This is a genomic window from Paraburkholderia flava (assembly GCF_004359985.1).
Taxonomy (GTDB): domain Bacteria; phylum Pseudomonadota; class Gammaproteobacteria; order Burkholderiales; family Burkholderiaceae; genus Paraburkholderia; species Paraburkholderia flava.
In genome coordinates this window covers 1209456-1669335 of sequence record NZ_SMRO01000001.1, presented here as the reverse complement: position 1 = coordinate 1669335, position 459880 = coordinate 1209456, and the positions used below count along the sequence as shown (strand labels likewise).

The window sequence follows — 459880 nt, the reverse complement described above, 5'->3', positions numbered from 1 at the left end:
ATAGATCGGGCGACAGGGCGGGCTGGGTCATGCGTTCTCCTGTGATCGGCGGGGCGGACAAGCGCGGCGGCTGTCCAGCGATTCTGCGACGTTCGTGCGACAGCGATGAGGCGGGCGGTCGCGGCGCACGGGCGCTGCGTGGGATTGCGTCGGAGTTGCGTTGCTCGCGGACGGCAACGCAGGGTGATTTCGGGCCGGTGGCCGTATCGATGGCCTTCGGGCGAACTGGAGGTGAAGCAAAAAACGCGCTTGGCCGGCGGACGGCGACGCGCATCGAGGACGTGAAGTTATGTTCTAGTGCATCGCGCGCGGATCTGCACGGTCGATTGCCAATTCACGCTGAGCGACGGTTCATGTTGCCACATCGACGCGTTTCGCGTCGTGGAGCGGTGCGCGCGTCTTCGCGCGAACCCGTCTAGAATGCTGCGCTGATCCCGATTCGACATGCATTCGACAATACGGCGCGCACGGTTTGCCGTGATCGCGCCGCTCGCACGAGACATTCCACCGATGATTCATCCCCAACGTGTGCGCGTCTGCGCCGCGATTTCCACCGTTCGTTTGAGCGTTGGTACGACGCCTCTCCACCCATTGCAGGTCAACCGATGAACCGTCCCGAGTCCGGTCGCGGGATCGCGTTTTCCGTCGGTGCTTCTGCGTTGTTCGCGTTGATGTCCGTATATGCGACGCTGCTCGCGCCGTTGAGCGGCGTCGATATCTTCGCGTGGCGCGTTGTCTGGACGTTGCCGGGTGCGTTGATTCTGCTCGCGCTGCGCGGACGTTTGCCGCAGTTGCGCGCGCTCGTGATGCGGGCCGTCGCGCAACCGTGGATAGCGCTCGCGTTGCTCGTCAGTGCTGCGCTGCTCGGCGCGCAGCTGTGGGTTTTTCTGTGGGCGCCGTTGCATGGGCGCATGCTCGAAGTGTCGCTCGGCTATTTCCTGCTGCCGCTGACGATGGTGTTGACCGGACGCTTCTACTATCGCGAGCGCCTCGACGCGCTGCAATGGCTGGCGGTCGCGTGTGCTGCGCTCGGCGTCGCGCACGAGTTGTGGGCAACGGGCGCATTCGCGTGGCCGACGCTGCTCGTCTCGCTGGGTTATCCGCCGTATTTTGTGCTGCGTCGCAAGGTCGGCGCGGACTCGCTGATCATGTTCGCGTGCGAGATGCTCGTGCTGTTCCCGGTGGCCGCCGTGCTCGTCGTGACCGGCGGTTCGCTTGCGATCGTCGCGCCGCGCGTCGAGTTGTGGGCCGTGCTGCTGCCGGGGCTCGGCGCATTGAGTACGTTCGCGCTCGCGTCGTATCTGAACGCGAGCCGCCTGCTGCCGATGGCGCTGTTCGGCATCCTCGGCTATGTGGAGCCGGTGCTGCTGGTGCTCGTATCGGTGGTGCTGCTTGGCGAGACGCTATCCGCTGAACAGCTCGCGACCTATGTGCCGATCTGGGCGGCGGTCGCGCTTACCGCGCTGCATGGGGTGCGGATCGTGAGGCTGGAGCGCCACGCACGTAGCCTGAACGCTCCGACGTGAGTGCGCGTTACACCAGGCGCTGTACGAGCGCGCCGCAGAAGCGCCTCACTGCCCGTGATGCGCCGGCGCTCCCGCCTCATTGATCCGCGTCGGTCCCACCCGCGCCTCGATCGCTTCGCGCAACGACGGTCGCCAGCCCGCACCGAACAGCGCTTCGGCGAACACGAACAGCGGTCCGATCAACAGGCCCATCACGTCGTCGACGAAAGCCGGCTTGCGATGCTCGTAAGCCGCGTGGCCGACGAACTGAAAGATCCAGCCGATCACGAACAGGCCGATGCCGGTCGCGAGCCACGTCAGCGTCGTCATGCCGGCGAGCCATTGTCCGAACGCGAGGCATAGCGCCGAGAAAATCGCCATCATCACGCCAAGCTGCACGTCGAGCACGAGGTAGTAGAGCGTCGCGCCGACGAACAGCACCCACGCCGGCGACAGCGCGATCGTCCCCGCGCCGACCGGCCACGCCGGCCGGCTGAGCAGCACGGCGAGCGCGAGCACGATCATCGGGATGCCGATGAAATGCGTGGCGATATTGCGGCGGTCGCGGTGATAGGCCGCGTATTGGGTGAGTTGTTCGGTCAGCGTTCTCATGTGTGCCGCTCCGGTGCCAAAAACATCATAATCGCGGGCATCGGGGTTTCACACTTTCGGCTAGCCGACAATCGGGCAGAAAAATCATCAGATGACTTCGCATGCCACGCCGTCCGGGCCCTATGAGGGCGCTTCGCTGATTACCACGCTCGACCGCAGTGCGTGGTTCCGCGCCGCGCCCGACGCGCTGCGCACCGAACTGATCCAAGCCGGCCGCGTCGAGCGGTTCGCAGCCGGCGAGCGGCTTTTCATGCGCAACGATCCCGACGATGGCCTCTATTGCGTGCTCGACGGACTGATCCGGATCGGCGCGGCGAGTTTCGCAGGGAAGGAAGCGCTGCTGGCGGTGATCGAGCCGGTCAACTGGTTCGGCGAGATCACGCTGTTCGACGGCCAGGCGCGCACGCACGATGCGTACGCGGAGCGCGAGTCGGTGCTGTTTCATGTGCCGCGCGCGGCGCTCGCCGCGCTGCTCGAACGCACGCCGGCCTGGTGGCACGCGTTCGGCCTGCTGCTCACGCAGAAGCTGCGACACGCATTCGATGCGATCGAAGAGGCCGCGCTGCTGCCGGCCGCGCAGCGCGTCGCGCGGCGTCTGCTGTTGATGGCGGGTGGTTTCGACAAGCCCGGCACGCTGCGGCGCGTGCTGAAGGTGCCGCAGGAAGACCTCGCGATGATGCTCGCGCTGTCGCGGCAGACCACGAACCAGATCCTGCGGCAGTTCGAGATGCAGGGCGCGCTGCAACTGCGTTACGCGGAGATCGAGATCGTCGATGCGCGCAAGCTCGCGGAACTGGCCGATCCTCCGGCCCGCTAAGGTCCGTACGCGTTAGTTATTTAAACGGGTTGTCGGTCACGCCGGGTTTCGCGTCGGGTTCGTCCTTGACGCGTGCCGGCAGGTTCGGCTGCGCCTGCAGCGCGGCGACCACGCTGTCGAGTGCCTGTTTCAACGCGAGCGCGGCGTCGAGTCCGCGCTTATCCTTCGCGATTTCCAGCGTGCCGCTGATGACGACGCGCGTCGTGCTGTTGGACACCGTCAACGCATCGCCCTGGACGCTCAGCACGTCCGCATCGTTCGCATAGGCTTTAAACACCTTTCAGTCCTCCGGGTCGCTGATCCTTCAACGCTTCCGGGATGCCCGGAAAGCGGATGCCGCTCGCCGCTTCGAGCTCATGCACCGAGCGGATGTCATAGCGGTTCGTCGATACGTTGTCCGACACGATCGCGAAGGCGAGCGAGCGCGACGGCAGATAGACGACCTTGAACAGCTGCGTCGGTACGAGCACGCGCGTCGGTCCGATGGTCTGCAACTGCTGACCGTTGAACATCGGTCCGGTGACGACCCATGCCTCGTCGTATTTCGTCGCGAGGCGGCGCACGGCGGTTTCGATGCGCGCCCACAGTCGCTGGTTGTTCACGCGATCCTGCGGCACGACGTTCGCGAGCGAGAACGATTGTGCCATTCCTTCCTGCGTCCAGCGATTGCCCGCCGGGCTCATATGACCGCGATCGAAGCCGCTGCGTTTGTAGTCCGCGAGCGTCGCGCCTTCGCCTTCAGGCAACCGCGCGTCCTCGAAGAAGCGGTTGGTGCGCACCATGTCGCGTGCGGTGGCGAGGTGATCGCGGGTCAGATGTTCGGCGGACCACAGCGGTCCGTGCGTGATCCCCGAGTGCAGCACGGCGAAGTCCGCGTAGCAGAGCATGCGCGTCTTCGGCTGCATCTTCGGGTTGGTGAGGACGGGCCATTGCGCGTTTGGTGTGAATTGCGTGCAGGTCGGTGCCGCTGTGGCCGTCGTCGCGACCGTATGTGCGGCAGCGGCGATCAGCAGCGAAATAATCCACTTCTTCATGGGAATGTCGTCGATGAATGGGGCGCAAGTATGCGTTGGCCGTTGCGGCTTGTGCAAGTGTCGAGTGTCGTGGTGCGCAGGCGTCGAACGCAGAAATCGCACGCAAAAAAACGGGCCGCCTGGCGGCGACCCTAATGCGTGGAGACTTCACTCTACGGAGCGACTCTTAAGCAACGCTTAAACGCAGGCTTTTTATTGGTCGTCGTCGCAGCCCGCTGCGCGCAGCGCGCGTTCCGCTGCGGCGGAGGCGTCGCGATAAGCTGCGGAGTCTGGAGCGAATTGCTGCTTCTGTGCGGCGGCGCCGGCGGTGCGGGCCAGTCTGCTGCAGTTCAGTTGCCGGGCCCATGGGCTGTCGTCGTCGCTGACGATCACGAAATCGTGGGGAAAGCCGGCCGGATAGCGGACGGTGAATTCGTCGCCGCGTTGCGGGTAGGTCGTCGCGTTGTGCGGCGGATAGACGTTGAAGTCGTCGTCCTCGAACGAGGTCTCGACGATCTTGCCGTCGGCGGTACGCACCAGCACGTTGTAGCCGATCACATGATGATGGTTGTACACGGTGCTCGTGCCGTAGCGGCCGACGATCGTCGCCTGCCCCTGCTCACCGAAGCGATGAACCAGACGCACGCTGACATCGACACCGACGACCAGATTCAGCACAACCAGCGCAATGCCGAGCGGGATGATCCACAGCATGTGGCGCAGCCGGCGCCTCAGCAGCGCACCAAAGAACATGAAGAACACAACGCCAGCGGGCATCAGGTAGAAGCGCCAGCTTGCGAGTGTCCACATCATGTGCAGGACCGGTGCGAGTGTCACGCCGATGGCCGGTGGAGTGTAGGCGGCCGGATGCCAGCCGGACGGGGCGGGTGTTGCATTGGGACCGGGCACGACCGGATCGGGCGGCATGCCGGGTTGCGGGATGACGGTCGCGCCGGCCGCTTCGAGCGCGGTGCGCTGCACGCGATAGTCCCAGCCCGGCGTTGCCCGCGCAGCGGCGGTCGCGTTACTGACGTTCAGATCGACAAGGTACGGACCATGCACCGCCGACACCGACTCCGGATGCTGCGGATCGACGAGCACGCGATCGGTCGGGTCCGCAGTGCGCACCGCGTGACTCTCGGGATAGAACGGCGTGTCGTCATGCTGGCGTTTCAGCGCGGCCGCGTGATTGCCGAAATCGGACCGCTCGAAGGTGGCGTCGCCTTTGTTATCGACCCAGCCGTTCGGTTTGCCCGATGCGTCCTTCACGTCGAAGCGGCAACGCGTTGCGCTGCCCGCGTCGGCGGTGAGCGTCGAAGGCGTCAGTGTGAGCAGCGCTAGGACGTGTTGCGGGTCGATCTGTGCGCAGAGATCGGCGGCGGCTTTGTCGTTCGCGGGTCCGAGTACATGCGCGCCGGCTGCGGTGAACGCGAGCGTTTCGAGTCGCGTGGTCCAGTCCGGACGATCCGCGTGCGCTGCAGCAGTTTCTGCGTGCACGACAACCGCATCGGCGCCGTGCAGCGCGAGGATTTCATCGTGCGACACGCGGATCAGCCGGTCGTTGGTGTCGTCGGTGCGGGTCAGGAACGGCGGCACCGCATCGCCGAGTTCGCGTGTATGCCGACGCGCGCGGGCGGCGTCGGCGAAATGGTAGTAATCGAGCGACAGGGTGCCGCTCGGCGGCGCGTCGTCGGTCAATCCTTTTTCATGTGCGAGCCAGACGCAACTCGATTTGCCGGGCGCCGGATGACTCGACGTGACGCGCATCGCGTAGTGCGCTGGTGCGATCAGCGCGGCGACGTCGGCGTCGGCGTTCTGCACGAGCGTGCAGGCATCGGGATCGGGGTGATCGTCCGCTGCGGCCGCGTGGGCGGTGCAGGGGAGCAGGGCGAAGGTGAGCGAGGTGAGCGAGGTGAGCGCCAGCGTCGCCAGCGCGCGGCGTAGAAACGTGACGTCTCGGGCAGATCGTTGTCCGACGCGAAGCCGCATCCGTTTTTCCCCGTGCATCGACGTGTGCGCCGCATGAACGGGCGCAATGCACGCGACGAATTGACGGACCAGCCCGGAGAAGAGCCGGCCCAGGAATGGACCAGCCCGGAGTATCGAGAGGTTGTTCGACGCCTGTCAATACAAGCGGCGATCCTGGAAGCCGCATGAAAGCGGCGCGGCATAGCGTGCTGATGCACGTGCTAATGCGCGGGCGTTAGCCTCCAAACAGCCTGTGTTCGGCTTGCACCGTCTGACGATCGACGGCCTGCAGACGCCAGAATCCTTTCGCGGGTCGACGCGCGGGTGACGAAGCCCAGTCGGCCGAACCTTCCGCCGAACTCACGCGCTGTCGACGATCCACCGACAGACCGCGCAACGTGCACAGCGGCGCATCGGTACTCGGTGCGCACAGCGTTGTGACACCGTCGACGTCGTGCAGATCGCCGCCCGGTGGAAGATCGATCCCTTCGTGCGCTTCGCGCGACCAGCGATGTTCGTCTGTGTCGAGCCAGAGCACGGCGTAATCGTGGTTGACGGTGGGATCGGAACCGTTGATCAGGATGGTGAGGCGCATCGCTGTTCCGAGTGAGGCATGGGTCTAGAAGTGTAGAACGGGATGCGATTTATTCAAGCTCTCGACTATCGGCTAGATTGAAAAACACAATTGGGAACACATGGCGCAGCTTCTAGATTTAAAGACGCGGTGCAGGCACGCGCGCCTCGCCGTCCTCATCCGGTCGCACAGACGACCGCCAGGCCATCCCCTCGCGCACCCCACCACAATACAAGGCTCTCAGGAGGCTCAGATGTCGCAACTCAAGGGAACGAAGACGGAGGACAATCTCAAGGCGGCGTTTGCCGGCGAATCTCAGGCAAACCGGCGCTATCTGTACTTCGCAGCGAAGGCGGACGTGGAGGGCCAGAACGACGTCGCCGCCTTGTTCCGTTCCACTGCCGAAGGCGAAACCGGTCATGCACATGGCCACCTCGAATATCTCGAAGCATCGGGCGACCCGGCGACGGGTCTGCCGTTCGGTTCGTCGCGCCTGAATCTCGAAGCGGCGATCGCCGGCGAAACGCACGAATACACGGACATGTACCCCGGCATGGCGAAGGCGGCGCGCGAAGAAGGCTTCGACGAAATCGCGAACTGGTTCGAGACGCTCGCGAAAGCCGAACGTAGTCACGCGAATCGCTATACGAAAGCGCTCGATGCGTTGGTGGACTGACACGTCGCACGTTCAGCGATAGAGGGACGTACCCGATCACGCACGCGCATGCGGCAAGGCTGCATGCGCGTGTCTGCTTGCATATCTGCATGCAGCGGATGAGTTCGTGTGTCCGTAGCTCGAAAAAAATTATTGGAGACTGACAACATGCCCCACAAAGAAGGCAGTCTCGAAGCGCCCACGCGTCATCCGCTCGACTGGCTCTCGGACGATTTCTACAATCAGGACGCGCTCGATCAGGAACTGACCCGCGTCTTCGATATCTGCGCGGGATGCCGTCGCTGCGTGTCGCTGTGCGGCGCGTTTCCGCAGCTCTTCGATCTCGTCGACGCAACCGATGGCGGCGAGGCACACGAAGTCGACAAGCGCGAGTTCGGCAAGGTCGTCGACCAGTGCTATCTGTGCGACCTCTGCTACATGACGAAATGCCCGTACGTGCCGCCGCATCCGTGGAACGTCGATTTTCCGCATCTGATGCTGCGCGCAAAAGCGATCGACTACAAACGCGGCGACGTGAAGCCGCGCGACCGTTTCCTGTCGAACACCGATGCGCTCGGCCATTTCGCGGGCATTCCGGTCGTCACGCAGACGGTCAACGCAGTGAATCACACGTCGGCTGCGCGCGGCCTGATGGAGAAGATGCTGGGCGTCGACAAGGACGCATGGTTGCCCGACTTCGCGACGCGCAAATTCCGCAGCGCCGCGAAGAAGTCGCCCGCGACGCAGGTGAACGACGGTGAGCGCACGCCGGGCAAAGTCGCGATCTACGCGACCTGTTACGTGAATTTCAACGAACCCGGCATCGGCCACGATCTGCTGGCGGTGCTCGCGCATAACGACATTCCGTACGAACTCGTCGCGAGCGAAGCGTGCTGCGGAATGCCGCTGCTCGAACAGGGCAATCTCGAAGGCGTCGCCGACAAGAAAGCGAAGAACCTGCCGGTGCTCGCGAAATACGCGCGCGAAGGCTATGCGTTGATCGGCGCGATTCCGAGCTGCGTGCTGATGTATAAGCACGAACTGCCGCTGATGTTCCCCGACGATCCCGATGTGCGTGCCGTCAGCGAAGCGTTCTGGGATCCGTTCGAGTACTTCGTGTCGCGGCATCGCGATGGCTTGCTGAAGACCGACTTCAAGACGCCGCTCGGCAAGGTGTCGTATCACGTGCCGTGTCATGGCCGCGTGCAGAACATTGGGCGCAAGACATCGGAGACGCTCGCGCTCGTGCCCGATACGAAAGTGACGGTAGTCGAGCGCTGCTCGGGACACGCCGGCACGTTCGGCGTGAAGAAGGAGTTTCACCGCACCGCGATGCAGATCGGCACGCCGGTGTTCAAGGCGATGGCGCAGCCGCAGCCCGACTACATTTCGTCGGATTGCCAGCTCGCGGGCCATCATATCGAACAGGGCATCGACGAGAACGGCCTGCCGAAAGCGCAGCTCGCGCATCCGTTGACGCTGCTGCGCAAGGCCTACGACATCTGACGATGCCCACACCTGCGCCGAACCCAAACCCGAATCGCGAGGACACCCGATGAGTATCGCCAGAAATTCGCTGCTGTCGCTCGAGAATTATTCGAAGGCGCGCAAGACGATGCGCGCGCAGATCATCGAGCACAAGAAACGCCGCACCGTGCCGCTCGGTAACCATGTGACGTTTCTGTTCGAGGATGAACTGACGATCCGCTATCAGATCCAGGAGATGCTGCACATCGAGAAGATTTTCGACCAGGACGGCATTCAGGGCGAACTCGAAGCGTATCTGCCGCTCGTGCCCGACGGCAGCAATCTGAAGGCGACGATGCAGATCGAGTACGAGAACGAAGTCGAGCGGCACGCGGCGTTGGCGCGGCTGATCGGTATCGAGGATCGCGTGTTCGTCGAAGTGGCTGGCGAGCCGCCGGTCTATGCGATCGCGGACGAAGACCTCGAGCGCGACAACGCACAGAAGACGTCGGCGGTGCATTTCGTGCGCTTCGAGTTCACGCCCGCGATGAAGGCGCGGCTACACGACGGCGCGGCGCTGAAGATCGGCTGCGATCACCCGAATTATCCGGTGCCCGTGCAGACCATCGACTCCGACGTGCGCACCGCGCTGCTCGCCGATTTCAGCTAGCCGCGCGGCGCGTTTCAAGCGCTTCACGCGAGGTCCAGCGCCCCCGTCATATCGCCGAGCGGTGCAAGACCGTTCTGCGCGAACGCACGGTCGCGTACCCGCACACCGTCGAGCGGCGCAAGGCCGTGCACGCGGCTGATCAATCGAAGGATCGAGTTCGTGTCGTACACGGTGTGATCGACGTAGCCCTTCTTCGCGAGCGGCGAGATGACGAGCGCCGGAATCCGCGAGCCCGGACCCCAACGGTCACCCTGTGGCGGCGCGACCGGATCCCACCAGCCGCCGTTCTCATCGTGCGTGACGATCACGACCGTGTGCGCCCACTGCGGACTACGCTGCAGATGCTCGATCACCGTCGAGATATGACGGTCGCCGGATTCGACGTCCGCATAACCCGCGTGCATGTTCAGATTTCCCTGCGGCTTGTAGAACGTGACGGCAGGCAGACGGCCCGCATCGATGTCGGCGAGCAGACGGTTGGTCGACGGATCGTCGCCGAGGCCCGCGTCGCGCAGATACCGGCGACGCGCGTCGGTACCCGGCGCGTAGTTCGCGAAGTAATTGAACGGCTGATGGTGATACTGAAAATCGGGCACTGCGCCGGTGTCGAGATGATCGAGTGCGTACTGCCATGCGCCGCTGTACCACGCCCAGTCGACCCCCTTCGCCGAGAGCCGGTCACCGATCGTCGCGTAGGTTTGCGGCGGCAAGACCTTCGGGTCGGCTGGATTGGCGAGCAGCGGATTGCCGCCGGACGCGGGCCGCACGAAGCTCGGCTGATACGGCGGGGCCATCGTGTTCACCGCGTAGCCGTCGGCGGTGAAGAGGCCGTCGTTGACGAACTTCGGCGGACCGTCGAGCGCCGAAGCCGGCGAATGCGCGGCGATCTTCAACCGCGAGCCGGTCGGATCACTACCTTCGACCACCGACACGAGATGCTTTGCCGGACTGTCTTGCGCGTTCGGATAGAACGGCGCCTGTGCGGAAATCAGGAAGATGTGGTTGAGCCACGAACCGCCGAACGCGGCCATGAAGAAGTTATCGCACAGCGTGTACTGCTGCGCGAGATTCCATAGCCGCAGCGTTTGTGCCGAATTGCGGTAATGCCCCATCACGAGGCCGCCGGAGTCGGCCCACGCGGCGAACTGATCGTTGCGTCCCGCGTTGATCTGCATCTGGTTCTGATAGAAGCGATGCCACAGGTCGCGCGTGATGACGCCGTTCGGTAGCGGCGCACCTTGCGCATCGGCGAGACGGAACGGGCCGTTGCGCAGACCGTCGATTGCACTCTCGCCGATCATGTAGCGCTTGCCGTCGACCTCCTGCGCCTGCGGCACGAGCCCGCCCCAGATTTTCGGCAGTTGCGGCAGCGGCGTCTTGCCGTCGCGATCGAACTGTACGTAACGTGAAGCCGGTACTGCATCGAGCGGATGCTGCACGCCGGGAAAATTGCCGTACAGGTTCGCGAAGCTGCGGTTCTCCGCGTAGATCACGACGATGTTGCGCACCTGATCGCGCAACGCCGCATCGAGCCGAAGGTCGGCCGCGCTACGCGGCGCGCCGTTGTCTGCTGAACCGGTTTGCGTCGTGTCGCAGCCCGCAAGCGCGAGGCTCACGCCGACTGCGGCGAGGCCGGTCAGTACGCGGCGACGTTCGGGATCGTCGGGGGCGTCGGCATTGACGGCGGGAAGGTTCGGGTCGTTTTCGTTCATCGGCAGGACTCCGGCATTCGCGGGAAGGAGGGCACGGGCGAGGGCGCGCATCAGGCATGCGTCCACCTTCGACCACCGTGCATCCTGACACGCCGCGGGTGCGCACGGCAACCCGCGCCGGACGCGAATGCCTATCCTGCTGTCCGCTTACAGTGCTTTGCGATAGACGACGAAGCCGGAGCGTTCCGCGACGCCGTCGTACAGCCGCATCGCGGTCGCATTGGTTTCGTGCGTGAGCCAGTACACGCGCGCCGATCCGCCTTCCTTTGCGCGGACGTAGACGTTTTCGATCAGCGCGCGGCCGACGCCCTTGCCGCGTTCCGATGCGAGCGTGAACAGATCCTGCAGATAGCAGGTCGGCCCGGCGAGCGTCGTGCTGCGATGGAAGATGTAGTGCACGAGGCCGACCAGCTGACCGTCGCGTTCGGCGACGAGCGCATGCATCGGTTCGTAGCCGTCGAAGAAACGGCTCCATGTGAGTTCGGTCATTCCGCGCGGCAGCGCGGTTTCGCCAGCGCGTCCGTAGAACGCGTTATAGCCGTCCCATAGCGGCAGCCATGCGGTGAAATCGTCGGGGGTGACGGGGCGGATCTGAAGCGTTGTGTCGGTCATCGATTGATTCCTCGAGTAAGAAGACGGTGGGCGGTTTAGGGCTGCGTCGAGCACGCGTATAGCGCGGCGGTGCGTGCGTCTGGATCGACGGCGACGTGCATCGCGGATGTACCGTACGCGTCGTGCAGTCGTGCCGCGACGCATGCGTCGAGCGCGGCGCGTGCGCGGTCGGCGGGACGCAGTGCCCAGTACGTCAGCGCCGTCGCTGCGGCCAGCACGACGCAGACTGCAACCACGCCCGCGTGCTGAACGCGATGCGCACGACCAGGCAAGGAAAAGATTGCGGTATCGCGAGTCATCGCAGCGATCCTGTAAAGGGACGACAGTGTCGACAGGCTCAGAATAGAAAATTTGTGGCACCATTGTTAGCTCCACCTGAAACGCAAAATATGGAGCCACGAACGTGGACTACGCGCTGCTGATGTCGAACTTCGCGAAGCGGGCTGCCGGGCGCAAGCTGACCCAGCAGAACCTGCTGTACGAGAGCCTGCGTCAGGCGATCGTCGATGGCGATCTGCGGCACGGCACACAGCTCGTGCCGACGCGCGCGCTCGCCGAGCAACTCGGTATCGCGCGTAACTCGGCGCTGTACGCGTACGAGCGTTTGACCGAAGAGGGATTCATCACGACGAGCCGGCATGGGTCTGTGGTGAGTCGCCTCGCGTTTCCGGCCGCGACCGATCCGCGCGGCGTTGGTGCACCCGCAAGCGCGCTGTCGAAGCGTGTCAGCAATCTGCCGCGCGAGCGCGGCCGACCCGATGACCCGACGCCGTTTCGTCCGGGCGTGCCAGCACTCGACGAATTTCCGGTCGCGCAGTGGCGAGCGTCGGTGGAGCGCGCGTGGCGCACGATCGATGCGTACGAACTCGGCTACGGCGACAGCGCGGGTCATCCGGCGCTGCGGCGGGCCATTGCGGAATACGTGCGAGTGTCGCGCGGCGTGCGCTGTACCGCAGACCAGGTGTTCATCACGCAGGGCACGCAGACGAGCCTCGATCTATGTGCGCGCCTGCTCGCCGATCCGGGCGATACCGTGTGGGTCGAGAACCCCGGTTATCACGGTGCAAAGGCTGCGTTCCAGACGGCGGGGCTGCGGCTCCTGCCGATGCCGGTGGACGGCTCTGGCCTCGCACCGACTCCGCGCGACTGGCGCGACGTACCGCCGCGGCTTATTTACACGACGCCGTCGCATCAGTATCCGCTCGGCTGCGTGTTGAGCCTCGAGCGTCGGCGGGCATTGATGGAGAACGCGATTGCCGCCGGCGCGTGGATCATCGAAGACGATTACGACAGCGAGCTGCGTCACAGCGGACCGCCGCTACCGGCCATCCAGGGTCTGACAGCGGATGCGCCGGTGGTCTATCTCGGCACGTACAGCAAGACGATGTTTCCGGCGCTGCGGATGGGCTTCATGATCGTGCCGGCACATCTCGTACGGCAGATCGACGAAGCGTTGAGCGAGATCTCGCGACAGGGGCGTATCGCGGAGCAGATCGCGCTTGCGGATTTCATCGACAGCGGCAAGTACGCGCGCCATCTGCGGCGGATGCGGCGGCTCTATCAGCAGCGGCGCGGCGCGCTCGTTCGTGCGATCGACAGACAGATGAGCGACCTTGTCACGCTGTCCGCTGACGGCGGCGGGATGCATCTCACAGTGCGTCTCGACGCGCCGCTAAAGGACCGTGATGTGAGCCAGGCGCTGCGTGACCACGGCCTCTTCGCCGCGCCGTTGAGCGCGTACTGCATGCCGGGTGCGGGCACGTCGCGCTACAACGGCTTCATGCTCGGCTACGCGGGCGTGCCGGCGGAAAAAGCCGATGCATTGATCGCGCGGTTCGCGCGCGTCATTCGCACGATGCTGCCGCGCGAGCGCGCACGCAACGACGACGCTGCGCGTGTGCTCAGCGTCGATCCTGCGTGACGAACGAACGATAAAAGAAGAAGCTGAGAGCGGCAGTCAGTGCCGCGATTGGCGCAGCGTTTCGCGAACCTTCTTCGCGACGAGCAACGGCATGTAATCCATGATGCGGGCGTCCGCCTTGTAGTCGGCCAGCGTGTCGGCGTAGATCTTCGAGACCGTCTCGGCGGGCGTATTCGTTTCCGCTGCGATGGCCTGTACGACTTCGTCGACGTTGGGCTGAGGCTGACGCGTCATGGGAATCTCCGAGGGGGGGTGAACGGGCGGGCCTTCCATTAAAGGACGCGGGTCTGCGCGATGCCAATTAAATTGGCCTATCGGAGCGGGTCCACGGCTTGCGCGCGTGCGTTGTTCGGGAATACGCCTATACGCGTGCGCGTGTCGAATTCCGATCTTTCCTGGATGTTGGGTTTTACGCGTGGATCGGATTACATCTTCCGCCCCGATCGTAATAAAACGCAGATCACGCGAGCGGGAAACTCACCGCGTCCTTCTCCAGTTTTTCGATCAGCGCATCGCGCATCAACGCGACGGGCCGCACGAGGCGCCCCGGCAATGCACCATGAACGAGCCACACGTTCAGCCCGCTTCTGAAATCCGGTACATCGATGATCTGCAACGCGTCTCGATGCGGGCTGCGCGCGAGTATTTCGGGCGCAGCAAGCCCGACGCCCAGACCGCGCGCTACTAGCGAGAGCTGCAGTTCCGAACCGAATGCCTCGACGGCGACGTTGAACGGCAGCCCGGCTGCCAACATCGCACGGCTCAGCGCCGAACGCATCCCGCAGCCGTCCTGATTCAGCACCCAGGGATGCGCCGCCAGTCCGGCGAGCATCGTCGGTTGGTCGGCGATGCCGAACGAGCGCGGCGCGACGACAACCGTTGGCTTGTAGGCGAGAAGCGTCGAACTCAGACCTTCCCGTAATGGCACGCTTTCGGGCAGCAGGACGACGGCGGCATCCGCCTTCGCGCGCTCGATGCCTTCCAGCAGCCCTGGCGACCAGCCTGCCGTCACGCGTAGCGTCAGATTCGGAAAGGCGTTGCGCAGACGGTCGATGGGTTCCTCCAGCGCCAGTTCGGACAGAAACGGCGGCACGCCGATCCTGAACTCTCCGGTCGGCTCGCTCTCGGGCGAGGCGATCGCCATCAGGTCGTCGACCGCGCGCAGCACCGTGCGCGCGAGCCCGTACACCTCGGTGCCTGCGGCCGTCGGCTTGAGCGGCTTGCTCTGCCGGTCGAGCAGTTCGATGCCGAGCGTCGATTCCAGATTCTGCACACGGCGCGTGAGACCCGGCTGCGTGAGAAACAGCTTCTCCGACGCCCGCACCATCGAGCCACTTTCCACCACCGCCACGAAAGCCTGCAAGTCACGCGTATTCAAAACGATCTCGCATAAACATTATCGGGATATTTCAATTGTCGCATAACATCGGCGTCCCTATGATGGGCCGGACCCTAACCTCCGGGAATCGAACGATGTCTCAACCTGCCGACACCTGCTCGCGCAACCTCGCCTCGTCCTCTGCGCTGCCGCCGTTAGCGCAGTCGTCTGCGCCCGTACCCCAATCAGCGGGCGGCGACTCCCTGACGCCGGCTTTGACGCTCTTTTTCGCCGTCACGGTCGGCGTCATTGTGATGAATCTGTCGGCGGCGCAGCCTTTGACGGGGCCGGTCAGCCGCGCGCTGAATCTGCCGCGCGAACTCGCTGGTCTGATCGCGATGCTGCCGCAACTCGGCTACGCGGCCGGTCTGCTGCTACTCGTGCCGCTCTGCGATCTGCTGGAGAACCGGCGTCTGATCGTCAGGACGCTGGCCTGCTGCGCGGCCTTTCTTGCGCTGTCGTCGCTTGCGCGGTCGGGTTGGCTGTTTCTGGCGTCGGCGTTCATGGCGGGCGCGACGTCGAGCGTGATCCAGATGCTTGTGCCGATGGCGGCGTCCATGGCGCCCGAAAGTCGACGCGGTCGCGCGGTCGGCAACGTGATGAGCGGACTGATGCTCGGGATTCTGCTGTCGCGCCCGCTCGCGAGCGTGATCGCGGGGCTGTTTGGCTGGCGCGCGTTTTACGGCATCGAGGCGGCGGCCGACGCGCTGCTGACCGTCGTGCTTTACCTTCGATTGCCGAGTCATGTGCCGCACGCGACAGCGCGTTACGGCGCATTGCTGCGCTCGCTCTGGACACTGCTGCGTAGCGAACCCGTCCTGCAACGTCGCGCGACGCTGGCCGCGCTCGCGCTCGGTGCGTTCAGCGCGTTCTGGACGGCTATCGCGCTGCTGCTCACGCAGCCGCCGTTTTCGCTCGGCATGCAGGGCATTGCCGTGTTCGCGCTGGCCGGCGCGACGGGGGCGATCGTGACGCCGCTCGCCGGCTATCTCGGCGACCGTGGTGCGGGACGCGCCACGCAGATCGTCTCGCATCTGGTGATGTTCGCGGCCGTCGTCGTGCTCGCTGTCGCCGGCGCGGGCTGGGGTGGGTTCTCTCCCGCGGCGCATCCCGCACTCGCGCTTGGGTTGCTGGTCGTGGGCGCGGCCGCGCTCGACGCCGGCGTCATCACCGATCAGACACTTGGACGACGCGCGATCAATCTCCTCAATCCGTCGGCGCGTGGACGGTTGAATGCGCTCTTTGTCGGGATCTTCTTTGTGGGTGGCGCGATCGGTGCCGCGCTTTCGGGGGCCGCGTGGGCGTGGGCAGGATGGAGCGGGGTCTGCGCCGTCCTGTTGGGATTCACGGTTGCTGTGTTTTTGTTTGGCTTTGTCGACCGCGCGGCGCGAACCGGTCGCCATTGAGCTAAAAGGGCGCTCTCCCATTCACCTTGTTCCACGCGGGGTTTTCATGCGATGCAGTTGCGTTTAAAAACTGCGTGGGCTTACACTTCGATGAAGTTGCGATTTGCAACTCGATGAGAAATCCGCAAATCGAAGGAAGCGAAAATGCAGTGTGGAACAGCCGACCCGTTGCGCGGTCACGCCGACGGCGGCGCGTCACCCAGCACGACACCGATGAGTCGATCGCTCGTGCTGCTGTTTGCCGTCGCGTGCGGACTCAGCGTGGCGAACGTCTATTACGCGCAGCCGCTGCTCGACCTGCTCGCTCACGATTTCGACGTGAGCCGTGCATCGATCGGCATGGTAGTCACCGCGACGCAGGCCGGCTGCGCGCTTGCCCTGGTGTTTCTCGTCCCGCTCGGCGACCGCGCGAATCGACATCGGTTGATGGCGACGCAACTGGGGCTGCTGGTGCTCGCGCTGATCGTGACCGCGTGTGCGACGAGCGCGCCCATGCTGCTCGCCGGCATGCTCGCGACGGGCATGCTCGGCACGGCGATGACGCAGGGCTTGATCGCGTATGCGGCGACTGTTGCTGCGTCGGGTGAACGCGGTCGCGTCGTCGGTGCCGCGCAGGGCGGCGTGGTGGTCGGGCTGCTGCTCGCGCGGACGATGGCCGGTTTCGTCGCCGACCTCGCGGGCTGGCGAGCGGTCTATCTGACGTCGGCGGCGCTCGCGTTGCTGATGCTGCCGGTGCTGTGGCGCACGTTGCCTGCGCAGTCCGCACCGCGTGTGCGAATCGGTTATTTGCGTTTGCTCGGATCGATGTGGACGCTGCTCGCGCACGAACGCACGCTGCAGATTCGCGGGACGATCGGCATGCTGATGTTCGCGGCGTTCAGCGTGTTCTGGAGCGCGATGGCGTTGCCGCTGAGCGCACCGCCGTTGTCGCTGCCGCACACGGCGATCGGTGCATTCGGTCTGGCCGGCGCGGCTGGCGCGCTTGCCGCAGCGCGTGCGGGTCGGCTGGCCGATCGCGGTCACGGACAGTGGACGACAGGCATCGCGTGGATCGTGTTGCTGCTGTCGTGGCTGCCGGCTGCATATCTGTCGTCGAGTCTTGCGATGCTGGTCGTCGGTGTGCTGTTGCTCGACCTCGGCGGCCAGGCGATTCACGTGACGAACCAGAGCATGATTTTTCGTGCGCGGCCCGATGCACATAGCCGGCTCGTCGGCTGCTACATGCTGTTTTATGCAGCCGGAAGCGGCGCGGGCGCGCTCGCGTCGACGCACGTGTACGTGTGGGCCGGCTGGATGGGGGTGTGCATGCTCGGTGCGGCAATCACGCTGACGGGTCTCGCGTTCTGGGCCGTCACACTGCGCGCGATGCCACGTGCCGAATAGCGGTCAAGCCCCGAGCAGTTCGCAGAAGCGTTCGATATCGACGTTGCCGCCGCTGACGATCACGCCCACGCGCTTGCCCTGCAACTGCGCCTTCATCTTGCGCGCGGCCGCGAAGCCGAGACAGCCGGTCGGTTCGACGACGATCTTCATCCGCGACGCGGAAAAGCGCATACAGTCGACGAGTTCGGCATCGGTGGCCGTCAGGATGTCGTTGACGTCGCGACGGATGATCTCGAACGTGTAGTTGCCGAGATGCTGTGTCTGCGCGCCGTCGGCGATCGTCTTCGGCGTATCGATATGGACGATCTTGCCGGAGCGGAACGACTGCTGCGCATCGTTGCCCGCTTCCGGTTCGACGCCGTACAGCGTGCAGTCCGGCGACAGCGCGCGCGTCGACAGCGCAGTGCCCGACAGCAACCCGCCACCGCCGAGGCAGACGAACAGCGCGTCGAGCGGTCCCACTTCCTCGAACAGTTCTTTCGCCGCCGTGCCCTGGCCCGCGATCACATCCGGATGATCATACGGCGGGATCAGCGTGAGCCCTTGTTCTTCGGCGAGCTTGCGGCCGATCTGTTCGCGGTCTTCGGTATAGCGGTCATACATCACGACGTTGCCGCCGTAGCCCTTCGTGGCCGCGACCTTCGCGGCGGGCGCGTCGTGCGGCATGATGATCGTCGACGGAATGCCGAGCAGCGATGCCGACAACGCGATGGCTTGAGCATGATTGCCGGACGAGAATGCTACGACGCCCGCGCGACGCTGCGCGGCATCGAACTTCGACAGCGCGTTGAATGCGCCGCGAAACTTGAATGCGCCCATACGCTGCAGGTTTTCGCACTTGAAGAACACCTGCGCGCCGAGATCCGCATCGACCGTGCGCGAGCGCATCACGGGCGTGCGATGCGCGTGACCGTCGATTCGTTGAGCGGCTGCGACGACGTCGTCGTAGGTGGGCAGCGTGAGCATGTTCATGACCTCGTGATCGTGTGAGCTAATGCTAATAAGCGGGGCCGTTCAGGCCTGTTCTTTCGCATCACCGTAGACGGTCGCACGCGACACGCCTAAATGCTGCGCGACGATTTCCATCGAGCGGCGCACGTCGAGACATCCCGACTGCTTGAGTTCCTGCAGCAGCGTGCGGCGGTCGTCGGCTTTCAGCGAGCGCGGCGTGGTAGCGAGACGTGCAGCGAAGCGGTCGATGCGGACACGGATCGCATCGGCGCCCGCAGGATCGAGCGATTCCTTCGGGTCAGCGTTCGGGTCGAGCGTGCCGAATTGCGTCAGCATGCCCTGCAGACCGCGAAACAGCGTGAGATCGACGTTGATGCACAGCGCGGCGATGTAGCGGCCCGTGGAATCCTTGATGCCGATCGACGTGCTCTTGGCCTGCCGACCGTCGACGAAATGATTCGGGTAGTTCGCGAGAATCGACGGATAGTCCGCGTCGCCGATCCGCGCGAGTCCGAGTTCGGTGGTCGGCTCGCCGACCTGCCGGCCCGACAGGCTGTTGTGAATCGCGACGATTGCGTGCTTCGGATGCAGCAGGTCGTGCACGACCACTTCGCAGAACGGCGCGAAGGTCTCGCCGAGACCTTGCGCCACTTGCTTCAGCTGGTCGATCAACAGGTTCTGTTCGGGCGTTCGTTTGCGCATGTGGAGATATTGTCTAAATTTGGACAAATCGTCAAGTATCACGCGCGATGCGGCGCTACCCCATTTCGCCGTCGCCGGTCAGATAGGTCGTTCGCCTCACGTTGGCAGGACAGAAAATCCTGAACTCCACCGGGCCTGGAGGCGGCACCGCCTGAACGATGCCGAACGCGTACAGCATGTGCTGCAGCGCGGACATGACCTGGCCATCCGGATCCTGGTCGATGGCGACGTCCATGACGCCGTCCTCGATGTACTGGCGATGGTGGTCGGTCATTTCATGGGATACCCAGACGACCTTGCCGGCCATGTCGCATTTGCGTAGCGCCGCTTCGATCCCCGACGACCCGTACCCGCTGCTGTAGATACCGGCAACATCCCCGCGGGCGAGCCCATGCATGGCGGCGCGATAGCATCGATCGGCGTCGTCGAACGTTTCCGCCGCGTCGTCGCAAGCGAGCTGCGGAAACGACTCCATGATCTTTGCCCGGCAGCCGTCGATCCGGTCCACGTGGTTTCGATAATCCTTGCGACCGCAGATGAGCAGAACACGCCCCGGGCGCACGGCGAACCGTCCAATGAAATAGCCGGCCGTGCGTCCGGCCAGGTTGTTGTCGATGCCTGCGTAGTGCAAACGTTCGACCTCCGCCACGTCGGTCATCATCGTAATGACGGCTTCCTTCCGCTCGATCGCCACGCGTAGCGCGTCGCGTACCTGGGGCGTGTCGCGCGTCGTCACGATGAGGCCGGCGCGGTGGTAGCGGGGATGAAGAACGGCTTCCTCGATGGCCCCGTCATCGGCCTCGGGCAGAAACCGGCGATGCAGCACGATCCGTTTGTCGAGCATCTGCATCGAACGCTGCAGCGCAAGATTCAGGCGACTGAAGAACGGCGTGTCGTTCTGCGGCAGCAACACGTCGATATGCATCAGACCGTGCTGGGTTTCGGGAAGAACGCGCGGCACGCCGAGTTGTCGCGCCGCCGCTATCACGCGGGCCCGGGCTGCGTCCGATACGCTGCCTCGCTCGTTGAGCACGCGATCGACCGTCGCCTGACTGACTCCCGCGGCTTCTGCTATCTCGATAAAGCGGGGAGCCTGCTTGCGACGCGGCGCATTGGGACGAGACATATTGATGTTCCGTTTCTGTGCAGGGTACGGCGGGCGGCGTTGATGTCGACACCCGTGGCGAGACGCTAGGCGCTTGACGATAAATCGTCAATGTTTTCGTTGTGGTGCGGGGCCCCGCCGTTTAATTTCATCTCATACACGCACGCCGCTTCCCGAATCCAGAGCAAGCGCGACGGGGCGGATTCAGGAAGGGAGACAGCGGGAATGAATTGCTTCGGAGGGCTACCCGTGCGTGGCGAACGTGGCGTTCCCGTGTGCATTCATCAGAAGAAATTTATGGGTAGCGCAACAGCAGAAATGTCGACGCACCCGCTGCCATTGCGCGCGCCGCGCAGCGATGGTCGCCTCCCGTGGAAATTTTGCATTCGCACTGATCAAGGAACCACAACGTGAGCGACGTACTTCGATTTTCCCTGAACCGCATGAGCGCACCGCGCCTGCCCCTGAGCGATTACCTCGCCCTGTGCGGACGTCTTGGCGTCGATGCGATTGAAATCCGCAACGACCTGCCCGGCGTCGAGCTCGTCGACGGCACGCCGGCCCAGGAGGTCCGGGCAGAAGCGGAGGCCGCCGGCGTGACGATTCTCTCGATCAACGCGTTGCAGCGATTCGAGCAGTTCGACGCGCAGCGCGTGCATGACGCCGTATCGCTTGCCCGGTATGCGTCGGAATGCGGAGCAAGAGCGCTCGTGATGTGCCCGACCAATAGCAGGCTCGATCGCCGCAGTGCCGGCGAGCGCCATGCCGATCTGGTCAATGCGTTGCGACAGCTCAAACCGATTCTCGACGATCACGGACTCGTCGGATTCGTCGAGACACTCGGTTTCGAGGAATGCGCGCTGCGCCGCAAATCCGACGCGGTCAAAGGAATCTACGACGCGGCTGCGGAGCGCCACTTCGGGCTCGTGCACGACACGTTTCATCATCACCTGTCGGGGGAGGACATCTTCTTTCCCGACCTCACGGGCCTCATCCATATCTCGGGGGTCGAGGACAGCGCGATCCCGGTCGATCAGATGCGCGACGGTCATCGCGTGCTGGTCGGTAGTGCGGACCGTCTCGACAACATCCGGCAGATCAATACGCTCATCGAGCGAGGCTACAGCGGGTATGCGTCGTTCGAGCCTTTCGCCGAGGAAATCGCAGCTGCCGCCGATATTGAGGCGCGTTTGCGGGCAAGCATCGAACACATCCGTTTGCGCACAAGACGGGATCTTGTTCCCGACGCGGCTTGAGGAGAACGCGGCGCGGACAGTAGAGGGAGGATGACGCCGGACATCTCCGGCCATGGTATCCGGAGCGGCGCCGATGAAGCCGTTCCACGCGCCCTAAGGAGGCGGGCAAGGCAGGGCTGAACACGTACACGGGTCCGATGAGTCCCGGGCGATACCAATCCAATACATAAAAGGAGACAGGCATGAACTTCGTTACACGAACCCTTTTCCCGCTGATCGTCGCCGCCGCGCTGCCGGTATCCGCGCTCGCGGGTACGACGATAGGCGTGTCGATGGCGCATTTCGACGACAACTTCCTGACTACCGTGCGTGAAGCGATGGCTACGGAGGGCAAGGTACACCCGGGCGTCACGCTCGATTTCGAGGACGCGCAGGGAGATGTCGGCCGCCAGGTGAGCCAGGTGGAGAGCTTCGTGTCGCAGCACGTCGGCGCGATCATCGTCAATCCGGCGGATACGTCGGCGACGAAACGGATGACCGATGCCGCCGCGAAAGCAGGCATTCCGATCGTCTACGTCAATCGCCGGCCGAACGAGCAGATGGCCGCGGATTCGTGGTTCGTCGGGTCGGACAATCTCGTCGCGGGGCGCATGCAGATGGAGTATCTGGCGAAGCGGCTCAACGGCAAGGGCAACATCGCGGTGATGCTGTGCGAGCTTTCGACCGATGTCACGCGTGATCGCACGAAGGGCGTCAAGGACGTGATCGCGCGTAACCCGGGTATCAAGGTCGTAGCCGAACAGACCGCGAACTGCGATCGCAGTCAGAGCATCAACCTGATGGGCCAGTGGCTGAGTTCCGGCAAGAAATTCGATGCCATCGCGGCGAACAACGACGAGATGGCGCTCGGTGCACTGATTGCGATGAAGCAGGCAGGGGTGTCGCCTAAATCGGTGCTCGTAGGCGGCGTGGATGCGACGCAGGAAGCGCTCAATGCGATGGCGAAGGGCGACCTCGCCGTGACGGTGTTTCAGGACGCGCGGGGTCAGGGCAAGACAGCCGTGGACGAAGCGATCCGGCTCGCGAGCGGGGACAGGAACGTGCCGCACGAAATCTGGATTCCGTGGCAGCTCGTTACCCCGGACAACTACAAGAGTCTTCTGAACAGGTAACGCAGCGAGGGCGCGATGTCATCAGATCTGACTGCTGGCGTGCCGCTGCTGTCGGCGCGCAACATCCACAAGGCGTTTCCCGGCGTGATTGCACTCGACGACGTGTCGCTCGACGTTCATGCCGGCCGCGTGCACGCATTGATGGGCGAGAACGGTGCCGGAAAGTCGACGATGATGAAGGTCATCGCCGGCGTCTACATTCCCGACGGCGGCACGCTGCATCTCAAGGGCGAATCCGTCTCGCTGCGCTCGCCGCGCGATGCGCTGAACCGCGGCATCGCGATGATCCACCAGGAACTGAACCTGGTGCCGGAAATGACGGTGGCCGAAAACATCTGGATCGGCCGCGAGCCGCGCGGCGCGATCGGTCTGATCGACCACGGCGCGCTCAATCGACGGACCGCCGATCTGTTCGCCCAGCTCGGCATCGAAATCGATCCGCTTGCGCTGCTCGGTACGCTGAGCATCGCGAACCGGCAGATGGTCGAGATTGCGAAAGCGGTGTCGTTCGATTCGGACGTGCTGATCATGGACGAACCGACATCCGCCATTGCCGACAAGGAAGTCGATCATCTGTTCCGGATCATCGGCGAACTCAAGGCACACGGAAAAGCCATCGTCTACATCACGCACAAGATGGACGAGGTGTTCCGCATCGCGGACGACATTTCGATTTTCCGGGATGGACACCACATCGTCACGCGTGCCGCGTCGACGTTCGACAAGCACACGCTGATCGCGGCGATGGTGGGTCGTGAACTGACGCAGATATTTCCGAAGGAGCAGGTGCAGATCGGGGACGTCGCACTGTCCGTGCGCAACCTGGCGCGACGCGGCGCGTTCTCGAATGTCAGTTTCGACCTTCACTACGGCGAGATTCTGGGCGTGGCCGGTCTGATGGGCTCGGGACGGACCGAAGTGATGGAAGCGGTATTCGGCATTCATCCGGCGGACGAAGGCGACATTCTGTTCGACGGGCAGGCGGTACCGATCCGCTCGCCGCGACAGGCCATCCGGCACGGCATGGCATTTTTGACGGAGGACCGCAAAGGCACGGGTCTGTTCCTGAAACTGTCGATCGTCGAAAACATGCAGATCGCCGCGTTGCCGCATCACGATGCATTCGGCTTCGTCCGTCAGCGGCGCGTCGACGCGTTGTGCAACGGCATGTGCGACGCGCTGAAGGTCAAGACGCCCGACCTGTACGAAATCATCGAGAACCTGAGCGGCGGCAATCAGCAGAAAGTGCTGATCGCGCGATGGCTGCTCAACAAACCGCGCATTCTGATTCTCGACGAACCCACGCGAGGCGTCGACGTCGGCGCGAAAGCCGAGATCCATACGCTGATCACGAGGCTCGCGAAAGAAGGCGTTGCCATTGTCATGATCTCCTCGGAATTGCCGGAGGTGATGGGGATGAGCGACAGGATCATGGTCATGCACGAGCACACCGTCGGCGGCATCCTGCCGCGTGCACGGGCCACCCAGGAAGCCATCATGGCACTTGCTTCCGGCGTGCCGGTTGCAACCCTGCAATGAGCAATCGAGGAGACAGACATGCAAACCCCGGCGATTTCCAGCACCGATGTTTCTCGCGTGGCGCGCACTCGTTTCAGGTTCCCCCACGAGACGGGCATCGTCCTCGTGCTCATCGGCATTGCACTGGTATTCGAAGCGCTCGGCTGGATCGAACGTGGCCAGTCGTTTCTCTATAACCCGCAAGGCCTGTTGATCATGGTTCTGCGCGTCGCGGAAATCGGCCTGATCGCAGTGGGCGTGACGATGATCATTATCGCGGGCGGTATCGATCTGTCGTCGGGATCGGTCGTGGCGCTGTCGGCGATGGTGGCGGGCAGCTTCGCGCAGACGGCCGGTTACGGACGCACGGTTTTTCCGGCGCTGGTCGACCTGCCCGTGGTCGTGCCGATCGCGGTCGGCGTGCTGACCGGCGGTCTGTGCGGGCTGATCAACGGGGCGCTCATCGTTCGCACCGGTGTGCCGCCCTTCATCGTGACGCTCGGCATGATGGTGTCGGCGCGCGGGCTCGCGCGCTACTACACACACGGGCAGCCCATCAGCAGCTTTACGGATGCGTATTCGGCGATCGGTAGCGGCGCGCGGCCGGTCGAGATCTTTCTGGTGGCCGCCCTCGTCTTCCACATTGCACTGCGCTATACGCGCTTCGGCAAATGCGTCTATGCGATCGGCGGTAACGTGCAGGCCGCGCGCGTATCGGGCATCAACGTCGGACGCAATCTGCTGGCTATTTACACCATTGCGGGATTGCTGACCGGACTCGCGGGCGTCGTGGTGTCGGCGCGTGCGCAGACGAGCCAGTCGGGCATGGGTATGTCGTACGAGCTCGATGCCATTGCGGCTGCCGTGATCGGAGGCACCAGCCTCGCCGGCGGCGTGGGCCGTATCACCGGCACCGTGATCGGCGCGCTGATTCTAGGGGTGATATCGAGCGGCTTTACGTTTCTCGGGATCGATTCGTACATCCAGGAGATCGTGAAGGGGCTGATCATCGTGGCCGCCGTGGTTGCGGATCAGTATCGCAAGCGCCGCGGCAGCTGAACCCGCGACCGGTTCGTATTCCCGTCAGTGTGATCGCGATGAAATCTTCTGTTCCACTTGCGACGGACCGGTGCCATCACATGTCAGGAACGGCTATGAGTCTGTTCGTGAAGGGACAACCCGACGGCCGGGACATCGTGACGGTGACGCCGGAGAGCGCCGGCTTGCGCTATGTGGGGTTCGCCGCAAAGCGATTTGCGCAGGGCGAGACCTACGCATTCGATACCGGCGCGACCGAAGTGTGCATCGTGGTCCTGACCGGGATCGTCAGCGTGGAAACGCCCGACCAGGCGTGGCGTGAAATCGGCGATCGACGCAGTGTGTTCGATCTGAAGTCTCCGTATGCGGTTTATTTGCCGCCGCGTACGGCTGCCTCGATCCGCGCCTGTGATGCCGCCGAGGTCGCATTCGCCAGTGCGCCGGGAAAAGGCCACTACCTGGGCCGCCTGATCGAGCCGGACGGCATGGCACGCTCGGTACGCGGTAGCGGCGCGAACACACGATTCGTTTGCGACATTCTTCCGCAAAGCGAGCCGGCGGAATCGCTGCTCGTGGTCGAGGTGTGTACACCTTCCGGCCATTCGTCGAGCTATCCGCCGCACAAGCATGAGCTCGATGCGGTTCCTGACGAGAGCTTGCTCGAAGAAACGTACTACCACCGGATCGATCCGCCGCAGGGCTTTGGTTTCCAGCGGGTGTACACCGATGCGCGCGACGTCGATCAGGCGTTCGCATTCGAAGATCGCGATCTCGTCATCGTGCCGCGCGGTTATCACCCAGTCGTGATGCCGTATTGCTACGAGGGCTATTACCTGAACGTGATGGCGGGGCCGGAACGCGTCCGGCACTTCAGGAACGATCCCGCGCACGAATGGATGCTCGCCAGATGACGCATGTCGTGAACCGGTATGGACGCTTTCGTGCGGGACGTTCTTGCCGTTGACGATGCTGCATGGAGCACGGAACGCGATGACGGCGTGGGTCGGCTGGCATCGAGGCTGAGCAGGGGGTCACCATTCGGGTGACCGGTCTTGAAACTTATTTCTAAAGGCGAAAAGCGGGATGATCGAGTTTGCATTGTTCGGTGCGGGACGCATCGGAAAAATCCATGCAGCCAATCTGGCACGTCAGCCAGGCACACGACTCAGATATGTCGTGGACATGCACGACGCGTCGGCACAGTCGCTGGCGCAGACCTACGCCGCGCTGGCGGTAGACGGCGAGCGCGCGTTGACGGACCCCGCCGTGGGGGCAGTCGTGATCGCGTCGAGTACTGATACGCATGCCGAATTAATTATCAAGGCAGCTAACGCTGGTAAGGCGGTGTTCTGCGAAAAACCTGTCGATCTGACCATTGCCCGCTCGCGTGAAAGTGCAGAAGCGGTCAGGCGGAATGGTGTGACCTGCATGATCGGATTTCAAAGACGCTTCGATCCGACCTTTGCGGCATTGAAGGCGCGCATCGACCATGGCGAGATCGGCGATCCGGAGATGTTGATCATCACGAGCCGCGATCCGGGCGCGCCACCTGCCGATTACCTCCGCAGTTCGGGCGGAATCTTCAAGGACATGCTGATCCACGATCTCGATGTATTTCGCTGGATCATGGGCGACGATGCCCGGACGCTTCACGCAACCGGTAGCTGTCTGACCGACCCCGCAGTTCTGGCTGCGGGCGACATCGACTCGACAGCAGTGACCATCCGCACGAAGCGCGGCCTGCTGTGCCAGATCAATACGTCACGGCGTGCGGCTTATGGCTATGACCAGCGCTTCGAAGTGCTCGGCAGCAGGGGCATGCTGCAGGCCGGCAATGTCCGACCGACCCAGGTGAGCGCGTGGACATCGTCCGGTGTGTCCACCGATGTACCCGAACCATTTTTTCTCGAGCGCTATAGGGAAGCCTATGCAGCGGAGATCGCGCATTTCGTCGAAGCGCTGACGAAAGGCACACCTGTGCGCACGACCATCGAGGACGGGGTCAAGGCGCTCGAGCTGGCGGAACTCGCGACGTTGTCCTGGCAGCAGGAGACGGTACTCGACGTTCCTGACGGCGAGCAGGGAGAGGTATCAAGGTAGCCGTCCAATCCTCGGGAGTCGCACTGGCTCCCGAGGATTTTCAATAAAGCTGTCTATATTTAATTAAGGAGAACTAAAGTGAGGAGATTTCTGTGGATTGCCGCGACGCTGGGTGTGCCAGTACTCGCAAACGCGCAGAGCAGCGTCACGTTATACGGGATCGTCGATAACGGGCTCCAGTACGAGACAGGTATGCCCAAAGGCCACGTGTTCGGTGCGCAAAGCGGCGGATGGGCGCAATCGCGATTCGGTCTCAAGGGGGCGGAGGACCTCGGTGGCGGGACCCAGGCGATATTCCAGCTCGAGTCCCGCCTCAATACGCAAAACGGCAGCCTGGCCAACGGAACATTCTTTGCCGGGCAGGCAACCGTGGGGCTGCGCAACGACGCCTGGGGGCAATTGAAGTTCGGCAATATGGGCTCGGCTGAACTGAGTCAATATTCGGGCGACGTCGATCCACAGCAGACGAAGAAGTACGCGATCGGGACACTGGTGCGTGGACGGATCTTCTCGCAGGCCGGCAACGGGATCGAATACACGTCGCCGAAGGTCGCCGGGTTTGCGATCCAGGGTCAATATGACCTCACGAATTCGACGACCTGGAACACCGGCAATCCGGGCAGCGCACCCGGACAGCTCGGCACTTCGACCGGTCTCGGCAGCGCCCAGGGGCGTTCCGACGGTCTCAAGCTGTCGTACCAGGGCGGCAGTCTGCTCTGGCAGGCGACGTACGATGAGATTCGCGATCCCAATGGCCGGTTCAGCAACGTCTATCTTGCTTCGCGCTCTATCCTCACGGGCGCTACTTACGCGTTCGGTCCGGCGACTTTCTATGTCGGCTATCAGCATCTGAGCGCGCCTGACGCATCCAGTGCAGGCTACTTCGGCACTGCGGCACCGACTGCGTTGCCCGCCGGCACGTCGTTGCCTACCGCGGTGGATCACGAGTGGCTGGGTGCAATCTGGCAGACGACACCTGCGTTCGCCATCACCGGTGCGATCTATCATGCGAACGCGAATCGCGGGAACGGGAATGCAACGCTCTTTACGCTGGGCGCGAACTACGCGCTGTCGAAAAGAACGCTCCTATATACCGAACTGGGCTATATCCGGAACAGTTCGACGTCCAATCTCGGACTCGACAGCGGCCTGTATGGCGCGAACAGCAACAACGATCCGGTGAACGGTAGCGCGTCGAGCAGCAACCCGAATTTCGGCAAGAGCCAGTTCGGCGTCATCGCGGGTATTGCGACCCAGTTCTGAATTTTCCGCAAAGATGCGCGTCGACGATTGAGCGGTCGCAGCCCTTCGTGACTGCGACCGTCGCTGCGGATCGCGTCTGCATCCGCAGAGCCGAGCGATCCTGTTAGTCAAATGCCGACTCCGACTACTGCTGCGAGACTTTTGTCCTACCATAACGCGCAAATCATTCGCGGCCACGTGCCGACTGGAGGAGACGGTGTTTCGATCGATCATGGGACGGGCCGTGACGGCCGGCTGCACAGTGGTATTCATCGCGTCGGTGGCGGCAGGCAATGCGATGGCAGCCGACAGCGTGCCGGAGCGCTCGCTCGACTACACGCTGCACGACTTCAAGTTTTCCGACGGCACCGTGCTGCCGGAAATCCGCATCCATTACGCGACGCTTGGAACACCGCGTCGCGACGCACACGGCGTCGTGACGAACGCGGTGCTGCTGCTGCACGGCACGACCGGCACCGGCCGCGCGTTTCTCACACCGACGATGCGTCGCGAACTGTTCGCACCGGGCGAACCGCTCGATGCACAGCGCTATTTCATCGTGATGCCCGACGGGCTCGGCCGCGGCGGTTCGACTAAACCGAGCGACGGCCTGCGGATGAAGTTTCCGCACTACGGTTACGGCGACGTCGTCGAAGCGAATCATCGGTTGCTGGTGGAAGGACTCGACGTGACACATCTGCGGCTTGTGCTCGGCACGTCGATGGGCGGGATGCAGACGTGGATGTGGGGCGAGCGCTATCCGGAGATGGCCGATGCGTTGATGCCGATCGCCAGCCAGCCGGTCGCGATGGCCGGCCGCAACTGGTTCTGGCGGCAGATGGTCGTCGCGGCGATCCGCAACGATCCGGGCTGGAACGGCGGCGACTATAGCGTGCAGCCTGTGCAGTGGGCGCGCACGATGCCGGTCTTCACGATCATGACCGGCAACGCCGCGCGGATGCAGTCGGCCGCGCCCGATCGCGATGCCGCGACGCACCTCTACGACGCGACCGTCGCCGCCGCGCAGAAGAACGACGCGAACGACGTGCTGTACTGGTTCGAATCGTCGTGGGATTACGATCCGCAGCCGCAGCTCTCGCGCATCCGTGCATCGCTGTACGCCGTCAATTTCGCCGACGACCTGATCAACGCCACCGACCTCGGTGCAATGCAGCGCGCGATCGCCGCGGTGCCGCATGGCCGCTTCGTCGAAATTCCGGAGAGCCCGCAGTCATACGGCCACCAGACGCTCGCGCATCCGGAGGTGTGGAAAACGTATCTGGTCCAGTTGCTGCAGTCGAGCGAAGCGGGCACGCACTGACGGCAGCAGGCGGCGCGCGTCGCCCGTCAGTGCAGCTTGTGCGGTTTGTGCCCTTCCGGCGACGGGAAGAACGCGTTCCACGCAGCGCGCACACCTTCGGCGGCGGTCGCTTCCGCGTCGATCGTTTCGGTTTCGCCGGACCGGGCAGGATCTTCACTGAGACCGCGCCAGTGGGTAAAAACGAGCAACGGCTGCTCGGTCCATTCACCGGCGTCGAACCGTGCAAACGCGGTGTCGCCGCTCACCAGTTGAACCTCGTACCATCCGTCGCGAACCGGCGCATGGACGTTCAGCGGGAACCATCCAGTCGGCTGGATTTCCATCATGACCTCACTCATCGATCGGGAAGGCTATCAACGATGCAGGGTTCGTGCCCGAGCGCGCTACCTGACGCCGGGGTTGCGATGCAGCACGATGGTCGGCTGATTCTTGTACGACGTATGCCGCTCTTCGACGAACCCGCATTTCGCGGCCACGCGCAGCGACGCAGTGTTCTCGGGCGTGATGAGGCAGGCGATCCTGCCGTCCGGCCACTGCGCATCCGCCCAGCGCAGCGCGCCTTGCACCGCTTCGGTCGCGAAGCCCTGACCTTGAGCTTGGGGCGCGAACGCCCAGCCGATTTCCGGCTGGCCGTCGAGCGACGGCTCGATGTCGCGGTGATAATCCGCGAAGCCTACTTCGCCGAGAAAACGCCCGGTCGTCTTTTCGCTGACGACCCAGTAGCCGAAACCGAGCAGCGCCCAGTGACCGATGTAGCGCAGCAGACGCGCCCAGACTTCTTCGCGCGTCGACGGCTTGCCGCCAATGAAGCGCGTGACGTCGGCGTCGGTCCACATCGCGAAGCTGCCGTCGAAATCGTCGCGGACGTGAGGGCGCAGCACAAGGCGGTCTGTTTCGAAGGTGAGAGCGTGGGACATCGGCAAGCGGCTCGCGAAGGACATGGACCGCAAATCATCGCAGATTCGCGGTGCCATGTGGTGTCGTGTGCCGGACGCGTTATGCTGGCGCGGCGCATCGGCGCGCGTGGACCTCACGCGCGCACGGCAACCGGGAGAACACATCGATGAAACGCAAGACGCTCAACGCTTCGCGGCTGCAGGAAGAGGTCAACCGGCGTATCCACAAGCTGCACGCGATCGTCGAGGATGGTGTGAAGATCCGCGTGCCGCGTCCGCAATTGCAGGAGCCGGACAAGACCGGCTGCAACTGGACGATGAAGCACTTCGGCAATATCGCGGGCTTCGAGCGCGATGTGTCGGCGGTACTCGACGCGGTGCGCGCCGAGTACAACCTGTCGGAAGAAGCGGGTGCTTCGGGTGCATCGGGTGCATCAGGCAGTTCCGATAACGATCCGTTTGCGGGGTTTCCTGGTAACTGAGCAAACGACGCTCAGCGCGGTTCCATCGACGCGTCGTACTTGCCCAGCGCCGCCGCGCTATTGAGCCGCGCGCGTTCGAGCAGCGCCTGCTGCGCGGCCGCGAGGTTCGCCTTCTGTCCTTTCCATGCATCGAGCGGCGGCTCCTGCAGCGCACGTCCATACGAGAACGTTAGCGGCCACGGCAGCGGCGCGAGGCGGTTCATCGCGTCGAGGTTTGCGGTGGCTTCCGCCGGCGTCTGACCGCCGGATAGAAACACGATGCCCGGCACGGCGGGCGGCACCGTGCGTTTCAGCACGCGCACCGTGTGTGCGGCGATCTCCGCGGTCGACGCCTGCGGTGCATGCGTGCTGCCCGCGACCACCATGCTCGGCTTCAACAGAATGTGTTCGAGCACGACCGCGTGTCGATGCAGCGCATGAAACACCGCGTGCAACACGGCTTCGGTGACCTGCGCGCAGCGCTCGAGGGTATGGTTGCCGTCCATCAGCACTTCCGGTTCGACGATCGGCACGACGCCGGCTTCCTGACAGATCGCCGCGTAGCGCGCGAGCGAGTCGGCGTTCGCTTCGATCGCGAGGCGGCCCGGCAGCGTGTCGGAGATGTGATAGACCGCGCGCCATTTCGCGAAGCGCGCGCCCTGCCGCTTATAGCCGTCGAGGCGGCTTGCGAGTCCGTCGAGTCCTTCGGTGATCTCGTCGCCGGGTGCGTGGGCGAGCGCTAACTTTCCTGCATCGACCTTGATGCCGGGCACGATGCCCTGACGCGCGGCGACGGTCGGCAGCGGCGTGCCGGCGTCGTCGTGCTGGGTGAGCGTCTCTTCGTACAGGATCACGCCGCTGACGTACTCGCCGAGACCCGCCGTCGACAGCAGTAGCGTGCGCCAGGCCCGGCGATTTTCTTCGGTGGATTCGATGCCGATCGCGGTGAAGCGCTTCGCGATCGTCGGCCCGCTTTCGTCGGCGGCGAGGAGGCCCTTGCCTCGCTGCGCCAGTGCGTCGACGGTGGCCTGGAGTTCGGCGGACGTGTCCATTGCGTGTTCTCCTGAGCGCGGCGCAAGGACGCGCCGGGTTTGATTGCGACATGTGCGCGGCCCGGTCGGTTCCTTGGGTGGGGCCGCGACACCGCGTTTGAGTCAGGTAAGCGAATCAGGATCGATCTTGCCACCGATGATGACGAAATGGTTTCCGTTGTCGCCTGGGGCGAACAGTCGCCAGTCTTCTTCCCCGGACATACCGTCCGGTGTGACGATAAGGCGTAACGTCTTGGACCACGTGATCGACATGTCCCCTGATGCGTTTATCGATATACCTTCGACAGTGGCCGGCGGCGGACCTACCAGCAGGCTGCCGAGCTGGTCGATGGTACGTGCTGTCAGATCTGCTGACCCGCGAAGACCGGACACGTCAACGACGATCTTTCCCTTGTGCTCGACACACCAGCCGCATTGAACATGCAATGCCCACGCACCGACCTGCACCGCGACGCCTCTGAAAGTCGTGCGCGGTCGGAGCGGACCAAACTGCATGGTGAGCATGTCCGCCGCGTGATGGACGCCGCTGACCTCGAGCCCGACGAGGACGGACATGTGGCGGGTGATTTCCTGCTGTTCATCAGTCATTGTTGCCCCCGAGCACGTCCCTGGTGCGTGCGATGGACGTGGCGGATTGCATGGCAAGCAAGCGCAACCGTCGGCGCCGGTCGGGCCATTATTGGGCGGAATACCGGAGACTGGCAAATAGCCAGCAGTTCGCGTGCGCACGGCGTGCGAAAGATCGAGTCCGTGCGATAGGCAGGCTGATTTTTGCGCGGGTGGCGGCAGAGAACCCGTGCAGCCGCCCGCGCCCCCTCACGACGTAAACGTACAGGTCGTCACCTCAGCCTTATTCCGATAGTTATCGTAGGTGATCGACGTGATTGGGTGCGCGTCGTCGAACCAGGTCCGTTCCTTCAGCTTCACTTCGAGCACGAACGGTTGATCGGCGAATTGCGTCTGATGCTTTGCGCTGATGAGTTCCATCTCGACGCGGCCCATTTCCCCGCTGCCGACGATCGTGCTGCCCGCAGTGAGGCCCGTCGGGCTCGAACTGCCCGGGATGATCAGAATGGCGGTCTTCTTGCTCATGGCGATTCCTCAAGGTACGGCCGCGCCCGCGGCCGCTTCGCTGGACGAAGCGGCCGTCCAGCGACGGTCCGGATGAATGGAGTTGCCGCAGACGATGCGGCAATGAGGCCTCGAGGAAACTATCCCAGACGCAATGAAGACTGTGAATCCGGCGGACGGCCCGTGACCTTGGTCACGCGGCGCGTCGACGCAACCGCCGTATCACCCCCCCAGTATCTCGATCGCGCTGACCACCAGCGTGAAGGCGCCGATACAGCCGCCGAGCGTCACTACGCTTCGCATGAAATCCGACATCGAGGTCTCCAGTGTGATTGAAAGCACTATTTAAGCTTGAATGAAAGGGAAAAGAAAGTTTTCAAAATAAAAAACGGCAGACGCCGGGGAAGGCATCTGCCGTTGCGGTACCGCGAAACAGCAGCAAAGACGACGATAAAACCGCTCAGTGCGTCTGCGGCGGATCGTCGTTCAACGTCTGCAGGAACGCGATGATGTCGCGCATGTCCTGATCGGTCATCGCGGGCTTGTCGCCGAAATTGCGGTCGAACGGCGCGTCCTTCACGTCGACGTTCGCCTGCAGCTTCGGCGGAATGTCGTCGTATTTCTGGATCTTGCCGTCCGGGCCGCGCGGATAGAAGCGTCCCGGGTTCGTGTTGCGGTCGTTGTAGAACGCCATCACCTGATCAAGCGTGTGATAGATGCCGTTGTGGAAGAACACGTGGCGCGTCGCCGAGTTGCGCAGCGTCGGGGTGAGGAACATAGCGCAATACTGCGTCTGGTCCTTCAGATCCTGGCGGAAAGGTCCGCACACGCCGAGATCGAAGAACTTCGGATCGTGGTTCTGCGCGAGCGCGCGATTGCGCGGCACGCCGAGCGCTTCGTACTGGTAGTCGGTGAACATCGGCGGCAGGCCGTCCGCGCCCGGCTTCGACAGGTGGCAACCCGCGCAGTTGGCCTTGTTCGGATCGTTGAACAGATGCAGCCCGCGCAGTTCTGCCTGCGTCAGACGTTCCTTCCCTTCGAGCCAGCGGTCATACCGGCTGTTGTACGGATGGAACGACGGATCCTCCACCTGATAACGCGCGATCGCGAACATCGCCTCGGAAACGGCAAGCTTCGTGTCGCTGAAAATGCGCGGCCCGAACAGCTGGATGAACTGCTGTTTGTACGCCGCCTTCTGCAGCTGCTGCGCGACAGGCTCGATGCTCGCGTTGGCCATTTCAACCGGATTCAGCAGCGGACCGAACGCCTGTTGCTGCAGCGTATCCACGCGACCATCCCAGAAGAGACCGCCTTGCGGGACCATCTCCTGCGACGTGGTCGTCGTGCCGGCGGTCTTCTGCGATTTCACGACACCTGCCGACGAAGCCGCGAGCTGCGCGACGCTCGGTGCGTCGTCGGCTTCGCCCTGGTCGGGGCCGATGCTGAAGTTCGGCTGGCGGTACAGGTACATCAGCGAAGGCGGCGGGCGGTAGCCCTGCAGGTTCATCGACGTGCCGCCCAGTTGCGCGTCGAGATCGTTCGGCGGTCCGTATGCATGTGCCGGGCTGTGGCACGACGCGCACGACTGCTTGCCCGACGCGGACAGCGCCGGATCGAAGAACAGCTGCTTGCCGAGCTGCGCCACCGCGCTGAGCGGCGCGACGGCCGGCCGCATCAGCGTGACAGGGTGGGCATTCGCGCCGGTCAGGTTCTGGACCGTCTCGCCGACCGCATCCGGCACCTTGCCCGGAAACGCGAATGCGAACGCGCCGAAGCCGAGGACGGCGACCGCGAGCACCGCGACGACAGGAAGCAGCAGCTTGCGTCGGCGCCGACCTTGCGGGCCGGGACCGGTGGAGAGCGTAGCGGGAACGGGCGAAGTGGAAAGCTCGGTCATGTGGCGTTTTCTATACGGACTGACAAGCAAAAGAGCCGTGCTGCAACCGATGAACCGGCTGCAGCACGGCGGGACCTGTTGCCCGTGACCGGCGCGGGCCGGTCACGAAGGCAGTTGCAGTAGCGATCAGAAGATCAGAGAGCCGGCGCGGTGCTCACCTGCGTGCCGAGCGTCGGATCGAGGAACAGGGCCGTCGTGTTCGCGCTGCCGCTGAAGTTGAACATGCCGCGCATGTCGCCAGCGGTTGCATCGAACGAACCGCCGCCGAGACGCGCGCTGTTCAGCCAGTTGTCCTCGATGAAGCGGACGACCGATGCCTGGTTGATGAACGTGTGATCGACATAGTTCGTCTTCGCCCACGGCGACACGACCATGAACGGAATCCGCACACCCGGACCGCAGCGGCCGTTGACCGATGCGGCAGTGACGCCTGCCAGCGGCGTGCCGGTGCCGCACACGCCGTTGCCGTTCACCTGGTCGACCGCATCGAACGACGGGTTCGTCGGGGCCATGTACTGGTGGTCGTACCAGCCGTCGGAGTCGTCATACGTGATGACGACGGCGGTGTTCTTCCAGTCCGGCTGCTGCTGCAGGAAGTTGACCACCTTCGTGACGAACTGCTGCTCGTCGAGCGGATCCGAGTAGCCCGCGTGCGCGTCCTGCGCGGCCGGTGCCTTCAGGAAGCTCACCGACGGATAGTTGCCCGCCTGCACGGCCGCGAAGAAGTCGTCCGTGTCGTACTGGTGGTTTGCCGGTTCCGGCGTCTTGCCGTCGGCTTCGAGGCTCTGGCCGATCGCGGCCGTCGCGCTCGGGCGCGTGTGCGCCGGGTTCGCCGTCGACGTGTAGTACTGGAACCAGTTGTGATGCGGCACGTAGTCGGCGACGGCTGCGTTCACGGCGGTGGCGATCGTGCTGCGCTTGCAGGCCGTCGTGCCGTTGCTATTCGTCGTCGACAGGTTGAAGCCGCCCATGAAGCCGCCCCACGTGATCTTCTGCGTGTTCAGCAGATCGCCGATGTTCTTGCCGGTCATCATCGCGGTGTCGGTCGTGCTCGAGCACGTATCGTTGGCCGGATCGACGTCGTTGATCATCGTCAGGCCGCCCTGGCCGTCGTTGATGAAGTACGACGAAGCCGCGAGCGTCGACACCTGCTTCGTTGTCTTGACGATCTGCATGCCGTTGGTCTGGCCGGACACCACTTCGAGCGCGCCGGGCGTCGACGGGCCGTAGGTCGCCGTGTACGCGTTGTCGCTCATCGCGAACTTCTGCGCGTAGTTCCACAGCGCGGTCACCGTGTTGCCGTCGAAGAAGCCCATCACCTGGCCCTTCGTGCCGAATGCGCCCGCGCCGCCGCTCGTCGCCGTGCCCGTGAATTTCGGGAACAGGTCGGCTGCGCCGTTGTCGGCGGCCTGCTGCTCGGGCGTGTACGAGTGGTTCATGTCCGCCGTGGCCGCCTGCGTACGGTCGAGGCGGAACGGGTTCGCCGCGTCGGTGCCGTTCGCGGTGTTCGTGGAGTTCGGGTTCGCCGTCAGCAGCGTGCCCGACAGACCATTGACCGTCGGCGTGCCAGCGGCTGCGTTGAACGCCGGTTCACCGCTCGGGTTCGTCGCGGTCGGATAGGTCCCGAAGTAGTGGTCGAACGACACGTTCTCGCCGTAGATCACGACGAGGTGCTTGATCGGGGTGGCCGTGTTCTGGGCGTCTTGTGCGGAGACGTGATTTACGCTGTCGCTGCCGCAGGCATAGAGCGCAAGTGCCAGCCCGGTCAACGGGACGGCGATCATGGCTTGACGAAACATTTTGCGAAGCTCCACTGATTGATTGACTTCGTTGTCAGGGTCTCCGGCAGCAGCGTTCGATGCGGTCTTACGTGTGGGGAGGGCGACGCATCGCTGCTGCGGAGCCTTTTAAGGCGTGCATCAGAGCGTTCGAATTGAAACATCCGGGTGTGAAGCTACAGAGGCGGGTCGCTTTCGGAGGACTTACCGAACGATGCAATTCCGAAAGGAACGATCAGGAGCACTGCGAGATTTGCGCCACGCGGCACAGTGGCCGCGTGGCGAAGAAGAAGGGACAGTGGCCGTAGTGGTCAGGCCGTGGTTGGCTCAGCGGCGAATGCGTGAAGCGCGTCGCCTGCGAGCCGGTAGCGGACCCATTCCGATTGCGCGCTGGCTCCGATCGATTCGTAGAAACGGATTGCCGGCTCGTTCCAGTCGAGCACGCTCCACTCGAAGCGACCGCAGCCTTCGGCGATCGCGAGCTGCGCGAGATGCCGCAGCAGGCGCTTGCCCGCACCGGTGCCACGATGCTTCGGCGATACGTAGAGGTCTTCGAGGTACAGGCCTTTCTTCGCGAGCCATGTCGAGTACGACAGGAAAAACACGGCGTAGCCCGCGGGCTCGCCGTCGATTTCGCAGATCAGCGCGCGGGCCGGTGACCCCGCTTCGAACAGGCTCGTGCGGATCGTCTCGACGGTGCTCTTGACTTCATGCTCGGCTTTTTCGTAGATGGCCAGTTCGACGATGAAATCGAGAATCAGCGACGCGTCGCTTTCGACTGCGGAACGGATGTGAATCGGCAACGGGGACTCCGGGTTCTTGTTAAAAGAGGACATGTCGCTATCGTACTTCGGTTTTTATCCGCAGCCTGGGGTTGTCGACATCGTTGTTGGCCCATATCGCATCGGCTTCCGCTACGGGATCGACTTCGCGGGCGTACAGTTCGAACGCGGGCCGGTAGCGCTCTGCAAACAATCGCGTCGCGAGTTCGAGATCGCCCATGTGCGCGGCGTCGCGTGCGATGCCGCGACGCTCTGCGACGTGTTCATCCGTATCCACGAAGACCGTGAAGTCCCACCACGGTTTCAGCTCCGGGCGTTGCAGAAACGTACCGTCGACGACGAGTACCGCGTGTGGATCGGCGACCTCGAACGTCAGCGGCAGCGGTACGTCTGCGGCAAGATCGAACGATGTCGTGCAGTAGCTTCGATCTCCTTGCGGTCCGAGCGGCGCGAGCAGAAGACGCACGATCGCGTCGAGGTCGCGAGCGTCCCGGTAGTAGCCCTCCGCCGAATAGCGGCCCCGCGCATAGCGTTCGGCCTTGGGCCGGTGAAAGCCATCGATCGATGTCCGGATTACGGGGCGGCCCGATTGCTGGATTGCAGTTGCAAGCTCGTTGGCGAGGGTTGTCTTGCCCGATGCAGTGCGTCCGTCGATTGCGATTCGTAGCGGCCCCGGCGAATTCATTTCGACGATTCTGCTGGCCAGGGTCTCGACTGCTTTCGCGCGGGTGTCTGTCATCAATTTCTCTCCGTGTTTTCTGCAGGGATTGTGCGGGAGTCGAGCGATGTCTTGCAATTGGCGGGAGGAGTCGGGAAAATTGACAGTGCCGCGCCACGCCGCTACATTGACCACATGAACGCACGACTCGTTACCACCGCGACCACCACCACGACGACCGCCACCGGCGGGTCGACGGGAGGTCGCGTGTCGAGGTAAATGCAGTAACGCGTCACACACGAACCCGAAGCCCCGCCCGTACCGGACGGGGCTTTTTCATTTGCGTTCTCCGTCCGGTTGTCGTGCGCAACCTGAAGGAGAATGCCGTGGAAGAAGTCGATCATCGTGCGCTTGGCCAGGCGCTCGATCTGTTTCATCAGCAGGACGAAGGCCCTGGCATGGTCTTCTGGCATCCGCGCGGATGGGCGTTGTATCGCGCGATAGAAAACTACATCCAGACGCGAATGCAGCAGGCTGGCTTTCGCGAGATCCGTACTCCGCAACTGCTCGCACGATCGCTGTGGGAACGAAGCGGCCATTGGGACAAGTTTGGCGCGGCGATGTACTCGCTCGACAGCGATGGACGTGACGCTTGTCTGAAGCCGATGAGCTGTCCGTGTCACGTGCAGATTTTCGGGCAGCGTGTGCGGTCGCATCGCGAGCTGCCGGTGCGCTATGCGGAGTTCGGCGCGGTGCACCGCGCGGAGCCTTCGGGGGCATTGCATGGACTGATGCGGGCGCGCGCGTTCACGCAGGACGATGCGCACGTGTTCTGCACGCCGGAGCAGGTGATCGACGAGTTGGTGCGCTTCTGCGCATTGCTGCGGCACGTGTACGCTGATTTCGGCTTCGAGCGCTTCGACGTGGCGCTATCGACGCGTCCCGCGAGTCGCGCGGGCGACGACGCGATGTGGGACCGTGCAGAAGCGCTGCTTGCGCGAGCCGCCGAAGCGGCGGGTCTTGCCCCGCGCATTCAACCGGGCGACGGTGCGTTCTACGGACCGAAGCTCGAATTCCTGCTGACCGACCGCTATGGGCGCGATTGGCAATGCGGCACGGCGCAACTCGACTACGTGCTGCCCGATCGGCTCGATGCCAGCTATGTCGGGAGCGACGGCGCGAAAGCGCGCCCCGTGATGATCCATCATGCGGTGCTCGGCAGTCTCGAGCGTTTCATCGGCATCCTGCTCGAACACCATGATGGCTGGCTACCGGGCTGGCTCGCGCCGGACCAGGTCGTTGTCGCGAACATCGGCGAGCGGGAACACGACTACGCATGCAGGCTCGCGGCGCGCTTCACCGATGCCGGGCTGCGCGTGCTGTCCGACTTTCGTGCGGAGCGTCTGCCGCGCAAGATCGTCGATGCGCGTGCATATCGATTGCCGGTGATGGCAATCGTCGGGGCGCGCGAAGCGGCAAGTGGTGCGGTGACACTGCGGCGGCGCGACGGTACGCAGGCGACGCTGCACGCCGACGAGGCGATCGCGAGGTTGCGCGAAGAGTGTGCTTCTCCAGCCGGTCGAGTAGAGCAGTTGCGTCTGGCGCTCGACGAGGCGGTCGGTGCGGCTTAGTCGACCAGCGGCGCACGTGGCCGCTACGGTATGCTAAAGCCCATCGCCGCGCTCCCGAACTCTCTCACCTTTCGATGCCCAAAGCCCTTCCACCCGATCTGCACACCGGCCCCGATCACGGACGCTCGCTCGCGCGACACTACGTGCGCGGCACGCGCATCGATCCGCATCGGCACGACTGGGCGCAGGTGTTGTATGCGGCGGCGGGTGTGATGTGGGTGGAGATCGGCAGGGAAGCGCTCGTCGTGCCGCCGCAGCGCGCCGTGTGGTTGCCGCCGGACACCGAGCATTCGATCTCGATGATGAGCGCCGTCGACATGCGCAACGTCTATCTGCACAAGCGCTACGTGCAGCATCTGAGCAAGGCGCCGGACGTGTTCGACGTGAGCGGACTGCTGCGCGAACTGATCACGACGCTCGCCGAGCATGAACCCGAGCGCGACGAAAAATATCTGCAGACTGCGTATCGGCTCATCGTGATGGAACTCGCGCATGCGCGCCGGCACGTGCAGCGTATTCCGCTGCCGGGTCCGTCGGACAAGCGGCTCACGATGCTGTGCGAAGCGGTGATCGCACACCCGTCACTGGAGATTGGTTTCGAACAGCACGCGGAGACAGTCGGTGCGAGTTCGCGCACGCTGTCGCGGCTGTTTCAACGCGAGCTCGGAATGGGCTTCGCCGAATGGCGACGTCAGGTGCAGCTCGCGGTCGCCGTGTCGTGGCTCGCGGAGGGGCAGCCGGTGAGTCGTGTCGCGCGTTCGCTCGGCTATCTGCCGAGCAGTTTCAGCGACATGTTTCGCCGCGAACTCGGCGTACCGCCTACTGGCCTGCATCCGCACCGGACGCTCGAAGAGTCGTCCGGCGAGGACAGCACGACCTGAATCTGAACGGCGGTCACTGCGGCTTCTTCGCGGCCTTCACAATCTCCGCACGATGACGTTCCTCGTCCGCTTGCAGTTCGGGCGTGAATTCGGCGCCGAAATCGGCGACTTCATACAGCGGACGGATTTCGATGTCGGAGTCGGTGAGCATCGGATTCGGGCAGCGCCGCACCCACTCGACCGCTTCCTCCATCGATTTGACTTGCCACAGCCAGAACCCCGCGACGAGTTCCTTCGTTTCGGCGAATGGCCCATTGATCACGGTGCGCTTGCTGCCCGAGAAATGCACCCGCTTGCCGCGCGAACTCGGATGCATCCCTTCGCCCATGAGCATCACGCCGGCTTTGACCAGTTCTTCGTTGAACTTGCCCATTGCCGCTAACAGCTCCGTGCTGGGCATCTTGCCGGTTTCCGATTCGTTCGTCGCTTTCACCATCACCATGACACGCATCGTCTTCTCCTTGAATTCACTGACCGGGTTGTCGGAGCCATGCGCCCAGCCGGTTGGCATCGGGTTTTGGGCTGGCTCTCATACAGCACGACGAACGAGGGGAGCGTGAATCGACAGCAGCGGGAAAATTCTTTTGAGTCGTGGCAAAGGCGACATTCGTGAGGCAAAGCCCCCTTTTCTACCGCTGGCCCCAGAGGGTTTGAGCGGACACACCGCCGTCGATCAGCTGTTCGGCGTAAACAGCGGACGCGCGCCGCGCATCGCCTGCGCTTTGAAACGGGCGCGCTCCCGGTACGCGGAATACGCGGCTACGCGGGCTGTCCGTCGTCGTGTCCGATTCGGAAATACGAACGGATGCGTCGAAGCCTTCGTCATAGTTATGTCCGAATCCCGTTTGCGTCGCTTGACGCGGATAGACGAGCGGACAGATTTCGAGTCCCCGATAAAAACGGGAAGTAGTTGTCATGATGTGTTCCTGAGGCTGCGGCATGCAGCCGGTATTGAATGGGTAGGGCTTTCCGCTGTTTAGACGGATATGAAGCGGGCGTGCTCCCGCGAAGGGAAGCGTCCCAGGACAGGCAAGATAAAAAGAGCGAGCCTTGCGGGATGGATTCTGTGCGTACGCGGATCACGGCACGCATAAGCGTGAGCCTACGCTACAGCTATTTAAACTGCGGTTCGGTTGGTGGCCCTGGAGAGCCACGCTGCCATGGTGGATTTCTGCAGCAGAATGCCTTCGCAGACGAGCCGGGTTTCAAAGAAACCACCGGATTCCGCTGTGGCAATTCCCGACGAATAGACGTCGATTTCCTGAAGTACCAAAACGTGTATACGGGTCAGCTCGTGGACCGCGTCGTCGGTTGATTGATTCGACCGATCTGCGGATAGCGGGCGTACGGCGGTGGAATCCGCCTGACTCGATGGCGGGAGGGGCGTCCCGTTGTCGATTCTGCGCAGACACTCGGCCAGCATGCGTTGCTGGTCGAGCGTTTGCGTCAGACATGCTGTGACGGGGCCCGCGAGCGCGGCCTGACCGGCGTGCCGATCGCTGAACTGCTTCAGCGATCGTTCGACGTCCTGCGCCAACGCATACGCGCGTCGCAGCACATGCAGCAGATCTTGCCGTGGGTCAGCCATGGCGGGCGACCGCCTTTCTGAAAACGCGATGCGTGATCACCCTTCGTCATTGCGAAAGAGCGCACGGTGAAGCGTGTGCGCCCGCAAGTCAGTCAGGGCCAGCAGATTTAGAGCGGGGTGATGTTCGCAGCCTGCAAACCTTTCTCGCCGCGCTTCGTTTCGTAGCTGACTTTCTGGTTTTCGGCCAGTGTCTTGAAGCCCTCGCCGCGCACTTCCGAGAAATGTGCGAACAGGTCGTCGCCGCCTGCGTCGGGCGTGATGAAGCCGAAGCCTTTGCTATCGTTGAACCACTTGACGGTGCCGGTATCCATGAGAATTCCTTGATAAAAATTTAGGTCGTTTCGGAGCGAAACGGGAAACGAGGATCAAGGAGAGAGAGGACAACGAATACCGCGCAATAAGCGGTTGATTGATGAGCAGCAATCGAACTTCTTGAACTTCAGGGCTGAACATACGCACTAGCTTGTAAACGGTCAAGGCATTTCTGGTAACACCTTGCTTGAGATCCGCTCGACAAAGAGCGGAATCGCGATCGAAGTTTATGTCGACATGCAGCGTTGCCTATTATCTGGCGTACGAACGATTCTCGGGTGGGGTCGCATCAATCCGGGTCACTGGCACGCAGTTCGCATGTATAGTGCGTGTTCCCTTGTCGAGGAGCGACCATGTCCGCATCCCTGTCCCTTCTTTACAAGGGGTTTGAACTGTATCCCCTCGTTTTTGCGCGTGCATTTAATCGCTTCGACGGGCATTCGCGTTATGCGGAAGGCTACGATGTCGCGGTGCGTATCTGCCGCCAGGGTGCCTCGGGTGCAACCGGCGCGAGCCGTGTTTTCAGGTTGGAACGGGAGGACGTCTTCACGGACTTCGGCATTGCCCGACGCGCTGCCCGCCAGCAAGGTCAGGACATCGTCGACGGGAAGGTGGCCGGTGCTTCGGTAGGCGACCTGTAACGCGTTCGACGGTTGACGACCTTGGCCGATACTTCGCGAACCTGCGATCTCCAATGCGTCGTCGCGAACGCGCGCTGTCTATTTCATATCAAAGGAATGATTTGACCACAGTAATTCTTAAACCCGACGAGCCCGTCGAGGTCGCTATCCGCCGTTTCCGCCGTTCGATCGAATCCACCGGCCTGATCAAGGAACTGCGTGCACGTACGGCCTATGAGAAGCCGACCACCGAACGCAAACGCAAGAAGGCGATGGCTGTCGCGCGACTGCGCAAGCAGATCCGGCGTTCGATGCCGCCGAAAAAGCAGTACTGATACCGGTTGTCGATCGGCGCACGCGTGTGATGCGTGCATCAGGTGATCGGGCGCGATGACGCGGCGCAAGCCCGCAGCATCGACGCCGGTCACCCGTCTCACCTCTCGTTGTCCCCGATCGGTTGGCGCGCCGAACGGGTGCTTTGCAGTCTCTTTGCAGTCTCTTTCCCGCCCGCCCGCGCTGTCCGATATTCGAATGCCTTTGTCCAGACAGCCGCCATTCCGCCATCTAGACTTCGCCCTGAAGCTGCTCGATGCAGCACCTGTCACAGCACCGACCTCAGGAGCGATCTCATGAAAGCCATCCAGTTCAAGACTTCCGGCACGCCCGACGTACTCGACTACCTCGACCTTCCCGACCCGCAGCCCGCACCCGGCAACGCGCTCGTGCGCGTGAAAAGCGCGTCGGTGAATCCGAGCGACGTGAAGAACGTCGGCGGTCACTTCGAGCACACGACGTTGCCGCGCGTGCCGGGTCGCGATTTCAGCGGGACGGTCGTTGCCGGTCCCGACGAATGGCTCGGTGTCGATGTCTGGGGCACGGGTGGTGATATCGGTTTCACGCGTAACGGCACGCACGCCGAGTTGCTCGAAATCCCGGTCGCCGCGTTGAGCCGCAAGCCGTCGACGCTGAGCCACGAACAGGCGGCGTCGATCGGTGTGAACTTCGTGGTCGCGTGGCTTGGCACGGTCGAGTACGCGAAGCTTGCCGAAGGCGAGACGATCGTCGTGATCGGCGCATCGGGCGGCGTGGGCGGCGCGGTGACGCAGATCGCGAAAGCGCGCGGCGCGCGCGTGATCGCGCTGGATCGTCATCAGCCTGCCGATGGTTCGCCGGCCGCGCGGTTACTCGACCACTACGTGCCGATCGACGACCACGCTGTCGAGCAAGTCCGCGCGCTGACGAACGGCGCAGGCGCCGACGTTGTGTACGACGCGGTGGGCGGCGTGATGTTCGAAACGGCGCTCGCGCTCGTGAAGCAGCGCGGCCGCGTCGTCGAGATCAGCGCGACGGGCAAGCGTCGCGTCGAGTTTGATCTGATCGACTTCTATCACAACGAAACCCAGCTGTTCGGTGCGGACAGCGCGAAGCTTGGTGTCGCGGAAGCCGCTCCGCTGATGACGGCGCTCGCCGAAGGCTTCGAGAGCGGTCGCTTCGAAGCGCCGGTGATTGCGCAGCGTTTTCCGCTCTCGCAGGCGCGCGAAGCGTACGCGGCGGTCGCGGCCGGCACGCGCGGTCGCGTGGTGATCGATCTGTCGTGAGCGATGCAAGGAGAGGAGTCTGTGATGAAACCTTATCTGGTCTCGCTTGCGGTCGGTGTTGCGGTGGGTCTGCTGTACCACCTCGTCGACGTCAAATCGCCGGCGCCACCGACGATCGCGCTGGTCGGGCTGCTCGGCATGCTGGGCGGCGAGCATCTGATTCCCGTCGTGCGCACGCTGCTGTCGCACGTTTGATGGGTCAGCCGCGCGTGCGATGTGGACGCGCCGCATCGCGCAACCGTTCGACGAGCGCCAGCACTTCCGCGCGTCGTTCGTGACGTGCGGTGACGAGGTGGTACGCGAGCGGACACGTCACGCTAAACCGGCTCACGCGTACCAGCGGACTCTGCGCGAGCCACGCATCGACGATCGGTGCACGCGCGAGCGCGATGCCGAGACCGGCTTCGGCGGCAGCGAGCACGAGGGTGTAGTCCTCGAACCGACGATCCTGCACACGTGGCTTCAATGCGACGCCGCGCGCCGCGAACCACGCGCGCCAGCCGGTCAGATCGGAATCGTGCAGTAGTGGCTGCGTGTGAAGCGCGTCGATGCCGCCGCCCTTCACACGTGCGGCGAGCGTCGGATGCGCGACGGGATACAACGTTTCGGTGATCAGACGCTCCGCGTCGAGGTTCGGCCATGCGCCGCGTCCGTAGCGTATGGCGATGTCGGCCTCGCCGGCTGCGACGTCGACGGTGCGGTTCTCGATCTGGATCTGGACCTGCAGCGGCGGCGTACCGCCTTCGAGCGCGGCGAGCCGGTCGAACAGCCACAGCTTCGCGAACGCGGGCACGATGCTGATTTTCACGGCTCGCGTGGTGCGGCTCGCGCGCCACTGATCCGCTGCTTCGTCGATCACCTGAAACGCGTGCTCGATGCGCCCGACGAAGCGTTGCCCGTCGGGCGTCAGACGCACGCCGCGTCCATGTCGTTCGAACAGCGCGACGCCCAGCCAGTTTTCCACCGCACTGATACGTCGGCTGATCGCGCCGTGCGTGACGCCGCTCGCGTCGGCGGCCGCGCTGAACGAGCCCACGCTCGCAACGAGACAAACGGTTTCGAGGCTGGCAAGCGGCGGTCTTGTCGGGGTGTGCATGGCATTCACATCAGAGCATCGATCTGTGCGCTAGCTTAGCAGCTCGCCGCGCGGCACGATAAGCGCATGAATACCTCTACGTTATTGCGCAGACGGCCCGCGTCGCTCGCGGCCATCGGTGCGGTCGCCTTCACGGTGCTGTCGTGGGCGTCCGCGTTTCCATTCATCCGTATCGGTCTGCAGGGGCTCGCGCCGTTGCAGCTTGCGGCCGCGCGGTTCGCGACGGCTGCTGTGCTGATCGTCGTCTGGCTCGTCGTGCAGCGGCCTAAGCGTCCGACGTTGCGTCATGCGGGGCTTTTCGTGCTGTGCGGCTTCTTCGGCATCGCGCTGTACAACGCGCTTCTGAACACCGGCGAACTGACGGTCGCCGCAGGAGCGGCGAGCTTCATCGTGAACACGCTGCCGATTTTCACGGCGGTACTCGCGACGATCTTCCTCGGCGAGCGTTTCAACCGTTGGGGCTGGGCGGGTTCGCTGTTTAGTCTCGCGGGCATCGGGTTGATCGCGAGTGGTCAGCCGGGTGGTCTTGCACTCGGCGCGGGTGCAAGCCTCGTGCTCGGCGCAGCGATGTGCTCCGCGCTCTATTTCGTGCTGCAGCGTCGGTTGATTCCGGTGTATGGGCCGCTCGCGTGTACCGCGTACACGCTGCTCGCCGGTGCGGTGCTGCTGTCGCCGTGGTTGCCAGGCGCGTTGCATGCGCTGTCGACTGCTTCGCATGAAACGTGGTTCGCCGTGCTCGAACTCGGCATCTTTCCGGCGGCGCTCGGTTACGCGACGTGGACGATCGCGCTCGGGCACTTTGGCGCGGCGCGCGCTTCGAATTTTCTTTATCTGACGCCTGCGGTTGCGATGCTGCTGTCGATCGGCATGACCAGCGAACGTCCCGGCGTGTCGACGTTGATCGGCGGATTGATGGCGATCGGTGGCGTGGTGTTCGTTGCGCTGCGCGGACGCAGCTGAAGTTCAGCGCGCGACAACCTCGTGCGCGGTGTCCACCAAATCGCGGAACAGCTTCGCGAGCACCGACTGCCGCTGCCACAGCACGCCAAAGCGACGCGGCTCGGTCTTGACCGGCAACGGCAGCTTTGCGACGCGCGGACCCGCGAGCAGCGGCGACGAGATGTCGGGCACGGGGTTGCTCAACTACGTCGGCGAAAAGCGGCCGGCCCACATGGAGCGGCCGCGGATAATTCGCGAAAGCCTCGGCGGCACCGGCGACGTTGCGATTCTCACGGCGGTCAACCGGATGGAGCTGATGCCGCTCGCGGCGTTGCGCTGAATGCCGCTGAATGCAAATGCGGCAGCCCGCACGCGTGGCGTTGTCGCGCCGCGCGTGCGGAACCGATGGCGTAAATCTTGAGTGGATTAGTGAAAGATCAGGTAAAGAATCACCAGCACGATCACCGGGACGCCGAGTAACCAGCCGAGCAGATAAGGCATGACGATGCCCTCCTCATGGTTGTCCCCGAAGCGCGGAATGGCTTCGTGGGAAGTTCATGAGAAGGACTCAGCAAGGGGTGTGCCGCATTGGTCTGCGGGATGGTGTGCGGCGTTAAAGCCGTCTGAGTCCCGCGCCTCCCCCACGCGTCGCCGTCGCAATGCGGCGCATGAAGACCGCGTTCGACAGCATGTCGAGCGCCGCTTCGGCCGCATCGATGTTCCAGTGTGTGTGACCCAGCGCATCCGACGCACCGTCCGCTTCCGCAAAACGCCCATCGAGACTTGCGCCGACCATCGGCAGTTCGCCGTACAACGCGGCGTTAGCGATGCTGCGCACCGTGTCGAGCGCGCTATCGGAGCCTTCGGTGCCGCAGGCCGCAGCCGTCAGATCGACGACGATACCGGCTTGTGACGCAATCGCTTCCGTGCCATTCCAGCGCAACGCGGTCGACGCCGGCACCAGCATTCCAGGCGCGCGATAAGCGGGCCCCTGTGCCGTCGATGCGGCGTCGCGCGTCGTGGTCCAGCACGCGAGCGCGATCAGATCCGCATGCCGCCGATGCGCATCATGCCGCACACCATGACCGACGACCGCGGGCAACCCGGTCCGCTGCAGATAGCGCAGCGTCTTGTACGCGCGGCAACGGCACAGCGGTATGTCCGTGTCGGTGTGCGCGTGGTCGAGCAGATCGGGCACGTGGACGAGAATTTCCAGTTCGTCCTCATAGCGGCCGGCCAGTTCGCGCAAACGCCGTGCCGGTTCCGCATGAATCAGCCGTGGCGCGGCACACGTCAGCAGAACGATCAGACGATCGTCGCGGCCGGTCAGAATCGCGCGGACGCGGCGTCGGGTGTGTTCGATATTTACGCGCATCGTGCCACTCCAGCAGGGATCGACGCGCCGGCACGCGCACGCGGGTAGGAACCGAGGACGCGCAGCGATTCGCCAGCCTGCCGCATCGCGCCAAGCGAGGCGGCCATTGCGGGCTGCGCGCAATGGCCGTCGAGATCGACGATGAAGCGATACGACCACGGCGTTTCGCGCTGCGGCCGCGCTTCCATCCACAGCACGGACACGCCATGCCGTTCGAGCGGCGCAAGCAATCGCGCGAGCGCGCCCGGCCGATGTTCGAGCTGCACGGCGACACTCGTGCGGTCGAAGCCGGTCGGTTCAGGCGTGTGGTGGCCCAGCACGATGAAGCGCGTGCAGTTCGACGGCACGTCCTGGATCGCTTCGGCGGCGATGCGCAAGCCGTAGCGGCGCGCGGCCGCATCGCTCGCGATTGCCGCGTGATGTGCGCTGCCGGCCGCGCGTCGTGCCGCTTCCGCGTTGCTCGACACTTCGACGCGACGCGCACGCGGCGCATGCGCATCGAGCCACGCGCGACACTGCGCAAGCGCCTGCGGATGCGCAAGCACGCATTCGAGCGTATCGAACGTGGCGTGCGCATTTGGCCCATCGGATGCGGTGTCCGAGCACAGCAGACAGTGACGCACCGGCAGCACCGTCTCGCCGACAATCGACGCCGGCGTATCGAACAGCAGATCGAGCGTGCGCGTCACCGGTCCTTCGGTCGAGTTCTCGATCGGCACGACCGTGTGCGTGACGAGCCCGGCTGCGACCGCTTCGAACGTCTCGTCGATCGAGCGGCACGGACGCGTGCGCATGGCATCGCCGAAGCACGCGCGCGCCGCTTCTTCCGAGTACGTGCCCGGCGGTCCCAGGTAAGCCACTTCGCGTTCCGCGATCGACGTATCGTCCACGGTCACTCCCGGTGATAAAGAGGCGTCTGTCTTGAAGCGGCCCGTGCCCTCGAACCCGACCGCGAGCATCAGAGCGAACCCTGGAAGGTCAGCACCTTCTCCTTGAAATCCTCGGGCACGATGGCTGTGCGGTTGGTCGCGTAGTCGAACATCACGTGCGTCGACGCGCCGCGCGCGACGACGGTGCTGTCGTCTCGCTCCATTACATGCTCGAGCTCGAAGCTCTTGCTGCCGAACTTCACGACACTGGAGCGCACCGTGAGGTTGTCGCCGAACAGCGCGGGCGACAGATATTCGCATTGGGTTTTCACCATGATGTGCGGCAGTTTTTCCGAGCGCGGCAGATCGAGCAGATCGAACATGTAGCTGAGATACGAGTGCTGCAGATAGTCGTAATAGACGGGGCTGCTGACGTGCCCCATCGAGTCCGTGTCGCGATATTTGACCTGTATCGGCGTTTCGTAGTGGCGCTTCGACATGACATTTCTCCTGGGGAATTCGCAAAATGTTTTTTGTGCGCGTCTTTTAATGAAAGATGCACACGGCGAAACGTTAAGCGAAAGAGATAGGTGCCGCTACTAATACAATTAACAGGCGATCATATTTTGGGTTTTGAATTATCGACTGTTATCGATTTAGCATTGAAAATACGGTATATCGGGCAGTTTTGATGCTTCGTGGATAAATAAGTCGGGCAAATGACGGGTGGGTATTCGATAACCATCTAAAAGAGTAGGTATTTTAAAAAATCTTATGCTCCTCTTTCATATGAATATTCCGGATTAACTGATAAAGCTATTAGTTGTGCGGGAAATGCGTTCTTTATATAACGGCATCTCCTCCCGTGCGCGGGTCGATCAAAACAGAAAGTGGAGAGATGCGATGCAGCCGTTACCTGCCGCGCTGGACAGTGGTCGCATGAAGCGACTGCCGTCTCCGGTCGACATCATCGAGACGGGGCCACGCGATCCGCGCGCTGCGCGAACGGTCGAGTCGGGTCGCGCGGCGGTCGCCGATGCGCTCGCTGGCCGCAGCGAACGACTGGTCGCGATCGTCGGCCCGTGTTCGATCCACGATCCCGAGGCCGCATGCGACTACGCAGCGCGACTCGCGTATGAACGCATGCGTTATGCGGACGACCTCGAAATCGTGATGCGCGTGTACTTCGAGAAGCCGCGCACAACGATCGGCTGGAAGGGCTTGATCAACGATCCGTATCTGGACGGCAGTCATCGCGTCGACATCGGTCTGCGCACCGCACGCGCGGTGCTGCACGACGTCAACGCGATCGGCGTGCCTACCGCGACCGAATTTCTCGATCCGTTTACGCCGTGCTATCTGCGCGATCTCGTGTCGTGGGGCGCCATCGGCGCGCGCACGACGGAATCGCAGACGCATCGCGAGATCGCGTCGAACCTGCCGATGCCGGTCGGTTTCAAGAACGGCACCGACGGCAACGTGCAGATCGCCGTCGATGCGGTGCGCGCCGCGTCGCGCGAACAATGCTTCGTGACGATCGACTATCACGGCGTCGCGTGCGCGGCGTTATCCGACGGCAATCCGTGGAGCCATGTCGTGTTGCGCGGCGGACGCCAGCCGAACTACGACGCGGCGAGCGTCTCGGCTGCGTGGGATCTGCTCGCGGCGGCGAACGTGTCGACGCGGCTCGTGATCGATGCGAGCCACGCGAACAGCCGGCGCCAGTACATGAACCAGATTCCGGTGTGCGAGGACATCGCCATGCAGATCGCGGGCGGCGATACGCGCATTGCGGGCGTGATGATCGAATCGAATCTGCTCGGCGGTCGTCAGGATCATGTGTCCGGCGGCGCGCTCGAGTATGGGCGCAGCATCACGGATGCGTGTCTGTCGTGGGACGACACGGTACGCACGCTCGATTCGCTTGCGCAGGCCGTGCGCATGCGGCGCCGGATTCACGCAATCGATTCGACGGGCGAGCCTGCGGTTGCTGCGTAGATGCGCGGCAGTTGATGAGGTTGCTTTTCGGTTTGGAGTGCGCCGGTGTTGCTAGCGGCGCTAGCGAGAGTGATAGCAGCAGGAATGGCGGGGTGCGTTGCGCGCTGGATGTCGTACAGCAGCGCGACAGAGTGGCAGCACAGCCGCGCCGCAGCGCGCGCATGCAGAAGCACGCACACCCGCCACGCCGGGCATCACGGCGCCGGTTTGCGTTTCGCGAAGTAATGCGCGGGCGAATCACCGAAGCAGCGGCGAAACATCGCGATGAAATTGCTCGGTGTCGCATAGCCGAGCGAGTCGGCGACGTTCGCGACGCTCTCGCCGCGCGCAAGACGTTCGAGCGCGCGCGTGAGCCGCGCCTGCTGACGCCATTGCGCGAAGCTGCAACCCGTTTCCGCGACGAACAGCCGCGTGAGTGTGCGCGGCGAGAGGCCGGCCCACTCGGCCCATTCTTCGAGCCGGCGAGCGTCGTGCGGCTGCCCGAGGATCGCATTCGCGATGCGCAAGAGACGCCGATCCGCCGGCATCGGCAGATGCAGCGGCTCGTGCGGCGCACGACGCATTTCGTCGAGCAGCACGACGCTCATCCGTTCCTGCTCGACGTCGAGACTGTCCTGGTCGGCCCACGACACCGTGCGTCGCACCAGCGCGCGCATCAGTTCGCTGATGCTGATCACGCACGGCTGCTCGGGGAGGCTGCGGCTTGCGTCGGGTGAGATCACGACGCTCCATCCGCTGAGTGCGCCGCTGATGCTGACCTTGTGCTGTTCGCCGGGCGGAATCCAGCCCGCACGATGCGGCGGCAATAACCACGAACCGTGCTGGGTCCGCACGTGCGCGAGTCCGCTTTCGACGCAGAACACCTGGCCGCGCAGGTGCCGATGCCAGTCGACTTCACGCGTGCCGAGACGGTATTCGCCGCTGCCCTGGTCTTCGCCCCATACGGCGATCAGTGACGGACCGTCCGCGCGTTCGCTCGGATCGGACACCGCTGAAACCGCGCGGACGGGCGAAGCAATCGACATGGCTGGAATTCAGTAGTTTTTGGCCAAACAACGTTATCAGCTTTCTCGCGGTGCGTCTAACAATGGGTCTCATTCCACATCATCATGGGACGGAGCGTTCGATGGAACGGCAGGCAACGCAGTTCGACAATCACGCGATACGCATCGCACGGGGGCCGTCGCGGGTGGTATCGGCGGTGCTGCTCACGTTCACGCTCGGCGCATGCGTGAACAGCGCCGGGCTCGCGCCGGTCGGCAAGCTCGCCGACCCGACGGCGTTGCACGCGACGCAAAGTCTCGCGGGCACCGCCGCGACGACATGGCCCGCCGCCGACTGGTGGACCGGTCTCAACGATCCTCAACTGAATGCGCTGATCGACGAAGCGCTTGCAGGCAATCCCGATCTCGCCAGCGCGGAAGCGCGTGCCCGCGATGCGCAGGCGCAGGTGACGGCCGCGAACGCGCGTCGCATGCCGACTGTCACCGCGAACGGCAACTTCGTCGGCCAGCGCCAATCGGGCACCGTGTTCAGCGAGGACGAGGGCGGCGGATTTTTCTATCACACGCGCGAACTCAATCTCGGCTTCAACTGGGATCTCGATCTGTGGGGCGGTCGCCGTGCCGCGTGGGTCGCCGCGCTCGGCGAAGCGCGTGCCGCGCAGGTCGATGCGCAGGCGGCGCGCATCGTGTTGTCGGTGAACGTCGCGCGCGCGTACGCGAATCTGCATTACGCGTACGCGCAGCAGGACGTCGCCGACGCGGAGTTTCATCGCGCGGACGATGCGCTCGATCTGACGCGTCAGCGCGTCGGTCGCGGCCTCGACAATCGCGCGCAGTTGAAGCAGGCCGACAGCGAGGTCGCAACCGCCGTGCAGCAACAGGCGTTGGCCGCGCGTGCAGTCGATAGCGCGCGTATCGCGCTGGCCGTGCTGCTCGGCGCAGGCCCCGACCGCGGACTGTCGATCGCACGGCCGGCTGCGTTACCGGTCGCCGCGCTCGCGGTGCCGGCCGCTCTGCCCGCCGAACTGCTCGGCCGTCGCGCCGATATCGTCGCCGCGCGCTGGCGTGTCGAGGCGGCGAGCAAAAACATCGACAGCGCGAAGACCGATTTCCTGCCGAACGTGAGCCTCGCCGCGATGATCGGCCTCGCGACGCGCGGCGGCGCGTCGCTGTTTCAGGCGGCGTCGCGCGAATACCGCATTGCGCCTGCAATCAGTCTGCCGCTGTTCGACGGCGGCGCATTGCGCGGCAACCTCGCGCATCGCGATGCGCAATACGACCTCGCGGTTGCGCAATACAACAAGACGCTGATCGGCGCGCTCGGCGAAGTGACCGATGCGCTGCACGGTCTGCGTTCGCTGTCGTTGCAAGTCGATGCGCAACAACGCGCGCTCGATGCCGCTACCGAAGCGTGGCAGCTCGCGGATCAACGGTATCGCGCGGGCGTCGGTAGCTATCTCGATGCACTGACTGTCCGTCAACAACTGCTCGACGCCGACCGTCAGATGGCCGCGCTGCGCGCACAGCAGATCGATTTGTCGTTGCAGTTCGTCGGTGCGTTGGGTGGCGGCTTCAGGCCCGCCACCGACGATACCGCGCTGGCTGCTGCGTCTTCCTCTTCATCTTCCCGTCAGTGAACTCACGCCATGAGCAACGATAAAGAAGCCGTTCAGGATCTCGAGCGCCCGCAGGCGTCTGGTGGTGCTTCAACTACCGCGCGTCGCGAGCCGGCTGCAGAGCAGCAGAATGCTCCGCGTGCGCCGGAAGCGCCCTCGGTTGCACCAGGCGCCCAGGGTGCACCCGCGAACAGCGCGAAAGGCACCCCCGGCGCATCGACTCCACCGCCCCCATCGAAACGCCGCCGCGTGCTGCTGACGCTCGTCGTCGGCGCGTTTGCGGTCGGCATTGTCGTGTGGGCCGGATGGTACGGGCTCGTCGGACGCTGGTACGAAGACACCGACAACGCATACGTACAGGGCAACGTGGTCGAGATCTCACCGCAGGTGCAGGGCACGGTCGTATCGATCGATGCGGACGACGGCGATCTCGTTCACACCGGCGCCGCGCTTGTGCGGCTCGATCCGAGCGACAGCCAGGTCGCGCTGTCCGCGGCGCAGGCCGATCTCGCAAGCACCGTGCGCAAGGTGCGCGGTCTGTACAGCAACGAACGCGGCCTCGCGAGCACGATCGACGGCGCGCAGGCGGAACTCGACGCACGCCGCGTCGCGCTCGACAAGGCGCGTGCCGACTACGAACGCCGTCGCGGCCTCGGCCGTTCCGGCGCGATCTCCGACGAAGAGCTCGCGCACGCACACGACACACTCGTCTCCGCACAGAGCGCATTCGCCGGCGCGCAAAGCTCGCTGTCCACGCTGACGCAGCAATATCAAACGAGCAAGGCGCTCGTCGACGATACGGTCGTCGCTTCGCATCCCGACGTCGAAGCGGCCGCCGCGCGGTTGCGCAGCGCGTACCTCGACAACCTGCGCGCGACGCTCGTCGCGCCGGTCACCGGTTACGTCGCGAAGCGCACCGTGCAGTTGAGCCAGCGCGTCGCGCAGGGCACGCCGTTGATGGCGGTGGTGCCGCTGCGCGAGGTGTGGGTCGATGCGAACTTCACCGAGAAGCAGCTCGAGCACATGCGCATCGGTCAGCCGGTCGAACTGCGCGCGGATCTGTACGGCGGCTCGATCACGTACAAGGGCCGCGTGCAGAGTCTCGGCATCGGCACCGGCAGCGCGTTTTCGCTGCTGCCCGCGCAGAACGCGACCGGCAACTGGATCAAGATCGTGCAGCGTCTGCCGGTGCGGATCGAATTCACCGACCCTGCGCAGCTCGACAAACATCCGCTGCGCGTCGGGCTGTCGATGCGCGCGTCGGTGAATCTGCACGACCAGAATGGCCCGATGCTCGCGCGTCAGTCGCCGCAGGGGCCGATCTTCAGCACGGACGTGTATCGCCGGCAGTTGCAGAGCGCCGATGAACTGATCGCGCGCGTGATTCAGCAGAACCTGCCGCCGAGTCGCGTCGCTGCTACTACGCCTGCCGCTGCAACGAGGCTGCAATGAGCGGACCGACGCCGGCCGCGGGCCAGGCGGGCCAGGACTTCCGCCCGCGCAGCATCGTACTGACCACGCTCGGGCTCGCGCTCGCGGTGTTCATGCAGGTGCTCGACGGAACGATCGCGAACGTCGCGCTGCCGACGATCGCGGGCAATCTCGGCGTGAGCACGAACCAGAGCGCGTGGGTCATCACGACGTTTTCAGTGAGCAATGCGATCGCGTTGCCGTTGACCGGTTTTCTCGTGAAGCGCTTCGGTCAGGTGCGGCTGTTCGTATGCGCGACGCTGTGCTTCACGTTCGCGTCGCTGCTGTGCGGGCTCGCGCAGAGCTTGCCCGCGCTGATCGCATTCCGTGCGCTGCAGGGCGCAGTCGCCGGTCCGATGATTCCGACGACCCAGGCGCTGATGCTGTCGATCTACCCGCCGCAAAAGCGCGGTTTCGCGCTGTCGATGATCGCGATGGTCACGGTCGTCGCGCCGATCGCCGGGCCGTTGCTCGGCGGCTGGATTACCGAGAGCTATTCGTGGCAGTGGGCGTTCCTGATCAACGTGCCGATCGGTATTTTTGCGTGCGCGGTCGTGCAGCAACAGATGCAAGGGCGCCCCGAAACGACGGTGAAGTCGCGCGTCGATTACGTCGGGCTCGCCGCACTCGTGCTTGGCGTCGGCGCATTGCAGGTCGTGCTCGATAAAGGCAACGACGCGGACTGGTTCAACTCGACGTTCATCGTGTGGATGTCGGTGGTCGCGGCGTTCGGCATCGCCGTGTTCCTGATCTGGGAACTGACCGAGGCGAATCCGATCGTCAATCTGCGGCTCTTCAAGCATCGCAACTTCGCGGCCGGCACGGTCACGCTGGTGCTCGCGTATTCCGCGTTCTTCGCAGTCAACGTGATCGTGCCGCAATGGTTGCAGCGCACGCTCGGCTATACCGCGTTCTGGGCCGGTCTCGCCGCCGCGCCGATGGGCGTTATTCCCGTGCTGCTTACTCCATTCATGGGCAAGTACGCGCCGCGTTTCAACATGCGCATCCTGGTGTGCTGCGCGTTCGCGATTCTCGGCAGCGCATCGTTCCTGCGCGCGCAGTTCCTGCTCGACGTCGACTTCCAGCACATCGCGATGATCCAGCTGCTGCAGGGCCTCGGCCTGGCGCTCTTCATCATGCCGATCAACAGCATTCTGCTGTCCGATCTGAAGCCCGACGAGATCGCCGCGGGCTCCGGACTATCGACGTTTCTCCGCACGCTCGGCGCGAGCTTCGCGGTATCGATCACGTCGTTCCTGTGGGAGCGGCGCGCGGTCGAGCATCACGCGCGGCTCACCGAGGACATCAGCGTGTTCGATCCCGTCGTGCGCGGCTGGCTGCGCGCGCTCGGCAACGGCGACCCGCAGCGCGCGTACGTGTTGATGGACCGGATGGTCGACGCACAGGCCTATCAGATTTCGTTCAACGACGTCGCATTCGCGCTCGGCTGGGTTTACGTCGCGGTGATCGCGGTCGTCTGGCTTGCGAAGCCGCCGTTCGGACCACGCGCTGCACCTTCTGCTGCTCCCGCCGCTGCGCGGCGTTGAGCAGAACCGCTTCTCAATCGTTTTTAAGGAGTAAGCATGACTAACGACGCATCACTCGATTCCCGCCGTCCCGACACGGCAGGAGACACCGCTCAACCCCTCGCGACCCTCGAAGTCTTCGACGTCAGTGAGTTTCCCCTCGTGATCGCGCTCAACGACGCGATCGTGGCCGGCTACGCGCCGCGCTGGGAACGGGACATGAACGTGCTGGTGCAACAGGACCGACCGTTCGTGCTGTTGTTCGTGTCGCCGCGCCCCGAAGAACCGCACGAGGACCGCAAGCATCGGGGGCTGTGGCTCAAACAGCACAAGGACGATCTTGCCCGCGTGTGCAAGGCACTGATCACCGTCGAGCCTGACGCTCAGGAACGCGAAGCGAGCAACGCGAACGCGGCCGCGATGTCGAAGGCATTCGGCATGCCGCTCGAAGCGATCGCGACGCTTGCCGAAGCAAAAGAACGAGGCCTGCGGCTGGTTGCAGCGGGAGACTAGTGCAGCCGTTCCGGCCGCGAACCTGAGAGAAGTCGGGACGGTTGTTTCAGTACACCTGTTTTAAAAACAATATGACGGGAGTAGCGAAATGAATGGCCTGGATTGTATGGAGTTGCTGACGCCGGAAGATGACGAGGCGCTGTGCCATCGTATCGGCGAGGCAACCATGAACATGGGTTTCGAAAAGGTGATGTTCGTCGTGCTGCCGTTTCAGAGCGCATCGCTCGACGTCGCGTATGTGTGGACCAACTGCGCGCCCGAATGGACGTACCGCTATCGACAGCAGTCGTTCGATCTGCTCGATCCGATGCTCCGGCATTGCTTTCGATCGACGGTACCGTTCATCTGGGACGCGACCTGCTTCGTGACGCCGGCACAACGTCAGCTGTACGACATTGCACGCGGACACGGCATGTCGAGCGGTGTCACGCTGCCGGTGCGCGGCATCAAGGGCGAACTCGGCATGTTCACGTGCGCGACGAGCGACGATATCGATACGACGCGCGATCGTTGCGCGAACAGTCTCGCGTGTCTGTCGCTGCTGCGCGACATCGTCACCGATACGCTCGCGCGACGCGCATTCGACACACGGCTGAACGGCGTGCCGCGTCTGAGCCGCCGCGAAGCCGAGTGCCTGAAATGGCACGCGGCGGGCAAGACGTCGTGGGAGATCGGGCATATCCTCAACGTGACGGAGTCGTGCATCAATTTCCATTTCACGAACATCCGCCGCAAGTTCAACGTGTCACGTCGACACGAGGCGGTGCTGAAGGCGATCGAGTGGGGGCTCATCAACGTCACCGAGGGAGGAGCGCATATGCATAGTTGATGTTGTCGCTGTCGTAGCAGATGCGAGCCACACGTCGAGAAACGTGCTGAGCCATGCGGCTGTCGCACGGTTGTGGCGGAAGCCTTCGTGCTGCTGCGTCGACAGATCCTGCGCACCGGGCAGGGTCAGCTTGTGCGACGCGGCCGTGCTCCAGCGGCGCATCATCTGGTAGCTCACTTCGGGATGGAACTGCACGCCGTACGCGCTGCGCCCATACCGCACCGCCTGGTTCTCGAAGCGCTCGCTCGTCGCGAGCCGCTCGAGACCGGCGACACTGTCGAACCCCTCCCGATGCCACTGATACACGCGCTCCGGCCAGTCGCAGAGCGCGCGTCCTGCGGGCGTCGGCTGGATCGGCCAGTAGCCGATCTCGAAGAAGCCTTCGCGATTCGGCACGACCTGTCCGCCGAGATGGCGGATCATCATCTGCGCGCCGAGACACACGCCGAGGAACGGCGCTTCTTCACGCAGCGGCACGCCGATCCAGTCGGTCTCCTTGCGGATCCATGCATCGGAATCGTTCGCGCTCATCGGGCCGCCGAAAATCACCGCGCCCGCATGCTCGGCCATGGTGTCGGGCAGACGGTCGCCGAGCGGCGGACGGCGGATGTCGAGTGCATGGCCGCGTTGCATCAGCAGCCGACCGATGCGCCCCGGACTCGACTGTTCGCGATGCAGGACGATCAGGATCGGACGTAGCGTGGACATGGAATGAGCGAGAGAGTGTGTGTGAGTTAGCCGGGTTGTCCGCGCAGTGCCTCGTAAGACACCATCACGTGCTCGCGATACGCGGGACGTTCCTGCAGACGGCGATACCACGCTTCGACGTTCGGCAGCAGCGGACGCTCGATGTCGAGCGTGAAATAGCGGTACAGCGTCGCGCCGGCGGGAATGTCGCCGAGGCCGAACGTTGCGCCGCCGAGAAACGGTTGCGTCGCGAGTACGCGATCCAGGACGCCAAGATGACGCCAGCTACGCGCAGCCTTGTCGCGCACGAGGGCCCAGTCGCGTTGAGCCTCGGGCGTGCGCACGAGTGCCCAGAACAGGCCGGTCATCAGATCGGGTTCGAGCGTGCCTTGCGACCAGTCCATCCAGCGCTCCGCGCACGAACGCGTGAACGGATCGTCGGACCACAGCGTGTGACCGGGTATGCGCGCGGCGAGAAAGCGCAGGATCGAATGCGATTCCCACACGATCTGTCCATCGAGGTCGACGACCGGAATGCGGCACGCGGGATTCAACGTGGCGAACTCAGGGGTATCGCAGCTGCCGAATTCGCCGCCGGCTGGAATATGCCGATGCACGAGCCCGAGTTCGCCGGCGAGCCACAGCACTTTCTGTACGTTGAACGAGCTGCGGCGTCCCCAGATGGTCAGCATGCGGCGGTGCTCCGCTTCGGTGTTTCTGCATGCGCCATCACATGCGAGCAGCGTTCGAAGCCTGCGGCGAGGTCGGCGATCAGATCGTCGGGATCTTCGAGACCGACGTGCAGCCGCACACCGCGACCGCCCGCGGGCCAGCGTGTGTCGAGCCGATGCGCGTCGAGTTCGAACGGCACGACGAGACTTTCGAATCCGCCCCACGAATAGCCGAGTCCGAACAGCGCGAGCCCATCGAGCAGTGCTTCGAGCGCGACGTCCGGCATCGGTTGAAGAATCACCGAGAACAGTCCGGACGACCCCGTGAAATCGCGGCGCCAGATGTCGTGGCCGGGGCAATCGTCGAATGCGGGGTGCAGTACTGCTTGCACCTCGGGACGCTGCTTGAGCCAGTGCGCAACTTGCAACGCATTCTGCTGGTGCTGCCGCAGCCGCACACCGAGCGTGCGCAGGCCGCGCAGCGCGAGGTAGACGTCGTCGGGGCCGACGCACAGGCCGAGGTCGCCGTGCAGATGTTTCAGCGCAGGCCACGCAGCCGACGTCGCCGACACGCTGCCGAGCATCGCGTCCGAATGTCCGACCAGATACTTGGTGCCCGCGTGAATTGACAGATCGACGCCGTGATCGTGCGGCCGGAAAAAGAGCGGTGTCGCCCAGCTGTTGTCGGCGAGCACGGTGAGCCCGTGTGCGTGACCGATGCGCGCGAGCGCCGCGACGTCCTGCACTTCGAACGTGTACGAGCCCGGCGATTCGACATAGAGCGCGCGCGTCTGCGGACGCAGCAGCGTTTCGATCGATGCATGCGCGAGCGGGTCGTAGTAAGTCGTCTCGATGCCGAGCCGCGCGAGCACGCCGTCGCACGCATGCCGCACCGGGCCGTAGACCGATGCGGTGACGAGCACGTGATCGCCGGGCTTCAGGCACGACAGCAGCGCGAGCGTGCATGCGGAGAGTCCCGATGGACACAGCACCGCGCCTACGCCGCCTTCGAGTTCGACGATCGCGTGTTCGAGCGCATCCGACGTCGGCGTGCCGCGCCGCCCGTAGATGTATGGCTGGGTCCGTTGCAGCATGTCCTTTACCGTGGGACTCAGCACCGTCGACGCATGAAACACCGGCGGGTTCACGAAGCCATGCCACGCGGCAGGCGAGCGGCCCGCGAGCGTGAGCCGCGTGTCGTCGCCGTACGCGGGGTCGATCGCGTGGGCGGTCGGAGCCGGCGCGGCGATTTTCACGGCCATAGCAGGCACCGTTCCCATTGCTGACCCGAACGCCGATAGAGCAGTCGCGTAAAGCGTCGATCGGCATCGGAGCGCCAGAATTCCGCTTCCTGCGGCGCGAGCGCGTAGAGGCTCCAGTGCGGCGACGCGAGCTGCGGCTGTGCGGCAATGCGCGCGAGCTGCGCCTGAATCGCGTTCTGCAGATCGGCCGGATCGTTGAGCGGTTCGCTTTGATGACCCGCGAGAATCGCGGCGCGCGAACGCTCGGGGCGGCTGAAGAAATCGGCAGTGCCGATGTCGTCCGGCAGACGCTCGATCATGCCGCGCAGCCGGATCTGCATCGCGAGCGCGGGCCAGTAGAACGTCAGCGCGGCCTGCGGCCGTTCCGCGAGCTGGCGACCCTTCGGGCTCGCGGCACTTGCCGCGAACTGCCAGCCGCGCTCGTCGACGTCCAGCAGCACGACCGAACGCGCATCGGGCGAACCGTCGCCGCGCACCGTCGACAGCGTCATGACCTGCGGTTCCTGCGCACCGGCCGTGAGCGCGGCGTCGAGCCATTCGACGAACAGCGCCTGCGGCGTATTCGGCGCACGGGCCGTATCGAAGCTGCCGGAAGCACCGGCGAGCGTCTTCAGCGATTTGAGTCGGGAGGAAAGGGTGTCCATGATGTCGCTCAGCTCATGCGAGTCCGAATTGCGTGGCGCGCGCGATGAGGCGATGCGCGGCGAGATAGTCGGGTACTTCGGCGAGGAAGCCGTCGACGACCGCGGCGGCGACGCGCTTGCCGTTCGACTGTTCGCGTGCGGTGTCGAACGCGTGAATCACGCGGCGCGCGGTGGCGACTTCGTCTGCTGTTGGTGTCAGCACGCGGTTCACGATCGGCACGAACGGCGCGTTGACGATGGCCTTCGCCTTGTAGCCGAGGCTGCGCGACACGCGCATGTCGAGTTCGGCGCCTTCGACGTCCGCATAGCTGTACGGACAGTCGATCGCCGTGACGCCGACCGCCGCGCATTCGACGATGAAACGCGAGCGCACGTAGTCGAGTTCGTGGCCGGCACGCGTGCGTTCGGCACCGATGTCCGCGATCATGTCTTCGGTTCCGACGAGTACCGCGCTCACGCGCGGGCTCGAACGCGCGATCGCGATCGTGTTCAGCAGGCCACGCGGGCTTTCGATGTTCGGCACGAGTTCCGTCGACCCACGCGCGATGCCGTAGTCGGCTTCGCAGCGCGTGATCGCTTCGTCGAGCGCGATGACCTGCTCGGGCGTCGACACGAACGACATCATCACGATGTCGGGGCGGCCGCGCATCGCGACCTGCAGATCGTCGAGACCGCCGTGTTCCGGCAGATCCACGCGCACCGAGGTCAACACGCCCGCGTCGCGCCAGCCCGCAAGCACTTCTTCGCTGAGCGCGCGCGCGGCCGGCCGGCGCGCGGGCGGCGTGAAGGTTTCGATCTCCTGGATCAGCACGTCGGCGCCGCTACGGCCGCCTGCGACGAGCGCGTCGCGATCGGCGCCGGCAAGAAAGAGCCACGAGCGGCGAAGCTGCGGCGGACGTCGTTTGGGGGATGTCATGCGGAATGTCCTCGGATGAGTGGGCTCGCTGCGCGAGCCCTGCGGTAGCGGTGTGGTGGGGTCAGGCTGTGAGCCGCGTGATCTGGTTGAAGATGTTCTTGCGATGCATTTCCTCGGTGCCGCCGATGCTGGAGAAACCCAGCGCATCGCGCGCAAACGACGCAACCGGTCCTTCCTGATAACCGACGCTGCCGTACAGACGCACGAGGCTGACCGCGCTGTTCACGAGATCCTCGGCACCGACGAGCTTCGCAATCGAACAGGTGAGCAGCGCTTCCGGATGACCGTTCAGCAATTGGCCGAGCGCACCGTACGCAATCCAGCGGCTGCGTTCGATGCCGATCTTCACGTCGACGATGCGCTTCTGCACGTACTGGTGTTCGTCGATTGCGCTGTCGAAACTGCGGCGGCTGCGCGTGTATGCGATCGCATCGTTCAGATACGGCGTGACGACGTGCGCGGCGATCAGCCCGTAATAGAGACGGCCCAGCGAGATGATGTCGATCAGATTGCCGAGCCCTTCGCCAGGTTTGCCGAGCAGTTGCGTGCGCTCGATCCGGCACGCGTCGAACTGCAGCGAGCCGGTCGGCAGATCGTCGATGCCGAGCTTGCGGTCCGGCTCGCTGCACGTGAGTCCCGCCTGTTTGCGCTCGACGATCACAAGCGCGGTGTTGCGCTTGTCCGCGTGCTCGACGCGCGTGACGATCAGCATGAACTGCGCGATCGGCGCGTGAGCAATGTTGAACTTGCGGCCGGACAGACGATAGCCGTCGCCGTCTTCCGACAGCGTCGTGCGGATGCTGCGCACGTCGGTGCCGGTATCGGGTTCGGCGATCGCGGTTGCGCTCAGTTCGCCGCGCAGGATCGCGCCGAAATAGCGGTCGCGTTGCGCGTCGCTACCGTAGCGTTCGAGCGCGCGCACCATGCCGGCCTGCGCGATGATCGACAGCAGCAGTGCGGGCCTGCGGATCGATGAAGCGAGTCCTTCGAGCGCGGCGGAGAAGTGCCACCAGCCGTGACCGTCGCCGCCGTACGACTCGGGCACGATCATGTCCCATAGACCTTCGTTGCACAGGCGTGCCCAGCCCGATGCATCGAAGCCCGTTTCCTGCGTGTGCGCAGCGGCAAGTTCGCTGCCGATGCTGCGATAGCGCGTGCGCGTGGTTTGCTGTTCCTGCGTCCAGTCGAATTGCATGCGTGACGATCCTCGATCGGTGGCGGCCGTTCGCGCAATGACGCGACGAAGCGGCGCAGCCGGTACGTCGAAGATTAAGATGGCGCGCGCTTTCGAGGTACTGTCAGCAGTGATAGGGGCTGGTTTGGTGGTAGCGGGGTTTCTTCGCTGTGCTTGCTGTTTCGTTGATCGTGCGTTTCAAACTTCAAACGCGCGCGGGGAAAATCGTTGAACGTGATGTGCGGCGTCGGGTAGCAACGCGCTTTGCGTGGTTCGATCGTGCGCTGCTGTTTTTATTCAGCTGATTTCTATTGCAGCATCACGGATCGGGACCGTCGCGAGTGGCGAGTTGCGACTCAGACGGTCCCTGAGCGTTGTATCAGTGTTTGCGTCGCTCGCGCACAGCCGCTGCGAGCGCGTCGAGCACCGGCTCGGTCTGCGACCAGCCGAGGCACGCATCGGTGATCGACACGCCACGACGCAGCGGCACACCCGGCTTCAGATCTTGCCGGCCTTCTTCCAGATGACTCTCGATCATCACGCCGATGATGCGCTTGTCGCCGCCCGACAGTTGCGCGGCCACGTCCTGCGCAACATCGACCTGGCGCAGATGCGACTTGCCCGAGTTCGCATGCGAACAGTCGACCATCACCTGTTCCGGCAAGTCGAGCTTGCGCAGTGCGGCACAGCATTCTTCGACCGATGCGGCGTCGTAGTTCGGCCCTTTCTTGCCGCCGCGCAGGATCACGTGCGCGTCGTCGTTGCCGCGCGTTTCGAAGATCGCGGCCATGCCCATCTTCGTCATGCCCATGAACGCGTGACTCGCGCGTGCGGCGACGATCGCGTCGGCGGCGATCTGGATGCTGCCGTCGGTGCCGTTCTTGAAGCCGATCGGGCAGCTCAGGCCGGACGCGAGCTGTCGATGGCTCTGGCTCTCGGTCGTACGCGCGCCGATCGCGCCCCACGCGATCAGGTCGGCGATGTACTGCGGGCTCAGCAGATCGAGAAATTCGGTTGCGGTCGGCAGCCCGAGCGTGCCGACGTCGAGCAGCAGTTGCCGCGCGGCGCGCAGCCCCTCGTTGATCCGGAAGCTGCCGTCGAGACGCGGATCGTTGATGTAACCCTTCCAGCCCACCGTGGTACGCGGCTTTTCGAAGTACACACGCATCACGATCAGCAGATCGTCGCGCAGCGCGTCGGCGGCGGTTTTCAGGTGGCGCGCGTATTCGATCGCCTGATCGTGGTCGTGGATCGAGCACGGGCCGACCACCGCGACGAGCCGGTCGTCGCGACCTTTCAGCACGTCGGCGATCTCGCTGCGGCTACGCTCGACGAGCGTCTGCAGCGTCGTCGTAATGGGCAGTTCGTCCAGCAGCAGCGCCGGTGAAATCAGCGGACGGACGGCGCCGATACGGACGTCGTCGACACGCGTGGTGTCCTGGGTGGCGTCGGCGACGCCGACTTCCTGGTCATGCAACGGATTGTCGATGCGGCTCAAGTCAGTCTCCGGAATCCGCGTGGAAAGGCCGTAATGGTACCCGGATCGCCGGAACCGGACCACGCAGCGTTATATTCAATGGTATATTTCGACGATACGACGGGGCCGCGTGCGGTTCCGGCCGTGCATCTTGCGTACCTTGCAACCGGAACCGGACTCGGGATCGTCATGCAGGCTCCTCCGTTTCGTCTTGGCCGCCCGTCGGGCGTCGGCCCCCTTCACGACCCTGCCGGGCGTCCGCTGCGCGTCGTCGACGATGCGTGCTGCGCGCCCGCCGCGAAGGGTCGGCAGATCGAGCACGCGAATCGCCGCACGCGTCTGTGGGAACTCGACTCGCATCTTCATTGCTCGATCATCGGCACGTGTCTGTCGACGCACGATCTGCGCAAGCTCGTGCCGCGCTTCAAGGCGCTCAATCGTCAGCACGCGACCGACCTTGAAATTCACCATGCAGCGGTCGAACTCGCAATCGAAGGCGGCGACGGCGGCAAAGCGCTGCACAAAGCACTCGACGAACGCTACGCGACGACGATCCGCCGCTTCGCGTCCGCCGCCGATCCGGACGCGGTGCTCGCGCTATGGAACGACGCGCGCAAGGCAGGCGACATTCCGTCCGCGTACTGGGCACTGATCACGCATCCGCAGGCGACGCTCGACGTGCGGCAGGCCGCATTCGGCGAACTGCACATGCTGTCGCATCTGGTCGGCGCGGCGAATCGCGCGGATATTCGCCGGCTCGTTGCACTAGAGGAAGAGAACGCGGAGCTACGCGGTAAGGTGGAGCGGCAGCAGGGCCGGTTGCATGAGATGAGCACGCGTCACGCTGCGGAAATCCGCGAACGCGACGAGCGGATCGCGCAACTGATGGCGCAGGCACACGCGCAACGTACCGAACCGGCTGCTGCAGGCACGCTGCAATCCGAAGTCGCGACGCTGCGCGATGCAGTCGCCGCACGCGATGGTCGTCTCGCACTTCACACAGGCCGTCGCGAAGCCGCCGAACAACGGCTCGCCGACGAACAGGAGCGCGTGTCCGTACTGCGCGCGACGCTCGAAGACACGCTCGCGCAACTGAAGGCCGCACAGGCCGAAGTGAGCGCGATGGAACGCGCGCTCGATGCGACTCCCGATGACGAACCGTCGTTCGCGGGCCTGCATGGCAAGCGCATTGTGTATGTCGGCGGACGGCCGGGATCGAACGTCGCGATCCGGCGGATCGTCGAGGCGGCGGGCGGCGAATTGACCGTGCACGACGGCGGCATCGAAGACCGCAAGGGTCTGCTCGCGGCGGCGCTGCCAGGTGCGGATCAGGTGGTGTTTCCGGTCGACTGCATCGACCACGATTCGATGAACATGCTCAAGCGCGTGTGCGAGCGTCATCGGGTTGCGTACCATCCGCTGCGTACGGCGAGCGTCGCGAGTTTTGTCGAATGGGTTACGCGGGTGGCCGCTAGCGATGCGGCCGGCAATGCGGCGCCGGCTTCGCGGTTTTGTCTGCGGCACGGCTGAGCCAACTAACCCCTCAACTCATCAACGCTTGATGAGCTTCGTCAACGCAGTGATGTCTTCCGCACAGGCCGCGTAAGCGCCGTTTTCTATCCCTCGATACAGCCGGACGATCTCTTCGCCGACCGGCGTCAGCACGCTGCCGCCGCCGCTCTGACCACCGTGTTCGGAGTGCGTCGCCGGCGATTTCAGCGAGCGGTTCAGTTCGTCCATCAGCAGCCATGCGCGCCGGTACGACATCTTCAGGCTGCGCGCGGCGGCCGAGATCGACCCATGCTCGCGCACGGCTTCGAGCAGCGCGACCTTGCCGGGGCCGAGCGCGATCGTATCGGCCTGCTGGATGCGCATGCGAAAGCGGACTTCCGGTTTGGGACCGGCGGGGGTCTTCGGATCGGGGGTGGATTTATCCATGCGGGCAAGCATACACGATGCGTGCCGGCCGTTGCCGCGTGTCAGCGGCCGGTGGGAAAGCAGTAGCCGAAGTCCTCGCAGCCTGGACAACCGGGCGCGGGGCCGGGCTCCACGCCAGTCGAAAGCGCGAGTTCGCGCGCGAGAAATTTCTTCCAGCGCAGGTTGTCGACGTTGCGTGCGACGAGCGCCGGAAAATAGCGCGTCAACATGCGCGTGACGTCGTCGCGTCCGGTGAGGCCGAGATCGCGCCATAGATGGTCGGGCCGCAGACACGCATGCGCGATGATCGCCGCGATGCATTGGGCGTCGCCGGTATCGACGTCGGAGGGTACGTGTGCGAGCAGTAACGGGATCATCGCGGCGACGAACGTGGCGTGAGCGGGCGTTAGAACCGCAGAGGCGGAAAGCACCGGCACCTGCGTCGGCGCAACGTGGGAAAAGTGTCGCGCTGCTAGCGCATGCCATTGCGACGGCGTAAGTCCGAGCAGCGCGAGTTCGCCGCGCACGTCGCGGGCGGCGACGAGGCGGGCGAACAGTAGTGTGTCGGCGGTGCGAGACGTGTCGGAAAACCCCGCGAGTTCAGCCGTGCGCGCTGCACACGCTGCGTCGACACCGTCCGGATGTACGACGTGCGGCAAAGGAGCGGATGGCTCGGTCATGGCAGAACGCTAGCGCAGCGCGAAGCGCATGGCTCGGCGACGCAAGACGGCCGCGCCGCTTACTGATCCACGCCGACAATCACGCTCGACGCCTTGAAGATCGCCGACGCCGCTTTCCCCGCCGCGAGGCCAAGTCTATCGACGCTTTCGTTCGTGATGATCGCGGCGATCTGCGCGCCGCCGGCCGCCGCGATGACGACTTCCGCGTTGACCGCGCCCTTCGTCACCGAAGCGACCTTGCCCGCGATGCGATTGCGCGCGGACACGCCGGCGCTGTCGGCCTCCACCATCACGATCACGCTCGATGCCTTGACGAGCGCAAACGCCGGCTTGCCGGCCGCGAGTCCGAGCGACGCGGCGCTGCCGTGCGTGATGACGGCGACGATGTCGAGACCGTCCTGCGTGCGCAGCGCGATCTCGTCGTTGACGGCGCCTGCCTTGACCTCGGTGACCTGGCCGGTGAAATGATTGCGTGCACTGGTGCGCATGTTTGTCTCCGCGAGCGGGGCCCGGCGCAGACGCGCGGGTCCGGGTTGATGGTTCGATTGAACGAAGGAAACCCCGAGTGTACCGGCAACGCGACACGACGCGAAAGCGGGCCGTGATAAGGTCGGAGGATTGAGCGTATGAGCACGTTATACGCCGAACCTCGCGACCGACCCATGAACGATAAAACCGACAAGACAGGCAAAGGCGCTGGCAAGAGCACCGACACAAGCGCTGACCTCGCGAAGCAGATCGCCGCGTACAACACCGGCCGAGATCCCGAACGCCTCGCGATGAAGTACGCGCTGATGCGCACATCGCCGTTCGTGTTCCTGCGCGGCACCTGTCACCTGTTTTATGCACGGCTGCCGCGCGGCGGCGTGCTCGATGCGGCGCCGCCGGTGTGGATCTGCGGCGACATGCATCTGGAGAATTTCGGCAGCTACAAGGCGGACAACGGGCTCGTCTACTTCGACATCAACGATTTCGACGAAGCGTGTCTCGCGCCTGCACTGTACGAACTCGTGCGTCTGCTGACGAGCGTGCTCGTCGGAGCGAGCGATCTGAAAGTGAGCCGTGCGGAAGCACTCGCGTTGTGCCACACCGCGCTCGATGCATACGGGTCCGCGCTCGCTGCAGGCAAGGCGCGCTGGATCGAAGAGGAGACGTCGACGGGTATGGTCCGCGAGCTGTTCGATGCGCTGCATACGCGCTCGCGTGTCGATCATCTGAACCGGCGCACCGAGCTGAAGGGCAAGAAGCGTGTGCTGAAAATCGACGGCAAGAAAGCACTGCCCGTCGACGATACCGTGCGCGAACAGCTCACCGCGTTCATGACGGAATTCGCGAGCCACGAAGAGAATCCGGCGTTCTATCGCGTGCTCGATGTTGCGCGGCGCATCGCGGGCACGGGCAGTCTCGGCGTGGATCGTTACGTGATGCTCGTCGAAGGCAAGGGCTCGCCGGATGGCAACTATCTGCTTGATTTGAAGCTCGCGTTGCCTTCGTCGGTGGCGCCGCACGTGAAGTCGAAGCAGCCCGCGTGGGACAGCGACGCGCAGCGTGTCGTCGCTGTGCAGCAGCGGATGCAGGCGATGTCGCAGGCGTTCCTGCACGCGGTGGAGTATCAGAAGCGGCCGTACGTGCTGCGCAGTTTGCAGCCGTCCGAGGATCGCGTCGCGCTCGCCGGATGGAACGGTAAGCTGCCTCGGCTCGAAGCGGTCGTCGACAGCATGGCGCAGCTATGCGCGTGGGCGCAGCTGCGCAGCGGTGGTCGTCAGGGTTCGGCCACCGCTGACGATCTGATCGCGTTCGGCAGCCGCAAGGACTGGCAGATGCCGCTGATCGAACTCGCGACGCAATGCGAGCAGCAAGTGGCCGCCGACTGGAAGAGCTATTGCGAGGCGTTCGATCGTGGCGCGTTTGAAGTCAAGCCTGCCGCGAAGAGCTAACAACGCTCGGCGAAAACGTCACGCCCCCAACAACACCCCAGTCCGAATCACCTTCGTCCCCGTCACCCGCCCTAACGGCGCACCCGCAGTCGCGAAACGAATCGCACGCCGCATATAGAACACGCCGTCTGTATGACTATGCAGCGTGGTCGTTTCGTCAGTAAGCGGATCGACGATATCGAACAGCGGATCGCCCGCACGGATCGTGTCGCCGATACTCGCGCGATGCACGACGATGCCGCTCACCGGTGCATAGAACTGCTCGCTACCTGCGAGCGGTGTCGCGGGCGTGCGCAGCGGCGGCAACGGTTTGGCTTCACCACGGATCGCACCACGCGCACGCAGAAATTCGACGATCGCATCCGCGTCCTGCTGCGCAATCTCGTAGGTTACGTCGCGCTGACCACGGCATTCGATCGTCGTCGCGAGGATGCCGGTGGCGAGCGGCGTCGTGTCCGGCAGCGACTGCTGGAGTTTCCACCAGCACAGGCTGTGCGCTTCATCGAACGCCTGGCCGCCGGAGTCGGTCGCGAGCAGCGACGCTTCCGAGCCAAGGTAGCGCGCGAGCGGCTCGAACGCGGGCCACGCGGCTTCGCTCGTGTATAGATGCATCGCGGCTTCGAGCGAGCAGTGCAGATCGATCACGACGTCCGCGTCGAACGACAGCGTCAGCAGCGCGAGCTGCAGCGATTCGAACTCGGTCAGCGGTTTCTGCGCGGCGAGTCCGCTGCGCAGCGCGTCGCGCACCATCGTCTTGTTCTGCTGCGCGTCCGCGCCGAAACGCGCGGCGACGTCGCCTGCGATCTTCGCGAGATCGATGAAATGCCGGTTGAAATTCTTCCCACTGCCGAGTTCGAAACGGCCGATGAACTGACCGAGCACATGCTGCGACAAACCGACCGGATTGGCGACCGGCACCAGCACGATCTCCGAAGCGAGCGCGCCTTCGGCTTCGAGCGTGGCGAGGCGACGGCGCAGCAGCACAGCGGTCAGCATCGCGGGCGTTTCGTCGGCGTGTAGCGACGCCTGGATGTAGATTTTCTGACCATCGCCGCGAGCGTCCCCACCAAAATGAAAACTGGTGAGTTCGCGTTGCGTGCCGACGGCAGGCGACAGAAGCGGAGTAACGTGTTGGCGCATGAGAGAACCAGAAAAATAAAAGTCGCGACGACGGATCAATCGCCGTACGGATCGAAATCGAAATAGCGCTTCGCGATGCGCGCGTACGTGCCGTCCTGGCGCATCGCGGCGATCGCCTGGTCGAGCGATGCCTTCAGCGCGACGTCGTCTTTACGCAGACCGATGCCGACGCCGTGATCGCCCATCGACAGTTGCGGTCCGACGAACGCAAAGCCCTTGCCGCCCGGCGTGCGCAGGAAGCCGTAGTCGGCTTCGACCCAGCCGAGCAACGCACCGTCCAGACGACCGTTGCGCAGATCCTCGAACACCTGGTCCTGGCTCTTGTACGCGATCACCTGCGCACCCATCGACGTCCAGTGCTCGAGCCCATACGTCTCGAACTGCGTGCCGGTCTGCACGCCGATGCGTTTGCCCGCGAGCGCGCTCGGGTTAGCGTCGAGCGCCGAACCCTGCCGCGCGACGAGCCGCGACTTGAACTGGAACAGCTTCGACGAGAACGCGATGGTCTGCAGGCGCTTGTCGGTAATCGCCATCGATGAAAGCACCGCGTCGATCTTGCGCGCCTGCAGCGCGGGGATCATTCCGGAGAACTCCAGCTCGACCCATTTGCACTTCGCGTGAATGCGGCGGCAGATTTCGTTGCCGAGGTCGACGTCGAAACCTTGCAGGCTGCCGTCGGGGGCTTTCGAATCCATCGGCGGATAGGTGGGATCGATGCCGAGGCGTACTTCGCCGGGGTCGCGTGCGAATGTCGCGTGGCCGACGCCGAGCGTGAACAGTGCGACCAGCGCCGACAGCGCGAGCAGACGTTTTTTCATGAGGTCTCCGGGGAACGAATCGGGCAGCAAACAAGCGCACATGGTAGAGCGCCCAAATGCCGGACCGAAGTCCGCTTCGGACTATCATGTTCACTTTTTCCGATCGCGGGGCCGCCATGTCGCTGACGCTCTCCCAGTTGCGCGCGTTCGTCGCGGTGGCCGAACGCGGCAGCATCCGCGCGGCGGCGCGTGCGCTCGACACCGCGCAAAGCGGATTGACGCAGCAGTTGCAGAGCCTCGAACAGTCGCTCGGCGCGACGCTCTTCACGCGCACGAACCGAGGCATCGCGCTGACGCCGTTCGGCGAGCGCTTGATGTTGCGCGCCGGCGCGATCCTGCGCGAATGCGAGCGCACCGAACGCGAGATGGCGCAACTGCGCGGCGAAGCGGGCGGCGTCGTGTCGTTGGGCGTCGCGACCGAACCGCTGATTGACACGTTCGCCCCCGTGCTGATGCAGTTTCGCGCGCGCATCGACAACGTCGCCGTGCATTTGATGGGCGGCACGTCGCGGACGATGATCGCGTGGATTCGCGACGGCACGCTCGATTTCGCGGTCGGCCTCGTGTCGGCGACGACCGACGTCAGCGATCTCACGGTGACGACGCTCTATCCATCCGATCCGGTCGTCGTGTGCCGACGCGGTCATCCGCTCGCACACGCGACGTCGCTGCGCGAACTCGCCGACTGCGACTGGATCGCGACGCGCGCGCCGAAGCAGGCGGGGATGCCGACCAATCGGCTCGTCGATCTGTTCGCCGCGCACGAACTGCCGCCGCCGAGGATCGTCGCGACGACGGAGGCCGTGTTCGACACGCTGCACCTGATCGTGGAAACCGATTGCCTGTCCGTCGAGCCGTCGGTGGTGACGCGGCATCGGCTGTTTGCGGGCGCGCTCGTCGCGGTCCCGATCCGCGAGCGTGCGGAGCGCTCGAACGTGTGCCTGTTGCAGCGGGCCGGCGTGCCGCTGACGCCGGCCGCGCAGGAACTGGCCGCGATGATCGCGTCGTATGCGCGCACCGTGCGGCGTGGCGATCCGGATGCGGTGGCTCGCGTACCGCCCGCCGGTTAGCGCGGCTGTGCGGCGAGCTTGAGCGTCAACGCGAGACGTCCGGTTTCCACACCCATCGTATTGCGCAGCGACGGCGCGTGGAATGTATCGAGCGCCGCGCGTTGCGCGAGCGTGCCGATGTCGAGTTGCGCGAGCAGGTCGGCGACGAGTGCGTATAGCACCGTCTGATTGCCGTCTTCTACTTTCAGCGCGATGCCGAGCGCACCGCGCGCACCCAGCCGCGCGGTTTGCGACGACGCGCGCACGCCTATCGCGTAACTGCCCGCTGCGCCGACCTTGCCGACGAGCGCGCCGTCGAACGCTCGCATCAACAGCGTGCAAAAGCGCTGTTCGCCGGCGACGAGTTCCGGATAAGTGGTCATCGCGCGATAGATGCGGGCTAGCGCTGCGGTGCGCGTGTTGATCGCGTTGCCACTTGAAGCAGCATCCGCTGCATCGGCGAGCTTCGCGAACAGACGCGCGAGCCGGTCGAGCGGAAACGCGGGCGTCGGCAGATTGCAGCCATCGATGCCCCATTGCACCCCATCGTCGGGCAGATCGCAGACGTCGGCGACTGTGTGTTTGACGCGAATCTGCAGCGGATGATCGGGAAGGTGATAATCGGCGACAACTGCCCCGATCGCCTGCGCGCCCGCGAGCATCCCGGCGTGCTTGCCCGAACAGTTGCTGCACACCGCGCCGGGTGTGAAATCGCGCTTGATCCACGCACGGTAGACCTCGTCGGATATCGGCGGATGGCCGCCGCAGCGCAGGTCGGTTTCGCTTGCGTGTGCTTTCGCGAGCATGCTTCGCGTGCGTTCCAGATGGCGTTCTTCGCTGCTGTGCGAGCCGCACATCAGTGCGAGGTCCGCATCGTCGAAGCCGAAGCGTTCGAGTGCACCGGTTTCGAGCACGGCGAGCGCCTGCGCGGGTTTTGCAGCGGAGCGCGGCAGCGTGACACGTGACGGATCGCCGAACGCGTACAGCAGCGTGCCGTCGGCATCGGTGACCGCGACGTGAGCGACGTGCGTGTTTTCGACGGTGGTGCCCCGGTATTCGGTGGCGGCGATCGGCGGAACGGCGACGGTCATTGTCGGTCCATGGAAGAGTGGTGAGGGCATCGGCATTGTACGGGCCGATTTATTCGCTGCGCTCGGTCGAAGTACGTGGAATAAACCCGCGCGATCCGGCGTTATCGATAGGTCGCGGCAAGGTCAGTTTCACGATCGCCCTGCGCAAGCCTGACGAATTTATCCGCTCAACCTTACATCTCGACGACGTAACCCATGATTCCCGACACCCGAATCGAACTGTCCGCGCTGCGTGCCGAACCTGGTCACGCGGCGCGCTATACGCGCACGGCGATGCTGCTGCACTGGATCATCGCGGTGCTGATCATCGGCAACGTGGCGCTCGGACTGTCCGCCGACTGGCTGCCCGACGACTGGGTGCGCCCTGTCATCAACACGCACAAATCGATCGGCATCACGGTGCTCGGCCTCGCGCTGCTGCGCATTTTGTGGCGCATGGCCCATCGGCCGCCCGAGCTGCCGAACGCATTTCCGCGCAGGGAGAAAGTCGCCGCGCACATCGCGCACGTGCTGCTGTACGCATTGATGATCGGCTTGCCGTTGTCCGGCTGGCTGCATGACTCTGCATGGAAGGACGCCGCGACGCATCCGATGAGCCTGTTCGGACTCGTGCCCTGGCCGCGCATCGGTTACGTGATGCATCTCGATCCGACGTTGAAGGAAACGCTGCACGACCGCTTCGGCGCGCTGCACGTGTGGCTCGGTTATGGGCTTTACGCGCTGCTTGCGTTGCATATCGGTGGCGCGCTGAAGCATGAATGGATCGACCGGCATTCTGTTCTCAAACGCATGATTCCGTAACGCGCGCTGCGCGGCTTCGTACCGACTTAACGAGTGAGCATCTTGAAGAATTCTCTGGAACAGGCGCTGGCAGCCGCATCGCCGCGCATCGTGCCGCGTCCCGTGACGTTGGCCGGGAAGCTGATTCACGGCAGCGTCGGCGTGCTGTGGTTGATCCTGTTTGCGCGTGCATTTTTTCTGCATGGCGTGGTCGCGTGGTCGACGGGTCTTGCGTACGTGATTTACGACACGCTGCTGCTCGTGTTCGTCACGTTGAAGGCGTGGCCGCTCGCGTATGGTGAGCGGCCTCGCAGCGTTGCGCCGGTTGGTGCGGTATTGCCGTCGATGGGCGTACTCGTCGCCGCGCATAACGAGGCATCGGTATTGCCCGTGACGCTCGCGGCGCTGCTGCGTCAGAAAGAAGGCCCCGCGCAGATCGTCATCGCCGACGACGGTTCGACCGACGGCACCGCTGCGTTACTCGAACGCGACTTCGGACTCTTCGCGCCGCGCGAAGGCGAATTGAGCGCGCCGAGCACACGCTATCCGAATCTGTACTGGCTGCGCGTCGCGCACGGCGGCAAGGCGCGTGCGCTGAATGCGGCGATGACACTGGTGTCGACGGACACCGTGATGACCGTCGACGCCGACACACTGCTCGCCGACGACGCGACCTTCGCAATGCGCAGCGCGTTCGCCGCGCACGAGCCGCTCGTCGCGGCGGCGGGCATTCTCGTGCCGGTGTGCGGCAAGACCGTGTCGGGCCGCTTGTTCCAGTGGTTCCAGACCTACGAGTACATGCGCAACTTCATCTCACGCTACGCGTGGATGCGTGCGGACAGTTTGCTGCTGATCTCCGGCGCGTTTGCCGCGTTCAAACGCGATGCGTTGCTGGCTGTGGGCGGTTTCGATCCGCAGTGTCTCGTCGAGGATTACGAGTTGATTCACCGGCTGCGCCGCTATTCAGTGGATCGCGGGCTGGGTTGGGACGTACGCGTGGTCGGCGATGCGCATGCGCGCACCGATGCGCCCGCGACTCTGGGCACGTTCCTGCGACAACGGCGCCGCTGGTTCGCGGGCTTCCTGGAGACGCAGTACTGGAACCGCGACATGACCGGCAATCCGCGTTACGGCAAGCTCGGCATGCTGATGCTGCCGGTCAAGGCGTTCGATACGATGCAGCCGGTTTATGGGCTCACTGCGGTTGCGTTGCTGTTCGGTTTTCTGTTCGGCGGGCACGGTGCGATCGTGGTGTCGATTTTCAGCGTGATCGGTTTGAAGACCGCGCTCGATCTCGCGTTCTATCTGTGGTGCGTGCATCTGTATCGCCGCTGGACTGGTGATCGGTCGAGCTCAAGCTTGTGGGCCGCGACTGCTGCTGCGATTACCGAGCCGTTCACTTTTCAGCTGCTGCGGCATACGGGGGCGGTGCTGGGGTGGTTTCATTTCCTGCGTGGCGGGAAGGTGTGGGGGGTGCAGAAGCGGTCGGGGTTGGKGGGGGRGGGGGAGTGAGGGTGTGTGCGCAGCGCGAATGCAAGGGATAACGTAATTGTTTTCTTTGGTGCGGGAACGGTGTCATTAGCGGTTTTCGTTCCCGTCTCGCGTGCCACGGTGTCAGGCAATCCAGCGTACGAAGTTACCAACCGCAAGAAGTGCGAAGAGCGCGGCGAAACAGAAGCACGACGTCTTGTTGTGCAACCATGCTGGTAACCGCTCTCGTATTTCAGATGGCATTCCGTGTGCGCTAAATCCCATGTACGCGAAGATGCCAAATGCAATTACCCACACGGCCACGTCATACAGGTGCCCGGCTAACTGGCTACCGTGCGTTTGAGGCATTTCTCTTCTCCGTTCTTGTTCGCCTGACGTGCCCGCATTTGCACGGCATTACGTCGGCGTGTCGGCGTTATACCTCGGGCTTATGGGGAGAAGATCCTTCCCGCGAACTTTCGCCTGGCCCGGCGTAAATATCCAACCCATGGGCAATTCCGCGGGGGTCTGTCCGCCGCTATGCACATAGGGTCCAAGCTGTCCCATGACTTCGTCCGCATCCCAGCCGACAATTTTCGAACTGATGACCGCGTCGTCGTTGAATAACCGGATGTCCGCCGTGTCGGTTCTTCGCGTGACGCCCCCGCCTCCGTAGATGACGATCGGTATCGATGCGACCTTGCGCATCATCCGGTGATCGAAACCGGAGCTGCTGACCCGATCGATCTCCGGTGCGATGGAGCCAACGAAGGTGGTTGGGACGATCGTGAAGTATTTGTATCCAGCCTGTTTGGTCAATTCGGCGCAGCGGTACATAAAATACTTGTGGACCTTGTCGTCGGTCGTATATCCGTTACCCCAGAACTGCACGTGATAAGTCTGATCGTCGATTTTTCGATCTGAGTAGCCGCCAATTGCACCTGCCGATTGGTAGGGTGTTGCGCATCCAGCAAGCGCGAGCGCCATGAGCAATGGACAAATATGTAGCGCGCTTTTCAGTTTTGATTTCATGAGTGTTGTTCTTTCTGGCTGAGCGTTCAGATCGCATGCTGATAAGAAGCGATATCGGCCGCTGTGCGGAAAACTTGATGCGGGCTCGAGGATGCGGACGGGGTGGTAAGGGCGGACTGGGGCAGGCGTTTGGCAGTAGATAGAATGGAGTCTTTCAAACGTACCGCTTTGTTCCAGGCTCGAGGCTACGATGGGCTCCGAATTTACCGACGCTGACCTGGCGCTTTATCAGAGGGTCGATGAGGTCCTGCATTATCTTTGGGACCCGATTGGCATCGCGGGCATTCCTGAAGCGCGGGATGAATATCACGGGTACCTGCCGAAAGTCTTCGCTCTTCTGAAAGAAGGAGCGGATGCAGTGACTATCGCGGCATATCTTGAGACCGTTGCAGTCGCGCGCATGGGTTTTGACGGAAATGATGCGCATGCTCGAAAAATCGCTGATGTACTGCTCGTCTGGCGGGACAAGATCATGCAAGGCAATCGCACTTGACCCGCGCCCTCTTCATCTGCAGCCGAAACAAGCTCCGCAGCCCCACCGCAGAAGAACTATTCGCAAGCTGGCCGGGCATCGAAACCGACTCGGCGGGTCTTGCGCCCGATGCGGTGACGATCGTTTCCGCCGATCAGATCGACTGGGCCGAGATCGTCTTCGTGATGGAGCGGGCGCACAAGGCGAAGCTGTCGAAGAAATTCAGCACGCAGCTGAAGAACAAACGAATCGTGTGTCTGGACATTCCCGACAGGTACACGTTCATGCAGCCTGAACTTGTCGTGTTGCTGGAGCAAAAGGCAGGGCGCTTTCTGCTGCCGTGAACGGCGGCGGTGCGCCGAGCCTGAGGACGCAGCCCGGCAACCTCAGCAAACTGCGGGAGTGTAAATTGCTGACGAACGCACTTTACGCTTCTGCTCCGCACAGCACGCGCCAGATGAAACCCACCCGCCCGCTAGAAGCACTGAACTTCTTCATGGCCGACGTGCAGGCCGGCATCGGACCGTTCATCGGCGTGTTTCTGCTCGCGCGCGGCTGGGGCGCCGATGCGATCGGTTCGGTGATGACGCTCGCCGGGCTCGCTGCGATGGCCGCGACGCCGTTCGCCGGTGCGCTCGTCGATGCGACCCGCGCGAAGCGTGCGCTGATCGTCGCGGCAACCGTCGTCACGACGCTCGCTTCGCTCGCGTTGTTGCAGGCTCGCGGGTACGTCGCCATCGGTGCGTTGCAGATCGTGGGCGCGGTGAGCGGCGCCGTGCTGATGCCCGCGCTCGCGGGCGTCACACTCGGGATGGTGCGCAGCCAGGGTTTCGACCGGCAGTTCGGCCGCAACCAGATGGCGAATCACGCGGGCAACGTCGTCGGTGCGATGCTCGCGGGATGGTTCGGCTGGCGCTTTGGATTCGGCGCCGTGTTCGCGCTGGCTGCCGCGTTCGGCGTGCTCTCGATCGTCAGCGTGCTGCTGATTCCCGCGCGTGCCATCGACTACGCGAGTGCACGCGGCCTCGAGCCCGACGATAGTAACGACGCGCGCGTCGAGCATCCGCAGACCGCTCACGCGCGCGGTCTGCGCACGTTGTTTCAGAACCGTCCGCTGGTGCTGCTGGGTGGTTCACTCGCGCTGTTTCATCTGGGCAATGCGGCGATGCTGCCGCTTTACGGGATGGGCGTCGTCGTCGCGCATCGGAGCAATCCGAGCGCATTTACCGCGCAGACGATCGTGATCGCGCAACTCGTGATGGTCGGCGCGGCGTGGCTCGCGCCACGGCTGATCCGAACGCGCGGCTACTGGTGGGTGCTGCTCGTTTCCTATCTCGCGCTTCCGCTGCGCGGCGCGCTTGCCGCGTTGCTGATGAGTGCGAGTGGCGTGTGGCCCGTGCAGATTCTGGACGGCATCGGCGCAGGCTTGCAAAGCGTCGCGGTGCCCGCGCTTGTCGTGAGTTTGCTCAAAGGTTCGGGGCGCGTGAATGTCGGGCAGGGTGCCGTAGCGACCGCGCAAGGTGTGGGTGCCGCGCTGAGTCCGCTGCTCGGCGGCATGCTCGCGCAGCACTTCGGCTACACCAGCGCGTTTGTCGCACTGGGTGCCGTTTCACTGGGTTCGCTTGCGTTGTGGATCGGGTATGCGTCGTCGCTCAGGCATGTGTGCGGGGCGCCGGCGAGCGCTGTCGCCGGCACGTCCGACGAGTCAGATTTGCCGGCGCCCACTCCGTGAAACTGGCCGCGTGAAGAGCGTAACAAGCGACGCGTCTACTTACCCAGCTCGTGTCCAATCACGCCACCCGCCACCGCACCGCCGACCGTCCCCAACGTGCTGTGGTTAGTGGCTTCATTACCGATGACGCCACCGGCCGCCGCGCCGCCCAACGTGCAGCCGCTGGCGACGCCCAGCAGCAGCACCGTGGCGCCTGCGCCGATCGTGCGGAAGATAAGGCGACGCGCGCCGTCGCGGGTGTTCATATGGAATCGATGCGTCATGATGGGCTCCGGAAGCTTGATGCTTCTGGAGCAGCAAGCGGCGTGCCTCGCCCTGTTTCATCTGTCGAAATTCATCTGCCTTGAACGCTCGGGCTTGCCTGGGGAGGTTGCGTAGACAGTTTCGCCAACCTCATCAGTTACTTTTCCCCGAGATGCACGGAACGTGCTCAGAATGCTGGAGACCCGTTCGGCAACCGATCACTGCACTCGCTCAAGAACGATTTCCCAAGCGGCCTTGGATTTCTGGTATTTGTCGGTCGTGACGTGCTCCAACGCGATCGTGTTCCAGCCATCCGAAAAGAGTCGACGCACCGCGTTTTCGTCAAAGAATCGTTTCGGCTGCCCGTTCACCAGAAAATAATCGGGCTCGATTTCCTCGCATCCATCCGCACCAAAATTTCTATCCTCGGTGGAGTTCAAGCGGCATAGCAGTACGCCACCCAACCGTAGGGCCAATCGCACGCGATCCACGATCGCCTCCGTTTCTTCCCAGGCGAAGTAGTGAAGCGACAGACTCGCCAACGCAACGCCCAGGCCCGTGGCATCTTCGGGAAGCGGATCACGAACATCTCGTCGCTCGATCCTCGCAGAGGGCACTCTGATCCTGGTCGACACTACCGACGCGCGTGACAGGTCAAAGCCGATCACACGTAGACCCGCTTTGGCCAGGCTTGCTGTGTCGTCGCCGTAGCCACAACCAATCTCAAGTACAGGCTGTTCGCCGGCACGCGCTTTGATCAGCGTCAACCATCGGTCTAGCCAGGGATCGGGGAACATGGCGAACTTGTCCTGAAGGTGGTTTTAGAACGATTTTCGCTGTGTGCTTAGGGGGCGTGTCGAAACCGTTACCGCGCGCGATGGTAAGGAAGGCGATCTAATGAAACCGCTTCTGCATGACCAACTCTTTTTTAGCGCGCAAGATCCGGATTCTGCTGAGTCGCGCAAGCCCGCAATGAAACCGCGATGGCAGGCTTCTTGAGCTTGTCGAAAATATCGGCCATCTGCGCCTGCGCAACGGGGTCCCCTTCACGTGCGGCGCGCCAGCGCAACGACGCGATCATGCTAAGTGCGCTATCTCCCGGCGTTTCACCGTCGTAGCCGGATCTTGCCTCCAGTATGTCTGCGAACTTGTTGTATCCAGCCGGTACATGATGCACAAGTAGCCACGCAACAATCGGCATTGCGCCTTCCCAGTACTCGTCCTCGAGGGAGCTGTTCACGAGCCGTGCCGCTGCGCGCCAGTACCCGAGAGAGGCTGCTTTTGCGTATGCCTTGTCTGCGTCAGGGCCGCGCGTCGTGGGTGCCTCATTGAATGCGGCAAGTGCGGCGGAAGAGGGCGGAGCAATCTCCAGCTTCTTGCAGTGGAATGTGCCGGGCGCATTTTCCGGCAGGCTAGCCCAGTGTGCCTGATCCTTTATCGTGCGGTCGAGCGTCGGTATTACGTCGCTCTCCTTCAACGTTGCATACACCCAGTCAGTGCGGACATGCTGGTTCTTCCAGAAGTCATCATCGGCGCTGGCATTCTGCGTAGGGATAATCATCGGCATCACAGCGAGACAGTAGATCAAACGATTAACCCATAACCCGCGAACACGTGTTTTTCTGAGCATTATTTTGGTCCTCAATATTGGCTTCGGGATTCGCGCAAAACGCAGGATAACAACATCGCGTAATTAGCCCAATCACCCGCATTAAAAACACAGCAATTCGGTGCTTATTGAATACCGTATCATCCCGATACAACATCCCGCACCGCGGTTTGCCTGCCCCTTCACCACTTGCTAGACTCCGATCGCAATCCCCCGCGCTAGCGACAGGACCCAAACTTCCCACGGAGACTCCATGACCTACATGCTGCTCATCGTCGAACCCATCGAACAGCGGAGCGAGCGGACCGAAGCGGAAGGGCGCGCCGTGTACGACGAGATGCTCGACTTCGCCGGGGATCTCAAGTCGCGTGGTCTGCTGATCGATGCTCAATCTCTCGCGTCGATGAACCGTGCTTCGCGGGTGCAGGTGCGCGGCGGCGAGCGACGGCTCGTCGACGGGCCGTTCGCCGAAGCGAAGGAAATGGTCGGCGGCTTCTTCCTGCTCAATTGCTCGACCCGCGAAGAAGCACTCGACATCGCCGCCGCCTGTCCGGCCGCCGAATGGTGCACCGTCGAAGTCCGCGAAACCGCTCCCTGCTACGAGTAACCGCCACCATCAGCGCGGCGCGACGCCGCGCGCGGTCTGACCGTCACACGCTGCATCGACATCCAGCCATCTCGGTACTTTCCCTGGGTCGATGCCGTTCGTGTCGATTCTGCCGATCTCCATTCGTCGTGCGGGTAGAAGGCCACAAAACGGCCATCCCACCCCGAACGGAGAAAAAGCATGCGTTTCATGATCATGGTCAAGGCGACCGCCGCGAGCGAGGCCGCCAGAATGCCGTCCGGCGAACTGATCGCCGCGATGACCGCTTATCACGAAGAACTGGCGAAGGCCGGCGTGCTGCTCGATGCGACCGGTCTGCATCCGAGCTCGAAAGGCTGGCGCGTCCAGTACTCGAAAGGGCAGCGCAGGATCATCGACGGTCCGTTCGCGGAAACGAAAGAACTGATCGCGGGCTATACGCTGATCCAGGTGCGTACGCGCGATGAAGCCTACGAATGGGCGCGTCGTTTTCCGGCGCCGTTCGGCGAAAATGAAGACGGCGAGATCGAAGTCCGTCAGTTGATGGGCATGGAGGACTTCGAGCAGTACAACGCAGTCTGCGCCCAGCGGCTGGAAACAGACCGTTAAGCGACTCGTCCCGACCGAGGAGATCGTCATGCTCAAAACCCTGCTCATCGTCGTGGTCGCGGCCGTCGGCATCGTGCTGGTCTATGCGGCGACGCGGCCCGACACGTTCCGCGTCGAACGCAGCGTGCGCATCGCGGCGCCGCCGCAGCGGATCTACGCGCTGATCGACAACCTGCACCGCTTCAACATGTGGAACCCGTACGAGCGCAAAGACCCGCAGACGAAGGGTCGTTACAGCGTGCGCGAAGCGGGCCCCGGCGCAATCTACGCGTGGGACAGCGACAAGGTCGGTGTGGGACAGATGGAGATCGTCGATGTCGCGGAGCCGTCGCGCGTCACGATGAATCTCGACTTCATCAAGCCGTTCGAAGCGCACAACGTCGCCGACTTCACGCTCACGCCCGTCGGCGACGCCACCGAGGTCACGTGGGCGATGCACGGTCCGGCGCCGTACGTGTCGAAGCTGATCCAGGTGTTCGTCAGCATGGACACGATGGTTGGCAAGGATTTCGAGGACGGTCTGAACAACCTGAAGACACTGGCCGAAGCCAGCTAAACGGACGCAGCAGCGTCACCGTTTTCACCGCACAAAGGAACGCTTCATCATGCACCGACAAATCTACGTCAATCTCGCCGTCGAAGATCTGCCCCGCTCGAAGGCCTTCTTCTCGCACCTCGGTTTCGAATTCGAGCCGAAGTTCACCAACGATCAGGCGGCCTGCATGATCGTCGGCGAAAACATCTTCGCGATGCTGCTGGTCAAGCCGTTTTTCCAGAGCTTCTCGTCCAAGGCGTTGTGCGATCCGCGGAAGAGTGTCGAGACGCTCGTCTGCCTGTCGTGCGACAGCCGCGAGCAGGTGGACCGGCTCGTCGTGAAGGCGCTCGCGGCGGGCGGCACCGCGCCGCGTGAGCAGCAGGACTACGGCTTCATGTACCAGCACGGCTTCGAGGACGTCGACGGACACATGTGGGAACTCGTCTACCTCGATCCGAACGCGGCCGGCGCGCCGGGCTCATCGAACACTGAGTCGAACGCTGCGTCGAGCGCAGCCTGAGGCCGGCCGTGTCGACGGCTGCGACTCATCGTGCGATCGAAGCGGTCTGGCGCATCGAAGCCGCCAAGGTCATCGCGCACGTCGCGCGCATCGTGCGCGACGTCGGGGTGGCCGAGGAACTGGCGCAGGACGCGCTCGTCGCCGCGCTCGAGCACTGGCCCGACGACGGCGTACCCGATAACCCAGGAGCATGGCTGATGGCGACCGCGAAAAACCGCGCGCTCGACCGTCTGCGGCTCGACGCGCTGCAGGCGCGCAAGCGCGAAGCGATCGGGCTCGACATGGACGCGCTCGAAGCGCACCTCGTGCCCGATTTCGTCGATGCGCTCGATGCCGCGCGCGAAGACGACATCGGCGACGATCTGCTGCGGCTCGTGTTCACTGCGTGTCATCCGGTGCTGTCGACCGACGCGCGCGTCGCGCTGACGTTGCGCCTGCTCGGCGGCCTCACCACCGACGAGATCGCGCGCGGCTTCCTCGTCCCCGAACCGACGATCGCGCAACGCATCGTGCGCGCGAAGCGCACGCTGTCGGCGGCGAAGGTGCCGTTCGAAGTGCCGCAGGCGGACGCGCGTGCCGTGCGTCTCGCGTCGGTGCTCGAAGTGATCTACCTGGTTTTCAACGAAGGCTATTCGGCGACCGCCGGCGACGACTGGATGCGTCCCGCGCTGTGCGAGGAAGCGCTGCGGCTGGGTCGCGTGCTGGCCGGTCTCGTGCCGGACGAAAGCGAAGTGCATGGGCTCGTCGCGCTGATGGAGATTCAGGCGTCGCGTACGCATGCCCGCACGGATGCGCACGGGCGGCCGGTGCTGCTGCTCGATCAGGACCGCAGTCGCTGGGATCCTTTATTGATTCGTCGCGGACTCGTGGCGCTCGAACGCGTGCACGCGCTCGGCGGCGCGAGCGGGCCGTACGCGTTGCAGGCGGCGCTCGCCGCGTGTCATGCGCGGGCCCATACCGCTGCGGACACCGACTGGGTGCAGATCGTCGCGCTATACGACGCGCTCGCGCAGGTTGCGGGGTCGCCGGTGGTCGAATTGAATCGTGCGGTCGCAGTGGGGATGGCGTTCGGTCCGGCGGCCGGGCTCGAAATCGTCGATGCACTCGCCGCCGATCCGGCGCTCGCGCATTACCACTGGCTACCGAGCGTGCGCGGCGATCTGCTCGCGAAGCTCGGGCGGCGCGACGAGGCGCGTGTGGAGTTCGAACGTGCCGCTTCGATGACGCGCAATGCACGCGAGAAAGAGTTGCTGCTGGAGCGGGTAGCCGAGATGGGCGCGAAAAGCTGAGTACCGCTGCGCAATCACTGCCGGTCTGCCATCGGCAATACCAGCTCCACCCGCAGTCCGCGTCCGTCCGGCGCATCGCCGAGCACGATCGTCCCGCTGTGCGCGCGCACGATCTCTCGCGCGATCGCGAGTCCGAGACCACTACCTTCCTGCTCCGACGCACGAAAGAACGGTTCGAACACGCGCTCGCGTAATTCCGCCGGAATGCCCGGCCCCTGGTCGAGCACTCTCACGCTGACCCAGCCGTCCGCTTCATCCGCATCGATTGCGACCACCGTGGCTTCCGGCGCATAGCGGATCGCGTTGTCGATCAGGTTCGACAGCACTTCCTGAAGCAGCGTCGCGCTGCCGGTCACGACAGGCGACGACTCGATCGACACGACCAGTTCGATGTTGCGGCGGCGCGCTGCGAGCGCGAGCTTTTCGACCGCACGCGTGACGACTTCGCGGATATCCACCCGTTCGCCGCCCAACGCGGTGTAGTCGGCCGCTTCGGCCTGCGCGAGCATCAACAGCTGGTTGATCAGCGAGACCATCGCGCGGTTGCTGTGATGCATCGCGAGCAGCGTCTCGCGTACTTCGTCGAGGGTGCCCTGGCGGCGCGCGTATTGCAGCTGCATGCCGAGCAGCGTCAGCGGCGTGCGGATCTGATGCGCGGCATCGGCGATGAAGCGGCGCTGCGTGAGCGCCTGCCGTTCGATGATGTCGAGGCACGCGTTGAACGCGGCGATCAGCGGATGCAGTTCGGCGTGCACGTCGGTGGCATCGATCCGCGCGCGGCTTTGCGACGGATGCTCGGCGAGTCCTTTCGCGAGCTTTTCGAGCGGCCGCAATTCGAGCGCGAGCCCCGCGCAGACCAGCACCACCGCGATGGCGATGCTGCCGAGAATGATCGCGAGCTGCGGTTTCCACAGCGCCGCGACCATCGCGTCGCGTTCGATCTCCGTGCGCCCGACCGACACCACGACGTCGACGATCCGCCCCGCGTCGTACATTGGACGCTTCAGCGTGACCGCGCGGATCGGCGTTTGCGCGACGCGCGCGTCGTACCAGCGCGGCGCTTCGGCAGGGCGTAGCGGTTGAGGGAAATCGGACGTGCCGGCGATCAGCGCGCCGCCCGCGATCTCGACGCGATAGAACACCTGATCGCCTCTGGGCGTGCCGACAATCTGGATCGTGCTCGGCGACACCGACGCGACGAGATTGTCGCCGTCCCAGCGCACGTCGGCGGCCATCACGCGAGCAGCCGACAACAGCGCCGCATCCTGCAGCAGATCGGCGGTGTGCCGGGCGTTCGCATGCGTGAGCCAGCCCGCGACCAGACTGAACGCCGCCATCGGGACGATCAGCCAGAGCAGCAGCCGCGCGCGCAGGCTACGCTTGCGGTTCTTCATGTTCCAGCAGATAGCCGAGCCCGCGCAGCGTGATGATCGCCGCGGTGCTCTTCTCGATTTTTTTTCTCAGGCGCGATACGTAGATTTCGATCGCATCGCCGCTCGGAGGCGCGTCGCTATCGTTCACGGCATTCGCGAGCACCGTCTTCGATACGGTGCGTCCCGCCTGCAGGATCAGTGCTTCGAGCACCGCATGTTCGCGCGGCGTCAGCGACAGCGTGTCGTCGCCGACGAAGAACTGGCGGCGGTCCATGTCGTAAAGCAAGGTGCCGCAGCGCAGCCGGTTCGAACGCACCGGCGCGTGGCGACGCGCCAGCACCTTGATGCGCGCGACCAGTTCGCGATCGTCGAACGGCTTGACGACATAATCGTCCGCGCCCGCGCTCAGGCAGATCACCTTCTCGCCGACGTCGCCGGTCGCGGTCAGCACCAGCACGGGCGTGTCGTTCGCGTGGTCGCGCATGCGTCGCAGCAGCGCCTTGCCGGACATGCCCGGCAGGTTCAGATCGAGCAGCACGACGTCGTAGCGCGCATCGTGCAGCAACGCCTCGGCCGTCTCGCCGTCGAGCGCGTGCTCGACGACGAAGCCTTCGTCGGCCAGCATCTTTGACAGCCAGTGCGCGAGCTGCCGGTTGTCTTCGATCAGCAGAAGTCTCATCGTGAGCGAATCGTGTGCGGAAAGATCAGGCCAGCTTGTAGCTGTTGCGAGCCTGTTGCGAACGGTAGAGTACCAGCGTCGCCACCGCGCCGCACAGCGCCGCCGCGCCCATCCACGCACCCGGCGCGGCCTTGTCGCCGGTGAAGTGGATCAGCGACGTCGAGATGGCCGGCGTGAAGCCGCCGACCAGCGTCGCGAGGCTGTACGCCATCGAGAAGCCGGTCGTCCGCACGTTCGCCGGCATCAGTTCGGTGAGCGCTACCACCATCGCACCGTTGTACCACGCGTAGAGCAGCGACAGCCACAGCTCGACCAGCAGCAGCCGCTCGAACGACGGCGCCGCGACGAGCCACTGCATCGCCGGGTACGAAGTCAGGATGGTCAGCACGGTGAAGAGCAGCAGGATCGGCCGACGGCCGACGCGATCGGACACGGCGCCTGATATCGGCAACCAGATGAGATTCGATATGCCGACGCACACCGTGACGATCAGCGAATCGAGCGACGACAGGTGCAGCACCGTCCTGCCGAACGTCGGCGTGTAGGTGGTGATCAGATAGAACGACGCCGTCGTCATCACGACGAGACCCATCCCCGCAACGATCAGCCCCGAGTTCTCGACCATCGACTTCATGATTTCGCCCATCCGCGGATGATGCTTGCGCGCGGCGAACTCATCGGTTTCGCGCAGCGTGCGGCGGATCACGAACAGGAACGGCACGATCAGGCAGCCGATCAGGAACGGCACGCGCCAGCCCCATGCGCTCACCTCACTGGCCGGCAGCAGCTGATTGAGCAGCACGCCGAGCGTCGCCGCGAAAATCACCGCGACCTGCTGGCTGCCCGACTGCCACGAGCAGAAGAAGCCGCGCTTGCCGGGCGTCGCGATTTCGGAGAGATACACCGACACGCCGCCGAGTTCGACACCTGCCGAGAAGCCTTGCAGGAGCCGCCCGATCAAAACGATGACCGGCGCCGCGAGACCGATCGTCGCATAGCCCGGAACGAACGCAACGCACGCGGTGCCGACCGCCATCAACGACAGCGACAGGATAAGGCCCTTGCGCCGCCCATGACGGTCGACGTACGCGCCGAGCACCAGCGCGCCGAACGGTCGCATGAAGAAGCCCGCGCCGAATACCGACAATGCCAGCAGCAGCGAGACGAACTCGTTCTCGGCGGGGAAGAACGTGTGAGCGATCGCCGTCGCGTAATACGCGTAGACGGTGAAGTCGAACATTTCGAGGAAATTGCCGCTGACCACGCGGAAAACGTCTCGAAACCGCGACGCGGGTTGAGTGTGCACGGTTGATTCCATCATTGCCCTCTCTGACGTAAGGACGAGTGTCGACCACCGGAGCGTCCTACGGACCGCGCCGGACAAAAATGCTGCGGGAGTAAAGCGAAGCGAACTAGCCGATATCCATCACGGCCTTGCCCGCCTGACGACGCTCTTCGAGCGCCGCGTGAGCCGCTTCGACGGTATCGAGCGTGTAGCGGCCGTTGATTTCCACCTGTAGCGCGCCTTGCAGGATCGCTGCGAAGACATCGTCGGCGCGACGCTGAACGGTTTGCGCATCGGCGAGATGATCGGCGAGGCGCGGACGAGTGAGAAACAGCGAACCCGCTTCGCCGAGTTCGTACGGATCGAGGTCGCGCATCGGACCCGTCACCGAGCCGTAGTTGACGACGAGACCGCGCGTGCGCGTCGCACGAAAACTGTCGCGCAGCGTCGTGCGGCCGACTGCGTCGAACACCACGTCGACGCCTTTACCGTGGGTCAGTTCGCGCACGCGATCCGCAAAACCGCCGTCTTCGTACATCAACACGTGATCGGCGCCGCGCGCCTTTGCGATCGCGGCTTTGTCGGGCGAACTGGTCGTCGCGAACACTTCCGCGCCGCGCCGTTTCGCCAGCTGCACGAGCAACTGACCGATGCCGCCGGACGCTGCGTGCACGAGACAGGTGCTGCCCTCGCCGATGTGCGCGACGTCTTCGAGCAGATAATGCGCCGTCGATCCCTGGAAGATCGCGGCGGCGGCGATGTCATAGGCGACGCCGTCCGGCAGCTTCGCGAGACGCGCGGCCGGCACCACCGCGTAGTCCGCATACGCGCCCCACGCGATACACCATGCGACGCGATCGCCCGCGCGCAACGCCGTGACGCCCGCACCGACTTCGACGACTTCGCCCGCGCCTTCCATCCCGAGCGTGCACGGAATCCGCACGGGGTAGGTGCGCGAATCGCGGTACTTGCCTTGCCGCGTGTGCACGTCCATGAAGTTGATACCGGCCGTGACGACGCGCACGAGCACGTCGCCCGGGCCCGGTTTCGGTACGTCGATCTCGACGCGCCGAAGCACGTCGGGGCCGCCGTATTCGTGGATCTGGATGGCTCGCATGAAGGCGTTCTCCGGAAGATTGAGCGAAAGGGTGCGGCCGCGTTTCTAGCGCGATCCCGCAGCGGGTGCGTCCGCCGTGCCGGCAGAGGCGGCCTCGACGAAACGGTTGGTGTAGGTGCGCGCGAGATCGACGTGTCGCTCGGACACGTCCGGATCGACGCGCGAGAGGATGGCCAGCACAGTCGACGGTGCGTCGGCCGGCATCGCGCCTGCGGGCGCATACGCGGGCTTCGCGATCGTGAGCGCCTGCTGGTAGGTCGCGACGTCGTCGCCACGGATCGACGCGGGCACGGCGGCGGCGATCTCGGCTTCGCTGTGGCTCTGGATGAAACGCAGCGCGTCGACGACGGCGTGCACGAGCCGCGCCGTTTCGCCCGGATGCGTGTCGACCCAGCGACGCTGCATGTAGAGACAAGGGCCGGCGTACGTGCCGCCCAGCTGCGCGCGCGAGTCTTCGACGCTGCGCATGTCGGCGAGCGGACGCGCTTCGCCGCGCATCAGCATTCGTGTTGCGGTGGGTTCTTCGATCATCCCGGCATCGACCTTGCCGTCGACGATCGCCTGCTCGAACGCCGCTTCGCTGGCGAGCGGCACGATCGTGTACGCGCCGGGCGACACACCCGCGCGTTCGACCAGATAGCGCGTGAGAAAGTAGGTCGACGAGCCGAAGCCGGTCACGCCGAGCCGCCGCCCTTTCGCGTCCGCCATCGATTTCATGTTGCCGTCGCGGCGCGCCAGCTCGATCAGACCCGCCGAGCGTCCGAGCAGCACAACCGACTGCACGTCGAGGCCGTGGCTTTGCAGTTCGATCGTGTGATCGTAGAAGCCGACCGCGCCCTGAATCGCGCCGGCGACGAGTTCCGTCGAGGTGTCGATGCCGGCCGGTGCGGCGACCACGCGCACGTCGAGGCCTTCGCGGCGGAAATAGCCGAGTTGACCGGCGAGCAGCACCGGCAGATAGACCAGCTTCGCGACGCCGCCTGTCATCAGCGTGATCGTGTCCGCGCTCGCGCCCTGCGCGGCGACGAGTGTCGCGGCACAGCACAGGGTACGGATCAGCGGGCCGGCGGCACGCGGCATGCGAGTCTCCTCACGTTGGAAAGCGCCCGTGGATAGGGGCGTCGGTATGCGACGGAGTATAAAAAATGCCGCCCTTCTGATTGCCTTCCGTGAAGGAGTTGTTTTCTACGTAGTTTCCCGATGGGTTGGTGTCAATGGTGCCACGCTGCGCCGGTGAAGAAATAGCTGCCGAGCCCGACGGTGAAGACGAGGCAACCGTATAGCGCGTGTTCGAAGCAGCTCAGCGCGAGCGACTGGTGCCGGCGGTAGCTGACCGCGAACAGCGCACCGCCGACGACGGTCATCGCCGGCGCGATCCAGTTGAGGAACATGAAGTGAACGCCGCCGAACGCGAGCGCCGACGCGGCGATGTAGCCGCGTTGGTCGCCGAAGATCGGGCGGTAGCGATGGAACAGGAAGCTGCGATAGATCAGTTCCTGCGGCCATACGGACAGGACCGGGTAGAGCACCATCACGAGCAACCAGAAGAGCGGGCGTTCGCGGGGGAAGGAAAGGAATACGGCGGGCTTGAAGTACCAGACCGCTATCGTGACCAGCGAGGCCAGGATCGCGAAGCGGATGACGACGCCTCTTGCGCCGGCTAGGAAGCCGGCCCAGTTCCATTCTTCCGGGTGCGCGATGTTGTGGCGAGCTTTGAGGAAGCGATGGATTGCCAGCGAACCTAGCCACAGGACGGCCAGCATCAGCAGACGCTGGCGGAAGGCGAGGATGACTAGTGGGATGCCGGCGTAGAGGGCGAGGAATTCGAGCCAGAGGGTGAGGGAGCGAGTGGGCTGGTGGTCCATGATCGGTGCCTGTTTAGGTACGGGCGATCATGGCAGGGGTTTGGGGCGGAAGGAAGGCACGGGGCAGCGCAGACAGATGTCGTTGCGTTGAGACGATCAGGTAGCGCCGATCTATTGCTGTAGCGAGGTACTGTAGCGCCACCCGCGCGCTTGTGTCAGTTGCTCGTCGTACCGCATTTGTCGATCAACCATCCCCATGCACAACGCGGCTTTAGCCATATATTCAAGCACGCGCCAATTTACGTCGTCGCCTTTATGGAATGCGGCGTCGATTGCGTCCAGCGCTAGTTCCAGCTCATTGTTGCGTAGGAATTCCTCGAAGTCTGCAATTTCGTTCGCGCAAACCCCTTCGGCAGCTTCTGACAGGTGGGATCGTGCTTCAAGGAGATATTCGGTGGTCTTGTTCCAGGTCGAGTGAAAATTTTGACAGGGTGGCATGGGGCGTTCTTTGTTAGTGCGTCTTGTGTGTTTAGGGTAGCGATGTTGCGGCGAGCGATTGTCCGCGTATTTTGAGTGTATGACTCAAATCGATCCAGCACAGCACGCTGCAGGGTTGTCGCCAGTATCTTCCATTGAGTCTGAACGCGCCTTTCAAAGCGCTTTTCTCCGAGGCACTTAAAGTGCCGCTGTGCGATAGGCGCACCACATGCCTAACCGTCAACTAGGGGAAGGTAGATGGCCAACGGCTTTAATGATGTGGGATTTCTTGGCGATGACCTTGATGGGTGGCGCGAATCCGTTCACGCCGAATTTCCCGCATCGTTTGCCATAGCAGATCGGATGAATCGCATCGGCATGCGCATGATGCGTGAGTTCCATTTCGATGATCCTACCGAGGCGCATCTACTTGCGGTTGCGGCCTTCTACCGATCGTTACAGTCGTTTCAATCCGCAATCTTGCTTGCGGAGCGTGGTGCCCTGGCTGAGGCACGTTCGCTGGCGCGTCTGTGCTGCGAAGCGGTTATTCTGATGGGCGGCCTGCTCAAAGTCGAAGGCACTGTTGGAAAGCTCCACGAAGACCATGCGAAGCATTGTCTATCAATGGCTAACGCAATGATCCACATGAACCGCGACGGGAATACAGGAGCTAACCTGGCACCCTTCGAGCAGGAAGTCGCCAAGGTCATGGCGGAGTATCCAAACAGACCACATTCAATCGTGTGGTCCAGTCTGGCCGTGCAGGCGGGCTTGGCAAAGCTCTTCGAACTCGCCTATCGCTTTCCGTCTGGCGATGGAGCACACATAACGTTGGCCGCGCTACACCGCCACTACAAGGAGGAGGATGGCGTCACTTGCACCATCTTTCATCCGGACAGGTCAGATCTGCGATCCACGCTGCTCGCTGCCAATGCATCGCTGGTTCATCTGCTGGCGTTGGCGCACGAGTTCATGGGAATGGACAAATATGAAGCTGAAATGCGCGATCTGGTTTTGCAGTGGGCCGCCAGCCGGAATGAACTCGGTCTTCAGTAGAAAATATCGGCCGCTTCTCGATGCATTTATCAAATGCGAACTCATTTGGCTGCTTGCGATCCACTGCTGCCGGTCACCGTCGTGCACGCCCGGTGACGCGTTTTGGGGTACAGCGGCCATTCGCGGGATCAATTTGCGTGCGGCAATGAACGCGGTAAGCTAAAGAGTGCGTGCGATAGATGTGCACCTAAGTTACAAACCTGAAAATCGATAGGATAATTTCCCTTCACCCAACTCCGAGTAGGGCGGAGGGGATTTTTGACGACTGGCGACCAATCGGGAGTTTTTTGTGTAACGGGGAGATTTTGATTTATGGCAGAGCGAAAACGCGGAACGAGTACCTATGACGACTCGGACATTTACAAATGGTTGGCCGATCAGAGCGAGTCTACTAAACTTCTCGACGAGTTCGGTCTTGAGTTTGAGCGGCGAGTCCTGACGGACGGGCGAACAACCGCACGGATGTCTATTTCTTACGTCTCTCCGCACACAGATGGAAAGTGGGCTGGTAAGGAGCGGCGCTATAGCTGTGGGACGTTTCCGAGTGACTCGATCGAAGGCGCTCATCTTCAGATTGAAAAGATGGACGCACTACTGGCGCAGGGCATCGACCCGAACGATGAGCGGGATGGGGGCCGTCCGAGAGTAGGCGATGGAATGGGTCCGGAGGGGAAGCATGGAGGAGGTTCTGGTGAGTGATCTCGTTCGGGACGTATGACCGCTTGCGGTTGTGGATCTGACATGTGGATGTCTAAACGCTGCATCCGGGGAAGGGGAGGTATCCGGAATTCTGTGTGTGAGGCGGGTTAAGACTCAGACTTTGACGTTAAATCGCTCGGGGTAAAGCAGCGCAAACTGCGTCATCGCACTTTTCCAATCGTGCCAGGAGCCGGTCCATTTGGCAACGACGTTGCGCAGGCCCATCGAGAATGGCTTGGAAGCGCTGAGTAAAATGGCACTCTTGTCGCGCGGAGGACTCATATGTTCACACCGGAATTTGTAAACGAAGAACTGCGTCAGTTCGTTCTGGTAGCCAACCACAACCTGGAATCGGCAGAGGCCACCTGTCTAAGCATCGAGTACAACCGAGCGCGCATCGTGCACGGGCGACCGCACCTTCCTTCGGGGGCCTGGAGGTGTCGTCTTGTCTATGATGTTCGTGGGCAATCGGTAAGCGACGTGACGGTTGATCAAGTCAGGGCAGAGCTCTGCGACGTAGCTACTGTGGAGTTCAAGCGCTAATGGGCATTCAGGTCGTAGTTGCCGCAGGGAGCCAGGCGGAGGTGGTTGAGAAATTGGGGAATGCGGCTCCATTCGCCGAGATCTTTCCATTACCGGGAGGCAATTTCGGGATATCCATCCCATTCAAAGTCGTCGACGATATTGGCGAACAAGTCGCGCTCGGCTGCATCTCGGCCTTCAAGTATTTCGATCTCTGGGCGGGCGAATGGAAGTCACCGCAGTAGAAGTCACGCGTGCTTCCGGAAGAACAGCAATAGCTCATATGCCACATCATGAGCCCTACGCGATGGTGAACGGGTAGTTGATATCCACTTGCGATGCATCGCCTGGGCCTTCGGTCTTCTTCAATACGAACTCGAACGCCGGTTCGAAGTAGCCGTTTCTCGGCACTTCGCCACCGAGAATCTCGACTTCGTACCAGCCGTTTTCGACTTCGATGACCGGTCTGCCGGGTTCCTGATAACGCTTGAGCAAACCATCCAATGTCTCGTCCGTGAATCGTTGCAGGATTCGCCAGGTGAAGAGCATCACGGAGCGGTGCTCGACCCGCAGTACGTATCCTGCGCGCCGGTGCTGCAAACGGCTTTCCGGTTTGAGCAGTTCCGGCGTTTCTCCGGATACGTTGAAAATGATCGTATAGGGATGGTTAGCGATTCCGGCCAGCGGGATGACGATGCCTTGCAGCACTGCGTTGTCGCCGCTGTCGGTGGTGGTGAATTCGGACGCGAGATCGTCGGGGAGGTTGTTCCCGGTTTTATAGCGCTTCAACAGGCGGATGTCGCCGACGAGGAAGTAGTCGATCAGGTCGTTGAGGACTTCGGAGAATTCCTGGGGCATTTTGGGGTTCCTCGCCGATCTGTGGAGTGGTTGGGGGCGCAGAACGAACCAGAGTAGCCGGTCCAGGAATCAAACACCGGCCACAAACTTCAGCCGACTTCAGGCAACTGCGAGCTTGAACTCGCCGATTGTCTCCGAAAGTTTCGCGGCCTGCTCGCGCAGCATCGCCGCGGCGGCGGCCGATTGCTCGACCAGCGCGGCGTTCTGCTGCGTCGTGTGATCGAGGTGCGAAAGCGCCTGGTTCACCTGCCCAAGACCGGTGCTCTGTTCGCTCGCGGCAACGTTGATTTCGTTGATTACGCCGGCAATGTTGCGCACGCCCGAGACGATTTCATCCATCGTTATGCCGGCAGTCTGCACGAGTCCCGAACCCGCCTCTATCTTTTCGACCGACGAGTGGATGAGTTCCTTGATTTCCCGCGCGGCCTGCGCGCTTCGCTGCGCGAGCGCACGCACTTCGGCCGCCACGACCGCGAAGCCGCGGCCGTGTTCGCTTGCGCGTGCTGCTTCGACAGCCGCATTGAGCGCGAGAATATTCGTCTGGAACGCGATGCCGTCGATCACGCCAATAATATCCGCGATCTTCGCCGACGCGGCCGTGATGTCGTTCATCGTCGAGACGACTTCGCTGACCACCTCGCCGCCGCGCACTGCGACACCCGACGCGGACGACGCGAGCTGGCTTGCCTGCGTCGCCGCATCCGCGGAGTTGCGCGCGGTGCCGGCGATTTCCTCGAGTGCGGCGGCGGTCTCCTGAAGGCTCGATGCGGCGTGTTCGGTGCGGCTCGACAGATCCTGATTGCCCTGGGCGATCTCCGAGCTGGCGAGGCTGACCGATTGGCTGAACTCGCGGATCTGCAGCAGGATGGTGCTCAGTTTGCCGGCGAACAGGTTGAACGCGTGGGCGATCTGCGCGGCTTCGTCCGTACCTTCGGCGGGCAGGCGTTTGGTCAGGTCGCCGCTGCCGCTCGCCACGTCGTTGAGCGCATCACGCACGAGCAGGATGCGCTTGAATGCGGCACTGGTCAGCGCGCCGACGAGCGCTGCGGCGATCAGCGCGACCACGACGATCGCGATCAGTGTCGTCGTGGCGACCGCGCGCATGCCGGCGGTCACGTCGGCCTTGTCGAGCGCGAGCACAAGGCTCCAGTCGGTACCGTCGATTGCCTTGGCACGCAGCAGCTTCGTGGCGCCGTCGATGTTCATCGCCACCGGCGCGGACGCCGATTGCAGCGACTGCAGCACGTCCGGCGTCAGTCCTGCCGACATGTCGGTGGCCGGCTTCATGATCAGATCGGTTTTGGCGCCGGCGATGACACGGCCGGTTTTGTCGACGAGGAATGCGAAGCTTGCCGGCGTCGGGTGTACCGATGTCACGATCCCGCTCACGCTTTCCATGAAGAGGCTGGCCGCGATCACGCCTTTCGCATTGCCATCGCGAACGATCGGCGCAGCAAATGCGAACGCCGGTTTGCCCGACGATGCATCGCGGTACAGCGCGGTGACGACCAGATGGCCGGCTTCGACGGCCTGCTTGTACCAGGGCCGCGCCGTCGGATCGTAGCCGGGCGCGAGCGGCACATTGGAAAACGCAGTCTTGTCGGGCAGGCCGAGCGTCATGATTTCGAAGCCGCCGGACTTGCGCAGCAGCTGCAGCGCGGGCAGCGGATCGCCTTCGCCGACAGTGATCGTATCGGCCAGCGCCTGGGTCTCCCGGCCACGTCCCGCGATCCATTCGTCGATAGCCAGTGCGTGACCGGTCAGGGTCGATTGCAGGTTTTCATCGATCGTCTGATCGTTGTGGTGCTTGACGACGACGTAGAGGAGGCCGCCAGTGATGGCGAGCGCGGTGACGACGATGGCAACGCAGGTGGCGAGAATCCTTGCGCGGATCGATGCAAGCATGGAAGCGTGTCTCCGGGAATTCGATAGGGCGGACTGGATGGTCAAATGTGTGTATCCGCACCGCTTAACGACAATTCCCGTACTTCTCTTGAGGGCATCGGATTGGCGGCCCTACCAGACGGGCGTGCCGATTGCGCGCTTTTAAGACGGTGCTTCAATGTGTCATTCCGGATGCGCTATCCGGCTGATTTTTCGCACGTCCTCGGTGGGCATGTATCACTACCAACTGGTCTCAATGCATGCGGTCGTTGGATGTCGGGGCTTTGATGGTTGAGATCAGTTGTGCCGTTCGTCCTTCGCCGGAAACGTGAATGCGCAAACTGACTTTCGAGCATCGTCGAGTGTCCGCGTTCAGGCCACATGTGTATGGCCGCTAGCTACTGTCTCGCACAACGCTCGACGCGTGACACTCCAGAGTGAGGCCTGCGCGAACACCTCGATGGACTAGCGAGATGGGAAGCATAGCCCGACCAGTGCTCTGTACGTTATTGAGCGATGTTCGCAAAAAACGTACAGATCAATAAAAACGTACGGCGAGCAGTAGTTTTGTCCGGGGGTCGTACCGTGGACTCGGCCCACATCAATTTTCTGAGAACTCGGGGGAAGCAAAATTCAGCCTGACAAACGCCTCGGCCAAACCGTCAGCGCAAACACCGACCCCACTCCCTCAAGCAAAAATAATCTTGACCCCCAACCCCTCAACCCACTCCACAAACTCCTTCGCAAGCCCGGAATCAGTAATCAGATAATCCACCCGATCCATCGCCCCAAACGTAGCAAACTCCCGCCTGCCAAATTTCTTCGAATCAGCCAGCAGATAGACAGTCTTGGCAGCATCGATCATCGCCCGCTTGACGTGCAGATCGATGAAGTCGGGATACGAGATACCCGATTCCATCGACACCCCGCCCGCCGCCAGAAAAAGCTTGTCGACGAACATCCCCTCAAAAAACGTCGAAGCCTTCTCACCGGACACGGCAATCGTCTCAGGCTTGAAAAGCCCACCGGTCAGCATCACACGATTGGTAGGCTCCGCCCCAAGCAGGATCGCGATGTTCAGCGCGTTGGTGACGATGCGCAGGTTTTGCCGTTCGAGCAGGTTCTGCGCGAGTTCGGTGGTGGTCGCGCCGCAGTCGAGAATGACCGCGTCGCCGTTGGCGATCAGGCTCGCCGCCTTGCGGCCGATCAACGCTTTCTCTTCGCTCGTCGGCAGCACGCCGGCCACGAGTGCCGTGCCGCCACCCGACGAGGACAGCGCAGACTTCAAACGCACGTTGCCATGCACGCGTTCGACGCGTCCGAGCCGCTGCAATTCATCGATGTCCTTTCGAATGGTTGGCATCGACACGCCGAATTCGCTGGAAAGCTCCGAGAGCTTCACCAGCTTGTCAGCCTTTACCTTTTCGAAGATCTTTTCTGTTCTGGTCTTTTGATCCATTGCGCTTTTTCCGCAAACCGCCCTGGCCGCCGGGCTCGACATCACGGGCTGTATTGTGCCCGATTTGAGCCCTCGCCGGACCGCCGCCTGGTGTTTTCCCTGTTTCGTCTCGTTTCTCTTTGACTTTCTATAGAAAGTAACAGAAACTTCGAATCAAGAAAACAGGAAGTGCAGGAGCGGGAATGGAAAACCCCTACAGGCAATCCGGCGAGGCGCTGCATCGGCGCGCGCAGGAGATCCGCAAGAAGATCTGCGTCATGAATGCCGCCGCGAAGAGCGGTCACACGGGCGGCGACATGTCGGAGGCGGACATTCTCGCCGCGCTGTATTTCCACGTGCTGCGCTATCGCGTCGACGGCAATCGTTCGGTTGCGTGGCACGACGAATTCATTCTTAGCAAAGGGCACGCCGTCGGTGGTCTCTACTCCTGTTTTGCTGAACTCGGCTGGCTCGACGACAGCGAACTGAAGTCCTATCTGCAGGACGATTCGCGTCTGCCGGGCCACCCGGTAAGGCAGAAGCTGCCGGGCTGGGTCACGGTCAACACCGGTGGTCTCGGTCACGGGATGCCGATCGCCGCCGGTCTCGCGATGGCAAAGCAACGTCACGCTGCGCAGACCGAAGGCTCGACGGGCCGCGTGTTCGTGCTGACCGGCGACGGCGAACTCGAGGAAGGCTCGAACTGGGAAGCCGCGATGGCAGCCGCGCATTTCGAGCTCGATAACCTCGTTGTGATCGTCGATCGCAACCGTCTGCAACTCGCCGACTTCACGCACAACATCATGGATCTCGACCCGCTCGACGAGAAATTCCGCGCTTTCGGTTTCGAGGTTCACGACGTCAACGGAAATCAGGTCGACGCGATTTGGAAACTAATGGAAAGTCTCGACCACACCAACCGGAAGCCGAAAGTAGTCATCGCGCATACGATCAAGGGTCGCGGCGTGTCGTTCATGGAGAACGTGCCGGCCTGGCATCACAAGTATCCGGACGAAGCGCAGCTCGTTCAGGCGTTGCAGGAGCTCGACCATGCGTAATCTCGCGGATCTGCGCGACGGCGCGGTCAGTGCGCTGAGCCGTCTGACGGCCGCGGGTCAGGACATCATCGTGATGGTCGCGGACTCGACGTCGACATCGAAGATCGGCCCGTTCCTCGACACCTACCCGGAGCGCGTGATCAACGTCGGCATCGCCGAGCAGAACATGGTCGGGATGGCGGCGGGTCTCGCGCTCGGCGGGCACATCGTTTTTACCGCGAACGCGGCGCCGTTTCTCGTCGGCCGCGCAAACGAGCAGGTGAAGAACGACGTCTGCTACAGCGCGACGAACGTGAAGATGCTCGGGCTCAACGCGGGTGTCGCGTACGGTCCGCTCGCGTCGACGCATCACGCGATCGACGACATCTCGATCATGAGCGGCTTCGGCAACGTGCAGATTTTTGCGCCGTGCGACGACGTGGAAGTCGTGCAGATGATCGACTACGCGGCATCGTTCGATGGCCCGGTGTACATCCGCCTCGACAACGCGAAGTTTCCGGTTGTCCACGACACGTCGTATCGCTTCGAACCGGGCCGTCCCGACGTGCTGATCGAAGGCAGCGGCGTCGCGGTCGTCGCGCTGGGCTCGGTGGTCGGCGAAGCGCTCGACGCGTGCGAACGGCTGCAGAAAGACGGCCTCCATCCGACGCTCGTGAATCTCTCGTCGATCCGGCCGCTCGATCACGATGCGCTCGCCGCGATCCTCGAGCGTCACGACGCGGTGATCACCGTTGAAGAGCATTCGCTGCACGGCGGCATCGGCGCGATCGTCGCGCTTGCGATGGCGCGTCGTCAGATTCGCGGCCGCCTCACGACGCTCGGCGTGACCGAAGGCGAGTTCGCGCATTACGGCACGCGCAAGGGCATTCGCCGTCATTACGGCATCGACGCCGACGGTATCGAAAAAGCACTGCGCGCCGGGTTCGGACACTGAGCGCCGCGCAAAGACAAGCAAAAACATCAGGAGACAAAGAGTGAGCATCCAGTACGACATGTCGCTGCGTCACGGCGTCGATTTCGATTTCCGGCTGGACGGCAAGGTCGCGGTGGTGACGGGCGGCCTCGGCGGCATCGCGATGGCGACCAACGCGGCATTGATCGCAAAGGGCGCGCGCGTCGCGATTCTGTACCCGAGCTTCGAAGAGCCGCGCGTGCAGGCCGCGATCGACGAACTGGGCGCAGCCAACGCGCAAGCCTTCGCATGCGACGTCGCGAACGAAGCCGACGTCGAACGCGCAATCAACGCAGCGGCCGCGCATTTCGGCGACCTGCATCTGCTCGTCAACGCGGCGGGCTGCATCACGCTGACGCCGGCCGTCGACATCGGCTTCGACGAATGGCAGCGGCAGATCGGCGTCAATCTCACGGGGCCGTTCCTCTGCTCGAAGCATTTCGCGCGTCACGTGCTGGCAAGCGGCCACGGCGGCAAGATCGTCAACATCGCGTCGCAGGCGGCGACGGTCGCGATCGATCAGCACTGCGCATACACGTCGGCGAAAGCGGGCTTGATCGGGATGACGAAGGTGCTCGCGAAAGAGTGGGCCGCGCGCGGCATCACGGTGAACACGGTATCGCCGACGGTGGTGCTCACGCCGATGGGCGCGGCCGCGTGGGACGGCGAGAAGGGCGAGGCGATGAAGAAGCTGATTCCGGTCGGCCGCTTCGCCTACACCGACGAAATCGCCGCCGCGATCCTGTTCCTGCTGTCGAACGGCGCGGACATGATCACCGGCGCCGACATCATGATCGATGGGGGTTACACGATTTGCTGAGACCGTAGTACCGGTACGGTCTCGTGCACTGCGAGGCCGTTTTTCTGAACGACTGAACAAATAGAAAGACGAAATCGGAGACAAGACATGTGGAAGAAGCTTGCAGTCACGGCAGCGGTCGCTGCATCTTTGGTAACTGCGTTGCAGCCCGTCGATGCACAGGCCGCCGGTAAAGGCACCATCGCGATCCTCGTGAACGCGCTCGACAATCCGTACTACGCGGCCGAAGCGAAGGGCGCGGACACGGAAGCGAAGAAGCTCGGTTACGACACGATCGTGCTGTCGCACGGCGAGGACGTGAACAAGCAGAACGAACTCGTGAATCTCGTGATCGGCAAGGGCGTGAAGGGCATCATTCTCGACAACGCCGATTCGAACAGCAGCGTCGCGACTGTGCGCACCGCGCAGCAGAAGAAGGTGCCGGTGGTGCTGATCAATCGCGAGATTCCGAAGGACGGCATCGCGATCGCGCAGTTGAGCCACAACAATCTCGAAGCGGGCAGCGAAGTCGCGCAGCGCTTCGTCGAGGCGATCGGCGAGAAAGGCGAATACGTCGAGTTGACCTGCAATCTCGCGGACAAGAACTGCGTGACGCGCTCGCAGGCGTTCCATCAGGTGCTCGATCAATACCCGGATCTGAAGATGGTCGCGCGTCAGGATGCGAAGGGCGCGCTGCTGCCGGGCAAGCAGGCAATGGACTCGATCCTGCAGGAGCATCCGCATATCAAGGGTGTGATTTGCGGCAACGGCCCCGTCGCGCTCGGCGCGATCGCGTCGCTGGAATCGGCGAACCGGAAGGACGTGATCGTGATGGGCATCGACGGCAGCAACGACGAACGCGACTCGATTCTCGCCGGCAAGCTGAAGGCGACAGTGATGCTGCAGGCACAAGGCATCGCGATTCACGGCGTCGATCTGCTCGACAAGTACATTCGGACGGGCAAGACCGGCGAGCCGGAGCGTCAGCTGTTCCGTGGGATTCTGATCACGAAGGACAATGCTTCGAAGGTCAACGACTTCTACTATACGAAGTAACCCGCGAAGTAGTTAGTCCAGCGGGCGCGGCCGGTGCCGCGCCCGTTGCAGTCTCAAGATGAGGTCGTCATGGTTCCATCCGTTCGCGCAGCGCGAGCCGCATCGCGAATTGCATCTTCGAATGCGGCGTTTTGTCTGACGTTGCTGTTGGGCGTGGTGTCGATCGCGGGCTGTCACGTCGTGACCGACCAGGAGCTGGCCGCGATCCGCGCGCAGGGTCAGCATCACGGTCCCGATCCGGCGAAGGTCTTCACCGACCAGATGATTCCGTACGCGGACAAGAACGCGAAGCCCGCCGCGCAGGTGATCGGCGCGCTCAACCAGAATTTCGACGATGCGTGCAAGCAGTACGGCTTTCGCCAGAGTCAGGCGTTTCCTTGCAACTTCTGGATTCGCGTGCAGGGCAAGGTCACGCGCGTCGATACGGCGTCGCGGGTCGGCAAGGCGTACGTCGACGTGACGCCGGCAACCGGCGGAGACGCCGTTCATGTCGCGCTCGAAACCGGACCGGTCGTGATCGGCACCGGCGTACGCGACGGCTTTCCAGGCGTGAAGTACAGCGACTTCGACGACCAGACGCGCTTCGCCGCATTCGGTCAGGCGATCAACAAGCTGGTGGTGGAACGCGCGCAGACATCGTTGAAGCTGAAGGTCGGCGACACGGTGGACGTCGCCGCCGTCTACAGCAGCTGGAGCGAGCCGACGGGCGAAATCCGCGCGATCCCGGTGGCGTGGAAATGAGCGGGCAGAACGAAACGCGGCTGACAAACGGCGCGAACGTGATCGAGACGCGCGCGCTGTCGAAGCTTTATCCCGGCACCGCCGCGCTCGTCGACGTCGACTATGCAGTGCGGCGCGGCAAGGTCAACGTGCTGATCGGCGAGAACGGCGCGGGCAAGTCGACGCTGATGAAACTGCTGGCGGGCGCGGAGACGGCGACGTCGGGCGAGATTCTCGTCGACGGCAAGACGGCGCAGATCAACGATGTGCGCAGCGCCGAAGCGCACGGCATCGGCATCATCTTTCAGGAACTGAATCTGTTCCCCGACATGACGGTCGCGGAAAACATCTTCACCGGCAACGAGCTGACGAGCGGCGGTGTGATCCGCACGAAGGACGAGAACCATCAGGCGAAGGTGCTGCTCGACCGGCTGCAGATTGCGATCAATCCGCGCACGCGGCTCGGCGATCTGTACGTCGGGCAGCAGCAGCTGGTCGAAATCGCGAAGGCGCTGTCGAAGCACATCAAGGTGCTGATCATGGACGAACCGACGTCCGCGCTGTCGCGCACCGAGGTCGAGATTCTGTTCAAGATCATCCGTCAGTTGAAGGACGAAGGTGTGACGGTGATCTACATCTCGCACCGCCTCGAAGAAATCATGGCGATCGGCGATTGCATCACCGTGCTGCGCAACGGCCGGCTCGTCGCCGAGGACGACGTCGCGAACATCGACATTCCGTGGATCATCGAGGCGATGGTCGGCTCGTCGAAGAAGCGCTTCGAGTTCGAGCAGCACGCGATCGGCGACGAAGTGCTGAAGGTCACCGACCTGTCGCTGAAACGTCCGAACGGTATCTATGCGGTCGATCACGTGTCGTTCTCGGTGCGTGCGGGCGAAGTGATTGGCATCTACGGGCTGATGGGCGCGGGCCGCACGGAATTGCTCGAATCGTTGCTCGGCGCGCAGCCGCTTGCGATCGGCGAGATCGAACTGGCCGGCAACGCGATCGAAGACCTGCCGATTCCACGTCGCATCGAAGCAGGCGTCGCGCTCGTGCCGGAGGACCGTCAAAAGCAGGGGATGGTCCAGCTGATGTCGATCCTCGAAAACATGACGCTGTCGAGCCTCGGCAAATTCGCGAACCTGCTGTCGTTCGGCGCGTTGAAGCGTGAGAAGCAGGTGAGCGCCGCGAACGACATCGTCCAGCGTCTCGCGATCAAGGCCACGTCGGTCGATGCGCCGATCACGTCACTGTCGGGCGGCAACATGCAGAAGGTAGTGATCGGCAAGGCGCTGCTCACGTCGCCGAAAGTGCTGCTGATGGACGAACCGACGCGCGGCATCGACGTCGGTGCGAAGGAAGACGTTTATAAAACGATCAGCCTGCTCGCGCAGTCGGGCATCGCCGTCATCTACGCGACGTCCGAACTGGACGAAGCGATGGCGGTGTCCAACCGGGTCTTCGTGATGGCGAGCGGCAAGCTGACCGCAGTCATGGAGCGTTCGCAATTCGACAGCGAGCGCATCGTACGCGCGTCGACGCCCGCGACCGCGGTGGTCTGACGCAATCGAGGTAGAGACAATGAATCAGTCCAACAGCAGCAATCCGTCGCTGCATCCGGTGCATGCGAAGCACAACCGACGTGGCGCGTACAAGGCGTCGCTGATCGCGGTGAACCTGCTCAAGCTGCGCATCTTCATCGCGCTGTTCGCGATCATCATCGTGTTTTCGTTTACCGCCGACAATTTTCTGTCGACCGGCAATCTGCTGATCATGGCGAAGCACGTGACGATCGTCGCGATCCTGTCGATCGGCATGACGCTCGTGATTTTGACCGGCGGCATCGATCTGTCGGTGGGATCGATCGTCGGTATCAGCGGGATGGCGGCGGGGTATCTGCTGCTCGAAGGGATCAGGATTGGCCATCACGTCGTGTTCTTCAACGTGTTCGGCGTTGCGGTGATCGCGTGCATCATCGGTGCGCTGATCGGCGCGATTAACGGCTATCTGGTCACTGCGCTCAACGTCGCGCCGTTTATCGCGACGCTCGGCATGCTGTACGTCGTGCGCGGCGCCGCGCTGCTCGTGAACAACGGCAGTACGTTCGCCGACCTCGAAGGCAACGCGGTGCTCGGCAACACCGGTTTCGAATTCATCGGCAACGGCACAATCCTTGGTCTGTCGATGCCCGTGTGGATCATGCTGGTGCTCGCCGCGGTGACCATTTTCATCGCGCGCAAGACGCCGCTTGGTCGCCGGATCTACGCGATCGGCGGCAACGAGCAGGCCGCGCGTTTCTCGGGCATCCGCACGCATCGCGTGAAGCTGTTCGTCTACACGTTCTCGGGTTTCTGCGCGGCGATCGTCGGACTCGTGATCACCGCGCAGTTGCAGACCGCGCACCCGTTGACGGGTCAGACCTTCGAGCTGAACGCGATCGCAGCCGTTGTGCTTGGTGGCACCGCGCTGATGGGCGGACGCGGGACGGTGTTCGGCTCGGTGGTCGGCGCGTGCGTGATCAGTATTCTCGGCGACGGCATGGTGATGTGCGGGATCAGCGACTTCTGGCAGATGGTGATCAAGGGGCTCGTCATCATCTTCGCGGTCGTGATCGACCAGTTGCAGCAAAGGCTGCAATCGCGGATGGTTTCGTTGACCGCCTGATTGAGATGGAAGGTGACATGCACTACGTTCTGGCGATCGACCAGGGAACCAGCGGCACGAAAGCGCTTGTCTTCGATAGCGAGGGACAGGTGCATGCGCGCGGCTTCGCGGCGGTCTGGTGTACGCATCCGCAAACCGGTTTTGTCGAGCAGGACGCCGATGCGCTGTTCGATTCGGTCTTGCAGGCCGTCAAGTTGTGTCTTGCCGCATTCGCTGGCAACCAACGCGACATCGTCGGCGTAGGCATCTCGAATCAACGCGAGACGGTCGTGCTCTGGGACGACGAAGGCCGCCCGATCGCGCCGGCAGTGTCGTGGCAATGCCAGCGCTCGTTGCCAATCTGCGAGCGGTTGAAACGCGACGGCCTCGCCCCGCTGATCGCCGAGAAAACCGGCCTGCTGATCGACCCGTATTTCTCCGGCACCAAACTCATCTGGCTCAACGAAAACGATGCCCGCGTGCGCGAGCAGATCGCGCAGCAACGCGCGCGCTTCGGGACCGTCGATAGCTGGCTGCTGTATCGGCTCACACACGGTGCGTCGTACTGCACCGACTATACGAACGCGTCGCGCACGATGCTGTTCAATCTCGCTTCAAGGGAGTGGGATCGCGAACTGCTCGAACGATTCGACCTTGCACAGCTTCGGCTGCCCGAACTGAAACCGTCGGCCACGCATTTCGGCGAGACCGATTTCAACGGACTGCTCGCGCGGCCAGTGCCGATCGTTTCGATGATCGGCGATTCGCACGCGGCTGCGGTCGGCGAGGGCTGTCTGATGCCGGGGGTCGCGAAGGCGACGATGGGGACAGGCTCGTCGATCATGATGAACGTCGGCGACACACCACAGACGCCCGCGCAAGGACTCGTATCGACGCTCTGTTTCGCGACCGCCGAACGCGTCGACTACGCGCTGGAGGGCATCGTGATCAGCGCCGGTTCGACGCCTGCGTTCCTCAAGGAAAAGCTGCATCTGTTCGACGATTTCGCACAAGCCGAAGCGGCCTTCACCGAATACGACAACGGCGGCGTGTTCGTGATTCCGGCGTTCTCGGGCATCGGCTGTCCGCACTGGAAGTATCCGGGCGGCGCGCAAATCGTCGGACTCAATTTCTCGACGGCGTGGCAGCACGTCGCGCGAGCCGCGTACGAATCGATCGTCTATCAGATCAAGGATGTGATCGCCGTGATGGAGCAGGCGGGGAACGTGCCGCTGCGCGAACTGTATCTCGACGGCGGCCTTGTGCAGCGGCCGTTCCTGCTGCAATACCTCGCCGACACGTTGAACCGTCCGGTCAGCACGCTCGCGCTCAGCGAGATTTCGGCGGCCGGCGCGGCTGCGCTCGCGTCGCTCGAAACGGGGCTGATCGGATCGCTCGAAGAATGGAAGTCGAAGCGCGTGATCGCGCGACACATCGAACCCGGTGACGGCGTCGAAGCAGCGGCGCGCAATCACGCGCAGTGGCTCGAGTGGATCGGACGTCTTTAACCAGAATCAATTCTGCAGCATTTCAGAGAACAACGCGGAGAGCAACGTGGCATACGAAGCAAAGCGGTTCGTGAACAAGGTGGTGGTCGTGACGGGCGGCAGTCGTGGCATCGGGCTCGGCATCGCTGAGCGTTTCGCGCAGGAAGGCGCGAAGGTCTGCGTGTCGGCGAACGAAAAGAGCGTGCACGACGCGGCCGCGCGTCTGCGCGAAGCGGGCTGCGACGCGATCGCGGTCGAAGCGGACGTGACGAGCAAAAGCGACGTCACCGCGCTGTACGACGAGGTCGCGGCGAAGCTCGGCGAAGTCGACATCTCGGTGCAGAACGCGGGCGTGATCACGATCGCGAAGCTGCCCGATCTGACCGAGGCCGAATGGGACAAGGTGCTCGCGGTGAACACGAAAGGCGTGTTCCTGTGCTGCCAGGAAGCCGCGACGCGGATGCTGCGCGCCGGCAAGGGCGGCCGCCTGATCAATACCGCGTCGGGACAGGCACGTCAGGGCTTCGTCTACACGCCGCACTACGCGGCGAGCAAGTTCGGCGTGCTCGGCATCACGCAGAGTCTCGCGAAGGAACTGGCGCCGACCGGCATCACCGTGAACGCGTTTTGCCCCGGCATCATCACCACCGACATGTGGGCGTACAACGACGAAGCGTGGGGCAAGCTGCTCGGCGACTACAAGCCGGGCGAACTGATGGCGGAGTGGGTCGAGAACATTCCGATGAAGCGCGCGGGCAGCGGCGCGGACGTCGCGGGCCTCGTCGCGTTTCTCGCGTCGGACGACGCGTCGTACATCACCGGTCAAACGATCAACGTCGACGGTGGGATGTTCATGTCGTGAAGACAGCGGGGCGTGGCGGCCCCGCTGTTTTTTTAGTTCACCGGCAGCGCGGCGAGCCGGCTCACGGTCTCGGCGCACGCGTGCGCCACTTCCGCGCCCTTCACGACGAAGTGCTCGCGGAAGAAACCGACGTGCTCGTCGCTGTTGTGGAAGTGATGCGGCGTGAGCACCGCCGAAAACACCGGCGTGCCGGTTTCCAGCTGTACCTGCATCAAACCGTCGATGACGGCGGTCGCGACGAAGTCGTGACGATAGATGCCGCCGTCGACGACGAGACCCGCCGCGACAATCCCCGCATAACGACCGCTCTGCGCGAGACGCTTCGCATGCAGCGGGATTTCGAACGCGCCGGGGACTTCGTACAGATCGATATCGTCGGAGGTATAGCCGTACTTCTGGATCGACTGCAGGAACGATGTCTTGCACTGATCGACGATATCGCGATGCCAGCAGGCCTGCACGAAAGCAAGACGCGGACGGTTGCCGGACGAAGCGGCGACTGCGTGTGATTCAAAGGTGGTAGTGGTGTTCATGGACTTCAGCCTGTTTGTGTGAACAGGGCGTAGAACGGACGCATCTCTCGCATGACGCGAGAAGACGCGAGCCGTCCTGTTCTCTTTCATCCGGACTATACCGTCGGCCCCGGAATCCAACCGGGTCTGCTGACCTCCGTTATCGCGCGATGCGGGTTGCGATAACGGAGCGCTCGCGGGCTACGCCGCAATTGCGACGATTACCGCCGGTGGGGAATCGCACCCCGCCCCGAGAACGTGTTCTTGACGAACAGGACGTACGGTAGCATGAATCGTGAAAATCGGCAGTGTGGGGGTATTGCTTGAGGGCTCTAAAAGCGATCGCGGCGAACGCTCACTTACGGTCGTCTTCATCTTTATCGCGGTCCTCGTCGTGATGGTCGACAAACGGACAATCCGTGTCCGTTCCACCTTCACGTAACGCGCCGCGTGCCTCCTTCGCCAGCGCTGCGTAGCTCTTGCGAAAGCGCGTCAAATCCTTCTCCTCCATTTCCTCCAGATCGAGCAACGCGTTGTGCGCGCCGTCGAGTGCACGGATCAGTTCGTCGAGCTTGATCTGCATCGCGGCGGTGTCGCGGTTCTGCGTGTTCTGGATCAGGAACACCATCAGGAACGTGACGATCGTCGTCGACGTGTTGATCACCAGTTGCCACGTATCGCTGTAGTGGAAGACCGGTCCGGTCGCCGCCCAGACGATCACCAGCACCGTCGCGAGGACGAAGGTCGACGGTCGTCCGGTGGCCTGCGATAGCACGCTGGCGAAGCGGGAAAACCAGCGGGAAAACCATTTGTGGCCCATGGCTGTCTCCAAGGTTGAACGGAAGGCGGTATCGCGTCGGTGGTGATCGCTAAATCGGCGTACGTCGCCGTGCGGAACGGCTTACTCCTGTTCCGTGCAGTCCTCCCACACAGCGCACCGTGCCGGTGCTGCATCCTGTAGCAATTGGAGTGCCACACCCTGTCACCGCGCCGGTCGACCCCCATCCTCGTTCAACCGGAACACCGCCACCGCATCGTTCAACTGACGGCTCTGCTCTTCGAGCGATATCGCCGCCGCCGACGCCTCTTCGACCAGCGCCGCATTCTGCTGCGTGGTTTCCTCCATCTGCGTGACCGTGTGGTTGATGAGTTCGATGCCGGTGGTCTGCTCGGCGGACGCGAGGCTGATCTCGCCCATGATCGCCGTCACGCGACGCACCGCCTCGACGATTTCTCCCATCGTCGAACCCGCGCGCGCGACGAGTGCGCTGCCGTCCTGCACCTTGCGCGTCGAATCGCCGATCAGCTCCTTGATTTCCTTCGCCGCCGCGGCCGAGCGCTGCGCGAGATTGCGGACTTCGCTCGCGACCACCGCGAAGCCGCGCCCCTGTTCGCCTGCACGTGCGGCTTCGACGGCCGCGTTCAGCGCGAGGATGTTGGTCTGAAACGCGATGCCCTCGATCGTGCCCACGATCCCGACGATCCGGCTCGAACTGCCCGAGATCGCATCCATCGTCGCGACGACGTCCTTCACGACGTCGCCGCCGCGCGATGCAATGTCCGATGCGCCAGTCGCAAGTTCGCTTGCGCTGCGCGCGTTGTCGGCGTTCTGGCGCACGGTTGCGGTCAACTGCTCCATGCTCGCGGCGGCCTGCTGAAGCGCGGCCGCCTGCTGCTCGGTACGCACCGACAGATCCAGATTGCCGCCCGAAATCGCGCGCGCGTCGTGGACGATCGCCTCGGTGCTCGCGCGGACCTTGCGCACCGTCTCGACGAGACCGTTCTGCATCTCCTTCAACGCATTCAGCAGATAACCCATTTCGTTGTCGCGCTGCGCGGCGACGGCGCCGGTCAGATCGCCGGCCGAGATACGGCCGAAATGATCGACTGCGAGCTGTACCGGCTGCACGATCGCGCGTGCCAGCACGCGCTGCGCGAGCACGCCGATCACGAGCGCGATGGCACCGGCGCCGCCGAGTGCCCACAGCATCGCGTGAAAGCGTGCGGCGGCTTCGTCGAAGCGCGCCTTCTGACGCTTCACCTGGAATTCCTCGAGCGCGGTCAGCGTGTCCTGATAGCCGGAAAACAGTGCGATCGGCGCGTCGCGCATCGTGCCCAGAAAATCGACGAAGTTGTCCTGATCGAGCTGTTGCAGCGCGAGGCGGAATACTTTCGCGAGCAGCTGTTCGCGGGCCGACTGCAACGCGTCGGCGAGCGGTTTTTCGGCGGCATCGGGTACGTGCAGGCCACGGTACGCGTCGAGTTCACGATTGCTCTGCGTGAGCAGATTGTGCATCCGCGCGATCTGCTGCTTCGCGGGTTGCCCGGCGCTGATGATCTGCTCGACTTCGCCGAGACCGCCGCGCAATTGCAGCAGACGTTCGGAACTCGTCTTCAGATGCAGCAGCGACGCGGTGTCGTCGCGATACATCTCGCTCATCGCCGTGTTGCTGCTGTAGAGCCCGGCGCTGCCGGCCACGATGACGAGCATGAGCAGCAGCGTATAGCCGACGATCGTCGCGGCGAGGCCGCCGCGGATGGTGGTGTGTAAGCGCATGGGCATGGGGCGGTACGCCGGCGACAGGCCGGGCGTCCCGTCCGCTTCCTCCGGTGAGAGGTCGGGCCGTGGATGGAAACAGCGTGTGATGCGTGCGGACGACGACGGTCTGGCGCAATCGCGTCAGGCCGACAGACGGTCTAACGGCATCGGCCGTTAGGCGCTGTTTCGGGGAGGCGACGTGGATGTGGTGAATTGCGACATGGGATGCGGCAGGGCTCGTCTGGCGGTCCGGACGTTGTCCGGCGGATCAGCGTGCGGTGTGTGCGTCGAGGGCCGTGACGATCGCCGCGATCGCGGCAGTGGGACTGTCGAGCGCGATGCGACCGTTACGCAGACGTGTCGCGGCGTCTGACATTGAGGCCTGCGCGAACGCGACGACCTGTGTGCCATGGTCGTACGCCTCGTCGGCGGCTTGCGCGATCGACGCGAGATAGCCCGGCAGATCGCCGGCCTTGAAGCGGGCCCACGCACCGTCGACGAGACGCACGTCGACGGTGGTGTCCAGCGAACCGGATGCGGCAACCGCATTGGCGAATGTGCGGGTGGTGGGGGCGAGCGTCGTCTGCACGGTGCACAGCACGACGACCCGACCGCCTTTGCCTTGCATCACTGCGTGCTGGGCCAACGCGGCATCGGCACGCAACACCGGGATGGCAGAGCACGCGGCGAACGCATCGGCGGCGGGGCCGAGCGTCGAGCAGTTGAGAAGTACCGCATCCGCCTCTTCCGCGAGCGCGCGTAGCGCGAGGTCGGTTTCGGCGGCGATGTCGGGCGTCATCGCGCCCACCCGTTCCGAGCGTTCGAGCAGATCGGCGCGCACCTCATGCCGCAACGCGAGCGGACGGCGCGCCGCCGAGGCGGCACGCTCGAACAGCGCGATATTGCTGTGGGCGGTGTGCAGACAGGCGATGCGGATCATCCCCGGGAGTTCTTCAACGCCGTAACTTCGATCTCGATCTTCATGCGCGGATCGGCGAGGCCTGCGGAAATCATCATCGCGGCGGGGCGTACCTCGCCGAAGTACTTTTTCAATGCAGGCCAGCACTGTTCGAACTCGGACCCGTCGGGCAGCACGTACGTGACGCGAACGACGTCGCGCATGTCGGAACCCGCCTGCAGGAGCGCGGCCTCGATATTTTTCAGACACTGTTCGGTTTGTTCGGCGATGTCGTCGGAGATCGTCATCGATGCGTAGTCGAAACCTGTCGTGCCCGAAACGAACACCCAGTCGCCGGAAACCACGGCACGCGAATAGCCGATCTGTTCTTCGAAGGGCGAACCTGAGCTGATGAGTTGTCTCACTGCGGGACTCCGTGGTCTGGAAGTTGATGGATCGTCTATGAGCTTTTAGAACCGACAGGCAACGCTCGCGATGGCGCTTACCGCGCGGATTGCCCGAGCAGAATTATGCAGTGGACCAATGCGGATTGCAGCACGAAGAACGCCGCTTCCCTGTGAAATTCATCTACTGCGCGACCAGCAACTCTCCCAATCGCCCCTCGATCCCCAGCTCCACCTTCAACCCTGCCCACCCCGCAGGCGTCACCTGCACCGCGCGCGACGCCGACACCTTGCGCATCCAGCCGTTCTCGCACAGCGTGCTCATGAACTGCACGCCGAGCGGGCCAGCCAGGTGATGTTCGCGTTCGGTCCAGTCGAGACACTGGCGCGCGAGTCCGCGCCGCCCATCCACGTCGAGCCCCTGATGACGAAACCATGCGGTGCCCGCGGGCGTCACATCGAAACGCTTGTCCGGCGCCGGCACGATGAAGCCGCGCCGTTGCAGCGCCTGCGTGACCGCGACGCCCACCTGTCCGGCGAGATGGTCGTAGCAGCAGCGCGCGAAGCGCAGATGCTGCGCCTCGCGGCCGAGCGGCCTGCTGCGCACGGGCGTGACGGGATCGATTGCGGCGAGGTTTTCGAGCACCAGCGCGACGTGCGGGCCGGACAGCCGGTAGTAGCGATGCCGTCCCTCCCTTTCGACGGTGACGAGGCCGCCGTCGAGCAGCTTCGCGAGATGCGTGCTGGCCGTCTGCGCAGTCACGCCTGCGGCAAAGGCCAGCTCGCCCGCCGGCAGCGCGCGTCCCGCGACGAGCGCCATCAGCATGTTTGCGCGGGCAGGGTCGGCGATCAGGAACGCCGTGGATGCGATATTCGGTTGCGGGCACATGTCCGTCTCCTTCGATATCTGCATCATAGGCGGTGCGGGGTTTTGCACGTTTCGATGCGTATCGAAATGTGGCTGGCAACGTGGGGCCGCTGGCCCGCTAGAATGCGACATCCCCACAGGAGGCCCGGATGACCAAAAGCGAGGCGAGGCCACAAGCCGACCGCCGGCAATTGCAGCAGATCATCGCCGGTCTGACCGAGGGCATCGTGCTCGTTGACCCCGACGGCTCGATCGTCTGGGCCAACGAGACCGCGCTCGCGATCCACGGCGTCGAGAACATCGACGGGCTGGGCGGCACGCCGCGCGGCTTCCGCAAGGCGTTCAAACTGACCTATCGCAATAATCATCCGCTGCAGGCCGATCAATATCCGATCGCGCGCGTGCTGGCCGGCGAACTGTTCAGCGATGTGATCGTCGAAGTAACGAAGCCCGCCGACGAAGATTTCCGCCATGTGCATCAGGTGCGCAGCCTGATCCTCACCGACGCCGCCGGCGGCCCCGAATCGCTCGCGCTCGTGATCCAGGACGTGACCGAACGCTTCAGCGCCGAGGAGCGTTTCGAAAAGACCTTCAACGCGAACCCGGCGCCTGCCGTGATCTGCCGGCTCGCGGATCTGCGCTACGTGAAGGTCAACCAGGGATTTCTGGAGATGACCGGCTACGCGCGCGAGAACGTGATCGGCCGGTCGGCGTACGAAGTGGACGTGCTCGAAGGCGCGGAGCGGCGCGAGCAGGCGATCGAGAACCTGAACGAAGGCCGCACGATCGGTCAGATGGAAGCGATGCTGCACCTGCCGGACGGCTCGACGAAGCTGGTGATCGTCGCGGGCCAGCCGATCGAGATCGGCGAAGAGAACTGCATGCTGTTCACGTTCATGGATATGGAGCCGCGTCGCAAGGCCGAAGATGCATTGCGGCACACGGAAGAGCGCTTTTCGAAGGCGTTCCGGCTCGCGCCGGTGCCGATGACGGTCAGCTCGCTCGACGGCTTCACGCTAATGGACGTCAACGAGGCGTTCGTCGAAGCGACCGGCTACGCGGCCGAGGAAGTCATCGCACGGACGTTCGACGAACTGGGGTTGTGGACGCAGCGCGATGCATCGGCGGATCTGCAGGCAGCGATGGAAACGCACAACAGCGTGCGCAACTACGAGATCCAGCTGCAGACCAAAGCGGGCGCGCCGGTCGACTGCCTGGTGTCGGCGGAGACGGTGACGATCCACGGGCAGCGCTGCGTGCTGAGCGTGATCCAGGACATCACCGAGCGCAAGCGTTCGGAAGTGGAACTGCTCGCGGCGATCGAGGCGGTGATGAAGGACACGTCGTGGTTCAGCCGCACGGTGATCGAAAAGCTCGCGCAGATCCGTCAGCCGAACGGCGCGGCAGCGAGCGGCGGCGAACTGTCGGACCTGACGTCGCGCGAACGCGAAGTGCTCGGACTGATCTGCCAGGGGCACGACAACGAGGAGATCGCGCAGACGCTGAACCTCGCACCGAACACTGTGCGCAATCACGTGTCGACGCTGTACAGCAAGATCGGCGTGCATCGACGAAGCGCGGCGATCGTGTGGGCGCGCGAGCGGGGCATCGTCGGGTATGAGAAGCCGCGGCGCGGCAAGGGATAAGTCAGTACGAAAGTACCGGGTCGACCGGTACTGCATGATCTAGGCCGGCCTGTTTCGCGACGGTACATTGAGCGTCATCCACACGGATCACACGTGGATTTTCATACGCACAATCCAACCGTACGGAGCCATCATGGACAAGGATCGCATCAAGGGTGCAGCAAAGGAAATCAAGGGTTCGGTGAAAGAGGTAGTCGGCAAGGCGACGGGCGACCGCACCACCGAAGCCGAAGGCAAGGTCGAGAAGGCCACCGGTACCGTGCAGCGCAACGTCGGTGAAGCGAAGGACAAGCTTCGCGACGCGATCGACAAGAAGTGATCCGCCGGCGCCGGCGGCTGCGGTTTCCTTAACGGGCCGTTCTCACCGGCGACGTTCTTTTCTGTGCCGCCCCGACGTTCGCGTCGGGGCGGCACGTACGCGTGCAGAGCATGAACCACAACGACGATAGCAACTTCGACAATGGCAACCACGCGCATCCGGACGACCGGAGCCGCCGCAACCAGAAGAGTTTCTATGCGCTGCTGTTCGCGGTTTCGCTGGCGCTCGTGTGGATTCTGCTGCCGTATTTCGGCGCGATCTTCTGGGGCACCATTCTCGCGCTGCTGTTCCAGCCGCTGCAGCGCAATCTCACGGTGCGCTTCGGCAACCGGCCCAATCTCGCCGCGCTGACGACGCTCGCGCTGTGCGTGCTGATCGTGATCCTGCCGGTGATCCTGATGATCGGCACGCTGGTTCAGGAAGCGGCGTTCGCGTATGCGCAGATCCAGCACGGTCAATGGGACTTCGGGCTGTATTTCCAGAAGGCCGTCGAGGCGCTGCCCGGATTCGCACAACGCGCGCTCGACAACGTCGGTCTCGCCGACATGCACGGCGTGCAGGCGAAGCTCGCGGACGGCGCATCGCGGATCAGCCAGTTCGTCGCCGCGCAGGCGGTCGTGATCGGCCAGAACACGCTGCAGTTCGCGGTCGGCTTCGGCATCATGCTGTACCTCGTGTTCTTCCTGCTGCGCGACGGTCGCACGATCTCGCGACGTATCCGCGATGCGCTGCCGCTCGAACGCTCGCACAAGGACCGGCTGCTGGCCCGCTTCGCGACGGTCGTGCGCGCGACGGTCAAGGGCAACATCGCGGTGGCTGCGGTGCAGGGGCTGCTCGGCGGGATTATCTTCGCGGTACTCGGTATCAAGGGCGCGCTGCTGTGGGGCACGCTGATGGCGTTCCTGTCGCTGTTGCCGGCGATCGGTTCGGCGCTCGTCTGGGTGCCTGCGGCCGTGTACTTCCTGCTTGCGGGTCCGCTGTGGAAGGCGGTCGTGCTGATCCTGTTCTGCACGCTCGCGATCGGCACCGTCGATAACGTGCTGCGCCCGATTCTCGTCGGCAAGGATACGAAGCTGCCGGACTGGGTGGTGCTGATCTCGACGGTCGGCGGGATGTCGGTGTTCGGGATCAATGGGTTCGTGATCGGACCGTTGATCGCCGCGCTGTTTATTTCGTGCTGGGATATTGCGACGCCGTCGCCGTCGAGCGGGGTTCCGGTTGCGGAGCCGCTTGGGGAAGTGGAGGGGGTAGTCGATGAGGTCCGCGAGCCGAGTGTGGCTGACGCGTTGAAGAAGCCGGCGGGCAAGTAGAGGCCTGGCTGGCTCGCTGATCGCTGGGGTTACGCGGACGAACGCTGGAACAGGGCGTCCCGATGCGGCTACCCGCCGCTCGCGATGACTTTCTGCGAGCGGCGGTAGCGAGTGCGTTACTCGGTCGTCGTGCCGGCGGGTTTGCGCGGGCGACGTGCGCGTGGTGCCGATTTGCGCGCGGGTTTCTTGACGGCCGCAACAGGTTCCTCGGCGACGGGTGCAGGCGATGCGTCCGCTGCCGGAGCCTTCTTTGCAGCGGTCTTGCCACGACGCGGTGCGGCGCGTTTGCGTGCGGGTGTGCGAGGTTGCGCGGGTTCTACAGCGTGCGCTTCGGGTTGCGAATCGCTCTGCGCATCGGCCCACAAATCCGGCTGCTGATCGGCATCATGCGCTTCGAACGAATCCGCCGGTTCCTCGCGAACGTCGTACGACGCTGCCTCGTCGGCTTCGACGAACGTCGTCTGCTCGACGGCCGGCTGCTGTCTGGAACCCGCGTCGTTACGACGACCCTTGCGCGGCTTGTCCTTCTCGCGATTCTTCTTCGAGCGGTCTTCGTTGCCCGTGTTCATCGGCGCATCGATAGATGCAGGCGTCGATCGATAGACGAACGCCCCCGACTTCTCGTCGCGACCCACTTCGAACAACCCGCGCGCCTGCACTTCGTCGAGCAGATTGCCGAACGCGCGGAAGCCGTAGTACGACTCGTTGAAGTCCGGCTTGCGTCGCTTGATCGCGCTCTTGAGCACCGACGCCCAGATCTTGCCGCTCTCGCCGCGCTCGGCGGCGAGCGCATCGAAGGTCTCGACGGCAAGCGCGATCGCGCGGGACTTGCGTTCCTCGACTTCCTTCTTGCGTTGACGGTCTTCGTCCGGCGAACGCTTCGCGGCCGCGCCGTTGCCCGTGCCCGCATCCTGGTCGCGGCGCGCGGCGGCGCGCTGCTGCTCGCGCACGAGGTCGTCGTAGAAAATGAACTCGTCGCAGTTCGCGACGAGCAGATCGGACGTGGACTGCTTCACGCCGACGCCGATCACTTTCTTCGCGTTCTCGCGCAGCTTCGAGACAAGCGGCGAGAAATCCGAGTCGCCGCTGATGATGACGAACGTGTCGACGTGCGATTTCGTGTAGCAGAGATCGAGCGCATCGACGACGAGCCGGATGTCCGCCGAATTCTTGCCCGACTGGCGCACGTGCGGAATCTCGATCAGCTCGAAACTCGCTTCATGCATCGCGGCCTTGAAGCCCTTGTAGCGATCCCAGTCGCAATACGCTTTCTTCACGACGATGCTGCCTTTCAGCAGCAGCCGCTCGAGAATCGGCTTGATGTCGAACTTCTCGAACTTCGCGTCGCGCACACCGAGCGCGACGTTCTCGAAGTCGCAAAACAGCGCCATGCTGGCGCTTTCCTGTAATGAGGCCATGAATTCTCCAGCTGCGTGCCGCAGATGCGGCAGAGGGTAATGGGTACATCATAGCGGGTTGCGCGTGACAGTCCGTGATTCTGTCTTTTCGTCCGCCAGGCATCCGCTTGAGGTTTAGCGCGTGCCGCGCGTGGCCGAGCGCACGAATGAAACGAAGCGCTTCACCACTGCGTCGTCGCGATGCGTTTGCCATGCGAGGCCGACATGCCAGCGCGTCGACGGATCGCGCAGCGACAGCACGCGTGCATCGCGCAGCAGATAACGCACGCGCGACGGCAATAGCGCCGCGCCGACGCCCGCCGCGACGGCGGCGAGTACCGACTGGATGTCGTCGGCTTGCTGGATCACGCGCGGCACGAAATCGCGCTTGCCGCACCAGCGATCGATCTGCGAAGCGAGCCCCGGCCCGCGTGCACGCGACAGCGCGATAAAGCCGATTTCGTTGAGTTCGTTCAGATCGGCGGGCAGACGCTTCCAGCGTGCATGCTCGGGCACCGCGAGCGCGAGCGCTTCGTCGACGACCGCGAACGCGGACAGCCCCGGTTCGGCCGGCAGACGCAGAAAACCGACATCGAGCGTGCCCGCGAGAATGCGCCGCGTCTGCTCGGCCGACGACAGATCGTTCAACGTCACGCTGATGTCGGGATAGCGCTGGCGGAATTCGGCGATCAGTTTCGGTGTATGCGTGAGCGTCGACAGCCCGAGCCCGATGCGCAAATGCCCGCGCTTGCCGGATGCCGATTCGCGCGCACGGGCGAGGATGTCGTCTGCCTGCCGCACCAGTTGCTCCGCATCGCTGGCGAAGCCCGTACCGAACGCGGTTAGCTCCGCGCCATGCCGGCCGCGTTCAAACAGTCTCGCGCCGAGCGATGTCTCAAGCGCGGCGATCTGCTTGCTGAGCGCGGGCTGGCTGACGTGCAACGTATCGGCGGCACGGCCGAAATGCCCGAGTTCGGTCACCGTCAGAAACGCGCGCAACAGTTTCAGGTCCATGCGGATTCCATTCGATTGTGTTATCGAATCGATCAAAACATTCATTTTACTTATCGAATGCCGGACGGTCCAATGGAGTTCATCGATCGTTTGGGAGTAGATCTTGGCTGCATCGACGTTGCGGGTCGCCTCGATACCGTTCGTTTCGCGCGACGGCGACAACGCGCACAACGCTGCGCGGATCGCCGCGCTGCTCGGCGATGCTGCACGTGAGGGCGTCGCGCTTGCGGTGTTTCCGGAAAAAAGCCTGAGCGGTTATGCGAACACGGCGAAGCTGCCGCGCGCGCAGCTCGATGCGCTTGCTGAACCGCTCGACGGCGCGTCGGTTCGTACGGTTGCCGCTGCGGTCGATCGAACCGGTGTTGCGTGCGGCGTCGGGTTGATCGAACGGGCGCCGGACGGGCGGTTGTTCAACAGCTATGCGGTGTGCTTGCCGGGTGGCGAGCGGCATTGCCATCGACAGTTGCATGCAGCGGGCCATCGACGGATCGGCAATGGCGATGCGTTCACCGTGTTCGATACTGCGTGGGGGATACGCGTCGCGATTCTGATCGGCAGCGACAGCTATCCGGTCGAGAACGTGCGGATGACTGCGTTGATGGATGCGACGTTGCTGGTGGCTGCGCATCGGCGTGAACGCGGTCGCGTGGGTGACGACGGATTGGATGCTGCGGCGTTGTCGGCGCGGGCAGCGGATAACGGAATGTTTGTCGCGTTTGCGGAGGGTGTCGATAGCGATGATCGTAGCGATGCTGCCGCGATGATCGTCGACCCGTCGGGGCATGTGCTGGCCACGTGCGCGTCCCACACCGAAGGCGTCGGTGCGGTCGCCGACGTCGATATGACGCTCGCTGGGGGTAGCCGTGGACGTCGCTGGCTTGCCGCGCGGCGTCCGGATTTGTATGGACCGCTGGCGCAGCAGCAACAGCATCCGTCGAATGGTCGTGCGTTGCTGCCTGAATCGCCGCGTGCGGTTGCGAAGGGGGCCGTGGCGGTTTCGTTTGCGGTGGTGGGGAGGAACCGGTTGCGGCTTTGAAGTTTTTCGCCTTCAGGCTAGACGTTTTTCGAACCAGTGATGTGCATAGGGTTCTGTGTTGAATGCCTCGACTTCGACGTACCCAGATCGCTGATATAGCGAAATCGCCTCGCGTAGCGCGCGGTTTGTTTCAAGGCGAATCACGCGCACCTTGCTTTGTCGAGCATGGTTCTCGGCCTCGACGATCAACCGGCGGCCTACACCCATCCCGCGCGCGGAGGAACTGACCCACATCCGCTTGAGTTCCGCTGGCGACTTCTTGTGGAATTTCAACGCGACGCATCCGATCGGGCTTCCATGAAGTCTCGCGACGATCAACGCACCCTGCGGCGCTCTCAGTTCGTCGGCATCCGCCGACAGACTCGCGGACGGGTCGAATCCTGCTTCAAAGCGCGTATTGAGTTCGCCGAAATACTGTTCGAAGCACCAGCGTGCGTCGTCGCTGTCCGGGTCTTCGAGCGTGAATTGCACGAGAGACGGTTGCAGCAGGCGCTCGACTTCGGCCATGGCGGCGACGAGTTTTTTGCGCTGCTCATCGCCTAGCGGTTCGAGTGCGCGCGAAGCGACTGTATCGGAGAGTCGCTCGAGTTCGGCCCTTTCCTTAAGACCTGCCGACGTCAAGCGAGCCTGGCGTACGCGTCGATCGTCCGGATGCGCGACGATCGCGACGAGTTTTTGCTTTTCAAGCGAAGCCAATGTGCGGCTGACGTAGCCTGAATCGAGATTGAGCCGTGCGCGTAACGTGCGGACGTCCGCACCTTCGACGCCGATTTCCCACAACAAGCGTGACTCGCCCATCGGGCGGCCTCGTCCGAGGAAATGCTCGTCGAGCGCGCCGATGCTTTCGGCAACGATGCGGTTGAAGCTGCGGATCTGGAGGATGTCAGATGGGTTCATATATCTGACTTTAGTCAGAGATATTGGAGATGTCAACTTTAACGGTTGAAGTGCGGCGGTTGCGCAAAGACTGGCCTGGTTCAGATGAAGACCGGCCGCACTCCATTTCAGATTGCAGAACCGCTATGGCCATCTTGCCAACGGATGTAAGCGGGGGTACCCATTGCATGGATGTTCGGCATTTCACCTGCCTGAACGTGCAGAAAAAAGCTCAAGCAATGACCCCAAGGCGATTTTTCGGGATCGGGCTCGATCCAGCATCTATGCCCCAACTGCTTCCAGTTCAACGATATGTCGTCATTGCAGCGCCGCAGAAGCGCTTGTGCGATTGTCTCGCACCAGATCAAAGCTTCTTCCGCTGTCGCTGCGTTGATGAAGACTCCAGTCGTCGATTCGTAGTCTTCGGTCACACCGAGCTCGAATAGCCGTAGCGGTTCAGGCTCGTGGTACTGGAAAATGACAAGGTATTCGTGCGACATGTTGTGGGCCGATATTTGTTTTTTCGCTTGGCGGTTCGTTGCTTCCGAGTGGTGGCAATTCACTAGCGAATAATGCTGCCATTGGCGCCGTACACTTCGCACTCTTCGCCTTGTACCTTTGCGTCAAGCTTCCGTGCCAGATGCCACATCTTGCCGAGAATCGCTCTATCAGGGTTCTTGACTACTACATTGCCTCGCCGGAAACTAAACCACACCATGGTTCCACTTGATGCTGCCTCTGCGTAGGCGGTCCAGACAGCCAGTCCTTCGCTGTCTATGCGCAGAATACTTCCGCCCCCCACGACCACACTCGCGTCATTGTCGAGACGCATATCTGGATCGGACAGAACAAGCGCTTTCCACTCGTCAATACCGATGTTAGCTCCGCTTTTATCGAACCAGTTTTCCTTGCGGGTGATGTGGACGTCGTATCCCATAGTCGTTTCCTCGAAAGCCTGGTCGTCAACGTTGCACGTCAACCGCGGGTTCCATGGAGTGATCGAGATTTGCCATGGTTAGGTAGTGAGCGTTAAGCATGTTTGAAATTACTAAGGAAGAAAATATAGCTCGTTTCGAAGAGCTCCGGCCACGGCTCAAATACCCCCCACCGCCCAAACCGGATGCCTTCCCCACACATCAAACAACTCCAGAATAGTCCCCTTAACCTTCTGCACCGCATTACTCAACAACTGCGTGTCATGCCAGCACAGCGCAAGCTCACGTGAAAACAACCGGTGATCGACCTTGGCGAGTTTGAGCTTGCGTTCATCGAGTTCCACATGCGCGGCCGGCCACGGCAGGATCGTCACCCCCAGCTTAGCCATCACCGCTGCAAACAGAAGCGTAGTGGAGCTCGCCTCGAACAGGATGTCACACGCGAATCCCGCCTCTTTCAGCGCCCAATCCACGCGACTGCGAATTGAATTCGGTGCGCTCGGCAAAACCAGCGGCATGCGAGCCAGATCCGCGAGCGTCACCGTTCCTTTCGACATCCGAAACTTCGGCCACGCGACCAGGTACAACGCCTCAGTCAGCAGTTTCTGCGCTGCGATCCCATGCGTCTCGACGGGGTCGACCACCACGGCCAGTTCTACCCGTCCGCTGTTGATCAGCGCGCCGATATCGGCGCTCGGCGCTTCGATCAGTTCCAGCACGATGCCTGGGTAACGCTCGCGAACCGTGCGGACCAGCGGAATCGCCAGCACCCGAGCCGTGCTCGACGGCATGCCGACCGACACCTTGCCCTGGGGGACTTCGGCATCCTGACGCAGCAGTTCGCGCGTGCCGTCGGCCTGCCGAAGCAGGTCGGTTGCGTGCCGGTAGAGCGTCTGTCCCGCTGCTGTCGGCGCGACGCCATGCACGCTGCGCTCCAGCAACTGCATGCCGAGTTCCTGCTCCAGATTGCGGATCTGCTGGCTGATCGCGGGCTGCGCGATATGCAGCACCTCGCTGGCCCGCGTGACGTTGCCAAGCTCCACCACCTTGACGAAATACCGAAGTTGCCGCAGATCCACGTCTGTCTCCTCGTCGGTCATTCCATAAGAAAATCCGATCGGATTAGATGAATATCATATTTTTATATTATCGGTGCGCTTTTTATACTGGACTCGCAGACACCTAAAAAAGAACTCGGCATTGACGGCATCGCGCAGTTTCGCTGCGGACGCTGCATGCCGGTATGGAGACATCGATGATTACAGCAGAACCCGCAGTTGCGCCTGGCAGCCGGCCTCGTCGCACCCCTCTCACCCGCGAACAGATCGGCGGCTTCTGGGCGGTCTACGCTGGCTGGGTGCTGGACGGCGTGGACTCGGTCATTTACGCGCTCGTGCTGATTCCCGCGTTGACCGAACTGTTGCCCAACTCGGGTATCGCTGCGACGCCAGGCAATCTGGGCATGTACGGCTCGATCCTGTTCGCACTGTTTCTGATCGGCTGGGGACTGTCGTTCATCTGGGGGCCGCTCGCGGACCGCTTCGGCCGGGTCAAGATGCTGGCCGCCAGCATCCTGATCTACTCGGTGTTCACCGGCGCCGCCGCATTCGCGCACAACGTCTGGGAGCTGGCTGCGTTCCGGTTGATCGCCGGCATCGGTGTCGGTGGCGAGTGGGCACTCGCCGGAACCTATGTGGCCGAAAGCTGGCCCGAGGATCGACGCAAGATGGGCGCCGGTTATCTTCAGACGGGCTACTACGTCGGCTTCTTTCTCGCGGCGTGGCTGAACTACACAGTCGGCGCGACTTACGGCTGGCGCGCGATGTTCCTCTGCGGCCTCGCGCCTGCGCTGGTTGCGATCTTCACGGTGTTCAGGGTCAAGGAACCCGGCAGACGACGCGATGCGTCGCACAGCGCACAGAAGCCTGTGATGGCGGCGCGTCCGATGCGGGAGATTTTCTCGTCAGCTTACCTGCGCCGCACGCTGACCAGTTCGGCGCTGGTCGGCGTCGCGATCGTCGGCTTGTGGGCGGGTTCGGTCTACGAGGCCAGCGCGGTCACCACGCTCGCGACGCGGGCAGGCATCGACCATAAAGGCGCGGTACATCTCGCGTCGATCGGCGCAGCGATTCTTGCCTTCGCGACGATCCTCGGCTGTCTCGTTGCACCGTGGCTCGCGGAACGACTCGGGCGGCGCGCCGCGCTCGGCGTCTACTTTGCCGGCATGGCCGCGTCGATCGTGTTCTCGTTCGGTTTCGCGTTCTACATGCCGAACGGGCTCGTGCCGTTCATGGTGTCGCTGGTGTTTTTAGGGTTCTTCGGCGGCAATTTCGCGATCTTCTCGCTGTGGCTGCCCGAGCAATATCCCGGCCGCATCCGCGCGACTGCATTTGCGTTCAACGCATCGGTGGGTCGCTTTCTTGGCGCCGGTGTCAACTTTCTGCTCGGTGCGGCAATTCACTGGCAGGGCTCGCTGGGCATTCCGGTCGCATGGACCGCAGCGGCTTTCGTCGTGGGCATTTTCATCCTGCCGCTCGCTGTCGAAACCCGTCACCAGACACTGCCGGAATAGCGCGCCCGGTTGGGCCGCACCGTTATCGATTCGAGGGAGAAAACAATGCAAGCGTTACCGGGAATCAAGATCGTCGATTTGAGCCGTGCACTGTCCGGGCCATTCTGCTCGATGGTGCTGGCCGATCTCGGCGCGGACGTCATCAAGGTCGAACCCGCGGGCGGCGGCGACATGAGCCGGACCTGGGGGCCGTTCGATCGCGGCGTGAGCACCTACTACCTGTCCTGCAACCGCAACAAGCGCGGCGTGTGCATCGACTTTCGCAATGCTTATGGGCGGACGGCGCTGCATCGCCTGATCGACGGCGCCGACGTCGTGATCGAAAATTTCAAGCCCGGCACCATCGAAAGCATGGGACTCGGATACGACGTGCTGAGCGCACGGAACCCGCGGCTCGTGATGGGCAGCATCAACGCGTTCGGCGCCGATGGTCCGATGAGCGGCTGGCCCGGTTTCGACCAGATCGCGCAGGGCTACTCGGGGTTGATGAGCCTGACCGGTTTTCCCGACGGCGACCCCACGCGGACCGGCACCGCAATCGGCGATCTGAGTTCGGGCATGTGGCTCGCGATGGCGATTCTCGCGGCGTTGTACGAGCGCGAACGCACCGGACGCGGTCAGCATGTCAGCACGTCGTTGCTCGCGAGTCTCGTCAGCTTGCTGAGTGTGCACGGCCAGCGTTATCTGAGTCTCGGCGACATTCCGCGTCGCACCGGCAACGCACACTCGGTCATCGCGCCGTACGGTGTGTTCGAAACAGCGGACGGTCCGCTGAATCTCGCGCCGATCACCACCGATATGTGGCTGCGTCTGTGCAAGCTGCTCGATCTTCCGAGCCTGCAGGACGATCCGCGTTTTGCGACCAACGAAGCGCGCGTCGCCAATCGGGACGAGTTGAAGATGCTGCTCGAAGTGCGTTTGAAGACGCGCAGCAAACGCGAGTGGACCGAACTGTTCGTCGGCGCGGGTTTGCCGGCGGGGCCGATCAACACGCTCGATGAAGTCTTCCGCGATCCCCAGGTGCTGCATTGCCGGCTGGTCGAAACGCTCGATCATCCGACGCTCGGTCCGCTGCGTCAGGTCATGACGCCGATGTCGAGTTCCATCCCGGCACACGAGGATGCAGAGCCTCAAGTGCATCGACGCCCACCGCCCGCACTCGGCGAACACACGCTGGAGGTGCTGCGCGAAGCGGACTTCGATGCCGAAACGATCGATGCGCTGATCGATGCAAAGGCGGTGTTTCAGGCGGAGTATGACGCGACGAAAACATCGGAACAGACGGCGGGGGTCGCGCAATGAACGGCAGACAATCGTCCTGCACCGTGTCCATCAGCATCGCGGAAGAGCGGATCGGTCAACTCGTCTTCAGTAATCCGACGCGTCGAAATGCGCTTAGTGCAGATCTGCTCGACGGGCTCGATGCGGGTCTGGTGGAACTCGCTGCGCAGCGCATCCCGGTCGTCATTCTCACGAGCGGCGTGGGGCAGGAAGTATGGAGCGCCGGTCACGACCTGGGCGAACTCGCCCACGATCGCGATCCGGTCGCCTATGGCAAGCCGCTCGAACGCGTGTTGCGCCGCGTGCGCGCGTATCCCGGCGTCGTGATCGCGATGGTGTCGGGATCGGTGTGGGGCGGCGCCGTCGATCTCGCGATGAGTTGCGACCTGGTCATCGCGGATCGTAGCGCGCGCTTTGCGATGACACCGGCGAACATCGGGTTGCCCTATACGACCAGCGGTCTGCTGCGCTTCGTCAACAACCTGCCGATCCACGTGCTGAAGGAAATGTTCTTCTGCGCGAAGCCGCTCGATGCGGAGCGCGCCGAGCGGTTCGGCGTGGTGAACAGTCTGGTGGACAGCGATCGCCTGGAACGGACGACGCTCGATTTCGCGCGCGGCATCGCAGGCAAGGCACCGCTTGCGATCCAGGCGGTCAAGGAGCAGTTGCGCATCCTCGAGGATTTGCAGCCGGTGCCCGTGCAGGCGATGGAACAGATCGCCGAACTGCGTCGGTTGGCGTGTGGAAGCGAAGATTTCAGCGAAGGGCTCGATGCGTTCGCGCAGCGGCGGCCGCCGGTCTTCAAGGGGAAGTGATGTCGTTCGCGTCGACGCTGAACAGGACAGGGCCGGCGCGAAGTCGCAACCGATGCGCGAGGGACACACGATGAAAACCAGTCGACGGACGCAGTGGGACGCTGACCTCGTGACCTACCGCTACATCTACATGGCGGAACTGGCGCGAGGAAGTTCGCATATCGCGAGTACGTTGAGCGTCGCCAGTCGCGATGCGGCGATTGTCGAGGTGGTCATCGATTTTCAGCGAGCGTACAAGCAGGCAAACGTCGCGGTATTTCTCGAACTGCTGGCGCAAGCGCTGCAGAAGCGACAGCACGACCAGGCTGCGGCGGCTATCCGTCATGTCGATACCCAGGCGGGTCTGGGCGAAGTGGGGCGTGTGGCTGTTGCCGGAGCGGGAGCGGGAGCGGGAGCGATGGGTCGATAGCGGTACCCGCGAAGCGGTCGTGTTCGTGCGCCCCGCAATCTGCGCCCGACACAACTCACCGCTCCAGCAACATCGCACTCAACACCTTGAACGCCGTCCCCGGCAGCTCATGCAACTTCCGCACGACAATACTCCGCGGATAAAACGCATCGACCGCATCGTCGAGAATCCCCACGCCGATCAGTTCGATACCGGTCCTGCCGATCGCATCGATGCGTGCATGCAGATCGGTGCGCAGCACGTCCGGGTTTCCGTCGCCGGTCGCCGGATAGCCATCGGAGAGCACCATCAGGATCTTGCGTTCCGCACGGTGCGCGGCGAGCCGCGTGGCTGCCCACGCGAGCGCTTCGCCATCGGGATTCTCGTGGCCGCATTCGAGCGCGGCGAGACCGCTTGGATCGGCGACACCGAAGCGCTTATAGATTTGCAGATCAAGCCGCTCGACCGTGCGATTGAACGCGCTCATCTCGACACCTGCCGCGCGACGCCGTTCATACAACTGCTTCATTTCCGCCGATTCGACCGAGCTATAGCCGAGCACTTCGGAATCGAAGCCGAGCTGCGTCAGCGCATCGCACAACGCGGCTGCGCATAGCCGCGCAAGTTCGATCTTGCGGCCGGCCATCGAGCCGCTGCGGTCGATGAGCAGTGTCACGGCCGCGTCGCGTCCCTTCGTCACGCGCTTCACGCGAAACGGCGTCCGATATCCCGGCGAGCGCGCGAGTCGTGCGAGGGCTGTGCGATCGATTTCGCCGCGCTCCTGTTCGCGCTTCCAGTGCGTGAGTTCGTCGGCCTTCAGCGCGCGTTCGAGCTTCGCTTTCAGCGGCGCTGTTTCGGCACGTGCGAGCGTGCGCAGTGCGTGCCAGTCGCGCGTGTCGCCTCGGCCCGTTAGATCGGTGACGACGTCGAACTCGGTTGTGAGTGGGATCGATAGCAGCGGTCGGGCGTGTCGTGCGATTGCATCCGGAGCGGGTGGCGCGTTGTCGAGGCCTTCGGAAGCGGTCGGCTCGCCGAGCGGCGCGTGGCCCATGCCTGCTGCGGTGGTGGCATTCGCGTTCGCGTTCGCGTTCGCATCGTTGTCGGCGGAATGGCTCGTCGAGCTATCGGGGGCAGCCGTGCCGTCGCCGCCCGCAGGAAGATCCGGCGCATCGAACGTCGCGATGACCGACTCCGCGTCGTAGCCATCCGCCGCGCCGACGGTGAACATCATGTTGTGCGCACCGCCCGTCGATGCAAGCGCGCGCACCGTCGCGATCACCGCGCGCGCAGATGCGATGCTGTCGGGCGTCGAACGGCTCGTGCGCGCGGTGGCGAGCGCTTCGTCGACGGCATGCAATGCTGCCGATAGCGATGGGCTCAGCTCAATGACGTCGGGTGTCTCGTCCCACAGTCGCCGTTCGACGAGCCAGATCAGCCGGTCGCGCCACGACAGTTTTTCCCAGCGTTGCCGCGCATCGTGCGCGGCGTGCCGGCGCAACTGACCAACGAACCAGCGCGCGCCCGGATAGCGTTCGAGCAGCTGCGCGCAGACGCGCCGGTCTTCGATGACCTGCGCGAGTCTCTGGTGAGTGCCGTTGCCGAGTGAAACGAGCGCATCGTTAGCCGAATACTTCGCGCGCGCGACGAGCAGATCGAGATAGCCGGTGAGCGCATCGCGATCGAGCTCGTCAACTACGTCCCACGATGGAATCACGATCCGGCCGCGTTCGACGCGCGGTCCCTCGGGACTGAACGCGACTTCGATGCCGTACTGACCCGTCAGCACGCGCGCGATCTTGCCGAGTGTCGATTCGAAGCCGAACGTGTCGGCGCCGCGTGCGGGCTGCATGACGTGATCTCGCGTTACGCTGGCGTTACGCGCGCGGCGCGATGTAATGCCGGATGATGCTGCGGATCAACGCGGCATCTTCCGGACTGACCTTCGCGTAGATCGCGGGGCCGGCGGCGCGCTCGGGGTCGCCGGTGCGCAGCATCAGTTGCGCCCAGTCGAGCAGACGCCGTGTCGAGAACGCGCTCGCGAGGTCTTCGCGCGCGAACGCGGCACGGCAGTCGGCGGCAATTGCGGCGAGCGTGCGCGCCATCGCGGGCGTCAGATGCGGCGCGAGCGTGCGCACGAGCACGTCAGCCTCTTCGTCGGGTGCGAGGTAGTCGATCAGGTACACGCGCCAGCGATCGAGGAACGCTTCGTTCATCAGATTCGCGCCTTGATACAGATGGCGAAACTGGCTCATCGCGCCGACCGCGTTCGCGGTGGCGAACAGACGGAACGACGGATGCGGCTCGACGATGTCGTTGCCTTTCTCCTTCAACAACAGACGGCCGCCTGGTTCGAGCACGGCGGTGAGTACCGCGAGAATCGCCGGCTCCGCGAAGTCCACTTCATCGACGATCAGCCAGCGGCCGTCGCGCATCGCCGTCGGCAGCACGCCATCGACCCACACCGTCTCGCCGCCCTTCACGGTCCAGAAGCCGACGAAATCGCCGACCGTCGTCTGGCCGTTCATGTTCGAGCGCAGCACGCCGTACTGTGCACGCGCCGCGACCTGCTCGATCAGGCTCGTCTTGCCGGAGCCGGTATGTCCGATCAGCATCACGCGGCGATTCTCGACGATGTCTTCGACGATATCGTCGAAGCGTTCGGGAAACAGATACGCGGGGTTGATCGCGGGGACGAGCGGATTCGGCTCACCTGTGGGTACGTCGACACGGCCGATGGTTACCGACGGCTGTGCTTCGTTAAGCCTGGGCTGTGCAGCAGACGCTGCGGCATAACCACGCGACGCCTCCTCGAGGTCTGCGATAAAGCTCGCCGAATATACGGACGCATCTTCATCGCGTGCCCGTTCGTCTTCCGACAGATACCCTTCGCGATGCCACTTCTGCAGCTTTGCATCGAGGTTCTCGCGATCGACGACGGTATCGATATCGACCGAACCGTCGTCGTGGCCGTGTTCGATCCGGTACATGAACGGACGCTCGGACAGCGACACACGCCACCATTCGCTGCCGCCGCCGAGCGCGCGTGTGTACACGCCGAGGCCGGCACCGGCAGATGAATCGTCGAAAAGCGGGGATGCGTTCATGATCGGTGAAGGAGTGCGAAAGTATGAAGGAGCGCGAAAGTATGAAGGAGCGCGAAAGTATGAAGGAGCGCGGCCATTGCAATGTATGTGAAAGCCCGTGCCGGACGATGCTATCAGCAACGTCGCGACCGCGCAAAACCGCCGCGCTCGCGGTCATAATCGGGTTTTCTTTTCTAGCAGAGCGACGACGCCATGACGATAGAACTGGACAAGGACGTTCGCAAGGAAGCGATCGCATCGCTGCAACGCTACTTCGACGCGAACCTCGAAGAGCGGATCGGCAATGTGCAGGCCGGCGCGCTGCTGAATTTCTTCGTCGAGGAGGTCGGCCCGGCGATCTACAACATCGCGATTCAGGACGCGCAGCAGCGGATGCAGGCGCGCGTGTCCGAACTCGATCTCGAATGTCATGAAGAGGCGTTCGGGTACTGGAAGCGCTACGACAAGCGACGCTAGTCAGGTTGACGAAGCGGACACGCGATGAAACGCGTAGAACGCGTCGATCGGTGCTTCCGGCGCGAGCGGTTGCAGCGGGAAGCATGCGGCGAGGTCGTCGGGATGCGTCGCGCGCGCAATACGTTCGATGAATTGCGCGGCGACGTGCGGCCTGACGTTGCCGTGCCGGTCGAGAAACTGCCCCCACAGCGGCATGTTGCGAAAGCGCGCCGGAGCGAGCGTCGCACTTGCGAGATAGGTATCTGGAAAAAGGCACCGGTAGCCGTCGAGATGATAGAGCCACGACGTGCCGGCGACGCGCTGCGTCTGCGGTCGATGGTGCGCGACGTGCGTGAACAGCGCATGCAGTTCGGCGAGCCGTGCGGGCATCCGCGCGACACCGAGCGCGGATGCGCCTGTCGGGTCCGTGTACTGGAAGTGAAGGCGGATCAGATCGTCCGATGCTTCCGCGTACGTGAAGCAGCCGAAGCTCGCGACCGTGTGCGGCGGCGGCACTTCATGCGCGTGGGTTCGATAGAAATGCCAGGTCCACGCGGACGCATCGTCCGCGTCGCACAGACCGTCTGCATAAGCACGCCACACCGGATGCATCCGGTCAAACGCTCGGCCGAGACCGAAACGCACATACAGGTTCGTGTAATCGAGCAGCGAGTCTTCGAACGACAGACCCGCGAGTATCGCGACGCGCTCCGCGAAACGAAGCTGCAGATCGAAGAAAGCGCGGCCAGGCTGCATGCGATTTACGTCCGGTTCGATCGTTTGATTAAAGAGAGCGGCACGTTCGGGCGATAGAACATTCGCTGTCGAAAGGCGGGAGACGCGAACGCATCGAAATACATTCTGGCATGTTCGCGCACGGCGATGACCACTGAGCGTAGACGAATCGCGCACGCATAACATTGAGCTTGAACGGTTCGCGATCCCCGCTTTACCATTCATCCCGATGCGAACGGACGCCGTTCGCGCTGACGACGATATCGTCATACCGAATCGCACGGTCGGAGCGGGCCACCGCGCAACAGACCGACGCCACCCTTTCACAGCAGGAGAATATAGATGCGGGCTTCGACACCAGCCGATCCGGTGCGACGCAGTGCGCCGGGCGACGACGCGCCGGGTATCGACGTTCACGACACAGCGGCTTCGCGTGACGCGCACGAAACGCACGACACCAGTTCGCTCGTCGCGCTGTGTGCGCTGTGCGGGATCGGACTGCTGGTCGGCAGCGTCGCGGTGATCGGACCGACGCACGTCGCGATTGCCGTGGCGGAAACGGTGGCGGTGGTCGGCATCGTGCTGGTCGCGGCGCTCGTCGGTATTGCGCTTGGCGATCGGCACCGGCGCGATTGACCGCCGCGCGAAACACGCGGCGCCGGAACCGCTACATCGTCACTTTCGGCAACTGCCAGCCGTGCGTGACGGCAAGCATCCGCAGCACGAAGCACACTCCACCGCCCAGCAACGCAGCCGCGACCGGCGGCACACCGAAGCGTCGCGCAGCGACGAGCGCTACGCCGCCGACGAACGCCGCGCTCGCATAGATATCGGCGACCAGCACGAGCGGCACGCGCGCGAGTAGCAGATCGCGGATCACCCCGCCGCCTACGCCGGTCACCGTGCCCATCAACGTCGCGATGAACGGCCCGATTCCATAGTTGAGCGCCTTCTGCGCACCTGCGACCGCGAACAGCGCAAGCCCGGCCGCATCGAGCGTCGTGACGAGCAGCGCGGGCAATTCGCGCGCGGAGCCGTGAAAGACGAAGGTCAGCAGACCCGTCGCGAATGCGAGCGCGGGATAGCGCCAGTCGCGCACGGCATTCGGTGGCGTTGCGCCGATCAGCAGATCGCGAATCACGCCGCCGCCGAGCGCGACGACGAACGACAGCACCATCACGCCGAGCAGATCGAGTCCGCCGTGCATCGCGGCGAGCGCGCCTTCGAGCGCGAACACCGCGGTGCCTGCCAGGTCGGCTGCGAGCACGACCGTTTCGATTCTTTTCATGGACGTCGGGAGCGGAACGAAGAGGGAGCCGGCGACATGCCGTCCGGCGACTGATCGCGATGATAACCGCGGACACACCAGCGTGTGCATCGACGGATTGATGTCTAGAATGCTCACCTGTATAGCGATGACATCACCACGACGATTGCGCGCCACGCCGCGCGAGGACGATACATGAACGCCACGAGAGAGAACGTAGAGCTGCCGCGCGCGACGCGCCTGCTCAATCACGGCCCCGTCACGATCATCACGAGCGCGCACGGCGACCGGTCGAACGTGATGGCCGCGTCGTGGGCAATGCCGCTCGACTTCGATCCGCCGAAGATCGTTGTCGTGATCGACAGTCATACGTTGACGCGTCAGCTGATCGAAGCGAGCGGCGTGTTCGGGTTGCAGTTGCCGTCGGTGAGCTTCGCGCGGCAGACGCTCGCGGTCGGCTCGAATGCGGGCGAGGACTTCGACAAGTTCGCCGCGTTCCAGCTCGAGACGTTCAAGGGCCGCGAGATCGACGTACCGATGCTTGCCGGCTGCGTCACGTGGATGGAGTGCAAGGTGATTCCCGATGCGAGCCAGCGGCACGATCTGTTCATCGGCGAAGTGGTTGCCGCGTATGCGGACAGCCGCGTTTATTCGGATCATCGCTGGCACTTCGACGATCCCGATCTGCGCACCTGCCACTACGTCGCGGGCGGCACGTTCTTCGCAACCGGCGAGGCGTTCGAAGTCGAACCGGCCGGCCGTGCGCCGCGCGCTTGACGTGCTGGCTACATTCCACTCAGGAGCTTACCTACGATGATCCGGTTCTCACGCCATGCAGCGGCAACGCTCGTTCTGTGTGCCGGCGGCAGTGCCTTCGCCGCTACGAGCGCGCAACCGCCGCGCGCGGACTGCGCAAACGCGTCCGATCAACTGACGATGAACCGCTGCGCCGATCTCGACTTCCGTGCCGCCGATCACAAGCTGAACGACACGTACGAGCAATTGACGCGACGCGTGAGTCCGCAGGGCAAGGCGGAGCTGCTGAAGGCGGAGCGCGCGTGGCTCACGTATCGCAACGCGCAGTGCGATTTCCTGACCGCCGCGCAGACGCCGTACAGCGCGCAGCCGATGGTGTATTCGATGTGTCTCGCGCGGCTCACGCGTGCGCAGACCACGTTGCTCGACGAACAGCTGCATTGCGCGGAAGGCGATATCGGCTGCGGGCAGCAGTAGCACGACGCGCGCATTCAGATATAAAAATCGCACGACCGCTTGTCGTCGACGCGCTACGCGTTTAAATTTCCGCTGACGGCACAAGCGGTCGAATCGCAAGCAATATCGCACCAGAGTAGTAATACGCTGCAAGGCAAAAAGCCTGTCGAAAAGCAAACGGAAATCGAAAAGGAAAAGCGTGCGTTCATTCCATTTCATATCGGGTCTGCCGAGAGCCGGCTCCACGCTTCTGGCCGCATTGCTCCGACAAAACCCGCGCTTTCACGCGAACATGAGCGGGCCCGTCGCCGGCATGGTGCTCGCGATGCTCGGGGAGATGAGCGACCGCAACGAGTTCTCGCTGTTCATCGACAACGCGCAGCGCACCCGTCTGCTGCGCGGCGTATTCGACAATTACTACGGCGATGAGGTTGCCGCCGACGTCGTCTTCGATACCAGCCGGATGTGGTGTGCGAAGCAGCCGCTCGTGCAGCAGCTGTTTCCTGGCGCGAAGACGATCGCGTGCGTGCGTCACGTATCGTGGATCATCGACAGTATCGAGCGCGTGATTCGCGACAATGCGCTGCAGCCTTCGTCGATCTTCAATTTCCAGACCGGCGGCACTGTCTATAGCCGTGCCGAAGGCGTCGGCAACGCCGACGGCATGGTGGGTCACGCGTACAACGCGCTGAAGGAAGCGTTCTACGGCGAGCACACGCCGCACCTGATGCTCGTGCAATACGAGACGCTGGTGCGCGATCCCGCTGCTGCGATGGCGGCGATCTATGACTTCATCGGCGAGCCGCTGTTCCAGCACGACTTCGACAACGTGATCTTCGACGCCGACGCGTTCGATGCGCGAGCCGGCACGCCTGGCTTACATAAAGTCCACAGGAAAGTTGCCGCGTCCGAACGCGCAACGATATTGCCGCCCGATGTTTTCCGGCGTTTCGAGAACGACGCGTTCTGGGTGAATCCGCAAGCAAACAAATTCGGCGTAAGGGTCGTGTAAAGCGCGGCGCGTTGCAATAAAACGGGTCTATTCATTTTGATTAAAAACTGTTGATTCGACTGTCTACATGCGTCACGATACGACGCCAACTCGTTGTCTTATAAATCAAAGAATACGAGCAGACGGTCCCGAGACACATGCATGAGTTTCCGGTGCGACGGAACTGATTTGCCGTAAATATCAGTCACCGTCGCGCGCGCTGCGCGAGCGACGTGTGGGGGAGATCTCGATGAATCGTGTCTACCGACTCGTATGGAACCCGTCGCTCAACGTGCTGCAGGCGGCGCCGGAAAACGCGCGTGCCCAGGGCGGTGCTTCCGGTAACTTCTCGGCGCGCGCACTGCGCCGCAATCCACTCGCACTGGCGATCGCGACCGTCGTGCTCGCGTCGATGAGCGTGCCCGCGTGGAGCCAGGTCTGTACGCCCACGAGTCCGTCGGGATGCGGTGCGCCGGGCGGCACGAGTGTGCGCCCTGGCCGTATCAACAATGGCGCCTCGGGCAATGGGACGGGCGGCGATGCGTCGTCGCTCGACGCGAGCGGCACCTCCGAAATCGCGGGCAGTACTGCCGACGGCAACGGCAACGGTGGCGCTGGCGCCACTTCGGTGGACAGCATTCACTCGATCACGGCAACGGGAGGCGCCGGCGGCAGCGTGGGCGCGATCGGATCGGCGGGTGCCAGTACGTCGGTGACGGGTGGGGCCGGCCAGCCCGGCCAGACAGCGCCGGCAGGGGGCCTGTTTGGCGGCGGCGGTGGCGGCGGTGGTGCAGGCATCTTTATCAACGACGGCAACTCGACGCCGACCGTGTCCGCCGCGACGGTGATCACCGGCGGCGCGGCGGGCGCGGGCGGCGACCAGAATGCGGCGACAAATGGCGACGGCGGTTCGGGTGGCGGCGGCGGCGCGGGGATCATCGTCGGCACGAGTGCGGGCGGCGTGTCGCTCATCAATAACGGCAGGATAGTCGGTGGCGCCGGCGGTAGCGGCGGCAATAATGGTTACGCGGGTAGCGGTGGCGGAGGCGGGGACGGCATGCTCGCGCTCGGCGCCGGCACAGCGATCACCAATGGCGCGGGTGGGACGATTACGGGCGGCGCCGGTGGCGCACCGGGTCAATTCACCAACGGCTCCGGAGAGCCCGCGGGTAACGGCGGAGGCGGTGCGGGCGTCAACCTCGTCGGCGCGGGTTCGTCGCTGACCAACGCCGGGACCATCACCGGCGGCGCGACCGGTTCCGGCGGCAACGGCTTCGGTGGCGTCGGCGTGCGTGCGTGGGGCGGCGAGACGGTCACCACCGGCGGATCGATTCAGGGTGCGCTCAATGGCGACGGCACACAGGCCAACGCGGTGCTGTTTTCAGGCGGCGGCAACGCATTGACGATCGACCCGGGCGCGACCTTCACCGGCAATATCCAGAGCCTGAGCGGTACCACGAACGGCGGCGACACGCTGACCCTGGGCGGTGCCGGTGCCGGCACGCTGAACTCGGGATTGATCGTCGGCTTCGCGAACAACGTCAAGGCCGGCGACAGCACATGGACGTTGACCGGCACGGGCAACGGCGGCATCAACTGGACGGTCGAGCAGGGTCAACTGATCGGCAGCAGCAGCACGTTCGCCGGCAATCTGACGTTTGCGAGCAGCGGCAGCGGGACGGCGCCGTCGGTCGAGTTCGATCAGGCTGCCGCCGGCAGCTTCACCGGTAGCGTCAGTGGCGCAGGTTCGCTGATCAAGGCCGGTGCAGGCACGCTCGGGCTGAGTGGCGATCTGTCGACGTTCACTGGTCAGCTGGCGATCAATGCGGGCGGTGTAGCGATCACGGGCGCCGGCACTATGTCCGGCACCGATGTGACCGGCGTTGCAGCGACCACGTTCGACGTCTCCGGCATCAGCGGGGGCAGCGCGACCCTCGCCGGTCTCTCGGGCAGCGGCAACGTGACGCTCGGCACGCACACGCTCGCGCTCAACAACCCGAACAACGAGTCCTTCGGCGGGGTGATCAGCAGCACCGGCGGCGGACTGACGCTGAACGGCGGCACGGAAACGTTCACCGGCGTCAACACCTATACCGGCGACACGACCATCGACGCGGGGAGCACGCTGAAGCTGACAGGCGGCGGAAGGGCCGGCAGTCAATCGCGTGCAGTGGTGGCCGGCACATTCGACCTGTCCGGTCTTACGGCCGGCACAACGCTTCCGCTGCACAGCCTGTCCGGTGCGGGCACCGTGACGCTCGGTGCGAACAACCTGCTGCTCACGGCGGCCGCCGACACGTTCGGCGGCGTGATCGGCGGCACCGGTGGCCTGGCGATCGTCGGCGGCACGGAAACGCTCACCGGCGTCAACACGTACAGCGGCATCACGAACATCAGTGCAGGGAGCACGCTGAAGCTGACCGGCGCCGCGCAGATCGGCCAGGGGCAATCGCTCGCCCTGGTCAGCGGTACGCTCGACCTGTCCGGTCTCACCGGCGGCTCGACGCTCGGCATGCGCAGCCTGACCAGCGCCGGCACGGTGACGCTCGGTGCGAACACGCTGGAGCTCTCTAACGCAGGCAACACGTTCGGCGGCGTAATCGGCGGGACCGGCGGCGGGATCACGCTCGACGGCGGCACGCAGACGCTGTCCGGCCACAACACGTACACCGGCACCACGCTGATCAACGGCGGCACGCTCTCGTTCGGCATCAACGGCACGATTGCCGCTTCGAGCGTACAGATGACCGGCGGCACGTTCGACATCTCCGGCGCCGGAACGGGCAACAGCCTGAGCGTCGTGAGCCTCGCCGGCAATGCAGGCAACGTCAATCTCGGCGGCGCAGGTCTCACGCTCAGCGATGCGGCCGGCACGTATGGCGGCGTGATCGGCGGCGCGGGCACGTTGAACGTCAACGCGGGCAGCGAAGTACTCAACGGCGCGAACACCTACACCGGCCTCACGACGGTCGCTGCGAACTCGACGCTGTTCGTCGGCGACAGCACGCACACGACGGCGAAAGTGGCCGGCGCCGTCAGCGTCAACGGCGGCACGCTGGGCGGCTTCGGCACCGTCGGCAATACGATTGTGTCGAACAGCGGCACGCTCGCCGCGGGTGGTGCCGGCCAGATCGGTACGCTGACGGTCAACGGCGATCTCACCATCGGCAACGGCTCGAAACTGAACTTCGACTTCGGCGCGCCGGGTCCGAACTTCAGCACGCCGGGTCAGAGCGATCACATCGTCGTGACCGGCGGGCTGTCGATCGGCACCTCGACGCTCAACGTGACGAATCTCGGCAGCATGGGGCCGGGGCTGTACAACCTGTTCCAGTGGGGCACGTCGCTGTCGATCACCGGCGGCGGCTTCGCGCCGCCATCCGGCATGTCGCTGCAGGTGCTGTCGATTGACAAGCAGATCAACCTGATCGATACGCAGGGTTTCACGCTCAACGAGTGGGACGCAAACGGCCAGGCGAGTGCGGGTTCGATGGGCGGCGGCAGCGGCACGTGGAGCACGTTCTCGAACACGTGGGCCGACACCAGCGGCCAGTTCGTCGGACCGATGTCGCCGCAGCCGGCATTCGCGATCTTCGGCGGCGCCGCCGGCACCGTGACGGTCGACGACAGCAACGGCGCGGTCAGCGCGACCGGCATGCAGTTCATGACCGACGGCTACCACCTCACCGGCGATGCACTGACGCTCGTCGGACAGGGCGGCGTCGCGCCGGTGGTGCGCGTGAGCAGCGGCGCGACGGCCGTCGTCGACAACGTTCTCGCCGGCACTGACGGTCTCAACAAAACCGACGGCGGCACGCTGGTGTTGAACGGCAATAATACGTATCAGGGCACGACGACGTTGTCCGGCGGCTTCCTGTCGGTGGCGTCGGATGCGAATCTCGGCGCGAGTGCGAACCCGCTCGAATTCCAGGGCGGCACGCTGAAGGTCACCGGCACGGGCTTCAACCAGACGGCGCGCAACATCGTCTGGGGCAGCGCGGGCGGCGGCTTCGATATCGACGATGCAACGAACACGTTCACCGTCGCGCAGGCGCTCACCGGCACCGGCGGTTTGCTGAAAAGCGGCGCAGGGACGCTGCTGCTGAACGGTCAGAACACCTACACCGGCGGCACGATCCTGAACGCCGGCACGCTCGAAGTCGGCGATGCCGATCACGCGAGCGCGACCCTCGCAGGCGATCTGCAGGTCAACGCGACCGGCACGCTGCGCGGTCACGGCACGGTGGCAGGCAACATCGCGAACAACGGCGGTACGGTGTCGCCGGGCGGGTCGATCGGCACGCTCAACGTCGGCGGTAATTACACGCAGGCGAGCAACGGCACGCTCGCGGTCGAGGTCAGTCCGACGGCGGCTTCGCTGCTGAACGTCGGCGGCACGGCGACGTTGAATGGCGTACTCGCGATCACCTACGATCCCGGCACGTACACCGCGAAGCAGTACACGCTCGTCTCGGCGAAGGGTATCAGCGGGCAGTTCAGCAGCGTGACGAACACCATGGCTTCGGGTGCGCTGCTCGGGTCGTTGCAGCAGAACGTGACGTACTCGGGCAATGCGGTGGGGCTTGCACTCGCGGATGCGGCGGTTGTTGGACCGGGTAACCCGACTACGCCTGTGACGCCGGTGGTCGTTGCGCCGACGGGCATCAGTATTTACACCGCGCTTGGGTCAAGCGTGTCGATCGGTTCGCAGGCTGCCAACACGGCGTTGCTTGCACGACTGAATCATGTTTCGTCGGCGACGGCTGCGGCGCCCGATGGCTGGATCGATGCGACCGGTGCGCAGACGCACGTGGGCGGCACCAGCGGCGAACCGGGTTATCAGGCGAACCGCTACGGTTTTCTCGCGGGACTCGACAGGAAGTTCGGCGACTACACGCTCGGTGTCGCCGGGGGCTACACGCACACCGATGTCAACGAACAGCAGACCGGCGACTCCGGCACCGCCGACACGTTGCGCGTCGCGCTGTATGGCAGCCGCTGGTTCGGACCGGTCGGCGTGTCGGCGACTGCCGGTTATGCGCTCGACTTCCTGTCGCAGAAGCGACCATTCGGTCCGCTCGGCACCGCAGAGGGCGACCACATCGGCAACGAGTTCACGGCCGGCGGCCAGGCGAGTATGCCGATGACGTTCGGTAGCATCGTCGTGACGCCGAGCATGGGACTGCGCTACGCGTATTTCCGTGCAAACGGATTTGGCGAGAGCGGGGCGGGCGGACAGGATCTCGGCGTCGGCACCGACAACGTCCGCAGCCTGCAACCGTATGCCGAAGTGACCGTCGACAAGGCGTTCGGCGATGCGCTGCGGCCTGTCAATCTGCAGGTGCGGTTGGGTTACGCGCAGGAATTGATGAGCAGCAGTCGCGCGGTGTCGGTGACCGCGCAGGACGGCACGCTGTTCGCGGCACCGGGGACGAGTTTGCCGCGCGGTTATCTGACGGCGGGCGTGAGTCTCAGCATGCAACCGACCAAAGCGATGACGGTATCGGTGGGTTACGACACGCTGATCAACACGACGCATGCGTCGGCGCAGGCGGCGAGTTTGAAGTTCGGGTATCAGTTCTGATTGGCTACTGCTTTTGTTAGTGCCGACGATCGTCGGCACTAACGGGGTTGCATGCGTATGCGTCACATCACGTCTTCAACGGCAACCAGATCTCGAACCCACCCATCCCCGTGAGCGGATCGAACGCTTCGTCGTAGCGCTCGAATAGCGGCGCATCGGCGGGCGCGTGTCCGGACTCGGGCAGCCAGCGATTCCATATCGCATTCCACGTATGGCAAACCGCCGACACATGCTCGCGATGCACGAACACCGCATAGCGTTGTGCGGGAATCCGCAGATGGGTCAACTCGGCGGGCACCGTCGAGAAATCGCGGACCGCGACGCCGCATAGATAGTCGAAGTGGCCTGCGTCGTCGGCGTTGTGGTTCACGCCGTACGCGACGTTGCCGATCTGTCCAGGAATCCTGCCGAGGTGCGCGGAAAAGCGTTGCCATTGCGCGGGGATGCCGTTGGTCGCGTCGCATGCATAGCGCGCGGACAATCCGGCGACGAGAAACGGCGCGCCGTCTTCGAAGCGCGGCGGTTCGAGGACGATATCGGAATGCGGGGTTTCATTCATTTTCGGAGGCTCCGTGAGATCGAGGTTATCGACGCGGCGCTGTGCGCGCACCGCTTCGGGTGTGAGCCCGAAGCGGTCGCGAAACGCACGCGTGAATGCTTCGTGAGAGCCATACCCGGCTTCGACGGCGACCGCGAGAATGTCGGGCGCGCCGTTCGCGAGCTGACGTGCCGCTTCGCTCAATCGACGCAGACGGACATAGCGCATCACCGGATAACCAGTCGCCGCTTCGAATGCGCGCGCGAGATGGAAGCGCGATACGCAGCCGCTGCCGGCAATCGCATCGAGCGTCAACTCGCTCGCGAAGTGGCTTTCGATAAACCAGAGCGCTTTACCTGCAGGACTCATCGGCGACTCTCATGAAGGCATGAACCGAGCATAGCGAGCGCGGTCGTTGCGCATTTGATCGATCTTGCGCAACTGCATGTCGCTTTGCTTACGTCGGCGAAACGCGTTCTTCGGACAAGCCGAAATACACTTCGACCTCGATAAGACGACCGTTCGCGAAACGGAAAAATTCGGTGTTGCGGAATGCCGGGCCGCTGTCGGGTTCGCAGCGATAGCGCACGAATGCTTCGTCATGCTGCACAAACAGCTTCTCGATACGGAACGCTCGCACCTTTTCCGAGAACGGCCAGCAGCGTTCGAAATAGGTCTGCCGGTCGATACGGTTGTCGCGCGGACTGCTGAAGTGGAAGTCGTCGGCGACGAGTGCTTCGAGTGCCGCGCGATCCTTCGATTCATATGCCGCGAAGCAGCGGCGGATCAGGTCGGCGATATCGGATGGGTGACTCATGAGTGTTACTCCGTGTGTACCCCCGTTGCCGCGTTATTGATTGCGCCAGCGCTAAGTCGCGCGCGTACGTTCAGCTGTTTTCTGCTGCCTCGTCGCGTTGATGCACGTTCGATGTTGCAGTCGGCGCGTTGGCGGCGGGTGCGTCATGCGCGCCCGTCTGCATGCCTGTACGCATGAAGATGCCACCCAGCAGCGCCGCGAGCGCAGCGAACGCCGCACCGAAGATAAACGCTACGTGATACCCACCATTCAACGCAGCCGCTTCGTCGATGTGCGCGGCGGCGAGCGTACTCGAGCGCGCATCCGCGAGACTCGCGAGGACCGCGAGCCCGAGCGCGCCGCCCATCATGAACGACGTATTGACCATGCCCGACGCGAGGCCCGATTCGTTCGGCTGGACGTCGCTCATCGCGCCGAGCAGCAGCGGATTGAACGCAACGCCCGCACCGAGGCCGAGCAGGATCATGCCGGGCAGCGTATCGACGACGAAGTGGCCATCCACCGGCGCACGCGCGAACAGCAGCAGCCCGAGCGCGGCGACCGCGAGGCCGCCCGCAAGCGGCGCGCGGATACCGAAGCGCATCACGAGCTTCGCCGACAGACCGAGCGAGAACGCGGCCATGATGATGTTCGCCGGCAGGAACGCGAGACCGACCTGCATCGGCCGGTAGCCGAGTACGCGCTGCAGATACAGCGCCGAAATGAAGAACCACGCGAACATCGCCGCCGCCCACAACACGGCGACGACGTTCGCAGTCGCGACGTTGCGCAGCCGGAACAGACCGAGCGGCATCAACGGATGCTGCACGCGCGACTCGATGCGCAGGAATACCGCGAACAGCACGAGTGCGACCGCGAGCATCCCGAGCGTCTGCGCCGACAGCCAGCCTGCTTCGTTGCCGTTGACGATCGCGTAGACCGCGAGCATCAGCGACGCCGTTACCGTGATCGCACCCGCGACGTCGAGCTTTTCGCCTTCCGCGTGACCGCGGCCATCGGGCAGCAGCGAGATGCACAGCGCGTACACCGCGATGCCGATCGGCAGGTTGACGAGGAAGATCCAGTGCCAGCTGAGCAGATTGGTCAGCAGTCCGCCGAGCAGCACGCCGATGCTGCCGCCGCCCGCGCACACGAACCCGTACACGCCCATCGCTTTCGCGCGTTCGGCGGGTTCGGTGAAGAGGTTCATGATCAGCGACAGCGCCACCGCCGACACCACCGCGCCGCCCAGCCCCTGCACCGCACGCGCGCACACCAGCAGCACCTGCGAGTTCGACAGCCCGCAGGCGAGCGACGCGACCGTGAATGCGACGATGCCGCCGAGAAACAGCTTGCGGTGCCCGTACAGATCGCCGAGCCGGCCGCCGAGCAGCAGGAAGCCGCCGAACGTCAGCATGTATGCATTGACCACCCACACGAGCGAAGTCTCGGTGAACCCGAGATCCGCGGCGATCGACGGCAGCGCGACGTTCACGATGGTCGTGTCCAGCACGATCATCAGCACGCCGAGACACAGCACGATCAGCGCGAGCCAGCGCTTGCGGCCTTCGATGGAGTGGGTCATGCAGCAGCTCCTGCAGTTATGTTGTGTTTATAGAGGATGAGGCACGCCGTTGATCGCCCACGGCGTGCCGAAGCGATCGACCACCATGCCGAATGCGTCGGCCCAGAAGGTCTTGTCCATCGGCATCGTGACCGTGCCGCCCTCGGCGAATGCGTTGAACACGTGCCGCGCTTCGTCGACGGTCGGGAAATTCAGCGCAAGCATGAATCCTTTCATGCCTTCGTACGGATGTCCAATCATCGTGTCGGAGGCCATCAGCAGCCGGCCGTCGAACTCGATCGCCGCGTGCATGATGCGCTTAGCGTTCTCGCGCGGCATCTGATCCGCGAGCGGCGAATCCTCGTGAGTCATCATGACCTTCATCTTGCCGCCAAGCGTGCGTTCGTAAAAGCGCATCGCTTCCGCGCAGGTGCCATCGAACATCAGGTACGGATCAGGCAACATGACCAACTCCTCAGGGGTAGGGTGAGGTTTCAGTCTAGCACTCGTTAATCCTAAAATACAACTAAAGATTCCTGATCCGGAATGAACGACTATACTGGGTACACTGCTGTCACTTTTGTGACTTTCCGGCGACGAGGTCATGGCAATCAAACGAAGCTATAACGAAGGCTGCGCGAGTTCTCACGCACTGGATCTGATCGGCGAGCGCTGGGCGCTGCTGGTCGTGCGCGAACTGGTGCACGGCCCGAAGCGTTTCACCGATCTGCGGGCGGGCCTGCCGGCCATCAGTCCGAATGTGCTCACGCAGCGTCTCGACGAACTGGAGCTGGCAGCGGTGGTTCGGCGTCGGCAGTTACCGCCGCCGGCTGCTGCGTGGGTGTATGAACTGACCGAGTGGGGTTACGAGCTCGGGCCGATCCTGATCGAACTCGGGCGCTGGGGCGCGCGTTCGCCGACATGGTCGCGCGAACTGCCGGTCAGCATCGATTCATTGATCCTGTCATTTCGGGGGACGTTCGACAAGGAGGCGGCCGGAGATCTCAAGGCGCGCTACGAACTGCGGCTCGGCGCGTATCGCTTCGACGCGAAGATCGCCGCCGGCCAGTTGAAGATCGGACGCGGCAACGCGGATCAGCCGGATGCGATCATCGAGAGCGATCCGGACACGCTCGCTGCCATCGCGCTCGAAGGGCTCAAGCTCGACGATGCGATACGCGCTGGCGACGTGAAGATCGAAGGCAGCAAGGCTGCTGCGAAGCGATTCCTGTCATTGTTCACGCTGCCCGAACCGGCGGCGCCGAGTGAGCGTGCGGGCACGTCGCTGAACGCCGCAAACGGATGAAGCGTGGAGTACGCAGTATCTAGCTGAGCAGGTCGTAACGCCCGCCGCGTTCTAGCGCGCGCTGATACGCGGGCCGTGCGTGAATGCGCGCGAGGTAAGCGGCAATTGCGGGAAAGCGCTCGTTCATACCGCCGCGTGCGCTCGCCGCTTCCAGCGGAAAGCTCATCTGAATGTCCGCAGCACTGAACGCATCGCCGACGAACCAGCCGGTCGGACGCAGCGCTTCGTCGACATACGACAGATGCAATGCGATCTGCGGATCGACGAAACTCGACTGCAACGTACCAGCGATTTTCTTAGCGATCGGCTTCGCGAAGAACGGCATCGGCGCGCTCGCGATGCGCAGCGCGACGAGCTTCAGCAATAGCGGCGGCATCGCCGAGCCTTCCGCGTAATGCATCCAGTACGAGAAGCGGCGTCGTTCCGGCGTGCCCAGTGGCGGCTCGAACTGTCCGTTGCCGTAGCGTTCCAGCAGGTACTCGATGATCGCACCCGACTCCGCGATCGTCTCGCCGTTGTCGGTGATGACCGGCGATTTACCGAGCGGATGCACCGCGCGCAGTTCGGGCGGCGCGAGCATCGTCTTCGGGTCGCGTTGATAGCGCTTGATTTCGTACGGCACGCCGAGTTCTTCGAGCAGCCACAGCACGCGCTGCGAACGGGAGTTGTTCAGGTGATGGACGATCAGCATGGCGGCTTGGGCTCTCGATTTGGGAAGTGACGGCGAGCGTCATCATATCGGTGGGCGATGGAGCGGGGGCTCTATTTCAGGCTCATGTTCAAACTCACGCCGCCCAATCGGAGAACCGGTCGGGCGGCCCGCGATTACGTCATTCCGTCTTCACCCCCGGCACAAGATGAATGCGCTTCTCCGTGACCTTCTCGACAGCCGCCCGCGTGTACAACAGCGGGAAATACTCGCCGTTCAGCCACATCTGCGCGAGGTCGCGATAATGCGGGCTATCCGGATCGCCCGATTCGCCCGGCAGATTCACCGCGCGCGAGTTGTCCCAGTTGCCCACGTCGACGATCACGCGAAACGACGGACCATTCGTTTGCCGGAAGTCCTTCGCGCGATAGGTCGACTGGTTCGGCGTATATGCGCTGCCGCCCTTGCCGATCGGACCGACGTTGAGCTTCGCGCGCATGTCGGCGTCGACGAGATCGGCGAACGGATGCGCGTTGAGGTTCGTCTGCAGCTTGCCCCATTGCCATGCGCTGCTGTTGGCGCCCTGCAGTTGCACCATCTCGCGATACGCGTCGCGCAAACTTGCGAGCAGCACCGCGTCGCGTTTTTCCTGCGCGGCCTGCGCGTTCTCGCCGAAGCGCGCGCCTGGATGCTCGAGCGAATCGAGCATGACGGCCGTGTCCGGCGCGGCGAACGCATCGGCGGCCGCTTTCGGCAGCACCGCTGCCTTGAACGCGCTGCCGAGGTGCCGGCTCAACCACACCTCCTCGAGCGCAGCCTGCGCGGAATCCGCGCGCATCGACGCGTCCCAGCCCTTGAGCATCGCAAGCGCGGTGCGGGTGTCGGGATCGTCGCTCGACAACGGCGCGAGCAACGCGACCAGCCTGCGCGCGGGAATCGACACGATGTCGTTCTGCAGCTTCTCGCTGTCTTCGATCGATACCTTCGGCAGCGACTTCAACACCTCGTCGATCCGTTGATGACGCGACCCGTTCGTCCATTCGAAACCGAGCTTGCGTTCGCGATATGGATAGTCAGCCGGCAGGTTCATTTCGTTCGACGTCGTGAAGTAGCCGCTCGGTGGGTTGTACGCGGACGGCATGTCGTCGCGCGGCCAGAAGCCGGCCCATTCGTAGCGACCGTCGCCAGGAACCGGCATCAAGCCGTCCCAGTTCGGCCGCTTCGGCGCGAGTCCGCTCGGTACCCAGCCGATGTCGCCGTGCGTGTCGGCGTAGACCTGATTGACGGTCGGTGCGCCCCACGTCGACAGATCGTGCTTGAACTCCGCGAAGTTTTTCGCACGCATGTAGCGCATCGAATCGAAATACGGCGACATGCCCGGCGACAGCCACGCGGTGCGCACGGCAAACGCGCGATTCTTCGCGCTTTCCGTGTAGATCACGGGACCGTGCCGCGTGAACGCGAGTTCGGCATCGACGGGTGCGCCGCCGCGCACGGCGATCTGCTCGTGCACGATATGCATCGGTTCCCAGTGGCCCTTGTAGCGGTATTCGTGCGGATTCGCGGGGTTCAGCTGATAGACGTACAGATCTTCCTGATCGATGTTGAAGATCGTGAGGCCGTACGCGATCGTGCCGTTGTGGCCGATCGAAATGCCCGGCGCCGACGGTTCGCCGCCGCCGATGATGTCGAGCGTCGGCGAACTGACCTGCTGGATGTAGCGCAGGCTCGGCGCCGCATATGCGCGGTGCGGATCGTTGGCCATGATTGCGCGGCCCGTCGCGGATTTGTCCGGTGCGATCACCCAGTTGTTGCTGCCTTCGGTGACCTCTTCGAGGTTGTCGGCGGCGGCGATCGTCGTCGTCGATGCATCGGCGCTCTTCAGCGATTCACGCGTGACGTGCACGCCTTGCGTTGCAAGCGTGAAGACCTTGAGCACGTCGTCGGGCAGGCACGGATCGAGTCCGTCGGGCACCTTCGTTTGCCACGGCGGCTGCAGACCGAAGCGCACGGTGTCGGCTTCGACCGAACTCTTGCACGCGACCTTCGCGCGCGCGACTTCGCTCGTCAGATTGCGCGTGAGACCGTGGCTGCGAATCCGCACGATATCGTCGGCGCTCCAGCGCGCGGGCCAGTAACCGACTTTGCGAAACTCGTACGGCAGGCGGTCCGGATGCGCGGCAAGCCAGTCGATGTATGCGTTCACGCCTTCGGCAAAGCGGGTGGCGACGGGCAGCGCGTCGGGCCCGTAGCGCTTCCATTCGGCGGACATGTCGCCGCGATAGAGAAAGAGGCGCGTCGCCTTGTCCTGCTCGACGTACGCGGGGCCGAAGACTTCCGCGAGTTCGCCGAGCCCGCGGCGGCGCCACAGATCGATCTGGAACATGCGGTCGCGCGCGGCGTTGAAGCCCTGCACGAAGAACGCGTCGTGCTCGTTGTCCGCGAAGATGTGCGGGACGCCCCATTTGTCGATCAGGATATCGGTAGGATGGGTCAGGCCTTCGACGGTGATCGTTTCGTCGGTAGCAGCGGCGGGAGCGGTATCGGCGAGGGCGGATCGAACGGGCAGCGCACCGAGCGCTGCGCAGGCAAAAATGACTGAGAAGGCGTTTCTTGTCGGCACTTGTTTCCTCCTGATGGTCGGCGATGAATGTCTGCAGTGCTTGATTTCTTCAGATCTTTTTAGCATGCCGCGAGCTTGCGTGGGGCGTGTTGCAGTGCGATTCGTGCGCGGTTTCCGCGCGGTTTCCGACTACGCGATGAGGGGTGGAATCGCGGGCTGCGACGTGCTAATTTTGGCGCGCTTCCCTCGTCGTTCCGGCGGCGGCATGCAACGTACCTGCGTTTTTCACCAGCAATGACAGGAGACTCGCGATGTCGATTCAGAAGATCACGCCATTTCTCTGGTACTTCAGCGAAGCCGAGGAGGCTGCCGCGTTCTATGCGGGCATTTTCCCGGACTCACGCGTCGTGCGGGTCACGGAGGTATCGCCGGCCGCGCAGGCCGCGAAGATCGTCGAGTTCGAGCTTTTCGGCCAGCCGTTCATCGCGATGGGCGTGAGCGGCAAGGAGACGTTCAATCACGCGATTTCGCTGATGGTTAACTGTAGCGATCAGGCGGAACTCGACCGCTACTGGGACGCCCTGCAAGAGGGCGGTGGTTTTCCCGAGAGCTGCGGCTGGCTGAAGGACCGCTTCGGCGTGTCGTGGCAGATCATTCCGGACGATCTGATCCGGATGATGGTCGATACCGATAAGGTCAAGGCTGCGCGCGTCGCTGCGGTGATGGTGACGATGACGAAATTCGACGTCGCGAAGTTGAGGGCGGCGTACGAGGGGTAGGCGGGGTAAGTGGATTGGTCGAAGCGCGCCGCCTGCCCGGCGGCGCGATCACATCGACCGTAACGCGAAGCGCTTGAGCTTGCCCGTCTCGGTGCGCGGCAACGCGTCGGCGAACACAATGACGCGTGGGTACTTGTACGGTGCCACGGTCTGCTTGACGAACTCCTGCAGCTCCGTGACGAGCGCATCGTCCGCGACGGCGCCAGGCCGCAGCACGACGAACGCTTTCACGATCTGCCCGCGCGTGTCGTCGGGCACGCCGACGACGCCGCACTCGGCAACGGCCGCATGCTGCATCAGCACGCTTTCCACTTCCGGGCCTGAGATGTTGTAGCCGGACGAAACGATCATGTCGTCGGCGCGGGCCTGGTAGAACACGTAGCCGTCTTCGTCGAGGTAGACCGCGTCGCCGGGCAGGTTCCAGCCGTCGCGGACGAATTTCGTCTGACGCTCGTCGGCGAGATAGCGGCAGCCGGTCGGCCCGCGCACCGCGAGCTTGCCGATCTGGCCGGGCGGTAGCGGCTGCATCGCGTCATCGACTGCGCACACGACGTAGCCCGGTATCGCGCGGCCGATCGCATGCGGCCGCACCTCCGTGCCCGCCGACGAAATGAAAATGTGGATCAGCTCCGTGCCGCCGATGCCGTCGATCATCTCGATGCCGCTCGCGTTGCGCCACAGGTCGCGTGTCGAATCCGGCAGCGCCTCGCCGGCCGACACGGTCTTGCGCAGACTCGACAGGTCGACGCGCGGTACGAGCGGCGCCATCTGCCGATAGAAGGTCGGCGCGGTGAACATCACGGTCGCGTGAAATCGTTCGACGGTTTGCAGCAGCGTTTCCGGCGTGAGCTTTTCGATCAGCACCGTCGATGCGCCGACGCGCAGCGGAAAGCACAGCAATCCGCCGAGTCCGAACGTGAACGCGAGCGGTGGTGTGCCGCAGAACACATCGTCGGCGGAGGGTTTGAGCACGTGACGCGGGAATAGATCGCACATCGCGAGCACGTCGCGATGGAAATGCATGCAGCCCTTCGGCGCGCCGGTCGTGCCGCTCGTGAATGCGATCAGGCAGACGTCGTCGGCGGCTGTGTCGCAGGCGTCGAAGTGGGCCGATTGCGCGGGCAGTGCGGCGGCGAGCGTATCTAAAGAATCAGCGGCGTCATCGTGAAAGAAGCACACTTGCTGCAAACCTGCGCAGAAGTGCTCGTTCTGCGGATCGCGGCAACGTTCGAGTTCGTCGGCGAGCCGTGCGTCGCATAGTGCCGCTGCGATCTGCGCCTTGTCGACGATCTGCTTCAGTTCTTTTGCGCGTAGCAGCGGCATCGTCGGCACGACGACGAGCCCGGCCTTTAGCGCAGCGAGACATGCAACTGCCATCTGCAGCGTGTTCGGTCCGCGCAGCAACACGCGATTCCCTGGCTTCAGTCCCAGCTTTTCAACGAGTACGTGTGCCGTGCGATTCACGCGTTCGAGCAGTTCGCCGTACGTGGTTGCGTGCGGCACACCGTCGACGTCGGACCAGATCGCGGGCCGATCGCGATGACCCGCTGCGATCGTGCCGTCGAGCAGTTCGGTCGCGCAGTTGAAGCGGGCGGGGTAACGCACGTCCGGATTGTCGAGCAGAAACTCCGGCCATTGCGACTGCGGCGGCAAGTGATCGCGCGCGAATGTATCGACGTGAGCAGACGGTTCCATCCCAGGCTCCCAGGCAGTGACTACGCTTCGTCCGGAATGACGGCGGTCGCTTCGATCTCGACCTTCGCGTGGTCTTCGATCAATGCGACGACCTGCACCGCGCTCATCGCGATCCGGTAGTCGCCGATCAGTTCTCGAAAGCCGCGGCCGATCTCTTTCAATGCATCGAGGTATTCGCGTTTGTCGGTGACGTACCACGTCATTCGAACCAGATGCTCCGGCTTGCCACCGGCTTCGCGCAGCACCGCGACGACGTTGCGCAGCGCCTGCACGGCCTGATCGGCGAACGTGTCGCTGTGAAAGCGGTTCTGTTCGTCCCAGCCGATCTGCCCGGCGATAAAAACCTGCGTGCCGTGTGCGGCCACGCCGTTCGCATAGCCGCGCGGCGGCGTCCAGCCCGCGGGCAACAGATCTTTTTTCATGAGCGTGTTTCCTCGGTATTCGTTACGGATGTGGGCTGCGTTGCGAAGGTCGCGAGCGCGGCGGCGATGTCGTCGGGAATGTCGATCGACTGGCCGCTGTCGAGCGACATCGTGACGAGCACCTGATGCGCGCTAAAACGCACTTCGTCGCCGCTGCGGCAGACGATCGCGATGCGGATCGAACGTTGTCCCGTTGCATCGAGCGTGAGCGACAGCGTGACCGTTTCGCCCATCCGGCTCGGTCGCGAGAATTCGCAGTCGAGCTTGACGATCGGCAGGCCGACGCGGCGCAGCGCGATCATGTCCGCATAGTCGATGCCGAGCCGTTCGGTGAACCAGTCCTCGACGAGCGCGTTGGTCATCACGAGGTACTGCGGATAGAACACGATGCCCGCCGGATCGCAGTGCGCGAAGCGGATGCGCATCGGCATCTCGAACGTGCCGGCGTTCATCGCGTGCGCTCCTGATCTGCCGCATGCGCTTTCAGCAGATCGCGTCCGACGATCAATTGCTGCACTTCGGTCGCGCCTTCGTAAATGCGCAGCGCGCGGATCTCGCGATACAGCGTTTCGACGGTGGTGCCGCTTTGCACGCCCATGCCGCCCCACAGTTGCACGGCCGCGTCGATGACCTGTTGTGCGCCTTCGCTCGCGTGCCATTTCGCCATCGCGGCTTCGCGCGTGACGTTCTCGCCGCGATCGCGCAGCCACGCGGCGCGATAGACGAGCAAGGCACTGCTGTCGATTGTCAGCGCCATCTGCGCGAGTTTGGCCTGCGTCAACTGGAAGTCGCCGAGCGTTTGACCGAACATCTTGCGCGATGCCGCGCGTGCGAGTCCTTCGGCCATTGCGCGACGTGCGAAGCCGAGCGATGCAGCGGCAACCGATGTGCGAAAAATATCGAGCGTACGCATCGCGAGTTTGAAACCTTCGCCGCGTGCACCGAGCAACTGATCGCGCGGCACACGTGCGTTCGCGAAGCGCAGCCGGGCAAGCGGATGCGGCGCGATCACGTCGATACGCTCGGCGATCTCGAGCCCCGGCGTATTCGCATCGACGATAAACGCCGTGATGCCGCGTGCACCCGGCGCTTCGCCGGTGCGTGCAAACACCACATAGAAATCCGCGATGCCGCCGTTCGAGATCCACGTCTTCTCGCCGTCGAGTACCCACGTGTCGCCGTCTTCGCGTGCGGTCAGTGCCATCGCGGCGACGTCGGAACCGGCTTCGGGTTCGGACAGCGCGAATGCGGCGAGCGCCGTGCCGTTCGCAACGCGCGGCAGATAGTGCGACTTCTGCTCATGCGTGCCCGCCAGCGAAATTGCGCCGGAGCCGAGCCCCTGCATCGCGAGCGCGAAGTCGGCGAGGCCCGCGTGCTTCGCGAGCGTTTCGCGCAGCAGACACACGGCGCGCGTATCGATCGTGTCGCCGTGACCACCGTACGCCGTACCGCCGACGCCGTATTTCAACCAGCCCGCCGCACCGAGTTCACGGACGAGCGAGCGACAGGTCGCGTCGACGTCATCGTGCGGAACGTCGTGCAGATGCGCGGCGGACCACGCCTCGATATCGGCGGCAAGCGAGCGATGATGGTCCTCAAAAAACGGCCATGCGAGTGCGCTGTGCGGATCAGGTGCGCTCACGTCAATCTCCTTCGAACACGGGACGCTGCTTCGCCGCGAATGCGCGGTACGCGCGCTCGAAATCGCGCGTGTTCATGCAGATTGCCTGCGCCTGCGCTTCGGATTCGATTGCCTCGTCGATGCTCATGCTCCACTCCTGATGCAGCATCTTCTTCGTGATGCCGTGCGCGAACGTCGGACCGGCGGCGAGATCGGCGGCGAGTTGGGTCGCTTCGGCGGATAGCACATCTGGCTCGCACAGCCGGTTGTAGAAACCCCATGCGTGGCCTTCGTCGCCGCTCGCCGCGCGGCCGGTGAACAGCAGCTCGGCGGCTCGCCCCTGGCCGATGATGCGCGGCAGGATCGAACACGCACCCATGTCGCAGCCTGCGAGACCGACGCGCGCGAACAGGAACGCGAGCTTGCTGCGCGCGGTGCCGAGACGCAGATCGGAAGCCATCGCGAGGATCGCGCCTGCGCCGGCACATACGCCGTCGACGGCTGCGACGATCGGCTGCGGACAATGGCGCATCGCTTTGACGAGATCGCCGGTCATGCGCGTGAACAGCAGCAGTTCGGGCATCGGCAGGTTGATCAACGGCGCGATGATTTCGTGCACGTCGCCGCCCGAACAGAAGTTGCCGCCGGCGCCTTGAATGACGATCGCTTTCACGTCGGTGGCGTACGCGAGCTGACGGAACAGGTCGCGCAGTTCGGCGTAGGACTCGAACGTCAGCGGGTTTTTGCGCTCAGGGCGATTTAGTGTGACCGTGCCGACGCCGTTGGCGACGCTCCAGACGAAGTGCTGCGCGGTGTAGCCGGCGAGTGTTGTGCGATTGCCTGCCAGCAGCCGGTCGACGAGATTGTTGGTGTCTGTTGATGAAGTCATGCGCGCTGTCTCCTTCGATTCGATGCGGTTCAGCGGCTCACGTTGTCGAGCAAATGCTTTTTGAGCTTGCCGAGGCGCTGATGCATGCGAGATTTGTCGTCGAGCCCGAGGCCGCCGAACAACTCGACGACCCACTGTTCATGCGCGACCGCCATCCGGTCGAACTGCGCGCGACCGGCCGGCGTGAGCTTCACGCTGATCGAGCGACGGTCGTTCGGATCGGCGCTGCGCACGACGAACCCTTCGTTCTCGAGTTGATCGGTAATGCCGGTGACGTTGCCGCCGGTCACCATCAAACGACGCGACAGCTCGGTCATCTTCAAGCCGTCGGGATGACGTTCGAGCTGCGCCATCATGTCGAAGCGTGGCAGCGTCGTGTCGAATTCGGCACGCAGACGCTTGCGCAGCTCGGCTTGCACGAGATTCGTCGTGGTCAGCATACGCAGCCACAGACGCAGCCCCATGTGACTGTCGACGCCGGTGCTCATCTCGAGATCGACGACGTTGTCAGCGGGCTTTGCGACACCCTTGCGTGGGCTGCGCGTTTCCGCTGCGGTTTTCTTCGGGCTGGCAGCCTGGGTCACGTGATTTCTCCACCGGAAACGGAAATGGACTGGCCGGTTATCGATTCCGAACCGCTCGCGCACAACCACAGCACGGCGTTCGCGACTTCGTCGGGGGCGATGAAGCGGTGTTGCGGGTTCTGGCGCAGCAGCGCTTCGCGTGCGTCTTGCTCGCTGCGCCTGGTTTTCGCGGTGATCTGGTCGAGCGATGCCTGCAGCAGTTCGGTTTCGGTGTAGCCGGGGCACACCGCGTTGACGGTGATGCCGCGCGTCGCGACTTCGCGTGCGAGCGAACGCGTGAGACCGATCACGCCGTGCTTCGCTGCGCAGTACGCGGCGACGTACGCGTAGCCGGTTTGTCCTGCGGTACTCGCGACGTTGACGATGCGGCCGTAGCCGCGTTCGAGCATCGCAGGCAATGCGGCACGCGTGCACAGGAACACGCCCGTCAGATTGACGTCGAGCATGCGTTGCCACAGCGCGGTATCGGTTGCGGCGAACGGGGCGGCCTGTGCCTGGCCAGCGTTGTTGACGAGGATGTCGATCGGGCCGAATTGCGTGGACGCCGCAGCGAATGCTTCGGTCACGGCTGCTTCCTGCGTGACGTCGACGCTGACACAGCCGACGTGTTCCGGCGCACCGAGTGTGTCGCGTTGCGCAGCGAGGCGTGCTGCGTCGCGACCCATCAACGTGACGCGCGCGCCTGCGCGTAGCAGCGCGGCCGCGGTGGCCGCGCCGATTCCGCTGCCACCGCCGGTGACGACCGCGTGCCGCCCTTCGTGGGTTGTGCTGGCTGTCATACTGTGCCTTCCGCGCGTTGCGCGATTTCGAGCGGCGACAGACGCGCGCTTTCCAGTGCGATTGCGCGTTCGCGTTCGTAGTTGCGTTCGAGTTGCGACTTCGCGGCCGTGTACTGCTTCGGCCACATCACGTCGAAATAGCCTATTTTTGCGGCCTCGTTGAGCGTCCATGACGGATTCGCGAGATGCGGCCGCGCGACCGCGCACAGATCCGCACGACCCGCCGCGATGATGCTGTTCACGTGGTCCGCTTCCGAAATCGCACCGACCGCGATCGTCGCGATGCCCGCTTCGTTGCGGATGCGATCGGCGAACGGCGTCTGGAACATCCGGCCATACACGGGCTTTTCTTCCTTGCTGACCTGACCCGACGACACGTCGATCATGTCCGCACCCGCTGCCTTGAATGCACGCGCAATCTCGACGGCATCGTCCGGCGTCGTGCCGCCGTCGACCCAGTCGTGCGCGGAAATACGCACGGAAATCGGTTTGTCGGCGGGCCACACTGCGCGGATCGCAGCGAAGATCCGCAGTGGATAGCGCAAGCGGTTCTGCAAGGAACCGCCGTAAGCGTCGGTGCGTCGATTGGTCAGCGGCGACAGAAAACTCGACAGCAGATAGCCGTGCGCGCAGTGCAATTCGAGCCAGTCGAAACCGGCGGCTGCCGCCATTTCCGTCGAGCGGACGAACTGCGCTTCGATCTGGTCGAGATCGTTCGTGGTCGCTTCGCTCGACCATTGACTCACGCCGTCGAGATACTGCTGCTGCGATGCCGACACGAGTGGCCAGTTACCGTCGGGCAATGGACGATCGATGCCTTCCCAGCTGACGCGCGTCGACGCTTTAGCTCCCGCATGGCCGATCTGCATGCCGATCTTCGCGTCACTATTCGCGTGCACGAAATCGACGATGCGCTGCCATGCCGTCTGCTGTTCCGCCGTGTACATGCCGGGGCAGCCGGGCGTGATGCGCGCTTCCGGCGAGACGCAGGTCATCTCCGTCATCACGAGCGCGGCGCCGCCCATTGCGCGCGCGCCGAGATGCATCAGGTGATAGTCGCCGGGCACGCCGTCGACGGCCGAGTATTGAGCCATCGGCGATACGACGACGCGATTCTTCAACGTGACGCCGCGCAGCGTGAATGGCGTGAACATCGGCGGGACCGAATGTTGCTCGGGCGCGTGCGTGACACCCGAGCGTGCGGCGAGCCAGTCTTCGAATGCGGACAGATAGTGCGCATCGCGCGAGCGCAGATTTTCGTGCGAGATGCGCTGCGAGCGCGTGAGCAGCGAGTAGGCAAACTGCTCGGGTTCGAGTGCGGTATAGCGCTCGACGTGTTCGAACCATTCAGTGGAATTGCGCGCGGCGTTCTGGATGCGCAGCACGTCGACGCTGCGTACTTCGGTGTAGTGCGCGAGCGAGGCGGCGAGGTCGTCGGGATGTGCGCGCATGCTGTTCGCGAGTTCGATCGCATCTTCGAGCGCGAGCTTCGTGCCCGAGCCGATCGAGAAATGCGCGGTGTGCGCCGCGTCGCCCATCAGCACGACCGGCGTTTTACCGCCGCGCGGATTGTCTTTCCAGTGCACCCATTCGCCGTTGATCACACGCGGGAAGCGAATCCATTGCGACGAGCCGCGCAGATGCGCGGCATTCGACAGCAACGGCTGATCGTCCAGATACTTCGCGAAAAGCCGTTCGCAGAACGCGATGCTTTCTTCCTTGCTCATCGTGTCGAGACCGGCTGCACGCCATACATGCTCCGGCGTTTCGACGATGAACGTCGACATCTCGTCGTCGAAGCGGTACGCGTGTGCCTGGAACCAGCCCCATTCGGTTTCTTCGAACGCAAACGTGAATGCGTCGAAGAGCTTGCGTGTGCCGAGCCAGACGAAGCGGCAGTCGCGCATATCGACGTCGGGGCGGTAAGTGGCCGCGTATTTCTGGCGAATGGCGCTGTTGGCGCCGTCGCACGCGACGATCAGGTCGGCGTCGTAGACGTCGTCGTCGACGACCTGGGTTTCGAACACCAGCTTCACGCCGAGCGCTTCGCACCGTTCCTGCAGGATATTCAGCAGACGTTTGCGGCCGATGCCGCAGAACCCGTGACCCGACGAGCGGATGCGCCGGCCACGGAAATGGATTTCGATGTCGTCCCAGTGATTGAACGCATCGAGGATGCGTTCGGCGCTCGGCGCATCGGCGCCGTGCAGATTACCGAGCGTCTGGTCCGAGAAGACCACACCCCAGCCGAACGTGTCGTAAGGCCGGTTGCGCTCGACCACCGTGACTTCGTGCGCGGGATTGCGGCTTTTCATCAACAGGCCGAAGTACAGCCCCGCCGGGCCGCCGCCGATACAGACGATGCGCATGCTCGTTCCTTGCGTGGATATCGGGTTTAATTTAGTTGTTGATAGTTTAGATGTCAATGAAAAAGGGGTGGGGTTTTCCTGATGGCGGTGGGGTTGATCCGATTAATTTCGGTTACGAAGCTTCGATTTAGCTTTGGTTACGGCGCTCTTGACGGCCGCTGAGCCTTACTTGGTTAGCCGTAACCAGATTTAATTGTCCTAGGGCGCTGAAGCGTTTTCCAGCGTCATTTTTTGCGATTGCTCCTTATATCTTTGCTCTTTGCGCGGGTGCAGTGACGAAATTCCCGGATATAGGTAGCAACACTAATACCACGTAAGCGGTCATCCACACATTGGCATCCAGACCGGTGGCAAGAGTTCTCGCGCGTTCGTGCAGACTTGCAAATCGCAGAAGGCTTTGCGAGAGATGCTCGCACGCGTTGCGAGCGGCCGGAATTTTTAGGCTATAAGAGCCTGATTTACACAGTGAGGCAAAGCAAACACGGAAACCCGGCACGTGCGGTGTGGAGATACTTCAATTGTGATGCCGCATGCTTGAAGACACGTTTGCCTCCCCGGTCGCGATCGTGTTTGTGCCGCCATAGCGGAAGTATTTGACGTTGCTACACAAGCTTTCTGTCGATGCTGGTGGTTGCGTCTTCGATTATTCGTAGCCGTCTGCCAGCAGATGGCGAGCAGGCCAGACATACAGGGCGACAACGCCACGTAGGCCCGCTTGATGAGCGGCGGAAATCCTGCGCCCCCGGAACAGGAACGTGTTCGAAACGACGCAAGTGCCTGGCTTCAGATTCCGGTCAAGCAGCTCACCTACACTGGGCATGACTGTGGGCATCAGATAGCAGACGATCGCATCAGCGCGACGCAGGTCGTCACGAAAGAAGTTTCCCCATTTCAGTGACACGTTCGACAAGCCATGCGTTCTCAACCGGGATATTAGATAAGGGAATAGTGCTATTTCTATCCCTTCAACAGATGCGTCAGGAAATGCCTGCGCCAACGCAACGGCTAACGCGCCCCACCCACTTCCCAAATCAACAATCATGGCCTCCCTGACAAGACTTGCACGTTTAAGCAAAGCGATGACCTCATTTACCTCCGCTCTACTGGACGAAAGTGTCGGTACTCCGGTAAGTAATGCATAAACGACGAGGGACACACTAATTATAATAATAAGGATAACTACAAAATATAAAAACTTATCCATAATTTTATGAAAATATCCTTTCGCCTCTGTTATTCGTGATCCGAAATCACAGCTGTCTTTTAGAAAGATCGTTCGGATTCTGGCGCCTTTCGGGTTTCAACTGTGACAGCTTCGTGATGGTGAACGTGACGCGTTAGCATTGCTTTTGCGAAGACTCTTCTTACCCGCGAGGTTGAGTGCATAGTGGCAACGGGTGTGGAGCAGGCTATCCGTTGATCCTAAAAGCATTGTCGCGACTTAGATGCGTTGCGGAAACCAGTCCTAAGTTATGCCGTCGGGAAGAGTGTAAACGTTGGCCAGGATGATTCGAAGTCCACAAGGAATGTTCGGTCACAGTGAGGTGAAGCGAACGCAGAAACCTGGTAATCGCCTGACAGGAACATTTTCAGTTCTGGTGCCGTACGAGCGGCAACAGAAGATAGGACGCGTGCGCCTCGCCGGTTGCAACCGTGTTTGTGCCGCCATAGAGGGCAGGGTCGCGGTGCGGATGAGCGGCGAAGAAGAGCCCCGAATTGTTCGAGTTTGGAAGGTCGTAATCGTTGGCGTGAATGGCGTTGGCGTCACGCCCGTAACCGAAGTCGGTGCCCTGGATCGTCAGCGCCAGGCGATATCCCTTCGGAATCACGATGCTTGTCGGTTCGGTAAATTCCACATCCACCGGATAGAGCGTTGCGGGAGTCATGGGCTCCGACGCGAGATGCGGATGAGACGGGCTGTACGCGGTCGATTTCTCCGGATCGATGGCGCGACGCGAAACGCGCAGATAGCCCAGGTCAAGCGGCACATTCGGATCGCTGTTGCCCATAAAGGTGACGTCCCGGCCCTGCGGGTCTATTAGCCTCAGGGCCGCGAAAATGTCCATGTCCGCAGTCGAGGAACTGACCCAGAGTCTTACGCCGATCGGCCCGGTAAACTCTGTCTCCTCAGTGAAGGGCGCAGTATTGAACGTCAGCCCTTCGCCCAGTCCGGAATAGGATTTCTGTGCGGGCGCGGCGGTTTCAAGAGCGGGACTCATTGTTCCGCGTGCGGCATCAAGATAATAGTGCTCCCATTGCGTGCCCGGAAGCGGCCACTCGGATGCATACCGCCAATTGGCACCGTCCGGACGCCGGACCTGCACGGCGACGCGCGGCTCCTTCTCCCAACCGTTGTTCACTCCCTTAAGGAAATGGTCGAAGAAGCGTTTTTGTAGCGCGAGCGATTCCTCCGAATAGAAAGGCGTCAGATGATCGCCGGTCTGGATGCGCAACCATTTCTGCTTGCTGGCGACGGTGATATAGCCAGCTGTACTCCAGTCCGTCCAGTTGGCGACGTCGAGCACCGGCAACGTAATCTCGCTACCGTCCGGGGTTCGCCGACGATAATAAGCGTCATCGAACGGATGCCTGGCGAAGGCTTCGACCGGATCGACACGGTTCTGCTTAAGCACTTCAGCGGAGAGAGGCGCTCCGGTGTCCCTACCGCCACTGATGGAGTCGTTCAACGGCGTTTCTGAATTTCCATTCTGGTTGGGCACCACCTGATGGGTCCACCAATATTCCCATGAAACATTGAGAAGCCCGCCGTAATAGGCGATTTCGCGATATTGATCGAAGGCGCCCTCCCAAGGCAGGATCGCCGCGAGCCCCTCCGGCCTCAAGGCAGCGACCTGATATTGATTTATTGCGTGGAACGACGTGCCAAGCAGGCCTACCTTTCCAGAACTCCAGGGCTGATGCGCCGCCCAGGCGATCAGCGTTGCATAGTCCTCGGTCTCACGCGGGGAGAATGGATCGAGCACGCCGGGCGAGGCACCGGCCCCGCGGACATCGGCGTGAATCACGATGTAGCCATTTGCGATCCACCGTTCGGGATCGGGCGCCTCGAACCGGATGTAGCGGCACGAGGACTTCTTGCAGAGATCGGGGTATTTCGCAATCAGCTTTTCCCAGGACGTCTTATAAGCTGGCGCATCGGCAAGCCGTGTGTCCTTGCCGTAAGGCCCCATCAGCATCAGCACCGGGTAGCGGCCTGACTTCTCCGGACGATAGATATTGACGCGCAACGCCAGACCATCGGTCATGGTAACCGGCACGTCATGGTCGAAGAGCATGCCCGGGACACCGCTATTGATCTGCTCTGCCGCACAGGGTTGGGCGAATGCGATGAGGAAAGCAGCGGCCAGTGGCACGAGTCTGGTCAAAAGCATCGGGTACTCCTGGTGGTTGGGAAATCGCTCCGCGAGACTATTGGGTGAGACGGACCCGGGAATCGTGCATTGACATCCAGTTTCTCGGTCCAGTGCACGGAGCTATTGACGTTTAAGGACGCACATCACACAACGCAGCCGCAAGGTCGGTCATCAGTTGCGGATGCTGCGGCTCCCAGCACAGTTGCTCCCGTGTGGCCTGACTGGAAACCGGGTTGTCCGCGCTGACAAAAGGTGCGAGCCAGCCGAAATGCCTCGCAGCGTCTTCGGCCAGCAAGGGCACGAGTGGAACGTCGAGATGGTGTCCAATCGCCTCTGCAATGTCGCGGAAGGGGATGCTTTCCTCGGCCACCGCGTGATAGCGGGCGCCCGCCACGCCGTGTTCAAGCGCGAGCCGGAACAGCCGTGATGCGTCGAGCCGATGTACGGCAGCCCATCTATTTCGCCCGTCAACGGGATAGGCGGACATCCGCTTTTTCCGTGCGATCCCGATCAACCGCGTGATGAGCCCGAGCCTGGTCTCGTCATGCACGGACGGTGGTAGCCGAACGATTGTGGCGCGTACGCCACTCCGAGCGAAATCCAATGCAATCTTTTCAGAAGGCGCCCTGGCGCCGCCCACGGCGCCGGGGTCGGCGATGTCAATTTCCAGCGCCGGTTTCCCTTGTGTCATTGCCATTGTCGGAAAGGCGATGATCAGCGAGCCCTTCCTCGCGCCCAGTGCGCCGCCGAACGTCTCTATCGCGCGCCGCTCTGCACTAACAGCCGCAGTCGTGAATCGCTTGACGATATCGACCGGGCGACCGCCGAACATGATTCGCAGGCGAGTGCTGAGGTTAGTTTGCGAGAGCGCATGAAAGAAGGCGGTATGAATGACGCCATCGGCTGCTGCCGCTGCCTGATGCAGGGTTTCGAGATTCTCGATCGTTCCGCGACAAGCCTTTGCGCCTAGCGCGTCGAGTAAAGCAGCAGTTTTCTCCGAGCGCACCAACCCGGTAACCTCGTGGCCGGCCGCAACGAGATCGCGAACAATGGCGGAGCCTATGAATCCCGTGGCGCCAGTAACTAGAACCCGCATTCCGTCCTCCTTCGATGTCACTTTAGTGGGAAGACGCGGCCGGTCCCGAGCTGAAGTACCCGGATTGCGTGAGGTCGGCGAGGAGCCCGGGCTGCTCCGGCACCCAGCCGAGAAGCGCCTGAGTGTGGTTGCTGGCGGCCGGTGCGTCGATGGACACGAATGGTGCGAACCATCCGAAATGTGCGGCGGCTTTATCTGGAGAGAGTGAAACCACTGGTAAGCCCAGGCTACGGCCTATGGCCCCGGCGATATCCTTAAGTGCGATTCCCGTTTCACCGATTGCATGAAAGGGACCGGATGTTGCTTTCTCCAGGGCCAGTCGGTAGACACGGGCGGCATCGAGCCGATGCACGGCAGGCCAGCGATTGAGTCCCTGGCCCACGTAGGCGGAAATTCCCTTTTCGCGAGCGATGGCTGCGAGACGCGGAACGAAACCGTGGTCGCCCATGCCGTGAACCGACGGTGCAAGGCGTATCGTGGTTGCCCGCACACCACGCGCGATCAGCTCTGAAACGGCCGCCTCAGAGGCGCGGGGGAAACTTTCGGTTACAGGAGGCGCAACATCTTTCTCCGTCACGATTCGGCCAGGAGCCAGTAGGACGACACCAGATGTCACAAGGAGGGGGCGGTCAGAACCTTCCAGCGCAGCCCCCATCGCCCGAATGGCAAGCCGCTCTGCCAGACTGTTCTCGGCGAATCGGGACCAGTCATGGTTAAAGGCCGTATGGATCACCGCATCTGCTTTAGAAGCACCCTCATGCAGGCACTCGATATCCTCGAGCGAGCCAATAAGAGCCCGTGCCCCGGTTGCAGAGAGTTCTGCTGCGCGCTCTGCCGAGCGGACCAGCCCAATGACCTGATGCCCGGCTTCAATCAGTTCCCGAACCACCGCGGAGCCGACCCAACCAGTTGCTCCAGTAACGAATATCCGCATCGCTAGATCTCCTGTTCCGTTTCCAGCACAGACTACGGCATTGAGTCGGGACGATCTATGGTTTAAAGTTCGTATTTGGTATTCGATCGTTCGAGAGACTTTGCGTATGGACCCACTATCGGATGTTCTGTCGTTGCTGAAGCTGCGCAGCTACGTGTCGGGTGGCTTCAATGCTGGCGGGGACTGGTGTGTGCGGTTTGGTCCGCACGAAGGGATTAAATTCCATGCCGTTCTTATGGGGCAGTGCTGGGTTCAGGTGGATGGTGAACCCGAGCCGCTGAAAATCACCGAGGGGGAGTGCTTCGTGCTTGCGAGAGGAAAGCCTTTTCAAATCGCTAGCGACATGGCCCTGGAAGCAGTCGATTTTCGTACACTCGTACCGCAGATCCGGGATGGTCGTATCGTGACCTACAACGGCGGCGGAGAGTACCTGAGCATCGGTGGATATTTCACCCTTGCCGATGGGCAGGCCGATCTGCTGTTGAATATGCTCCCACCTGTCATCCATGTCCGGGAGGAGCCTGCTCCGGCAACGTTGAGATGGTGTATCGAGCAGATGAGACGGGAATTGCACGAGCCCCAGCCGGGGGGCGAGATTGTTGCCCAGCAATTGGCCACGATGGTGCTGGTGCAGGCGTTGCGGCTGCAACTTTCCGGTGGACTGAGCGATGGGGTCGGCTGGCTGTTCGCTCTGGCGGACAAGCGTATGCGGGCAGTGATCAGCGCGATGCACGAGACTCCCGAGGCGAATTGGACCCTCCGTACCCTCGCCGAGAAGGCGGCAATGTCGCGAACGACGTTTGCGATCAGGTTCAAGGAGCTGGTTGGACTTTCGCCGATGGACTATCTGACGCGCTGGCGCATGACGTTAGCTGCGGACAGGCTGGCGCGTTCGCATGACTCCATCTACGAAATCGGCTTCGCGGTGGGGTATGCGTCAGAAAAATCCTTCAGCGCGGCATTCAAACGGACGATGAACTGTTCACCGCGCCAGTATGGTCGTCGACAAAACGCAGGGTAGATGACCTACGGTAGAACGAATCCCGGCAGGCATAAATGCCTGGTCAAACGTCCGATGTCTCCATTGCCGCGCTCACGATATTGAGCAGTCGCTTAGCCTTGCGGCTGTCGAATGGGTGTCCTTCATGCATTCGCTCTGAACGTAACTGACGGCGGGCCAGAACATCCCTTGGCGAACGCGAGTAGGAACGTCACAGACCTGCAGGCCCGGAGATCGGCAATCGCAGACACACAAGATGGCGTTGAGAAGTTGCCGGAAGCCAGTTCTCGCCGGATGCGACATATGCACGCTACTCACGCGTAGCGCGCAGCTGACAACGGTGCGCGACAACCTGCGAGATGCCTCAATCGCGACGACCGGGATCTACCCTCAGAGTGACGAGCTCACGCGGGCGCACCAGATCAGCCGCGCTTTCGCAGCACACTACCGTGGACCCGCCTGCGGGATCATCGCAGGTCGACCCGTTGCGGTATTCGAGACCGAAGCGAAGTGGGTGCCCGGTGTAGAAAGTCTTTTGATCTTTAAGCGCATCTAGCCCAACTCATCGTCATCGAGACGCGGTTGAACATCGGGGAGCGGGGCACGCTCCCCGAATCAAAGTCAGCGAAGCCGGAAGCTAACGCCAGACTGGGACTACACACCGAGGCGCGTCACTGAAAGTGACGGATCTGACCGGACCGTGATCTGAAAGCCGGGCAGTATTTTCACGAGCGACGACAGTCATTCCCCAACTTAACCGTTGATGTGATCCGCCGCACCCGTATCCTTAATGAAGGCGAGCAGGAGCTCGCTGAGCCGAGCGGGCTGCTCCTGCTGGATCCAATGACCGGCGCCGTCGATGAGCTCGATGCCTCCCATTCTGGTCGCAGCCTTCGTCCTCATAAGATCGATCGCACCCGGCGCCGAATAGGTGCCCCAATCGCTCTTCCCGCCAATGAAGAGCGACGGAACATCGATCGTCTTGCCCGAAAAAAGACGCAACTCAGCGTTCAGGTCAGGATCGGAAAAGACGCGATAAGCCTGCAGGGCGCCCTGAAACCCCGTGCGGCCATACTCCTTCGTGTACACCTCAAGTTCCGGCTCGGTGAGCCATTTGCTGGCCAGAACCTCAGCGGAGGAAGGTTGGAATGGAGCGACAGTCTCGGGCATTGTCTTGCCGAGATCCATGACGTAATAAGTGGGCATCTGTGCAAGTTCTACGGCGGTTAGTGCCTTCAACGGATGCGGCTTGTTTCCCGGCCAGTCGGCGCTCTTGACGTAGAAAAATGCACGGAGAAACGCGTGTAAGCCCTGAGGAGGGTGCCACATGTCGTGGTTCGCCTCCCGTGTGCTCAGGTATTGCTGGTAATGCTCTCTCGGCGGGTCGAGCGCCGCCAGCGCGGCCGCTAACTTTTGATTGCCCGTGTTCGGCTGAACCGGCGATACCTTGCTTTCCGCAATGTCGAACGGAAGCGTCGGCGGACCGGGGAACGGTGCGCTCATCAGCACCACAGAGGGAAAGACGTCAGGGCGGGCCAGTGCGCAATAGGCCGCCACTGGCGAGCCGAGGTCATGCCCGACGAGCATTGCCGTACGCCGATACCCCAACGCCAAAACCAATCCGAGGGCGTCGCGCGTCATATTCAAAAGGCTGAAGGGCGCTAGCTGGGCGTCATAGTCGTTCACCCAACCGGTGGTGCGGCCAAAACCCCGCTGGTCGGGCGCCACGACATGGTAGCCGGCGTCAGCCAGAATGGGGATCAGGTGTCGCCAGCCGTAAGCCAGATCGGGAAAACCGTGCAGAAGCAGTGCAAGCGGGCGGCCCGGGCTTTCGTAACCGGCTTCGAGAATATGGACATCGAGGCCGTTGACCCCATGGATCATGCGCGAGCGGACCCCCTTGGGAAGCGTGCCGTCGCCATATGTTGATGTAGTCAAATCAGTTCCTCTTATGGGGTTTGCGCGGGCGGGTCGAAGTAAAGCCGCAACGAGGCTGGCCGCGCCCATCGCAAGGACGGTTCGTCGGGACGCCGATGGCGTGAAACCAGGTAGGCTGCGCATCGCGGAACGAACCTTTTGGGCTGAGGATTTTGTAGAAGGGGGCATCGCCTAGTCTATGCTATGGTGATTGCCATAGTATGGCGGTCACCATAGAAGCGTCAAGCGAAACGTGTTATGTTCGCGGCATGCCACGTAAGACCGACGCCCGCGCCCGCGCGATTGCCACAGCCGAACGACTGTTTCGCATCCAGGGCTACACTGCGACGGGACTGACCCAGATCCTTGAAGAAAGCGGTGCGCCTAAAGGATCGTTCTACTTTCACTTTCCACGCGGCAAGGCACAACTCGCAGAAGACGCAATCGATAATTACGTTTCGAATCGAATTGCTGTATTGCGGGGCATTTCGGCAAATACGGCGGGTGACGCGCTGAATTTCGTTCATCGGATTTTCAGCACATTCGCGGCCGAAATGGTTGCCTCTGATTTCCAGTATGGATGTCTAATGCAAAATCTGGCGAATGAGCTGCCCGCGCTCGACGCTGAGTTGACCAAACGGGTAGCGCGCGGATTTGTCGAGTCGACCGAGATTATCGCGGAGCATTTTAGGGGGTGCGGTTTCGCTCCCGCACGCGCGTCCTCTACCGCAGCCGCGTTGGTAGCAGCCCTCGAAGGTGCGCGGACGATCGCCCGCCTGGAACGCACGACGGCTGTATTTGAGGCGCTGGCAGATGTTAGTGCCCAACGGTGGGCCGCCCCGGAGGAGTGAGTCGGTCCAATGTTCCCGGTCGGACGAAACTGGCGCCGATCATCCTGCGAGGAGCGCCGCGTCTTTCGAGAATGCCCACTCGCAGACCGCGGGCCGCTGGAGGAGTGTCCTGGGATTGTCCATTGCCGGACTATCACAACCAATCTGGCGTCGGCTTAAGCAGAAATATGTCACGCTAATTCTTTTGACTACGTTCGCTTGGGTCGCGCTAAGGCAGCCCGCCGACTTAAACGCATGGAAAACGGGCATGCAGACAAATTCGAAGAGGGCCGAACGGACCGGCCTGCCGGCGACCTCACGACTGAGCCAGTCGTACGGCAACGCTGATTTTGTCGATGCATTTTCAGTGGACTTGCCAGCGACTGTCTGCAACGACATAGAGGCTCTCGCGCGATACATCTTTGCAGGGCAACCCAGGTGGATCGCGATGCTGCTGAGAGTTCGCGATATTGCTGTATTGCCATTCGGTCTTAAAAGAACAATCGATCTGAAAGTTGCGAAGGACGACCGCCTGAATATTTTCCGCGTGTTCGAACGGCATGAAGACGAGATCATTCTTGGCGAGGACGACACGCATCTTGATTTCCGCGTGTCGGTCCTCGTGCAGCCTGCATCTGAACGTGGGCCCCAGCGACTGATCGTCACTACGCTTGTCTTCTACAATCGTCCGCTGGGTCGGACCTATATCAGCCTTATCGCTCCTTTCCACCGCCTTGTCGTGCGAGCCTCGCTCGACCGGGCACAGAAGCTCGGATGGGTCTGCCGCTAACGGCGATTCCGATGAACGCTTCCTTCCAGCGGGCGTAGATAGCCAGACGCTCAGAGTCGCGCTTTCCTGAGGGCGGGGAAGGACCAGGCATAGCTATCCATTTCCACCTGATCAGCCACGCGCTCGCTCTCTTCACTCGCAGACACTCATAGCTGCCTGACGGTTTTCCTTATCAACACCGTCTTCGGATTGGTAAAGAGTTGGCGACCTTCAGCACCATGTTCCGTACCGAGGCCCGATTGCTTGTGTCCGCCAAACGGAATGTCGACGCCCTGGGTATGGATCTCGTTCACCCAGACCATTCCCGTTTCCAGGCGGTTCGCTACCGCTACTGCGGCCTGGGTATCGCGGCCCCAGACCGAGCCGCCGAGGCCAAACGGGCTGTTATTGGCGCGATCGATTACATCGTCTACATCGTCGTAGGCGATGATCGGTACGATCGGGCCGAACTGCTCCTCCTGTACAATTTTCGCGTTCTCCGGCGGGTTGTCGACAACCGTAACCGGAATAAAATAGCCAGGACCTTTCTCGTCGACGTTTCCACCAAGAACGATCTTCTGGCCGCCAGCCTTGATGTCGTCGAGAAAATCTTTCACCTTTTCGTACTGCATCCTGTTTTGCACCGGCCCGATCGTAACCTCAGGATCGAGCCCGTTACCAAGCTTTTGTTGTCGGGCATAGTCAACAAAGGCCTCCACGAAGTCGGGATAGAACGACCGGTGAACGTAGAGACGCTTGATACCCACACACCACTGGCCTGAGTTACCGATAGCCCCCCAAAACAGTTGCGGGATGATCGATCTGTAGTCTGCGTCAGGAAGCACAATCGCTGCGTCGTTACCACCCATCTCAAGCGTCACGCGTTTGACGGTTCCAGCGGCAGCGCGCAACACGTGCTTTCCCGTCTCTGTAGAACCTGTGAAACTGATCTTGGCGATGTCGGGATGGTTGGTCAGCAGAGGACCAAGCTCATCGCCGCCCGAAACAACCGACAGCACGCCTGGCGGAAGGACGGATTGCGCAATCTGTCCAAAGCGCAGTGCGGATAACGGAGTGAAGGGCGAAGGCTTGATCACCATGGTGTTGCCAGTAATCAGCGCAGGCGCCACCTTCCATAGTGTAAGCAGCACCGGAAAGTTCCACGGCGTGATGGCGCCGATCACGCCGAGCGGCGTATGGTGCAACTCGACAATGTGTTCCTCGGTCTCCTCGACGATCTCGATCGGAATCCGACGGGCTGCGATCTGACGAATCCACGAGATGGACTGATCGACCTCCGGCTCCGCCATGGATTTCAGCGGCTTGCCCTGTTCGAGAGTGAGAAGGCATGAGAGTTCATCCCGATGTACTTCAAGTGCATCGGCGTAGGCGTTGAGATACTCCTGGCGCCCGTCGTAGCCCAGTGCCGACCATGCTTTGAACGCATGCTTTGCCGCCGCGACTGCTCGCTCTAGTTGCTCGGCTGAAGCTGCGGGAGCCTTGGCGAATACTTCGCCCGTAGCCGGGTTGATCACATCAATGCTGTCTCGCGACTTCACAAGATCACCACCGATGCTGAGGTAGTACGGGCCGTGGAACATGCCGGCCGATTGAACTGCCTGAAGTGATGCAGACATGAGTCATTCTCCAGATTGTGGGTGCAGAGATACCGTGTCCGAGATCCCCGCAACACATAGTTTCAATTTCTAAGAATATTTGAAGGATTACTAAATGTCAGTGAAAGAAAATTTATCTTGATCAACCAACAGAGCGGAAAACGCGGGCTGGTTCCTGACACTGGGCCGCTCCAGCATTCTGTCGTACCAGGCCATTAGCGCGGTGCACTCAACCGGTAAGGGCAGCTTCACAATGGAAGCGAAGATCATCCCACCGATTACGGTGATGTCAGCCATTGAAAATTCGTTTCCGGCAATATACGGTTGGTTTCGAAGAACCGCATCGAAGTAATGCATCCCGCGCAGGGCTTTGTCACGCTGCTTGAATCCCCATTCGGGGTTCTGATACAGCTCGACCTGCGGCCCTAGCCCCGGCGTCCCGTGATGGAAATACACGCTTATTGCGTCGAGCAGTTCCAGTTCGGCACGCTTGCTCATCATATGGATCAAGCCCTTTTCGGGCGGCGCTCTACCAGTCAGCGTCGGCACGCCATCGAGTGCATCAAGGTACTCCGTAATGGCAGTGCACTCGGCAATGCAGGTTCCGTCACCGAGTTCGAGCACAGGTAGCGTCCCCGAGTAGTTCTTGCTCGCAATAAACTCAGGTTTCTTGTGCTCGCCGGCATACAGATCAACCATCACGAACCGCGCTCGCGATTCGAGATTCTTTTCCGCCAACGCAATGCGAACACGTGTCGGGTATGGCCCCTGCGGGAAGTCATAAATCGTCATCGTCGACGACCGATCGTCATCGCCGCTCGTTGTGACAATACTCATACGTCTTTCCTTATCTGGTTGTGGTGTAACGAACATGAGTAATCTACCTAACGTTCGTTAGGGTTAACATATGCGCTACAATCCGGGTTGTCAACACTGAGTAGTCGATGCGGAGAACCGTATGTGAGAAGCGAATCGAACACAGGCTCCAGAGAGCGAATTGTGGCGGCGGCCACGAAGATTGCTCAGGCCCACGGCTACAGTGGGTTGAATTTTCGTAGTCTCGCGGAAGACGTCGGGATCAGACCCGCTAGCATCTATCACCACTTCACGAACAAGGCCGACCTCGGGGCGGCGGTCGCACGACGCTATTGGGAAGACTCGGCGGCGGTTCTCGAAGCCCTGTTGGCGGAATCACCAGATCCATTGGATTGCCTGCGCCGGTACCCCGAAACGTTTCGCAAGGCGCTGGAAAACGCAAATCGCATCTGCTTGTGCAGCTTCATGGCTGCCGAAAGCGATGACCTTCCCGATGAAGTGATGAAAGAGGTCCGATCCTTCGCTGACGTGAATGTTGCGTGGCTGAAAAAGATTCTTTTAGCGGCAAAGGTAGTCGGTGCCAAGGCAAGTGATCAACGAGCCCACGCTATCTTCGCTGCCGTCGCTGGTGCGCAACTCATTGCCAGAAGCCGTTCGGACGTCTCTCTTTATGACACATTGATCAACGGCTATCGTGCAGCGGGCCTACTTCCTGCCTAGCAAATTTCTGAAGTGTGTGAAATGCTCTCATCCGCGTGGTTCGGGCTATGGAGTCGATTCTTGCCTGGCTGATGTGTTGCATGAGGTCGATAACACCACGACGTCCCAGCTTGGCTCATCGAGCGAGGGAAAACTGGCCACCGGCTGCCTCGCGTCACGCGATCGGCTCCGGACGCTAAGCGTCGTATAGCGAGCGTCAGCAAACATCTTCGCGCCCAAGCGGCCCGCGCACGATTGTGGGAAGGATCTGGCCGATCGAGGTGATCGTGCAAGCGGTCGGCTTCACCGATCCCGAGCGGATGAGATGGGCTCTTGTCAAACTGTACGGCATGTTGCCTCAGGTAGAACGCCGCCTTAATCGGCAGATCGGGCAATCAAGACGACACGACCTTTGAACGATCAACAACCATTTGCGAACGGCAAGATGTGGTGTTGAACCGTGATTTTTAATAACATTACCGCATGTATCGTGGCTTCGCGAGATGATCGAGCTCCAGTTGTTCCGTATCGTCGATCAAGCCGAGGATCTCGATGCATCGCTCGTAATAAGCCCGTCCAAACGCGCGTACTTGCTGTCTGTGGGTCGTGCGGTGAATGAGCCGTACGCCCAAGCGATTCTCCAAAGCCTGAAGATAGTTGCCGACCATGGTCGGCAACAGCCGGCGTGCGTCCGCTGCCGCCGTCAGACTGCCGGTTTTCACGACACGTCCGAAGACGGTCATCGCCTTAAGGACATCCATTGCTCAGTTTTAGTGGATTCTGTTCGACGACGCATTGCATTTATCCTGTTTAATTTTAGGAATACATTGCGGATGTGTGAACGAAAAGGAGAGTCAAAATGCTATATGAACTGGCGACATTGTCGTGTCCGCTTCTGAAACAGGATGTTGTTTCCGGTTGCGCGCACAGTTGGGTATCAACTACCGATGCGGCAGGCAGGCTGCTCGGAGCATGGCGTACGGAAATTGGCGAATTGTCGCGCATTGTCGTGATGCGCGGCTTCCAGACGCTGAGTGAATTACAGCATGAGCGCAATCGTGGATTAACCGCCGAACAACCCTTTGGAATTGAAAGCGCTTCCGTTCAATTAACCATGGAAAGCTACGCGCTTTTTCCCTTCTTACGGGACATCGAACCGGCGACTTTTGGCGACTTCTACGAGATTCGCCGCTACTGGCTAAAAGCTGGAGGCATTGTGCCGACCATTGCCGCGTGGGAATGTGCCGTGGGTCCGGCCGAAGCCTACACGTCGCATCTCATTGGCAACATGTATGCACTAGATGGACCGCCGCGCATTACTCATATTTGGGGATTCTCGAGTCTGGAAGAGCGTATGGCTTTAAGAAAGCGGCATTATGCCGAGGGCCTTTGGCCACCGAAAGGCGGTCCGGAGCAGATAGAAAGGGCAACGTCGGCGATCTGCTTGCCGGAAGTGTGGTCGCCTCTGCGTTGAATTTTCATCGGCTCAGCACTCCAGGTGCATCATTGGGCCGCAAGTAAACATTCGCTGAGAGCATCTGACTGCGAGGTCAGACGATTGCCGGATCAGATTGCCTGAGATCAGGCCGCCGCTGGCGATCTGTCTCAAAGTTTTCTCAGGAGCGGAGTGCTCTGTTCCGTCGACGGTTACTGACTTTATTTCGCAGCAGCATCACCGGGCCTCGGTCTCATCGCTTTATGACGGACTTTGCACTTGGGCATCATTGTCGAGCGACGTCTTCATGGTCAATGACTTTCAGTCTGCCCCTTAGACGGACTTTATTCTCCCGGATCAATGGCTGAATCGGGAGTTGGGGTCGGTGGGTAGACCGTGCATCAGCAGAAATACCGGAGAATTTTTTTCACACCGACGTTGAATATCCATCGTTGGACGCCGTTCCCGGCTGACGTCGATACTGCATTCAAGCCGGCGCGTCTTGATGTCCGCCGGTCTGGGATCGCACACCGCTGGTGGATAACGCCGTAACAGAAGGGTGCGATAGATATCGAAAAGCGGAATGGAAGGTGAAAACATGAGTAACAACGTCGACTACACCAAAATATCGATCAAGACTCCTGAGCAGATCGCGATGCTTCGCGTCGCCGGCCGCATCGCGGCAATGGTCCTGCAGGATTTGACGCCGCATATTCAGCCCGGTGTGACGTCACGCCAGATCAACGATATTGCCTACGATCTGATCGTGAACAAGTACCACGCCGAGATCGACCGGGAAGACCTGGCGGGTTACGACTCCAGCGAGTACGCGTGTATTTCGATCGCGCACAACGAGAACGCATTCAGTGGCGAGCCGAACGATCTGCCGTTGAAAAAGGGCGATCTGTTCGGTGTCGACGTCAGCATCAAGAAGGAAGGGTGGTGCGGCGATACGCAGCGCATGTGGATCGTCGGCGAAGAAACCAGCTCGGAGGCACGTCTGTTGATGGCGGTCGGGTATCAGGCGATGTGCCTCGGCATTCAGCTCGTTCGTCCCGGTGCCAGGCTTCAGGACATTGCGCGGCAGGTGCAGGCTTACGTCGAGTCGTTCGGGTTTTCGATGCTGCGGGTGCCGAGCGGGACAGGTCATTCGACCGGACAGGTTCATGCGGATGGATGGCTGATTCCGTACTACGACTCGCCGGTGAACGAGGGGCGGGTGCTGGAGAAAGGCATGGTCATCACCGTCGAGCCGTTCATCTGCGCCGGCAGTGGAGAAGGCATTCGCCTGAATAACGTCACGCGCTCGGCGCAGACTGCGGACAAATCGCTCGCGGTGTACTGGGAGCACGTGGTTGCCGTCACAGACACCGGGTGTGAGGTGCTCGATCTCCGTGAAGGAGAGGACGTGACGTTCTACGATTCCCGCTCGCGTCGCTGATGCCTATACCAAGTACCTTGGTGCCGGCCACGAGCCGGCACCGGGTCGCCGGAAAATGAATCCTTCACATCGCGGCCATCTACGTCGCCTGATCGACGACCCTGGCCAGCCATTCCGTGAACTGGAGGATGGCGTCGCTCTTGGGATTGTTCTCCCGCCAGCAAACGTAATAGTCGAGATGCGATGGAATCCGCGTGTCTCCGATCTGCACGAGGGTCTGGCTGCGCAGACAGGAGTGAACGAGCCGCTGTCGCAGCATGGCCACGCCCTGGCCTGCAAGCGCGGCCTGGAGCAACGAGGATGCGTCGCTGAACATCGGGCCGTGCGGGGGATCTCCTGCGTCGACTCCGGCAGCATGAAAGAATTCTTGCCAGGAGCGGCTGGCGAAACGCAGCAGCGGAATCTCGGGCAGACGGGCGACGGTCAAGGGCTTATACCGGTCGAGGAACGCAGGAGCGCACACGGCGATGACCCAGTCTTCGACAAGCTTCTTCGACTGAAATCCGTGTTTATCGATCCGTCGATGCCAGATGCCGATATCGGCGTCATGCCGCTCGGGTGGGCCGACACCGTTCTGAATCGAAATCGAGAGATCCACGCCGGGATGCTGCTCCGAAAACGCATCGAGTTGCGGGATGAGCCACATATTCGCGAAGTCAGCCATCACGCTGACGTCGAGCACCTGGCGCCGGGGTTTGCTTTCGTCTCTTGCTTCGAGCAGCGCCATCTCGATGCCGTTGAGATTGTTCCGGATGCGTTCGGCGAGCAGCAGACACGTCGCTGTCGGGATCATTTCGGAATGCATACGAACGAATAGCGACGTATCGAGAAACGACTCGATTTGCCGGATCTGGTGGCTGATGGCGCTATGCGTGAGATGCAGTTCCTGCGCGGCCAGCGTGAAGCTGCGTCGACGGGTCGCGACTTCAAGCGCACGCAACGCGGAGAAATTAAGGCGCAATCGTTGGGTCATGGGGATTTAACGGGCTAGGCCCTATCGATTCGGTCAATAGCGGTAGCGTACAGGGCACCGGCAAAACATCGCGTACCCGAGAAGTCAGGGAAGCACCGGCGGGTGATAGTCGAGCGTGCGTGCCAGCAGCCACAGCATCAGGAGCACCAACGGCAGATGCACCATCAACTGCGTAAACGTGTAGCCGACCACATCGCGGGCGCGCAGGCCGAGAACGCCGAGTAGCGGCAGCATCCAGAACGGATTGATCAGGTTGGGCAGTGCTTCGGCCGCGTTGTACACCGTCACCGCCCAGCCGAGGTGGACATGCAGGTCGTTGGCCGCCTGCATCACATAGGGTGCCTCGATGATCCACTTGCCGCCGCCGGACGGCACGAAGAAGCCGAGCACGGCCGAGTAGATCCCCATCACGCCAGGGAACGAGTCCCGCGACGAGACCGCGACGAAGAAACTCGACAGATGATGCGACAGCGTCTGGCCGTCGGTGCCTGGTGCTTTGGTGAGGATATAGGCAATGCCGCCGTAGAGCGGAAACTGGATCAGCACCCCCGCCACCGATGGCACCGATCGCGCGATCGCGTCGAGAAAGCGGCGCGGGCGCCAGTTGAGCAACATACCGAGCATCAGGAACACGAAGTTGTACGTGTTGAGATTGGAGATCGCCAGCAGTGGGTTTTTGCCGGTGAACTCGTGTCCGATCCAGATGATGCCGAGCGCGACGATCAGCACCGTCACGATTGGACTGTGTTCGAGCCAGTCGCCGGGACGTTGAGGGCGCTCGTACGCCTTCGCTTTATCGTCGAGCGATACGCCTAGATCTGCCGCTATCACCGCGCGTGCATCGCGCGGTGCCGAAAAGTACGCGAGCACGGCCGACACCACCGTCAGCACCGCGACAATCGTCATCGACTGCGGCAGGAAGATCGTGTCCGAGAACGGGATCACACCGGTGATGTCGACCAGCGCTTTGGGCAGGCTCGCCGGATTGCCCTGCAATTGCGCGGCCGACGAACTCAGTCCGAGCGCCCACGTGGCGCCCATGCCGAGATAGGCGGCGGCTGCGCCCGCTCGATAGTCCATGCGAATGTCGGCGCGGCGCGCGATCGCGCGCACGAGCAGACTGCTGAACACGAGGCTGATCGCCCAGTTGAAGAGCGAACAGGCGATGCTGATCAGCGCGACGTAGGCCACGGCGCTGCGCCCGCTGCGCGGCAACGTGGCAAGTCTGTCGATCAGCCGCGCAGCGGGCGGCGAGACTGCGACGACGTAGCCGGAGATCGCCACGACGGCCATCTGCATCGTGAACGGAATCAGGCTCCAGAAGCCGTCGCCGAACGCAATGCCGACTTTCGCGACCGATACGCCGGTCGACAGCGCGCCTGCCGCGCTGACGATCACGGCGAGCGCCGCGAATAGATAAGCGTCTGGAAACCAGCGTTCGGACCAGCGCGTAACCGCAGCCGCGAGGCGTTCGAGCATGCCGCTGTCCGGCGGAGCCGAAGCGATGTCCATCGTTGAAGATTCCCGTTTCATGTTGTCTCCTCCTCTGTGTGTGTATCGATTCGCGTTGGTGTGCCCGTGCCTGCTGCTATCTGTCGTCGCCGGCCGTGCGCCAGCATGGGGTCGACTCTTTGAATGAAAAGGAAGAAGTAAGCGTGCTCATGCGTCGAGCACGAGTGCTTCGCGCGGTACGGCCTGGCAGGCGAGACACACGCCGGGTTCGTCCAGCGCGACGTCGCTCAGGTGATCGACCTCGCCCGCGAGCACGCGCACGGCGCAGCTCTCGCACTGACCGACCCGGCAGCCGCTCGGCAACGCCAGTCCCAGCGACTCCGCAAACGACAGCAGGCTGCCGTGCGACGGCGTCCACACTGCTTCACGTTGCGAGCGCGCGAACGTCACCGGCCACGCCGCGTTCGGGTCCGTCTGAGGACTCGCCGGCGAGCGGAAGGCTTCGCTGAACATGTCGAACGCGGGCACGCCCCGCGCGGCGAGTCCCGACATGACGGATGTCATCATGGGTCCCGGCCCGCACAGATAAAAGAGCGCGCGCCGCGCGATCAGATCGTCGCTCACCACGGTCGACGTGAGGCGTTCGCGCAGGTCGTAATCGCGACCGTGTACGTCCCTCTCGCGCGGCGCGTCGTAGTAGTCGACGATGTGCACGTTGGGCAGCGTAGCGGCGAGCGTGGCCAGCCGATCGCGGAACGCATGCGTGCCGCCATGCCGGTTCGCGTGGTGCAGCCACACTTCCGGCGCAGCGTTTCCGCCGACGAGCGATTCGAGGTAACAGAGAAACGGCGTGATGCCGATTCCGCCTGCGAAGCAGACCACCGGACGGCGACTGCGTACCGGTATCACGAAGCGCCCCGATGGCGCACCCAGTTCGATTTCGTCACCCACACGGGCGCCGGTGTTCAACCAGCTCGATACGACGCCTTCGAACGCGTCGCCAGCGGATGTACGCCCCTGCTGATGGCGCACAGCGATCCGGTAGCCACGGCGGCTTTCTTCCTGTGCAGGCCCTGTCAGCGAATAGGCGCGCGTCGCCGGCTGCGCGTGTCCAGGTATCGACACGCGCACCGTCACATGCTGGCCCGGCAGATAGTCGGGCAGCCCGACGGCATCGAGCGGTTCGAATCCGATCGCGCGCACGCCGTCGGCCGCGTCGGCGAGCGAACCAATACGGAACCGCGCCATGCCATTCCATGGACGTCGTGTCGCATCGCTTGCTGCATCGCGTGCAATGTCGCAGCGAAGCGAGCGCAGCGGCGACGCGCCGCTTACCGGGTCGATGTCGTCTGCAAGCGCCAGTGCGTTGAAATTGCTCGACGCGGCACCTGCGACCGCATAGCCGTCGCGTCCGACGCCGTCGCAGGCCTGCCACCAGCCGTATTCGGCGAGCAGCACGTCGTCGCCCAACCCGGCGTCGAACGACGCACGAAACCGTGCGGCGCCCGCTGCCGTGGTAATGCGTACCCAGTCGTGCTCGGCGATCTGTTTTGCGGCGGCAAGACGCGGGCTGAGATGCACGACCGGTTCTGGCGCGCGTGCACGCAGGCTCGCGAGTCCGCGATGCTGGCTGTGGCAGTAGTAGCCGTTCTTGGTCGAGCCGAGCACGTACGGATAGCGGTGCGCGTCGTCGGCCGGCGCGACGCGCGGCGCCACGTGTACGGGCAACGGCGGATAGCCGTGGCGCAACAGACGCTCCGAATAGAGTTCGACGCGTCGCGTGTCGGTCGCGAAGCCTTTGACACCGCCCGCAGCAGATCTCGCGTACTTGCGTTCGTACTGCGGCTGCGGATGGGCGATCCCTTCCGGATGCGCGCGCAGTGTCGCCACGTCGAGTCCGGTCGGCGCGAGCTGATAATTCCAGCCGGCTTCGAGACTACCGCCGAAGAACGCGTCGCGCATGCCGAGCCGTGACGCGAGATCGAACACGATGTCGTTGTCGCTGCGCGACTCGCCGCGCGGCGACACCATCCGCTGCCGTAACTGGATCAGTGCATCGGCCTCGTCGCTGATCTCGAAGCCCGCGCGCAAACCTTCGCGCTCCCATGGCGTGTTCACCGGCAACAGGATGTCGGCGTAGTGCGCCGACGGCGTTTCGAACAGATCGCAGTGCACGTGGAATTCGAGCGCTTCGAGCGCCGCCTTGCCCCTCTCGTAGTCGGCCTGCGACGCGAGGACGTTGGTGCCGAAGCAGACCATCGCGCGCACGCGATACGGCTCGCCGTCGAGAATCGCGCGGTAGGTATCGCGCGCGGTAACCCAGCCTCGTGCGGGCGGACCCAGCGGACGCTCCGCGAGTCCCAGCGCCAGTGCCTGTTGCTCGGGGCTCAGCAAGTCGTGCGAGCCGACGGCGTTAACCGGCTGGCGCGTCATCACGCGATTGCCGCCGCGCCGGTCAAAACTCCCCGTGAGCGCGTAGAGCACCGCGATCGCGCGCTCGATCTGCGTGGCGTTGGCGTGTTGCGCAACGCCGGACCACGCGTGATACGCGACACGCTGCGCGCCGGTGAAAAGCGCAGCCGCTGTTTCCAGTTGCTCGGGCGACACGCCGCACAGGTTCGATACGGTCGCGGCATCGTAGGGCGCGACTGCCGCAATCAGATGATCGAACGCCGGCCGGCACGCGATACGCTCGCCGTCGCGTCCGGTCACTTCGAAGGCACCGCGAAGCGCGACGCGGTTCGCCGCATCGCTGTCGAGCGCGCAGGTCGTGTCGTAGACGACGGCACCGCCGGACACGTCGTCCCAAGCCACGAATGCATCTGCCATCGAATCAGTCGATGCAGCCAGATCGCCCGCGCGCAAAAACAGGCCGTTGTCGTCGCGCACGAGCAGCGGCGCATTGGTCCAGCGTCGTACGAACGTCTCGTCGAAGCGATTGCTTTCGATCACACGGCGGATCAACCCGAGCGCAAGCGCCGCGTCGGTGCCGGGGCGTACCGGCAGCCACGCATCGGCCTCGCCGGCCAGTGGCGTCTTGCGCGGATCGACGACCAGCAGGCGTGCGCCTCGCGCGCGGCCATGGCTAATCGCGTGTGCCTGACTCAGCCATGTACTCGTCGGATTGTGGCCCCACAGCATGATGAGGTCCGCGTCGGCGTAGTCGGCATTGGGCATGCCGCAGCCGAATGTGAATGCATGCGCGAAGTCCTTGTGCCAGTTGCAGATCTCGGTCGCGTAGACCGTGTTCGGGCTGCCGAACACACGGATGAAGCGCTCGATCCAGTCGATGCTGTCGGAGAGCGGCGTTCCGCTCGGCGTGGTGACGCCGAAGGCCACCGCGTGTGCGCCGCTTTCGCGCCGGATCGCGTCGAGGCGTGTCGCGATTTCGGTGAGCGCGTCGTCCCACGAGATGGGTTCCCAGCACGGATCGCTGGCGTCTTTAGGCGCCGTGCGGCGCAGCGGCGTCATCAGCCGGTCGGGATGATGGACAAGTTCCGGTGCGGCCTTGCCCTTGCGGCACATCGCGGCGCCGTTCGGATGCGAGTGATCGGGTTCGACCGCGATCAGCCTGTCGCGCTCGACGCGATTCAGTGTGCCGCAGCGCGATCTGCACAGTGTGCAGAATCCCGGTTTAACCTCCTGAGCCATGTCCGTGCATCTCGTGTGAGTCGATGCATCGATGCTATACAGGCCCCCTCTTTATTACTAATATAAACAATATAGTTTGCATTATTGGTTTTCTAAATGAAGCCTACCCTGCGTCAGATCGAGTATCTCGTCGCGGTCGCCGAGACCGGACAGGTCATGAAGGCCGCCGAGCGATGCAATGCATCGCAGTCGTCGCTGACCATTGCGCTGAAAAATCTGGAAGCGATTGTCGGCACGCCGCTGTTCACGCGGCATGCGAAGGGATTGCGGCTGACCGATGCAGGCGAACGTTTTCTGCAGCACGCGCAGCGCGCACTGAACGCGACCGACGATGCCCTGCACGAAGCGCGCACGTTACCGGACGAGGCCAGCGGCAAGATCCGCCTCGCGGTGACCGAAACGATCTCGGCCTATCTGCTGCCGTCGGTCGCCAGCACACTGTCGAGACGCTTTCCGAACCTCGACCTGACGCTGATCGAAGGCGAGCGGCGTATGCTCGAAAAGAAGCTGCTGAAAGGCGAACTGGATCTGGCGCTGCTGCTCGTCTCGAACCTGATGGCAGACGGACTGGTGTCGCACACGTTGCTGCGCTCGACGCGCAGGCTATGGGTCAGTCCCGGTCATCCGCTGCTCGACAAGCCGTCGATCACACTCGACGACGTGCGCGGCCAGCGCTTCCTGCTGCTCGACATGGACGAGCACGTGCAAACCGTGAAGCGCTACTGGGGTGCTGCGGGGCTCGCGCCCGTCGTTCACTTTCGCACCAGTTCGATCGAATCGATTCGCAGCCTGGTCGCGCAGGGGTACGGCGTATCGATCCTCTCGGACCTGGTGTATAGGCCTTGGTCGCTCGATGGCCGGCGCATCCTGCGCCGCGATCTGGGTACCGGGGTGCCGTCGATGGACGTGGGGCTGGTGTGGGCCGAAAAGGCACCGCCGACCGGCATCGTCGAAAGCGTGGTCGGTGCGCTGCGTTCTCTTGTTCGCGAGTTCAACGATCGTGGGCAGATCGGTATCGAATGATGGGGGGTGCGGCAGCGACGCCCATCGAAAGCATTCCGTCCATCAAGAGGCAGAGGACAGCCACATGAAACAGCCTCCTCAAACCGGCGACAGGATCACGGACAAATCGGCACCACCTGACGAGCGCACCATCCGCAGCTGGATCGGGCCCGAGGCGTTCGCTAGCCAGGCGACAGCGTCGTTTCATATTCAGGCACCCACGTGACGCTCTCCACGCGGGCGATCTGTTCGTGCGTTTCGTGCGTTTCGCGCGTATCGGAACGCGGGTCATAGCGGCAGTCCAGATAGATCGGCGCATCCGCGCGCAGCGGCAGGACGGTCAGCGTCAACGGTTGCGCCGGATCGATCGCGACGTTGCGGATTCCAATCTGCCACGGGAGGCCCGTATAGAAATGATCGTCGATCAGTGTGGTGCCCGAGAACAGCCGACCGATGTCGCCGGCATAGCGGATCGACAGATACGCGTTGCTCAAGCCGGGCGCATCCAGTGCCGTTTGCGGCAATTCGATGCGCCATGCCGCTGCGTTGCCGAACGCTTCCAGCGGCGGTTCGAGCGCCGCGTTCGCGGGACCGCCGATCGCGATCGCGGGCATCGGCCGGGCGTCGCGGATCGGCTCGACGCGCACGTCGCAGGCGACGGTCGGCGCACAGACCCTGAAGCGCTGGAACAGGTCATGGGACGCTACGTCGTCGATGGCGTGCGATGCGTCGGGACTGCTAGATAGCGGCGGGTACACGCTGAGCTCGAACGACGGCGCGCCGATCGAGCGCAGCACGAGCTTGCCATCCCGTTCGAACGCATGCGCATCCGTGAGCAGGAGCCTGCGCTGACCGTCGAACGGCAGCACCGTCATACGCACGATGTCGCGTGGCGTGAGTACGATCAGCGTGACGCGCTGGCCGCCCGCACTGGTCAATACGATTGACTTGCCGGGATCGGGCCGCAGGATGAGCGCGCCATCCAGTGCGTTGGTCGCGAGCGGATCGCCAGTCGTCGCATCGCGGAGGCCGGCGACCGTCGACGCTTCGATGGCGAACTCGGGTGCGATGCCGTCGGTCGCGGCGAACACATACGTCGCACCGTCCGTTGTCGCGAGCCGCGTGACGGGTTGCGCCGTCGCATAGCGCAGCGCGATGTCCTCGAGCGCGAGGCCCAGCGGCCAGATGAAATACGCGCCGGACGGAAGGTCGACCGGCTGCGCGGGCACGCAGATCGTTCGCGTCGCGAGTTCGATCTCGAAGCGCACGCCGCGTTGCGCGGCCATCGCATGCTGCCGCACGTGACTGTTGAAAAACAGAAAGCCGCGCTTGCCGTCGGCACGCACGGAGAAGCGGGGCGTGTCGAGATCGTCGGCGGCGTTCGACAGTTGCGCGGGCGCGTGAACCGCGCAGGTCGCGAGCAGGCTGCCCCATTCCTGCAGGAACAGGTGGAACGGTCGCAGCTTGCCCAGCACTGCATGAGGCTCGCCGTTCGCGCCGAACGGTGCCTGGAAGTCGTAGTGAACGGCCGGCAGATCGTTGTAGCCGCCGGTTGCGGTCGACTCGTGGCCGTTGCGTTCACCCGGCGGATTGCGCCCGCCGTACAGCATGTAGTAGCCGTACAGATTGACGCCGGAGCCGAGCTGGACCGGCAGCATCGCTGCGACGTCGTCGGGATCGAGCACCGGGCGACGGCGATACATGGTGGGCACGCCGCCGCCGTATTCGGCGCCGAGAAAGGGCGTCTGGGCGGCAACCGCGTCGACATCGCCTGGCCCGGTGTTGTGGGTTTGCGCGCCGAGATCGCCGCCTACCCGGCTCGTGAAGCGAAAGCCATAGACTTCGTTGGGCGGCGCCGCTTCGCTCGATGCGCTCCACGGCAGATCCGGATAGCCACCGAATACCGGCGTGACTTCGTCGTGCGGAAATACGGCGTTGTCCCAGCCGGTGACCGTATAGATCGGCACATCCAGGCCGGCATCGCGCGCGAGCCGATTGAGCGTCGCGATGTGTTGCGCACCCTGCTGCGGGCCGGTCAGGTTGTATTCGTTCTCGATCTGCACGCCGATGACCGGACCGCCGTCCTTCCATAGCAGGCCGTCGAGCTGTGCCGCGATTTCCTGATAGAAGCGCCGCACGTAATCGAGGTAGACAGGGTCGTCGCAGCGTGACGGCATCTGGTCGACGATCCAGCCGGGCAGGCCGCCGTAGCGAGCCTCGGCATGCACCCACGGACCGATCCGCACGAAAGCGAGCAGGCCGTGTCGCGTGCATGCGTCGACGAAGCGTCGCAGGTTGCGTCGTCCGCTCCAGTCGAACTCGCCGGCGCGTGCTTCATGAAAACACCAGAACACGTAGGACGAAACGATATCGACGCCGGCCGCCTTGATGCCGGCGAGCGCATCGTCCCACTGTGTGTCCGGCACACGGACATAGTGACATTCGCCCATCACGGGCAGCCAGGGCTTGCCGTCGCGCGTCAGGTAGCGGTGGTTGATGCCGATCTCGCGACCGTCGGGCGTCACGTTCGTGCCCATCGTCAGCATGCCGGGCAGCGGTGCGTCTGCGTGGCGGCGGGCGTCGACGCGCAGGACCGTCGACGGCGCGCGATCGTTCGTGGGCAGCGTCATGCGTCGATCCACGCGCATACGTCGGCCGTCTTCAGCGAGCGCTCGCCCAGTACGAAGCGGGCATGCAAAGGCGCGGGCACATCGACGGCGCGCGCGCCGAAGTTGAACGCGAACGTCACGGGGCCACGGCGGCGCAGCCGCAGTCCTTCCGGCAGCGATGCGACCGCAAGGCCGGCGTCGCGCGCGGCGCCTTCCAGCAATGCGCGATGCAGGCCGGCATCGAACCACGCGCCCGCATAGCGCAGATTGCCGCGCGCGACCACGGCCGGCCAGTCGTCGTCGAAGCGCGCGAGTACCTCGGCGCCGTCGCCTGCATGCAGATGCTCGCGCCAGTGCAGCGCGATACCATCGACGTCGTCCAGCGTGGTCGCCGGCTTGAGCGTGGGGCGCAGCGATTCGACTTCAAGCACCTTCACCGGCAGCACGTTCTGCAGCGCGCCGGGCGGCAGTTGCGGCGGGATCGCGAAGTCCTCGGTCTTCGAGCCGCTGCGCGGCCCGATCACCCATTGAGCAGTCGAGTGCGCGATCGTGTGCGGCCAGTGGTCCGGCAGCACGGCAACGCTCGGCACCACGACGAGCCGGTAGCCGCTGAGGTCATCGTGCGCCGACACGATATCGACGTCGAGCGCCATCTCGCGCAGCGTCCGGTAGTACTCGAACGCGAGCGTCTGATAGTCGAAGCCTTTCCCGTGACGCTGGATCTCGAACATCCACTGCGTCTCGTAATCGAACACCAGCGCGACCTGCGCCTGCGGGGCAGGGCCGCTCGACATCAGCGCGCCGAGCGCGTCGCTTTGTGCGATCTCGCGGGCGGCGCGCGCCACTTCGAGACCGCCGGGCGAGAGCGTGCTGTCGGGCAGGTTCAACCCCGAATGCATCTGCTCCTGCGCAAACGGCGCCTGCCGCCAGCGGAAATACGACATCAGTTCCGCGCCGTGCGCGAAGGCCTCGAATGCCCACAGGCGCACCATGCCTTGCGCGGGTACCGGATTCCACGGTGCCCAGTTGACTGGACCCGCGCCCTGTTCCATCACCCAGAAACGGCCGCGGCCGATGCCGCGGTAGCGGTCGTGATCGAACGCGGAGACATCGGGATGTCCTGTGCGCGCGTAGCGTGCCTTGTCGTCTTCGCTGAGGTCGATCACTTCCGTGCGCGCGATCGGATAGTTATCCCACGCGGCGACGTCGACGCTGTTGCCTTCGACGAAGCGGTAGTGATCGAACGCGGTGAAGAAACCCATGAAGTTGTGCAGCATGTCCGCATGCGGCGCGTGCTGCCGCAGCACGTCGACCTGCTCGCGATGGAAGCTCGCGACTTCGTCGGACATGAAGCGGCGGAAATCGAGCAGGTGGATCGGGTTCGCGTCGGTGGGCGTGAGGGTCGGCAGTTCGATGCGGTCGAACGACGCGTATTCCATGCTCCAGAACACCGTGCCCCAGCGCTGGTTCAGCGCGTCGATCGTGCCGTAGCGTTGTGCGAGCCATGCGTGGAAGCGTCGGCGTGCCGCATCCGAATAATTCGGCACGGTATCGTGACAACCCAGCTCGTTGTCGGTCTGCCACGCGACGATCGAAGGATGCGCACCATAGCGCTGCGCCATCGCCTCGACGATGCGCCGGCATTCGGCCCGATAGCGTTCGCTCGAAATGTCGTAGTGGCGGCGCGAGCCGAAGTTCAGGCGCGTGCCGTCCGCGCGGACCGGCAGCATGTCGGGCGCGGCGTCGATCAGCCACTTCGGCGGTGATGCCGTCGGCGTGCCGAGCACGATTTTCAGGCCCGCGTGAGCGAGCGTATCGACTGCCCGATCGAGCCAGCTCCATTCGAAGACGCCGGCGCGCGGCTCCATCCGGCTCCACGCGAATTCGCCGATCCGCACGTGCGTGATGCCGAGCTCGGCCATCCGGCGGGCGTCGTCTGCCCACATCGTCTCGGGCCATTGTTCGGGGTAGTAGCAAACGCCAAAGTGCATGCTTGATTCGTCCAGGGTTCAGTAAAAGGGCGCGCTGAAGGGGCGCGCGGTGTCAATGCGCTGAGCGTCTGTTCAGCCTTTGCTCGCACCGAAGGTGAGGCCGGCCACGAAGTGCTTCTGCATCGCGAAGAACATCAGCACCGAGGGCAGGGCGGCCAGCACCGAGCCGGCCGCGACCAGATTCCATGCGGTGGTCCACTGGCCCTTCAGCGCGGCCACGCCGACCGTGATCGGCGCCGCGTCGTCGCCTTGTGTGAGGCACAGTGCCCAGAAGTAGTCGTTCCACACGAACGTGAAAACGAGAATGCCGAGCGCGGCAAGCGCCGGCCGGATCAGCGGCAGCACGATGCGCGCGTAGATCGTCCATTCGTTCGCGCCTTCGACGCGCGCGGCTTCGATCAGCTCGAACGGCAACTGCTTGATGAAGTTGCGCAGGAACAGCGTGCAAAAGCCGGTCTGAAACGCAATGTGGAAAATGATCAGCGCCCACACGGTGTTGTAGAGGCCGACCTTCAGCGCCATGTCGCGCACCGGAATCATCAGGATCTGCACCGGCACGAAGTTGCCGGCGACAAACGCGAACAGCACGACGAGGTTGCCGCGAAAACGGTAAGTCGCGAGCGCGAAGCCGGCCATCGACGCAAGCAGGATCGCACCGAGCACCGACGGCACGGTGATCAGCACGCTATTCGCGAAGTAGTGGAGCATCGGCGTCTGCGTGAGTGCCGTACCGTAGTTGTCGAGCAGCGCGAAGTGTTTGGGCCAGCCCCAGTAGTCGCCTTCGGCAAGCTCGCTCGACGAGCGGATCGACGTGAGCAGCACGGCGAGCATCGGCAGCAGCCAGACGAACAGCGCGAGCGGCAGCGACGCCTTGTAGAGCGCGCGGTTCCAGGGTTTCCAGCGTTCGACGGGAAGGGGGTACATGATGGTTAGCTCCGGCGTTCTTCGCGCAGCATCCGGCGCAGATGAAACACGATGTAGACAAGCATGATCGCGAACAGCACCACGGCGATCGACGCCGAGTAGCCTTCGCGGTAGTACTTGATCGCCTGGTCGTACATGTAATAGGCGAGCACGGTCGAGCTGTCGAACGGACCACCGCCGCTCATCACGGCGATCAGGTCGAAGCTGCGCAGCGCGCCGATCACGGTCAGCACGACCGCCATGAACGTGGCGGGGCGCAGTTGCGGCAGGATCACGTGCCACAGCAGCCGCCAGCCTTTCGCGCCTTCCATCCGCGCGGCTTCCACCACTTCGGGGTTCATCGCGGTGAGCCCGGTCAGGTACAGCACCATGCAGTACGGCGTCTGCGGCCAGAGCGCCGCGAACACGATGCCGAAGGTGGCGGTGTGCGGGTCGCCGAGCACCGGAATGCCGTGGCCGACGAACAGCTTCAGCAGACCGAATGCCGGATCGTAGAACCAGCTGAACACGAGCCCGACCACCACGCCCGACAGCACGAACGGTGCGAAGAACAGCGACTTCACGATGCGCATGCCCTTGACCTGCTGGTTCAGGTACAGCGCGAACGCGAGGCCGAGCGGTGGCGCGAGCAGGAACAGCACGAGCCAGATCAGGTTGTTCTTCAGCGCGACGTAGAACGTGTCCGACTGGAACAGCTCGACGTAGTTGGCGAAGCCGACGAAGCTCTTCGGCGTCATGCCGTCCCAGTGGTAGAAGCTGAGCGAAATGCTGCTGACGATCGGATAGATCACGCAGAGCGCAAACAGCGCGCAGCCGGGCAACAGGAACAGGAACGCGGCGCGGTTGCGTGCGCGGGCGGAAGACGATCGGCGTCTGCGTGCCGAAGGCAGCGCTGCGACGGACGTGGACATGGCGAAGACCTCGTTCGATGCCGTCCGCGCGGCGGACGGCGCATGGGTCGCGCCGCCCGGTTGCACGGCGCTGTGCGCGGGGCCGCGGCCCCGCGTTGAACCATCACTTGTGGTAAATGCGCTTGCGGGTTGCTTCGAGATGCACGAGCAGCGAGTCGAGTTGCGAAGGATCGTTGTAGAACTGCTGCATCGCCTTCATGCCTTCGTCGGCCATTTCCTTCGTCATGTCGCGATCGTAGAACTGTGCGATGCCGCCCGTCGTGCTGGCGAGCGTCTGGAAGCCGATCTTCGAGATCGGGTCTTCCGGTTCCGCGGCCTTGCTGTTCGACGGCAACTGGCCCCAGCCGCGCGCGAGATCCGCGTTGATCGCAGGCGTCTCCATGAATGCGAGCAGGCGCCGCGCGTCTGCCTTGTTCTTCGCCTTCGCGGGAATCAGCAGCACGTTGACCGGACCGTCCTCGGCCATCGGCACCTTCGGATCGATCACCGGGAAGCGCATGTAGCCGATCTGCGGCTTGATGCTGTCCGGGATGCTGGCGGAGAAGAACGTCCCCATCAGCATCATCGCGGCCTTGCCGGTGGTGAGGAATGGTGCGATCGAGTCGAGATCGTACGAAAGCGCGTTGTCGATGTAATCGTGGTTGTCCATCAGCACCTTCCACGTCGTGTAGACCTTCTTCACGCGCGGGTCGGTGTACGCTACGTTGCCGGCCATCAACTGCTGATGGAACGCGTTGCCGTTGATACGCAGGTCCAGATAGTCGAACCACGCGGCGAGCGTCCAGCTATCGCGCGCGGCGACGGCGATCGGCGGAATGCCCGCCGCCTTCAGCTTCCTGCAGGCATCGAGGAATTCGTCCCACGTCTTCGGCTCGCTCGCGATGCCGGCTTTCTGGAACAGGTCCTTGCGATAGAAGAAACCGTACGCGTCGTAACCGAGCGGCGCGGCGTACTGCTTGCCCTGCCAGGTCGACGCTTCTTTCACCGACGCGTACTGCTGGTCCCAGCCGTTCTTTGCCCAGTCGCCCGACAGGTCTTCGAGCAGGCCGCGCTGCGCGTAGTAGGCCATGCGCTCGCCGTCGTGCCACGACACGACGTCGGGCGGATCGGTCGCGAGCCAGCCGCTCATCTGCACCTTGTACGCTTCCTCGGTGACGTAGGTCACCTTGAGCGTGACGTCCGGGTTCGCCTTCTGGAATTTGTCGAACGCATCCTGCCAGGTCGAGCGCTGGTTGCCGCGCGCCGAGACGTTGACGCTCAGCGTCCCCGCCTGCGCGTCGGCGACGAAGCCGGACAGCAGCGCCGCCGACAGCGCGACCGCTGCGCCGACCGAGCGCCGGTTGAACGAGGCGAGCCGGGCAATCCTGCCGATGCGGCTCCATTGCTGCATGATCATCGTGTTGTCTCCTTGAACTGCGTTGTTGGCCGCCCGCATCGTGCAGACGGTTTGCCGACTGACCGCACCGGCTCTGCGGCCGGCTACGGAATCTCGCGTTACAGCGCGATTGCCTCTTGCTCCATCGCGACGCTGCGCGGCAGCGCGATGCCGTTCTCGTCGAACAGATGGCACGCGTGCGCCGGAATGCGCAGCGCGAGCCGCGTGCCCGGACGAACCGCGACGTTGCCCGGCGCCTTCGCGATCAGCGTGCCGCCCGCGTAGCCCGCATGCAGATAGCTGTGCTCGCCGAGCTGCTCGGTGAGCAACGTTTCGACCGTGAGCGTCTGCGTGTCGCCGTCGAGGCACAGATGCTCGGGACGGATCCCGATCGTCACGGGCTGGCCGCGCGTGAGTTGCCCGCCGTCCACGTCGACCTGCAGCGGTGGCGCTGCGGCATCGATGCCTCGCACCCGCACGCGCACATGCCCGTCCGCGACGGCATCGACTTCACCGTCGATGAAATTCATCCGCGGCGAGCCGATGAAGCTCGCCACGAAGCGCGAGCGCGGATGGTGGTAGAGCGCGAGCGGCGCGCCGATCTGCGCGACGCTGCCGAAGCGCTGCGTGTCGGTGCCTGCGTGCAGCAGCACGATCTTGTCGGCGAGCGTCATCGCTTCGATCTGGTCGTGCGTCACGTAGACGACGCTCGCCTGTGCGAAGCGCTGATGCAGCCGCGCGATTTCGATGCGTGTCTGGCCACGCAGTGCGGCATCGAGATTGGACAGCGGCTCGTCGAACAGGAACACGCCAGGCTCGCGCACGATCGCGCGGCCGATCGCGACGCGCTGCCGCTGACCGCCCGACAGCTCGCGTGGCAGACGTTCGAGCAGCGCGTCGAGCTGCAATACGCGCGCGGCTTCGCGCACCTTCTCGTCGACTGTCTGCTTCGGGGTCTTCGCGAGCCTCAGGCCGAACGCCATGTTGTCGTACACGGACATGTGCGGAAACAGCGCGTAGCTCTGGAACACCATCGCGACGCCGCGTTCGGCGGCCGGCACGCCGTCCATCGAACGGCCGCCGATCCGCACCTCGCCGTCTGTCTGGTCTTCGAGTCCCGCGACGATGCGCAGCAACGTCGATTTGCCGCATCCGGACGGCCCCAGGAACACGCAGAATTCGTGCGCGCCGATGTCGAGATCGAGATCGCGGATGACCGGTGGGTTCGTGCCGAACTGCTTCCGGATACGCGTCAAGGAAATGGCGGACATGGTGTTTTCCCCTGGATTTAAACGCTTAAATTTCGCGCGAAAAAAATCGCGCAAAGGCTTGCGCTAACTGGGTTTAAGCGTTTAAATTTCGAACTGGCTGTTGACTGCCGCATGTCCGTCTCCTATGTATTTGCCATGAAACTTATCAAAGCCGGCGAACGATGTGCAACATTTGATTTGCAGTCCCTGAATATGGGACATGACGCGTGCTGCGCGTCGGTTCGCACGCGGAGGCGGGCATGGTCACGCTGACCGATGTCGCGCGCCGCGCGAAGGTGACGGCCGCCACCGTCTCGAACGTGTTGCGCAATCCGGAGAAGGTGCGGCCCGAAACTGCGGATCGAGTAAAGCGCGTGATCCGTGAACTGGGCTACCGGCCGAACCTCAATGCGCGTGCGCTCGCGGAAGGGCGTTCATCCACGCTCGCGCTGATGCTCTCCAGCATCGCCAATCCGTTCTATCCGGAGTTCGTACTCGCGGCCGAGCGGGCTGCCCGCCGCGCGGGTTACTTCCTGATGGTCTGCAACACCGACGACGTCGCCGAAACGGGCCGCGCCTATCTGACGCAGATTGCCGGCACGCTGGCTGAAGGCGTGCTGGTGCTGAACACCGATCTCGCGATTAACGAGCTATGCGAATCGGCGGCGGTGGGTGCGCCGATCGTGCTGAGCTTGTGGGAACACCCGGAGCGGCTGCCGGCGTTGCCATGCGTCGCGGTCGACTTCGCGCACGCGGGTGCGCTCGCGGCCGGGCATCTGCTGGAGCTTGGGCATCGCGACATCGGCATGCTGGTCGGCGACGGTTGCGGGGGACTGCAGGACGCACGCGCGACGGGTTTTCGCGAGGTCATGCGAGGGGCGGGCATCGAGCCCGACGATGCCGCCGTGCTGGAGATTCCGGACACGATCGATGCGGGCTTCGATGCCTGCCTCGAATTGATGGCGCGCGCGCCGCATCTGAGCGCGCTGTTCGCCACCAACGACCTGCTCGCGATCGGCGCATTGCAGGCGCTCGCGACGCTCGGACGCAAGGTGCCGGACGACGTCTCCGTGATCGGCATCACGGACATCCAGCTCGCCCATCAGGTACGGCCGTCGCTCACGACCGTCGCAATCAACACGGACGCGATCGCGCAGGCCTCGATCGATCTGCTGATCCGTCTGATCGAGTCGCCGCAGTCGCGATCCGAGCCGATCGCGCTCACGGCGCCGAAGCCGGTACTCGTGCGCCGCCAGTCGACGACCGAGCGACGGTAGCGGCATGGCTGGCGTCTTTTAGACGCTGGCCAGGTCTACGAACGAGTTCACCTGAATACGGCAAGTTCGCGAACCAGGTAGAGGGGGTATGTCATGGTGTCGGTTCGACACCTACGCCCCGTGCGCCAGGTCGCCACAGACGCATAGCGCTAAATGCGCATCCAGGCAGCGCGAACGCGCCACCGAGCCAAAGCGCCATCTGCGGTCCGGCAACGGGCCGCCAGGCGAAGCACTGAGCAACCAGAGCGGCGCCGCTAGTCTGTCCCATCAGGCGCGAGATGGCGACCACAGCGCTAGCGCCACCGCTGCGTTTGTCAGTGGCTTTACTCATGATCTCTCTCATATTCGGAGACTGAAAAAAACCGAACCCAATTCCGCAAACTGCGAGTCGAATGGCGACGTTTGCCTGAGAAGCGCCGTGAGGCAGGGTTGCTAACGACCACATGCCTGCAGTCAAGACTACGAGGCCGACACTGCAAAGGATTCCAGACGAATACCTGTCGCTAAGCGGCGCAACGACAACTGCCATCACGGCGACGAGTAAGGGCCACGTGGCGAGAATAAAGCCTGTTCCTGTCACCGGGATTGCCAGAGCTCCTTCGAGTAGAAATGGCAAGGAGACAAGCGCCAATGATTGCGTCGCGAATGCACAGATGGAGGTTATCGGCGAGAGTGGCCTCGCGTTCGCTTGCGCATCACCGAGCTAACCACGCAGGAGCAGTTGACTGCGATGCTCGAACGCCGCCTCGAATCTGCCTTCATACGTGGCGCTGACGCCCCTGATTTGCCGCCAGCACTTGGGGCTGCTCGCTTGTTTGAAGATGCGCTTGTCGCGGCGCTACCGCCTCAGCATGCGTGTTCGGAAGTGACGGGCGCACTGTCCGTCAAGTCGCTTGCGGACGAATCGTTTGTGATGTACCCGCGTGAGAGCGGGACGGGAGTTTACGACCAGGTGATGAGCCTCTGCCGGCGTGCGGGTTTTGTGCCGCGAGTGGTGCAGGAAGTGCTATTTGCGCCGACCATGGTGGGCCTTGTCGCCGCAGGCCTGGGCGTGGCGCTCGTTCCCGAGTCTTTCAGTCGAATCGAGGCTAGTGGGGTCGTCTACCGGACCCTGCGCGAGAAGGAAGCCAGGTCTGCAATGTGGCTTGTTTTTCGCGCTGCGAAGAGCACTCCGCACGAGCGCGCATTTCTGCAACTGGCCGGTGTCAAGGTCTGACTGATTCGCAAGCGAGCGCCTTAACGAACGCTCGCGATGCCGACATTAATCTCGCCGATATCAAGGTCGGCACAGTATGCCCCGGCGTGCATTGCAAACCACTCGCCGGGGCATGACTCAGATCACCCTCAGGCCAGGTCGAAGCGGTCCAGGTTCATGACCTTGGTCCAGGCCGCGACAAAGTCCTCGACAAACTTCTGATTGGCGTCGGTGCTGGCATACACCTCGGCCAGCGCACGTAACACCGCGTTCGAACCGAACACGAGGTCCGAGCGGGTGCCGCTGTACTTCACCTCGCTGCTCTTGCGGTCGCGCCCTTCGTACACCTCGCCCGTCGCATCGGTGGCCTTCCAGGCGTTACGCATGTCGAGCAGGTTGACGAAGAAGTCGTTGCTGAGCACGCCGACCCGGTCGGTCAGTACGCCATGGCGGCTTCCGTCGAAGTTTGCGCCGAGCACGCGCAGGCCGCCGATCAGCACGGTCATTTCCGGTGCTGTCAGTGTGAGCAGCTGGGCCTTGTCAACCAGCATGGTCTCGGTCGTCGGACCGTCCTGCATGCGGCGATAGTTGCGGAAGCCATCCGCGAGCGGTTCGAGAACGCCCACTGATTCGAGATCGGTCTGGTCCTGGCGAGCATCGACGCGGCCTGCTGCGAACGGCACCTCAACCTTGACGCCGGCCGCGGCTGCCGCCTGCTCGATGCCGACTACGCCGGCGAGCACGATCACGTCGGCCAGCGACGCTTTCCCCGACGCCTGCTGGATGCTTTGCAGCTTCGGCAGCACGCTGACCACGCGCTGGTTGACTTCCCAGTCCTTCTGCGGCGCGAGCGCGATCCGCGCGCCGTTTGCGCCGCCGCGTTTGTCGCCGCCGCGGAACGTCGAAGCCGACGCCCACGCCACCGAGACCAGTTCGCTTATCGAAAGACCGGCCCCGGCGATCTTCGCCTTCAGATCGGCGATGTCGGCGGCGCTGGGGTGGTGAGCCGGTGCCGGCAGCGGGTCCTGCCAGAGCAGATCGACGGCCGGGACTTCGGGGCCCAGATAGCGCGCCTTCGGTCCCATGTCGCGGTGCGTCAGTTTGAACCAGGCGCGCGCGAACGCTTCACTGAATGCTTGTGGATCGTTGAGGAAGCGGCGTGAAATTTTCTCGAACTCGGGATCGACGCGCAGCGTGAGGTCGGTGACCAGCATCGTCGGCTTGCGTTTCTTCGACGAATCGAATGGGTCGGGGATGATCGCGTCCGCGTCCTTCGCTTCGAACTGGATCGCGCCGGCAGGGCTGCGTGTCTGCACCCATTCGTACTTGAACAGGTTCTCGAAAAAGTGGTTGCTCCACTGCGTCGGCGTCTGCGTCCAGATCACTTCGAGACCCGACGTGATCGCGTCGGCGCCAGCGCCGCTACCGTGCGTGCTGGTCCAGCCGAGGCCTTGCTCCGCCAGCGACGCCGTCTCCGGGTCCTTGCCCACATTTTCGGCCGGGGCGGCACCGTGGGTCTTGCCGAGGGTGTGACCGCCGGCGATCAGCGCGACAATTTCCTCGTCGTCCATCGCCATGTTGCCGAACGTCGCGCGGATGGCTGACGCGGCCGAGGCCGGATCGCCACTCGCATTCGGGCCTTCCGGGTTCACGTAGATCAGGCCCATTTCCGTGGCCGACAGCGGGTTTTTCGCCAGCGTCTCCGGATTGCGGTGCGTGAGCCACTTCTTTTCGTCGCCCCAGTTCACGTCGTGATCCGGCTCCCACACATCTTCGCGGCCGGCGGCGAAACCGAAGGTACGAAAACCCGAGTTCTCGAGCGCCACGTTACCCGCCAGCACGATCAGGTCGGCCCACGAGATCTTCTGGCCGTATTTCTGCTTGACCGGCCATAGCAGACGGCGCGCCTTGTCGAGGCTCACGTTGTCCGGCCAGGAATTGAGCGGCGCGAAGCGCTGCTGACCGCGACCGGCACCGCCGCGGCCATCGATCATCCGGTAGGTACCCGCGCTGTGCCATGCCATGCGGATGAAGAGGCCTGCATAGCTGCCCCAATCCGCCGGCCACCACTCCTGCGAATCGGTCAGCACTTGCTTGAGGTCGGCCTTGAGCGCGCTGTAGTCGAGCTTCCTGAATTCGTCGCGATAGTTGAAGTTCTCGCCGAGGGGATTGGAGCGGTTGGAATGCTGGTTCAGCAAATCGACGCGCAGCTGGTTAGGCCACCAGTCGAGGTTCGCGGTGCCGCCGCCGGCGATCGGCGTGGTCGCGGCGTGGAACGGGCATTTTGCGTCGTCGGGGGTAGGTGTATCGATTGGTGTGCTCATGTTCACTCTATTCGTGTGGGGGAAGGGGGCAGTGCAACTTTTCCATGCCTGGGCCTGGAGATACCGCTGCGTGGAATGACATCCTGCTCGATCGAAAAGGATCCGCATCGACAGGAAAAAGACAGGAAAAAGACAGGAAAAACCTCGGCCTGACCAGCCATTTTCACCAGAGCCGTCACGACGATGATAGCCAACCTGGCTACAAAGTTCATTCCAAACCGACATCACATCTGAACGCAAACCCGCTTTACCGCGTGCGGGAGATTCCAGAACAATACGGCTTGAGAAAACCTGGCCGCTCATTTGGCCGCTCACTCAACAAAGGAATCTTGATGATGCGTAACGCAAACGTCGAGCATCCTCTTTCCAGCCTGCGTGGTCTGGAGAGAACGGATGTTCTTTTCTCGACCCTGAATCTTCCTCAGATTCTCGACGTTTGGGAGGTTGATTTCGTGACGCGTGTGGAACTCGCCCAGGCTACGAACTGAATCGCTCCGGCTTTTCCAGAGACTCTAAACCTTGTCGGTCCAGCCAGCTGCGAAGAATTCAGGATGATTGGGGTGCGGACGCCGCTCGCATCGCCCAGGCTGGGAAGAACAGGCGAGTCTGTCCGCTCCGGAGTAGTCAATTGGAACACATCCCGACGACCTGGTTGTTTCGTACTTCATGATTCTTGTGCATGTCGTCATGCACACAAAGCGATAGCCGAACGTTCATGGCGTATCCCGCTATCTGTCTCGCTGATTCTTCTATAACTAATCAAAGAACTTCAAAAAAATCGCCGCGATGCCGGCCTGGAATCCGAAACACGAATCGCCCTGCGAGCCGCAGACTTACGCACGAATCCAAGTTGTCGGCAGCGAGGATCCCGCGTTAGTCTCTGAAGCCTTGCCTGCCGTAGCCGGTGGTTCGGTCGTCGCACGAAGGTCCTTCCTGGCAGCATGTTCCAGCAACCGATGGCCGAGCTTCGCGGCTTCAGGGCTCTCGCGCTGCTCTGTCGCCGCGCGAGCGTAGCTGTGCCATAGCGGGTCCTCAAGGCTAAAGAGGAAAACCGCCATCAGCGCCGATTGCAGTCCCGAACGCTGCGCCTGCTCATCCTCTTCCTCGAGTGCGCGTCGCGCGTCCACCCATGCATGGCGTCGTACATAACGCCACGCGGCGGCCGTGCTCGCCCCTGGCCATTGCCGCCGCAGCACGCGAATCGCTTCAAGCAGATCCTCGAAATCTGCTTCTTCGTCGAGTTGCGAAGCGGTCAACAGTATTTTTGTCAGGCCGCTGGCGACGTCATCGCTACCTTCTTTGTGAGTCACGATATCCCTGGTTGATCTGGCATGCTGCAATCATGAAACACGGTGACGCGCTGACAATCCCGTTAGCATGGCCGCTAACGTGACCGCCCTGGAGGTTTCGTCGCCGATGCCCGTGGCAGCCTCAAAGAGGCGGGTTTTTTGCGGCTCGTTCAGGTGCGCCATCCCGGCGCCCAGCCCGGCCAATGCGACCGCTTTTTTCGCTTCGTCGCGGACACCCGTAGCTGCGTCGACGAGCCGTTCGCGCTGATGTTCGTTCAGATATGACATCCCCGCTCCCAGTCCGGACAATGCGTCCGCTTTGGCCCATTCATCGTTGATTGCGATGGTCGCATCGACAAGCCGCGCACGTTGCGCGTCGCTCAGGTGTGCGATCCCCGATCCCAGTCCGGCCAGCGCGATCGATCTGTATCCTTCGTGCCTGATGTTAGCGGCCGCGTCGACGATGCGCTGGCGTTGAGGCGCGTTCAGCGGTGCCATTCCAGCACCCAGTCCGGCGAGTGCGATCGCTTTGAATCCTTCGTGGCCAAGATCGGTCGCCGCGTCGACCATGCGCTCGCGATGAGGCGTGCTCAGGCTTGCCATCCCGGCTCCCAGTCCGGCGAGTGCAACCGCCCTGCATTCCTCATCGCCGATAGCGGTAGCGGTTTCAACGAGACGGTCTCGTTGAGGCGCGGTCAACTGCGCTATTCCGGCGCCCAGTCCGGCTAAAGCAATCGCCTTGTACTTTTCATTCTTGATGCGGCTAGCCGCTCCGGCTATGTGCTCGCCCTCAGCCGCGCTCAGGTGTGCCATTCCGACTCTCAGTCTCGCTCAGGTTTGTCATTGCGGCCATCCCGGCCCCCACTCCGGCCATCGCGAGCGCCCTGTACCTCTCATCCTCGATTCCGCTCGCGGCTTCCACGAGGCGCTTGTGCTGAGATTCGCTCATGTGCGCTATTCCGACTCCGAGCCCTGCCAGCGCGAGCGCCTTGTCCCGCTCATGCGTGAGACCAATAGCCGAATCGACGAGGCGGCCCCGCTGAGGGTCGGACAGCGACTCCATCGCAACGCCCAATGGCTGCAGCGCCTCCGCTTTCGCGGCTTCATCTTCCAAGCCGACAACTGCATCGACAAAGCGCTCACGCTGAGGCCCGGTCAGATCTGCTACTCGTGCGCCCAGTCGAGCCAGCCTGGCTCCCTTCTTCGTTTCTTCGCTGGTATCGATCGCTGCGTCAGCGAGCTCGCGGTACTCGTCCACTGACGCAAATTTCAGCAACGATTCGTCGAGATGATCCAGGCCCCCATCCTTTAACGCCTGACTGACGAATGCCCGTACCGCGTTCTTCACTGTTTCGTGGACACTGTCGCCGCGGACGCTTCCTTCGGTCGCGGGTTGTGGTGCAGCCGGCGTTGGAGCCGGATCAGTGGGCATGGATGTGCCAACCAGATCGCCCGCTCGAACGATGGCCGTCCGAATCCGCTTGGGCGGTGGCGCTGCGCTGTCAGTGCGTGATCGTTTGCCTGACGGCCCTTGTTTCGCCGGAGGCAAATTTGCCAGGACTTCTGACGGGTTCTGCCTGGGCCTGGCTTTCTGGTCGGAACCGGCAGGCTTCTGGGACTCCGAAGACGAGTCCGGTACATCGACCTTCGATGCCTTGCTGCCGCGCCCGGGTATGGAAGGGGGTTTACTCATTACGTCTGCTCGACCTTCCAGGAGACATGCGCGAACGGGGTATCGATTCCCGGCACGGGAATGTCCCGTCTACGCTAAGGCCAGTAGTCTGCCATGGAATCGGTGCCGTCAGCGCCCGATGGACGTCCCGCTGCCGCTGCATCTGTGTTGCGGCAGCGGGTGATGCACCGGAGTTTCGCAGAGGAAGACCGCTTTGATAAAAGCGCCGACCCGGCGGTCGGCGCATTGCAGGGTCAGCCAGAAACGTTCGATGTCGAGCCGGGTGTCTACAGCCGCTAGCTCGACTTCCGACGTCAAGGCTGGGGACCGTCTAACCACTTATCGAAAAGACCCACCTGCGCCATCATGCTTTCGTCGAGTCCGCTGATGGCGTGAGGAAGATCGGCCACGATCGCGTCCATGAAGTGATAGGTATACGGATCGATGGTCTTCATCCAGTAGACCCGTTGTCGAAAAACCGCCTCGTGTGTATCGCTGGCGAACATATCGATCTCGCCGTCGATCAAACGCGTATAGGCACTCATCGGCCCGCCCGAGCTATACATCGGCGACACGCGAATCAAGAGTACCGCGTCGCTCTCCCGGTACACCGGGCCGCTTGCGTGCCAGTGGAAGTGATCGTCGCGCGAAAAGGTGGGGAGTGTGGGCGTGGAGGCGTCGACTTCGTTGACAACATAGCCGTGAGCACGCAGCGCCGCTTCAATGCCGTCAGTGAATTGGCGGTTCAGTTTTGTATCGCCTAGTTTTGCCGTAACCACATCGTCAAAGGCGAGTGGTTTCTGTTTGGCGGAACTAGCGTTCGCGAGGCCAGTTACAGCGCCCGTGAGCGCTGCACCGATCAGGCCGCCACCAGTCAACAGAAGTGGCATCTGGGCACGCCCGCCGATATAAACCGCCTTCCCAGGATATACGACCGTCACCGTGTGAATCGTATGAAGCTTTGCTGAGTCGATCTCAGCGCGAGGGGCTGCCGCACAACCTGCGAGAGCAGCGAGTGCTACGATCACACCAGGATTCGCGAGTTTCGACATGAGGCGCATTAATCGTTCCGTTCGGGAGTGGCGTTAAAAATTATTCGTCCGCTCGCGCTATATCGGACTGCTGGCGAAAAACTTGAGGGTGTCCGCTACGGAAGATATTCCACAGGACAAGGGAGGGTGGCCGGGGTGTGCGAAGCTGCGTTGCGTGTTATCGGAGATATCCTTTTCGCAGCTGACAATCGCTGCTGCGGCAGTACGAATGTAACGTTCGATGGTGTCTATCGGCTGAGGCATCGTTAAGCAAGTAGTGACGATTTCAGCGGCGCGCCAGCATCGGCGTCACATCGTCGGTACGACATCCTTGCCTATAGCTCCCGATCGCGTCCTGACGCTCCCGGTAGCACGCCGCCCGCTAGACCGGTTTGCCCTCGCTGCTTTCCCATTCCTGCGCCATCAGGTGGTTACCCGGCAGCGTGCGATCCAGAACCTTATGTGCCGCTTCAACACCCGCAACCGGAAGGCCGACCGGATCCAGCTTGCCGATTTGCACCAGAACCGATGCCTGGTCCCAGTAGATGTGCTCGCTTGCGAGCTTTCCGTCCTGGAACTGCGCAACGACGACGGTGGGAATCTCGACGCGCTGCCCCGTCGGTTGAACGCCCGGCAGCAGGAAATCCATTACGCAGGTGTGCGTAAACTTCACCACCAGCTCATCGACAATACTGTCCGTTCCGACCGTGCGGCTTACCGGAGTTATTTCGATATCGGGTGGATTGGCATTGACGAAATGGTATTTGTAAAAGCGCTTCACTTCATCGCGGCCCAAGCCACCTGTCATCGTTGGGACATGGTTGACGTAGGGTACGGATGTCATCGTGTTTATCGCGGCGTCGCCATCGCGTGCCATGAATTCCGCGCCAAGATGCGCTTCCCAGACTGCTACCAGATTAGTCGACATTGAGTTTTACCTATCGGTTTAACGTTGAATGGTTTGCTTTGCGGAAACTTGGTCGATCGCTTTCGATGCAATCTGAAAGACGACAATTCGGTCTAGACAAAGCCGAGCTTGATCGCAGCACCGGTGATCACGACTACCTTGCAGTGAAGGTTGATGGTGACTACTGCTGCGCCGGTGACTGCTGCCACAGTTCGTTAAAGGCAACGCTGTCGAAGAAGGCTGTTGCCCGCACGATCTTGCCGTCCTGCATGGCCAGCACCCACAGGTAGTTGTTCCTGTAGGGACGTCCGTTATTGGTCGTACCGGAACCGACGAACTGGGCGACGACGGTATCCCCATCGGCGTAGATGCCGTCGATGGCACGCGGCTTGAAACTGTCGGGCGATTTGACGAACCGCGCACCGAATGGCGCAAGAATTTTTGTCATCAGTTCTTGCCGCCCATGCGTCGTGCCAGCGATAGCGGAATTACCCGGAATCGTCCATTCGATATCGTCGGACAGGTGGGCTTGAAAAACACTGCTATCGCCGTTCATCCACGACCTGAACATCGACTCGATGATGGCTTTGTTTCTTGCTTGCATGCTGGTGCCCCGGTTGGATGCAGCGTGTGTGGTGACCTCCGCCGCCGACGTCGACAGACTGGCAAAACCAGCCAGCGACAACGCCATAAGAAGAAAAGAAATGTGGACCTTCGTCATAACCTGAAACTCCCTGGTCGCGGTTGCCGTTGCGATGAGTCGCGCTTTGGCTTTAACGACAGGCTGGGTTTGGACTGCCTTCTATCGAGGATCGATAGAGAAGATTCCGCGTTGCCAGCAACGGCATGACGACCATATTAGTATTGGGAAATTGCTGGATCTATACCCGGAATACGGCATGACCTACTGGGGTTTTTACATGAATGATCGACCTGGCTTCACCGAGCTCACGGCCTTTACGGCGATCGTGCGACATGCGAGCTTTCGCGCCGCAGCCGATGAACTGGGGCTCTCTGCGTCGACGCTGAGTCACATGATGCGTGCGCTCGAAGAGCGCCTGGGCATTCGTCTTTTCAACCGGACGACGCGAAGCGTTGCGCCTACGGAAGCAGGGGCTCGTTTCTTTCGCAACCTCTCCCCCATTCTCAATGGCCTGGACGTCGCCCTCGCCGATGTCGGCACGCTGAGCGAACGACCGGCGGGAAGACTAAGAATCAATGCATCGGAAACTGCAACCAGAATCCTGATGCAGACGATTGTCCCCACGTTTATCGAGCGATTCCCAAACGTTCATCTCGATCTCGTCACCGAGGGACGGCTCATCGATATCGTCGCGGAAGGATTCGATGCCGGCGTTCGACTGGGCGAATCGCTGCCACAGGACATGATCGCAGTCCCGTTCGGCGGAGGCGGCAGGTTCATCGTGGTGGCCGCACCCGCCTATCTCGAGCGCCATGGTGTTCCCGATACGCCCGACGATCTGGGCAAACATCAGTGCGTCCGCTTTCGACTTCCAAGCGGAAAGATGTATCGATGGGAGTTCGAGCGACATGGCCAGTCGCTGAAGATCGAGGTATCGGGGCCGATCACGTTGGATCACGTGGGCTTGATGGTCGACGCGGCGGTCAAGGGAGTGGGGCTTGCGTATGTGCTGGCGGAGATCGCGCAAGACGAGATCGATAGCGGTCGTCTTGTCTGCGTGTTGCAGGACTGGACGCCTCCTGTTTCGGGGCATCACCTCTACTATCCGAGCAGCCGTCTCGTGCCGGGCGCGTTACGGGCTTTTATTGATGTCTTGCGAGAGATGGACGATCGCGGGGTGTCGAACAAACCCGCGCGGTCGAGAATCGCTCCACCTGCGAAGAAGCGTGGCAAGCGGCCGGGCGTCACTGGATAGCGTCGTTACGATGACTATCTCGCCTTCTTGCTAACCTGCTTGGCCGACGCCCGGCGAGGGCGAGCAGGCCAGCTCATCAACGCGCGCTCGGCGGATTCGATCAGCTCCGCTTTGGACATGCCCTCTGCCGCTTGCACAGCAAGCCCATTGAACACCATCAGCAGATATCGGGCGAGCGCAGCAGGGTCCTCGGACTGCGCGAGAGATCCTTCATTCCGTGCACGCACGAGCTGTTCGGTGAGCAACTCTCGCGTTCTGCCACGCAGTTTGATGATGGCACGCGGCACCTCTTCGTTATCTGCACCGGTCGCCGTTCCGGTCTGGATCAGCAAACAGCCTTTGGGCTCGCGCGGATCGACCAGCCAATCGATTGCACCCAACAGGAATCGCTCCGCGATGTCGCGGGCAGTGGTGCTGGCCAGCAGATACTCGCGGTGTCCCGCACGTCGATCGCGATACCGCGTGAGGACCGCATCGAAGAGACCTCGCTTGCTACCGAAAGCCGCATAGATGCTGGGCGAACTGAGCCCCATGGCCTTTGTCAGTGCAGCCATCGACGCGCCGTCGTAGCCATGACGCCAGAACACGTCCATCGCACTGTCGAGCACCACCTCTTCTTCAAAATCGCGCGGCCGTCCCATCTTCATTCATTCCCGGAGTATTTTGTCGATCGTTACATAATTCGCTTGCGCTGTCCATGCTTGCGTGGTTATATAACGATCAGTACAAAATGGAGTTGATCGATGGGCACATCCCTGCAAGGCAAAGTAGCGGTTATTACGGGTGGCGGCGAAGGTATCGGCCTCGCTTCCGCAAAGCGAATGGTCGAGGAGGGCGCGTCGGTGTTCATCGTGGGCAGACGCCAGGCGATTCTCGATGCAGCCGTTGCCGAGATAGGCGGCGACGTGGTGGCGCTTCAGGCCGACGTGTCCCGGCAAACAGAGCTGGATCGCGTCTACGAGGCGGTTCGGGTTGCGAAGGGCAAGGTGGACATCGTCGTCGCGAACGCCGGCGTGCAGACACGGGAAGTGCTCGGCTCGATTACCGAAGAGGGAATCGACTACCAGCTCGGCATCAATTTCAAAGGCGTCATTTATACCGTTCAGCAGGCACTACCGCTGCTCAGCGACGGCGCGTCGATCGTCCTGTTGTCGTCCGGGACGGCGTTGAAGGGTTTGCCGGCGCGCACCGTTTATTCGGCAACCAAGGCCGCGATTCGCAGCTTTGCCCGGACCTGGGCCTCGGAGCTTAAGGCGCGCCGCATTCGTGTGAATGCCGTCAGCCCGGGACCGATCATGACGCCGTTGGTGCAGGCCACCTTTGTCGATGAAAAGGTCAAGGCCGCGTACATGACGAACATCGTTGGTGCGGTTCCGTTAGGGCGCCCAGGAGAGGCGGATGAGATCGGAGCGATCGTCGCGTTCCTCGCGTCCGATGCGGCCGGCTTTATCAACGGTGCCGATATTCAGGCTGATGGTGGCTTTGCGCAGGTTTAGAGCGTTGGCGCTTCGTTAAGCGGGTCCTTACCCTCCATCTCGCCACTCTACATACGCGACGCCGGTTTCGACCGGCGATGCGTCTGAATACTGCGCGGAACATCGGCGATTGATGGCATCGACGGTGGCCAGGATGCTGCATCATGTCTTCAGTCGCAAATCCGTATCACAGCGATACAAAACTGGAGCTTTACATATGAAGTCCCTGACCTGAGCATGTCCACTCGTGGATTGACGCGCTACAGAATGGGAACACAGATGATCGACGTAACCAGAGAAAAGCTCGAACTTCGCGTTCAAGGTGTCGACCTGAACCTCTCGACGATCCACCGATCCGGCAGCGGCGAGCCGATTGTTTTTCTTCACGGCTTCGGCTCGACGAAAGAAGACTACGTCGATATCGCGAGGCAGGCCGCGTTCTCCGGGCGACCGTTTATCGCCTACGATGCACCGGGTTGCGGCAATAGCGAGTGCAGCGATCTGTCGGCGGTGTCGATTCCATTTCTGGTCGATACGGCAAAGGCTTTGCTTGCCAGGCTGCGGGTCAAGCGATTCCATCTTGTCGGACACTCGATGGGCGGGCTGACGTCGTTGATGCTCGCTCATGAAGACGGCGATCGCGTGTTGAGCTTTATCGATATCGAAGGGAACGTAGCCCCCGAAGACTGCTTCCTGAGCAGACAGATCCTGAGCTATCCGTCCGACGATCCACACCAGTTCTTTGCGGATTTCATCGACCGCAACTGGGGTGCCACCGATTTCTCGAGTTCGTTATACGCGGCGAGCCTGCGGCACAAAGTCCGCGCAGAGGCTGTACGTGGGATTTTTACTTCAATGGTCGATCTCTCCGATCATGGCGATCTGTTGACCCGCTTCGTTGGCTTACCTTGCCGCAAGATGTTCATGTTTGGCGAGCAGAACGCGGGCCTTTCCTATCTGCCGCATCTGCGGGAAAACGGCGTGACGCTGGCGTCCATTCCGCACTCGGGCCATTTTCCGATGTATTCGAACCCTGTCGAGATGTGGAAGCGGATCGGGCTTTTCCTCGGAGAGGCCGAAGCTGGCTAGGAACGCGCCGCGTTCTCTTTCGCCCAGGTAACGACAGCGTCGACCATCGGATGATGCCTGCGTGAATTCCACGCGAGCGCGGCCGTCACGACCATCACGCGCTCCTTGAGCGGGCGAATGACGACGTTCCCCGATGCGAGCTTCCGCATTGACGACGGAACGAGCGCGACGCCCTGACCGCATCCGACGTAAGCGATCTGCGACGTCACCGAACGAACCTCGTGCAACACGCGCGGCGCAAAGCCGTGTGACCGGCACGTTGCCGTCAGGAAATCGAAGTAAGCGGGGCTGACCTGACGCGACGACATCACCAGCGACTCATCGGCGAGCGCCCGCAAACGCACCCGGGTAAGTGCGGCCAACGGATGATCGCGCGGCACCGCTACCGCGAGTCTGTCTTCGGCAAGCGGCAACGTCGCGATGCCGTGTCCCACGTCTCCATCCAGCCGGACAAACGCTATATCCAGCTCGCCTGCTTCCAGCGCGGGGATCGCCTCGACGCTGTCGATCTCGCGAATGAAGACCGTCAGATGCGGGTAGTCGCGCTTCAATGCGTCCAGCACGGCGGGCACCGTCTCGAGCATCGCCGACGTAATCGCGCCGACCTGCAGCACGCCGGTTTGTCCGGCGGCGACTTCGCGCACGACGCGCTCGAGACGTTCCACCTGGTCGGCAAACTGGCGAACCGCCGGCAAAATCGCGGCGCCGGCCGCACTCAGCTGCGTGCCGCGTCGCGAACGCTCGAACAGGGTCAGCTTCAGCGATTGCTCAAGCACCTTGATCTGCTCCGTTAGCGGCGGTTGCGACATGTTCAAGCGCTCGGCGGCTCGTCCGAAGTGCTTTTCTTCGGCAACGGCAAGAAACATCCACAGTTGACGGATGAGGCGGAAATCGATGGTGGTCATCCCGGTTGTCCTTCTCGCGTGATCGGTTGCGCTGCTTCATTCGTAAATCGTATCAGAGCGGTATGGATTCGAGAATTTACATATCAGGCGCTGAAGTCGACGATCGCATGACCATTCAACAGGACTCCCGTCATGCCCCACGTTTCCGCTCTCGACCGGCTTGCCTCGCTCGACACCAACACGGTCTCCGATGCGCTCGACTTTCTCGATCTCCAGGGGGCCACGTATGGCCTTCGTCCGCTGTGGGACTGCCCGAAGATCGTCGGTCGGGCGAGCACGATCCAGCTGGGCCCGAAAAGCGGTGCGGCGCCGACCGTTCACCTGATTACGCCGGTCATCGATGCCGTGACGACGGACGACCGCATCCTCGTCATCGGCGGTGGCCTCGAAGGCATTTCCTGCTGGGGTGACATCATCGCCAACGCGGCAGTCGCGAAGAAGATTCGCGGCTCGGTGATTGACGGCATGAGCCGCGATATCGACGGAAGCGAGTCCATCGGCTATCCGGTCTACGGCCGAGGCATCACGATGATCAGCGCAAGAAACCGTGTCGTGCAGATCGACTCGGGCAAACCGCTGCGGATTGCCGGCGTGACCGTGCACGAGGACGACTACGTGATCGCCGACCGTTGCGGCACCGTGTTCGTGCCGGCATCACGAATCGACGCGGTGCTGGAACTCGGCGAGAAAATCATGCGTCGCCAGGATGGAATGGTCGCTGCCGTTCGTGCAGGGCGCCCGGTTGTCGAGGTCATGCACGACAAGGAATTCGAAGCCATTCGAGCGCAGTGATAGTCCGGTACGACCGGTACGCTCTATCGCATCGGTACAAATCGAGCGCGGGCAGCGCTTCGCGTGGAGCCGCGAAGACCGCCCGGGACGCGTGCACCCGATGGGCACGCGCCATCAAACGTCCCACTCTTATTTAACCCGTCGAAAACACGACCGCCGCACTCTCCCCCACCTGCGTGAAGCTGCGGACAAACCGATAGAACTGTCCGCCGATCTGCATCTGGTTGACGCCCGAGCGAGTCAGTTCGAGCATCTCGTTGGCGAGCGGCGTGGCGATCGTCCCGGTCTTCTTCAATTCCTCGAGCAAACCTGCCGGGTCACCCATATACATAGTGCAGGCGCTAGCCGTGTGACGGATCATCACGACGCTGGCTGCCTTGTCGAGAGAGAGTTCGAGGTATTCGGCCAGCGTCTGCAGCGATTCCGGTACCGGTTCGCGGGAGCCATCGGTTACAGCGTTTGCGTTTGTCATCGTGTAGCCCTCCATCGCGCCGACGTGTCACCACTATACGACCGGGAAAGCGAAACGGGAATATGCGTGAACCACTGAAATGACGTATCGACGCAAATGTCGCCCGCATGGACCCTCGCCGAACAACTACACGGAAAGGCGAACCGCCGACACCGCCGCCGGTTCGGCTCCACCGCACCTCATTCTGCCTCCGCGATCGTCACGTCATAGTCTTCATCGACGAAAGCAACCAGGAACTCCTCAGGCATCAGCCACGAATCGACGCTGACCGTCTTCGTGTCGATGTCGACGTTGATCTTCGCGTCGCCGTCGACCATCCTGAGCGCGTGCTCGATCGTCGGGATCGAGTCCGTGCGAATTTCGCTTTTCACCGAGAATTTCATGTTGGTTCTCCAGTCGTGTTTACAGATGCAGCCTGATCCGCGCAGTGAACGCGCGAATCGTTTCTTCGTTCCGCGACAGAAACATCCACTGACCGATGCGGGTTGAAACCAGCAGCTCCGCGTCGACGAGGGCCGCGACGTGCGCCGATACCGTCGATTGCGACAGCCCGCTGCGTGCGTGAATGGCATTGACCGGGACGCCGCAACCGGGATCGATGAGCGGTTGTGTGAAGTATTGGTCCGGTCGCTTTAGCCACTTCAACACCTCGCGCCGGAACGGGCTCGCGAGTGCCTTGTGAATCAGATCGTCAGAACAGGTTCGTAGCACGATGGATTCCTCCAATCTCAAGCCGCGCGTCTCGACAGCAAGACGGGCGATCGAAATGAACGACCTTTCGACAGCGACGTCCTGACGCTCGCCGCAAACGCGTCGCCAAGATCCTCCGCGACCAGATCGAGCGTCATCTGAATCCCGCCGCCGACGCCGCTCGACCCGTACCGATTGCCTTCGTTCACGAGGCCGGCGCGTACAATCAGCGAAGCGCCGTTGGACACCGACGCGAGCCTTCGCACGCGACGTCCCGCATCCCGCAGCCACTCCACCAGTTCGCGATGCTCGTGCTCTGGGCCGATGATTGGGCAGCCCGGCACGACGACGACGTCGAACGCAGCATCCACGTTCGACAAACACTCCGTCGTGCCCACTGCAACCCCGTTCGAACACCGCACCGGTCCCGACGAGAGCCCTACGAGATGCTGTTCGTACATCGTCGCGCCACACAGACGGTTCGCTTCGTGAAAGACGTCCATCGGGCCCGTGACTTCCAGCAGCCGGAATCCCGCGTACAACATCATCGCGACATGCATGAGCGGTTACTCCTCGAATACGTGATGGGCGAAGCCGTGCGACATGGCGAATCCGTCCCTGGTGGAGTGCGCCTCGGAAGCCCGAAGCCATGAGCCCAAGTGTAGTCAGCCGGTATCGGCGAGGAAACGCGAGCTTGTCGCGTTGCCGGGCCAATCAACGTGGAATTTGGGCCAGGGGCGCTATTGCGGCCGGACCCCGGCACTCATTACTGGGACGCAAAAGTCAATTACCGCCTGGTGTATCCCTCTCTGCGGGACGTTGCGATACTCTGGGCCATCGCTCGTTAGTGCATGAAACGGGCTCAATCACTCGATAGGGGTCACGCCATGAAAGTCGCCATTGTCATCTTCGACGGTGTGCAGGCGCTCGACGTTGCGGGCCCTCTCGATGTGTTCGCGGAAGCCAGCACGATGCTCGCGCCGGACCAGCGCTACGAGGTTTCCCTCGTGGGGCTGCGGGCGGGCAACGTGACCTGTTCGAACGGGATGCAACTGTCGGTGCCGTTCGGCTATGCGGACGTCGACACGCAATGGGATCTGCTGCTGGTCGCGGGTGGTCCGCAATTGCCCGACGTCCGGCTCTCCAGCGACTTTCTGGCGTGGCTGCAAAACCAGGCGGCACGCACGACGCGTTTCGGCTCGGTCTGCAACGGCGCATTCGTGCTTGCCCATGCAGGGCTGCTCGACGGCAAGGACGTGACGACTCACTGGGCGGATGCGGGCCGCCTTGCCGACGAATTTCCGCAGGCATCCGTGCAGCCCGACAAGATTTTTGTTCGCGACGGACGACTGTTCACGTCGGCAGGTGTGACGGCAGGCATCGATCTGTGTCTGTCGCTGGTCGCCGAAGACTGGGGACATGAACTCGCGGTGCGTGTCGCCAAGCGTCTGGTGGTCTACATCCAGCGCGAAGGCGGGCAGTCGCAGTACAGCCCGTACATGGGAACCGGCCGCGACGAAGATCCGATCATCGGCAAGGTGCATCGCTACGTGACCGAGCACATCACGGATCCGCTGTCGATCGAACAACTCGCAGGGGCGGTTGCGGTGAGCCGGCGCACGTTCTCGCGGGTGTTCGCGAAGTACGCGAAGGTCACGCCGTCCGCGTTTGTCGAACAGGTGCGCGTCGATACCGCGAGAAAATTGCTCGAAGACACGGATGCGCCGCTGAAGACGGTCGCGTTTAAATGCGGCTTCCGCAGTGCGACGCATATGCGCACGACGTTCTCGCGCAGGCTGGACGTCACGCCGAAACAGTATCGGCAGCGGTTTCGCAGCGATGCCGGCAATAAGCCGCGCGTGAGTAGCGTGACTGGCGTTGCAGAGAGGTCGGTCGTTTTTCACGAACTGCTTGCGGCGTGAAGGACGTGATCGATGTGAGCGCGTCGCCGTCCCTTCCCGATCTGCTCGAACCCGGCCTGTCGCTCGTGTTTTGCGGCATCAACCCGGGTATGCGTGCGGCGTCGTCAGGCCATCACTTCGAAGGCAGAAGCAACCGGTTCTGGCGAGTACTGCATCTTGCAGGTTTCACGCCCGAACAGATTCGCCCCGAAGACGACCACACGATTCTTCGCTACGGCTTCGGTCTCACCACCGTGGTCCCGCGCGCGACTGCGCGTGCGGCCGAGCTGTCGCGATCCGAAATCGAGCTGGCCGGCGATGCGTTCCGGTCGAACATCGAGCGCTACGCACCACGTTACGTTGCGTTCCTGGGCAAGATGGCGTTCGCTGCGATCACGGGTACACGCGATATCGAGTGGGGCGCGCAAGCGGAACCGTTCGGCGGCGCGCGTGCATGGGTGTTGCCGAATCCAAGCGGACTGAACCGCGCATTCGACCTCGATGCCTTGGTGACCGCTTATCGCGAAGCACGCGTAGCGGTCGCGTCGATGCCCTGAAGCTGCGCGTTCTTGCGTAGCGTCTCAGTAACGAACTCCGCGAACGCGCGAATCTTGCCGCTGGTGCTGCGCCGCTCGACGTGCAGCAGGCTCACCGGGATCGACTCGGGCTCGAACGATGTCAGGATCGGTTGCAGCGAACCGTCGAGCACCTCGGGTGCCGCCTGATACGACAGCAACTGAATAATCCCCACACCGTCGACCGCTGCAAGAACCGCAGCCGGACCCAGGTCGACGATCATGCGCGGTTGCAGCCTGACGGGCAATCTCGCACCGTTCTCGTTGAATACCCACTCGAGCGGCAACGACACGCCGGTAAACGACACGCAATGGTGATCGTTCAGATCTTTCGGATGCAGTGGTTCGCCGTGCGCGGCGAGATAGGAGGGCGCGGCATACGTGCGACGCCGCACGAAGCCTAACGGAATCGCGAACGTCGATGAATCGCCGAGATGGCCGACGCGGACCGCGATGTCCACGCCTTCTTCGAGCAGCCGCGTCGTGCGATCGGCGTACACCGCATTGATGTCGACGTCCGGGTAGCGCAGCGCGAACGCGTTGATCAGCGGCGCCACATAGCGCTGGCCGAACAGCACCGGCGCGGAAATGGTCAACGTCCCGACGGGGTTCAGTTGATCGACTGCGATGCTCGCTTCCGCGTCCGTGATCGTGTCCATGACTTTTCTGCAGGCTTCGAGGTATGACGTACCCGCATCGGTCGTACGAACCGAGCGGGTGGTCCGCGCAAGCAGCGGCGTGCCGAGACGGGACTCCAGCGAATTGATCGCCCGCGACACCGCAGCGGCCGACATGCCGACTTTTTCGGCAGCACCCGTGAAGCTGCCCCGGTCGACGATCGCCACGAAAATTTCCATCTCACGCAATTTGTCCATTTCACCTCCTGCGCGGATGATGGCATCCACATGCGGGGATTCTATGCGTTGCGGTCCGCGTCGTGACGATTCGCATCGGTGAATGGCGCAAAGAAAACTGGAAATGTCCCGCGCGGCACGCTTTCCCAACGACGAAAAACACCGTTCGCTGTCCCCACGCTGAACCCGGTCGCATCGACGGCTGGAAAGAGACTCTTTCAACCCGCGACCGCTATCGGGACGTCATTGGCGCATTGGCAAAAATCGCCCATCTTTTGGCCCAGGAGTTAACCAGTCTGGACTCCGGTTAATCGGGTCGATCGCAGACAATGAATGCACACGTTACGCATGAGCCGCGTGCAATGACACTGGCCAGTTTCGCAAACTAACTGGCCTGAAACGTCACCGCTCCCGACTTTAAAAAGACCGGTCGCCTCCCGAACTTGAGTAAGTCACCGTGCGAGCGCGACGCGTGGAAGCCAGCACCGTGATTCCACACAACCTCACTGAAATCTTTAGATGAACTACCGACCATGAGCAGCAACGAGACTCCGATGATGACCGGCAACCTGCTGAAAATCGCGACGGCCTTCGCGACTGCGCAACAAACGCCCGCGCAACCCACATCAAAGCAAGCCGCACTATCGCTGCGCGTAGCGTGCGGTCTCGTCGGGATGCTGCTTGCGTCGCTGCTGGCGATTCTCAACGAGCAGGTCACCGCGCAGGCGCTCGCGGACATTCAGGGTGCGCTGTCGATCGGTCACGACGACGGAACCTGGCTGACCACGTTGTTCGAGGCCGCCAACGTCTCGGCGATGGTGTTCGCACCGTGGTTCGGCATCACGTTCACGCTGAAACGCTTCACGATCGGCGCGGTGATCGCGACGATGTGTTTTGGCATTCTGTGTCCGTTCGCGCCGAACCTGACCGCGCTCTACGCGTTGCGTGTGATGCAGGGCATCGCGGGCGGTTGTCTGCCACCGATGCTGATCATCGTTGCGCTGCGCTATCTGCCTCCGAAGGAGAAGCTGTACGGGCTCGCCGGGTACGCGCTTACCGCAACCTTCGGACCGGCGCTCGGCACGCCGCTCGCTGCGCTGTGGACCGAATACGCGGGCTGGCAGATGGCGTTCTGGCAGATCGTGCCGCTTGGAATCATCAGCTGCGTGGCAATCGCGCGAGGGCTGCCCGACGATCTGCTGAAACTCGAACGGCTCGGCGCATTCAACTGGACCGGCTTTTTAACGGGGTTTCCTGCGGTCGCGATGCTGGTGATCGGTCTTCTGCAGGGCGATCGTCTCGACTGGTTCGATTCCGGTTTCATTCGCGTGATGTTTATTGGCGGCGGGTTGCTGCTGGCGACGTTTCTCGTCAACGAATGGTTTCATCCGCTGCCGTTTTTCAAGCTGCAACTGCTGTCGCGCAGAAACTTCGCGCACGGACTGACGACGCTCGCGGGTGCGGTCATCCTGCTGGTGGGCGTGGCCGCAATACCGGGTCAGTTTCTCGTGCGGGTTCACGCGTACCGGCCGCTGCAGACGGCGCCGCTGTCGCTGCTGGTGGCAATTCCGCTGCTCATCGTGCTGCCACTGACGGCGGCCGCGTTGAATCAGAAACGGGTCGATCACCGCTGGGTGATGGCGATCGGCCTGTGCCTGATGGTCGCAACGTGCGCGATGGGCAGCTTCGTGACGTCCGAGTGGATCCGCGACAACTTCTACTGGCTTCAGTCTATCCAGATCGTCGCGCAGCCGATGATGATTCTCGCGATCCTGATGGGCGTGACTACCGGCCTGTCGCCGACCGACGGTCCGTTTGCGTCCGCGATGTTCAACTCGCTGAAGACGTTTTCCGCTGCGGTGGCGACAGCGTTGATCGAAGGACTGGGCACCGCTCGCGAACGTCTTCATTCGAACGTGCTCGTCGATCACCTCGGCAATCACGCGTTGGTGACGAGCCAGAGCATCGACGCGGCGCACGGTCTCGGCGAACTCGCGCACCGCGTTCACGTGCAGGCGCTGGTGCTGACCTCGGCGGATCTTTACCGCGTGATGGCCGGCGTCGCCGTCGCGCTTCTTTTCCTCGTGCCTGTGTTGCCCGTGCGCATTTATCCGCCGTGGTGCACGACGTCTCCCTCTCCTTCACCAGCCAAGCATTAAGGGGCGCTACTCATGTCCTCCACTATCCGATCTCCTCTCAAGATGATTCGCGTTGCAGCGCTGGTTGTTGTCGTCGGTGTCGGCGCATGGGCCTGTACGAGCCTGACCGGCAGCGCGAACACCGAATCGACGAACGACGCGTACGTCGCAGCCGATTTCACGCTCGTCGCACCGCGCGTCGCCGGGCAGATCGCCGAGGTGTTCGTCGACGACAACCAGTCGGTCAGGGCAGGACAACTGCTAGTGCGTATCGACGATAGCGACTTCAAGGCAGCGTTGATGAGCGCGCAGGCGGACGTCGCTGCGGCACAGGCGTCGGTTGCGAACGACGATGCGGAGATCGCGCGGCAACCGTCGCTCGTCGATCAGGCGCGCGCGACGCTCAAAGCCGACGATGCAGCGATCCAGTTCGCGCGGGCCAATGCCACGCGTTATCAGAACCTGTCGGACGCCGGAGCGGGCACGGCTCAGGAGCAGCAGCACGCGTCGAGCACGCTCGCCGGTCAGCTCGCGCAACAGGCGCACGACCAGGCCGCGCTCGAATCAACCCAGCAGAATCTGAACGTGCTGCGTACGCAACGCGACAAGGCAGCCGGTGCGCTCGCGCGCGCCGACGCAGCGCTCGAACAGGCAAAGCTCAACTTGTCCTACACGGAGATTCACGCGCCCGTCGACGGCAAGATCGGCAGACGTACCGCACGGGTCGGCGCATTCGTGACGCCTGGCGCACCGGTGCTGGCAATCGTGCCGCTTTCGGATGCGTACGTCGTCGCCAATTTTCAGGAAAACCAGATCACGCGGATGCGGCCGGGCGAGAACGTGCGGATCAAGGTCGACAGTTTTCCCGGCGTGGCGATTCGCGGACGCATCGACAGTCTTGCTCCGGCGACCGGCGTGAGCTTCGCACCGATCGCCCCCGACAACGCGACGGGCAACTTCACGAAGGTGGTCCAGCGTGTGCCGGTGAAGATCAGCATCGACCGGAATCAGGAAGCGGCGGCCGCGTTGAGCGTGGGACTGTCGGTCGAAGCGGAAGTGACCGTCGCGGGGCATGCCGATACGTTGGCGCAAGGTGGAGAAATAAAATGAACACGCGCGATCTTTCGTTCCGCATGCCCACACTGGCAATACTCGCCTGCTTCGCGATCGCGGGCTGCACGGTGGGACCGGATTTCGAGCGTCCGACATCGACCACGCCGCCGCAGGTCTTCGAGCGTACTAACGGTGCACAGGCACCGAGCAAGGCCGTCGAGGCCGATTTCAACCGCGACTGGTGGACGCTGTTCGACGATCCCACGTTGAACGCGCTCGAACAGCAACTGGCCGAGGCGAATCTCGATGTGGCCGCGGCGTCGGCGCGTCTTCGTCAAAGCCGTGCGGAGCGACGCGTCGCCGGTGCGGCGGAATACCCGACGCTCGATGGTGCCGCATCGTACGACCGCGAGCGCGGCAGCCCGAACGGCATCCTGGGGCTGTTGGGCGTGAGTCCGACTGGCACGCAGGCGCAATCCGCTGCGGGCGATGCGCCGACCGGCGTCGCACCGTTGCCGGGCGCGAAGGGTTCGCCCGCGTACAACCTCTATCAGACGGGCTTCGATGCATCGTGGGAAGTGGATATCTGGGGACGTGTGCGGCGCGGCGTCGAAGCGGCATCCGCGTTGTCGGATGCCTCATGGGAAGACCGCAACGCCGTGTTGCTGTCCGCGCGCGCCGAACTCGCGCGCGACTATATCGAGTTGCGCGATACGCAGGCGTTGCTGCGGATCGCGCGACAGAATCTGGAGATCGCGCGCGACACCGCGAAGCTCACGCAGGTGCGCGCACACGAAGGCGTGACGACCGATCTCGACGTCGCCAACGCGGCGGCGCAGGTCGCATCGATCGAAAGCCTGATTCCGACACTCGAATCGCGAAGCACGACGACGATCAACGCAATCGGTGTATTGCTCGCCGAGGAACCGGGCGCGCTTGCGCAAACACTGGGCGAACCGCACGACATTCCCGCGCTGCCGGGACAGGTGCCGATCGGTTTTCCATCGGAACTGGTGCAACGCAGGCCGGACATCCGGAAAGCGGAAGCGGAACTGCATGCGGCGACCGCATCGATCGGCATGGCGAAGGCCGACTTCTATCCGCGCATCTCGTTGAACGGCAGCGCGGGTTTTCAGAGCCTTCAACTGTCGAATCTCGCGAACTGGGCGTCGGGACAATTTATCGTCGGCCCTTCGATCACGATGCCGATCTTCGAGGGCGGACGTCTGAAGGGGACGCTGCATCTGCGCGAGGCGCAGCAGCAGGAGGCCGCGATCGTCTACAAACGTACCGTCCTCGAAGCGTGGCGCGAAGTGGACGATGCACTGGTCGTCTACGATGCCGAGCAATTGCGTCGCGACAAGCTGACTACCGTTGTTTCGCTGAACCAGCGCGCACTGTCGGTCGCGCAACAACGCTACAAGGCAGGCGCGCTCGACTATCTCGACGTGCTCAACGTGCAGAAGCAACTGCTCGACGCGCAGAGCAACGCCGAACGAAGCCAGGCGAGCGCCGCCGCGAATCTGGTCACGCTGTGCAAGGCACTCGGCGGCGGATGGGAGTCGACTTATGCGAACGCCTCCGCATCGCGTTGATGATTACTTGAGCTGCGTATTGGCGACCGGCAGGATCGACGCGACGTGCCAGCCGTGCGCGTCCTTCACGAAGGTCTGACTGATCAGGAACGTGTTGCTTTGCGGCTGGCCGCCCGGCAGTGCGCGCGTGAAGACGATGGGCACGAGAATCTGCACGACGTTGTCGGTGATTGTCGCGGTGTCGAACTTCGACATGTCGGGTTCGAGGTGCCATGTGCCCTGATAGTAGTCGCTGAATCGCTTGACTACCGTGTCGGCGCCCCGGGTTTCCACGCCGCGCGAAAAGAACAGCATCTGCGGCGAATCCCACAACATCGATCGCACCGCGCTCGGGTCGTGTGCATTCTGTGCCGCGACGAACTTCGTGAATAGCGCGCGGGCTTCGGCTTCGTGCGACGGCGTGGCTGCGTGTGCGGCCGATGTGAGGGCGATGGCTGCAAGAATGGAGAGGATGGTGCGTTTCATCTGTGGGAACCTGTGGTTGAACGATCTGGGAAAAAGCATGTGACGAAGGTCACGCCTGCTTGTGGAATAGCTCGGCGTTTTCCGCGAGCCACGCAGTGAACGGACGAGGTGCTTCGCCGGTAAGCTCTTCGAATGTCGACGTCGTTTCTGCGAGCACAGAGTCGCGGAACATCTGATCGAGGCCGACCAGCAGATCCACCACGAAGGGTGCGAGACCTGCGGCAAGCAACGCAGCGCTTTGCTCATCAGGCGAACGGTGTTGATAGTCGACGCGGCGACCGAGCAAGCGAGAAAGCTCGTCGGCGATCTGCGGCATGGTCCACGCGCGCGGGCCGGTCAGATGGTACGCACGCTGCGACTGCGGCTCGACGTCCTCGAGTAACGCGCTGTGTGCGGCTTTAGCGACGTCGCGCGTATCGATGAAATTAATTCGCCCGTTGCCAGCAGCACCCGCCCACGAACCGGTGGCGATCGGCTCTGCAAAGCGATTGAAAACGTCCGCGAATGCCGACGGACGAAGGGCCGTCGACGCGACCGGTTGCCTCGCGAGATGCGCCTCGATTTCCATATGCCATGCAAGCGGATTCAACCGCGTCGCGGGCCCCATCGCCGAGAGCTTGACGATATGACCGACCCCGGCGGCAACGGCAGCGTCGATCAATGCAATCTCGTTGGCGACCTGACGCGGTGACGTCCCCTGCGCGATGAACAATCGATCGGCGCCCGTCAGCGCAGCTACGAGCGTGTGGGGCGCGTTGTCGAAATCGACGGCGACCGCTGCAACGCCATCCGGCAACTGCGCTTGCCCGGGCCGGCGGCTCAACGCAACCACATCGACAGGATCGGCGGCAAGAAGGCTCGTCAGTGCGGAGCCGACGCGTCCGGTTGCGCCGGCAATCGCGATTCTGGGTTTACGCGGCTGTGGAGGCAATTTTTCCAACGTCATTCTCCTGCGGGTTGTCCTGGAACGATCGGTCCAGGTATAATGGATCGATCGTTCCAGGATGTCAACGGGAGATTCAATGAGCGGAAAACCACAGTTCGACGAGAGCACGGTAATGGCGGCAGCGGTCAACGTCTTCTGGCGCCGTGGCTATGCGGCCGCGTCCATCAGCGATCTGACGAACGCGATGAGTTTGTCCCGGTCCAGCATGTACCAGCGATTCGGCGACAAGGACAGCCTGTTCGTCGAAGCACTGCAGGCCTACACCGAGCGTGTGCTGCGCCGGATGAATGCGGCGCAGGGCGAGACCGCGCGCGAACAGCTCGCGGCGGTGCTGCGCGCGTTCATTCCCGATCCATCGGCAGCGCAGCGTCCTGCCGGCTGTCTGATCGCGAGAAGCTGTGCGGAGACGGTGGAGCTGTCTGCAGCAGGGCGGGACGCTGCGATGGCCGCGCTCGCGAGCCAGCGCGATGTGTTGATCGGCATCATGCGCAAGGGCATCCGGAACAAGGAGTTGACGCGTAAGGCGGACGTCGAGTCACTCGCATGGCATTTTCTTGGCGTGCAGCAGGCGGTCATCAATTTCGCATCCGCCGGTGCCGATCGCGGCACGCTCAACCGGATGATCGATGCGGCGATGGCCGCATGGCCTGAAGAACAGGAGACTGCGCTACGCCGCTAAGCCGCCTCATGCGCAAACATCACTCGCATAGTTAAAGCAGATGGAACAGTGATGGCAACACGCCAGGAATGATCTTTACCGATGTATCGGTGATCATCGTTTCCGTGTTCCCCACCCATCTGGAGTGTTCGATGAGCGCAGCGAGACGGTCGAGCGTGGCTCTCGTTACCGGTGCTTCGAGCGGATTCGGTCGCCTGACCGCAGAAGCGCTCGCTAAAGCCGGACACATCGTCTACGCGGCGATGAATCATACGTCGGAGCGTAACGCGCCGACCGTCGCGCAGATGATGGAGTTCGCGGAGATCAACACCGTCGATCTGCGCGTCGTCGAACTCGATGCGCAGTCGCAGGAATCCGCTGATGCCGCCGCGCGGCACGTGATCACCGGCGCCGGTCGCATCGACATCCTCGTGCATAACACCGGCCACATGGCGTTCGGTCCCGCCGAAGCGTTCACGCCGGAACAGTACGCGCACCTCTACGACATGAACGTGCTGAGCACGCAACGCGTGAATCGCGCGGTGCTGCCGTATCTGCGCCGGCAGGGGCAGGGACTGCTGGTGTGGGTGTCGGGTTGCAGTTCGACAGCCGGCAAGTCGCTTTTTCTTGCGCCGTATTTCGCGGCGAGAGCGGCGATGGACGAACTCGCAATTCAATACGCACGCGAAGTGTCGCGCTGGGGTATCGAGACGTCGATCGTGGTGCCGGGGGTGCCTGGCGAATCTGCCGCGCAGAAGAACGAGGCGACGCGCGAACCCAGCCCCTGCAATGCCATCGACGCGCTCGCATCAATGGCGCCACCCGATGCCGACATCGCGATGGTGAGCGACGCGATCGTCAGGATCGTCGATACGCCGTTTGGTCAGCGGCCGTTCCAGGTCCATGCAGATTCAGCCCACGTCAATTCCGATCCGTGCTTCACGGTGCTCGACCGGATGGAGATCGACATGCTGTGCCGCGTCGGTCTCGGTGATACGACGCGGCGACGTGGGTTGCGTTCAGCGGTTGCACGGTATGGGTGCTTCTAGCGGAGGCAGCGCGAACGGCAATCCGCATTTGTGCAGATTTCATTTCGCCTAAATGCTTACTTCCCCGTCGAAACGGCGAACTAAAATTTTTGCTTGCCGCCAACGGCGGATCGTTTTAGTGACCGTCGGTGCGTCTTCCCGGCTATGCGCCGAATTCAAGCCTCTCCATCGCATCTGAAAAGGATTTCCTCATGAGCATCAAAGCAATTGCCAAACCCGCCAGCTCGCTGCTGAGCCCGAAGGATCACACGCTGATCCTGATCGATCACCAGTCGCAAATGGCATTCGATACGAAGTCGATCGACATCACCGCGCTGCGCACGAACGCGGCCATCCTCGCGAACACTGCGAAGGGCTTCAAGGTGCCGACGATCGTTTCGACGATTTCGAAGGACAGCTTTGCTGGTCCGCTGTTCGACGAAATCTCCGACGCGCTGCCGGACGTCGAAGTCACCGACCGTACGACGTCGAATGCGTGGGAAGACGAGAAATTCGTTGCCCGCGTCAACGCCGCCGGCAAGGACCGCCTCGTGATCGCCGGTCTATGGACGTCGGTGTGCTGCAACGGTCCGGTGCTGTCGGCGCTGGAGCAGGGCTACGAAGTCTATGTGGTCACCGACGCATGCGGCGACGGCTCGGAAGAAGCGCATGAGCGTGCGGTGTCGCGGATGATCCAGACCGGTGCGCGTCCGATCACGGCGCTGACCTATCTGCTCGAACTGCAACGCGACTGGGCACGTGTCGAGACCTACGATGTCACCACCGGCATCGCGATGAAGTTCGGCGGCGCGTTTGGCGTCGGTGTGAAGTACGCGAAGACGATGTTCGCTGCGCTGGCGAACAGGACCGCTTAAGGCTCCAATTCTTTAACGATCCGGGAAGGCGTTTGCGTCTTCCCGCTAAAGATAAAGAGCGTGGGACTTTCTGCAATGGCACCGCATAAAACCCGTCCCGCGCCCGTCGATGTACGTCGCCTCTCCCCGCACAAGCACCATAGCGAACACAACGTGAAACCCTATCTTCTGTCGCTGGGTGTCGGTCTCCTGGTAGGCGTTATCTATTCGCTTCTCAACGTACGCTCGCCCGCGCCACCTGCCATTGCGCTGGTTGGATTGCTCGGCATTCTGCTGGGCGAACAGGCGGTTCCCTATGCCAAGGTCATGATTCAGCATCATCGCGCGATGGCCGAATTTCATGCACCGCGTCCCGAAGCGAAAACACCCGAGCGCCTAACGACCTCGTATAACGATCAATACAACGATCAATAAAAGGAACATCGCCCATGACGCCTCGATTCATCGTCGGACTGATCGAACGGCCCTGGTTCGGCCTGCTCGCACGCACGATGCTCACGCTGCCGTATTGGACCAGCGGCCTGGCGAAGCTGGTTGATCTGAAGGGCGCGCTAGCCGAGGTGCAGAGCTTCGGTCTGCATCCGGCATGGCTCGTGATGTCGCTCACCATCGCGGTCGAGATCGGCGCGTCGATCGCCGTGATTACCAGCCGCTTTACATGGCTTGCCTGCGGCGCGCTAGCGGTTTTCACCGGACTCGCCGCGACGCTCGCGTATCACTTCTGGTCGATTTCCGATCCCATTCTGCGCTTCAACGATCGCAACTCCTTCTTCGAACACGTCGGATTGATCGGCGGCTGCATGCTCGCGTCGATCCTCGCGGATCGCGAGCATCGACAGTAGCGGCAGCATGCGATCGCTTGCACGGAACCCCGGTTTTTTCCATAGAGGTCAATGATGACTTTAAACGTCGACGGCATCACCGTTCCCGATAGCAAGCTGGCTCGCGAAATCACCGAACTGGTTCGCGATACCGAATCCCCGTTGCTGTTCAATCACTCCAGCCGTGTGTACTACTTCGGTGCGCTGGCAGGCAAGCGCCGTGGCCTGAAGTTCGATGCCGAACTGCTGTACTGCGGCTGCATGTTTCACGACATGGGGTTGACGCATCAGCACAGCAGTGCATGCGAGCGCTTCGAAGTGGATGGCGCGAATGCCGCCCGCGATTTCATGAGGAGCCACGGTATCGCGCAGCAGGACGTCGATACTGTATGGACCGCGATTGCGCTACACACCACGCCGGGCATTCCGCAACACATGCATCCCGTCGTCGCGCTCGTAACGGCCGGCGTGGAAATGGACGTGCTGGGACTGACATACCCCGAATACAGCGATGCCGAACGCGAAGCGGTGGTCAATGCGCATCCGCGTACGCCGCATTTCAAGGAAGACATCATCCAGGCGTTCTACGACGGGATCAAGCGCAAGCCGGACACGACGTTCGGTAACGTCAAAGCCGATGTGCTCGCCGACAAGGACCCGACGTTCAGGCGGGGAAATTTCTGCAGCGTGATTCGTGCATCCGCGTGGGCCGGTTGAGTTCAATTCTCGCAAGCTATCCCAAGTCGTGAACACAACGACGGGGTCCACCTTTTCAATCGTTCAGGAGCACTCTGATGCCTACCAAGCTGACCACCCGAAAACTGACTCACGCGACAGGCGCACCTGTCAGCGATAACGTCAACATTCAGACCGCCGGCCCGCGCGGTCCCGCGCTGCTGCAGGACATGTGGCTGATCGAGAAGCTTGCTCACTTCGACCGCGAAGTGATTCCCGAGCGACGCATGCACGCGAAGGGCGCAGGCGCGCACGGAACGTTCACCGTCACGCACGACATCACGCGCTGTTCGAAGGCAAAGATCTTCTCGGGGATCGGCAAGCAGACGCCGATGTTCGCGCGCTTCTCGACCGTTGCAGGTGAACGCGGTGCCGCGGACGCCGAGCGCGACATCCGCGGCTTTGCGCTGAAGTTCTATACCGAGGAAGGCAACTGGGACGTTGTCGGCAACAACACGCCGGTGTTTTTCTTCCGCGATCCGCTGCGGTTCCCCGATCTGAATCATGCGATCAAGCGTGATCCCCGTACCGGGCTGCGCAGTGCCGACAGCAACTGGGATTTCTGGTCGCTGCTGCCGGAAGCCTTGCATCAGGTCACGATCGTGATGAGCGAACGCGGCATTCCGAGCACGTTCCGCCACATGCACGGCTTCGGGAGCCACACGTACAGCTTCCTGAACGCGGCGAACGAACGGACCTGGGTGAAGTTTCATTTCCGCACCAAGCAGGGCATCCAGAACCTGACGGATGCCGAAGCTGAAGCGCTGGTCGGCAAGGATCGCGAGACGCATCAGCGCGATCTATACGAAAGCATCGAAGCAGGGGACTTCCCGCGCTGGACGCTGTTCATTCAGGTGATGACGGACGCGCAGGCAAAGGCGCATCCGGTCAATCCGTTCGACTTGACGAAGGTGTGGTCGAAGAAGGATTTCCCGCTGATCGAAGTTGGCTATTTCGAGCTGAACCAGAACCCGGAGAATTTCTTCGCGGACACGGAGCAGGCCGCATTTTCGCCGGCTAACGTGGTGCCGGGGATCGGCTATTCGCCGGACAAGATGCTGCAGGCGCGGTTATTCTCGTATGCGGATGCGCAGCGCTATCGTCTTGGCGTGAACTTCAATCACATTCCGGTGAATGCGCCGAAGTGTCCGTTTCGCAGCTATCACCGCGACGGCGCGATGCGTACCGACGGCAATCTTGGCGGTGCGGTGTCGTACTGGCCGAACAGCAAGGGTGCATGGGCGGATCAGCCGGAGCTTAACGAACCGCCGTTGGAAATCGACGGTGCTGCTGCGCATTGGGACCATCGCGTCGATGACGACCACTATCAGCAGCCCGGCGATCTCTTCCGGATGATGAGTGCGGCTCAACGTCAGACGCTGTTCGACAACACCGCGCGTGCGATGGGCAATGCACGCGACAAGGTGAAGCAGCGCCACATCGAGAACTGCACGAAGGCCGATCCGGAGTACGGTGCGGGGGTGGCTGCGGCGCTTGCACGCCTCGGGTCCGCCGCGCGTTAAGACGTACTGTTCTGTTTTCGTAGCAGACGCCCCAGAGATTTTCTTCGGGGCGTAATCGTGTTGCACGTGCGTAAAAAATTGCACACGCTTCATGTTGACCGAAACCACGACGATCGATTGATACGGGACGCAGGGCTTTTATTTTCCTGCTTTAATCCCTGCATTCCTTGTGCATCGTCGTAGCCGACGCTAACCGGTTTCGGAGACGAACCATGACCACGACTCACACCCCCGACAAACTTTCATGGGACGATCTACGCATCGTCAGAGCGATCGGCGAGAGCGGCGGTCTTGCGCCTGCCGCAGCGGCACTGAGCGTCAACCATTCGACGATTTCCCGGCGGCTCGCAGCGGTCGAAGAAATTCTGGGCGTCGTATTGTTCGATCGACGTCGCAAAGGCTACACACCGACAGAGGCCGGTGCCGACCTGATGGCTTTGGGCGATCGTGTCGAGAAGGATATTCTCGGCGTGGTGCGTCGCGTGTCGGGTCATGCGCAGGGGCACAAGGGCGATCTACGCATTGCGACCAGCGATGCGCTTCTGCTGGATTTTCTGACGCCGATCATCGCGGATTTTCGCGCACACAATCCGGAGATAAGGCTCGAGGTCCTCGTTGGCAACAAGCCGACGAACCTCGCACGCGGCGACGCCGATATCGCTTTTCGCGCGACCATCGCGGCACCGGACAATCTTTTCGGCCGACGCATTGCAACCATCGCATGGGCAGTCTACGGGCGCAGAGTCGATTATGTCGGTGTGACGGCCACGCCTGAAGAGCTATATCAGCGCCAATGGGTGTCGTACGGTAAGGGCCTGTCCGGCCTCAGGGCATTCAATTTCGTCAACGATCGTGTGAGTCGCGAGAGAATCGTCTACCAGAGCGATTCCGTTGCGGCCGTGGGGTCGGCAATCGCAGCGGGAATCGGGATCGGACTGCTGCCGTGCATGCACGGTGACCTGTTGCCCGGCCTCGTTCGCATCGGTCCGGTCGTGCCGGATGTCTACGACGAACTGTGGGTGCTGACGCATCCCGACATCCGTAAGTCCGGGCGGGTCTACGCGTTCATGACGTACTGCGCGGAGGCTGTCGCGAGGCATCGCGACTTTATCGAAGGCAAGGGGCATGCGCCGCAGTGGCGACGCGGGTAGCGGGTTAAAGCCGGGTTAAAGTCCGGATGAACGCGCTAGCGAAAGCAGATCGTCCGGCACACGAAACACGCTGGCAGGATCCGCTCGCAGCAATGCATCGATGTCCGTATAGCCCCACGCGACTGCGCCAAACGCAACGCCCGATTGCGTGGCCGCTTCGGCGTCGCGAATCTCGTCGCCCACGTAGATCGTCGTGGCGGGGTCTGCCTGCGTACTCTTCAGGATGTTACGCACGCGATGCGACTTTCCAAACATCGTCGATCCGCATTCCAGCGCGGCGAAGCGACCGATCAACGAAGCGCCCAATACCGCCTGCACATTCTCGATCGAATTCGATGTCGCGACGGCCAGCGCGATGTTCTTCTGCAGCAGCGCATCCAGTACCTCGACGATGCCTGAAAACGGACGGATTTCATCAATCCGCGAGCGCATGATCTTGCGGAAATCCGTTAGCACTGTCGGCACTTTCCAGAGCGGGATCTGCAGTTCCTGAAGGACTTCCATCGCGCTCATGCCGCGCAGCTTGGGCTGTTCTTCATCGGCGACTTGCCGGAATCCATGCTTGATTGCCAGTGCGTTGATTGAGTCGGTGAATACTGGGTAGGTGTCGGCGAGGGTGCCGTCGAAGTCGAAGATAGCTAGATGGGTTTGCATGAGATTGAATGATGAGTAAAGCGGCTGCCTCTGTGCACCCGCTATTCCGCTGTATTATCGATCAAGCGAACCGGATGCGCAGTGTAGCAATCCATACCGCCCGCAGTCCGACTGTCCTCCCAATAAATAATAGAAGACATGTTCCTGACCATCACTACAACGCATCGCCCGGCCACCGACCTTGGCTATCTGCTTCACAAGAATCCGGCGCGGGTCTACTCACGACGCGAGTCCTTCGGCACCGTCCACGTTTTTTATCCGACGGTCACCGAAGAGACCTGCACGGCAGCACTTTACGTGAACGTCGATGTGATCGGGCTCGTGCGTGGCCGCGACGGCGTCGGTCCGCTGGGACAGTACGTGAACGACCGGCCGTATGCCGCGTCGTCGCTCCTTAGCGTCGCGATAGCCGAGACGTTTGGCAGCGCGCTTGGTGGGCGCTCGAAGGATCGTCCTGAACTCGCCGATACGCCGATCCCGCTGCAGTTTTTCCTGCCCACATTGCCGTGTCGCGGGGATGCATCGCTGCTCCGGTCGCTGTTCGAACCGCTCGGGTATCGCGTCGACGCCGAACGGCTCGCGTTGGACGACCGCTTTCCGTCGTGGGGCGACAGTGCGTTTTTCAGCGTCACGCTGACGGTTACCGCAACGCTTCAAGCGGCGCTGGGTCATCTGTACGTGCTCATTCCGGTGCTCGACAACGCGAAGCACTACTGGATCGCCGAGGAAGAAATCGACAAGCTGTTGCGTCATGCCGGGCCATGGCTGAATGCGCATCCGCAGAAGGAACTCATCGCGCACCGGTATCTGAAGCGGCGACGAAACCTCACGGACATCGCACTGGATCGGCTGTTGAGTACCGACGACGGTACTCAAACCGACGCGGGTGAATCTACGCAGAGCGCCGCGACGCCGACCGAAGAGCGCGAACAGGCACTCGAACGCACGATGTCGCTCAACGATCAGCGGATGTCGGCGGTCGTCCGCGAGGTCGAGGCGCTGCACGCAGCGAGCGTGATCGATCTGGGTTGCGGCGAGGGGCGACTGCTCAGGCAGTTGCTGCCCGTCAAATCCGTTGCGCGGATCACCGGCGTCGACGTATCGGTGCGCGGGCTGGAAAACGCGCGTGAACGTCTCGACAACGACCGGCAACCGCAGATGCTGCGGGACAAGCTGAAGCTGCTGCACGGATCGCTGACCTATCGCGACCGCCGCTTCGAAGGTCACGATGTGGCGACGGTCGTGGAAGTCATCGAGCATCTGGACGAAGCGCGTCTGACGACTTTTTCACGCGTGCTGTTCGAGTTCGCCCGTCCGAAGGCGATCGTTCTGACGACGCCGAACCAGGAGTTCAACGCGAAGTTTCCGAGCCTGCCTGCCGGCGAATTCCGGCATCTGGATCATCGCTTCGAATGGACGCGTGCGCAGTTCGAAAGCTGGGCGCACGAACAGGCGCGGCAATTCGGGTATCGGGTGCGTTTCGAGCCGATTGGTGAAGTCGATCCGGTACTCGGACCACCCACACAGATGGCCGTATTTATCCTGGACCAACTGGACCAACAACCGCACGGGAACGCATCGTGAAGATCGACATTCCAGAACTGTGCCTCGTTCTGCTCGTCGGCGCCTCCGGGTCCGGCAAGTCGACATTTGCCCGCAGGCATTTCCTGCCGACCGAAATCGTCTCGTCCGATTACTGCAGGGCGATACTCGCGGACGATGAAAACGATCAGTCGGTGACGAAGGACGCATTCGAACTGCTTAACCTGATCGTCGCGAAGCGTCTCAAGCTCGGCAGAACGGTGGTCGTCGATGCGACGAATGTGCAGCCGATGGCGCGCAAGAATCTGATCGAAATCGCGAAGGACTATCACACGTTCAGCGTCGCGATCGTGTTCGATCTGCCCGAGGCTGTGCTGCTGGAGCGGCACGCAGGCCGTACCGATCGTCATTTCGGCGAGCAGGTGATCCGCAGGCAGCAACAAGAATTGAAGAAGTCTCTTCGCGGTCTCGAGAAGGAGGGGCTGCGCTTCGTTCATGTCGTGAAGAACGAAAGCGACGCCGATTCGGCGGTGATCAACCGGACGCGTCTGTGGTCGAACCTCAAGCATGAAAAAGGACCGTTCGATATCGTCGGGGACGTGCATGGTTGTTCCGACGAATTGCTCGAACTCGCGACGACGCTCGGCTATGTCGTCACCGATCGCGACGGCGAGTATTCGGTCAGTCATCCGCAAGGCCGCAAGCTTGTCTTCGTCGGCGATCTCGTCGATCGCGGGCCCGACTCGCCTCGCGTCATCCGCTTCGTTCAGCAAGCGGTTCGCGCGGGTGCGGCGTTCTGCGTTGCGGGCAATCACGATGCGAAGCTTGCGAAGGCGCTGCGCGGTCGCAACGTCAAGATCGGTCACGGCCTCGAGCAGTCGCTCCAGCAGCTTGAAGCGATGTCCGCTGGATTTCGCGAGGAAGCCGCTACCTTTCTCGAAGGCTTGCTAAGCCACTACGTGTTCGACGACGGCAAGCTCGTCGTCGCGCATGCCGGCTTGACCGACGACCTGCATGGCCGCACGTCGGCGAGAGTGCGCTCGTTCGCGATGTACGGCGAGACGACCGGCGAAACCGACGAGTTCGGTTTGCCGGTGCGCTACAACTGGGCGAAGGATTATCGCGGTAAAGCGACGGTGGTCTATGGCCACACGCCGGTGCCCGAAGCCGAATGGTTGAACAACACCATTTGCCTCGATACCGGTTGCGTGTTTGGTGGGAAGCTGACGGCGCTCCGCTATCCGGAACGCGAGCTTGTCTCCGTTGCTGCGCGGCGCGAATACTACGCGCCGCTCAAGCCGCTGGTGGAGGCGAACCCACTGTCGGCGCAGCAAAGCGCGGACGACGTGCTCGACATCGCCGACATATCGGGCCAGCGTTTCATCGATACCACGCATCGCGGCAGGCTTCGCATTCCCGAGCAGAATGCGGCGGCCGCGCTCGAAGTCATGAGCCGCTTTGCCGCGAATCCCCGCTGGCTGATGTACCTGCCGCCGACGATGTCGCCGAGCGAAACGTCCGTGCTGCCCGGTTTGCTCGAGCATCCGGCCGAAGCGTTTTCCTACTATCGCAATCAGGGCATCGACGAGGTCGTGTGCGAAGAAAAGCACATGGGCTCGCGGGCGGTGGTGATCGTCTGTCGTGATGAGGAGGCCGTGCGCCGGCGTTTCGGCATCGACGGCGAAGGCATCGGCATCATTTATACGCGGACTGGACGGCACTTCTTCTCCGACACGGGAACGGAGCAGGCGCTGTTGCAGCGGCTTGCTGCGGCTGTCACGGCCGCGAACCTGTGGACCGAGCTCGAGACCGACTGGCTGTGTATCGATTGCGAGCTTTTGCCGTGGTCCGCGAAGGCGATGGACCTGATCCGCAGCCAGTACGCGCCGGTCGGGACCGCCGGCGCGGCGATGCTTGCGTCGCTGTCCGATGCGCTGCAACGTGCGGACGGAGACGCGAGCGAACTGGCCGCGCTCCGGTCCGATGTCGACGGGCGTCTTGCTGCGGTCAAAGCCTATCGTGCGGCCTACGCGCAATACTGCGCGGCGACGGACAGCATCGAGAACATCCGCCTCGCGCCGTTTCATCTGCTGGCGTCCGCGAACCGGACGCACCTCGATCGTAATCACGAATGGCACATGCAGCAGCTCGCGCGCCTCGTGCAAGCGGCGCCCGATCTGGTGATCGCCACGCCGCACCGGAAGGTGCACTTGAGCGACGACGCGCAATGTGCGGAAGCGATTGCGTGGTGGGAGGCGCTGACGCAACGCGGTGGTGAAGGCATGGTCGTCAAGCCGCTCGATTTCATGGCGCGCGGCAAGAAGGGATGGGTGCAGCCGGCGATCAAGTGCCGAGGTCCCGAGTACCTTCGCATCATCTACGGCCCCGAGTATCTTCGCGATGAAAATCTGGTGCGACTGCGCGAGCGGAATCTCGGTACGAAACGGAGTCTTGCGCTGAAGGAGTTTGCGCTGGGCGTCGAGTCGTTGCAGCGCTTCGTCGACGATGAGCCGCTGCGCCGTGTCCACGAATGCGTGTTCGGTGTCCTTGCGCTGGAAAGCGAACCGGTCGATCCGCGGCTGTGACCTGATATCGGGATTGTTGTCCAGGTATGTCATCTTCGGTGACGTACCTGGCGACAGGCTATTCCATCTTCGATACGCATTCCTTTAGCATCCCACGAATACTGCTTTTGCAAAAAGATACCGCGTCGCCTATAAATATTACGAAATCCGGTATTGCCAGTATTTGAGTTGCAATCCAATCCGTATGCATCTGTCTGTTACGCTCGCCCTCCGAATAGCGTGCGACTTCGATGCACAAGTCGCGGAATAAAACCGGCTGCCACCTCGAAGCATCGAATCGCGAATGAATGCCATGCTCCGGCTTCAAATGCGTCACACATCATCGCTACGATCCTCCGTATTGAACCGCTGGATGCCTTCACCAAAGCCTGCCCGATCTCACCTGAGCACTGCTCGAAGAAGCCATCGCGCATGACATCGACATGCCACCGCGTTCAGTTGGCCGCGCTGTCGCGCAAACGTTTGGTTTTCCTTTTCGATATCTACAACAACTCTTCCGGGATGGCTGATCGCCACTACGGAAATGCGTCGTTAATTCGGGTGAGTGACATTCAAAAGGTCAATACATGAAAACGAGGAAATTGGAGAAAGCGTTGAAGCCGACGCTGTTCGCGGCGGCGGTCCTGGTGCTGGTCGGTGCGTCGTACAGGAACGCACAGGCCTATCCTGCGTGGGCACCGGATACTTATTACGTCGCAGGGGCGATCGTCACGTACAACGGCCAGAACTATCGGGCGATCGTGAATCAGCAGGACTATTCCAGCTCCGGCTGGAATCCGACGACGGCGAGTCTGTGGGCGCCCGTAGGAGGCACATCGACAACCCCACCGCCGACGTCGACTCCAACGCCGCCGGCTTCTTCCGGGAGTTGCCCTGTCGGCTGGAACAGCGGCACGGCATATACCGCGGGCAGCGTCGTGTCGTACAACGGCGTCGAATACCGCGCGAACTGGTGGACCCAAGGGCAGAATCCGGCGTCGAATAGCGGGGTGTCGGGGAGCGGTCAGCCGTGGACTGTTGTAGGTAGCTGTGCTGTGTCTACGCCGACTCCAACACCTACGCCTACACCCACGCCGACTCCCACACCAACGCCGACTCCCACACCAACGCCGACTCCAACGCCAACGCCAACGCCAACGCCAACGCCAACGCCAACGCCAACGCCAACGCCAACGCCAACGCCAACGCCTACGCCAACACCCACGCCTACGCCCACACCCACTCCAACCCCAGGCAACTGGACCGGCGGCTCCGTACCCGGCTGGCCGTCGTACATCGCAATGGGGGCTATCGGCGGCCCGAACATCACGCCACCGACGGCCACGTCGACCGGAGGCAACGACGACTTCGGCGGCAAGCCCGTCGACGTGGTCTTCAAATATGCCGGCGTAAACGGCAACGGTGACCCAGGCACGATCGATCCGCCGACCAACGCGTGGCGGATGACCAACGACTTCAACGCGCTCGCTCCGATCAACCAGCATCCGACGCGAGTCGCGATCGTCGAGTACACCGCGCAGATGAGCGGCGGCGCGAACTTCGACGACTTCACGAACGGTGCAGCGGGCCTGAGTTCGGGCAATCCGGCCGCGACGTATCTGATGGGACGTCACTTCGCGAGCCTGGCCGCCGATGCAGCGATGCTCGGCAGCTTCCCCGTGTCGTATCAAGGGCAAAACTACTACGGTTCGCTGCTGATGAATCCGGACCTGCTCGGCGCAATCCAGCAGAACGGCTACGTCGGCAATGTGAATTCGGCGTTGCCTGCGGGCGCGGTCAACAAGGCCGTCGCGCAGGCGATGTGTCTGATGACGACGTCGCGCAGCTACACAAACACGTCGAACCCGAATGGCCTGGGTTCCGCACCTTATCTGGGGAAGACCTATACGGGTACGCCGGTGCAGATCCTGCGCAGCCTGCTCGCCGATGGTTATCCGGAATGGAGTCTCGATTCACAGAGCGATTCGTTCTGGAACACGAGCGTCAACAATACGACGTCGGCCGGCACGTACAGTCAGGTGGGCACGTGGTTCAACGCGTGCGTGACCAACCCCGTCTACAACACCAGCACGTACCCGACACCGACGTTTCCGGCCGGATTCGCGGGCTGGGTGCAGGCCAACAACTGGTTGATCCGCACGCTTGCTCCAAAGGGCACCGTGACGTTCGGCTGGCAGGACAACATGTGGGCAGTGGGTTCGGGCTTCTGGCTGCATCAGAGTCTGAGCAGCGCACAGATTGCGACGGCGTTTTCGACGCCTGTGTCGAGCTGGCTGAATACCAACGCGCCGGCTGCAATCGATACATCGAATGCGGTCGGCCCTGACTTCTTCCTGTTCGATCGTTATGAAATGGACGACAGCGCGTCGCCCGGCGCGGCCACGCTCTACAACGCACGCTCGTGGGATAACTATCTCAGTGCGGTAGGGCAGCTTAGTCAGGCGAATCGCAACATCCCGATCATGCTGTGGCAGATCCCCGGATCGCACATTCCGAATACGGCCGAAACGAATCCGGAACTGTTCCAGGGCACGGCGGGCTCGTATGTGTTCAGCACGGCCCCGGTCTACTTTTTTGGAGACAGCAATCTCACATCGAATCTCGGCAACATGATCAAGGGGCCGGCGAGCAGTTCGAACACGAATACGTCGGTCGGAAACTACGCGCCGGCGTGCGGAGCGAACGCGTACAACTGTCTGACGGCGAATTCGAGCTATCAGCAGTACCTGCTCGAGTACGCCAACAAGGCGAACAACTACAACTGGAGCAGCGACAACGGCAAGCGGACCCTCGCGGCTAACAACAACGTGTTCGCGGTCCTCTGGGGCGGCGGCAACACAACCAACGTGATCAAGAATTTCAGCAACACGGACGATCACGGCTGGCTGGCCAACAAGTTGATTGGTTATTACGCGAAGCCGACGCCGGTGGTGAAGCATTGATGAGCGTTGAGTGATGCTGCGGCTGCTCTTGCTTTATAAGGGCAGCCGCTTCACGGAATCGCGCGAATGGTTACCCACTTCATCCGTCACTTGCGAGCCGCAACCCCCTCCACAAACCCCACCAGATCTCGATCAAACCGCGCCGGCTCCTCGATAAACGGCGCATGCCCCGAGTCCGCATACAGCGTGCTCCGAATCCGCGGATTCAACTGCGTTGCGCGAGCGATCGCGGGCTTTGCTTGAACCAGCGCGTCCTGCGCGCCGTAGATCAGCAACACAGGTACGCGCGCGTTGCTTAAACCTTCGGCCGCCGCAACCGTCATCGACTGCACGCTACGCTGCATATCCCATGACGCGATCGCCGCATTTGCGAGCAGCCGCTCGAACGTAGCGGCGTCGGGCTGGCGATGAAAACACAGCGCGACGAACGCCCGCTCGCCGTCGAGATGTGTCTTCAGGTCCGTCGAGGTCATGTCGCGGTACACATCCGGATGCGCGACGATCTGATCCGCCTTCAACTCGATGACACCGTCGACATACACGGCGCCCGCGATGTGCTCGTCCCCATACGCGGCGAGATAGTTCGATATCACGGCACCGCCCAGCGACCATCCGACAAGAACCGGCTTGCGAGCATGCGATGACGCAATGACCGCAGCAAGATCATCCGCCCAGCGACGTCCATCACGATACGCATCGGCATCGGTCGGCTTGCTGGAAAGACCGTGACCGCGCATGTCGTACGTGATGAGCCGATAGCGTTGCAGCTGCGGATCTTTCAACTGCGCGTCCCAGTTCAGATGACTGCCGAGCAATCCGTGGATGAAGACGATCGGCGGGCCATCGGGATTGCCGGTTTCCTGAACGGCGAGCACGACGCCGTCGGGTGCAGTGACCGTGTAGGTTCGGCCATCCGCGAGCGCCGGCCGCGATACCGCAAACAGCGCGCTAAACGCGGCTAATGCGAAAAACGCGTGACGAAATATACGCAGCATACAAAGCATACGAAGAAGAGACATGAAGCACTCCATGGTGATCAGAATGCCCCAGTCTCAACCGTCACACTGATGTAAGGGTCAAGCGGAAACAGACAAAAAAATACTGCTATGCTTTTTCCACCATGAAACAGGCCTCCGCAGATAATTCGCCGCCGCTCACCATTGGTGCGCTCGCCAGCGAAACCGGCGCAAGCGTCCGCTCGATCCGTCACTACGACGAACACGGCCTGCTTACATCGGTTCGCGCGAGCAACGGCTACCGCGTGTTTCCACGCGCGGCCGTCACGCAGGTCAGGCAGATCCAGCGGATGATCGCAACAGGTTTCAGCGTCGCCGACATCCGCGCGTTTCCCGACTGCATGCGGATGATCGAAGGCGCGAATGCGTGCAGCCAAACCTCCGACGTCCAGCGCAAGCGGCTCGCATCGATCGAACGCCAGATCGCCGACCTCGAACGCCGCCGCGCCCGTCTGCTCAAGACGCTGAACGAAGGCATCGTGCCGCCGCTCGACTGATTCGCCTGCACCTGAAACCCGTAATCCTGCCGTAATAACAACGCCGTATTGTCACCGGACAAATGGGGCGACAAATAGGGCGACAAGCGGGGCGAGCTTGCCCTTAAGGTTTCCTTCAGCTTGACTTCGTACGATCGCGAGATTGTCCGCAGCCAGCGCGCGAGCCATACCGGCCGCGCACGGATTGCGCAGAACACGCGTGCGGAAGTGCGCAGGAGCATCCATGAAAACGCTGTTTTTGCAGGCTCCGTCGTATGACGGTTTCGACGGCGGCGCGGGTTCGCGCTATCAGGCTAAACGCGAGGTCCGCTCGTTCTGGTACCCGACGTGGCTCGCGCAGCCTGCGGCGCTCGTCCCGGACAGTCGCGTGCTCGATGCGCCCGCCGACGGTCTGTCGGTCGACGCGACACTCGACATCGCACAGCAATACGATCTGGTCGTCATTCACACCAGCACGCCGTCGTTCCCCACCGATGCACTCTTTGCCGAAGACCTGAAAAAGCGCCGCCCCGGCGTGCTGATCGGCATGGTCGGCGCAAAGGTCGCGGTCGATCCGCACAACTCGCTGACGGCAAGCGATGCAATCGATTTCGTCTGTCGCGAGGAATTCGATTTCACGTGTCAGGAAGTGGCCGAAGGCAAACCGCTCGCGGGCATCCTGGGCTTAAGCTGGCGAGCCGCCGACGGGTCGATCGAACACAACGCGCCGCGTCCGATCCTCGAGAACATGGACGAGCTGCCGTTCGTCGCGCCGGTCTACAAACGCGACCTGAAAATCGACAACTACTTCATCGGCTATCTGAAACACCCGTATGTATCGATCTATACGGGCCGTGGCTGCCGCTCGAAGTGCACGTTCTGTCTGTGGCCGCAGACGGTAGGCGGGCACCGTTACCGCACGCGCTCGGTCGAGAACGTGCTGGAAGAAGTGAAGTGGATCCGCGACAACATGCCCGAGGTCAAGGAGATCATGTTCGACGACGACACGTTCACCGACTTCAAGCCGCGCGTCGAAGAGATCGCACGTGGTCTGGGCAAGCTGGGTGTGACGTGGTCGTGCAACGCGAAGGCAAACGTGCCGTACGCGACGCTGAAGATCATGAAGGAGAACGGCCTGCGTCTGCTGCTGGTCGGTTACGAATCGGGCGACGACCAGATCCTGCTGAACATCAAGAAGGGACTGCGCACGGATATCGCGCGGCGTTTCAGCGAAGACTGCCGCAAGCTGGGCATCAAGATTCACGGCACGTTCATTCTGGGCCTGCCCGGCGAGACGCAGGAAACGATCGCAAAGACCATCACGTACGCGAAGGAAATCAATCCGCACACGATCCAGGTGTCGCTTGCGGCGCCGTACCCGGGCACGACGCTGTATCGACAGGCCGTGGAGAACGGGTGGCTTGAGGAGAACAAGGTGATAAACCTTGTGAGCCGTGAGGGCGTGCAGCTGGCCGCGATCGGCTATCCGCATCTGTCTCGCGACGAGATTTACCACCAGCTAGAACGCTTTTATAAGCAGTTTTACTTCCGCCCATCGAAGATCTGGGAAATCGTGCGCGAGATGCTGACGAGCTGGGAAATGATGCAGCGGCGTCTGCGCGAAGGCGTGGAGTTCTTCCGTTTCCTGCGCGCACACGAGGCATAAGCGTGAGGTCGGCGGGCGAGGCAGGCGAGGTGGCCGGGGCACAAGCATGATTCGCCACTCCGGCCGTATCGCCGCATTCGCCGGTTTGCTGCTGGCATTCTGGCTCGTGTGGCGCGACGATCCGCGCACGGTGCTCGGCCTGATGCGCACGGCGGGTGCCGGGCTTGCGTTAGCCGCAGCGGTACACGTACTGCCGATGATCGCGAGCGCATTCGACTGGCGTTCGCTGATGCGCGGTCCTCGTCGCCCCACGGTGCTTGCGATGCTATGCGTCGTGTGGATTCGCGAATCGGTCAACGGGATGTTGCCGGTTGCGCGCGTCGGCGGCGAGGTCGTGTCGTTCCGGCTGCTGCAGCGCTGGGGTGTGCGGCCTTCGATGGCGGCGGCGGGTATCGTCGTCGATATGCAGTTGAACGTGATTGCGCAGCTGCTGTTCACGATGGCCGGCATCGGCTTTCTGTCGATGACCACGCAATCGGACACGCTGCGTCTCGCCGGCGATCTTGCCTGGGGCGTCGTCGTGCTCGCACCGCTGCTGCTGCTGTTCGCATTCGTCCAGCACGCGAGTCCATTTGAGCGCATCACGCACGTGCTGAACCGGATTGCGGGCGGCAAGCTCGCGGCGCTTGTCGGGCAGTCGGCACGCATCGATCAGACCATTCTGTCGATCTGGCGGCGGCGCGCTGTCGTGTTGCGTTATCTGCTGTTCTGGCAGCCGGTGAAGCACGCGGTAACGGCGCTCGAACTCTGGGTCGCGCTGTATTTTCTCGGCGCGCAGGCGAGTTTTCTCGACGCGTTCGTACTCGAAGTATTGATTCAGGCCGTGAGCAGCGCAGCGTTCTTCGTACCCGGCGGGCTCGGCGTGCAGGAGGGCGGCTTCGTGCTGATCGGCGGCGTGCTCGGTCTCGATCCGGCGACGTGTCTCGCGCTGGCCGGCGCACGTCGCGTGCGCGATCTGCTGGTGTACGTGCCGGGACTGTTCGCATGGCAGATCGCGGGGGCGTCGGATCTTCCGGCACACCGGCGCGATAACATGTCGGCGCTGGCCACGAGCCGTGTGATTGCCGACAAATAATCGGTCAGTTATCGCAAGCCAGCTTTCTCTGCTGAAAGCGCCGCACCCCGAAGCATCTTCCATCGAGCACGCGCTGCGTTAAGCGCTTTAGTCATACGCGTGCAGGCTTACAACTGCCGCCGTACTTAAGCGTTCCTTCAGGTTGCGTCGCTACGATCACCTGCATGTCCATTTCTGTCACAGACGAAGCGTAGCGTTTCGTCGTGGTCCAGTCGTGTTTGAGCATGGGTCGGCCGCTGCGATGCAAAGAAGGCGGCCCGTTCTGCGAGCATCGGTATCGCCATGTACATCGTGAAGTTCGTCACTGTCGACATGCTGCGCGCCCATCTGCTGACCGCTGCGTTTACCGCGATGGTCGTGCAGGTTGCGTCGCTGGCTTCACTGCTGCTGTTCGGCGTTGCTGAAAGCGTGTTCGATTCCAGTGCGTTTCGTGCGTCGTGCGTGCTGGCGATCATCGCGGGGACACTCGTCGCACGCCGTGTTGCGCATGTCGCGTTCAGCGGTGCCGTGAAAAGCCATCACGCGACCTGCTGCAACCGGCCGATGAAATGCATCTCGGTTTCGTCCGATTGTCCGCGTCGTCTGCTTGTCATCCTGCATCTGCGTCTGTCCGGAATACCGTTCGAACTCGCTTGATAGCCTGACGTCCGATACCCTCATGCCGCCCGCCCGCTCCGCGCTGTTCTTCGACAACGCGTCCCGCCCGGATGCCATCGCGAGCACGCGTCGATGACTGCGCTGCATGCGTGGCCGCTGTCGCAGTGGCTGATCGCGTGTGCGTGCGGCGGCGCCGCGCTGTATGCGATCTTCGCCGCACTCGCGATGCCGTTTTTCTTTCGCCGCGAACGACACGGCGTGCCGCAACGAACACATCGTTTGCCGGCGGTCACCGTGTTCAAGCCGCTATGCGGCGACGAGCCGCGTCTCTACGACAACCTCGCGACGTTCTGCGAGCAGACCTGTGATCGTTTTCAACTGCTGTTCGGCGTATCGGCCTGGGACGATGCGGCGATCGCAATCGTGCAGCGCTTGCGAGCCGCTTATCCGCACATCGATATCGAGCTGATCGTCGATGCGCGCGTGTACGGCAGCAATCTGAAGGTCAGCAATCTGATCAATATGTCGGCGTACGCGCGGCATGATCTGTTCGTGATCGCCGACAGCGACATCGCCGTGCGGCCCGACTATCTCGCGACCGTCGTCGCGCCGTTGAACGATGCGTCGGTCGGCGTCGTGACGTGTCTGTACGAGGCGAGGGGAATCGGTGGATTCTGGCCACGCGTCGGCGCGTTGTTCATCAACGAATGGTTCGTGCCGTCGGTGCGTATCGCGCATGCGGCAGGTTCGCGCGACTTTGGTTTCGGCGCGACGCTTGCGCTGCGTCGCGAGACGCTCGAACGGATCGGCGGCTTCGCAGCATTGCGCGACTGCCTCGCCGATGACTACTGGCTCGCGCGGCACGCACGCGAACTCGGATTGCGCACGGTGCTGTCGCCCGTCGTGGTTGCGACCGACGTGATCGAGCAGAGCTTCACCGCGCTATGGCGCCGCGAGACGCGCTGGCTGCGCACGATCCGCTCGGTGAATCGTCTGGGCTTTGCGTGTCTGCCGATTTCGTTTACGTCGCCGTGGTTGCCGTTTGCCGCGTGGTTGGCGTCGCGCGCGTCATCGAGTGGCCACGCCTGTTTTGCCACGACGATGACCGTTTGCGCGGTCGCGGGTCTCGTCGCGCGCGTGCTGCTGCATGCGCGCTGCACGCACACGTTGCGTAGCTTCTGGCGCGACCTGCCGCTCGTACCGTTGCGCGACGGTCTGTTCATGCTGCAATGGCTCGGTGCGACGGTCGGCACGCACGTCGTGTGGCGCGGTGCACGCGTGCCGGTGACGGCTTCGCTTACGCCGCCCACGCCGCTCGATAACCGGGGTATCGTCGACGTCATGGAAACCTCCGATGGCGGCTGACCGCATGCACGCAGACACACCGCCGCGCCTCATCATCACCGCCGACGATTTCGGCCTGCATCCGCGCGTCAACGAAGCGGTCGAGCAGGCGCATCGGCATGGCGTGCTGACGTCGGCGAGCCTGATGGTCGGCGCACCGTTCGCTAGCGATGCGGTGGCGCGTGCGCGGCAACTGCCGCAACTGCGTGTCGGATTGCACGTGGTGCTGGCCGACGGCCACGCCGTGTTGCCGCGTGAACAGATCGATGCGCTGGTCGATGCGGATGGCCGCCTCGGCGACAACATGGTGCTCGACGGTTTCCGGTTCTTCTTTCTGCCGCGCGTGCGCCGGCAACTCGCCGCCGAAATTCGCGCACAGTTTGATGCGTTCGCGCAGACAGGGCTCGCGCTCGATCACGTGAACACGCATAAGCATTTTCATCTGCATCCGGTCGTGCTGGATCTTATCCTGCGCATCGGTCGCGACTACGGGATGCGTGCGATGCGCTTACCGGTCGAGGCCGATACGCCCGCGTGGCTGCGACCATGGATTGCATTGACGCGCCGACGGCTGGCACGCGCGCAGATCGCGCATAACGACTACGTAATCGGTATCGACGACACCGGGCGTATGGACGAAGCCGCATGGCTGCGCGCACTGCAACAGCTACCCGCCGGCATCGGCGAAATCTATTGCCATCCGGCCATTGCCGGCGACCGTGCGTTGACGCCCGGCATGCAGCAGTATCGTCACGCAGACGAGCTGAGCGCGCTACTGTCGCCGCGAGTGGCCGCCGCACTCGATGCCACAGGCGCGACACGCGGCGGTTTCGCGGACGTTGCAGTCCGCGTCTAGAACCGCATCAAAGCGTCTGCTTCATCAACAGCTTCAACAATACCGGCAGCAACAGCAACACGAGCGGCAACTGCACGATCAGCCCCGAGATGATCGCGATCGCAAGCGGCTGCTGCATCGCCGACCCTTGACCCAATGCAAACGCAAGCGGCAGCAGCGCAAGAATCGCCGCGATCGTCGTCATCGCGATAGGCCGCAGACGGTTACGACCCGCTTCGACGATCGCGCGCTCGAACGGCATCCCCTCTTCATGCGTGAGCCCATGCAATTCCGACACGTAGAAGATCGCGACCTCGGTGACGATCCCGATGATCATCGTCATCCCCATCATCGCGGAGATGTTCAGCTCGATCCCGGTGAGCCATAGCCCGATGAACACCGCGCCGGTCGCGAGCAGCGGCATCGCCATCACCGCAAGTGCGACGCGGAAGCGTTCGTACAGGAACAGCAGCAGGCCGAACACGAGCGCGACCGCCGCACCGAACACGGCGAGCAGGCCCTTGAACGCGATCTGCTGCTGCTGGTACAGCCCGCCGAGTTCGTAGTAGACCCCCGTGGGCAGCAGCCCCTTGTCGCCGAGCGCACGCTGCACGTCGGCAATCGTCGAACCGAGATCGCGGCCGTCGATCCGCGCCGTGACCGCGACCATTCGCTTCAGATTGTCGCGGCTGATCTCCGGCTGACCGGTCACGGTGACGATATCGGCGACACGCGTCAGTGCGAACAGATGGCCGTCCGGCGCGCGAATCTGTAATCGGCCGAGTTGCGTATCGGTCAGCTTTAGCGCGCCGTCGACGCTCACGCGCACGCCGACCGTCTTCGGCCCGTTCTGGAACTGCGTCGCGACGGTGCCCGCGATCATGTCCGACACAGCCTGCGCGATCGATTGCGGATCCATCCCCTCGGCCGCTGCCGCGTCGGGGCGGATGTGCAGTTCGAGCGCATCGCCGGCCGGATTGATGCCGTCGTTCACGTCGACCACGCCGCTGATCGTGCCGATCCGCGCGGCGACTTTGTGCGCGACCGCGTCGAGCGTGTTCGCATCGTCCGAGTAGATCTTGATCTGCACCGGCTGCGGCACGGCCGTCAGATCGCCGATCAGATCCTCCATCAACTGCGCGAGTTCGACGCTGACGCCGGGCACCTGATGCTCGACGCGCGTGCGGATTTCCTCCATCACCGTTTCGATCGGTTCGCGTTTGCCGGATTTCAGCCGCACGAAGAAGTCGCCGCGATTCGGTTCGTTGAGATCGCCGCCGAGCCCCGCGCCGGTGCGTCGCGAATACGTCGATACGTTCGGGTTCGCGCTGATGATCGTCTCGACCTGCTTCATCAGCCGGTCGGTTTCGGTAATCGATGTGCCCGGTTCGGTGTGATAGTCGAGCACGAAACCGCCTTCGTCCATCGTCGGCATGAAGCCGCTGCCGACCCGTGTGAACGCGAGCGCGGCCACGACGATGAGCGGCACCACGCCGAACAGCACGAGCAGCGGCCGCGCGGTCACGTGCTCGACGAGCGACGTGTAGCGCCGGTTCATCCACAGCGAGAAACGCGTCTCCTGATGCTCCTCGGCATCCTTGTGCTTGAGCCAGCGGTCGCACAGGATCGGCACCGCGAGCCACGTGACGACAAACGAAATGAACAGCGCGCTCGCCATCGTCACCGACAGCGCCTTAAAAAATGCACCCGTCACGCCCGACAGAAACGCGAGCGGCACGAAAATGATCAGCGTCGCCGCCGACGAGCCCGCGAGCGGTCGCGTGAATTCGAGCGCCGCCGCGAGCACGCGACCGTGGAACGCATGCGTGCCGCCTTCGCGCATACGGCGCACGATGTGTTCGATCATCACGATCGCATCGTCGATCACGAGACCGACGGCGGCCGCCATCCCGCCGAGCGTCATGATGTTGAAGCCCATGCCGAACACGTTGAGCAGCAGGATCGTCGCGGCCATCACGACCGGCACGAGCGCGACCGCGATCGCGGTGATCTTCCAGTTGCGCAGGAACGCGAACAGCGTGAACGCCGCGAGCACGACGCCGATCATGATTGCGTCGCGCACGCTGGTCGCGGCAGCGATCACGAGTTCGCTCTGGTCGTACCAGTTCGCGAGATGCACGCCGGCCGGCATCTGATGGCTGAAATCAGCAAGCTTTGTGCGGATCGCGCGCGCCATCGCGACGCTGTTCGCGCCCGGCTGCTGGTACACGTTGATCAGCACCGCGTCCTTGCCGTCGGCGGTGACGCGCATCCATTGCGGCACGACGCCCTGGCTGACCGTAGCGATATCGCCGAGACGCACCTGGGTCGCACCGTTTGTCGACACGACGACATGCTTCAGCTCGTCGATGCGCGTGACCGTCGCGTTCGCGATCACCAGATACAGCTTGTCGTGATCCTCGATGCGGCCGGTGGCCATCAGCACGTTGCTCGCGCCGATCGCCTTCGACACATCGGCGAGCGACAGCTTGAACGCCGCGAGCCGCGCGGGATCGATCGCGACTTCGAACTCGTCCTGTGCGCCGCCCGTCACCTCGACACGCGCGACACCATCCACCGCCGACAGCAGCGGACGCATCTGGAACTGCGCGAGATCGCGCAGCGCCGACAGCGACTGCTGCGACGACGTGAGGCTGTACGCGAGCACGGGGAACACGGTCGGGTCCATCCGGCGCACCTGCATCGACGTGCCTGCCGGTAGCGTCGACAGGATTTCGCTGATCGCCGACTGCGCCTGCAGCGTCGCCTGCGACATGTCGGTGCCCCAGTCGAAGTTGATCGACACTTCGGCGGCACCGCGGCTCGTCTTCGATTCGACGTCGCGCACATTGGGTACGCGACGCAGCGCTTCCTCGACCGGCATCGTGACGAGCGTAGCCATCTGTTCGGCGGGGCGATCGCCCGCATCGAGTGACACGACCGCGCGCGGGAACGCGACGTTCGGGAACAGCGAGATCGGCAGACGGAACGCCGCGAGCGTGCCGGCAATCGCCAGCAGCGCGATGACGAACAGCAGCGAGCGCCGGTGCGCCTGCATCCATTGACCGAAATTCATCGCGCAGCGCCTCCGTCGACGCGCACGGTCATGCCGTCCTGCAGTTCGTAGTTGCCGCTGGTGACGAGCGGTTGCGCGCTGTCGAGCGAACCGTCGACGCCGTAGCGCGCGCCGTCCTCGACCTTCGCGACGACCGCGACACGTCGCGCCTTGTGTTGCGGCGTGACCTGGAACACGTAGGCGCCTTGCGCGTCTTTCAGCACCGCCGAACGCGGCACGATCCACCAGGTGCCGCTGCGCGTCGCGATGTCCGCGCTGATGCGTGTGCCCGGAATGAATGCGGTTTGCCCGAGCGGTACGTTCGCGCCGACGTCGACGAGCTGACTCTGTGCATCGATCGCGGCGCCTACGAGCGTCACGTGTCCAGTGACGGCGGTGCCGGCGAGGGCAGTCGACAGGCCGTGCAGCGTGACTGTGTCGCCGGGATGGATCGACGCGGCATCTGCGGGCTCGACACCGAGCATCACGTTCGCGCGCGCATCGTTGCGGCCGTTCGCGGCCGCGAGTTGCAGAATCGTCGTGCCCGCCTGCACCTGATCGCCCTGGTTCGCGCCGATCTGCGTGACGACGCCGTCGAGCGGCGCGACGATCGTGTGCGGGCCGGCGGCGATGCCGGTTGCCTGCTGGGCGGCGAGTGCCTGGCGTGCGTCGTCAGCGGCCTTCTGTGCAGCGGCGAGTTGCGATTGCGTCGCGAGCGCGCTGCGGTACAACGACTGCGTGCGCACGAGTTCGCCCTGCGCGAGCGTCAGCGCGCTGCGTGCCTGCGCGGCGGCGAGCACGGCCGATGCATCGGCTTGCACGACAAAGAGCGCTGCGCCGCGTGCGACCGTCTGGCCCGGCTGCACGCGCATCTGCACGATCCGCGCGACGTACGGCAGATTGATCGAGGTGACGTTCGATGCGGACGCCGACACGACGCCGTAGCCGCGCACCGGTTGCGCAATCGAACCGCGTTGTATGGTCGCGGTTTGCACGGCGACGCTGCTGTTGTCCGCAGTGGAGGAGGCGGAGGCAGCAACCGCGTTCGAGATCGCAACGACGCGCCAGCCAACAACAGCGGCGGCAACAGCAAGCACCGCGACACCGACGGCGATCCGTCGCGCGGGTTTCGAAAAGCGGCTAGTTCGCATGGGGATCGGAAGCGGTTGAGGCGGAAAGAAATGGATCGGGAATCGCGCTACCGAGCAGCGCCTGCAATCCGATACGTTGTTCGGCAAGCGATTCGCGCAGCGTCGCGACGTCGATGCGTTTGACGAGCGCGGCGCTCTGCGCATCGGTGTAGGTGCCGAGCGCGAGGTTGTGCGCGGCGAATGCATTCGCTGCATCGCTTGCGGCACGGTCGACGTCGGGCAGTGCCGCTTCGGTCTGCTGCAACTGATGCGCGAGCAGCGCACTGTCCGTGCGTAAATGCGCGACGTCGGCGTACGCCTGGTTCAGACGCGTCTGGTACTCGTCGCGCAGACGCTGACGCGTCGCCTGTTCGATCGCGACGTTGCCGCGATTGCGGTTGAAGATCGGCAGACTCAGATTGATCTGGAAGCCGCTCGTGTAGATGTTCGACGTGTCGCGTGCGCGGACGAAGCCGACCGACAGGCTCGGAAACTGGCTCAGAATCGCCGCACGATATTTCTGTTCCTGCGCGTCGTAGCCTGCGCGCAGTGCGAGCAGATCGGGACGCCGCTTCGGCAGTGCGGCGATGGCCTGGTCGATCATGGCGGTGTCGGGTGGAGTGGTGTCGTCCCTGCCCGTCAGCGTCAGTTGCACATCCGGTGCGAGGCCGAGCAGCGCGTTCAGATCGTGATGCGTCTGTTCTGCGGCGCGTCGTGCGTCGGTGTATGGCTTGCGTGCGTCTGCGTACGACGTGAGCGCGGCGGTCGTCGCATCGGATGTCAAATTGCCGTCGCGCTGCGCACTCGCCATGCGCTCGTAGCGCGTTCGTGCGAGATCGAGTTGCCGTTGCAGCAGCGGCAGCGTTACTTCTTCGAAGCGCGCTTTCAGAAACAGCTGCTTCGCCTGCGCGACGATCTGCCATTCCTGCCACAACAGCGTGAGATCGGTTTTAACGACGGTTGCATCGGCGGATTTTTTGTTCGCGCCGCGCGTAACGATCGCCATCACGTCCATGCTCAAGCCATAATTGAACGCGCGCGTGGTGCCGGGCGCGCCGGGGTAGTCGCTCGACACGCTCAGTTGCGGGTCGGGCAGCAGGCCCGCGGAAAACGCCTGTGCGCGTGCCATGCCGAGATCGTCGCGAGCGAGCTTCAGATCGGGATTGTTAGCCACCGCGAGCATCGCGACTTCTTCGATGTCGAGACCATCCGACGGATCGAAACGATGCGTAGCGAGTTCGGGCAGCGGCATTGTCGCGGGGTCGATCTGCACGTGTTCGAGCGCGGTCGCCGATGTCGACGTATCGCCCGTAGATAACGGTGCAGGCCGGTACCACGTGCATCCGGAGGCTAACGTAGCGATGGCGATGCATGCGACCCTACGCATCACGCGCGACGCACTAACAGCGGTAAGCAGTTTCCTGACAGCCAAGCTCGGGCTCCTGAATAAGCGGTGCGCGGCGATATGCACGCAGGACAGGCCGCCGATTCTGCCGATGGAGCGCTTAAGGCTGCCTTAACCCGTTATCCGCGACAATGTGCCCCTATACGTGTGCAAAGAAGCGCAGAAGGGAGAGAAAACGATGCGTCTGCTGCTGGTGGAAGACGACGAAATGATTGCGGAAACGGTGCAGGAATCGATGCGCCGCGCGGGCTATGCGGTCGACTGGGCACGCGATGGCCGCGAGGCCGAACTGTCGCTGGGCAATGGCGTGTACGACCTCGTGCTGCTCGATCTCGGGCTGCCGAAGCTCGACGGCATCGCCGTGCTCGACAGCTATCGCAAACGTGACGGCGAAGCGCCGGTGATCATCCTGACCGCGCGCGACGCAATCGACGACCGCATTCGCGGTCTCGATGCGGGCGCGGACGACTACCTGATCAAACCATTCGATCTCGACGAACTCGCCGCGCGCGTGCGTGCGCTGCTGCGCCGTCGTACTGGTCAAAAGCAGCCGGTCTACGCGCACGGCGAACTGACGCTCGATCCCGCCGCACACGAAGTGACGAAGGCGGGCGTGCCCGTATCACTCGTGCCGCGCGAATTCGCATTGCTGCAGGCGCTGATCGAAGAACCGACGCGCGTGTTCACGAAAGCGGAGCTGGAGGACAAGCTGTACGGATGGGGCGAGGAAGTCGGCAGCAACACGATCGAGGTTCATGTGCACAGCCTGCGGCGCAAGATCGGCGCGGAGCAGATCGTCACCGTGCGCGGCGTCGGCTACCGGCTCAAGAGGGGCGAATGAAATCGATTCGCCGCTGGCTGCTGGGGTGGCTGATCTTTGGGCTCGCTGCCGCGTCGGGGATCGCGGCGTTCGGCATTTTTCACACGGCGCAGGAGGAGGCCGGCGAACTGTTCGACTACGAACTGCGTACCGTCGCGACGTCGCTGCCGTCGAACATCGGCACGTCACCCACCGCCGAACATCACGCACCCGACTTCGGCAGTCTGTCGGACGATCGCATCGTCATCGAGATCTGGGATCGCAACGGCGCGCTCGTCTATCACTCGCAGCGTCCGCCGTTGCTCGACCGGATGCTAGTCGGTCTGCGTACGGTCGAGCGCGGCGGCAATCACTGGCGCGTGTTCGGGCTCGAGCAGGCCGATCGTTTCGTGCAGGTCGCGCAGCCGATTTCCGTGCGCGAAGAACTTGCGCTGCAGCTCGCGTTGCACACGCTGTGGCCGCTGTCGTTGCTGGTGCCGGTGACGATCGTGCTGGTGCTGCTCGTCGTCGCGCGTGGGCTTGCACCGATCGGCGGATTGTCGCGCGCGCTCGCGACGCGTTCGATGGATTCGCTCGAACCGTTGCAACCCGGTGGTCCGGTGCCGGTGGAAATCCGCCCGCTCGTCGATGCACTCGACGATCTGCTGCTGCGACTCAATGCGGCCTCGCAGGCGCAGCGCACGTTCGTCGCCGATGCCGCACATGAACTGCGTTCGCCGCTCGCTGCATTGAAGCTGCAATTGCAGGCTGCGTCGCGCGACGGCACGTTGAAGGGCGAAGGGCAGACGCTCGAACGCGTCGAGGGCCGGCTCAACCGGATCATCCACCTCGTACAACAGCTGCTGACGCTCGCGCGTGAAGATGCGCGGCCTGCGACGATGAAGGAACCGGTGAGTCTGCGGCGTATTGGCGAGCAGGCCGTCAGCGATTTCTCGCTGATCGCGGAGGCGAAGCAGGTCGATCTAGGTCTGGAATTTCGCGCGCCGTTGACGCAGGCGGACACGTGTCAGATTTTTGCGGAGCCGCATTCGCTCGCGGTGCTGCTGAACAATCTGATCGACAACGCGATCCGTCACACGCCGGCCGGCGGCAAGGTCGACGTCGTGCTGACGCGCACGGACACCGGCATGGGTTTCGACGTGATCGATACGGGTGCAGGCATTCCCGAGCCGGAACTGGAGCGCGTGTTCGACCGCTTCTATCGCGGCGAGGGTGCGCAGGGGCAGGGCAGTGGTCTCGGGCTCTCGATCGTCGCGCGCATCGCGGAACGCCAGGGACTCACGCTGTCGATACGCAATAACCAGCCGGGGCCAGGGCTCTGCGTGTCGGTGGCGGGGCTATAAGCGAACCCAGCTGCATTCACCGTCAATGCTGCCCCGCATTGATCAGCATCCACACCGTCTGACTCTCCCTCCCCTCGAGCACCCGCACGAACTCCGCATGACAGCGCCGGCAGCGATAGTGTTCAGTCGCGCGCGCGGTGTCCGAGCCGGCCAGCGTCAGCGGGCGCAGGTCCGCGTGCATCTCGGCGGTGGAGGGCTGGCCGTGCAGTTCGGCGCACGGCACGCAGGGTTGAATCGCGAGTTCCATATCGAATCCGTGTTGCGCGCGTTGCATGCCTAGCGCTCCCACACCGTGTGGTCGAGGCCGCCTTCGTCGATCAGCTGTTCCGCGTAGATCGACGACGCGCGCCGCGCTTCGCCCGCGCTTTCGAACGGCCGCTCGACGGGCACATGGAACACGCGGCTGCGCGGCGGCGCACCGGTCTCGTCCGGCTGGCTGATGCGCACGGATGCATCGAAGCCCTCGTCGTAGTTGTGGCCGAATCCGGTCTGCGTGGCTTGGTGCGGGTACACGAGCGGATAGATCTCGAAACCGCGGTAATGGCGGGAGGCGGTTGCCATGACGAACTCCGGTGGCCGCATGCGCGGCCTGTAGGAATAGAGGCGACGATCTGCACAACCTGCGCGTGCTGCACATGCACGGCTGCATCGAACGGCGATGGACAGGAGGGCGCGCCGTGTCGGATAGAAAGGCGGCCGGTGGGCCGGAGTGCAGGCAAATGAAACGGCAAATACAAAAGGCAACCCTAAAAAGCGGCGCCGGACTTGACCCCATGCTACGCGGTCTGGCGTCGATGTACAGCGGAATTGGCGCCGCGCGGCCTGCGACAGCCGGGGCGTCGGGCGGTTCCCGACGCACGCTGGCACCGTTTTTGCAGCATCTGGCGGCATTGCAAAACAACGTGAGGGGGTCATGAACGATCGGGTCAAATCGCTAATGGACATTCCGCAACAGGAACGTGTCTCCACCGGCGTATCGGGACTGGATGAAGTGCTGCTGGGCGGCCTTGTCGACAATCGGGTCTATCTCGTCGAAGGGGCCCCGGGGGCGGGTAAAACTACACTCGCCCTGCAATTTCTGCTCGAAGGCCTACGGCGCGGCGAGCCTGGGCTGTACATCACGCTGTCCGAGACCGCCGACGAGCTGCGCGCGGTTGCGACGTCGCACGGCTGGACGCTCGACGGGCTGCACGTGCACGAACTCGTCAGCGAAGAGCGGCTGAGTCCGGACGAAGGGCAGTCGATCCTGCATCCGTCCGAGATCGAACTCGGCGAGACTGTCGGCGAGGTGATGCGCAAGGTGCTCGATCATGCGCCGAAGCGGATCGTCTTCGACAGCCTGTCGGAGATGCGGCTGCTCGCGCAGGACGCGCTGAAATACCGCCGTCAGGTGCTCGTGCTGAAGCAGTTTTTTTCGAGTCGCCAGTGCACGGTATGGCTGCTCGACGACAAGACTTCCGAGCCCGGCGATCTGCAGTTGCACAGCATCTGTCATGGCGTCGTCAGTCTCGATCACGTTCAGCCCGACTACGGCGCCGAACGCCGGCGCCTGAGGATCGCGAAGATGCGCGGGATGAGGTTCGTCGGCGGCCATCACGACTTCGATATCGAGACCGGCGGCGTCAAGGTCTTTCCGCGTCTCGTCGCGTCCGACCATCATCGCGAATTCGTGGCGGCCACGCATTCGACCGGCATCGAAGGACTCGATGCGCTCTTTGGCGGCGGGCTTCCCACCGGCACCAACACGTTGCTGGTGGGACCGTCCGGTGTCGGCAAGACGACGACCGCGATGCGTTGCACGCAGAGCGCCATCGAGCGCGGCGAACGGGCGATCTACTTCCTGTTCGACGAGACGCTGCGCACCATGCTGGCACGCGCGGACGCGATCGGCATGCCGTTCGCGCGCTACATCGAAGAGGGCCGCCTGCTGATCCAGCAGATCGATCCGGCGGAGCTGTCGCCGGGGCAGTTCGCGAGCCGCGTGCGCGTGGCGGTCGAGCAGAGCGGCGTGTCGACGGTCGTGATCGACAGTCTGAACGCGTACCTGCAGGCGATGCCGGGTCAGCGCTACCTGACGCTGCAGATGCACGAACTGCTGAGCTATCTGAACCAGCAGGGCGTCGTGACGTTGCTCGTGCTCGGTCAGCACGGCGTGATCGGCAACGTGGCAACCGATATCGATCTGAGCTACCTGAGCGACGCGCTGCTGCTGTTCCGTTTCTTCGAATGCGCGGGCGAGGTGCTGTCCGCGGTGTCGGTGCTGAAGAGCCGCACGAGCGCGCACGAACGGACGATCCGCGAATTCCGCATCGGCCCGCGCGGTGTGCAGGTGGGCGAGCCGCTGCGCGATTTCGACGGCGTGCTGGCCGGCCTCACGACCTATCGTGGAACGATGCCGCTGCTGGCTGATAGGGGCGGCGCCAGCAAGTGACCATCGTGGAAGACCGGATACTGATCCTCGCACCGTACGGACGCGATGCCCGCGTCATCGAGAGCCTCCTCGCGAAGGAAGGCCTGGAGAGCCACGTCTGCGACGAGATCGGCGATCTGCTCGAAGGGCTCGCGCTCGGCGCGGCCTGCGCGTTGATCGCCGAGGAAGCAGCGAGCGAAGCGACGCTCGATCTGCTGGCCGGATGGATCCAGACGCAGCCGCTGTGGTCGGATTTTCCGTTCGTGCTGCTGGTGGGCAAGGGCCGCAACAGTGTGTTCGACGCGGCGGCGCGCGGCGTGCGGCAACTGGGTAATGTTGTGCTGGTCGAGCGACCTGTGCACGGCGACACGCTCGTCAGTATCGCGCGCGGCGCGTCGCGTGCGCGGCGCCGGCAATACTCGGCGCGCGCGCTGCTCGTCGAGCGTGCGGAGACGGCCGAGCGTCTGCAGCAAGCCGATCGTCGCAAGGACGAATTTCTCGCGATGCTCGCGCACGAACTGCGCAATCCGCTCGCGCCGATCCGCAACGCCGCCGAGGCGCTGAAGATGGTCGAAACCGGTTTGCCCGATCGCGTGCGCTGGGCACGCGAACTGATCGAGCGGCAAAGCCGTCATCTGACGAATCTGCTGGAGGATCTGCTCGACGTATCGCGGATCACGACCGGCAAGATCACGCTGAAGAAATCGGAAATCGAGCTGGGCGTCGTGCTCTCGCGCGCGGTCGAGGTGTCGCGTCCGATGATCGATGCGCGCCGGCACCACTTTGCGATTGCGCTGCCCGAGGTGCCGTTGCACATATGGGGCGATCCCACGCGGCTCGTGCAGATCTTCGGCAACCTGCTCGACAACGCCGCGAAGTACACGCCGGAAGGCGGCCACATCGAGATCGGCGTGACGCTCGATGACGGCCACGCATCGGTCTACGTCACCGACGATGGACTCGGCATCGCCGCCGACGAACTGCCGCATGTCTTCGAACTGTTCAGCCAGGCGAACCGTTCGCTGGACCGCGCGCAGGGTGGACTCGGGATCGGACTGTCGGTCGTGCAGTCGCTCGTCGCGATGCACGACGGCACGATTGAACTATCGAGCGAAGGCTACGGACGCGGCACGCGGGTGCGCGTGCAGTTGCCGGTGATACACGCGCGTGCACTGGACGCCATCTCGCGCAAGCCTCGCTCCACGATGCCCGACCGGCCGCTCGACATCCTGGTGGTAGACGACAACGTCGACGCCGCCGAATCGCTGACGATGCTGCTCGAGATGCGCGGACACCGCGTCTGCATGGCGTCCGACGGACACGGCGCGCTCGACCACTGCCTCCATCATCGGACCGACGTCGTGCTGCTCGACATCGGTTTGCCGGGGATGGACGGCTATGACGTTGCGCGTGCGCTGCGCGCGAATCCGGCGACACGCAACGCGATGCTGATCGCGATCACCGGTTACGGTCAGGTCGACGATGTGAAGCGCGCTTCCGACGCGGGCTTCGATCATCATCTGGTGAAGCCGGTCGAACTGGATGCGTTGATCGGGCTGTTCGAAATGCGGCCGAAAGCGAACGTCGTCGCTCACAAACGCGGCGGGTGATGCAACGTAACTAGCGTACAAAACACTCGTTACTTCACCGCGCCGAGCGCGAGCCCCTTCACCATATACCGCTGCAACCACGCGAACACGATCGACACCGGCAGCGTTGCGCACAGCGTCGCCGCCATCACGAGATGCCATTCGACCGTGTACTTCCCGGCGACCATGTCGGTCACCTGCACGGTGAGCGTCTTGTTCTCAGGCGAGCGGATCAGCGTGTACACCACCGCGAATTCATTCCACGCATTGATGAACGTGAAGATCGCGGTGACGACGATCGCGGGCACTGCGAGCGGCAGGAACACGCGGAACACTGCACGCGTACGGCTGCATCCTTCAAGCCATGCGGCTTCTTCGAGATCGCGCGGCACGGTCTGGAAATACGACGACAGCATCCACACCGCGAACGCAATGTTGAACGCCGCGTACGACACGATCACGCCGATCTTCGAATCGACGAGGTTGCCGTCGCCGTACGGGATCATCGCAGCGAGGCGGAACAGGCCGACCACCAGCAGGATCGGCGACAGCATCTGCGTAACGAGCAGGAACTGACGATACGTGCTGCGTCCGCGAAACGGAAAGCGTGCGAGCGCGTACGCGGCGGGCAGGCTGACCGCGAGTGCGAGCGCGGTGGACAGCACGCTGATGACCGCGCTGTTGCGCAGCGCGACGCCGAAATTCGCCGCTTCCCACATGTCCGCGAAATTCTGCCAGTGCCAGTGCACCGGCAGCCAGCGCGCCGGATAGACGAACACTTCGTTCGCGGGTTTCAGCGACGTGAACAGCATCACCGCGAACGGAAACAGCACCAGCACGACGAGCGGCGCGAGCGCGATCCAGCACCACAGCGTGCGCTTCATTTTCGAACTCATGCCGTGTCTCCTTCCTTCTGCGGCAGCATGCGCAGGTACGCAATCGAGAACACGAACAGCATCACGAGCATGATGATCGAGACGGCTGCGGCTTCGCCCGGCCGGCCGAGCCGGAAGCCGAGTTCGTACAGGTACGTGACGAGGATATGCGTGCCGTTGTCGGGGCCGCCCTGCGTCATCACCCAGATGATCGGAAACGAGTTGAACACGTAGATCACGTTCAGCAGGATCGCCATGTTGATGAACGGCCGCAGCAGCGGCAGCGTCAGCTTGCGGAACTGCTGCCATGCGCTCGCGCCGTCGATGCGCGCCGCTTCGTAGATGTCGCCAGGCACCGACGACAACCCGCCGAGCAGAATCGTCACCGTGAACGGAATCGACACGAGAATGCCGACTGCGATCTCGACGGGGAACGCGAATTCAGGTGTGGCGAGCCAGTGAATCGGACCGCCGATCAAACCAAGACGTTGCAGCGTGACGTTGACCATCCCGTAGTCGTCGTTGAACGCCCAGCGCCATACCACCGCCGTCATCGTCAGCGATACGGACCACGGCAGCATCACGATCGTCCGTGCGACGCCACGGCCGTAAAAATCCTGGTTCAGCACGAGCGCGACCGGCACCGAGATCAGCACCGTGCCGCCGACCACCGCGGCGGTCCACACGACCGTGCGTTGCGCCGCCTCGGCGAACACCGGATCGGAAAACACCGCAGTGAAATTCGCGATCCCGTTAAAGCCGCGAATCGCACCGAAGCGCGACACCTCGTGCATCGACTGGAACACGATGTTGTAGATCGGGTAGCTGATGATGAACAGCGCGAGGATCAGACTCGGCGCGATCAGCAGCCATGCCACCGGCAGGCGACGCCTCGCGGTGGGGGCAGCAATGCCGGGAAGACTGGAGAGGCTGGAACGGCTCATGCGGGTTCGATCTCGGGAAGCGCCGGTCCGGCGAGGTTCGGCGACGTACAGCAATGTGCGGCCGGCGCGACAGAAAGGGCAGATGCCGCGTCGCGCACGTTACATGCGCGACGCGGCGGACAGAACCGCCCGCACTACATCAGTGGCCGAGCGCCTTGTTCGCTTCGGTTGCAGCAGCGTTCAGCGCGTCGGCGGGCTTCGCCTTGCCGAGGTAGATCGACTGCATCGCATTCGATACGGCCTTCGCGGTGTCTTCCCAACCGGTGATGGTCGGTGCGAACTTCGCGGTCGGCAGCAGTGCGACGAATGCCTTCGTGTCCGGATCGTTGAAGGCCGGATCGGTGGCTTCGGCCTTCGTCGTCGGCAGGAAGCCTTCGGTGCTCGTGAACTCGACGCGCGGTTCCTTCGTGAACAGATAGTCGAGGAACTTCCACGCGCTCTTCTTCACCTTCGAGTTCTTGAACATCACGATCGAATCGGTCACCGCGTAGGTGGCGTGCGTCGTGCCCATCGGGATCGGATCGATGCCGTATTTAAGCGTCGGCGCTTCCTTCTTGATCTGCTTCGAGAGGAACGGCGCGGAGATCACCATCGCGACGCGGCCCTGCTTGAACAGATTCTGCACGTCCTCGCGGCTGTAGCCGGTCACGCCGGGTTGCGTGAGACCGTCGTCGATCAGCGTCTTGTACAGCGTCGCGGCCTTGATGCCGGCCGGCGAATTGAACGCGGCTTTGCCGTCCTTGCCGACCACGTCGCCGCCGTTCGTCCACAGCGCGTAGTACCAGTACACGTCCGTTTCGATTTCCTTGCCCTGCAGACCGAAGCCCGCGACACCCATCGACTTCAGCTTCTTCGATGCGGCGATCACGTCGTCCCAGGTCTTCGGTCCGTTCGGGAAGCCGGCCTTCGCGAGCAGGTCCTTGTTGTAGTACAGCGCGCGTGCGGATGCGGCGATCGGCAGGCCGTAGACCTTGCCGTTGATCTCGCCAGGGGCCAGGAACGGCCCGATGAAGCGGTTCTTGAAGCTCGGGTCCATGTAGCCGTCGAGCGGCTCGGCGACGTCGTCCTTCACGAAGTCGAGCAGCCAGCGCGTGCCGACGATCGCGAGGTCGGCGTTGGCGCCGCCCGAGATGTCCGTCTGCAGTTTCTGCTGCAGCGTGTCCCAGTTCACATCTTCGATCTTGATCGTGGTGCCAGGATTCGCCTTCTCGAAGTTTTTGGCCATCTTCTCGAAGTACGGCGCCGTCGCGTCGCTGTAGTGCGCGACGGTGACGCGGACCGTGTCGGCCTGCGCCGCATGGGCGATACCTGCAAATGCGAGTGCTACGGCAATCCTGCCGAGCACGAGGGAAGCACGTGCATGCAACGACATTTCGACTCTCCTTGGGGTGGTCTGCCGCCGGCAACCGGCCGCTGGGTTGGAATTCTTGTTTGTAAAAATCCTACAGGACGAAAAAAATGTTGTCACGTAGGGTTGGCGATATTTTTTCTCGGAGCGATTTGTGCATAAGATGCTGTAAAAGCAGGGGTATCGTGTGCTTTGCGAGGATCGACCAGGGTTTACCCTAGGACCTCCACCACCACGGCGCATGAACCCATATGTTGGAAATTTACAGGCCTGGCCACCGGCTCGGGCACACGCGGGAGCGAACATGAAGCGGGTCGTACTGGTGACGGGAGCGGGCGGCGGGATCGGCAGCGTGCTGTGCAGGCGGTTCGTCGCGGAAGGCGACACGGTGCTCGCGCTGGACGTCGATGCTGCCGGGCTCGATGCGCTGGTCGCCGAACTTGGTGCGGCGCACGTGACGCCGGTCGCGGCCGATATCGGCGATGCGGCTGCCGTGCGTGCGGCGGTGGATGCGGCCGTCGCGGTGCGCGGTCCGGTCGACGTGCTGGTCGCGAACGCGGGCGGCGCCAAGAGCGCGACGCTCGCGACCACGGACGTCGCCAGCTGGCATCGCGATGTGCATCTGAACCTGAACGGCACGTACCACGTGGTCGAGTCGGTGCGCGCATCGATGATCGAGCGGCAGCGCGGCGCGATGGTGCTGATCGGCTCGGTCAACGGTTTGACGTCGCTCGGTCATCCCGCATACAGCGCAGCGAAGGCCGGCCTCATCAGCTACACGAAATCGCTCGCTATTGAGCTGGGTCGCTTCGGCATCCGCGCGAACATCGTCTGTCCGGGCACGGTGCAGACGAAGGCGTGGAAAGCGCGCGTCGAAAAGAATCCGCAGGTGTTCGAAAACCTGCGCAAGTGGTACCCGTTGCGCGATTTCGCGACGCCCGACGATATCGCCGATGCGGTGCTGTTCCTCGCGTCGCCGATGGCGCGCGTGATCACCGGCGTTGCGTTGCCGGTGGACGGCGGCCTGATGGCGGGCAACCGGCCGATGACCGAGGAACTGACGCTTGAACCGCTGTGAAATCGCTGTGAGATCACGTTGAAGCGATTCACTGCGCAACACGTAAAACCCGTCACGAGGACAGCATGGCAGCAGTGCAACTGAGCGGCATCTTCAAGCGCTACGGCGAAACCCAGGTCGTGCACGGCATCGACCTCGATATCGACGACGGCGAATTCGTCGTGCTGGTCGGCCCGTCGGGTTGCGGCAAGAGCACGCTGATGCGGATGGTCGCGGGTCTCGAGGAAATCAGCGGCGGCGATTTGCTGATCGGCGGCACGCGTGCGAACAGTCTCGCGCCGCAGCAGCGCAATATTTCGATGGTGTTCCAGAGCTACGCGCTGTATCCGCATCTGTCGGTGTACGAGAACATCGCGTTCGGTCCGCGTATCCGCAAAGAGTCGGTCGCGAACTTCAAGCCGCGTATCGAAGCGGCCGCGAAGATGCTGAACCTCGGCGGTTATCTGGACCGGTTGCCGCGTGCGCTGTCGGGCGGTCAGCGGCAGCGCGTCGCGATGGGCCGCGCGGTGGTGCGCGAGCCGTCGCTGTTCCTGTTCGACGAGCCGCTGTCGAACCTCGACGCGAAGCTGCGCGTGCAGATGCGTACCGAGATCAAGGCGCTGCATCAGCGGCTGAAAAACACTGTGATCTACGTGACGCACGACCAGATCGAAGCGATGACGATGGCCGATCGCATCGTCGTGATGAACGCAGGACGTATCGAGCAGATCGGCCGGCCGCTCGATCTGTACGACCGGCCCGCGAATCTGTTTGTCGCGAGCTTTCTCGGTTCGCCTTCGATGAATTTTGTCGAGGGCGTCGTGACGGCCGGCGCGCAGGGACCGGCGCTGACGTTCGACGGTGCCGAAGTCGCGCTGCCCGGCGCGGTCGCTGCGCAGGCCGCAGTCGGCGCGAAGCTCACGCTAGGCGTGCGGCCCGAACATATCGAACTCGATGCTGCCGCTTCAGCGGGAGGCGTCGCGATGAACATCGAAGTCGTCGAGCCGACCGGTGCGGAAACGCATCTGTACGGCAAGATCGGCGGCGCGACGTGGTGCGTCACGAGCCGCCGGCGCACCGCATTCGAGCCCGGCCAGCGCGTGACGTTGCGCCTGCCGGCCGAGCATCTTCACCTGTTCGACACGGAGAGTGGACGGAGGATCGACTGATACCGTCGCGTGATACGCGGGTCGGTCGGATTTCGACCGGCACCGCTCACGACACGCGGATTCCAGCCCTCAAGCCATAAGGAACGCACGGGTGTCCGCACCGAATCTGATTCCCCACATCCGCAGTGCGCTGACGTCGTTGCGGCCGGCCGAGCGCAAGGTCGCCGACATGGTGCTCTCGGACGTCGACTTCGCGATGCGCGGGAGTATCACCGAACTCGCGCAGCGGGCCGACGTGTCCGAGCCTTCCGTGACACGCTTCTGCCGCGCGGTCGGCGCGCACGGTCTGCGTGACTTCAAGATGCAGCTCGCGCAGAGCGTCGCGGGCGGGCTGCCGTATGCATCGACCGCGGTCGCACGCGACGACGACATCGAGACCCTGCTCGACAAGGTCGGTAAAGCAGCCGTCGACGGCATCACGCATGCGCGCGGCGCACTCGATCCCGTAGCAGTCGATGCGGCGATCGCCGCGATTGCGCATGCGCGGCGCGTGTTTTTCTTCGGTGTCGGTTCGGGCTCGGGTCTCGTTGCGCAGGACGCGGCACTGCGTTTCCTGCGCCTCGATCTCGCGGCGAACGCCTTCACCGACGGTCATCTGCAGCGTCTTTATGCGGGCTTGATGGAACCCGGCGACGTCGCGTTCGCGATTTCGCATGCGGGGCGCAGCATCGAAGTGAACGAGAGCATCCAGATCGCGAAGGAACGCGGCGCGACGACGATCGCGCTGACCAACGTCGGGTCGCGGCTTGCGTGGCTCGTCGATATTCCGCTGCTGCTGCGCGTCGCGAGTCCGATCGATCCGAATACGCCGGGCGTGTCGCGGCTCGTGCATCTGTGCATCATGGATGCACTGGCGATCGGCGTGGCATTGCGGCTCGGACCGAAGACGCTGGAGAAGATGCGTCACGCAAAGGCGCGGCTCGGGCACGAAGCGGAGCCGGCGGCAGGCGAGAGCTGACGCACTGACACGCCGACGTCACGTGGACGTCATGACCGGCTGTCCGTACTCCTCCTGCTCCACCGGTGTTTCGCGCGCTTTCTCGCGCAGGACGTCGATAAACGCACGTAGTCCCGCCGGTACGTGCCGGTGTCCGGGGTAATACAGACACAGCCCCGGTGCTTCTTCGGCCCAGTCGTCGAGCACGGTGACGAGATCGCCGGCCGCGACCGCCCGGGCCACGGCCCATTCGCTCATCCATGCGAGACCGACGCCGTGCAACGCGGCGTCGAGAATCAAATGCGGGCTGTCGAGCATCAGTGCGCCGTTCACGTCGATCTGCACGCGTTCGCCACGTTTCGCGAATTCCCACTTGTACGGTGCACTGCCCGGCAGCCGCGCGCGAATGCACGCGTGCGTGCGCAGATCGTCGGGGACGCGCGGCTTTGTGTGCTGCGCGAAATACGCGGGCGAGCCCACGACGACGAAGCGCACCGGCGTACTGCACGGCACCGCGATCATGTCGTGCGGCACGTGCCCGATCTGCCGCACGCCCGCGTCGAACCCCTCGGCGACGATATCGACGAGCCGCGCATCGGTGACGAGATCGAGCTTCATGTCCGGACAGCGCCGCAGGAATTCGTAGACGGCCGGGTTCATCAGGCGCAGCGCGGCGGCTTCCGATGTATTGATGCGCAATGTGCCGGCCGGCGTCGCCCGATGCGTGTTCGCTTCGTCGATCGCGGCGGAGATCTCGCGCAGCGCCGGTGTGACACGCGCGAGAAACTGCTCGCCGGCTTCGGTCAGCGACACGCTGCGTGTCGTGCGATGAAAGAGACGTACGCCCATCCGCTGTTCGAGCGCGGCCACCGAGTGGCTGAGCGCGGATGGCGATATGCCGAGTTCCTTCGCGGCGCCGCGAAAGCTGCGATGCGCGGCGACGGCTTCGACGGCGGTCAGTTCGGATAAGGCAGTCCGGTTCATTGTGCTGTTCCCTGCATCAACCTGTGCAATCGGCGGCGTATTGTCGCATCGATACCCCGTTGCTATCTTGCTCGAATCTCGTAAGACCTCACAGGGAGAGCAACAGATGAGCAGAACAGTTTTGATTACCGGTGCGTCGTCAGGCATCGGACGTGCTACCGCGCAGCGCTTCGCGGCCGAAGGATGGAACGTCGTCGCGACGATGCGCGAACCCGACGCGTCGCTCGCGGCGGACAACGTGCTGGTCGAGCGGCTGGATCTCCAGGATCACGACAGCATAGTCAGTGCGGTCGACGCAGGCATCGCGCGTTTCGGCACGCTCGACGTGCTGGTCAACAACGCGGGCTACGGTCAGTGGGGATTGTTCGAAGCGCTGTCGCGCGAGCAGATCCAGGCGCAGTTCGACGTCAACGTGTTCGGCGTGATGGACGTCACGCGCGCGGTGCTGCCGCATTTTCGGGCGCGGCGCGCGGGTACGATCGTCAACGTGGGGTCGGGCGCGGGCATCTTCGGCCTGCCGCTCGTCTCGCTCTATTGCGCGAGCAAGTTCGCGCTCGAAGGCTTTAGCGAGGCGCTGTCGTACGAGCTGGCGTCGCAGGGGATCGGCGTGAAGCTGGTCGATCCGCACGGCGGCGTGACGAGCACGCGCTTCAACGCGCGGACGGCCGAAAGCGCGCAGGGCAACCCGACGTTGCATGACTACGACGCATTCGTCGCACGGACCAACGAAGCGTTCGCCGGAATGATGGCCGCGAGCAACATGACCGCCGACGACATCGCTGCCGTGATCCACGAAGCCGCGACCGACGGTACCGACCGGTTGCGCTACCTCGTCGGCGACGATGCGCGCGGATTCGTGCGTGCGCGCCGCACGCTCGACGATCAGGCGTATATCGAGTTCATGCGGGCGCGGTTTCCGTCTGCGTAAGCCGTCAGAAGCGGTAGTAAACCGCCGCGAGCGAATTGAGTTCGAAGCGGCGCGACGTGATCGGACTGTTCGCCGCATAGTGCTGCAACCGGCCCGCGACGATCGACACCGAACTCGTCCAGTGCTTCGAGAAATCGTGGCTGACGTAGACGTTCAGATGCACATCGCGAATGCCGGAGCTGGTATTGAACGCGGGCAGCCCCGATGCGGCGCTCTGCTGCGGCGACACGCCGAAGAACGTCCGCGTGTACTCCGCGTCGGCCCACGTGAAGCCGGGGCCGACCGAGAACAGCCAGTTGTCGAGCGGCAGCGATGCATAGAGATCGCTGACGACCGTCTTGCCCTGCCCATGTCCGGCTATGTCCTGATACATCGCGACCGAGCCGGTGAACGCCCACCACGTGTAGTCGCCGAACAGTTTCAGCTTCGGACTCGAGTGCACGTCGCCGAGGCCGCGCAGACGGCCGTCGTCGGAATCGCTGCGCGACTGGAAGTCGAAGCTGAGCGCGGCACCGAGGTGATACGCGGGGCTGCGCAGCACGTTCACGCCGAGTACGTCAGGACCTTGCGAGAAGAAGCGGTCGTCCCAGGAAATGTCGAGTGCGGGAAACGGGTAGAACTTCAGCTTGCTCGAGCCGGGGTACGCGGGCGTGATGAACAGGCCCGGGCCGATCGCGATTTTCCACTTGCTGTCGGGCGGGGTGCTACTGCTGCTGTTGCTACTGCTACTCGACGGAGTGGTGTCGTCCGCATGCGCGGTCGTAACGGTTGCCGCTCCGAACAGGAACGCCGCGCACAGCAGCGCGACGCGAAAGATAGACACAGTCATGCGTTTTCCTTGCCGAGCGCGGACAGCTGACGCAGCCGGCGCGCGAGCGCTTTCGATACGACCGGCACGCGCGAATGGTCGCCGTTGTGCGCGATCTCGCTTTCGCGCAGGAACGCGGCGGTCTCGCGCGCGACGACTTCGCGCTCGTTGTCGGAGGTAATCATGTGGTACGAATCGTCGAGCCAGATCGTGCGCAGAAAGCTCGTGCCGAGCTTCGCCGCGACCTCGTGTGCGTTGCGCGGGCTGGCGGTTTCGTCGTCGATTGCGTGGACGATCAGGCAGTCGTTGCGGATCTCGTGCAGATTCGCGCGCACGTTACCCGCGAGCCGGCTGGCTTCGTGCAGCGCGGGCAGCGAGATCGTCGACGGACCGACTTCGCTGAAATCGTTGCGCTGCATCGCGCGCGCGATCTTCGTGCGCAGCGCTTCGTTACGCAGACCGAACGGCTCCGACTCGCGATAACGCCAGCGCGAGCGCAGCGGCGTGAAATACGCCCAGTTCAGCAGAAAGCGATACCACGGGATCGCCCAGCCGTCGTACGACAGCGTCAGCGACAGCAGCACCAGCGACTGCGCGTTCGGCCGGCGGCGTGCGAGCGCCAGCGCGAGTGCCGCACCGATCGACAGTCCGCAGATCGACACGCGCGCATAGCGGCTCGCGAGCGCGTCGTATTCGGCGATCGCCGCATCGAGCCAGCGTTCCATCCGCTGCTCGACGGTGCCGGCGCTGTAGCCGTCGAGTACCGGCGCGCAGGTCGTGAAGCCTTCGTTGTTCAGATAGCGGGCGAGATAGCGGAGTTCGAGCGGCGAGCTGGACAGTCCGTGCAGCATCAGCACCGCGTGATGATCGCCGGCGTTGAAGAGTGTGGTCGCGCGTTCGATGATCAGTCTCCGATGCGCAGCACGAGGAAATCCCCCGCATGCGTCGTGAAGCGTTCGCAGACGCAATCGACGAGCTTCGACATGCCGTCGTCCGATTCCATCCGCACGCGATGACTGCCGGGCCGCAGGCCGTTCCAGAAGCGCTGGATGTCTTCGGGATGGACGTCGGTGAAGCGCGGGCCCGGCGCGATTTCGCTCGGCAGCGCGCGTGCGGTTGCACCTGCAGGCGAGGATGCAGAAGCGTCGCCGCTCGCCTGCACGACCGCGTGACGTTCGAGCGCCTGGATCAGGATGAAGGTCTTGTTGTAATGCGCGAGATGGCGCAGCAGACGATGCGTTTCATCGACCGCGCGTCGCGCGAGCATGCGTTCGTTGTCGTGCCGCAGCAGCATTTCGTAGCGCGACTGCGCAACCGACGCGATCAGCTCCGCGCGAAACTGTGCGCGCCGCAGACGCTCGATCAACACGATCACGATCAGCGTGACGACCGGGTACGAGATCACCAGGATCAGGTCGGCGCGGTTGAAGACGTCGATCTGCGCGTAGGGCGGCACGAACAGGTAGTCGGCGAGCCCGAGCCCGAGCAGCATCACGGTCAGCGCGGGCGCAAGCCCGAAGTAATACTCGATCAGCGCGGCCGCGATGCAGAACGCGGTGCCCGGCATGATCGGGCCGAGTAATGGGTGCAGCATTAACCGGATCGCGGCGGCGATCACGAGTGCGGCCACCGCGGCGAGCCACGGGCGGACGCCGCGCGGTGCCCAGCGGCGAGCGTTTTGGACATGCATAGATTTCTTTCGTATGGCCTGCGCGGTCCATGCCGCGCGGCTCCGGTCTGGCAAGAGCGGTGTAAACAGCGAATCGGCAGGCAGAAACAGCGCCGCCGACTTTTATATAACGGCATTCCTTACTAACGGTTGACGCAGAAAAACCCGCATCGTGCGTCCCGTTGTCAAGGTCCGTCAGGTTACGCTGTATTACGAGGAATAGGGTGATACCGCGTTGAATTTCAGGGACAACGGCGCGATGGCGATGCTATGACAATGGTTCTCAGTCCGGCGTTTTTTCGATGCCTGTCCGCCATTGCAGGCGATTGCATCAGCCGATGCTCGCCTTGCAGTGCACGCCCGCTTCGCGCAGGAAGTGGGCAATCGTTTGCTCTACGATCGATGCGTCGAGATCCTGGACGATGAAGACGAGCCGCGTCGCGCGATCGTCGTCGGGCCATGCGTCGAGGCGTAGCGGTTCGTGCAGCCATTGCTGGACGCCGTGCAGTACGACAGGCCGCGTTTCGCCGGCCAGGTTCGCAATGCCCTTGAGTCGCAGGATGTGTTCGCCGTGATAGCCGAGCAGCACGGTCAGCGCGGTTTCGAGTGCCTGCATCGGCAACGGGTCGGCGTAGCTGAGGCAGAAGGTTTCGATGTCCGGATGCGCGTGACGTGTCGCTGTCGCTGTCGTTGCGGCTCCGCGCATCAATGAGCGTGCAGCGGGTTGCGTGCGCAGCCACGGACGCAGTGCGCGCGGTGTGAGGATGTCGAGAATCTGTGCGGCGTCGATCGTGCCGTCGCGCACCGTGACGCGTGCTGCGCCCGGGTTCAATCCAGCGAGCGTGGCTTCGAGTTCGGCGAGCGTCGTAGCGTCGACGAGATCGGCCTTCGTCAGTAGTAGACGGTCCGCAACCGCGACCTGTTGACGCGATTCTTCGTGACGCGCTAACTGCGCCGCGCCGTGCTTCGCATCGACGGTGGCTACAACGCCGTCGAGCCGTACCCGCTCTATGAGCGCTTCGTCGCCGAGCAGCAGCGAAATCACCGGACCCGGCCGCGCGAGCCCGGTCGTTTCGATCAGCAACCGCTCGAACGGTGGAATCTCGCCTCGGTCGCGCCGCTCGAACAGCGTCGCGACCGTTTCGGCGAGACCGTCGCGGACGCCGCAGCAGAGGCAACCGTTTTCGAGCAGCGCGATCGTGTCGTCGCGCATCGCGCCGACCAGCAGATGATCGAGACCGATCGACCCCAGCTCGTTGATCACGACCGCGCAGCGACCCATCGCGGGCTGCGGCAACAGACGGTTGAGCAACGTCGTCTTGCCCGAGCCGAGAAAGCCGGTGAGCAGCGTGACCGGAATCTGCGTGCTCATATCACCTGCAGATCGCGTCCGACGATCACTTCGCCACTGAAGTGGCGGCGCGCGTCGGCGGCCCACATGTCGTCGGTGATCGCGGGGTCGCCGCCCGGCACGAAGTGGCTCAGTACAAGCGTCTTCACGCCTGCTGCGGCTGCGATCTTGCCGACCTGTTCGGTCGTCGTGTGGCTTTTCACGAGGTGGTCGAGCAAGGTCGGCGCGTTGTCGACGGTCTTCATCAGCTTTTCGAGCGCGGGCAGGTACATCACTTCGTGGACCAGCACGTCCGCGCCTTTCGCGAAATCGGCGAGGGCGGGGTAGTACGTCGTGTCGCCGGAGAACACGATGGTGCGGTCGCGCGTTTCGAAGCGGTACGCGAACGCGGGCTTGATCGTGTAGTGATCGACGAGCGTCGCGGTCACGCGCACGCGATCGTCCTGCATCACGACGCGCGGCCCGTCGAACTCATGGATGTTGATCAGCGGTCGCATGGCGGGCCGGCCTTCTTCGCGCATCCGCACGTCGAGATCGATCGCGTTCATGTCGACGAAGTCGTCGATCATCTTCGTGATGCGCGGCGGTCCGTACAGATTGACCGGCGTATGCAGCCCGGTGGCCCACGCGAGGAACACGAGGTTGCCGAGGTCGGCGTTGTGATCCGAATGATGATGCGTGATGAAAATGTCGCGCAGCGCGGGCAGTTTGATACCGGCCTTTGTCAGTTGCAGTGCGACGCCGTTGCCGCAATCGACCACGTACGGCTGGCCATCGACGACCAGCACGTTGGCTGGTGCCGCGCGCAGATCGGATGGGGTGGGGCCGCCTTTTGTGCCTAACAGCACGAGCTTCGTGCCTTGCTTGATGTCTTTAGTGGGTAGCGTGTTCGCCGTTGCAGCAGGGGCAGCAGGCGCTGCCGTTTGCGCATCGGCCTGCTGCATCCACGGCAGCGATGCGGTGGCGCCGGCCGTCACGGCGAGGCGCATGAAATCGCGGCGGGTACGTCCGAAGGGCTGGTCGCTCACGGGTCGATCTCCTTGGGGTGCTGTCGTTGAAGTGATGGTGTGGGTGAATGCGTTCAGACACTGCCCGGCGAATAGCCGAAACGATGCGACAGCCGCTGCGTCGCGGCGCGCAACGTCGTCGCGGCACTGCCCATCGTACCGCTGTCGAAACTGCCCGCCGGCCCCATGATCGCGATCGCGACGCACAGACTGCCGGTGTGATCGAACACCGGCGCGGCGAGCGTGTGAATGCCGGGGATCGGTTTATTCAGCGCGTGGTCGATGCCGTGCGTGCGGATCTGCGCGAGCCGTTGCGCGTAGCCGGGTTCGAGTGTGTTCGGCGCGGCGAATACTTCTGCACGCGACGCACCGGCGAGCCGCAGATGATCCTGATCGAGCAGATCGCGGCGCACGTCATCGGCGACGTACGCGGCGAACACGCGACCGAGCGCGGTATGGACGAGCGACATCACCGTGCCGATGCGCAGACTCACGTGCAACGGTCGTGGCGATTCTTCGAGCCGCACGACGGTCGGCCCGAGTGGCCCGAGCACGGCCATCGCGACGCTCATACCGGTTGCAGCCGCCAGCTCGACGATCTCGGCTTCGGCTTCGCGGGTCGGCGACAGGCGCTGCAAACCGATCAGCCCGAGTTCCAGCGCGAGCGGCCCCGCTTCGAAACGGCCCGCTTCGTCGCGCATCACGAGGCCGATTTTTTGCAGGCTGACCAGATGCGGGAAGGCTTTTGCGGGCGGCATGTCGGCGGCCACGGCGAGATCGCGCAGCGCGAGCGGCACGCCTGCATCGGCAAGCGCGGCGAGCAGTGCGCCGGTGTTGTCGAGCGACTGGATGCCGCGCTGCGATTTCGCGTCGGGAGTGGTTTTGCTCATCGTGACTGTGCCTCCATTGCTGGCACGTCGGTGTTGTCGCGCGCGAGATCGGCCGTGATCGCGCGGGCCGTGTCGCGCAACGCGCGTGCAATCGGACCCTGCCACGCGACGTCAATCGAACCGGTCGTGCCGATCGCCGTCAACGCGAGCAGTAGACTGCCCGTCGCATCGCACACCGGCACGCTCAGGCTGCTGATGCCGGGGCTCGGCGCATCGACGCCGCGTTCGAGGCCACGTGTGCGGATCGATGCGAGCGTTGCATCGAATTCAGTGCGTTGTGCGGCGGGAACCATCGATTGAATGGAACGCCCCGAACGCGGCGCGCCGCTCTGGTTCGCCCACATCGCCTGCAATTGGGAGGCAGGCAGATACGCGCAGAACACGCGACCCGTCGACGTGGCCGGCAACGACATCACGGTGCCGACATGCAGGTTCACATGCAGCGGAAAACCGGCGTGCTCGTAGCGCACGATCGTCGGGCCTTGTGGTCCTGCGATGCAGATTGCGATACTGAGGCCGAGCGTTTCCGCGAGCGCGACGACGCGCGGCACCGTCGCGCGAAACGCGGGCTGTTGTTCGAGATGCAGTAAACCGAGCCGCAGCGCGAGCGGCCCCGGCTCGTAGCGGCCGGAGATTTCATCGCGCTTGATGAGACCGAGCCGCGCGAGGCTCACGACGTACGCATGCGCTTGACCCGGCGGCAGCGCGGCGCTTGCCGCGAGGTCGGACAGCGCGAGCGGCGTGCGGGCACGGGCGAGCGCGTCGAGCAACCGTCCGCCGACTTCGACGCTCTGGATGCCGCGTTGCGGTCGCGCTGCGTCTTTAACGGGTTTCACCGGTCGTATGGTTTGTGTGGTTCAAGAAAAACGCCATGTTAGCCGAGGAGCAAATGGAATTTAAGCCGCGGCTGGACGGAGTTTCACAGCCTGCATGACCCTTATCGTACGCCGCTCATGATTTGCGTATAGCGATGTTTTTCGCTATTGACAAATTAAACGACGCGCTCCTAACATGGCCTCACCCCGACACCTATAGCCGTCAGAACACGTCGCACACAATCAACGCGGGGCGAGACCGGGGCGACCCACGCCCTGCCGCAGCGCCGCATCCGCGTGCCGTCTTGCCTCCTGCACGATCGATCCCCAAGGAGGCAGACATGGCAAAGGCATTCGCATCGCAGGCCGATCTCGAAGCGAAAAAGATCACGTTCACGCAGTTGTCCGAGAACGCGTATGCGTACACGGCTGAGGGCGATCCGAATTCCGGCGTGATCGTCGGCGACGACGGCGTGCTGATCGTCGATACGACCGCGACGCCCGCGATGGCCCAGGATCTGATCGCGAAGATCCGTACGGTCACTGACAAACCGATCAAATACGTCGTGCTGTCGCACTACCACGCAGTGCGCGTGCTCGGTGCATCCGCGTATTTTGCGGAAGGTGCGCAGCAGGTGATTGCGAGTCGCGGCACGTACGAGATGATCGTCGAGCGCGGTGAGGCGGACATGAAGTCGGAGATCGAACGTTTTCCGCGTCTGTTCGCCGGTGTCGAAACGGTGCCGGGCCTGACGTGGCCGACGCTCGTATTCGAGCGCGAAATCACGCTGTTTCTCGGCAAGCTCGAAGTACGCATCGCGCATCTCGGCGCAGGGCACACGAAAGGCGATACCGTCGTGTGGCTGCCGTCGCAGAAGGTGCTGTTTTCCGGCGATCTCGTCGAATACGACGCCGCGTGCTATTGCGGCGACGCGCAACTCGAACAGTGGCCCGCGACACTCGAAGCGCTGCGCGCGCTCGGTGCGCAGAAACTCGTGCCGGGCCGCGGTCCTGCATTGACCACGCCGGACGATGTGAACAAGGGCCTCGACTACACGAAGGATTTCGTCACGACGCTGCTGCAAAGCGGACGCGAAGCGGTCGCGCAGAAACTCGATCTGAAAGCGGCGATGGCGCATGCGCGCAAGTCGATGGATCCGAAGTTCGGCGACGTGTTCATCTACGAGCATTGCCTGCCGTTCGACGTATCGCGTGCATTCGACGAAGCGAGCGGTATCGCGCATCCGCGCATCTGGACCGCGCAGCGCGATCAGGAGATGTGGAGCGCGCTGCAAAGCTGACGCGAGAGCGCGATGGACATCGATTATCAGACGCTGTCGTTCGACTACGTGCCGTGTCGCGAGCAGCGGGAACAGGGCGATGCGCGGGTGCATCCGGTGATCGTCGTCGGCGCGGGGCCTGTGGGCCTCGCTGCGGCGATCGATCTCGCGCAGCAGGGTTTGCCGGTCGTGCTCGTCGATGACGACTGCACGCTGTCCACCGGCTCGCGCGCGATCTGCTTCGCGAAACGCACGCTCGACATTTTCGATCGGCTTGGCTGCGGCGAACGGATGGCCGCGAAGGGCGTGAGCTGGAATGTCGGCAAAGTCTTTCTGCGCGACGACCTCGTCTATTCATTCGATCTGCTGCCGGAGAGCGGGCATCGACGGCCTGCGTTCGTGAATCTGCAGCAGTATTACGTTGAAGGGTATCTGCTCGAACGCGCGCGTGAGCTGCCGAATCTGGAGATTCGCTGGAAGAATCGCGTGACGGGTATTCGTCAGAGCGATGGACCGGACGCTGTTGTGACGCTGACCGTCGACACGCCCGACGGTCCGTACGCATTGCACGGCCGCTACGTGGTCGCCGCCGACGGTTCGCGCAGCCCGATCCGCACGCTGATGGGGCTCGACAGCCACGGTCGCACGTTCAAGGATCGTTTCCTGATCGCCGACGTGAAAATGGACGCACCATTTCCCGCCGAGCGCTGGTTCTGGTTCGATCCACCGTTTCATCCGAACCAGTCGGTGCTGCTGCATCGTCAGCCGGATAACGTGTGGCGGATCGATTTTCAGCTGGGCTGGGACGCGGATCCTGTAGCCGAGAAAACGCCCGAACGTGTGATCCCGCGCGTGCGTGCATTGCTCGGGCCCGATGCGAAGTTCGAACTGCAATGGGTGAGCGTCTATACGTTTTCGTGTCAGCGGATGGAGCGCTTCCGGCACGGTAACGTGCTGTTCGCGGGCGATGCCGCGCACGGCGTGTCGCCGTTCGGCGCACGCGGCGCGAACAGCGGCGTGCAGGATGCGGACAACCTCGCGTGGAAACTCGCGCTGGTCGCGACGGGCCGCGCGCCCGATGCGTTGCTCGACACGTACGCGATGGAACGCGAATACGCAGCCGACGAAAACATTCGCCATTCGACGCATTCGACCGATTTCATCACGCCGAAGAGCGCGGCGAGTCGTGTGTTTCGTGATGCTGTGCTGACGCTTGCGCGCGATCATGCGTTCGCGCGGCAGCTTGTGAATAGTGGGCGGTTGTCGGTGCCTGCGGTGCTGTGCGATTCGGTGCTGAATACAGCAGGCAGTGAGTCGTTTAGCGGTCGAATGGCGCCGGGTGCGTCGTGTTGCGATGCGCCGTTGGAGATCGATGGCGAACGTGCATGGCTGTTGCCGCAACTGGGGCAGCAGTTCACGGGTGTGCTGTTTTGTGAAGACGATGTGGATGCGGCGACGCTTGCTGCGGTCGATGTGTTAACTCGTGCATCAGTGCCGTTTAAGCTCGTGCTCGTGATGAACGCCACCGCGCGTAACAACGTGGCGACGTTAGCGCGCCGTTTGCCGTATGCAACGATCGCACTCGACGTAGAAGGTCTCGCCGCCACGCGCTATGACGCATCGCCGGACACGTTCTATCTGGTGCGCCCCGATCAGCACGTATGCGCGCGCTGGCGCAGCGTCGACGTACACAGCGTCACGCAGGCACTCGAACGCGCGCTCGCGATAACGCCAGACGTTCGACACGCGGCATAAGCCAATAAGCCTGAATGGCAAGGAGACGACGATGCCGCTCAACACCGAACCGAATCTCGCCCACCCCGACGATTTCTACGAAGCGCTGATCGACATGCATCGCGATCTCGACGACGCGCAAAGTCAGACCGCGAACGCACAGCTGATCCTGCTGCTCGCGAACCACATCGGCGATCACGAAACGCTACTCGAAGCGATGCGAATCGCGCGTACGGGCGCGACGGACCGCAAGCAATAAACCGCTATTCCCGATCGCGATAGTCCCTATTCGCGATATCGCGTTGCCCGATACCCAAGGGCCCGCCACACTGCCGCAAAACGAATCCATCCTTCCAGGAGACATTCCCATGCGGCGCACACAGGTCGGCATTATCGGAGCGGGGCCCGCAGGGCTGCTGCTGTCCCATCTGCTTCATCTTCGCGGAATCGAATCGGTAGTGCTCGAAGCGCGCGGCCGCACGCAGATCGAATCGACGATCCGCGCGGGCGTGCTCGAACAGGGCACTGCGGATCTTTTGACCGAAGCCGGCGTCGGCACGCGGATGAAGGCCGAAGGCGCGGAACATCACGGCTTCGAACTCGCGTTCGAAGGCAAGCGTCGGCGTATCGATCTCACGGGTCTCACCGGTCATTCGATCACCGTCTACGCGCAGCATGAGGTGTTGAAGGATCTGGTCGCTGCGCGCATCGCGGCAAACGGCGCATTGTTGTTCGACGTGTCGGACACATCGCTGCACGGCATCGACACCGACGCACCGTCGATCCGTTTCAATCACGCAGGCGAACAGCACGAACTGCACTGCGATTACGTGATCGGCTGCGACGGATCGCAGGGCGTGTCGCGCGCTTCCATTCCGCAAACGCTAAGACACGACTACGAACGCGTGTTTCCATTCGGATGGTTTGGCGTGCTCGTCGACGCACCGCCTTCGTCGCACGAACTGATCTACGCACGCCACGAACGCGGCTTCGCACTGATCAGCACGCGCTCGCAGAACGTGCAACGGATGTACTTCCAGTGCGATCCGCACGACAAGGTCGAGCATTGGTCCGACGATCGCATCTGGGCCGAGCTGCATGCGCGCGTCGATTCGTCGGAAGGAGAGCACGTAGTGGAAGGGAAAATCTTCCAGAGGAACATCGTCGGCATGCGCAGCTTCGTGTCGACGACGATGCAGCACGGCCGCCTGTTTCTCGCGGGCGACGCCGCGCACATCGTTCCGCCGACGGGAGCGAAGGGATTGAATCTCGCGGTCGCCGACGTGCGCGTGCTGACGCGCGCGCTCGACGCGTTCTATCACGAGAACCGCAGCGATCTGCTCGACGCGTACAGCGCAACCGCGCTCAGGCGCATCTGGCGCGCGGAGCACTTCTCGTATTCGATGACGCGGATGATGCATCGCCTCGACGATGCATCGCCGTTCGAACAGCAGCTACAGATCGCCGAACTCGAACACGTGACCACGTCGCGTGCGGCAGCGACCGCGCTGGCGGAAAACTACGTCGGCGCGGTCGCGGTATAGCTACGAACTGCGCTCAGGTTTCGATCAACACTTCGTTGAACATCACCGTCGTTGCGCCGAGCCCGTACAGCAAGTCCTGTCCGAGCTCCTGGATCGCGTCGTCGTCCGGATCGAATTCCCAGTCGATGTCGACGTTGCAGCCGCGCTTCGATGCATCGCTGAGCACCATGAACAGCTGACGCATCGCTTTCGTCGATGCGCTGTTGATGTACGTGAGCCGTACGCGCATCAGGAAGCGCGGCGGCGCAGCGGTCTGCAGATACGTGCCGATCAGTTGCAGGATCGGACCGAAGAACGTATTCGGATTTTCCGGGTGGCACTCGCCTTCGACGAACAGGCTGGCGTCGGCCGGCGAGAATTCGATTTGCGGAGTGAAGTCGGTACGGGGTAGTTTGATCGGCGTCATGTTGAAGCCTCGGGGTTAGACAAAAGCCTTGATGGTGAAGCGGGCGAAACGGCCGCCCGACGATTCGTCGTTGCGGAACGCGTATTCGACCGGCTGGATGCTGTCGCGGGCGATGGTCAGCAGGCCGAGTCCCGCGCCTTTGCTGACCGTATCGGTTTCCGCGTGTTCGTCGTTCGCGAGCTGTTCGCGGTAGGCGGTCTTGATCTCGTCGAGCGACATCTGCTTCAACTGATCGAGCTTGCCCGCGATGCGCGACATGTGTTCGACCGGCACGAGATTGCTGCAGACGATCCAGTACGACGTCGCGTCGCGTCCTACCGCGATCGCGCCGGGTTTCTCGGGGCCTGCGCGTTCGGCGTTGTCTGGCGTGTCGACGCAGCCGCCGTAATGCAATACGTTCTGCGCCATTTCCATGAACGTCGAGAACAGCTTGCGTTTCGCGGGGCTGCCGACGCCTTCTACTTCGAGCCGGCTCTTCAGATTCGCGGACAGCGCGCGCCGTACGTCTTCGTCGAAGTGTCCGGCGTAGTAATAGACCATCCCCGCGTCGCCGGCGGCGTCGCTGAAGGTTTCGAAAGCGCGGAAATCCATCGTCAGACCTCGTTCGTGAATACGAAGAAGCACACGTCGTCGCGACGGTGCTGGTCGCCTTGCCATTGCGCGAAGCTGTCGAGCAGCGTGTCGCCGAACTGCTGCGGCAACTCGTCGCGACGTTCGGCGAACAGCTTGTACAGACGCTTGCGGCCATGCGCGATTTTCTTCGGGCCACCGACCTGATCGATCACGCCGTCGGTCGTGATGAACGCGCGATAGTTCGGCTTCAGCGTATGGTTGCGCGTCGTGAATGCGAAATCGTCGGGCGTGTCGCTGTAGCCGACACCCATCCGGTCGCCTTCGAGAATCTGGACGTCGGTTGAATCGGCGGGACCGGCAGCGCCGTCGAGCACCGCCATTTCAAGGCGAGCGCTCGCGTATTGCAGATCGAGGCCATTGCCGGTCAGCACGAACATGAACGCGTCGAGGCCGTCGTCCGATTTGCCTTCGCGGACCACGTGCGCTGCGTCGCCGCTTTTCGCCGACGCCTGCTGGCCCAACACCTTCTTGATGTAGCTATTGAGATCGGACAGCACGACGGCGGGGTCCGGTTCTTCGCTGCCCGTCGTCACGCGATTTTCGAGGAACGACAGCGTGATCAGCGTCATGAACGCGCCCGGCACGCCGTGACCGGTACAGTCGACGATCGCGCCGAACAGCCCGTTGCGCGTCGCGCGAAAGAAGTAGCAGTCGCCGCCGACGACATCGCGCGGCAGCCATTCGAGGCGTGCGGACGGCAGGCACGCGGCGAGTTCGGTCTGCGAGTTGCGCAGGTTCGATTGCTGGATTGCGGACGCGTATTCGATGCTCGACAGCAGTTGACGCGTCTTCGCAGCTTCGATGTCCGACATCGCGCGGATCAGCGCCATCCCGCTGCCGATGCCGAAATACTGGCCGTTGCGATTGCAGATGAAGCCGTCTTTCATCACGCGCGAGTCGGGTTCGACGGCGGCGCGCACGACCATTTCGATCGGCGTGTCGTCGCCGACGACCAGCGGCTCCTGGTTCGCAAACGACAGACAGCTACGCTTGCCGAACACTTCGCGGCTGAACGGACGACCGTATTGCTCCATGAACACGTTGCGGTTCACGAGCGCGACGGGCACGTTGTCTTTGACGATCGCGACGGCTTCGACCTCCTGCTCTTCGAGAAACCAGTTCTGCAGTTCCGCGTTGGTCATGTCGGACGCGACCGCGGGCGTGTCGACCGCGATCTGCCCTGCGTGGACGACGAGCGCGGGTTGCGCGGCGTCCTGTTGATCGGAACTGGCGGTTGCCAGCACGCTGTACAGCTGTTCGATGCTTGCCATGAGAGGTCTCGTCGCTGCGAAAGTCGGAGGGTGCCGGCGGTTTTCGCGCACACGCCGCGAGCGGACGGTGCAGGGACGAGATGCGGGAAACGGCGCAGCGCAGGCGAAATTAGCGCTGCTGCATGACAGAAACGTTAATCCTTCTGATGAATCGCGTGCGTCGCGATGCTTTCGTTGCGATATATTTATTGTCGAAAATAATCGGGGGTTGAGGCTAAAGTTTTGGTTTTGCGCGCCGATAAATTACGGCTTGTGCAAATAAAGAGGGTGTCCGCATGCGCGGACACCCTCTTTTACTGAGCGAAACTTTCAGCGTGTTACGCGAAGATCATTCCCCGCGTTACTCTTCATTCACCGCCGCTTGCCGATGCGCATCGGCATCATTCGCTTCACGCAGTACCGCATCGAAGAAATGCTGCTGCGCATCGTGCTCGCAGCGCGCATATGCACGGTTGATACCGCTGATCACCGCGCGGATCGACGCCGTCACCAGATTCGCATCGACACTGACGCCGAACGCGTTACCGACCACATGGCTGCCCGCCATCTCCGCGATCGCGATCGCACGCGCGTCCGCACCCTGCGTGAGCGCGCGTTCTTCGTAATGCTGGATTCGCACGGGCGTGCGCAGTGCGTGCATCAATGCATCGAGCGGGCCATTGCCCTCGCCGCTGACGACCGTCCGTTCGCCGTGAAGGTCGACCGTCAACCGGATGCGCTCGCGCCCCCCCTGCTCGGTGAGACTGTGCGACACGTAGCGCACCGGCGTGTTCGAATCGACGTATTCGCGCTCGAACAGCGTGAAAATCTGCTGCGGGGTGACTTCGTGGCCGCTGTCGTCGGTGAGGCGCTGCACGGCCGCGCTGAAATCGACCTGCAACCGGCGCGGCAGCACGATGCCGTACGACTGTTCGAGCAGATACGCGATGCCGCCCTTGCCCGACTGACTGTTCACGCGAATGATCGAATCGTACGTGCGGCCGAGATCGCTCGGATCGACCGGCAGGTACGGCATTTCCCAGATCGCGTCGGGCTTTTGCTGCGCGAAGCCTTTCTTGATCGCGTCCTGATGCGAACCGGAGAAAGCGGTAAACACGAGATCGCCGACATACGGATGACGCGGATGCACCGGCAACTGCGTGCATTCCTCGGCGGTGCGCGCGACTTCGTTGACGTTCGAGAAGTCGAGGCCCGGATCGACGCCCTGCGAGTACAGGTTCAGCGCGAGCGTGACGAGATCGACGTTGCCGGTGCGCTCGCCGTTGCCGAACAGACAGCCTTCGACGCGATCCGCGCCGGCCATCACCGCGAGTTCTGCGGCGGCGACGGCGGTGCCGCGATCGTTATGCGGATGCACCGACACGATCAACGAATCGCGGCGCGCGAGGTTGCGATGCATCCACTCGATCTGGTCCGCGTAGAAATTCGGCGTGCCCACTTCGACGGTGGCCGGCAGGTTGACGATCGCTTTGCGTTGCGGCGTCGGTTGCCATACGTCGAACACGGCATCGCAGACTTCCTTCGCGAAATCGAGTTCAGTCGCGGTGAACGTTTCGGGGCTGTATTGCAGCGTGAATTGCGTGTCGGTCGCGGCATCCGCGAGACGCTTCACGGTGCGCGCCGCGTTCACTGCGAGCGCCTTCACGCCGTCGCGGTCGAGTCCGAACACCATCTTGCGGAATTCCGGCGCGGTCGCGTTGTACAGATGGACGATCGCGCGCGGCACGCCGCGCAGCGATTCGAACGTGCGCTCGATCAGATCGTCGCGCGCCTGCGTGAGCACTTCGATCGTCACGTCGTCGGGAATGTGACCGCCCTCGATCAGTTCGCGCACGAAGTTGAAATCGGTCTGCGATGCAGACGGAAACGCGACCTCGATTTCCTTGAAGCCGATCGCCACCAGCGTCTTGAACATGCGCATCTTGCGCTGCGCATTCATCGGTTCGAACAGCGCCTGGTTGCCGTCGCGCAGATCGGTGCTCATCCAGATCGGCGCACGCGTGATGGTGCGCGAGGGCCACGTGCGGTCCGGCAAATTGACGGGCGTAAAGGGGCGGTATTTGACGGCAGGGTTCTTCAACATGGTGACGGTCTCGCTCAATGAGTGAAATGCGGTGGGGTGTTCGATGCGGTGTTGCGGCGTTGAGGGCGCGCGCAGGCGCCGCCGGGACTGGGTCGGCGGGTCAGACGAAAAGTGTTGAGGTATTCGGTGTTCATGGTCATCGACAGGGCGACAGTTCAAAGCGTGAAAGTCGACCGGATGACGCAAACGAAACAACATCGCCGCCGGTCGGAAACCGGGGCAAGGTCAGCAAACTGGGGATTTAGCGGTGCTTCGGAAAAATCAGACGATGTACGCGCGCAGTAGCAGACCAGGCCCGGAAGAGCGGGCTAGTAGGCTTAGCGACAGGAGGGCTTGGGATGCGTACATGGTGCGACATGGAAACACATTGTCAGACGGGCGTCAAGCATGGGCAGTTGCAGGTCGCGTTGCAGCGTATTGCCGGTGCGTGGCTCCCATTTCCCGGATTCTTTCAGACGAGGTCATCAGGAATCGCGTGTAAAGATGTCCTCTTTCGGAACGCCGCAACGACTCATCAGCCAACCCCACAATGCGCAGAACTGAAGGCCGGAAAGCAGCCATGCAATGCCAAATACGTCCCATCCCCAACCCGAAATACGCGGGATGAACGGTATGAGGCCTCGAAATGCCAGCTCGATTTCGGCAATCAGCAATGCGATGCCTAGAATCCAACCGGTCATGAGCCAGAGGGCGCGTCGCGTGAACGCCGCGCGAACGGTGCCGTGCCAGACACAGCGTCCCGCGAAAGACCCAAGTGCAAGGGACAGGAGGGCGAGCAGCTTCCAGCTCCACGTGTACTCGCTGCTGACGAGCGTCGTGTATGGACTGTGGTTCAGATATGTCGTGCGAGCGACGGGATAGTCGTAGTGAACCCACGTTACGCATGCCGATGCGATTGGCCGCCCACACCATTCCCTTGAGCAGTATGTACGCACATCCCACTGTGACAAGCAGCGGGGCGAGCATCCGGGTTCGTGCACCGAATAGGGCAGGCCTGCGATTGACAGCCGCAACCGAAGGGGAAGTCGCGGCTTCGCGTGCCCTGGCTTCCACCGCGCTCTTGCGCCATGCCTTCCTCTCAGGACTCTTTCGACTCATATAGGATGCTGTGTTGTCTGATCGATCGGTGCGAATATGCGCGAAGCGATCGGTATGGTCAATGGCGTCATCCGATAGGCGGATCAACAGGATCCAGTCAGAAAAATGAAAATACCCCGGCTTCGTACGCTGATCATAGGTGTCTTGCTGCTGGCGATCGCCAGCGGGCTTATTGCATTCCTTGGATCGGTATTCAGCAGCGATGGCGGATACCAGAGTGCCGGATACCGGGATGCGTCCGGGCAATACGAAGTGGGTATCTGTCATGAGACGCGCCACGGCAAATTCACCCAGCCGGGTCAGGTGACCTGGACGCAGGGAAAAACCCAGACCTGTGCGGCGAATACGCGCTTCCTCTCGAAGAACTATGTGGTGCAGAAAGATCTTGTCTACTGGATGACCAGCTATTCCTATATGGACATTCTTTCTCGCGGCAGTCCGGAGGTTCAACGTGAAGACCGCGATTTGACACTGATGACTACGCTCACACCGGCATTCCACCGTATTCCGAACGACGGTGTGGCATCCCACGAAGATTGGCAGCGCGACCAGTTCGAATATTTCGCGGCAGACGACTCGTCCGTGTATTTCGAAAACAAGAAAATCGAAGGCGCTGACCCGAAGGATTTCTCCCTTGTTTTTCCATTCAAGGAGGAACAGTGGCGCAATTTTCATTTCTCGCGCAGCCGCGGAAAGCTGTTTGTGAATGGCGAACCGATGCCGGAGATCGATTTCGCCCACTTCGAATTATTGAAGTTTGTCAGCCAGCCGGGGCGCGGCATCGACTATGGGTTTGACGCGACACTCACGATCGACCCGAATTCCGGTTCGTTCGGAATGAACGGCATGCTCGCACGAACAGGAAATGATCTCGTGTATCTGCGTCTCGACGGCGCGGCAGTGTTCAAGGACATGGCACCTCCAGATGCGTTTACTTTCATTGAGCCGAAGCATATGTATTTTTCGCGCGGCGACCAGTTCTATGAGGTAGGTTGGGATGAGGACGAACATACTGGGAGGATTGCCGGTGTCGATGCGGATACGATCAACCGCCGCTATAAAGCCGAACTCGACGCCCCTTCCGACGGGAGAGGGAACTAGCCGGTAATGCTTTCGGCGAACGCAGCGCATTGTGCGCACGATCGATCATCGCGACGAACGAGTATCGACAGTCCGCAGATAAGCATTTCGAAATGAATTCGTTCCATCGCCGGAAGCGTCGCCGTAGTATCGGCAGCGATTCGTGCGGCGTGGGCCGCTGCTTATTCATCTTCGAGAGAGTGCATCCATGACGCGTTTTAGATCGACGAGCCGTCGCGGCTTCATCGGCACCGGACTCGCCGCGCTTGCGCTGGGCGCAACGCTACCGGGCGCGCGTGCGCAGGGCGCAAACGCATCGACCGGACGCGTGCTGCGCATCGGTTATCAGAAGGGATCGCTCAGCATCCTGAAGGCGCGCGGCACGCTCGAAAAGCGGCTCGCCGCGAGCGGCACCCGAGTCGAATGGACCGAGTTTCCGTCAGGGCCGCCGCAGCTCGAAGCGCTCAACGTCGGGTCGATCGATTTCGGCGACGTCGGCGAAGCGCCGCCGATTTTCGCGCAGGCGGCCGGCGCGCCGATCGTCTATTACGGGCAGACCGCGAAGCGTCCAGCGAGCGAGGCCGTGATCGTGCCGGCGAATTCGCCGATTACGTCGATTCGGGATTTGAAGGGCAAGCGGATTGCGCTCACCAAAGGCTCGAATACGCACTTCCTGTTGGTGCGATTGCTGGCGGCCGCGAAGCTCGACTATCGCGACGTGACACCGGTATGGCTATCGCCGTCCGATGCGCGCGCCGCATTCGAAACGCGCGCCGTCGATGCATGGGCTATCTGGGATCCGTTTCTCGCCGTCGCGCAGAAGACGGCGAACGCGCGCATCGTCGCCGACGGCACCGGCGTGGTCGGCAATCGCGCGTACTACTTCACGTCGCAGCGCTATGCCGAGAAAAACGACGACGTGCTGCGCGTCGCGCTCGCGGAACTGATCGCGCTCGACAAGTGGATCGAGTCGAACCGCTCTGCAGCCGCCGACGAATTCTCGCGGTTGTGGGGGCTACCGCACGATGTCGTCGACGTGGCATTGCAGCGTCTGCGTTATGGCGTCGAGCCGATTTCGCGCGACGCGCTCGCCGATCAGCAGCGGATCGCCGATGCGTTTCTGCAGTTGAAGCTGTTGCCGAAGGCGATTGAAGTTGCGCGCGCTGCGCCGCCGGGGTTGGCGTAACGCGTGTGCGTTCAGCGCACACGCCCAGAACCGCAAAAGCCCTTTTATGCAGGCGCTACCGGCGCCTTCAACCAGGTCGAATCGACGACCTCCGGAAAAGTCCTCTCCTCTTTCAGAATAAACCGCTCACGCACCGCAAACGCGAAGTTCGCGCACGCCTTCTCGTCTTCCTTCAATCGCTTCCGGTAGATCTCATAGGCCGCGAGATCGGCAAACGCGACGAGCCCCCACGCTTCGTAATTGGTGCCCTCGTGCGGCAGAAAATAGCCCAGCAGATGACCACCACAGCGAGGAATGATGCTTGCCCAGTTGTCCGCATACGTCTTGAACAGGTCCTTCCTGAACGGATCGATTTCATAGCGGATAAAGCAGGTGATCGTCATGACGGCGGCCTCGATGCAGTGGGAGAAACATCAGTTTCCTCCGCGCGGGCGCATGAATGTTTCAGGCTGTGCTGAAACGTCGATCAAGCAAGCGGTATCTCTCTTCGTCACATCTGCCGGAACACCGCCCCATAACTCCGGCTCACCGGCAGCGTCTCGTCATGCTGCCGCAAATGAATGCGTTGCCGTCCGAGCAGATCGCGCTCGATACGTTCGATCTGCGCCAGCGACACGATCACGCTGCGATGCACCTGCACGAAACGCGTCGGGTCGAGGCGCGACAGCAGTTCCTTCAGCGGCGTGCGGATGATGTGACGGTGCGTCGCGGTGACGACTTCGGTGTACTTGTCGGTGGCCTGGAAGTAGTGGACGTCGTCGATAGACACGAGGTGCGTCGCGTCGCGATGTCCGACGGTGAGCCATTGAATCAGCGGCGCATCGTTGAGCGCGCCCGCAGCGGTTAGCGTTTCTTCGTCGCGTGCCGGGCGGCTGCCGCGTTGCAGCTTCGCGATGCATTTCAGCAGTCGGTCGTCGGTGAGTGGCTTCATCAGATAGTCGGCCGCAGCGATATCGAATGCACGCACCGCATATTCGTCGTAAGCCGTGACGAACACGATGCGCAGATGCGGCACCGACTGCGCGATCTGCAATCCGTCGAGCCCCGGCATGCGGATGTCGAGAAACGCGAAGTCGGGTTGCTTCGCGTTGATCTGCGCGAGCGCGTCCACGCCGTTGCGCGGCATCCCGACGATGTCGAGTTCCGGCCAGAAATGCGCGAGGCGCGCGGCGAGCTCGGTCGAGAGGTTCGGTTCGTCGTCGGCGATGAGGGCGGTGGGCATGTCAGTGCAGGGGAAGGAGAAGACGCGCGGTGACGCCGCGCGTGGCGTTCGATTCGATCGATAGTCGCGCGGCATCGCCGTACAGCGCGGCCAGGCGGGCCCGCACGTTCGCGAGCCCGACGCCGCCGTGCAACGTGCTGACCTTGCCGAGCCCTACGCCGGTATCGATGACCGCGAGGCTCAGCATGTCTGCTTCCCGTGCGATTTCGATGCGGATGTCGCCGCCTTCGATCGCCGGTTCGATGCCGTGAATCAGCGCGTTTTCGACGAGCGGTTGTAGCAACAGCGGCGGCAGCGGCAACTGGCGCAACGCATGCGGCAGATCGACCGAGTAGCGCAGACGATCGCCGAGCCGCATTGCGGCAATCGACAGTAACGCGTCGATCAGTTCCAGCTCCTCCTCCAGCGACGAAACCGGTTTGCGCGTACGTCCGAGGCTCGCGCGCAGATAGCGGTTCAGATGATCGAGCATCGCCGATGCGCCGGCCTGGTCGCGTTCGATCAGGCTGCGCACGTTGGCGAGCGTGTTGAACAGAAAATGCGGTTCGATCTGCGCCTGCAGCAACGCGAGCCGTGCGGCGGTTTCCGACTGTCGCAGTTCAGCCGCTTCACGCCGCTGTTTTTCGAGCGCGGTGCGCACCTGCAGCGACTGGATGTGCACGGTCGCGAACGCGTAAGCGATCGCGACGACCAGGAACGTCGGCGCAAGCGCAATCCATTGGGCGGGCGTGCTGTGCAGCAGACGTATCGCGCCGTCGTTGCCGCCCAGCGCAGCCAGTTTGGTGCCGACGATCACGCTGAGCGGCGCGACGATCAATGCGCGTACCGCGACCGCAAAGCGGCCGCCGGTCAATCTGGCGAGCAACCGTCCGAACACGAATGCGCTGAAGCCGATAGCGTTCGCCGTGAACAGCGACGACCCGAGCGTCACGCTTCGCGACACCACCCAGAAGCACGACCCGAGCGCACAACTCAGCAACAGCACGTATGCCAGTCTCCGCGCGAGCAGATTGCTGCGTGCCGAATCTCTGAGCGAAAGAAAGGTCGAAGCGAAGGGCATGGTTCGGGAGCGAAGCGGTGGCCGTGAAGGCATCGAACAGGCCCGTCGATGGTAGCGCGTCTGCCTGCGGCCGTGGCGGCCATTTTCGGCGGGACGTGCCGGCCATTTATCCGCGCAATGTGCGTCCTGTCGCTACCGCATGCGGTTCGTCGCAACCGGCGTGCGGCGCGACACGGCAGTCCTAAAATGGGCCGCGGACTCATCTACGTTGACTCATCTACGTTGAATCTACCGGGAGCGCGCGGTGCTGCACATTCCAACCTATTCGATCGTTGTTTTCGCGATCCTGATCGTGCTCGGCGTTCGCCGCTGCTATGCGCGTACGCTGCGGCCCACCCGGCTGTTCGTGTTTCCACTCGTGATGGCGATGCTCGGCGGCATGAACATGCCGAAGCTCTTTCCGTCCGCCACGTGGGCCGATGCCGTTGCGCTGCTGGTCGCGCTCGCGGTGGGGGCGTCGATGGGCTGGATGCATGCGTCGCGCTGGCGTCTGCGTATCGATGCGCCCAACGGGCTCGTGCGCGTGCCGGGAGACCCGGCGTTGCTGGTCGTGCTGCTTGCTGCTTTCGCAGTTGAATTCCTGATGCACTACGAGATCGAATCGCATGGTGCGTGGGCGCACAGCGAAGCGTTCCTGCTGTTTTCATTCGTCGCGTGGGGCTTGCTGATCGGCATGTCGCTGGGCCGCGGATGCAACGTGTTTGCGCGCTATACGCGTGCGAGCACGTTGAACGAAGCCTGACCCAGACTCAACGCGCCCGCCACGGCGGCACCGGCCGGAAACGCTCCTGCAGATGCTTCATGAACATCTTCGTGCGCATCGGCAGACCCGTACGCTGATGCGTCAGCGCGATCACGTTCGCGTCGGGCAGTTTCCACGCGGGCAGCAAGCGCACCAGCGTCCCGCGTGCGAGATCCTCCGCGACGTCCCATTCCGAACGCACGATCGCGCCGCGCCCTTCATACGCCCATTCGCGGATCACGTCGCCGTCGTTGCTGCTCAGCCGCGCCGGCACGCGCACGCTGCGCGCGACGCGTCCCTTGCTCAAATGCCATAACGTGACGTCCTCGTTGTTCTCGCGCAGCGCGATGCACGGCAACGCGGCTGGATGACTTCGTTCCGGCCAATCACTCGTTGCGACCGATTCGGCAATAGATGAACGACGCGCTCACTCGGATGGCCCCGGCCTTTTCGCGCATGTACGAGAGCGACGCGAAGGGCGGACGCCCAGATAACCATTTCTACTGGTGACCGCGTTCGAGCGCTTCGAGGAAGCTCTCAGTGAGCGCCATTTGACCACCCGTGCGCGTCAGCCGCAGAATTTCGGACGAGAACGGATTGCGCTCCAGCGGAATGAACACGGCTCGCTGCGATTGGGTGCGTGCGAGCGCTTGAGGCACAAGCGCCACCCCCATCCCGAACTCAACCATGGTGACGACGGTCTGCCATAGACGAGCTTCATGCCTGATTCTTGGACTAAAGCCAGCTTCGACGCACGCGGCGATGATCTGGTCGTGGTAGTGCGGCGAGACCGCCCGCGGAAAAAGTATGAAGGGTTCGTTTTGCAGGTTACACAGGTCGATGCGCTTTTTCCTGGCAAGCTTGTGATTGACTGGCAGACAGCACAGAAATGCCTCGGACATCCATAGCTGCGTCTCAATCTCAGCCGGGTAGTGACCCCAGTGCGCGAACCCTAAATCAATCTGGAGCTGCTGAAGCGCTCGAATCTGCTCGGCGGTATTCATCTCCTTGAGAACAATCTCAACGGCCGGATGCTCGGCCTCGAAGCGCTCTACTGCCTCGGGCAAATCCCGATAGAGCATCGAATTCACGAACCCAATCCGAAGACGGCCAGCCAGCCCATGTGCGGACTGGATTGTGACCTTGGCCACTTCGTCTGCCTGCTGCAATAGCCTTTGAGCCTCCCCTAGCAGGACCTGCCCGGCGTTGGTCAGCGCGACCGACTTGCTGCTGCGCTCAAGGAGCTGCACGTCCAACTGTTCTTCGAAGCGCTTGATATCAAAGCTAAGCGCCGGTTGGGAGATAAACAGCCGACGCGCCGCACGCCCGAAATGCAGCTCTTCGGCGACCGCAACGAAGTACCTGAGTTGTCTGAGTTCCATCGGCCGCCGCTCCTCAACGATAAAGACATGTTATCGCACATGCCATCGATTGTATTGGACGATTATCGAAGGGCTTCGTAACCTGAATTTAACGACAGCGGCGGATTGGCGCGCCGCAGATAAACCAGGAGACACGCTATGGCCGACCAACGGCAAGAGCCCGCCACTTCGAATATTCCCGACAGCCGTGGCATCAATTTCTTTACCTGCGACCCCTCGTTTGGCCCGTTGCTCAGGAGCTTTCTGGGCGAAAGCACGTACAGCGGCGTCAAAGACCGTCTGGCCGACCTGGGTCAGCGCGCTTCGGATGAACTCGACGTTTGGGCAACGAGTGCCGACCACAATCCTCCGGTATTGATGCAGCGGACCCGGCGCGGTGAGGCCGTCCAGCGCATCGAAAAGCATCCGGACTACGTCGCGCTCGAACGCGTTGCGTACAGCGAGCTCGGACTTGCTTCGATGAGCCATCGGAGCGACGCCCCGCCGCCGCTGGTGAAGTACGCTTTGACGTACCTCTTCGTGCAAGCTGAGTTCGGTCTCTGCTGCCCTGTGAGCATGACCGATTCGCTCACTCGCACGCTGCGAAAGTTTGGGTCGAAGGAACTGGTCGACCGCTATCTCCCGATGCTTGCCTCGCAGGACTTCGACACGCTCTTCCAGGGTGCGATGTTCATGACGGAGCAAGCGGCAGGCTCCGACACCGGTCGCACGATCACGCGCGCCACGCGCAGCGTCGACGCGAACGGCAACGAAATCTGGAAGCTGACGGGTGACAAGTGGTTCTGTTCCAACGCGGACGCCGACCTCGCAATGGTCCTGGCTCGCCCTGATGACGCACCTGAAGGAATCAAGGGCCTTGCGCTGTTCCTTCTTCCCAAGGTGCTTGAAGACGGAGCGCGTAACGCGTATCACATCGTTCGGCTGAAGGACAAACTCGGCAGCCGCTCGATGGCCAGCGGAGAAATCGTTCTCGAAGGCGCCGAGGCGTACCTGATCGGCGAGGTCGGGCGTGGTTTCCACCAGATGGCGGACATGATTAACATGTCGCGCCTTTCGAATGGCGTGCGTGCCGCAGGGCTGATGCGTCGCGCGCTTACCGAAGCACTGCATGTCGCGCGCAACCGCTCGGCATTTGGTCGCAAGCTCATCGAGATGCCGCTGATGCAACGGCAATTGATGAAGATGATGCTGTCCGCCGAACAGGCCCGTTCGATGTTCATGCAGATTGCGACACTGCTGCCAAAGTCCGACAGTGGCGAGGCGCTCGCGGCCAGGTGTGTTCGCATCCTTACTCCGTTGGTGAAATTCCGCGCATGCCGTGACGCGAGAAAGGCAACGGGTGACGCGATGGAAGTTCGCGGTGGCGTTGGCTACATCGAAGAATGGGCCGACCCTCGGCTCGTGCGCGATTCCCACCTCGGCTCCATCTGGGAAGGGACGAGCAACATCGTCTCTCTCGACGTGGCTCGCGCCACGCGCCGTGAAGGCTCCCTCGAATCGCTCGGGCAGTATCTCAATGCTCAACTCGAAGAGGCCGCGTTGCCCGAAGAGTCGGTCCGGTTGTTGCGTGATGTCTTTAAGCGCGCGAGCGCCGCGATGGACAGCGTCGCCGAGTGCGGCCGCGATGAAAGCGTGCGTGAAGCAGCGAGTGCTGTCTATAACGCAACGAGCGCCATATTCATGGCGACGGAGGCCGCACGTGTTGGAAATGACTACCGTCGGTTGGCGCTTGCTCACCTTATCGTCAAACACAAGCTCATGCCGCGCGATCCGTTGGCTCCGGCGAATGTCAGTGCCGACGCAGGCGTGATGCGCAAGCTCGTCGACGAGGTACCGATGACGCTCGAAGAAGCAATGTCGCTCATGCCGGTGAGCCTGGAGACCGCGTGATGAGTGCAAATCCGGTTACGGGCGCACTTCAGGGACTTCGCGTTATCGATTTGAGCCGCGTGCTGGGTGGGCCGTACTGCACGCAGGCATTGGCGGACCACGGTGCGCAAGTCATCAAGCTCGAACCGCCTAACGGAGACGAAACCCGCGGCTGGGGTCCTCCGTTTGTCGGCGAGACCGCGTCGTATTTCGTGGGTGTGAATCGCAATAAGCAAGGTATCTGCGTCGACCTGTCGTCCGAAGAGGGCCGCAACATCCTCTGGCAACTGCTCGAAGGCGCGGATGTACTTGTCGAGAATTTCAAGCCTGGAACGCTTGAACGTTGGGGCATGGACTACGCTCGCCTTTCGAAACGATTCCCGACGCTGATTCATTGCGCGATTTCCGGCTTCGGGCCGGATGGCCCCCTCGGCGGGCTGCCTGGCTACGACGCAGCAATTCAAGCGATGGCGGGGTTGATGAGCGTGAACGGGGAGCCCGATGGTCCTGCGCTGCGCGTCGGGCTACCCGTCGTCGACATGGTGACCGGGCTCAATGCGCTGGCTGGTATTCTGCTCGCCCTGGCGGAGCGGGAGAAGAGCGGCCGAGGTCAATCGCTCGATATTGCGCTGTACGACAGTGGCATCTCGCTCCTGCATCCGCATCTCCCGAACTACTTCGGTAATGGACGTACGCCACAGCGTAGCGGGAACGCGCATCCGAATATCACGCCGTACGACAGCTATCGAACCGCGACCGCTCCTATTTTCCTTGCGGTGGGGAACGACCGGCAGTTCGCGAAGCTGGCTAACCATCTGAACGCGCCCGAACTTGCGCAAGACGCGCGCTTCGTCGATAACAAGAGCCGTTGCGCGCATCGCGGCGAACTCAAAGAGGTGCTCGAAGGCTTGATGCAATCGCTCGATTGCGAGTCACTCGCCACGGCGCTGATTCGCGGTGGTGTGCCGTGTGGTCCTGTCCACACCGTGGACGCCGTCGCCAACCACCCGCACACGCTTCACCGCGAACTGATTGTTGAAATCGGCTCGTATCGCGGCACGGGCACGCCAATCAAGTTGTCCCGGACACCGGCTACGTATCGCTCGGCGCCACCTGCGCTGGGCGGAGATACGCGCGCGGTGCTCGACGAACTCGGTATCGACGATGCCACACAACAGCGTCTGTTCGAGGCCGGAGTGCTTAAGGGCTGACGTCCGGCAACAATCAGGCATTCGAACTAAACCGGCGACCCAGACCGGAAATCTTCAGGAGACATTCGATGCAAACCACCGTGCAAGAAAGTCCGACACGCCAGCCTGCTCGCGCGGCCTTCGCCGCCTTTGTTGGTACTACCATTGAGTGGTACGACTTCTACATCTACGCGACGGCTTCGGCGCTCGTGTTTGGCAAGCTGTTCTTCCCTCAGGGCGACCCGTTCTACAGTACGCTCGCTTCGTTCGGCACGTTCGCAGTAGGGTTCTTCGCTCGACCCTTTGGCGGCCTCATCTTTGGTCACCTGGGTGACCGACTCGGGCGAAAGAAGGCGCTCGTCGCGACGCTTGCCATCATGGGGATTGGCACGGTGGGCATTGGCTTCCTGCCGACCTATGCTTCTGCTGGCGCGCTTGCTCCCGTTCTGCTTGTGCTGTTGCGAGTCGCGCAGGGCATTGCGATTGGTGGCGAATGGGGTGGCGCGGTCCTGATGGCGGGCGAACATGCGCCCAAAGCCAGGCGCACATTCCTGGCCTCGTTTGCACAGCTGGGCAGCCCGGCCGGCCTGATTCTCGCGCTGCTCGCGTTCCGCACGGTCGGGCATATGCCGAAAGAACAGCTGATGGATTGGGGTTGGCGCATCCCGTTCCTGCTCAGCGCGGTCTTGCTGATCGTGGGCATATTTATCCGCTCGGGTGTCTCCGAGTCGCCCGAGTTCGCCGCAGCGGCCGGGCGCGCAAAACCTCCTCGTCTTCCCATCCTCGACGTGCTGAGCAACGCATGGGGCAAGGTGCTTCTCTGCCTTGGCGCCAACGTCATCGGTGTCGCAGGCGCATGGTTCTGCAACACGTTCATGCTGAGTTTCACGACGGAAACGCTTGGAATCAGCCGCTCGCTGATGCTCGACTGCCTCTTCATCGTCGCTTTCGTGCACTTCTTCAACCAGCTCCTCTCGGGATGGCTGGCGCAGCGTGTCGGAGCGAAAAAGTTTCTCGCTTGGGCTGCAGGGCTGGCCATGCTATCTCCGTATCCGATGTTCATCCTGGTGTCGACAGGCAAACCCCTCGCCATCGTTGTCGGCATCGCCATTGCCGTGATGTGCATGTCGGGCTCGTATGCCGTGATGGCCGGACTGATGACAGATGCCTTCGACGTGCGATACCGCTACTCGGCCATTTCACTGTCGTATCAGTCGTGTGCTGCGCTGGCGGGAGGCCTGACCCCAATCATCGGAACCGTGCTCGCGCATGCCTGGCCAGGACGGTGGTGGCCGCTGGCGGCCTTCTACAGTGCACTTGCCGCGGTATCTTTGCTCTGTTTACTGGGTCTGCAGACAAAAAAATCAGACGTCCGCTCGCCGGCGACGGTTGTCGTGCCGGAGTGACAGACGCATCGGCACGCAGAAGAATACGCGGGTCGATGCGTGGTAATCCTGCTGTGGTCCGGCCTCAGCAAGCGAATTTTTCTTTGCATCAAGCATCAAGCTTTCGAACCTCATGTCCGACACCAATCTCATCACCAACGCTTCTTTCGACGCGGTTCTCATGCAGGTGACAGACGGCATTCTTATCGTCACCATCAACCATGCGCCGGTCAATGCGCTGAGCGTGCCTGTTCGGCAAGACCTGATGGCTGCGATGGAGCGCGCGAATTCCGACTCCGATGTGATGGGCGTTGTCATTGTCGGCAGCGGCCGCGCGTTTTGTGGCAACACTGATATTGCAGAGGTCGAGGAGGCACTGCGTGCAAGAACCGCGGACTCTTCGCGCCACGCAAGATTATTGAAGCCGTGCGGGCAGCGGTCGAGCTTCCGTTCGAACAGCGGATTGCCAAAGAGAAGGAACTATTCGAAGCGTGCCTTCGGAGTCCGCAGCGCGCTGGTCTTGTCACGGCGCGTGGGCGCACAGCGAAGCGTTCCTGCTGTTTTCATTTGTCGCGTGGGGCTTGCTGGTCGGCATGTCGCTGGGCCGTGGCTGCAACGTGCTCGCACGTTACACGCGCGCGAGCACGTTGAACGAAGCCTGACCCGGACTCAACGCGCCCGCCACGGCGGCACCGGCCGGAAACGCTCCTGCAGATGCTTCATGAACATCTTCGTGCGCATCGGCAGACCGGTACGCTGATGCGTCAGCGCGATCACGTTCGCATCGGGCAGCTTCCACGCGGGCAGCAGGCGCACCAGTGTCCCGCGTGCGAGATCCTCGGCAACGTCCCATTCCGAACGCACGATCGCGCCGCGCCCTTCATACGCCCATTCGCGGATCACGTCGCCATCGTTGCTGCTCAGCCGCGCCGGCACGCGCACGCTGCGCGCGACGCGTCCCTTGCTCAAATGCCATAGCGTGACGTCTTCGTTGTTCTCGCGCAGCGCGATGCACGGCAACGCGGCGAGATCCTCGGGCGTCTCGGGCAAGCCATGCCGTTCGACGAATGCCGGCGACGCGCACAGAAACCGCGCGTTCGGCGCGACCGCATAGCCAACCAGATTCGACAGCCGCAACTCGCCGATATGCACGACCACGTCGAAGCGATCGGCGATTTCGGTCAGCGGCGCATCCGACAGCGTGAGCGCGACGTTCACCTCCGGATGCAGTTCCTGAAACCGCGACGCCGCCGCCGCGACATATCGTCGGCCGAAACCGAACGGCGCGTTGATCTTCAGCGTGCCGACCATGCCGCCCCGGCGGGTGTGCAGATCGTCGAGCAGCGCATCGAAGCGCTCGATCACTTCGCGGCCACCCGCACACAGCAGTTCGCCCTCTTCAGTAAAGCGCAGGCGCCGCGACGAACGGTCGACGAGCCGCACGCCGAGCATCCGTTCGATCTGCTGCAGCCGCTGCGTGACCGCCGACGGCGTGAGCCCCATCTTGCGCGCGGCATCGAGCAGGCTGGCGCTCGCACGAATCGTCAGCAGAAAGCGCAGGTCGGCGGAGTCTTTCATTTTTTAAGTTCAGTTAATCTAAACTCAGGAATCAATCTGGCTAAATCAAAACACACACTGCCGAGTTTATCCTAACGTCTCTACTGGAGACGAATATGTCGGCGTCATTGTCCTCGATCGAAACCCCCGCGCTGCTGCTCGAGCGCGGCCGCATGGATGCGAATATCGCGCGGATGCGTACGCATCTCGCCTCGCTCGGTGTGCGGATGCGTCCGCATGTGAAGACCAACAAGTCCATCGACGCGACGGGTCGGCTGTTCGACGGCGGCACCGGGCCGATCACGGTGTCGACGCTTCGCGAAGCGCGCTATTTCTTCGAGCATGGGCTGACCGACATCCTGTACGGCGTCGCGATCGCGCCGAACCGTTTTGCGCAGGCAGAGGAACTGATCCGCGCGGGCGCAAAGCTGAAGCTCGTGCTCGACAGCGTCGAAACAGCCGCGTTACTCGCGGATTACGCGCGCGCGCATGCACAACCGTTCGATGTGCTGCTCGAGATCGATTGCGACGGACACCGCTCGGGTCTGCCGCCGACGTCGCCGCTGATCGTCGACATCGCACGCACGTTGCAGGCCGGCGGCATCGACGTGCAGGGCGTGATGACGCATGCGGGCAACTCATACGACAGCCGTTCCACCGACGAAATCCTGCGCTACGCAGGGCAGGAGCGCGATGCGGTCGTTGCTGCCGTGCAGCTGCTGCGCAATGCGGGGTTCGCGGCACCGGTCGTCAGCGTCGGGTCGACGCCGACCGCGCTGTTCGCCGACGATCTCACTGGCGTTACCGAGGTGCGCGCGGGCGTATTCGTGTTCTTCGATCTGGTGATGGCGGGGCTCGGCGTGTGCCGTCAGGCGGATATCGCGGTGTCGGTGCTGACCAGCGTGATCGGGCATCAGCAGGAAAAAGGCTGGACCATCGTCGACGCGGGCTGGATGGCGCTGTCGCGCGATCGCGGCACCGCGAAGCAGGCGGTCGATCAGGGCTACGGGGTGGTGTGCGGCGTCGACGGCACGCCGCTCGACGACTTGATCGTGATTGCCGCGAACCAGGAACACGGGATCATCGCGCGGCGTCCCGGCAGCAGCGACGGCGCGCCGACAACGCATTTTCCGGTCGGCACGCAGCTGCGCATCCTGCCGAATCACGCATGCGCGACGTCCGCGCAGCACGCGGGCTATCACGTGCTCGACGCACAGCAGGAAGTTGCTTACTGGCCGCGCATCGCCGGCTGGTGATCCGCGCGACGAGGCTACCTGTTCACAACAAAGGAGAACATCCATGCAAACCGTTTCGACCGACCGCGCGCCGACGCCCGCGGGACATTACTCGCAAGGCATCGTGTCGGGCGGCTTCGTCTACGTCGCCGGCCAGTTGCCGATCGATCCTGCGACCCGCGCGATCCCCGAAGGCATCGACGCGCAGGCCCTGCGCGCGTTGCAGAACGTTCAGGCGATTCTCGAAGCCGCCGGATCGTCGGTGCAGGGACTCGTCAGCGTGCAGCTGTTCATCGTCGGTATCGAACGATGGCCCGATATCAACCGCGTGTACGCAGCGTTTCTCGGCGATCACCGTCCGGCGCGCACGGTGGTGCCGGTTCCCGAACTGCATCACGGCGCGCTGATCGAAATCAACGCGGTCGCCGAAGTGCGCGCGCACAACGAGGGCTGAACGATGAATACCCTGCAGTCACACACATCGTCATCCGAAGGACAGCACGTCGAAGTCGTGCTGTTCGATCTGCTCACGGCCGTGCTCGATTCATGGACGCTGTGGAACGACGTCGCCGGCTCGGAGGAAATGGGCCGACGCTGGCGCATGGCCTATCTGAAGCTCACGTATGGATGCGGGCGCTACGTCAGCTACGAAACGCTGGTCGAGCAGGCAGCGGCGAGCGTCGGGCTCGACGCCGGTTACGCAGCCTCGCTCGCGAGCCGTTGGGGCGAACTGCGCGCATGGCCCGAAGCGCCGGCCGTGCTCGCGCAGCTTAAGCAGCACTATCGTCTCGGCGTCGTCACGAACTGCTCGACGACGCTCGGGCATCTCGCTGCATTGATCCCCGGTGTCGCATTCGACGTCGTGGTGACGTCCGAAGAAGCGGGCTTCTACAAGCCGGACCCGGCGCCGTATCAATTAGCACTCGACAAGCTCGGCGTGCACGCGGACCGCGCCGCATTCGTCGCGGGCTCGGCCTACGATCTGTTCGGTACCGCGAAGCTCGGGCTGCGCACGTACTGGCACAACCGCGTCGGTCTGCCGATGCCCGACGGCGCGCCCGCGCCGTTCGCGATGCGCCCGACACTCGATTCCCTCCCCGCCGATCTCGCATCGCTCGCGGCCACGCCGCGCTAGGCATCACGAACGCAGCGAACGCCTGGCTGCACGCACGTCGCTGCGTTGCACAGCGTTCGCGATCGCGCTTTTTCTCCACTGTTTCCGCGATGGTCGGCCGTGCGGCAATTCGCCTATGCGGCACCGCAATTCAAACAACATATTGTGTTGAGTATTTTTCCAATCCGCATCGTTATAAAGAAATTTCAAAAGCTTGCTTCTTGAAATGGCGTAAGTTTGATATAAGCTGATGATTGCCGCGAAGGCACAAAAAAGAGAATTACTTTACTGAGAGAGAAATAATCCGGAGGGCAGTAGATCCATGACCATCTCATGATCGCGCGGGGTCGCGCCTTTTTTTAATCTGTGCCGGTTTGCCGGGTGACGCGCAGGCTTAAGCGTCGGGGTTTCGTTCGCCCTGCGTTTTATCTGCGTGTGCCGGCGTGCGCCTGCGCGCCATATTCAAAGCGAATGTCGCCGATTCGATTGCGAATCCGGTGATGGATTTTTATTGCCTTTTGAATCTGGATGAATTGCGGCGTGCTTTTTCGACAGACGTTTAAATTCAGCGTTCGAGGGAATGAAAAGTGAAAAACGCCGACAATCAAAGCGCATACGATCTGCAGAAAATCGTCCCTGTCATGGGTGTTTTCCTCGCGCTGTTCGGTGCCGGGATTGGAAACGCACAGGCGGTGTGTACGGCCGCGGGCACGACCGTCACCTGCTCGGGGGCGGCAAACCCTCTCGCGCCGAGCTATTCGAATGCGGGCAACAACCTCACGGTGAATGCCGACGCGACCAGCAGTATCGGTGTGCTGCTCGGGCTTGGCGGCACCGCGTTGACGCTGACCGGCAACAACGTGACGCTGAACAATGCCGGCACGATCGATCCGTCGCTGCTCGGACTGCTGAGTCTGTTGTCGAGCGGCACGTCGATCGGTAACGCATCGGCCAGCACGGTCACCGTGAATAACAGCGGCACGATGAAGGGCACGTCGGGGTTACTCGGCCTGAACCTCAACAATCTGACCGGCATGGCGCTCGCGGTGCAGAACGGCACCGGCGGCGTATCGAACATCACGAACACGGCGACCGGCACGATCGGTTCGAGCGCGCTGCTGGGCGTGTCGCTCGGCACCGGCGATCTTCCTGCGGTCGCGATCTACGGCGGCGGCCAGGTCAACTTCGTCAACAACGGCACGATCAACGGACGCGTCGCGTTTCAGGCGTCGGGCACGCCGGGCACCGGCAACACGTTCGAGAACAGCGGCACCATCACGGGCAGCGTGTCGATGGGTGCGGGCAGCACCAATAAATTTACTGCGGACACGGGTTCGACGGTGACCGCGGGTCTCGGTGCGTCGGGCAATCTGCTGGGCGTCGTCGGGTTGTCGCTCGGCTTCGCGGCGGCGGGCAACGTAGACGGCGGCGCGGGCGGCAACAACACGCTGGTGCTGCAGCAGGCCGGCGGCGGTCCCGCCACCGGAACGATCTCGAATCCTAACTACATCAACTTCCAGCACCTGAACGTCAACAGCGGCACATGGACGGTGAGCGGTGCGTCGACCGTGGCCGATGCGACGCTCAACGGCGGCGTCGCGCTCGCGGACAATGCGGCGTCGTTCGGTGCCGGCACGATCACGGGGAACGGTGGCGGTCTGGGCTCGGCATCGGCGGGGCTCGGCATCGGCAATGCGATCACGCTCGGCGCGGGTGGCCTCACGGTGCAGGGCACGAACACGCTGACGCTGTCCGGTGTGATCAGCGGCAGCGGTGCGCTGACGAAGAGCGATACCAGCGCGGTCACGCTCACCGGCGTGAACACATATGGCGGCGGCACGAACCTGAACGCGGGCTCGCTGATACTCGGCAACGCGAATGCGCTGGGGACGGGCGCACTGAACGTCGGCGGCGCAGGAACGCTCGACACGAGCGCCGCAGGCCTCACGCTCGGCACGCAGATCAATCTCGGCGCAGCGGGTAATACGCTGACGCTCGGCGGCAGCAACGCGCTCACGCTTGCCGGCACGATCAGCGGCGCGGGCAATCTCGCGAAGAACGGCGCGAGCACGGTCACGCTGACCGGCGTGAACGCGATCGGCGGCAGCACGACCGTCAACGCAGGCACGCTCGCGCTCGGCGCGGGCGGCACGCTCGGCGCGAACGCGGCGCTCAATCTCGGGGGAGCGGGCGCGACCTTCGACATCAGCGCATCGGGCGCGGACCAGACTTTCGGTCAGCTGCTCGGCACGGCGGGCAACCTCGTGCTCGGCGCGCACAACGTGTCGTTCGGCGACGCGACGAACCAGACCTTCGGCGGCACGATCAGCGGCACGGGCGGCATCACGAAGCTCGGCACCGGCACCGAAACGCTGACCGGTCCCAACACCTTCACCGGCAACACGACGATCCAGGCGGGCACGCTCGCGCTGTCCGGCGCGGCGAGTCTGCCGATAACCGGCGCGGTGAATCTCGCGGGCACCGGCGCGACGCTCGACATCAGCGCGTCCACTGCCACGCCGACGATCGGCGAGCTGACCGGCGTCGCGGACACGACGGTCGCGCTCGGCGCACACACGCTGACCTTCGGCGACGCAACCGACCAGACCTTCGGCGGATCGATCACCGGCACCGGCGGCATCGTCAAGCAGGGCGCGGGCAAGGAAACGCTGACCGGCGCGCACACGTTCACCGGCGGCGCGACGATCAACGCGGGCACGATCGCGCTCGGTGGCGGCGGCAGCTTCGCGGCGACCACGGCGGTCTCGCTCAATGGCGCGGGTGCCACGCTCGACCTGAGCGGCGCGACAGCCAACCAGACGATCGGCGCGCTGTCCGGCATCGCGGGCTCGACGCTCGCGCTTGGCGCGAGCATGCTGACTTTCGGCGACGGCACGAACCAGGCATTCGGCGGCGCGATCACGGGCACCGGCGGCATCGTCAAGCAAGGCAGCGGCACGCAGACGCTGACCGGTACGAACACGTTCAGCGGCGGCGCGACGGTCAACGCCGGCACGCTCGCGCTCGGCGCGGGCGGCAGTCTCGCGGCGAGCGGTTCGGTGAATCTCGCGAACTCGGGCGCGGGCTTCGACATCAGCGCATCGGGCGGCAACCAGACGATCGGTTCGCTCTCCGGCGTGGGCGGCACGACGGTCGGACTCGGCGCGAACTCGCTGACGTTCGGCGATAACACGAACCAGACATTCGGCGGCTCGATTGCGGGCACCGGCGGCATCGTCAAGCAGGGCACCGGTACACAGACGCTCACCGGCGCGAGCACGTTCACCGGCGGCACGACGGTCAACAGCGGCACGCTTGCGCTGTCGGGCGCGGGCAGTCTGTCGGCGAGCGGCGCGGTGATTCTCGCGGGCGCGGGTGCCGGGCTCGACATCAGCGGATCGACGGGCAACCAGACCATCGGATCGCTTAAGGGCACGGCGGGCAGCACGGTCGCGCTGGGCTCGAAGTCGCTGACGTTCGGCGACGCGACCGACAAGACTTTCAGCGGCACGATCGGCGGAACGGGTGGCATCGTCAAGCAGGGCAGCGGCACCGAAACGCTGACGGGCGCGAACACCTATACCGGCGGCACGACGCTGAACGCAGGCGGGTTGATCGTCGGCAACAACTCGGCGCTCGGCACCGGTGCGTTGACGGTCGGCGGCGCGGCGACGCTCGACAGCAGCACGGCGACGACGCTCGGCAACGACGTCGTGCTGAACGCGGGGCTGACGGTCAACGGCACTAACGACCTCACGCTGAACGGCTCGATCTCGGGCACCGGCAGCCTGACCAAAGCCGGCGCCGCGACGCTGACACTGAACGGCACCAACACCTACACCGGCGGCACCAACATCAACACAGGCACGCTCGCGCTCGGCGCGAACGCGAGCCTGTCGGCGAACGGCGTCGTCAATCTGGCGACGGGTGCGACGTTCGATCTGTCGGCCGGTAGCGGTCAGCAGACGTTCGGCACGCTGGTCGGCGGCGGCACGGTGAATCTCGGCGCGAATGCGCTCACGCTCGGCGATGCGACCAACGGCACGTTCAGCGGTTCGATCGGCGGCACCGGCAGTCTCGTGAAGACCGGAAGCGGCACCGAAACGCTGACGGGTGCGAGCACCTTCACCGGCGGCACGACGATCAACGGCGGCACGCTCGCACTCGGCGCAGGCGGCAGCCTCGCGGCGACCGGCGGTCTGACGATCAACGGTCCGAACGCAGGCTTCGACATCAGTGCGTCGGGCGCGAACCAGACGATCGGCGCGTTGAATGGCAACGGCGGCACGGTGACGCTCGGCGGCAACAACCTCACGTTCGGCGACGCGACGAGCCAGATCTTCGGCGGCACGATCAGCGGCACGGGCGGCATCGTCAAGCAGGGCAGCGGCAAGGAAACGCTGACCAGTGCAAACACGTTTACCGGCGGCACGACGATCACCGACGGCACGCTCGCGCTCGGCGCGGGCGGCAGCCTCGCGGCGACCGGCGCAGTGACGCTGGGTGGCACGGGTGCGACGTTCGACATCGGCGGTGCGACGGGCGGCCAGACGATCGGTGCGCTGTCGGGCACGGCCGGCACGGTCGCACTCGGCGCGAACAACCTGACCTTCGGCGACGCGACGAACCAGACCTTCGGCGGCAGCATCACCGGCACGGGCGGCATCGTGAAGCAGGGCGCCGGCACCGAAACGCTGACCGGCGCGAGCACGTTCACCGGAGGAGCGACGGTCAACGCGGGCACGCTCGCGTTGTCGGGTGCGGGCTCGCTGTCGGCAGGGACCGACGTGAACCTCGCGGGCCTCGGCGCGGGTCTCGACATCAGCGGCGCGACAGCCGCGCCGACGATCGGCACGCTGACCGGCATCGTCGGCACCAGCGTGACGCTGGGCGGCAACACGCTGACGCTCGGCGGAGCAACGAGCGGCAACTTCGCGGGCACGATCGGCGGCACCGGCGGCATCGTCAAGCAGGGCACCGGCACCGAAATGCTGACGGGCACGAACACGTACACCGGCGGCACGACGATCAACGGCGGCACACTCGCGTTGGGTGCGGGCGGCACGCTCGCGGCAGGCGGCGGCGTGACGCTCAACGGCGCAGGGTCGGGCTTCGATATCAGCGGCGCGCTCGGCGGCCAGACCATCGGTGCGCTGGCCGGCACCGGCGGGACGGTCACGCTCGGCGCGAACAACCTGACCTTCGGCGACAACACCGATCAGACGTTCGGCGGCGGCATCGCGGGCACCGGCGGGATCGTCAAGGACGGCAGCGGCACGACCACGTTGAACGGCGCGAGCACCTACAGCGGCGGCACGACGATCAACGCGGGCGGTTTGATCTTCGGCAACAACACGGCGCTCGGCACCGGCGCGCTGACCGTCGACGGCGCGGCGACGATCGGCGGCAACTCGGCTACGCTCGGCAACAACGTCGTGCTGAACGCGGGACTGACTGTCGCGGGCGCCAACGGCCTCACGTTGAACGGCAGCGTGTCGGGCACCGGCGGTCTCACGAAGACAGGCAACGGCACGCTGACGCTCGGCGGCGCGAGCACCTTCACCGGCGGCACGACGATCGACGGCGGCACGCTCGCGCTCGGCGCGGGCGGCAGTCTTGCGGCCAGTGGTTCGGTGACGTTGGGCGGCGCGGGCGCAAGTCTCGACATCAGCGGATCGACGGGCGGTCAGACGATCGGCGCGTTGTCGGGTACAGCAGGCACGGTAGCACTCGGCGCGAACAATCTGACGTTCGGCGACGCGACCAACCAGACCTTCGGCGGCGGCTTCACCGGCACCGGCGGCATTGTGAAGAACGGCACCGGCACCGAAACGCTGACCGGCACGAGTGCGCTCACCGGCACTACCACCGTCAACGCAGGCACGCTCGCGCTCGCGGGCGGTGGATCGCTCGGCGCGGGCACCAATGTGAATCTCGCGAACGCGGGTGTGTCGCTCGACGTGAGCGGCGCGACCGGCACGCCGACCATCGGCGCACTGAGCGGCGGCGCGGGCACGAACGTGTCGCTCGGCGCGAACTCGCTGACGCTCGGCGGCGGCGCGAACGGCAGCTTCGACGGGACGATCGCGGGCACCGGCGGCATCATCAAGTCGGGCGCGGGCACGCAGACGCTCGGCACCGCGAACACGTACAGCGGCGGCACGACGCTCGCGGGCGGCTCGCTGGTGGTCGGCAACAGCGGCGCACTCGGCACCGGCGCGGTGACGGTGAACGCGCCGTCGACACTCGATGCGAACACGGCGGTCACGCTCACGAACCCGCTCAACCTGAACTCGACGGCCACGCTCGGCGGCACGCAGAACGTCACGCTGTCCGGCCTCGTGTCGGGCACCGGCGGTCTCGTGAAAAACGGCGGCGCAGAGCTGACGATCACCGGCAACAACACGTTCAGCGGCGGCACGGTGATGAACGCGGGCACGCTGACGCTCGGCAACGCCGGCGCGCTCGGCACCGGCGGTCTCACGCTGAACGGCGGCACGGTCAATGGCGCCAACACGAACATCGCGGTCAATTCGCTGAACGGTGCGGCTGGCGGCACGCTGAATCTCGGCACCGGCAATCTGACGATCAACGGCGGCGGCACGTATGCGGGCGTACTGGCCGGCACCGGCGCCGTGACCAAGACCGGCAACGACCTGTTGACGCTGTCGGGTAACAACACCTACAGCGGCCCGACGACAGTGACCGCCGGTACGCTGGCGGTGAACGGCTCGGTGGCGAATTCGACGGTGACCGTGCAGACCGGTGCGACGTTGACGGGTGTCGGGACGATCGGCGGGCTGGTCGTGCAGACGGGCGGCACGTCGTCGATCGCGCAGCCTGGGCAGCAGCTGAACGTGACCGGCAACGTCGCGTTCCAGCCGGGCTCGACGTACCAGATCGCGGCGAACGCGCAGCAGCAGGCCGGCGTGGTCGCCGCGGGCGGCACCGCGCAGATCGGCGGCGGCGCGGTGCAGGTGCTGGCCAACCAGGGCACCTATGCGCCGTCGACGCAGTACAAGATCCTCTCCGCAACCAGCGGCGTGAACGGCACGTTCAGCGGCGTCACGTCGAACCTCGCGTTCCTCACGCCGTCGCTGAACTACGACGCGAACAACGTGTACCTGCTGCTCGCGCGCAACTCGGTGCAGTTCACGCAGGTCGCGGTCACGCCGAACCAGCGCGCGGTGGCAGCCGCGCTCGGCACGCTGCCGGCGAACAGTGCGGTGGCGTCGGCGCTGCTGTCCACCGATGCGCCGACCGCGCAGCGCGCGTTCTCCACGCTCGACGGCGAACTGCATGCGAGCACGAAGACGATGCTGCTGCTCGACAGCCGCTATCTGCGTGACGCGGTGACCGACCGTCTGCGTGAAGGACTCGCGCCGACGTCGGGGCCGCTGTCGTCGATGTCGGCGGGCTCAGCCTTGTGCGACAGCAGTCTCGGCCAGGGTGTGCTGCAGCAGAACGCGAACGATCCGGGGCATCGCGGTTCGCGTGACGCATGCGTCGACAGCCGGCCGTACAAGCCGGTCGTGTGGGCGCAGGCATACGGTGCAAGCAGCAAGCTCGCGGGCGACAACAACGCATCGGGCATCGACCGCAGCACGACGGGCTTCGTCGGCGGCGCGGACATGGCGCTCAACGATACGTGGCGCGTCGGTGTCGCGGGCGGCTTCGCGCACAGCTCGCTCGACAACGATCTGAGTTCGTCCGCATCGATCGACAGCTACCACGTCGCGTTGTACGGCGGCGCGCAGTACGGCCCGATCGGCGTGCGGCTCGGGACGTCGTACACGTGGAACGACATCAGCATGGACCGTTACCAGAACTTCGCCGGCTTCACGGATCACAACGGCTCGAGCTACAACGCGCAGACCGCGCAGGTGTTCGGCGAAGTGGGTTACGCGATCCCGTTCCAGCGCTTTGCGATCGAACCGTTCGCGGGCCTGGCCTACGTGAACCTGCATACCGACGGCTTCACCGAAAACGGCGGCGGTGCAGCGCTGCAGAGCGGCACGGATTCCGAGAACGTCGGCTTCTCGACGTTGGGTCTGCGCATCTCGACGCGTCTCGGCTCGATCCCGCAGGCCGCGTTCAGCGCGCACGCGATGGCCGGCTGGCGCCATGCGTTCGGCAACGCGCAACCGACGTCGACGCTGTCGTTCGTCACGGGCGGCTCGTCGTTCCAGGTGACGGGCGTGCCGATCGCGCGCGATACCGCGGTGCTTGAGCTGGGGCTCGACGCGAACGTGACGAAGAACATCACGCTTGGTGTCGCGTATAGCGGCCAGTACGGCGGCGGTTCGCACGACAACGCGATCTCGGGGAATTTCTGGTGGCGGTTCTGAGGGTGGGTTGAACGCGCGTCGGTGGCGCGCGGTTGCAGGGAGGCGTTTGAAGAAAAGGCTGCGCATCCAGGTCGGGATGCGCAGCCTTTTTTTATCGCTCGCCGGTTTGCACGGGCGTTGTCGTGGATGCCGTTGTTACTTGCCGGCCAGCAGACTCGGATCGTCTTCGTAGTCCGACGCGTCGCCGTCGCTGTCGTCCGCATTGCCGCGCGGTTCAAGGTGCGGCGGCACGTACTCGACGAGCCCCTTCGTCAGTTCCAGCGCCTGCCGTTCGAAGAGCCGCCGGTACAGACCGCCATCGATACGGATCAGCCGGTCGTGACTGCCTTCCTCGATGATCCTGCCGCGATCCATCACGAGCAGCCGGTCCAGCGCACGCACCGTCGACAACCGGTGCGCGACAACCAGGGTAGTACGGCCGACCATCAGCCGTTCCATCGCCTGCTGGATCAGCACTTCGCTTTCGCTGTCGAGGCTCGACGTTGCTTCGTCGAGGATCAGCACCGGTGCGTCCGCGAGGAACGCGCGCGCGATCGCGACACGCTGCCGCTCGCCGCCCGACAGCTTCACGCCGCGCTCGCCGACGAGCGTGTCGTAGCCCTGCGGCAGCGACATGATGAAGTCGTGCGCGCTCGCGAGTCGCGCGGCCCGCTCGATGTCCGCCTGCGACGCGCCCGGCCGCGCATACGCGATGTTCTCCGCGAGCGAGCGGTGGAACAGCACCGGCTCCTGCTGGACGATCGCGAGCTGCGCGCGCAGCGACGCCTGCTGCACATCGGCGATGCTCTGGCCGTCGATCGTGATGCGACCGCCGTCGATGTCGTACAGCCGCTGGATCAGCTTGATGAACGTCGTCTTGCCCGAGCCCGAATGCCCGACGAGCCCGATCCGCTCGCCCGGCGCGATGCGCACCGAGAAGTCGTCGTACAGCGGTTTCGCGTGCGCGTCGTAGCGGAACGTGACGTGCTCGAAGCGGATCTCGCCGCGACCGATCGCGATTGCCGGTGCGCCTGGTTTGTCTTCGATGCCGAGCGGCTCGCGTTCGAGTGCGACGAGTTCTTCCATGTCGTTCACCGAACGCTGCAGGTTACGTACATGCATCCCTACTTCGCGCAGATAGCCCTGCAGCACGAAGAACATCGTCAGCGCAAACGTGATGCCGCCGACGCTTGCCTTGTCCGCCGCCCACAACGTCAGCGCCGCGCCAAGAATGGCTGCCTGCATCAGCACCAGCATCGTGCCCTGCACACCGCCGTTCAGCGTGCCGCGCACCCACGTGCGCCGCGTGCGTTTGCTCCACTTGCGGATCACGCGATCGAGCCGCGTTTCCTCGCGCGTTTCCGCGCCGAACGCCTTGACCACCGCGTTGCAGCTCACTGCATCCGCGAGCGCGCCGCCCATCCGCGTGTCCCACGCATTGCCGAGCCGTGCGGCAGGCGCGACGAACCCGAGCGACAGCGCGATCGTCACCGATACATAGATGATCGAACCGACCCCGACGACGAGCCCCATCACCGGCCAGTGAATGCCGAGCAGCACGGTCGCGCCGACCAGCATCACGACCGACGGCAGCAGTGCGATCAGCAGCGTGTCGTTCAGCAGGTCGAGCGCCCACATGCCGCGCGTGATCTTGCGGACCGTGGAGCCGGCGAAGCTGTTCGCGTGCCAGTCGGTAGAGAAGCGTTGCACGCGATGAAACGCGTTCGCGGCGATGCTGCTCATCATTCGCAGTGTCAGCTGGATGATGTTCATGAACATGAACTGGCGCAGCAGCATAGCGGTCACGCCGAGCGAAGCGAGCGTCCAGAATGCCGAGATTGCGGCCTTCCATGCGAGTGCCTTGCCCGCTGCGCCTGACGCAAGCGCATCGACGAGCCGCCCGGCGAACAGCGGCGTGAGCACGTCGGCGACGGCGGCGAGCAGTGCGAATGCGGCGATCGCGCCGGTGCGCACCGGTTGGCGACGCCAGTGGAGGAAAGTGAAGCCGAGGACGTTCTTGAACGCCTGGCCGCCAAGATCGAGTTTTTTGTTAGCCATTTGCCATAGCCCACGACGTGGCGCGTCGCGCGACTATCCCTTCGAGAGTGGTGGACGCCGACAGACGAAGCTGGCCGGCATGTGCCGGCGAAACGAAAAACGGACTGTCGGGAAGCTGGAAACGGCGCGGGCAGTAAAGAAGAGCCTGCGCGAACTGGGACCTATTGGAAAGGTCGGGATGCGTATGGGGGCGACATGGTTGCTGTGTGCATCTGACGCCTCCCTGAACGTTGAAGTGAAGTGATGTGAAGCCGGATTTGTTGCTTGAACTACCGGAAAAACAACATGGGACGAGCGCCCATGCAGCGATTCTAGCAGGCACTTCGTCGGCGTGGCAAACGTCGGTTGCGTGACAGGTGTTCGATGTTGTCGCGCGGAGACAGCGCGCACCTGCGGCGTGCTGCGGCGCAGTGTGAGGGACGGATGAGGCGAGTGCCTGGCAGTACGTGCGACATTTTTCGCGTCGTTCGTGTCACCTCATTCGCGTCACCTCATTCGTGTCACCTATGGGGCGCAGTTTCTCCCAACGGCCTATCGCTTCACCAGACCCAACACATAAACGCAGATCGCTTTGGTCTCGTTAGCGAATACGCACGGCACCGGCAGCCCCAGTTGCAGGCAATCCCCCTTCTTCAGTACATGGGCGATGTCGCCTTCCTCGAACGTCAGTGTCCCCGAGGTCACCCAGATCTGCTGATGCTGGAACGTGAAAGCCGACGTCGGGTAAGCGACTCGCGCGCCCGCGGGCAAGGTGACTTCCACCAGTTCGAGTATTGCGCCGTTCAACGGCGACACCACACGCCGCGTATAGCCGGTTTCCGGATCCTGCCAGAGGGGTTGTGTCTGCGCCCGGCTGATCCGCTGGTCGGCCTGCTCAGCCAGGGCGAGCAAGGTCGAAAGTTTCAGTCCGAAAGCACCCGACAGCTTGCCGAGCACGATGGCCGTCGGGCTCGCTTCGTTGCGTTCGATCTTGCTGATCATCGCCTTCGACACGCCGGATCGTTCCGCGAGTTCAGCCAGGGACCAGTCGCGTCCCGTGCGTTCGGTCTTGATGCGTGCGGCGATGGCGTCAGTCGGATCGCTTGTCACTCGAACTCCTCGATGTGTCAGACAAATATCAAAGCATCGCCGGGCGTCCGGCTGGCTTCACAGGAATACTGCAAATAAAAGGGCATCTTCTTTTTTGGTCGATCATCCACTATAGTAGATTTAAATTGAAATGTGCGCGGCGTGCCGTTTCGAGAATCCACCCGTCCAGCCACTCGATTTGCGACGCATCGGCGCTCGACGCGCCGGGCGCGATTATTCATCAGGAGATCCTTGCTGTGAAAACATCTAAAAGCTATCGCTTCGAAACGCTGGCCGTTCATGCCGGCCACGGAGTCGATCCCACGACGGGCGCGGTGACTGCGCCGATTCATCTGTCTACCACGTTCGAACGCGATGCGGACGGCAGCTATCCGCATGGCTTCCTGTACTCGCGCAACAGCAACCCGAATCGCAACAGCCTCGAAGTGGCACTGGCCGCGCTCGAAGGGGGCGCGGCCAGTGCTGCGTTCGGTTCGGGGCTGGCAGCGGTCACGGCGATCATGCAGGGACTGCAGCCGGGCGACCATGTGATCGCGCCCGCCGATATCTATCACGGCACGGCGAACGTCCTGAAGCATCTGTTCGCGAAGTGGCAGATCGCGACGAGTTTCGTCGATATGACGCGCCTCGATAACGTCGCGGAAGCGATTCGTCCGACCACGCGCATCGTGTGGATCGAAACGCCGTCGAATCCGCTGCTGCAATGCGTCGATATTGCCGCACTGGCCGAGCTTGCGCATCGCGCGGGCGCCCGCGCGATTGCCGACAATACGTTCGCGTCGCCCGCGCTGCAGCGCCCGCTGACGCTCGGTTGCGACATGGTGATGCACTCGACCACCAAGTACCTCGGCGGCCGCAGCGACGTGCTCGGCGGTGCTGTGATCTCGCTGCACGACGATGACGTGTTTGCGCAGATTCGCCAGGCACAACTGCTGGGCGGAGGCGTGCCGTCGCCGTTCGACTGCTGGCTCCTGATGCGCAGCCTGCCGACCCTGCCGTACCGGATGCAGGCGCATTGCGCGAACGCGCGCAAGGTTGCGGCCTTCTTGCATGAGCATCCGAAGGTGTCGGTGGTTCACTATCCGGGGCTGCCGGACGATCCGTTCCATGCGCTGGCAGCGCGGCAGATGAGCGACTTCGGCGGCATGCTGTCGTTCGAGGTGGCGAGCGGCAAGGACGCTGCGATGGCGGTCGCGGGCAATGTGGAGATCTTCGCGCGGGCGACGAGTCTCGGCGGCACCGAAAGCCTGATCGAGCATCGCGCATCGATCGAGGGACCGGACAGCAAGACACCGCAAGGACTGTTGCGCGTGTCGGTCGGCCTCGAGCATGCCGACGACCTGATCGACGATCTGACCCAGGCGTTGGAGCGCGCGTAGCAGGCTGCGATTGTGACGACACATCGACCTCGCATCGCTGGATGGGTAAGCCGCGTGCGCACGTGGCTCATCGACCGGATCGGACCCGTCGCGACGATTTCGCTCGCGCAGCTGTTCGGCACGTCGCTGTGGTTCAGCGCGAACAGCGCAGCCGGTGACCTGATGCACGCGTGGCATGCGAGTGCCGCCGACATCGGCTGGCTGACGAGCGCCGTGCAGGCTGGCTTCATTGCCGGTGCGCTCGGCATATCGATCGGCGGTCTCGCGGACCGTTTTCGCGCGAGCTCGATCTTCGTGTGCAGTGCGATTCTCGGTGCGTTATTCAATGCATGCTTCGCGTGGTTCGCACACGACGTGGCGAGCGGAATGGCGTTCAGGTTTCTGGTCGGCGTGTCCCTCGCGGGCATCTATCCGGTGGGGATGAAGCTGATCGTCAGCTGGGCACCCGAAAGAACCGGGCCTGCGCTCGCGCAACTCGTCGCGATGCTGACGCTCGGCACCGCGTTGCCGCATGCGTTGAAGGTGGCCGGCGCGGATCTGCCGTGGCAGTGGGTCATCGACGCGTCTTCGGTTCTGGCGCTGGCAGGTGCGTTGATGATCTACGCGCTGGGCGACGGTCCGCATCTACGTGTCGACGCTCGTTCCGCGAGCAAGCTGACCGCGTCCACCGCCAGGCCGCCTCACGTACTCGATGCCTTTCGCAATCGCGGCTATCGTGGCGCAGCGCTCGGTTACTTTGGCCACATGTGGGAGCTGTACGCGTTCTGGACGGTGGTGCCGCTGTTCGTGTCGGGCGCTGCGCTTGCTGCTCGCATTCACGCGGGAGGTATTGCGGGGCTATCGTTCTGCATCATTGCGATCGGCGCGCCCGCGTGCTGGTTCGGCGGTGTGCTGTCGCGCCGGATCGGCAGCGCGAAGGTCGCGGCCGGTGCGCTTGCGATGTCGGGGGCGTGCTGTCTGATCGTTGCACTGGGCTGGCGTTTTTTGCCGCCCGTTGCGCTGTTTGCGTTGCTGATTGCGTGGGGCGCATCGGTGATCGCCGACTCGCCGCAGTTCTCGGCGTTGTCGGCGCAGGCCTGTCCGCGCGAACTGGTCGGCAGTGCGTTGGCGATCCAGAATTCGATCGGCTTTGCGATCACCGTCGTGTCGATATCGGCGATTACGCATCTGTACGAGCACATCGGGCTCGACGCCGCCTGGCTGCTATTGCCTGGTCCCATCCTGGGCCTGATCGGATTCGCGCCGGTTCTGCGGCGTTCGGACGTTACGCGGCGCTGAACGGACCGCGTCATACCGCACTCGACAACGCGGACAAACGCTGCTTGCCTTACACGGTTTCCGCCGCAAGCCGGCGGGCCAATGCGCGGAGATGAGCTTCGCTTGTTCCGCAACATCCTCCGAGAATCCTGGCCCCACGCCGATAGAGGGTTGTCATGTGTTCGGCGAACGCCTCGGGATCATCGCCTGCAACGTGCGAGATTTTCTCCAGCTCCTCGGGCGGCAATGCCGATGCGTTGGCCTGCAAGCCCAACACTCTCGCTGAGCCAGGCCATGTCGGGTGGGTCGACGCATCGAGGTAATGAGCCGGATGGACACAGCCGACCTGAAAATGCAGCGGCGGCCGCGTCACGCTCGCGTCGATCCGTGCAACGGCATCTACAAGCGATACGCCATCCGGCAAATAACCGGCAGCGTTGATGACCGGAGCAAGGACGTAAGGCAGCGTCGTCGCGGCGCAGGCCCTGGAAAGGCCGACCAGTTCCCCGGTGCTCGCGAAGGTCGGCGCGTACAGAACGTCGACGCCACTCGCGGCGAGGACCTCGGCCTGTGCCGCATGGTACGCATGGGCGTCGTCAGCGCTGGGCGCACCGGCGGCATCGTAGCCGTCGACCCGAGGGCCGATCACGCCGGCGATATAGACGATCCCCTCCAGCTGAAGCGAGCGACGCAGGTCCTGCAGAAAGACCACCGCTTCCTCATTCACTCTCTTCAAATCGTCAGGCGCCGTGAAGCCCTGCTTGACCAGGCCATCCGGATGGGCGCGCCACGTCGCGGTGCCGACCTGCATCGGGATGTCGTATTGCGCGGCGATGGCCATGTAGCTTTTATAGACGGCTGTCAGCGCACGACGGCCGTCGTCCTGAAACAGTTGTACAAAGCTCGCCGAATCGGGCACCGACAACCCGAACTCATAGACAAGGCGCGTCACGATCGCGCCTTCCGTGAGGATAGCCGGTGCCGTTCTCACGCGTTCCAGAAAGTCCATCGAACTACTCCCAGGTGTGCAGCAGGTTCATCGATCGAACCTTCGCCATGCCCCTCAGTTTAGGCGCCCGTTCGCAGACATTTCAGGGGTGCGGCAGATATTCATTCTTCCATCTGGTGCGGGTAAATCCAGCTTGATGCAATCCGTTGCAAGCCATTTCGATGCTTCGGGTAAGGGCTCGTAATGCGTGCCCGATGCACGACGAAATCCTCACCTGGGTGAAAGAAAAAATCAGTAATCCGTAGGTAAACATCCGCGTGCGGATAGTGCCTACATTCGCACGTCGGTATCGAAACGGGAGTGTCCTTATGTCATCGCCAGTCGCACTCGCCATCGATTCGCTCAACGGTTTCGAAATCACCGCGGACGGTCAGTACCTGATGCTGAAAAGCAACCAGCCCGACTGCATCGCGCTGCATTGCTCGGTGATGCATGAACTGCTTGCGGCGCTCGCGAATGCGATCGGCTGGTCCGAGCGGATTCGTCATCATCAGCAGAGCCGCAAGTTTGCGATGCCGTGCGAGGCATGGCAGGTCGCCGGCGACGTGCGCAGTGCGCGGCATCTCGTGCTGTCGTTCCGTCTGCCTGGCGGCGCGGAATTGTCGTTTCGCATCGACCGGACGCAGGCCACGCATCTGACCGAAGTGCTCGCGGCGAGCACCGGTCTTGCGAAGCCGCACAAACCAGCGGGCGTGCGCATGCAATAGCGACGCGAACACCCGATTCCGCGCGGCCCGTGCCGCGTTGCCCACGCGAACGCTTGCCGTTCGCGTGCTTGCGTCGTTACTTTTCTCACTGCGCTGCATGACGTTTCAGACTCTCTCGGCGCGCTGCGCCAAAGCCCTGTCCCTGGTGGGCGCAGGCACGTTCGCACTATCCGCGCATGCGGCGGATTCATTTGTCGTGCGCGACATCCGTATCGAAGGCTTGAGCCGCATCGAACCGACGACGGTGTTTTCGTATCTGCCGATCAAGCAGGGTGATACCTTCACCGACGACAAGGCCTCCGAAGCGATCCGCAAGCTGTATGAGACGGGCTTCTTCAACGACGTGAAGATCTCGACCGAAGGCGATGTCGTCATCGTGCAGGTGCAGGAAAGACCGGCGATCGGCACGATCGATTTTTCCGGCATTCACGAGTTCGACAAGGACAACCTGACTAAGGCGCTGACCGCGGTCGGTCTGTCGCAAGGACGCTATTACGACAAGGCGCTCGTCGATCGCGCGGAGCAGGAGCTGAAACGCCAGTACCTGACGCGCGGCTATTACGCAGCCGAAGTCACGACGACCATCACGCCGATCGACCGCAACCGCATCGCGATCCTGTTCGCGGTAATCGAAGGGCCGAGCGCGAAGATCCGTCAGGTCAACTTCATCGGCAACACGGTGTTCAGCACGGACACGCTGCGCGACGAAATGCAGCTGTCCACGCCGAACTGGTTCTCGTGGTACACGAAGAACGATCTGTATTCGAAGGACAAGCTCACCGGCGACCTCGAAAACGTTCGCTCGTACTATCTGAATCGCGGTTATCTCGAGTTCAGTTTCGAGTCCACGCAGGTGTCGCTGTCGCCGGACAAGAAGGACATGTACCTGACGGTGACGGTGCATGAAGGCGAGCCGTACACGATTTCCAGCCTGAAGCTTGCCGGCAATCTGCTCGACCGCGAGGCCGAGCTGAACAAGCTGGTCAAGATCAAGGCAGGCGAACGCTTCTCGGCGGAAAAACTGAAGGCCGCGACGAAGGCGCTCGTCGACAAGCTCGGCGAATATGGCTACGCATTCGCGACCGTGAACGCGGTGCCCGACATCGATCAGGTGCATCACAAGGTCGCGCTGACGCTGCAAATCGATCCGAGCAAACGCGTGTACGTGCGGCGCGTGAACATCGAAGGCAACACGCGGACGCGCGACGAAGTCGTGCGCCGCGAGATGCGTCAGTTCGAGGGCGCGTGGTTCGACTCGACGCGGCTCGCGCTGTCGAAAGACCGGATCAATCGCCTGGGTTACTTCACCGACGTCGATGTGACGACAGTGCCTGTCGAAGGCACGCCCGATGAAGTCGACGTCGACATCAAGGTGACCGAGAAGCCGACCGGTTCGATTTCGCTCGGCTTAGGTTATGGGTCCGGCGAAGGGCCGATCATTTCTGCGGGCGTGTCGCAGGACAACGTGTTCGGCTCCGGCACGAGCCTGTCGGTCAACGTGAACACATCGACGACGGCGCGCACGCTGAGCGTCACGCAGGTGGACCCGTACTTCACGATCGACGGCATCAAGCGCATCACCGACGTCTACTGGCGCACGACGGAGCCGTTGTACTACTCGAGCGATTCGAGTTTCCGGATCGTGTCGCTCGGCGCCGATCTGAAGTTCGGCATTCCGTTCTCGGAAAACGACATGGTGTACTTCGGCACCGGGATCGAACAGGATCGCATCGACACCGACTCGGCGACGCCGCAAAGCTACAAGGATTACGTGAGCCAGTTCGGCCGCGTGTCGAACAACATTCCGCTGACGGTGGGCTGGTCGCGCGACGCGCGCGACAGCGCGCTCGTGCCGAGTCGCGGTTACTTCGCGCAGGCCAACGCGGAGTACGGCACGCCGCTCGGCACCACGCCGTATTACAAGGCCGACGTGCAGTCGCAATACTATTACTCGTTCGCGCGCGGCTTCGTGCTCGGGCTGAATTTCCAGGCGGGCTACGGCAACGGGCTCGACGGCAAGCCGTATCCGATCTTCAAGAACTACTACGCGGGCGGGATCGGTTCGGTGCGCGGCTATGAGTCGGGTTCGCTCGGGCCGCGCGATACCAGCACGGGCGATCCGATCGGCGGCTCGAGAATGATCGTCGGGAACGTTGAAGTGACGTTCCCGCTGCCGGGCACCGGCTACGATCGCACGCTGCGCGTGTTCTCGTTCCTCGACGGCGGTAACGTGTGGGGCAGCGAAGGCAGTAGCAGCACCGGCGCGAACGGGCTGCGCTACAGCTACGGTGTGGGCCTCGAATGGATCTCACCGATCGGGCCGCTGAAGCTCGATATCGGTTTCCCGGTCGTTCGTCACGCGGGCGATCAGTATCAGAAGTTCCAGTTCCAGATTGGGACGTCGTTCTAGCGCGTTGGTGCGCACGTCATTTTCTCCGCGTCGCGGGCCGCACGCACTTGCTGCGTTGCGGTCGCTGTCCCATCGCCCGCGCATCGGACCTCACCCGCATGACACACGCGAGAACCCGCGTCGGACCGACGCGCGTGCAGCATAGGGCAAATCCCTAAGCCGATTTAGCCGTGCATTACCTCCGCCGCGTTGGCGTCCCTACACTGCTGTTCGAAGGGGCACGCAACAGATGAATACACGGACGGAGGAGGTGCATGGCCAAACTGATCCACACGATGATCCGCGTTCAGGATCTGCAGCGATCGCTGCGGTTCTATCAGCAGGCGTTCGGTCTCGACGTCTCGCACAGGCTCGATTTTCCCGACTTCACGCTCGCGTATCTGCGCAACGCGGAAACCGACACCGAGATCGAGCTGACGTGGAACAAAGGACACGATGAGCCGTACACGCACGGCGACGGCTATGGCCACGTGGCCGTGTGCGTCGACGACGTGCGGACCGAACGGCAACGTCTGATCGATCTCGGCTACACACCGAACGATCTGCGCGAATTCCACGCCGACGACGGCGCGCTGATTGCACGTTACTTCTTCATTCAAGACCCAGACGGCTACAAGATCGAAGTGCTGGAGCGTCACGGCCACTACGGATGACGACGCTCGCGACATCCCGTACACGACATCGATAACCCAGGAGACGGGCATGACAATAAAGACTATCCCCATACAACCAGAAGCCTCCGTGCAGCAGGCAGCGCCGCCGCGCATCGCGCTGACACGGCGCGAATGGCTCAAAGGCACCGGTGTGCTGATGGGCACACTCGCATTTTCGTCGGTGCTCACGACGCTCGCGCCGAGCCGCGTATGGGCAGTCGAGCTGCAGGGCCTCGACTCGCATCAGGGCGAAGTGCTGCTCACGTTCACGAGACAACTCTATCCGCATCCCACGCTAGACAACGCGGTTTACGCACTCGTCGTGAAGGATCTCGACGGCAAGGCGCGCAAGGATCCGGCCGTGCGCCGCCAGCTCGCGGACGGCGTGCAGCAGCTCGATGCGCTCGGACACGCATCGTGGACCACGCGCTCGCCCGAGCAGCAGGCGCAGGACGTCGCCGCGCTCGCTGGTACGCCGTTCTTCACGACGGTGCGCAGCACCGCGATCGTGTCGCTGTACAGCAATGACATGGCGTACGCGCATTTCGGCTACGGCGCATCGGAAGGCGATGCGGGCTATCTGCACAAGGGCTTCAACGATCTGTCGTGGCTGCCCGACCCTCCCGCCGACGAGAGCGGCCCGATTCCCTCGGATAGCTGACCACCGGAGACGACACATGGATCTGAACAAGGTACGGTTCTCGCACAACGACGGTCACGTCGTCGTGATTATCGGTTCCGGCGCCGGCGGCGGGACGCTCGCGAACGAACTCGCGCAGAAGGGCATCGACGTCGTCGTACTCGAAGCAGGCAAGCTGCACACGCAGGCCGATTTCCTTACCGACGAGTGGGGCGCATTCCAGCAACTCTCGTGGCTCGACAAACGGACAACATCGGGCACGTGGCGCGTCGCACGCGATTTTCCGAATCTGCCCGCGTGGATCTGCAAGACCGTCGGCGGCACGACGACACACTGGGCCGGCGCGAGCCTGCGCATCCAGCCGCACGAATTTCAGGCGAAGACGCATTACGGCGATATCAAGGACGCAAGCCTGCTCGACTGGCCGGTCACGCGCGCCGATCTCGATCCGTACTACGATCGCGCCGAGAAGAAGATGGGCGTGACACGCACGAACGGACTGCCTGGGCTACCCGGCAACAATAATTTCAAGGTGATGGCGGCGGGCGCGGCGAAGGTCGGCTACAAGCAGTGCAATACCGGGCACATGGCGATCAACAGCATCGTGCGCGACGGTCGAAGTCACTGTTTTCAACGGGGCTTCTGCTTTCAGGGCTGTCGTACCGGTGCGAAGTGGTCGACGCTCTACACCGAACTGCCGCGCGCGCAGGCGACCGGTCATATGGAACTGCGCACGCAGGCGCACGTGGTGCGCATCGAAACGGATACGCGCGGCCGCGCGAAAGAGGTCGTGTACTACGACGGCAACGGCAAGCTGCAGCGGCAGAAGGCACGCATCGTCTCGGTGGCCGGCAATTCGATCGAAACGCCGCGGCTGCTGCTGAACTCGCATTCCGGACGTTTTCCGCAGGGGCTCGCGAATTCGTCGGGGCAGGTCGGGCGTAACTACATGCGGCACACGACCGGCTCGGTGTATGCGGTGTTCGAGAACAAGGTCGACATGTTCAAGGGCACGACGATGGCCGGTATCATCGAAGACGAGGCGGTGTTCAATCCGCAGCGCGGTTTCGCGGGTGGGTATCACCTGGAGACGATTTCGCTCGGGTTGCCGTTCTACGCGGCGTTTCTCGATCCCGGCGCATGGGGACCGAAGTTCACGCAGGCGATGGACCAGTACGCGTACACGGCGGGCCTGTGGATCGTCGGCGAGGATATGCCGCGCGCGGACAACCGCGTGACGCTGAATACCGACGTGAAGGATCAGTACGGGCAGCCGGTCGCGAATGTGCATTTCGACGATCATCCGAACGACGAAGCGATGCGCGAGCATGCGTTCAAACAGGGCAGCGCGGTGTACGAAGCGGCCGGTGCGAAGACCGTCTATCGTGTGCCGCCGTATCCGTCGACGCATAATCTGGGTACCGCGCGGATGAGCGCACGGCCCGACGACGGCGTATGCAACAGCTTCGGCCAGACGCACGACGTGCCGAACCTGTTCGTGTCCGACGGCAGCCAGTTCACGACCGGCGCGGCGGAAAACCCGACGCTCACGATCGTCACGCTCGCGATCCGTCAGGCGGACCACATCGCCGCGCAGATGTCGCGGCATGCCGTGTAACCGGTTGCGGCGCATCGTTTGCGAGGAGACAGCGCATGTGCAATATCTACATCAACGCCGACCCGATCCTGTACGAGTCGCGGACCCGTTCGCTGCGGATTCACGGCGTCATCACGACCGTGCGGCTCGAAAACCTGTTCTGGGACGTGCTGCACGAAATCGCGTCGCGCGAAGGGCTGACCACGAGTCAGTTCGCCGTGAAGCTCTACGACGAACTGGTCACGTTGCGCGGCGAGGTGCCGGGCAACTTCGCATCGTTCCTGCGGGTGTGCTGTCTGCGCTATCTGTCGATGCGGGCCGACAAAAGCGGCGCGGCGCCGTCCGCGTCTACGCCGCTGCCAGCCGAGGCGACGCGGCCGCGGATTCTGAAGACCGTGTAACGTTTTTGTCGCAGTCGATGGTGGTGCGCGCGATGGCATCGCAGTGAAGATGCGGAGGCTGGCTGTTGCCTCCGCTGTCTGCTGCTATTGCCGCCCGCCAGGTGGCCGCGCATTGCCCTGTGAAGGGCGCCCCTGACCTGGGCGGCCCTGACCACCACCTGGTCGACCACCGCCCGGTTGCGCACCAGGGCTAGGACGTCCCGGACGCACGCCGCCACCTTGAGATCCACCCGGCCGTCCAGGCCTACCCGCACCTTGACCCGGTTGTGGCCGCTGTCCCGGTGGACGCGCGTTGCCCTGGCCGGGTCGCGGTCCGGGTCGATATCCGTTGCCGTTGCCTGGCGGCCGGCCGCCGTGAATCGGTGGACGCGGACGCGGCGGCGGACGATTCGCCCAGCGCGAGCGATCCCGATACCACGGACGATTCCGGTAGTAGCTGCCCCAATACGTATTGAGCGAGAACACGACGATCGGCAGCCCGATCGTGGGCCCGTAGCTCATCAGAGGCACCGGGTTACCCTGATACGCAGAGCTGAGGTTGCCGCCGTAGACCCAGCCGCGCACGCCGGGCACCGTCACGTCGCACCACGTGTAGCCGCTCACGCATCCCATCACCGACACGGCCGCGCCGCCCGGCAACTGTGCGACGACTGGATAGTCGGATGCGGGGCCGGCTCGGACATTCACCGACGCGGTCGTGTAAGCCTGGCTTTGCGCGGATGCCGTGCCTGGCGACAGGCTTGCGCCTAGTGCGGCCATCAGCGCGACGCGGACAAACAGTCTGTGCATGACGTCTCCGTGGTCGATGCGGTTTCACGACGGTACACCGGTTTGATGATGTGTGCGCGTTGCAGCGGCATGTGGGTCTGCGCGTTTTCCCCATGTAAAAGTGTGCGGCCGGTTCGTCTATAACTGGGGCGGACATCGGATCGCCGCGGGCACGGCATACGATGCGACGCAGCGAGAACAGAAGGAGCGCGCATGTTCCAGATCTCCGTCGTGAACCGGTCGAGCTCGATTGCGGAGCGCGAGATGCACCGCGTCGTGCGCGCAATCAACCGGCAGATTGCCGAAGACTTCGAGCCCTACTGGGCGTTCGGCGGTCGGCTGCGCGTCGACGGACCCGCCGGGCCGTCCGCATCGCTGGACCAGCTCGCGGAGCTGCGCGGCGATGCGATTCTCTACGTCGTCGATTCGGCCGCATCGCCTGATGCGCTCGGCTATCACGCACGCGACCTCGCGGGCATTCCATACGGCTTCGTTTATCTGGACCTGTGCCGCGCGCTCGGCGACGAATGGTCGACGACGCTGTCGCATGAAGCCCTCGAACTGATCGGCGATCCGCAGTGCAATCTGCTTGTTCAGGGACCCAATCCGGATGCGCCCGCACGCACGGTCTATCACTACTTCGAGATGTGCGATGCGGTGCAGGGGCAGAGCTACGAGATCGACGGCGTGTCGGTGTCGAACTTCGTGCTGCCGCCGTATTTCGCCGTCGGTACCGACGACAGTGTGCGTAACGATTTCTGCGGGACATCGCTACAGTCGTTCGGCGTGAATCCCGGGGGCTATATCGGCTATTTCGATCCGGCGTCGGGCAGCAGCAAACAGTTCTTCGGTCACGATCGCACTGCGCGGCGGCGCTTCGATCTGAAGGCGGCCGAGCATAGCGGTCGCGTGTATCGGCGCAGTCATTCGGAGGACGGTAGTGTGCCCGGCACACCGGGGCTGGGTCTGACTGCGGTCGGCGCTGCGGTCGGCGCCGTGCTCGGGGCGACACAGGCGGGACTGTCCGATACACCGCAGCCCGTTGCCGATCCGATTCGTCACGTCGTCGTGCTGATGCTCGAGAACCGCTCGTTCGATCACATGCTCGGCGCATTGCGCGCGAGCTTCGACGCCGACATCAACGGCGTCGATCCGGATCATCCGGGCACCAACGCCGATGCGCCGTTCAATCGCACGGTCGCGCAGCAGCCGATCGCGCAACCGTTCGTGCGCAAGAACTTCAATGTGCCTCATGAGTTCGTCGACGTGCGCGAGCAGATGAGCGACAGGATGGCGCATTTCATCGATGCGTACCGCAAGGAGAATCAAGGTTCGCCGGAGGAAGACGGCGACCAGGTGATGGCGTATTTCAAGGACGGCGATCTGCCGGTACTGCACACGCTGGCGAAGAATTTTCTGATCTGCGATGCGTGGTTTTCGTCGCTGCCTGGGCCGACGTGGCCGAACCGGCTCTTCGTGCATAGCGGCACGAGTCTCGGTGACGTCACGATGCCCAACGGCTTGACGCCGGGTACGGTCGAGGCGTTTTTCGGCCGCTATACGCAACCGACGCTCTACGACAGCCTCGACCGCGCAGGCGTGTCGTGGAAGATCTATCACGACAGCATTCCGCAATCGATCGTGCTGAACCAGCTCAAGCCGCGTTTCTTCGGTAGCGGCTATCAGTCGATGAGCGCTTTCCACGACGCATGCGACGGCGACGAAAAGGACTTCCCGTCGTATGCGTTCATCGAGCCGCGCTATTTTGCGGGCATCTTCGGCGTCGAGAACGATCAGCATTCGCCGGTAGGCGTGCCTGCGGGCGAGCAACTGATCGCCGACGTGTACAACCGCATTCGTGCGAACGACGATCTGTGGAAGTCCACGCTGCTGATCGTCACCTACGACGAGCACGGCGGCTTCTACGATCACGTGACGCCGCCACCGACCGTCGCCCCCGACGATTACACCGATTCCGCAAATCCGTTCGCGTTCAATCAGCTCGGCGTGCGTGTGCCTGCGATCCTGGTGTCGCCATGGGTGAAGCAGGGCGTCGATCACACCGTCTACGATCACACGAGCATCCTGCGCTATGCATGCGAAAAGTGGGGGCTGCCGTATCTGTGCCGACGCATCCGGCCGGCGCCTGGCGTGAATGCGATTTCGAGTTTTGCGCATGCGCTGTCGCTTGCGGAGCCGCGCGAGGACACGCCTGAGCGTGTCGTGCCTGCTGCGGGGGCGCAGAAGGCGGCTGCGATGATGATGGCGAATGCGCCGGATGCACCTGCGCGCGCTGACGATGCAGTGGATGCACCGGACGATTTTCATGGTGCGCAGGCCGCGCTCGTTGCATACGCGGAACTGCTGATGAAAGATGCTGGTGGGTCTGCCACGAGCACATCGCCTGGCTTCGCGGCGAGCGCGCGGGCGGGCGATATGAACGTCGCGCAAGAAGCGAATGACGGGAGCGTTGCTGCCGGCGCGACGGATCTGCCTGCCCGCGCGCAAGCCGTCGAGCACTGGATGGTCCGCTCGCAGGGGCGCGCGCAGCAGACCGCCGCCACACCCGATGCACCGAGCGCACCGGCCGCTCCAGTGACGACGCACGGCAAGCGCCCGCGCAAAACCCCGCGCAAATAGTCACGCGCGATCCGGCGACCAGGGCCGGCGCACGTCGACGCGCACAGCAACGCGCGCATCGACGCGGTGCCTTGCACCATCGCGACCGCGGCGATTTCCTCGATACGCTACGGCCGCCCGGCTCGACGGCAAGTTCGATCTCGACATCCGCGAGCCGCATCGGCCAGGCAGATGACGAAGGATCCGCCCTGCGACACGCAACCCGCTACTCCGTGATCCCGCCCGCAGCAGCACCATGGCGCGCCGCGCAATATCGTCGCGCTGGCGTAACGGCCCGCTAACGTGCATGATCGTGAGGCGCGTCGTCAGCGGGCGGCGCACCCATTGCGCAGGGACTGCGCGCACGTCAGGGAGACTCGAGCATGGAACAACCGAACCCGGCCAATCCGTTTGGCGACTTCTTCAAGCTGCTCGAACAGTTCAAGCTGCCGGGCTTCGATGTGCCCGCCATCATGGAAGCACGCCGTAAGGACGTCGAGGCGCTGGTGACCGCGAATCAGACGGCATTGCAGGGCATGCAGGCGCTCGCTCAGAAGCAGCAGGACATGCTGCGCAGCACGCTCGGCGAGCTGCAGTCGCTGGCTACGCAAGTGTCGACATCGGGTGGCGCGCCGTCGGCGCAGACTGCGGAACTGGTCCAGCAGACCTTGCACAAGGCGCTCGCGGACATGCAGCAACTCGCGCAGGCCGCGTACCGTTCGCAGGCAGAGTCGTATGCGGTGATCGCGAAACGGGTCGACGAGAATGTCGCCGAGTTGAAGGCGTTGTTGCAGCAGAAGAAGTAACGCGCAGGATTGCGGGCGGCACGTTGCGTGATGACGTGCCGTGCCGTTCAGGCGTCCGCGATCCGGCCGGGCCTGGTTTGTGCATCGACGGGCGTGGCCGTCCGCGTCGACACCCACGCAAGCATTAACGCCAGCGCGACGATCGCGCACCCGGCCCACGGCGTCGCGAGCAGCGCGCCGCGTTCGACCAGCACACCGCCAGCCCCCGCGCCGAGCGCGACTCCCAGATGCATCGCCGACACGTTGATGCCGACGTTCGCATCCGCAGCCGCCGGTGCGCTGCGGATCAGGTAGTTCTGCACGATCGGCGAGATCGACCAGCTGATGCAGCCCCATACCATCATCGCGGGAACGAACAGCGTGGCGCTGCGGCCCGTGAGCGGCAGCGTCGCCATCGCCAGCAGAAATACCGCCGGACACGCGACCAGCGCGCGTGCCGCACCTGCGCGATCCGAAAACCATCCACCGAGCCATGCGCCTGTCACACCCGCGATGCCAAACGCCGCATACAGCAGCGTCAGCGCGGCGGCCGAAGGCGCGAGCCGTGTCTGCAGATAAGGCGTCAGATACGCGAACAGCGTGAAGTGCCCGCCGATCATCGCAACCGACACGAGCTGCGCGCACAGCATCTTCGGATGCGCGAGCTGCTTACGGTAAGCGTTCAACGAGAGTGCGGCCGAGACAGCAGGCCGCGACTCGGGCAACCGTGACGCAAGGTAGACCGCGAGCGGCAGCACCGGCAGCGCGATCGCGACGAACACCGCGCGCCAGCCCGCAAAATCCGCGATCGTCATGCCGACCGGTACACCGAGCACCAGCGATCCGCTGATGCCCATGAATACGATGCCGATCGCGCGGCCGCGTGCGTCGGCGGGGGCGAGATCGGCGGCGACGCGGGTCGCGACGAGAATCGCGGTCGCGCAACTGGCCGCCATCGCGATGCGCGCCGCGAACAGCAGCGCATAGCCTTGACTGGCGGCCGCCAGCAGATTGCTCGCCGCGAATACGCCGAGCGCCGCGAGCAGCAACCGCTTGCGATCGCTTCGCGCAATGCGTAGCGACAGCCCGAACGCGGTCAGCGCGAACACGCAGGAGAAGATCGTGGTGAGTTGCCCGGCGGACGCGAGCGAGACGTGCAGATCGGCCGAAATGGCCGGCAGAATGCCGATGCAGATGTTTTCGTCGATGCCGGCGAGAAACACCATCGCCGCCAGCCAGTAGATGCGCGAGTCCATGAAGCCCTTCCGATATAGAGCGGCGCGCGGTCTGCGCACCGGTGGATCAGCTGGGTTTCGAGGCTCGGCTTCGGTTATCCCGGTTCCGGACCATACCGCAATCCGTTCACCCCTGCAATTTTGCTTGACAAGGTGCATACGCACATATAGAGTTTCCCATCATGAACAAACCTCCTTCCTACGACGAGTGCAACTGCTTCGCGCTGCGGCAGGCGGCGCGTTTCGTCACGCAGATCTACGAGCGCCATATGGGGCAGGTCGGCGTGACGGCGGCGCAGTTCTCGATTCTCGCCAAGCTGTCGCGCAAACCGCATCTGACGATGGTCGAGCTCGCGGATTCGATGGTGATGGAGCGTACGACGCTCGTGCGCGCACTGAAGCCGTTGCAGCGCGATGGGCTGGTCAAGTCGGAAGCATCGGAGCATGACGGTCGCACGTTTATGTTCAGCCTGTCGAAAGCGGGCGAGGCAACGTTCGAGCAGGCCGTGATCGCATGGCGCGCGGCGCAGGACGAATTCGAAAGCAAGTTCGGCAAGACGCGCGCGAAGGCGCTGCGCGGCGAACTGTTCGACGTGACGGCTGCATAAGGCATAGGGCATAGGAAGTCACCCGGTTTTCGACTGCAACGGGTAGCACGCAGTCGATCCGGGAAATTTTTTGATTGATAGAGTGTATATGCACTTCGTCCGCGATGTGCGAACCGCGAGGTGCGAAGCGATGGAATCAACTCCGGACGACGACTGCTTCGCAGTCCGGCAGGCTGCGCGTTACGCGTCGCAGATGTACGACCGGCATCTCGCGAACGTCGGCCTGACGATCACGCAGTTCTCGATCCTGTTCCGGTTGAGAAGCGGCCGCTGGCGGACGATGCGCATGCTCGCCGACGAGATGGTGATGGACCGCACGACGCTATTACGCGCGCTTCGACCGTTGCAGCGTGACGGGCTCGTCGCCAGCGACGCATCGACATCGGATCACCGGTTCCTGTCGCTGGTGTTGACCGACGCGGGCCACGCGCGGCTGGAAGCGGCGAAAAACCACTGGCGTGCCGCGCAGAACGAGTTCGAGCAGCGCTTCGGCACGCAGCGTTCGGCTGCTTTACGACGCGAACTGCTCGACATGACCGGTAGCTAGTTTTACGCATCGCCTGCAACGCTTGCATCGATCCAGACCCGGCGCACGACGCGCTTTTTTTTAACGCTAGAGAGTGCATAAGCACACACAGAGACCATGTCCACTACTCCATCGACCCTCGCTCCGGATGCTGCCGGTTCCGCCAATCCGCCGCGCCGCATCCCCTGGATGCTGCTGGCGATCGTCACGGTGGTCGTCGTGGTTGCCGCCGCGGCGTCGTACTGGGCGTTCGTCGGCCGCTTTATCGAATCGACCGACGACGCGTATGTAGGCGGCGACGTCACCGTGATGGCGCCGAGGGTGAACGGCTTTGTCACCGACGTGCTCGTGAAGGACAACCAGTTCGTGCACGCGAACCAGGTGCTGATCCAGCTCGACTCGCGCGACTACGACGCGCGTCTCGCGCAGGCCGAAGCGGAAGTGGCGAGCGCACAGGCCGCGGTGACCGAATTGCAGGCGAGAAAATCGCTGCAGCTTGCGACGATCAACGAGCAGTCCGCGCAGGTGCGTGCGTCGGGTGCCGAGTTGACGCGCAGCGCATCCGACCAGACGCGTTATCGCGAGCTCGTGAAGGACGACGCGGTGTCGAATCAGGTCGTCGAGCGTGCGGATGCGGATCTGCTGAAGGCGCGTGCGTCGGTGGACCGCAGTAACGCGGCGCTGCTCGCTGCGCAGCGTCAGATCGCGGTACTCGATGCACAGATCGGCGATGCGCAGGCACGCGTCGCGACCGCGCAGGCCGCGCAGCGCGTCGCTGCGCTGAACGTCGAATACACGACGATCCGCTCGCCGATCGACGGCTATATCGGCAACCGTACCGCGCGCGTCGGGCTGCTCGCGAACACCGGCGTGTCGCTGCTGACGGTCGTGCCGGCGAGCGGTCTGTGGGTCGATGCGAACTTCAAGGAAGACCAGTTGAAGAAGATGCGCGCGGGCGATTCCGTCGACGTGTCACTCGATGCATCGAATCGCGAACTGCACGGCACGGTGGAAAGTCTCGCACCGGCAACGGGCGCGACATTCAGCGTGCTGCCCGCCGAAAACGCGACCGGCAACTTCACGAAGATCGTGCAACGCGTGCCAGTGCGCGTGCGGCTCGACGTGCCGCGCGACATGCAGGGCGTGCTGCGCCCGGGCCTGTCGGCGAACGTCGACGTGCATATCCGCAGCGCGCACGACGACGCGTCCGCGCGCTCGTAACCCAGGGCTCGCGCGCATCATGACCGCCGCTACTTTCAACCTCGCCGCCCGCGCTCCCGCCGCACCCACCAATCCCGCCGATCTGCCGATGCGCACGAAAGTGTTCGCCTTCGTGCTGATGTGCGTGGGCTTCTTCATGGCGACACTCGACATCCAGATCGTCGCGTCGTCGCTGAAGGACATCGGCGGCGGATTGTCCGCGAGCCAGGACGAGCTCTCGTGGGTGCAGACGTCCTATCTGATCGCGGAAATTCTCGTGATTCCGATGTCCGGTTGGCTCACGCGCGTGTTCTCGACGCGCTGGGTGTTTGCCGCGTCCGCGCTCGGCTTCACGGTGACCAGCATGCTGTGCGGGCTCGCGTGGGACATCAACTCGATGATCCTGTTTCGCTGCCTGCAAGGCGCGCTCGGCGCCGCGATGATTCCGACCGTGTTCACCACCGCATTCGTGCTGTTTCCCGGCAAGCAGCGTCTGGTCGCATCGACGTCGATCAGCGCGCTCGCGTCGCTCGCACCGACCATCGGCCCGGTGATCGGCGGATGGATCACGTCGCAGTGGTCGTGGCAGTGGTTGTTCTATCTGAACCTCGTGCCCGGCGTGCTCGTCACGGTGCTGGTGCCGCGCTTCGTTCACTTCGACGACATGGACCTGTCGCTGCTGAAAAAAGGCGATTACCTCGGCATCCTGCTGATGTCGGGTTTTCTCGGCTGCCTCGAATACGTGCTCGAAGAAGGGCCGCGCAAGAACTGGTTCAGCGATCACGCGATTCTGTTCTGTGCGTGGATCTCGGCGATCTGCGGCTTTCTGTTCCTTGTGCATGCGCTGACTGCGAAAGATCCGATCGTCGATCTGCGCGCGCTGGCGATTCGCAACTTCGGTATCGGTAGCTTGTTGTCGTTCATCACGGGCATCGGGCTGTTTTGCGCGGTGTTTCTGACGCCGCTGTTTCTCGCGCGCGTGCGTGGTTTCGATTCGCTGCAGATCGGTATTGCGCTGTTGTCGGTGGGCTGTTTTCAGTTGATCGCGCTGGTCGCGTATTCGCAGCTCGCGCGTTTCGTCGATATGCGCTGGTTGCTGGTGTTCGGGCTGATCTGCTTCGGTGTGGGTTGCTATCTGTACGTGCCGATGACGAACCAGTGGGGCTGGAAGGAGCTGCTGGTTCCGCAGGCGCTGCGAGGGATCGGCCAGCAGTTCGCGGTGCCTCCGATCGTCACGATGGCGCTCGGTTCGTTGCCGCCGTCGCGGCTCAAGTCGGCGAGCGGGCTGTTCAATCTGATGCGTAACCTGGGCGGCGCAATCGGCATCGCGGTGACGAGCACGATGCTCAACGACCGGTTGAACCTGCACTATTCGCGGCTCGACGAGCACGTCACAGCAGGGCGTCCCGTGGTCGAATCGCTGCTGCAATCGCAGACTGCGCATTTCGCGGCGGTGGGCGGCGACGCGCTGAATGCGGCGAACGCGGGGCTCGGTTCGCTGCATGCACTGCTGATGCGCGAAGCACTCGTGCTCACATTCTCCGACACGTTTTACGTGGTGGCCGCGTGTTTCGCCGTCGGACTGCTGAGCGTGCTGTTCACGCATTCGTTCGGCAACCGTCCGCCGCCTCCCGAAGCGCACTAAGACTACTTCATCAAGACAAAACCATGAGATCGATCCTGAATCACACTGCCCGCAACGGCTTTCTCGTTGTCGCGCTCACGATGCTCGCCGCGTGCGCGGTGCCGCCCGCACAGCACGCGGATTTGCCGCAGACAGTGAAGACCGTCGCGCCTGCGGCATGGAGCGTCGACGCTCCCGCAAGCACGACCAGCACGACGGACGCCGACGCATGGTGGACGCAATTCGGCGACCCTGTGATGCATCAACTGATCCAGTCCGCGCTCGACGGCAACCTCGACGTGAAGGCGGCCGTGGAACGCGTGAAGCAGGCGCAGTCGATCGAGACGCAGCGCGGCGCCGCGCTGCTGCCCGAACTCGACGCGAACGCGCAGGCCGCCGACATTCGCCAGAACACGCCGCCGCCACTCGGTTACGTGCGCCAGGCAGGCTTTGGCCTCGCCGCAAGCTGGACGCCGGACGTGTTCGGCGGCGAGCGTCTCGCGGTGCTCGCAGCACGCGCACAGACGAGCGGCCGCGAATCCGCGTTGAGCGATCTGCGGCTCGCACTTGCGGCGAACATCGCGAGCGCATATGTCGATCTGCGCTGGGCGCAGGCGGACCTGCGCATCCTCGACGAAAACGAGCAGATTCGCAGCCGCGCGTTGACGCTCACGCAGCAGCGTTTGCGCTACGGCCTGTCGACGCAGCTCGACGTCGCGCGGGCACGCAATCAGCTCGAAGAACTGCAGTCACGCATTCCGCGCGTGCAATCGACGATCCAGCATCAGACGAGCCTGATCGCGGTGTTGTCGGGCAGCACGCCTGAAAGCGTGAATGGCTTGCTGACGAACGATACTGGCGCACAAGCGGTGAAGGTGCCCGTGCCGCCGGCTGGCGTACCGCAAACGCTGCCGTCCGAAGCACTGCTGCGCCGCCCCGACGTGCTGACTGCGTACGCGGGCGTCGAACAGCGCGCGGCCGAAGTCGGCGCGGCGAAGGCGCAGCGCTATCCGCAGTTCAGGCTGAGCCTCAACGACGGCCTGCTCTCCTCGTCGTACCTCGGTTTGCCGACGCTGACCGACAACCTGTTCAGCGCCGCGTTGAGCGCGACAAGTCCGATCTTCAACGCCGGTCGCATCACCGCGAACATCGGCGAGAACGAGAGCCGGATGCGCGAATCGCAGCTGCATCTGCAGCAGACGATGCTGCTCGCACTGAAGGAAATCGAGGACACGCGCAGCGATCTCGTCAGCGGTGCGGCGCAGGTGCAGCGGCTCGGTGGCGCGGTGGCTGCGTCGAGCGATGCGCTGCGGTTGTCGAATGCGTTGTACAAGGGCGGCGCGTCGAGTTTCCTCGACGTGCTCGACGCGCAGGAGGCGTATCTGCGCGACGCGCAGTCGCTGAACGAAGCGCAGCGCGAGCATGCGCTTGCGGCGGTTGCGATGTATCGGTCGCTCGGCGGCGGGTGGGAAGCGGGGGATGCGGCAAACGTTGCATCGGCGCACTGAGCATACACACGCAGCGGAGGGTAACCCTGACGGCGGCGCGGATTCATGCGCAGCCGCAGGTGCGTGTAAGCGAATCTTGCTAGAGTGACCGGCTTGCGGTTCTAGCGGCGCTGCAAAGACGCCAAACCGCTCACGAACAGACAAATACAAACAGATCGATCAAGGAGTCGTAATGCGTATTCTCGTGGTGGGAGCCGGCGCGGTCGGCGGCTATTTCGGCGGACGTCTCGTGCAGGCCGGACGCGACGTGACGTTTCTCGTGCGGCCTGCGCGCGACGCGCAGTTGAAGGAAGCGGGTCTCGTGATCCGCAGTCCGCGCGGCGACGCGACGCTGCGCGATGTGAAGACGGTGCAGGCCGATAGCATCGACGGACCCTACGATCTCGTGCTGCTGAGCTGCAAGGCCTACCATCTCGACGACGCGATTGCATCGTTCGCGCCGGCCGTCGGTCCTGATACCGCGATCCTGCCGCTGTTGAACGGCATGCGCCATATCGACGTGCTGACGCAGAAGTTCGGCGCATCGCGTGTGCTTGGCGGCCAGTGCGTGATCGCGGCGACGCTGAACCCGGCACGCGAAATCGTTCACCTGAACGACATGCACTCGCTGTCGTTCGGCGAACTGCAGGGCGGCATTAGCGAGCGTGTTAGCGCGATCGCCGCGCAGATGCAGGGCGCCGACTTCGAAGCGAGCGCCGCCGACAACGTGCTGCAGCAGATGTGGGAAAAGTGGGTGTTTCTCGCGACGCTCGCCGCGTCGACGTGTCTGAACCGCGCGGCGATCGGCGACATTCTCGCGGCACCGGATGGTCGTCGCGTGATCGAAGGGTTGCTCGGCGAATGCCGCGCGGTCGCGGCGCACAACGGGCATCCGGTCGGCGCAGCGTTCGACGGTCGTGCGAACACGGTGCTGTTCGCAGCGGGCTCGCCGCTCACTGCATCGATGCTGCGCGACGTCGAGAACCAGGCGCCGACTGAAGCCGATCACATTCTCGGCGACCTGATCGCACGCGGCGGCGACGCGCAGCACGGCGACACGTTGTCGCTGCTGCGCATCGCGTACAACCATCTGAAGGCGTACGCGGCGCGTCAGGCACGTAACGTCTAAGCGCGTTTAACGCTCGATCTGCCGGTTCCACCGCGTGTCCCACTGCGCGCGGTGCGCGTTGATCACGTCCCAGTCGACCACGGTGACCTTGCGCACGAGCGCGTCGAGGTCGCCGAGGCTCTGCTGCATCGCTGCCGGCATCTTCGCGTTGCGGTTGGTCGGAATCTGCCTGCTGCTGTCGGCGGCCTTCGTCTGCGCGGGTGCGGACAGCAGGAACTGCGCGAGCTTCTGCGCCAGCTGCGGGTCGGGATTGTTTTTCACGACGCATACGTCGACGAGCAGCAGCACCGGCCCTTCCTTCGGATTCACGTAAGCGACCGGAATGCCCTTGTCCTGCAAGTCGCCGACCGCTGTCGGCGTGAGCGGAAAGAGGCCCGCTTCGCCGGTCTGCACCATCTCCGAAATCTTCGCCGAGTTCGGAATGTATTCGACGACGTTCGGGCCGACCGTGGTCGCCCATTTCGTGAAGCCGGGTTCGACGTTCTGTTCGCTACCGCCGAGCAACCGGTTGATCGCGAGAAAGCCGTGCAGACCGAACGTGCTGCTCGATGCCGACTGAAACACCACCTTGCCCTTGTACTTCGGATCGGCGAAGTCCATCCATGACGTCGGCGGCGCCCAGCCTTTTTCCGCGAACAGTTTCTTGTTGTACGCGATGCCGGTCATGCCGAGCTGCACGCCGGCGCCGACGTCGCCCTTCATCCGTGCGAACGGGTACAACTCCTTGAGCACCGGCGAGTCGTCGAGCTTCTCGCACACGCCCATGCTGACCGCGCGTGCCATCACGCCGTCATCGAGAAACGCGACGTGAATCTGCGGGCTGTTGCGATTCGCAAGCAGCTTCGCGAGCACGTCCGACGACGTGCCCGGCACGACGACGACCTTCACGTTATTGGCCTTTTCGAAGTCGGGCAGAATCTGGCTCGTGTAGGCCTTTTCCATCGGGCCGCCGTTCATGCCGATGTAAATGGTCTTACTCTGCGACCAGGCGGACGCGGTAGCGCCCATCAGGCACAGCGCGGCGGCGGCCGCGATCGTTCTGGACAGTTTCATGGTGGTCTCCTCAAGTAACGCGGGAAAGGTTGTCTGACGGAACAGCCTGCGCTGCAAAACGATCGATCGCGAATGCGTCGAGCGGCGTGGTACTTGCACCGTCGACGACCATTTCGGCGAGCACTTCGCCGACGCCCGGCGCGAGCAGAAACCCGCCGCCGGAAAAACCGAATGCGTGAAGCAGACGTGGCACGTTGCGGCTCGCGGCGATCACCGGGTTGTGATCGGGCGTGCAGCCTTCGACACCGCTCCACGTACGAATCAACAATGCGTCGCGCAGTGCGGGCAGCAGCGCGCACGCGTCGCGCATCACCGCGCGCGTCGTCTCGGTCGACGGCTGGCCGTACTCGGCGTCGCCATGTCCGCGTCCGCCGCCGATCACGCAGTTACCGCGCTCGACCTGGCGTGCGTAAATGCCGCCGCCATAGACGCCGAGGTTGTGCGTGATGAACGGCGGCAACGGCTCGGTGACCCACATGTTCGGGTAGATCGGTTGCATCGGGATCGCTTCGCCGAAGCGTTCCGCGATGGTGTTCGCCCACGCGCCCGACGAATTGATCAACCAGTCGGCGCTTGCGCTCAGCTCGCCGTGTTCGCCTGCGCGCAGCTGGAAGCGTGTGCCGTCGTGAATGACGTCGATGAGCGGTGTCTGTTCGCGCACGTCGGCACCCGCTGCGCGAGCCGCACGTGCGAATGCGGGCGACACGAGACGCGGATTCGCGTGGCCATCGGTTGCGCATAGCGAACCCGCGAGCGCCGCTTCGCCGAGCCACGGATAACGCTGCCGGAACGCGGCGCCGGTAATCAACTGCAGATCGAGACCATGCTCGCGTGCGAGAACGGCATACGCTTCGAGCGCGGCAAGATCGGCTTCGCTACGCGCAAGTCGCAAATGACCCGACACGACGAATTCCCCGTCGATGCCGATCAGTTCCGGCAACCGGTCCCACACGCGGCGTGCACGCAGCGCGAGCGGTAGTTGTTCGGCGGGGCGTCCCTGGCAGCGCACGCCGCCGTAGTTCACGCCGCTCGCCTGCGCGCCGCAGAAGCGTCGCTCGAACAATCCGACGCGCAAGCCCCGCCGCGCGAGTGCCAGCGCCGCCGATGCGCCGACGAGCCCGCCGCCCGCGATCGCGACGTCGTAGTGCAAGGCTTCACTCATCGCGTGCCTCTTCGGGAATCGAGGTCACGCCTTCGGTGTAGAGCATCGGCGACATCGGAATCGGTTTGATCGGTGCCTGGCTGCGCAGGCGGCCCACCGCGTCGAGCGGTCGGCCGGTTTCTTCGGCGAGCAGTGCGGCCGCTGCTTCACCGCACATGCGGCCCTGGCAGCGGCCCATGCCGATGCGCGTCAGCGCTTTCAGTCGATTGATCTCGTTGGCTTCGCCTGCTCGGATGCATTGGCGCAGTGTGCCCGCATCGACTTCTTCGCAGCGGCAGACGGTCATGCTGTCGGGCCAGCGCGAAGCGCAGCGTGCGGGCGGCGCGAATGCGGCTTCGATGCCTGCGCGAAAAACCGCGATGCGTTGCAGGCGACGTTCGAGTGTCGCGGCATCGGGTTGATCGGGGACCGGCTGCGCTGCGATGCCAAGGTCGTCGAGCAATGCGAGCGCGACGCGGCGTCCTGCCGCTTCTGCCGCATCTGCACCGGCGATGCCTGCGCCGTCGCCGGCCAGATAGATGCCGCGCACCGAGCTGCGTCCGTGTGCGTCGAGTTCCGGCAGCCAGCAGCGATTGAGTTCGTCGAAACGGAAGCGGCAGCCCGCGAGATCCGCGAGCTGCGTTTCGGGACGCAGCCCGAAGCCGATACCGATCGCGTCGCAATCGAGCGTCTGCACCACTGCATCGCCTTCACTACGACGCCACGCGATGCCGGTAACGAACTGCTCGCCGCGCACTGCGTCGAGCGTGACGCCACGTTCGATCCGCACACCATGCGCCTTCAGCCAGCCGACGTAGTAGAGCCCTTTCGCGAACGTCGACGGTAGCTGTGCGAGCTTTGGCGTCGCGGCGATCTGCTGCGACCACGCGCTCGTGTCGAGCACCGCGGCGATCTGCGCGCCGGCCTTCGCATACTGATACGCGACCAGATACAGCAGCGGCCCGGTTCCGGCGAGCACCACGCGTCGGCCGATCGCGCAGCCCTGCGACTTCAGCGCAACCTGCGCACCACCGAGCGTGTAGACGCCGGGCAATGTCCAACCCGGCAGCGGCAGCACGCGATCGGTCGCACCACTCGCGACGATCAGATGCGTGAACGGCACACGTGCTTCGCGGCCTGCGTGCAACGTGTCGAGATGACCGGGTTCGCAAGCCCACGCGAGCGTGTCGGGACGATAGTCGAGCTTTGGCAGCAGCTCGGCCATCGTCGTGTGCAATGCGTCGGCCTTGTGCGCTTCGAAACCGTACAGCGCGCTTTTCGGCCGCGAGAACGCGCCTCTTATCGGTGGCTGGCGATAGATCTGGCCACCCCAGCGCGCGTTCTCGTCGATCACGATGGGGGCGAGACCGGCTGCGACCAGGGTTTGCGCCGCGCGTACGCCTGCGGGTCCAGCGCCGACGATCACGATGCGTGCCGTGGACGTCATTCGCCTGCTCCTACACCAGAGACACGTGTGACGATGCGCATGCCTTCGGTCAGCACAGTCGAACACGCACGCACACGTGTGCCATCCTCAGTGCGCACCCAGCAGTCCTGACACGCGCCGATCAGGCAAAACCCCGCACGCGGTTCACCGCTGAATTCGCTGGCGCGCACGCTACGTCGCTGCATCAAGATTGCTGTGAGGACAGTATCGCCGGCAAGTGCCGCAGCAGGCTCGTCGTCGAGCACAAACGCAAGCGGCGCACGCTGCGTTTCAGCGACGCGGACGAACTGCGCGCCCACAGAGGAACCTATGGAAGAAGACATCAGTGTTGGCCGATCAGAATGCGGTTGAGTCCATACACGCGATCGAGCAGCAGCATCGCGCCTGCGGTAATGAAGATCACGAGCGCCGACACCGACGCCATCATCGGATCGATCGATTCGGTCGCGTACATGTACATGCGGACCGGCAGCGTCACCGTCTGCGGCGACGTGACGAAGATCGACATCGTCAGCTCGTCGAAGCTGTTGATGAACGCGAGCAGCCAGCCGCCGGTGATGCCGGGGATGATCAGCGGCAGCGTGACGCGGCGGAACGCGGTCCAGCTGTCCGCGCCGAGCGAATACGCGGCGTGTTCGATGCTGCGGTCGAGCCCGCTCACCGACGCGAGCACGAGCCGCATCACGAACGGCGTGATGATGATCATGTGCGCGAGCACGAGCCACACGAACGAGCCGGTCGCGCCGATCAACGCGAAGAAGCGCAGCAGCGCAATGCCGAGCACGAGGCCGGGAATCACGAGCGGCGACAGCAGCAGCCCGTTCAGGAAGCTACGGCCCGGAAAGCGCGCGCGACCGATTGCAAGACTGGCGGGCAGCGCGACGATCAGCGACAGCGTCGCCGACGCGAACGCGAGCCTCAGGCTGTTGAAAAACGCGCTGATGAAATCGGGGTAGTCGAGGATCGCGCGGAACCAGCGCAGCGAGAAACCATGCGTGGGCAGCGTCAGCGTTTGATCGGGCGTGAACGCGACCAGCACGACGATCGCGAGCGGCGCGAGCACGAACAGGATCACGAGCGTATGGAAGGCGATGGCCAGCGGGCCGTTCTTTCTCATCGTGGGCCCCTAGCCGATGCTGCGTGCGTAGCGACGCTCGAGCACGCGGTAGTACGTGAGCATCACGATCAGATTCGCCGCGAGCAGCAGCAGCGCGATCGTCGCGCCGAGCGGCCAGTTCAGCGAGCCGAGGAATTCGTCGTAGACGGCGGTGGCCGCAACCTTCAACCGGCGTCCGCCGAGCAGGCCGGGAATCGCGAACGCGCTAGCAGACAAGCCGAACACCATCAGGCTGCCCGACAGAATGCCGGGCATCAGCTGCGGCAGCACGATGCGTCGCAGCGTCGTCGCAGGCGAGGCCATCAGCGACAGCGCGGCGTTTTCCGTCTGCGGATCGATTTTCTGCAGCGACGTCCACACGGGGATCACCATGAACGGCAGCATCACATGGACGAGTGCAATCACGATCGCGAACGTCGTGTATTCGAGCTTGTACGGTCCGAGTCCGAACACGCCGAGCGCGTGATTCACGAGGCCGTCGGTGTTGAGCAGCATGCTCCAGCCGAACGCGCGCACGACGACCGACACCAGCAGCGGCGCGAGGATCACGAGCAGGAACAGCGAGCGGTACGGGTCGCGCATTTTCGACAGCACGTACGCTTCCGGCGCACCGATCGCGACGCACAGCGCGGTGGTGAGCGCGGCGATGCCGAAGGTGCGCGCGAAGATCGTCTGGAAGTAGCCGGACGTCAGCACCTCGACGTAGTTGCCGAACTGGAACGCGGCGATCGGGCCGCTTGCGGGATCGAAGCGGTAGAACGTCAGTACGAACGTCATCGCGAGCGGCACGAGCACGAGTACCGCGAACAACGCGAACGCAGGCGCGCACATCAGCCACAGCGGCAGGTACGCATGCCACGGCGCGCGCGGTGCCGCCGTGCGACTGGATGCGGGCAGCGCGCTAGCCATGAACGACCTCGCGTTGAATGAAGCGGATCGCGTCGCTGTTCCAGTCGATGCCGACCGGCGCGCCCTCCGCAAGCGGCTCGTTGCCTTCGTTCTGGCAGCACACCAGCACTTCGCCGAGCGTGCTGTCGACGCGATACAGCCACTGGCTGCCGAGGAAAAAACGGCTCGTCACGGTCGCGGACAGCCGGCCGCTGCCGGGTGCGCACAGGCGCAGCTTTTCCGGCCGGATGCACAGCGTGACCGTATCGCCGACGTTCACCGCGCGCTCGCGCATCGGTAGCTGCGCAGTGCGGCCGGTTTCGGCGAGATCGTGACCGAGGTCGATGCAGATCGCGTCGCCGTCGCGCGCGGTGATCGTGCCCGCGAGCATGTTCGCCTTGCCGATGAACTGCGACACGAACAGATTCTCGGGGCGTTCGTACGCGTGATACGGCGTGTCGATCTGCGTGATGCGTCCCGCTTCCATCACGACGACGCGATCGCTGATCGACAGCGCTTCCGATTGATCGTGCGTGACCATGATCGTCGTCGTACCGATCTTGCGTTGAATGGTGCGCAGTTCGAACTGCATGTCCTCGCGCAGCTTCGCGTCGAGATTCGACATCGGTTCGTCGAGCAGCAGCACTGGCGGCGCGATGACGATCGCCCGCGCAAGCGCGACGCGTTGCCGCTGGCCGCCTGACAGTTCGCGCGGAAAGCGATGCGCGAGTGTATCGAGCCGCACGAGCGAGAGCGCTTCGCGAATCCGGTCGGTGCGCTCGGCCTTGTCGACGCCGCGCATTTCGAGTCCGAAGCTGACGTTCTCGGCGACGCTCATGTGCGGGAACAGCGCGTAGCTCTGGAACACGACGCCGAGTCCGCGGCGGTTCGGTTTCATCTGCGTGATGTCGCGGCCGTCGAGCGAGATGCGGCCGCGCGTTGCGTCGACGAAGCCGGCGATCATCTGCAGCGTCGTGGTCTTGCCGCAGCCCGATGGGCCGAGCAGCGACACGAACTCGCCTTTTTCGACCGACAGGTTCACATCGACGACCGCATACAGGTCGCCGAACGATTTGGTCAGATCCGTGAGCGTGAGGAACGACATGGGGAGGGGTCCTTCGATGCGCGCCGGCGAGTTACCGGGCTTCACTGGAACCGACTCTAGCCAGCCAAATTGTGGGGCGTCAATTTGGAATTCCATCAAATGAGAGAAAACTGAGAAAAATTCCGGTAAATGGAACGAATGGCGAAGTCGATGCGGATTGATTCCGTCTGGGTAGATTCGGGTTAGCCCTGATTTCTCCGAAAAATATGGAAGAAGACCGCTGAGCCGGCTCTTGATCGCCAGAGAGAATGCCGTGCTAATCTTCCATTCAATGGAATGAAAGGGACAAAAACGATGGCGACTGCCACTCAAGAGAAACCGGAAGACGCAGCCGCGCCAGGGCCCGGAATGATGCAGCGCGCGTTCGCGGTGCTGCGCGCGCTGGCCGGCATGCAGCAGGACGGCGCGCGCGTCACGCGGCTTGCGAAAGCGGTCGGGCTCACGCAGGCCACAGTTCATCGCATCCTGCAGTCTCTGATCGTCGAAGGGATGGTCGAACAGGACGAGCAGTCGAAGCTGTACCGGCTGAGCGTCGAGTTCTTCGCGCTCGCGGCGCAGGCAGGCAATCCGAACGGGATGCGCACGCTGTGCCGGCCCGCGCTGCTGCGGTTATGCGCGAGCCTCGGCGACACGATCTTCCTGCTCGCGAAAAGCGGCTTCGATGCGGTCTGTCTGGATCTGTGCGAAGGGCCGTTCCCGATCCGCTCGTTCACCGGCGACATCGGCGGGCGGGTTGCGCTCGGCGTCGGGCAGGGCAGTCTCGCGATTCTCGCGTTCCTGCCGGAAGCGGAGCGCGAAGAGATCATCCGCTACAACGTGCCGCGTATTCGCGGCTACGGTGTGCTCGACGAAGTGTTTTTGCGCACGGAGATCGAACGCGTGCGGCAGCTCGGTTACGCGGGTCGTAGCAGCGGGTTGCTCGACGGGATGGCGGGGGTCGCGGTGCCGGTGCTCGATCGCACCGGCACCGCGGTCGCCGCGCTGAGCGTGGGCACGCTCGCGTCGCGGCTCGGCGACGACCGTCTGCCGATGGTCGTCGAGCTGCTGCGTCGCCAGGCCGATGCGATCGGTCCGCAGACCAATCCGTTCGACGCAGCGCTGCGCCGGCCGATGCAGGCGATCGTCCCGATTGCCACGGGCACCTCGGGAACGATCGGCTGATCGTGCTGCTTAGAACACCTTGATCGGCACGTTGACCACGAGCCGGTACTCCATGTTGTTGCTGTCGGAGTAGTGCGCCTGCGCGACGTGCCACATCGCGATGAACGTGATCTTCGTGTCCTTGAAGCGGCCGCTTTGCAGCGTATAGCTCGGGATGAAACCGATCTCGTGATGGCGGCCGTGCACCGGTTCGCCGTTCTTCCAGTACAGATCGTGGAACGGGCTCGACGTCGATGCATTCGCCGCCGCTTCCGCCGATGCATCCGCACCCCAGCCCGTCAGGCCCCACAGCATCGCCTTGAAGCCCGGCACGCCGAGGTACTTGCCGTCGACCGAATAGCGCAGCTGCAGCGACTTTTCATGCGGCGCGTTGTAGTCGACGTCCATCGAGTTGGTCAGATAGATGCCGTTGGTTTCGTTCACGTAGTCGAAGAACTGATCGCCGAGCACCTGCTGGAAGCCGAGCAGCAGCGAATGCGCGCCGTGCTGCGCGGAGATCGACAGGCTGTACGCATTGCTGTTGATGTGGCCTTCGAGCGAATCGCCGGTGTCGTGCGTCGAGTAGATGTTCGCGAGGCCGGTCCATTTGATTGTCGACGGGTCGCCGATCGACTGCGTGACCGATGCGAAGTACTGGCGCCACACGTTGTCGGCCTGGTCCGCGTACAGCGACAGCGTGCCGTTCGGCGCGTAGTCCCAGCTGCCGCCCACATAGCTCAAGCGGTTGAACTTCACGCCGCCGTACGACGTCGTCATCGAGCGCAGATAGGTCTCGCCGCGTGCGTTGGTTTTCGTGAAGCTGCCGGCTTCGATCGACATGTCTTTCACGTCCTTGCTGACGAGCGACACGCCGAGGAAAGTCGGCGGCAATGCGCGGTTATCGTGCGGTTCGAGGAACGGGTTGGCCACGATCTGCAGACCGTACTTCACAACAGTTTCCGAAATGCGTCCCTTGATGTCATACATACCGGGGTACGCCCACGCGAGCTGGTTCGAACCGCCGCCGCCCGGCGACACGTGCACCATGTTGCCCGCACCCTTGCCGCCGTCGAGCTTCAGCGCACCGAACAGCGACGCATCGACGCCCAGGCCGATAAGCCCCTGCGTATAGCCCGATTCGTAGTTCGCCTGCACGCCCTGAATCCACGCGTGACGATGCAGCGTGTCCTTGATCTCGAGGTAATCCGAGTAGTTGCGGAATTGCAGGTTCAGGTGGCTGTCGGCGATGAAGCCGTTGCTCTTTGCCTGGCTCGATGCTGACGCGGGCGCGGACGGCAGCACGGTCTGCGTCGCTTCGGCATCGACCACCACGTTGTTTGTGCCGACCGGCGCGGACTGCGCGACCTGTGCGCTTGGTACAGGCTTCGTGTTTGTGCTCGACGGTACGGCATCGTCCGCATAAGCGCTGCACGTTGCGGCGAGTGCAGTAAGCGCGGGCACGCCGAGCGCCAGCCAGCTTCGTTTCGAGTGATTCGACGGTGTCAGGGTAATGTTCATCAAAGTCTCTTTTTGTGTTTGTGAGTCTTTGGCTGGCGGTCGGCCAGTCCACGCGTTTGCCCGTTCTGTTATCGCAGGACGAGCGTCTCCATCGACGCGGCGGTCGGCCGTGTCGGGGAAAGGGGGGAAGCAGGGGAACGCTGCGGCAGCGTGGTGCCGCAGCGGTCTAGCGACGGCTAGCTAGCGCTAGCCGGTGCCGACGCGTATGCACGCAACGCGTGCAGTGGTCGCGCCGCGCACGAGCGGCAGCGGTGTCTCGCTGGCGCATGCGTCGATTGCATCCGGGCAGCGGTTGCGGAACGCGCAGCCCGACGGCGGCGACAGCGGCGATGGAATCTCGCCGCGCAGCAGCAGGTGGCTGCGGGCGCGTTCGATCTTCGGATCGGGCACGGGCACCGCAGAGAGCAGTGCGCGCGTGTACGGATGCGTGGGCGCACCGTACACATCGTGACGCTCGCCGAACTCCATCACGCGGCCGAGGTACATCACGAGCACGCGCTGGCTGATCGCCTTCACGACCGCGAGATCGTGCGCGACGAACAGCAGCGACAGCTGCAATTCGCGTTGCAGATCGCGCAGCAGGTTGACGATCTGCGCCTGGATCGATACGTCGAGCGCGGACACCGGCTCGTCGCAGATCACCAGTTGCGGTTCGCCGACGAGCGCGCGCGCGATGCCGATGCGCTGGCACTGGCCGCCGGAAAATTCATGCGGATAGCGGCGCAGGTGCTGCTCGTTGAGCCCGACGCGTTCGATCATCGCGAGCACGCGACGGCGTACCTCTTCGCGACCGATGCCGGGACGATGCGTGATCAGCGGCTCGGCGACGATCTGCGCGATCGTCATGCGCGGGTCGAGCGACGCGAGCGGATCCTGGAAGATCATCTGCACGTCGCGGCGCAGTTGTGTGGTGTCGCGCTTCGTGTGACGGCCGTCGCTTTGCACGGTCTCGTTGCCGAGCCACTGCACGCCGCCTTCGGTGACCGGCGTGAGGCCGACGATCGCGCGCGCGAGCGTCGACTTGCCGCAACCCGATTCACCGACGAGCCCGACCGTTTCGCCGCGTCGCACGTCGAACGACACGCCGTCGACGGCACGCAGCGTGGCCTTGCCGGACCACGGCAAGCCGCCGCGCGACACGCGGAAATGCACCTTCAGATCGTTGACCGATAGAAGCACGGGTGCGGTGCTGGTCTGTTGGGCGGTCGTCACAGCGCCTCCACGATTTCGTTGACGGGGCGGTGGCACGCGCGACGCGTGCGGTTCTGCGCATCGAGCGCGGTCAGTACCGGCGGCACCGTGCGGCAGACGTCGCGCGCGAACGTGCAGCGTGCAGCGAATGCGCAGCCGTCGCCGGCCTGGCCGGGCAACGGTGGATTGCCGGGAATCGTGCGCAGCGGGGCGCCGTGATCGTCGGTGAGACGCGGTAGCGCGTTCAGCAGACCGATCGTGTACGGATGCGTCGGCGAGGCGAACAGCGTTTCCGCCGGCGCCTGTTCGACGGTACGGCCCGCGTACATCACCATCACGTCGTCGCACAGTCCGGCGACCACGCCCATGTCGTGCGTGATCAGCACGATCGCGGTGCCGCGCTCGCGATTCAGCTCGCGCAGCAGTTCGATAATCTGCGCCTGCACGGTGACGTCGAGCGCGGTGGTCGGTTCGTCGGCGATCAGGATCTCGGGCTCGGACAGCAGCGCCATCGCGATCATTACGCGCTGACGCATGCCGCCGGAAAACTCGTGCGGGTACATGCCGATGCGACGTGCCGCGTCCGGGATGCGCACCGTTTCGAGCGCTTCGATCGCGCGGCGTTTCGCTTCGCGACGCGTCGTGCCGCGATGCAGCTGCAGCGTTTCGGTCATCTGCCGTTCGATCGTCAGGAACGGATTGAGCGACGTCATCGGGTCCTGGAACACCATCGCGATGCGGTCGCCGCGAATGCGGTTCAGCGCGGCGCTGTTCATCGCGAGCAGATCGTCGCCGCGATAGCGCGCTTCGCCGGACACCTGGCCGTTCGATGCGAGCAGCCCGAGTAGCGCCATCACGGTCTGACTCTTGCCCGACCCGGATTCGCCGACGATGCCGAGCGTGCGGCCCGCATCGAGCGAAAAGGACACGCGCTGCACAGCGTCGACCGGCGCCCCTTCGCGGCGCGTGAAGCGCACGCTCAGGTCTTTGACTTCGAGGAGTGCCATGTCAGCGGTCCTTCGGATCGAGTGCGTCGCGCAGACCGTCGCCGACGAAGTTCACGCTGTACAGCGTCGCGCACAGCATCAGCGCGGGAGCCAGTAGTAGCCACGGCATCGATTCGAGCTTCTGCGCGCCGTCCTGGATCAGCACGCCCCAGCTCGTCATCGGTTCCTGCACGCCGAGGCCGAGGAACGACAGCACAGATTCGGTGAGCACGATGTTCGGCACGGTCACCGTCGCATAGACGACCACCACGCCGATCAGGTTCGGCACGATGTGACGCGCGATGATCGGCCGCGAGCCGACGCCGATCGCCCGTGCCGCATCGACGAATTCGCGCGAGCGCAGCGACAGCGTCTGGCCGCGCACGACGCGCGCCATGTCGAGCCACGAGAACGCGCTGATGGTCAGCACGACGAGATAGAACGCGCGGCCGAACAGCGTCATCATCAGGATCGCGATCAGCATGTAGGGGATCGCGTACATCATGTCGACCACGCGCATCATCGCGGTGTCGACGCGGCCGCCGAGATAGCCGGCGGTCGCACCCCATGCGACGCCGAACAGTCCCGAGACCAGCGTGCCGAGCAGGCCGACTTCGAGCGACACGCGCCCGCCGACCAGCGTACGCACCAGCAGATCGCGGCCGAGTTCGTCGGTGCCGAACCAGTGTGCGTTCGCCCACGTGGGCGGCAGGCTGATCGCGGACCAGTCGCTGTTGATCGGATCGTTGGGCAGCAGCCACGGACCGGCGACGCACGCGATCGCGATCAGCAGCAGGATCACGAGACCGACCATCCCCGCGCGGTTGCGCACGAAGCGTAAGCAGGCGGTGGCGAGCGGACTGCGCGAGTGCGACGGTGCGACGGCGTCCGGCGGCGCGTCGAGAGCAGGAGAGAGACGGCTCATGAGATCAGTACCGGATGCGCGGATCGAGCCACGCATACGCGAGGTCGACCAGCAGGTTGAACAGGATCGCGACGACGGTGGTGAGCACGACGAGACCGAGCACCAGCGTGTAGTCGCGGTTGATTGCGCCGTTCACGACGAGTTGCCCGAGCCCCGGCAGCGCGAACACCGACTCGGTGACGACCGCGGCGGTGATCGACGAGATGCATACCGAACCCATCAGCGAGACGACCGGCATCAAGGCGGGCTTCATCGCGTGACGCAGGATGATGATGCGCATCGGCAGACCTTTCGCACGCGCCGTGCGGATGAAGTTGCCCGACAGCACTTCGATCAGGCTGCCGCGCATGACCCGCGCGATCGCCGCGACGTTGATGAAGACGAGCAGCACGATCGGCAGCACGCGGTAGTGCCATTCGCCGTTGCCCCAGCCGCCGGCAGGCAACAGGCCGTGACCTGCCGACCCCTTCAGCAGGATCGCGAAGACCCATACGAGTACCGGGCCGAGCACGAACGGCGGGATCACGTTACCGATATTGCCGAGCACCATCACGCCGTAGTCGATCACGCTGTCGCGCCGGACGGCCGCAATCGTGCCGAGCAGCACGCCGATCACGAACGCGATCGGCACCGACACGCCGCCCACGCCGAGGCTCACCGGCAACGCGCGCAACACCAGGTCGTTGACCGACCAGTCGACGTAGCGGAACGACGGCCCGAGATCGCCGTGCAGCAGCGAGTTCAGATAGAACAGATACTGGCGCCACAGCGGCAGATCGAGGTGGTACTTCGCGTTCAGGTTGGCCATCACGGCGGCCGACAGATGCTTGTCGGTGTCGAACGGGCCGCCCGGAGTCAGATGTAGCAGCAGGTAGCACGCGGTGATCACGGCGAGGATCGTCGGGATCGCCCACAGCGTGCGCCTCAAGGTGTACGCCAGCATGACGGGGGACTCCTCAGCTCAGTGCTTGAGCAGGTACAGGTCCTGCGACGCGCGCATGTCGATGTAGTTGGTCGACTGGTAGCCGCCCACATACGACTTCACGAGCCGGTCCGCCGAATACTGGAACAGCGGAATGATCGGGTAGTCGTTCATCGCGAGGTCGTGTGCCTGCGTGAGCAGTGCGGTGCGTTTCGCGTCGTCGAGCTGCTGGTTGGCCTGCGCGATCAGCGCGTCGACCTTCGGGTTGCAATAGTGCTGGTCGTTTTGCACGCTGCCGCAGCGGATCAGATCGAAATAGGACATCGCGTCGTTGTAGTCGACGAACCAGCCGTCGCGCGATGCCTGCACCTTGCCGTCATGACGCTGCTTGAGCAGCACCTTGTATTCGACGTTATCGAGCTTCGCGGTGACGCCGAGCTTGGTCCGCCATTCGGACGTGACGAAGAGCGCCACCTTTTTATGCAGGTCGTTGGTGTCGTACGTGAGCGTGAAGGTGAGCGGCTTCGCGTCCGAGTAGCCGGCCTGCTTCAGCAGGTTGCGCGCGTAGTCGACGCGTTTGGCCATCGGCCACGACGCCCAGTCGGGCGTAAACACGCCTGCACCCTTGGTGCCTTTCACGATCAGGCCGTACATCGGCTGTTCGCCGGCCTGCGTGAGCTTCGAGGTGAGCAGGTCGCGATCCACCACCATCGACAGCGCCTCGCGCACGCGCTTGTCCTTGAAGGCGGGGTCGTTGTTGTCGAGACTGTAGTAGTAGGTGGCGATCTGCAGGCCAGTACGCAGTTCGCTACCGAACTGCTTCGAGACCTGTGCATAGATACCCGACGGAATCGAGTAGGTGTAATCGAACTGGCCTGCCTGGTACATGCGCATCGCGGTTTCGTTGTCTTCGATCGGCAGGTACGTCACCTTCGAGATCACCACCTTCGGCGCATTCCAGTAGTGGCTGTCCTTCGTCATCACGATGCGGTTGTTCGGCTGCCAGTCGGTCAGCGTATAGGGGCCGTTGCTGACCATGTTGCCCGGCCGGGTCCAGGCGTCGCCGAATTTCGTCACCGTCGCGCGATCGACCGGAGCCATCGGCCCCATTGCCGCGAGCTCGGGGAAGAATGCGGCGGGAACATCGGTGGTGACTTCGAGCGTGTAGGGATCGCTCGCTCGCACGGCAAGGCTCGACGGTTGCATCTTGCCCGCGATGATCTCCTTCGCGTTCTTCACGAACTCGACGAGGATCGTGTACTTCGAACCGGTTTTCGGATCGACGACACGCTGCCACGCATACACGAAGTCCGCTGCGGTGACCGGCTGGCCGTTGCTCCACTTCGCGTCGTGACGCAGCTTGAATACCCATGTGTCCGGTCCGGTCCGCGTCCACGACTGCGCCACACCCGGTACCACCGCGCCGCTCGCGTCGATGCGCGTCAATCCCTCGAACAGATCGAGGCCGACGGTGTTGCCGTTCCACGATTCAATGTGTGCGGGGTCGAGCGATTCGACTTCGCCGCGCACCTGGCGCGTGATTTCCTGGCTCGCGGCGAGCGTGACGCCGGACGGTACCGTGACAGCGCCGGCGGGAGCGGATAGGGCAAGGACGAGCGCGGTCAGCGCCGTCGCGAAGGCGGACGTTTTTTTCATGAGTGAGATCGCAGAGGAAGTGTGGAAAGGACTACCGGTGCGCGGCACGCGCGCCCGGTTATCTGCTGCGGGGCCGGGGTGGCCCCTGTTGTCTGTCCAGCATGCAGGAATCCTTACAAATCGTAACGCAGGCATTCCGTTCGATGCATGTGAACGATCCGAACGCCTGCGACCTAAAACAGTCTCGGTGTACCTACCCAGACGACAACCGATTCCACACGGGCCGTATTGGCCCAGCTATGCGGCACCGTCGATTCGTAGTGCGCGCTGTCTCCGGCGTGCAGCACGAACGTCTTGCCTTCCAGCGTCAGCGACACTTCGCCTGCGATCACGTAGAGAAACTCTTCGCCCGCATGCGTCGTGACTTCCGACCGCTTCTGGCCCGGCGGCATCTTCACGAGGATCGCCTCCAGCTGGCGGCCTCCGGAAAGATTGGTCATCCGGGCAAACAGGTTCGCGGAATCCGCAAACCCGAAAAACTTCAACTGATCGCCGCGACAGACCGAGCGCTCCTCGCTCGGCGTATCGACGAAATACTGCACGGTCACGCCGAGCGCGTGCGCGATGCCCGCCAGCGACGTGATGGAGGGCGACGCAAGGCCGCGTTCGACTTGCGACAGGAACGGCTTCGAGATGCCCGCCGCGCTCGCCGTGTCGTCGAGCGTGCGCTTCAGTCGATGCCTTAGTGCGCGAATCTTGCTGCCCAGCACAAGAGCGGGATCCTTTTTTTCGAGTGTCGAGACCATATCAGGACGAAATCACCCCGTCAAAATTTGTTTGATATAAGTAAATCTTGTTTGATAGCCTTCCGGTCGTTCGCGATCCGTAGTTGCACGCCGACGACCCGGCTTCCCGTTTCTTTTCGAGACCACACTCTATGTTGCCAGAACCCTCCCGTCCAACCGCCAAATGCATGAAAACTTGCGAAATTGGCGGTGTTTTTCCCATCGGATGCGAAGTAATACCCGGAGAGTAAGTGATTCGAACCGATCCGCATAACGCCTGGCGCACACAGGACGCGCTTCCGCGGCGTGTCGATGAGCCGAAAATCATGCCGGGCGTGGATATGCGTTTCGATCTCAGTGGATACCCGGAGTGACGCGCGAGCCGTCGATCCGCAGAATCGCCACCGCTTGCGGACCGTCGAATCTTTCGGTCTGCTTGCGCAAATCCACGCAGTGCAGCGATCCTGCCGCGGCTATTCGACTGGTCGGTCCTACCCGGATCGCCAGTTTCCGAACCAGATGAACGACACCTTCGATTTCGACGCGGCATCACGCAGCGTCCCTCTTCGCGAGATTGCCCGCCGGGCGGTTTCGCGTCTCGCGCGCTCACGGCTGGCCCGTCACGCGATCGTATCGTCGAGCCGGTTCCTGCGACAGCAGCGGGAACCTCGCTGGCTCGCGGCGCAGCGTTGCGCTTTCTCTTCTTCCTGTTCCAGCGTTTCGATGTCCGGATGCGCGTGCGCCACTGCGCACGCCGCTATCTACACATGCACTTGAGGTATACGACGATGAAATCTCCCGTCTCCCAGACCCGATCGTTCTCGACGGTCTTCCTGATCGAAATGTGGGAGCGTTTCGGTTATTACGGCATGGCGGCGCTGCTCGTGCTGTTCATGGTCAACCGGCTCGGCTTCTCCGACAGTCAGGCGAACCTGACGTGGGGCGCGTTCGCGGCGCTCGTCTATGCGGCGCCTTCGATGGGCGGCTGGATCGGCGACCGGATTCTCGGTACGCGCCGCACGATGATCTGCGGCGCGATCGTGCTCGCGGCCGGCTATCTGATGCTTGCGATGCCGACCGATCGTCTCGGTCATATGTATGCGTCGCTCGGCGTGATCATCGTCGGCAACGGTCTCTTCAAGGCGAACGCGGCGAACCTCGTGCGGCGCATCTATGACGGCGACGACGCACGCATCGACAGCGCGTTCACGATCTACTACATGGCCGTCAACATCGGCTCGACGCTGTCGATGCTTGCGACACCGTGGATCAAGGATCACTGGGGATGGCACGCGGCGTTCGGCGTGTGCTGCGCGGGCATGTTGCTCGGCGTGCTGAATGTCCTGCTGCTGCATCGCTCGCTCGCGCACATCGGCTCGGAACCCGACGCCGAACCGGTGCGCTGGAAGCGGCTCGGTGCAGTTGCCGCAGGCGGGGTCGTGCTCGCCGTCGCGACGACTTACGTGCTGCAGCACAAGGCGATCGCCGTCGCCTGCGTGTACCTGGCCGGCGTCGCGATCCTCGCGATCTTCGGCTACATGCTGACCCGCTGCGAACGTTCGGAGCGCGCGGGCCTCGTCGCCGCGCTGATCCTCACGCTGCAGGTGATCCTGTTCTTCGTGTTCTACCAGCAGATGTCGACGTCGCTGACGCTGTTCGCGCTGCGTAACGTCGATCCGCATTTCTCGGTGTTCGGCACGTCGCTATTCTCGTGGAGCGCCGGACAGTTCCAGGCGCTGAATCCGATCTGGATCATGGTGTTGAGCCCGCTGCTCGCGTTGTTGTATACGCGGCTCGCGAAGCGCGGTAACGACGTTTCGGTCGCGGTGAAATACGCGCTCGGTTTCGCGGTGGTGTCGGCGGGCTTCTTTGTCTACGCGCTGAGCGGCCGTTATGCAGTCGATGGACGCGTGTCGTCGTGGTTCATGGTCGGCGGCTACGGACTGTATTCGCTCGGCGAGCTGCTCGTCAGCGGCCTCGGTCTTGCGATGATCGCGCGCTACGTGCCGGTGCGGATGAGCGGCTTCATGATGGGCGCCTACTTCGTCGCGACGGGCGTGTCGCAGTACCTGGGCAGCGTCGTCGCGAACTTTGCGCAGATGCCGTCCGGCGATCTCGATCCGCTGCAATCGCTGACGCTGTACACGAAGCTTTTCGCCGGGCTCGGCTGGCTCGCGGCGCTGGGTGCACTGATTGCCGTGCTGTTGCTGCCGCTGATGCGCCGGCTGTCGCGCGAGCATGAGCGTTGCACAGAAGAGGCGCGGGCCGAAAGCCGTGATCAGATGCGTACGAGCGAACAGCACACGCTGGATACGTCCGGGACGCTGGCCGCAGCCACTGAATGACAGTAAGCTGGCGGACCATCGACTTGTCGTGGTCCGCCGTCATGAAGACACGTTTCGCGCTTTCGTTTTCCCTTTCTCTGTTTGCCACCCTGGCGAGTCTGTGCGTTGCGTTGCCGTCGCATGCGGCCGGGACGTCGTCGCTGACGCTGCAGGGCACCGTCGGCCAGTATCCGGTGGTGATGAAAATCGACGGCAGCGAAGACGCCGACGTCTCTGGCGCCTACTTCTATCGACGCTTTCGCCAGGACATCAATCTGCGTGGCGAGCGCAAGGACTCCGCGCTCACGCTGTCCTCCAGCGACATCGACAACGACGGCAGCAAAGGCGACCGCTTCGCGTTGAAGCAAAGCGCCGACGGCTACAGCGGCACGTTCACGAACGCGAAGGGGACGTCGCTGCCAGTCGTGCTGCACCGGGTCGCGGCGGGATCGGTGCCGATGCCCGCGATGCCCGATGCGGTGCTGAACCCGGACAAGTCGTGGGACGATTACGATCGCCTGAGATTCGACGGCCTGCGCTTCGTGCCGGGCAAGAAGGAAACTGTGGGCGGCAAGTATACGATCCAGTGGCTCACCGAGCCGCTGTCGAAGGTGTCGATGTTCCATGTGATCGACGGCTATCCGCAGCCGGTTATCACGGCGATCAACCGGATCGTCGATCGCGATTTCGGCGGCAATCTGTCGAACTACTTCTCGTGCAGCGGCGGCAACGGCGCGCCCGGCGTCGATTCGATGACCGTCGACAAGCACTACCTGAGCGAGCGTTTCGTCAGCTATGACGTGTCGAGTAGCTGGGACTGCCAGGGCGCGGCGCATCCGGACTTCGGCATCCACGGCACGACGATCGACGCGAAGACGGGCAAGGAACTGCAGATCGACGACGTGCTGCCGTTCGGCAACGGCCCGCGACCGAAGCCCAACACCGACGCGTGGTACACGTATCAGAACAAGGTATTCGGGCCGAACGTCGTCGCGATACTTAAGCGGCTGCATCCGCACGAAATGCAGAAGCCCGCCGACAGCAACGACTGCGACTATTCGGATCCACAGGTCTGGTCGGCTCCGGCGTGGTATCTGTCGGCGCGTGGAATGTACGTCGGCGCGTATTTCGCGCGGGCGCAGAAGAACTGCGATAACCCGGACTGGTCGGTGATCCCGTACAGCGTGTTGCGCACGAAGAACCCGGCGGTGTTTGCGAACTAGCGCGCTCGCCTCTCCGTTTCACGGAGATTAAAACGAAGCGGCCCCAGCATGCACAATGCCGGGGCCGCTTTTTTATCGCGCGGTTTCCCGCGCTCGACGAACCGCTCAACCGTGCGGAATCACCAGCCGTTGACCGACCAGAATCAGATTCGGATTCGGCAGGTTGTTACGCTTCTGGATCTCGACGTAACGCTGCGCGCTGCCCAGCTGGCTCGAAGCGATGACGTTCAGCGTGTCGCCGGCCTTCACGACGTAGGTCTTTTCGTTGCCGCTCGCGGCGGTCGTCGCGATCTGGTTGCTGATGAAGTACTTGCGCAGCAGCGCCAGGTATTCGGGCGACTGCCGCACCTTCGCGATCGCCGAATTCAGGTACACCAGCAGATCGCTGTCGCTCTTGCGCACGCCGATCTTGTACGCGAGGTTCGAGCCGTCGAGCTTGGTCACCGCGAACGTGAGGTCGGTACCGTCGATTTCCGCGACGCCGAACGGGTAGTCGTAGACGATCGCATCGACCTGCCGGTTGTTCAGGAAGTGCGCCATCCACGAACGCTCGCCGTTGATGCTCGCATCCGACAATTCGACGATCTGGCTGTCGGGGAACGACTTCGTGACGAACGCCTTGACGTCCGGATCGCCCTGCAGGATGCCGATTTTCTTGCCGCCGAGATCGGCTGCCGAGTGGACCGGCGAACCCTTGCGCACGATCAGTGAATAGCCGAAGTCGTCGATGTACGGCACTGTGTAGACGACGCCTTTTGGCGAATCGTCGGGGAAGGTCAGGCCGTCCATTGCGACGTCGACGAGCGCGTTGCCCTGGCTGTCGGTCTGCGTGAGCTGTGCAGGCACGGCCGGGTACGTATCGACGCCGTGCGCGGTGTCGACCTTGATCGTGCTGTGATCGCGGGATGTGAATTCCTTCTGCGCGAACAGCAGCTTCGCGAAGTCGACGTTGAAACCCTGCGCCTTGCCGTCGACTTCCGAATAGAACGGCCGCGACGGATTCTCGACGCTCACGCGGACCACGCCGTTCGTCACGATCGACTTCAGCGTGTTCTTGTCCGGCACGAAGCCGTCGACCGCGACGGACTGCACGACCTTCGGTGCGGCGGTGCTGTTGCTGTTGCTACTGCTGTTGTCGCTGCTGGAATTCGCCGGGCTGCTGGAGCTGGTCTGCGCAGGCGACTGGAAGTTGCGCAGCAGGCCGCCCTGGTAGATCAGCCATCCCGCAACGAGAACGATCAGAAAGAGTGCCGAGCCGAGTATTTTTTTCATCGTATTGGATACGGAGGTTGGACTGTCGGAATCGCCGTGCAGGCGCTTACTGCTTCGAGGCGATCGGTGTCGGCAGCGCGGTCTGCGATGCGGTGCCGCCAGGAACGGCCGCCTGGGCCTGCTGGACTTCCGGGTTCTCCATCAGCGACGTTTCCATTTCGGAGAACGCCTTGTTGACCGAGTTCGTCACGGCGTCGATGGCCGCGTCGGTCTTGATCTGCTCGAACGTGTTGCTCGTCTGCATGCCGGCGATCTTGTTCATCCGCTGCGCCGATTGCGACATGTCCCACAGCGCTTTCGCGCGGTCGATCGCATTCGAGAAATTCTGCAGTTCCGCCTGCACCTGCTTGTAGCGCGCCTCGCGATACGTGAGCAGCTTGGTCATCGTCGCGAGCTGCGATTCGAAGCGGTCGGCGTCGTCCGGATACTGCTTCTTGAACTGCGCGGTCTTGGCCGCGAAGTTGGAGACCTCGGTGCGGAAGCTCGTGATGCTGTCCTTGAATTTCTGCGCCGCCTGTTCTTTTTCGGCCAGCTGGTTGTAAAGCGTCTCGATCGGATTCGTGCCGGCCTCGTTCACCATCATCTTGACCTTCTGATTCGCGAATTTCATCGCGAGGACTGGCGCGAAGTTAATCGCCGCGAGCCCAATGACCCCCGCCACGATCAGACCGACCAGACCCTTGACCAGCAGAATCACGAGCGGCGCAACGACAATAAGGGATAAACCAATAATTCCCCACTTGATGAGTTTGACCTTGCCCTGGTTCGTGCCGGTGCTGGCGGTCGTCATATTTTTGGACATACGAAATACCCCTGTGACATTTATACGAGCTGAACGGTAAAGCCTGATGTGAGACTGACTGATCAATCGATAAAACGAAGACGAAATCCGGTCGTACAAAAACAACTGATGGGCGAGTGTCGCTACGGCGCGTGCGGCGGGCGTCCGGCCGTGCGCCATATTAAAACGAATTCAGGTGGATTTTGACTGCCCGGCGGTATGTGCCGTCTGTGGCGGATTGCTTTCAGTGGAATGCGCGGCAATCTGGAACGTCCCTTTTCGGGCGGCGCGAATAGCGCTGCCCGCATTAATCCCGACGCTTCGACGATTGGACACAAGGCAGCGAGGCTGTCTTCTGTTTCGATCATGATTTAACGTTTTCGCGCATAAAGGCTCCGAAAATACTACACCTGTCGGGCCATAAAAGCGGCATTTCGGCGGCGAAAACTTGGGATAGAAAAAGCGGATCGGCGGGGCAGGTTCGACAGGCGTCGCGGCTGCGGGGAAAGCGGTAAGAGAAGCGAGGCGCCGCAGCGGTGTCGGCGCCTGAAAACTGATCGGTCTGTCCCGTCAGGCGGGCATCTTGCGGAACGACACCGCGAGCCGGTTCCAGCCGTTGATCGCGATGATCAGCAGCGTGAGATCGGTGATCTCCTGCTCGGTGAAATGCGGCTTGACCGCTTCCCACACGTCGTCGGGCACGTGCGTCTGCGAGATCAGCGTGACCGCTTCGGTCCATTCGAGTGCGGCGCGTTCGCGGTCGGTGAAGAACGGCGTTTCGCGCCACACGGTGACTGCAGTGAGCCGGCGTTCGGTTTCGCCGCCCTTGCGTGCGTCGGCGGCGTGCATGTCCACGCAGAACGCGCAGCCGTTCAGCTGCGATGCGCGCAGGCGGACCAGTTCCGCTAACGGCTTCTCGATGCTGTTTTTGCTGACCTTTTCCTCGAGCGCCAGCATGGCCTTCGTGACGTCCGGGTTGGCCTTGTAGAAATCGAGACGTTGTTGCATGACCTGCTCCTGTTGAAGATGCCCATTCGCGGGCGACGGAATCAAGCTTAGGCCGTATAGTGGTCTCGTGAAATAGCCATTTTCTGAATATTTGAGGTAACCAGTTCAAATGGACATTCATCTCGCGATCGAAGGGCGGCACGATCTCGCCGGACAGATCTACCGGCAGTTGCGGGCGGGGATCGTCGAGGGGCGGCTCGCGGGCGGCACGCGTTTACCGTCGACGCGCGATCTTGCTGGCCGGCTCGGCGTGTCCCGCAAGACGACCCTCGACGTGTTCGAGCGACTGCTCGCCGAAGGTTATCTGGTGTCGCGTGCGGGGGCCGGCACGTTCGTCGCGGAAGGACTCGGCCGGCTGCCTGCCGGAAGCTCTGCGCAGGCCCGTGCGGCCGCTGCGGCGCGTTCGCAGTCGAAGCCGCGCGCGAAGGCGTTGCCGGTCTGGGACGCGTTGCTACGCGCGCCTCCGATGCCGCAGCCGGACACGGAAGGGCGCTACGACTTTATCGGCGGCGTGACGGACAAGACGCTGTTTCCGTTCGACGCATGGCGCCGCTGCGTGAATCACGCGTTGCGCGTGCAGACGCGCGGTCGCGGCATGTATCGCGAGACTGCCGGCGAGCAGGATCTGCGGCTCGCGGTGTCGCGTTATCTGGCGTTCAGTCGCGCGGTGCCCGGCAACTGGGAGGACGTGTTCGTCACGCAGGGCGCGCAGCACGCGCTCGATCTGATTGCGCGCATCACGTTGCGTCCTGGCGATGTCGCGGCAGTCGAAGATCCGGGTTATCCGCCGGCACGCGACTGCTTCGCGGCACTCGGCGCGAAAGTGGTCGCGGTGCCGGTCGACGCGCAGGGGCTCATCGTTTCGAAGTTGCCGAAGCGCGCGCGGCTCGTGTACGTGACGCCGTCGCATCAGTTTCCGCTCGGCATGCCGATGAGTCTCGAGCGCCGCGTCGAACTGCTCGAGTGGGCGCAGCAGCATGGTGCGCTGATCGTCGAAGACGACTACGACTGCGAATACCGCTTCGAAGGCCGCGCGATGGAGCCGCTGAAAAGCCTCGATCGCGCCGGACTCGTCGCCTACGTCGGCACGTTTTCGAAGACGATGCTGCCCGAGCTGCGCATGGGCTACGTCGTGCCGCCCGCGACGCTGCTTGCGCCGTTGCGCAAGGCGCGTCAGGTCGGCGACTGGCACGGCTGCACGCTGACGCAGACGGCGCTCGCACGCTTCATCCTCGATGGACACTTCGCGAAGCATCTGCGCCGGATGCACAAGATTTACGCGACACGTCGCACGCGTTTGCTCGAGCATCTGCGCGGCGACCTGGCGCCGTGGTTCGAACCGATCGCGCCGCATGCCGGCATTCACCTCGCCGCGCGTCTGACGGTGCCGCTCGACGAAGCGACGCTCATCGCTGCCGCGCGCGATGCGTCGATCTGTCTCTATGGGCTGACGCCGTTTTACGTGCGCGCGCCGCCGCGTCCGGGCTTGCTGTTCGGCTACGGCGGGATTGCTGCCGACGATATCGACGCGGCGCTCGGCCGGCTCGCGCAACTGATGCCTGCGCTCGTACGCCGGTGAAAACTGCGTGACCGGTTGCAATGCTCGGGTCGTGCAGCCGGCCGACAGTCATATCCGCGATCAGGCATGGATGGGCGCGACGGCTTCGGATCGACAGTCGCTTCTTTGCCGCGCGTTCGCGATCGTCGATCGCGGCGGCAAATCGTCACGCCGGGTACCGAGCACGGATATCAGTCGCGATTGAAGGAATGCAACGCGACCCGAAGTCAGTCGGTAGATCGTAAAAAGCCCATTTTTCATGGGCTTTTTGACAGGATGGGTAACGACGCGCGACATCGAGCGAGCAGAGCGAACCCACGTTTACCCCTTAAAACAGGCATCGAAATGCGTCAGGGAGTCTGCGCCACGCAACAAACCGGGTTTTCGAACACAAAAGATTCGCGCGAAACGCCGCAGCGCTTGTAGAATCCGGCGTTGAAGCGTGCGCATACCGTGTGCGCTTCGTGCATTTCACTGACCACTACAGGTAGGAGAAACATGCCGACTTCCGCAAAAAAGGTGGCCAAGAAGGCCGCTCCTGCAGCTACCAAAAAGGTTGCTGCGAAGAAAGCAACTGCGCCGAAAGCCGCAGCTAAGAAGGTCGCCGTGAAGGCGTCCGGCGCACTGTCGCCGATCAAGGACACCTTCACGAAGGCCTCGCTGGCTGCTCACGTCGCAGAACGCGCTGGTGTTGAACCGAAGGCTGCCAAGGCCATCCTGGCTGCGCTCGAAGATACGATCCTCGGCGCGGTGCACAAGAAGGGTGCTGGCGAATTCACGCTGTCCGGTCTGCTGAAGATCGTCGCGCAACAAGTGCCGGCGAAGAAGAAGCGCTTCGGCAAGGACCCGTTCACGGGTGAAGAGCGCTGGTTCCCGGCCAAGCCGGCTAGCGTGCGCATCAAGGCACGTGCGCTGAAGAAGCTGAAGGACGCAGCGGCTGCCTGAACGGACGGATGAATGTCGCCGCTTCATGCGTCGGCCTTCATTCACTGCCGGCAGTACGCGATCCCCGCGGGTGTAGCCCGCGGGGATTTTTTATTGATGCTCGATATTGAGTGGCGCGATGAAGCGTGTGACACGGTGCCGGCTTTTTGCATGAACCGGCGTTGCAGCAGACGCGCGCCGGCTTCGACCGACGCGGCCGCATTACAATAACGCGTCTTTTCTCACCGGATGAACCCATGACTTACTGTGTTGCCATGTGCGTCGACGACGGCCTCGTGTTCCTGTCGGATACACGGACCAATGCGGGCGTCGATCACATCAGCACGGCGCGCAAGATGGCCGTCTTCGAGCAGCCCGGCGAGCGCGTGCTCGTGTTGCTCTGTGCGGGCAATCTGTCGCTGACCCAGGCAGTGCTGCATCAACTCGACGAGCCGTCAGACGACGGTCGCCCGACGCTGTGGAGCGTCGCCACGATGGCGGATGCGGCGCGCGTCGTCGGCGATGCGGTGCGTGCGATTCATCAGCGTGAAGCGGCGGCGCTGCAGGAGTTCGGTGTCGACTTCAACTGCAGTTTCATTCTCGGCGGGCAGATCGGTGTCGACGGCGACAGGCCGCACGCGCCGCAGCTTTTCATGATCTACGCGGCGGGCAATTTCATCGAGGCGTCGACGGTGTGCCCGTACTTCCAGATCGGCGAATCGAAGTACGGCAAGCCGATCATCGATCGCGTGCTCACGCCGACTACACCACTCGACGAGGCCGCGAAGTGCGCGCTGATTTCGATGGATTCGACGCTGCGCTCGAATCTGTCGGTGGGGCTGCCGCTCGATCTGCTGGTCTACGAAACGGATGCGCTGCGCGTGACGCGCTTCGTGTCGATCGATCACGACAACGCGTATTACGCGATGATCCATCGCACGTGGGGCGAGCGGCTGCGTCAGATCTTCGGCGAGATTCCCGATCCCGACTGGCGCGACGCGGCGCCTGTGCCGCTGCCGCAGCGCGATCGTGGGCCGGTGACGTATCGTGGGCCCGGCGCGACGACGTCCAGCGCCGCTGACGCGATGCCCGAGCAGACGCTTGCGCAGGCTGCGCAGCAGAAGGCTCGGCGGTAGCTACGCGGGCACGTTGGCTTCCAACGTGCCCAGCGGCCCTCACAATCCATTCGCGCAAATAAAAAAAGCCAGCCTTCGGCTTGCGCCTCAGGCTGGCTTTGCTGCAGCTCGATACTTCAGCCGCAGACGCGATGCTTAGAACTTGTGGCGGATGCCCAGGCTGACGATTTCCGAACCCGTCGAGTTCGAATCCGTGCCGTAGTCGGCGATCGAAGCACCTGCACCGACCACACCGTTTGCCGTACGCTGGCTGCCGCTCGCGTGCTGATACGCGCCGACCAGGTACAGGTCGGTACGCTTCGACAGCGAGTAGTCGCCGCCCAGCGAGATCTGATGGTAGGTCGCGTTCGTATCGCCGTTGCCGTGCGTGTACGTGTAGCCCAGACCCAGCAGCATAGCCGGCGTCAGCTGATAACCGACGTAGCCAGCGCCAACGTTGAACTTCTCGGTACCGCCGAATGCCGATGCTGCATCCGACTTGTACTGAGCGTTGCTGTAACGCACGTTGAACGTGAGCGGACCCGTGACGTACTGAACTGCCAGCGATGCGATGCCGATCGACTTGGCCGTCTGGTATGCGTTGTTGATCTGGCTGTCGAACGTGCCGTCCGACGTGCTGTTCCAGCCGGTGCGCAGGACTGACGAATTGTTGTTGTCCATGCGGATGTAGCCGGCTGCAACGCTGAACGGACCCGTTGCATACGTTGCCGCACCCGACCACGTCTGGTTCGAGCCCGTCTGGCCTGCGACGCCGCCCAGCGCGTACATGCCTTCGAACTGGAAGCCACCGAATACCGGCGACGTGTACTTGACTGCGTTGTTCGTACGCGAGCTGTTGTCGTTGTTGTCGACGTCGCCCGGGGTCGTGAACGTGCTGCCGAAGTAGTTATCTGCCGTCAGCGGTTGGACCATGTCGACCAGCGGGTCATATTGACGACCCAAGGTCACCGTACCGTACGCATCGTGCGTCAAACCGACGTACGCCTGACGGCCGAACATGCGGCCACCTTGACCGAGCTTGCCGTTGTTCGGATTGAAGCCGTTTTCCAACTGGAAGATTGCCTTCAGGCCGCCACCCAGATCTTCGGTGCCCTTCAGGCCCCAACGGCTGCCTTGCAGGTTGCCCGAATAGAGCTGGTACAGGTTGTTGTTGTTGAGGTCAGCGTGATGCACATACTGAATCGACTCGTCGATCAAGCCGTACAGTGTGACGCTGCTTTGCGCATGTGCCGCGCCGGTGACGCCCAGGAGGGCCAGCGAGAGGGTAGATAGTGCGATTCGTTTCATCCATTTCTCCACGCAGATGATTGGTTTCGTTGTTGCGAAAAGGAGAATAACGCAGTGTGTCCAACTGTAAGAACCGAAAAAAAATCATTGTCTCCAAAATGTGACAAGCGGCGCTAAGCCTTGTCTATCAAGACTTTTGGTGACTATTTCTAATTTCACAATATTGCATCGCCAATTTCGCATTATTGTTGTTTTGTTGGTGGTGATGACCGCAATCCTTGCTGATATGGCGTGCTACTGAAAGTAGGGCGTAATGCACTTGTCCAGTCGCTGGGCAATCGAACCGTGGCTTTTGATGCGTTTTTAGCCACCTGGTCGCGACTGTCGAAAGAAGCACTGGACAGGCGGCTTGAACGGGACTAGGTCGCCGGATGGGAGCGTCAGCGGTCGTCGTTGGCTGCGGCGCGGTTTGATCCGCTTTCGCCATTTTCGCCGTTGCGCCGGCCAGCCACTGTGGTCACGAAGAGCGCCGCGCCGGCTGCAAGCAGCAGCGAGCCCCACGGATGTCGCTTGACGTAGCGATCGGCGGCTACGGCTTTGCGGCCGGCCTGCACGAGCGTGGCGGCCGCGGCTCGCGTTGCCTGGTTTTCCACGCGGACGACCGTGCGGCCGAAACGGACTGCGCCGTTTGTCGCCACGCGCTGTGAGGTTCGCGGCGACACCGGGACGGACGGTGCTGCATCGCGCAACGGCTGTGTCGATGTCGTCGGTGCGGGTGATGGATCTGCGGCGAGGGTCGCGGGTTCGTCGAGACGACGTGGCGCCTGGGTCACGACCGTCGATGCCGCAAGAACCGACGCGAGCTTCGCGCGGCTGCCGGGTGGCGGCTCATTGTCCTGTAGGCCCCACGCGCCGCGCGGATCGTGCATCCGTCCGCGCGCGGCGGAGAATTCGGCACCGAGCAGCAGCACCGCCGCCGAGAAGTACAACCACATCAACAACACAGCCAGCGACCCAGCGGCGCCGAACGAATTCGCCATGCCCGCGTGCGCGAGATAGAGCGCGAACAGTTTCTTGCCGGCAGAAAACAGCACGGCCGCAACGAGACCGCCGACCATCGCGTCCTGCCAGCGGACGATCGCATCGGGCAGAAACTTTAGGAGTGCCGCGAACGCGATTGCGAGCACGAACAGGCCGACGATCAACTGCAACACGTTGCCGATGATCACGTACGGCGAGTTGCCCCACAGCCACTGACCGATGAACGTGATCGCGGTATCGAGCACGAGCGACACGATCAGCAGGAACGCGACGCCCAGCACGAGGCTGAACGAGATCAGCCGCACGCGCACGAGCGCGACGACACTCGATGCGCGCGGCCGCACCGGTGGCCATACCATGTTGAGTGCGCTGTTCAGCGACGAGAACGTCGCCGACGCGCCGATCGCGAGCATCGCGAACGAAATGATCGCTGCGATGCCGCCTGCGTTACCGCTGCGATGGGCGTTTTCGATAATCGTCGAAATGCCGGCGGCCGCTTCGTTGCCGAGCACGCCATGCACCTGGCGGAACAGTTCGCCGCGCGCTGCTTCGGCGCCGAAGAACCAGCCGGCGACGGCGATCACCATCACGAGTGTCGGCGCAAGCGAGAACGCCGCATAGAACGCGATGCCCGCGGCCATCGCCGCACATCGGTTGTCGGAGAATTGCCGGAGCGCGCCGACGGCCCACGATGCCTGCCTGCGGGCCGCTGTCTGCAGCTTGTCGGATGAGAGCGTGTCCATGGTGATTTTCCCGTCGGGGTCGTGACGCCTGTCGGCGGCGAGTCAGCCTGCGTAGCGCAAGCACCATGCCTGTCGAACTATAGCAAGTGCGGTTGCGCGCGGTGTCCTTTACACCGTATCGACGCAGGTCACGCCTCTGGTCCCGCGAACACATCGGCGCATAGTTGCCGTCCTGCATCGGTGAGGCATGCGGTGCCGGTACCGTCTTCGGTGAACGTCGTATCGACGATACCGCCGTCGACGAGCGCGGTCAGCTGACGCCGCAGGCCGCTCATCGGCAATCCCGCCTGCTTCGCCAGTTTGGCGAGCGACCATGCCTTGCCCGGCGTTTCCTGTTCCGCGCGCCATAGCTGCGCGAGTATCGCGACGAGGGCGGGGTCGACTGTGTCGTTCATTGTGTCTCCTTACTCGGGCATCGGTGTTCAGCCCACCTGCGCCGCCAGTTCCCCAAGCGTCCTCAACGCACTCTCGATCTCGGTCGTCCAAGGGTAGCTGTAATTCAACCGGATGAAATGACGAAAATCGTTGCGCGTCGAGAACATGTAGCCGGGCCCGATCGTGATGCCGCGCGCGAGCGCTGCCTGATAGAGCCGCATCGAATCGACACGCGGCGGCAGTTCGACCCACAGCACATATCCGCCTTGCGGCGATGACGTGCGCGTACCGTCGGGAAAGAATCGCTGCACCATCGCTGCCATCAGCCGCGCCTGCTGACGATAGATCTTGCGCACATGCCGCAGATGCCGGTCGTAGCCATCCTGCCGCAGATAGTCCGCGATCGCCACCTGCGGCACGGACGGCGTCGTCAACGTATTGAGAAACTTCAGCTTCTCGACCTGCGCGCGATAGCGGCCAGGCATGGCCCAGCCGATCCGGTACGACGCCGTCAGGCTCTTCGAGAACGACGCGCAATGCAAGACAAGTCCGCGTGTGTCGAAGTTCTTCAGTGTCGAGGGACGCGCGTCGCCGAAATAGAGCTCCTGGTACACGTCGTTTTCGATGACCGGAATCTCGTGCGCGGCGAGCAGCTCGACGAGCCGTCGTTTGCGTTCGTCGGGCATCTGGAAACCGAGTGGATTCTGGAAATTCGGCATCACCATGCACGCGGCGATTTTCCGTTTATCGATGATCTGTGCGAGCACGTCGAGATCGATGCCGTCGACGGGATGCGTCGGCACTTCGATCGCGCGCATCCCGAGCCGTTCGATCGCGTGCAGCATCGCGTAGTAGGTCGGCGATTCGACGGCAACGGTGTCGCCTGGTTTCGCCACCGCTTGCAGGCTCAGGTTGATCGCTTCGGTTGCGCCGACCGTGATGATGATTTCGTCGGGATCGACGGGGACGCCGTTTTCCGCGTAACGCCGCGCGATCTGACGGATCAGTTCGGGATTGCCGGGCGGCAGATCGTTGATCAGGTTCCAGCTCGCATGGCGTCGTGCGATCGCGTTCGCGTACTGGTTGATCTTGCGCCAGGGGAACAGCGACGCGTCCGGGTACGGCGAGCCGAGCGGCAGCGCATCGCGGCTGCCGATGCTGCGCAGCGTGGACAGCACGAGCCGGCTTACGTCGACTTCCGCCGCGACCGCCGGCGTCTGCGCGGCAGGCGGGTGCGCGCTGCGCGGCCGCGGCTGTTCGCGCACGAAGTAGCCGGACTGAGGCCGGGTCTCGACGATGCCGCGACTTTCCAGCAACGCATACGCGCGCAGCACGGTCTTGATGCTGACGTCGTGTTGCTGGCTCGCCTGACGGACCGACGGAATCCGCTCGCCGGCCGCGAACACGCCGCGCTGCACGGCGGCTTCGATTTCGTCGGCGAGCTGTTCGTAGAGTTTCACGGGATCCGATGGCGAGAGAAGAACAGCACTGAGTGTAGGCCAGATCGGCGCAACTGTACTCCTCGGATTTCACATTTTCTGTGTGCCGGGTGAGTTTTGGAACACAGTAGGATGGATCCATCGACACAGCGCACCCATCGTTTCAGTAAATCACCATGAAGAAGCCCGAAGCCCGGATCGAACCGTACACGCAACCTGCCGGCGGATGGGGTGCACTGAAGTACGTCGCGGTCAACCTGATCAAGGAGAAGGTCGCAGGCGGCAACTACCGCACGCTGCTCGCGCAGAATCAGCCGGACGGCTTCGATTGCCCCGGCTGCGCGTGGCCCGACCGCGAACATGCATCGACGTTCGAGTTCTGCGAAAACGGCGTGAAAGCAGTGGCCGCCGAGGCGACCGGCAAGCGCGTGACGCCTGCGTTCTTCGAAGCGCACACGGTCGCGGAGCTGATGGCGCAATCGGACTTCGAGCTCGAACAGCATGGCCGCCTGACCGATCCGCTCGTCTACGATGCGGCGCGTGATCGCTACGTGCCGATCGAATGGGACGATGCGTTCGCGCTGATCGCAAAGCATCTGAATGCGCTCGACGATCCCGATCGCGCCGCGTTCTACACGTCGGGCCGCGCGAGCAACGAGGCCGCGTTCCTGTACCAGCTGTTCGTGCGGATGTACGGCACCAACAATTTCCCCGATTGCTCGAACATGTGTCACGAGGCGACGAGTCGTGGCCTGCCGCACACGGTGGGTGTCGGCAAGGGCACGGTAACGCTCGACGATTTCGAGCACGCCGACACGCTGCTGCTGTTCGGCCAGAACCCGGCGACCAACCATCCGCGGATGCTCGGCGAACTACGCGAATGTGCGAAGCGCGGCGCGACCATCGTGTCGATCAATCCGTTGAAAGAGCGCGGCCTCGAACGCTTCGCGAGCCCGCAGCATCCGGTCGAAATGCTGACGATGAGCAGCACGAAGATCAGCTCGGTGTTCATCCGGCCGAAGGTCGGCGGCGATTTTGCGCTGATCAAGGGCGTCGCGAAACGCGTGATCGAGCTCGACGACGAAGCGCGCGTGTCGGGCCTCGAGCGTGTGCTCGACGTCGCGTTCATCGCGGAGCATACGGTCGGCTTCGATGCCTTCGCCGACGATCTGCGCGCGGAAAGCTGGGACACGATCGTCGCGGAATCGGGCGTGCCGTTCGACGACGTGCTGAAGCTCGCCGACATCTATGTGCGTGGCCGCGCGGTGATCTCGACCTGGGGCATGGGGCTCACGCAGCACAAGAATTCGGTACCGACGGTGCAACTGCTGTCGAACCTGATGATGATGCGCGGCAATATCGGTCGGCTCGGCGCGGGGCTGTGCCCGGTGCGCGGCCATTCGAACGTGCAGGGCGACCGCACCGTGGGCATCGAGGAGCAGCCGACCGACGCGTTCCTCGACGCGCTCGGCGCCGCGTACGATTTCGAGCCGCCGCGCGAGCACGGTCTCGACGTCGTGAACACGATTCAGGCGATGCTCGAGCGCAAGGTGAAGGTGTTCATCGGCCTGGGCGGCAATTTCTCGATTGCGACGCCCGACACGCCGCGCACGTGGGACGCGATGCGTTCGTGCGACCTCACCGTGCACATCACGACGAAGCTGAACCGCAGCCATCTCGTGCACGGTCGCGACGCACTGATTCTGCCGACGCTCGGCCGTACCGAGATCGATCTGCAGGACGGGATCGCGCAGGGCGTGAGCGTCGAGGACTCGATGAGCATGGTGCACATCTCGTACGGGATGAACCGGCCCGCGTCGCCAAACCTGCTGTCGGAAATCGCGATCGTCGCGCGGATGGCGCAGGCGACGCTCGGCAGCGCGAAGGTCGACTGGCGGGCGCACGAAAAGAACTACGCGTTGATTCGCGACGGCATCGCGAAAGTAATCGACGGCTTCCACGATTACAACGAGCGCCTGAAGCAACGCGGTGGCTTCCATCTCGGCGTCGCATCGCGCGACCGGATCTGGAAGACGCCGAGCGGCAAGGCGCAGTTCCTCGTGCACGCGATCGCCGTCGATACGCCGATCCACCGCGCGCGCAACCGTCACGGCGAGCGTCTGATGACGCTGATGACAACCCGTTCGCACGATCAGTACAACACGACGATCTACGGTCTCGACGATCGCTATCGCGGCGTGTTCGGTCAGCGTCGCGTGTTGTTCGCGAATCGCGAGGACATTGCTATGCTCGGCTTCGTCGCGGGGCAGCGCGTCGACATCACGAGCGTGTGGGACGACGGCGTCGAGCGTCGCGTCGACGGCTTCCTGCTCGTCGAATACGACATTCCGCGCGGTTGTCTCGGTGCGTATTACCCGGAGACGAATCCGCTCGTACCGCTCGAATCGGTCGCCGACGGTGCCGGTACGCCGACGTCGAAATCGATTCCCGTGTTGTTGTCGGCAGCGGTCGAGGCGGTCGCCGCCTGAGTCGCGAGAAAGCGGTTTGAAGGGAGCGAAAGGCCGCTGTGAAGCGGCCTTTTTGCATTGCGTGCGTAGCACTTCGCCCTACGAGAAAGGCCGATGCGAGGGTCGATGTGGGCATTTGCTCATACCTTGAACATTTTATAGATGAAAACAATTCTCATTTGCGATATACTCGTTAGTCATATATAAGATTTCAGTTCGCGTTCCGTAAGAAGGGCGAGCCAATCTAAGAAAAGCGCCGCCCAGATTCCGTTAGCGCCCTGGGACGGACAATTCGACCAACCCGTTTTCGTCAACATGTCTGTTTCCCGTTTCCTTTCGCCGGTTCATCCGACGAAACTCGCGGCCAGCCGGCTCGCGATCAGCACTGCCATCTCTCTTGCCTTCGGCTATTCGATTCCCGCTCTGGCGCAGTCCACCACGACCGATCCCGCACCCGGCGCCGTGCTGCCCGCCGTCAAGGTGCAGGCGACCGCGGTCGAACTGCCCGGCGATCTCGCGCCGACCTATGCCGGTGGCCAGGTCGCGCGAGGTGCCGACTTCGGCGTACTCGGCAAGCAGAAAACGATCGATGTGCCGTTCAGCATGACCACCTACACGTCGAAGCTGATCGAAGATCAGCAGGCCGAAACGCTCGGCGACGTGCTGGACAACGATGCAGCGGTGCGCGTGTCGTCCGGTTACGGCAATTTCTCGCAGGTCTTCGTGATTCGCGGCTTCGTGCTGCAGGGCGACGATGTGTCGTTGAACGGTCTCTACGGCATTACTCCGCGTCAGCTCGTGTCGACCGAGGCGCTCGAGCGCGTCGATGTGTTCAAGGGCGCGAATGCGTTTCTGAACGGCGCGTCGCCGTCGGGCTCGGCGATTGGCGGCGGCGTGAATCTGCAGCTCAAGCGCGCAGACGACAAGCCGCTCACGCGTGTCACCGTCGACGGCAGCGGCTCCGGCCAGCTCGGCGCACGCGTCGACATCGGGCGCCGCTTCGGCAGCGAAGGGCAATTCGGCATTCGCGTGAACCAGGCGAACCGCGATGGCGAAACCAGCATCGACGGCGAACATCGACGCAACGACACGACCGCCGTGTCGCTCGACTGGCGCGGCGAGAAGCTGCGTCTGTACGGCGATTTTCTTTATCAGCGGCAACGGGTCGACGATGGACGGCCGGTGGTCTACGTGACCGGCAGCCAGATTCCGGCGGTGCCGTCGGCGACGCACAACTACGCGCAGTCGTGGTCGTTCAGCGATCTGGAGGACACGGTCGGCATCGTGCGCGCCGAATACGATTTTCTGCCGGCATGGACCGCTTACGTCGCGGGCGGCACACGCCACACGAACGAGCATGGCGATTACGCGTCGCCGACCTACAACGGCGCAGCCGGCACGACGACGCTGTCGCGGCTCGGCGTACCGCACAAGGAAGATGCGGTCAGCGGCGAAGTAGGCGTACGCGGGCATTTCGCGACGGGGCCGGTGACGCACATGGTCGCGGCTGGTGCATCGATCACGCGTATCGACAGCCGCTCTGCCTATACATTGTCAGGCACGGTCGCGACCGATCTTTACAACACGCCGAACCTGCCGCGTCCTGCCGACAAATACGTCGGAGGCGATCTCGGCGATCCCGGTACGACGTCGTTGACGCTGATGCGCAGCGTCGCGGTATCGGACACGCTCGGCTTCCTGCACGATCGTGTGCTGTTCACGATCGGCGCGCGCCATCAATCGATCCATCAGAACGGCTTCGACTACGCCGGCGTGCAGAACGCGAACTACGACGACAGCGTCACGACGCCGCTCTTCGGGTTGGTCGTGAAGGCGTCGGAGAATCTCGCGTTCTTCGCGAACCGGACTGAAGCGCTCGCGAGAGGGGCCGCAGCGCCGTCGACCGCGCTCAACTACGGCCAGACGCTCGCACCGTATCGCTCGAAGCAATACGAAGTCGGCGTGAAGTACGACACGCAGCGCCTTGGCGCATCGTTTGCCGCGTATCAGATCGAGCAGCCGTCGGCCTATACCGACAGCACGACGCGCATCTTCGCGGCGAACGGCAACGAGCGGCATCGCGGACTCGAGGCGGAAGTGCACGGCGAACCGTACAAGGGTGTGCGACTGCTGGCGGGCGCGTCGTACATCAACGGCGAACTGCTCGACACGGCCGGCGGCGCGACGAACGGCAACCGGCCGATCGGTGTGCCGACCTTCCAGTTCAATCTCGGTGCGGAATACGACGTGCCGGTGCTGACCGGTCTCACGCTGACCGCGCGCTGGATTCACACCGGATCGCAATACCTCGACGCCGCGAACACTGCGTCGATTCCGGCATGGGATCGCGTCGACCTCGGCGTGCGCTACAAGACTGCGTTGTTCGGCCGCGAGACGACGTTCCGCGCAAGCGTGCGTAACGTCGCGAACAAAGGGTACTGGTCGTCGACGGCGGGCGGCTATCTGACGGAAGGTGCGCCGCGTACGTTCCTGCTTTCGATGACGACCGACTTCTAGAGCCAGTTGTTGCCAGAAAAAAAGCCGCCGGCTGCGAAGCCGGCGGCTTTTTTATTGAATGCACGACGACGCTACGACGCGCTACGTTCGCCCTCTGCATTCACCGTATCGATACCGGCCCGCTGCGGACGCCGCGACCACACGCTATCGGTATGACCCGACGCAACCCGCTGCGCGGTCTTGCGCCACATCCACGCAAAACACAGCGCACCGAGTGCCGCACCGATGTCGACCCCAAGCGCATCGACGCTCGCGGAACCCCACAAACCCGTCGATGGCGCGAGCCACCCCAGCAAACTCGCACACGGAATCAAAGCAGTCGCGAGCGTCGCAAGCGCGAGCAGTTCGACCGACGCACGCGCTGCGCCACGCAGCAACGCCCAGCCGATGCTCGCGAGAAACACGCTGTAGTAGATGCCGATATGCCACGCATGCAGATCGCCGACGCGGCCGCTCAACAGCTTGCCGGCCGCGAGCGTCGCCGAGATGCCGACGACGCATCCGAGCGTCACACCGACGGTCAGCGCGGCCATCACGAACGTCGCGCGTCGCTGCGATACCGGCAGGCCGTCGCGTCGCGCGGCCTTGCGGCGGCTCTCGATCCACAGCAGGTTGCCCGAGTAAAACAGGAACGCGCCCGCGAGGCCGAGCAGGAAGTAACTCCAGCGAATCGGACTGCCGCCGTAGCTGCCGAAATGCAGCGCGTAGAACGCGCTCGTCGCGGCAGACCACGTGTTGCCGTTGCCTTCACCCGGCAGGAATTCGGCGTTCAGGAACTGTCCGTTCGCGGGGTTCATCAGCGCGAAGCCGCCGGAGCGCGCGAGAAAATGCGGATCGTCGCCGCCAACGAACACCGTCGCACCGGGTTCGCCTGCATGACGATACGAGAGCGTCGCCGGAACGAAATGCGGCGCACGCGCATGCACGCTGTCGAGCAACGCGGGCACGGAGACGCGCGCTGTTGCAACGGAGGCATCGTTCGTAGCCGGCGCTTTCGCGAAGAACGGATTCTGCTCGACCATCATCGGCTGCAGCTTGCCGCTATAGATGACCTTGTTCTGCACGTCGTAGATGTTGTCCTTCAGACCGAATGCGACCACCGACAACGCCATCACGACATGAAACGGCAAACTCAGGATGCCGATCGTGTTGTGCGCGTCGAGCCACATGCGCTTCAGGTTTTTCCCGATACGCAGCGCAAACAGATCCTTGACGAGCGTCGGCAGCAACACGATTACGCCGGAGACCAGCGCGAGCCCGTAGAGCATCGACACGACGCCCATCACGCCCATTCCGACCGCGTAGCTGCCGGGCACGCCGGCGGTCATGTGCAGTACGTCGATGAAACGCGCGGCATCCGACGGACGGCTCGGCTGTGCAAACAGATGGCCCGCATCGTCGAACGATGCGCTCCAGCGCTCGCCCGGTTTCGGTTGCCACGTGAGGCGGGCGCCGCCGTCTTCGAGCGCGAGCGTGAACTGCCGGCGCGCAGCAGGATGAGCCGCGAGCGTCGCGTCGATCAGCGCATCCACGCGATCGAGCGGCGCCGCATGCGCGCGCGTTTGCGGCGGCGTGGTCCACACGGTGAGCGAATCCTTGAACATCGTGATCGCGCCCGCGTAGAACGCGATGAAAAGCAGCAGCCCGGCGACAATGCCGGTCCACGTATGCACGCTTTTGTAGACGCGAAGAACCTCGCTACGCATATCGGGTGGGCCCTTCGAGAAGAATCAGGAGATGATGATGTGCCGGCAAGCGGCCACGACTGCAAACGCAGCGACGTTCGCCGCGCCGAGCCACCCGCACGCGCGCAGGCCGCTGCGAAACATGAAGCTGCCCGCGATGACTGCGATCCACACCGGCGGCACGAGCCACATCGCGACCTGAAACTTGTTCGGCATCGCGAGGCCGCCCGGCGACAGACACGCGAGCAACGCGCTCGCGGCAATGCCAAGACCGAAACCGCCCACGGTGCCTGCCAGCGTTTTGGTCAGCCAGTCGCGTTCGATCGACGCAGCGCGCGTCACCGCGCCGGCTCCTGCATCGAGCCACGCAAGGTTTGACGCGTGCTGAACCTGCGTCGTTCGATCAGCACGCCGAGCAGCGGACACGCGACAAACGTGGCCATCATCGTCGAGACGACGAGCGACAGCGACGTGGCCGGATGCAGCGCATCCGCGCCGGTCGCGAACGCGGCGATCGAAAATACGGCGGCGGCAATGCGGCTTGGACGGGCGCGCCACGGCGCGCGGAACCAGCGCTGATGAGGGGCGCTGAAATAGAACAGCAGCGCACCGGCGAGTGCCGATGCGACGATCAACAGGTCTTTCATGATCCGGCGGACGCGCGGGGCGTCGAGAACGGCAGGCGTCTTAATGAGAATCATTATCATACACGGGAATCGCATCGCCGCGACGGAAAACCGCCTGTGGCGATGCGATTACGTGATGGATGCTGCCGGCCGGATCGTTCGTTGGTTACGCTGCGGTTGCCGCGATATCCCCGCCCAACCCACGACGCGCAAGATTGCGATACAGCGCGCGCACGCCGAAGGTCCACGGTTCGATCTGCGTCGATAGCCGCACGGTGTTGACGAGTGCGCCGAGCGTCGGCGTCGAGATCGTCACGACGTCGCCGAGATGATGGGTGAAACCACCGCCCGGCGTGTCGCGATCCTTGATCGGCGAGAACATCGTGCCGAGGAACAGCATGAAGCCGTCGGGATACTGATGATGCGCGCCGCAGGTCTGCTGCACCAGATCCTCGGGATCGCGGCTGATCTCGCTCATGTGGCTCACGCCGTCGAGCACGAAGCCGTCGTCGATACCGTCGATGCGCAGCGACACGCTCGCGGTGCGCACCGAGTCGAGTGTGAATGCGCCGTCGAACAGCCGCACGAACGGTCCGATCGAGCACGAGCCGTTGTTGTCCTTCGCCTTGCCGAGCAGCAGTGCGGAACGGCCTTCGATGTCGCGCAGGTTCACGTCGTTGCCGAGCGTCGCGCCGACGGTTTCGCCACGGCTGTTCACCGCGAGCACGATCTCGGGCTCGGGGTTGTTCCATTGCGACGTCGGATAAAGACCGACATTCGCACCGAAGCCAACCGACGACATCGGCTGCGCCTTCGAAAACACTTCGGCATCCGGGCCGATGCCGACTTCCATGTATTGCGACCACGCACCGCGCCGCTGCAATTCTTCCTTGAGCTTCGCGGCTGCTTCCGAACCCGGTTTGATTTTCGACAGATCGGCGCCGATCAGTTGATTGATCATCGCACGGGTCTCGTCGGCCTTTGCTGCGTCGCCGCCCGCGTGCTCTTCGATCACGCGCTCGAGCAGGCTCACCGCGAACGTCACGCCGCATGCCTTGATCGCCTGCACGTCGCACGGTGCGAGCAGACGCGGTGCACGCGACGGCACGGCGGCGGGCGTCGCTGCATCGAGCGCCGCGTGTAGCAGCGCGTCGGCGGGACCGAGCGATTCGCCGGGCGCGTGACGCGCGACCTCGACCGCATCGGGACGATCGAACAGATCGGCGGTGGTCGGCGCGACGTGCGTGATGTCGAATGCTTCGCCATGTCGCACGACGATCACCGCCGGACCGTCGGCGGGTGCCGGACGCCACACGCGTCCGATCAGCAGTGCGTCGTCGAGATCGGCGGGAAGGTGGGCGAGAACGGAAGGCGTGGGCATGGCAAGGTGTCTCCGGGGATCGGTATGAGTAGCGAATCGGACTAGCCTAGCATGCGTACCCTGGATGCCGCTTGCATCCCTGCGTCCGGTATGTCGGACAGGCATTCCAGACAGCGCTGCAACCGCGCTGCAAGAATACGTAGAACGCAGACGTGTTTTAAAATACAACCGATTCGACACACGCAAACGAGGTGATGGCAATGGCGAAGCGAAAGAGTCTGGCCGATTCGGCCTGTCCGGTGGCGCGCTCACTCGATATCGTCGGCGACCGCTGGTCGATGCTGATCGTGCGCGATGCGTTCGACGGCATTCGTCGCTTCGGCGAATTCGAAGCGAGTCTCGGCATCGCGCGCAACGTGTTGACTGACCGGCTGCGCCGGCTCGTCGAAGAAAACGTGTTCGAACTCGTGCCCGCTTCCGACGGCTCCGCTTATCAGGAATACCAGCTGACCTCGCAGGGCGAAGGGCTGTTCCCGGTGATCGTGATGCTGCGTCAATGGGGCGAAGCGAACCTCTTCAAGCAAGGCGAAAAGCACTCGGTGCTGATCGACCGCGTGAGCGGCCGCGCGTTGCGCAAGATCCCCGTCGCGCGCGAGGATGGCTCACAGGTGAGGCCTGCGCAAACATACGTGCGCAAGATTCGCGAAGCGGCTTGAGGCTTAACGGGCGCCGCGATCGCGCAGCACCCGTCAAGCCGGGTAGATCAAGTCAGGGTTGCATGCAATCTCGCATGCAACCCCACCCATCACGAAGCCGGATCACTCGTACTGTCTTGACCCGTCTCCAGCCGCCCTGCAAAGCGCCGCACGAATCCATTGTCGGCCGCGACCGTGAAGTCGTACCACCCGCCGACGGTCCCCAGATTCCACGACGGCTCGACCTGCATCTGCGGCGGCACCGCATAACTCCACGGACCGTCGACACGATACGCATTCGCCGTCACGACGAAGTTCGCATTCGCCTTGCCGGTGTTCATCAGCGTCACGAACGTCGCGTCGTTGACGACGTCGTAGCACACGCGAATCTCCGGCGCCGGACCCGTCGCGAGCGACGTCATGTTGCCCTGGAACGCGCGATGGAATCCGTTCGGTCCGAGCACCCACAGATCGTACGCACCGGCGTTATCGGTGACCGCCGCCCATGAGTCAGACAGTTCTTTGCCCGCTTCGACGGTGTAGCGACGCGGCGTGCGATCCAGATGCAGCCGGTCGTACACATGAAACACCGCGCCGACGCTACCCGTGTTGCTGAACACGAGCCACACGTTGCCGCTCGCGACGTCCGCGTTCGCGCTGACGTGCAGCTCGTACGGCAACGCACGCGACTTTCTTGCCATCGGCGGCTGAACCGGCATCTGCTGCGTGCTGACCGACGGCACCGGTGCCGCGCCAAGTGCGCTTTGCTGATCCGACTGCGTGTCGGCTGCGGCTTTGGCCGGCGCGGGAATCGATGGCACGGCGCTGCTGTTCGGATTCTTGAAGTCGAATGCCGACGTAAGGTCACCGAACACGGTGCGCCGCCAGTCGCTGATATTGCTTTCCTTCACGCCGAAACGCTGCTCGAGAAAACGCAGCACCGACGTGTGATCGGACGTCTGCGAATTGACCCAACCGCCACGGCTCCACGGCGACACGACATACATCGGCACGCGCGGGCCGGGACCATACGTGAGACCGTCGGGCTGCTCGTTGCCGCCGTTGCCCGGCGGCGTCGGAAAGTCGAAGTATTCGAAGCGCGTGTCGACCGTCGATTTACCTGCATACGTTCCGTCGGCGTTGCGCGTCGGCGCGTCGGGCGGCGGCACGTGGTCGAAGAAGCAGTCGTTCTCGTCGAAGTTGATGAAGAGCACGGTCTTGCTCCACACGTCCGGATTCGCGGTCAGCGCATCGAGTAGCTGCTGGATGTACCATGCGCCTTGTCCCGGCGTCGACGTGCTCGGATGCTCGCAATAACTCGCGGGCGCGACGATCCAGCTGACCTGCGGCAACGTACCGGCGGCGATGTCGTCGCTCAGTGCCTGCAGGAAGCCGCCGTCGGGCATCGTGTTGCCGATGCCCTTGTAGAGCGGCTGGGTGGCGTCGATCTGTGCCGTGTACGGCGTGTTCGGCGCACCCGTTACCGCTTCGACGACTTTCCGGTAGGCCTTGAAACCGGCGAGCGGATTGTCGGTGAAGTTGTCGGGCTGGTTCTCGTAGACCTTCCACGACACGCCCGCTGCCTGCAGACGCTCGGGATAGCTGGTCCACGTGAAGCCCGTCGTCGATGCAGCGATGCTGTCCCAGCCGTCGTTGTTGACCACCGACAACCCCGAACCGGTCGGCCCGTTCGACCCGCTCCACAGGAACAGTCGATTCGAGTTCGTGCCGCCGTGCAGCGAACAGTGATACGCATCGCAGATCGTGAACGCGTTCGCCAGCGCGAACTGGAACGACAGGTCGCTCTGCCGCAGATAACCCATCGATACATCGCCCTTGAACTGCGGCCAGTTCGTCATGGCGCCATTGTTCCAGGCTTGATGCGCGTCGGTCCACGAATGCGCGCCGCCGGCACGCAGCGCGTTGCCTTGCGTGCTGTCGAGATGGAACGGCAATACCGTGCGCTTGCTGTCGCTTTGCTGCCAGACGGGGACGCCGCCGGGCTGCGGAATCGTCATCCGGTCAGCGTAACCGCGGACGCCGGGCAGCGTGCCGAAGTAATGATCGAACGAGCGGTTTTCCTGCATCAGGATCACGACGTGCTGCACGTCGTTGATCGTGCCGGTTGTGTTGTTCGCGGGAATCGCGAGCGCGCGGCGGATCGCCGGCGGGAACGTTGAGATCGCAGCGCCGGCTGCGGCGGCGCGTAGAAAATTGCGACGAGTGAGTGAGGTCATGTCGGAAGTCGGTTCGCTCGAAGGGGTCACGGTGCGCAATGCAGCTGCATTGCACTCGTCGGCTGGCTCGCGGCCGCGCCGGATGCGGCGCAGGGTCCGGACGCGGGACCGGCGCCGGCAGCGATCGGCTGCGGAGCGCTTGCGCCGCCCGCACCGGCTGCCGCATTGCTTCCCGGTGTCGGGTTGGAGGAGCTGTCGCTGCCGCATGCGGCGAGCGCGGCGCACAGCGTCAGCGCGACGGCAGCCGCGACGAGCTTCGGGAATCCGTTGAGAGAGATCGGTTGCATGGCGGCTCCGTCAGTGAATGAGAGTGGACAGCGGTTTGCCGGAGCCGAAGATCGACTGCAGTTCCGTTTCGGTCAGGACGCGGGTCCACATCGCGAGATCGGCGAACGACTGCACGTCCGGCGGCGATGCGCCGCACTGGCCGACCGTGTACGGCGGCGAGTCGCTGCACGAATTCATGAAGTAGCGGCCGGTGCCGTCTTCGTTGAGGCCGAACACGCCGAGGCCGGGCAACTTCGTCACGTCGATCGTCATCGCGACGCCGAGGCTCTTCTGTTCGCCGAGGACCGGATCGAAGATGTACGTGTTCATCGTCTTCGCGACGGTATCGACGGTCAGCGCGAGGTACACCCAGCGATTCGCGGTGACGTTCAGGTTGGTCACGTCGTTGCGCACCGAGCCGTCGCCGATGTTGAAGCGCACGTTGCACGTGCCGCCCGAGCCGGGGAACAGGCCGAATGCGAGGCCCGCGTTCTTGCCGGTGAAGTAGTTCTTGTTCGACAGGATCGGCGTGCCGTTGCTGGTCGCGTTCGTGCACGACGTCATGAACCATGTGCCGAGCGTGAACTGCGGCTGCTTCGTCACGTCGTTCGTCTGCGTGAGCTTGTAGCCGTCGAAGCCGTTGGTGTCGACGATGTTCGTGTCGACCTGCAGCCCCTTGCCGCCGAACGGATCGGCCACGGTGGTCAGCGAACCGCCGTCGGCATCCGCAGCCCAGGGTGCCATCGTGCTCGCGCTCATCCGGTCGACCGGCGGCAGCGTGCCGAACGGGTAGTACGACGAGAGGCCATTCGTGAGCGTGGTTGCGAGCGTCGGCGGAGGAGGCGGCGGCGGGGGCGGGGCAACATAGTTCGCCTGTGCGATGGTCGACGCAGGCGTGCCGCCCGCGACGACCGTGTAGTTGAACTGATACGCGCCGCTCACGGTCACGCCGAGATTGCTGTCGGTGTACGTCGCGGTGCCGGCGGGCAGCGTCGCGATCGTCGCGCCGTCGCGCAGCACCGTGATCGCGCCGCTCGCCGGCGCGTTCCACGTCAGCACGACGCTCAGATGATCCGCACCGGTGACGCCGTTCAGTTGCGAGACCGGCGTTGCGCCGACGAGCGGACCGCCGTCCATCACGTAGCTCGCGGGCGTCGGCAGCGCGCCTTGATTGGCGAGCACGGTCGGCGCGATATCGGCGATGCTGGCGCGCGGATAAAGCGCGGCGAGTGTCGTCGGTGCGCTCGAATCGCTCGCGAGCGCGTTCGCGGTTTGACTGAGCGCGACGAAGCTCGTCGCTTCGTTCAGCAGCGGTAGACCGTCTGCACCGCCGGCTGCATTCAGACCGTGGCTCGCTGTGACCACCACGAGCCAGTTCTCACCGCTGCGCTTCGCGGTTTCCGCGCGCAGCGTGCCGAGCGCCGCGTCGAGTTGCGCGAGCGTGTTCGAGTAGTCGGTGGAAAAGCCTGTGTTTAGCGCGGCATCCTGCGCCGAGTGATATTGCGCGAACACCAGCGAGTAGCCGCCGTCGATCCACGTGAGCGCGTTCTGCGTCACACAGCTGTCGACGTTCGCGCAGTTCGTGACTGCATCGAGGTAACCTGCATTGCGGTCCGGTGCGAGCAGAGCAGCAAGACCGCTCGACGATGCCGCGACACCCGCCTTGCCGCCGTTCGCCGCACGCAGCGTTTTGAATAACGTGTCGGCGTGCAATGCCTGACCCGGCGCATCCGAGTTCACCTGATGGCGATTCGCCCACGTACCGGTGACGAGGCTTGCCCAGCCCGGCGTGTCGAGATTCGGCTGCTGGCCAAGGGTATTCACGATGCCGCCGCTGTACGCGGGCGCGACCGTGAGTTTCGCGAGATTCGGCAGCGTGCCGCTGGCGATCCCCTTGGTCAGCGCGCTATACGTGAGGCCGTCGAGTTCGACGACGAGGGTCTTGCTGACCGGTGTCGACGTGACGGGCGGCGTTGCGTTGGTGCGTGTCGCACCGCCGTTGCCGCCGCTGCTTCCGCCGCAGGCCGCGAGCGTGCCGAGCGCCGCGGCCAATGCCATACCGATCGACCAGCGGCCGATGAACGTTGCCATCTTCTTCTCCTTACTCCCCATGTTTCGACGAAACGCCTCGTAAGGCGTCGTGGAGCAGCAAGGTTAGGTTTGGCGGGTGACCTCGACGTGTCGTTTTCCGCAAATAGGCGGATGCGGCTATCAGACTTTTTATGTGCGCGCGTCGCGCGATGCGGCGAGCACCGCGATGAACGTGTCGATCAGCAGCGCGCCCGAACGCGCGCCGAGATGGTAGACGTACTCGTGCGACGCGGGCGCGTCGCCTTCGAGCGGCAAAATCCGCAGATCGGGACTCGCTGGCACTTCACCAGCCGGCATCAGACTGCAGCCCATGTCGTGACGGATCGCTTCATGGATTGCCTCGCGGCTGCCGATCTCGATTGTCGTCGCGGGGCGCACGTTGGCGGCGCGCAGCGCGGACTCGGTGAGTTCGCGCGTCATCGAGCCGGATTCGCGCAGCAGCAGCGTCTGCGTGTTGAGGTCGGCGAGCGTGGCCTTGCGTGCGCGGGTCAGCGGATGATCGCGATGCACGACCAGCACCAGCGAATCGCGCGCAAGCGTGCGGCGCACGAGGCGCGGGTCATCATCGCATTGCGACGACACCGCGATATCGATGCGGCTGTCGATCAATGCATCGAGCACGTCGCGCGAATTGCCGATCACGACGCGAATTTCCGTCGCTGGATAGCGTTGCCGGAACGCAGCGATGCCCGGCAGGATGTAGTACGGCCCGGTTGCGCCCACACGCAGATGACCCGCGAGCCGGCTCGCGTTGCGCAGCGCGAAATCGATATCACGCTCGTTTTGCAGCAGCCGTTGCACTTGCGGCATCAGTCCCGCGCCCGCTTCGGTCAGCTCGATCCGGCCGCCGCGCCGATGAAACAGCTCGACCTGGTACATCGTTTCCAGCTGACGGATGTGCGCGGTGACCGTCGGCTGACTGACTCCGAGCACCTTCGCCGCAACGGTCACGCTGCCTTGCCGGGCAGCTTCGTAGAACGAATGGAGCAGGGAGGCGAGCATGGTCGGCCAGCGGAATTGGAAGGAGCAATCATATCGGAAGGCCTGTTACAGGCTTTCGTGATTGTTAAAACGATGGCTTAAGGACCATTCGCGATTGGTTCGGGCTTGAGTTGTGTTTGTCATCGCTGACGGCGATAACGCCACTTCGTTGCGTTATCGATATAATGCAATCCAGTTGCGGTTTAACGAACCTGGGGCGCATCCATGAACGAACGGTTACCCGTCACCGTGCTGTCCGGCTTTCTCGGCGCGGGCAAGACGACCTTGCTGAACCACATCCTGAACAACCGCGAGGGGCGACGTGTCGCCGTCATCGTGAACGACATGAGCGAGGTCAATATCGACGCCGCGCTGGTGCGCGACGGCGGCGCCGAACTGTCGCGTACCGACGAAAAGCTTGTCGAGATGAGCAACGGTTGCATCTGCTGCACGTTGCGCGAGGACCTGCTGCTCGAAGTGAATCGTCTCGCGAAGGAAGGGCGCTTCGATCATCTGGTGATCGAGTCGACCGGGATTTCGGAGCCTTTGCCGGTCGCGGAAACGTTTACGTTCGCCGACGAGAAGGGGCAAAGCCTGTCCGATATCGCGCGGCTCGACACGATGGTCACCGTGGTCGATGCATTTAATTTTCTGCGCGACTATGGTTCGAGCGACAGCCTGCAGTCGCGTGGCGAATCGCTCGGCGACGAGGATCGTCGCAAGGTCGTCGACCTGTTGATCGAGCAGATAGAGTTCTGCGACGTGCTCGTGGTCAACAAGGCCGATCTCGTCAGCGATGCGGATCGCGAGCGGCTGATCGCGATCCTGCGACGGCTCAATCCGCGTGCGCGCATCGAGATCGCGGCGTTCGGCAAGCTGCCGCTCGACCGCGTGCTCGACACGAAGCTGTTCGATTTCGACGAGGCATCGAAGGCGCCCGGGTGGCTCAAAGAACTGCGCGGCGAGCACACGCCGGAAACCGACGCGTACGGGATCAAGAATTTTGTGTATCGCGCGCGGCGGCCGTTTCATCCGCTGCGGTTCTGGGCGCTGGTCGAAAGCGAATGGCCGGGTGTTGTGCGCTCGAAGGGATTTTTCTGGCTCGCGAGCCGACCGACGTTCGCGGGATCGTGGTCGCAGGCGGGCGGTGTGTGCCGGCATGGAGCGGCGGGTTTGTGGTGGGCTGCCGTGCCGAAATCGTACTGGCCGGAAGACCCCGAGGCGCTGCGGATGATCGACGCGACGTGGGACTCACAGGTCGGCGATGCGCGGCAGGAGCTGGTGCTGATCGGTATCGATATGGACGAACCGGCGCTGCGCGCGCGGCTCGATGCGTGTTTGCTGACCGATACGGAAATGGCGCAGGGTCCGCAGGCCTGGGAGAGTCTGCCGGACCCGTTTCCGCTCTGGCGTATGCGTAACGAAGAAGAGTGACGAGCAGGGCTTAGCGCGCCGGATGCACGCAGTTCTTGCACATGCCGTGCAGCGTCAACGAAGCCTTCGTGCTGTGCGCGCCGCTGCGGTTGACGCGGCGCCCCAGGCGCGCGAGCACATCGTCCAGCGCGGGGTCGCTGGGCAGCGCGGTGATCGAATGGCATTGGTCGCATTCGAAGTAGCCCGGCGCCGATGCATGCGTGAGCGTGTAGCGCGATACGCGGTCGGAGCCTTGAATCTTTGCGAGCAGATCGGCCTGGGTGAGCCGATCCAGGATGCGGTACAGCGTTACGCGATCGACCTTGCCGGCTGGCACGTCCGCAATCAGACCGTGGACCAGTTCGTCGTGCGAGCACGGTTGCCCCGATGTTTCGAGCCGGCGCAATACCGCGACCGTCAGCGCCGTGTTGCGCAGGCCGGCCGCGCGCAGGCGCTGCGGCCAGTCGGTCGACGAGGCGTGAGGTACGGCGTTCTTTTCCCGGGATGGCAGTCGTGACGGCATGATCGAAAAGCGGCTGGCGGACGGGTTAATGATAATCCATCGGTCCGCGAGTCGTGACGTCGTGTCGTAACGTGCTGCTTCTTCAGCCCACGTGCCGCAGATAAACCAGAATCACCGACAACGACACCAGCGAGCCAAACGTCGACAGCAGAATGGTCTGCGACGTCGCCATCGCTTCGCGGCGATAGTGTTCCGCAAGCATGAACGGCCCGGTGCCGGTCGGCAGCGCGGCCAGCAGCACGGCGATGCCGACGAGTACCGGCGGCAGGTCGAACACCTTCGCGGCGAACCACCACGTCAGCGCGGGCTGCAGGATCAGCTTCGCGACGGTCAGCATCAGCGCGGCCGGACCGGCGCCGCGCGACGGCCGCTTCTCGCCGAGAAACGCGCCGAGGCACACCAGCGCGCACGGGCTCGCGGCCGCGCCGAGCAGCTTCAGCAGTGTCTCGATGCTCGCGGGAATCGAGAGATGCGCGGCCGACACGAGCGCACCTACAGCCGGCGCGACGATCAGCGGATTGCGCAGCAGCCCGCGGAATACGCCCAGTACGATCCGGTGCGGCGCCTGATGCGTCTGCAGCCCGGCTTCGATCAGCACGATCGCGAACGCGAACAGCACGCAGACGACGAGGATCGTTGCTATCGTCGTCGGCGTCTGGCTCACGCTGCCGAACACGATCATGCACAGCGGAAAGCCGACGTAACCGGTGTTCGGATAGGACGCGGCAACTGCATCGATGCTCGCATCGGCGAGCGTGCGGCCGCCCGCGATGCGCAACCCGAGCGTGGCGACGAAGACGATCGCCGCAGCGATGCCGAACGCAGCGACGAAGGCCGGCTGGTTCAGTTCGTGCCACGTCGCATGCGCCATGATGTCGAACAGCAGCGCGGGCAGCGCAAGCCATACGACGAAGCGGTTCAGTTCGGTGGCGGCGGTCGGGCCGAAGAGATTGCGGCGTCGGCACACGAGTCCGGCGATGATGAGGCCGAAGACCGGCAACAGGGTGGCAGCGGTGGAGAACATCTATTGCTTCACAAGAGAATCGAAAACGGAGGCTGGTGCAGAAAGCAGACCGCGATTTTACCGATCGACGGGTGACTCTGCTTTTTCGCCGGCATTCGCTAACGAAGCGGAAGCACGGTTCTGCGTTGCCATCACCCCCGCAAAGCCGACGCCTTTTCGATCTCGTTCAACCCCTGAATGCTGCCGGCCTCCGGAACGAACGAGCCTTCGCGGCACATCACCTTGTCCAGCGATGCCTCGAGCCGTTCGGCCGCGTTTTCGCCGACGCCGAGATAGACGCCGTCGGTCAGCGTGATGTGCGCGCCTTCGAACGTGCCGGCTCCCGCGCAGAGAATCGCGCGGTTCGGCGCGCGTTCATGCGCGAGCACGAGCATCGCCGGAACGACGGCTTCGGGCGCGAGCAATTCCGCCGAGCGCACGTCGAGCAGTCCTTCGGTCATCCGCGTGTACGCGGTCGGCGCGAGGCAATTGACACGAATGCCGTGCTTCGCGCCTTCGATGGACAGCGTCTGCATCAGACCCACCAGCGCCATCTTCGCGGCCGCATAGTTCGACTGACCGAAGTTGCCGAACAGACCCGACGACGACGTCGTGAAGAGAATCCGCCCGTAGCGCTGCTCGAGCATCGCTGCCCAGACCGCTTTGGTGCAGTTGACCGAGCCCATCAGGTGAACGTCGAGCACGGAGCGGAAATCGTCGAGATCCATCTTCGCGAAGCTTTTGTCCCGCAGGATGCCGGCGTTATTGATCAGGATATCGACGCGTCCCCAGACGGCCATCGCGTCGGCGACCATGTGCTGGACTTCGACGAAATCCGTCACCGATGCGCGGCTCGCGATCGCTTCGCCTCCGGCTCGCTGTATTTCATCGACGACGCCGGCGGCAGCGCCGACGTCATTGACCACCACCCTGGCGCCTCTCGATGCCAGCGCCAGCGCGTATTGCCGGCCAAGGCCGCCGCCTGCTCCGGTGACGATGGCAACCCGTCCGCTGAAATCCAGAGACATCTTCTGCTCTCCTGTGCTTGATCCGAATCGTTCTTATAAAAACCGGTGATGAAAACGTGTGCGCTTCATCGTATGAGGCGCCACCATAGCACGCAGATTTGCCCATTTTTCAGGCTGAAATCAAATTGGCCAGGAATGAAAAGGAATGGCATGTTTAGCCAATTCCGCTCCGCTTTTATTTGATGGATCCTCGTCGTAGATGCTGGCCGGTGTTTCGCCGGCCGCATTGAGTACTCGCAGAACCCACACTCAAAAATGGAGCAAGGAGACGATGAGCAATCAACCGGCAGTCACGCATCTGAGTGCGCCCCCCGAACACACAACCGGACTGACAGTCCTGACGAGAAAACTGATCTGGCGAATCATGCCGATCATTCTCCTGTGCTACATCTTTTCGTATATCGATCGCGCGAACATCGGCATGGCGCAACTGCAGATGAAGCAGACGCTGCCCTTTAGCGATCTGTCGTACAGCATCGGCGCGAGTCTGTTCTTTATCGGCTACCTGCTGTTCGAAGTACCCAGCAATCTGATGCTGCAGAAAATCGGTGTGAGAAGGACGTTGCTGCGAATCCTCGTGTGCTGGGGTGCAGTGAGCGCGGCGATGATGTTCGTCCATAACGAAGCGATGTTTTACGGCCTGCGGTTTCTCGTCGGCGCGTTCGAAGCGGGCTTCTTTCCCGGCGTGATTCTTTACCTCACGTACTGGTTTCCGTCACAGCGGCGCGGGTCGATCATTTCGGTGCTGCTGATGGCGCCGTCGATCGCACTGATCGTGATGCCACCCGCTGCCGGCGCGATCATGCGCGGGTTGAACGACGTCGCGGGTCTGCACGGCTGGCAGTGGCTGTTCCTGATCAGCGGCGTGCCGGCTTCGCTGCTCGGCATCGCCGTTTTCTTTCTGCTGGTCGATCGTCCGGAACAGGCTAAATGGCTCTCCGCAGAGGAAAAGAGCACGCTTCAACGAGAGCTCGATGCAGAGCGGAAATCCGTGTCGAATGCGACGCACGGTTCGTACGGGGCGATGCTCCGCGATTCGCGAATCTACGCACTGTCTGCCGTGTACTTTCTGTTCATTGGCTGCGTGTACTCGATGATCTTCTGGATCCCGAGCCTCGTGAAAAGCTGGGGTATCCGCGATCTTTTCTGGGTGGGCATCTATGCGGCGCTGCCTAACGTGTGCGGCATCGTCGGGATGATGCTGATCGGACGCAGCTCGGATCGCCGTGGCGAGCGACGCTGGCACTTTGCCTTGTCGACGGTGCTGGCTGGCCTCGGGCTTGCCATTACGGCGGTCGTCAAAGGCTCGTTTGTTCCCTCGCTTCTCGGGCTGTGCGTGATGACGGTCGGCATGACCGCGCTCACACCGTTGTTCTTCACGATCGTCAGCGAGTATTTTCCGAAGAATACGGCCGCTGCGGGCATCGCGACGATCAGCAGTCTTGGGAATCTCGGCGCCGCGTCGATTCCGCCTGCGCTGGTGTGGATCAACGGCAAGACCGGCGGTGTCTACACGAGCCTGATGCTGCTGACGGCGACGTATGTGCTGTCGGGCATCGTGCTGCTGGTGGCGATCAAACCGACGCGGAAGAGATGAGCGACCGGTGGCCGTCGAGGCCACCGCGCGTTGATCGGTGATGTTGATACATACGGATGCGGGCGAAACACGGCCCGCATCCGTTTTTTATTGCACCACCGTGGGAGTGAACATCGACTGGAAGGGAGCCCAGTGCCGCAATCGCGGCAGGGGCTCCCCCGGATGAGACTAGCTTCCGTACTGGCCGAAGAACGTACTGGCCGCGAGCATGCAGGCACTCAACACCAAAGAGCCGTGATAGGCCCCGGCGACAGCGATGGGTCCGCCGACGACAGCGGTGACTGCTTCACTACTCGCGAAATTCAGCCGTGCCGCATCGAAGCCGTCGCCGGCCAGTGGGGAATCGACATCCAATGCCTTGACCAGCGACCCAAGTCCGGCCCATTCCTGCTTCATCACACCGGTATTGACGCTGTAGAAAACAGTCGGATCCTGATGACCGCCGCACAACAGCACCGGCGAGGTCGGCGTCCAGCCACGCAGATCGTTCTTCTTGAACGCGATCCGCAGGGGATTCTGCGGAGCAGCCGACGGCATGTTCGTCGTGACCTTGGGCACCACACCGTCGGGATTCGCGAACGCATCGAGCAGATAACTGAGCCGCGCGCTGTTGCGAATCAGATTGCCCGGACCGAAGCCCAGCGCGAACACCAGGTCGGTGGCACCGAATCCAGTTGGCGGCGTGAGGGCGTTCAACGTCGGTTGCAGTACGGCCGGACCGGCGGGCGGCGTGCTGCTGAACAGCGCGCTCTGAGGTAGCTTGCCGTTCGATATGATGGTCGAGAAAGTGTACGGGCCCGGCACCAGCGTTTCGATGCCGTTTGCGTAGGCGCTTTCGTACACGTCGGCCGGTGACGAATAGAGGTTCCCATAGGCCTTCTGGTAGCTCGTGTAGATCATCGGGAAAAACGCGGTGCTGCCGAGATCTACCTGACCGGAAAATATCGCGTCGCCGAACGAAGCCAGCGCATACGGTCCCGACATGAACGCCGACGCAGTGACGGGTATGTTCGCCGCCTGCATGGCCCGTGCAGTCGCCATCGCGACGTAGCCGCCCTCCGAATAGCCGGTCAGGAACAGCTTGTCGCTTGCGGTGACCGTGTTGCTGACGGAAGGCAATGCACTCTTTGCGGCCTGCAGCGCGTCGATCATGTCCGTCGATGCTTGCGCCGCGTTCAGGTACGGGTGATAGCCGAGCGTCGAGCTGTCGTAGCCCGCATAGTTCGGTGCGACCACGATGTAGCCGTGTGCCGCGTACAGCGCGGCGATGTAGAGCGATTCGGTGAAGGCCTGATTGGTCGGATCGTTTAACGCGGCGAGGTTGAAGCTCTTCGTCAGCGTGGTGCCGTGCGCATATTCGACGATCGGACGCGCGCCGCTGCATGCCGGACTGCTGCCCGTCGGCACCATCAGGACGCCGGATGCGGTCGTGGGTTCGCCGGCACCGCCGACCGTGTCGTACTGCACATAGCGAACGTCGATACCGCAGGTGAACACGCTCCCCGCTATGCTCAGCACGCTCTGGCCGGGCGTACTGGCTTTTAGCGTCGCGGTGAGCGCTGCGGGCGTCAATGACGTGGTGTTCGATGACGGGCTATTGAGCGGCGGGCTCGCGGCATTCGACGTCGCTTGCGCTGCTGGGCCTTGAATGTCGCCGCCGCAGGCCGACGCGATCAGCGCGACGCCCACGGAAGCAGATAAAGTTCGGTACGTCCTGATTGGCATGAGTTGTCTCCGGTTTGTTATGAGGCAATCTTCCAGGTCGCCGGCGGTCGACGTCGCCAGCATTCTGAAACAGGCAGAACATCAAAACGTGTGGCGAATGCCGACGTCCGCGCCGAACGTGGAACCTTGAACGCCATGCAGCGCGTCGTTGGTGGACAGGCCGGTGTTCATCCGGCCGTGGTTGTCGGCGTAGCCGAACTGGCCGTAGAGCAACGTCGCTTTGGACAGGCTGTATCGAAGGCCCGTGGCAGCCATGATCGAGTGATTGTTCGAGTCGTTGCCGTCGCGCGTGTACCAGACACCTGCGTCGACGTTTACCGCGGGGGTCACGTTGTAACTCAGGCCGCCGCCGTACACGCGGTTGTCGAATGAACCGGCGATCTTGTAGTTGACGTACACGGCCTTTACCGTCAACGCGTCCCAGCGGTAGCGCGCGCCGAGCGTGCGGCCCGTATAGGCGACTGTGCTCGGAACCGGCGTCGTAGCCGCTGTGCCGCCCGCATTGCCGTCGTACAGCGCCGCATCGACCAGCAACTGCCCGAGCGTGTAGGTCACGCGTGCCGAGTACTGCCGGCCGGCCTGGAAGTCGCCTGCGATCCCCCCAAATGCCATCATCGCGCTACCCTGCAAGCCCGCGATCTTCGGGCTCGTATACGAAACGGAGTTCGAGTTGTAGACGCCCGTCACGTAGACGCTACCGATCGCAATCGGCACACCGCTGCCGAAGAACGAGATGTTGCGCGGATCGGTCTCGATGATCGACAGCGCGAACGGCGAATTTTGCAGACCGGCCTTGAACGTACCGAAGTCGCCGGTCAGTCCGACCCACGCCTGGCGGCCAAAGAAGTTGCCATTCGAATCCGCGAATTTTCCGCTCGCCATGTCGATGCCGCTTTCCAGCTGAAAGATCGCCTTCGTTCCACCGCCGAGGTCTTCCGCGCCTTTCAACCCAAATAGCGAAGCGCTCATGCCGCCGGTCAGCATCGAGAACTGATGGCCGCTGTTTTGTCCGGTGGTCGAATTGAGTGTCTTGCTGGTGTAGAGAATCCCTGCGTCGACGATGCCGTACAGCGTGACGTTGCTTTGTGCATGCGCGGTGATGCCGGCGCTTCCCAGCAACGTGCCCAGCAGTGTGCCCAGAAGCGCGGGACGGAAAATTTTTCGATGTGGCGATGCCATGAGTTGTCTCCTCGTTTAGATTTTTAGCGGGTTGAAACGTGTTGCGTTGAAACCGGGGCGACTACGGCTTTGCGACGCTTGAGCGGGTCGCGGCAAGCCTTCTCCCTGAGGGCATCGGCATCGATGTCCTCAAGGAGCTAAAGCGGTGGACGAATTACGTGAGCTACGCTGCGGCGCGGTACCTCGCGCGCAGAAGCTTCTTGTCGATCTTGCCGACGCTCGTTCGCTCGATGGCGTCGACGAAAATCACCCGTTCGGGTATGGCGTACTTCGAGATCACACCGTGAGTCGCGTATTCGCTCAGGTGGGTGCGTATCGATTGCAGATCGGTGGTCTCGCCGGGTTTAAGCACGACGAGTGGCAACGGACGCTCGCCCCATCGTGTGTCGGCTACACCGATCACGGCGACTTCGCGCACGGCGGGGTGTCGCGAGATCAGGTCTTCGAGTTCGAGTGACGAGACCCATTCGCCGCCCGTCTTGATCACGTCCTTGATGCGGTCCGTGATCTGCAGGTAGCCGTCGCGATCGATCGTGCCGATATCGTTCGTGTGCAGATAGCCGCCGGCCCACAGCGCGTCCGATGCCGCTGCATCGCCGATATAGCCTTGCGTCAGCCACGGTGCCCGCACGATCACTTCACCACTGCTCTTGCCGTCGTGTTCGACGTCGTGCATCTCTGCATCGACGATGCGCAGTTCGACGAGCGGAATCGGCAAGCCGGCGCGTGTGCGAAGGTCGAGGTCGTGGTCCGGGTCTGCGTCTGCGTCTGAAGTCGCACCGGTCTGCGAAATCGCGAGCACAGGGCACGTCTCCGACATCCCGTAGCCGGCGAACACGTCGATTCCCCTCGCGACTGCGGCAAGTGCGAGACCACGGGGCAACGCCGAACCGCCGATGACGATTTTCCAGCCGCGCAGATCGGTCGCTTCGCTCGCTGGGCACGACAGGATCATGTTCAGCAGCGTGGGTACGCCATGCGAAAACGTCACCTTCTCGCGCACGAACAGATCGATCAGCGATTCTGCCGAATAGCGCCCCGGATAAACCTGTTTGAGACCGAGCAGCGTCGCGACATACGGCATCCCCCATGCATGCACATGGAACATCGGAGTCATCGGCATGTAGACATCGTCGCGATGAATACGGCCTTGCTGCGCGGCGCTGCTGAGCGCGCCCATCGTCGCGAGCGTGTGCAGCACGATCTGTCGATGCGTGAAGTACACGCCCTTCGGCAGTCCGGTGGTCCCGGTGGTATAGAAAATCGTCGCGACCGTGTTCTCGTCGAAATCCTCGAATACGAAATCGGGCGATGCACCGGCCAGCAGATGCTCGTATTCGCCGCTAAAGCCTTCGGGCAGCGTCATCGCGCCGCTGTCGTCGATCAGCACTACGCGAACGAGCTTGTCCAGCCGCTCGCGCAACTGTTCGAAGAGCGGCAGAAAATCCGCGTTGACGAGCACGACGCTCGCGCCCGCGTGATCCAGCGTATAGGCGATCTGCTCGGGACTCAGGCGCACGTTCACCGTCATCAACGCCGCGCCCATCATCGGTATGGCGAAGTAACTCTCGAGGTACCGGTGGCTGTCCCAGTCCATCACCGCGACGACGTCGCCTGCCTGCACACCGATCGACCCGAGCGCGCTGGCGAGTTGTCCGATGCGTCCGCGCAGCGACGCGTAATTCAGGCGGACCTGATCGCGATAGACGATCTCCTGCTGCGGGCGAACCGCGAGCGGCGTGTGCAACAGCTGCTTGATCAGCAGCGGATAGGAATGCGCAGAAGAGGACGGGTGTAACCGCTCTCCCGGATTGGCTTTTGGCATATTTTCCAAAGTTAAAGGGAGCTGCCGCGACGCATGCGTCGAGCGGATTCGCAACGGACGGTTCATTCGGCAAGCCGGCACGCATGCATTGGCTCGGATCATCATCCACATCGAAAATCGCGTCATTAGCATCGTTGGCCATTTTCTTTTCTAAACTTGCCAATCGCGGCGCGTGTCGAACGAGCCTGTCCCGCATCTTTTTGTGGCGGGGCGCCGTCGATCCGGCGATACCTCTGGATTTCCCCTCTCGGACCGCCAGGCTTTCCGTGCGAAGATTCCTGCAAAGCAGAACGGCCCAATCGGCAAAATCGGCAAAATCGGCCGGCCGCCCCATCAGGACCATTCAAGCTAAACCGTGATTGCAAAGGCACCATGCGCATTCCGCATCCTTCGCTCTGCCTCACATTTTCGTCGCATTTTTTGCGGGCATTCTTCGTCGAAACCGACACCGATCCCGCGACGCAGCGACGTTTGATGGAGCAGGTCGGCATCCCTTCCGATACGCTGACCGCGTCGAACGGCCGCGTCACCGAAGATCAGTTTTCGGCGCTGTACCGTTCGATGGCGGCCGAAACGAACGACGAGATGCTGAACATGCTGTCGCGGCCGATGCCGGGCGGCACGATGAAATTCTCCTGCTACATCATGATTTCGGCGCCCACCGCGGGCATTGCGCTCTATCGCTATTCACGCCTTCTCGCGTTGATCAATAGCGACTTCGACGTGTCGATCCTGCGCGACGGCGACTCGGCCTCGATCGTGATCAGGAAGCTGGGCGTGCGTGCGCCGTCCTGCGTGATGGCCGAACAATTGACGCTGAAGGTCTTTCACGGCACTGCATCGTGGCTGACGGGACAGTCGATCCCGCTCACCGCAGTCGATTTCGTGTCCGCAGAGCCGTCCTACATCGAGGATCTGTACGCGCTGTTTCCGGGGCCGCTCAATTTCGATCGCCCGACAACAGCGATGCATTTCGACGCGTCGTTGCTGGACCTGAAAGTCCAGCGGACCGAGCACGAGTTGCGCACGTTTCTCGCCCGCCAGCCGCGCGACTGGATTCTTCCGCCGTCCTTCCGGCAGCCGGTGGCGCACGAGGTCCGCACGTGTCTGCTCGAAGGCGATATCGGCGCGATGAAGGCGCCGCAGATTGCCAGGGCGCTCAACATGTCGCTGCGGACGCTGTGCCGCCGGCTGGAGCTGGAACGCACCTCCGTCGGCGAGGTCAAGGATGCGTTGCGCCGCGACCTTGCGATTCATCGGCTGACGCAAACGCAGGACTCCATCACCGAGATTGCCGAGAACCTGGGTTTCGGCGATGTTCCGTCGTTCTATCGCGCGTTTCGCAGCTGGACCGGCGTCGCGCCCGGCGCCTATCGCCGCGACCCGAGCGAGCCCGTCGGGGTGGACAGGAAGTTGTAAAACCCCGGCTGGAATGCGGTTTGCGGCACCTCATGAAAACTGACAACCCTGAGCGAGGTGTCCGATGTCTTCATGGGAACGGGTCGCGGACCTGACGCAGCTTCAACCGGAACAGCCGAGACGGATCGAGATCGACGGGCAGGCTATCGTGCTCGTGCGTGATGCGAACGCGATACACGCGCTCGCCGGAAAATGTCCGCATGCAGGCGCGCCGATGGAACAGGGCGCGGTGTGCGAGGGGCGCATTCTGTGTCCGTGGCACAAGAGCGCTTTTCGGCTCGATGACGGCGCGTTGCTCGAACCGCCTGCGCTCGTTGGCCTGCGACGTTATGCGGTGCGGGTCGACGGTGCGGGCGGCGTGTTCGTCGATCCGCACGGCGAAGCGCCCGCTCATGCGTTGCCGCCGCCCGATGCGAAGGTGGAGACGGGCATGATCGTGATCGTCGGGGCGGGTGCGGCCGGTGCGTGCGCGGCGGCGTCGCTGCGTGAAGCCGGCTTCGACGGCGAGATCGTGCTGCTCGGCGACGAACCGGGTGCGCCGTACGATCGCACGACGTTGAGCAAATTCGTGCCGTCCGGCGATATGGCACCCGACGACGTGCCCGCGCTGCTACCCGACGATTTTTTCGCGCAGCAGCGCATACGTTTCGAGCATGGCGAGGTCGTGCGGCTTTCGGTGCTGGCACGACAGATCACGCTCGCCGACGGCCGCACGTTTGCATTCGATGCCGCGCTGCTCGCTACCGGCGGCAAGCCGAAGACGCTGCGCGTTCCGGGCGAAACGCTGGATGGCGTCTGCATGCTGCGCAATCGCCGGCATGCCGCGACGATCGTCCAGACCCTGCAGCCCGGCAATCACGCGGTCGTGCTCGGCAACAGCTTCATCGGACTCGAAACGGCATCGGCGCTGCGCAAACGCGACGTGCGCGTAACAGTCGTCGCGCCGCATGCGTTGCCGTTTGCGAAGCAGTTCGGCGAGCGGATCGGCGCGATGTTCAAGACGCTGCATGAAGAGAACGGCGTCGCGTTTCGCGAAGGTAACGCTGTGCGTTTCGACGGCGAGCACGCGTTCGAAGCGGTCGTGCTCGACAACGGCGAGCGGATTGCCGCGCATGCCGCGATCGTCGGCGTCGGTGTGCGGCCCGCAACTGCGTTTATCGAAGGCCTGACGCTGAACGACGACGGCGGTGTACCGGTCGACGCGCGGATGCAGGCAGCGCCGCATCTATATGCGGCTGGGGACATCGCCGCTTTCCCGTTCGACGCTTTCGACGATGCGCACCGCACGGTGCGCATCGAACACTGGCGCGTCGCGCAGCAGCAGGCGCGTATCGCGGCGTTCAATCTCGCCGGACACGATCTGCGCTACACGCAGGTGCCGCTCTTCTGGACCTATCATTACGGCAAGCGTTTCGATTATCTCGGCCATCCGGACCGCTGGGACGACACGCTAATGGCCGGCAGCTTCCACGACGGCGACGGTTTTGCGGCGCTGTTCGTGCAAGACGGGCGCGTGGTTGGCGCGCTGGCGTGCAATCGCGAGCGCGAAGCGGCGTTGCTGCTCGAACGGATGGGCTCGGCGCTCGACGTCGATACGGCGAGAAAAATTCTGCGGCTTTAGCGAACGGCGTGCTGCGTCATGAATAAAAAATCGGGAACAGCGCTTGCGGACAGTCGTATCGATTTCCCCAAGGAGAGTCCCCATGGCAACCCGACGTAGCGGAACCCGCACCCCGGCCGACGACGATGCGAAGTCCGCCGATCTCGAGAAAAACCGCGCACGCCCCGACAACGAGGCACTGAGAACGAACCAGGGCGTGAAGATCGCCGACAACCAGAACACGCTGCGCGCCGGTCCGCGCGGTCCGTCGCTGCTCGAAGATTTCATCATGCGTGAAAAAATCACGCACTTCGATCATGAACGCATTCCCGAGCGGATCGTGCATGCGCGCGGTTCGGCGGCACACGGCGTGTTCGAGGTTTACGAATCGATGGCGCGTTGGACCAAAGCGGCGTTCCTGCAGGACCCGGCGCAACGCACGCCGGTGTACGTGCGCTTTTCGACGGTGCAGGGGCCGCGCGGTTCCGCCGATACCGTACGCGACGTGCGCGGCTTCGCGGTCAAGTTCTACACGCAGGAAGGCAACTACGATCTGGTCGGCAACAACATGCCGGTGTTCTTCATTCAGGACGCAATCAAGTTTCCGGACTTCGTGCATGCAGTCAAGCCCGAGGCGCCAAACGAGATGCCGACCGGCGGCTCCGCGCACGACACGTTCTACGATTTCGTGTCGCTCGTGCCAGAAAGCGCGCACACGGTGCTGTGGACGATGTCGGATCGCGCGATTCCGAAAAGCCTGCGCACGATGGAAGGATTCGGCGTGCACACGTTCCGCTTCGTCAACGCAAAAGGTGAAGGGCGTTTCGTGAAATTCCACTGGCGCCCGGTACTCGGTGCGTATTCGCTGCTGTGGGACGAAGCGCAGAAGATCGCGGGCAAGGATCCGGATTTTCATCGACGCGACTTGTGGGAAGCGATCGAGCGCGGCGATTATCCGGAGTTCGAACTGGGCGTGCAGATCGTCGACGAAGCGGATGAGCACAAGTTCGGTTTCGATCTGCTCGATCCGACCAAGCTGATTCCCGAAGAACTCGTACCGGTGAAACTGATCGGCAAGATGACGCTGAACCGCAACCCCGACAATTTCTTCGCAGAGACGGAACAGGTGGCGTTCCATCCGGGCCACGTCGTGCCCGGGATCGATTTCACGAACGACCCGCTGCTGCAGGGGCGTTTGTTCTCGTACACCGACACCCAGATCAGCCGGCTGGGTGGCCCGAATTTTCACGAGATTCCGATCAATCGGCCGGTGTGCCCGTTTCATAACAACCAGCGCGACGCGATGCACCGGCAGACCATCAACGTCGGACAGGCGTCGTACGAGCCGAACACGCTAAATAACGGCTGGCCGAAGGAAACCGATCCCGCGCCGCGCGACGGCGGCTTCGAGAGTTATCAGGAACGTATCGACGGCGTGAAGATCCGCGTGCGCAGCGATTCGTTCGCGGATCATTTCTCGCAGGCGACGATGTTCTACAACAGCATGTCCGATACCGAGAAAGGGCACATCGCTGCCGCGTATTCGTTCGAACTCGGCAAGGTCACGAAGCCGGCGATCCGCGAGCGCATGGTGAACGACATTATCGCGAACATCGACCTCGGTCTCGCGGGCGAGGTCGCGAAAGCGCTTGGTCTGCCGGTGCCCACGAAAGCGACGCAGCCGGGCAAGCCGCAGCCGCAGGCGTCGCCTGCACTGAGCCTGTTGAATCGCGTGAAGCCCGGCATCAAGACGCGCAAGATCGCGCTGCTTGCGGCACCGGGATCGGATGTCGCGGTGCTGAAGCAGGTGCGCGACGCGATCGCGAAAGAAGGCGGCGCGGCACTCGTGATCGCGCCGTCGCTCGAGGCGATCGGCGGCGTAAAGCCCGATGCGACGATCGCGGGCATGCCGTCGGTGATGTTCGATGCCGTGTTCGTGCTGCCCGGTGACGCAGGCACGCAGACGCTGTCGAAGAGCGGCGACGCCCGGCACTTCGTGCTCGAAGCATTCCGGCATCTGAAGGCGATCGGCGCGGTAGGCAGCGGCTGCGACGTGCTCGATGCGGCCCATCTGCCGACCGATGCCGACGGCGTCGCAACCGGCGACGATGCGCATCTGGCGGCCGTGCTGAAAGCGTTTATCGATGCCGCGGGCCAGCATCGCGTGTGGACGCGCGAGGCGGCGGCGCAATCGGTGCCGGCTTGAAGTAACGCCACGGGCATGACCGCGTGCGTGCCGATGAGCGCGCACGCGGCGGCCCGCACGGCGATGGTGCGACGCCCGATCGCACTGCACCAAATCTATTCGTCAGGCGACATTCAGGCGCCTGGAAGCTGTGCGTGTGCATTCGCGCGGCTTTTGTCACTTCATTCGAAGCAAGTCGCGCGCATGGACGCGAACGCCAGAGCGCACAAGGGCTAAAGCGTGCGCAACGCACATAGCTCGCGACACTCGACGCATCCGCAGCATGCGTGGCATGGCTATTGCATTGTCGGGTCCGAGGTCAACGGAGACCTTGACGTACCGGATTTCGACTGGGCCCCACAGCAGCACGTTGCGATGGCCCGAGGGGCAACGGCGTCCCGAACCGTGGTGAGCGTATCGAGCGATCGGTCGGCATCCACGGTTCGGGACGTTTTCTTTTGCGGTTTCGTTGCTCCGGTCGGATCTTGCCGTCGTCGCCATCGCCACCGCTACGCCCTGTGAGAGTGACCTATGAGCAATCTGATGAATTCGCTGAAGAGCGGAAACTGGCGCGCACTGCTCGCGTGCTTTCTGTATTTCGACACGGGCTTTACCGTGTGGGTGATGTTCGGGCCGCTGGCGCCGTTCATTCACAAGGACATCGCGATGTCGCCGGCGGAGCTCGGCTTCCTGGTCGCGGTGCCGGTACTCGGCGCAGCGATTCTGCGCGTGACGCTCGGCAATCTCTATCAGGCATACGACGGTCGACGCATTGCGTTGCTCGGCGTCGCGCTGTCCGCGATTCCATCCGTCGTGCTGCTGTTGATGCCGGGTGCGCCGTCGTACACGTTGTTGCTCGTGCTGGGTGTGTTCCTCGGCGTCGGCGGCGCGAGCTTCGCCGTTGCACTGCCGATGGCCGGCAGCAACTATCCGCCGAAAGTGCAGGGCCTGGTGCTGGGCCTCGCGGCCGCGGGCAACATCGGCGCGGTACTCGACGGCTTCATGTTCCCGAATCTCGCGGACAGTTTCGGCTGGGCACGTGCGACGGGCGCGGCGCTGCCGCTGCTCGCGCTCGCTGCGGTCGCGATATTTTTCTGGGCGAAAGATCTCGGGTCGAAATCCGGTAGCGCACCGAAGGCGTTCCGCAGTTTCTGCGTGACGCTAGTCGGCCTGATTGCATTGGTACTCGCGGTCCACGCGGGCGTGTTCGGTGCAGGCAAGACGGGCGTGTTGTTGTTGCCGGTGCTCGGCGCATTGCTCGCGATTGCGGTGCTGCCGTCGCATTACCGCGCAGTGCTCACCGAAGGGGACACGTGGGTCGTGATGCTTGTCTACAGCATCACGTTCGGTGGGTTCGTCGGGATGTCGTCATACGTGACGACGCTGCTCGTTTCTCTGTATCAGATGCCGCGTATCGAAGCGGGCTTGTTCATGTCGCTGCTCGCGTTCACCGGTGCGCTGGTGCGACCGATCGGCGGACTCGTCGCGGACCGCATCTCCGGTGTGCGCGCGCTTGTGCTGCTGCTCGCCGCGATCTCGCTGTGCGATTTCGCATTTGCTGCGTGGATGCCGCCGCTGCCGGCCGGCATCGCGCTGCTCGTCGTCACCTATCTGTGCTTCGGACTCGGCAACGGCGCGACGTTCCAACTGGTGCCGCAACGCTGGAAGGGCAAGACCGGGTTGATGTCGGGTATCGTCGGCGCGGCCGGCGGGATCGGTGGGTTCTATCTGCCGGTGATTATGGGCATCGCGAAGGAAAGCACGGGCAGCTATCAGATGGGCTTCGCGACGTTCGGTGCGCTGTCGGCGCTGGCCTTCGTACTGGTCGTGCTGCATCGGACGCGCTGGCTGCAGTGGGCGCTGCCGAAAGATAGCGGCGTGGCGGCGGAAGCGTCGTTGCCTGGTGGTGGTGCTGTGACGATGGATGGTCGGGCTTAACGCGGTTTTTCTTTCGCACATGAAAAGGCCCGCACATGTGCGGGCTTTTTTGCATCGGGACTTCGTTTTGCGCGTTGTTGCGTTTAGACCGGTCCGCTACGTTACTTCGCTAGCGCGCCGCGCAATGCCGCATTCGCCTGGGCGATCGCAGCACGCGTTGCGGGCGTATCGGCGAGCGCGTTGAGCATCACGAAGTCGTGAATCGTGCCTTCGTAGCGCACGGCCGTGACACGTACGCCGGCTTGCGTCAGCTTGCGCGCATACGCTTCGCCTTCGTCGCGCAGCACGTCGTTCTCGTCGGTGATGACAAGCGCGGGCGGCAGGCCCTTAAGATCGTCGAGCGTGGCGCGCAGCGGCGATGCCGTGATCTTTTCGCGGTCGGCGGCATTCGGTGCATACGCGTCCCAGAACCACTTCATCGCCGGCTTCGTGAGCCACGGGCCGTTCGCGAACTCGTTATACGAACCGTCGTCGAAATTCGCATCGGTGACCGGGTAAAACAGCACCTGATAGCGCAGCTTCGGACCGCCGCGTTCCTTCGCGAGCAGCGTGACCGCAGCCGTCATGTTGCCGCCGACGCTGTCGCCTGCAACCGCGATACGGTTCGCATCGATGCCGAATTCTTTCGGGTGAGCCGCGACGTAGGCGGTCGCAGCGTATGCCTGCTCGATCGGCACTGGATACTTCGCTTCGGGCGAACGGTCGTAGTCGACGAAGATCACCGCCGCGTGCGCGCCATTCGCGATCTCGCGAACGAGCCGGTCATGCGTATTTTTGTCGCCGAGCACCCAGCCACCGCCGTGGAAATAGATCACCGCCGGCAGCGTGCCGCTCGCACCTTCGGGCTTGACGATGCGGATTGCCACCTTGCCGGTCGGTCCGATCGGCAGCACACGGTCTTCGATATGAGCAGGCAGCTTCGCGACCGGTTGCGATTGCGCGCCGGCCAGCACGTTGCGTGCATCGGCGGGTGACAGCGTGTAGATCGGCGGGCCGCCGTGAGCAGCGAGGCCGTCGATGAACGCCTGCGTCGCGGGTTCGAGAACCGGTGCGGCGTATGCGCCCGATGCGAGTGCGGTTCCGGCGGATGCGGCAACGATGAGCTTCTTCAGTGCTTTCATGATCCTGTTCCTTCGAGAGCGGCGATGACGTTTATCTACTAATAGATAGATGGCGGGGCAAAATAAAACGCCGTCGAAACGGCGTCTACCGACTTATTGCAGCGAGAGCTTCACATCGATGTTGCCGCGCGTCGCGTTCGAGTACGGGCACACGATGTGCGCTGCATCGACGATCTGCTGCGCTTTTGCACGGTCGAGGCCGGGCAGCGTGATCTTCAGTTCGACTTCGATGCCGAAGCCCGTCGGGATTGCGCCGATGCCGACGTTGCCTTCCACCGACGTGTCAGCCGGGAGCGCAATCTTTTCACGTCCGGCGACGAACTTCATCGCGCCGAGGAAACACGCGGAATAACCCGCTGCGAACAGTTGCTCCGGGTTCGTGCCAGTTGCACCAGCACCGCCCAGTTCGCGCGGCGTGGTCAACGCGACGTCGAGCACATTGTCCGACGAGACTGCACGGCCGTCGCGGCCACCGGTTGCACGGGCTTGAGCGCGGTACAGAACTTTTTCGATCGACATGGTGAAGCTCCTTTAAAAAGATTCGATAGTTGGGTATCTACTGATAGATAGATAACCGGTTAAAAAAACGGACTGCTGTGTTGCATCGCGAACCGGCTTCGACTGAGCCTGCTCGCGTTACCCGACCCGCACCGAATTGACGACGTCTTCGAGGCGAGCCTTCGAATGAAACAGGCGGCTTGCCAGCACGCTGCCCTGAAATGACGCGTACAGCGCGCGCGCCGCGCTTTCAACCTTGCCGCTGACTCGCAGTGTACCGCGTGCAGCGCCTTCCGCCAGCACCTTCGCCAGCCAGTTTTCGTTGGCCTTGAAGAACGCCTGCACCGCTTGCCGCACATTGTCCGGCAGCGATTCGATATCCGCCGCCAGCATACCGCACAAACAGATCTGGTCGCCGTTGCCGAGCACGAGGCCGAACTGCTTCGCATAGCGCTCGAGCTTCTTTTCGGCCGGCAGCGCCGGATCCAGGTTGCGTATCGCGGTCAACACCATATCGCTGTACGCGTTCACCGCTTCGAGCGCCATGTCTTCCTTGGTCGGGAAGTAGTAATGGATGCTCGATGTCTTCACGCCGACCAGATCCGCCAGATCCCGGTAGCTGAACCCGTTGTAGCCTCGGGTCATCAGCAGGGTCTGGGCGTGTTGCAGAAGCTGTTCGCGGACGGTTGGCGTTTCCATGAACAGCAGTCTATCTATCGATCAGTAGATAAGCAAGAGGTTTTCCGAAAAATTTTTCGAAAGGGCGGGCGAGGTCATGCGGACAACGCCGGCGCACGGAATCCACGGACCCTGCCGGTCTTTTCGACTGAGGCAATCAATTCGTTCGCGGCATGCGACGTTCCGTTCGCGAACGCATAGAACTGCGTGTGCGGCAAAGGCGGCATGCCGTCGGCTGCATCGAGGACGCGCAGGCCCTCGCGCAACTGGCTGCGCGCGACCGGCGCCACCGCGAACGCCGCCTGCGCGGCGGACAGACACCCGGCCATGCTGCTGCTTTCGAATACGACCCGCCAGGCTTTGCCCGCATGCGTCAGCGCATTGATCGCGGCTTCGCGATACACGCAGGGCTCCGGAAAGACCGCGAGATGGACGTCGGCATCGGGATCGAATGCGCTGTGGCTGTCGAATGCCCAGACCAGTTCTTCTTCCCACAGCAACGTGCCGTTCGACGGCACCTGCATGCATTGCTTGCCGAACACGAGATCGAACTGGCCGAGTTCCAGTTCCTTTGTGAGGTCTGCCGTGACGCCGACCTTCAACTGGACGCTCGCGCCGGGATGGGTTCGTCTGAAGGTTTGCAGCACGTGCGGCAGCCATGCGCCGGTGAAGTCTTCCGACGCGCCGATCCGTAGACGTTCGTCCGTCGGCGCATGACGCAGCCGCGCGCGGGCTTCCTGCTCCAGATGCACGATGTTGCGCGCGTATGAGTACAGCAGATCGCCGGCCGGTGTGAGCCGGAAGCTGCGGGTCGTCCGCGACAGCAACTGTGTTCCGGCCGCCTGCTCGAGACGTTTGATATGTCCGCTGACGGCCGGCGCGGTCAGCGCCAGCTGCTCGGCGGCGAGCGCGAAGCCGCCGGTGTCGACCACTTCGAGGAAGGTCCGCAGCAGCACGATGTCCAGTCCGACGCTAGCCGATTCCATGTTCGCCGCCGTCCGTTTGATTGATTGTGAAACGTGAAAAATAGCACGGAATTCTTCATCAATTGAGATAGTGAAACGGCGTACTTTGTCTCTTTCGGATCGATCCATACAGAGGAGGGAAGCGATGAAGGAGTACGCATTTGTCCGCACGCAGAAGCTGGACGTGGGCTACCTGGAGTGGAATCCGGGCGGGGCGCGGACGGTGGTGCTCGTGCACGGCTGGCCCGACAGTCCGGAAGGCTGGTGGCCGGTCGCGGAGCGTCTCGCGCAGGCGGACTATCGGGTGCTGTGTCCGGCGTTGCGCGGCTTCGGTCCGACGCGCTTTCGCGATGCAACCACGACGCGTAGCGGTCAGCTGGCCGCGCTCGGGCGCGATCTGCTGGAGTTCATCGATGCGCTGAATGTGCAGCAGCCGGCGCTGGTGGGACACGACTGGGGCGCGCGTGCGGTCGCCAATGCATGTGGGCTGCGCGATCGCGCGGCGGCGCATCTGGTGATGCTGTCGGTCGGCTATGGGACGAACGATCCGCACCAGGCGTTGAGCTACGCGCAGGCGCGCAACTACTGGTATCACTGGTTCATGGCGACGCCGCGCGGACAGCAAGCGGTCGAGCAGGACCGGCGCGGCTTTACGCGTCAGATGTGGGACACGTGGTCGCCGGCCGGCTGGTACACGCAAGCCGATTACGACGAAGCCGCCGCATCGTTCGACAACCCGGACTGGGCGAGCGTCGTGCTGCATTCGTATCGTCATCGGTGGGGTTTCGAGCCTGGCGACCCCGCGTACGACGCCGACGAACAGCGCCTGAATCCCGCGCCGGTCCTCGCGGTGCCGACACTCGTGCTGCATGGCGCAGCCGACGCGTGCAATCATCCGGACAGCTCGGCGAACAAGGAGCGCTTTTTCAGCGGGCCTTATCGACGCACGCTGCTCGACGGCGTCGGTCATTTCCCGCAACGGGAAGCCCCTGGCGAAGTCGCGAACGCGATCCTGGACTTCCTCAAGGACGCATCCTGAGCGAACCCGCCGACCCCTTGCGGTCGGCGCAGGTGGTGTTACGATGCCCGGACCAGCTCGCAGGATGAGGGAGGCCCATATGGCGACGTATGCTATCGACGGCGTTCGCATCGACAACGGTACCGGCCGCATCACGCATGTGCGATGGGCGCTCATTAATCCAAAGACCAACGAGTGGCTGTCGCCGCACGAGATCGTCGCGGTCGCGGATGTCGTCGCGGCGATCCGCGGCGGCAACCTCGTCTGGTCGCTGTTTACCCTCGGCGGGATGAATTTCATCGGGCCGAAGATCAAGACCGTCGCGCACATGGACGGCAACGACGGCATCGACACCGACATCCCCGACGGTCACGTCGAAAAATCCATCGACGATCTGCCGGCGGTTTAGGGTTTGTTTCAACGCGACGCCTGCCCCAGGCCGGTCGCGACCGTGCGACGTACTCATTCTGTGAAATAGCGCTGCGTTCAAACGCGCGACCCGGCGTATGCCCGGAGCGGCGACGCGGTCGCGGGAACGCGCTGAAACGGTCGACGGGTTTCGACGGCGGCGCGCGCGTCCGGCGAAACCTGAGTCCGCTGGGTTGCCTGCGTTAATATCGGTGCAGAAACTCAAAAAAATGAATGTTAAAATCCCCTGCATATCGAGAAGCATCCCTTGCATAAGGGTTTCACTGGCGAGGCGCGTGCCGCTGCGCGGACGTGGTTTCGTAACCCATTGATCGGTCGGGCGTCGTTTCCCTCACGGAAGCACGCCGGGATGTATTCGTCCCGGCCGTTCTGTTTCAGACACAGGCTTCGTCGTCCATTGCGACGTCGTGGATTATTCGAGCGCGCACAGCCGGTCGGCCGGCGCGGTAAAACCGGTACGTCATGAAAGCACGAGCAGAACAACGGATATTGGACTTCGACGGACAGGCGCGCGAGCGCTTGATTCTGTGGATCCGGCACCGGATGGATGAGTTTGATATCTCGATGGAGGACCTGGCCGCGGCGCTGCTCGTGGACGCGTCGACGCCGAAGTATCGCGATGCGTACGGCAACGAGTGGGACGGCCAGGGTGAACGGCCGGACTGGCTCAAACGGGCGATCAACGCAGGACAGGACATCGAGCATTTTCGATGCTGAGCGGCGCGGGCGCTCCCCGCGCTCCGCGTTGGGTCCGGCTGTGGGTCGCGATTACGGCGCTGCTCTGGCTGAATGTCGCGCTGGCGGCGCAGGGTACGCACGAGCCGCCGCGCAAGGCCGGTGCTCGCGTGACCCATCGTGCGGTTCAGCACGCACCACCGGTGCGCCCGCATGCGGGGAAGACCGCGTTGCGTACCCATCCCAAGGCACACGCAAAGCCGAAAACGCGCGCAGCCAGTTCACGTCACGCGCAACGGCGCGTCGAACAGAGAGTCTCCCGCGAATCGCGGCACGTACGGCAATTGCGGCATCGACAGGTTCAGCGTGGGCCGAAACAGGCGCACGGTCGAGGTGCTGCCCGTGCCACACGTAAGCTGCGTCAGCCGCATCAACTGCGTCCGAAGGCGACGCCGATCGCGCTACGTCCGTCGCAGACACTCCTGCCGCGCTGCGGCTACACGCCCGCGTCAATTTCACTGCTTCGCTCGCGCGCGGTCTACGTCGTCGACGATCGCACGCACGCCGTATTGATCGCAAAGAACGCGGACCAGGTGCGCCCGATCGCGTCGATTTCCAAGTTGATGACCGCCGTCGTCGCGCTCGACGCGCATCGCGCGCTCGCCGGCCGGCTGACGGTCATCCCCGCCGATCGCGATTTCGACAAATTCACCGGCTCGCGTTTGAAGGTCGGCTCGGTGCTGTCGCGCCGCGACATGCTGCACATCGCGCTGATGTCGTCGGAGAATCGCGCGGCCGCCGCGCTGAGCCGCGATTACGCCGGTGGCCGGCCGCGCTTCGTCGCGGCGATGAACGCGAAGGCGCGCGCGCTCGGCATGCTGCATACGTCGTTCGTCAATCCGACCGGTTTGTCGCCGCACAACGTATCGACGGCGCGCGATCTCGCGCGTCTCGTTGCGGCCGCGGATCGCTATGCGCTGATCCGCACGTTTTCGACCGACCACTCGCAGATCGTCGCGCCCGGCCACGGCCGGCTCGTTTATCACAACTCGAATCCGCTGGTCCGCGCGGGCAGCACGCCGATCGTGCTGCAGAAAACCGGCTTCATCAACGAGGCCGGGCATTGCGTGGTGATGCGCATGCGCATCCACGGGCATCCGGTGACCGTCGTGCTGCTCGGCGCGCCCGGCCCGCGCGATCATATTCGCCGACGCGCTGCACATCCGCCACTGGCTGTCGTGCTCGCTGCATTGACCCAGCGGTGCCTCCGAGGCCGCCTCTGCCTTCATTAACGCCAGTAATACTGATCATAAAAAAACGGCATTTGCCGGGCGAATATTGGCTCCGGATAACTGCGTGATTCCCCGCAGTTCATCCGACGATATTCGAGGCGCCATGACTCATCCGGTCAGTCACCCGGTTCAATCCCGCCAGCCGGTCCGCGCAGCCGCCGCCGCTTTCATCGGCACCACGGTCGAGTTCTACGACTTCTACGCGTACGCGACCGCCGCCGCACTGGTGCTCGGCGAAGTCTTCTTCCCAGGCACCAACCGGTTCGCGAGCACGCTTGCGTCGTTCGCGACGTTCTTCGCGGGCTTCGTCGCGCGGCCGTTGTCGGGGATGGTGTTCGGTCATCTCGGCGACCGGCTCGGCCGCAAGAAAATGCTGCTGCTGACGATGTTCCTGATGGGCGGCGCGACGACCGGCATCGGTCTGCTGCCGACGTACGCGTCGATCGGCGTGTGGGCGCCGGTGCTGCTCGTCACGTTGCGCATCGTGCAAGGCATCGCGGCGGGCGGCGAGTGGGGCGGCGCGGTGCTGATGTCGAGCGAGCATGCGCCGGCGGGACGCAAGACGTTTTTCGCGTCGTTTCCGCAGATGGGCAGCCCCGCCGGCTTGCTGCTGACGCTGATCGCGTTTCGTGTCGTGACGTCGCTCGATCACGCGAGCTTCATCGCGTGGGGCTGGCGCCTGCCGTTTCTCGCGAGCTTCGTGCTGCTGCTGATCGGGCTCGCGATCCGCTTCGGTGTCGAGGAATCGCCGGAATTCGAGCGTGCGCGTGCGGCGCGGCAACTCGCGACCGCGCCGGTTAGCGAAGCGCTGCGTTCGCATCTGCGGCCGATCCTGCTCGGTGCCGCCGCGACGACGATCGGCGCGGCCGGCTTTTTCTTCACGAACACGTTCATGATCTCGTACGTGACGACGTGGCTCACGATTCCGCGCACGGTGATTCTCGACTGCCTGTTCGTCGTGACGATCATCCAGTTGCTGTCGCAGCCGGTGTCCGCGCTGATCGCGACGCGGATCGGCGATGCGCGTTTCCTGACGCTGGCCGCATGCGTGTCGATCTTCACGCCGTACCCGATGTTCGTGCTCGTCAATACGCAGCAGCCGGTGGCGATCGTCATCGGCATTTCGATCGCGGTCGTCACGTTGTCCGCGATTTACGCGGTGATCGCCGGCTTCATGAGCGCAGCGTTCCCGACACGCGTACGCTATTCCGGCATCTCGATGGCCTACCAGCTGTGCGCGACGGTGGCCGCCGGCACGACGCCGCTGATCGGTACGATGATCGCGCAGCGCTACCAGGGGCAGTGGTTGCCGCTCGCGCTGTTTTTCTCGGTGTTGTCGCTGGTGTCGCTGGGCGGCATTGTCGGGTTGGCGCGGTATCGGAACCAGGCTGAGTCGCGCGGCGACGTACGTGACGATGCACGCGATGTCGCGGTACAGGCAGAAGCCTGACGCGCAGCATGACCTCTTGGATGGAGACAGATTCGATGATCGCACCTTTGACCTCGCACGCCGCGCAGCGCTACAGCAGCGACGAATGGACCGTGCGCTGCGAACTCGCCGCCCTGTACCGGCTAGTCGCGCACTTTCGGATGACCGACCTGATCGACACGCACATCACCGCGCGCGTGCCCGGTCCCGAGCATCATTTTCTGATTAACCGCTACGGTGTGCTGTTTCATGAAATGCGCGCGTCCGATCTCGTGAAGATCGACGGCAGCGGACGTATCGTCGAAGCAGAAGCGGGTGACGTTACTGACGCCGCGCGTTTTCGCGTGAACGCTGCAGGCTTCACGATCCACTCGGCCGTGCATATGGCGCGGCCCGATCTGCGCTTCGTCGTGCACACGCATACGTCGGCGGGTTCGGCGGTGTCGGCGCAGAAGCAGGGGCTGCTGCCGATCAGCCAGCACGCGCTGAAGTTCTACGGCCACCTGTCGTATCACGCCTACGAAGGCATCGCGCTCGATCTCGGCGAGCGCGGACGCCTGATCGCCGACCTCGGCGCGAACAACGCGATGATCCTGCGCAATCACGGTTTGCTTGCAGGCGGCGAGACGGTGGCCGCTGCATTCCAGGAGATCTATTTTCTCGAGCGCGCGTGCCAGATCCAGATCGATGCGCTGGCGGGCGGAGCTGAACTCACGTTGCCGCCGGAGCACGTGTGCCGGTTGACTGCCAGCCAGTTTCGCGGCGAGAACGCGGACGGCATCACGCAGCTCGCGTGGGAGTCCGCGTTGCGCCTGATCGGCGACGGCTCATCCGATTACCGTAGCTAACCGTTTTCGTTTCGCTCATGACACGCCTTCTGTTGCTTGCCGATTTCGACCTGTCTGCGCTTGCCGGTCCGTTAGAGGAACACCTGCGTCCGCATGTCCCGGGTTTGCGCATCTGTCTGCCGGGCGATCCCGATGCCGGCGGCGCCGAGATCGCCGTGTGCTGGAATCCGCCTGCGGGCGCGCTGTCGACGTTGCCGAAGCTCAGGCTCGTACACAGCATCGCCGCAGGCGTCGACAATATTCTCAGCGATCCGACGTTGCCGGATGTGCCGTTGTGTCGCGTCGTCGATCCGTCGCATGCGCAGGGGATGACCGAGTTCGCGACGTGGGGCGTGCTGCATTTTCACCGGCACTTCGACGCGGTGCTCGCGAACCAGTCGAAGGCGTTGTGGCGGCGACCCGCGCAGACCGATGCGGCGCAACGCAGGGTCGGCGTGATGGGACTTGGGACGCTCGGCGCTCGCGTGGCCGTCGAGTTGCAGCGCTTCGGTTTTGACGTGCGCGGCTGGTCGCGCGAACGCAAATCGCTACCGGGCATCGCGACGTTCCGCGCCGATGAGTTCGACGCATTCTGCGCGGATCTCGACATCGCCATCTGCTTGCTGCCGCTGACCGAGCAGACGCGCGGCATTCTCGGCCGCGCGACATTCGATGTATTGCCGCGCGGCGCGAAGCTGATTCATGCGGGGCGCGGCGAGCACGTCGTGCGCGCGGATCTGCTCGCGGCGCTCGAGGACGGCCGGCTCGGCGGTGCGATCGTCGATGTGTTCGACGTCGAGCCGCTTCCTGCAGACGATGCGTACTGGCAAGCACCGAATCTGATCGTGACGCCGCATATGGCATCGGTGGCGAGCTTCGAATGTATTGGCGAGCAGGTTGCGTTTAACGTGCGGCAGCTGCTTGAGGGGGGCGCGTTGCGGAATGTGGTGGATCGGGGAAAAGGGTATTAAGCGGGCAACGTTGACGTCTGCCAGAACCCGACAAATAAAGGTATGCTCATCGGCATCCTCGTCGCTAACGACCGTCACGCCGATGCCTTCCTCCATCCGCAATTCACTCCTCTGGATCTTCGATGCGTTCGAACGCGATCCGACCTACATCACGAAGCGGATGTTCGGCAGCGATGCCGCGTATATCGACGGGCGGTTATGTTTGATCGCAGCCGATCGGGCTGCGCCGTTCAACGGTCTGCTGGTGTGTACGTCGCAGGAACAGCATGCAGCGTTGATCGATGAAATGCCCGCGTTGCAGCAGCATCCGGTGCTGGGGAAATGGCTTTACGTCGTGCAGGAGGATGCGGCGTTTGAAGACACAGCGGAAGCGCTAACCGCACTCGTGCTCGCGCGCGATCCGCGTATCGGCGTCGAACCGAAGCCGCGCAAACGGCGCGGCAAATCGGTGTTGCCGGACGAATGAATATCGCTGCACGTTAGCGTGCGTCACAGACGTCCCAGATATTCCCGCGCGAACTCCCGCGTTTCATCGAGAAACACCTGCTCGGCTGCGCGGAATTTCTGATCGCCGACCCATAGCAGCAGAACGTCGACGTCCGCGACGCCTTCGTCGGGCGGCAGACGCATCATCCGGCCGCGCTCGACTTCGTCGCGTGCGACGTGCTCCGGCAGACAGCCGATCCCGAACCCCGCATAGATCAACCGACGTACTTCGTTCACGCTCGCGGACGTCGCGACGACGCGTCCCGCGAAGCCGTGCTTGTCGCGGAACCACGTGAGCGCCGACAGCGAATCGCCGATCTGATCGGCGGCGAACGACACGAAGTTCTCGTTCAGCAGATCCGCGGTGGTGAGCCCGCTGCGGCCGAACAGCGGATGATGCTTGCCGCAATAGAGCGCGTAACGCTCCGGCATGAACACCTGATGCTCGATGCGCTTGCCGGTGTGACGCGTGAGCGCGAGCGCCGCGGTGGCCGTGCGTTGCAGCAGTGCGCTGACGATATCGGCACTGCGCAGCACCTGCACGTCGAAATCGATGCCCGGATAGCGGCGATGAAACTGCGCGAGAAATTCGTCGTACAGCGGAAACGCGACGCCGCTCACGGTGATGAGTCGTACGTGTCCGGTGATGTCGAGGCGGACCTCTGCGAGCGGGCCGCGCTGTTCGTCGGCGAGCCGCGAGATGCTGCCGTAGATTTCCTCGGCGAGTTCGCGCACTTCCTCGCCGGCCGGTGTGATCTCGATGCGCGGTCCGTTGCGCTGGACGAGTTTTCGTCCGAGCTGTTCTTCGAGCCGCCGCAGCGCATGACTGACTGCAGGCTGCGTGATGTGCAGCCGCGCCGCTGCACGGCTGACGCTCTGCTCGCGCGCGATGACGAGAAACGTGCGCAGCAGGTTCCAGTCGAGGCGATCGTTGAGTAGTGCGGCGCGGTCGGGGGTGGTCATTGTGGGGGGCTGGAAGCAGGCAGGTGATTGCAGATTGTGCCTGATAACCATATGACCAACACTTCGTTGGCGCTCCTCACACGCATCGCTAGCATGACCGGTCGTCTCTCCGCCTCGTCTGCTACCAATGCCGTCTCCCGTCCTCACTGTTTCCGCTGTCGCGAAGCGTTTCGGCGCGACCGTTGCGCTCGATCGCGTCGATCTGTCGATCGGCACGGGCGAGATCGTCGCGTTGATGGGTGCGAACGGCGCGGGCAAGTCGACGCTCGTGAAAATCCTGAGCGGCGTGTATCGCGCGGACGCGGGGGCGTTGTCGCTTGCGGGCAGAACGTTTGCACCCGATTCGCCGCAGGCCGCGAAGCGGCTCGGTATTGCGACCGTGCATCAATCGATCGCCGATGCGGTCGTGCCGTCGCTATCGATTGCGGACAACCTGCTGCTCGACCAGCTGTGCGATGCGACCGCGTCATGGCGTACACCGCCGGCAGCGCGTCTGCGTAGCGCGCTGCCGCTCGCCGCGCGTGTCGGTCTCGACGTGAATCTGTCGGCACCGCTCGCGTCGCTGTCGCTTGCCGCACAGCAGCTCGTCACGCTCGCGCGCGCACTCGCGACCCGACCCTCGCTGCTGATTCTCGACGAACCCACCGCGAGCCTGTCCGCGCCCGAAGCCGAGCGGCTGTTCACGCTGCTCGACACGTTGCGCGCGGAAGGCGTCGCGATCCTGCTGGTGTCGCATCGTCTCGGCGATCTGCGCCGTCTTGCGGATCGCGTGGCGATCATGCGCGACGGACGCATCGTCGCCGACCTGCATCCGCCGATCGATTTCGATGCGGCCGTCGAAACGATGATCGGCCGGCCGTTGCGGCATGCCCGCGCGGCGTTCAACACAACTAATACGCAGCCGGCTGACACAGCGTCGGGCTTCCGCGCGCAGAACGTGCAGCTCACGACACATGCAACACCATTCGATCTCGCCGTCCAACGCGGCGAAATCGTCGCGATCGCGGGACCGGTCGGCGGTGGCAAGTCGCGTCTGGCGCGTGCGATTTTCGGCGCGGAACGGCTGGCAGCGGGCCGCATGTCGCTCGACGGCAAACCGTGGCAACCGCGTTCATCCGCCGATGCAATTCGCGCGGGCGTGTTCCTCGCCGGCGAAGATCGCTGGCGCACGTCGCTGTTCGCGGACAGCGTGCCGTTCGCGTCGATCGCGGGGACGATCAGCTTTCCGTTCCTGTCGCGCTGGTTTCCGCGCGGCACAGTGCGACGCGCGGTCGAAGCGCGTGCAGCAGCCGATGCGATCGAACGCTTCGGCATCCGCTGCACCGGTCCCGCCGATCGTCTGACGAAGCTCTCCGGCGGTAATCAGCAGAAGGTCGTGCTCGCACGCTGGCATGCGCAACCCGCGGGACTACTGCTGCTCGACGAACCGTTTCAGGGCGTCGACGCGGGCGCGCGTGCCGATATCGTCGACACGCTGCGCGCGCACGCGCACGAACGCGCGACGCTCGTCTTCGTCAGCGATCTCGAAGAGGCGTTCGAGATCGCTGATCGAGTAGTGCACTTTGATCGCGGCACGATCGATTCCGAACCTGTTCATCACGTTCCATTATGAAGACCGACCTGGTTTCCGCAACGCCTCAGGACACCGTGTCCAGTCCGACCACACGCCGTGTACGTGTCGCATGGCGCACGCATCTGGAACGCACCGGCATGCTGATCGTGCTCGCACTGCTGATCGTCATCTTCACTGCGAAAGAGCCGGCGTTCCTCAACGTCGACAACCTGTTCAGCATCCTGCAGGCCGTGTCGATCGTCGCGTTGCTTGGCATCGGCGTGACGATTACGCTGGCTGCGGGCGGCTTCGATCTGTCGGTGGGTAGCGTTGCGGCGTCCGCGCAGATGGCGGCGAGCTATGTGCTGATCGTGTGGCATGGCAACGCGCTCGCGGCGGTCGTTGTATGCCTCGCGCTCGGCGTCGGCGCGGGGCTGTTCAACGGCCTGCTGATCACGCGGTTGCGCGTGCCCGATCAGCTCGCGACGCTCGGCACGTTGTTCCTGCTCGCCGGCCTGCAACTGATTCCGACCGGTGGCCGCTCGCTCGCGTCGGGCACGGTGCTGCCCGACGGCACCGAAACGACCGGCACGTTTCCCGATGCGTTTCTCGCGCTGGGCAGGTTGCGTCTGTTCGACGTCGTGCCGGTGCCGGTCGTGCTGCTGGTCGTGTTGACGGTGCTCGCGTGCGTCGTGATGGAAACGACGCGCTGGGGCCGCGTGATCTACGCGATCGGCGGCAACGAGACGGCTGCGCGGCTCGCAGGCGCGCCGACTGCGCGCTATCGCGTCGCGGCGTATGTGGCGTCGGGAGCGATCGCGTCGCTGGGCGGCGTGCTGATTGCTGCGCGAGTCGGACGCGGCGACGTCAGCGCCGGTCATTCGATGCTGCTGGATGCGGTCGCCGCCGCGCTCGTCGGCTATGCGGTGTGGGGCACGAAGCGGCCGAACGTGTTCGGCACGGTGGTCGGCGCGGTGTTCGTCGGTGTGCTGCTGAACGGCCTGACGATGCTCAATGCGCCGTACTACATGCAGGATTTCATCAAAGGCGTGTTGCTGGTTGGGGCGCTTGCGTTGACGTTCGGTATCGGGCGCGATGCGGGGGCGAGAAGTTAACGGCCGCTGCGTTATCGCGCTCGCCGTGGCTTGATCGCGGCCATCGCCGGTTTGCGTGCGAGCTCGATAAACGCCTTCAGATAATCGATGTCGATATCGGTCTCGCGCGCACCGAGAAAAATCTGCTTGGCGATACCCTTGCGTCCCAGCCGCACCGGAACGAGGTTCATCTTGTCGGCGTACTCCTCCACCAGCCAGCGCGGCAGCGCGGTCACGCCTCTGCCGCTCTCGACCATCTGTAGCATGATGTCGGTGGTCTCGATCGTCTTGTGGCGTCGCGGCGTGATGCCGGCGGGCATCAGAAACTGGTTGTAGATGTCGAGCCGGTCGGTCTCGACCGGATAGGTGACCAGCACCTCTTGCGTTAACTGCTCGGGCTTCACATAGTCGACTTTGGCCAGCGGATGTTCGCGGTTCACCACCAGCACCTGTTCGTAGTCGAACACGGGTTCGTAGCGCAGTCCCGGCTTGAGCAGCGGATCGGGCGTGACGAGCAGATCGATCTCATAGCCGAACAGCGCGCCGATTCCGCCGAACTGAAACTTCTGCTTCACGTCGACATCGACGTCGGGCCAGCGCGCCAGATACGGCGATACCACCTTGAGCAGCCACTGGTAGCACGGATGGCATTCCATCCCGATGCGCAGCGCGCCGCGCTCGCCCTGCGCGTACTGGCGCAGACGCTCTTCCGCGAGGTCGAGTTGCGGCAGCACGCGGTTCGCGACGGCCAGCAGATATTCGCCGGCCTGGGTCAGACGCAGATTGCGTCCTTCGCGTAACCAGATGTCGGTGCCCAGCTGCTGTTCGAGCTTTTTCATCGAGTGGCTGAGTGCGGATTGAGTCACGCAGAGGATTTCCGCCGCCGCCGTCAGCGAGCCGTGCTCGTCCACTGCCTGAACGATTGCCAGATGGGTTCTCTCGAGCATGATCGTGTATGAGTGAAACTAATGGTTGGGTGAATTAAGACCATTTTACTTCATATACCGCGTTCGCTACGATCGGCAGACCTGCAACTGACCGGATCAAGACGACACGATGGCAACGACACACAATCTCGGCTTCCCCCGCATCGGCGCGAAGCGCGAACTGAAATTCGCGCTGGAGTCGTACTGGAAGGGCGAATCGTCGCTCGACGAACTGAAGGCGTTGGGCGCGCAGCTGCGTCAGCGGCATTGGGAAAACCAGGCGAACCTCGATCTCGCGCCGGTCGGCGACTTCGCGTTCTACGACCAGGTGCTGGACATGAGCTTCACGCTCGGCAATCTGCCGAAGCGGGTTCAAGATTTCCATGGCGACACGCTCGATAACTATTTCCGCGTTGCGCGCGGACGTTCGGCCAAAGGTGCCGACGAGCACGCCGCCTGTTGCGGGGGTGTCGCAGCCGGCGAAATGACGAAGTGGTTCGATACCAACTATCACTTCATCGTCCCCGAGTTCAGCGCGGCGACCGAATTCAGGCTGGATGCATCGCGTCTGCTGGAACAACTGGCGCAAGCACGTGCGCAGGGTGTGAAGGCGAAGCCGGTGATCGTCGGTCCGGTGACGTACCTCGCGCTCGGCAAGGCCAAGGACGAGTCGGACAAGCTGGCGCTGCTGCCGCGTCTGCTGCCGGTGTACGCGGAGTTGCTGGCGACGCTGGCTGCGCAAGGCGTCGAATGGGTGCAGATCGACGAGCCGATTCTCGTCACCGAACTGTCCGCCGAATGGCAACAGGCGTACGTCACAGCCTACGACGCGCTGTCGAATAGCAACGTGAAGCTGCTGCTGGCGACGTACTTCGGCCAGTTGCTCGATAACCTGCCGCTGGTCTGCAAGCTGCCGGTGCAAGGCCTGCATCTCGATGCGATCAATGCGCGTGCCGAAGTCGAGGCTGCGATTGCTCGCCTGCCGCAGGATCGCGTGCTGTCGCTGGGCGTGATCAACGGCCGCAATATCTGGAAGACCGATCTGACCGGCGTGCTCGACTGGCTCGAGCCGGTTGCGAAGCGTCTTGGCGATCGCCTGTGGATCGCACCGTCGTGTTCGCTGCTGCATGTGCCGGTGGATCTCGACAGCGAGCAGAAGCTGGACGCGGAAGTTCGCTCATGGCTCGCGTTCGCGTTGCAGAAGCTCGACGAACTGAAGGTGCTGGCCGCTGCGTTGAATCAGGGCCGCGACGCTGTGAAAGCCGAGCTTGCTGCGAATCAGGCCGCGATTCACGCACGTCGTGCTTCGTCGCGTGTGAACAACCCGACGGTCAAGGCCGCGCTCGGGAAAATCAATCCCGCGCTGGGTCAACGCAAGCACGCGTACCCGACGCGCGCCGACAGACAGGCCGCATTGCTGAACCTGCCGGCTTTCCCGACGACGACGATCGGTTCGTTCCCGCAGACCGGCACCATCCGCCATGCACGCAGTGAGTTCAAGCGCGGCGCACTGGATGCAACCGGCTACAAGGCCGCGATGCAGGCCGAGATCGAACGCAGTGTGCGCGAGCAGGAAGCGCTGGGGCTCGACGTGCTGGTGCACGGCGAAGCCGAACGCAACGACATGGTCGAGTACTTCGGCGAACAGCTCGACGGTTATGCGTTCAGCCAGTTCGGCTGGGTGCAGTCGTACGGCTCGCGTTGCGTGAAGCCGCCGATCCTGTTCGGCGACATCAGTCGCCCGAAGGCGATGACGGTCGAGTGGATCAAGTACGCGCAGTCGCTGACCGCGAAGCCGATGAAGGGCATGCTCACCGGTCCGGTGACGATCCTGAACTGGTCGTTCGTGCGCGACGATCAGCCTCGTTCGGTGTCGTGCTACCAGCTCGCGCTGGCGATCCGCGAGGAAGTGCTCGATCTTGAGAAGGCCGGCGTGCGTGTGATCCAGATCGACGAAGCCGCGTTGCGCGAAGGTCTGCCGCTGCGCAAATCGCAATGGAAGGAATATCTCGACTGGGCCGTTGCGTCGTTCCGCATTACCGCGAACGGTGTCGAAGACGAAACGCAGATTCACACGCACATGTGCTATTCGGAGTTCAACGACATCATCGCGTCGATCGCCGACATGGACGCCGACGTGATCACGATCGAGACGTCGCGCTCGGACATGGAGTTGCTCGATGCATTCGATCACTTCAACTATCCGAACGAAATCGGCCCGGGCGTGTACGACATTCACTCGCCGAACATCCCGACGCAGGAGCACATCGTGAAGCTGATGAAGAAAGCGGCCGAACGCATTCCTGCGCAACGTCTGTGGGTGAATCCGGATTGCGGTCTGAAGACGCGTCAGTGGGAAGAGGTCATTCCGGCGCTGACGAATATGGTCGCTGCGGCGAAGACGTTGCGGGCTTTGGTCTAAGGCTAGCGCACACGCGTCGCGTGTGCGCCCGGTCCGCATAACGGCAACATCACACTTCAATCGATCCCGGGTCGCGCCCGGGATTTTTGTTTTTCTCCGCCGTGTTTTCTTCGTCATCGGGCTCGCGACGAATCGTCGCGATGGAGTAGCATGGCTACGCGCTGCGCCGGAAGGGCGACCCTCTCCGGCATCGATGCGCATCGGGATTGCCGCTACCGTTCAATCTTTCCTACGACATGGCACGGAGAAAGCGATGACCTATCGCAATTATCACAAGCGTCAGATTGCGAACCGCGATCTGCACCCCGAAACCCAGATGATGTCGTATGGCTACGATCCGTTCCTGTCGGAAGGGTCGGTGAAGCCGCCGGTCTTCCTGACGTCGACATTCGCGTTTCGCACCGCTGAGGATGGCGCCGAATTCTTCGACATCGTGTCGGGCCGCAAGTCGCCGCCGGAAGGCGAAAGTGCGGGCCTCGTCTACAGTCGCTTCAACCATCCGAATCTCGAGATCGTCGAGGATCGTCTTGCGCTGCTCGACGGTTCCGAAGCGGCTGTCGTGACGTCGAGTGGTATGTCCGCGATCGCAGCGATCCTGCTGGCATTTCTGCGGCCTGGTGACTGCGTCGTGCAATCCGCGCCGCTGTACGGCGGCACCGAGACGCTAATTTCGAAGTTCCTGCCCGAATGGGGCATCAGTTCGCAGACGATCGCCGACGGTCTGTCGGTCGAAGCGATTCGCCACGCGCTCGAAGCGGCCGCGCAGAAGGGCCGCGTGCGCATGTGCTACATCGAAACGCCCGCGAACCCGACGAATGCGTTATTCGATATGGACGGATTGCGCAACGAGATCGATGCGTTCGAAACGCGTCACGGCTACCGTCCTCTTTCGGTGTGCGACAACACGTTGCTGGGGCCGCTGTATCAGAAGCCGGCGAAGCAGGGCATCGACCTGAGCGTGTATTCGTTGACCAAGTACATCGGCGGCCATAGCGATCTGGTCGCGGGCGGCGTGACCGGCGATCGCAGTCTGGTGGCGAAAGTTCGCGCGATCCGTAGCTCGCTCGGCTCACAACTCGATCCGCATTCGTCGTGGATGATTACGCGCTCGATGGAGACGCTGGTGTTGCGCATGGAGCAGGCGGCGCGCAGCGGGAGTGCGGTTGCGCGATGGCTCGCGGACAATCCGCATCGTCCGGTGAAGGTTCTCCATCCTGAGCTGATCGACGATCCTGCTTATCAGGCTGTGTATCGGCGTCAATGCACCGGGCCGGGGTCCACGTTTGCTTTCATTCTCGATGGCGGGCGCGAGCAGGCGTTCAGATTCATCAACGGTTTGACGCTGTTCAAATCGGCAGTGAGCTTAGGCGGCACGGAATCGCTCATCTGCCATCCGGCATCCACCACGCACTCTGGCGTTCCCGTTGAAGCACGTGCTACCGCAGGCGTGTCGGAGGGATTGATTCGCGTGTCGGTTGGACTCGAGCATCCCGACGATCTGATCGCCGATCTATCGAACGCATTGGAACACTGCTGATGCGAAGACACGCATGCCGTGCGGCTCGCTATCACGCGGAGCGCGCACGGCATTGCGTCACGAATGCTCGCGTCTGCGCAGCAGATATGTGTCCATGATCCAGCCGTGCTTCGTGCGGGCGTCTGCCCTGACGCGTTCGATTTCGTCCATCACGTCGCGCAGCTTTCCGGCGATCAGGATTTCGTCGGGCGTGCCTACGTAGGCGCCCCAGTAGATGTCGAGGTCTTCGTCTGCTAGCTGCCGGTACGCGTTCTGCGCGTCGAGCATCACGACCACGCTGTCGACGTTGGCCGGGAATCCTTCCGCGATCGTCCGGCCGTTTGTTATCTCGATCGAGCGGCCGATCAGATTCAGCGGAATCCTGTGTTGCGCGGCAAGCGCCTGGATGCTGCTGATGCCGGGGATCACGTCATAGTCGAACGTGTGCGTGCCGCGCTTCGCGATCGTTTCGACGATGCGAATCGTGCTGTCGTAAAGCGAGGGATCACCCCATACGAGGAACGCGCCTGTCTGTCCTTCGCCCAGTTCGTCGGAGATCAGGCGTTCGAAGATCTGCTGCTTGTCGCGATTCAGTTCGTCGACCGCAACGCGGTAATCGACGTCGTCGCGTCGACGCTCGGGGCTGGTGGCTTCGACGATCCGATAACGGTCATCGGTCACGAACCGTTCGATGATCTGCTTGCGTAGCGCGATCAGCTTTTCTTTCGCGGCGCCCTTATCCATCACGAAGAACACATCGGCCTGGTTCAGCGCATGAATCGCCTGCACGGTCATGTAGTCCGGATTGCCGGCGCCAATTCCGATGATCAGAATTTTCTTTGTCACTTGAATTCCTGGGAGCGCGACCGGAGAGAGCAGGCATTGGCATACGGTTCGTATGAATGCGCTTCATAGGATGATGAAAACATGTCGCTTGTTGAATCATAGCGCGACTTTCAAACTGTCTGCCTTCAGTCTGGGGTTCATCATGGTTCGCACTCACATACACGGCTTTCCGCGCATCGGCGCACAACGCGAACTGAAGTTCGCCCAGGAATCGTTCTGGCGCGGCGAATCCAGCGACGCCGATCTGCGCAACGTGGCGAAGGATCTGCGCGCGCGTCATTGGGAGCAGCAACGCGCGGCGCGGCTCGACTTCGTGACGGTCGGCGATTTCGCGTACTACGACCAGATGCTGAATCTGACCGCATTGCTCGGCGCGTTGCCGGAGCGCTTCGGCTTCGAGCCCGCGACACTGACGCTGGCCCAGTACTACGAACTGGCACGCGGCAACGCCGCGCAGCCGGCAATGGAAATGACCAAGTGGTTCGATACGAACTACCACTACCTCGTGCCGGAGCTGGGACCGCAGACCACATTCAACGGTGGGGTCGACTGGTTCTTCGAAGAAATCGATGAAGCGCTTGCGTTGAATCTGCCGGTCAAGCCCGTGCTGATCGGACCGATCACGTACCTGTGGCTGTCGAAGAGTCATGTGAACGGCTTCGACCGGTTGTCGTTGCTGCCGAGGCTCGTGGTTCGCTACATGCGCGTGCTCGAAGAGTTGAAGCAACGTGGCATCGAGTGGGTGCAGCTCGATGAACCCGCGTTGTGCGCAGACCTCGACGACGAATGGCTCGAAGCGTTCTCTGCGACCTACGACGTGCTGGGCACGCTGGGCGTCAACGTGATGCTCGCGACGTATTTCGGCACCGTCGAGAATCACGCGTCGCTCGTCGCGCAACTGCCGGTTCATGGCGTGCATATCGATCTGGTCAGAGCACCGCAGCAACTCGATGCATGGCGCGATGCATTGCCCGCGGACAAGGTGCTGTCGGTCGGCGTGATCGATGGAAGGAACATCTGGCGTGCGGATCTCGGCGAAGTCGTCGAGTCGCTGCAGACGTTGCATGCGGAGCGCGGCGATCGTCTGTGGATCGCGCCGTCGTGCTCGTTCCTGCATGTGCCGGTTACGCTCGCATCGGAAAAGCGGCTGGATCCCGATCTGAAGTCATGGCTCGCATTCGCGACCGAAAAGCTCGATGAAATAGGCACGATCGCGCTCGCGTTGCATGATCCCGCCGCAGCCGAGCCGCAGCTTGCGGCCGCTGACCACGCACTGAACGCACGACGCGCTTCAAGCGCGGTGACGAACGTCCTCGTGCAAAGAAGGCTCGCGACCGTCACGGACGCGATGGTCGCACGCAAGAGCCCGTTCGAGGTTCGCAACCGCGTGCAGCGTCATTCGCTGAAGCTGCCGCTACTACCGACCACGACCATCGGCTCATTCCCGCAGACGCCGGCGATTCGCCACGCGCGTGCTGCGTACCGGCGCGGTGAACTGAGCGCGCTCGACTACCTCGAACGGATGCGCGCGGAAACGGCCACCGTGCTGCGCAAGCAGGAAGAACTCGGCCTCGACGTGCTCGTGCACGGCGAAGTGGAACGCAACGACATGATCGAGTTTTTCGCCGACAAGTTGTGGGGCTGCACGTCGACGGAAAACGGCTGGGTCCAGAACTACGGTTCGCAATGCGTGAAGCCGCCGATCGTGTACGGCGACATCTATCGGCCCGAACCGATGATCGTCGATGCCGCGTGTTACGCACAATCGCTGACGGACCGTTTGCTGAAAGGCGTGCTCACCGGCCCCGTGACGATGCTCGAATGGTCGTTCGTGCGCGACGACCAGCCGCGCTCCACGACGGCACTGCAACTCGCGCTGGTCATCCGCGACGAGGTCGTCGACCTCGAGAAAGCCGGCATCCGCATCATCCAGATCGACGAGCCCGCGTTTCGCGAAGGCTTGCCGTTGCGCAAGGATGGCTGGGCGACGTACCTCGAATGGGCGACACGTGCGTTCAGGATCGCGGCGGGCGGTGTGTCGGACGCGACGCAGATTCACACGCATATGTGCTATTCGGAGTTCAACGACATCCTCCCGTCGATCGCGGCCCTCGACGCGGACGTGATCACGATTGAGACGTCGCGTTCGTCGATGGAACTGCTCGACGGCTTCGGCGCGTTCGCGTATCCGAACGGCATCGGTCCCGGCGTCTACGATACGCATTCACCGCGCATACCCAGCGTCGCTGCGATGCAGCAGCTGCTCGAGCGCGCGTGCAGCGTGATCCCCGCTGGGCGTCTGTGGGTCAACCCGGATTGCGGGCTAAAGACACGCGGCTGGCCGGAGACCGAAGCCGCGTTGACCAACATGATTGCGGCTGCAAGGGCTGTGCGGCAAAAACTCGAAGCCGAAGAGGCGAGTGCGGTTGCGGCCTGAACACCTCATCGAACTGCGATGAACCGTCGTTCTTGAGTGCGAGCCCGGAAGTCAACTCCATGTTGCAGTCGGGCAACACACGGTAAGAATTCATCGAACGATTAAATTGTCGGAAATATCATCGCGTCACTTCGTGAGCCGGTTCTTCGGTGATCAACTGGGGAAACCGGCGCATCGAATTTCTCGACAATGCAGACGCACAGGCCTGTGCGTACTGATGGTTCAAACAGAACGATGGGGACATTAATGAAAAAGACCACCGCGGCGCTCGGCGTCGCCATGCTTACCCTCTCCGCCCAATCCGCTTTTGCACAGAGTTCAGTGACGTTGTACGGTCTCGTCGATACGAGCGTCCGTTACCTGACCAATGCCAATTCGAAGAACGACAGCCAGATTGCGATGGGCCCGGGCGTCGAGACGCCGAGTCGCTGGGGCTTGAAGGGCAGCGAAGATATCGGCGGCGGAACGTCGGTGATCTTCAAGTTGGAGAACCAGTTCCAGCTCTGGTCCGGCAAGCTCGACAACAGCAACAACACGCTTTTCCAGCGTAATGCTTACGTCGGACTGTCGAACGACAAGTACGGCGCACTGACTTTCGGTCGTCAGCAGACGCCGTTCTTCGATGTGATGGGCAACATCTATGACCCGCTGACCGTCGCCGACTTCTGGCAGGACAGCTGGGCGTACAACCCGGTCGGCCCGTTCCTGTTCACCAATAGCTCCGTCAAGTACACCGGTCAGTTTGGTGGCCTGCACATTGAAGGCATGTACGGCTTCGGTGGCGTCGCGGGCAGCACCGGCGAGAACAGCATGTACGGCCTGACTGCGTCGTACGCGTTCGGCCCGCTGTCGGCAGACGTGGGCTTCCAGCAGAACGACGTCGCAGGCAAGAAGTTCAACATCGTGAACGTCAGCACGGTCTATACGTTCACGCCGACGTTGAAGGTAATGGCAGGCTGGCTGCATTCGCAGGACAACACCGGCACTGCCGATTTCGCCGAGCAGCAGAGTGGTGCGCCGGTGCTCCTGCCCGCGAACGCGAGCCCGAACCGCATCGACGACAACTTCTACGTCGGCTCGACGTGGCAGGCCGCGGCACCGCTCGCGATCACGGTGGCCGGCTATTACGGTCACGCGCGTAACGCCGCGAAGCTCGACGGCTCGCTCGGCGTCGGCGTCAACTATTCGGCGACGGTACTCGCCGAATACTCGCTGTCGAAGCGCACCGAAGTGTATGGCACGGTCGACTTCACCCGCGGCAACGGCGCGTATCTCGCCGACTACCCGGGCCGCAACAACCAGACCGGCGTCGCGATCGGTCTGCGCAACATCTTCTGATCGGGTGCCCGGCCAGGTGCCGGGGCTTGCTGTTGCAGCGTCTGAAAAACCGCACGCGTGATATACGCGTGCGGTTTTTTTTCGTCTCCCTGAATCTTTGCTTCGGTGCGCGTGCTTCGCCTGTCGTATCGAACGACACCCATCGCGCACCGCCTTCCCCGTACCAGGAATATTCATTGCGGAAACGTTTGGTTTGCGCTCGCGATTCCCGTTGATAGATTGTGCGCACAGTCACTACAGCGGAGATTCGCATGGCCGAGCACGACGAAGCGGCTTTGTCGCAACCGACTCACGTCATTGCAGACGATGCCGGCGCTATCGCAGCAGCACACACGCTCGCGCAGCGACTCGTGAAAGACGCGGCAGTACGCGATCGCGAACGCCGTTTGCCGTATGAGGAAATCGAGTGGTTTTCGCAGTCGGGCCTGTGGGCGATCACAGTACCGAAGGCATACGGCGGCGCGGGTGTGTCGTTCGTTACGCTGACCGAGGTCGTCAAGATCATCGCGGCTGCGGACCCTTCGCTCGGACAACTGCCGCAGAACCACTACGGTCTCGTCGACGTGATCGCGCTGACCGGCACCGATGAACAGAAGCGTTTCTTCTTGGGCGAAATTCTGAACGGCCGGCGCTTCGGTAACGGCTTCTCCGAAAAAGGCACGAAACACGTGCTCGATCTGAAGACGCGCGTGCGACGCGACGGTGATCAATACGTCGTGGACGGCACCAAGTTCTATTCGACCGGTGCACTATTCGCGCACTACGTGCCGGTGCTTGGACTCGACGACGATCGCAAGGGCTGGCTTGCCTATATTCCGAAGGGCACGCCGGGCCTGTCGGTGATCGACGACTGGTCGGGCTTCGGCCAGCGCACGACCGCGAGCGGCACCGTCGTGCTGGACAACGTACGCATTCCCGCATCGCATGTGTTCCCCGCGCATCGCGTGTCGGATTTTCCGACGCTGAACGGCCCGATCTCGCAGATCATTCAGGCAGCCATCGATGCGGGCATCGCACGCGCGGCGATCGACGACACGTTGACGTTCGTCCGCACGCGCTCGCGACCGTGGATCGACAGCAAGGTCGAGCGTGCAAGCGACGATCCGCTGACGGTGCGTGAGATCGGTCACCTGCACATCCAGTTGCATGCGGCCGACGCATTGCTCGAACGTGCGGCACGCGTACTCGACGAAATTGCCGCGCAGTCCGATACGAGCGAAGACGACGTCGCGCGCGCATCGGTTGCAGTTGGCGAAGCGAAAGTGCTGACCACGGAAATCGCACTGTTAGCCAGCGAGAAACTGTTCGAACTGGCCGGCACGCAGGCGACGCTCGCCGAGCACAACCTCGATCGTCACTGGCGCAATGCGCGCACGCATACGCTGCACGATCCGGTGCGCTGGAAGTATCACCTCGTCGGTAACTACTATCTGAACGGCGTCAAACCGGCGCGTCATCCGTGGAATTGACGTCATGAGCGCATTGCCACAACCGGTCTCTCATCCGAATCAACGAGCGGCGCGAATCGAAAACGACCAGCACGCGCTCGACGTTGCGCGCTCGCTCGCACCCGTGTTCGCGCAAGGTGCGTCGCAGCGCGATCGCGAACGCCGCCTGCCGTTCGACGAAATCGACGCGTATTCCGCGAGCGGGCTGTGGGGCATCGCGGTGCCGCGCCAATTTGGCGGCGCGCAGGTCTCGTTCGCGACGTTGGCCGAAGTGACCGCGATCATCTCCGCGGCCGATCCCGCATTGGGGCAGATTCCGCAGAACCACTTCTTCATGCTCGACGTGCTGCGCGTGAACGGCACGCACGAACAGCAGGCGTTCTACTTCGAACGAGCATTAGCCGGCGACCGCTTTGGCAACGCGCTGTCTGAGCGCGGCACGAAAACCGTGCGTGACTATCGCACGACGCTCACGCCGGACGGCTCCGGTTTCCGGCTGAACGGGACGAAGTTCTATTCGACCGGTGCACTGTTCGCGCAATGGATTCCGGTGGTCGCGAAAGCGGCCGACGACACGCTGTACGTCGCATTCACGCCGGCCGATGCACCGGGGTTATCGGTTGTCGACGACTGGTCGGGTTTCGGTCAGCGTACGACCGGCAGCGGCACGACGACGCTCGACAACGTGTACGTCGAGGCGTCGGCCGTGGTGCCGTATAGCGCGGCGTTCGATGCACGTCCGACGACGGTCGGCCCACTCGGCCAACTGATTCACGCAGCCGTCGATCTCGGCATCGCACGCGCGGCGTTCGCGGATGCGCGCAGTTTCGTGCGCGAGCGCTCGCGGCCGTGGATCGACAGCGGTGTCGAACGTGCAGGCGACGACCCGTTGACACTCGAACTGTTCGGCAAGCTCGCGCTGCAACTGCAAGCAGCCGATGCGCTCGTCGAGCGCGCGGGCCGCAGCGTCGATGCCGCCGCCGCGCATTCCGACGAGCAGACGGTGGCAGCCGCGTCGATCGCGGTCGCGCAGGCGCGTGCGGCAACGACCGAAATAGCATTGCAGGCGTCGACTCGTTTGCTCGAACTCGCGGGCACGCAGGCGACGCTCGCCGAACACAATCTCGATCGCCACTGGCGTAACGCGCGCACGCATACGCTGCACGATCCGGTGCGCTGGAAGTACATCGCGATCGGCAACTACTATCTGAACGACACGCTGCCGCCGCGTCACGGTGCGTTGTGATGCAGTCTAAAACGCGGCCAGGATTTCAACAATGACCCGACAGATCCGCCTCAACGCGTTCGACATGAACTGCGTGGGCCATCAATCGCCCGGCTTGTGGGCGCATCCACGCGACACGTCGTGGCGCTACAAACATCTCGACTACTGGACGAGCCTCGCGAAGCTGCTCGAACGCGGCAAGTTCGATGGTCTGTTTATCGCGGACGTGCTGGGCATCTACGACGTGTTCCAGGGCAGCGGCGACGCGGCAATCCGCCAGGCCGCACAGGTGCCCGTCAACGATCCGGTCCTGCTCGTCTCCGCGATGGCGAACGTGACCGAGCATCTCGGCTTCGGCGTGACGTGCTCGCTGTCGTACGAGCATCCGTACCCATTCGCTCGTCGCATGTCGACACTCGATCATCTGACCGGCGGACGTGTGGGCTGGAACATCGTCACGTCGTATCTCGACAGCGCCGCGCGCAACATCGGTTTGCCGAGCCAGGCGAATCACGACGAACGCTATGCGCTTGCCGACGAATACCTCGACGTCTGCTACAAGCTGTGGGAGTCGTCGTGGGAAGACGATGCGGTGGTGCGCGATGTCGAGCGTCGCGTGTTTACCGAGCCGTCGAAGGTGCATCCAATCGATCACCACGGCACGTACTTCGACGTGCCGGGCATCCACCTGTGCGAGCCGTCGCCGCAGCGTACGCCGGTGCTGTATCAGGCGGGCGCGTCGAAACGCGGCAAGGACTTCGCCGCGCAGCACGCGGAATGCATCTTCATCGCGGCACCGTCGCGCACGATCCTGAAGAATTTCGTCGCCGATATTCGCGCGCGCGTGAAGTCGTTCGGCCGTGATCCGCACGACGTGTTGATCTTCAACCTGCATACGGTGATTACCGGCAAGACGTCGGCAGACGCGCACGCGAAACACGCGGACTATCGCCGCTATGCGAGCGACGAGGGCGCGCTTGCGCTGATGTCCGGCTGGACCGGCATCGATCTGTCGAAGTACGCGCTCGATGAGCCGTTGCGGCATATCGAAAGCAATGCAGTGCAGTCCGCGGTCGAGGCGCTGTCGAGCGCTGATCCGACGCGCGTATGGACTGTGCGCGAGATCGCGAAGTGGGGTGGCATTGGCGGGTTGGGGCCGTTGTCGGTTGGCGATCCGCAGGAAATCGCGGACGAATTGCAGTCGTGGGTGGACGAGACGGACGTCGACGGTTTCAACCTTGCGTATGCGCTGACGCACGAGACCTTCAGCGATTTCGTCGACCTCGTGGTGCCGGAGTTGCAGCGACGCGGCGTGTACAAGACCGATTACGCGCCCGGCACGTTGCGCGAGAAATTGCATGGCGGCGGCGCGCGACTCGCCGAACCGCATCCGGGCGCGCGCTATCGCGCGGCGCATACCGCTGCAACCGCGCAGACGGTGCACGAATAGTTCTTCTCGCGCTTTAACCCATCAATAAAGGACCATCATCGATGAGACCGCTCGTTCGTGTCGCGCGCCGCGTGCGCGCATTGCAACGCATCGCCATACTGGCTGCGCTCGCACTCACCGCATTCGGCCAGGCCACCCACGCGGCATCGCTAAAAGGCGCACCTGCCCCCTTCGACAAAGGCGGCGTGAAGATCGCGCTGGTGAACTACCTGTCGACCGGCGACTTCTTCCAGGCCTACGAGGCCGGGGCGCAGAAGCAGGCGAAAGCGCTCGGCATCGATCTGCGCATCTACGAAGGCCGTCAGGATGCGGCCGAACAGCGCGAACAGATCCAGCAGGCGATCAGCCTCGGCGTGTCGGCGATCATCGTCAATCACGGCTTGCCTGAGTCGCTGAGGGACGTCGTGCAGCGGGCGCTGGACAAGGGCATCAAGGTCGTCGCGTTCGATGTCGATCTGAACAACCCGAAGGTGCCGCAGATCGAGCAGAGTGACCGCGATCTCGCGACGCTGCTGCTCGATCGAGCAGTGAAGGACAACGGCGATGCGTTCGCGGCGGGCTACGTGTACGTGGCCGGCTTCGCGCCGCTCGATCGACGCGATGCGGTGTGGCGCAGCTTCAAGGACGCACATCCGAAGGTGCAGGAAAAGGCGCGCTGGGGCACCGTCGACAACCCGATCGCGCAATCGGTCGCGAATCAGGCAGCGGCTGCGTATCGCGCGCATCCGGACATTCGCGTCGTGTTCGCGCCTTATGACGAGTTTGCTCGCGGCGCGAAGCTGGCCGCCGACGAAGCGAAACTGTCGTCGAAGATCCGCATCTACAGTGCCGACATTTCGACCGCCGATATCGAAGCGATCCGCGCGCCGGACAGTGCGTGGGTTGCGACGGCGGCAACCAACCCGGCGGTGGTCGGCGCGGTGTCGGTGCGCGCGGCCGCGCTGCTGGTCGCAGGGCAGAACCCAGGTAGCCGGATCGCCGTGAAGCCCGCACTGATCACGCATGACGATCTCGTGAAAAACGACATCCACACCGTCGCCGAACTCGGCGCAAAGTTTCCGGCGTTCCGCGACAGTGACGCCGCGAAGGCGTCGTGGATTCCTGTCGGCGATTGAACGGTCGGGCCTGGCCGCCCACCCGAGCCCAACGCCCGGTAGCCCACCCGAAATCCGCGAAATTCGCCAGCTTTTCAAAATAGTGTTGTCCGAAACCGACGCATCCGGACAGATTCGTCGCGCATAAAACGTCATGAATACGTTTTCACAAGAATGAAACTGACGGTGCCTAACGTGTGAGGTGCCGCACTTTCACGGGCCTTCGATGGCTTCGCGTCTCGGGGATGAAAGTCGATTTTTCTGTTCGTGGACGGGCGGCCTGTGCGCTGAAAGATTTGGTATGCGAAATATTTCTCAGGTAATTTTCTGGACCGCCGCCTTCGAGGAGGCGGCCGGATAACTTTCGCCATCCCGGACCGTTCGGCCTTCTCGCATGATTAACGAGGCTCGACCCTCACCTATAAAACCGAAAGAAGAACCCAGATGAAAATGCAAAAGACCACGGTTGCCCTCCTTGTGATGGGCGCCTTTGCAGGTGTTGCACACGCTCAAAGCAGCGTGACGCTGTACGGCATTGCCGACGGCGGTATTCTGTTCAACAACAACATCAAGGGCAGCAAGCTGTATGGCTTCTCCAGCGCCACGTCGTCGCGCTTCGGCCTGACGGGTGCAGAAGACCTCGGCGGCGGTCTGAAGGCCATCTTCACGTTGGAAAACGGCTACACGCTCGGCACCGGCGGTTTGAGCCAGGGCGGCCTGCTGTTCGGCCGTAAGGCGTTCGTCGGCCTGAAGAGCGATACGTGGGGCACGGTGACGTTGGGCCGCCAGTACTCGGCCAGCAACGACGCGACGGCCACGTTCGCATCGGGCGCCGACTGGGCCGCGTCGGGTCTCGGCTACGGCACGCGCGCGGGCGACGTCGATAACGTCGATACGTCGAACCGCGTGCAGAACGCGATCAAGTACACGAGCCCGAACTTCCGCGGTCTGCAGGTCGGCGTGCTGTACAGCCTCGGCGGTCAGGCGGGTCACTTCTCGCAGAACGAAGTGCTCGACACGGGCGTGTCGTACGCGAACGGCCCGATCAAGCTCGGCGCGAGCTACATGTTCACGAAGAACCCGTACTACGCGACGTTCGGCAACCAGGGCAACTCGGCGTCGCCGTCGTCGTCGGCGACCGGCGCGAACAACAACATGCCGAGCCGCATTTACGGTGGCTACGCATCGGCGGGTTCGCAGCAGATCATCACGGCCGGCGGTTCGTACGTGGTCGGACCGGCAACGATCGCGTTGCTGTACTCGAACACGCAGTTCCAGAACCTCGGTTCGGTGAACGCGGTGGGCAGCTTCGGCACGAAGTACAACGGCGGCACGGCAACGTTCAATTCGGGCGAACTGAACGTCAAGTACGCGGTGACGCCGGCACTGACGGTCGCTGGCGCATACATCTACACGCACAACGGCGGCGCGGATAACGCGGGCAGCGCGAAGTACAACCAGTTCAACCTGGGCGCAATCTACTCGCTGTCGAAGCGCACGTCGTTCTACGCGATCGGTTTCTTCGAAACCGCATCGGGTGTCGATTCGACGGGCAACAAGGCCGTCGCCGATTTCAGCGGGTCGTCGTTCTCGTCGAACAACCACCAGCTGGCCGCGATCGTCGGCATGACGCACAAGTTCTGATCTGGCTTTAGCAGTGGCGCGCTCCGGTCGCGGTGGCCGGAGCGTGTTTGATGATGTTCAAGGGTGATTGGGCCTTCCCTGCGCAACGGCTTTGCGCGTGGGGGAGGCTGCTTTTTGTGGTGATGTGTGATTGGTGGAGGCTTACTGATGGCTCATAGCCATTTAGGCACATCGGCCCGCGTATAGCTGCGCAGCTTGTCGATCACTGCATGCGTGTCCGTGTCGACGGATATCGAATGTCGATGCGCCGGCGGCAGAAATCTTGTGTCGACCATGTGGTCGATAAACTGCAGAAACGTCGTGAAAAAGCCGGCGGAATTCAACAGGCCGACGGGCTTGTCGATCTCCAGAAGCTGGTTCATCGTCCACACTTCCATCAGCTCCTCGATCGTTCCGATTCCTCCGGGCAGCGCGATGAACGCGTCGGCCAGTTCGATCATCCGTTCCTTGCGACGGCGTAGCGTCGGTACGATTTCGTGTCTGGTCAAACCCGGATGCGAGTGTCCGCGCCGATGCAGGCCTTCGGTAATCACGCCATGCACGTCTCCGCCAGCCGTTAAGGCAGCGTCGGCGACGACGCCCATCAAGCCTTTCGTCGTTCCACCGTAGACGACGGTAATGCCGGCTTCCGCCAGCGTCGTCCCGAGTGTTTGCGCGCCATCGGCAAACGCGTTAGACGCACCATGGTTCGATCCGCAAAAGACCGCAACGGAATTGATTGAACGTATCGTCATATCGGACCGTGCTCCTCAAGATCAGGATGAAAGATCGCTGACCGGCAACGCGAACGAGGAGAAGTGCACCTGCAGCGATTTCTCGGTTGCCGCATGCGCCGAGGCGATCGCATCAGGTCCGGCGCCTGTCCCTTCGATCGAAAAGAACCTGAGATCATGCAGGCCGATCGTTCCGAGAATGAGCTTTAGATACGGTGTCAGAAAATCGGGTTGACGCGCGTGCTCGCCCGAGAATTTCCCGCCCGACGCCACCGCGACGAACACGGGGCGATCCCGCAGCGTGCCGATTTTTCCATCCCTGGTTATGTTGAACGTTCGACGTGCCCGAATGACATGATCGATCCATGCTTTTAGAGCAGACGGGACACTCAGATTGTGCATCGGTGTTCCGATCACGACGACATCCGAATTCTCCAGCTCCTGGATCAGCACTTCGGAAGTCACGATGGAACCCTGTGGTGCCACGTCCGCCGTAGCCGAATGCTGCGCGAGCGCGTAATTTCCATCGATGTGCGACAGGGCACCGCCACCCAGCACGCGATCGATGACGGTCGCTGTTGGCGCCTTTGTCTTTAGAAGCGCGACGATCTTTTGCGAGAGCCTGTAGCTTTCGGCCTCTTCCCCGCGAGGGCTGCAGCTGATGTGCAGAATTTTCATTGTCGCCAGACTCCGGATGTTTGCGGTTGTCGCTGCTTCAGTTCGCCGGGCAATACAGCACGACTGCGTTGAAGTGCGAGAGAGGGATTCATTCTACGAACCCTATGGCCTAGCCATAAGATCCATGGATTGAAATTCAAACTGATCCATAATCTCTCGTGACGACATACGGTATTCAACGAGTCCGCATACATGACGAAGCCAGGCCCCCTCTCATCGCCACTGGATCCCGCAGCGGCCGCACCGTTTTACCGGCAGATCTACGACCGGCTGCGCACCGCCATTGCCGGCGGCGTGCTGAAACCGGGCGACCGTATTCCATCTGCACGTGGGCTGGCGAACGAACTGGGTCTCGCAAGAGGCACGGTCGAGGCCGCATATTCGCTGCTAACGGCCGAGGGATACATCGAGGCACGCGGCCAGGCCGGAACCGTCGTGACACCGGGCCTCAAGCCGCGAGCACCGGTTGCAATCGAGAAGCCCGCGCCGAATAACAACATTGCCGAGCCGAGTTTTCGGCCTGATTCGATTCTGCCGTTCCAGATGGGTTTGCCTGCACTGGACGCGTTCCCGCGAAAAATCTGGGCACGCCTCGGCGCACGATGCGTACGCGCAATGCAGCCCGCCGACATGGTTCACCCTCCGGTATATGGCTCGCCGGCGCTTCGTACCGAAATCGCGGCCTATCTGCAGGTGTCGAGAGGAATCAACTGCGTCCCTTCGCAGATATTCATTACGTCGGGGTATCGGAACACGATCGAGTTGATCGCGCATGCGTTGTTCAAGGCGGGCGATCGGGTCTGGGTCGAGAACCCCGGCTATCCGCCGACGCGGGAGATATTCGCGAACATGAACATCGGGGCTGTGCCGGTGTCCGTCGATGGCGACGGAGTGATCGTTTCGGAAGGCATCAGGCTTGCGTCGACGGCGCGCGCGGCGGTGGTCACGCCTGCGCATCAGAGTCCGCTGTGTGTGTCGCTGTCGCTGGCACGACGCCACGCGTTGCTGGACTGGGCCGCGCGCAACAAGGCATGGGTGATCGAGGACGACTACGACGGCGAGTACCGGTATGTCAGCCGGCCGCTGCCTGCGCTAAAGAGTCTGGATCGCGATGGCCGTGTGCTCTATGCGGGCACGTTTAGCAAGGTGCTGCTACCGAGTCTCCGGCTCGCTTACGTCGTGGTGCCGGAAGCGCTCGTCGAAAGATTCGAGCAGATCGTTCAGATTTTCGCCGGTGGCAGCCCCGAGCTGACGCAGGCTATCGTTACCGCGTTCATCGCGGAAGGGCATTTCGCGCGGCATATACAGCGGATGCGCAAACTCTACGCGGAGCGGCGCGAAGCGACGATTGCCGGCCTCGGGAACGTGCTCGGACACCACGTGCATATCGACATACCGCCAGGCGGAATGCACGTGATCCTGCGCCTCAAGGGACGCCGGTCGGATCGTCGACTCGTATCGCGGATGCGGGAAGAGGGCCTGTACGGAGAAGCATTGACGGACTGGACGGTGGACGGCGATGGACCTTCTGCCGTTCTCGTCAGCTTTACGAACGTCGCCTCGCAGCGGGCTGCGGAGAACCTCGGACGCCGGATCCTGAAGTCGATGTCATAGCGATCATGGCCTGGTACCGAAGGCACATCATGGATCTTCAATACCAGGCCATGATCCAGCACGATGGAGTCTCTCAACCAGGCACATCTAGAGGGACTGTCATGAGCAACCGCATCGACTACACCAAGGCATCGCCGGACGGCTATAAGGCCTTTGGCGCCGTATACGTCACGCTGCAAAAATCCGGACTTCCGAAAGAACTGATCGACCTCGTCTATCTGCGTGTGTCGCAGATCAACGGCTGCGCCTTTTGCATCGACATGCATACCCGCGATCTGCGCAAGTCCGGCGTCACCGTGGAAAAGCTCACGTTGTTACCCGTGTGGCGCGATTCAGGCGAGGTATTCAGCGTTCGCGAACGCGTTGCGCTGGCATGGGCGGAAGCGGTCACGCGCATCGCTGACACGCACGCTCCGGATGCCGACTACGAAGCCGCCGCAGTCGAATTCAGCGCAAAGGAACTCGCCGACCTGACTTACGCGATCGGCTTGATGAATGCGTTCAACCGCTTCGGCATCGCATTCCGCACGCCCCCGAAAGGCTGATTCGCATTTTTCTAATCCAGTCTCGCCGGCCATCGTGCCCGGCGAGTCAACGAATGGATCTGTCATCGATGTCATGGGCACTACTTTGCGTTGCGGGAATTCTTGAGATCGCATTCGCGTTCGCGATGAAATCATCCGAAGGGTTCACGCGATTGACGCCCGCGCTGTTCACGGTCGGCACGGGTTTGTCGAGTGTCTTTCTTCTTTCGCTGTCGCTGCGGACGCTGCCGGTGGGGACGGGCTACGCAGTCTGGACCGGCATCGGCGCGGCAGGCACGGCGATTCTCGGCATCGCGATGCTGGGCGATTCCGCTGCGCCGATGCGGATTCTTTGCATCGTGCTCATTCTGGCCGGCGTGATCGGCCTCAAACTGGTATCGGGATCGTGAGCGACGCAGGCCGATGCATTAGTCGCCGCTGCTCGCCACCTCCGCGCCTTTGATCCCATGCCGTTCCAGCGACGCAGCGACGAAGCCCGACGTCTTCATCTCCTCGACGAATTTCGACAGATACGCCGCCGCTTCTTCGCCCTTTGCCTTCGGCACGCCCATCGCCTGACGGATCACCATGAAGCGCTGATTCAGTATCCGCAATCCACCGGCTTTAGCGGCATCTTCTTCGAGCTGTTGCTTGACGCCGGCGGCGACGTCGAGGTGCTGATCCAGAAAGCCCTGCACAACAGCAGGCGAAGTCGGAATCCTCACAAGCGTTGCATGATGCAGTTCTCGCGTCAGAAACAGATCGTAAGCGCTGCCCGCACCGACCGCGACCGTCACGCCAGGTTGATCGACCTGTTCGTTGGTCGTGACCGGTGAAGCGTTCCGCACGAGGTAGAAGCCTTCGATCAGCACGTACGGCTGCGTGAACGCGATTTCCTGTCCACGTTTCGGATCGATTGCGAAGAAGCCGATGTCCGCCTTGTCCTGATTCACGTTCTCGACCGACAGCCCCGCCGACTTGACCGCGACCAGTTGCAGCGGCACGCCGAGCCGCTTCGCGAATTCGGTGGCGAGATCGACGGACACGCCGACCGGTTTGCCCGTCGCCGGGTCGAGACTGGCGAGAACCGGGTTGCCGAGATTGATCGATGCGCGCAACGTGCCGCCTGGTGCGAACACCGCAGCCATCGATGCATCCGCGTTCTTCGTTTGCGCGAGTGCAGATGTCGAAACGGACACGGATAAGACCGCACCCGTTGCCAATGAAGCGGCCAGCGTTCTGAACATGCCGCGACGGCGTTTCACTTTCGAAAGCTTCGTCATGCTCGATTGACTCCGTGGAATGCGTGAATGTTGATTGCGTTAGCGCGACGCTACCGGATCGATTTCGGCCGCAGTGAATCCATAGCGTCCCATCCGCTCGCGATGATCCGCCGAACCCAGATAGATCCGCAATTGCCGGTCGAACGCTTCAAGCAACGCGCGATTGCGCTTCGAAAACGAGAACGCGCCGCGTGGTACCGAATGGCCTGCTTCATGTGCGACCGCGCTCACGACGTCCGTACCGACCCGCTCCGCGACGATGCGATTGCCGAGCGCGGTGCTCGCGTACGCATCGATTGCGCCGCTGCGCAGTGCATCGATCGCGTCGGACTGTTCATCGAAGAGTGTGATTTGCGCTGCAGATACGCCGGCGCGTGTCGCCGCGAGATGCTGCACCTGCCCGGTGATGATGCCAAGCCGTGCGTCGGCGCGATGCGCCAGCGAAACGTAATCGGTCAACTGTTTGGGATTGCCTGTGCGCACCAGAAACCCATCGCCGATTGCCCATACGGGTACGCTGAAATTCACGCGCGTCGCACGCTCGGCGGTGACGAACAGCGGGACGTTGATGTCCCATCGTTCGTTCTCCACACCGGGCAGCAGTTCGGCGAACGTCGTCGCGTGATGGACGATTGTCTCGACGCCGATCGCGCGCAGTATCGTGTCCGCGAGTTCGACGTCGGCGCCCGTCGCTATGCCATCCGCTTGCGTCCAGCCGAACGGTGGTTCGTCGATGTACGCGAGCGTGACCGTGTCGCGCCGGTCGCTATGGGTCATGACGCTGCGAGCCTCGCCGATAGCAACGCCTTCACGTCGGCCCATTCCGAATCGATGATGCTGAAGCGCACCGAATTGCGCTTGCGCCCGTCCGGCATGATGCGTTCGTGTCGCACGATGCCTTCCTGCTTTGCTCCGATGCGCAGAATCGCCGCACGCGATTTCTCGTTGAGTTCGTCGGTCGTGAACTGCACGCGCACGCATTCCATTGTCTCAAACGCGTAACTGAGCAACAGGTACTTGCATTCGGTATTGACGCTGGAGCGTTGCACCGATGCGCTCAGCCACGTATGACCGATTTCCAGCTTGCGGTTCTTGCGATCGATTTTCCAGAACCGCGTGCTGCCGACGATCCGTCCGCTATCGCGATCGACAATTGCGAAGGGCATCACCGTGCCGGCGCGTTGTCCTTCGAGTGCGGTCGCGATGTACGCATCGATGGTGTCGGAACCGGGCACGACCGTTACCGTCAGGTTCCATAGTTCGCCGTCGGCGGCTGCATCGACAAGGCCGGATGCGTGTTTCTGCTCCAGCGGGTGGAGTTCGACGCGCTGACCGGTCAGGACAGGTTGGGTGGATTCCAGGAGGGCGTTGCTCATCGTTTGCCGGGTGCGGGTACGGTCGGTCCGTGATGTTGCGAATATCGACAACATCATGCCATAGGGGCGGTGGCATCCGCGCTCATTCGATCCCATATCCGCCCGACAGAATTCCATAGCAGCAAAACTTCGTTGGCTCCGCTGCTGCCGCTCCCTACACTGGGCACCATCTTGTCATAACAAGTCATGCGCACTGTGCCGAACCCTACCGGAAACCTGATCCCCCTGTCGCCGCAGCCGCTCTACGAGCAGATCAAGGCTGCTCTGCGCGCGCACATTCTCGACGGCACCTACGCGCCTCACGCCCGCATGCCATCCGAAAGCGGACTGTGCGCGAGCTTCGGCGTGAGCCGCATCACCGTGCGCCAGGCGCTCGGCGATCTGGAGAAGGAAGGGCTGCTGTTCCGCGTGCACGGCAAGGGCACGTTCGTGTCGAAGCCGAAGGCATTTCAGAACGTCACTGCGCTGCAGGGTTTTGCGGAGGCGATGTCGTCGATGGGCCATGAGATCGTCAACCAGCTACGCACGCTGCGTTTCGTGCAGGCTGACCCTCACATCGCAGAACGACTTGCGTTGCCCGAAGGAGCGCGCGTCGCGGAGATTCATCGCGTGCGGTTGCTCAATCGCGAGCCGGTGTCGCTCGAAGTTACGTGGGTGCCCGAAGCGCTCGGCAAGCGTCTCGCGAACGCAGACCTCGTCACGCGCGACATCTTCCTGATTCTCGAGAACGACTGCGGGCTGGCACTCGGCCACGCGGACGTATCGATCGATGCAGTGCTCGCCGACGACGAACTCGCCGACGCGCTGCATCTCGACGAGGGCGGTCCGGTGCTGCGCATCGAACGGCTTACGCATACGGCCGACGGTACGCCGGTCGATTACGAGTACCTGTATTTTCGCGGCGACGCATTCCAGTACCGCTTGCGCGTCGACCGTCAGAAAGCGGATCGGAACACGAGGGCAGCATGATGAACACGCAGGTGAGCGAATACGACGTCGTGGTGGTGGGCGGCGGCACGGCGGGACCGATGGCGGCCGTGAAGGCGAAAGAGGCGGACCCAACGCTAAAAGTGCTATTGCTGGAGAAGGCGCACGTCAAGCGCAGCGGCGCGATCTCGATGGGGATGGACGGTCTCAATAACGCGATCATTCCAGGCCACGCGACGCCCGAGCAATACACGAAAGAAATCACGATCGCGAACGACGGCATCGTCGATCAATCCGCCGTCTATGCGTATGCGCGGCACAGCTTCGCGACGATCGAAGAACTCGACCGCTGGGGCGTGAAGTTCGAAAAGGACGGCACCGGCGATTACGCGGTGAAGAAAGTGCATCACATGGGCTCGTACGTGCTGCCGATGCCGGAGGGGCACGACATCAAGAAGGTGTTGTACCGGCAGCTTAAGCGTGCACGTATCGCGATCACCAATCGAATCGTCGTGACGCGGGTGCTGCTGGACGCAAACGGGCACGCGTGCGGCGTGCTGGGTTTCGACTGCCGTACTGCGGAGTTTCACGTGATTCGCGCGAAAGCGGTGATCCTGTGCTGCGGCGCGGCCGGTCGGCTGGGTCTGCCGGCATCGGGCTATCTGATGGGCACGTACGAAAACCCGACCAACGCAGGCGACGGCTACGCAATGGCCTATCACGCGGGTGCCGCGCTCGCGAATCTGGAGTGCTTCCAGATCAACCCGCTGATCAAGGACTACAACGGTCCCGCCTGCGCGTACGTGACGGGGCCGCTCGGTGGGTTTACCGCGAACGGTAAGGGCGAGCGCTTTATCGAATGCGACTACTGGAGCGGGCAGATGATGTGGGAGTTCTATCAGGAACTGGAGAGCGGCAACGGTCCTGTGTTCCTGAAGCTCGATCACCTCGCCGAAGAAACCATCCAGACCATCGAACAGATTCTGCACACCAACGAACGACCGAGTCGCGGACGCTTCCACGCAGGACGCGGCACCGACTATCGGCAGCAGATGGTCGAGATGCACATTTCGGAAATCGGTTTCTGCAGCGGACACAGTGCATCGGGCGTGTACGTGAACGAGCGCGCCGAGACGACGGTGCCCGGCCTCTACTCGGCCGGCGATATGGCCGCGGTGCCGCACAACTACATGCTCGGTGCGTTCACGTATGGCTGGTTCGCGGGCACGAACGCGGCACGTTACGTCGCGGGCCGCGAACATGCGCCGCTCGACGATGCGCAGATTGCCGCCGAACGCACACGCATCTACGCACCGCTCGAACGCGAGACGGGTCTGGCGCCCGCGCAGGTCGAATACAAGCTGCGCCGGATGGTGAACGACTACCTGCAACCGCCGAAGGTCACGCGCAAGATGGAGATCGGCCTGCAGCGTTTCGCGGCAATCGCGGAGGACATCGATGCGATCAAGGCCGACAACCCGCACGAACTGATGCGTGCAGCCGAAGTGCGCGCGATCCGCGATTGCGCGGAAATGGCTGCACATGCATCGCTGTTTCGCACGGAGAGTCGGTGGGGGCTTTACCACCATCGCGTCGATTATCCGCAGCGCGACGACGCGAACTGGTTCTGCCATACGCATCTGTCGAAGGATGCATCGGGCCGGATGACGAGCGCGAAGCGCGCGGTCGAACCATACGTCGTGCCGCTCGATGCACACGATAGCGACGCGTACAACAAGCTGCGCATCGGCGAGCCGGCGCTGGCCGACGCGTAATCAAAGAACACGAGGAACCCGCGATGTCCACCACCCCGCACGACATTTTTCAGCGCAGCGCCGCACCCGTGACGATCTATGAAGATCTCTGCATCGCCGACAAAGGCTGCACCGTATGCGTCGATGTGTGCCCGCTCGATCTGCTCGCAATCGACGTATCGAAGGGCAAGGCTTATATGAAGTTCGACGAATGCTGGTACTGCATGCCGTGCGAGAAGGATTGCCCGACGGGCGCGGTGAAGGTCGACATTCCCTATCTGCTGCGCTGACCGACATGAGCGATCTTATCCATAGTCCTGCGCTGCCGCTGCTGTTCGATCCGGCGACGCTCGATCCCGAGGCGGCCGCGTTGTTGCCGCGCCTTGCATCGCAGGATGCGGCCGTGCGCCGCATTGCACTGCTTGCGCTTGCGGATCTCGAAGATGAAACCGCGCTCGCACCGATCGTCGCGTTGCTGCGCACAGATGCAGCCACCGACGTTCGCGCGGAGGCCGCGCGTGTGCTTGGCGCATGGGAGCGCGACGATGTCGTCGAGGCGTTGTGTGCGGCGCTGGTCGATCCTGCTGAAGACGTCCGCGATGCTGCTGCGCTGAGTCTGTCGCAACTGAAGGACGTACGCTATGCGCCGATCGTCGCGCGCTGGAGCACGCACGACGAACCGTTCGTGCGCGCGGCTGCGTTGCGCGCATTGCGCGAGCTGCGTTATGAAGGCGCGCTCGAGCCCGCGCTCGCCGCATTGCGTGCGCCCGAAGCGGCAGTGCGGCTTGAAGCCGTGAGCGTGCTGGGTTGGCTCAAGAATGCGCAAGCCCTCGGTCCGTTGACCACGCTCGCCTCCAACGATACCGACGCAGACGTGCGGCGCTCGGCCACCAGTGCGCTCGGTCTCGCCGACGCAGCGGATGCGCAGGCAATCGACGCGCTGCTGCGCGCATTGCGCGACGACGCATGGCAGGTACGCGAAGCGGCTGCGACGACGCTAGGTAAACTGCGGCCGCTACATGCATGTGACGCGTTGCTCGCCGCGCTCGACGATGAATACTGGCAGGTACGTCTGCAGACAGCACGTGCGCTCGGCAAGCTGCGCGATGGACGCGCAGTCGCACCGGTCGCGGCGCTTCTCACGCATACGATCAGCAATCTGCGCAAGGAGGCGGCGCTCGCACTAGGCGAACTCGGTGACGCGACCGCACGGCCCGCGCTCGAAACTGCCGCTGCCGATACAGACCCCGAGGTGCGCAAGGCGGTACGCATCGCACTCGCGCAGATCGATGGAGCCGCGCGATGATCGCGCCTCAACGAGTCAATGTCGACGGACGCACACGCACGCTGACGCTCGAATGGGACGATACGCACGCGCAAACGTTAGCTCACGCGCTGCTGCGCGCAGAGTGTCCGTGCGCAGCGTGCCGGCGTGTGAAACTCGGTGGAAAGCAAAACGTGCATGTACCGCACGACGTCGCAGTCATCGACGTGCAGCCGATGGGCTACGGCGTGCAGATCGCGTTCAGCGACGGACACGCGCAGGGCATTTATCCGTGGGCGTTTCTGCGTACGCTCGATGCACACGAAGAAGCAGAAAAAAGGCCCGCGTAATAGCGGGCCGAACTGTTACCGGAGTTGCGAGTTCATCGCAGACCGCATCGTAAGCGGCTCATGTGAAAGCCTCGTGAAAAGTGCAGCGATCGCCGATCACGCGCTACAGATCAAAGAACACAGTTTCGCGCTCGCCCTGCATGTGAATGTCGAAGCGATACACTGCCGCGCCCGCACCGGGCTCGCGTCGCGCAATCAACGTCGCGCGCCGTTCCGCCGGGACGCTCGCCAACACCGGGTCGCGTTCGTTCGCAGCGGCTTCGTCGTCGAAATAGATCCGCGTGAACGTGTGCAGCAGCATGCCGCGCATCGTCACGATCACGTTGACGTGCGGCGCTTCGTCGGGTGACGCGCGGCCGGGCTTCACCGTCTCGACGATAAAGCGCCGCTGCGGGTCCGTGCCGGTGCCCACGCGTGCGAAGCCGCGAAAGCCGCTCGCGATGCATTCGTCGCGCGACGCCGGGTAGCGGCCATCGCTATCCACCTGCGACATCTCGAGCATCGCATCGAACACCACGTCGCCGTTGCCGTCGAACACCTGACCGACGATCGTCAGGTGTTCGCCCTTTGCTTCGCGATCGGCGAGCGTCGCGCTGAACAGGCTGCGAAACGCGAAATCGTATTGCTGCGGACAAAGGCCGTACGCGAAGTACGGGCCGACTGTCTGCGAGGGCGTCTGTTTCAGTGTCGTCATGTTCAGCGCTCCAGCGGGGTTTCGTCGCGGCCGCGCAGCACGATGTCGAATTCATAGCCGAGCGCGAAGCCTTCCTCGGTGACGTCGAGCGAAAACCGCGAGATCAAACGTTCGCGCGCATCGGCGGGCGTGCCCTGGTAGATCGGATCGAATGCGAGCAGCGGATCGCCGGGGAAATACATCTGCGTGACGAGACGCGAACCGAAGTAGTCGCCGAACAGCGAGAAGTGGATGTGATTCGGGCGCCACGCGTTCGGATGATTGCCCCACGGGTACGCGCCGGGCTTGATCGTGAGGAAGCGATAGCGGCCGTCCTGATCGGTCACGCAGCGGCCCGCACCAAGGAAGTTCGGATCGAGCGGCGCATCGTGCTGGTCGGCCTTGTGCACGTAACGGCCGGTCGAGTTCGCCTGCCAGATTTCAACGAGCGTGTTGCGGACCGGACGACCGCCTTCGTCGAGCACGCGACCCGTCACGACGATGCGCTCGCCGAGCGGCGCACCGTTGACGACGGCGTTGCGCGTCAGATCGTGATCGAGCGCGCCGAGATCGTCGGCGCCGTAGACCGGCACACGCTGGTCGCACAGACGTTCTTTCAGCGGAATCAGCGGACGTGTCGGCCCGCGCTTCACCGACGAACGGTAACCGGGTTCGAGATACGCGGGGTGCGATGCGAAGTCGCGCGGGGTGAGGAGGCTGTCGCCCATGGGGTGTCTCCGTCTGGATGTGGGGGCGCTGCAAGGATGAGACGACTTTAACTAATCCCGGAAGTTATGCAAAATGACGTTTTAGCGCATTTCGTATAACCACTCGTTATGCAACGTAGCCTTGCGGACAGCCGCGTCAAATTCCGTCATCTGCAGTGCTTTCTTGCCGTCGCGCAGTTTGGCGCGGTGCAGAAAGCCGCCGAAAGCCTGTCGGTCACGCAGCCTGCCGTGTCGAAGACGATCGCCGAACTCGAAGCGATTCTCGGCGTGAGGTTGTTCGAGCGCGGCCGGCGCGGCGCGGTGCCGACCCGCGAGGGGCAACTGTTTCTGCCGCACGCGAGCGCGTGCGTGAGTGCGTTGCGGCAGGGCGTCGATCTGCTGGCGGGCGCGCAGGGCGCGGTCGCCGCGCCGCTCGCGGTCGGCATGCTGCCGACGGTCGCGCCTTCGTTGGTGCCGCCGGTGCTGCGGCGTTTCGCGACGCAGTGGCCGCACGTGGTGGTTCAACTCGCGACCGCATCGAACGTCGAGCTGATGGCGCGGTTAAAGGAAGGGGCGATCGAGTTCGCTGTCGGGCGGCTTGCGGATCCGGAGCGGATGGTCGGGCTGAGCTTCGAGCAGTTGTACGGCGAGCCGCTCGTCGCGGTCGTGCGTGCCGGGCATCCGATGGCGAAGCGCGTCGGACCGCCGGCCGAGCTGCTCGACTACACGGTCGTGCTGCCGCCGTATGGGACGATCATCCGGCAGTCGGCGGAAAGTTTGCTGTCGGTGTGGGGCGTGCCGCCGCTGTCGTCGTTCGTCGAGGTGCTGTCGGTGTCGGTCGGGCGCGCGCTCGCGCTCGCGAACGACGCGGTATGGTTCGTGCCCGCGGGTGCCGTCGAACAGGATCTCGCGCACGGTGTGCTGGTGCGCCTGCCGCTGCCGTTCGCAGGCACCGACGAACCGGTCGGCTTGATCCTGCGTTCCGATGCGCAGCCTTCGCCTGCGGGGCGTGCGTTGATCGAGGCGGTGCGTGCGGTCGCACGTGAACGTCTGGCTAGCGGTGGCGTGCCGTCAACTTCGAGTAAATCGAAGCGCAAGCGCAGTAACGCGCATTGAGCGACGACGGCATTGCCTTCGTGCTGGCAACACAACGTTCCGCTGCTGGTCCGCTAATGCGACAGCAATGGCAAACCTTGCTGGTTTTGCGAAGCATTTGCCGCGCATTTCGGCACATTCGTCGGTGTCTGCCGAACAATCGACGCGATCTGTCACACGCGTGCCGCCAATCCGCGTCTGCTGCGGCATTTCATTCGCGACGATCGCGCCGGACGTCGCCACTGAAACGGCGACTTCTGCTATCGTCGCGGGCATGCAAACGATCCTCTCTGTTTCGAACCTCTCGAAAACCTACGCGTCTGGATTTCGCGCACTCAAGCAGATCGATCTGTCGATCCGGCGCGGCGAAATTTTTGCGCTGCTCGGTCCGAACGGCGCCGGCAAGACGACGCTGATCAGCACGATCTGCGGAATCGTCCGGGCGACCGAAGGCAGCATCACGGTCGCGGGCCACGACATCAATACGGACTATCGCGCGGCACGCTCGCTGATCGGCCTCGTGCCGCAGGAGCTGACCACCGACGCGTTCGAAACCGTCTGGGCCACCGTGTCGTTCAGCCGTGGTCTGTTCGGCAAGCCGGCCAATCCCGCGCACATCGAGAAGGTGCTGAAAGACCTGTCGCTGTGGGAAAAGCGTAACAACAAGATCATCACGCTGTCGGGCGGCATGAAGCGTCGCGTGCTGATCGCGAAGGCGCTGTCGCACGAACCGCAGATCCTGTTTCTCGACGAACCCACGGCGGGCGTCGACGTCGAACTGCGCCGCGACATGTGGAACCTCGTGCGCGGTTTGAGCGCGAGCGGCGTCACGATCATTCTCACCACGCACTACATCGACGAAGCCGAGGAGATGGCCGATCGCATCGGCGTGATCAACGGCGGCGAGATCATGCTGGTCGAAGACAAGGCCGAACTGATGCGCAAGCTCGGCAAGAAGCAACTGAGCGTGCAGCTCGAAAGTCCGCTGTCGGAGGTGCCGCCGCAACTGGCCGCGTACCGGCTGGAGTTGTCGGCGAACGGCAACGAACTCGTCTACACGTACGACTCGCACGAAGAGCAGGCGACACAAACGACCGGTGAACCCGCGGATCAACGCACCAGCATCGTCGCGCTGATGAACGCGCTGAACGACGCGGGCATCCGCTTCAAGGATCTGCAGACCACGCAGAGCTCGCTCGAAGACATCTTCGTGAGCCTGGTGAAGGGCGGACGCGACGCGAACGGTGGCACACACGGCGGCACGCACGCGAGTCGCGACAAGGAAAGCGCAACATGAATATTCACGCAATCCGCGCGATCTATCGCTTCGAGATGGCGCGCACCTGGCGCACGCTGATGCAGAGCATCATCGCGCCGGTCATTTCGACGTCGCTGTATTTTGTGGTGTTCGGCTCGGCGATCGGCTCGCGTATCAGCCAGGTCGGCGGTATCAGCTACGGGTCGTTCATTGTGCCCGGGCTGATCATGTTGTCGCTGCTGTCGCAGAGTATTTCGAATGCGTCGTTCGGCATCTACTTTCCGCGCTTCACCGGCACGATCTACGAACTGCTGTCGGCGCCGGTGTCGTACCTGGAGATTGTCGTCAGCTATGTCGGCGCGGCCGCAACGAAGTCGATCCTGCTCGGGCTCATCATCCTCGCAACTGCGGCGCTGTTCGTGCCGCTGCAGATCCTGCATCCGTTCTGGATGGTGCTGTTCCTCGTGCTGACAGCGGTGACGTTCAGCCTGTTCGGTTTCATCATCGGCATCTGGGCGGACAGCTTCGAGAAGCTGCAACTGGTGCCGCTGCTGATCATCACGCCGCTCACGTTCCTCGGCGGCAGTTTCTATTCGGTCGACATGCTGCCGCCGGTGTGGCGCATCGTGACGCTGTTCAATCCGATCGTCTATCTGGTGAGCGGTTTTCGCTGGAGCTTTTACGGCATCGCCGACGTGCACGTCGGTGTGAGTCTCGGTATGACCGTGGTGTTTCTGCTGGTGTTGATGGGCGGCGTCGCGTGGATCTTCAAGACCGGCTACCGGCTGAAAACCTGAGCCTCGATGCATGCGAGCCCGCGCTCGCATGCCCGCAACAAAACACGGCCGCCTACGCGCGGCCGGTTTTCATCCACGCAGCGACGAGCACCGAGATCAGGCAACCGCCCGCGAGGTACGCGGCGACCGGATGCCACGAGCCGCCCGCCATGTTCACCAGTGCCACCGCGATGAACGGCGTGAAACCGCCGCCGACCACACTCGCCACCTGATACCCGACGCCCGCGCCGCTGTAGCGATACTCGGTGCCGAAGAGTTCGGTGAACATCGGTTGCTGGACGCTGACCACCATGTCGTGCGCGACGTTCGCGAGCATCACCGCGAACACGACGATCCAGACGGTCGAGCGTGCATCGAGCGCGACGAAGAACGGCACCGCGCTCAGCATCCCGATCGTCGCGCCGAGCATGTAGACGCGGCGCCGGCCGAAGCGGTCCGCGAGCCACGCGAAGCATGGAATCGTCACGCAGCTCACCGCGCCGACCAGCAGCGCGATGTTCAGGAAGAACTCGCGGTTCATGCCGAGATTCGCGGTCGAATAGTTGAGCGCGAACGCGGTGACGATATACATCGTGAACAGCTCGGCGAGCCGCAGCGCGATGATCAGCAGAAACGCCTTGGGATGCCGCAGCAACGCCTCGACGATCGGCAGCCGCAGAACGCGTTCGCCATGCTCGCCGACCTTGTCGACGAATTCCTGCGACTCCGCCATGCTCGAACGGATCCACAGCGCGACCAGCACGAGCAGCACACTGAACAGGAACGGCAGACGCCAGCCCCACGCGACGAACGACGCGTTATCCATCGACCGGCTGATCAGCGAAACGAGGCCCGTCGACAGCACGAGACCGACACCGTAGCCGACCTGCACGCCGCTGCTGTAGAACGCCTTCCTGCGTTCGGGCGCGCTCTCGACGGCCATCAGCGCAGCGCCGCCCCATTCGCCGCCGACCGCAAAGCCCTGGATCGCGCGCAGCGTGACGAGCACAGCGGGTGCCCACCAGCCGATTTGTGCGAACGTCGGCAGCAGGCCGATCGCGGCGGTCGACAGGCCCATCATCGACACCGTCAGCACGAGCATGCGCTTGCGGCCGAGCCGGTCGCCGTAATGACCGAACACGAATCCGCCGAGCGGACGAAACAGGAAGCCGACGCCGAACGTCGCGAACGCGGCGAGCGTGCCCATCGCCGGACTGATTTTCGGAAAGAACTCAGTGTTGAAGACCAGCGCGGCGACGATCCCGTACAGCAGGAAGTCGTACCAGTCGACCACCGCGCCGACGAAACTGCCGAGCGCGGCTTTGCGCGCGTCGCGGCGGTTGCGTGTCGAATCGACGTCGGTCGGCGCCGACGGGCGGGTGGTGGTGGTCATCGCGGGTGTCTCCTGGCGTGTTTGTCGGGGCAGTATCGATGCGGCCCTTATGGAATAGCCGCAAGGATAAAGAGACGAGGGGCGACAGGCAATGCAAAGGCGCTACGCGGGGTGGTGCGCCGCTTGGCTCCGTCAGCGGGTATCATCCTTTCCCGTGATGCTGAAAAACAACATCAACTGATATACTACATACAGGATATTGATTTTTGCGGCGACGCACCATATCATTGAGTCATCGGCTGTTCACTCAATCTTCTGGAGCTGCAAAAATGGATCTGCTTTCTCTCGCGCTGCTTGGTGTTGCTGTTGTAGGGTTAGGTTCGGCTGCAACGGTGCTGTTGACCCGTTGGGTGCCGCAGCCGGTCGCTGAACTGGCCGCCGAACACGGCCGGTATGTCGGCCTGGGCGAAGCGGTGATGCCGCCTGCGACGGTGCCGTATCGTGCGCATGTTCAACCAGAGGCGATGAATGTCGTCAGAACTTCCAACTGAAACAGTGACTACACCGCTCACGCTGGCGCTGCAACCCATCAATGCAACCGCCAGCCTGCGCGATCAGGCATACGCGATGTTGCGGCAGGCCATCGCGGACGCGGACATTTACCAGTCGCGCGAAGAGATCCGTCTCGACGAGCGCGTACTGAGCGAAACGCTCGGCGTGAGCCGCACGCCGGTGCGCGAGGCAATGACGCTGCTCGAGCAGGAAGGCTTCCTGCGGATGGTGCCGCGTCGCGGCATCTACATCGTGCGCAAGAGCAAGCGCGAGATCGTCGAGATGATCCAGATGTGGGCCGCGCTGGAAAGCATGGCCGCGCGCCTCGCCACATTGAATGCAACCGACGAGGAAATCGCGCGGCTGCGGCACATGTTCGATCATTTCCGCGACGCGACGCCGGCCGAGCACATCGCCGAATACTCGGACGCGAACATCGCGTTCCATCAGGCGATCGTCGAGCTGTCGAAGTCGCAGATCATCCTCGAGACGATCAAGAACATCTTCGTGCACGTCCGCGCCATTCGCCGGCTGACCATCTCGCAGAGCGACCGCGCGTCGCGTTCGATCGTCGACCACCTGCGCATCATCGAAGCACTCGAGCAGCGCGATACCGAACTTGCCGAGCGGCTCGTGCGCCAGCACTCGCTCGATCTGGCCGCGTTCGTCGAAGCGAACTGCGATTTTCTCGATTGAGTTCGAATGCCGCGTGACTGAAGCACTCCAGGGCCGACGGATTTCCGCCGGCCTTTTTGTTTGCCCGGCAGTCCACGTCAGTAACCTCCTCAGTGTTTTCCCTTGGATCGCGATCGACCCGAGCGGCCTGTTCCCCCGAGACGCCTATCCCATAAGGCCACGCAGTCTTGTTCAGGGTTAATCCCGACACAAAAATCCGCTTGAACGAATGTGATATATCACATACCGTATTGTTCAAGTGATCTGCATTGCGCATCGATGGATCCGGGGCCGTCTCCGCATCGGCGGTCCGGCGCAGTGCACCGGATGTGTGTGCACGCCGGGTGCCGGAGTGTGCCGTCGGCTCATGCAGCTAATTAAACGTACGGAGGAAGACGACATGGGCAAGGCACTCGACGGTGTGCGCATCCTCGATTTCACGCATGTGCAATCGGGCCCGACCTGCACGCAGCTGCTGGCCTGGTTCGGCGCGGACGTGATCAAGGTGGAACGCGCCGGCGCCGGCGATATCACGCGCGAACAGCTGCGCGACATTCCCGACGCGGACAGTCTCTACTTCACGATGCTGAACCACAACAAGCGTTCAGTGACGATCGACACGAAGAATCCCGAAGGCAAACTCGTGCTTGAGGCGTTGATCCAGAAGTGCGACGTGCTCGTCGAGAACTTCGCGCCCGGCGCGCTCGATCGCATGGGCTTCACCTGGGAACGCATCCAGGAGCTGAATCCGAAGATGATCGTTGCTTCGGTGAAGGGCTTCGGTCCGGGTCCCTACGAGGACTGCAAGGTCTACGAGAACGTCGCGCAGTGCGCGGGCGGCGCGGCCTCCACGACGGGCTTCGACGATGGTCCGCCGGTCGTCACCGGCGCGCAGATCGGCGACAGCGGCACGGGTCTGCATCTCGCGCTCGGCATCGTCGCCGCGCTCTATCAGCGTGTGCAGACGGGCCGCGGCCAGAAGGTGCTCGCCGCGATGCAGGACGGCGTGCTGAACCTGTGCCGCGTGAAGCTGCGCGACCAGCAGCGGCTCGAACGTACAGGCGTGATGCGCGAATATCCGCAGTACCCGAACGGCACGTTCGGTGAAGCGGTGCCGCGCGCGGGCAATGCATCGGGCGGCGGTCAGCCGGGCTGGATCCTGAAGTGCAAGGGCTGGGAAGCGGACCCGAACGCATACATCTACTTCATCACGCAGGCCCCGGTGTGGGCCAAGATCTGCAACGTGATCGGCAAGGAAGAGTGGGCCGCCGATCCGGACTACGCGACGCCCGCCGCGCGCCTGCCGCGTCTGAAGGACATCTTCGCGGAGATCGAACGCTGGACGATGACCAAGACCAAGTTCGAGGCCATGGCGATCCTCAACAAGCACGACATCCCGTGCGGCCCGATCCTGTCGATGAAAGAGATCGCCGACGACCAGTCGCTGCGCAAGACCGGCACGATCGTCGAGGTCGATCATCCGGTGCGCGGCAAGTATCTGACGGTCGGCAATCCGATCAAGCTGTCCGACAGCCCGACCGAGGTCACGCGCTCGCCGCTGCTCGGCGAACACACCGACGAAGTGATGGCCGAACTCGGCTATACGATCGAACAGATCGGCGCGTTGCGCGCAGCCGGCGCGATCTGACCGGGATCCGATACCGATACGAAGTACTCATGGGGTCATGCGCGCACTGAACAGAGCGCGCATGACCCATCGATCAAACGATGTTGCAGCGGTGCGGGCACCATGCGACGACGCGCGCTTTGCGCCGGCGCCGGCACTGCCAGGAGATTGCGATGGATACGTGGATGCGTTTCATGTCGAGCGACGGAGGCATCGTGTTCGGCCGCGTCGAGAACGGCTATCTGCACGAGTACGACAGTCTCGACCAGCCGGTGCCGACCGGCGCGGTGCTGTCGCTGCGCGCATTGACACCGCTTGCGCCGTGCGCGCCCGGCAAGGTCGTTGCGTTGTGGAACAACTTCCACGCGCTCGCGGCGAAGCTCGAAAAGCCGGTGCCGACCCATCCGCTGTTTCTGTTCAAACCGCCAGGTTCGGTGATCGGTTCGGGCGATGCAATTCGTCGGCCCATGCATTACGCGGGGAAGATCGTCTATGAAGGCGAGCTGGGCATCGTGATCGGCAAGCGTTGCCGCGACGCGAGCGTCGAGGAAGCCGCGTCCGCGATCTTCGGCTACACGATCGTCAATGACGTGACCGCCGCCGAACTGCTCAACGAGAATCCGCATTTTCCGCAATGGTCGCGCGCGAAGGGCTTCGATACGTTCTGCTGTATCGGTCCTGCGATCGTGTCCGGTTTCGACTGGCACGCGGCGCGCGTCGTGACGACGCTGGACGGTGTCGAACGGCAGAACTATCCGCTGTCCGACATGGTGTTTTCGCCAGCGGAGCAGGTGAGTTTGATCTCGCAGGATCTGACGCTCGAAGCCGGCGATGTGATCGCGTGCGGTACGTCGCTCGGTGTCGGTTCGATCAAGGACGGCGCGACGGTCGAGGTGTCGATCGAAGGCATCGGCACATTGAGCAACGTGCTCGCGCTCGCTGCGCAACACGCGGCGACTGCGGTCGCGGCTGCAGAGACGGCCTGAACGTCGCGCGGCATTGCGCCGCCGCGATGCAACACAGCTTCGACCAGCAGCAACCAGGAGACAGCGTGATCGTTCTATCGCTCGCGATGTTGCTTGCAGCGGTTTCCTCGGCAGCGTTCGCCGCCGTGTGCGCGGGTGTCGCCCGACTGGCGATGCCGGTCGACCGGCGGCGCGTGTCGCGACGCGCGTCTTCATTCATCGCGGGCAGTGCCGCGACGTGCGCGGCATGCGCAGTCGCGCTGGGTGCGGGTCTCGACGGTTCGCCCGGCGCGACGATCGCGGCAATGGTCGGTGCTGTGCTGGGCGCGATGTACGCACAGCGCCGCGACTTTGCACGGCGTCCCGCTGTGCTCGCGTGGCGCGGTACGTTCGCAGGATGCCTCGCGATCGCGTGCGGATTTGCGCGCTATGGATTCGCGGCGGCGGTGAACGGCACGCAGCGAGCCGAGGTGTGCGTCGCGATCTTCGTCGGCGCCGCGTTGTTCGCGAGTTCGACGATCGTGCTGTGCCGTGTGCGCGGTGCGCCTGGCCGGCAACCGGTCATGTGGCGCGGCGAACGCATCGTCGATATCGCTGCGCTCGCGCTATGCGCGTGGCTCGCCTACGGATTCGCGACCGCGTCCCCACAGACTCCTGCCGGCACTTTGCTGTTCGCGATGAGCGTGCTTGCCGCAGCGCTCGGCGCGCACTGGATGGCACTGTCGAATCGTATGACTACCTGCTCGCTGCACGCACTTGCGCACGCACAGCGGCTGCGTTTCGACTGGCGCGACGTCGAAGCGCATGCGAGCGCCGGCGACGGCAGCATGCAGCCATGGAAACTGCTCGACGATACCTCGGGTGTTCGTCATCGCGCGATCGAACGAAGCGCGCTCGATCGACGCCGGTATGCGTGCCGACGCGCTGAACGAATGAAGTGAAGTGCTGGAACGAATACAGCGAATAAAAGGCGACGCCCGCGCGGGATGCGTTCATCGGGCGCCGCAAAGCAAAGCAGTCAGAAGTCGATCGCGGGAACGAACTCGCGGAAGTACTGGGTCTTCTTCTGCAGGATCAGTTGTGCGAGGAAGTCGGCATCGTAGGCCTTGTGCAGATGCGCGTGAAACCGCTCGATGTAAGCGGTGATGCGCGCGGCCTCGCTGGCGAATTCGTTGAGTGCGTCGAGCGTGCCGCGGTCCCAGCGAAAGCGCAGACCGAGGTCGCTGAAAGCGGCGTTATACGCACTGATATGTGCGTCGTCGGGACCGTCCGCGGTAACGCGAACAGTACGTGCGGTGACATGAGACACCGTCGAAGCGTGATTCATGGTCGGACTCCTGTGCGGACGAGTGAAGTAACTCGCCTTCAGCATAGGGCCCGCGATGGATTTGCAATAGTTAAAGTTTTATTGGAAATTCATAAACTACTACTTATGCACGCTCAGCGCTTTCACACCGGTGATCTGCTCGATCAGCTTTCCGCCTTCTTCCATCAGGAAACGGCGGAACGCGACGGCGACGGGCGGCAGGCGCTTGTTCTTGCGATGCACGACGTACCAGTTGAGCATCACCGGAAAGCCTTCGACGTCGAGCACGACGAGATGGCCGACCTTCAGTTCGAGGCTGATCGTATGCGCGGACAGGAACGCGATACCCATGCCGGCGATCACCGCCTGCTTGATGGTCTCGGTGCTCTTGATCTCCATCGCGATCTTCAGGTTCGTGAGCCGCCCCGCGAATCCTTCTTCCATCGAATTCCACGTGTCCGACCCGCGCTCGCGCACGATGAACGCTTCGTTCGCGAGGTGGCTCAGCTTGATGTTGCGCTTGTGCGCGAGCGGATGCGTCGGCGCCGCGACGATCACATACGGATGCGGCGCGAACGGTTCGTTGATCGCATCCATCTCGTGCGGCGGGCGCACCATCACCGCGAGATCCGTCTGATTGGTCGACAGTTGATGCAGCAGTTGCTCGCGGTTGTGCACCGACAGATTCAGCACGACACCCGAGTAACGCCGCGTGAATTCCGCGAGCAGACGAGGGAAAAAATAATCGCCGGCGCTGATCACCGCGACGTTCAGCTTGCCGCCGGAGACACCCTTCAGCTGCCCCATCGCTTCGTCCACTTCGTGGAACTGCTGGATGATCGTGCGGCTGTAGTGAAGCATCTCGGTGCCGGCGGGCGTGAGGTAGATCTTCTTGCCGAGCTGCTCGAAAAGCGGCAGCCCCGCGTGCTCTTCGAGCTGTCGTACCTGAGTCGAAACCGCGGGCTGCGTGAGGTGCAGTTCCTCTGCGGCGCGCGAGAAGCTCAGATGACGGGCCACTGTTTCGAACACCTTCAATTGACGCAGCGTGGCGTTTCTCATCGTCATGGCCGATGTATAAGCGGATATGAATCCAAATACTAACAAACTTTAATTATCACTGATCGAGCATAGACCCTAGGATGGAAACTGTAAGCAGATGGAAAACAGCGAAAACATCGGGTTAACACGGGTTTTTTCGCAAGTTGTGGTGGAGGCGAACCGGCTGCGATGCACTTGCCACAAGCCTCTCGATCAGAATTGGCATTCGATTTTTAATTGCGCGAATTCAAGGAATTTATAGCCGCGCAAAGACGTTGAACTGGCAGCATCCCCGCCACGGCGGGCACAACTATAAGTACTGATGTATCGCGCACGGCGATAACGCCGGCGACCCTGAATACATAGCGGAGACACTGCATGAACGCGAATATCCCGCAGGCCACGGCGACGCCTTTCTGGTCGAACAGGTGGTCTCAACTTGTCATCGGCATGCTATGCATGGCGCTCGTCGCGAATCTTCAATACGCGTGGACGCTTTTCGTCGCACCGATGAATGCGCGACATCACTGGGGGCAGGCTTCGATCCAGCTCGCGTTCTCGCTCTTCATTCTCACCGAGACCTGGCTCGTGCCGGTGGAAGGCTGGCTCGTCGACAAGTTCGGTCCGCGTCCGGTCGTTGCGGTCGGTGCGTTGTGCGCGGGCATTGCGTGGGTGATGAACTCGTACGCGACCACGCTGCCGGAACTCTATATCGCGGCCATCATCGCCGGTATCGGTGCGGGCGGCGTGTACGGCACGTGCGTCGGTAATGCGCTGAAACTGTTTCCGGACCGACGCGGTCTTGCGGCGGGGCTGACTGCTGCGGGTTTTGGCGCGGGTGCCGCGATAACGGTGATTCCGATCGCCAACATGATCACGCGCTCGGGCTACGAGCACGCGTTCTTCGTGTTCGGCATTCTGCAGGGCGTAAGCATCTTCATCCTGGCTCTGCTGCTGAAGAAGCCGGAAGCGCGCAAGATCGCTGTAGTGAAGAAGCGCTTCGCGGTCACGAAGATGGACTACACGCCGGGCCAGATGATCAAGACGCCGGTGTTCTGGGTGATCTATGTGTCGTTCGTTGCAGTGGCCGCGGGCGGTCTGATGGCGACCGCGCAGATCGGTCCGATCGCGAAGGACTGGGGCCTTGCCCGTATTCCGATGACCCTCTTCGGTATGACGCTGCCGCTGCTCACGGCGACGCTGTCGATCGACAACATCTGCAACGGCTTCACGCGTCCGCTGTGCGGTTTTGTTTCCGACAAGATCGGCCGCGAAAACACGATGTTCGCGATCTTCATCGGCGAGGGGCTCTCGTTGCTCGGGCTGATGGAGTTCGGTACGAACCCGTACGCGTTCATGACGTTCGCCGCGCTGATCTTCCTGTTCTGGGGCGAGATTTTCTCGATCTTCCCGGCCACTTGCGCGGACACGTTCGGCAGCAAGTACGCAGCAGCGAATGCGGGCACGCTGTACACCGCGAAGGGCACAGCCTCGCTGCTCGTGCCGATCGCGTCGGTGCTGTCGGCGACCGGCGGCTGGAACGCGGTCTTCATCGCGTCGGCGGTGGTCACGATCGCGGCGGGCATCGCCGCGAAGTTCATCCTCGCACCGATGCGCACGCGCTTCATCGAAGCCAGCGACGAGCCCGTGCTCAACACGGCCAATCCTTCGCGGTTGAGTCACTGGCCCGAACAGACCGGCGAATAGTTCGCGGCCTGGGCAACAGGGAAAGCGATGAACGTATCGTTGCAGCAGTTGCGGGTTTTCGTCGCGGTCGCGCGTCAGCGGAGCTTTACCCGCGCGGCGCGCGAATTCGCTTTGACGCAATCGGCTGTGAGCCGCTGCGTGCGCGAACTCGAAGAAGCCATCGACCTGCGGCTGTTCGATCGAACGACCCGGCAGGTCGAACTCACGCCGGCCGGCGCGAATCTCGAACGGCGCATCGGCCGGCTGCTCGATGAAATCGACCTGACGTTGCGCGAAGAGCGGATGGCACATGAAGGCCATACCGGCATGGTCGCGGTTGCCGTGTCGCCAACGCTGTCGTCGAACTGGCTGCCCGGTGCGCTGGCCCGCTGCGCGACCGCGTTTCCCGAACTGGTCGTGTCGGCGCGCGACTGGTCGCACGATGCGGTGATCGACAGCGTCGAGCAGGGCGAGGTCGATTTCGGCGTGATCTTGTCGAGCGTCGCGCCGAACCCCGACACCTTGCACGCACAGCCACTCTTTACCGCGACGCTCTGCGCGTTGCTGTCCGTTTCGCATCCGTTTGCGCGGCGTGCGTCGCTCGAATGGAGCGCACTCAATGACCTGCCGCTCATCACACTGAACCCCGAATCGGGTGTGCGTACCGCCGTCGACGGCGCGTTGCACACGCAGCGCGTGCACGCGCGCGCGATCCAGGCGCTGGGCCAGGCAGCCGCCGTGCTGCGGATGGTCGAGCTGGGACTCGGCGTTGGCGTGCTGCCCGTCGATGCGCGCGAGACGCTTGCGTCGACGCTCGTCGCGGTCCCGCTGCTGCCTGAGACCACGTTGACCGCGCAGCTGATCCGCCGCCGCAACCGCTCGCTGCGTCCGAATGCCGACGCGGTATGGGCGCAGTTCGCGCGCGGCAGTGCCGCGACGACGCCCGCGGCCTTCTCGAAGAAGACGTGGCCTGCCGCTCATGGCGTGCGGGCCGATCATCCGCTGGACGATGCAAATGCGACCTTGCACGCACGCTGATGCAGGTGCGGTCTGGTCGCGGCCGGCGCGAATTCTCAATGCAAGGAGTCAGACGATGAACATGCAAGCCGACCTGCAACGCCACGATCTGCTGATCGACGGAAAACGGATGCCGCCCGGAACCGGCGACTATTCGGTCGTGATCGATCCCGCGACCGAGCAGACGATCGCACTCGTCGCGCAGGGCAGCGCGGCCGACGTCGATACTGCTGTGCGGGCCGCGCGCGCTGCGCTGAAAGTGTGGAACGGGATGCGTGCGGCCGAACGGGGGCGCATCCTCGGCCGCTTCGCCGAACTGCTGCGCACGCATCAGGATGAGATTGCCGCGCTCGAGAGTCGCGACGCAGGCAAGCCGATTGCCGCCGTGCAGCGCCAGGATGTGCCCGCCGCGATCGACACGCTCGCGTACTACGCGGGCTGGTGCGACAAGATCAACGGGCAGGTCGTGCCTGTGCGTCCCGATGCGCTGACGTACACCGTGCGCGAACCGGTCGGCGTGGTCGCGGCGATCGTGCCGTGGAATTTCCCGCTGATGATCGGCATGTGGAAGATCGCGCCTGCGCTCGCATGCGGTTGTACGTTGATCGTGAAGCCCGCCGAGATCACGCCGCTGTCCGCGCTTCGGATCGGCGAACTCGCGCTCGAAGCGGGCGTGCCGCCCGGCGTGCTGAACATCGTGACCGGCAAGGGGCGTGTGGTCGGCGATGCGCTGGTTGCGCATCCGGGCATCGACAAGGTGACGTTCACCGGTTCGCCTTCGGTCGGGCGCGGCATTTTGCAAGGGGCTGCGAGCAACTTCAAGCGTGTCACGCTCGAGCTGGGCGGCAAGTCGGCGAACGTGATCTTCCCCGATGCGAATCTCGATCGCGCGGTACGTGCCGCGTCGTCGGGCATTTTCTTCAACACGGGGCAGGTGTGTTCGGCGGGTTCGCGGATTCTCGCGCATCGCGACGTGTACGACGAGGTCGTCGAACGGCTCGCGGCGCGTGCGCAGGCGATCAAGGTCGGCGATCCGTCGTCACGCGAGACGACGATGGGCCCGCTTGTCTCCGCCGCGCAGATGAAGACCGTGCTCGATTACGTCGATATCGGCCGCGACGAGGGCGCAACGCTCGTGACAGGCGGCAAGCGCATCGGGACGACCGGTTACTTCGTCGAGCCGACGGTGTTCTCGAACGTCGAGCACGAGATGCGCATCTCGCAGGAGGAAATTTTCGGACCGGTCGCGAGCGTAATCCCCTTCGACGACGAAGCCGACGCGCTGCGAATCGCGAACGGCACGCTGTACAGTCTCGCCGCCGGTGTGTGGAGTGCGGACATCGGTCGCGTGCATCGCGTCGCGCGCGAGCTCCGTGCGGGCACCGTGTGGATCAATACTTACGGCTATACCGACGTGCGGCTGCCATGGGGCGGCACCGGCGATTCGGGCTTCGGACGCGAACACGGTGACGTCGCGATCGAAAACTTCACTGAACCGAAAGCGGTGTGGCTCGCGCTTGATTCGTAAGCACGAAACAAAACCGGGCATCGAACCTGTACGGTCGATGCCCGGTTTTGTTATCGCAGCCCCGGCGTCTCGTTGCGTTGCTTCGCTCAACCGCCCTGCAACGCAATACGTTCGCGCAGCTTGACGAGCGCAAGCACGACATCGATGGTCGGCGTCGGCTCGCCGACAAGACGTCCCATCTCCTGCACCACCGTCAGCAACGGATCGATTTCCATCGGCCGGCGGTTTTCCAGATCGACCAGCGTCGATGTCTTGTGCGCGCCGACCGCCCCCGCACCGTCGATCCGCTTCTCGACGTCGACGCGGAAATGCACGCCGAACTGATCGGCGATCCGCTTCGCTTCGAGCATCATCGTGCGCGATACGCCGCGTGTGCCGGGGTCGCTCGTCAGCACATCGAGCGTCGCGTGCGTGAGCGCGCTGATCGGGTTGAAGCACAGGTTGCCCCACAGCTTCAGCCAGATTTCGTCGCGGATGTTGTCGCGGATCGGCGCATCGAAACCCGCGGACTGCATCGCTTCATGCAGCGCCTGGATGCGCGGCGTGCGTTCGCCGTCCGGTTCGCCGATCGGGAATTTCTTGCCGTACACGTGCTTGATCAGACCAGGCTCGACGATTTCCGCGGCCGGGTACAGCACGCAGCCGATCGCGCGTTCCGGTCCGAGCTTTGCCCACTGCGAACCGTCGGGATCGATACTCGCGAGACGCGTACCGGCGAACTTTCCGCCGTGCTGGTAGAAGTACCAATAAGGAATGCCGTTCACGCCGGTGACGATCGCGGTGTGCTTGCCGAGCAGCGGCTGCATCGAGTCGACGACGCCCGGCAGCGAGTGCGCCTTCAGCGTGATGATCACGTAGTCCTGAACACCCAGCTCGGCGGGATCGGACGTGCAGCGCACTTTCGCCGACACTTCCTCGCCGTCGATCAGCAGACGCGCGCCACGCTCGCGCATCGCGGCGAGATGCGGGCCGCGCGCGACGAAACTCACGTCCGCTCCCGCGCGTGCGAGCTGCACGCCCATCATTCCGCCAATCGCTCCTGCCCCGAAGATACAGATCTTCATGGTTGCCTCCCCTGACATTGAAAACCGCTTGCCTGCGCCGGCGTGTCTCGCGCTCGGGTCAGGCTATCGATGCAGGATAGGGGAGGACGACGATTGATGAAAGTTAAAGTTTCTCGGAAAAATCATTAGCGATTGCTTATGATTTTTCCCGCGACCTTTCGCCTTCGTTGATCCTGCTATCCGCGCCGGACCAGCAGAAAACTGATGCCGATCGCACCGAGAAACGTCCCGCAGCAGCGGTTGAACCAGCGCCGCACCTTCGTGCGCGTGAGCCACTTGCCGAGGTACATGCCCGCGCACGCATAGAGCGCGATCGCGAAGCATTCGAGGACGAGGAAGCTTGCGCCGAGTACGGCGAACTGCGGCAGCATCGGCTTCGCGATATCGACGAATTGCGGCAGGAACGCGGTGAACACGAGGATCGCTTTCGGATTGCCGGCCGCGACCAGACACTCCTGCCGTGCGATCCGCCACAGCGATGCGTCGTCCTGAGTCGGCGCATCCATCGGACCAGCATCGGTACGCCACAGCTGGATCGCGAGCCACACCAGGTAGGCGGCGCCGGTCAGCTTGATCGCGAGGAAGAACATCTCAGACGCGTGCAGCACGACCGCGAGCCCGGTCGCCGCGAGCACGAGCATCAGCGCGAACGACACGAGCCGTCCCGCGCCCGAGACGAATGCAGTCATGAAACCGTGACGTGCGGCGACGTTGATCGACAGCAGGTTGTTCGGGCCCGGCGCCATGTTGATCGCGAAGCAGGCGGGCAGGAAAAACAGCCAGGCGGTAAGAGACATGGTGGCTCGCGTAAGAAGATGAAGCCGCTGACGCTAACTGAGCGGCTAGTTGAGCGCGCGGGCGAACGATGAATCGTCCATCAATATCTGCACGTTCGCCCTTACCGTATCTTCCAGCGCGATCGCGTTGTTGGTGAACTTCGGTGCTTCGCGGCGCACTGTTTTCGTCGACGTGTAGACGACGCGGCCGCTCTCGACGTCGGTGACGATGTAGCGGATTCTCAGCGTCCATCGTGCGGGCGAACGTTCATCGTCGACGAAGCATTTCTCGATGCGCCCGCTCAGCACGCGGCGCGTACCCGCGAGGTCGAAGCCCGACAGTCGCAGCTGCGCGGCAATCGCATCGCGTACCGCCGCGTTGACATCCTGCTTCAGCAGAATACTGCTGACGGCGGTGTTCGCGATGCGGTTCGCCGAATGGCCACCTTCGAATGCCGGCTCATACACGAAGTCCTGCGCGGGAGCGACGGCAAGCGAGCCGGTGACGGGTTCCGCATGCGAGCGGGGGTGATAACCGAACCACGGACCGATCCACGAGCAGGCCGGCAGCAGCGACAGCATCGAGGCGGTGCAAAGAATGCGGCAGTGCGTTGAGAAAGGCGATTTCACGACGGAGCAGGTCAGGCCGGTTCGAACCACGTAGCGATGCGGGTCTTGCCGCTCCGTGCGGCAAGCTGAAGAGACGAAGCGCGTTTGAGGCGGATGGTACCGTGCGTATGGCCGGTGAGTCCATGTTTGCCAATAATCGCGCCGGGTTTGCTCATAAGCGCGCGTCAGTCGCGACGATGCGCGCCGCTCGAACCGGCGTACTTGCTTATGTGTTCGGCGCAGGATTTAATACGGTCTGCAAGCCGAGCCCGCACGTCTGGCTGGGCGCTGCAGCGATGCTGGGTAGTGTTCCGGCAGGGGTCCGACGGGCCCCGGCACAGGCGGTTCATGACGTCTCAAAATAACGGAGCAGCGCATGAGGGCCAGCACCATCGCAGAGCGGCAGGCAGCCGGACGCGCCGCGCGCGAACACTCGAAACGCTCGAGCCATCGCGCGCTCGGCGATCTGCAACGCGACCCGCTCGATCTGCTGCGGCTCGCGAGCGAGGGCCGCGTCGAGCGGCTCGTGCCGCTGCGCTACGGCCGCATGGCCGCTTCGCCGTTTGCATTCTTTCGCGGCAGCGCGATCCTGCAGGCTCACGATCTCGGCCAGGTTCCTCATACGGGTCTCGTCACGCCGATCTGCGGCGATGCGCATCTACTGAACTTCGCCGGCTTCGCCACCCCTGAACGACAGATCGTCTTCGATCTGAACGACTTCGACGAAGCCGCGCCCGGCCCATTCGAGTGGGATCTGAAGCGGCTCGCCGCGAGTCTGGTGCTTGCTGCGCGTCACATGCGGTTGAGTCGCGGCGCTGCGGAAGAGCTCGTGATGACCGCCGCCGACGAATATCGCGAACGCATCGCGCAGTATGCGGAGCGCGGCGCACTCGAACTCTGGTACGACCGCATCACGTTCGATCGGATGATCGAATCGGCGTTGCCGCCCGAGCATCGTCGAGCGATCCGGCGCGGCATGGAGAAAGCGGCGACGCGCACGCACGAGAGCATGCTCGAAAGCGCGGCCGTACGCGAAGGCGACGCATGGCGTATTCGCGCGCAGCCGCCGGCGCTCTTTCATATCGACGAGGCAGGTGCGCTGTTCAATGCAGGCGGAAGCGAGCTTGCCGCCGACGGCGAGCAGTTGTACGCCGATTACCGGAAGACACTGACCGCCGAGCGCAGCGAACTGCTCGGCCAGTTCGCGTTGCAGGACAGCGTGTTCAAGATCGCCGACGACGGTAGCGTGGGTGCGCGCTGCCTCGTGCTGCTCGCCACCGATCATCACGACCGTCCGCTGTTCCTGCAGGCGAAGGAGGCGCATCGCTCGGCGGTCGCGCAGTCGTTCGCGGCGGCGGCGCCGCGTCACGAAGGCGAGCGCGTCGTGCACGCGCAGCGGCTGCTGCAGGCAGCAAGCGACCTCTTTCTCGGCTGGGCGACCGATCCTTCGGGGCGGCCGTTCTATGTGCGTCAACTGAACGACGTGAAACTGTCGGCTGCGCTCGAGCAGTTCGACAGCAGCGTGCTGCAAGGCTACGCGCGACTGTGCGGATGGGCGCTTGCCCGAGCGCATGCACGTGCGAGCGGCAAGGCCATCGAGCTGGCCGCGTATATCGGCAGTAGCGATCCGTTTCTCGAAGCGCTGACCGCGTATGCGTGCGCGTACGCGGACCAGGTCGAGCGCGATTACGAGCGGTTCGTCAGCGCGTGCCGGCGCGGCGAACTCGACGCGCGTACCGATGATGAAGTCCTGGCCGGCTTGCGTCGGTAGTCCGTAACGTAGCAGTCGCAGTCGCAACGACGCGTTGCGCCGAAAGAGCAGTGCAGAAGTCGTTCAACTTAAAAGAAGGAGGGGTGCATGCTTTCGTTTATCGGAACGTTGATCGTCGGGCTGGTCGTGGGTCTGATCGCGCGGGCCATCAAGCCCGGCGACGACAGCATGGGGATCGTGATGACGATCGTGCTCGGCATTGCGGGTTCGCTGATCGCGGGGTACATCGGACGTGCGGCGGGGTGGTATCAGCCGGGGCACGCGGCGGGCTGGATCGCGTCGGTGATCGGTGCGATCGTGTTGCTCTTTGTGTATGGGTTTGTGCGTAAACGCATGTCGTGAGTGATGGTGTGGGCGCGCGGGCTTGTGCGGGCCGCGCGTGTCGATCGATAGACGATAGACGCGCGTGAGCGCGAGCACATCGCTTCGCATGTCGTGACGTCATGCGTCACGCGGTGGTCGCGCACGAAGTACCCTGTCGGCATCGAGCCACCTCCACGATCCGTTCGCCTCAACCGGTTCTGTCATGCGTCTGCGTCACATCGAAGTCTTCCACGCGATCATGCGCACAGGCTCGCTGTCGAAAGCGGCCGATCTGCTGTGCGTGTCGCAACCCGCAGTGAGCAAAGTGCTCGCGCATGCCGAGCGCAGTCTCGGGCTATCGCTTTTCAATCGAGCACACGGCCGCCTGCAACCGACGCGCGAAGCCGAGCTACTGTTCTCCGAAACGCAGAAACTGCAGTCGAACCTCGACGGCATCCGTCGCCTCGCGCGCAATCTCGCGCTGCAACCGGAAGGCCATCTGCGCATCGGCTGTCTGCCGAGTCTTGGGCTGAGCGTGATTCCGCAGGCCGTGCAGACGTTTCGCGACGCCTACCCGCGCGTGTCGCTGAAAATCCAGACCCGCCATACCGAAGAACTGCTGAACGCATTGCTCACACGCGATCTCGATCTCGGCGTCGCGCTGAATCCACCTGCGCGGCCGGGCATCGCGTTCGCCGAAGTGGGGCGTGCGGCGCTCGTCTGCGTAGGACCGCCCGACGATGCATCGAATGATGACGGCGAACCCGTGTCGCTGCAAACGCTCGTCGAGCACGACTGGATCAGCATCGGCAACGTCGATCCGCTCGGCGAGGTGATCGACAACGCGCTCGAAGCGGCCGGGCTCGACAGTCCGCTGGCTTCTGTCGAAGCGCAGACGTGGTACGTCGCGCGTGCGTTGGCCGCGCGCGGCATCGGCCGCACGTTGCTGGACGAGTTGACTGCGCGCAGCGGCGCCGAACCGGTGACGATCCGCGCGGTCACACCGCCCTTGTCGGTCGGCGTGTTCGCGGTATGGCGCGACGGCGGCCTCGATTCGCAGGCGGCCCGCGCGTTCGTCGACGTGCTGCGCGCACCGTTCGAATCCGCTTCCACCGCATCGCTAACATCAGCGTAAACGCGACCCTTAACCGCAGGTTATGACGCTGCACGTCTGGTGATTTGCCCGCCCGTTTTCGGCATCCCACACTGGCGCCGACTGATTTCAGCGGATGGCCGACTCATGCAGGTGTGCGTTCTCGGGGCAGGGGTAGTGGGATTGACGACGGCCTATTACCTGGCCCGCGATGGTCACGATGTGACCGTGCTCGAAGGCCGTGCGGGCGCGGCGCTCGAAGCCAGCTTCGCGAACGGCGGTCAGTTGAGCTACAGCTATGTCGCGCCGCTCGCCGATCCTGCCGTGTTGCCGCACCTACCCGCATGGCTGCTGCAACGCGATTCGGCGTTGCGCTTCGTGCCTCGGCTCGATGTGCAGCAGTGGCGCTGGTGCGTGTCGTTTCTGCTCGCATGTCGCACACATCGCGCGCGTCGAACCGCCGTCGAACTGCTCGCGCTCGGCGCATTGAGCCGCGACGCGCTACATGCGCTCGTGCGCGACGAAGCGCTCGATTTCGACTACGTGCGCAACGGCAAGCTCGTCGTGTACCGCGATCCGGTTGAGTTCGAACGTGCGCGTCGGAGGATGGAACAGCTGGTTGCCGCAGGCGTCGAGCAACACGCGCTCGACGCGGCTGCATGCGTCGCGCTGGAACCCGCGCTCGCGGATGCGCAGCCGTTGCTCGCGGGCGGTATCCATACACCGTCGGAAGAAGCAGGCGACTGTCATCGCTTCGGCGTGGCGCTCGCGGACGTGCTGCAGCGGCGCTATCGCGTGACGATCCGCTATGCGATGCCGGTCAGCGAACTCGTCGCGCCGAACGGCAGCGTGATCGCCGCGCGTACGCCACGCGGCGACGTGCGCGCGGATGCGTTCGTCGTCGCGCTCGGCAACGGCAGCGTGCCGCTGCTCAATACGTTAGGCGTACGTCTGCCGATCTATCCGCTGACCGGCTACAGTCTGACGCTCGATGCACCGCCGCCGCGTGCGCCGCGCGTCAGCGTGACCGATCTGCATCGCAAGGTGGTGTACGCGCCGCTCGGTGCGCGGCTGCGTGTCGCGGGGATGGTCGAGATCGCGGGCATGGACCTCGGGCAACGCATTGCGCGGCTCGCGCTGCTTGCACGCCACGCGCAGGAAATGTTTCCCGGCGCAGGCGATTACATGGCGGCGCGCACGTGGTGCGGCCATCGCCCGGCGACACCGGACAGCAAACCGCTGCTCGGCGCGACGCCGTACCGCAATCTGTGGCTGAACACCGGGCACGGCGCACTGGGTTTCACGCTTGCGTGCGGCAGTGCGCGAGCGGTTGCAGAGGCCATCGCGGGCCGCACGCCGCCGGTCGACCTCGCTGCGTACTCGTTGCGGCGATAGCTTCACCAGATCAAGCAAACTCACGAACAACAGGCAAACCTCAAGGAGGAGACAATGAAATTCGCAGGAGCATTGACCACGATCGCAACAGGATGCGCACTCACTATCGCCGGCCTCGGCAATGCGCAGGCGCAGACACAAGCACAAGCGCAGGAACAAAGCGCGACGCTGAAGAAAATCCGCGACACCGGCGTGATCTCGCTCGGCGTGCGCGAATCGTCGGTGCCGTTCTCGTACTACGACGAGAACCAGAACACCATCGGCTATTCGCAGGCGATCGCGCTGAAGATCGTCGACGAGATCCGCAAGGAATTGAAGCGGCCCGACATCAAGGTGAAGGAAATACCGATCACGTCGCAGAACCGCATACCGGTCGTGCAGAACGGCACGATCGATATCGAATGCGGCTCGACCACGCACACGAAGGAACGCGATAACCAGGTTGCGTTTTCGAACAGCTTCTTCCAGTACGGCGTGCGGATGATCGTGAAGAAATCGTCGGGTGTGAAGGACTTTTCCGATCTCGCGGGCAAGACGGTCGTGACGACGGCGGGCACGTCGGAGGAGCGGTTGCTGCGGCAGATGAACGTCGAGAAAGGGATGAAGATGAGTGTCATCAGCGCGAAGGATCACGCGGAGTCATTCCTCAACGTGAAGAGCGGCCGCGCGGTTGCATTTGTGATGGACGATCCGCTGCTGTATGGTGCGAGGGCGAAGGAAGCGGACCCGGACGATTATCTGATCACCGGCACGCCGCCGATGTCCGAGGTGTACGGCTGTATGTTCCGCAAGGACGATCCCGGCTTCAAGACGCTCGTCGACGGCGTGATCGTGCGGCTGCAGAAATCGGGCGAAGCCGCGTCGATGTATCAGACGTGGTTCATGCAACCCATTCCGCCGAAGGGCATCAACCTGAACTATCCGCTGTCCGCGGATATGAAATCGCTGTTCGCGAACCCGAACGACCGGGCGCTCGACTGAATCGGGCAGTCACGCATGTCGCGGGACGCGGACGTTTTTGCCTGGATTCTGTCTGCATTCCGTTTGTATTCCGTCCGCAAGGAGACATGTTGTGACTGATTCGAAAAAGATCGCGCTCGTGACCGGCGCCGGCAGCGGCATCGGCCTCGCGAGTGCGCGCAAGCTGCTCGCGCACGGCTACACGGTGGTGCTCACAGGGCGTCGCGCGGCACCGCTCGAGGCGCTCGCGAACGAAGCACAGCAGCGCGGTGAAGATGCGTTCGCGGTGGCTTGCGATGTGACGGACGCCGCGAGCGTCGCCGCGCTGTTCGACACGATCCGCACGCGCTACGGGCGCCTCGACGTGCTGTTCAACAACGCGGGCCGCAGTGCGCCGCCCGTCGAGATCGACGAGCTTTCCATCGACGACTGGCGCTCCGTCGTCGATACCAATCTGACCGGCGTATTCCTGTGTACGCGCGCTGCATTTGGCCTGATGAAAACGCAGTCGCCACGCGGCGGCCGCATCATCAACAACGGCTCGATTTCCGCGCATGCGCCGCGTCCGTACAGCATCGCGTACACGGCGACCAAGCACGCGATCACCGGGCTCACGAAATCGGTATCGCTCGACGGCCGGCCTTACGACATCGTCTGCGGGCAGATCGATATCGGCAACGCGGCGACCGAGATGGCCGAGCGGATGGCACGTGGCATCATCCAGGCGAACGGTGAGATCGCCGTCGAGCCGCTGATGGACGTCGAGCACGTCGCCGATGCCGTGCTGCATATGGCCGATCTGCCGCTCGCGACCAACGTGCAGTTCATGACGATCATGGCGACCAAGATGCCGTTCGTCGGGCGCGGTTGAGGTTTTGCGCGCGTGCGTCTGCATGCGTTTGCGGTCGGACGGCGTTTGGCGGCCCGTCATATACTGGTCGCCTGAGCCGTCCCGTTCCACCCGCACACCTCATCCCGTTTTGCTGCCGTGCCGAAGCCTTCACCCGCCCAACCTGTTGTCGTAGACGATCCGCGTCCCGAGCCGCCTCAACAGCCGGGCCTCGACGACTGCTGCCGCAGCGGTTGCGAGCCGTGCGTGTTCGATCTGTACGAAGATGCGCTGGATCGCTATCGCGTCGCGCTGGCTGCGTGGGAGGCTCGTCATCCGCAAACACAGGCGCAGCAGCCGAAGCGCAAAAAAGGCTGACCGTGTACGCGCATTCGTTCGTCCCTGCCGGTTTCCGCTCATGACCCTGATGCCGTTCGCTCCCGCCGATGTACCGATGCTCGCCGACCTGCACGACTTCGTGCAGCGTCATCCGCGGCTGTTCGTGCTGACCGGCGCGGGCATCAGCACGGATTCAGGTATCCCCGGCTATCGCGACGAGAACGGCGAGTGGAAGCGTTCGCCGCCGATCACGCTGCAGGAATTCCTCGGCTCGGTGGCCTCCCGGCAACGTTATTGGGCGCGCAGCACGGTCGGTTGGCCGGTCGTCGCCGACGCACAACCGAACGACGCGCACGTCGCGCTCGCGCGTCTCGAAGCGGCGGGTCACGTACCGACGCTGGTGACGCAGAACGTCGACGGATTGCATCAACGCGCGGGCAGTCAGCGCGTGATCGAACTGCACGGTGGGATTGACGGCGTGACGTGTCTCGACTGCGGCGCGCATCATGCGCGCGCGGCGATCCAGCACACGCTGATCGCGGACAATCCGGGCCTGCTCGATGCGATCGCCGAACCTGCAGCCGACGGCGATGCGCATCTGGAGTGGCACGACCTTGGCTCGTTTCGCGTGCCCGCATGTCCCGTGTGCGGCGGACTGCTGAAACCTGCGGTGGTGTTCTTCGGCGAGAGCGTGCCGCGCGAGCGCGTCGATGCCGCGACGCAGGCGCTTGAAGCAGCGGATGCGGTGCTCGTCGTCGGGTCGTCGTTGATGGTGTATTCGGGCTACCGCTTCTGCGTGTGGGCGCAGAAGATGGGCAAGCCGATCGCGGTGCTGAATCTCGGCCGCACGCGGGCCGATCCGCTGCTGACGCTGAAGGTCGAAGCGCCGTGCGCGCCGACATTGACCGCACTCGCGGGATTGCTTGCCGCTGATTAAGTCGCGCACTGCGCAACCCGCGGATCGTCGATAATCACGGCTCGAATCGCGCGGTGCCGGGAAACCGTCGCCGATAACCAGGCGCCCACCAGGAGCCCTCATGCTGACGACGCTCGAAGAACTCGAAGCCCTCTACGGCGAGCCGCACGAACGCTCGGTGCGCAAGGAAATTCCGTACGTCAACGAAGACTATCGGCTGTTCATCGAACACGCGCCGTTCGCCGTGCTCGCTACTGCCGGTCCCGAAGGACTCGACTGCTCGCCGCGCGGCGATATGCCGGGCTTCGTGCGGATCGTCGACGAGCGCACGCTCGCGCTTCCCGACCGCCCGGGCAACAATCGCATCGACAGCCTGCGCAACGTAATCCGCGAGCCGCATCTTGCGTTGCTGTTCGTCGTGCCGGGCGTCGGCGAAACGTTGCGCGTGAACGGTCGCGGACGCATCACCGCCGACCCCGAGTGGTTGCGGCAATTCGAGGTGGACGGCAAGCTGCCGCGCACGGTGCTGATCGTCGACGTCGACGCGGTGTACTTTCATTGCTCGAAAGCGGTCGCCCGCTCGAAGCTGTGGGATCCGACGCATCACATCGAGCGGACGCGGCTGCCGAGTACCGGCGAGATCCTGCGGCGGCTGAGCGGCCCGTCGTTCGACGCGCAGGCTTACGACCGCGATCTGCCCGAACGCGTTCGCACGAGCCTCTACTGATGACCGATTTGATGACCGACCTCCGGCAATATTCCCCCTCCGCGCAACGCAACGGCGAACCGATTCTCGCGGTGCTGCGCGACGCGCTGCCGCCGGCGGCGCGCGTGCTCGAAATCGCGAGCGGCAGCGGCGAACACGCGATGCGTTTTGCCGCCGCGTTACCGCAGGTCGACTGGCAGCCGAGCGATGCGGATCCGCGTGCGCGCGAATCGATTACCGCATGGATCGCGCACACCGGCATTACGAACGTGCGGCCGCCGCTTGATCTCGACGTGGAGCGGTTGCCGTGGGGCATCGAGCGTGCCGATGCGATCGTCTGCATCAACATGCTGCATATCTCGCCGTGGAGCGCGGCGCAGGCGCTGTTCGACGGCGCCGCGCGCGTGCTCGGCGAACGCGGCGTGCTGTTCCTGTACGGGCCGTACAAGCGACACGGCGCGCATACGTCGCCGGGCAATGAAGCCTTCGATCTGCAATTGCGCGACCGCAATCCGCTCTGGGGCGTGCGCGACATGGAAGCGGTCGTCGCGCTCGGCGATGCAGTGGGCTTCGCGTGCGGCGAACCGGTCGCGATGCCCGCGAATAATTTCAGCCTCGTGCTGCGGCGCCGCTGAGCCCGTCTGCTGCCCACGCGCGGGGCGTGCGATGCGGGCGTGCTGCAAGATGCGGCCGCGCCGCATGACAGCAAACAAGCGGTCGCCGGGCATTTCTTTTATCCTTTCATCCTCGACGCCCCGTCGCCAGCATCCGCGACCGGGCATCCCGTTTTCTGGAATTGGAGAGTTCACATGGGCAAGCAGGCAATCGGCGTGGTGGGGATGGCGGTCATGGGCCGCAATCTGGCGCTCAACATCGAGAGCCGCGGGCACGCGGTTTCCGTGTACAACCGCAGCCGCGAAAAGACCGACGAGCTGATCGCGGAATTCCCCGATCGCAAGCTGGTGCCGGCCTTCACGCTGGAAGAATTCGTCGCGTCGCTGGAAAAACCGCGCCGCATCCTGCTGATGGTGAAAGCCGGCGCACCGACCGATGCGACGATCGCATCGCTGAAGCCGCTGCTCGACCAGGGCGATATCCTGATCGACGGCGGCAACACGCATTTCACCGACACCATCCGCCGCAACCAGGAGCTGGCGAAGGCCGGTCTGCACTTCATCGGCACCGGCGTGTCGGGTGGCGAAGAGGGCGCGCTGAAAGGCCCGTCGATCATGCCGGGCGGCCCGCGCGACGCATACGACCTGGTCGCACCGATCCTCACCGAAATCGCCGCGAAGGCACCGGACGGCGACCCGTGCGTCGCGTACATGGGCCCGGACGGCGCGGGCCACTTCGTGAAGATGGTCCACAACGGCATCGAGTACGGCGACATGCAGCTGATCGCCGAAAGCTACGCGGTGCTCAAGCAGGTGCTAGGCCTGTCGAATGCGGAACTGGGCAGCGTCTACACCGAATGGAACACCGGCGAACTCGACAGCTACCTGATCGAGATCACGTCGAAGATCTTCGGCAAGAAGGACGACGAGACGGGGCAGGATCTCGTCGACGTGATTCTCGACCGTGCCGCGCAGAAGGGCACCGGCAAGTGGACGAGCCAGAACGCGCTCGATCTCGGCGTGCCGCTGCCGCTCATCACCGAATCGGTGTTCGCGCGCGTGCTGTCGTCGCTGAAGGATCAGCGCGTCGCGGCGAGCAAGGTCATCGAAGGGCCGGCCGCGAAGCCGTTCACAGGCGACCGCAACGCGTTCATCGAAGCCGTGCGCCGTGCGCTGTACTTCAGCAAGGTGATCTCGTACGCGCAGGGTTTCGCGCAACTGCGCGCCGCGTCGGAAGAGTACAAGTGGGATCTGCAGTTCGGCACGATCGCGAAGATCTTCCGGGCGGGCTGCATCATCCGCGCGCGCTTCCTGCAGAAAATCACCGACGCGTACGCGAAGGATCCGGCGCTCGCGAACCTGCTGCTCGATCCGTACTTCCGCGATATCGCTTCGAACTACCAGGCCGCGCTGCGTGACGTGGTGACCGCGGCGATTGCGGCGGGCGTGCCGGTGCCGACGTTCTCGTCGGCGATCGCGTACTTCGACGGCTACCGGTCGGCACGTTTGCCGGCCAATCTCGTGCAGGCACAGCGCGACTTCTTCGGCGCGCACACGTTCGAGCGTACCGACAAGCCAGGCAGCTTCCACGCGAACTGGTCCTGAGCGGCGGCGTTAAGGTTCACAAAACCAGCGTCTGAAATATTCGGGGCGGCGAGGCGTGGCCTCGCCGCCCCGAACGTTTTTATGCCCCGACGGTGTGGGTGGCGTTGCGGGCTATTGTTGCGATAGCCCGTCGTTAGGGGCCGAAACCATGCCGGCATTGTTTCAAATCCAGGAACAGAGAATCATCCAAACAGGGGTTTTCCCTTAGATGTCGATTGCCTAGACTGTAATCAATCGCTTAAGACATGAGTCGCAGCGAACTAACAAAGTCTGGAGGTTAATCATGAAATCCCTGATCCGTGCAGTTGCTATCGCTACCCTTATCGCCGCTCCGGTGGCCTCGTTCGCTCAATCGAACCAGCCGGTGACCCGCGCGCAAGTCCGCGCCGAACTGGTCCAGCTGGAAAAGGCGGGTTACAACCCGCTCGGTGAGCAAAACGATTACCCGAACAACATTCAGGCCGCTCAACGTCGCGTCGACGAACAGAAGGCCGTCGCGCAAGCCGATACCAGCGGCTACGGCGCATCGACCAGCGGTTCGTCGCAAGGCGGTGCCCGTACGATCGTCCCGACGACCAACGTGCAATCGGTGTACTTCGGCCACTAATCGGCGAAGCAGTGACGGGCGCCGGTACGACGCGGCAGCCCTGAAGTAGAAACGGCTCGGCCCGGGATCTCCCGGGCCGAGCCGTTTCTGGCCGAGCCGTTTTACGTTGAAGCCGCTGCAATGCAGCCCGCTACCGGTTCGTCGGCAGATGTGGCAGCACTTCGTTGTTGGTCAGATTCAGTTGATGAATCTGCCGATGCATCTTGTTCAACTGCGCCTGCGCGGCAACGCGCTGCGCTTCCAGCTGCGCGACTTCCTTGCGCACCTGATGCTGCCGGTTCGACACCGTCTGCTCCTGCGCGCTGCCGCGCTGCAGATCGTTGCGCAGCCGCTCGGCCTGCGCCTCCGAATGCGCGATCATCCGCGCGAGTTGTTCGTTCTGCGCTTCGAGTTGCGCGCGGCGTGTCTCGCCGTCGGCAAGCCGCGCAGCCTGCTCCTCAAAATGATGGAACACCGCCTCCGCCGTCTCCAGTTCGACGGCCTTCAGCGCGCGCCACAGCACGTTGTTCTGGTACATCACGATGTAGTACGTCAGCTCCTTCGCGTGAAACAGCAGGCTCACCGAATACTCGAAGCTGCGAAAGACCCGGAACGGCGACAGCGCTTCTTCGGACGCGAGCCATTCGACCTCGGCGCTGTCCGCCATCTGCACCGCGCGACCGTTCACCTGCGACGGTACGACCGGTACCGGCCTCAGCGTCGTGACGGGCCGCATCGGCTCGGTGGTCGTCGACGCCTGCGCGGTGGCGTCCTCCTCGGCAGAGGCCGATCCATCGTCCCGGACGACTGGGACCAGATGGGCGGTACCGTTGGCGAGCAGCGTGCTGCGCCGGTTCAGGAGATTTTTCATCGCAGTTCCTTTATGTGACGTGCCCTCGAAATTCGGTGTCCGGCGGCGACCGGACCCGGCCTCTGGCCGGTGGGCGATGCGCAGCGGCACCGCTTCGGATTGCGGTGCGCTTCAGTGCAGGGTGCGGTGGCGGTTCGAGAGTCCGTCGAACAGCGCGCGGCTCGGTTCGAGCGCGAATAGCCACGACTCGTCGTAGCTGCTGAGCGCGTCCAGCGCTTCGCGCAGCCGTTCGATGGCGATGGCGGGGATTTCGACGGTGGCTTCGATGCCGCTCGCGAGCCGCGTGACGCTGGCCAGTTGAACCAGTGCGTCGGCGGCTTCGGCGACGTCCGCGGAAAAAACGAGATGGGCGTTCAGCAGTTCGACCAGGCCCGGCGATGCGGTGACGTCTTCGACATTCAGCTGCACAGCCAGAAACGTAGCTTTGTTCATCGTCGAACTCCTCCGGGACGGGACATTACGGCGACAGGCTCGCCTGCTGGACGTCGGGGCAGCAAGGATCAGTATAGGCGAGTCGTCTGCGGAATCAATGCTCGGACAAAATTGTCCTGGCGCCCGCGGATCGGCTTCCGGCGGGCTTCTGCGGGAAAGGGGCCCTATAATGGGGCGGCGAAACCGCGCGTTCGCGATGCGCCGGCGAGACGCCGGCGACGTCCTCGCGGGGCTTCGCACGCCGACGTCGTAGGGCCCATTCCGGAACACAGCACGCATTTGCCGATCGAACCACGGCCGCGTCGCTCGGTTTCTGTTTCACATACCGGGATGCCGAGAGGCGAACGTCGATTGACTACCGTGTCGAGGACCACAACATGAATCGAAAACAGCAGCAGACACGCACGCAGTTTCTGATCGCACTGTCCATCGCCGCCGTGACCGGCGGTTGCACAATGACGCCATGGCCCGGGGACACCGGCAGCACGTGGTCCTCGTCATCGTCGACGCCGACCGCGTCGACGGGCTCGGTGCCGGCGGGCTACTACCGCGTCAATTCCGGGGATACCGTCGGCAGCGTTGCGGCCGCATTCGGTCAGCGTCCGCAAGATATCTCGACGTGGAACGTGTTACCGGCGAATGCCTCGCTGATCGTCGGGCAGGTGCTGCGGGTCGCGCCGCCGTCGACTTCTGCTTATGTTCCGCCGGCCCGTACCTCGGGCACGCCGGGCACGCCCGGTGCGGCGGTTTCGGGTGCGCAGGTTGCAGCGCCGTCGTCGGCGACGCCCGAAGCTTCTTCTGTGACCTTGATCTGGCCGCTGCGTGGGCCGATCCTGCGGACGTTCGCGGCGGGCAAGACGAACGGCATCGTGATCGGCGGCAAGGCCGGCGATCCGGTGAAGGCTGCTGCTGCCGGGCGTGTCGTCTATGCGGGCAACGGCATTCCCGCGTACGGGCCGCTAGTGATCATCAAGCACGATTCGTCGGTGATCACTGCGTATGGACAGAACCGCACGCTGCTCGTGAAGGAAGGCGACGCGGTCTCGCAAGGGCAGACGATCGGCGAAGTCGGCACCGATCCGCAGGGCGTCGCATCGATCCAGTTTGAAGTACGCCTCGATGGACATCCGGTTGATCCGCTGGCGTGGTTGCCGAAGTCGGGTGGTTAACGGAGAGTTTTTCTCGAAGACGGGAAGGGCAGCAGGCCGCGTACGCGGCCTGCGTGCTCTCAACCTTTGCTCGAGTTCAGGTCCACGCCCACGCTCTAACGGGTAATCGCTTTTTCTCGCAAGCCCGCCAGCTTCAACCCCCGCACTGAACCCCCAACACCGCTGTGGACGATCCCGGCCCCACACGCATATCGCATACACTTGCGGACTGTGCTTCTCCATTCGCTTTTTCGCCCGTCCCTGGCGCATAAGCGACGCCGCCATCCGTAGCCGCGTCGCGTCCGCCTTCACAGGAATCTCCCATGATCGATCTGCGCAGCGATACCGTCACCCGTCCCTCTCAACCGATGCTTGCCGCGATGACCGCCGCCGAAGTCGGCGACGATGTCTGGGGCGACGACCCGACCGTGTTGCGGCTGCAGGCCGCGGTCGCGGAGCGCGCGGGCAAGGAAGCGGGCCTGTTTTTCCCGAGCGGCACGCAGAGCAATCTCGCCGCGCTGATGGCGCATTGCGCGCGCGGCGACGAGTACATCGTCGGCCAGGCCGCACACACGTACAAGTACGAAGGCGGCGGCGCGGCGGTGCTCGGCAGCATCCAGCCGCAGCCGATCGAGAACGCATCCGACGGTTCGCTGCCGCTCGACAAGATCGCCGCCGCGATCAAACCGATCGACGATCACTTCGCCCGCACGCGTCTGCTGGCGCTGGAGAACACGATCGGCGGCAAGGTGTTGCCGGCCGGTTATGTCGACGAAGCGGTGCAGCTCGCGCGACATCACGGGTTGTCGGCGCATCTGGACGGCGCGCGCGTCTGCAACGCGGCCGTCGCGTCGGGTCGACCGCTGGCCGCGCTGTGCGAACCGTTCGATTCGGTGTCGATCTGTTTTTCGAAGGGGCTCGGTGCGCCGGTCGGTTCGGTGCTGGTCGGCAGCAAGGCGCTGCTTGACAGCGCGCATCGCTGGCGCAAGGTGCTCGGCGGCGGCATGCGCCAGGCCGGCGTGCTCGCGGGCGCGTGTCTGTATGCGTTGGACCACAACGTCGAACGTCTCGCCGACGATCACGCGAACGCCGCGCATCTTGCCGCGGGCCTCGCGCAGATCGATCAGGTGAAGGTGCAATCGCAGGCGACCAACATGGTGTTCGCGCAGATGCCGAAGGAAGACTGCGCGCCGCTCGAAGCGTGGCTCAAGGAACGCGGCATTCTCGTGCAGATGCTGTACGCGTCGCGCTTCGTGACGCACATGGACGTGTCGCGTGCCGATATCGATACGTTCGTCGCGGCCGTCAAGGGTTACTTCGCACGTTGAGATCGACGGTCCGCGCTGTCATGGGCACAGCAAAGCGCGGACCCGTTCAGCCCTGCTGCGTCGTACTCGTCGCAGAACTGTTCGACGCGGAAGGCCGGGCGATGCTCCCTTGCTGCGTGCCTGCGCGATGCGATGGAGCGAACAGCCGCAACCCGCTCGCGATACTCGCCGCGCCCGCGAACACCGCACCGGCCGCCAGCGCGAGCGTCGGACCGTGCCGTCCCGCGATGCCGAAGCTCAGCGCGACGAGCGCCGCGCCGGTCGCCTGACCGATCAGACGCGCGGTCGCGATGATGCCGCTCGCACCGCCGGCGCGTTCGGGCGGCGCGCTCGCCATCAAGGCCTTCAGGTTCGGTGACTGAAAAAATCCAAAGCCCGCGCCGCAGATCGACATGCGTATACCGATGTCGATGATCTGCGGATGCGCGGGCAGCATCGCGAGCGATGCCATCCCGGCGCACAGGATCGCGAGCCCGATTGCACCGAGCAGCCCCGGCGGATAGCGATCCGACAGCCGCCCCGCGATCGGCGCGGCGAGCGCGACGACGACCGGCCACGGCGTCATCAGAAAGCCTGTCTCGACCTGGCTGCGATGCAGGACATCCTCGAAATAAAACGGCAGTGACACGAACGCGAGGCCCTGCGCGGCGAACGAACACACCGCAGTCACCGCGGACAACGCAAACACCGGCAGCTTGAACAGATCGACCGGCAACATCGGCGCAGGATGACCGGCC

428 protein-coding genes, 6 pseudogenes and 1 riboswitch (2 of these 435 only partly in view) are annotated in these 459880 nt (G+C 63.2%); of the genes and pseudogenes, 218 read left to right on the top strand and 216 right to left on the bottom strand.

The features are described from left to right. Positions 1-31: the 5' end (the start) of an L-histidine N(alpha)-methyltransferase gene (gene egtD / locus E1748_RS07465; protein WP_133646460.1), read on the bottom strand. It extends 947 nt beyond the left edge of the window; only the first 31 of its 978 coding nucleotides appear in the window; it begins with the start codon at positions 29-31; its stop codon lies off the left edge, out of view. A gap of 574 nt (positions 32-605) precedes the next feature. Here egtD and rarD point away from each other — a divergent pair. Continuing rightward, the gene (gene rarD / locus E1748_RS07460; protein ID WP_133646459.1) at positions 606-1526 is read left to right on the top strand and encodes an EamA family transporter RarD; all 921 of its coding nucleotides are present in this window, start codon (positions 606-608) and stop codon (positions 1524-1526) included. Between the two features lie 45 nt (positions 1527-1571). Here the strand turns inward: rarD and E1748_RS07455 are convergent, their stop codons facing one another. Next, on the bottom strand, positions 1572-2117 hold the full coding sequence (locus tag E1748_RS07455; RefSeq protein ID WP_133646458.1) for an Mpo1 family 2-hydroxy fatty acid dioxygenase: 546 nt from the start codon (positions 2115-2117) through the stop codon (positions 1572-1574). Between the two features lie 91 nt (positions 2118-2208). Here E1748_RS07455 and E1748_RS07450 point away from each other — a divergent pair, with 91 nt between their 5' ends. Next, positions 2209-2934: a Crp/Fnr family transcriptional regulator gene (locus tag E1748_RS07450; RefSeq protein WP_133646457.1), complete on the top strand. Its 726-nt coding sequence runs from the start codon at positions 2209-2211 to the stop codon at positions 2932-2934. Between the two features lie 16 nt (positions 2935-2950). Here E1748_RS07450 and E1748_RS07445 read toward each other — a convergent pair whose 3' ends face one another. From E1748_RS07445 to E1748_RS07430, 4 genes are all read right to left on the bottom strand, one after another. Continuing rightward, entirely contained in the window at positions 2951-3211 is a 261-nt protein-coding gene (locus E1748_RS07445; RefSeq protein ID WP_133646456.1) for a hypothetical protein, read from the bottom strand. After that, positions 3204-3968: a DNA/RNA non-specific endonuclease gene (locus tag E1748_RS07440; RefSeq protein WP_133646455.1), complete on the bottom strand. Its 765-nt coding sequence runs from the start codon at positions 3966-3968 to the stop codon at positions 3204-3206. The genes E1748_RS07445 and E1748_RS07440 overlap by 8 nt, the downstream gene beginning before the upstream one ends. 192 nt (positions 3969-4160) lie before the next feature. Then, positions 4161-5936: a hypothetical protein gene (locus tag E1748_RS07435; RefSeq protein ID WP_133646454.1), complete on the bottom strand. Its 1776-nt coding sequence runs from the start codon at positions 5934-5936 to the stop codon at positions 4161-4163. A gap of 214 nt (positions 5937-6150) precedes the next feature. Then, positions 6151-6510 carry a DUF3564 domain-containing protein gene (locus E1748_RS07430; RefSeq protein ID WP_133646453.1) on the bottom strand — a complete coding sequence of 120 codons (360 nt, stop codon included), beginning with the start codon at positions 6508-6510 and terminating at the stop codon, positions 6151-6153. A gap of 232 nt (positions 6511-6742) precedes the next feature. Between E1748_RS07430 and E1748_RS07425 the strand changes: the two genes are divergently transcribed. From E1748_RS07425 to E1748_RS07415, 3 genes are all read left to right on the top strand, one after another. Further along, positions 6743-7165 (top strand): rubrerythrin family protein, encoded by a 423-nt coding sequence (locus tag E1748_RS07425; RefSeq protein ID WP_133646452.1) that lies wholly within the window; start codon positions 6743-6745, stop codon positions 7163-7165. 147 nt (positions 7166-7312) lie between these two features. Further along, positions 7313-8650, top strand: a complete 1338-nt coding sequence (locus E1748_RS07420) for a heterodisulfide reductase-related iron-sulfur binding cluster (protein ID WP_133646451.1) — start codon at positions 7313-7315, stop codon at positions 8648-8650. A 49-nt stretch (positions 8651-8699) separates the two neighbouring features. Next, a complete protein-coding gene (locus E1748_RS07415; RefSeq protein WP_133646450.1) occupies positions 8700-9281 on the top strand; it encodes a DUF3501 family protein in 582 nt (193 codons plus the stop codon). 23 nt (positions 9282-9304) lie between these two features. On the opposite strand, the gene E1748_RS07410 is transcribed toward E1748_RS07415, so the two are convergent. From E1748_RS07410 to E1748_RS07400, 3 genes are all read right to left on the bottom strand, one after another. Next, on the bottom strand, positions 9305-10993 hold the full coding sequence (locus E1748_RS07410; RefSeq protein WP_133646449.1) for an acid phosphatase: 1689 nt from the start codon (positions 10991-10993) through the stop codon (positions 9305-9307). Positions 10994-11140: 147 nt separating this feature from the next. After that, entirely contained in the window at positions 11141-11605 is a 465-nt protein-coding gene (locus tag E1748_RS07405) for a GNAT family N-acetyltransferase (RefSeq protein WP_133646448.1), read from the bottom strand. Positions 11606-11640: 35 nt separating this feature from the next. Further along, positions 11641-11904, bottom strand: coding sequence for a hypothetical protein (locus E1748_RS07400; RefSeq protein ID WP_133646447.1), 264 nt, complete (start codon positions 11902-11904; stop codon positions 11641-11643). A gap of 104 nt (positions 11905-12008) precedes the next feature. On the opposite strand from E1748_RS07400, the gene pdxR (E1748_RS07395) reads away from it, so the two are divergent. Continuing rightward, a complete protein-coding gene (gene pdxR / locus E1748_RS07395) occupies positions 12009-13526 on the top strand; it encodes a MocR-like pyridoxine biosynthesis transcription factor PdxR (RefSeq protein ID WP_133646446.1) in 1518 nt (505 codons plus the stop codon). A 36-nt stretch (positions 13527-13562) separates the two neighbouring features. Here pdxR (E1748_RS07395) and E1748_RS07390 read toward each other — a convergent pair whose 3' ends face one another. Beyond that, positions 13563-13760: a DUF3562 domain-containing protein gene (locus tag E1748_RS07390; RefSeq protein WP_133646445.1), complete on the bottom strand. Its 198-nt coding sequence runs from the start codon at positions 13758-13760 to the stop codon at positions 13563-13565. 226 nt (positions 13761-13986) lie between these two features. Beyond that, positions 13987-14904, bottom strand: coding sequence for a LysR family transcriptional regulator (locus E1748_RS07385; RefSeq protein ID WP_133646444.1), 918 nt, complete (start codon positions 14902-14904; stop codon positions 13987-13989). Between the two features lie 95 nt (positions 14905-14999). Between E1748_RS07385 and E1748_RS07380 the strand changes: the two genes are divergently transcribed. Next, positions 15000-16310 carry an MFS transporter gene (locus E1748_RS07380; protein WP_133646443.1) on the top strand — a complete coding sequence of 437 codons (1311 nt, stop codon included), beginning with the start codon at positions 15000-15002 and terminating at the stop codon, positions 16308-16310. Positions 16311-16454: 144 nt separating this feature from the next. Beyond that, the gene (locus E1748_RS07375; protein ID WP_133646442.1) at positions 16455-17693 is read left to right on the top strand and encodes an MFS transporter; all 1239 of its coding nucleotides are present in this window, start codon (positions 16455-16457) and stop codon (positions 17691-17693) included. Between the two features lie 3 nt (positions 17694-17696). Here E1748_RS07375 and E1748_RS07370 read toward each other — a convergent pair whose 3' ends face one another. The 3 genes from E1748_RS07370 to E1748_RS07360 are packed head-to-tail and all read right to left on the bottom strand — an operon-like array spanning position 17697 to position 20472. Further along, entirely contained in the window at positions 17697-18665 is a 969-nt protein-coding gene (locus E1748_RS07370) for a threo-3-hydroxy-L-aspartate ammonia-lyase (RefSeq protein ID WP_205965206.1), read from the bottom strand. A gap of 42 nt (positions 18666-18707) precedes the next feature. After that, positions 18708-19346 carry a helix-turn-helix transcriptional regulator gene (locus tag E1748_RS07365; RefSeq protein ID WP_133646441.1) on the bottom strand — a complete coding sequence of 213 codons (639 nt, stop codon included), beginning with the start codon at positions 19344-19346 and terminating at the stop codon, positions 18708-18710. Between the two features lie 55 nt (positions 19347-19401). Beyond that, positions 19402-20472 carry a LacI family DNA-binding transcriptional regulator gene (locus E1748_RS07360; protein WP_133646440.1) on the bottom strand — a complete coding sequence of 357 codons (1071 nt, stop codon included), beginning with the start codon at positions 20470-20472 and terminating at the stop codon, positions 19402-19404. 422 nt (positions 20473-20894) lie between these two features. On the opposite strand from E1748_RS07360, the gene E1748_RS07355 reads away from it, so the two are divergent. From E1748_RS07355 to E1748_RS07320, 8 genes are all read left to right on the top strand, one after another. Next, a complete protein-coding gene (locus E1748_RS07355; RefSeq protein WP_133647286.1) occupies positions 20895-21707 on the top strand; it encodes a TIM barrel protein in 813 nt (270 codons plus the stop codon). Between the two features lie 182 nt (positions 21708-21889). Beyond that, a complete protein-coding gene (locus E1748_RS07350; protein WP_133646439.1) occupies positions 21890-22819 on the top strand; it encodes a sugar ABC transporter substrate-binding protein in 930 nt (309 codons plus the stop codon). 15 nt (positions 22820-22834) lie between these two features. After that, a complete protein-coding gene (locus E1748_RS07345; RefSeq protein ID WP_133646438.1) occupies positions 22835-24358 on the top strand; it encodes a sugar ABC transporter ATP-binding protein in 1524 nt (507 codons plus the stop codon). Positions 24359-24376: 18 nt separating this feature from the next. After that, positions 24377-25396, top strand: coding sequence for an ABC transporter permease (locus tag E1748_RS07340; RefSeq protein ID WP_133646437.1), 1020 nt, complete (start codon positions 24377-24379; stop codon positions 25394-25396). Between the two features lie 95 nt (positions 25397-25491). Further along, entirely contained in the window at positions 25492-26286 is a 795-nt protein-coding gene (gene iolB, locus E1748_RS07335; RefSeq protein ID WP_133647285.1) for a 5-deoxy-glucuronate isomerase, read from the top strand. Between the two features lie 172 nt (positions 26287-26458). After that, complete coding sequence (gene iolG / locus E1748_RS07330) at positions 26459-27475, top strand: inositol 2-dehydrogenase (RefSeq protein WP_133646436.1); 1017 nt, start codon at positions 26459-26461, stop codon at positions 27473-27475. Between the two features lie 78 nt (positions 27476-27553). Next, positions 27554-28738 (top strand): porin, encoded by a 1185-nt coding sequence (locus E1748_RS07325; RefSeq protein ID WP_133646435.1) that lies wholly within the window; start codon positions 27554-27556, stop codon positions 28736-28738. Positions 28739-28934: 196 nt separating this feature from the next. After that, positions 28935-30038 (top strand): alpha/beta fold hydrolase, encoded by a 1104-nt coding sequence (locus E1748_RS07320; protein ID WP_420819291.1) that lies wholly within the window; start codon positions 28935-28937, stop codon positions 30036-30038. Positions 30039-30064: 26 nt separating this feature from the next. Here E1748_RS07320 and E1748_RS07315 read toward each other — a convergent pair whose 3' ends face one another. Both E1748_RS07315 and E1748_RS07310 read right to left on the bottom strand, forming a co-directional pair. After that, positions 30065-30364, bottom strand: coding sequence for a hypothetical protein (locus E1748_RS07315; protein WP_205965205.1), 300 nt, complete (start codon positions 30362-30364; stop codon positions 30065-30067). A gap of 57 nt (positions 30365-30421) precedes the next feature. Then, the gene (locus tag E1748_RS07310) at positions 30422-30955 is read right to left on the bottom strand and encodes a GNAT family N-acetyltransferase (RefSeq protein ID WP_133646434.1); all 534 of its coding nucleotides are present in this window, start codon (positions 30953-30955) and stop codon (positions 30422-30424) included. 146 nt (positions 30956-31101) lie between these two features. On the opposite strand from E1748_RS07310, the gene E1748_RS07305 reads away from it, so the two are divergent. Further along, positions 31102-31416 (top strand): hypothetical protein, encoded by a 315-nt coding sequence (locus E1748_RS07305; RefSeq protein WP_133646433.1) that lies wholly within the window; start codon positions 31102-31104, stop codon positions 31414-31416. 11 nt (positions 31417-31427) lie between these two features. Here the strand turns inward: E1748_RS07305 and E1748_RS07300 are convergent, their stop codons facing one another. The 7 genes from E1748_RS07300 to E1748_RS07270 all read right to left on the bottom strand — a co-directional run bounded on the left by E1748_RS07300 (position 31428) and on the right by E1748_RS07270 (position 38714). After that, complete coding sequence (locus E1748_RS07300) at positions 31428-32447, bottom strand: class I fructose-bisphosphate aldolase (RefSeq protein ID WP_133646432.1); 1020 nt, start codon at positions 32445-32447, stop codon at positions 31428-31430. A 102-nt stretch (positions 32448-32549) separates the two neighbouring features. Continuing rightward, positions 32550-33035: a hypothetical protein gene (locus E1748_RS07295; RefSeq protein ID WP_133646431.1), complete on the bottom strand. Its 486-nt coding sequence runs from the start codon at positions 33033-33035 to the stop codon at positions 32550-32552. A 228-nt stretch (positions 33036-33263) separates the two neighbouring features. Continuing rightward, positions 33264-33539 (bottom strand): hypothetical protein, encoded by a 276-nt coding sequence (locus E1748_RS07290; protein WP_133646430.1) that lies wholly within the window; start codon positions 33537-33539, stop codon positions 33264-33266. A 439-nt stretch (positions 33540-33978) separates the two neighbouring features. Continuing rightward, on the bottom strand, positions 33979-35415 hold the full coding sequence (locus E1748_RS07285) for a cytochrome-c peroxidase (RefSeq protein ID WP_133646429.1): 1437 nt from the start codon (positions 35413-35415) through the stop codon (positions 33979-33981). 134 nt (positions 35416-35549) lie between these two features. Continuing rightward, positions 35550-37214 (bottom strand): phospholipase C, encoded by a 1665-nt coding sequence (locus E1748_RS07280; protein WP_133646428.1) that lies wholly within the window; start codon positions 37212-37214, stop codon positions 35550-35552. A 290-nt stretch (positions 37215-37504) separates the two neighbouring features. Further along, positions 37505-37996 (bottom strand): GNAT family N-acetyltransferase, encoded by a 492-nt coding sequence (locus tag E1748_RS07275; RefSeq protein WP_133647282.1) that lies wholly within the window; start codon positions 37994-37996, stop codon positions 37505-37507. Between the two features lie 37 nt (positions 37997-38033). Next, a complete protein-coding gene (locus E1748_RS07270) occupies positions 38034-38714 on the bottom strand; it encodes a nucleoside/nucleotide kinase family protein (protein WP_133646427.1) in 681 nt (226 codons plus the stop codon). Between the two features lie 305 nt (positions 38715-39019). Here E1748_RS07270 and thrS point away from each other — a divergent pair, with 305 nt between their 5' ends. Then, entirely contained in the window at positions 39020-40264 is a 1245-nt protein-coding gene (gene thrS, locus E1748_RS07265) for a threonine--tRNA ligase (protein WP_133646426.1), read from the top strand. Between the two features lie 74 nt (positions 40265-40338). Further along, positions 40339-41145 (top strand): AraC family transcriptional regulator, encoded by an 807-nt coding sequence (locus E1748_RS07260; protein ID WP_133646425.1) that lies wholly within the window; start codon positions 40339-40341, stop codon positions 41143-41145. A 13-nt stretch (positions 41146-41158) separates the two neighbouring features. Here the strand turns inward: E1748_RS07260 and E1748_RS07255 are convergent, their stop codons facing one another. The 4 genes from E1748_RS07255 to E1748_RS07240 all read right to left on the bottom strand — a co-directional run bounded on the left by E1748_RS07255 (position 41159) and on the right by E1748_RS07240 (position 43044). Then, entirely contained in the window at positions 41159-41596 is a 438-nt protein-coding gene (locus E1748_RS07255; RefSeq protein ID WP_133647281.1) for a YciI family protein, read from the bottom strand. 178 nt (positions 41597-41774) lie between these two features. Further along, positions 41775-42062: a hypothetical protein gene (locus E1748_RS07250; protein ID WP_133646424.1), complete on the bottom strand. Its 288-nt coding sequence runs from the start codon at positions 42060-42062 to the stop codon at positions 41775-41777. Positions 42063-42262: 200 nt separating this feature from the next. Continuing rightward, entirely contained in the window at positions 42263-42733 is a 471-nt protein-coding gene (locus tag E1748_RS07245; RefSeq protein ID WP_133646423.1) for a DUF892 family protein, read from the bottom strand. A 107-nt stretch (positions 42734-42840) separates the two neighbouring features. After that, on the bottom strand, positions 42841-43044 hold the full coding sequence (locus tag E1748_RS07240; protein ID WP_133646422.1) for a cold-shock protein: 204 nt from the start codon (positions 43042-43044) through the stop codon (positions 42841-42843). A gap of 354 nt (positions 43045-43398) precedes the next feature. Between E1748_RS07240 and E1748_RS07235 the strand changes: the two genes are divergently transcribed. From E1748_RS07235 to E1748_RS07220, 4 genes are all read left to right on the top strand, one after another. Beyond that, on the top strand, positions 43399-43686 hold the full coding sequence (locus E1748_RS07235; protein WP_133646421.1) for a hypothetical protein: 288 nt from the start codon (positions 43399-43401) through the stop codon (positions 43684-43686). Between the two features lie 101 nt (positions 43687-43787). Then, positions 43788-44000 carry a 30S ribosomal protein S21 gene (rpsU, locus tag E1748_RS07230; RefSeq protein WP_133646420.1) on the top strand — a complete coding sequence of 71 codons (213 nt, stop codon included), beginning with the start codon at positions 43788-43790 and terminating at the stop codon, positions 43998-44000. A gap of 294 nt (positions 44001-44294) precedes the next feature. Further along, positions 44295-45263, top strand: coding sequence for a quinone oxidoreductase family protein (locus E1748_RS07225; RefSeq protein WP_133646419.1), 969 nt, complete (start codon positions 44295-44297; stop codon positions 45261-45263). 24 nt (positions 45264-45287) lie between these two features. After that, on the top strand, positions 45288-45458 hold the full coding sequence (locus E1748_RS07220; RefSeq protein ID WP_133646418.1) for a DUF1427 family protein: 171 nt from the start codon (positions 45288-45290) through the stop codon (positions 45456-45458). A 4-nt stretch (positions 45459-45462) separates the two neighbouring features. Here E1748_RS07220 and E1748_RS07215 read toward each other — a convergent pair whose 3' ends face one another. Next, entirely contained in the window at positions 45463-46359 is an 897-nt protein-coding gene (locus E1748_RS07215; RefSeq protein ID WP_133646417.1) for a LysR substrate-binding domain-containing protein, read from the bottom strand. Positions 46360-46425: 66 nt separating this feature from the next. Between E1748_RS07215 and E1748_RS07210 the strand changes: the two genes are divergently transcribed. Then, positions 46426-47319 carry a DMT family transporter gene (locus E1748_RS07210; RefSeq protein WP_133646416.1) on the top strand — a complete coding sequence of 298 codons (894 nt, stop codon included), beginning with the start codon at positions 46426-46428 and terminating at the stop codon, positions 47317-47319. Positions 47320-47322: 3 nt separating this feature from the next. Here E1748_RS07210 and E1748_RS07205 read toward each other — a convergent pair whose 3' ends face one another. Next, on the bottom strand, positions 47323-47490 hold the full coding sequence (locus tag E1748_RS07205; protein ID WP_205965204.1) for a type 2 periplasmic-binding domain-containing protein: 168 nt from the start codon (positions 47488-47490) through the stop codon (positions 47323-47325). A 4-nt stretch (positions 47491-47494) separates the two neighbouring features. Here E1748_RS07205 and E1748_RS31720 point away from each other — a divergent pair, with 4 nt between their 5' ends. Next, the gene (locus E1748_RS31720) at positions 47495-47638 is read left to right on the top strand and encodes a 2-hydroxycarboxylate transporter family protein (RefSeq protein ID WP_240766392.1); all 144 of its coding nucleotides are present in this window, start codon (positions 47495-47497) and stop codon (positions 47636-47638) included. Positions 47639-47911: 273 nt separating this feature from the next. Here the strand turns inward: E1748_RS31720 and E1748_RS07195 are convergent, their stop codons facing one another. From E1748_RS07195 to E1748_RS07185, 3 genes are all read right to left on the bottom strand, one after another. Beyond that, complete coding sequence (locus E1748_RS07195; protein ID WP_133646415.1) at positions 47912-48673, bottom strand: hypothetical protein; 762 nt, start codon at positions 48671-48673, stop codon at positions 47912-47914. Then, positions 48664-49563 (bottom strand): prephenate dehydratase, encoded by a 900-nt coding sequence (gene pheA / locus E1748_RS07190; RefSeq protein ID WP_166653513.1) that lies wholly within the window; start codon positions 49561-49563, stop codon positions 48664-48666. Before pheA ends, E1748_RS07195 begins: the two co-directional genes overlap by 10 nt. 68 nt (positions 49564-49631) lie before the next feature. Next, on the bottom strand, positions 49632-50042 hold the full coding sequence (locus E1748_RS07185; protein ID WP_133646413.1) for an acyl-CoA thioesterase: 411 nt from the start codon (positions 50040-50042) through the stop codon (positions 49632-49634). A gap of 439 nt (positions 50043-50481) precedes the next feature. On the opposite strand from E1748_RS07185, the gene E1748_RS07180 reads away from it, so the two are divergent. Then, positions 50482-51540 carry a 3-deoxy-7-phosphoheptulonate synthase gene (locus E1748_RS07180; protein ID WP_240766390.1) on the top strand — a complete coding sequence of 353 codons (1059 nt, stop codon included), beginning with the start codon at positions 50482-50484 and terminating at the stop codon, positions 51538-51540. A 194-nt stretch (positions 51541-51734) separates the two neighbouring features. On the opposite strand, the gene E1748_RS07175 is transcribed toward E1748_RS07180, so the two are convergent. Further along, positions 51735-52565: an AraC family transcriptional regulator gene (locus E1748_RS07175; RefSeq protein ID WP_133646411.1), complete on the bottom strand. Its 831-nt coding sequence runs from the start codon at positions 52563-52565 to the stop codon at positions 51735-51737. A gap of 101 nt (positions 52566-52666) precedes the next feature. Here E1748_RS07175 and E1748_RS07170 point away from each other — a divergent pair, with 101 nt between their 5' ends. From E1748_RS07170 to E1748_RS07150, 5 genes are all read left to right on the top strand, one after another. Continuing rightward, complete coding sequence (locus tag E1748_RS07170; protein WP_133646410.1) at positions 52667-54181, top strand: efflux transporter outer membrane subunit; 1515 nt, start codon at positions 52667-52669, stop codon at positions 54179-54181. 9 nt (positions 54182-54190) lie between these two features. Beyond that, positions 54191-55612 carry an HlyD family efflux transporter periplasmic adaptor subunit gene (locus tag E1748_RS07165; RefSeq protein ID WP_133646409.1) on the top strand — a complete coding sequence of 474 codons (1422 nt, stop codon included), beginning with the start codon at positions 54191-54193 and terminating at the stop codon, positions 55610-55612. Beyond that, a complete protein-coding gene (locus E1748_RS07160; RefSeq protein ID WP_133646408.1) occupies positions 55609-57177 on the top strand; it encodes a DHA2 family efflux MFS transporter permease subunit in 1569 nt (522 codons plus the stop codon). The genes E1748_RS07165 and E1748_RS07160 overlap by 4 nt, the downstream gene beginning before the upstream one ends. A 36-nt stretch (positions 57178-57213) precedes the next feature. After that, positions 57214-57669 carry a hypothetical protein gene (locus E1748_RS07155; RefSeq protein WP_205965203.1) on the top strand — a complete coding sequence of 152 codons (456 nt, stop codon included), beginning with the start codon at positions 57214-57216 and terminating at the stop codon, positions 57667-57669. A gap of 88 nt (positions 57670-57757) precedes the next feature. After that, complete coding sequence (locus E1748_RS07150; RefSeq protein WP_133646407.1) at positions 57758-58498, top strand: helix-turn-helix transcriptional regulator; 741 nt, start codon at positions 57758-57760, stop codon at positions 58496-58498. Here E1748_RS07150 and E1748_RS07145 read toward each other — a convergent pair. The 7 genes from E1748_RS07145 to E1748_RS07115 form a co-directional block, all read right to left on the bottom strand. Further along, a complete protein-coding gene (locus E1748_RS07145; protein WP_133646406.1) occupies positions 58415-59206 on the bottom strand; it encodes a glutamine amidotransferase in 792 nt (263 codons plus the stop codon). The genes E1748_RS07150 and E1748_RS07145 overlap by 84 nt on opposite strands. A 26-nt stretch (positions 59207-59232) precedes the next feature. Next, positions 59233-59877: a glutathione S-transferase family protein gene (locus E1748_RS07140; RefSeq protein WP_133646405.1), complete on the bottom strand. Its 645-nt coding sequence runs from the start codon at positions 59875-59877 to the stop codon at positions 59233-59235. Then, positions 59871-61118: a cystathionine beta-lyase gene (gene metC / locus E1748_RS07135; protein ID WP_133646404.1), complete on the bottom strand. Its 1248-nt coding sequence runs from the start codon at positions 61116-61118 to the stop codon at positions 59871-59873. Before metC ends, E1748_RS07140 begins: the two co-directional genes overlap by 7 nt. Next, positions 61109-61762 (bottom strand): pyridoxine/pyridoxamine 5'-phosphate oxidase, encoded by a 654-nt coding sequence (locus E1748_RS07130; RefSeq protein WP_133646403.1) that lies wholly within the window; start codon positions 61760-61762, stop codon positions 61109-61111. Before E1748_RS07130 ends, metC begins: the two co-directional genes overlap by 10 nt. 13 nt (positions 61763-61775) lie before the next feature. Next, positions 61776-62678, bottom strand: a complete 903-nt coding sequence (locus E1748_RS07125; RefSeq protein ID WP_133646402.1) for an HpcH/HpaI aldolase/citrate lyase family protein — start codon at positions 62676-62678, stop codon at positions 61776-61778. Positions 62679-62739: 61 nt separating this feature from the next. Beyond that, positions 62740-63873: an acyl-CoA dehydrogenase family protein gene (locus E1748_RS07120; RefSeq protein WP_133646401.1), complete on the bottom strand. Its 1134-nt coding sequence runs from the start codon at positions 63871-63873 to the stop codon at positions 62740-62742. 358 nt (positions 63874-64231) lie between these two features. After that, on the bottom strand, positions 64232-65350 hold the full coding sequence (locus E1748_RS07115) for a 3-deoxy-7-phosphoheptulonate synthase (protein ID WP_133646400.1): 1119 nt from the start codon (positions 65348-65350) through the stop codon (positions 64232-64234). A 168-nt stretch (positions 65351-65518) separates the two neighbouring features. On the opposite strand from E1748_RS07115, the gene E1748_RS07110 reads away from it, so the two are divergent. Then, entirely contained in the window at positions 65519-66859 is a 1341-nt protein-coding gene (locus E1748_RS07110; protein WP_133646399.1) for a DUF2325 domain-containing protein, read from the top strand. Between the two features lie 21 nt (positions 66860-66880). Here E1748_RS07110 and E1748_RS07105 read toward each other — a convergent pair whose 3' ends face one another. The 3 genes from E1748_RS07105 to E1748_RS07095 all read right to left on the bottom strand — a co-directional run bounded on the left by E1748_RS07105 (position 66881) and on the right by E1748_RS07095 (position 68414). After that, a complete protein-coding gene (locus E1748_RS07105) occupies positions 66881-67204 on the bottom strand; it encodes a winged helix-turn-helix domain-containing protein (RefSeq protein ID WP_133647280.1) in 324 nt (107 codons plus the stop codon). Positions 67205-67308: 104 nt separating this feature from the next. Further along, positions 67309-67926, bottom strand: a complete 618-nt coding sequence (locus E1748_RS07100) for a nitrogen fixation protein NifQ (protein WP_133646398.1) — start codon at positions 67924-67926, stop codon at positions 67309-67311. A 59-nt stretch (positions 67927-67985) separates the two neighbouring features. After that, a complete protein-coding gene (locus tag E1748_RS07095) occupies positions 67986-68414 on the bottom strand; it encodes a TOBE domain-containing protein (protein WP_133646397.1) in 429 nt (142 codons plus the stop codon). A gap of 174 nt (positions 68415-68588) precedes the next feature. Between E1748_RS07095 and E1748_RS07090 the strand changes: the two genes are divergently transcribed. Then, positions 68589-69863, top strand: a complete 1275-nt coding sequence (locus E1748_RS07090) for a DUF2252 domain-containing protein (protein WP_133646396.1) — start codon at positions 68589-68591, stop codon at positions 69861-69863. Positions 69864-69881: 18 nt separating this feature from the next. Here E1748_RS07090 and E1748_RS07085 read toward each other — a convergent pair whose 3' ends face one another. Beyond that, positions 69882-71003: a succinylglutamate desuccinylase/aspartoacylase family protein gene (locus tag E1748_RS07085; protein WP_133646395.1), complete on the bottom strand. Its 1122-nt coding sequence runs from the start codon at positions 71001-71003 to the stop codon at positions 69882-69884. Between the two features lie 35 nt (positions 71004-71038). After that, on the bottom strand, positions 71039-71821 hold the full coding sequence (locus E1748_RS07080) for a transporter substrate-binding domain-containing protein (protein ID WP_133646394.1): 783 nt from the start codon (positions 71819-71821) through the stop codon (positions 71039-71041). Positions 71822-71937: 116 nt separating this feature from the next. Between E1748_RS07080 and E1748_RS07075 the strand changes: the two genes are divergently transcribed. Further along, on the top strand, positions 71938-72891 hold the full coding sequence (locus tag E1748_RS07075) for a LysR substrate-binding domain-containing protein (RefSeq protein WP_133647279.1): 954 nt from the start codon (positions 71938-71940) through the stop codon (positions 72889-72891). Here E1748_RS07075 and E1748_RS07070 read toward each other — a convergent pair. After that, positions 72888-73961 (bottom strand): asparaginase, encoded by a 1074-nt coding sequence (locus E1748_RS07070; RefSeq protein WP_133646393.1) that lies wholly within the window; start codon positions 73959-73961, stop codon positions 72888-72890. The genes E1748_RS07075 and E1748_RS07070 overlap by 4 nt on opposite strands. A 195-nt stretch (positions 73962-74156) precedes the next feature. Here E1748_RS07070 and E1748_RS07065 point away from each other — a divergent pair, with 195 nt between their 5' ends. Both E1748_RS07065 and E1748_RS07060 read left to right on the top strand, forming a co-directional pair. Next, complete coding sequence (locus tag E1748_RS07065; RefSeq protein WP_133646392.1) at positions 74157-74762, top strand: cytochrome b; 606 nt, start codon at positions 74157-74159, stop codon at positions 74760-74762. A gap of 42 nt (positions 74763-74804) precedes the next feature. Continuing rightward, on the top strand, positions 74805-76253 hold the full coding sequence (locus E1748_RS07060) for a glycosyltransferase family 2 protein (protein WP_133646391.1): 1449 nt from the start codon (positions 74805-74807) through the stop codon (positions 76251-76253). Positions 76254-76628: 375 nt separating this feature from the next. On the opposite strand, the gene E1748_RS07055 is transcribed toward E1748_RS07060, so the two are convergent. Then, the gene (locus E1748_RS07055) at positions 76629-77243 is read right to left on the bottom strand and encodes a CC0125/CC1285 family lipoprotein (protein WP_133646390.1); all 615 of its coding nucleotides are present in this window, start codon (positions 77241-77243) and stop codon (positions 76629-76631) included. A gap of 190 nt (positions 77244-77433) precedes the next feature. Here E1748_RS07055 and E1748_RS07050 point away from each other — a divergent pair, with 190 nt between their 5' ends. The 3 genes from E1748_RS07050 to E1748_RS07040 all read left to right on the top strand — a co-directional run bounded on the left by E1748_RS07050 (position 77434) and on the right by E1748_RS07040 (position 79447). After that, entirely contained in the window at positions 77434-77736 is a 303-nt protein-coding gene (locus tag E1748_RS07050) for a hypothetical protein (RefSeq protein ID WP_133646389.1), read from the top strand. Then, positions 77733-78059: a low molecular weight protein tyrosine phosphatase family protein gene (locus tag E1748_RS07045; protein WP_133646388.1), complete on the top strand. Its 327-nt coding sequence runs from the start codon at positions 77733-77735 to the stop codon at positions 78057-78059. The genes E1748_RS07050 and E1748_RS07045 overlap by 4 nt, the downstream gene beginning before the upstream one ends. Before the next feature lie 113 nt (positions 78060-78172). Then, entirely contained in the window at positions 78173-79447 is a 1275-nt protein-coding gene (locus E1748_RS07040) for an MFS transporter (protein WP_133646387.1), read from the top strand. A 35-nt stretch (positions 79448-79482) separates the two neighbouring features. Here the strand turns inward: E1748_RS07040 and E1748_RS07035 are convergent, their stop codons facing one another. The 3 genes from E1748_RS07035 to E1748_RS07025 all read right to left on the bottom strand — a co-directional run bounded on the left by E1748_RS07035 (position 79483) and on the right by E1748_RS07025 (position 81320). Continuing rightward, entirely contained in the window at positions 79483-79710 is a 228-nt protein-coding gene (locus E1748_RS07035) for a glycine zipper 2TM domain-containing protein (RefSeq protein WP_240766379.1), read from the bottom strand. A 198-nt stretch (positions 79711-79908) separates the two neighbouring features. Beyond that, positions 79909-80487, bottom strand: a complete 579-nt coding sequence (locus tag E1748_RS07030; protein ID WP_133646386.1) for a class I SAM-dependent methyltransferase — start codon at positions 80485-80487, stop codon at positions 79909-79911. Positions 80488-80618: 131 nt separating this feature from the next. Continuing rightward, complete coding sequence (locus E1748_RS07025) at positions 80619-81320, bottom strand: hypothetical protein (RefSeq protein WP_133646385.1); 702 nt, start codon at positions 81318-81320, stop codon at positions 80619-80621. A 232-nt stretch (positions 81321-81552) separates the two neighbouring features. Between E1748_RS07025 and E1748_RS07020 the strand changes: the two genes are divergently transcribed. The 5 genes from E1748_RS07020 to E1748_RS07000 all read left to right on the top strand — a co-directional run bounded on the left by E1748_RS07020 (position 81553) and on the right by E1748_RS07000 (position 84838). Next, positions 81553-81906: a YciI family protein gene (locus E1748_RS07020; RefSeq protein WP_133646384.1), complete on the top strand. Its 354-nt coding sequence runs from the start codon at positions 81553-81555 to the stop codon at positions 81904-81906. A 180-nt stretch (positions 81907-82086) separates the two neighbouring features. Beyond that, positions 82087-82494 (top strand): YciI family protein, encoded by a 408-nt coding sequence (locus E1748_RS07015; RefSeq protein WP_133646383.1) that lies wholly within the window; start codon positions 82087-82089, stop codon positions 82492-82494. A gap of 28 nt (positions 82495-82522) precedes the next feature. Further along, positions 82523-83050: an SRPBCC family protein gene (locus tag E1748_RS07010; protein ID WP_133646382.1), complete on the top strand. Its 528-nt coding sequence runs from the start codon at positions 82523-82525 to the stop codon at positions 83048-83050. 49 nt (positions 83051-83099) lie between these two features. Further along, a complete protein-coding gene (locus E1748_RS07005; protein ID WP_133646381.1) occupies positions 83100-83549 on the top strand; it encodes a VOC family protein in 450 nt (149 codons plus the stop codon). Between the two features lie 8 nt (positions 83550-83557). Continuing rightward, a complete protein-coding gene (locus E1748_RS07000) occupies positions 83558-84838 on the top strand; it encodes an RNA polymerase sigma factor (RefSeq protein WP_133646380.1) in 1281 nt (426 codons plus the stop codon). A 14-nt stretch (positions 84839-84852) separates the two neighbouring features. Here E1748_RS07000 and E1748_RS06995 read toward each other — a convergent pair whose 3' ends face one another. From E1748_RS06995 to E1748_RS06965, 7 genes are all read right to left on the bottom strand, one after another. After that, the gene (locus E1748_RS06995; protein WP_133646379.1) at positions 84853-86232 is read right to left on the bottom strand and encodes a sensor histidine kinase; all 1380 of its coding nucleotides are present in this window, start codon (positions 86230-86232) and stop codon (positions 84853-84855) included. Next, positions 86213-86890 (bottom strand): response regulator transcription factor, encoded by a 678-nt coding sequence (locus tag E1748_RS06990; protein WP_133646378.1) that lies wholly within the window; start codon positions 86888-86890, stop codon positions 86213-86215. The genes E1748_RS06995 and E1748_RS06990 overlap by 20 nt, the downstream gene beginning before the upstream one ends. A 25-nt stretch (positions 86891-86915) precedes the next feature. Next, the gene (gene tcuC, locus E1748_RS06985) at positions 86916-88211 is read right to left on the bottom strand and encodes an MFS transporter (RefSeq protein ID WP_166653512.1); all 1296 of its coding nucleotides are present in this window, start codon (positions 88209-88211) and stop codon (positions 86916-86918) included. A gap of 91 nt (positions 88212-88302) precedes the next feature. After that, positions 88303-89292, bottom strand: a complete 990-nt coding sequence (locus tag E1748_RS06980; protein ID WP_133646377.1) for a quinone oxidoreductase family protein — start codon at positions 89290-89292, stop codon at positions 88303-88305. 45 nt (positions 89293-89337) lie between these two features. Continuing rightward, positions 89338-90372 carry an ABC transporter substrate-binding protein gene (locus E1748_RS06975; protein ID WP_133646376.1) on the bottom strand — a complete coding sequence of 345 codons (1035 nt, stop codon included), beginning with the start codon at positions 90370-90372 and terminating at the stop codon, positions 89338-89340. A 131-nt stretch (positions 90373-90503) separates the two neighbouring features. Beyond that, entirely contained in the window at positions 90504-91157 is a 654-nt protein-coding gene (locus E1748_RS06970) for a CPBP family intramembrane glutamic endopeptidase (protein WP_133646375.1), read from the bottom strand. Between the two features lie 111 nt (positions 91158-91268). Further along, entirely contained in the window at positions 91269-91595 is a 327-nt protein-coding gene (locus tag E1748_RS06965; protein WP_133646374.1) for a hypothetical protein, read from the bottom strand. A gap of 237 nt (positions 91596-91832) precedes the next feature. Between E1748_RS06965 and E1748_RS06960 the strand changes: the two genes are divergently transcribed. Together E1748_RS06960 and E1748_RS32060 are read left to right on the top strand one after the other, a co-directional pair. Further along, complete coding sequence (locus E1748_RS06960) at positions 91833-92630, top strand: DUF5677 domain-containing protein (protein WP_133646373.1); 798 nt, start codon at positions 91833-91835, stop codon at positions 92628-92630. 312 nt (positions 92631-92942) lie between these two features. After that, positions 92943-93329 carry an integrase arm-type DNA-binding domain-containing protein gene (locus E1748_RS32060; protein WP_420819290.1) on the top strand — a complete coding sequence of 129 codons (387 nt, stop codon included), beginning with the start codon at positions 92943-92945 and terminating at the stop codon, positions 93327-93329. A 114-nt stretch (positions 93330-93443) separates the two neighbouring features. Here the strand turns inward: E1748_RS32060 and E1748_RS06955 are convergent, their stop codons facing one another. After that, positions 93444-93611 carry a hypothetical protein gene (locus E1748_RS06955; protein WP_338119587.1) on the bottom strand — a complete coding sequence of 56 codons (168 nt, stop codon included), beginning with the start codon at positions 93609-93611 and terminating at the stop codon, positions 93444-93446. 260 nt (positions 93612-93871) lie between these two features. Here E1748_RS06955 and E1748_RS06945 point away from each other — a divergent pair, with 260 nt between their 5' ends. Next, positions 93872-94096: a hypothetical protein gene (locus E1748_RS06945; RefSeq protein WP_133646371.1), complete on the top strand. Its 225-nt coding sequence runs from the start codon at positions 93872-93874 to the stop codon at positions 94094-94096. A gap of 55 nt (positions 94097-94151) precedes the next feature. On the opposite strand, the gene E1748_RS06940 is transcribed toward E1748_RS06945, so the two are convergent. The 3 genes from E1748_RS06940 to E1748_RS06930 form a co-directional block, all read right to left on the bottom strand. After that, positions 94152-94709: a hypothetical protein gene (locus tag E1748_RS06940; protein ID WP_133646370.1), complete on the bottom strand. Its 558-nt coding sequence runs from the start codon at positions 94707-94709 to the stop codon at positions 94152-94154. A 99-nt stretch (positions 94710-94808) separates the two neighbouring features. Further along, a complete protein-coding gene (locus E1748_RS06935) occupies positions 94809-96614 on the bottom strand; it encodes a methyl-accepting chemotaxis protein (protein WP_133646369.1) in 1806 nt (601 codons plus the stop codon). A 667-nt stretch (positions 96615-97281) separates the two neighbouring features. Then, on the bottom strand, positions 97282-98052 hold the full coding sequence (locus tag E1748_RS06930) for a DeoR/GlpR family DNA-binding transcription regulator (RefSeq protein ID WP_133646368.1): 771 nt from the start codon (positions 98050-98052) through the stop codon (positions 97282-97284). Between the two features lie 182 nt (positions 98053-98234). Between E1748_RS06930 and E1748_RS06925 the strand changes: the two genes are divergently transcribed. The 9 genes from E1748_RS06925 (at position 98235) to E1748_RS06885 (ending at position 107611) form a co-directional block, all read left to right on the top strand. After that, positions 98235-99089, top strand: a complete 855-nt coding sequence (locus E1748_RS06925) for a transketolase (RefSeq protein WP_133646367.1) — start codon at positions 98235-98237, stop codon at positions 99087-99089. Beyond that, positions 99082-100023 carry a transketolase family protein gene (locus E1748_RS06920; protein WP_133646366.1) on the top strand — a complete coding sequence of 314 codons (942 nt, stop codon included), beginning with the start codon at positions 99082-99084 and terminating at the stop codon, positions 100021-100023. The genes E1748_RS06925 and E1748_RS06920 overlap by 8 nt, the downstream gene beginning before the upstream one ends. A 40-nt stretch (positions 100024-100063) precedes the next feature. Continuing rightward, positions 100064-100861, top strand: coding sequence for a GolD/DthD family dehydrogenase (locus E1748_RS06915; protein WP_133646365.1), 798 nt, complete (start codon positions 100064-100066; stop codon positions 100859-100861). A gap of 87 nt (positions 100862-100948) precedes the next feature. Next, positions 100949-101896: a D-ribose ABC transporter substrate-binding protein gene (locus E1748_RS06910; RefSeq protein ID WP_133646364.1), complete on the top strand. Its 948-nt coding sequence runs from the start codon at positions 100949-100951 to the stop codon at positions 101894-101896. Positions 101897-101965: 69 nt separating this feature from the next. After that, positions 101966-102637 carry a DUF2291 family protein gene (locus E1748_RS06905; RefSeq protein WP_133646363.1) on the top strand — a complete coding sequence of 224 codons (672 nt, stop codon included), beginning with the start codon at positions 101966-101968 and terminating at the stop codon, positions 102635-102637. Continuing rightward, the gene (locus E1748_RS06900; protein ID WP_133646362.1) at positions 102634-104181 is read left to right on the top strand and encodes a sugar ABC transporter ATP-binding protein; all 1548 of its coding nucleotides are present in this window, start codon (positions 102634-102636) and stop codon (positions 104179-104181) included. The genes E1748_RS06905 and E1748_RS06900 overlap by 4 nt, the downstream gene beginning before the upstream one ends. A gap of 19 nt (positions 104182-104200) precedes the next feature. After that, positions 104201-105283: an ABC transporter permease gene (locus E1748_RS06895; RefSeq protein WP_133646361.1), complete on the top strand. Its 1083-nt coding sequence runs from the start codon at positions 104201-104203 to the stop codon at positions 105281-105283. A gap of 17 nt (positions 105284-105300) precedes the next feature. Further along, positions 105301-106770, top strand: coding sequence for an FGGY-family carbohydrate kinase (locus E1748_RS06890; protein WP_133646360.1), 1470 nt, complete (start codon positions 105301-105303; stop codon positions 106768-106770). Between the two features lie 46 nt (positions 106771-106816). Continuing rightward, on the top strand, positions 106817-107611 hold the full coding sequence (locus E1748_RS06885) for a glucose 1-dehydrogenase (protein ID WP_133646359.1): 795 nt from the start codon (positions 106817-106819) through the stop codon (positions 107609-107611). Positions 107612-107643: 32 nt separating this feature from the next. On the opposite strand, the gene E1748_RS06880 is transcribed toward E1748_RS06885, so the two are convergent. The 6 genes from E1748_RS06880 to E1748_RS06855 all read right to left on the bottom strand — a co-directional run bounded on the left by E1748_RS06880 (position 107644) and on the right by E1748_RS06855 (position 112853). Then, complete coding sequence (locus E1748_RS06880; RefSeq protein WP_133646358.1) at positions 107644-108144, bottom strand: 6,7-dimethyl-8-ribityllumazine synthase; 501 nt, start codon at positions 108142-108144, stop codon at positions 107644-107646. A gap of 74 nt (positions 108145-108218) precedes the next feature. Further along, a riboswitch (FMN riboswitch) is annotated at positions 108219-108385 on the bottom strand. Positions 108386-108478: 93 nt separating this feature from the next. Beyond that, positions 108479-108943, bottom strand: a complete 465-nt coding sequence (locus E1748_RS06875; RefSeq protein WP_133646357.1) for a low affinity iron permease family protein — start codon at positions 108941-108943, stop codon at positions 108479-108481. Positions 108944-109105: 162 nt separating this feature from the next. Beyond that, positions 109106-110680, bottom strand: coding sequence for a methyl-accepting chemotaxis protein (locus E1748_RS06870; RefSeq protein ID WP_133647276.1), 1575 nt, complete (start codon positions 110678-110680; stop codon positions 109106-109108). 250 nt (positions 110681-110930) lie between these two features. After that, positions 110931-111602 (bottom strand): aspartate/glutamate racemase family protein, encoded by a 672-nt coding sequence (locus E1748_RS06865; protein WP_240766377.1) that lies wholly within the window; start codon positions 111600-111602, stop codon positions 110931-110933. Further along, positions 111599-111985, bottom strand: coding sequence for a RidA family protein (locus E1748_RS06860; RefSeq protein ID WP_133646356.1), 387 nt, complete (start codon positions 111983-111985; stop codon positions 111599-111601). The genes E1748_RS06865 and E1748_RS06860 overlap by 4 nt, the downstream gene beginning before the upstream one ends. A 163-nt stretch (positions 111986-112148) precedes the next feature. After that, positions 112149-112853 (bottom strand): ArsR/SmtB family transcription factor, encoded by a 705-nt coding sequence (locus tag E1748_RS06855; RefSeq protein WP_133646355.1) that lies wholly within the window; start codon positions 112851-112853, stop codon positions 112149-112151. Positions 112854-112981: 128 nt separating this feature from the next. On the opposite strand from E1748_RS06855, the gene E1748_RS06850 reads away from it, so the two are divergent. The 3 genes from E1748_RS06850 (at position 112982) to E1748_RS06840 (ending at position 116107) form a co-directional block, all read left to right on the top strand. Continuing rightward, positions 112982-114478 carry a PAS domain S-box protein gene (locus E1748_RS06850; protein ID WP_133646354.1) on the top strand — a complete coding sequence of 499 codons (1497 nt, stop codon included), beginning with the start codon at positions 112982-112984 and terminating at the stop codon, positions 114476-114478. Between the two features lie 133 nt (positions 114479-114611). Further along, positions 114612-114797 (top strand): CsbD family protein, encoded by a 186-nt coding sequence (locus tag E1748_RS06845; protein WP_133646353.1) that lies wholly within the window; start codon positions 114612-114614, stop codon positions 114795-114797. 110 nt (positions 114798-114907) lie between these two features. After that, a complete protein-coding gene (locus tag E1748_RS06840; RefSeq protein WP_133646352.1) occupies positions 114908-116107 on the top strand; it encodes an AI-2E family transporter in 1200 nt (399 codons plus the stop codon). Positions 116108-116223: 116 nt separating this feature from the next. On the opposite strand, the gene E1748_RS06835 is transcribed toward E1748_RS06840, so the two are convergent. Next, a complete protein-coding gene (locus E1748_RS06835) occupies positions 116224-117525 on the bottom strand; it encodes an NYN domain-containing protein (RefSeq protein ID WP_133646351.1) in 1302 nt (433 codons plus the stop codon). Positions 117526-117639: 114 nt separating this feature from the next. After that, positions 117640-118518 (bottom strand): LysR family transcriptional regulator, encoded by an 879-nt coding sequence (locus tag E1748_RS06830; RefSeq protein WP_133646350.1) that lies wholly within the window; start codon positions 118516-118518, stop codon positions 117640-117642. A gap of 103 nt (positions 118519-118621) precedes the next feature. Here E1748_RS06830 and E1748_RS06825 point away from each other — a divergent pair, with 103 nt between their 5' ends. Further along, on the top strand, positions 118622-119554 hold the full coding sequence (locus E1748_RS06825) for a nitrilase-related carbon-nitrogen hydrolase (RefSeq protein WP_240766375.1): 933 nt from the start codon (positions 118622-118624) through the stop codon (positions 119552-119554). A gap of 12 nt (positions 119555-119566) precedes the next feature. Here the strand turns inward: E1748_RS06825 and E1748_RS06820 are convergent, their stop codons facing one another. The 4 genes from E1748_RS06820 to E1748_RS06805 form a co-directional block, all read right to left on the bottom strand. After that, entirely contained in the window at positions 119567-120451 is an 885-nt protein-coding gene (locus E1748_RS06820) for a bifunctional helix-turn-helix transcriptional regulator/GNAT family N-acetyltransferase (RefSeq protein ID WP_133646349.1), read from the bottom strand. A 107-nt stretch (positions 120452-120558) separates the two neighbouring features. Then, positions 120559-120861, bottom strand: a complete 303-nt coding sequence (locus E1748_RS06815) for a hypothetical protein (protein WP_240766374.1) — start codon at positions 120859-120861, stop codon at positions 120559-120561. Positions 120862-120992: 131 nt separating this feature from the next. Further along, positions 120993-121367, bottom strand: a complete 375-nt coding sequence (locus E1748_RS06810; RefSeq protein ID WP_133646347.1) for a hypothetical protein — start codon at positions 121365-121367, stop codon at positions 120993-120995. A 156-nt stretch (positions 121368-121523) separates the two neighbouring features. Further along, complete coding sequence (locus E1748_RS06805; protein ID WP_133647273.1) at positions 121524-122444, bottom strand: LysR substrate-binding domain-containing protein; 921 nt, start codon at positions 122442-122444, stop codon at positions 121524-121526. A gap of 176 nt (positions 122445-122620) precedes the next feature. Here E1748_RS06805 and E1748_RS06800 point away from each other — a divergent pair, with 176 nt between their 5' ends. From E1748_RS06800 to E1748_RS06785, 4 genes are all read left to right on the top strand, one after another. Further along, on the top strand, positions 122621-123937 hold the full coding sequence (locus E1748_RS06800; protein WP_133646346.1) for an MFS transporter: 1317 nt from the start codon (positions 122621-122623) through the stop codon (positions 123935-123937). 45 nt (positions 123938-123982) lie between these two features. Then, positions 123983-125239: a CaiB/BaiF CoA transferase family protein gene (locus E1748_RS06795; protein ID WP_133646345.1), complete on the top strand. Its 1257-nt coding sequence runs from the start codon at positions 123983-123985 to the stop codon at positions 125237-125239. Next, entirely contained in the window at positions 125236-126033 is a 798-nt protein-coding gene (gene scpB, locus E1748_RS06790; RefSeq protein WP_133646344.1) for a methylmalonyl-CoA decarboxylase, read from the top strand. Before E1748_RS06795 ends, scpB begins: the two co-directional genes overlap by 4 nt. A gap of 70 nt (positions 126034-126103) precedes the next feature. Beyond that, a complete protein-coding gene (locus E1748_RS06785) occupies positions 126104-126442 on the top strand; it encodes a hypothetical protein (RefSeq protein ID WP_205965202.1) in 339 nt (112 codons plus the stop codon). A gap of 55 nt (positions 126443-126497) precedes the next feature. Here the strand turns inward: E1748_RS06785 and E1748_RS06780 are convergent, their stop codons facing one another. Together E1748_RS06780 and E1748_RS06775 are read right to left on the bottom strand one after the other, a co-directional pair. Next, positions 126498-128270: a cobaltochelatase CobT-related protein gene (locus E1748_RS06780; RefSeq protein ID WP_133646343.1), complete on the bottom strand. Its 1773-nt coding sequence runs from the start codon at positions 128268-128270 to the stop codon at positions 126498-126500. A 25-nt stretch (positions 128271-128295) separates the two neighbouring features. Beyond that, positions 128296-129525, bottom strand: coding sequence for an AAA family ATPase (locus tag E1748_RS06775; protein ID WP_133646342.1), 1230 nt, complete (start codon positions 129523-129525; stop codon positions 128296-128298). A gap of 192 nt (positions 129526-129717) precedes the next feature. Here E1748_RS06775 and E1748_RS06770 point away from each other — a divergent pair, with 192 nt between their 5' ends. After that, positions 129718-129981: a DUF2164 domain-containing protein gene (locus tag E1748_RS06770; RefSeq protein WP_133646341.1), complete on the top strand. Its 264-nt coding sequence runs from the start codon at positions 129718-129720 to the stop codon at positions 129979-129981. Here the strand turns inward: E1748_RS06770 and E1748_RS06765 are convergent, their stop codons facing one another. Next, a complete protein-coding gene (locus tag E1748_RS06765; protein WP_133646340.1) occupies positions 129982-130716 on the bottom strand; it encodes a hypothetical protein in 735 nt (244 codons plus the stop codon). A gap of 321 nt (positions 130717-131037) precedes the next feature. Between E1748_RS06765 and E1748_RS06760 the strand changes: the two genes are divergently transcribed. Beyond that, positions 131038-131331: a hypothetical protein gene (locus tag E1748_RS06760; protein WP_133646339.1), complete on the top strand. Its 294-nt coding sequence runs from the start codon at positions 131038-131040 to the stop codon at positions 131329-131331. Between the two features lie 31 nt (positions 131332-131362). Here the strand turns inward: E1748_RS06760 and E1748_RS06755 are convergent, their stop codons facing one another. Beyond that, positions 131363-131983, bottom strand: coding sequence for a trimeric intracellular cation channel family protein (locus tag E1748_RS06755; RefSeq protein ID WP_133646338.1), 621 nt, complete (start codon positions 131981-131983; stop codon positions 131363-131365). 174 nt (positions 131984-132157) lie between these two features. On the opposite strand from E1748_RS06755, the gene E1748_RS06750 reads away from it, so the two are divergent. The 4 genes from E1748_RS06750 (at position 132158) to E1748_RS06735 (ending at position 139749) form a co-directional block, all read left to right on the top strand. Then, positions 132158-132739 (top strand): flavin reductase family protein, encoded by a 582-nt coding sequence (locus tag E1748_RS06750; protein ID WP_133646337.1) that lies wholly within the window; start codon positions 132158-132160, stop codon positions 132737-132739. A 36-nt stretch (positions 132740-132775) separates the two neighbouring features. Beyond that, positions 132776-133195: a lysozyme inhibitor LprI family protein gene (locus E1748_RS06745; protein WP_133646336.1), complete on the top strand. Its 420-nt coding sequence runs from the start codon at positions 132776-132778 to the stop codon at positions 133193-133195. 178 nt (positions 133196-133373) lie between these two features. Then, positions 133374-134186 (top strand): sulfotransferase family protein, encoded by an 813-nt coding sequence (locus E1748_RS06740; protein ID WP_133646335.1) that lies wholly within the window; start codon positions 133374-133376, stop codon positions 134184-134186. Between the two features lie 229 nt (positions 134187-134415). Next, the gene (locus tag E1748_RS06735; RefSeq protein WP_133646334.1) at positions 134416-139749 is read left to right on the top strand and encodes an autotransporter-associated beta strand repeat-containing protein; all 5334 of its coding nucleotides are present in this window, start codon (positions 134416-134418) and stop codon (positions 139747-139749) included. A gap of 67 nt (positions 139750-139816) precedes the next feature. Here E1748_RS06735 and E1748_RS06730 read toward each other — a convergent pair whose 3' ends face one another. The 4 genes from E1748_RS06730 to E1748_RS06715 form a co-directional block, all read right to left on the bottom strand. Then, positions 139817-140656 carry an AraC family transcriptional regulator gene (locus E1748_RS06730; protein WP_133646333.1) on the bottom strand — a complete coding sequence of 280 codons (840 nt, stop codon included), beginning with the start codon at positions 140654-140656 and terminating at the stop codon, positions 139817-139819. A gap of 88 nt (positions 140657-140744) precedes the next feature. After that, positions 140745-141104 carry a nuclear transport factor 2 family protein gene (locus E1748_RS06725; protein WP_133646332.1) on the bottom strand — a complete coding sequence of 120 codons (360 nt, stop codon included), beginning with the start codon at positions 141102-141104 and terminating at the stop codon, positions 140745-140747. 70 nt (positions 141105-141174) lie between these two features. Beyond that, the gene (locus tag E1748_RS06720) at positions 141175-142668 is read right to left on the bottom strand and encodes a DHA2 family efflux MFS transporter permease subunit (protein WP_133646331.1); all 1494 of its coding nucleotides are present in this window, start codon (positions 142666-142668) and stop codon (positions 141175-141177) included. A 27-nt stretch (positions 142669-142695) separates the two neighbouring features. Continuing rightward, positions 142696-143112: a VOC family protein gene (locus E1748_RS06715; protein ID WP_133646330.1), complete on the bottom strand. Its 417-nt coding sequence runs from the start codon at positions 143110-143112 to the stop codon at positions 142696-142698. Between the two features lie 139 nt (positions 143113-143251). Between E1748_RS06715 and E1748_RS06710 the strand changes: the two genes are divergently transcribed. Beyond that, complete coding sequence (locus E1748_RS06710) at positions 143252-143953, top strand: winged helix-turn-helix transcriptional regulator (RefSeq protein ID WP_133646329.1); 702 nt, start codon at positions 143252-143254, stop codon at positions 143951-143953. 19 nt (positions 143954-143972) lie between these two features. Here E1748_RS06710 and E1748_RS06705 read toward each other — a convergent pair whose 3' ends face one another. Together E1748_RS06705 and E1748_RS06700 are read right to left on the bottom strand one after the other, a co-directional pair. After that, entirely contained in the window at positions 143973-144644 is a 672-nt protein-coding gene (locus tag E1748_RS06705; protein WP_133646328.1) for a glutathione S-transferase, read from the bottom strand. A 139-nt stretch (positions 144645-144783) separates the two neighbouring features. After that, entirely contained in the window at positions 144784-147225 is a 2442-nt protein-coding gene (locus tag E1748_RS06700) for a penicillin acylase family protein (protein WP_420819289.1), read from the bottom strand. A gap of 251 nt (positions 147226-147476) precedes the next feature. Between E1748_RS06700 and E1748_RS06695 the strand changes: the two genes are divergently transcribed. Next, entirely contained in the window at positions 147477-147944 is a 468-nt protein-coding gene (locus tag E1748_RS06695) for a VOC family protein (protein WP_133646326.1), read from the top strand. Between the two features lie 48 nt (positions 147945-147992). Here E1748_RS06695 and E1748_RS06690 read toward each other — a convergent pair whose 3' ends face one another. The 12 genes from E1748_RS06690 to E1748_RS06635 all read right to left on the bottom strand — a co-directional run bounded on the left by E1748_RS06690 (position 147993) and on the right by E1748_RS06635 (position 161707). Next, positions 147993-149639, bottom strand: coding sequence for an AMP-binding protein (locus tag E1748_RS06690; RefSeq protein WP_133646325.1), 1647 nt, complete (start codon positions 149637-149639; stop codon positions 147993-147995). Positions 149640-149659: 20 nt separating this feature from the next. Next, positions 149660-150061 (bottom strand): RidA family protein, encoded by a 402-nt coding sequence (locus E1748_RS06685; RefSeq protein ID WP_133646324.1) that lies wholly within the window; start codon positions 150059-150061, stop codon positions 149660-149662. Further along, positions 150058-150513: an acyl-CoA thioesterase gene (locus tag E1748_RS06680; RefSeq protein WP_133646323.1), complete on the bottom strand. Its 456-nt coding sequence runs from the start codon at positions 150511-150513 to the stop codon at positions 150058-150060. The genes E1748_RS06685 and E1748_RS06680 overlap by 4 nt, the downstream gene beginning before the upstream one ends. Continuing rightward, entirely contained in the window at positions 150510-151703 is a 1194-nt protein-coding gene (locus E1748_RS06675) for an acyl-CoA dehydrogenase family protein (protein WP_133646322.1), read from the bottom strand. Before E1748_RS06675 ends, E1748_RS06680 begins: the two co-directional genes overlap by 4 nt. Before the next feature lies 1 nt (position 151704). Then, the gene (locus tag E1748_RS06670) at positions 151705-152571 is read right to left on the bottom strand and encodes an enoyl-CoA hydratase family protein (protein ID WP_133646321.1); all 867 of its coding nucleotides are present in this window, start codon (positions 152569-152571) and stop codon (positions 151705-151707) included. A 29-nt stretch (positions 152572-152600) separates the two neighbouring features. Next, positions 152601-153155 (bottom strand): MarR family winged helix-turn-helix transcriptional regulator, encoded by a 555-nt coding sequence (locus E1748_RS06665; protein ID WP_133646320.1) that lies wholly within the window; start codon positions 153153-153155, stop codon positions 152601-152603. Beyond that, positions 153152-153934, bottom strand: a complete 783-nt coding sequence (locus E1748_RS06660) for an SDR family NAD(P)-dependent oxidoreductase (protein WP_133646319.1) — start codon at positions 153932-153934, stop codon at positions 153152-153154. The genes E1748_RS06665 and E1748_RS06660 overlap by 4 nt, the downstream gene beginning before the upstream one ends. Next, a complete protein-coding gene (locus E1748_RS06655) occupies positions 153931-156303 on the bottom strand; it encodes a bifunctional salicylyl-CoA 5-hydroxylase/oxidoreductase (protein WP_133646318.1) in 2373 nt (790 codons plus the stop codon). The genes E1748_RS06660 and E1748_RS06655 overlap by 4 nt, the downstream gene beginning before the upstream one ends. A 643-nt stretch (positions 156304-156946) precedes the next feature. Next, positions 156947-157507: a methyltransferase gene (locus tag E1748_RS06650; protein WP_133646317.1), complete on the bottom strand. Its 561-nt coding sequence runs from the start codon at positions 157505-157507 to the stop codon at positions 156947-156949. Between the two features lie 385 nt (positions 157508-157892). Next, positions 157893-159695, bottom strand: a complete 1803-nt coding sequence (locus E1748_RS06645; RefSeq protein ID WP_133646316.1) for a CocE/NonD family hydrolase — start codon at positions 159693-159695, stop codon at positions 157893-157895. Between the two features lie 112 nt (positions 159696-159807). Continuing rightward, a complete protein-coding gene (locus tag E1748_RS06640; protein ID WP_133646315.1) occupies positions 159808-160773 on the bottom strand; it encodes an SDR family oxidoreductase in 966 nt (321 codons plus the stop codon). Between the two features lie 22 nt (positions 160774-160795). After that, positions 160796-161707 (bottom strand): SDR family oxidoreductase, encoded by a 912-nt coding sequence (locus E1748_RS06635; RefSeq protein ID WP_133646314.1) that lies wholly within the window; start codon positions 161705-161707, stop codon positions 160796-160798. Between the two features lie 106 nt (positions 161708-161813). Between E1748_RS06635 and E1748_RS06630 the strand changes: the two genes are divergently transcribed. Beyond that, positions 161814-162728 (top strand): AraC family transcriptional regulator, encoded by a 915-nt coding sequence (locus E1748_RS06630; protein WP_133646313.1) that lies wholly within the window; start codon positions 161814-161816, stop codon positions 162726-162728. Between the two features lie 732 nt (positions 162729-163460). On the opposite strand, the gene E1748_RS06620 is transcribed toward E1748_RS06630, so the two are convergent. Further along, on the bottom strand, positions 163461-164591 hold the full coding sequence (locus E1748_RS06620; protein ID WP_133647272.1) for an alpha/beta fold hydrolase: 1131 nt from the start codon (positions 164589-164591) through the stop codon (positions 163461-163463). Positions 164592-164845: 254 nt separating this feature from the next. On the opposite strand from E1748_RS06620, the gene E1748_RS06615 reads away from it, so the two are divergent. Further along, positions 164846-165475, top strand: coding sequence for a TetR/AcrR family transcriptional regulator (locus E1748_RS06615; protein ID WP_133646312.1), 630 nt, complete (start codon positions 164846-164848; stop codon positions 165473-165475). A 247-nt stretch (positions 165476-165722) separates the two neighbouring features. After that, positions 165723-166244: a DUF2867 domain-containing protein gene (locus tag E1748_RS06610; protein WP_133646311.1), complete on the top strand. Its 522-nt coding sequence runs from the start codon at positions 165723-165725 to the stop codon at positions 166242-166244. 146 nt (positions 166245-166390) lie between these two features. Here E1748_RS06610 and E1748_RS06605 read toward each other — a convergent pair whose 3' ends face one another. Further along, a complete protein-coding gene (locus E1748_RS06605) occupies positions 166391-167860 on the bottom strand; it encodes an aldehyde dehydrogenase family protein (protein ID WP_133646310.1) in 1470 nt (489 codons plus the stop codon). A 90-nt stretch (positions 167861-167950) separates the two neighbouring features. Continuing rightward, a complete protein-coding gene (locus E1748_RS06600) occupies positions 167951-168631 on the bottom strand; it encodes a glutathione S-transferase (protein ID WP_133647271.1) in 681 nt (226 codons plus the stop codon). Between the two features lie 168 nt (positions 168632-168799). Between E1748_RS06600 and E1748_RS06595 the strand changes: the two genes are divergently transcribed. Then, entirely contained in the window at positions 168800-169375 is a 576-nt protein-coding gene (locus E1748_RS06595) for a TetR/AcrR family transcriptional regulator (protein ID WP_133646309.1), read from the top strand. A gap of 467 nt (positions 169376-169842) precedes the next feature. Here E1748_RS06595 and E1748_RS06590 read toward each other — a convergent pair. After that, a pseudogene (locus E1748_RS06590) lies at positions 169843-170115 on the bottom strand (LysR family transcriptional regulator); the annotation flags it as partial. A gap of 98 nt (positions 170116-170213) precedes the next feature. Between E1748_RS06590 and E1748_RS06585 the strand changes: the two are divergent. Continuing rightward, a complete protein-coding gene (locus E1748_RS06585; RefSeq protein WP_133646307.1) occupies positions 170214-170828 on the top strand; it encodes an NIPSNAP family protein in 615 nt (204 codons plus the stop codon). 559 nt (positions 170829-171387) lie between these two features. After that, complete coding sequence (locus E1748_RS06580; protein WP_166653511.1) at positions 171388-172230, top strand: M24 family metallopeptidase; 843 nt, start codon at positions 171388-171390, stop codon at positions 172228-172230. 79 nt (positions 172231-172309) lie between these two features. Here the strand turns inward: E1748_RS06580 and E1748_RS06575 are convergent, their stop codons facing one another. The 3 genes from E1748_RS06575 to E1748_RS06565 all read right to left on the bottom strand — a co-directional run bounded on the left by E1748_RS06575 (position 172310) and on the right by E1748_RS06565 (position 178306). Continuing rightward, positions 172310-173203: a LysR substrate-binding domain-containing protein gene (locus tag E1748_RS06575; protein WP_133646305.1), complete on the bottom strand. Its 894-nt coding sequence runs from the start codon at positions 173201-173203 to the stop codon at positions 172310-172312. 84 nt (positions 173204-173287) lie between these two features. Next, the gene (locus tag E1748_RS06570; protein ID WP_205965201.1) at positions 173288-174736 is read right to left on the bottom strand and encodes a short-chain fatty acid transporter; all 1449 of its coding nucleotides are present in this window, start codon (positions 174734-174736) and stop codon (positions 173288-173290) included. A gap of 126 nt (positions 174737-174862) precedes the next feature. Further along, positions 174863-178306, bottom strand: coding sequence for a molybdopterin-dependent oxidoreductase (locus E1748_RS06565; RefSeq protein WP_133646304.1), 3444 nt, complete (start codon positions 178304-178306; stop codon positions 174863-174865). A 96-nt stretch (positions 178307-178402) separates the two neighbouring features. Here E1748_RS06565 and E1748_RS06560 point away from each other — a divergent pair, with 96 nt between their 5' ends. Continuing rightward, positions 178403-179329 carry a LysR family transcriptional regulator gene (locus E1748_RS06560; RefSeq protein ID WP_133646303.1) on the top strand — a complete coding sequence of 309 codons (927 nt, stop codon included), beginning with the start codon at positions 178403-178405 and terminating at the stop codon, positions 179327-179329. A 161-nt stretch (positions 179330-179490) separates the two neighbouring features. Here the strand turns inward: E1748_RS06560 and E1748_RS06555 are convergent, their stop codons facing one another. The 6 genes from E1748_RS06555 to E1748_RS06530 all read right to left on the bottom strand — a co-directional run bounded on the left by E1748_RS06555 (position 179491) and on the right by E1748_RS06530 (position 188389). After that, entirely contained in the window at positions 179491-181938 is a 2448-nt protein-coding gene (locus tag E1748_RS06555; RefSeq protein WP_133646302.1) for a beta-galactosidase, read from the bottom strand. After that, entirely contained in the window at positions 181935-183908 is a 1974-nt protein-coding gene (locus E1748_RS06550) for a beta-galactosidase (RefSeq protein WP_133646301.1), read from the bottom strand. The genes E1748_RS06555 and E1748_RS06550 overlap by 4 nt, the downstream gene beginning before the upstream one ends. 72 nt (positions 183909-183980) lie before the next feature. Continuing rightward, positions 183981-184832 carry a carbohydrate ABC transporter permease gene (locus E1748_RS06545; protein ID WP_133646300.1) on the bottom strand — a complete coding sequence of 284 codons (852 nt, stop codon included), beginning with the start codon at positions 184830-184832 and terminating at the stop codon, positions 183981-183983. A 5-nt stretch (positions 184833-184837) separates the two neighbouring features. Then, positions 184838-185743, bottom strand: a complete 906-nt coding sequence (locus tag E1748_RS06540) for a carbohydrate ABC transporter permease (protein WP_133646299.1) — start codon at positions 185741-185743, stop codon at positions 184838-184840. Between the two features lie 103 nt (positions 185744-185846). Continuing rightward, entirely contained in the window at positions 185847-187139 is a 1293-nt protein-coding gene (locus E1748_RS06535; RefSeq protein WP_240766372.1) for an ABC transporter substrate-binding protein, read from the bottom strand. A 98-nt stretch (positions 187140-187237) separates the two neighbouring features. Further along, positions 187238-188389 carry an ABC transporter ATP-binding protein gene (locus E1748_RS06530; protein WP_133646298.1) on the bottom strand — a complete coding sequence of 384 codons (1152 nt, stop codon included), beginning with the start codon at positions 188387-188389 and terminating at the stop codon, positions 187238-187240. A 239-nt stretch (positions 188390-188628) separates the two neighbouring features. Here E1748_RS06530 and E1748_RS06525 point away from each other — a divergent pair, with 239 nt between their 5' ends. Both E1748_RS06525 and E1748_RS06515 read left to right on the top strand, forming a co-directional pair. Then, positions 188629-189645 carry a LacI family DNA-binding transcriptional regulator gene (locus tag E1748_RS06525; protein WP_133646297.1) on the top strand — a complete coding sequence of 339 codons (1017 nt, stop codon included), beginning with the start codon at positions 188629-188631 and terminating at the stop codon, positions 189643-189645. Positions 189646-190333: 688 nt separating this feature from the next. Then, complete coding sequence (locus tag E1748_RS06515; RefSeq protein WP_240766370.1) at positions 190334-190861, top strand: LysR family substrate-binding domain-containing protein; 528 nt, start codon at positions 190334-190336, stop codon at positions 190859-190861. A gap of 128 nt (positions 190862-190989) precedes the next feature. Here E1748_RS06515 and katG read toward each other — a convergent pair whose 3' ends face one another. Beyond that, positions 190990-193164, bottom strand: coding sequence for a catalase/peroxidase HPI (gene katG, locus E1748_RS06510; RefSeq protein WP_133647267.1), 2175 nt, complete (start codon positions 193162-193164; stop codon positions 190990-190992). Between the two features lie 332 nt (positions 193165-193496). On the opposite strand from katG, the gene E1748_RS31430 reads away from it, so the two are divergent. Then, positions 193497-193652: a hypothetical protein gene (locus tag E1748_RS31430; RefSeq protein WP_166653510.1), complete on the top strand. Its 156-nt coding sequence runs from the start codon at positions 193497-193499 to the stop codon at positions 193650-193652. A gap of 345 nt (positions 193653-193997) precedes the next feature. Here E1748_RS31430 and E1748_RS06505 read toward each other — a convergent pair whose 3' ends face one another. The 3 genes from E1748_RS06505 to E1748_RS06495 are packed head-to-tail and all read right to left on the bottom strand — an operon-like array spanning position 193998 to position 195801. Further along, positions 193998-194474 carry an HrpB1 family type III secretion system apparatus protein gene (locus E1748_RS06505; protein WP_133646295.1) on the bottom strand — a complete coding sequence of 159 codons (477 nt, stop codon included), beginning with the start codon at positions 194472-194474 and terminating at the stop codon, positions 193998-194000. Between the two features lie 30 nt (positions 194475-194504). Continuing rightward, positions 194505-195266 (bottom strand): hypothetical protein, encoded by a 762-nt coding sequence (locus tag E1748_RS06500; protein ID WP_133646294.1) that lies wholly within the window; start codon positions 195264-195266, stop codon positions 194505-194507. Next, complete coding sequence (locus E1748_RS06495) at positions 195244-195801, bottom strand: hypothetical protein (protein WP_166653509.1); 558 nt, start codon at positions 195799-195801, stop codon at positions 195244-195246. The genes E1748_RS06500 and E1748_RS06495 overlap by 23 nt, the downstream gene beginning before the upstream one ends. Before the next feature lie 438 nt (positions 195802-196239). Between E1748_RS06495 and E1748_RS06490 the strand changes: the two genes are divergently transcribed. Then, entirely contained in the window at positions 196240-196425 is a 186-nt protein-coding gene (locus E1748_RS06490) for a hypothetical protein (RefSeq protein ID WP_133646292.1), read from the top strand. 14 nt (positions 196426-196439) lie between these two features. Here the strand turns inward: E1748_RS06490 and E1748_RS06485 are convergent, their stop codons facing one another. The 3 genes and pseudogenes from E1748_RS06485 to E1748_RS06475 all read right to left on the bottom strand — a co-directional run bounded on the left by E1748_RS06485 (position 196440) and on the right by E1748_RS06475 (position 198784). Further along, positions 196440-197177, bottom strand: coding sequence for a hypothetical protein (locus E1748_RS06485; RefSeq protein ID WP_133646291.1), 738 nt, complete (start codon positions 197175-197177; stop codon positions 196440-196442). A gap of 361 nt (positions 197178-197538) precedes the next feature. Next, positions 197539-198075 (bottom strand): annotated as a pseudogene (locus tag E1748_RS06480) (ester cyclase); the annotation flags it as partial. Between the two features lie 169 nt (positions 198076-198244). Then, on the bottom strand, positions 198245-198784 hold the full coding sequence (locus E1748_RS06475) for a nuclear transport factor 2 family protein (protein WP_133646289.1): 540 nt from the start codon (positions 198782-198784) through the stop codon (positions 198245-198247). 178 nt (positions 198785-198962) lie between these two features. Between E1748_RS06475 and E1748_RS06470 the strand changes: the two genes are divergently transcribed. Continuing rightward, complete coding sequence (locus E1748_RS06470; RefSeq protein ID WP_240766368.1) at positions 198963-199961, top strand: LysR family transcriptional regulator; 999 nt, start codon at positions 198963-198965, stop codon at positions 199959-199961. A gap of 14 nt (positions 199962-199975) precedes the next feature. Here the strand turns inward: E1748_RS06470 and E1748_RS06465 are convergent, their stop codons facing one another. Beyond that, the gene (locus E1748_RS06465) at positions 199976-200608 is read right to left on the bottom strand and encodes a TetR/AcrR family transcriptional regulator (RefSeq protein WP_205965200.1); all 633 of its coding nucleotides are present in this window, start codon (positions 200606-200608) and stop codon (positions 199976-199978) included. Between the two features lie 96 nt (positions 200609-200704). Here E1748_RS06465 and E1748_RS06460 point away from each other — a divergent pair, with 96 nt between their 5' ends. Both E1748_RS06460 and E1748_RS06455 read left to right on the top strand, forming a co-directional pair. Then, positions 200705-201457 (top strand): SDR family NAD(P)-dependent oxidoreductase, encoded by a 753-nt coding sequence (locus tag E1748_RS06460; protein WP_133646288.1) that lies wholly within the window; start codon positions 200705-200707, stop codon positions 201455-201457. A 258-nt stretch (positions 201458-201715) separates the two neighbouring features. Beyond that, positions 201716-202525, top strand: coding sequence for an alpha/beta fold hydrolase (locus E1748_RS06455; protein WP_205965199.1), 810 nt, complete (start codon positions 201716-201718; stop codon positions 202523-202525). Here the strand turns inward: E1748_RS06455 and E1748_RS06450 are convergent. Further along, a complete protein-coding gene (locus tag E1748_RS06450) occupies positions 202522-203430 on the bottom strand; it encodes a LysR substrate-binding domain-containing protein (protein ID WP_133646286.1) in 909 nt (302 codons plus the stop codon). The genes E1748_RS06455 and E1748_RS06450 overlap by 4 nt on opposite strands. A gap of 132 nt (positions 203431-203562) precedes the next feature. On the opposite strand from E1748_RS06450, the gene E1748_RS06445 reads away from it, so the two are divergent. Further along, positions 203563-204222: an RraA family protein gene (locus E1748_RS06445; RefSeq protein ID WP_133646285.1), complete on the top strand. Its 660-nt coding sequence runs from the start codon at positions 203563-203565 to the stop codon at positions 204220-204222. A 133-nt stretch (positions 204223-204355) separates the two neighbouring features. Here the strand turns inward: E1748_RS06445 and E1748_RS06440 are convergent, their stop codons facing one another. The 4 genes from E1748_RS06440 to E1748_RS06425 all read right to left on the bottom strand — a co-directional run bounded on the left by E1748_RS06440 (position 204356) and on the right by E1748_RS06425 (position 205944). After that, a complete protein-coding gene (locus tag E1748_RS06440; RefSeq protein ID WP_133646284.1) occupies positions 204356-204694 on the bottom strand; it encodes a hypothetical protein in 339 nt (112 codons plus the stop codon). A gap of 179 nt (positions 204695-204873) precedes the next feature. Beyond that, positions 204874-205077 (bottom strand): copper chaperone, encoded by a 204-nt coding sequence (locus tag E1748_RS06435; RefSeq protein WP_133646283.1) that lies wholly within the window; start codon positions 205075-205077, stop codon positions 204874-204876. A 19-nt stretch (positions 205078-205096) separates the two neighbouring features. Beyond that, complete coding sequence (locus E1748_RS06430) at positions 205097-205405, bottom strand: ArsR/SmtB family transcription factor (protein WP_133646282.1); 309 nt, start codon at positions 205403-205405, stop codon at positions 205097-205099. A 17-nt stretch (positions 205406-205422) separates the two neighbouring features. Beyond that, positions 205423-205944: a DJ-1/PfpI family protein gene (locus E1748_RS06425; RefSeq protein ID WP_133646281.1), complete on the bottom strand. Its 522-nt coding sequence runs from the start codon at positions 205942-205944 to the stop codon at positions 205423-205425. 327 nt (positions 205945-206271) lie between these two features. Between E1748_RS06425 and E1748_RS06420 the strand changes: the two genes are divergently transcribed. Both E1748_RS06420 and mug read left to right on the top strand, forming a co-directional pair. Beyond that, complete coding sequence (locus E1748_RS06420; RefSeq protein WP_133646280.1) at positions 206272-207306, top strand: GlxA family transcriptional regulator; 1035 nt, start codon at positions 206272-206274, stop codon at positions 207304-207306. Beyond that, positions 207303-207842 (top strand): G/U mismatch-specific DNA glycosylase, encoded by a 540-nt coding sequence (mug, locus tag E1748_RS06415; RefSeq protein WP_240766360.1) that lies wholly within the window; start codon positions 207303-207305, stop codon positions 207840-207842. The genes E1748_RS06420 and mug overlap by 4 nt, the downstream gene beginning before the upstream one ends. Here mug and E1748_RS06410 read toward each other — a convergent pair. After that, positions 207803-208735 (bottom strand): LysR family transcriptional regulator, encoded by a 933-nt coding sequence (locus E1748_RS06410; protein ID WP_133646279.1) that lies wholly within the window; start codon positions 208733-208735, stop codon positions 207803-207805. The genes mug and E1748_RS06410 overlap by 40 nt on opposite strands. 62 nt (positions 208736-208797) lie before the next feature. Here E1748_RS06410 and E1748_RS06405 point away from each other — a divergent pair, with 62 nt between their 5' ends. The 4 genes from E1748_RS06405 to E1748_RS06390 all read left to right on the top strand — a co-directional run bounded on the left by E1748_RS06405 (position 208798) and on the right by E1748_RS06390 (position 213500). After that, positions 208798-209025 (top strand): hypothetical protein, encoded by a 228-nt coding sequence (locus E1748_RS06405; RefSeq protein WP_133646278.1) that lies wholly within the window; start codon positions 208798-208800, stop codon positions 209023-209025. Between the two features lie 246 nt (positions 209026-209271). Next, positions 209272-210873, top strand: a complete 1602-nt coding sequence (locus tag E1748_RS06400; RefSeq protein WP_133647263.1) for an MFS transporter — start codon at positions 209272-209274, stop codon at positions 210871-210873. A gap of 12 nt (positions 210874-210885) precedes the next feature. After that, on the top strand, positions 210886-211962 hold the full coding sequence (locus E1748_RS06395) for an HlyD family secretion protein (protein ID WP_133646277.1): 1077 nt from the start codon (positions 210886-210888) through the stop codon (positions 211960-211962). After that, positions 211959-213500 carry an efflux transporter outer membrane subunit gene (locus E1748_RS06390; protein ID WP_133646276.1) on the top strand — a complete coding sequence of 514 codons (1542 nt, stop codon included), beginning with the start codon at positions 211959-211961 and terminating at the stop codon, positions 213498-213500. Before E1748_RS06395 ends, E1748_RS06390 begins: the two co-directional genes overlap by 4 nt. A gap of 3 nt (positions 213501-213503) precedes the next feature. On the opposite strand, the gene E1748_RS06385 is transcribed toward E1748_RS06390, so the two are convergent. Both E1748_RS06385 and E1748_RS06380 read right to left on the bottom strand, forming a co-directional pair. Continuing rightward, positions 213504-213965 carry a YybH family protein gene (locus tag E1748_RS06385; protein WP_133646275.1) on the bottom strand — a complete coding sequence of 154 codons (462 nt, stop codon included), beginning with the start codon at positions 213963-213965 and terminating at the stop codon, positions 213504-213506. Positions 213966-214014: 49 nt separating this feature from the next. Then, positions 214015-215040, bottom strand: a complete 1026-nt coding sequence (locus E1748_RS06380; RefSeq protein WP_240766358.1) for an SDR family oxidoreductase — start codon at positions 215038-215040, stop codon at positions 214015-214017. On the opposite strand from E1748_RS06380, the gene E1748_RS06375 reads away from it, so the two are divergent. The 8 genes from E1748_RS06375 (at position 214988) to E1748_RS06340 (ending at position 221702) form a co-directional block, all read left to right on the top strand. Then, a complete protein-coding gene (locus tag E1748_RS06375; RefSeq protein ID WP_133646274.1) occupies positions 214988-215590 on the top strand; it encodes a TetR/AcrR family transcriptional regulator in 603 nt (200 codons plus the stop codon). The genes E1748_RS06380 and E1748_RS06375 overlap by 53 nt on opposite strands. A gap of 131 nt (positions 215591-215721) precedes the next feature. Beyond that, positions 215722-216618, top strand: coding sequence for an SDR family NAD(P)-dependent oxidoreductase (locus E1748_RS06370; RefSeq protein ID WP_133646273.1), 897 nt, complete (start codon positions 215722-215724; stop codon positions 216616-216618). A gap of 191 nt (positions 216619-216809) precedes the next feature. Beyond that, a complete protein-coding gene (locus E1748_RS06365) occupies positions 216810-217472 on the top strand; it encodes a hydrolase (protein ID WP_133646272.1) in 663 nt (220 codons plus the stop codon). Between the two features lie 153 nt (positions 217473-217625). Further along, positions 217626-217886 (top strand): DUF1427 family protein, encoded by a 261-nt coding sequence (locus E1748_RS06360; protein WP_133647261.1) that lies wholly within the window; start codon positions 217626-217628, stop codon positions 217884-217886. Positions 217887-217900: 14 nt separating this feature from the next. Beyond that, positions 217901-218314, top strand: coding sequence for a DoxX family protein (locus E1748_RS06355; protein WP_133646271.1), 414 nt, complete (start codon positions 217901-217903; stop codon positions 218312-218314). 54 nt (positions 218315-218368) lie between these two features. Continuing rightward, positions 218369-219010, top strand: coding sequence for an HD domain-containing protein (locus tag E1748_RS06350; RefSeq protein WP_133647260.1), 642 nt, complete (start codon positions 218369-218371; stop codon positions 219008-219010). A 77-nt stretch (positions 219011-219087) separates the two neighbouring features. Further along, a complete protein-coding gene (locus tag E1748_RS06345) occupies positions 219088-220551 on the top strand; it encodes a catalase (RefSeq protein WP_133646270.1) in 1464 nt (487 codons plus the stop codon). A 212-nt stretch (positions 220552-220763) separates the two neighbouring features. Continuing rightward, entirely contained in the window at positions 220764-221702 is a 939-nt protein-coding gene (locus E1748_RS06340) for a LysR family transcriptional regulator (RefSeq protein ID WP_133646269.1), read from the top strand. Between the two features lie 15 nt (positions 221703-221717). Here E1748_RS06340 and E1748_RS06335 read toward each other — a convergent pair whose 3' ends face one another. After that, positions 221718-222356, bottom strand: a complete 639-nt coding sequence (locus E1748_RS06335) for an HAD hydrolase-like protein (RefSeq protein ID WP_133646268.1) — start codon at positions 222354-222356, stop codon at positions 221718-221720. Between the two features lie 138 nt (positions 222357-222494). Between E1748_RS06335 and E1748_RS06330 the strand changes: the two genes are divergently transcribed. The 4 genes and pseudogenes from E1748_RS06330 (at position 222495) to E1748_RS06320 (ending at position 229425) form a co-directional block, all read left to right on the top strand. Then, positions 222495-223940: a 3' terminal RNA ribose 2'-O-methyltransferase Hen1 gene (locus tag E1748_RS06330; RefSeq protein ID WP_133646267.1), complete on the top strand. Its 1446-nt coding sequence runs from the start codon at positions 222495-222497 to the stop codon at positions 223938-223940. Further along, the gene (locus E1748_RS06325; protein ID WP_133646266.1) at positions 223937-226483 is read left to right on the top strand and encodes a polynucleotide kinase-phosphatase; all 2547 of its coding nucleotides are present in this window, start codon (positions 223937-223939) and stop codon (positions 226481-226483) included. Before E1748_RS06330 ends, E1748_RS06325 begins: the two co-directional genes overlap by 4 nt. 566 nt (positions 226484-227049) lie before the next feature. Beyond that, positions 227050-227478: pseudogene (locus E1748_RS31900) on the top strand (carbohydrate-binding protein); the annotation flags it as partial. A 285-nt stretch (positions 227479-227763) separates the two neighbouring features. Beyond that, the gene (locus E1748_RS06320; RefSeq protein ID WP_166653483.1) at positions 227764-229425 is read left to right on the top strand and encodes a hypothetical protein; all 1662 of its coding nucleotides are present in this window, start codon (positions 227764-227766) and stop codon (positions 229423-229425) included. 86 nt (positions 229426-229511) lie between these two features. On the opposite strand, the gene E1748_RS06315 is transcribed toward E1748_RS06320, so the two are convergent. Then, positions 229512-230444: an alpha/beta fold hydrolase gene (locus E1748_RS06315; protein WP_240766356.1), complete on the bottom strand. Its 933-nt coding sequence runs from the start codon at positions 230442-230444 to the stop codon at positions 229512-229514. Between the two features lie 101 nt (positions 230445-230545). On the opposite strand from E1748_RS06315, the gene E1748_RS06310 reads away from it, so the two are divergent. From E1748_RS06310 to hpnK, 6 genes are all read left to right on the top strand, one after another. Next, the gene (locus E1748_RS06310) at positions 230546-230938 is read left to right on the top strand and encodes a MerR family transcriptional regulator (RefSeq protein ID WP_133646264.1); all 393 of its coding nucleotides are present in this window, start codon (positions 230546-230548) and stop codon (positions 230936-230938) included. A 223-nt stretch (positions 230939-231161) separates the two neighbouring features. Next, positions 231162-232583, top strand: a complete 1422-nt coding sequence (hpnJ, locus tag E1748_RS06305; RefSeq protein WP_133646263.1) for a hopanoid biosynthesis associated radical SAM protein HpnJ — start codon at positions 231162-231164, stop codon at positions 232581-232583. A 46-nt stretch (positions 232584-232629) separates the two neighbouring features. After that, entirely contained in the window at positions 232630-233658 is a 1029-nt protein-coding gene (locus tag E1748_RS06300) for a lysylphosphatidylglycerol synthase domain-containing protein (protein WP_133646262.1), read from the top strand. Positions 233659-233940: 282 nt separating this feature from the next. Further along, on the top strand, positions 233941-234294 hold the full coding sequence (locus E1748_RS06295) for a hypothetical protein (RefSeq protein ID WP_240766354.1): 354 nt from the start codon (positions 233941-233943) through the stop codon (positions 234292-234294). A gap of 93 nt (positions 234295-234387) precedes the next feature. Next, positions 234388-235620: a bacteriohopanetetrol glucosamine biosynthesis glycosyltransferase HpnI gene (gene hpnI / locus E1748_RS06290; protein ID WP_133646261.1), complete on the top strand. Its 1233-nt coding sequence runs from the start codon at positions 234388-234390 to the stop codon at positions 235618-235620. A gap of 4 nt (positions 235621-235624) precedes the next feature. Beyond that, positions 235625-236455, top strand: coding sequence for a hopanoid biosynthesis-associated protein HpnK (hpnK, locus tag E1748_RS06285; protein ID WP_133646260.1), 831 nt, complete (start codon positions 235625-235627; stop codon positions 236453-236455). Between the two features lie 7 nt (positions 236456-236462). On the opposite strand, the gene E1748_RS06280 is transcribed toward hpnK, so the two are convergent. The 3 genes from E1748_RS06280 to E1748_RS06270 are packed head-to-tail and all read right to left on the bottom strand — an operon-like array spanning position 236463 to position 242051. After that, a complete protein-coding gene (locus E1748_RS06280; protein ID WP_133646259.1) occupies positions 236463-239510 on the bottom strand; it encodes an efflux RND transporter permease subunit in 3048 nt (1015 codons plus the stop codon). After that, positions 239507-240640, bottom strand: coding sequence for an efflux RND transporter periplasmic adaptor subunit (locus tag E1748_RS06275; RefSeq protein ID WP_133646258.1), 1134 nt, complete (start codon positions 240638-240640; stop codon positions 239507-239509). Before E1748_RS06275 ends, E1748_RS06280 begins: the two co-directional genes overlap by 4 nt. Further along, positions 240630-242051 (bottom strand): TolC family protein, encoded by a 1422-nt coding sequence (locus E1748_RS06270; RefSeq protein WP_240766352.1) that lies wholly within the window; start codon positions 242049-242051, stop codon positions 240630-240632. The genes E1748_RS06275 and E1748_RS06270 overlap by 11 nt, the downstream gene beginning before the upstream one ends. Before the next feature lie 151 nt (positions 242052-242202). Between E1748_RS06270 and E1748_RS06265 the strand changes: the two genes are divergently transcribed. Together E1748_RS06265 and E1748_RS06260 are read left to right on the top strand one after the other, a co-directional pair. Beyond that, complete coding sequence (locus E1748_RS06265; protein WP_133646257.1) at positions 242203-242865, top strand: response regulator; 663 nt, start codon at positions 242203-242205, stop codon at positions 242863-242865. Then, entirely contained in the window at positions 242862-244187 is a 1326-nt protein-coding gene (locus E1748_RS06260) for a sensor histidine kinase (RefSeq protein ID WP_133646256.1), read from the top strand. The genes E1748_RS06265 and E1748_RS06260 overlap by 4 nt, the downstream gene beginning before the upstream one ends. 22 nt (positions 244188-244209) lie before the next feature. Here E1748_RS06260 and E1748_RS06255 read toward each other — a convergent pair whose 3' ends face one another. Continuing rightward, positions 244210-244434, bottom strand: a complete 225-nt coding sequence (locus tag E1748_RS06255; protein ID WP_133646255.1) for a hypothetical protein — start codon at positions 244432-244434, stop codon at positions 244210-244212. A gap of 29 nt (positions 244435-244463) precedes the next feature. Next, the gene (locus tag E1748_RS06250; protein WP_133646254.1) at positions 244464-244748 is read right to left on the bottom strand and encodes a hypothetical protein; all 285 of its coding nucleotides are present in this window, start codon (positions 244746-244748) and stop codon (positions 244464-244466) included. A gap of 352 nt (positions 244749-245100) precedes the next feature. On the opposite strand from E1748_RS06250, the gene E1748_RS06245 reads away from it, so the two are divergent. Both E1748_RS06245 and E1748_RS06240 read left to right on the top strand, forming a co-directional pair. Next, positions 245101-246618, top strand: coding sequence for an ATPase domain-containing protein (locus tag E1748_RS06245; protein WP_133646253.1), 1518 nt, complete (start codon positions 245101-245103; stop codon positions 246616-246618). Continuing rightward, the gene (locus E1748_RS06240; protein ID WP_240766351.1) at positions 246615-248207 is read left to right on the top strand and encodes a hybrid sensor histidine kinase/response regulator; all 1593 of its coding nucleotides are present in this window, start codon (positions 246615-246617) and stop codon (positions 248205-248207) included. The genes E1748_RS06245 and E1748_RS06240 overlap by 4 nt, the downstream gene beginning before the upstream one ends. A 29-nt stretch (positions 248208-248236) precedes the next feature. On the opposite strand, the gene E1748_RS06235 is transcribed toward E1748_RS06240, so the two are convergent. The 3 genes from E1748_RS06235 to E1748_RS06225 form a co-directional block, all read right to left on the bottom strand. Beyond that, positions 248237-249082, bottom strand: coding sequence for a carbohydrate ABC transporter permease (locus E1748_RS06235; RefSeq protein ID WP_133646252.1), 846 nt, complete (start codon positions 249080-249082; stop codon positions 248237-248239). Beyond that, positions 249079-250005, bottom strand: coding sequence for a carbohydrate ABC transporter permease (locus E1748_RS06230; protein WP_133646251.1), 927 nt, complete (start codon positions 250003-250005; stop codon positions 249079-249081). The genes E1748_RS06235 and E1748_RS06230 overlap by 4 nt, the downstream gene beginning before the upstream one ends. A gap of 139 nt (positions 250006-250144) precedes the next feature. Continuing rightward, complete coding sequence (locus E1748_RS06225) at positions 250145-251377, bottom strand: ABC transporter substrate-binding protein (RefSeq protein ID WP_133646250.1); 1233 nt, start codon at positions 251375-251377, stop codon at positions 250145-250147. A 280-nt stretch (positions 251378-251657) separates the two neighbouring features. Here E1748_RS06225 and E1748_RS06220 point away from each other — a divergent pair, with 280 nt between their 5' ends. From E1748_RS06220 to E1748_RS06210, 3 genes are all read left to right on the top strand, one after another. Next, the gene (locus E1748_RS06220; protein ID WP_133646249.1) at positions 251658-252431 is read left to right on the top strand and encodes an SDR family oxidoreductase; all 774 of its coding nucleotides are present in this window, start codon (positions 251658-251660) and stop codon (positions 252429-252431) included. 65 nt (positions 252432-252496) lie between these two features. Beyond that, complete coding sequence (locus tag E1748_RS06215) at positions 252497-253579, top strand: ABC transporter ATP-binding protein (RefSeq protein ID WP_133646248.1); 1083 nt, start codon at positions 252497-252499, stop codon at positions 253577-253579. Positions 253580-253670: 91 nt separating this feature from the next. Further along, positions 253671-254537 (top strand): MurR/RpiR family transcriptional regulator, encoded by an 867-nt coding sequence (locus E1748_RS06210; RefSeq protein WP_133646247.1) that lies wholly within the window; start codon positions 253671-253673, stop codon positions 254535-254537. Positions 254538-254555: 18 nt separating this feature from the next. Here the strand turns inward: E1748_RS06210 and E1748_RS06205 are convergent, their stop codons facing one another. Next, positions 254556-255500: a LysR family transcriptional regulator gene (locus E1748_RS06205; protein WP_133646246.1), complete on the bottom strand. Its 945-nt coding sequence runs from the start codon at positions 255498-255500 to the stop codon at positions 254556-254558. Between the two features lie 106 nt (positions 255501-255606). Here E1748_RS06205 and E1748_RS06200 point away from each other — a divergent pair, with 106 nt between their 5' ends. Continuing rightward, entirely contained in the window at positions 255607-256428 is an 822-nt protein-coding gene (locus E1748_RS06200) for an SDR family oxidoreductase (RefSeq protein ID WP_133646245.1), read from the top strand. 4 nt (positions 256429-256432) lie between these two features. On the opposite strand, the gene E1748_RS06195 is transcribed toward E1748_RS06200, so the two are convergent. The 7 genes from E1748_RS06195 to E1748_RS06165 form a co-directional block, all read right to left on the bottom strand. Further along, positions 256433-257257 (bottom strand): MipA/OmpV family protein, encoded by an 825-nt coding sequence (locus E1748_RS06195; protein ID WP_133646244.1) that lies wholly within the window; start codon positions 257255-257257, stop codon positions 256433-256435. Next, positions 257254-258087: an alpha/beta hydrolase gene (locus E1748_RS06190; protein ID WP_133647255.1), complete on the bottom strand. Its 834-nt coding sequence runs from the start codon at positions 258085-258087 to the stop codon at positions 257254-257256. Before E1748_RS06190 ends, E1748_RS06195 begins: the two co-directional genes overlap by 4 nt. A 53-nt stretch (positions 258088-258140) precedes the next feature. After that, complete coding sequence (locus tag E1748_RS06185; protein ID WP_133646243.1) at positions 258141-258926, bottom strand: DUF4118 domain-containing protein; 786 nt, start codon at positions 258924-258926, stop codon at positions 258141-258143. A 310-nt stretch (positions 258927-259236) separates the two neighbouring features. Beyond that, positions 259237-260277, bottom strand: a complete 1041-nt coding sequence (locus tag E1748_RS06180; RefSeq protein ID WP_133646242.1) for a CobW family GTP-binding protein — start codon at positions 260275-260277, stop codon at positions 259237-259239. Next, entirely contained in the window at positions 260274-261245 is a 972-nt protein-coding gene (locus E1748_RS06175) for an MBL fold metallo-hydrolase (RefSeq protein WP_133647254.1), read from the bottom strand. Before E1748_RS06175 ends, E1748_RS06180 begins: the two co-directional genes overlap by 4 nt. 92 nt (positions 261246-261337) lie before the next feature. Then, complete coding sequence (locus E1748_RS06170) at positions 261338-262153, bottom strand: IclR family transcriptional regulator (RefSeq protein WP_133646241.1); 816 nt, start codon at positions 262151-262153, stop codon at positions 261338-261340. Continuing rightward, positions 262150-262989 carry an IclR family transcriptional regulator gene (locus E1748_RS06165; protein WP_240766347.1) on the bottom strand — a complete coding sequence of 280 codons (840 nt, stop codon included), beginning with the start codon at positions 262987-262989 and terminating at the stop codon, positions 262150-262152. The genes E1748_RS06170 and E1748_RS06165 overlap by 4 nt, the downstream gene beginning before the upstream one ends. Positions 262990-263309: 320 nt before the next feature. On the opposite strand from E1748_RS06165, the gene E1748_RS06160 reads away from it, so the two are divergent. The 4 genes from E1748_RS06160 (at position 263310) to E1748_RS06145 (ending at position 267526) form a co-directional block, all read left to right on the top strand. Further along, positions 263310-264269: an MBL fold metallo-hydrolase gene (locus E1748_RS06160; protein ID WP_133646239.1), complete on the top strand. Its 960-nt coding sequence runs from the start codon at positions 263310-263312 to the stop codon at positions 264267-264269. 12 nt (positions 264270-264281) lie between these two features. Continuing rightward, positions 264282-266003, top strand: a complete 1722-nt coding sequence (locus E1748_RS06155) for an FAD-dependent oxidoreductase (RefSeq protein ID WP_133646238.1) — start codon at positions 264282-264284, stop codon at positions 266001-266003. A gap of 31 nt (positions 266004-266034) precedes the next feature. Beyond that, a complete protein-coding gene (locus E1748_RS06150) occupies positions 266035-266241 on the top strand; it encodes a DUF2783 domain-containing protein (RefSeq protein ID WP_133646237.1) in 207 nt (68 codons plus the stop codon). Positions 266242-266350: 109 nt separating this feature from the next. Then, positions 266351-267526 (top strand): 4-hydroxybenzoate 3-monooxygenase, encoded by a 1176-nt coding sequence (locus tag E1748_RS06145; RefSeq protein ID WP_133646236.1) that lies wholly within the window; start codon positions 266351-266353, stop codon positions 267524-267526. 13 nt (positions 267527-267539) lie between these two features. Here E1748_RS06145 and E1748_RS06140 read toward each other — a convergent pair whose 3' ends face one another. The 5 genes from E1748_RS06140 to E1748_RS06120 form a co-directional block, all read right to left on the bottom strand. Beyond that, positions 267540-267932, bottom strand: coding sequence for a DUF1987 domain-containing protein (locus E1748_RS06140; RefSeq protein ID WP_205965198.1), 393 nt, complete (start codon positions 267930-267932; stop codon positions 267540-267542). 15 nt (positions 267933-267947) lie between these two features. Next, entirely contained in the window at positions 267948-268523 is a 576-nt protein-coding gene (locus E1748_RS06135) for a SiaB family protein kinase (RefSeq protein WP_133646235.1), read from the bottom strand. A gap of 2 nt (positions 268524-268525) precedes the next feature. Further along, positions 268526-269836: a SpoIIE family protein phosphatase gene (locus E1748_RS06130; RefSeq protein WP_133646234.1), complete on the bottom strand. Its 1311-nt coding sequence runs from the start codon at positions 269834-269836 to the stop codon at positions 268526-268528. 340 nt (positions 269837-270176) lie between these two features. Continuing rightward, entirely contained in the window at positions 270177-271919 is a 1743-nt protein-coding gene (leuA, locus tag E1748_RS06125; protein WP_133646233.1) for a 2-isopropylmalate synthase, read from the bottom strand. Between the two features lie 464 nt (positions 271920-272383). Then, positions 272384-272599 (bottom strand): hypothetical protein, encoded by a 216-nt coding sequence (locus E1748_RS06120; protein WP_133646232.1) that lies wholly within the window; start codon positions 272597-272599, stop codon positions 272384-272386. 523 nt (positions 272600-273122) lie between these two features. Between E1748_RS06120 and E1748_RS06115 the strand changes: the two genes are divergently transcribed. Together E1748_RS06115 and E1748_RS06110 are read left to right on the top strand one after the other, a co-directional pair. Further along, positions 273123-274118, top strand: a complete 996-nt coding sequence (locus E1748_RS06115; RefSeq protein ID WP_133646231.1) for a DKNYY domain-containing protein — start codon at positions 273123-273125, stop codon at positions 274116-274118. A gap of 187 nt (positions 274119-274305) precedes the next feature. Continuing rightward, entirely contained in the window at positions 274306-275283 is a 978-nt protein-coding gene (locus E1748_RS06110; protein WP_133646230.1) for a sulfonate ABC transporter substrate-binding protein, read from the top strand. 44 nt (positions 275284-275327) lie between these two features. Here the strand turns inward: E1748_RS06110 and E1748_RS06105 are convergent, their stop codons facing one another. From E1748_RS06105 to E1748_RS06095, 3 genes are all read right to left on the bottom strand, one after another. Beyond that, the gene (locus tag E1748_RS06105; protein WP_133646229.1) at positions 275328-275666 is read right to left on the bottom strand and encodes an NIPSNAP family protein; all 339 of its coding nucleotides are present in this window, start codon (positions 275664-275666) and stop codon (positions 275328-275330) included. Positions 275667-275773: 107 nt separating this feature from the next. Then, a complete protein-coding gene (locus E1748_RS06100; RefSeq protein WP_133646228.1) occupies positions 275774-276505 on the bottom strand; it encodes a LytR/AlgR family response regulator transcription factor in 732 nt (243 codons plus the stop codon). Between the two features lies 1 nt (position 276506). Beyond that, a complete protein-coding gene (locus E1748_RS06095; RefSeq protein WP_133646227.1) occupies positions 276507-277565 on the bottom strand; it encodes a sensor histidine kinase in 1059 nt (352 codons plus the stop codon). Between the two features lie 244 nt (positions 277566-277809). Between E1748_RS06095 and E1748_RS06090 the strand changes: the two genes are divergently transcribed. Further along, positions 277810-278307 carry a DUF6622 family protein gene (locus E1748_RS06090; protein WP_133646226.1) on the top strand — a complete coding sequence of 166 codons (498 nt, stop codon included), beginning with the start codon at positions 277810-277812 and terminating at the stop codon, positions 278305-278307. Between the two features lie 7 nt (positions 278308-278314). On the opposite strand, the pseudogene E1748_RS06085 reads toward E1748_RS06090, so the two are convergent. Beyond that, positions 278315-278665, bottom strand: a pseudogene (locus tag E1748_RS06085) (LysR substrate-binding domain-containing protein); the annotation flags it as partial. Positions 278666-278670: 5 nt separating this feature from the next. On the opposite strand from E1748_RS06085, the pseudogene E1748_RS31705 reads away from it, so the two are divergent. After that, positions 278671-278796 (top strand): annotated as a pseudogene (locus E1748_RS31705) (IS5/IS1182 family transposase); the annotation flags it as partial. An 11-nt stretch (positions 278797-278807) separates the two neighbouring features. On the opposite strand, the gene E1748_RS06080 reads toward E1748_RS31705, so the two are convergent. Continuing rightward, positions 278808-279689 (bottom strand): LysR substrate-binding domain-containing protein, encoded by an 882-nt coding sequence (locus tag E1748_RS06080; RefSeq protein ID WP_133646224.1) that lies wholly within the window; start codon positions 279687-279689, stop codon positions 278808-278810. A gap of 138 nt (positions 279690-279827) precedes the next feature. Between E1748_RS06080 and E1748_RS06075 the strand changes: the two genes are divergently transcribed. The 4 genes from E1748_RS06075 to E1748_RS32055 all read left to right on the top strand — a co-directional run bounded on the left by E1748_RS06075 (position 279828) and on the right by E1748_RS32055 (position 284893). After that, positions 279828-281579: an acyl-CoA dehydrogenase family protein gene (locus E1748_RS06075; protein ID WP_133646223.1), complete on the top strand. Its 1752-nt coding sequence runs from the start codon at positions 279828-279830 to the stop codon at positions 281577-281579. Beyond that, positions 281579-282769: a CaiB/BaiF CoA transferase family protein gene (locus E1748_RS06070; protein ID WP_133646222.1), complete on the top strand. Its 1191-nt coding sequence runs from the start codon at positions 281579-281581 to the stop codon at positions 282767-282769. The genes E1748_RS06075 and E1748_RS06070 overlap by 1 nt, the downstream gene beginning before the upstream one ends. A 68-nt stretch (positions 282770-282837) precedes the next feature. Continuing rightward, positions 282838-284154, top strand: coding sequence for an MFS transporter (locus tag E1748_RS06065; protein WP_133646221.1), 1317 nt, complete (start codon positions 282838-282840; stop codon positions 284152-284154). A 112-nt stretch (positions 284155-284266) separates the two neighbouring features. Next, positions 284267-284893 (top strand): enoyl-CoA hydratase-related protein, encoded by a 627-nt coding sequence (locus E1748_RS32055; RefSeq protein WP_240766344.1) that lies wholly within the window; start codon positions 284267-284269, stop codon positions 284891-284893. Here the strand turns inward: E1748_RS32055 and E1748_RS06055 are convergent. Continuing rightward, the gene (locus E1748_RS06055) at positions 284803-285711 is read right to left on the bottom strand and encodes a LysR family transcriptional regulator (protein ID WP_133646220.1); all 909 of its coding nucleotides are present in this window, start codon (positions 285709-285711) and stop codon (positions 284803-284805) included. The genes E1748_RS32055 and E1748_RS06055 overlap by 91 nt on opposite strands. A gap of 95 nt (positions 285712-285806) precedes the next feature. Here E1748_RS06055 and E1748_RS06050 point away from each other — a divergent pair, with 95 nt between their 5' ends. The 4 genes from E1748_RS06050 (at position 285807) to E1748_RS06035 (ending at position 296387) form a co-directional block, all read left to right on the top strand. Next, complete coding sequence (locus E1748_RS06050) at positions 285807-286946, top strand: DSD1 family PLP-dependent enzyme (RefSeq protein WP_133646219.1); 1140 nt, start codon at positions 285807-285809, stop codon at positions 286944-286946. 43 nt (positions 286947-286989) lie between these two features. After that, positions 286990-287379, top strand: a complete 390-nt coding sequence (locus E1748_RS06045; protein ID WP_133646218.1) for a RidA family protein — start codon at positions 286990-286992, stop codon at positions 287377-287379. Between the two features lie 3 nt (positions 287380-287382). Continuing rightward, positions 287383-288060 carry an HAD-IA family hydrolase gene (locus E1748_RS06040; protein ID WP_133646217.1) on the top strand — a complete coding sequence of 226 codons (678 nt, stop codon included), beginning with the start codon at positions 287383-287385 and terminating at the stop codon, positions 288058-288060. 620 nt (positions 288061-288680) lie between these two features. Continuing rightward, positions 288681-296387, top strand: coding sequence for an autotransporter-associated beta strand repeat-containing protein (locus tag E1748_RS06035; RefSeq protein ID WP_166653551.1), 7707 nt, complete (start codon positions 288681-288683; stop codon positions 296385-296387). A 135-nt stretch (positions 296388-296522) separates the two neighbouring features. Here E1748_RS06035 and E1748_RS06030 read toward each other — a convergent pair whose 3' ends face one another. Next, a complete protein-coding gene (locus E1748_RS06030) occupies positions 296523-298424 on the bottom strand; it encodes an ABC transporter ATP-binding protein (protein WP_133646216.1) in 1902 nt (633 codons plus the stop codon). A 531-nt stretch (positions 298425-298955) separates the two neighbouring features. After that, positions 298956-299513, bottom strand: a complete 558-nt coding sequence (locus E1748_RS06025; RefSeq protein ID WP_133646215.1) for a helix-turn-helix domain-containing protein — start codon at positions 299511-299513, stop codon at positions 298956-298958. Between the two features lie 236 nt (positions 299514-299749). On the opposite strand from E1748_RS06025, the gene E1748_RS06020 reads away from it, so the two are divergent. Continuing rightward, the gene (locus E1748_RS06020) at positions 299750-300892 is read left to right on the top strand and encodes a trans-sulfuration enzyme family protein (protein WP_133646214.1); all 1143 of its coding nucleotides are present in this window, start codon (positions 299750-299752) and stop codon (positions 300890-300892) included. A 54-nt stretch (positions 300893-300946) separates the two neighbouring features. Next, entirely contained in the window at positions 300947-302170 is a 1224-nt protein-coding gene (locus tag E1748_RS06015) for an MFS transporter (protein ID WP_133646213.1), read from the top strand. 49 nt (positions 302171-302219) lie between these two features. Here E1748_RS06015 and E1748_RS06010 read toward each other — a convergent pair whose 3' ends face one another. Continuing rightward, positions 302220-303158, bottom strand: a complete 939-nt coding sequence (locus E1748_RS06010; RefSeq protein WP_133646212.1) for a homocysteine S-methyltransferase family protein — start codon at positions 303156-303158, stop codon at positions 302220-302222. Positions 303159-303466: 308 nt separating this feature from the next. On the opposite strand from E1748_RS06010, the gene E1748_RS06005 reads away from it, so the two are divergent. The 6 genes and pseudogenes from E1748_RS06005 to E1748_RS05980 all read left to right on the top strand — a co-directional run bounded on the left by E1748_RS06005 (position 303467) and on the right by E1748_RS05980 (position 309566). Beyond that, positions 303467-303865, top strand: a complete 399-nt coding sequence (locus E1748_RS06005) for a hypothetical protein (protein WP_133646211.1) — start codon at positions 303467-303469, stop codon at positions 303863-303865. A gap of 166 nt (positions 303866-304031) precedes the next feature. Beyond that, a pseudogene (gene bamA, locus E1748_RS06000) lies at positions 304032-306275 on the top strand (outer membrane protein assembly factor BamA); the annotation flags it as partial. Positions 306276-306529: 254 nt separating this feature from the next. Beyond that, positions 306530-306928, top strand: coding sequence for a VOC family protein (locus E1748_RS05995; protein WP_133646209.1), 399 nt, complete (start codon positions 306530-306532; stop codon positions 306926-306928). 49 nt (positions 306929-306977) lie between these two features. Further along, positions 306978-307589, top strand: a complete 612-nt coding sequence (locus tag E1748_RS05990; RefSeq protein WP_133646208.1) for a tat (twin-arginine translocation) pathway signal sequence — start codon at positions 306978-306980, stop codon at positions 307587-307589. Positions 307590-307605: 16 nt separating this feature from the next. Continuing rightward, a complete protein-coding gene (locus tag E1748_RS05985) occupies positions 307606-309186 on the top strand; it encodes a GMC family oxidoreductase (protein ID WP_133646207.1) in 1581 nt (526 codons plus the stop codon). Between the two features lie 35 nt (positions 309187-309221). Then, positions 309222-309566 carry a ribbon-helix-helix domain-containing protein gene (locus E1748_RS05980; protein WP_133646206.1) on the top strand — a complete coding sequence of 115 codons (345 nt, stop codon included), beginning with the start codon at positions 309222-309224 and terminating at the stop codon, positions 309564-309566. 84 nt (positions 309567-309650) lie between these two features. On the opposite strand, the gene E1748_RS05975 is transcribed toward E1748_RS05980, so the two are convergent. After that, complete coding sequence (locus E1748_RS05975) at positions 309651-310355, bottom strand: SH3 domain-containing protein (protein WP_133646205.1); 705 nt, start codon at positions 310353-310355, stop codon at positions 309651-309653. Between the two features lie 192 nt (positions 310356-310547). On the opposite strand from E1748_RS05975, the gene E1748_RS05970 reads away from it, so the two are divergent. Together E1748_RS05970 and phaP are read left to right on the top strand one after the other, a co-directional pair. Continuing rightward, entirely contained in the window at positions 310548-312974 is a 2427-nt protein-coding gene (locus tag E1748_RS05970) for an alkaline phosphatase family protein (protein ID WP_133646204.1), read from the top strand. A gap of 362 nt (positions 312975-313336) precedes the next feature. Continuing rightward, positions 313337-313759, top strand: coding sequence for a phasin family protein (gene phaP, locus E1748_RS05965; protein ID WP_133646203.1), 423 nt, complete (start codon positions 313337-313339; stop codon positions 313757-313759). Positions 313760-313806: 47 nt separating this feature from the next. Here the strand turns inward: phaP and E1748_RS05960 are convergent, their stop codons facing one another. After that, entirely contained in the window at positions 313807-314994 is a 1188-nt protein-coding gene (locus tag E1748_RS05960; protein ID WP_133646202.1) for an MFS transporter, read from the bottom strand. 161 nt (positions 314995-315155) lie between these two features. Between E1748_RS05960 and E1748_RS05955 the strand changes: the two genes are divergently transcribed. The 6 genes from E1748_RS05955 (at position 315156) to panE (ending at position 321547) form a co-directional block, all read left to right on the top strand. Continuing rightward, positions 315156-315581 carry a MarR family winged helix-turn-helix transcriptional regulator gene (locus E1748_RS05955; RefSeq protein WP_133646201.1) on the top strand — a complete coding sequence of 142 codons (426 nt, stop codon included), beginning with the start codon at positions 315156-315158 and terminating at the stop codon, positions 315579-315581. Between the two features lie 130 nt (positions 315582-315711). Then, positions 315712-316128: a MarR family winged helix-turn-helix transcriptional regulator gene (locus tag E1748_RS05950; RefSeq protein ID WP_133646200.1), complete on the top strand. Its 417-nt coding sequence runs from the start codon at positions 315712-315714 to the stop codon at positions 316126-316128. Positions 316129-316224: 96 nt separating this feature from the next. After that, a complete protein-coding gene (locus E1748_RS05945; RefSeq protein ID WP_205965197.1) occupies positions 316225-317328 on the top strand; it encodes an HlyD family secretion protein in 1104 nt (367 codons plus the stop codon). Between the two features lie 88 nt (positions 317329-317416). Then, positions 317417-318952, top strand: coding sequence for a DHA2 family efflux MFS transporter permease subunit (locus E1748_RS05940; RefSeq protein ID WP_240766507.1), 1536 nt, complete (start codon positions 317417-317419; stop codon positions 318950-318952). Positions 318953-318975: 23 nt separating this feature from the next. Then, a complete protein-coding gene (locus E1748_RS05935; protein ID WP_133646198.1) occupies positions 318976-320439 on the top strand; it encodes an efflux transporter outer membrane subunit in 1464 nt (487 codons plus the stop codon). A gap of 172 nt (positions 320440-320611) precedes the next feature. Continuing rightward, positions 320612-321547, top strand: a complete 936-nt coding sequence (gene panE, locus E1748_RS05930) for a 2-dehydropantoate 2-reductase (RefSeq protein WP_133646197.1) — start codon at positions 320612-320614, stop codon at positions 321545-321547. Positions 321548-321553: 6 nt separating this feature from the next. Here the strand turns inward: panE and E1748_RS05925 are convergent, their stop codons facing one another. From E1748_RS05925 to E1748_RS05895, 7 genes are read right to left on the bottom strand one after another with little or no spacing between them, the layout of a single operon-like run. After that, positions 321554-322600, bottom strand: coding sequence for an ABC transporter substrate-binding protein (locus E1748_RS05925; protein WP_133646196.1), 1047 nt, complete (start codon positions 322598-322600; stop codon positions 321554-321556). Positions 322601-322610: 10 nt separating this feature from the next. After that, positions 322611-323762: an NAD(P)/FAD-dependent oxidoreductase gene (locus tag E1748_RS05920; protein ID WP_133646195.1), complete on the bottom strand. Its 1152-nt coding sequence runs from the start codon at positions 323760-323762 to the stop codon at positions 322611-322613. Continuing rightward, complete coding sequence (locus E1748_RS05915; protein WP_133646194.1) at positions 323755-325188, bottom strand: FAD/NAD(P)-dependent oxidoreductase; 1434 nt, start codon at positions 325186-325188, stop codon at positions 323755-323757. The genes E1748_RS05920 and E1748_RS05915 overlap by 8 nt, the downstream gene beginning before the upstream one ends. Further along, positions 325185-325511 (bottom strand): (2Fe-2S)-binding protein, encoded by a 327-nt coding sequence (locus E1748_RS05910; RefSeq protein ID WP_133646193.1) that lies wholly within the window; start codon positions 325509-325511, stop codon positions 325185-325187. Before E1748_RS05910 ends, E1748_RS05915 begins: the two co-directional genes overlap by 4 nt. Continuing rightward, entirely contained in the window at positions 325511-326305 is a 795-nt protein-coding gene (locus E1748_RS05905) for an ABC transporter permease (RefSeq protein WP_133646192.1), read from the bottom strand. The genes E1748_RS05910 and E1748_RS05905 overlap by 1 nt, the downstream gene beginning before the upstream one ends. 9 nt (positions 326306-326314) lie before the next feature. Then, a complete protein-coding gene (locus E1748_RS05900; RefSeq protein ID WP_133646191.1) occupies positions 326315-327214 on the bottom strand; it encodes an ABC transporter permease in 900 nt (299 codons plus the stop codon). After that, positions 327207-328298, bottom strand: a complete 1092-nt coding sequence (locus E1748_RS05895) for an ABC transporter ATP-binding protein (RefSeq protein ID WP_133646190.1) — start codon at positions 328296-328298, stop codon at positions 327207-327209. Before E1748_RS05895 ends, E1748_RS05900 begins: the two co-directional genes overlap by 8 nt. Positions 328299-328592: 294 nt before the next feature. On the opposite strand from E1748_RS05895, the gene E1748_RS05890 reads away from it, so the two are divergent. After that, complete coding sequence (locus E1748_RS05890; RefSeq protein WP_240766340.1) at positions 328593-329459, top strand: IclR family transcriptional regulator; 867 nt, start codon at positions 328593-328595, stop codon at positions 329457-329459. Between the two features lie 9 nt (positions 329460-329468). On the opposite strand, the gene E1748_RS05885 is transcribed toward E1748_RS05890, so the two are convergent. The 7 genes from E1748_RS05885 to E1748_RS05855 form a co-directional block, all read right to left on the bottom strand. After that, a complete protein-coding gene (locus tag E1748_RS05885; protein ID WP_133646188.1) occupies positions 329469-330956 on the bottom strand; it encodes an OprD family outer membrane porin in 1488 nt (495 codons plus the stop codon). A gap of 186 nt (positions 330957-331142) precedes the next feature. Then, positions 331143-332168, bottom strand: coding sequence for an ABC transporter ATP-binding protein (locus E1748_RS05880; protein WP_166653508.1), 1026 nt, complete (start codon positions 332166-332168; stop codon positions 331143-331145). Continuing rightward, complete coding sequence (locus tag E1748_RS05875) at positions 332165-333154, bottom strand: ABC transporter ATP-binding protein (protein WP_133646187.1); 990 nt, start codon at positions 333152-333154, stop codon at positions 332165-332167. The genes E1748_RS05880 and E1748_RS05875 overlap by 4 nt, the downstream gene beginning before the upstream one ends. Position 333155: 1 nt before the next feature. Beyond that, the gene (locus tag E1748_RS05870) at positions 333156-334058 is read right to left on the bottom strand and encodes an ABC transporter permease (protein WP_133646186.1); all 903 of its coding nucleotides are present in this window, start codon (positions 334056-334058) and stop codon (positions 333156-333158) included. A 4-nt stretch (positions 334059-334062) separates the two neighbouring features. Then, the gene (locus E1748_RS05865) at positions 334063-335001 is read right to left on the bottom strand and encodes an ABC transporter permease subunit (protein ID WP_133646185.1); all 939 of its coding nucleotides are present in this window, start codon (positions 334999-335001) and stop codon (positions 334063-334065) included. An 18-nt stretch (positions 335002-335019) separates the two neighbouring features. Continuing rightward, a complete protein-coding gene (locus E1748_RS05860) occupies positions 335020-336636 on the bottom strand; it encodes a peptide ABC transporter substrate-binding protein (RefSeq protein WP_133646184.1) in 1617 nt (538 codons plus the stop codon). Between the two features lie 173 nt (positions 336637-336809). After that, positions 336810-337382: a cupin domain-containing protein gene (locus tag E1748_RS05855; protein ID WP_133646183.1), complete on the bottom strand. Its 573-nt coding sequence runs from the start codon at positions 337380-337382 to the stop codon at positions 336810-336812. 767 nt (positions 337383-338149) lie between these two features. On the opposite strand from E1748_RS05855, the gene E1748_RS05850 reads away from it, so the two are divergent. Further along, the gene (locus tag E1748_RS05850; RefSeq protein WP_133646182.1) at positions 338150-339706 is read left to right on the top strand and encodes a peptide MFS transporter; all 1557 of its coding nucleotides are present in this window, start codon (positions 338150-338152) and stop codon (positions 339704-339706) included. 41 nt (positions 339707-339747) lie between these two features. Then, a complete protein-coding gene (locus tag E1748_RS05845; RefSeq protein ID WP_133646181.1) occupies positions 339748-340908 on the top strand; it encodes a hypothetical protein in 1161 nt (386 codons plus the stop codon). Between the two features lie 105 nt (positions 340909-341013). On the opposite strand, the gene E1748_RS05840 is transcribed toward E1748_RS05845, so the two are convergent. The 3 genes from E1748_RS05840 to E1748_RS05830 form a co-directional block, all read right to left on the bottom strand. Continuing rightward, the gene (locus E1748_RS05840) at positions 341014-342180 is read right to left on the bottom strand and encodes a transporter substrate-binding domain-containing protein (protein ID WP_133646180.1); all 1167 of its coding nucleotides are present in this window, start codon (positions 342178-342180) and stop codon (positions 341014-341016) included. 46 nt (positions 342181-342226) lie between these two features. Next, positions 342227-342982: a hypothetical protein gene (locus E1748_RS05835; protein WP_205965196.1), complete on the bottom strand. Its 756-nt coding sequence runs from the start codon at positions 342980-342982 to the stop codon at positions 342227-342229. A 549-nt stretch (positions 342983-343531) separates the two neighbouring features. Further along, a complete protein-coding gene (locus E1748_RS05830) occupies positions 343532-343969 on the bottom strand; it encodes a carboxymuconolactone decarboxylase family protein (protein WP_133646179.1) in 438 nt (145 codons plus the stop codon). A gap of 109 nt (positions 343970-344078) precedes the next feature. On the opposite strand from E1748_RS05830, the gene pdxR (E1748_RS05825) reads away from it, so the two are divergent. From pdxR (E1748_RS05825) to E1748_RS05815, 3 genes are all read left to right on the top strand, one after another. After that, positions 344079-345548: a MocR-like pyridoxine biosynthesis transcription factor PdxR gene (pdxR, locus tag E1748_RS05825; protein WP_133646178.1), complete on the top strand. Its 1470-nt coding sequence runs from the start codon at positions 344079-344081 to the stop codon at positions 345546-345548. A gap of 477 nt (positions 345549-346025) precedes the next feature. Continuing rightward, positions 346026-346472 carry an HU family DNA-binding protein gene (locus E1748_RS05820; protein ID WP_133646177.1) on the top strand — a complete coding sequence of 149 codons (447 nt, stop codon included), beginning with the start codon at positions 346026-346028 and terminating at the stop codon, positions 346470-346472. A 236-nt stretch (positions 346473-346708) separates the two neighbouring features. Next, complete coding sequence (locus tag E1748_RS05815; protein WP_133646176.1) at positions 346709-347587, top strand: proteasome-type protease; 879 nt, start codon at positions 346709-346711, stop codon at positions 347585-347587. A gap of 135 nt (positions 347588-347722) precedes the next feature. Here the strand turns inward: E1748_RS05815 and E1748_RS05810 are convergent, their stop codons facing one another. The 4 genes from E1748_RS05810 to E1748_RS05795 all read right to left on the bottom strand — a co-directional run bounded on the left by E1748_RS05810 (position 347723) and on the right by E1748_RS05795 (position 352433). After that, positions 347723-348874 (bottom strand): porin, encoded by a 1152-nt coding sequence (locus E1748_RS05810; protein ID WP_133646175.1) that lies wholly within the window; start codon positions 348872-348874, stop codon positions 347723-347725. A gap of 380 nt (positions 348875-349254) precedes the next feature. Then, positions 349255-350604: a YihY/virulence factor BrkB family protein gene (locus E1748_RS05805; protein ID WP_133646174.1), complete on the bottom strand. Its 1350-nt coding sequence runs from the start codon at positions 350602-350604 to the stop codon at positions 349255-349257. Positions 350605-350726: 122 nt separating this feature from the next. Beyond that, positions 350727-350993: a helix-turn-helix domain-containing protein gene (locus E1748_RS05800; protein WP_133646173.1), complete on the bottom strand. Its 267-nt coding sequence runs from the start codon at positions 350991-350993 to the stop codon at positions 350727-350729. A gap of 27 nt (positions 350994-351020) precedes the next feature. Then, the gene (locus E1748_RS05795; protein WP_133646172.1) at positions 351021-352433 is read right to left on the bottom strand and encodes an aminotransferase-like domain-containing protein; all 1413 of its coding nucleotides are present in this window, start codon (positions 352431-352433) and stop codon (positions 351021-351023) included. A 155-nt stretch (positions 352434-352588) separates the two neighbouring features. Between E1748_RS05795 and E1748_RS05790 the strand changes: the two genes are divergently transcribed. Together E1748_RS05790 and E1748_RS05785 are read left to right on the top strand one after the other, a co-directional pair. Next, positions 352589-354901: an FdhF/YdeP family oxidoreductase gene (locus E1748_RS05790; RefSeq protein WP_133646171.1), complete on the top strand. Its 2313-nt coding sequence runs from the start codon at positions 352589-352591 to the stop codon at positions 354899-354901. Positions 354902-355195: 294 nt separating this feature from the next. Then, positions 355196-357397, top strand: coding sequence for a TonB-dependent receptor (locus E1748_RS05785; protein ID WP_133646170.1), 2202 nt, complete (start codon positions 355196-355198; stop codon positions 357395-357397). Between the two features lie 71 nt (positions 357398-357468). Here the strand turns inward: E1748_RS05785 and E1748_RS05780 are convergent, their stop codons facing one another. The 4 genes from E1748_RS05780 to E1748_RS05765 all read right to left on the bottom strand — a co-directional run bounded on the left by E1748_RS05780 (position 357469) and on the right by E1748_RS05765 (position 361089). Next, the gene (locus E1748_RS05780; protein WP_133646169.1) at positions 357469-359103 is read right to left on the bottom strand and encodes a PepSY-associated TM helix domain-containing protein; all 1635 of its coding nucleotides are present in this window, start codon (positions 359101-359103) and stop codon (positions 357469-357471) included. 24 nt (positions 359104-359127) lie between these two features. Further along, entirely contained in the window at positions 359128-359424 is a 297-nt protein-coding gene (locus E1748_RS05775; protein ID WP_133646168.1) for a hypothetical protein, read from the bottom strand. Continuing rightward, positions 359421-359783, bottom strand: a complete 363-nt coding sequence (locus E1748_RS05770) for a hypothetical protein (RefSeq protein ID WP_133646167.1) — start codon at positions 359781-359783, stop codon at positions 359421-359423. Before E1748_RS05770 ends, E1748_RS05775 begins: the two co-directional genes overlap by 4 nt. 91 nt (positions 359784-359874) lie before the next feature. Beyond that, positions 359875-361089, bottom strand: a complete 1215-nt coding sequence (locus tag E1748_RS05765) for a fumarylacetoacetate hydrolase family protein (RefSeq protein WP_133646166.1) — start codon at positions 361087-361089, stop codon at positions 359875-359877. A gap of 200 nt (positions 361090-361289) precedes the next feature. Here E1748_RS05765 and E1748_RS05760 point away from each other — a divergent pair, with 200 nt between their 5' ends. Further along, positions 361290-361745: a winged helix-turn-helix transcriptional regulator gene (locus E1748_RS05760; RefSeq protein WP_133646165.1), complete on the top strand. Its 456-nt coding sequence runs from the start codon at positions 361290-361292 to the stop codon at positions 361743-361745. Positions 361746-361834: 89 nt separating this feature from the next. Here the strand turns inward: E1748_RS05760 and E1748_RS05755 are convergent, their stop codons facing one another. The 4 genes from E1748_RS05755 to E1748_RS05740 form a co-directional block, all read right to left on the bottom strand. After that, positions 361835-363961, bottom strand: coding sequence for a phosphocholine-specific phospholipase C (locus E1748_RS05755; RefSeq protein ID WP_133646164.1), 2127 nt, complete (start codon positions 363959-363961; stop codon positions 361835-361837). Between the two features lie 26 nt (positions 363962-363987). Further along, positions 363988-364248 (bottom strand): hypothetical protein, encoded by a 261-nt coding sequence (locus E1748_RS05750; protein ID WP_133646163.1) that lies wholly within the window; start codon positions 364246-364248, stop codon positions 363988-363990. A 10-nt stretch (positions 364249-364258) separates the two neighbouring features. After that, positions 364259-366319: an alkaline phosphatase family protein gene (locus E1748_RS05745; protein ID WP_133646162.1), complete on the bottom strand. Its 2061-nt coding sequence runs from the start codon at positions 366317-366319 to the stop codon at positions 364259-364261. 129 nt (positions 366320-366448) lie between these two features. Continuing rightward, complete coding sequence (locus tag E1748_RS05740; protein ID WP_133646161.1) at positions 366449-367321, bottom strand: LysR substrate-binding domain-containing protein; 873 nt, start codon at positions 367319-367321, stop codon at positions 366449-366451. Positions 367322-367525: 204 nt separating this feature from the next. Here E1748_RS05740 and zigA point away from each other — a divergent pair, with 204 nt between their 5' ends. Continuing rightward, positions 367526-368734 carry a zinc metallochaperone GTPase ZigA gene (zigA, locus tag E1748_RS05735; protein ID WP_133646160.1) on the top strand — a complete coding sequence of 403 codons (1209 nt, stop codon included), beginning with the start codon at positions 367526-367528 and terminating at the stop codon, positions 368732-368734. A gap of 10 nt (positions 368735-368744) precedes the next feature. Here zigA and E1748_RS05730 read toward each other — a convergent pair whose 3' ends face one another. The 3 genes from E1748_RS05730 to E1748_RS05720 all read right to left on the bottom strand — a co-directional run bounded on the left by E1748_RS05730 (position 368745) and on the right by E1748_RS05720 (position 371267). Next, positions 368745-369236, bottom strand: coding sequence for a Fur family transcriptional regulator (locus tag E1748_RS05730; RefSeq protein WP_133646159.1), 492 nt, complete (start codon positions 369234-369236; stop codon positions 368745-368747). Between the two features lie 82 nt (positions 369237-369318). Further along, entirely contained in the window at positions 369319-370260 is a 942-nt protein-coding gene (locus E1748_RS05725) for an AEC family transporter (protein ID WP_133646158.1), read from the bottom strand. A 131-nt stretch (positions 370261-370391) separates the two neighbouring features. Further along, complete coding sequence (locus E1748_RS05720; RefSeq protein ID WP_133646157.1) at positions 370392-371267, bottom strand: SDR family NAD(P)-dependent oxidoreductase; 876 nt, start codon at positions 371265-371267, stop codon at positions 370392-370394. 271 nt (positions 371268-371538) lie between these two features. Between E1748_RS05720 and E1748_RS05715 the strand changes: the two genes are divergently transcribed. Continuing rightward, a complete protein-coding gene (locus E1748_RS05715; RefSeq protein WP_205965195.1) occupies positions 371539-372864 on the top strand; it encodes an MFS transporter in 1326 nt (441 codons plus the stop codon). Positions 372865-373032: 168 nt separating this feature from the next. Here the strand turns inward: E1748_RS05715 and E1748_RS05710 are convergent, their stop codons facing one another. From E1748_RS05710 to E1748_RS05700, 3 genes are all read right to left on the bottom strand, one after another. Next, a complete protein-coding gene (locus tag E1748_RS05710; RefSeq protein WP_133646156.1) occupies positions 373033-374589 on the bottom strand; it encodes an alpha/beta hydrolase family protein in 1557 nt (518 codons plus the stop codon). A gap of 81 nt (positions 374590-374670) precedes the next feature. Further along, positions 374671-375768, bottom strand: coding sequence for a porin (locus E1748_RS05705; protein WP_133646155.1), 1098 nt, complete (start codon positions 375766-375768; stop codon positions 374671-374673). A 163-nt stretch (positions 375769-375931) separates the two neighbouring features. Then, positions 375932-377593: a fatty acid--CoA ligase gene (locus E1748_RS05700; RefSeq protein WP_133646154.1), complete on the bottom strand. Its 1662-nt coding sequence runs from the start codon at positions 377591-377593 to the stop codon at positions 375932-375934. Between the two features lie 156 nt (positions 377594-377749). On the opposite strand from E1748_RS05700, the gene E1748_RS05695 reads away from it, so the two are divergent. The 4 genes from E1748_RS05695 to E1748_RS05680 all read left to right on the top strand — a co-directional run bounded on the left by E1748_RS05695 (position 377750) and on the right by E1748_RS05680 (position 384735). After that, positions 377750-379012 (top strand): AraC family transcriptional regulator, encoded by a 1263-nt coding sequence (locus tag E1748_RS05695; RefSeq protein WP_133646153.1) that lies wholly within the window; start codon positions 377750-377752, stop codon positions 379010-379012. Positions 379013-379076: 64 nt separating this feature from the next. Then, positions 379077-380633 carry an FAD-dependent oxidoreductase gene (locus E1748_RS05690; protein WP_133646152.1) on the top strand — a complete coding sequence of 519 codons (1557 nt, stop codon included), beginning with the start codon at positions 379077-379079 and terminating at the stop codon, positions 380631-380633. A gap of 82 nt (positions 380634-380715) precedes the next feature. Then, complete coding sequence (gene katE / locus E1748_RS05685) at positions 380716-382818, top strand: catalase HPII (protein WP_133646151.1); 2103 nt, start codon at positions 380716-380718, stop codon at positions 382816-382818. Between the two features lie 510 nt (positions 382819-383328). Next, positions 383329-384735: an MFS transporter gene (locus E1748_RS05680; RefSeq protein WP_133646150.1), complete on the top strand. Its 1407-nt coding sequence runs from the start codon at positions 383329-383331 to the stop codon at positions 384733-384735. 101 nt (positions 384736-384836) lie between these two features. Here the strand turns inward: E1748_RS05680 and E1748_RS05675 are convergent, their stop codons facing one another. The 4 genes from E1748_RS05675 to E1748_RS05660 form a co-directional block, all read right to left on the bottom strand. Next, complete coding sequence (locus tag E1748_RS05675) at positions 384837-385856, bottom strand: alpha/beta hydrolase (protein ID WP_133646149.1); 1020 nt, start codon at positions 385854-385856, stop codon at positions 384837-384839. A gap of 93 nt (positions 385857-385949) precedes the next feature. Beyond that, entirely contained in the window at positions 385950-386375 is a 426-nt protein-coding gene (locus E1748_RS05670) for an organic hydroperoxide resistance protein (RefSeq protein ID WP_133646148.1), read from the bottom strand. A 117-nt stretch (positions 386376-386492) separates the two neighbouring features. After that, entirely contained in the window at positions 386493-387053 is a 561-nt protein-coding gene (locus E1748_RS05665; RefSeq protein ID WP_133646147.1) for a TetR/AcrR family transcriptional regulator, read from the bottom strand. 74 nt (positions 387054-387127) lie between these two features. Then, a complete protein-coding gene (locus E1748_RS05660) occupies positions 387128-388018 on the bottom strand; it encodes a LysR family transcriptional regulator (protein ID WP_133646146.1) in 891 nt (296 codons plus the stop codon). Positions 388019-388142: 124 nt separating this feature from the next. On the opposite strand from E1748_RS05660, the gene E1748_RS05655 reads away from it, so the two are divergent. The 8 genes from E1748_RS05655 (at position 388143) to E1748_RS05620 (ending at position 395104) form a co-directional block, all read left to right on the top strand. Continuing rightward, entirely contained in the window at positions 388143-389036 is an 894-nt protein-coding gene (locus E1748_RS05655) for an alpha/beta fold hydrolase (protein WP_133646145.1), read from the top strand. A 79-nt stretch (positions 389037-389115) separates the two neighbouring features. Continuing rightward, complete coding sequence (locus E1748_RS05650; RefSeq protein WP_133646144.1) at positions 389116-389424, top strand: hypothetical protein; 309 nt, start codon at positions 389116-389118, stop codon at positions 389422-389424. A gap of 482 nt (positions 389425-389906) precedes the next feature. Beyond that, positions 389907-390161 carry an H-NS histone family protein gene (locus tag E1748_RS05645; RefSeq protein ID WP_133646143.1) on the top strand — a complete coding sequence of 85 codons (255 nt, stop codon included), beginning with the start codon at positions 389907-389909 and terminating at the stop codon, positions 390159-390161. Next, positions 390155-391411 carry a serine hydrolase gene (locus E1748_RS05640; RefSeq protein WP_420819288.1) on the top strand — a complete coding sequence of 419 codons (1257 nt, stop codon included), beginning with the start codon at positions 390155-390157 and terminating at the stop codon, positions 391409-391411. Before E1748_RS05645 ends, E1748_RS05640 begins: the two co-directional genes overlap by 7 nt. A 103-nt stretch (positions 391412-391514) precedes the next feature. Beyond that, positions 391515-392861 (top strand): MFS transporter, encoded by a 1347-nt coding sequence (locus tag E1748_RS05635; protein ID WP_133646142.1) that lies wholly within the window; start codon positions 391515-391517, stop codon positions 392859-392861. 35 nt (positions 392862-392896) lie between these two features. Then, on the top strand, positions 392897-393688 hold the full coding sequence (locus E1748_RS05630) for a class II aldolase/adducin family protein (RefSeq protein ID WP_133646141.1): 792 nt from the start codon (positions 392897-392899) through the stop codon (positions 393686-393688). A 17-nt stretch (positions 393689-393705) separates the two neighbouring features. Further along, on the top strand, positions 393706-394638 hold the full coding sequence (locus E1748_RS05625; RefSeq protein WP_133646140.1) for a 2-hydroxyacid dehydrogenase: 933 nt from the start codon (positions 393706-393708) through the stop codon (positions 394636-394638). 82 nt (positions 394639-394720) lie between these two features. Next, positions 394721-395104, top strand: coding sequence for a hypothetical protein (locus tag E1748_RS05620; protein WP_133646139.1), 384 nt, complete (start codon positions 394721-394723; stop codon positions 395102-395104). 23 nt (positions 395105-395127) lie between these two features. Here E1748_RS05620 and E1748_RS05615 read toward each other — a convergent pair whose 3' ends face one another. Then, positions 395128-396087 carry a LysR family transcriptional regulator gene (locus tag E1748_RS05615; RefSeq protein WP_133646138.1) on the bottom strand — a complete coding sequence of 320 codons (960 nt, stop codon included), beginning with the start codon at positions 396085-396087 and terminating at the stop codon, positions 395128-395130. A gap of 127 nt (positions 396088-396214) precedes the next feature. On the opposite strand from E1748_RS05615, the gene E1748_RS05610 reads away from it, so the two are divergent. Together E1748_RS05610 and E1748_RS05605 are read left to right on the top strand one after the other, a co-directional pair. Then, complete coding sequence (locus tag E1748_RS05610; RefSeq protein ID WP_133646137.1) at positions 396215-397699, top strand: sugar ABC transporter ATP-binding protein; 1485 nt, start codon at positions 396215-396217, stop codon at positions 397697-397699. 98 nt (positions 397700-397797) lie between these two features. Continuing rightward, complete coding sequence (locus E1748_RS05605) at positions 397798-398754, top strand: ABC transporter permease (RefSeq protein WP_240766505.1); 957 nt, start codon at positions 397798-397800, stop codon at positions 398752-398754. Between the two features lie 11 nt (positions 398755-398765). On the opposite strand, the gene E1748_RS05600 is transcribed toward E1748_RS05605, so the two are convergent. Next, complete coding sequence (locus tag E1748_RS05600; RefSeq protein WP_133646135.1) at positions 398766-399680, bottom strand: LysR family transcriptional regulator; 915 nt, start codon at positions 399678-399680, stop codon at positions 398766-398768. A 109-nt stretch (positions 399681-399789) separates the two neighbouring features. Between E1748_RS05600 and metE (E1748_RS05595) the strand changes: the two genes are divergently transcribed. Both metE (E1748_RS05595) and E1748_RS05590 read left to right on the top strand, forming a co-directional pair. Beyond that, the gene (gene metE / locus E1748_RS05595) at positions 399790-402081 is read left to right on the top strand and encodes a 5-methyltetrahydropteroyltriglutamate--homocysteine S-methyltransferase (protein ID WP_133646134.1); all 2292 of its coding nucleotides are present in this window, start codon (positions 399790-399792) and stop codon (positions 402079-402081) included. 253 nt (positions 402082-402334) lie between these two features. Continuing rightward, the gene (locus E1748_RS05590; protein ID WP_133646133.1) at positions 402335-403618 is read left to right on the top strand and encodes a cystathionine gamma-synthase family protein; all 1284 of its coding nucleotides are present in this window, start codon (positions 402335-402337) and stop codon (positions 403616-403618) included. A gap of 57 nt (positions 403619-403675) precedes the next feature. Here E1748_RS05590 and cobF read toward each other — a convergent pair whose 3' ends face one another. Further along, entirely contained in the window at positions 403676-404443 is a 768-nt protein-coding gene (gene cobF, locus E1748_RS05585; RefSeq protein WP_240766337.1) for a precorrin-6A synthase (deacetylating), read from the bottom strand. Between the two features lie 142 nt (positions 404444-404585). On the opposite strand from cobF, the gene metE (E1748_RS05580) reads away from it, so the two are divergent. From metE (E1748_RS05580) to E1748_RS05550, 7 genes are all read left to right on the top strand, one after another. Next, the gene (gene metE / locus E1748_RS05580) at positions 404586-406880 is read left to right on the top strand and encodes a 5-methyltetrahydropteroyltriglutamate--homocysteine S-methyltransferase (protein ID WP_133646132.1); all 2295 of its coding nucleotides are present in this window, start codon (positions 404586-404588) and stop codon (positions 406878-406880) included. A gap of 246 nt (positions 406881-407126) precedes the next feature. After that, entirely contained in the window at positions 407127-408218 is a 1092-nt protein-coding gene (locus E1748_RS05575; protein WP_133646131.1) for a porin, read from the top strand. Positions 408219-408469: 251 nt separating this feature from the next. Then, positions 408470-409687 carry an SfnB family sulfur acquisition oxidoreductase gene (locus tag E1748_RS05570; protein WP_133646130.1) on the top strand — a complete coding sequence of 406 codons (1218 nt, stop codon included), beginning with the start codon at positions 408470-408472 and terminating at the stop codon, positions 409685-409687. 4 nt (positions 409688-409691) lie between these two features. Next, positions 409692-410912: an SfnB family sulfur acquisition oxidoreductase gene (locus E1748_RS05565; protein ID WP_133646129.1), complete on the top strand. Its 1221-nt coding sequence runs from the start codon at positions 409692-409694 to the stop codon at positions 410910-410912. 31 nt (positions 410913-410943) lie between these two features. Beyond that, entirely contained in the window at positions 410944-412341 is a 1398-nt protein-coding gene (locus E1748_RS05560) for an LLM class flavin-dependent oxidoreductase (protein ID WP_133646128.1), read from the top strand. A 41-nt stretch (positions 412342-412382) separates the two neighbouring features. Next, a complete protein-coding gene (locus E1748_RS05555) occupies positions 412383-413456 on the top strand; it encodes a substrate-binding domain-containing protein (RefSeq protein ID WP_133646127.1) in 1074 nt (357 codons plus the stop codon). 429 nt (positions 413457-413885) lie between these two features. Continuing rightward, positions 413886-415079: a porin gene (locus tag E1748_RS05550; RefSeq protein WP_133647247.1), complete on the top strand. Its 1194-nt coding sequence runs from the start codon at positions 413886-413888 to the stop codon at positions 415077-415079. A 152-nt stretch (positions 415080-415231) separates the two neighbouring features. Here E1748_RS05550 and E1748_RS05545 read toward each other — a convergent pair whose 3' ends face one another. Beyond that, complete coding sequence (locus tag E1748_RS05545) at positions 415232-415813, bottom strand: LOG family protein (RefSeq protein WP_133646126.1); 582 nt, start codon at positions 415811-415813, stop codon at positions 415232-415234. Positions 415814-415834: 21 nt separating this feature from the next. Next, positions 415835-416470 carry an FMN-dependent NADH-azoreductase gene (locus E1748_RS05540; RefSeq protein ID WP_133646125.1) on the bottom strand — a complete coding sequence of 212 codons (636 nt, stop codon included), beginning with the start codon at positions 416468-416470 and terminating at the stop codon, positions 415835-415837. Between the two features lie 192 nt (positions 416471-416662). Between E1748_RS05540 and pdxR (E1748_RS05535) the strand changes: the two genes are divergently transcribed. The 3 genes from pdxR (E1748_RS05535) (at position 416663) to E1748_RS05525 (ending at position 419018) form a co-directional block, all read left to right on the top strand. Beyond that, positions 416663-418084 (top strand): MocR-like pyridoxine biosynthesis transcription factor PdxR, encoded by a 1422-nt coding sequence (pdxR, locus tag E1748_RS05535; RefSeq protein WP_133646124.1) that lies wholly within the window; start codon positions 416663-416665, stop codon positions 418082-418084. Between the two features lie 101 nt (positions 418085-418185). Further along, positions 418186-418629 (top strand): carboxymuconolactone decarboxylase family protein, encoded by a 444-nt coding sequence (locus E1748_RS05530; protein ID WP_133646123.1) that lies wholly within the window; start codon positions 418186-418188, stop codon positions 418627-418629. Between the two features lie 68 nt (positions 418630-418697). Further along, positions 418698-419018 carry a DMT family transporter gene (locus E1748_RS05525; protein WP_133646122.1) on the top strand — a complete coding sequence of 107 codons (321 nt, stop codon included), beginning with the start codon at positions 418698-418700 and terminating at the stop codon, positions 419016-419018. A gap of 18 nt (positions 419019-419036) precedes the next feature. Here the strand turns inward: E1748_RS05525 and E1748_RS05520 are convergent, their stop codons facing one another. The 3 genes from E1748_RS05520 to E1748_RS05510 all read right to left on the bottom strand — a co-directional run bounded on the left by E1748_RS05520 (position 419037) and on the right by E1748_RS05510 (position 421267). Then, positions 419037-419756, bottom strand: coding sequence for an ABC transporter substrate-binding protein (locus E1748_RS05520; protein WP_240766503.1), 720 nt, complete (start codon positions 419754-419756; stop codon positions 419037-419039). A gap of 174 nt (positions 419757-419930) precedes the next feature. Further along, positions 419931-420668: a transporter substrate-binding domain-containing protein gene (locus tag E1748_RS05515; protein ID WP_133646121.1), complete on the bottom strand. Its 738-nt coding sequence runs from the start codon at positions 420666-420668 to the stop codon at positions 419931-419933. Next, a complete protein-coding gene (locus E1748_RS05510; protein ID WP_133646120.1) occupies positions 420665-421267 on the bottom strand; it encodes a GNAT family N-acetyltransferase in 603 nt (200 codons plus the stop codon). Before E1748_RS05510 ends, E1748_RS05515 begins: the two co-directional genes overlap by 4 nt. A gap of 195 nt (positions 421268-421462) precedes the next feature. On the opposite strand from E1748_RS05510, the gene E1748_RS05505 reads away from it, so the two are divergent. The 5 genes from E1748_RS05505 to E1748_RS05485 are packed head-to-tail and all read left to right on the top strand — an operon-like array spanning position 421463 to position 425562. After that, on the top strand, positions 421463-422236 hold the full coding sequence (locus E1748_RS05505) for a GntR family transcriptional regulator (RefSeq protein ID WP_240766335.1): 774 nt from the start codon (positions 421463-421465) through the stop codon (positions 422234-422236). Continuing rightward, complete coding sequence (locus E1748_RS05500; protein ID WP_133647245.1) at positions 422236-423969, top strand: fumarate reductase/succinate dehydrogenase flavoprotein subunit; 1734 nt, start codon at positions 422236-422238, stop codon at positions 423967-423969. Before E1748_RS05505 ends, E1748_RS05500 begins: the two co-directional genes overlap by 1 nt. Positions 423970-423992: 23 nt before the next feature. Then, positions 423993-424238, top strand: coding sequence for a 4Fe-4S dicluster domain-containing protein (locus E1748_RS05495; RefSeq protein WP_133646118.1), 246 nt, complete (start codon positions 423993-423995; stop codon positions 424236-424238). A gap of 5 nt (positions 424239-424243) precedes the next feature. Next, positions 424244-425254 carry a HEAT repeat domain-containing protein gene (locus tag E1748_RS05490; RefSeq protein WP_133646117.1) on the top strand — a complete coding sequence of 337 codons (1011 nt, stop codon included), beginning with the start codon at positions 424244-424246 and terminating at the stop codon, positions 425252-425254. Continuing rightward, positions 425251-425562: a gamma-butyrobetaine hydroxylase-like domain-containing protein gene (locus E1748_RS05485; protein ID WP_133646116.1), complete on the top strand. Its 312-nt coding sequence runs from the start codon at positions 425251-425253 to the stop codon at positions 425560-425562. Before E1748_RS05490 ends, E1748_RS05485 begins: the two co-directional genes overlap by 4 nt. A 103-nt stretch (positions 425563-425665) precedes the next feature. On the opposite strand, the gene pcaG is transcribed toward E1748_RS05485, so the two are convergent. Both pcaG and pcaH read right to left on the bottom strand, forming a co-directional pair. Then, complete coding sequence (pcaG, locus tag E1748_RS05480; RefSeq protein ID WP_133646115.1) at positions 425666-426256, bottom strand: protocatechuate 3,4-dioxygenase subunit alpha; 591 nt, start codon at positions 426254-426256, stop codon at positions 425666-425668. 2 nt (positions 426257-426258) lie between these two features. Further along, a complete protein-coding gene (gene pcaH, locus E1748_RS05475; RefSeq protein WP_133646114.1) occupies positions 426259-426963 on the bottom strand; it encodes a protocatechuate 3,4-dioxygenase subunit beta in 705 nt (234 codons plus the stop codon). A 108-nt stretch (positions 426964-427071) separates the two neighbouring features. On the opposite strand from pcaH, the gene pcaQ reads away from it, so the two are divergent. The 3 genes from pcaQ to E1748_RS05460 all read left to right on the top strand — a co-directional run bounded on the left by pcaQ (position 427072) and on the right by E1748_RS05460 (position 430092). Further along, positions 427072-428058, top strand: a complete 987-nt coding sequence (gene pcaQ, locus E1748_RS05470) for a pca operon transcription factor PcaQ (protein WP_133646113.1) — start codon at positions 427072-427074, stop codon at positions 428056-428058. A 253-nt stretch (positions 428059-428311) separates the two neighbouring features. After that, on the top strand, positions 428312-429334 hold the full coding sequence (locus tag E1748_RS05465; protein ID WP_133646112.1) for an ABC transporter ATP-binding protein: 1023 nt from the start codon (positions 428312-428314) through the stop codon (positions 429332-429334). Next, positions 429331-430092, top strand: a complete 762-nt coding sequence (locus tag E1748_RS05460; RefSeq protein WP_133646111.1) for an ABC transporter permease — start codon at positions 429331-429333, stop codon at positions 430090-430092. The genes E1748_RS05465 and E1748_RS05460 overlap by 4 nt, the downstream gene beginning before the upstream one ends. Positions 430093-430144: 52 nt before the next feature. Here the strand turns inward: E1748_RS05460 and shiA are convergent, their stop codons facing one another. Then, positions 430145-431464: a shikimate transporter gene (gene shiA, locus E1748_RS05455; protein ID WP_133646110.1), complete on the bottom strand. Its 1320-nt coding sequence runs from the start codon at positions 431462-431464 to the stop codon at positions 430145-430147. A gap of 269 nt (positions 431465-431733) precedes the next feature. Between shiA and E1748_RS05450 the strand changes: the two genes are divergently transcribed. From E1748_RS05450 to E1748_RS05430, 5 genes are all read left to right on the top strand, one after another. Further along, positions 431734-431955: a hypothetical protein gene (locus tag E1748_RS05450; RefSeq protein ID WP_133646109.1), complete on the top strand. Its 222-nt coding sequence runs from the start codon at positions 431734-431736 to the stop codon at positions 431953-431955. Beyond that, a complete protein-coding gene (locus E1748_RS05445) occupies positions 431933-432652 on the top strand; it encodes a GntR family transcriptional regulator (RefSeq protein WP_133646108.1) in 720 nt (239 codons plus the stop codon). The genes E1748_RS05450 and E1748_RS05445 overlap by 23 nt, the downstream gene beginning before the upstream one ends. A gap of 379 nt (positions 432653-433031) precedes the next feature. Beyond that, on the top strand, positions 433032-434279 hold the full coding sequence (frc, locus tag E1748_RS05440) for a formyl-CoA transferase (protein ID WP_133647244.1): 1248 nt from the start codon (positions 433032-433034) through the stop codon (positions 434277-434279). Between the two features lie 152 nt (positions 434280-434431). Continuing rightward, positions 434432-435244 (top strand): fumarylacetoacetate hydrolase family protein, encoded by an 813-nt coding sequence (locus E1748_RS05435; protein WP_133646107.1) that lies wholly within the window; start codon positions 434432-434434, stop codon positions 435242-435244. A gap of 65 nt (positions 435245-435309) precedes the next feature. After that, positions 435310-436164: an NAD(P)(+) transhydrogenase (Re/Si-specific) subunit beta gene (locus E1748_RS05430; RefSeq protein ID WP_166653507.1), complete on the top strand. Its 855-nt coding sequence runs from the start codon at positions 435310-435312 to the stop codon at positions 436162-436164. A 77-nt stretch (positions 436165-436241) separates the two neighbouring features. Here the strand turns inward: E1748_RS05430 and E1748_RS05425 are convergent, their stop codons facing one another. Together E1748_RS05425 and E1748_RS05420 are read right to left on the bottom strand one after the other, a co-directional pair. Beyond that, entirely contained in the window at positions 436242-436550 is a 309-nt protein-coding gene (locus E1748_RS05425; protein ID WP_133646105.1) for an HAD family hydrolase, read from the bottom strand. 99 nt (positions 436551-436649) lie between these two features. Further along, positions 436650-437594 carry a LysR family transcriptional regulator gene (locus E1748_RS05420; RefSeq protein ID WP_133646104.1) on the bottom strand — a complete coding sequence of 315 codons (945 nt, stop codon included), beginning with the start codon at positions 437592-437594 and terminating at the stop codon, positions 436650-436652. Positions 437595-437945: 351 nt separating this feature from the next. Here E1748_RS05420 and oxlT point away from each other — a divergent pair, with 351 nt between their 5' ends. From oxlT to E1748_RS05405, 3 genes are read left to right on the top strand one after another with little or no spacing between them, the layout of a single operon-like run. Beyond that, positions 437946-439274 carry an oxalate/formate MFS antiporter gene (gene oxlT / locus E1748_RS05415; protein ID WP_133646103.1) on the top strand — a complete coding sequence of 443 codons (1329 nt, stop codon included), beginning with the start codon at positions 437946-437948 and terminating at the stop codon, positions 439272-439274. 27 nt (positions 439275-439301) lie between these two features. After that, positions 439302-440291 (top strand): LysR family transcriptional regulator, encoded by a 990-nt coding sequence (locus E1748_RS05410; RefSeq protein WP_133646102.1) that lies wholly within the window; start codon positions 439302-439304, stop codon positions 440289-440291. Between the two features lie 55 nt (positions 440292-440346). Continuing rightward, positions 440347-441798, top strand: a complete 1452-nt coding sequence (locus E1748_RS05405; protein ID WP_133646101.1) for an aldehyde dehydrogenase family protein — start codon at positions 440347-440349, stop codon at positions 441796-441798. Positions 441799-441884: 86 nt separating this feature from the next. On the opposite strand, the gene E1748_RS05400 is transcribed toward E1748_RS05405, so the two are convergent. The 3 genes from E1748_RS05400 to E1748_RS05390 all read right to left on the bottom strand — a co-directional run bounded on the left by E1748_RS05400 (position 441885) and on the right by E1748_RS05390 (position 444220). Beyond that, positions 441885-442862, bottom strand: coding sequence for a 2-dehydropantoate 2-reductase (locus E1748_RS05400; protein ID WP_133646100.1), 978 nt, complete (start codon positions 442860-442862; stop codon positions 441885-441887). 176 nt (positions 442863-443038) lie between these two features. Further along, positions 443039-443659 carry a LysE family translocator gene (locus E1748_RS05395; RefSeq protein ID WP_133646099.1) on the bottom strand — a complete coding sequence of 207 codons (621 nt, stop codon included), beginning with the start codon at positions 443657-443659 and terminating at the stop codon, positions 443039-443041. A 45-nt stretch (positions 443660-443704) separates the two neighbouring features. Then, entirely contained in the window at positions 443705-444220 is a 516-nt protein-coding gene (locus E1748_RS05390) for a hypothetical protein (RefSeq protein WP_205965194.1), read from the bottom strand. A 403-nt stretch (positions 444221-444623) separates the two neighbouring features. On the opposite strand from E1748_RS05390, the gene E1748_RS05385 reads away from it, so the two are divergent. From E1748_RS05385 to E1748_RS05330, 12 genes are all read left to right on the top strand, one after another. Then, the gene (locus E1748_RS05385; RefSeq protein WP_133646098.1) at positions 444624-446018 is read left to right on the top strand and encodes a DUF2252 domain-containing protein; all 1395 of its coding nucleotides are present in this window, start codon (positions 444624-444626) and stop codon (positions 446016-446018) included. Positions 446019-446105: 87 nt separating this feature from the next. Then, positions 446106-446360: a GlsB/YeaQ/YmgE family stress response membrane protein gene (locus E1748_RS05380; protein WP_133646097.1), complete on the top strand. Its 255-nt coding sequence runs from the start codon at positions 446106-446108 to the stop codon at positions 446358-446360. A gap of 184 nt (positions 446361-446544) precedes the next feature. Beyond that, positions 446545-447456, top strand: coding sequence for a LysR family transcriptional regulator (locus E1748_RS05375; protein ID WP_133646096.1), 912 nt, complete (start codon positions 446545-446547; stop codon positions 447454-447456). Positions 447457-447561: 105 nt separating this feature from the next. Continuing rightward, on the top strand, positions 447562-448809 hold the full coding sequence (locus tag E1748_RS05370) for a D-amino acid dehydrogenase (RefSeq protein WP_133646095.1): 1248 nt from the start codon (positions 447562-447564) through the stop codon (positions 448807-448809). Between the two features lie 54 nt (positions 448810-448863). Next, positions 448864-449790, top strand: coding sequence for a glutamate/aspartate ABC transporter substrate-binding protein (locus tag E1748_RS05365; protein ID WP_133646094.1), 927 nt, complete (start codon positions 448864-448866; stop codon positions 449788-449790). 91 nt (positions 449791-449881) lie between these two features. Beyond that, positions 449882-450640 (top strand): SDR family oxidoreductase, encoded by a 759-nt coding sequence (locus tag E1748_RS05360; RefSeq protein WP_133646093.1) that lies wholly within the window; start codon positions 449882-449884, stop codon positions 450638-450640. A 117-nt stretch (positions 450641-450757) separates the two neighbouring features. Continuing rightward, on the top strand, positions 450758-450976 hold the full coding sequence (locus E1748_RS05355) for an oxidoreductase-like domain-containing protein (protein WP_133646092.1): 219 nt from the start codon (positions 450758-450760) through the stop codon (positions 450974-450976). 40 nt (positions 450977-451016) lie between these two features. Beyond that, entirely contained in the window at positions 451017-451874 is an 858-nt protein-coding gene (locus E1748_RS05350; RefSeq protein WP_133646091.1) for an NAD-dependent protein deacetylase, read from the top strand. A gap of 100 nt (positions 451875-451974) precedes the next feature. Then, positions 451975-452580, top strand: coding sequence for a pyridoxamine 5'-phosphate oxidase family protein (locus E1748_RS05345; protein WP_133646090.1), 606 nt, complete (start codon positions 451975-451977; stop codon positions 452578-452580). Beyond that, positions 452580-453194, top strand: coding sequence for a DUF938 domain-containing protein (locus E1748_RS05340; protein WP_240766334.1), 615 nt, complete (start codon positions 452580-452582; stop codon positions 453192-453194). Before E1748_RS05345 ends, E1748_RS05340 begins: the two co-directional genes overlap by 1 nt. A 174-nt stretch (positions 453195-453368) precedes the next feature. Beyond that, entirely contained in the window at positions 453369-454778 is a 1410-nt protein-coding gene (gene gndA / locus E1748_RS05335; RefSeq protein ID WP_133646089.1) for an NADP-dependent phosphogluconate dehydrogenase, read from the top strand. Between the two features lie 283 nt (positions 454779-455061). Continuing rightward, positions 455062-455385 (top strand): DUF4148 domain-containing protein, encoded by a 324-nt coding sequence (locus E1748_RS05330; RefSeq protein ID WP_133646088.1) that lies wholly within the window; start codon positions 455062-455064, stop codon positions 455383-455385. Between the two features lie 130 nt (positions 455386-455515). Here E1748_RS05330 and E1748_RS05325 read toward each other — a convergent pair whose 3' ends face one another. Together E1748_RS05325 and E1748_RS05320 are read right to left on the bottom strand one after the other, a co-directional pair. Further along, complete coding sequence (locus E1748_RS05325) at positions 455516-456235, bottom strand: DUF2968 domain-containing protein (protein ID WP_133646087.1); 720 nt, start codon at positions 456233-456235, stop codon at positions 455516-455518. A gap of 111 nt (positions 456236-456346) precedes the next feature. After that, positions 456347-456667 carry a hypothetical protein gene (locus tag E1748_RS05320; RefSeq protein WP_133646086.1) on the bottom strand — a complete coding sequence of 107 codons (321 nt, stop codon included), beginning with the start codon at positions 456665-456667 and terminating at the stop codon, positions 456347-456349. Between the two features lie 377 nt (positions 456668-457044). Between E1748_RS05320 and E1748_RS05315 the strand changes: the two genes are divergently transcribed. Continuing rightward, positions 457045-457836: a peptidoglycan DD-metalloendopeptidase family protein gene (locus E1748_RS05315; protein WP_133646085.1), complete on the top strand. Its 792-nt coding sequence runs from the start codon at positions 457045-457047 to the stop codon at positions 457834-457836. A gap of 302 nt (positions 457837-458138) precedes the next feature. Next, entirely contained in the window at positions 458139-459143 is a 1005-nt protein-coding gene (gene ltaE, locus E1748_RS05310) for a low-specificity L-threonine aldolase (protein ID WP_133646084.1), read from the top strand. 46 nt (positions 459144-459189) lie between these two features. Here ltaE and E1748_RS05305 read toward each other — a convergent pair whose 3' ends face one another. Beyond that, positions 459190-459880, bottom strand: partial view of an MFS transporter gene (locus E1748_RS05305; RefSeq protein WP_133646083.1) — the end only. The gene runs 722 nt beyond the window's last position; only the last 691 of its 1413 coding nucleotides appear in the window; its start codon lies beyond the right edge, outside the window; the stop codon is at positions 459190-459192.

Bases quoted from the DNA above. Each gene is read 5' to 3' on its own strand.
- rarD (WP_133646459.1), top strand. From the start codon at position 606: ATGAACCGTCCCGAGTCCGGTCGCGGGATCGCGTTTTCCGTCGGTGCT.
- E1748_RS07455 (WP_133646458.1), bottom strand. From the start codon at position 2,117: ATGAGAACGCTGACCGAACAACTCACCCAATACGCGGCCTATCACCGC.
- E1748_RS07450 (WP_133646457.1), top strand. From the start codon at position 2,209: ATGACTTCGCATGCCACGCCGTCCGGGCCCTATGAGGGCGCTTCGCTG.
- E1748_RS07440 (WP_133646455.1), bottom strand. From the start codon at position 3,968: ATGAAGAAGTGGATTATTTCGCTGCTGATCGCCGCTGCCGCACATACG.
- E1748_RS07435 (WP_133646454.1), bottom strand. From the start codon at position 5,936: ATGCGGCTTCGCGTCGGACAACGATCTGCCCGAGACGTCACGTTTCTA.
- E1748_RS07430 (WP_133646453.1), bottom strand. From the start codon at position 6,510: ATGCGCCTCACCATCCTGATCAACGGTTCCGATCCCACCGTCAACCAC.
- E1748_RS07425 (WP_133646452.1), top strand. From the start codon at position 6,743: ATGTCGCAACTCAAGGGAACGAAGACGGAGGACAATCTCAAGGCGGCG.
- E1748_RS07420 (WP_133646451.1), top strand. From the start codon at position 7,313: ATGCCCCACAAAGAAGGCAGTCTCGAAGCGCCCACGCGTCATCCGCTC.
- E1748_RS07415 (WP_133646450.1), top strand. From the start codon at position 8,700: ATGAGTATCGCCAGAAATTCGCTGCTGTCGCTCGAGAATTATTCGAAG.
- E1748_RS07410 (WP_133646449.1), bottom strand. From the start codon at position 10,993: ATGAACGAAAACGACCCGAACCTTCCCGCCGTCAATGCCGACGCCCCC.
- E1748_RS07405 (WP_133646448.1), bottom strand. From the start codon at position 11,605: ATGACCGACACAACGCTTCAGATCCGCCCCGTCACCCCCGACGATTTC.
- E1748_RS07400 (WP_133646447.1), bottom strand. From the start codon at position 11,904: ATGACTCGCGATACCGCAATCTTTTCCTTGCCTGGTCGTGCGCATCGC.
- E1748_RS07390 (WP_133646445.1), bottom strand. From the start codon at position 13,760: ATGACGCGTCAGCCTCAGCCCAACGTCGACGAAGTCGTACAGGCCATC.
- E1748_RS07380 (WP_133646443.1), top strand. From the start codon at position 15,000: ATGTCTCAACCTGCCGACACCTGCTCGCGCAACCTCGCCTCGTCCTCT.
- E1748_RS07375 (WP_133646442.1), top strand. From the start codon at position 16,455: ATGCAGTGTGGAACAGCCGACCCGTTGCGCGGTCACGCCGACGGCGGC.
- E1748_RS07370 (WP_205965206.1), bottom strand. From the start codon at position 18,665: ATGAACATGCTCACGCTGCCCACCTACGACGACGTCGTCGCAGCCGCT.
- E1748_RS07365 (WP_133646441.1), bottom strand. From the start codon at position 19,346: ATGCGCAAACGAACGCCCGAACAGAACCTGTTGATCGACCAGCTGAAG.
- E1748_RS07360 (WP_133646440.1), bottom strand. From the start codon at position 20,472: ATGTCTCGTCCCAATGCGCCGCGTCGCAAGCAGGCTCCCCGCTTTATC.
- E1748_RS07355 (WP_133647286.1), top strand. From the start codon at position 20,895: ATGAGCGCACCGCGCCTGCCCCTGAGCGATTACCTCGCCCTGTGCGGA.
- E1748_RS07350 (WP_133646439.1), top strand. From the start codon at position 21,890: ATGAACTTCGTTACACGAACCCTTTTCCCGCTGATCGTCGCCGCCGCG.
- E1748_RS07345 (WP_133646438.1), top strand. From the start codon at position 22,835: ATGTCATCAGATCTGACTGCTGGCGTGCCGCTGCTGTCGGCGCGCAAC.
- E1748_RS07340 (WP_133646437.1), top strand. From the start codon at position 24,377: ATGCAAACCCCGGCGATTTCCAGCACCGATGTTTCTCGCGTGGCGCGC.
- iolB (WP_133647285.1), top strand. From the start codon at position 25,492: ATGAGTCTGTTCGTGAAGGGACAACCCGACGGCCGGGACATCGTGACG.
- iolG (WP_133646436.1), top strand. From the start codon at position 26,459: ATGATCGAGTTTGCATTGTTCGGTGCGGGACGCATCGGAAAAATCCAT.
- E1748_RS07315 (WP_205965205.1), bottom strand. From the start codon at position 30,364: ATGATGGAAATCCAGCCGACTGGATGGTTCCCGCTGAACGTCCATGCG.
- E1748_RS07310 (WP_133646434.1), bottom strand. From the start codon at position 30,955: ATGTCCCACGCTCTCACCTTCGAAACAGACCGCCTTGTGCTGCGCCCT.
- E1748_RS07305 (WP_133646433.1), top strand. From the start codon at position 31,102: ATGAAACGCAAGACGCTCAACGCTTCGCGGCTGCAGGAAGAGGTCAAC.
- E1748_RS07300 (WP_133646432.1), bottom strand. From the start codon at position 32,447: ATGGACACGTCCGCCGAACTCCAGGCCACCGTCGACGCACTGGCGCAG.
- E1748_RS07295 (WP_133646431.1), bottom strand. From the start codon at position 33,035: ATGACTGATGAACAGCAGGAAATCACCCGCCACATGTCCGTCCTCGTC.
- E1748_RS07290 (WP_133646430.1), bottom strand. From the start codon at position 33,539: ATGAGCAAGAAGACCGCCATTCTGATCATCCCGGGCAGTTCGAGCCCG.
- E1748_RS07285 (WP_133646429.1), bottom strand. From the start codon at position 35,415: ATGACCGAGCTTTCCACTTCGCCCGTTCCCGCTACGCTCTCCACCGGT.
- E1748_RS07280 (WP_133646428.1), bottom strand. From the start codon at position 37,214: ATGTTTCGTCAAGCCATGATCGCCGTCCCGTTGACCGGGCTGGCACTT.
- E1748_RS07270 (WP_133646427.1), bottom strand. From the start codon at position 38,714: ATGACAGACACCCGCGCGAAAGCAGTCGAGACCCTGGCCAGCAGAATC.
- E1748_RS07260 (WP_133646425.1), top strand. From the start codon at position 40,339: ATGCCCAAAGCCCTTCCACCCGATCTGCACACCGGCCCCGATCACGGA.
- E1748_RS07255 (WP_133647281.1), bottom strand. From the start codon at position 41,596: ATGCGTGTCATGGTGATGGTGAAAGCGACGAACGAATCGGAAACCGGC.
- E1748_RS07250 (WP_133646424.1), bottom strand. From the start codon at position 42,062: ATGACAACTACTTCCCGTTTTTATCGGGGACTCGAAATCTGTCCGCTC.
- E1748_RS07245 (WP_133646423.1), bottom strand. From the start codon at position 42,733: ATGGCTGACCCACGGCAAGATCTGCTGCATGTGCTGCGACGCGCGTAT.
- E1748_RS07240 (WP_133646422.1), bottom strand. From the start codon at position 43,044: ATGGATACCGGCACCGTCAAGTGGTTCAACGATAGCAAAGGCTTCGGC.
- E1748_RS07235 (WP_133646421.1), top strand. From the start codon at position 43,399: ATGTCCGCATCCCTGTCCCTTCTTTACAAGGGGTTTGAACTGTATCCC.
- E1748_RS07225 (WP_133646419.1), top strand. From the start codon at position 44,295: ATGAAAGCCATCCAGTTCAAGACTTCCGGCACGCCCGACGTACTCGAC.
- E1748_RS07220 (WP_133646418.1), top strand. From the start codon at position 45,288: ATGAAACCTTATCTGGTCTCGCTTGCGGTCGGTGTTGCGGTGGGTCTG.
- E1748_RS07215 (WP_133646417.1), bottom strand. From the start codon at position 46,359: ATGCACACCCCGACAAGACCGCCGCTTGCCAGCCTCGAAACCGTTTGT.
- E1748_RS07210 (WP_133646416.1), top strand. From the start codon at position 46,426: ATGAATACCTCTACGTTATTGCGCAGACGGCCCGCGTCGCTCGCGGCC.
- E1748_RS07195 (WP_133646415.1), bottom strand. From the start codon at position 48,673: ATGCGCGTAAATATCGAACACACCCGACGCCGCGTCCGCGCGATTCTG.
- E1748_RS07185 (WP_133646413.1), bottom strand. From the start codon at position 50,042: ATGTCGAAGCGCCACTACGAAACGCCGATACAGGTCAAATATCGCGAC.
- E1748_RS07180 (WP_240766390.1), top strand. From the start codon at position 50,482: ATGAAGCGACTGCCGTCTCCGGTCGACATCATCGAGACGGGGCCACGC.
- E1748_RS07175 (WP_133646411.1), bottom strand. From the start codon at position 52,565: ATGTCGATTGCTTCGCCCGTCCGCGCGGTTTCAGCGGTGTCCGATCCG.
- E1748_RS07170 (WP_133646410.1), top strand. From the start codon at position 52,667: ATGGAACGGCAGGCAACGCAGTTCGACAATCACGCGATACGCATCGCA.
- E1748_RS07165 (WP_133646409.1), top strand. From the start codon at position 54,191: ATGAGCAACGATAAAGAAGCCGTTCAGGATCTCGAGCGCCCGCAGGCG.
- E1748_RS07160 (WP_133646408.1), top strand. From the start codon at position 55,609: ATGAGCGGACCGACGCCGGCCGCGGGCCAGGCGGGCCAGGACTTCCGC.
- E1748_RS07155 (WP_205965203.1), top strand. From the start codon at position 57,214: ATGACTAACGACGCATCACTCGATTCCCGCCGTCCCGACACGGCAGGA.
- E1748_RS07150 (WP_133646407.1), top strand. From the start codon at position 57,758: ATGAATGGCCTGGATTGTATGGAGTTGCTGACGCCGGAAGATGACGAG.
- E1748_RS07145 (WP_133646406.1), bottom strand. From the start codon at position 59,206: ATGTCCACGCTACGTCCGATCCTGATCGTCCTGCATCGCGAACAGTCG.
- E1748_RS07140 (WP_133646405.1), bottom strand. From the start codon at position 59,877: ATGCTGACCATCTGGGGACGCCGCAGCTCGTTCAACGTACAGAAAGTG.
- metC (WP_133646404.1), bottom strand. From the start codon at position 61,118: ATGGCCGTGAAAATCGCCGCGCCGGCTCCGACCGCCCACGCGATCGAC.
- E1748_RS07130 (WP_133646403.1), bottom strand. From the start codon at position 61,762: ATGGACACCCTTTCCTCCCGACTCAAATCGCTGAAGACGCTCGCCGGT.
- E1748_RS07125 (WP_133646402.1), bottom strand. From the start codon at position 62,678: ATGACATCCCCCAAACGACGTCCGCCGCAGCTTCGCCGCTCGTGGCTC.
- E1748_RS07120 (WP_133646401.1), bottom strand. From the start codon at position 63,873: ATGCAATTCGACTGGACGCAGGAACAGCAAACCACGCGCACGCGCTAT.
- E1748_RS07110 (WP_133646399.1), top strand. From the start codon at position 65,519: ATGCAGGCTCCTCCGTTTCGTCTTGGCCGCCCGTCGGGCGTCGGCCCC.
- E1748_RS07105 (WP_133647280.1), bottom strand. From the start codon at position 67,204: ATGCGCATCCAGCAGGCCGATACGATCGCGCTCGGCCCCGGCAAGGTC.
- E1748_RS07100 (WP_133646398.1), bottom strand. From the start codon at position 67,926: ATGACCGAGCCATCCGCTCCTTTGCCGCACGTCGTACATCCGGACGGT.
- E1748_RS07095 (WP_133646397.1), bottom strand. From the start codon at position 68,414: ATGCGCACCAGTGCACGCAATCATTTCACCGGCCAGGTCACCGAGGTC.
- E1748_RS07090 (WP_133646396.1), top strand. From the start codon at position 68,589: ATGAACGATAAAACCGACAAGACAGGCAAAGGCGCTGGCAAGAGCACC.
- E1748_RS07085 (WP_133646395.1), bottom strand. From the start codon at position 71,003: ATGCGCCAACACGTTACTCCGCTTCTGTCGCCTGCCGTCGGCACGCAA.
- E1748_RS07080 (WP_133646394.1), bottom strand. From the start codon at position 71,821: ATGAAAAAACGTCTGCTCGCGCTGTCGGCGCTGGTCGCACTGTTCACG.
- E1748_RS07075 (WP_133647279.1), top strand. From the start codon at position 71,938: ATGTCGCTGACGCTCTCCCAGTTGCGCGCGTTCGTCGCGGTGGCCGAA.
- E1748_RS07070 (WP_133646393.1), bottom strand. From the start codon at position 73,961: ATGACCGTCGCCGTTCCGCCGATCGCCGCCACCGAATACCGGGGCACC.
- E1748_RS07065 (WP_133646392.1), top strand. From the start codon at position 74,157: ATGATTCCCGACACCCGAATCGAACTGTCCGCGCTGCGTGCCGAACCT.
- E1748_RS07055 (WP_133646390.1), bottom strand. From the start codon at position 77,243: ATGAAATCAAAACTGAAAAGCGCGCTACATATTTGTCCATTGCTCATG.
- E1748_RS07050 (WP_133646389.1), top strand. From the start codon at position 77,434: ATGGGCTCCGAATTTACCGACGCTGACCTGGCGCTTTATCAGAGGGTC.
- E1748_RS07040 (WP_133646387.1), top strand. From the start codon at position 78,173: ATGAAACCCACCCGCCCGCTAGAAGCACTGAACTTCTTCATGGCCGAC.
- E1748_RS07035 (WP_240766379.1), bottom strand. From the start codon at position 79,710: ATGACGCATCGATTCCATATGAACACCCGCGACGGCGCGCGTCGCCTT.
- E1748_RS07030 (WP_133646386.1), bottom strand. From the start codon at position 80,487: ATGTTCCCCGATCCCTGGCTAGACCGATGGTTGACGCTGATCAAAGCG.
- E1748_RS07025 (WP_133646385.1), bottom strand. From the start codon at position 81,320: ATGCTCAGAAAAACACGTGTTCGCGGGTTATGGGTTAATCGTTTGATC.
- E1748_RS07020 (WP_133646384.1), top strand. From the start codon at position 81,553: ATGACCTACATGCTGCTCATCGTCGAACCCATCGAACAGCGGAGCGAG.
- E1748_RS07015 (WP_133646383.1), top strand. From the start codon at position 82,087: ATGCGTTTCATGATCATGGTCAAGGCGACCGCCGCGAGCGAGGCCGCC.
- E1748_RS07010 (WP_133646382.1), top strand. From the start codon at position 82,523: ATGCTCAAAACCCTGCTCATCGTCGTGGTCGCGGCCGTCGGCATCGTG.
- E1748_RS07005 (WP_133646381.1), top strand. From the start codon at position 83,100: ATGCACCGACAAATCTACGTCAATCTCGCCGTCGAAGATCTGCCCCGC.
- E1748_RS06995 (WP_133646379.1), bottom strand. From the start codon at position 86,232: ATGAAGAACCGCAAGCGTAGCCTGCGCGCGCGGCTGCTGCTCTGGCTG.
- E1748_RS06990 (WP_133646378.1), bottom strand. From the start codon at position 86,890: ATGAGACTTCTGCTGATCGAAGACAACCGGCAGCTCGCGCACTGGCTG.
- tcuC (WP_166653512.1), bottom strand. From the start codon at position 88,211: ATGATGGAATCAACCGTGCACACTCAACCCGCGTCGCGGTTTCGAGAC.
- E1748_RS06980 (WP_133646377.1), bottom strand. From the start codon at position 89,292: ATGCGAGCCATCCAGATCCACGAATACGGCGGCCCCGACGTGCTTCGG.
- E1748_RS06975 (WP_133646376.1), bottom strand. From the start codon at position 90,372: ATGCCGCGTGCCGCCGGCCCGCTGATCCGTACCCTGTGCTGTGCCGCG.
- E1748_RS06970 (WP_133646375.1), bottom strand. From the start codon at position 91,157: ATGGACCACCAGCCCACTCGCTCCCTCACCCTCTGGCTCGAATTCCTC.
- E1748_RS06965 (WP_133646374.1), bottom strand. From the start codon at position 91,595: ATGCCACCCTGTCAAAATTTTCACTCGACCTGGAACAAGACCACCGAA.
- E1748_RS06960 (WP_133646373.1), top strand. From the start codon at position 91,833: ATGGCCAACGGCTTTAATGATGTGGGATTTCTTGGCGATGACCTTGAT.
- E1748_RS32060 (WP_420819290.1), top strand. From the start codon at position 92,943: ATGGCAGAGCGAAAACGCGGAACGAGTACCTATGACGACTCGGACATT.
- E1748_RS06955 (WP_338119587.1), bottom strand. From the start codon at position 93,611: ATGAGTCCTCCGCGCGACAAGAGTGCCATTTTACTCAGCGCTTCCAAG.
- E1748_RS06945 (WP_133646371.1), top strand. From the start codon at position 93,872: ATGGGCATTCAGGTCGTAGTTGCCGCAGGGAGCCAGGCGGAGGTGGTT.
- E1748_RS06940 (WP_133646370.1), bottom strand. From the start codon at position 94,709: ATGCCCCAGGAATTCTCCGAAGTCCTCAACGACCTGATCGACTACTTC.
- E1748_RS06935 (WP_133646369.1), bottom strand. From the start codon at position 96,614: ATGCTTGCATCGATCCGCGCAAGGATTCTCGCCACCTGCGTTGCCATC.
- E1748_RS06930 (WP_133646368.1), bottom strand. From the start codon at position 98,052: ATGGATCAAAAGACCAGAACAGAAAAGATCTTCGAAAAGGTAAAGGCT.
- E1748_RS06925 (WP_133646367.1), top strand. From the start codon at position 98,235: ATGGAAAACCCCTACAGGCAATCCGGCGAGGCGCTGCATCGGCGCGCG.
- E1748_RS06920 (WP_133646366.1), top strand. From the start codon at position 99,082: ATGCGTAATCTCGCGGATCTGCGCGACGGCGCGGTCAGTGCGCTGAGC.
- E1748_RS06910 (WP_133646364.1), top strand. From the start codon at position 100,949: ATGTGGAAGAAGCTTGCAGTCACGGCAGCGGTCGCTGCATCTTTGGTA.
- E1748_RS06905 (WP_133646363.1), top strand. From the start codon at position 101,966: ATGGTTCCATCCGTTCGCGCAGCGCGAGCCGCATCGCGAATTGCATCT.
- E1748_RS06900 (WP_133646362.1), top strand. From the start codon at position 102,634: ATGAGCGGGCAGAACGAAACGCGGCTGACAAACGGCGCGAACGTGATC.
- E1748_RS06895 (WP_133646361.1), top strand. From the start codon at position 104,201: ATGAATCAGTCCAACAGCAGCAATCCGTCGCTGCATCCGGTGCATGCG.
- E1748_RS06890 (WP_133646360.1), top strand. From the start codon at position 105,301: ATGCACTACGTTCTGGCGATCGACCAGGGAACCAGCGGCACGAAAGCG.
- E1748_RS06880 (WP_133646358.1), bottom strand. From the start codon at position 108,144: ATGAACACCACTACCACCTTTGAATCACACGCAGTCGCCGCTTCGTCC.
- E1748_RS06875 (WP_133646357.1), bottom strand. From the start codon at position 108,943: ATGGGCCACAAATGGTTTTCCCGCTGGTTTTCCCGCTTCGCCAGCGTG.
- E1748_RS06870 (WP_133647276.1), bottom strand. From the start codon at position 110,680: ATGCGCTTACACACCACCATCCGCGGCGGCCTCGCCGCGACGATCGTC.
- E1748_RS06865 (WP_240766377.1), bottom strand. From the start codon at position 111,602: ATGATCCGCATCGCCTGTCTGCACACCGCCCACAGCAATATCGCGCTG.
- E1748_RS06855 (WP_133646355.1), bottom strand. From the start codon at position 112,853: ATGTGCCCGCAACCGAATATCGCATCCACGGCGTTCCTGATCGCCGAC.
- E1748_RS06850 (WP_133646354.1), top strand. From the start codon at position 112,982: ATGACCAAAAGCGAGGCGAGGCCACAAGCCGACCGCCGGCAATTGCAG.
- E1748_RS06845 (WP_133646353.1), top strand. From the start codon at position 114,612: ATGGACAAGGATCGCATCAAGGGTGCAGCAAAGGAAATCAAGGGTTCG.
- E1748_RS06840 (WP_133646352.1), top strand. From the start codon at position 114,908: ATGAACCACAACGACGATAGCAACTTCGACAATGGCAACCACGCGCAT.
- E1748_RS06835 (WP_133646351.1), bottom strand. From the start codon at position 117,525: ATGGCCTCATTACAGGAAAGCGCCAGCATGGCGCTGTTTTGCGACTTC.
- E1748_RS06830 (WP_133646350.1), bottom strand. From the start codon at position 118,518: ATGGACCTGAAACTGTTGCGCGCGTTTCTGACGGTGACCGAACTCGGG.
- E1748_RS06820 (WP_133646349.1), bottom strand. From the start codon at position 120,451: ATGAACCCATCTGACATCCTCCAGATCCGCAGCTTCAACCGCATCGTT.
- E1748_RS06810 (WP_133646347.1), bottom strand. From the start codon at position 121,367: ATGGGATACGACGTCCACATCACCCGCAAGGAAAACTGGTTCGATAAA.
- E1748_RS06800 (WP_133646346.1), top strand. From the start codon at position 122,621: ATGATTACAGCAGAACCCGCAGTTGCGCCTGGCAGCCGGCCTCGTCGC.
- E1748_RS06795 (WP_133646345.1), top strand. From the start codon at position 123,983: ATGCAAGCGTTACCGGGAATCAAGATCGTCGATTTGAGCCGTGCACTG.
- scpB (WP_133646344.1), top strand. From the start codon at position 125,236: ATGAACGGCAGACAATCGTCCTGCACCGTGTCCATCAGCATCGCGGAA.
- E1748_RS06785 (WP_205965202.1), top strand. From the start codon at position 126,104: ATGAAAACCAGTCGACGGACGCAGTGGGACGCTGACCTCGTGACCTAC.
- E1748_RS06780 (WP_133646343.1), bottom strand. From the start codon at position 128,270: ATGCAGCCCGCACGCGGCGCCGACACGTTCGGCTTCGAATCGACACTC.
- E1748_RS06775 (WP_133646342.1), bottom strand. From the start codon at position 129,525: ATGAACGCATCCCCGCTTTTCGACGATTCATCTGCCGGTGCCGGCCTC.
- E1748_RS06770 (WP_133646341.1), top strand. From the start codon at position 129,718: ATGACGATAGAACTGGACAAGGACGTTCGCAAGGAAGCGATCGCATCG.
- E1748_RS06765 (WP_133646340.1), bottom strand. From the start codon at position 130,716: ATGCAGCCTGGCCGCGCTTTCTTCGATCTGCAGCTTCGTTTCGCGGAG.
- E1748_RS06760 (WP_133646339.1), top strand. From the start codon at position 131,038: ATGCGGGCTTCGACACCAGCCGATCCGGTGCGACGCAGTGCGCCGGGC.
- E1748_RS06755 (WP_133646338.1), bottom strand. From the start codon at position 131,983: ATGAAAAGAATCGAAACGGTCGTGCTCGCAGCCGACCTGGCAGGCACC.
- E1748_RS06750 (WP_133646337.1), top strand. From the start codon at position 132,158: ATGAACGCCACGAGAGAGAACGTAGAGCTGCCGCGCGCGACGCGCCTG.
- E1748_RS06745 (WP_133646336.1), top strand. From the start codon at position 132,776: ATGATCCGGTTCTCACGCCATGCAGCGGCAACGCTCGTTCTGTGTGCC.
- E1748_RS06735 (WP_133646334.1), top strand. From the start codon at position 134,416: ATGAATCGTGTCTACCGACTCGTATGGAACCCGTCGCTCAACGTGCTG.
- E1748_RS06730 (WP_133646333.1), bottom strand. From the start codon at position 140,656: ATGAGTCCTGCAGGTAAAGCGCTCTGGTTTATCGAAAGCCACTTCGCG.
- E1748_RS06725 (WP_133646332.1), bottom strand. From the start codon at position 141,104: ATGAGTCACCCATCCGATATCGCCGACCTGATCCGCCGCTGCTTCGCG.
- E1748_RS06720 (WP_133646331.1), bottom strand. From the start codon at position 142,668: ATGACCCACTCCATCGAAGGCCGCAAGCGCTGGCTCGCGCTGATCGTG.
- E1748_RS06715 (WP_133646330.1), bottom strand. From the start codon at position 143,112: ATGTTGCCTGATCCGTACCTGATGTTCGATGGCACCTGCGCGGAAGCG.
- E1748_RS06710 (WP_133646329.1), top strand. From the start codon at position 143,252: ATGGCAATCAAACGAAGCTATAACGAAGGCTGCGCGAGTTCTCACGCA.
- E1748_RS06705 (WP_133646328.1), bottom strand. From the start codon at position 144,644: ATGCTGATCGTCCATCACCTGAACAACTCCCGTTCGCAGCGCGTGCTG.
- E1748_RS06695 (WP_133646326.1), top strand. From the start codon at position 147,477: ATGTCGATTCAGAAGATCACGCCATTTCTCTGGTACTTCAGCGAAGCC.
- E1748_RS06690 (WP_133646325.1), bottom strand. From the start codon at position 149,639: ATGGAACCGTCTGCTCACGTCGATACATTCGCGCGCGATCACTTGCCG.
- E1748_RS06685 (WP_133646324.1), bottom strand. From the start codon at position 150,061: ATGAAAAAAGATCTGTTGCCCGCGGGCTGGACGCCGCCGCGCGGCTAT.
- E1748_RS06680 (WP_133646323.1), bottom strand. From the start codon at position 150,513: ATGAACGCCGGCACGTTCGAGATGCCGATGCGCATCCGCTTCGCGCAC.
- E1748_RS06670 (WP_133646321.1), bottom strand. From the start codon at position 152,571: ATGACTTCATCAACAGACACCAACAATCTCGTCGACCGGCTGCTGGCA.
- E1748_RS06660 (WP_133646319.1), bottom strand. From the start codon at position 153,934: ATGACAGCCAGCACAACCCACGAAGGGCGGCACGCGGTCGTCACCGGC.
- E1748_RS06655 (WP_133646318.1), bottom strand. From the start codon at position 156,303: ATGCGCATCGTCTGTATCGGCGGCGGCCCGGCGGGGCTGTACTTCGGC.
- E1748_RS06650 (WP_133646317.1), bottom strand. From the start codon at position 157,507: ATGGATAAGTTTTTATATTTTGTAGTTATCCTTATTATTATAATTAGT.
- E1748_RS06645 (WP_133646316.1), bottom strand. From the start codon at position 159,695: ATGCTTTTGACCAGACTCGTGCCACTGGCCGCTGCTTTCCTCATCGCA.
- E1748_RS06640 (WP_133646315.1), bottom strand. From the start codon at position 160,773: ATGCGGGTTCTAGTTACTGGCGCCACGGGATTCATAGGCTCCGCCATT.
- E1748_RS06635 (WP_133646314.1), bottom strand. From the start codon at position 161,707: ATGCGGATATTCGTTACTGGAGCAACTGGTTGGGTCGGCTCCGCGGTG.
- E1748_RS06630 (WP_133646313.1), top strand. From the start codon at position 161,814: ATGGACCCACTATCGGATGTTCTGTCGTTGCTGAAGCTGCGCAGCTAC.
- E1748_RS06620 (WP_133647272.1), bottom strand. From the start codon at position 164,591: ATGATCCATGGGGTCAACGGCCTCGATGTCCATATTCTCGAAGCCGGT.
- E1748_RS06615 (WP_133646312.1), top strand. From the start codon at position 164,846: ATGGCGGTCACCATAGAAGCGTCAAGCGAAACGTGTTATGTTCGCGGC.
- E1748_RS06610 (WP_133646311.1), top strand. From the start codon at position 165,723: ATGCAGACAAATTCGAAGAGGGCCGAACGGACCGGCCTGCCGGCGACC.
- E1748_RS06605 (WP_133646310.1), bottom strand. From the start codon at position 167,860: ATGTCTGCATCACTTCAGGCAGTTCAATCGGCCGGCATGTTCCACGGC.
- E1748_RS06600 (WP_133647271.1), bottom strand. From the start codon at position 168,631: ATGACGATTTATGACTTCCCGCAGGGGCCATACCCGACACGTGTTCGC.
- E1748_RS06585 (WP_133646307.1), top strand. From the start codon at position 170,214: ATGCTATATGAACTGGCGACATTGTCGTGTCCGCTTCTGAAACAGGAT.
- E1748_RS06580 (WP_166653511.1), top strand. From the start codon at position 171,388: ATGAGTAACAACGTCGACTACACCAAAATATCGATCAAGACTCCTGAG.
- E1748_RS06575 (WP_133646305.1), bottom strand. From the start codon at position 173,203: ATGACCCAACGATTGCGCCTTAATTTCTCCGCGTTGCGTGCGCTTGAA.
- E1748_RS06570 (WP_205965201.1), bottom strand. From the start codon at position 174,736: ATGAAACGGGAATCTTCAACGATGGACATCGCTTCGGCTCCGCCGGAC.
- E1748_RS06565 (WP_133646304.1), bottom strand. From the start codon at position 178,306: ATGGCTCAGGAGGTTAAACCGGGATTCTGCACACTGTGCAGATCGCGC.
- E1748_RS06560 (WP_133646303.1), top strand. From the start codon at position 178,403: ATGAAGCCTACCCTGCGTCAGATCGAGTATCTCGTCGCGGTCGCCGAG.
- E1748_RS06555 (WP_133646302.1), bottom strand. From the start codon at position 181,938: ATGACGCTGCCCACGAACGATCGCGCGCCGTCGACGGTCCTGCGCGTC.
- E1748_RS06550 (WP_133646301.1), bottom strand. From the start codon at position 183,908: ATGCACTTTGGCGTTTGCTACTACCCCGAACAATGGCCCGAGACGATG.
- E1748_RS06545 (WP_133646300.1), bottom strand. From the start codon at position 184,832: ATGTACCCCCTTCCCGTCGAACGCTGGAAACCCTGGAACCGCGCGCTC.
- E1748_RS06540 (WP_133646299.1), bottom strand. From the start codon at position 185,743: ATGTCCACGTCCGTCGCAGCGCTGCCTTCGGCACGCAGACGCCGATCG.
- E1748_RS06535 (WP_240766372.1), bottom strand. From the start codon at position 187,139: ATGATCATGCAGCAATGGAGCCGCATCGGCAGGATTGCCCGGCTCGCC.
- E1748_RS06530 (WP_133646298.1), bottom strand. From the start codon at position 188,389: ATGTCCGCCATTTCCTTGACGCGTATCCGGAAGCAGTTCGGCACGAAC.
- E1748_RS06525 (WP_133646297.1), top strand. From the start codon at position 188,629: ATGGTCACGCTGACCGATGTCGCGCGCCGCGCGAAGGTGACGGCCGCC.
- katG (WP_133647267.1), bottom strand. From the start codon at position 193,164: ATGAGCACACCAATCGATACACCTACCCCCGACGACGCAAAATGCCCG.
- E1748_RS31430 (WP_166653510.1), top strand. From the start codon at position 193,497: ATGATGCGTAACGCAAACGTCGAGCATCCTCTTTCCAGCCTGCGTGGT.
- E1748_RS06500 (WP_133646294.1), bottom strand. From the start codon at position 195,266: ATGGCACACCTGAGCGCGGCTGAGGGCGAGCACATAGCCGGAGCGGCT.
- E1748_RS06490 (WP_133646292.1), top strand. From the start codon at position 196,240: ATGGAATCGGTGCCGTCAGCGCCCGATGGACGTCCCGCTGCCGCTGCA.
- E1748_RS06485 (WP_133646291.1), bottom strand. From the start codon at position 197,177: ATGTCGAAACTCGCGAATCCTGGTGTGATCGTAGCACTCGCTGCTCTC.
- E1748_RS06475 (WP_133646289.1), bottom strand. From the start codon at position 198,784: ATGACGAAGGTCCACATTTCTTTTCTTCTTATGGCGTTGTCGCTGGCT.
- E1748_RS06470 (WP_240766368.1), top strand. From the start codon at position 198,963: ATGACCTACTGGGGTTTTTACATGAATGATCGACCTGGCTTCACCGAG.
- E1748_RS06465 (WP_205965200.1), bottom strand. From the start codon at position 200,608: ATGAAGATGGGACGGCCGCGCGATTTTGAAGAAGAGGTGGTGCTCGAC.
- E1748_RS06460 (WP_133646288.1), top strand. From the start codon at position 200,705: ATGGGCACATCCCTGCAAGGCAAAGTAGCGGTTATTACGGGTGGCGGC.
- E1748_RS06455 (WP_205965199.1), top strand. From the start codon at position 201,716: ATGATCGACGTAACCAGAGAAAAGCTCGAACTTCGCGTTCAAGGTGTC.
- E1748_RS06450 (WP_133646286.1), bottom strand. From the start codon at position 203,430: ATGACCACCATCGATTTCCGCCTCATCCGTCAACTGTGGATGTTTCTT.
- E1748_RS06445 (WP_133646285.1), top strand. From the start codon at position 203,563: ATGCCCCACGTTTCCGCTCTCGACCGGCTTGCCTCGCTCGACACCAAC.
- E1748_RS06440 (WP_133646284.1), bottom strand. From the start codon at position 204,694: ATGACAAACGCAAACGCTGTAACCGATGGCTCCCGCGAACCGGTACCG.
- E1748_RS06435 (WP_133646283.1), bottom strand. From the start codon at position 205,077: ATGAAATTCTCGGTGAAAAGCGAAATTCGCACGGACTCGATCCCGACG.
- E1748_RS06425 (WP_133646281.1), bottom strand. From the start codon at position 205,944: ATGCATGTCGCGATGATGTTGTACGCGGGATTCCGGCTGCTGGAAGTC.
- E1748_RS06420 (WP_133646280.1), top strand. From the start codon at position 206,272: ATGAAAGTCGCCATTGTCATCTTCGACGGTGTGCAGGCGCTCGACGTT.
- E1748_RS06410 (WP_133646279.1), bottom strand. From the start codon at position 208,735: ATGGACAAATTGCGTGAGATGGAAATTTTCGTGGCGATCGTCGACCGG.
- E1748_RS06400 (WP_133647263.1), top strand. From the start codon at position 209,272: ATGACCGGCAACCTGCTGAAAATCGCGACGGCCTTCGCGACTGCGCAA.
- E1748_RS06395 (WP_133646277.1), top strand. From the start codon at position 210,886: ATGTCCTCCACTATCCGATCTCCTCTCAAGATGATTCGCGTTGCAGCG.
- E1748_RS06390 (WP_133646276.1), top strand. From the start codon at position 211,959: ATGAACACGCGCGATCTTTCGTTCCGCATGCCCACACTGGCAATACTC.
- E1748_RS06385 (WP_133646275.1), bottom strand. From the start codon at position 213,965: ATGAAACGCACCATCCTCTCCATTCTTGCAGCCATCGCCCTCACATCG.
- E1748_RS06375 (WP_133646274.1), top strand. From the start codon at position 214,988: ATGAGCGGAAAACCACAGTTCGACGAGAGCACGGTAATGGCGGCAGCG.
- E1748_RS06370 (WP_133646273.1), top strand. From the start codon at position 215,722: ATGAGCGCAGCGAGACGGTCGAGCGTGGCTCTCGTTACCGGTGCTTCG.
- E1748_RS06365 (WP_133646272.1), top strand. From the start codon at position 216,810: ATGAGCATCAAAGCAATTGCCAAACCCGCCAGCTCGCTGCTGAGCCCG.
- E1748_RS06355 (WP_133646271.1), top strand. From the start codon at position 217,901: ATGACGCCTCGATTCATCGTCGGACTGATCGAACGGCCCTGGTTCGGC.
- E1748_RS06350 (WP_133647260.1), top strand. From the start codon at position 218,369: ATGACTTTAAACGTCGACGGCATCACCGTTCCCGATAGCAAGCTGGCT.
- E1748_RS06345 (WP_133646270.1), top strand. From the start codon at position 219,088: ATGCCTACCAAGCTGACCACCCGAAAACTGACTCACGCGACAGGCGCA.
- E1748_RS06340 (WP_133646269.1), top strand. From the start codon at position 220,764: ATGACCACGACTCACACCCCCGACAAACTTTCATGGGACGATCTACGC.
- E1748_RS06335 (WP_133646268.1), bottom strand. From the start codon at position 222,356: ATGCAAACCCATCTAGCTATCTTCGACTTCGACGGCACCCTCGCCGAC.
- E1748_RS06330 (WP_133646267.1), top strand. From the start codon at position 222,495: ATGTTCCTGACCATCACTACAACGCATCGCCCGGCCACCGACCTTGGC.
- E1748_RS06320 (WP_166653483.1), top strand. From the start codon at position 227,764: ATGGGGGCTATCGGCGGCCCGAACATCACGCCACCGACGGCCACGTCG.
- E1748_RS06315 (WP_240766356.1), bottom strand. From the start codon at position 230,444: ATGTCTCTTCTTCGTATGCTTTGTATGCTGCGTATATTTCGTCACGCG.
- E1748_RS06310 (WP_133646264.1), top strand. From the start codon at position 230,546: ATGAAACAGGCCTCCGCAGATAATTCGCCGCCGCTCACCATTGGTGCG.
- hpnJ (WP_133646263.1), top strand. From the start codon at position 231,162: ATGAAAACGCTGTTTTTGCAGGCTCCGTCGTATGACGGTTTCGACGGC.
- E1748_RS06300 (WP_133646262.1), top strand. From the start codon at position 232,630: ATGATTCGCCACTCCGGCCGTATCGCCGCATTCGCCGGTTTGCTGCTG.
- E1748_RS06295 (WP_240766354.1), top strand. From the start codon at position 233,941: ATGTACATCGTGAAGTTCGTCACTGTCGACATGCTGCGCGCCCATCTG.
- hpnI (WP_133646261.1), top strand. From the start codon at position 234,388: ATGACTGCGCTGCATGCGTGGCCGCTGTCGCAGTGGCTGATCGCGTGT.
- hpnK (WP_133646260.1), top strand. From the start codon at position 235,625: ATGCACGCAGACACACCGCCGCGCCTCATCATCACCGCCGACGATTTC.
- E1748_RS06280 (WP_133646259.1), bottom strand. From the start codon at position 239,510: ATGAATTTCGGTCAATGGATGCAGGCGCACCGGCGCTCGCTGCTGTTC.
- E1748_RS06275 (WP_133646258.1), bottom strand. From the start codon at position 240,640: ATGCGAACTAGCCGCTTTTCGAAACCCGCGCGACGGATCGCCGTCGGT.
- E1748_RS06265 (WP_133646257.1), top strand. From the start codon at position 242,203: ATGCGTCTGCTGCTGGTGGAAGACGACGAAATGATTGCGGAAACGGTG.
- E1748_RS06260 (WP_133646256.1), top strand. From the start codon at position 242,862: ATGAAATCGATTCGCCGCTGGCTGCTGGGGTGGCTGATCTTTGGGCTC.
- E1748_RS06255 (WP_133646255.1), bottom strand. From the start codon at position 244,434: ATGGAACTCGCGATTCAACCCTGCGTGCCGTGCGCCGAACTGCACGGC.
- E1748_RS06250 (WP_133646254.1), bottom strand. From the start codon at position 244,748: ATGGCAACCGCCTCCCGCCATTACCGCGGTTTCGAGATCTATCCGCTC.
- E1748_RS06245 (WP_133646253.1), top strand. From the start codon at position 245,101: ATGAACGATCGGGTCAAATCGCTAATGGACATTCCGCAACAGGAACGT.
- E1748_RS06235 (WP_133646252.1), bottom strand. From the start codon at position 249,082: ATGAGTTCGAAAATGAAGCGCACGCTGTGGTGCTGGATCGCGCTCGCG.
- E1748_RS06230 (WP_133646251.1), bottom strand. From the start codon at position 250,005: ATGAGCCGTTCCAGCCTCTCCAGTCTTCCCGGCATTGCTGCCCCCACC.
- E1748_RS06225 (WP_133646250.1), bottom strand. From the start codon at position 251,377: ATGTCGTTGCATGCACGTGCTTCCCTCGTGCTCGGCAGGATTGCCGTA.
- E1748_RS06220 (WP_133646249.1), top strand. From the start codon at position 251,658: ATGAAGCGGGTCGTACTGGTGACGGGAGCGGGCGGCGGGATCGGCAGC.
- E1748_RS06215 (WP_133646248.1), top strand. From the start codon at position 252,497: ATGGCAGCAGTGCAACTGAGCGGCATCTTCAAGCGCTACGGCGAAACC.
- E1748_RS06205 (WP_133646246.1), bottom strand. From the start codon at position 255,500: ATGAACCGGACTGCCTTATCCGAACTGACCGCCGTCGAAGCCGTCGCC.
- E1748_RS06200 (WP_133646245.1), top strand. From the start codon at position 255,607: ATGAGCAGAACAGTTTTGATTACCGGTGCGTCGTCAGGCATCGGACGT.
- E1748_RS06195 (WP_133646244.1), bottom strand. From the start codon at position 257,257: ATGACTGTGTCTATCTTTCGCGTCGCGCTGCTGTGCGCGGCGTTCCTG.
- E1748_RS06190 (WP_133647255.1), bottom strand. From the start codon at position 258,087: ATGCTGCACGGACTGTCCAGCTCGCCGCTCGAACTCCGCTATCTCGCC.
- E1748_RS06185 (WP_133646243.1), bottom strand. From the start codon at position 258,926: ATGCATGTCCAAAACGCTCGCCGCTGGGCACCGCGCGGCGTCCGCCCG.
- E1748_RS06180 (WP_133646242.1), bottom strand. From the start codon at position 260,277: ATGAGCACGCAGATTCCGGTCACGCTGCTCACCGGCTTTCTCGGCTCG.
- E1748_RS06175 (WP_133647254.1), bottom strand. From the start codon at position 261,245: ATGCGCCTCGCCGTGACGGCCGGCGCCACCGCATCGCTGCCGTGGATG.
- E1748_RS06170 (WP_133646241.1), bottom strand. From the start codon at position 262,153: ATGAGCAAAACCACTCCCGACGCGAAATCGCAGCGCGGCATCCAGTCG.
- E1748_RS06160 (WP_133646239.1), top strand. From the start codon at position 263,310: ATGGCAAAGGCATTCGCATCGCAGGCCGATCTCGAAGCGAAAAAGATC.
- E1748_RS06155 (WP_133646238.1), top strand. From the start codon at position 264,282: ATGGACATCGATTATCAGACGCTGTCGTTCGACTACGTGCCGTGTCGC.
- E1748_RS06150 (WP_133646237.1), top strand. From the start codon at position 266,035: ATGCCGCTCAACACCGAACCGAATCTCGCCCACCCCGACGATTTCTAC.
- E1748_RS06145 (WP_133646236.1), top strand. From the start codon at position 266,351: ATGCGGCGCACACAGGTCGGCATTATCGGAGCGGGGCCCGCAGGGCTG.
- E1748_RS06140 (WP_205965198.1), bottom strand. From the start codon at position 267,932: ATGACGCCGATCAAACTACCCCGTACCGACTTCACTCCGCAAATCGAA.
- E1748_RS06135 (WP_133646235.1), bottom strand. From the start codon at position 268,523: ATGGATTTCCGCGCTTTCGAAACCTTCAGCGACGCCGCCGGCGACGCG.
- E1748_RS06130 (WP_133646234.1), bottom strand. From the start codon at position 269,836: ATGGCAAGCATCGAACAGCTGTACAGCGTGCTGGCAACCGCCAGTTCC.
- leuA (WP_133646233.1), bottom strand. From the start codon at position 271,919: ATGTTGAAGAACCCTGCCGTCAAATACCGCCCCTTTACGCCCGTCAAT.
- E1748_RS06120 (WP_133646232.1), bottom strand. From the start codon at position 272,599: ATGACCGGTTGGATTCTAGGCATCGCATTGCTGATTGCCGAAATCGAG.
- E1748_RS06115 (WP_133646231.1), top strand. From the start codon at position 273,123: ATGAAAATACCCCGGCTTCGTACGCTGATCATAGGTGTCTTGCTGCTG.
- E1748_RS06110 (WP_133646230.1), top strand. From the start codon at position 274,306: ATGACGCGTTTTAGATCGACGAGCCGTCGCGGCTTCATCGGCACCGGA.
- E1748_RS06105 (WP_133646229.1), bottom strand. From the start codon at position 275,666: ATGACGATCACCTGCTTTATCCGCTATGAAATCGATCCGTTCAGGAAG.
- E1748_RS06100 (WP_133646228.1), bottom strand. From the start codon at position 276,505: ATGCCCACCGCCCTCATCGCCGACGACGAACCGAACCTCTCGACCGAG.
- E1748_RS06095 (WP_133646227.1), bottom strand. From the start codon at position 277,565: ATGCCCTTCGCTTCGACCTTTCTTTCGCTCAGAGATTCGGCACGCAGC.
- E1748_RS06080 (WP_133646224.1), bottom strand. From the start codon at position 279,689: ATGGAACTCAGACAACTCAGGTACTTCGTTGCGGTCGCCGAAGAGCTG.
- E1748_RS06075 (WP_133646223.1), top strand. From the start codon at position 279,828: ATGGCCGACCAACGGCAAGAGCCCGCCACTTCGAATATTCCCGACAGC.
- E1748_RS06070 (WP_133646222.1), top strand. From the start codon at position 281,579: ATGAGTGCAAATCCGGTTACGGGCGCACTTCAGGGACTTCGCGTTATC.
- E1748_RS06065 (WP_133646221.1), top strand. From the start codon at position 282,838: ATGCAAACCACCGTGCAAGAAAGTCCGACACGCCAGCCTGCTCGCGCG.
- E1748_RS32055 (WP_240766344.1), top strand. From the start codon at position 284,267: ATGTCCGACACCAATCTCATCACCAACGCTTCTTTCGACGCGGTTCTC.
- E1748_RS06055 (WP_133646220.1), bottom strand. From the start codon at position 285,711: ATGAAAGACTCCGCCGACCTGCGCTTTCTGCTGACGATTCGTGCGAGC.
- E1748_RS06050 (WP_133646219.1), top strand. From the start codon at position 285,807: ATGTCGGCGTCATTGTCCTCGATCGAAACCCCCGCGCTGCTGCTCGAG.
- E1748_RS06045 (WP_133646218.1), top strand. From the start codon at position 286,990: ATGCAAACCGTTTCGACCGACCGCGCGCCGACGCCCGCGGGACATTAC.
- E1748_RS06040 (WP_133646217.1), top strand. From the start codon at position 287,383: ATGAATACCCTGCAGTCACACACATCGTCATCCGAAGGACAGCACGTC.
- E1748_RS06035 (WP_166653551.1), top strand. From the start codon at position 288,681: ATGGGTGTTTTCCTCGCGCTGTTCGGTGCCGGGATTGGAAACGCACAG.
- E1748_RS06030 (WP_133646216.1), bottom strand. From the start codon at position 298,424: ATGGCTAACAAAAAACTCGATCTTGGCGGCCAGGCGTTCAAGAACGTC.
- E1748_RS06010 (WP_133646212.1), bottom strand. From the start codon at position 303,158: ATGGACTTTCTGGAACGCGTGAGAACGGCACCGGCTATCCTCACGGAA.
- E1748_RS06005 (WP_133646211.1), top strand. From the start codon at position 303,467: ATGTCATCGCCAGTCGCACTCGCCATCGATTCGCTCAACGGTTTCGAA.
- E1748_RS05995 (WP_133646209.1), top strand. From the start codon at position 306,530: ATGGCCAAACTGATCCACACGATGATCCGCGTTCAGGATCTGCAGCGA.
- E1748_RS05990 (WP_133646208.1), top strand. From the start codon at position 306,978: ATGACAATAAAGACTATCCCCATACAACCAGAAGCCTCCGTGCAGCAG.
- E1748_RS05985 (WP_133646207.1), top strand. From the start codon at position 307,606: ATGGATCTGAACAAGGTACGGTTCTCGCACAACGACGGTCACGTCGTC.
- E1748_RS05980 (WP_133646206.1), top strand. From the start codon at position 309,222: ATGTGCAATATCTACATCAACGCCGACCCGATCCTGTACGAGTCGCGG.
- E1748_RS05975 (WP_133646205.1), bottom strand. From the start codon at position 310,355: ATGCACAGACTGTTTGTCCGCGTCGCGCTGATGGCCGCACTAGGCGCA.
- E1748_RS05970 (WP_133646204.1), top strand. From the start codon at position 310,548: ATGTTCCAGATCTCCGTCGTGAACCGGTCGAGCTCGATTGCGGAGCGC.
- phaP (WP_133646203.1), top strand. From the start codon at position 313,337: ATGGAACAACCGAACCCGGCCAATCCGTTTGGCGACTTCTTCAAGCTG.
- E1748_RS05960 (WP_133646202.1), bottom strand. From the start codon at position 314,994: ATGGACTCGCGCATCTACTGGCTGGCGGCGATGGTGTTTCTCGCCGGC.
- E1748_RS05955 (WP_133646201.1), top strand. From the start codon at position 315,156: ATGAACAAACCTCCTTCCTACGACGAGTGCAACTGCTTCGCGCTGCGG.
- E1748_RS05950 (WP_133646200.1), top strand. From the start codon at position 315,712: ATGGAATCAACTCCGGACGACGACTGCTTCGCAGTCCGGCAGGCTGCG.
- E1748_RS05945 (WP_205965197.1), top strand. From the start codon at position 316,225: ATGTCCACTACTCCATCGACCCTCGCTCCGGATGCTGCCGGTTCCGCC.
- E1748_RS05940 (WP_240766507.1), top strand. From the start codon at position 317,417: ATGCGCACGAAAGTGTTCGCCTTCGTGCTGATGTGCGTGGGCTTCTTC.
- E1748_RS05935 (WP_133646198.1), top strand. From the start codon at position 318,976: ATGAGATCGATCCTGAATCACACTGCCCGCAACGGCTTTCTCGTTGTC.
- panE (WP_133646197.1), top strand. From the start codon at position 320,612: ATGCGTATTCTCGTGGTGGGAGCCGGCGCGGTCGGCGGCTATTTCGGC.
- E1748_RS05925 (WP_133646196.1), bottom strand. From the start codon at position 322,600: ATGAAACTGTCCAGAACGATCGCGGCCGCCGCCGCGCTGTGCCTGATG.
- E1748_RS05920 (WP_133646195.1), bottom strand. From the start codon at position 323,762: ATGAGTGAAGCCTTGCACTACGACGTCGCGATCGCGGGCGGCGGGCTC.
- E1748_RS05915 (WP_133646194.1), bottom strand. From the start codon at position 325,188: ATGACGTCCACGGCACGCATCGTGATCGTCGGCGCTGGACCCGCAGGC.
- E1748_RS05910 (WP_133646193.1), bottom strand. From the start codon at position 325,511: ATGTCTTCTTCCATAGGTTCCTCTGTGGGCGCGCAGTTCGTCCGCGTC.
- E1748_RS05905 (WP_133646192.1), bottom strand. From the start codon at position 326,305: ATGAGAAAGAACGGCCCGCTGGCCATCGCCTTCCATACGCTCGTGATC.
- E1748_RS05900 (WP_133646191.1), bottom strand. From the start codon at position 327,214: ATGGCTAGCGCGCTGCCCGCATCCAGTCGCACGGCGGCACCGCGCGCG.
- E1748_RS05895 (WP_133646190.1), bottom strand. From the start codon at position 328,298: ATGTCGTTCCTCACGCTCACGGATCTGACCAAATCGTTCGGCGACCTG.
- E1748_RS05890 (WP_240766340.1), top strand. From the start codon at position 328,593: ATGGCGACTGCCACTCAAGAGAAACCGGAAGACGCAGCCGCGCCAGGG.
- E1748_RS05885 (WP_133646188.1), bottom strand. From the start codon at position 330,956: ATGAACATTACCCTGACACCGTCGAATCACTCGAAACGAAGCTGGCTG.
- E1748_RS05875 (WP_133646187.1), bottom strand. From the start codon at position 333,154: ATGGCACTCCTCGAAGTCAAAGACCTGAGCGTGCGCTTCACGCGCCGC.
- E1748_RS05870 (WP_133646186.1), bottom strand. From the start codon at position 334,058: ATGAGCCGTCTCTCTCCTGCTCTCGACGCGCCGCCGGACGCCGTCGCA.
- E1748_RS05865 (WP_133646185.1), bottom strand. From the start codon at position 335,001: ATGCTGGCGTACACCTTGAGGCGCACGCTGTGGGCGATCCCGACGATC.
- E1748_RS05860 (WP_133646184.1), bottom strand. From the start codon at position 336,636: ATGAAAAAAACGTCCGCCTTCGCGACGGCGCTGACCGCGCTCGTCCTT.
- E1748_RS05855 (WP_133646183.1), bottom strand. From the start codon at position 337,382: ATGGTCTCGACACTCGAAAAAAAGGATCCCGCTCTTGTGCTGGGCAGC.
- E1748_RS05850 (WP_133646182.1), top strand. From the start codon at position 338,150: ATGAAATCTCCCGTCTCCCAGACCCGATCGTTCTCGACGGTCTTCCTG.
- E1748_RS05845 (WP_133646181.1), top strand. From the start codon at position 339,748: ATGAAGACACGTTTCGCGCTTTCGTTTTCCCTTTCTCTGTTTGCCACC.
- E1748_RS05840 (WP_133646180.1), bottom strand. From the start codon at position 342,180: ATGAAAAAAATACTCGGCTCGGCACTCTTTCTGATCGTTCTCGTTGCG.
- E1748_RS05835 (WP_205965196.1), bottom strand. From the start codon at position 342,982: ATGTCCAAAAATATGACGACCGCCAGCACCGGCACGAACCAGGGCAAG.
- E1748_RS05830 (WP_133646179.1), bottom strand. From the start codon at position 343,969: ATGCAACAACGTCTCGATTTCTACAAGGCCAACCCGGACGTCACGAAG.
- pdxR (WP_133646178.1), top strand. From the start codon at position 344,079: ATGGACATTCATCTCGCGATCGAAGGGCGGCACGATCTCGCCGGACAG.
- E1748_RS05820 (WP_133646177.1), top strand. From the start codon at position 346,026: ATGCCGACTTCCGCAAAAAAGGTGGCCAAGAAGGCCGCTCCTGCAGCT.
- E1748_RS05815 (WP_133646176.1), top strand. From the start codon at position 346,709: ATGACTTACTGTGTTGCCATGTGCGTCGACGACGGCCTCGTGTTCCTG.
- E1748_RS05810 (WP_133646175.1), bottom strand. From the start codon at position 348,874: ATGAAACGAATCGCACTATCTACCCTCTCGCTGGCCCTCCTGGGCGTC.
- E1748_RS05800 (WP_133646173.1), bottom strand. From the start codon at position 350,993: ATGAACGACACAGTCGACCCCGCCCTCGTCGCGATACTCGCGCAGCTA.
- E1748_RS05790 (WP_133646171.1), top strand. From the start codon at position 352,589: ATGAAGAAGCCCGAAGCCCGGATCGAACCGTACACGCAACCTGCCGGC.
- E1748_RS05785 (WP_133646170.1), top strand. From the start codon at position 355,196: ATGTCTGTTTCCCGTTTCCTTTCGCCGGTTCATCCGACGAAACTCGCG.
- E1748_RS05780 (WP_133646169.1), bottom strand. From the start codon at position 359,103: ATGCGTAGCGAGGTTCTTCGCGTCTACAAAAGCGTGCATACGTGGACC.
- E1748_RS05770 (WP_133646167.1), bottom strand. From the start codon at position 359,783: ATGATTCTCATTAAGACGCCTGCCGTTCTCGACGCCCCGCGCGTCCGC.
- E1748_RS05765 (WP_133646166.1), bottom strand. From the start codon at position 361,089: ATGCCCACGCCTTCCGTTCTCGCCCACCTTCCCGCCGATCTCGACGAC.
- E1748_RS05760 (WP_133646165.1), top strand. From the start codon at position 361,290: ATGGCGAAGCGAAAGAGTCTGGCCGATTCGGCCTGTCCGGTGGCGCGC.
- E1748_RS05755 (WP_133646164.1), bottom strand. From the start codon at position 363,961: ATGACCTCACTCACTCGTCGCAATTTTCTACGCGCCGCCGCAGCCGGC.
- E1748_RS05750 (WP_133646163.1), bottom strand. From the start codon at position 364,248: ATGCAACCGATCTCTCTCAACGGATTCCCGAAGCTCGTCGCGGCTGCC.
- E1748_RS05745 (WP_133646162.1), bottom strand. From the start codon at position 366,319: ATGGCAACGTTCATCGGCCGCTGGTCGATCGGTATGGCATTGGCCGCG.
- E1748_RS05740 (WP_133646161.1), bottom strand. From the start codon at position 367,321: ATGCTCGCCTCCCTGCTCCATTCGTTCTACGAAGCTGCCCGGCAAGGC.
- zigA (WP_133646160.1), top strand. From the start codon at position 367,526: ATGAACGAACGGTTACCCGTCACCGTGCTGTCCGGCTTTCTCGGCGCG.
- E1748_RS05730 (WP_133646159.1), bottom strand. From the start codon at position 369,236: ATGCCGTCACGACTGCCATCCCGGGAAAAGAACGCCGTACCTCACGCC.
- E1748_RS05725 (WP_133646158.1), bottom strand. From the start codon at position 370,260: ATGTTCTCCACCGCTGCCACCCTGTTGCCGGTCTTCGGCCTCATCATC.
- E1748_RS05720 (WP_133646157.1), bottom strand. From the start codon at position 371,267: ATGTCTCTGGATTTCAGCGGACGGGTTGCCATCGTCACCGGAGCAGGC.
- E1748_RS05715 (WP_205965195.1), top strand. From the start codon at position 371,539: ATGAGCAATCAACCGGCAGTCACGCATCTGAGTGCGCCCCCCGAACAC.
- E1748_RS05710 (WP_133646156.1), bottom strand. From the start codon at position 374,589: ATGCCAATCAGGACGTACCGAACTTTATCTGCTTCCGTGGGCGTCGCG.
- E1748_RS05705 (WP_133646155.1), bottom strand. From the start codon at position 375,768: ATGGCATCGCCACATCGAAAAATTTTCCGTCCCGCGCTTCTGGGCACA.
- E1748_RS05700 (WP_133646154.1), bottom strand. From the start codon at position 377,593: ATGCCAAAAGCCAATCCGGGAGAGCGGTTACACCCGTCCTCTTCTGCG.
- E1748_RS05690 (WP_133646152.1), top strand. From the start codon at position 379,077: ATGTCTTCATGGGAACGGGTCGCGGACCTGACGCAGCTTCAACCGGAA.
- katE (WP_133646151.1), top strand. From the start codon at position 380,716: ATGGCAACCCGACGTAGCGGAACCCGCACCCCGGCCGACGACGATGCG.
- E1748_RS05680 (WP_133646150.1), top strand. From the start codon at position 383,329: ATGAGCAATCTGATGAATTCGCTGAAGAGCGGAAACTGGCGCGCACTG.
- E1748_RS05675 (WP_133646149.1), bottom strand. From the start codon at position 385,856: ATGAAAGCACTGAAGAAGCTCATCGTTGCCGCATCCGCCGGAACCGCA.
- E1748_RS05670 (WP_133646148.1), bottom strand. From the start codon at position 386,375: ATGTCGATCGAAAAAGTTCTGTACCGCGCTCAAGCCCGTGCAACCGGT.
- E1748_RS05665 (WP_133646147.1), bottom strand. From the start codon at position 387,053: ATGGAAACGCCAACCGTCCGCGAACAGCTTCTGCAACACGCCCAGACC.
- E1748_RS05660 (WP_133646146.1), bottom strand. From the start codon at position 388,018: ATGGAATCGGCTAGCGTCGGACTGGACATCGTGCTGCTGCGGACCTTC.
- E1748_RS05655 (WP_133646145.1), top strand. From the start codon at position 388,143: ATGAAGGAGTACGCATTTGTCCGCACGCAGAAGCTGGACGTGGGCTAC.
- E1748_RS05650 (WP_133646144.1), top strand. From the start codon at position 389,116: ATGGCGACGTATGCTATCGACGGCGTTCGCATCGACAACGGTACCGGC.
- E1748_RS05645 (WP_133646143.1), top strand. From the start codon at position 389,907: ATGAAAGCACGAGCAGAACAACGGATATTGGACTTCGACGGACAGGCG.
- E1748_RS05640 (WP_420819288.1), top strand. From the start codon at position 390,155: ATGCTGAGCGGCGCGGGCGCTCCCCGCGCTCCGCGTTGGGTCCGGCTG.
- E1748_RS05635 (WP_133646142.1), top strand. From the start codon at position 391,515: ATGACTCATCCGGTCAGTCACCCGGTTCAATCCCGCCAGCCGGTCCGC.
- E1748_RS05630 (WP_133646141.1), top strand. From the start codon at position 392,897: ATGATCGCACCTTTGACCTCGCACGCCGCGCAGCGCTACAGCAGCGAC.
- E1748_RS05625 (WP_133646140.1), top strand. From the start codon at position 393,706: ATGACACGCCTTCTGTTGCTTGCCGATTTCGACCTGTCTGCGCTTGCC.
- E1748_RS05620 (WP_133646139.1), top strand. From the start codon at position 394,721: ATGCCTTCCTCCATCCGCAATTCACTCCTCTGGATCTTCGATGCGTTC.
- E1748_RS05615 (WP_133646138.1), bottom strand. From the start codon at position 396,087: ATGACCACCCCCGACCGCGCCGCACTACTCAACGATCGCCTCGACTGG.
- E1748_RS05610 (WP_133646137.1), top strand. From the start codon at position 396,215: ATGCCGTCTCCCGTCCTCACTGTTTCCGCTGTCGCGAAGCGTTTCGGC.
- E1748_RS05605 (WP_240766505.1), top strand. From the start codon at position 397,798: ATGCTGATCGTGCTCGCACTGCTGATCGTCATCTTCACTGCGAAAGAG.
- E1748_RS05600 (WP_133646135.1), bottom strand. From the start codon at position 399,680: ATGCTCGAGAGAACCCATCTGGCAATCGTTCAGGCAGTGGACGAGCAC.
- metE (WP_133646134.1), top strand. From the start codon at position 399,790: ATGGCAACGACACACAATCTCGGCTTCCCCCGCATCGGCGCGAAGCGC.
- E1748_RS05590 (WP_133646133.1), top strand. From the start codon at position 402,335: ATGACCTATCGCAATTATCACAAGCGTCAGATTGCGAACCGCGATCTG.
- metE (WP_133646132.1), top strand. From the start codon at position 404,586: ATGGTTCGCACTCACATACACGGCTTTCCGCGCATCGGCGCACAACGC.
- E1748_RS05575 (WP_133646131.1), top strand. From the start codon at position 407,127: ATGAAAAAGACCACCGCGGCGCTCGGCGTCGCCATGCTTACCCTCTCC.
- E1748_RS05570 (WP_133646130.1), top strand. From the start codon at position 408,470: ATGGCCGAGCACGACGAAGCGGCTTTGTCGCAACCGACTCACGTCATT.
- E1748_RS05565 (WP_133646129.1), top strand. From the start codon at position 409,692: ATGAGCGCATTGCCACAACCGGTCTCTCATCCGAATCAACGAGCGGCG.
- E1748_RS05560 (WP_133646128.1), top strand. From the start codon at position 410,944: ATGACCCGACAGATCCGCCTCAACGCGTTCGACATGAACTGCGTGGGC.
- E1748_RS05555 (WP_133646127.1), top strand. From the start codon at position 412,383: ATGAGACCGCTCGTTCGTGTCGCGCGCCGCGTGCGCGCATTGCAACGC.
- E1748_RS05550 (WP_133647247.1), top strand. From the start codon at position 413,886: ATGCAAAAGACCACGGTTGCCCTCCTTGTGATGGGCGCCTTTGCAGGT.
- E1748_RS05545 (WP_133646126.1), bottom strand. From the start codon at position 415,813: ATGACGATACGTTCAATCAATTCCGTTGCGGTCTTTTGCGGATCGAAC.
- E1748_RS05540 (WP_133646125.1), bottom strand. From the start codon at position 416,470: ATGAAAATTCTGCACATCAGCTGCAGCCCTCGCGGGGAAGAGGCCGAA.
- pdxR (WP_133646124.1), top strand. From the start codon at position 416,663: ATGACGAAGCCAGGCCCCCTCTCATCGCCACTGGATCCCGCAGCGGCC.
- E1748_RS05530 (WP_133646123.1), top strand. From the start codon at position 418,186: ATGAGCAACCGCATCGACTACACCAAGGCATCGCCGGACGGCTATAAG.
- E1748_RS05525 (WP_133646122.1), top strand. From the start codon at position 418,698: ATGTCATGGGCACTACTTTGCGTTGCGGGAATTCTTGAGATCGCATTC.
- E1748_RS05520 (WP_240766503.1), bottom strand. From the start codon at position 419,756: ATGGCTGCGGTGTTCGCACCAGGCGGCACGTTGCGCGCATCGATCAAT.
- E1748_RS05515 (WP_133646121.1), bottom strand. From the start codon at position 420,668: ATGACCCATAGCGACCGGCGCGACACGGTCACGCTCGCGTACATCGAC.
- E1748_RS05510 (WP_133646120.1), bottom strand. From the start codon at position 421,267: ATGAGCAACGCCCTCCTGGAATCCACCCAACCTGTCCTGACCGGTCAG.
- E1748_RS05500 (WP_133647245.1), top strand. From the start codon at position 422,236: ATGAACACGCAGGTGAGCGAATACGACGTCGTGGTGGTGGGCGGCGGC.
- E1748_RS05495 (WP_133646118.1), top strand. From the start codon at position 423,993: ATGTCCACCACCCCGCACGACATTTTTCAGCGCAGCGCCGCACCCGTG.
- E1748_RS05490 (WP_133646117.1), top strand. From the start codon at position 424,244: ATGAGCGATCTTATCCATAGTCCTGCGCTGCCGCTGCTGTTCGATCCG.
- E1748_RS05485 (WP_133646116.1), top strand. From the start codon at position 425,251: ATGATCGCGCCTCAACGAGTCAATGTCGACGGACGCACACGCACGCTG.
- pcaG (WP_133646115.1), bottom strand. From the start codon at position 426,256: ATGACGACACTGAAACAGACGCCCTCGCAGACAGTCGGCCCGTACTTC.
- pcaH (WP_133646114.1), bottom strand. From the start codon at position 426,963: ATGGGCGACAGCCTCCTCACCCCGCGCGACTTCGCATCGCACCCCGCG.
- pcaQ (WP_133646113.1), top strand. From the start codon at position 427,072: ATGCAACGTAGCCTTGCGGACAGCCGCGTCAAATTCCGTCATCTGCAG.
- E1748_RS05465 (WP_133646112.1), top strand. From the start codon at position 428,312: ATGCAAACGATCCTCTCTGTTTCGAACCTCTCGAAAACCTACGCGTCT.
- E1748_RS05460 (WP_133646111.1), top strand. From the start codon at position 429,331: ATGAATATTCACGCAATCCGCGCGATCTATCGCTTCGAGATGGCGCGC.
- shiA (WP_133646110.1), bottom strand. From the start codon at position 431,464: ATGACCACCACCACCCGCCCGTCGGCGCCGACCGACGTCGATTCGACA.
- E1748_RS05450 (WP_133646109.1), top strand. From the start codon at position 431,734: ATGGATCTGCTTTCTCTCGCGCTGCTTGGTGTTGCTGTTGTAGGGTTA.
- E1748_RS05445 (WP_133646108.1), top strand. From the start codon at position 431,933: ATGTCGTCAGAACTTCCAACTGAAACAGTGACTACACCGCTCACGCTG.
- frc (WP_133647244.1), top strand. From the start codon at position 433,032: ATGGGCAAGGCACTCGACGGTGTGCGCATCCTCGATTTCACGCATGTG.
- E1748_RS05435 (WP_133646107.1), top strand. From the start codon at position 434,432: ATGGATACGTGGATGCGTTTCATGTCGAGCGACGGAGGCATCGTGTTC.
- E1748_RS05425 (WP_133646105.1), bottom strand. From the start codon at position 436,550: ATGAATCACGCTTCGACGGTGTCTCATGTCACCGCACGTACTGTTCGC.
- E1748_RS05420 (WP_133646104.1), bottom strand. From the start codon at position 437,594: ATGACGATGAGAAACGCCACGCTGCGTCAATTGAAGGTGTTCGAAACA.
- oxlT (WP_133646103.1), top strand. From the start codon at position 437,946: ATGAACGCGAATATCCCGCAGGCCACGGCGACGCCTTTCTGGTCGAAC.
- E1748_RS05410 (WP_133646102.1), top strand. From the start codon at position 439,302: ATGAACGTATCGTTGCAGCAGTTGCGGGTTTTCGTCGCGGTCGCGCGT.
- E1748_RS05405 (WP_133646101.1), top strand. From the start codon at position 440,347: ATGAACATGCAAGCCGACCTGCAACGCCACGATCTGCTGATCGACGGA.
- E1748_RS05400 (WP_133646100.1), bottom strand. From the start codon at position 442,862: ATGAAGATCTGTATCTTCGGGGCAGGAGCGATTGGCGGAATGATGGGC.
- E1748_RS05395 (WP_133646099.1), bottom strand. From the start codon at position 443,659: ATGTCTCTTACCGCCTGGCTGTTTTTCCTGCCCGCCTGCTTCGCGATC.
- E1748_RS05390 (WP_205965194.1), bottom strand. From the start codon at position 444,220: ATGCTGTCGCTGCTGCCGGCCTGCTCGTGGATCGGTCCGTGGTTCGGT.
- E1748_RS05385 (WP_133646098.1), top strand. From the start codon at position 444,624: ATGAGGGCCAGCACCATCGCAGAGCGGCAGGCAGCCGGACGCGCCGCG.
- E1748_RS05380 (WP_133646097.1), top strand. From the start codon at position 446,106: ATGCTTTCGTTTATCGGAACGTTGATCGTCGGGCTGGTCGTGGGTCTG.
- E1748_RS05375 (WP_133646096.1), top strand. From the start codon at position 446,545: ATGCGTCTGCGTCACATCGAAGTCTTCCACGCGATCATGCGCACAGGC.
- E1748_RS05370 (WP_133646095.1), top strand. From the start codon at position 447,562: ATGCAGGTGTGCGTTCTCGGGGCAGGGGTAGTGGGATTGACGACGGCC.
- E1748_RS05365 (WP_133646094.1), top strand. From the start codon at position 448,864: ATGAAATTCGCAGGAGCATTGACCACGATCGCAACAGGATGCGCACTC.
- E1748_RS05350 (WP_133646091.1), top strand. From the start codon at position 451,017: ATGACCCTGATGCCGTTCGCTCCCGCCGATGTACCGATGCTCGCCGAC.
- E1748_RS05345 (WP_133646090.1), top strand. From the start codon at position 451,975: ATGCTGACGACGCTCGAAGAACTCGAAGCCCTCTACGGCGAGCCGCAC.
- E1748_RS05340 (WP_240766334.1), top strand. From the start codon at position 452,580: ATGACCGATTTGATGACCGACCTCCGGCAATATTCCCCCTCCGCGCAA.
- gndA (WP_133646089.1), top strand. From the start codon at position 453,369: ATGGGCAAGCAGGCAATCGGCGTGGTGGGGATGGCGGTCATGGGCCGC.
- E1748_RS05330 (WP_133646088.1), top strand. From the start codon at position 455,062: ATGAAATCCCTGATCCGTGCAGTTGCTATCGCTACCCTTATCGCCGCT.
- E1748_RS05325 (WP_133646087.1), bottom strand. From the start codon at position 456,235: ATGAAAAATCTCCTGAACCGGCGCAGCACGCTGCTCGCCAACGGTACC.
- E1748_RS05320 (WP_133646086.1), bottom strand. From the start codon at position 456,667: ATGAACAAAGCTACGTTTCTGGCTGTGCAGCTGAATGTCGAAGACGTC.
- E1748_RS05315 (WP_133646085.1), top strand. From the start codon at position 457,045: ATGAATCGAAAACAGCAGCAGACACGCACGCAGTTTCTGATCGCACTG.
- ltaE (WP_133646084.1), top strand. From the start codon at position 458,139: ATGATCGATCTGCGCAGCGATACCGTCACCCGTCCCTCTCAACCGATG.